Here is a 369,772-nt window from a genome sequence, read left to right as displayed (position 1 = left end):
TTTTTTATTGTGGTTTTTTCCTGACTTTACCTCTTGAGAGGTGGCGGGGTGGATTTGAATATCGATGTCTTCACTGAATCTGTCAATGATGTTAAATCCTTTGGATAATGATGTGCCGCCTTTTAACTCAAATTCAAAGCCTTGTTGTTGCAAACCCCAAAGTGTATGCATGACCCAATAGTCTTTTTCAACAATACTTGGGTGTATGGCCTTTTCATCTGAAACAACAAGAAATAACTCTTTGATATCTGGCAACTCGTGCAAAAACATTTCATTTTCCTAAAAATGTCGCGATTAATTTACGAGTGTGCACTTTCCCATATTGCATTGCCAAGTTTAACAAGAGTGTATGATCAAACTCTGCAAGTTTCGCTTGAATTTTTGATTCAAGGTTACTGACATCCTCAGTTAAATATTTGGCATTATTTAGTAAATCAACCAGTAAAAATTCACGGGTTAATTTTGCAGGAAATCCGTTATTAGGACGTTTAAATGCAAACGTTCTATTGCCAAATACAATTTCCTCATGTCTCTCCGAATTATAAACAACGACTTGATTGTATAGCTGCGTTAGTCCTAATCCTAATTTGTTGTAATCATTCCAGGAATACATGAGAAACGATTTTTTCAAAAAGGCTTTTACTAATGCTTCATCTGAGGGTGGCAACAATCCGAATCGGGAGGCCTTGGGCTTGTAATATAGTCCTGGCGCAGGTCTTTTCAATTTATTTTGAGAGACTAAGGTGTGTAAGTCACGATCCAGGTTATTTGAGAACGGCAGTAAAGCACCCCTCCGGTAAACCACACCAGATTTCATATGAGCAAAGACATTGTCGCGTTTTAGTGTTTTCATGATTAAATTATATACAATTCATTGCTGATGTGCAAATATTTTTATTAAAAATTCATGTAAACTATAGTGCGGTTGTTGAAGACTGTAAATTGTGCTTACGGTGTCGGCACAATTAGGTAAAAATTCGAAAAATTGGTTGTTAATAGTACTAATACAGCCTAGCACTGCCTGACGCAACAGTGACGAAAACATGCCGTAACTGTGTACGATTGTGGTGTATTTGTGGCTGTTTTAGGCCGTTTTTCGGACATTTGATGCATCGTAAGATATTGATTTATAATGTTTTCTATTATTGAGTATCAGGCTTCGAACCAAGGTGTCGGGGGTTCGAGTCCCTCCGAGCGCGCCATTTAAAACGGGGTCTTCCCCAAATCCGCACATCATTACCCATAAGTTATTTCCTTGATAGTTTTCTGGGCCAAGAGGAAATCCTTGAGTCGTTGCAACCCAATCCAGAGTGTCGCCGGTCCTGGGTCGGGGTCATTTTTTCTATTTAAATATCCCCCTATGCTTTCCAGTTGTAGTAGGTCGCATCAGAAATGCCGTATTCACGACAAACTTCCTTCATCAGTCGTCCTGCTTCAACTTCTTTCAGTATTTTAACAATCTGTGTTTCTGTAAAACGCGATTTCTTCATCGATGTTCTCCTCATACATAGTTTACGACGGAGAACTCTAATCAGGAATACACCTATTTTACGGGATGGTTACACACGGCAGGTACAAAAAATAGTAAAAGAAATTGCCAATAGGGCTAAAATTACGAAATTGGTGACGCCCCATATATTAAGACATACTTTTGCAACACTGGCATTACAAAAAGGAATTTCACTAGCTTCAGTTCAAAAAGCCCTAGGACATGATAGATTAGAAACCACGGCGATTTATCTAAATTTTACAGATGCTCATGTAATTGAAGAGTTTAGTAATAAATGGTAACTGTAGTATCGATAGACTAAAAAATAACCAGAATTATTTCTTTGATTGAGCTTTATCAATAAATGCTGGATCCGTTGATTTCATTTTTTAACTAATAGTTAGGTGTTTAATCTTATACTTATATTCCCTGGTTCGATTAAAAGCTTAATTAGAACTAGGGAATATAACCAACAAGCTAAATTAGTTAGTTAAGTCAAAGTCTGATTCTTCCTTAATACCTCTGATTATGGCATTAGAACATTCACTTAAATCAACAGTTAATGGTTTGAAAAAATTAGCACTATTTCCTCTGGTGTCATACAATCTTTTAATAACTAAGCCTAAAGTTGTAAATATCCCTACACCAGCAAAGATTGAAATTAAAGACAGTACTTTTAAGTAATATTCGGTTTGAGATTGACGATTTTTATATAATATGTCTTTAGTGCTACTGTTGTTTAATTGGCTCTCAAAGAGTTTGATTTGTTCTTTTTCGTTTAAACCCTCCTTATCAAGCACACCACGAAGTTCTTTAACCGCAATGAACTTTAAAAAACCATCAAACTCTGGACGAAAATAATGATTAAAATGATTACGGAAGCTCTCAAATCTATATGCCGTATGACTTAATACTTTTACATTGCCTTTATCACGTGGAAAGATTGGGATCATTGTTCCATCACCATCGTTATGGTTATTGGCTATTTTAAAAAGCAAATCAGATAGTGAAGAAATGTGCTGGACTGATAAATACAGTTTTGTAGACATGGGGGTATTTTCACTATATTCGAAATCTTCCTTTTGGAACCCAGACGTCTTGAGTATCTTTTGAAAGCTTACCTTAACTGAGAAATCATTACTCGGCATACTCAGAAACTCTGTCAAATTCTTGATGACAGTTTGTAAGCGTTGAAGTACAAGCTCGGGATCATCATAATTACCTGTATCAATACACCAAGTATATTGACTCCTGCCCTCTCCGAGATTAGATAAATTTTTTCTAAAATGATCAAAATGATAATCAAACCAATTTTTAATCCCAGATTCTTTATTTCCAATATCTCCCACTACAATTGCACTACTTCCAACTAATTTATCTAATTGTTGCTTACTATGATTAATGTAATCATCACAAGTCGTTGTTAGTTTCAATTTCGCATCTTTATAATCGACCATATGCACTCCACACCGTTTTGCCCATATTATATCATATTGGCTCAAATATATTCAAAATTGTGGTTGTAATTTCAATAAGATTAGCTTTTAGTCTGCAAAATAATGTGGCTGATGTCGGCAATTTAATTTGGCCGTTTACACATTATGATAAGGAACAATTATGAATAAATTAGTTTTAACCTCTATATCCTTAATCTTAGCATCATCTGCATTCTCTATGAGTTCAAATAAAGCAGTCATTCTTGAACATAAAACAGAGGTTTGATCCTACCGTCGAAAAACCGGACACCCACTTTATGCAACCATGCCAAATTTGCTAGGGGTCTGAAACCCTAAAGTTGAATGGATGCGTTTGCGATTGTAAAACACCTCAATATAATCGAATAGAGCTAATTGAGCCTCCTTTCTGGTTTTATAAGTCATCCCATAAATGGTCTCCACTTTCAAAGTATGATAAACCGGTACTCAAACCATCAGCATCAGCAATGCAGCCGGTGGCAATTACGAACAATTGGATACCAGCGACACCGCAACGATTACCGTTCAAGATACCATTGACACCACCACCGTCACCCTGGGCGATGTCACCGTCAATGAAGGCGGCACCATCACTTTGACCGCCAATGTCAACAACGCACCGCAAACCGATTTAACCTTAACGCTGTCTAACGGACAGGTGATCACCATTCTTGCTGGACAAACAAGCGGCAGCATCACCTTCCCAGCCCCAACCGATGATGCCTACGTCGATGCCGGCACGCAAACCATCAGCATCAGCAATGCAGCCGGTGGCAATTACGAACAATTGGATACCAGCGACACCGCAACCATCACGGTTCAAGATACCATCAACACCACCACCGTTACCCTGGGCGATGTTACCGTTAACGAAGGTGGTATGGTGACTTTGACCGCCAATGTCAACAATGCACCGCAAACAGATTTGACGTTGACGCTGTCCAATGGAGAAGTCATTACCATTCTCGCTGGACAAACCAGCGGCAGCGTCACCTTCACAGCTCCCGCAGATGATCCTTACATCGATGCCGGCACGCAAACCATCAGCATCAGCAATGCAATTGGTGGCAATTACGAAAGCTTGAACACCAGCGATACGGCAACGATCACGGTGCAAGATACCATCAACACCACCACCGTTACCCTGAGCGATGTTACCGTTAACGAAGGCGGCACCATCACTTTGACCGCCAATGTCAACAATGCACCGCAAACCGACTTAACCTTAACCCTGTCCAATGGAGAAGTCATTACGATTCTCGCTGGACAAACGAGCGGCAGCGTCACCTTCCCGGCCCCAACCGACGATGCCTACGTCGATGCCGGTACGCAAACCATCAGCATCAGCAGCGCAGCCGGTGGCAATTACGAAAGCTTGAACACCAGCGACATCGCGACCATTACGGTGCAAGATACCATCAACACCACCACCGTCACCCTGGGCGATGTCACCGTCAATGAAGGCGGTATGGTGACCTTAACCGCCAATGTCAACAATGCACCGGAAACAGACTTGACGTTAACGCTGTCTAACGGACAGGTGATCACCATTCTCGCTGGACAAATGAGCGGCAGCGTTACCTTCCCAGCCCCCGCAGATGATGCTTACATTGATGCCGATAGCCAAACCATCAGCATCAGCAGCGCAGCCGGTGGCAATTACGAACAATTGGATACCAGCGGCACCGCAACGATTACCGTTCAAGATACCATTGATACCACCACCGTTACCCTGGGCGATGTCACCGTCAATGAAGGCGGCACCATCACTTTAACCGCCAATGTCAACAATGCACCGCAAACCGATTTAACCTTAACGCTGTCCAATGGCCAAGTGATTACCATTCTTGCTGGACAAACGAGCGGCAGCGTTACCTTCCCAGCCCCAACCGATGATGCTTATATTGATGCCGATAGCCAAACCATCAGCATCAGCAGTGCAGCCGGTGGCAATTACGAACAATTGGATACCAGCGACACGGCAACGATCACCGTTCAAGACACCATTGACACCACCCTTGTGGAGCTTAGCGATGTCACCGTCGATGAAGGCGGTAACATCACCTTAACCGCTAATGTCGAGAATGCACCGCAAAACACCCCACTGGTCATTACCTTATCCAATGGCGAAATCATCACCATCGCGGTAGGACAAACCAGTGGCAGCGTTACCTTCCCTGCCCCAACCGATGATGCCTACGTCGATGCCGGTACACAAACCATCAGCATCAGCAACGCAACCGGTGGCAATTACGAACAATTGGATACCAGCGACACCGCAACGATTACTATTAATGACACCGTCGATACCACCACCGTCACCTTAGGCGATGTCACCGTCAATGAAGGTGGCACCATCACTTTGACCGCCAATGTCAATAATGCACCACAAACAGACTTAACCTTAACACTGTCCAATGGGGAAGTCATTACGATTCTTGCTGGACAAACGAGTGGCAGCGTCACCTTCCCAGCGCCAACCGATGATGCTTATATTGATGCCGGTACTCAAACCATCAGCATCAGCAATGCAGCCGGTGGCAATTACGAAAGCTTGAATACCAGCGACATCGCGACCATTACGGTTCAAGATACCATTGATACCACCTCCGTTACCCTGGGCGATGTCACCGTCAATGAAGGCGGCACCATCACCTTAACCGCCAGCGTCAACAATGCACCGCAAACGAATTTAACCTTAACGCTGTCCAATGGGGAAGTCATTACCATTCTTGCTGGACAAACCAGCGGCAGCGTTACCTTCCCAGCCCCCGCAGATGATGCCTACGTCGATGCTGGCAGCCAAACCATCAGCATCAGCAATGCAGTGGGTGGCAATTACGAACAACTGGATACCAGTGACACCGCAACGATTACCGTTCAAGACACCATTGACACCACCCTTGTGGAGCTTAGTGATGTCACCGTCAATGAAGGCGGCACCATCACCTTAACCGCCAATGTCAACAATGCACCGCAAACCGACTTAACCTTAACCCTGTCCAATGGCCAAGTCATTACCATCCTCGCTGGACAAACCAGCGGCAGCGTCACCTTCCCAGCGCCAACCGATGGTGATCACCTGTCCGTTAGACAGCGTTAACGTTAAATCGGTTTGCGGTGCGTTGTTGACATTAGCCGTCAAAGTCACCATACCACCTTCGTTAACGGTAACATCGCCCAGGGTAACGGTGGTGGTGTTGATGGTATCCTGAACCGTGATGGTTGCGGTGTCGCTAATATCCAATTGTTCGTAATTGCCACCGGCTGCGCTGCTGATGCTGATGGTTTGGCTGCCAGCATCGACGTAGGCATCATCGGTTGGGGCTGCGAAGGTGACGCTGCCACTGGTTTGTCCAGCGAGGATGGTGATCACCTGTCCGTTAGACAGCGTTAAGGTTAAGTCGGTTTGCGGTGCATTGTTGACGTTGGCGGTTAAGGTGATGGTGCCGCCTTCATTGACAGTGACATCGCCCAGGGTGACGGTGGTGGTGTCAAGGGTATCTTGCACCGTAATGGTCGCGGTGTCGCTGGTGTTCAAGCTTTCGTAATTGCCACCGGCTGCATTGCTGATGCTGATGGTTTGTGTACCGGCATCGACGTAGGCATCATCGGTTGGCGCTGGGAAGGTAACGCTGCCACTGGTTTGTCCAGCGAGGATGGTGATCACCTGTCCGTTAGATAGCGTTAAGGTTAAGTCGGTTTCCGGTGCATTGTTGACATTGGCAGTTAAGGTGATGGTGCCGCCTTCATTGACGGTGACATCGCTCAGGGTGACGGTGGTGGTGTCAATGGTATCTTGAACGGTAATCGTTGCGGTGTCGCTGGTATCCAATTGTTCGTAATTGCCACCGGTTGCATTGCTGATGCTGATGGTTTGGCTATCGGCATCGATGTAGGCATCATCGGTTGGCGCAGGGAAGGTGACGCTGCCGCTTGTTTGTCCAGCGAGGATGGTAATGACTTCTCCATTGGACAGCGTTAAGGTTAAATCGGTTTGCGGTGCATTATTCACATTGGCGGTTAAGGTCACCATACCGCCTTCATTGACGGTGACATCGCCCAGGGTGACGGTGGTGATATCAATGGTATCTTGAACCGTAATCGTTGCGGTGTCGCTGGTATCCAATTGTTCGTAATTGCCACCGGCTGCGCTGCTGATGCTGATGGTTTGGCTATCGGCATCAATATAAGCATCGTCGGTTGGCGCCGGGAAGGTAACGCTGCCGCTCGTTTGTCCAGCAAGAATGGTGATCACTTCCCCATTGGACAGCGTTAAGGTTAAGTCTGTTTGCGGTGCATTGTTGACATTGGCGGTTAAGGTGATGGTGCCGCCTTCATTGACGGTGACATCGCTAAGCTCCACAAGGGTGGTGTCAATGGTGTCTTGAACCGTGATGGTTGCGGTGTCGCTGGTATCCAATTGTTCGTAATTGCCACCGGCTGCATTGCTGATGCTGATGATTTGGCTATCGGCATCGACGTAGGCATCATCTGCGGGGGCTGGGAAGGTGACGCTGCCGCTTGTTTGTCCAGCGAGGATGGTAATGACTTCTCCATTGGACAGCGTTAAGGTTAAATCGGTTTGCGGTGCATTATTGACGTTGGCGGTCAAGGTAATGGTGCCGCCTTCATTGACGGTGACATCGCCCAGGGTAACGGTGGTGGTGTCAATGGTGTCTTGAACCGTGATGGTCGCGGTGTCGCTGGTGTTCAAGCTTTCGTAATTGCCACCGGCTGCATTGCTGATGCTGATGGTTTGTGTACCGGCATCGACGTAGGCATCATCGGTTGGCGCTGGGAAGGTAACGCTGCCACTGGTTTGTCCAGCGAGGATGGTGATCACCTGTCCGTTAGACAGCGTTAAGGTTAAGTCGGTTTCCGGTGCATTGTTGACATTGGCAGTTAAGGTGATGGTGCCGCCTTCATTGACGGTGACATCGCTCAGGGTGACGGTGGTGGTATTGATGGTATCTTGAACCGTGATCGTTGCCGTATCGCTAGTGTTCAAGCTTTCGTAATTGCCACCGGTTGCATTGCTGATGCTGATGGTTTGCGTGCCGGCATCGATATAGGCATCATCTGCGGGGGCTGGGAAGGTAACGCTGCCACTGGTTTGTCCTACTGCTATGGTGATGATTTCGCCATTGGATAAGGTAATGACCAGCGGGGTGTTTTGCGGTGCATTCTCGACATTGGCGGTTAAGGTCACCATACCGCCTTCATTGACGGTGACATCGCCCAGGGTGACGGTGGTGGTATCAATGGTATCTTGAACGGTAATCGTTGCCGTATCACTGGTATCCAATTGTTCGTAATTGCCACCGGTTGCATTGCTGATGCTGATGGTTTGGCTGCCGGCATCGATGTAGGCATCATCCGTTGAGGCAGGGAAGGTGACACTGCCACTGGTTTGTCCAGCGAGGATGGTAATGACTTGGCCATTGGACAGGGTTAAGGTTAAGTCGGTTTGCGGTGCATTGTTGACATTGGCGGTCAAAGTCACCATACCACCTTCGTTAACGGTGACATCGCCCAGGGTGACGGCGGTGGTGTCGATGGTGTCTTGAATTGTAATCGTTGCCGTATCACTGGTATCCAGTTGTTCGTAATTGCCACCCACTGCACTGCTGATGCTGATGGTTTGGCTGCCGGCATCGATGTAGGCATCATCCGTTGGGGCAGGGAAGGTGACACTGCCACTGGTTTGTCCTACTGCTATGGTGATGATTTCGCCATTGGATAAGGTAATGACCAGTGGGGTGTTTTGCGGTGCATTCTCAACGTTCGCGGTTAAGGTGATGTTACCGCCTTCATCGACGGTGACATCGCTAAGCTCCACAAGGGTGGTATCAATGGTGTCTTGAACGGTAATCGTTGCGGTGTCGCTGGTATCCAGTTGTTCGTAATTGCCACCCACTGCATGGAACAACTAATGATTGACCCTATTGGCTTTGGCAAACCATTGCGTTACAGCCTCAACGGTCATCGGCGATTACGCGTATGTGAATATCGAATTGTGTATCGCGTTGAAGTAGGCGCTCACTTAGTAATCATCATTGCTATTAAGAACCACTGGGAAACCCATAACATAAGGAATGGATAAAAATGGATAAATCAGAAATTGATGTTGTAAAAAAACTTCTTCAGAAAGAAATTACAGGTTATTTAAGGATACAATTATTTAAGAGTTTATGTGGGGATGTTTTAGTCTTAGCCTGCTATTCATTTATCTTATATAAGCTTCGAGCTATCGGGTTTTTTAAAGATGCCATATATATTGGAATGATTACGAGCGTAAATATTATACTGTCCTCCCTTGTCATTATTGTCACAAAATCCTTTAATAAAGCTAGCTGGCCTTTTGTAATTTCATCGATACTTCTGACTTTTGCTGCGTATTTTCTTGGGATTAATTGAATTTTATAAAAAGTTATAAAAAACATTTTAGACTTTGCTTCACTAATAGTTACAAGGGTGAGGCGGTAGAGATGCATGCTCTCTTTCAATCCCTATTATTCACATGAACAGTTTTAAAAAAATTATCATCATTTTCCTTTTCGCTTCATGCTCTTTTGCATATACCAAACCCCATTCCTTTCAATCGGCTAAAAAAATAGCCCGCGTTATCTTTGCTGAGAATTCACAAACCCTATACTGTGCTTGCCAATTTGATGACAGATTACGAGTAAACCTTAAAAGCTGTCATATGGAAAACGCTTCCCCACATCATCGAGCACATCGGATTGAGTGGGAACATATCATGGCGGCCGATCATTTTGGACATCATCTTACTTGCTGGAACGAAGCCGTTTGCACTCATAAAAACGGAAAACCATACAAAGGTCGAAAATGTTGTGAGAAAGTAGATAAAGCATTCCGTGAAGCAGAGGCTGAGCTTTATAATTTATGGCCAGAGGCGGGACTCGTCAATCAAGCACGCTCTAACTTTCGTTTTATGATGCTTTCTGATGAAAGTACTTTCTATGGGTGCCCTATTAAAATTTCATCAAAACAAAAACGGATTGAGCCACCTGATCGTGCCAAGGGAATAGTCGCCCGAGCTCATTTATTTATGAGTTGGTATTATGATATTCAGTTAAGTCTTTCTCAACGAAAATTATTTGAAGCGTGGGATAAAACTTTCCCACCGAGTGGCGAGGAACTCCTTTGGGCAAAGCGCGTGAAAGCCATTGAAGGTTACCCCAACCCTTTCATTGAAAATCATCTTTATTAACGACAGAAACAATAACAAATAGAGAGATAAAAAGGACTAAGGTTCTTATATCATCATAAAAATAAAATTTAAAACTCTATTGAGAAATTAAATTCACAGTGATATTTTTCCGCTCATATTTTATGGATAATAAGGATTTTTCTATGCCTCTACCCCTTCTTTTAGCGCCTGTCGCTGTGATCGGTGCAAAAGCCACCGTGTCTGTTGGCACTCTAATCGCGAGTATCGTGGTAAGCGGGCTTGCCGGTGGCAGTATTGTTGGACTAGGTGGACTGGCTCTCTGGTATTTAAAGCTGGATTCAAAAACACTAACAAGCCTTGAGCACATGAAAGCCCTCGATGAGCAACACCAAATCACCCAAACCCGCATCCGTACAGCGTCTGAAGGTATTCAAAAAATTGATGTCGAGCTTACTTCTCTGAGCGATGAAATTGACGAAGTAATTGACACCATACCATTGGAACAGCTGCAATTATTATCTGAAAAAATCGCTGAAACCACCAATTACCTGCAATCCACAGTAACGCTTACGCAAAAAACCGGCGAAGAGTTAAATAAATCATTATTGGGATTAAAAGAGATCGGAGCCCAAATCAAGGAAGCAGGTATCAAATCTACCCGAAGAATTTCCATGCTGAATCAATTGCTCGATGAGAAAGAAGAAAAACTCACCCAAGCAACCAAAGAAATTGCAGCCTTAAATAAAACCGCCACCGAGCAAACCTCGACTCTTGAAGAACTCCAAAACGTCATAAAAAAGCTTACTGATGAAAATCTTCAAAAAACACAAATAATTGAAACGCAGGGCAGTCAAATTAATCAGCTTCAAACCATATGTGGAACTCTTAAACAACAGTGCATGTTCTTTAAGGCAAAACATATGGTAATAGAAGAGCAGCCCGCGCCTACAGCCAGCAATATGCTTAAATAGATTTTTTAAGGAGCCACATCAATGCAAGTACTCATCTGGATTGGAAACCAACTTAAAAATCTAATCGACTGGTTTTCCCCAATTAACAAAGAATATCCCGCCAATGAAACAGGCGAGCTCATAAAACGTAAACTCGATAGTAAAAGCTGGTTTGATGCCCTAACTGCTTGGTGGATTCAAAAGCACCTTTTGTTAAAAGTAGGTACTTTCACAGGCATAAGCGTTGTGGCAGGTGTGGCAGGATTACTGATTGGCGTGCCTGTTTTGTTATCGCTTGCAGCCCTCTGTTTTTCTATACTCATTCATTCCTTATTTGTTTTCCATGAACGAGCCCGCCATACTGCCGCCGAAATTATTGCCACAGAACAAAAAGCTTTGGATGAAGATTTAAAAATCAATGTGGAATTTTTTGAAACTGCCGCAGCAAAACTCAACGCCGGAATTGAAAAACTACGAGCCCGACACGACGACCTAGAAAAACATAGCAAATTAATGGATGCGGGAGCCCAGTCACTCGGGCAAAATAATGGAAAACTGTCTGCTGTGGCACATGAGATGGAAAGAGAAGCAACCCGGCTTATCGAACCACAAAAAGAAATTAAAAAAGAATTCGATGCATTAACAACAAATGTGAAAGAACATGAAGATGCGATTGTTGCCTCAACTCTTAAAGTACCTGATTCTACGGTTTTTAGAATCGTAATTATTTGGCTTTCGTTATATCTCGATTTCTTCATCAAATTCTCCTCGGTAGTTATTATACCCAGAGAACTCTAATTTTGACTGGAACAATTATAAGGGGGGATTACAAACTAATATTGCAACTAAATATAGTTGCAATATTTATCAAGCCATTTTATAATTATTAAAAATAGTTGGTAATAATAATGACAAAAAAAGATAAGCTAAGAGAGCGCATTTTGAGTAGTCCCTCGGACTTTACGTGGGCCGAACTAACAAGCTTATTAAATTCATTGGGATATAAAGAAAGTAATGCCGGAAAAACCAGTGGTTCTCGTGTGAGATTTATTTCTGATAAATATTCACCGATAACGCTCCACAAACCACACCCAAAACCAATTTTAAAAAAATATATGGTAAAACAAGTAATACAACAACTTCAAAAGGAAGGACTACTATGAAAGATATGCTGAAATACAAGGGCTATTTAGGGTCAATCCACTTTGCTGAGGACGATCTTATTTTTTATGGAAAGGTTGAATTCATAAAGGCCTTGATTAGTTATGAGGGTGAAAGTGCTGCTGATATTAAAAAAGCTTTCGAAGAAGCGATTGATGATTATTTAGCGATGTGCGAACAAGAAAATATAAATCCTGAAAAACCATTTAAAGGAACTTTCAATGTTAGAGTGGGGGAATCATTGCATGAAAGAGCGACCTTTGCAGCAGTTGGAAGAGGGATAAAATTAAATGAATTTGTAAAACTGGCCATTGAACATGAATTAAAGGCATCATAGAACTATGGCATATAAACAGGAAAGTGTCATTTGAAAAAATTAAAATCTTTCTAAAGTATGATTACATTTAGATTCCCAGACTTAAGCATGTTGTTTCCTTACTCAAAGGCATTTAAAACTCAATAAGTTCGGCTATATGGTTGGTCTTGGTTGAATGGATCTTAAAATCGATTAGGAACTCAACTTATCTGTAAAAAATTATATGTTGATTCAATAGCCTGTTTTTTTCTTTTCTATGTTGCTTCCACTCCTTGTCTTTAGAGAAGATCACCAAAAATGATTCTTCAAAAAAATGGCTAATATCATCAATGGCAACCCAAGAGCAATGTTCTTTAATTTCAGAATAGATTTCTTTGTTTATTTAAATTTTAATTTTTTCATTTTCAGGTGTTTGTCTTGCATTGATTAAAGCCATAATAATTCCTTAATATCTAATATAAAAAATACATTATTAATAGCGATTGTTGAATGGATCATAACTGTTGCTATTGTATGTTGAATGATGATAATCGTTATTCCAGTAATTGTCTCTATCAGATGAGCTCGTTCCAATAGAATTTCCCATGCTATCTAAAGCACCAATCATTGGTAAACCTGTTGCAGGATTATATTGCGTTTCGTTTGAGTTAATATCGAAATTTATAATATTATTTGCATTCCTTGCGTTGGTGATAATAATTGCTGCAAAAAATACAATAATCATTACAACAATAAGTATAAAAATCATTTTAAACTCCATTTTAAATTTATTAAGTAGGATGTTAGAGAACAACATCAATCGAGTCAATCACATACGCGCAATTGATTTGCGCTGCATAAAAACCACAAGACAACTATAAGAATAACCCTCATCGAATAATGCACAAAATAAGAATTTCTAAAAACAAGCACACCTTAAAAATGTTTTTTGTTTTTCAATTAGTTCATATTAAATTTGTTGGATGTTATCTATTAGATGATTGGCATATATTCAAATATCCTTGCGACGATGCATAAAAATTCACGCTTTAATAAGCCATTGGCTTTGGTCAGATCAAATTTTTCTGTACTGATAACCAAGCGTGTTTGGAAAGTTTTAAATTTACTTATTTGCCTAATGGAGTCTATTTTTTCTTCATTTACTATCCCAATCCATTCATTGATCTGAATATCTGAAATAAGGAAAGAAAATGAATTTTTGTCAGTTAAATCACCCAGTAATTTATAGCTATTTGTAATCAGTGGCGAACCATAACCATTCAATAATGCTTTTTGTAATTCTTCATGGGACATCACGCCCATCGTTTTTAACTGCACATTTAAAGTGTATTGTGCTTTATTAGGATTTTTAACAATGGTACATCCTTTATTTTTTAAGTTTCTTTTTAACTGTCGCTCAAACCTTATATGGTGATCAGATTCGTCTTTAATCATGACATAAAGACTCTTTGTGCTATCTTTTTTCAGATTCAAGAACAAATTATCAGAAAATTGATAGTGGATTTGAGAAACATTACTTTTTACAAATGGGAGGGGATAACTAGATGAACTTGAAAAATCCCTTATTTTTGTCGTTGTTGCTATCATTATTCCCTCCACAACATGTTACTCACTAGATATGTCTTCTGTAGGAATTACAAAATCAATCTCAGAAATAGAACGAAATCTTTTTAGATGATCATCTAACCGTAATTTAGCTTCTTGAACTTTTTTTCGATTAGAACGTTTTGCTGCTTCTGTTAATAGCTCATTTGATTCAGCTGATAACTGAAACGAGATATATACTTTTTTAAAATGATTATTAAATTCCAATTTTCATCCCCGTTAAGGTTCTTTCTCCATCAACAAAGAAATTAAACTATAAATCCCAACCAATATCAACCATATATGAAATATTCTAATTATTATTTCATATATGGTTGATATTGTGAGCCTTACTGTATTCGGAAAGGGTATAAAGATTTTTAAAATATCGTATAATGAAGAAGATAATGTTATCTCTTAATTTAATTGACCAACATTTAAACTAATTATGCTAATATAGAAAATGGGAACATCTAGGGCGTGTTTTTAAAGTTTTTCAAACTATTAAAAATCTGATAAAAAGCCTCCATAGTGAAAATGGAGCAAATGGATGTCAAGATTTGTTATTGATGACAAAATGTGGAACAAATTAGAACAATTACTGCCATCTCCTAAAGGTCGCCATGGGGAAAATGATCGATTATTTATTGAGGCAGTTTGTTGGATAATCAGAGATGCTAAAAACAAAATTGAAGAATGGCGCCAGGATTACAATGATTTCCGCCCTCATTCTTCATTGAACAATTTGACTCCAAATCAGTTCAAACAGAAGGTGTTAAGCGCCAGTTTTTCTAGGTAAGGCTGGATCAATTTTTGGGAGAGGATCAGGTTTACACTAGGCTGTAAATGAAATCGAGAAAATCAAACTCATAAGCTGCTATCGGATATTGGTTAATATCCGGTTTTTTGTAAACATCTAGGTGCCTTTTTTATAAAAGCAATATGCTCTAGCTGACCGAAGGCCACTTTAACTGGTTTCGTAAATTCCATGGCAATTCTCCATAAAGCCTTTATCTAATACTACTGAATACAACTAGCAATAAACTTGGTGAAGGGAACAATATTCTGATTCACACTTGCTTGCTCTAGTGCTTCCATATATTCGTTTCTTCTCCCCACAGGAATAATAGTCCATGGATAATGACCACTCGCTAACATAACATTCATCAGAAAACGTCCAATTCTGCCATTACCATCTGAATAAGGGTGGATATAAACAAAAAAGAAATGTCCGAGAACAACTCTAATAGCAGACTCCTTTTCTTGAATTATTAACTGAAAAAATTCTTCCATTAGTTCACTAACAATTTGCCAACGTGGAGGAATATGTTTTGATTGACGTATGTATACAGGGCTTCGTCTGTATCCTGCCAGATCAGTTGGTTTTAAAAGACCGATAGCAACGCTAGGTTGAAATAATTCTCTATACCAATCTCCATGTTCTTTTTGTATTATTTTTCCAGGGTTTTCTCCATTTAATATTTCTATAAGGCTCTTTTTCACAGATTGAAATGCTTGCCAGTATCCACGGGCGGCTAATGCGCTACGGTGGTTTCTATCCTGCTCTGTAGCATCGGGATTCCATTGCCCAGAGCGAACTTTTTCAATTAAGTCTGGACTTACTTGATAACCTTCAATAGATAGAGAATGATAAGCGTCTGAGATATAATTTTCGTCTACCTGCTCTAGATATCTCTTAATATTAATTGTTGCAGGACGGGGGGTAGGGAAGTTTTCTCGAACTGTCTCGCGCATATCATGCCACATAACTTCCAAACGACTGCGATAGGCTGGCTTATACGTTGCGGAAAAATCTATCGGTGTATTTGTTAAAAATGGATCTTCTTCCCGTATTTGATAACCGGCACTCTCCATGGTTTTTTTGATCTCTTCTGCCACGTGAGATTTGCCAATATTTTGAAGCGCACCGCAAATTCTTCCGGCTATCCAAGAATGCCCTTCATCCAGTAGATAATGTAGTAGGTCAGATGCACTATTAAACATTGAAAGAACAGAGCGTGCCTCAGTAGGATATTGAGAAAAAAATTTAGGTGAACAATAGATCAATGCTGGCACTATTGCATAAACTCGCATGTCCTGCTTAATCTCTATGTCCTGAGCAGCTGGCATTTTGTATTGTACTGAAAATAAGGCCGTATTATGAGGCAACTCCATATTACGGTTTGTTCCGTTGGGGCTGCGTATCATTAGTTGTTTAGGCACAGTCCAATTTTCTGAATGAAGAAGTAAAGACTGTTCTGGGGAAAGACACCATTCGTCACCAAATCGTTCATTTAAATATGAAGCACAAAAACTCCAGAAAGAAGCATACCAAGCCGTACTTTCGCCTTTTTGTTCATCAGGTTTTATAGGTACATACCAACCTTTTACAACCTCTTCTAAAAATGCATTTTCTACAAGTCGCTCCCTATGAGTACGACTTATATCTTTTGATTGGATAGCGTACTTACCTTGCTTTTGAAGATTGTGTAAAACTTCTAGTGACTGCGCTAGCTTTTCTGAAGGTTTCATAATATTTCAATTTATAGTTGCATGTAGAAATTATAGTATATTATGTTGTGGAAATAATAGTATATTATGTTGTTGAGATTATAGTTTATTGAGTTATAAAATTTTTCAAAATTAACGAACTCAAGATAAATATAAGTATTCCTGCTGATATGAATAGTCATGTTGAAAAATGCGATTTCTCTAACATGAGAAGTAACATAAGTTAAATTATTTGGATTTCTTTAAATGACTTTAAATAAAAGCTTGTTTTAAATGCGCAGAATTCTATTAATCAGCGATACCCACGGAAATCTGGATGTCATCAATGAAAAAGCTGCCGAAACGAATGTCGATATGGTCATTCATGTTGGTGACTTTGGTTTTTATCATGATCAAAGTATTCACCACCTTAACCTCAGAGAACTGCGATTATTGATAGGTCATTCTCCAGTTTGGAGGAAATATAACGTTGATAAACAAACTGAACGTGAGAAGTTGATTGAGATTGTAAAAGAAGAAAAGTTATTAGGTGATTTTTCAGATTATATTGCAGGTGTAAAACAATTTTCAGTTCCTGTTTATGCCGTTTGGGGAAATCATGAAGACGTAGAAGTCTTGAAACGATTAACTACTGGTCTAAAAATTAATAACTTAAATCTACTTGATGAGCACCATTTTTATGAATTTAACCATGGTGATAATTTTGAGTTTTCTCTGTATGGCCTAGGCGGTAATTTTCTTGCTGGTAAAAAATTATTTGATCAGCCAATTGCTGGCAAAGGGTGCAAGGTCTGGACTACACTCCATCAATTTGGTGTTTTTATATAAGCAAATTAAAAATAAAGATAAGCCCTCTATATTTTGTATCTCAACTTAAATACCATTAATGAAAAAGTTGCTCAGACAAAGCAGATGGGGTCCATTCAACTGGTAACTGATGGTGAAATATTAATCAACTGCAGTCATCGGCATAATATCTTTATCAAAAAAGTAATAATGCAAGGTAGGCTTGGAAGCATTAAAAGCATTTTCGACAATGTAGTAAGTGGACCTCATTAAGTATCTATAATAAAGTAGCATACGCATCATAATTGAAATTAATTGTTGAAACAGTCCTACCCTCATGAAAATGCCATATTAACTTTCGTATTCGTTGGATCAGATCTTCCATTTTTGTAAATGATTTGCAGCCATAAACGTTCTAAATACAGCGAACAACTCGGTTATAACTTATTTGTATAAAAACAGGATTGTTTCCTGTCACCTTGGTTATTGAATAACCAGGTAAATTTAGGATAATATCTTTCTTCGGCACTTTAATCCTCTTTTGACTGCAAAATCAAAGAGTTAGATTACTATAATCCGATTAAAGTGCCCCTGTATTTGGGGTAGAGCCAAATTGGTTCAAAGTGAGGCGCGTTATACCACCCCTGACGCAGTGTTGCGCGAAAAAAGCATCCTGCAATTGGAGCATGAAGGATGTAATCACCTGCAACCTATTCTAACCAAAGAGCGGGCACATCATTTATTGCAAGATTCTGATTTAAACAAAGGCCAGCAGGCAGCAGCCAGTCTTATTCTATCAACCAGTAATCGTATTGTCGGCGTGCAAGGTTACGCGGGTACGGGGAAATCCCACATGCTGGATAAAACAAACAATTGATTGAAGCCGCAGGCTTTAACGTTCGTGCACTTGCACCCTATGGCAACCAGGTCAAAGCATTACAAGAGCCCAACGTAAAAGCCAATACGCTGGCTTCTTTTATCAGAGGTAAAGACAAGGATATCAATGAAAAAACTGTTCTCGTCATTGATGAGGCAGGCGTTGTGCCTACCCGATTAATGGAAAAAGTGCTGAGCTTCGCAGAAAAATCAGGAAGCCGCGTTGTGTTATTGGGGGATACCGCACAAACCAAAGCCATTGAAGCTGGCTGGCCATTCGATCAATTGCAAGCTGCCGGAATGCAAATGGTACTCATGGACACCATTCAACGCCAAAAAAATACAGAGCTAAAAAAGGCGGTTGAATTAGCGGCTATGGGTAAATCCGCACACGCCCTAAAGCACGTGCACAACGTTTTTGAAATAAAAGATCATCAAATACGCCAGCACACAATTGCCAAAGAATACGTGGGGTTACCCGAAGATGAACGCACCAGAACAATTATTGTCACCGGAACCAATGAAGCACGCCGAGAAATCAATAAGCAGGTGCGGGGATTAAATCTGCAAGGCAGAGGCATTACTTGTGACACGCTAATTCGCAGAGATACAACGAGAGCCGAGCGGATGTATGCCAAGCATTACCGTATAGGCGATTTTATTCAGCCAGAAAAAAATATCCACGTTGTGGGCTAAAACGTGGTGAACTTTATCGTGTGGAAGATACAGCCATGGGCAATCGCCTGATTGTCCGCTCAATGGAAAACCAGCAAACTCTTGAACTTAACCCCATGACTTATCGAAAATTATCTGTTTATGAACCCGATCGAAAAGAGCTGTCAGCAGGTGATTTTGTAAGGATTACCCGCAATGATAAGGACTTGGATCTTGCTAATGGAGATCGCTTCAAAATATCCTCTGTAGCAGAAGATCAGATCACTCTATCGAATGGACTTCGTTCTGTTGCCTTAGATTCAAAACAGCCGTTGCATTTAGATTATGCCTATGCCACAACAGTCCATAGCAGCCAAGGTTTAACTACCGATCGAGTATTAATTGATGCACATGCACAAAGCCGCACAACGGCAAAGGATGTTTTTTATGTTGCTTTTTCACGTGCGCGGTTTGTGGCTAAAATTTATACGAACGATAGGGATAGTTTACCGATTGCAATTTCAAAAAATAACGGGAAATTGGCCGCATTGGATATACCAACGGCACAGGATCAAGATGGAAGGGTTAATAGAAAAAAATGGCATCAGAGCTATAATGTACGATAGACATTAATTGCACAATCAGGACACGGGTAAAAAATGGAAACCCGGGAACAAGAAGAAAGTCTATTGAATGAGATAGCGAAATCAGAAATATTTCAAGATGATTTTTCAAAAGAATTTCTAAGCAAATATTTAGAGTCAGGTTTTGGTAGTTTATCGAAGCATGATATTGATTTGCTCGTATACCATATACTATCTAAAAAAAACCAACTCCTTAAAAATAAAACTATTTATGAACAATCAAATCTTTTAAAAATTACTGAACGAAAAGTTAAAAATATCCAGCTTGAAGCTTATTTAAAATTTGAGCAAAAAAAATCCAAAGAAAATTTAAATACTATATTAGAAGAAATAAACTCTGGAGGAATTAAGCCAGAAATTGAAAATGGAAGAATTCGATTTTTGCTCGATTCGCCAATTTTAAAAAGAGAAATAGAAAATTCTATTAAATTGTTAGGTCATGTTGTTGATTATTCTTTTAACAAGGATGTAGTGAGTATTAAAATTGTACCATTCATATCTGCTATAAAAAATATCCAGAAAGAGAGAGGGGAAGAGTTAGAGAACAAGGTAATAAAGGAATTACGTTCACAATTTAAAGATGAAAATAAAAAAGTCAAAGAAATAGAGGCAATGACTATTTCTGAGTTGCTTAAAAAGATTGGTAGTAACATTTCATCCGATGTATTAAAAACTGTAACTAATTCTATTCTAACCTGTCTCTGGAATGCAGTTTACCAGACCGCAACCTAAGCAAACTCTATTAATATAAAACAACATGTTAGCCACAAGCATGATTACCCATTCAGAATAATTGTTAATTTGCAGCAATTTTGTTTGGTTCTGGTCTGTTTATGTTCTTTTCCCTTGTTTATATATATATTGAGGTCATGAATTTAACTAGCGGATGACGTGTTATGCCTGGATTTTGCCACAAAAAATTACTATATTTTGTGGCAATGAGGCCGAAAACGCCAGTATTAGAGCGAGTTTGCACAGTTTTTTATATACTCGATCATTGTTTGGAATTTTGGGGTGGTTCCAAAGTATATTTCAGCCTTCTTTTGGTAAAGGGAACTGAATTTACCAAGCTCACCTGGTTCTGATAATTGAAATGCGGGATTTTTTGTTAAATCGGTTTCATTCAGAAGACCAAATTTCTCCTGTTTATAAGTGTAATAATCATCTGTTCCTAAAAATTTTTTAACTCGTTCAGTATGGAGTAGCTGGTAAACATCGTAATTGGAATGCTCCCCACTAAAACCGGACCAGCTAGTTGTTAACTAACGACTAGTAATAGGACTAGTATTATGACTATATCTAAAGAAGCGGAAGTAATAGAAGTAATTCATTCAAGTAGCTCAAGACGTCGCTGGGTTTTATATGAGAAGCAACAGATAGTACAAGAGACTTATCAACCTGCGTGCGTTCCACCTTGCATTCCCCATAAAATTCAAAAAAAAGGACATTTCTGCGAGTGGCGAGAGATGAGGAAGCAGGGCAAGAATAAAACAATATATTTTAAAATGAATGCGCTAAAGCGCATGGCTTTAAAAGAAAGCGATGGCTTCAAGAATCAAAAGCATGTCCCAAACCACACGGATTTACAAGCAAAAAATATATGAAAAATAGATAAAAAACAATAGGTTATCTGTGAAAAATCATTGAAGAAAGAAGGGGTTTTCGATATAATAATCGGCTAGTTAAGCGTGATATCAAGCTGTTGGAGCAGCTCAATATCACTCATCATCAACACTATTGGAGTAGTGAAAATGACTAAGCGTAAGCTATCAAACCCTTTCTTTATTATCAAATCCTTTTTTGTTTCCTCTAAAAAGAAAACCTACCTCACATCCCTTGAGAAAGCATACTGCGAGCAGGCTTTAGAGCTGCAGGCGTTCAAGCGGTCTGTCCATCAACGTTCTTTCATCTAGTCCAACCTCAAGACAAAAAGGATTGATTTCATGAAAACCATTTCAAAATCACTTGTGCGTGAACGCGAGCGACTGCCTTTTTTAATTAAACAGTTTGGTAATTTGTTGCCTCTCGTTGAAAACGCCTGTTATGACACGCTGTCACGTTTTTGCACCACTTATCGCGGTGCTTACTGGCATCTGTATAAGTTAAGTAATGAGGGCTTTTATCTGGCACCCGATATAAAAGAGGCTTTGCATGTATGCATTGAAAGCAATGGGTATGAGGGCAAAGTAAGCAGTGATGCAGCCGGTGTGATTGTGAGCCTTTTTGTATTAAATGGTCTGGCTTTAAAAACATCCGCTGAGAAATACATCCATGCTTATTATGATTTAAGAGCTTTTGCGCTGGAGCATGAAGAAGCTTTCCAGATTTTTGCAGCCATTGATTGATTAGATAGCCCCTGCGCAAGGGGCTATCTTCACGAAGGATAAAACCATGATTTTTGATTTAATTCATCGCATAGCGGATAAGCGTTATCAAGCAATAGCGCATGATAAAGAAACAACCCAGTGGTTTAGCGTGGGAATTGACCGCTATTATTTTGATTTTTTCGTTAAATCTTAACGAGTGGCGGCAATTTGATACCCAAAGCGATGCGCGTTACTACGGGGTGTGCGTGAACCCCTTAGCTCTTCAAATTTTAATCTATGCCGAAGGAGATATTACTCTCATCACCTGCTTTAGCCACGAGCGTTTTAAAAAAGAAATGAACGAATTAACCCATTTCCATGGAGAGGCGCCAGCGGCAGTCATTATAATCAATATAATCAATGGCGAACAAATTGTCGAAGTTTTTAACAAAAGACCGGGTGTTTAAATAGGTTATTAACCCATTGGGATTGATAACCCATCAATCAGAGCATGCCATTTAATGTATGAGTTGAAGGATTAAGATAGACTTGGTAGGATAGTAAAAAAGCGAGGTTGGACTTGCTTTGTGTCAATCCAAGGGTTTGGTCGCGACACACGACCAGCCCTTTCTATGCATTTTTGTTTTCCTTCGCGCGTAACCCCAAAAAAATTTAAATCGTTTAATCACTGATTTTCATCCAATGGGCGGTTAACCGAGGTTCATTCCCGAATCCATGCTATCGCCTAATCGATGCTCATTTACTTTAATTTCCCTGTCTTCATTGGCATTGAAAAATACTATTTTGGAGTGATGTTTTTCCACAGTATTTCGGTGCGCGATGCTGATAATGGTCGTAGTCTTTAATGCTTTTACCATCTTATAAACATGCTCCTCACTTTCTTCATCAAGCGAAGAAGTCGCTTCATCGAGGAAAAGCCAATCGGGTTTTTTTAATAAAACCCGTGCGAAAGCGATTTTTTGTTGCTGTCCTCCTGACAATTCTTTTGACCAATTGCGTTTTTCATCCAATCTTGAAATAAAAGTCTCCATTCTGCCGACTGCCATTAATGCTTCGCTGTATTGTTCTTCAGCGTAAGTAGTTACCGGCTCTGGATAAGCCAAGACAGCTTTTAGGGTGTCGTTCGGAAGGGTTGGTTTTTGCGGTAGAAAATAGAGGGATTTGCCCGAAGGGATTGAAATTTTTCCTTCGCCATATTTCCATGTGCCTGCAATGGCTTTAAAAAGAGAGCTTTTGCCAAGACCGGATGCGCCTTTAATCAAAACGTGTTCACCCGGCATAAATTTTAAGCTCAAATTACGTAGGATGTAGTGGGTGCTTTCTCTCGGTGGAGCAATGTTTAATCCTTTCACTTTGAGTGAATCTTTGTCTTGTACTTTTCTAACGATTTCTTTGGGGCTTGTTTGAAGTCCTTCTTTCTCGAAGCGTTCTTTTAATTCGGTGATGCGCTCAATGCTTGCTTTGATTTTAGATAGGTTTTCATAAGTATTTGCAAACCAGCTAAGTGACATGCTCACTTGAGTAAAAGACAGGCCAATTTGCATTAACTGACCTATCTCAATAAGGCCGCTAAAATAAAGAGGCGCTGCCAGCAGATTTGGAAGAATGCCTGCAGATTGCGAATAGAAACTTTGAAAAGCAATTAACCCGGTGTCGGTATTGAGCTTTTCATTTGCCGAGATTTTAATTTCCTCAATTTGATTATTGATGGTCGTTTTGTAATAGTTTTCGGCGTGCTCCTCCGCTATGTTTTCCGCTTCTTCATTTAATTGCACCAATTCCTGCCTTAAGTCTGCCTCGGCTTTTTCAACGTGTTGGTTTGCAGCAGGGAGCGATTTGCCGATTAAATGGGTCATGAGGGTTGCTGAAACAGCAAGGATTAAGGCTACCCAAACTAAATAGCCGGGAATAACGACATTAAGGCCAAGCAGTGTGAAGGCGAGTGGTCCTCCTACTATCCATAAAGTACCAACAAAGGTTGCCAAGGTAAGTACGGAATTTAATAAATCCGCGCCTAAATTAAGCGCTAAATCCACGAAAGATTTTACGTCTTCCTGGATGCGTTGAGATATATTATCAATCTCTGGGGAAAATCGTTTGAGCTCCAAATAATTGTTTTCACTTTCAAACAGTTCAGCCGTAATTTTTTTGGTAAGCCAGTTTCGCCACAAGATGGAAAGCTTTTGAATCAGAAAATTTTTTAAAACGGAAATGCCCACAAAGGCACCGAGAATTAAACTAAACTGCCCCATGCTAACTAAAAAAGGAGTCAACGCTTTGGCGGTTAGCACCGCCCAAAATCCGGCCGACCACCATGAAAATGCGGCCATCAGGGCGACAAGCCCCACAACACAGATTCCGGTACCAATTAATAAAGCCCATGCGCGCAGTTTTTCATCGGAATGAATGAAATAGTCTTTGAATAAACTAAACACTTTTGACCAAGTAGAGGTTGTCGCCTCTGGCGCTATGGAATGATTTTGCATCGAATGCTATCCCAAGATTTTAGGAGGACTTTGTCCTATGGATTCACAGGCTCATAGTTCGCTCATGAGCTATGCAAGTGGGAAGAGAATATATCGGTTGGTTGTATACAAATCAATCAAAATATAGACAAGGAAAATGGGAAGGTATTCACATGGTTTACTGAGCAAACGATAGGCATAGCATCAGGTTCCATGGGTTGCCGTCTCTATCCGTAAAATATATTTAGTATTTAGGAGAGTATGGATTGCTTTCAAGCCTTAATATGATGAACTCGCAGGTTTATTTAGTCTTCAAAAAAAACTGGCCTAATGCCCATCGAAGATTGGCTTCCATTGAAAGCAATGCAGGATGCTATGGATCATGAGATAAGTCATCTTAACCAGTAAGATAAAGTATTGGTTAAGTATTTTAGAAAATATTACGTATGGCGATAACTAGCTCCATTTGTCATGGGATGATTATCGCCAAACTCGTGGTTGTAAATTTGTACTTCGAAGTAAATAGCCTCACTACATACCGCAAGAAGGAGTACGACTGAACCCTTGGATTAATCGTTCATTTTCTTCTATCTCTTGGTTCATGGAGGCAATAAATTGATCAATTTTACTTTCATTTCCGCTTTTTTGATTATGTGAATTATTTTGCTTGGAAAAAATTTCCTCTGAGACGAAGTGACAAAAACGACTGGTTGCTTCTGAAAATATTTTTTGATTTTGCTCAACATTGACGGTGACATTGCCCAGGGTAACGGTGGTGGTGTTGATGGTATCTTGCACCGTGATCGTTGCCGTATCGCTGGTGTTCAAGCTTTCGTAATTGCCACCAATTGCATTGCTGATGCTGATGGTTTGCGTGCTGGCATCGATGTAAGGATCATCTGCGGGAGCTGCGAAGGTAACGCTGCCGCTCGTTTGTCCAGCGAGAATCGTAATGACTTGGCCATTGGACAAGGTTAAGGTTAAATCGGTTTGGGGTGCATTATTGACATTGGCGATTAAGGTCACCATACCGCCTTCATTGACGGTGACATCGCCCAGGGTAGCGGTGGTGGTATCAATCGTATCTTGAACCGTAATCGTTGCTGTGTCGCTGGTATCCAATTGTTCGTAATTGCCACCGGTTGCATTGCTGATGCTGATGGTTTGCGTACCGGCATCAACGTAGGCATCATCGGTTGGGGCCGGGAAGGTAACGCTGCCGCTCGTTTGTCCAGCGAGAATCGTAATGACTTGGCCATTGGACAGGGTTAACGTTAAATCGGTTTCCGGTGCATTGTTGACATTGGCGGTTAAGGTGATGGTGCCACCTTCATTGACGGTGACATCGCCTAAGGTAACGGTGGTGGTATCAATGGTATCTTGAACCGTAATCGTTGCTGTGTCGCTGGTATCCAATTGTTCGTAATTGCCACCGGCTGCATTGCTGATGCTGATGATTTGGCTGCCAGCATCGACGTAGGCATCATCTGCGGGGGCTGGGAAAGTAACGCTGCCGCTCGTTTGTCCAGCGAGGATGGTAATGACTTCTCCATTGGACAAGGTTAAGGTTAAATCGGTTTGCGGTGCATTATTGACATTGGCGGTTAAGGTGATGCTGCCGCCTTCATTGACGGTGACATCGCCCAGGGTGACGGTGGTGGTATCAATGGTATCCTGAACCGTGATGGTTGCGGTGTCGCTGGTGTTCAAGCTTTCGTAATTGCCACCGGCTGCATTGCTGATGCTGATGGTTTGCGTACCGGCATCGATATAAGCATCATCGGTTGGGGCCGGGAAGGTGACGCTGCCGCTCGTTTGTCCAGCGAGAATCGTAATGACTTCTCCATTAGACAGCGTTAACGTTAAATCGGTTTGCGGTGCATTGTTGACATTGGCGGTCAAAGTGATGGTGCCGCCTTCATTGACGGTGACATCGCTCAGGGTGACGGTGGTGGTGTCAATGGTATCCTGCACCGTGATCGTTGCCGTATCGTTGGTATTCAAGCTTTCGTAATTGCCACCGGTTGCATTGCTGATGCTGATGGTTTGGCTGCCAGCATCGACGTAGGCATCATCTGCGGGGGCTGGGAAGGTAACGCTGCCGCTCGTTTGTCCAGCAAGAATGATGATCATTTCCCCATTGGACAGCGTTAAGGTTAAGTCTGTTTGCGGTGCATTGTTGACATTGGCGGTCAAAGTGATGGTGCCGCCTTCATTGACGGTGACATCGCCCAGGGTGACGGTGGTGGTATCAATGGTATCCTGCACCGTAATGGTCGCGGTGTCGCTGGTGTTCAAGCTTTCGTAATTGCCACCGGTTGCATTGCTGATGCTGATGGTTTGCGTACCGGCATCGATGTAGGCATCATCGGTTGGGGCCGGGAAGGTGACGCTGCCGCTGGTTTGCCCGGCGAGAATGGTAATGATTTCTCCATTGGACAGGGTTAAGGTTAAGTCGGTTTCCGGTGCATTGTTGACATTGGCGGTTAAGGTGATGGTGCCGCCTTCATTGACGGTGACATCGCCCAGGGTAACGGTGGTGGTATCAATGGTATCCTGCACCGTAATGGTCGCGGTGTCGCTGGTGTTCAAGCTTTCGTAATTGCCACCGGCTGCGCTGCTGATGCTGATGGTTTGCGTACCGGCATCGATGTAGGCATCATCGGTTGGGGCCGGGAAGGTGACGCTGCCGCTGGTTTGTCCAGCGAGGATGGTAATGACTTCTCCATTGGACAGCGTTAAGGTTAAGTCGGTTTGCGGTGCATTGTTGACATTGGCGGTTAAAGTGATGGTGCCGCCTTCATTGACGGTGACATCGCCCAAGGTGACGGTGGTGGTATCAATGGTATCCTGCACCGTAATGGTCGCGGTGTCGCTGGTGTTCAAGCTTTCGTAATTGCCACCGGCTGCGCTGCTGATGCTGATGGTTTGGCTGCCGGCATCAATATAAGCATCATCGGTTGGCGCTGGGAAGGTGACGCTGCCGCTCGTTTGCCCGGCGAGAATCGTAATGACTTCTCCATTGGACAGCGTTAAGGTTAAGTCTGTTTGCGGTGCATTGTTGACATTGGCGGTTAAGGTGATGGTGCCGCCTTCATTGACAGTGATATCGCCCAGGGTAACGGTGGTGGTATCAATCGTATCTTGAACCGTGATGGTTGCGGTGTCGCTAATATCCAATTGTTCGTAATTGCCACCGGCTGCATTGCTGATGCTGATGGTTTGGCTATCGGCATCGACGTAGGCATCATCGGTTGGCGCAGGGAAGGTAACGCTGCCGCTCGTTTGTCCAGCAAGAATAGTAATCACTTGGCCATTGGACAGCGTTAACGTTAAATCGGTTTGCGGTGCATTGTTGACATTGGCGGTTAAGGTCACCATACCGCCTTCATTGACGGTGACATCGCCTAAGGTGACGGTGGTGGTATCAATTGTATCTTGAACCGTGATGGTTGCGGTGTCACTAATATCCAATTGTTCGTAATTGCCACCGGCTGCATTGCTGATGCTGATGATTTGGCTATCGGCATCAATATAAGCATCATCGGTGGGGGCTGCGAAGGTGATGCTGCCGCTGGTTTGTCCAGCGAGGATGGTAATGATTTCTCCATTGGACAACGTCAACGTTAAATCGGTTTGCGGTGCATTGTTGACATTGGCGGTTAAGGTGATGGTGCCGCCTTCATTGACGGTGACATCGCCTAAGGTGACGGTGGTGGTATCAATGGTATCTTGAACCGTGATGGTTGCGGTGTCACTGGTGTTCAAGCTTTCGTAATTGCCACCGGTTGCATTGCTGATGCTGATGATTTGGCTATCGGCATCAATATAAGCATCATCGGTTGGCGCTGGGAAGGTGACGCTGCCACTGGTTTGTCCAGCGAGGATGGTAATGATTTCTCCATTGGACAACGTCAACGTTAAATCGGTTTGCGGTGCATTGTTGACATTGGCGGTTAAAGTGATGGTGCCGCCTTCATTGACGGTGACATCGCCCAGGGTGACGGTGGTGGTGTCAATGGTATCTTGAACGGTAATCGTTGCGGTGTCGCTGGTATCCAATTGTTCGTAATTGCCACCGGCTGCATTGCTGATGCTGATGGTTTGAGTACCGGCATCAATGTAAGCATCATCGGTTGGCGCTGGGAAGGTGACGCTGCCGCTCGTTTGTCCAGCAAGAATGGTGATCACTTCCCCATTGGACAGCGTTAAGGTTAAGTCTGTTTGCGGTGCATTGTTGACGTTGGCGGTTAAAGTGATGCTGCCGCCTTCATTGACGGTGACATCGCCTAAGGTGACGGTGGTGGTATCAATGGTATCCTGAACCGTGATGGTTGCGGTGTCGCTAATATCCAATTGTTCGTAATTGCCACCGGCTGCATTGCTGATGCTGATGGTTTGGCTATCGGCATCGACGTAGGCATCATCGGTTGGCGCTGGGAAGGTGACGCTGCCACTCGTTTGTCCAGCGAGAATGGTGATCACCTGTCCGTTAGATAGCGTTAAGGTTAAATCGGTTTGCGGTGCATTATTGACATTGGCGGTTAAGGTGATGGTGCCGCCTTCATTGACGGTGACATCACCCAGGGTAACGGTGGTGGTGTTGATGGTATCTTGAACCGTGATGGTTGCGGTGTCGCTGGTATCCAATTGTTCGTAATTGCCACCGGTTGCATTGCTGATGCTGATGGTTTGCGTACCGGCATCGACGTAGGCATCATCGGTTGGCGCTGGGAAGGTGACGCTGCCGCTGGTTTGTCCAGCGAGGATGGTAATGACTTGGCCATTGGACAGGGTTAAGGTTAAGTCGGTTTGCGGTGCATTGTTGACATTGGCGGTTAAGGTGATGGTGCCGCCTTCATTGACGGTGACATCGCCCAGGGTAACGGTGGTGGTATCAATGGTATCTTGAACGGTAATCGTTGCGGTGCCGCTGGTATCCAATTGTTCGTAATTGCCACCGGCTGCGCTGCTGATGCTGATGGTTTGGCTATCGGCATCAATGTAAGCATCATCTGCGGGGGCTGGGAAGGTAACGCTGCCGCTCATTTGTCCAGCGAGAATGGTGATCACCTGTCCGTTAGACAGCGTTAACGTCAAGTCTGTTTCCGGTGCATTGTTGACATTGGCGGTTAAGGTGATGGTGCCGCCTTCATTGACGGTGACATCGCCCAGGGTAACGGTGGTGGTATCAAGGGTATCTTGAACGGTAATCGTTGCGGTGTCGCTGGTATCCAGTTGTTCGTAATTGCCACCGGCTGCATTGCTGATGCTAATGGTTTGGCTATCGGCATCAATATAAGCATCATCGGTTGGCGCTGGGAAGGTGACGCTGCCACTCGTTTGTCCAGCAAGGATGGTAATGATCTCCCCATTGGACAGTGTTAAGGTTAAATCGGTTTGTGGTGCATTGTTGACATTGGCGGTCAAAGTGATGGTGCCGCCTTCGTTAACGGTAACATCGCCCAGGGTGACGGTGGTGGTATCAATGGTATCCTGCACCGTAATGGTTGCGGTGTCGCTGGTATTCAATTGTTCGTAATTGCCACCGGCTGCATTGCTGATGCTGATGGTTTGGCTATCGGCATCGACGTAGGCATCGTCGGCTGGGGCCGGGAAGGTGACGCTGCCGCTGGTTTGCCCGGCGAGAATCGTAATGACTTCTCCATTGGACAGCGTTAACGTTAAATCGGTTTGTGGTGCATTATTGACATTGGCGGTCAAAGTGATGGTGCCGCCTTCATTGACGGTGACATCGCCCAGGGTGACGGTGGTGGTGTCAATGGTATCTTGAACGGTAATCGTTGCGGTGTCGCTGGTATCCAATTGTTCGTAATTGCCACCGGCTGCATTGCTGATGCTGATGGTTTGACTACCGGCATCAATATAAGCATCATCGGTTGGCGCTGGGAAGGTGACGCTGCCGCTGGTTTGTCCAGCGAGGATGGTAATGACTTCTCCATTGGACAGCGTTAAGGTTAAATCGGTTTGCGGTGCGTTGTTGACATTGGCGGTCAAAGTGATGGTGCCACCTTCATTGACGGTGATGTCAAGGAAGGTGACGGCGGTGGTGTCAATAGTATCTTGAACGGTAATCGTTGCGGTGTCGCTGGTATCCAATTGTTCGTAATTGCCACCAATTGCATTGCTGATGCTGATGGTTTGTGTACCGGCATCGATGTAGGCATCATCGGTTGGGGCTGGGAAGGTGACGCTGCCGCTCGTTTGTCCAGCGAGAATCGTAATGACTTGGCCATTGGACAGGGTTAACGTTAAATCGGTTTGTGGTGCATTATTAACATTGGCCGTCAAAGTGATGGTACCACCTTCATTGACGGTGACATCGCCCAGGGTGACGGTCGTGGTGTTGATGGTATCTTGGACTGTAATCGTTGCGGTGTCGCTGGTATCCAATTGTTCGTAATTGCCACCGGCTGCACTGCTGATGCTGATGGTTTGCGTACCGGCATCGATGTAGGCATCATCTGCGGGGGCTGGGAAAGTAACGCTGCCGCTTGTTTGTCCAGCAAGTATGGTGATCACTTCCCCATTGGACAAGGTTAAGGTTAAATCGGTTTGCGGTGCATTGTTGACATTGGCGGTTAAGGTCACCATACCGCCTTCATTGACGATGACATCGCCTAAGGTGACGGTGGTGGTATCAATGGTATCTTGAACCGTAATCGTTGCTGTATCGCTGGTATTCAAGCTTTCGTAATTGCCACCGGTTGCATTGCTGATGCTGATGGTTTGCGTACCGGCATCGACGTAGGCATCATCGGTTGGGGCAGGGAAGGTGACGCTGCCGCTCGTTTGTCCAGCAAGAATGGTAATCACTTGGCCATTGGACAAGGTTAAGGTTAAATCGGTTTGCGGTGCATTATTCACATTGGCGGTTAAGGTAATGGTGCCGCCTTCATTGACGGTGACATCGCCCAGGGTGACGGTGGTGGTGTTGATGGTATCTTGGACTGTAATCGTTGCGGTGTCGCTGGTATCCAATTGTTCGTAATTGCCACCGGCTGCATTGCTGATGCTGATGGTTTGCGTACCGGCATCGATGTAGGCATCATCGGTTGGCGCTGGGAAGGTGACGCTTCCGAGTAAAAAGAATCGAATTATTTTTATTGAGCATGATTCCCATATTTATAAAGAAAGGAATCATGTCGAACGATTTTTTAACAGAATAAAAGGTTTCAGAAGAATTGCTACGCGGTATGATAAAACTGCCGCCATGTTTTTAGGTGCATTAATTGTAATAGGTATTTTGCTGTGGCTGAAACTTTAAAAACACGCCCTAGTACTGATAATAAACATGAGCTCAAAGATATTCTCTCTTCATTAATGGAGGAATGTGATATTGATGATGCGCAATTGGCTAGAGAAACGGGCGTTCCAGCCTCTACTATTTCACGAATGAGATTAAACTCTAATGCAAATCCCACGGCATCTACCCTTAGACCTATATCAAAATTTTTTTCTATTTCAATAAGCCAATTATTGGGCGATGAACCTTTGCCTAAGGATAGATTGCCAGGCACTCATAATCCAACATATTATACATCAGCTAGAATGCCCGTTATTGAATGGGATTGGATTATGAATTGGGTTGATACACATGGCGAAAACATTAAAGAAAAATTACAAACATGGATTTCTACGGAAAAAGAAGTTGGCCCAAACTCGTTTGCACTTATAATACCAACAGATTCGTTTGGTCTTGCTTTTCGAAAAGGCTCAACCATTATCGTTGATCCTTCTCAATCACCTATAGATGGTGACCTGATCTTAGTAAAAAATGAAAACGATAAAATGATTTTATTAAAGCAATTTTTAATGGATGGACATGAAGCATATATGCGATCAGTGAACCCCGAAATAAAAAGTGTTGTGCCTCTGACAGAAAGTCATCAAATAATTGGTATTGTTATTGAAACACGTTTTTCTTTACAAGCAGTTGGGAAACCAGTATCGCAAAAAGAAGCAAAGTTACAATTTTCCTTTGCAAGATCAGCTCATCTTAAACCGACCTAGAGTGAAGCAATATGCCTATTAATGATTATTCCATTATTTCAAATCAGTACGCCTCATTAGATAATAGCGGAACTGCTTTTTTAGCTTTTAAGCAAATTCCTGACTTATTAAAGCGACATGCTATTGGAAATAAAACACTTGATTACGGGTGTGGTTCGGGCAGCTCTACATTATTCCTTAACGAAATTGGATTGGATGTTGAAGGCGTAGACATCAGTCAAGATATGTTGCAAGAAGCTAACCAATTAAATATCAAAATTCCCTTCAACTTAATTGAAAGCGCCAAACTCCCTCATGCGGATAATACATTTGATATTGTATTCTCGAGTTTTGTTTTATTCGAAATATCAAGTAAGCCTGAGTTGAGTCGCATTATTAATGAAATTTATCGAGTTTTAAAAAAAGGCGGTTTATTTATAGGCGTTACAGGTAGTGAAGAATTATACAACCATAAATGGTTATCATTAAATGTGGACTTTGAACAAAACAAGAACCTAAGTAGTGGTGACATCGCTAAGGTTTTATTAAAAGACGCAGAAATAATTGTATATGATTATTATTGGACAAATGAGGACTATCAAGAAATTATTAATACATCAAAGTTTTCATTACTAGAAACTTTGCTCCCACTTGGTGAAGAAACTGATGGCTATTATTGGGAAGATGAAAAACACTTCCCGCCATATGTAATCTATGTTCTATCAAAATGATCATTATTACCTGTATAATCAACATCCAATGAAAATGGTGTGAAGTTTGTATTAATATCAAAGACATCAACATGCTCGATGGATTTTAGTTTTTTGGCCATAAAGGTAATAAAGGGTATAGATAACCACTCAAAAATCAATCCGAGCAAATAACTCCTACTTGAAAATTGGACCATTTCATAGAAAGGTAAAACATGCCAATATGATACTGACAAAAATAAGAAATTATCAACCGTCATAGCAACAATTGATGCGCATATAATTCTAAGCCACAATTTATTACCATCATGAAATATCTTCAGTTTAGCGATTACATATGAATTCAGAAATTCTCCACTAAAATAGCTAATCATTGATGCCGTAATAATTCTAGGAATAGATCCAAGTATAAAAGCATACTCTTTCTGATGGCTCCAAAAGGGAGATGCGGGAGCTTTTATTGCTAATGTTATAAATAAAACAGCAATTAGATTGCATGCAATTGCCCCCCAAATTAGTTGCCTGGTTCTTTTGTATCCATAAACCTCTGTAATAATATCACCCATAACATACGTCAACAGATAAGGTAATGTACCCCCTGTTAATGTGACACCGAAAAATGTCATTAATTTTGACGAAGCAATATTGCAGGCAATCAACGAACAACCAAAAATCATGGCTAATAAGGAAAAATATCGAAAATGCTCTGTTGTTTGTATAATTACTGTCGGTGGTTTTTCAGTAGTAGCAAGACCAATGATATTAATTTTGTCTTCTAAACTAAATTTTGATAATAGATCTTTTTTTAAGGTCACTAAATCTGTGGCAGCAATTTTAAATACACCTCTGGGGTTGCCCTCCTCTTTGGCAACAACAATGTAATTTCCGTTTCTCTTTCGATAAAAATCATGAAATTTGTATAAAGGATCGGTAACTAAATTGCTTTCATCTCGCATGTGATTTCAACAGCCTCTCGGATAAAAATTATATCTATTCTTCTTCTGTAATTAAGTACATTTTCTTTTGTTCAGGCCATATATTTTCTCTAAAATAGATCGACAATTTAGTGGCATGCGGAATAATATCTCCCGGTCCTTTTTTAGCTGTAATATTGGTAATCTCAGTTTCGTTTAACCCTTTTTGCCATTCGGCTAACGCTAGTTTAAATGTATCTTCTTCTACTTTTTTCTTTCGTTCTAATTGATTCTTTTTAGCTTCTAATAGTTGAACCTGTGCGATTTCCTGTGGTGATCTATAATTTTTTTCAAACCATGGCTTTCCCTTTCTAAGCCGACCAATTAGCAGATTTAAAAGATCATCATACTGCCTATATTTAGCTGACTCATGTTCCAAACCGTACGCAAAATGCAAAATAGATTCTTGAACCATTTGTGGCTCAGCTAACCTAGTTTCAAAAATGTCATTTAAGTGATTATGATTAAATCCAATTTCTTCCAATGGATAAATATTAATTTTTTTCCACTCTTCAGGTAAGAGAGTTTTACCCACTGTTTTATTGTCCCCTTTCTTTTCGATTTCTAAATGAACTTCAATTGATTCTCTGTTGATTCCCAATTGACTCTCAATGCCAACCATTTTTTTATATTCAAGTGCGGCATTTCTCACGATTTCAGATAATTTAAAAGAGTAAAAACCTCCTCGTCCGGTTTTTCCTTTTTCTCTCACAATCAATTGTTTACCTACCAGTCTCTGAATAGATGTTTTTACCATTTTCATTGTTGTACTGGTAATTTGCATGAGTATTTCCCCTTTAATGACGCCAGTAGACAACATTGCCCTCGAGATACAACGGTCTGTAATAAAAAGAAATATTTTTTTTTGATGACCAGTAAGTCTGGAAATAGTATCTAACACTGTCTCTAAATTATTTGGATCGAAATCAATAGAGTAATCTACAGTCTTTTTAGGTTTTGTTATTTTATGGATATCTTTTATTTCCAGAGACTCTAGATTATATGATTCCTTTTTGATTCCTAATTGATTGTCATTTGATGTCGATTTGATCTCTAATTGATTATCAAAAGATACTTTATTGGATTCCGATTGATTTCCATATTCTTTATCAAGTTCATCCATATAGTTCCATGGCCTATAATCGGATTTCTTAAACTTTTTTTTAGATTTATTAGTTAATTCCTCAAGGGTAGGCATTCCAACTGTCCTCTAGCAATGTTTATCAAGCTTCAACAAGATTATTTGATTTCTTTTTATCTGTGGCTGAACGCAATATATCGCCGGATTCTTTGTTGACTGAAGATCCAATATTTAATATTTCTCTAGTTAGTAGATCGATATCTTCTTTAGCTGGAGAGTTATTTAATGAATCATAGATAGACTCACCCTTGGTTAGAACATTTTCAAACTCTTGACTCTTTCTGATTACTGAACGAATAAGACCTTTTTCATAATTAGTCATTAAAAACCTCATTGTTTCGTGAGATAAAGATGTTCTTACATCAAACTCATTTAGAAGAGGACTTAGTAAGATCGTTGTATGGAAATTTTTTTCTATATTTTTTATTTCTTGTTTCGTGATTTCTAATCCTTCTAAGCTGAATTCGGAAGGAGTTACTGGAGCTATGATTCGATCCGCTGCCAATGCAGCAGCAGTAACAGAGCTACCTAAGGCTGGTGGGCAATCAATTAAAATAAGATCGTATTTATTTTTTAACGGAGCAATCATTTCTTTATAGATTCGATCCAGTGGAAGTCTTTTCAACATTAAATTACTGTCTAATAATGCATTTTCAATGCGGCTTGGTAATATATCAAGACCATCATATACAGGAAGAATGCCTTCTTCTATCGGAATATCCTGATTAATTAGTTCTATCATGATTGGATTGTCATGAGTATCAATTCTACATGCTTTAGTTAAATTACCTTGTTGATCAAGGTCAATTAAGAGAGTTCTGGCTCCATATAATGATGCTCTAACGCCTACAGCTAAACACATAGATGTTTTCCCAGTTCCTCCTTTTACTATCTGAAAACATAATACTTGTGATGAGAAATTAAGGGAAAGTAATGATCTGGCTGTTTTATAACCGAAATAAACTCTATTTCGACTTTTACCATGTTCGAGTTCTTTTCTTTTTATTTGATTATGAAGGGCTTGAGCCGTTACTCCTAATGCTTCTGCTGCTTCGCTAACTAACATCTTTGGATCCATTCTTTAATCTCCGTGGTTTAAGTTTAACGGATATTTGTTAAACTAACTTAAACATAGATTTTTTTCGTGGTCAATGGAAATATGAGTAAAATCATAAAATATTTTTATATGTTATTAAGTAATAGTTTTATTAATTATTACTACTAATAAGGGTAACTTAAATGATTTCTGATATGATTCCTGTTTGATTGCCAATATAGAATGGTTTTTGTGAAGGATGCCTAACTGATGTCTACATGACTCCTATTTGATTTCTAAGTAAAAGCCTTTGTTTGTTCTAAACGTTGTTTTCTTGTGTGAAAACGTGCCAATGAGATTGAAAATTATCTGGTATCTATCTGGCATTGATTTTTATTAGCAGGATATAAGCGTAATATATTGATTCCCAGTATGATTGTTAAAAGACATCTATATGAGTTCTATATGATGGGTATATGATTGTTGTATGATTTTCATTAGATGACCTGTTGATTTCTATCTGAATCACATTTGCTTTCTTGTTGATATCTAACTGATTTCCAAATGATGCCCATTTTAAACATTTCCTAATCTTATGCAGATAGGCATGCCGCGGTATTGGAGCCCCAGGCATGATGAACTTCCAATTGATTTCTGTACCTAAATCATAAATAAAAAAATAAATCGAATGTAAATAAGCTCGATTGTGCAAATCGGGTGCATTTCACTTAAGTCTAAGAATCTAAATAAAAAATTGTTTTGAAAAAAATTTATTCATTTTCGATTGCCTAAGGGGCTAAAATTCGTTAATGCAGACCGCTTTATGAACGTTTCCCGTTTACGCACCAAAGCTTCATGACCCGTTCACGAAGCTTTGAACAAGGATGGATTGCTGTTGTGTTTTAGTATTTTTTTAGTGCATGAGGTGGAAACTTACTGTACACGCAGCGAATAGGTTATTTTTTAAGGTTTTTAATACTCTACCCACAGAGTTATTCACAGATTTTGTGGATAAGTGGCATTTAAGTATAAAAAAATAAAAGGGCTATCTGCCTTAGTTTGCAAGGCATTTCAAGCTTTAAAAATAATATGTTTTGAAAAATTGGCGGGATGAACAAAAAATTATCCACAGAAAAAAATTTAATGATTCTTTCTGTGAATTTTGAATGGTATCTAAATAAAAATAAAAAAAACAGTCTTGACGAGGTAATATTTTAAAGATTACGAAACCAGTTCAATGGGATGGTGTGTATTCGGTATTAACGCCACATCAGAAATAAGTTTAGGAAGCTTGCTGGCTTCGTTTTGCAGAGATTTGGCAGGGGTTAATACGTGCTCTTTAGAGAATTCACGAACTGCTTGCTGCATAAATGCCAAAAGACCCTGGTACCCGGATAAGGCGATTTTTTCTCCACAGTTAAGGCATTTAACCGTGCATCCAAATGATGGGTTTCTAAATGAGGGTAGAGTGCTTTCGCAAGTTTTAATGTGCAAAGAATCTTGGGTCGATAGGAATACGGCAAGCGCTAAAGGCATTTTTTAGAAACCCATAAGGAAAGCGCGCGTTGTGGGCAACGAGTACGCATTCCTTAAGAACATCGAATAACTCTTGGGCTAAGTGCGCAAAGGTCGATGCCTTGATTCGTGTATACAAGGATTGTAATTTCAATGATTTTATCGCGTGTGATGCGAAGTCCTGTCGTTTACATGCCGACAATTGCAAAACGAAACGGGTGTTTGATACCACTCATGCGCTCACCGTAAGTGATATCCCTATCGCCAAAACTTAACAGGTAAGCAAGGTATCTTAAGATGGTTTAAAATCAAGAAAAATTTAAAAATGCCTGCTTCCTCATCTCTCGCCACTCGCAGATGAGTGCATTTGAATTTTCTGAAGAATACAAGGTCTACTCATCGCTTTGCTCTTGCGTTCCACCTTGCATTCCCCATAAAATTCAAAAAAAAGGACATTTCTGCGAGTGGCGAGAGATGAGGAAGCAGGGCAAGAATAAAACAATATATTTTAAAATGAATGCGCTAAAGCGCATGGCTTTAAAAGAAAGCGATGGCTTCAAGAATCAAAAGCATGTCCCAAACCACACGGATTTAGATAAGTATCTAAAACACCCAAGCATAGTTTTTCTGGTGTAACGGCTAAAATAGGATGTAGAAGTAAACCTGGGTGCTTTTCGTGATTAATCGGGCCAATATCTTTCCGTTCTTTTTGGCCTGTAAAGTTAAGGGTGGTTGTATCTTGCAATAAAAGAACAACAGAATGGTGTCTCATTCGAGAAAGCGTAGAGGTTATATGGGGCGCTAAAATATTCTCTCTGTTGACTTGTTCATGATCAAAGAACCGATAGGCTGCTTTGGTTTCATGCCAGCCTCCACATGCCGCAGGTATACTTAGATTGGGGGCATTGCCTAACTTATCAAATAAAGAAAGTAACCGAGCGTTACGTCTTTTATCGCCTAAATCAATTGTTTGCATTTCCTCTGCTGCCCAGCTCATGATTATCATCCTGACTTATTGGGCATTGCAGTATACGAATTATTACAAAAAATAACTGCTTTTTATACTTATGGGTAATGATGTGTTCATTTGGGGGAGAGCCAAAAAAATGGTACCGACGTTATTAAAAGCTAGTATCGATGGATTAAATGATCAAAGCAACAAGCCTCATTCGTCACCAATTAAAAAGTTAAACTCAGAGCTGATTAAGCTAATTCTTGATTTTGCGTATCAGTCGTAAGGTGGGCGGCCAGGCGTATCCAAACTGAATTGATTAGATTGCACAACTGCTCACTTTCTTTAGCAAGCATCCATAAAGCGTTCACTTGATCAATTTACTTGTTTGGCTTGCGTTTCTTTTAGCTGCAAGGATGGGTGAGGCGTTAACAATCTCCCTATTTTATTTACTAGTTGGCATTATTGGCATCACGATACAACATATATGTCACATTGACATATATGTTGTATCGACATATACTTACATTAAATACTTTAAGCGAAAATAAATTTGCGTATCATTTCTAAGAAAAAACTTCGCGATTATTACATAAGTAATGTTCAATCTGAAATCCCACTGACAGAGTGGTATTTCAAAATGTTAGAGACAAATGCGTCTAATATTTTTGAGTTGAGGCAAGTGTTTAATAGTGTAGATCCTGTTTATGGCTACACTATATTTAATGTTGGTGGTAATAATTATCGTTTAATAACAGCCGTTCATTACAACACCCAAACTTGCTATGTCAGAACAATTTGGACCCATGCTGAATATGACAAACAAATTAATAAAGAAAAATTAAAGCGAGGTGATTTATGAAAGCTCTTGCTATTGACTACATTGATAATAAAACCAAACATAAATTTCATTTACCACTAACAGTGTTTAAGAAACCAACTAATGATAAAGAATATAAATATCTCGAAGATATTCTAGATAAATTAATTGACGAAGTTCGTGATGATGAAAATCATCCTCTGGCTTTGGCAATGCAAATTATAGGTGAGAATATAGAACAATATGATAATGAGCATTTTTCTTTGATTGGTGAAAATGTAACCGATGTTGAGATGGTAAAATACCTAATGAATATTAATCAACTTCAGCAAAAGGACCTTGCCCCTATATTTGGTGGCCAAGCAAATGTTTCCAAATTTCTAAATGGAGAACGAAGCTTAGGAAAAAATCATATATCTGAGCTAAAAAGAAAATTTAAGATCAGTGCTGACTTTTTTCTAAAATAGAAATGTGCTGCATTATTAGTTGCATTCATCTTATTAGGCTTGGGTGTGTATGTGGCTTCTATTTTCGTACAACATTAGTTCCCTTTCAATTTTGTAGTTGGTAATTGGGGTTTTGGGCTGTGTTTTTTATATCTGTGTAATGTGAAACATTTTAAATGGAATCACAAACGTGTTTATCGGATTTATAGGGAGTTGGAATTGAACTTAAGGATTAAACCCAAAAAACGGTTAATCAGGGAAAAGCCAGATATATTAGCTGTACCAGACAATATTAATCAGTGCTGGTCTATGGATTTTATGCATGACCAGCTTCAAAATGGGCGCAGTTATCGCCCTTTTGAACGTTATTGATGATTTTAACAAGGTCTGGCTATCGAAGTAGATTTCTCTTTGCCTGCTGAACGGGTTATCAGGGCACTTGATCAAGTGATAGAATGGCGCGGGAAACCCTTATTTATTCGCTGTGACAATGGACCTGATATATCAATCACTTGTTAGCAGTTCTCCGCCGTGCAGGCGGTAGAAACCATACACTGCATCAAGACCAGGAAAAAGGTTCTCCGCAGTACAGACAGTTTAAACATATTGGATATGCTCATGTTTAAGCGTCTGCTTAAACATGAGTGCCAGCGTGCTGAATTTTATTGCATTAGATAAATTCTAAACAGGAGCACAATTACTAGGATCGCTTATTGTTTACATCAGGATTTCAAATTGCTGCACGCTCTTTTTACATGAGATAATCGTAAGCTTTATCTTGCTTTTTCTTTATTCATCTCATAAAAGCTTTTCAATTCAAAATCGACGTAATTTTCAAGTAATTTTTTAATTTCGTATTCTGCACCGTTATAAGTTTCATATTCGGTGTGAAATTTTACAGGAGTGTAGGTTTTAGGGCCTCTATTTAACAGATAAGTTACAGAGCCATCGGCTTTGTAAAGATTTTTATCAACTTCAGTTGCCACGATTTTATAAGAAATTTTAAAGCCTTTATAAATATAATCGGTCACTTCGAACTCCCAGGGTTTAACTTCCCGCTTATGTTTAAGTATATACCGCTTAAAACTGAAATCTGCAATTATTTGATTCTGCCAAATGCTTCTCCGAAACGGATCTGTTTTCCGGCATGCAATTGCTCTAACCATTGCATGGATTGCCCTTCGGCAAACATTAAAATAACGGTTGAGCCCAATTTGAAATAACCCATTTCCTGGGCTTGCGATAAAGCATATGCATTTTCACCCTCTTCTGGGTACACATACTGGGCTGGCTTACGCCCGCGCATGATATCGCCATGCCAACTGGTACCAATGCCGCCAACAATGGTTGCCCCTACCAGAACCATCGCCATTGGGCCGATTTTTGTTTCAAAATAAACCACCAAGCGTTCATTGCGCGCAAATAATCTGGGGATAACGCGCGCCGTAGCGGGTTGCACTGAAAATAATTTACCCGGCACATAAATCATTTCTTTTAAAACAGCATCTATCGGCATATGCACGCGATGGTAATCTTTTGGCGATAAATAAAGCGTGGCGAAACGGCCATGCGCAAATTGTTTGCTCTTTTGCTCATCACCCGCCAATAACTCTTGCACAGAATAATACCAACCCTTGGCTTGCAATAACTTGCCGGCATTAATTTCCCCGAGTTCGCTTATAAACCCGTCTACAGGCGATAAAATATCGGCGCTAGCCAATGGTCTGCATTCCGGTTTTAATTGGCGAATAAAGAAATCATTAAAACAAGCGTATTGCTCGGGACGCTCTTCACGCGCTTCCGTCATGTCCACTGCGAAGCGGCGAATAAAATGCCGGATCAGCTGGTTTTTAACCGCGGGATTTTTTACATTGGCGAGACAACCGGCAAAGGCTGTGAGGGCGCGTTTGGGCAAAACGAATTGCGGAAAAGTTTTTAAATAATCAGAAAGCATTATATTCATTCAAAAAATTACAAGTCATACCGCGAAATAGCGGCTTCCAATTCAATGTTAGCGTGATTGTACAGCCTGCGGAAGAAAAGAACGTGGTTCCAATCCTTTATTAAGTCTTAGCACAAAAAAAGCAGTTAGGGCAACGAAACTGACTAAAACTCCTGGAAGCCAGTAAATTTCGGCCTTGCTTACCATATGTTCGGCGAAAGGCAAGCTTGCTGCGCCGATGCTGGCGGCCATAGCCCAAATGGTAGAAACACCCCAGCAGCGATATTCGGCAGGTAATTGTTGATAAAGAAAATAGTACATCGCCGAACAAATCAAGCCATTAACGATCACATATCCCATCAGGGAAACCAAGATAAGCGGCTTTATAATTTGAGCTGTAGCAAAGAATAAAACAGGGGCAACGCAGGCGAGCAAAATCATACTACCTCGCAGCAATTGGCGGGCTCGCGCTGGTTTAATCAAAAAAGCAATGGGTAGCGCAAGCAGCGCAGAACTAAGCTGCGCAAACGAACCTATCCATGCGCAAGTGACTTTATCCCATACTTGCTGCTCCATTGCAAAAGACAGCCAAAATACATTGCATAAATAAACTGTTACGCTTACAAATGCCCCTAGCGCGGCAATATTAAGCAATCCGCGCCAATGCAAACGCCAAACACGTTCAATTTTTGCCGAATACATTTTTTTAAATTCCGGCGATTCGCTTAATTGTTTACGCAAACGGCAAACCCAGAGTGAAAGCACGCCGACCAATGCAAATACAATCCGCCACATCCATGAGACGTCGGTAAATTGTATGAACGCGGCCAATGCTCCGCCAGTAAACATTCCAGCCGCACCACTTGCGGCTACCAGACTGCCTGCAAATAAAGGCTTTTGCGGGGTATGCTCCACTAAAAACATCGCCGATGTGTTCACTTCTCCGCCCAAAGCCAATCCTTGCAGTAAACGCAAAACAAGCAGGCACCAGGTAGCGGCCACCCCCCACTTAGCATACCCCGGCAGTAAACAAATACCGAGCGTAGCCAATCCCATCAATGCTGCAGAAAATACCATGGGCTTGCGCCGGCCGTTTTTATCCGCTTCCCGGCCAAATAGCCAACCACCTAATGGGCGGGCTAAATAAGCTGCGGCGAATAAAGCAAAGGTGAGCATTAAACTATGGGTGGAAACAGGGAAAAACTCTGCTGCAAAGACAGCTTTGGCTAAATAAAGATAAAGACTGAAATCCAGCCACTCTAAAAATACCATAGCCAATACAATGAAAAAGGCTGAACGTTTCATCTAATGCGCCTGTTAACCCTGCTAATGGGATTAGGTATGACAATGCAAACATTTTATACTTTTTTCCAGTGCAGCTGAACGGTTTAGAGCCAAAATCCAAGATTACCAGGCTGATTTACAACCATCCTTTACTCAATTGCGGTATTTTGCATAGCTTGGAAGTGCTTTTTTTACTAGAATCTAGATTGCCAAAAAAATGAGAATGGCACTACATGCTCAATATATTATTTACAATTTTACTGCTGGAAGGATTTGTAACCATTTCGGTTGAAGTGCTGACCATTCGCCAACTGCTCCCTTTCTACGGAGGCAGCGTCTTGATCACCAGCATCATCATCGGCGTTTTCCTGCTGTTTCTAGCATTGGGATATTGGCGCGGCGGCAGCTATCAGCAGGATTTTTTTAAAGAGCTTAAACGTAATTTTGCCTGCAGCATGTTATTTATCGGGATAGGCTTGAGCTATGTATTCATTGCCGGGTTTTATTATTTCAGCATTTATAAGGCAGACTTACCCTTTCTACTTAGCTTGTCACTTTATTTATTGCTTGTTTTAGCTCCTATCGTTTACTGGCTAGGGCAGACTATCCCCATCACCACGAACCTGTTTAACCAACAGCAGCGCATAAGCCACATCAGCGGGCGGGCGTTATTTTTAAGCACGATAGGCTCGTTTTTGGGAGCCTTGCTGACTTCCTTGCTTTTATTCCAATATCTAGGAGTAGCCTTAACGGTTGTCATTAATTGCGGCTTGCTTTTTTTACTGATGGTTAGTTTGCGCTCTTACAATGGCTCGACCATGTTATCGCTTCTTCCCTTCTTGCTGGCATTGATTTTTATTTGGTTTCTTAATGTAAACGTAGAAAGCACGCAATTTAAACGCACCAATAATTATGGGAATTACAAAGTGATTGACACGGGCGAATTGGGCAAGTTATTTCAGATTAATGAATCCAGCAGTTCATTGCTGGCCGCTGACAAAAAAGCCTTCCCATACATCGAATACATTCGCCATTTATTGTTTAATGAGTTAAAGCTGCGCCATAAAAAAATACTGGTGATTGGCGCTGGCGGTTTTACGCTTACTGCAGCCGGGAACCATGATAATAAAGTAACTTATGTGGATATTGACCCTGCCATCAAAGATTTGGCTGAACAATATTTTTTAAATGCATCAGTGCGCGGTAAATTTGTCGGCCAGGATGCCCGCCGTTACTTGCAGCAAAAAACCGAAATTTTTGATGTAATTATTTCCGACGTATACAGCCATCAGGCAACTATTCCACCTTCTTTATTAACGGCAGAATACTTTGCCGCCATAAGGCAGCACCTTGCCCCGCAAGGATTAATGATAGCTAATATCATTGCCAACCCGTTATTTCATGATGAGTATGCACAAACCGTGTTCAATACCATCCATGCTGTTTTTCCGTATTGCGCCATTGTCCCCTTCAACTGGCAATACCCCTTGACCAATATGCTTTATATTTGCCCGAACGTGGCAGCGTCGGATACGATTTACCGCGATGATTTAAACAGAGCCACTACGGATTTTTTTAAAAGCCGTCAACATTGATTGGAATGAAAACCTTGCAGGAAGACAATATGAATGTGAATATTATCGGTGCAGGCCGCCTCGGTTCAAGTCTGGCAAAAGCCTTGCTTAAGCTACATCCCGATACCGTGCTTACCCTTTACAACCGTTCTCTCGCTAAAGGCGAAAAAATAATCCAGCATTTGGGGAGCGGACAGAGCGTCGATGAATTTCATGCTATGCCAGCTGCCAGCATCGTGTTTATAACCACCCCGGATGATGCAATCGCAGTTATTGCAGAGACACTCGCAACACAGAAACTTATTCCCGCCGGTAGCATGGTCGTACATTGCAGCGGGGTATTGGGTTCCGACGTTCTCGCCCCCTTGCAACGCCAAGGTTGCCATACGGCCAGCGTCCATCCTTTAAGGGCTTTTGCGGAAGAAATGCAGGAAGATGCATTTCAAAACTGCCATTGCGTCATGGAAGGAGATGCAGCGGCCACTGCTTATTTAAGCATTTTATTTAAAAACCTGGGCGCCTTAACCCTTACCATCCATGCAGAAAAAAAAGCAATTTATCATGCTGCAGCGGTCATGGCTTCAAACTATGTGGTGACTTTAGCGGATGCAGCCATTAAGTTATTAATTGAATCCGATGTTAGCGAAGAGCACGCCCGGCAAATTACTCATAATTTATTACAAATAAGCTTGACGAATCTAAAGAAAAGCCCACCCAAGGAAGCACTCACCGGCCCTTTGCAGCGCGGCGATCTGTCTACTATTGCCAAACATTTACATGCCCTGCAAGGTTCTGCCACGGAAAAATTATATAGAGCGGCTGCATTAGCCACTTTACCTTTAACACCACATGATGCGGAAACCATCGCCAGGCTAAAAAGCGTGCTGGCTATTAGTTAAACAGGCATATTTTTTATCACTATACTTAGGTTAAAGATACCGTTTGAGCATACCCTTTGAAAAAGAAAGAGCGGGAAACCGTGCAAGGAATTTTTCATTTTTACAAGGTTATTTTCTTATATGCCTGGCAAAAACCGTTTCTTGTCGTGTCATTAATCATCCAACTCAGCTTGCAAAATATTTGTTTTTTGGCAGGTCCTTTTGTCATAAAAGATATTTTTGACAAAGCCATTGCCCATAAGAATTTGCATTTATTTTATTTATTGCTCACCTTTTTAGTCATTTTAATGCTTATTTCCATCATCACCATAATAATCATCACGTATTTATCTTCATCATTGGCCAATCACGTCATCAATCAACTGCGCTCGGATTTACATACAAAAATTTTAACTTTGCCTACAGCAGTAATAAGCAAATACACTACGGGCGATATTGCTTCACGTTTTTCGGAAGATATTTCTGCCATCAGAACTTTATTAAGGAAAATTTATTGGGATGCGATATTTGGTGTTTTATACATCATTGCCGGGATCAGTTTACTCTTTTACCTGAATGCGCTTATCTCCGTCATCGTCATCAGCTTGATGTTGATTTTTTTACCCGCAAGCTTGTTTATTGCAAGACTTAATAAGAAATATTTAGCGGTTAAACGCCAGGTCGATGCTGCTTCCCTGGCTGCTGTCTATGAAAGTTTTGTTTTACATAATCCAATTCGTATCTTACGCTTATCCTGCTTTCGGAAAAAACAATTCGATAAAGAACTCCATGATGCCCTGCCTGCGAACAGTAAATATGATTTTTTAGGTTTAATGGAAGCGAATACCATTAGTATGGGGACAATGCTGGGACGATTTGTGGCGCTTGCTTTAGGCGGTTATTTCGTATTTATTGGGCTTTTAACTATTGGCGGTTTTCTAGGGTATTTTACTTTAGTTCAAGGCGTAATGTCGGGGATCATTGGACTTGCCGGCTTTTACCCTTTCATAACCCAAGCATTAGACAGTTTCAATCGCATCAGCGTCTTGCTAACTGCCAAGCAACAGGCTGAGGATTTTGCCGAATGCTTGCCTGACTTGCAATATAAAATTCAATTAAAAAATATAAGCCTCACTTATCCTGGCGCGAATAAAACCGCATTAACCAATATTAATCTGGATATTCCCAAAAATGCCGCAGTCGCCATCGTCGGTGTGAGTGGCTCGGGTAAAAGTACCCTGTTAAATTTATTAACCCGTGGACTTTATCCTGATGAAGGCGTTATCCTTTGGGATGGTCATGATGTAAAGAACTACTCGGTTTGTTCTTTGCTAACTCATATCCGTGCTGTATTACAAACCCCTTATGCGTTCAACGCCACGATCTTCGACAATATCCGCATGGGAAAGCTCGATGCCAGCCGTGAAGAAGTCATTAAAGCTGCAAAAGACGCTGAAGTCCATGCTGAAATCATGAATTTGCCGCAAGGATATGACACCGTGGTTGGCACTGAAGGGCAAGTACAACTCTCTATTGGCCAGCGGCAACGCATCATTCTCGCGCAGGCGCTGCTGGGTAAGCCCGAGTTATTGATTTTGGATGAACCGACTGCTTCCTTGGATCCAATTAATCGTGATGCTATTCAAAACACATTGTTAAAACAATTGCATAAATACACCATTGTCCTGGTTACCCATCATCTTCGCGAAGCATCTCACATGGATAAAATTTATGTAATGAAAGATGGGACCATTGTGGAATCAGGGAAACATCAACAATTGCTGGAGCTTAATGGCTATTATTCGCAGTTATGGAATAAACAATCCGGTGCGACTCTCACGGCAGGCGGGCTACAAATGAGTGTGGATTTGCACTGGTTGCAACAAATTCCCATTTTTAAAAATTTTAACTTAAACGCTTTGGACAGGCTGGCCAGACATTTTTTCATTGAAACCGTGGATATGAATCAAGTTGTTATCAATGAAGGAGAAGCGGGAGATAAATTTTATATTATTGCCCACGGCAAAGTAGATGTTTCACAAGACTTTGCAGGCAAACAAAAAAGAATTGCTGTTCTGGAAGATGGTGATTTCTTTGGGGAATTATCCTTGCTGCAATCCATCCCCCGCACCGCCCGCATTACCAGCCGTGAAACCACAACGTTTCTTGTGTTATACCAGGCGCAATTTAAATCTTTATTGCGGCAAATGTCAGATGCAGATCGCAAAAAAATAGAAGCCATTGCAGATGATCGTCTTAAAAAAATTAAGCTGACTTCTGCATACGCGAAAAAAACTGATATTCAGTAAACGACAGATACTTAAAATGGATCCCGCCATCTGCAGCGAGGCACACTCCTTGGCACGGACTTCATTTCACGCTAGGATAGTTTTTTTGTTATTTATGCTGCAATAGGAGAGTGAATGGCTCAGGTAGACGTTTCCCCCACCCAGGATATACAGCAGGAAATTCTGCAGTTAAGGAATTATCTTAACTCACGCATTCTCGGGCAAAAAGATTTGATTTCACGTTTGCTCATCGCTTTACTGGCTGACGGTCATCTGCTCGTGGAGGGTGCTCCGGGACTTGCCAAAACGCGTGCGGTAAAGGAATTGTCCATAGGCGTTGAGGGCAGCTTTCATAGAATTCAGTTCACTCCTGATCTTCTGCCAGGCGATTTAACCGGTACGGATGTATACCACCCTGAAGATGGTTCTTTTGTATTTCAACCTGGCCCTATATTTCACAATATGGTTTTAGCGGATGAAATCAACCGCGCTCCGGCCAAAGTACAATCTGCATTGCTGGAAGCCATGGCGGAGCGGCAAGTTACCATTGGCAGCGTAACTTATCCCTTGCCTGAATTATTTTTAGTCATGGCGACCCAAAATCCGATCGAACAGGAAGGGACTTATCCCCTGCCTGAAGCCCAACTGGATCGATTTTTAATGTACGTTAAAATTGGCTACCCTGATGTGCAGGTCGAACATGATATTTTAGGACTGGCCAGGCGTGAGGCACTGGCAGGGATTGTGACTGAAAAGGATGAACAGAGAACTAATATTGCACCGCTGCCACAAAGCACATTGTTCCAGGCCCGCAAGCAAGTATTGCATGTTCATACCAGCGAAGCTTTAGAAAACTATTTGGTGCAACTGGTGGTGGCAACCCGCAACCCGCGCTCGTACAGTGAAGAATTGCACCGTTGGCTGCGCTATGGTGCAAGTCCAAGGGCCACAATAGCATTGGATCGTTGTGCCAAAGCACATGCCTGGCTTGCTGGACGAAGTTACGTAACACCCGAAGACATTCATCTCATCGCTCACGACGTTTTACGCCATCGTATTCTATTAACCTTCGAAGCGGAAGCAGAAGGCATTAGCAGCGATGATTTCCTGGATGAATTGTTGCGTCTGGTCGCCTTGCCCTAGAAAATACCCATTTTGGTATACGCTGCACAGGCATTCTTGCAAGGGGTATTAGCAAATGAGTGACGGAATCGTTGCACAGCTTAACGAATTAATTGCCTTAAAACGCTATGCGCGCTCAGTAAATTACCATCCCGAGCGTCGCGCACTGCGTGCGGGAACCCATTTGTCCAAATTACGCGGGCGCGGAATGGATTTTGCCGAAGTGCGAAATTATCAGGCAGGCGATGAAGTGCGCCATATGGAGTGGCGCGTGACAGCACGCACCGGCAAGCCGCATGTAAAATTATACCAGGAAGAACGCGAACGTCCCGCAATCATCCTTACCGATTTCAATGATTCCATGTATTTCGGTACACGCCATGCTTTTAAGTCGGTAGTAGCTGCACGCCTTGCTGCCTTAGTAGCTTGGACTGCGGTATGCGAAGGCGATCGGGTCGGCGGATTATTATTCTCAGGCGGCAAGCATGACGAATTTCCCCCCCGCGGTCGCGAAGCAGGCGTATTACCATTCCTGGCCGGGTTAAGTGAGTACACTAAAGAAGACAAAACCGAAGCAAAGCAACCACGCTCGCTAAGCGAGGCTCTCTTACGGCTGCGCCGCGTGGCAAAACCTGGCAGCATTTTGGTACTGATTAGCGATTTTTACAATCTGGATGTGGACAGTGAACAACATTTAAGCCGCCTGCGCGCCCATAATGATGTATTGGCTTATCATGTCTGTGACCCATTGGAATTAGCGCCCCCCAAACCGCAACAATATGCCATCACCAACGGGCGAAAAGAATTGCTGCTGGATACCACAGTACAAAGCGTTGCTGCAGCCTATCAGCAATATTGCGAACAGCGCATCGCCACCCTTGAAATTCAATTTAAGCGCCTGCAAATACAATACATACAAGTTACAGCTGACATGGATTTACCTTTGCTGGTACGGCATACTTACCCACGGAGACTATCCCATGGCTAAGCGCTTTTCCCTACGTTGGTTTTATATATTCGCGGGCTTTCTGCCCTGGCCGGCGGGGTTTGCTGCATCGCCCCCGCCACAACAAGAGCTGGCACACCTTCGCGATATTCACATCCCGCCTGCAATTGGCTGGTGGCCTTTGGCACCCGGCTGGTATGTAATATTATGCCTGCTCGCCGTTGCCCTCTTTGCTTTAGCTTTCTTTTTATACCGCCATTACAAAAGAGGAAGGGCCAAACGCCACGCTTTGCGGATTTTAAAAACATACCGGCTTGAATATGCACAGCAAGGTAACGCGCAAATAACTTGTGCCCGCATTTCCGAATTGTTAAAGCGGGTTGCTTTGGTTTACTTCCCCAGAGAACAGGTAGCCAGTTTACAAGGTGAAGACTGGATAAATTTTTTGGATAAAACGGGGAGGGGAATTGATTTCCAACCGCTTAAAATGGAGTTACTTGAGTTGCCTTTTCAACCGGATAATCGCACGCAAGCTCCGCCGCAAAACAAGCTGCCCAAACAGCAAAGCGGGAAACTACCCTTGCTGTTCACGCAGACCGAAAAATGGATTAAGCAACGGAGTAAACCGTGTTTGAATTAGCATTTCCCTGGGTTTTCGCTTTTCTCCCGCTTCCTGTTTTATTGTGGTTTTTATTGCCGCATAGCAACTTGCAATTATCTTCCGCCCTTAAAATTCCTTTCTTTAACGCCGTAGCAACCATTGTAGAAAGAGAAAAACAAAGCATCGTCCAATATAAGAAATTGCCTGTTTTATTTTTGATATGGTGCCTGCTTTTACTGGCTTTGGCTAGCCCGCGTTGGGTGGGGGAACCGAAACCTGTGGCTCGGGAAGGCTATAACATCATGTTGGCTTTGGATATTTCCGGCAGTATGGAGCTTACGGATATGCTCTTATACGGCCGCCCTGCCACACGCTTGGCGGTAGTCAAACACACAGCCATCCAATTCGTGCGCGAACGCAGCATGGATAAAATTGGTTTAATTCTTTTCGGGAGCCGTGCCTATTTGCAAACTCCACTGACTTATGATCATCAAAACGTGATCACGCGTTTGGAAGATGCAACCGTGGGATTGGCGGGAAAAACCACTTCAATTGGCGATGCCCTGGGATTGGCAGTCAAACGATTGCAAAATGTCCCCCCGGAAGGCCGGGTTATCATCTTGCTCACCGATGGGGTTAACAATTCTGGGGTCTTAACTCCGCTAAAAGCGGCTGAACTTGCGCGTGCGGATGCCATTAAAGTGTATACCATTGGCTTAGGATCAGACGTAGCTCCCCAGCAACTCGGGGATTTGTTTTTAAATGTAGCCGCTGATCTGGATGAGCAAACTCTACAAGAGGTAGCCAAGATAACTGGCGGACAATATTTCCGCGCCACTGATATGCAAAGCCTGCAGCAAATTTACCAAACGATCAACCAACTGGAAACCATTAAACAAGAACAAGAAATGATACGGCCACAGCATGATTATTATCCCTGGCCACTGGCTTTATCTTTTCTCCTATTCTTATACTGGCTTGCCGATTTGGGCGGCTTATTAAACCGCTTTGCATTGCCATTTAAAAGGGAGGCTATAGAATGATGGCTGAATTCCATTTTATGCGCCCCGGGTGGCTGCTGGCTTTTTTGCCTCTGCTTTTTTTGTTTTGGGCATTATGGCGGAAAACTCCTGCAATGCAGGCTTGGCAAGAAATTTGCGACAGTCATTTATTAACCCGCCTGATGCAGCAAGGGGGTAAAAACACCCGCACGTTCGCCCTCTTGTCCCTAATCGGCAGCGCTTGTTTTATGGTAGTGAGTTTAGCCGGCCCTTCCTGGTCTCGCTTGCCGGTTCCTACGTTTAAACCTGTAGAGCCCCGGGTTATTCTATTAGACATGTCCGAAACCATGTTACACAATGATTTGCCTCCCAATCGCCTGGAGCGCGCCAAATTTAAGTTACACGATTTATTTCAGGATAAACGCAGCGGTCAATTTGGCTTGATTGTCTACAGCGGCGAACCTTTTATCGTTTCGCCCTTGACGGATGATGCACAAACCATCGATGCATTGCTCGCCTCGCTCACTGCGGACGTCATGCCCGTCGAGGGTCAACAGCTTGATACCGCTTTACGCGAAGCGGATAAGCTCATTACGCAAGCTGGTTTTAATCAAGGCGATATTTTAGTATTAACCGGCACTGCCCCTTCCCCTGAGGCCGTAGGTGTTGCGCGGGATTTGCTGAAAAAGGGTACCCGCACTTCAATCATCCCGATAACAAATACTGCAGTACCTGCGCCGTTTAAAGAACTGGCTGCGGCCGGGCAAGGAATATTGATTCCTTTTGCTGACACCTCGAACGACATTGAGGAATGGCTGGCTTTTACCAAGCGTAAACAAAAATTTACCGCCGATGCAAACAATGATATTCCTGTCTGGAAAGATAATGGGCGCTGGTTTCTAATTCCTGCCTTATTATGCTTGTTACCAGCATTTCGGCGTGGATGGCTACAGAGATTTTATGCATGAAACATTTGAACTGCACAAATAAAGTGATTAAGACCATCGGCTGCCTTGTCCTTTTAGCCTCGGCAATAAAAACATACGCGTTTTCCTGGCAAGATTTCTGGATTACAAAAAATCAACAGGCGCAATCCATGATGCAGAAAGGAGAATTTAAGCAAGCGAAAGATACGTTTGAGCAAACTGATTGGAAGGCAACTGCAGCCTACCGAGCCGGTGATTATCAGCAGGCGGCAGAGCTTTACCAGCAACTCGATACAGAAGACAGCTACTACAATCTTGGCAATACTTTAGCGCATATGGGTAAATATGAAAAAGCCATTGCAGCTTATGATAAAGCTCTGGCGCAAAATCCGGATCATCAAGATGCTTTGCACAACCGTAAAATTCTTGCAGACTTATTAAAGAAACAAAAAAAACAACAACAGGAAAAAGAGCAAGAAAATCAAGCCAAGCAGAATGAGAAACGACCTTCTGCAAGCGGCGATGGACAAGAGCAACAAAATCAGCAAATGCAAAACGCCAAGCAACCCAACCCTACCGAGAGCGGTGAAGAGCAAAACAAGCAAGGGCAAGAAGGCAAACAGCAGAAAAACCACACGCCACAAAATGATAAACAAACTGCAGACACGCAAGCACAAAAACCAAACCAGGCAAAATCTGAGGAAGTAAACGCGCCCCAACATAACAAACAGACTGATGACAAAATGGCAGAAGATCCGGCGGATGCTTCATCCCAACTCGCACGTGAACAGAAACAAACAAAAGAACAGTGGTTAAGACTAATTCCTGACGATCCAGGCGGATTGTTACGTGAAAAATTTTTACGTGATCATTTACGTAGACAACATGGGTGGGATTGATGAAAACAGATTTTTATAGCTACTTACGACGTTTGTTACTGATATGTTTACTTATTTCCTGCCTGCCCTCAACCAGTTTGGCAGCAATAAATGTGCAGGCGGCTCCCACCAGCGTGCAAGAAGGGGATACATTGCGCCTCACCTTGACTATGGATGACGCCAATGCGGAAGGGATCCCGGATTTAACCCCCCTGCAAGAAAATTTTACCATCGTAGGGACTGAACGCAGCGCTAATTACACGATCATTAATGGACAAACGCATTCTTTACGGCAGTGGAATGTAATTTTACTCCCCAAAAAAACAGGCAAGCTTACTATCCCGGCTATTAAAATAGGTCAGTACGAAAGCAAGCCTCTTACCATCGAAGTTACTGATGCCGCCACAATGACAGGGCAAGCCGATAGCACAGCGCCTGCCTCCCAGCCGGTAATGTTAAAAACCGACATCAGCGAGCCCGCTCCCTTTGTAAACCAACAAGTCATTTACACGGTTAAATTTTATAATAGTGAACGCTTGTTGGATGCTGAATATCATCCACCCCAAGTGGAAGACGGGTTGATTATCCCGCTTGAAGATGCAACCCGCTACCAGACGGTAGAAGACGGCCAAAGCTACACGGTTGAAGAACAACGTTATGCAATTTTTCCTCAAAAAAGCGGTGAATTAAAAATCACCGGCCCTGCTTTAAATGCCTTGATTTATGATGCCGTGCCCAGAAGAGTAAATTTGCGTGCCAAGGAAAGCAAATTACAAGTCAAACCCATCCCAAGTACGTATAAGGGCAAACACTGGCTTCCAGCAAAACAAGTGACATTAAAAGAAACCTACGATAAAAGCACAAGCGAGCTGAATGAAGGCACTACATTAGTCAGAACCATAACGCTGCAAGTTGTAGGGGTGCCCGCACAAATGTTGCCGCATCTGGAATTGGGCAAGCAAAAAAACTTCGACATTTATCCTGAAAAACCGGCAGAGCGCAATTACATTAAACAGCAGGAATTCATAGGGGAAACTACGGTAAAAATTACCTATTTACTCAATCACTCTGGCAGTATTACTCTGCCTGAATTGGTTGTGCCATGGTTTAATACGACAACAGGCAAGGAAGAATGGACAAAGCTGCCGGCACGTTCGTTACAGATTAAAGGCAAAGCCCTTCCACAACAGCATGCGGGTAACCAACTAACCGCCAGGCCGCCGGTTGCAGACAATAAAGCCATGGAAACTTCGGCGCCTGCCGCTGTAGACAAGCCACAACGCGAACAAAGCCTTACAGGCTGGTGGGTGGCAATTTTTTTGGCTGCTGCCTGGATTCTCACTTTAATTTTATGGTGGTTTAAACCTTTTCCATTTTTAAATAAAAACCATGGGAAAGGCGTGCTTAAACGTTTAAAAGCGGCTTGTTTTGCAAATCATGCGAAAGAAGCGCGCACTGCTTTACTGCAATGGGCCGCTTTCCAATGGCCCGGTGCCAAATTGCTTACTTTAGAGGATATAACCCATTTGGCCCACGATGCGGCATTGAAACAACAAATGCAATTATTGTCACAAGCACTGTATAGCCCCAATAGAAAAATAAACTGGGAAGGAAAAAATTTATGGCTCGCTGTAGTGAATTTTCGTAATAGAAAAATGAATTATGCTAAGAAGAGGGCTGATTTACCACCAATCAATCCAGTGCAATCCTAGGGCGTGTTTTTAAAGTTTTTCAAACTATTAAAAATCTGATAAAAAGCCTCCATAGTGAAAATGGAGCAAATGGATGTCAAGATTTGTTATTGATGACAAAATGTGGAACAAATTAGAACAATTACTGCCATCTCCTAAAGGTCATACTACCATCCATCATGTGCCATTCGTGATCGCCATCTTTTTTTTAAAATTTCAAGTATTCCATTGAAATTCCCTTTTTTTACCCACCGGTTGTAACGACCATAAACACTTTGCCATTTCCCATAATCTGGCGGTAAATCTCTCCAAGGCGCACCCGTCCTGATTATCCAACAAACTGCCTCAATAAATAATCGATCATTTTCCCCATGGCGACCTTTAGGAGATGGCAGTAATTGTTCTAATTTGTTCCACATTTTGTCATCAATAACAAATCTTGACATCCATTTGCTCCATTTTCACTATGGAGGCTTTTTATCAGATTTTTAATAGTTTGAAAAACTTTAAAAACACGCCCTAGTAGAAATCGCCAATGAAACCGGGGGTGGATGTATTGAATTTCTCATTCAAGCAGGAAACAAAGATGCCTTCGCTTTTTATGATCATACGATAAAGAGCAATATTCAGCGATAAACTGCATTACATGCGCTTGGATTTGCACGGTTGATTGAAGAGTTGACGCCTGTCAGTTCGAAATAAAGCTGTAAGTGTAATTTAGTTAAAACTTGCACTGACAACTGCCGGTTGCAAGACGTGTTGTCAGCTCAAGCAGCACTATTACACTAAAAAGATGGGGCAAGATGGTCGTTTTGCAATAATTCAGAATGTTCTTCCAATTGCGTGTGTTGCTGTATTTTCGTTTGGGAATACACCTTGCAGATTTCGTTTATAAAAGTGCAGATATATTGACTGCCAAATCCTGTAAAAATACCTCCTTTTGCAAAAAATTTTTGAATTTCTTCGCTGTAATTCAAGCCGTAATGGGATTGTAGCTGCGATAAAATTTCTTTAGTCAGGGGTTCTCGCAAGCCATGTTGTATTTGATTATTAGTCATTTTTTCCGCATGCTCACGACTTATCGTGTTAACTATATTTGCAAAATCTTGCGCAGTTATCCCAAAATCTTCGAAGGCGTGATCAAATACTTCTGCATCATAAGAAGTGACGGTAGTAGCTCCCTCTTGTTTTTGATTTTCACTTAATAAGGCTTTCGTTCTTTTCATACCTTTTTTGACTTCAATCACTAATTCATCTACTGAATTCATATCAAAATTATTTGGATCAAACGGTATGGCAGGCATAAAACCATTTTGCACAAGCAACCGATTTAATATTGCAGTACAAAAAGTACGGCAATTGTAATCTGCTAATGGATGAATTTGTTCAAATAGCTGCACATATTCGACAATAGTTTTTAATTTTTCCTCGGGGGTTCCGGCTTGTTTTATCGTTAAATTATAATTATTGATTGCTTTTTCCAGAATTTTTTTCTTGCTTTGCTGTTCAGCTTTAAAACAACAACCCAGGAAAATTTCTTCTCCTGCTTTTATAGCTTCCACAACCGATTTTAAGTCTGCCAAATTAAGCTGATAATTATTTTCATTCCAGGGATTGTAATAATCCCCAGATGAGCGATCGAGCACAGGAGTTAAATTATAATTTGCATAATAACCTTGCTCAATGCGAGCTCGAAGTTGTTCAACACCTGCCGCTGTTAAATTTTCTTCTCCGCCTTTTTTATTTACCAAGCCAAACTTGCCTGGGTTTGTTTGGTCTAGATTGCTTCGAAAAAATTGGGGGGCATACTCTTGGCTCTCAAAAAATATCTTACTAACTCGGTCAATGACATCGATGCTAAGTTCTTCATCAATATCCTGCAGAGCAGCCATGATGGCTTGGGAAGCCAGCGCAATTTCTTTATACCCGCCACCTCTCTTAGCATACCCTACAAAGCCTTTTTCTTTTTTCCAGAACCTTCCATCCACGAATAAGGTCCACAATAAATTTCCACGCGGATTCAATTTACGTGTTCTTTCTTGTGTCTCTTTATCAACATATACTTGTATTCCACACGCTAAAAATAATACCGCATTAATTGCCTGGATTTGCGCTAAGCTTAGCTTTTTCATATCTTGCATTTAAATAAACTAAAAAAGCGATTATAGAACTATTATTATGCTTTATGAAATCTATTCTTCCAAATCGATTTATTTTAACTCTTTCTGCCAATCCATATGCCTTGACTATCAGTGAAACACAAGCCTTAAATAACAATCCATCTCGACACTCAGGCTCGATAGCCCGGCGGTTCTTATAAATCCAATATTAATGGCGAGTTTTGCATGGATATTCACATGTGGAGCTTGAATATTATTTAAACCGTGGCAGCGGATGATGGCAGTATGGAAGTTTATTATGCTTGTGGTAATACTGCTGATGGTATTCTTCGGCAGGCCAAAAAGTTTGTACCGGCAACAAACGTGTACAGACATCATAGCCTTTTTGTTTTAATTGCTGAATTAACGCTTGCGCGTCAGCATGCTGAGCATCATCGTAATAAAACACAGCACTCTGATACTGCTGGCCAATATCTGGGCCCTGGCCATTTTTTTGGGTGGGATCATGGATTTCAAAAAAATGCTTTACGACAGTTAAATAATCTATTTTCGCACTATCATAAACCACTCGGACTGCTTCATAATGCCCGGAGGTACCCGCACACACTTGTTCATAACTTGGGTTTAAAATCATGCCTCCTGTGTAGCCTGCTTCAACTTTGAGTACCCCTGGCAGTCGCGTTAAGTAAAACTCAACCCCCCAAAAACAACCGCCGGCGACTATCGCTTCTGCGGAATCCAAAACTTCATCATCGACTACATAATCGATGGAGGCCGAATTTACACAATAACGACGGTTCCTGAGCGTAAACTGCTCCCCCGTAAAGATATGTCCCAGATGCCCGTCACAGCGGCTACATAAAATTTCCGTGCGTAAACCATCCGCGTCCGGAATGTGTTTAACTGTATTAGCTATCTCCGCATCAAAGCTTGGCCACCCGCAACCGCTACTAAATTGACTGTCGGCGCGAAACAACGCCAAACCACATCTGCGGCACAAATAAGTACCTTGTGACCGCGGCTGTACATAGCTGCCGGTGTGGGGATATTCCGTTGCTTTCTCACCAATGACACGCCTTGCCAGGGGTGTCAGGCTTTGTGTTTTATCCAAATAAGCGCTCATACAGGGCTTGGAAAGTTTAAAGAGAACTTAGTTTAATATAGAACAAATTTAACGCTTGCATGAGCCTAAGCCGGCTTTACCGGCTTTAGGGGCTTTAAGGAATACGCTGACAAATTTTATCAGCCAGATAACCAATAGCACCAGCGTAATAAATGGAGTTATTGTAGCGCAGAATCATTTTGTAATTTGCATACGCTAAGAATACAGGGCCGCCGTAAGGTTGTACGATGCTAGCTTGCAACTCCTGATGTGGTAACGGCTTGCCATCCTCGGTGCGCACGCCCATGGCATTCCACTCGCTAACCGGCTTAACCGTGTTCTTTCCTTCCAAATTCATATCAAAATTAGCAGGTAATTTTACCAATACAGCCCAGGGCTGCCCGGTTTGCCAACCGTTTAATTTCATGTAATTGGCAATGGATGCAAAGACATCAGGCTTGGAATCCCAAATGTCTTTGCGTCCATCCCTGTCATAATCCACCGCGTATTTTACCCAACTTGAAGGTAAGAACTGCGGCTGCCCGGAAGCGCCAGCCCATTCTCCCTTAAAGCGATGTAAGGGTACATGCCCGTCATTTACGATGTGCAGGGCATAAAACAATTGTTGCCGGAAAAAATCACGGCGGTTGGAATCGTAGGCTAAGGTAGCCAAGGATTTAATCACAGGGAAATTGCCCATATAACTGCCGTAACTGGTTTCCATCCCCCAAAACGCCATTATAAAACACGGGTCAACACCGTACTCGGCAGCAATCTTATCAGCTACTTCCTTGTTCTTCTTATATTCTTTACGGCCTACAGCAATGCGGTAATTATCAACGCGCGAATTACGATATTTAAGGTAAGTCAAGCGGTGTTCTGGTTGCGAGCGAGCCAAACTTTTAACTTGCCTGCTTGGCTCATGTATATCTGCAAATGCTTCATCAAATAAAGCTGCAGAAATCCCCTGGTTTATTGCTTCTTCCCTGACTTCCGCTACCCATTGGTTCCAGCTTTGCACATTGGCGAGAGCATTTTGCGCCGTCAAAAGCCCTACCCACATTAATATAAACTGCCATTTTTTCATATTATTTTCCTCAGGCGGATTTTCAATTTTATTTCGGCCATTTAAGGCATAACTTTAATATAAAGATCCTAACTGCTGCTGATCGGAATAGCAAACGTTTGCGCCTACACACCATCCCGCAAAGAAACAATAGGCTCGAGCATGGATGCCCGCCTTGCAGGATAAAAACCAAAGAAAACGCCAGTAGCGACGGATACGGCAAACCCTGCTAAAGGAGGAAGGAAATAAATCATAAAAGGCCAGTCGCTAAAATAAGCCACACCCCATGTGAAAATTAATCCAAGCAGCACACCGAGTATGCCACCTAACAAAGACAGCATGACTGATTCCACCAGAAATAGCGTTTGGATTTCTTTATTTTTAGCACCCACGGCTTTGCGGATGCCGATTTCTTTTTTACGCTCGCTGACGGATACCAGCATGACATTCATGACGCCGATCCCCCCCACAAGCAGGGAAATGCTGCCGATAACAGCCAACAGTAAGGTAAAAATCCGTCCCTGATTTTCCATGCTGGCAATAATCTGTTTGGCACTGCGCGTAAAAACGCCGGCTTTCGGCGCTTGCCGGCCGATGAGCGATGTCACCTGCTCCACAAGTTTGTCGATATTTACATCCGGTTTTATCAACATCACGGCATTGTTAATTTGCGTATCCTTGGTAATTAGCGCAGTACCGGCAATAGGGATGATCACCGCCTGGTTGATGTCTTCGTTAAAAAAGTTATTTTCACGCCAGGGTTTCGCTATGCCAATAACAGTGTAAAGGAATTGCCCAATGCGTATTTGCTTATGCAAGGGGGTTTCCAAATTAATTTGTCTTAATTGTTGCGCCAAACCATCGCCAATCACACAGTAATGTTCAAATGAATCCACAAACGACACGAAATTGCCTTCGGCCAATTCAATTTTAATGATTTTTGCCAATTCTTCATCGGCTCCTAGAACAACGCCGCTCAACTCCTTGCCTTGAAAGCTTAATGCTTGATAAGCACTGCTGTATGGCGCGATTTGCACTATCGATGGCAGCAATTGCGGAAATTTTCGCCACGTCGATAAAGAAAGATTATCACCGTTATGATTTGGCTCGGATAATTTTTGATATAAGGTTACTGCCAGCAAATCAGTGCCCAAAGCTTTAAATTGCGCCAATGCTTTTTCCGTAGCCAATTGACCGCAACTCAATAAAGCCACAATGGCAGCAGTACCGACTAAAATGCCCAAGACAGCAAGAAAAGAGCGCAATTTGGCAGCCATTAAGTTAATGAATGCTTGTTGGCAATAATTTTTGAATTTCATTAATTTTCTGCCACGATTTGCCCGTCTGCCAAGGTAATGCGGCGCGCGCATTGTGCTGCTACCTGCTCATCATGCGTGACCAAGATAATGGTGCGGCCTTCAGCATGCAAGTCCAAAAATAACTTCATGATGTCTTTTCCAGTATTGGAATCAAGAGCCCCCGTCGGCTCATCCGCTAAAATAACCTGCGGCTCCGTCACTAAAGCGCGGGCGATAGCCACTCTTTGTTGTTGCCCACCGGATAATTGCGCCGGACAATGGGCGGCGAAAGCGCGCATGCCAACGCGTGTTAAAGCATGCAGCGCTTTTTGTTTACGCTCATGCATTGCTTCATTACGGTAAGTTAAGGGTAAACTCACATTTTGTTCGGCATTAAAACGGGGCAACAAATTAAATTGCTGGAATACAAAACCTATGTGACGATTGCGTAAACCGGCTAATTCATCATCGCTCAAGCCGTTAACATCACGGCCTTGCAAAAAATACTGTCCGGCATCTGCTTTATCCAGCAAACCGATGAGGTTCATTAAGGTAGATTTCCCCGAACCGGATGCGCCGACAATAGCCAACAGATCACCACGATTTACTGTCAAGGATACACGGTTTAATACCGTGGTTTCCACATGACCAATTTGATATTTTTTTGTAATTTGATTTAATGCAATTAATGGCATACCTTGCTAACCATAAACAATCATTTCACCCGCCTGCAGTCCTGCATCTACGATAACTTTATCCACTTCTGCCGCGCCGGTTTTAATAACTCGAAGCGTGCTGTTGCCTTTTTTGTCGCGGACTTGCACGACATTTTGGCCATTTTGCTGTTTAACCGCAGCAATCGGGATGAGTAATTTATCATGACTGCTTACCGTTAATTCGATTGCAGCGCTCATGCCTACCTTTACCCAAGATTGCTGCTCTGGGGTCAATTTCTTTACCTCGATGACCGCCGTAAAGGTGGGCAATGCCCCGGTGTTACTCGCTGACGCTTGCGCATTAACCGATACCAGCACTCCTTTCAATTCATCTTCCGGAAATGCCACGCTATGAATAGTGGCAGGCATCCCCGGCTTTATTTTATCAATATCCACTTCAGGCACATTGATTTCGACGCGGATGCCGCTCAAATCGCCAATCAAAGCCAGGACTTGTCCTGATTTTACATTTGCCCCTACAGTCAAATGGCCGCCTTTATCGTCATTAGACTTAGGCGGATACAATAAAACACCATCCCGGGCCGCTTTTAAGCGAATGGAATTATGCTTGCTGGTCAATTCCTGTTGTACGCGATCAAACTCGGCAAAACTTAAGGAAGAAAGATCATGGCTATGCTCGTCTCCGGTTTTTTCCAAGATTTCTGACAACTTATGGGTAACCTGTAATAAAGCAATACGGGCAGTGTTTAAGCTTGATTTTTCACTGAGGTAGGTATTTTTAGGCAATAATCCTGAATTCCATAAATCTTCAGTCCCAGCGAATTTAGTGCTGGCAATGATAAAATTATCCTTGGCTTTCAAATATTCAGCCAGCGTATCGTTGTACTGTTTTTGCAGCTCAGGTGAATTCAAAGTAAAAATTATGTCTCCTTTCTTAACCTTTTGCCCATAATTAAAGTGCATGGTTTCCACAATCGCTTCGGCAGGATTTGTTATTGTACTTTCCCCCAGAGGCTGCATAATTCCGGTAAAATATAATGTCTTGTGAATTGCTTCCGTTTTCACTTCATATATTTTTTCGCCCACGCGCTTGTTCGCCTGCTCACTGCAGGCGAACAACATCGCAGCACAAGACAAAAACATAAAATAGCGGCTCATTTTCATCCGCAATACCTCAATTTAATTTGCCAATGTTCTAAAGTGGTACCCAGCATCCGCTGCAAAACGGATATTTGATTCAAATAGGCAATTTTTGCGCTAATCAAGCCCATTTGCGCTTGCAATAATTGATTTTGCGTATTATTAACGTCCAAGACAGTAGTTATTCCAGCTTGTTGCTTTTTCTTTTCCAGCTCGTAAGCTTGCTCAGCCAGTTGCACTTGCCGTTCGGCGAGCTCATAACGTTTTGCCTGGCTTGAAATGGAGTTAATCGTATTTTTAATATTCGTAATTAACGAGCGCTTTGCTGCAATTAAATTTAGCCTATCTTTTTCCAAGCGTATTTTGGCATTGATTAATTGACTACGGCGGCTGACATCATTGATGGGGATGGTTAAGGTTACCCCCGCAGATTCCGTAACGTTGATGCCGTTATAGATGCTGCGCGAGCTGGGATGGTTATTATCTACATCATTGATTGTCCCCGCTTGCACGTTTGCAGTAAAATCCAGTTGCCATAATTGTTGATTCTTGGCTACCGTGTACGCACGTTCGTCCGCACGCAATGCCATTTTTAAGGCTTGATATTGGGTGTTTTGTTTTAAACCCTGCTCAATGGCTTTATTGACATCAGGAATAATTATTTTTTTTAATTCGACATTGTTCGGAACGGCCAATTTCAGATCCGGATCCAGGCCGATTATTTGCAATAAATCCTGAGCCGTATTTCTAAACTCATTTTCGGCTTGCTCCACCATTAAACGCAAGGATTCAATTTGATAGGATTGTTGAATGTTCCCCGTAGGTTCAAGCTCGCCGGCTTCAATTTTTTTCTCGTTCCGCTCATAAGCCCTGCGCGCCTCTTCGAGCTGCCGCTGCTGGTTTTCAAGATTATTGCCGCTCAAAATCAATGCCCGGTAGGTCAGGATGACTTGGGTAATTTGATCCATGACTGCTTGTTGCAGGTTTAACTTATTGAGCCATTCTGCATCTTTTGCATCCAATAATCCTGCTTCATTGGCCGAACGGCCAAAGCCACGCAGCAATGGTTGCGTGAAAGTAAAGTTGAGCAAAGGATTGTAATTTCCCTCGGCAGCCACATTATTATCCATACGCAGGGAAAATTGACTGCCCAAAGGATTGGTGTATTCAAACTCGGGAGTGAGCAAGGCACTCTTATTGGTGGCATTGCCAATGCCGCTGTAATGACTTTTTTCCACCAAAGCTGTACCGGCTAAGGCAAGTTGCAATTCAAATTCATTTTGCGCTAAACGCAGTTGATAACGTTGAATGATGCGATCAAGTTCGGCATTCTTGATGTTCGGGTTATAACGTAAAGCCAATAAAATCGCCTCTCTTAAACTTAAATGCAGGATTTTTTTGCCAGTCGAGGCAGGTGAAGTAGGTAATTCGATCCAGTGCTCCAGCATGTATTCTGGATTATTAATTGCCTTGTTCAGGCGTGCCCTTGCCTCATCCACTTTTTGCCGCTCACCGGCAGGGTTGGGTACCCAACGATAGAGCGAAAGTGCAGCAGGCTGGACAACAGGACAAATCTCTGCAGCTATAGAATTATTGCATTGAGAAATTAATACTATGCTGCATAAAAGACTTGCGATTCGCCGACCCATGTTTAATACCTTCAGCTTTTAAGTCCCGGCACCGAAAAGCGTCGCCTGTCTTGCAAACGCAGTGCGGTCAACCGCCCTCCCCATAGACACCCCGTGTCAATGGCATGAATGTTTGGGTGTGAAGATTTCCCTTGCAATGCCGCCCAATGGCCAAATACAATCTCGGCTGCAATTTCAGGACGCTCAGGCACTTCATACCATGGGAAAAGATGCGAAGGAGCATCTTCTAATGTACCTTTATAATTTAATACCAAAGCCCCTTTCGCGTCGCAAAAACGCATCCGCGTAAAATAATTACAAATGGCCCGCAAGCGCTCCATTCCCGTTAACGACGGCTGCCAACGCTTGGGCTCATTGCCATACATATGCTGTAAAAATTCACAATAACGCCCCCCATGCAACATGTTTTCCAATTCCAATGCATAAGTTTTGGCTTCAGCCAGAGTCCATAAAGGGGCGATGCCAGCATGCACCATCACGATATTTAATGCCTCATCGTGAATAAGAATGGATTGTTTGCGCAGCCAATGCCCCAACTCTTCGCCATCAGCTGCTGTTAAAATATCTTGGATGGTATCATCGGTATTACGCCGCTCATTGTTAAGAAATAAGCGGCTTAAGAGATGCAAATCATGATTGCCAAGAGTAATGCGGGGTGGGAGAGGTAATTGCTTCACGAAACGCAATACTTGCAATGATTGCGGGCCACGATTAACCAGATCGCCCACAAACCATAAGCGGTCAACTCGCTCATTAAACTGAATATGCTCCAGCAAATTCTGTAAAGGACCATAACAACCTTGCACATCGCCAATTGCATAATCAACCACTGTATTTAGTCCCCATATGCGGCGATGCTCCTGACTGTTCAATTTTCTGCCATTGCCCCCCGGCGGATAACTGGCTTAACTGACTGGAAATGACACCGGATTGGCGGGCCGTGATCGCAACATGCCGCGCAGACATGGCCAACTCAGCTGCAGTTAATGTGCTTTCCTGCCCCGTATGCACATTATAAAATTTTACCTTATCAGGCAAGGCCACCATGTATTTGGATACCACCACACCACTTAGCATTTGCTGCGTATTGGCTTGCTCAAAACGGGACATAACGTTTCCATCCGCATCTTTGGCATGCAAGCCCAAAGCTAAGAAGCCATTTTGCACCAATTGCCAAGTCTTGTACTCCGGGTTTGCCTGCACAAACCATTGAAAAATTTCAGGGCACATGAGCATGCCGCCTGGCACCATAAATAGTGGGGCTTTATTGACCATAATCTTGCCATTTTCCAATTGGTTGGTTAACCAGCGTAGAAATTCCATTCCTGCCAATTGTTCTTTTTGACTGATGGCTTCAGGGGAAGAATCCACGAAAGTAGTAACGCGATTTAAGCGCCCGCCGCTGCGCCCGCCCATTAATTTAAGCATTAATTTGTTAAAAAAGCGCTGGATCGAAATGGCTTCGGCACGAATTAAAATGGCCCCCAGCGTCCCTGCTCCCTGCCAATCCTCATTAAGAAGCGCAAGCCATACGGCTAAAACTTGCGGGTTAGAGGCAATCCAGGCAAATCCGCTAGCCGGCATTAAAAGACGCCCAAATAATAAATTCAAGCGGCGGCGCAAAGCTTCTTCCTGTTCTGGCTGGAATTCATAATGATAGTAAGTCGCGACAGCAGCTAAACTTTCCAATAAGGGATTCCATTCCTTCAAAAGCTGGCCATTAACATCAAATAGATCGACACGATAATCGATTTGTAGTTTGCCGATCCCTTGCAACATACCTGCGGAAAATAAAGCATAAAGCCAAAGTTTTTGCGGATCAGATAAATCTGCACCTTCGGGCAAAACAAATTCGCGGAATAATTCCAGGGCAGCTTCGGTGCGGTTTAAAGCATGGTCCAGCAGCCCGCATGGCCCTGTGTAATAATTATGCGCAGTTTCCGGCAAGCTTTGGCTGTGGTTGATTAGGTTATGGATTAAACTTAAGCATAACTGGTCAAAACGGGCGTGATCAAATGAACTGAATTCTTTAATTTTTGTCAGTAATTCCTGTCTTTTTTCATCTGCCAGCAACTGGGCCGGGGCAACGACCGCAGTTAAATCTTTCAACGGTTTGGCATGCGAGGAAATGGTCTTTTTATTAGGTCGGTGAAACAAGATCAGTTCTCCATCTTTTGATCTACGATTTTTTCAATCAGCCGTGTGATTTTACCAGTAAAGAGGTATCAGCAATGCGTCTACTACACAAACATCGGCTGCGGCTTGCTATCCGCGCTATATTTTAGGACATAATGCGGTCTAAGTATACACTATTTGGCAATAAATTTCTCTATTTGCAATATCTCACGGCATATCAAGTGGACATCTATTGTAATATAGAATGATTAACATCACACGGCTGCAGTGCTCCTAAATTCACTCTGCTGCATTTAGGCAATGTGCCAACCTGGCATAATCCGCCACAGGAATTTGTTCTGGTCTTAAGGATGGGTCAATTCCATAATGACTCAATGTTGCAGCGCTGCATATTGGTTTTAAATTATTTGCCAAGGTTTTACGGCGCATGCCAAAAGCTTGTGCCAGCAATCGCTCAAGCACAGTAAAACTAACCTGCGGATAGGGTGAAATTTTATAAGGGAGTAAACGTACGACAGCAGATTCTACTTTGGGTTGTGGATAAAACGCATCCGCAGGCACGTCAAATAAATGCTCAACCTCACAATAATATTGCACGATAACGCTTAAACGACCGTAATCTTTGCAATGCGGCGAAGCAGCCAAGCGCTCCACCACTTCTTTCTGGAGCATGAAATGCATGTCTTCAATGCATGGAATGAATTGCAAGAGACGGATTAACAAGGGGGTAGAAATATTGTACGGTAAGTTACCAATTATACGCAGGTTCCTACCAAATTGGCTGTAATCAACGGTTAAAGCATCTTCCGCTATGAGCTGCAATTTTTCTGCTGCAATGGGCGAGCTAGCCCACATTGCCTGTAAATCCGCATCAATTTCAATTGCAATCAAGTGGTTAAGAATTTTTAATAAAGGTTTTGTCAATGCCCCCAAACCAGGACCAATTTCCAAGACTTTATCTTCTTGTTGAGCATGGAAATTTTGTAAAATAGCAGCAATAACATGCTGGTTTTGTAAGAAATTCTGGCCAAATCGTTTGCGCGGACGATGTCCCATGCGATGCTCGCTCATATCTGCTTCTATTATTAAAAGAATAAATTTTATCCTGTCTATTCATACGATGCATCTCATTTCATATCAGACACAAAGCACGCTTTTTTACTTATGTAACTTCTTGCCTGTGAGACGATCAATACTGGCATAATAGAACACGCTTATGTTAGGGTTTACCTATTGATAAACCAAACTCCGCCTCTATGTTGTTAAACCATTTACTCGAATTACGCCGCCGTGCTTTAATCATTTTAATTGTTTTTTTGGCGCAATTTTTATTCTTTTTTATCTTCGCCTCGGACTTGCTGCATGTCTTGACGTTACCTCTTTTAAAAATATTGCCGGCACAAGATTCCCTTATCGCCACGCAGCTTACTTCGCCTTTTTTCATCCCTATCAAATTAGCTGCTGATGCAGCCATGCTTGGTACAGCCCCTGTACTCTTGATTCATTTGTGGCGGTTTGCAGCCCCGGGGCTTTACCGCCGCGAGCGCAAGGGCTTAAAATTTATAATCAGCATCAGTTTGCTGCTGTTTGGGACAGGAATGCTATTTTGTTTCTACATCGTCCTTCCTTTCATGATGCAGTTTTTAATCCATATCATTCCGCAAGATGTGCGTTTGATGCCTGACATCGGCTCTACCCTGGATTTTATCACCCGCATGCTGCTTATATTTGGCATGTGCTTCCAGGTGCCGCTGCTGTGTTTATTTTTACTGCAACTTGGCGTGCTCGACGTGTCTTTTTTAAAAAAAGTGCGTCCTTATGTGATTGTGGCCGCTTTTATTGTAGGAATGTTGTTAACACCGCCTGATGTATTGTCGCAAATTTTATTGGCAGTGCCGCTTTGCCTTTTATACGAAATAGGAATTTTCTTGGGAAGCTGCCTCGAGAAATCAAAATTGTCTAACTAGAGTTTTACTTTCCGGAAGCCTTGTCTTCCAATTGATATTTTTTATCGGCTTCCTCGGCTTTTTTTAAATTGTCTTGCAATTGCTGTTCATTCATTTGTGCTTGCCAAAATTCCAGAATTTGCTGCCGGTATTGCTGCAGCAAGCGCACACATTTACCAAGGTGTTGCGCCAGCATTGGCATTTTTCCAGGGCCAAAAACCAATAAAGCGACGATTAGAATGAGCAGCAATTCGCCGGTGCTCATGATTTTTTATCCTCATCTTCATGCAAAGCCCGCCGAAAATTTTTAATGGCGGTGCCTAAGTCAGAACCCAGGGTCTTGATTTTTTGCGTCCCGAATAGCGCCACAATGATCAGCAATATCAATAATAACGACAACGGACTTATTCCACTTAATCCCATAATTACTCCTGTTGCACTGGGTTAATCTCGCTTGCCGGCGCATAGACGCAGCAGCACTAAAAATCCGCCAGCCACTGCAGCGCCTGCGGCCAAAAGGGTAAGCTTTTCTACTTCTATTATATTTAAATAAGTTAAACCGCCAAAAAAAACAAGAGCGCCGAACACGCCGGCGGCCATGCCACGATACCATGATTGGCGATATTTGCTGGTTTCCATGCTAGTGGCCATCTGCAAATCCCGCAGTTTTTGTTCCTTGTTAAGCAACAATACATCGTTTAACAATTTAGGCATGTGCGGTAATTGTTCTACAAAAAACGGCAAGTTGGCACGCATATGTTTTAAAAATGCTTTTGGCCCAATTTGGTCCCGTAACCATTTTTCCAGAAATGGTTTGGCAGTGGACCAAAGATCAAGCTCTGGGTATAGTTGCCGGCCTAATCCTTCGATAGCCAATAGTGTTTTCTGTAACAATACCAACTGCGGCTGCACCTGCATGTTAAACCGTCGCGCCACATGAAATAAATGCATGACCACCAATGCAAAAGAAATGTCTTTTAAAGGTTTTTCAAATATGGGCTCGCACACCATGCGGATGGCATTTTCAAATTCTTCCGCCCGCGTCGTTCTGGCTACCCAACCGGATTCAATGTGCAATTGCGCAACCCGATGATAATCGCGGTTAAAAAATGCAAGCAAATTTTCGGCAAGATAACGTTGATCATTATCATTTAACGTACCGATAATGCCAAAATCGACGCAAATATATTGTGGATCTTCCGGATGCGCATAAGAAACGAATATATTTCCAGGGTGCATGTCAGCATGAAAAAAGCAATCTCTAAATACTTGCGTGAAAAAAATCTCAAGGCCGCGTTCCGCCAGTTTCTTGATGTTGACTTTATATTCATGCAAAGTTGCAAGATCCGTAACTGGTATACCGTATATTCGCTCCATAACCAATATATTGGGGCGCACATAATCCCAGTATACGTCTGGAACATACAACAGCGGCGACTTGGAAAAATTGCGTCTTAATTGACTTGCATTGGCAGCTTCTTGCTGCAAATTCAGCTCATCAATTAAATTGCGCTCAAATTCAAGTACGATTTCCTTCGGTTTCAGGCGCTTACTTTCCGCCCAATAACGATCAGCCAGATGCGCAATAGTGTGTAAAATGCCCAAATCCTGTCTAATAATTTTTTTTATGCCAGGCCGCAAAATTTTCACCACCACACTTTGACCGCTTTTTAACGTAGCGGCATGCACTTGCGCGATGGAGGCTGAAGCCAAAGCTTGTGCATCAAACTCGGCAAATACTTCATAAGCACTTTGTCCATATGCAGCTTCGATAAGGGTGAGTGCCATCTTGCTTGGAAATGGAGGCACATTGTCTTGCAATTTGCATAATTCAATAGCAATATCAGGGGGTAAAATATCAGGGCGTGTAGACAGCGCTTGACCAAATTTTACGAAAATAGGGCCAAGCTCTTCCAAAGTTTTCCTAAGCGCCACCCCTCGCGATAATTTTTCCCGGCGAAACCACGTCCAGGGGTTTAAGAATACAATAAAGCGCAACGGTGCGAATGGCTTGATTCCCACGATGACGCGGTCCAAGCCGTTTTTAGCCAACACGTAATTTATGTGCAATAAACGGATTACCTGTTTAATTGATTTCATGACAAGCCGTGAGTTGGTTAATATGGGCAGCTAGGCGTTCGACACTTAAAGACAAATCGTCCACGTCTTTAAAAAAATCCTCCAACTCTTCTCGCGAAGGAACAAGCCGCAACTCTTCTTGTAAGTATTCAGTCAGGTTGGCGCGTAAATTGGCACCCAATCGTTGGTTAAATGCAAAACCACGCCTGAAAAAAGAACCAATTTGATAAGCGACTACATCACCGGTAAATTGCGCTAAATGCCCTTCCCAATCAATATCCATCTCATCAAATAATTTTTTTACTTCTTGCCCTAATTCGATGTTGCCAGAAATTTTGATTTGATCATTGAACAAAGAGCGGACTTTGGAAGCCGGCAAAAGACTTAAGCGAATCAAACCAAGCGGGCTGCTTTCGATAATTGTGTCTGCGCTGCATTCTTGTGCAGTCGCCAGGTGCAATTCATTTTGCCTAAAGCAAATGAAAAAGCTGATGTTTAATGGGGTAATGATTAGTTTTACCGATTTGCCCTCAAGAGCTTGTAGTTTTTCCGCTCGGGAAGGATCCAGCGCCAAGGCTTTATTAATTGCTTTTTGCAAAGCCTTTAATGTGTAGTGTTTAATCATGACTCTCTCAGTATTTATAGGCAATGTGTAACGCAACGATGCCACCGCTTAGATTATAGTAATGGCAGTCTTCAAATCCCGCCTGTTCAATCATTGTTTTAAGGTTTTCTTGATTGGGATGCATGCGGATGGATTCAGCGAGATATTGATAGCTGGACGCATCGTTTGCTACCAGCTGCCCAATTTTGGGCAATATGTTAAAAGAATACCAGTCATAGACGGGCTTTAATCCCGGGAGCACCGGGGTAGAAAACTCGAGCACCATCAATTTTCCACCAGGTTTGCATACCCTGAACATGGAAGACAAGGCTTGTTGTTTATCGGTAACATTGCGCAAGCCAAATGCCATGGTGATGCAATGGAAACTGTTGTCGGCAAATGGCAGCATTTGTGCATTCGCTTGCACAAAGTGAATGTTATTATGCAAGCCTTCATCCAGTAACCGATCTCTTCCTACCCTGAGCATGCCTGCATTGATGTCAGCCAGAACAATTTGGCCTGCATCGCCAACTTTCCTGGATAACAACCGCGTCAAATCCCCACTTCCGCCTGCCAAATCCAAAACAGACTGGCCTTTATGTACTCGGCTTAGTTCAATAGTAAACCGTTTCCATAAACGATGAATGCCAAGCGACATCAGATCATTCATTAAATCATACTTTGGTGCTACGGAATGAAAGACATCTCCTACTTTTTTTTCCTTTTCATCCCACGCTACGGTTTGAAAACCAAAATGGGTGGTTTTTTTGTCATCGCTCATCAGTTTACGTCCTATAGGATAAGGACGTTATTTTAACTGATAATGAGGTAAAAACCAGTAAGCGGCGACTGCCTATACGGATATTGCCGCATACTGTGCTAGTTCTGCGTAGATACTTAAACAGCCATCAAAGAGACGATTGTTGGGCTGGCGGCGTTCCCGTGTCGGTTGAGTTAACATCTGCTTCAGGATCGGGATCATTAGCGGGATCAGCTTCATTGTCCTCTGCATTATCGATGCTCTCCGGCGCAGGGTTTTGATTCGGATTGGTCATTTGTGAATTTCCATCCGCGGCATTAGGTACCGCGTTACCCACCGCATTGGGAGTTTGAGCAGGAGAAGTATTTGTATCCGCATGAACATACGCACACAAGCCTAATAATATCCCTAACAATGCCATGACCTTTTTCATTTATATCTCCATAATTTGCGAAACCGCAAAATACTATAGGAAGATAAATTCCTAAACGTCAAGACAAGAGAGAAGAGCAAGAGTGTAAATATTCAATTTCATCCGGCAAGGTACGGGCGCGCTGTGCAGCCCATAAGCATTCCGCCAAACGCTCCATCAGCAAATGCTCTACCGCCAACGTATCTCCATATTTTTTTACTAAATCCCGATAAATTTTTGTTATTCCCGCAGGTCTGTCCGTACTGATCTGATCGCGCAGTGCCAAATGCAAACCCATGTGTAAAAATGGATTGGTTGCGCCCAGCTCGGGGAAATACTCTTTATTTAAATGATTGGTGGTGAGAAGTTCATGATATTCGGGATGAACTTTAATTACAGCCACAATTTGTTCTTCTAAAGGAAGTAAGGGCTGCTGTGTTTTATATTTTTGCCAACTTAGGAAAAATAATTGCCGGGTTTCTTGAATGCTGCCGTAAAACATAATGAATATAAAATAATGGAAGGGATTAAATTTTAACGCATATCCGCCGCGACAACAAAAATTCCTTACTGCAGTTGTCCGCACAAACGCCACTCCGATGCTTCTTTATAAGCTATATTTGCAAAAAAATTATTGACATATCAATTGAATCCATGCGATATTTTGTTATGCGAGGTTGGACTTGCTATGTGTCATTCCACTGGGTCAATTGGCGACACACCGATTGGCCCTTTCTAATTTCTAACACCCCATTGCACAGATTAATTTTGCACTCAAGTAAATCATCAATACCCCGCTAAAGAATTCGATGCACCCCCAAACACGGCGGCGTGTAAGCAGGTTAGCAAAACAATACGTAGTCGTGGTCAATAAAGAAAACCATAATAAGCTGGATGTCATTACACCCAATAAAAACGCTTGCTCATGCCCGGGAAACCGGCTGCTATTGCCACCGATCAAAAGCAGACTATCGATAATTGCATGCGGATTGAGCAAGCTAAAGCCAAGCGCCATCAAAATAATTTGTTTGCGACTCACCGAGATGACTTCATCCATATCTACCGAGCTTGACGAGAACAGAGCTTGTTTAATAGCACGGCTGCCATAATAAAATAAAAATACGGCTCCTATCCTTGCCATCCATACCCCTAAAGCCGGGTGCAACTCCAAAATTTCATGCAACCCAGCCACACTACCCGTAACCAATACAGCATCACACAGAAAACAAGTCACAGCCGCGAGCAACACATGTTTGCGCTGTGCCCCCTGGCGGATTAGAAAAATATTTTGCGGTCCTAACGCCATGATTAAGGATAAACCCAACATCAGACCATTCATATAAACTGGCATATCAACAACCAAACAGACCAAAAAGAGAGCAATTATCGCACATTTTGCATTATTTTGGAATAGCAGATGGCAAGGTTATAAAAATTTGAGCATGAACAAGGCAAGGACTTATGGGAGAATCAATACTGCATAAGTCACCAGAATGATTTAAATAAATAAGTGTAAGAGAAGTTTTTCGCCTGTTATCCTGCGGAAACACGATAATTGAATCTCTTGGCTAAGATTCGCGCCCGGCTGACTTACTTTGCATCAGTTTGTTTAGGAGGCAATGATTCTACCAGCAAGCTGCAAAACTTATTACAGAAGATGCGTTTATGCTGCTTAAGTGCGCCAACAACATTGCAACTTATAGTAACCGCAGTATAAAATGCCAAACTTATTTATCCTGCCATATATACCTAGAAAAATCGAGTTTAAGGAGGGAGCGTGGGCTCTTTGTTGAAAAACAATGCAATTGCCTTGTGTTTGTTAGCTGGTCTATTTTCTACCTTTAATACAGCTTCGGCAGCAGAAGAAAAAAGCAATTATGAGTGGGTTGACCCTTTGATAGATGGTTTTTATCCTACTTATCCGCAAACGACTCCAGCTAGCGGAGAAAAAGAAACCCTAATTAAACGCGGGGAATATTTAGCCAAACTAGGTGATTGTATCGCTTGTCACACGCATGTTAGAGGCGGTACTCCCGCCTTTGCTGGCGGTCTACCGTTAAACACTCCTTTTGGTACCATTTATAGCCCCAATATTACTCCCGATAAAAAAACCGGGATCGGTAATTGGACGGAAGAAGATTTTATCCGCGCCATGAAACATGGCCGCGCTCCTGACGGGCGTAATTATTTTCCCGTTTTCCCATACATTTATTTTGCCAACATCACGGATGACGATGCCCGTGCTTTATACACGTATTTTATGAATATTCCTGCCGTGGAATTACCAAACAAATCACAACCATTCCCATTTAATATGCCGGGAGCAAGCCTGGGGATGTGGGGTTGGAATTTATTATTCTTTTTCCCCAATGAGCGACTGGAATATGATCCGGAACAATCACCGGCATGGAACCGCGGCAAGTATATTGTTGACGGCCTTGGGCATTGCAGCATGTGTCATACGCCGCTTAACGTCCTAGGTGCGCCTAAGAAGCGCTTTTATTTAACGGGTGGTTTTGTGGATGGCTATTGGGCTCCTAACATCACCCAATTTGGTTTGGGCTCAGCCAGCCATTATGACGTCGCCGATGTGTTCGTGAAAAACGAATTACTGAACAGGGCAGGTCCCGTCGCAGGCCCCATGGCGGAAGTAAATCACAACAGCTTAAGTTATCTTACCGAAGAAGATCAAAAAGCCATTTCCATTTATTTAAAATCAATCAGCAGTGAAGATCCGCTGGCGGTTCCCAGCATGGAAGAGCAACCTACCTTGAAACGCGGGAAGCAAGTCTATGTAAACACCTGCATTATTTGCCATCAGGACGGCAAAATGGGCGCACCATTAATCGGCAATGGCCCAGGCTGGTATGCCCGCTTGAAAGAAAGCGGCTTAACCGGTTTATACCGCCATGCCATCCAAGGGTATAACAGCATGCCCATCAAAGGCGCCTGCGTCACGTGCTCTGATGAAGACGTGATCGCCGCAGTGGATTATATACTCAACAAATCGCTGTCCCGTTCGCAACGCCTTGATCTGGCATCAGGCGGCGCTGCCAAATTTCCGGCCAATGGCAAAGATATTTACAATGAAAACTGCAGTATTTGCCACAATGAAGGTAAATTGGGTGCGCCCAAGATAGGCGATCAGGAACAATGGAACGTTCTTGCTGCGAAAAATATGGACGTTTTAATCGAGCGCACCATGAAAAGCGACGATCATCCGCAAAACGGTGGCTGCAAACACTGCACGACGGGTGAAATCATGGAAGCCATTAAATACATCCTGAGTCAGTCAAAAGTGGAAGGCAATTATTCACTGTGGTAATAAATCTAGCCGCCATGCCATATTGAAAAGCATGGATTGCTGAACCTAACGCTTTTAAACCCCCTTGGGCGGTTTAATAATAAAAAATGCTTAATTAAGAAGAGGGTCGGGAATGCTAAAGAGGTTGAACATCTGCAAATTTGTCGTCTTACTGCTTACATCGGTTATTGCACACCCGGTGTTTGCCGCTGCGGATAACTGGCAGATGAATATGTATAAAGGGGTAACACCCTTGAGTCATGATATGTACAATTTGCATATGATTGCTATCGTGATTTGTGCCATCATCGGCGTCGTTGTATTTGGGGTGATGTTTTACGCTTTGCTCCACCACCGTAAATCGCGCGGCTACATCCCGGCTACTTTCCATGACAATACCCGTCTGGAAATTGTCTGGACCATTATCCCCTTTTTAATTTTAATTGGTTTGGCTATACCTGCTACGAAAGTGTTATTGAAACTTGAAGATAATACGGATTCAGATGTCACCATTAAAATTGTTGGCTATCAGTGGAAATGGCAGTATCAATATCTGGATCAAGGCATCAGTTTTTTTAGCAATCTGTCTACCCCATTTGCGCAAATTCAGAACGAACAGCCCAAGGGACAATGGTATTTGCTGGAAGTTGATAAACCTCTGGTTGTTCCAGTTCACAAAAAGATCCGTTTTCTGGTCACTTCAAATGATGTCATTCATTCTTGGTGGGTCCCTGAGCTGGGAGTAAAACGCGATGCCATTCCGGGTTTTATGCATGAAGCCTGGGCACGTATTGAAAAACCCGGTATCTATCGCGGCCAGTGTGCCGAGCTTTGCGGCATAAATCACGCTTACATGCCCATCGTCGTACAGGCAGTCAGTGATGAAGAATTTACCCAGTGGGTCAATCAGCAAACCAAAGCATCTGATCCTTATGCTGCCGACGGTGGCAAAACTGTCGAGCAAAAAGTGATGACCCGTGCCGAGTTAATGACCATGGGTAAAGAAAAGTATGACGCCGTTTGCGCTGCATGCCATAAAGCCGACGGGAAAGGCTTGCCGCCTATGTTCCCAGCGTTAAAAGGCAGTTCGGTAGCCGTGGGCAGACCCATCGCAAGGCATATCGGCATTGTACTGAATGGCGTTCCGGGTACTGCGATGCAAGCCTATAAAGATCAATTAACCGATGAGGAAATTGCAGCCATTGTCACTTACGAACGCAATGCCTGGGAAAATAATACCAATGACTTGGTGCAACCGGCTGATGTTGCGAAAACAAGACAAGGTGAGAATCAACAACCCACAATGGTGAAAAAAGCTCAAGCTGGAGGTTTACAATGAGCCAAGTAATAGTCCATGAAGCAGATCATGAACACCACGGTCCAGAACAAGGCCGGGGAGTCATCGGCTTTGTAAAACGCTGGTTATTTACAACCAACCATAAAGACATAGGAACCTTATATTTGTGGCTTTCCATGATAAGCTTTTTTGTGGGCGGCGGCATGGCTTTGATCATACGTGCTGAATTATTTCAGCCGGGTCATTTATTCGTTGATCCTAACTTTTTTAACCAAATGACCACCCTGCATGGCTTAATCATGTTATTTGGCGTCGTTATGCCTGCATTCACTGGCTTGGCAAACTGGCAAATTCCGATGATGATTGGCGCCCCCGATATGGCGCTGCCGCGCTTGAACAACTGGAGCTTCTGGATTCTGCCCTTTGCCTTCGCCCTGTTGGCGTCAACGATGTTTCACAGCGGTGGTGGCCCAAACTTCGGCTGGACCATGTATGCGCCACTGTCCACAAAATTTGCGCCACCCAGTACGGATTTTATGATTTTTTCCGTGCACATGATGGGGCTTTCTTCAATTATGGGGTCGATTAACATCATTGCCACCATATTGAATATGCGCGCACCCGGCATGACATTGATGAAAATGCCGATGTTCGCCTGGACCTGGCTTATTACTGCCTTTTTGTTGATTGCCATTATGCCCGTGCTGGCTGGAGCCGTAACCATGATGCTGGCTGATCGTCATTTTGGCACCAGCTTTTTTGAAGCAGCTGGCGGCGGTGACCCCATTTTATTCCAACACATTTTCTGGTTCTTCGGTCACCCGGAAGTGTATGTATTGGTTTTACCGGCTTTTGGCGTCATCTCGGAAATCATTCCAACCTTTAGCCGCAAGCCATTGTTTGGCTATCATTTTATGGTTTATGCAACCGTAAGCATCGCCCTTTTATCCTTTATTGTATGGGCGCATCACATGTTCACCACCGGCATTGCATTAGGTGCGGAATTATTTTTCATGTATGCAACGATGCTGATTGCTGTCCCCACGGGAATTAAGGTATTCAACTGGGTAAGCACCATGTTCAAAGGTGCCATGACCTTTGAAACGCCCATGCTGTTTGCCATCGCCTTTGTATTCTTGTTTACCATTGGCGGTTTCACCGGCTTGATGCTTGCTCTGGTGCCGGCAGATTATCAATACCAGGATACTTATTTCGTGGTGGGGCATTTTCATTATGTGCTGGTGCCTGGGGTTATATTCTCCCTGTTAGCTGCTATCTACTATTGGCTACCCAAGTGGACTGGGCACATGTACAGTGAGCGCCTGGGCAAATGGCACTTCTGGTTATCCGTTATTTCCGTGAATGTGCTGTTTTTCCCAATGCACTTCCTGGGATTGGCAGGCATGCCACGCCGCATTCCTGATTATGCCTTGCAGTTCACCAATTTTAATATGATTGCAACGGTGGGCGCATTTATCTTTGGATTTTCGCAGTTAATATTCTTGTATAACGTGATTCAAACTGTGCGCGGACGTGGCAGAAAAGTGGATGCCAAGGTATGGGAAGGAGCACATGGTCTTGAGTGGACTTTATCTTCTCCACCCCCATACCACAGTTTTACGGTACCACCCGAGATCCATTGAGTTTGACTATGGCAGTAAAAAGTCACAATAAATTGTTGATAACATTAGTTGCGGTTGTGTTGGGCATGTTCGGTTTCGGATTTGCCCTGGTGCCAATTTATAACAGCTTGTGCAAGGCATTAAACATTAACGGCAAAACCAACCCTGAAGCTCTGGCTTATGATGCAAACACCAAAATAAGCCATGACCGCGACGTGCTGGTGCAATTTGTAGCAACCAATAACAGCGGCGTGCCATGGGCATTTTATCCCAAGGTGCAACAGATAAAAGTTCACCCGGGAGAAATTGCGAAGCTCGCATTTTATGCGGAAAATAAAACCCCCCACCGCATGACAGTGCAAGCCATTCCCAGCGTTACCCCCGGTATTGCTGCAAAATATCTAAAAAAAACGGAATGTTTTTGCTTTACGCAACAAACCCTGAATGGGCATGAAGCAATGGATATGCCTTTGCTTTTTCACATAGACAGCGATTTACCGGCCAAGATAAAAACAATTACCTTGGCGTATACTTTATTTGACGTAACTGATCGCGCGAAGCGATAGAAAAACAGGAGAAACAACCATTATGGGAGACCATGGTACATATTATGTCCCTAAACCAAGTTATTGGCCCTTGGTAGGTTCAATCGGTTTAACAACCATGTTAGTGGGTGCCGGTTGCTGGTTGCATGATAATTGGTATGGGCCTTATATCTTTTTTCTAGGCTTGCTCATCGTGGTATTTATGATGTTTGGCTGGTTTGGCCAAGTCATTTATGAGAATGAAAAAGGTCTTTACGATTTACAAGTGGACCGCTCCTTCCGTTGGGCAATGAGCTGGTTTATTTTTTCCGAAGTCTGCTTTTTTGCGGCATTTTTCGGTGCTTTGTTTTTTGCCCGTTTCTGGTCTGTGCCGTTACTGGGCGGGGAAATGCACCCCATTACGCATATCACCCTCTGGTCAGATTTCAAAGCCACATGGCCATTGTTAGTTAATCCCAACAACCAAATGTATGTAGGCGCTCACGAAGGCATGGGAGCTTGGGGCCTGGCAGCGCTTAATACCTTAATCCTTTTAACTTCCGGCGCAACCATTACCTGGGCGCACTGGGCTTTAAAACTCAACAAACGCCGCCAATTGGAAATCGGGCTAATTTGCACCATTGCCTTGGGGCTCATCTTCTTATTCCTGCAAGCATATGAATACCATGAAGCTTATACGGAAATGAACCTGACCCTGGATGCTGGGATTTATGGCACTACCTTTTTTATGCTCACCGGCTTCCATGGTTTACACGTTACCGTGGGAACCATCATGTTGATCGTAATTCTTGCCCGCTCCTTACGCGGTCATTTTACGCCAGAGCGTCATTTTGCCTTCGAAGCAGCCGCTTGGTATTGGCACTTTGTAGACGTTGTCTGGTTGTTCCTGTTCGTATTTGTATACTGGTTGTAAAACCGAACCTGTTCCCTGCCTTTAGCAGGGAACGCTGCTAACGCCCCTTTAGGCATTTTCCTGCGCCTTAAGCCCAGTCACGCCCGCCCTGGCTGCTTATCAAAATTTAGGCATGCCACTGCCTGAGTGGAAGTTTATGATTTAAGCTGCTCTTTTAATGCAAGTAATTCATCACGTATCATGGCCGCTTGCTCAAATTCCATATTCTTGGCATGTGCATACATCTTTTTCTCCAAACTTTGTATGCGGCTCATCAACTCATCCGGCGGCAGCACTGCGTAAGCAGCTTTTTTCTCGGCTACCCGGCTACGGTGCGGATTTAAATGGGGGCGCTCCATGATGTCCGTCACCGATTTACGGATCCCTTGCGGCGTAATCCCATGTTCAAGATTAAATGCAGTTTGCTTATCGCGGCGGCGCTCAGTTTCATCCAAAGCCCGTTGCATGGAGCCTGTCATGCGATCCGCATAAAGGATGGCTTTTCCATTCACATTTCTTGCCGCCCGACCTATGGTTTGAATTAAAGAACGATCGGAACGTAAAAAACCTTCCTTGTCCGCGTCCAAGATGGCTACCAAAGAAACTTCAGGCATATCTAAACCTTCGCGCAGCAAGTTAATACCAACCAGCACGTCAAACTCGCCCAACCTTAAATCACGGATAATCTCCACGCGCTCTACGGTATCGATATCGGCATGCAAATAACGAACGCGGATACCATGCTCATGCAAATATTCCGTCAAATCTTCTGCCATGCGCTTCGTCAACGTGGTTACCAGAACCCGTTCTCCCGATACAACTACTCTGCGGATCTCGGACAATAAATCATCCACTTGATTGGTTACCGGGCGAATTTCCACCTGCGGGTCGACCAAGCCCGTGGGACGCACCACTTGCTCTGCCACATTATCCGCTTGTTCTTGTTCATAGGGACCGGGGGTGGCTGAGATGTAAATGGTTTGCGGGGAGCGTTCAATGAATTCTTCAAAACGCATGGGCCGATTATCCAGTGCCGAAGGCAGCCTGAATCCATATTCGACCAAAGTTTCCTTGCGGGCGCGATCACCACGGTACATTCCCCCAATTTGCGGAATGGTGACGTGCGATTCATCGATGATTAATAATGCATCTCTTGGCAAATAATCAAATAGAGTGGGGGGCGGTTCACCGGTTTGCCGGCCGGATAAATACCGTGAATAATTTTCAATTCCTGAGCAATATCCCAATTCCAGCATCATTTCCACATCAAAATTGGTGCGCTGCTCCAGGCGTTGTGCTTCAAGCAAGCGATTTTGCGCAGTTAATTCCGCAATACGCTCTTTAAGTTCTTCCTTAACTTGATCTATCGTTTGCAGAATGCGCTCCCGCGGCGTGACATAATGAGTTTTTGGGAAAATGGTGACGCGTGGTAAACGTTGCAATACTTCGCCAGTAAGAGGGTCAAATGTGGCAATATTTTCCACTTCATCGTCAAATAACCCGATGCGTACCGCATCTTTTTCTGCATCCGCGGGGAAAATATCGATGACATCGCCATGCACGCGAAATTGTCCGCGGCTTAGCGATTGCTGGCTGCGTACATATTGCATCTCGGCAAGCCGCCTTAATATTTTGCGTTGATTACATTGTTCTTTGCGCGACAGATGTAATACCATACGCAAGTAAGAATCGGGATCACCCAAGCCGTAAATAGCGGATACCGTGGCGACAATGATGGCATCTTTGCGCTCAATCAAAGCTTTGGTCGCAGAGAGGCGCATTTGCTCGATGTGTTCATTTATGGAAGCGTCTTTTTCAATAAATGTGTCAGAAGAAGGCACGTATGCTTCCGGCTGATAATAATCATAGTAAGAGACAAAATACTCCACCGCGTTATCGGGGAAAAACGTTTTAAACTCCCCGTATAATTGCGCCGCCAAAGTTTTATTGGGTGCCATGATTAACGTCGGCCTTTGGATGGCTTGGATCACGTGCGCGATGGTGAACGTTTTTCCTGAACCGGTCACGCCTAGCAATGTTTGGCGGGCCAGGCCGGAATGTATGCCATCGACCAATGAAGCGATGGCCGCTGGTTGATCGCCGGCTGGTTGGAAATTTGAATGAATTTTAAATGCTTTTTTCATAACGCGAACTATAACATGAATTTTTATGGATGATCGCCTCAGCACTTCAGGATTCAAAATTTACTCAATGAAAGAATACAATCGAGAACTGTTGAAAATGGCTACATCTTATCGAGTTTAAAATAAGTATAGACTAGGAGTTTATAATGAATATTGCGCTCGCTGATCGCATCAAGCAAGTCAAACCATCCCCTACCCTGGCGGTAGCCGCCAAAGCCGCGCAAATGCAGGCGCAGGGACTGGATGTTATCGGCCTTGGTACAGGCGAACCCGACTTTGACACGCCGCGCCATATCAAAGATGCTGCAATGGCAGCGATTGAAGCCGGTTTTACCAAATACACTGCCGTGGATGGCATTCCTGAACTCAAACAAGCCATACAAGCCAAATTTAAACGCGACAACGGCCTTGATTATCAACTTAATCAAATCTTAGTCTCAGTGGGCGGCAAACAAAGTATTTATAATTTATGTCAAGCACTCATCAATGAAGGCGATGAAGTCATCATTCCGGCCCCTTACTGGGTTTCTTACCCCGACATCGTTTTACTGGCAGGCGGCAAGCCCGTCATCATTGCCACCACCCCCGCCCAGCATTACAAAATTAATGCCGAACAACTGGAAAAAGCCATTACTGCAAAGACAAAATTGCTGTTTATTAACAGCCCGTCCAACCCCTCAGGAATTGCATATACTTATGCAGAATTAAAAGCATTAGCCGAGGTGCTGAAACGGCATCCGCAAATATTAATTGCTACGGATGACATGTATGAACACATCATTTGGTCACAACCGTTTGTTAATATTTTAAACGCATGCCCTGAATTATATGAACGCACGATCGTATTAAACGGCGTCTCCAAGGCTTATGCCATGACCGGCTGGCGCATCGGTTATGCAGGCGGCCCCGCCCCGCTGATTTCAGCCATGAAAACGGTGCAATCCCAATCAACATCTAACCCCTGCTCCATTGCCCAGCGTGCAGCTACCGCAGCGCTCAATGGCGGAGAGGAAACCGTGCATGAGATGGTCAAAGCCTTTCGCGAGCGTCACGATTATGTAGCGCAGCGCCTGCGCGATATTCCAGGCATTGAAGTAATTCCCGCCGATGGCACTTTTTATATCTTCCCAAGCGTACAACAAATCATCGAGCGCCGCGGTTTTGCCAATGATATTGAATTCGCCGATCGTTTATTAAATGATGTAGGCGTGGCCTTAGTCCCAGGCTCCGCTTTCGGCAACGAAGGCTGCATCCGCATTTCTTTCGCCACCAGCATGCAAATTCTGCGCGACGCCATGGACAGATTGCAGCGCTTCGCAGAACAATAATCTGCTATAAATATTTAGTTAGAACCCTTGACCCGCAAGCGGAATCCATTTAAGATTCCGCTTCAATTCCCCGGTAGCTCAGTCGGTAGAGCGGATGACTGTTAATCATTAGGTCGGCGGTTCGAGCCCGTCCCGGGGAGCCAAGCTCAGTAAGGGTTTTGGCAAAAAAGCTCGACAAACAAAACTCACCAAGGGACACTGGCGGGACACTAAGTAGTAACAAGCACCCACAATTGGCAACATGTAATACAGCCGATGTCGTTATAATCAAAAATTCCTCGCGCCGAGTTTCCTCTTAATTAATTTATCAATTTCAGTCAATTAATTGGCGATTAATTATTTATTTTTTTGAATCTCATTAAGAGCGACTTTTAGCTGTTGCTGAGTAACCTGATTTGCTTGAGAATTTACTTTATTCTGAGTAAATGAATCTTGACTAATGTTTTCTATATCTTCCATGGCTTTTTCAAGATTTGAACGACAAAGATCAAACCATCTAGTGTTATATGAGCCTATTGCATTGGCCACATTTACTTTTATCCAATTTTTCAAAAATCCATCAGATTCAGTTTCAAGAATATTACAGAGTTTAGAAATAACTTGATCTAAATTTCTGCCTTCTGTTTCGGAGAGATGCTGTATTAATTTGAGCCGTATATTCTCTTCCATTCCTTGTCCTCAGAATTCCATCTTAATATTTAAAAGTATAGTCAAATTAATAATTGTTTTCGGTTTGCACTGATTGCATTTTCCTCTCTACATACGAGACAAAGGGCAAGACGTGAACCGAGACACTGGTTGAACACTCACAAAATATCCAATTATTTTTTATCTGATTTTAAATAAGTGTGTCCTTTTGTTCCTTGCGGAATAATTTCGTGTTCCTTCATGCTTAGTAAAATTTTGAGAAGCTTCTGCTTCGGAAATCGTTTTTTGGATAAATGCCAATTATTATGAAATTCCTCAATGATTATCTCATCGGTTATTTCTTTTTTATCAATTAGAAGATCATTCCAGCATGCAAATAATGTGGCTACAACTTCAGCTTGGTCTGTGTTGAGATTTTTGAACTTGTTGATAATTTTTTCTATTTCTTCTAGTTCATTGCCAAAAATTTCTTTCTTAAGGTTTTCGACTTCATCTATATTCTTTCCTGGAATATATTTAACTCGTTTGCCTTCTTGCTGATCTGTTGTAAAGTAGCCTTTATCAGACGCTAATTTTTCTATACTAACGTTTTTGTTGTAAAGGATATTATAATCAACCGGCCCAGCTACCTCTCGATAATACTTTGTCTTTAAGTTTTTTTTACTCATCATATCTGCAATATAAAATACTTTTGCAAATTTGGTTTTACCGAAGCCTTTACTGTTAAACAAGGATTTAACTATCATTGTACCGAGCGTTAATCGTACTTCATTTATGGGAAATATTCGTTTTGATTCATCAATAGTATCTTTTACGTCGTCTTGAAGTGATGCACCAAAATAATTGATTTGATGAGCATTTGTTAATAGCTCATAAAATGATTCTTTTGTAGATTTTAATAAAACCGATATATTTTTTAATAAACTCAATAAAACTATGTCATCTCTCTCATTAGCATAATCTTTGATTTGAACGATTCCAGCATTTTGGGTTAATGCGCCTTCCTCAATAAAATATTGTTTCCTGTATGAAACTTTTATTTCAGGCGAATAACGAAATCTACTTTGCCATTCTTTGTATAAATCAAATACTGAATTAACTAATTTTTGGGGTAAAGAGTCTTTATCATCTGTTCGAGAAAAATCAGAAGACATAATTTTTGACCAAAATGAATTAGGGTCAAGTGGCGACATTGGGTTATTACAATGAATTTCTTCAGAGCCTTCAATTGGGTTATTTGCGGGAAATTTTGTTTCTATACATTCATTTTCTGCTAATCCAATTGAAAAAACATATTTTCTTACATTATTTTCCAATTGCTTTGGTATTTTTGGAGCCCAAAGCTCATATGCATCTGCCCATATAGGATATCCAATTTGAAAGAAAGTTCTTAACAACCCATACCATAAAAAAGTCTTATAAGCTGACTCTTTATCGTAAGCACAATAACTTTTCTGGTCAGAAGGTGCAGAGAAACATCTTGTTCGCTTACAGTCCATTATTAAAGCGTCTAATCTGAACCATGGTATATTAATTTTATGTTCTTTAATTCTACATGGAGTATAGTCGTCCATAAATCCAATATGACTACCAGTGGTTTCGCCATAAACAATTTTATTTTTTAATCTTTCATCTGAAGATGGCAAACCTCCAGAGGTAAAATTGTCACGCTCGCTTTTCCTTCTTGAACGTTGAAAACTTTTCTGAGTTTGGCCAACCCATTTTCTCATGGATAAAGCTTTTAAGCCGAAAGAAATACTTATACTTCTTTTATCATTTATTATGGCTCTACATTGCTTTTCTAATTCGTGTTGGTTTTGCCAAGGTAGCTCTGATAGTTGATTTTTGTTTATCCACGTAAAATCTTGCAGGTTTACGTGGTTTGTTTCAGATTTGTTATTAGGGCTGTAGCTCCACATTGAAAAAGCAATTGGGAATTTTCCCTTTAAATCAAAAAATTCCTTTCCATTAAATAGACCTCCATCTATGAATTTAAATGAAGAAAGCATTAAATCATATAAGGCATTAAATGATGTTCGATTTGTGAGCCAAGCAGATTTTGTAAATAGCAATAATCTTGTATCACCAGGTAAACCACTCTCCACTACTTGGTCACAAATCAATTTCATTTGTGCTAGAAAACAACTATAGCGCTCTGCCTGCCCTTCTTTACCTATACAATCAATAATCGATTGATGTATAGAATAATCTATTGACTCAGCAGTAGTATCGTCATCTCCTCGATAGGGTGGATTACATAAAAAGGCAATTGGCTTATCAAATTTTTTCCCCTTTTCTTTTAAAGCTTTTTCAATAATTTCGATATATTCTTTTGCGCTTTTGTCTAAAAAATTTAAACCTTCACCACTACCAACTTTTGGTACCACAGTGAATCTGCCTGCATGCCATGGATCCTTCTTCAATCTTTGGTCTACAGCATATAACAGATCAGGTTCAAGCTCGCTGACGACTTTATGACGTAATTCAAGTGGCGATTTCCAATTGGTGACTAAATTGCCACTGCCACATGCTGGATCAATAACAATGTAATTTTTTCCTAAATCAGGAATGCTTTGTTTCACTAACCACATTACAAATTTTGAGAGATTCAGATCGGTAAAATATACACCGTGTTGCACTCTAAAGTTTTTATCAACACTATCTATAGCCTTATCATATTGAGCAAAAAACTCATCCAAATCTTCAAATTTCGACTGATCAATATAATAATTTTCAACAAATTTTTTAAATTTAACTCTTTGACCCGGAATTAGATATCTTATTGCTTCGCCAGGAAGAGAAGCTTGTGTTTGGTCTCGGTTACTTAACGAAACAATAGAATTTTCATCCCAACTGTAAATCATTGTGTAAAAAGCTGCGACAGCTTTAATAGGTTGTGTAGGGTCAAAAAACTGAGCAAGTTCCTTTAATACTTTTGTAAAGTTTGTTGGTGTAATTTTTAATCTAACTTTTTCACAGGATCTTAATGCGTTCTCAAAAGAAACAATTTTATCTACGAAGTACTGTTTATCTTCATTGAATAAAAGATACATGTGATCATCAGACCAAATTGCCTTCTCAAAAATCTGTTTTTCAAGGTGCTTATAATCTGAGGCTATTTTTTTACCAATTGCACAAGGAGCACCCGAGGTAGTGAGGCATGCCTCAATTATTTCATCGGGAAGATCATTTGCTTTCCAGACACCTAAGAAGCCTTTTGTAGCTACTACAATAACTGAGAAATCGAGATCCCTCTTATAAGCTAACCCTTGAAATAAGCCACTGTACCAATCTTTAGTTTTGCCTTTTAGTTCTAAGACAAAATGTCCCTTTACATAACCATCGCTTCTACTCGCATCGGATTGACGAGTAAAACCGGGAAATATTTTTCTAAAATAACTCAAAGCTAAATCTTCGTTTGCCTTTTCATGGGGCTGGCCTAAATATTGAAGCAATCCATCAATATGAGCCGGTAAGCTATTTTTGGACATTATATTCCCTTACACAATTAACTGACTGTAATTTAGTCACTAATTAAAATTATAGTTCTCTATTTATCGTTCACTTTCATAATTAATTTAGTTTTAAATTAATCCGTAAAAATGAAATGAGCATGAAAATAATGTATTTATCCAAAAAGATGCCCCATAGATGCCCCATTACACCTTGAGTTTTTAATATATATTGTAATTATCAACGACATACAAAAAATCAATATATGAATAACAATCATAATCCCCCTTGAGTTTCGGATATGCCTTGCAATTCTCAATGAATAACAAAAACTCAATATGGTTAATAGTTGACTTGTAGATTTGGCTGTTGTAGTGTGCTGCTATATGTAATTTGTTATCGGTTATTATGGCTAGTATTGAGAAAAGAACAGCACAAGATGGTAAAATATCGTACCGAGTAAAAGTTAGACTTAAAGGTTCTCCTGTTGCGTCTAGATTATGAAACAAGGTCCCACATGATTGATAAAAAAAATCTCATGCTATTGGTGATGGTCGCCATTATGTATACAACAGTATGCATGGAAACCGACATTTATGTACCTGCTTTCCCAGACATGAAACTCTTTTTCCATAGTACTGCGGATGCTATTCAAAACGTATTAAGCATCAATTTTGTGGGTATTTTTATTGGTAGCCTGCTGTTTGGCCCTCTTTCCGATGTGTTTGGGCGAAAAGGCATACTACAACTTGGGCTTGGATTATTCACCTTAGCCAGCTGGGGTTGTCTTTGCACAACCGATTTTGATATTTTTCTTCTCTGCCGTTTAGGACAAGGAATCGGGGCTGCAGCGCCGATGGTAGTTACTTTTGCCATGCTACTGGAATCATACCCTCCGCAAAAGGTCGCTCAATTGTGTGCGGGCATGAATCTTTTTATTGCTGGTGTCATGGCGGCAGCTCCGATTTTGGGCTCCTTTTTGAACATTTATTTCGGTTGGCAATCCACTTTTTTACTGATTGCCATTCTCACCACTGCCTCTCTGGTTGGGAGTATACTTTTCATTGATGAAACCCTTCCGAGTGGTGAACGCAGCGCCCTATCCATCCCCAGCATTCTCAAAAGCTATGGTATCGTGCTAAGCAGTTTCCCTTATATGGGTGCTGCGTTAGTATGTTATATCCTTTTTAGTACGCTTATTTTATTTACTGCAAATCTTTCTCTTATTTTTATCGACTTTTTGGGAGTTTCTAAGACTAGTTACGGTTTTTATCAAGCCATGGCGCCGGGATCTTTTGCCTTATTTTCATTCTTAAGCATTGGGATCATTGAAAAATACGGGATGAATAAAACAAAATATATGGGGCTAATCACTAGCAGTCTAGGCGCAATATTATTACTGCTTGCCTGCTATACAACGTCCAATCCATTTTTAATTTGTGTAGCAATGGTTATTTTAAGCGCCGGTATTACCTTAGCTGCCTCTATTTACGGGATACAATCTGCGAATGTGTACCCGGAAATGCGTGGCATTGCAACAGGTATGAGTAATGCATTACGTTACGTCGTCATCGCTGTAATGGTTGGGCTTGGTATGCATGCATTCAATGGCTCAATAAGGCCTGTAGCATGGTTGATCAGTGGAGCAATTATCGTCGCTTGCATTCTGGCAGCAGGATTAGTACGAAAAAAACCTGGGCATACAGTAGAGGAAGTAGCGCTTCTAGAATAGCCACTCGTTCAATTTTAGCAAAATCCTCTGGGTAACGAACACGCGTGGTACCTATAGGTTGCTGGTTAAAAGCAAGAGGTAATGAACGCTACTTAAATCGAGCCCATCGACTTCCTCAGGAATGGGGACGTGTTACCTTTCTACAAATACTTGATGCCGACTAGCAAATCACATTTGCATATCTATACCAGCAGAAACCTTTTTTATTAAAGCATTGCCATTTGCATTCATTCATATACCTCTTTTCTAGCATCATTGCTGAAACTCAAACTTAATCTAGCAGGACCATCGGGTGCAAGTGCATCTGGCCACCATTTTATTCCATGCGGCTTCACAAACCACTGGCAGAGCAAATTAAGATTCGCTGTTACCAATGGCTTGAACATGAATTGCCTATTTAAATATTCTGAGCGCTCCAATTTGCCTGTCCCAATAGCCAAGGAATAAATGGTTAATATCTTTGGCAAATATACCGAAACTGCGGCAATCCTCTCTTGCACAATAATAATCTATGCTCAAAGTATTATCTTTTATGAATGTAAGGCCAGGTCTATGCAGGCGATGATACTGGAAGCACCCCGGCAAAAATTAAAGTATGCTGAGGTGGAAAGACCGGAAGCAAAAGAAGATGAAATTCTGATTAAAGTCAGTGCATGCGGCATTTGCCGCACGGATCTGCATGTGGTCGATGGAGAATTAAATCAGCCAGCCTTGCCCCTTATTCCTGGCCATCAGATCGTTGGAACCATTGCGAAGATGGGAAATAAAGTGACTGGTTTTAGCGTCGGGCAACGCGTCGGTGTGCCATGGCTTGGTGGAAGTTGCGGGGTGTGCAGATTTTGCCGCAGCGGGCGGGAAAATCTTTGTGATGCTGCCCGTTTTACGGGTTATCAAATAAACGGAGGTTTTGCACAATATACAGTTGCCAATTATCGTTTTTGTTTTCCCATACCAGAAGGCTATTCTGATTATCAGGCGGCTCCTTTATTCTGTGCCGGTTTAATTGGGTATCGTGCCCTGCTAAAGGCAGGAGATGCGCAACGATTAGGCATTTATGGATTTGGTGCAGCAGCTCATATCTTAATCCAAATAGCCCGCAAACAGGGGCGGGAAATTTACGCATTTACGCGCCTGGGAGATAAAGCCGCGCAAACTTTTGCTTATCAATTGGGTGCTAAATGGGCTGGCGCTGCTGAGACAATACTTGCGAAACCTTTGGATGCTGCCATTATTTTTGCCCCGGCAGGGAAGCTTGTCCCTTTGGCTCTGCGCAATATTGTAAAAGGCGGTACTGTCGTTTGTGCGGGGATTCACATGAGTGATATTCCAAGCTTTCCATACGCCATTTTGTGGGGTGAGCGCACTTTATGCTCTGTAGCCAATTTAACGATAAAAGATGGTAAAGAATTTTTAACCTTGGCGCCATCGATTCCGGTGAAGACAGAAATCCATCTTTACCCTTTGCTGCATGCCAATGAAGCTCTCGATGATCTTCGCCATGGCCGGTTTACCGGAGCTGCAGTCATTGTAGTGGATTGACTTGCGCAGCCTTTGTGCCTGTCATGGCTATTAAAACTAGCAGGCTTAAGTTATTTGCAGGTAAGCTTTTACAAATAATTCATATAAGAACTAACCAATAAAAAACTTCGTTCGCTGCTCACATCATATATTTTGTTACTTCGTCAAGACTGTTTTTTTTGTTTTTATTTAGTTACCATCTACGCTCTGCGAAAAGAGATCCGCATGAATTTATTTGTGGATAATTTTTTTCTCATGCCGCGCTTTCTGCAAAACACCTTGTTTTAAATTTTTAAAACCCTCAGTAAATACAAGGGGCATGGCGTATTTTCTTTTTTCATTGGGGAAAATGGTTATCCACAAAATCTGTGTATAACTCTGTGAGTAGAAGATTAAAATCCTTGAAAAAGAATCCTCTGGTTAGATGTACAATAATTTTTCATCTCTTGCCAAGCTTATATGTTAAGGGAAATAACGGTTTCGTCTTCTTTTTCAGCACACATTTGCAGTAGTCTTGGGCTGGGGGCTTGCATAAAGCTGAAAGGCTGTACCTGGGAAACAGGGTTATCATTTGGCTTTAATGCCTGCAATTGTTTTAATTCTTCATGGTATTTCTTAAAAAATGACTCACTAACAGAATTTAACTGCTCATAAAGTGTCCCACTCTCTTGCAACTGTTTTTTGATTACTGCCAATTCTTGTTTAAGCAAAATATATTCTTCAGATTTTTTAATTGCTTCTTCCGTACCATGGTTTACAAATTGCTGCAATTGCATAACAAACATTTGTTTATGCTCATTATCTTGGATGTAAACATCCGATATCTCACCCGAAATTCGCGTCAATTGATTCGTTACCTCCTTTAAATTTTCAATTTGCTTCGCTGTTTTTGTTTTAAATTCTTCCAATCTTGCCAATGACTGTGAATATGCTATTTTTAATTGCGTAAATTCACCCTGAACTTCAGCCAAGCCCTGCACGTCTTGCGACAGCAACTGCACTTGTTGCGTTAATTCTGCAGTGGAACAGTTTAACTTTTCATTTTCCCGCTTAAATTGCTCAACTTCCTGGCTCAGTTGTATTTTAAGCTGTTGTAAATTTCCAATAATCCCACCTAAAACTCCTACTAATCCAAAAATGCCTTTTTTAAGACTGTCTTTGGATATCCTCGCGCTTTCATAATGCTCATCAAAGATATAACTGATAATCCCATATGCCACTGCAGAAACCACGGTGATCAAAATGAGCGGCAACAAATGCCCCAAAACTCCCAATGCCAGCAAAGTCCCGAAAAAACCAACCCCAGCCAGAATTTTTTGCCAAAGAGGCACCTCACCTCCCCAAAAATTGGCCCACCTGCCTATCATGCTGGAATTATGGTAAGTAGCATCGATCATTGCATCAAGATGCTTTTTTATGTTGTGAATTTGTGAATGCACTTCTTTCATTTGTAAATCCTTCTTGGGAATAGAAGTAGTAACCTCAAAATCAGCAAGCACAGTTTGTACCATATATTTTTCCCTATTCGTCAAAAGCAATTCCTTCATGCCTGCCAAAAGCAAGCAAACGCGGCTAACTTAAATTTTTCAGCTGGCAAAGCTTTGCTTTATCGTTGCACGTATCAAGTTTTATTCTTTTCATTCCGCCATCTATTTACTGAGATACAAGCATTAACCCTTTTTCCGTAAGCAATGCATGCTTAACCGCTTGTTTTAACTAAAAATATCTTCTTACAGTTGCCAGTATTCAAAATGTGGAATTATAAGCACACAATAGCGGATAAGCCCAGTGCTGCAAAAATCTAAATGGGAGTGATTTTACTTTTTGCAGCCAATACATGGCTGGTTTTTGCAAGATGGTGAGCAAGAGGCAAGAAACAAAGTTTGTGCCCATAAGCATACAGGCACAATTCACCTTGGGCAAAAGTGCATTAAACTCGCTTACAGCGACGAGTCATGTTCATCCATCATATAGGCAATGATATCGCCGGGCTGGCAATTTAAATGAGCGCAAATTGCTTCCAGTGTCGAAAAACGCAGCGCTTTTGCCTTGCCATTTTTTAGAATGGATAAATTAGCTTCGGTAATTCCTATGGCTTCTGCCAATTCTTTCAGGCGACATTTCCGCTTGGCCATCATCACGTCTAAATTAACAATTATTGGCATGACACATCCTTAAATTGTTAACTGAGAATCAGTTTTTAATTGATTGGCTTCTTTAATGATCCAGGAGGCTACCAAAATAATACAAGCCGTTAACAAAGTAGCAATATTGGTGGTGCCCAGCGTTACGCTTATAACCCGCTCGCCTGTCTGATTATTAAAACTCAGTGCCGCCGTAAGCATGGGTTGATAAATTAATTGCACCAGCTCCCCCAGTATCATGTAAATTCCTATCGCTCTGATTAATTTTATATTTTCTTCTTCAAACAACTCTCCTCTTTCATACAAGCCAAATAATTTGGCCAACTTATTGCAAATGAGTACGGTGATCGACAAGGGCAATAATTGAATCATTAAAATGATAAAGCGATGGATGAGGGAGTAATGAGAAGTACCTTGTATATGCTTGGATGATATCATCGGCGACCAGGCTCCCCACTCAATGATACGCTCTAGGTGAAAAAGAATAAAATAAGCGGAAGTCAGAGGGATAGCCCAACAAATGAAGGTAAAGAAAAGACGCAAAAGGCGGCTGGTCCGTTGTATTTTTTTCATGGCAATTCCTTTAAATTAAACACCACCGTATTATAAATAAAAATTATCGTTTATCAATAAAAAATTATTCTAAAACGCTATTTCAAAGCGATCTTTGCCAAAGCTTCATGATAATTTTCATAACCTGCCTGCAATTAAAGAAAAGTGCGAAAGCCGGCAATTTCATTTAAAATGCCAGTTCCTTATTGTGGCCACCCCAACATTATTACAATGGCAGTCTGTGTCTCGAACTGAACGATTATTTGCTTTAATTCAACTTTTACGCTGTCACCGGCTTCCAGTGAGTGGGGCAATTCTTGCTGAGCGATTAGGCGTAAGCCTGCGTACGCTTTACCGGGACATTGCTACCTTGCAAGTTTTTGGTGCTCCTATCGAAGGCGAGCCTGGCATGGGCTATGTCTTGAAGCCAGGATTTATGCTACCCCCTTTAATGTTTTCAGAAGATGAAATTGAAGCGATTGTTCTGGGAGCGCGTTGGGTTACCAAGCGCGCTGACTCGCAATTAAAATTTGCGGCGCAAAACGTATTGGCAAAAATCGCAGCCATCTTGCCTGCAGAATTACAAACCCAGCTGGAAACCTCAAGTCTTTTGGTTCCTCCCGGACAACACCAGAAAAGCAAAGACACTGATTTGATTCTTATCCGTCAAGCGATCCGGCGCGAACGCAAATTAAAACTGTACTATCAAGATTTACAAGGCAACTATTCCGAGCGCATTTTATGGCCCATCGCACTTGGTTTTTTTGATGAAATCCAACTGATGGTTGCATGGTGTGAGTTAAGGCAGGATTTTCGCCACTTTCGCACGGATCGGTTCCTGCAATTGGAGCTTGTAGATATACGTTATCCGCAACGCCGGCAAACTTTGTTAAAGAAATGGCGAGCGCTTAACAACATTCCGCAACAATAAATACATCAGGCTACTGACAAAAACTGGCAGCAGCATCCCTTAAGCTTAAGCCATCATCAATCCACAGGAGCTTAAAAATGTCCCTTTCCCCTAAAGCCAATTTACAATTGATTTACGTTTCAGATATCGCACGTTCCACTCTTTTTTACAAAACAATTTTCAATGCTGAGCCCGTATTTTCAAGCCCGCGCTACGTAGCATTCGCTGCCGGAAATGAGGCATTATTTGCTATTTGGACTGGGGGAACACCGCCAAACACAAGTAGCGAGCGCTTTTCGGAAATAGGAATCATGCTGCCTACAAATGCAGACGTAGACAATTTATTTGCAATCTGGTGCAAACTTCCCGATATGCATATCATGCAAGAACCATCTACTGAAGTGTTTGGCCGCACTTTCCTCGCGAAAGATCCTGACGGCCATATTATTCGAGTATGCCCCATAGATTAATAGGGCTTATAGCTGGCAATTTGCTTAAAGCGGTTTTCAATTTCTTCTTTTAATTCTGGATTGGCGCAATGGCCAATGACATTGTGGACAATCCAAACTTTTTCAGGGCTCGCCTGAGCTCTTCTAATTGCCTCGGCAGCTATGGCCATAATATAAGCAGGATTAGTCTGGTTTTTAGTAACCAAAATTTGTAACTGTAAATCAGATGCTTCTTCGAGCTTGCCAGTAAACTGATAAGGCTCGTATGCGGGCAGGGAAAAAAAATTTTGCGAGATCATTATGCCAACCTCTGCTCCTGCAGAATAAACCTGCATGGAAAATACGCGAAAATTTCCCTCATTATCAGCTAATTCAATCGCATAACCCTGACTTCTAAACCAGCTTAACAATCCTGCTGTTTTTTCGGTTAAATGTGCCAAACCCACGGCAAGCAACATATTACTATCTTCAGCAAGCTCTTGCAGGATTCGATAAAACCAATTTTGGTTTCTTTTAGCCACAGGAATACTGCTGGTTTCACACAAAAAATCCTTTTTAAGATAATTTTTCCGGGCAGCACCTACCCTTTGCACCAGTGTTTGCAACACCGTACTTAAGCTATCTGTGCTTTGTGCAAAATTACGTGCATAGAAATGCAAGATTTGTGAGAAAAGATCGCTGCTTTCTTCAAGACCGACGATGGCCTTCCCCGCCTTTTTATATTCTTCCCTTAATTGTACATCCATGGAATTTATGCCATCTGTCTGGGTATAAATTCCATGAATCATCCCGAATATAAGCTCATCCTTTACATTGGCAAGATCTTCACCTATTTGCCTTAATTCAAATTGTAAATGATGTAAAATTTTTTCCTTAATAAAGGTTTGCTCTGCAGAAGATAACTTTAAAAACCTGCTTTCTTCGGCAACCTTCCTTTTATAAATCTTAAGCGGTAATTTTATAAAATCCTTTACCATTTCCGGTACCGAGAAGTTTATTCTTTCCATTAATAATTTCTTGGGTTTACATAATAAACTTTGAATTTGCGGGGAAAATACATCCAGGGTATGAGCATGGCAGGTACCCAAAATTAAAATCTGTTTTTCATCTTTACTGGCTCTGAATAGCCACGGGACTGCCGCTTTGAGAGATTCAGGCTGTTGCATACTATCAATTATCAAAGCAATAAGGATAATTATACAACAGAATACAAATCCTATCTTAATAATATTGTATTATTTATAAACTTGTTAACCGGTAGGCTTGCAATATTTTATCAGGTATCCGCTTTCTCATATGCTTTTCCCTGTTGTTCTCATATAATTGCCAAATTCCCAACCCATTCATTTAAGACATTATGAAACAAAATATAAATGCCGGATATCAAGGGCAGCCACAGTTGCCGCAGACAGAAACTAATCCACTAACTTCTTATTTTTCACAGGATTTTCTTAATCTACCACCTTATTGGCCAGGAAAGCCAAATCCAAGACCAAGCCCTGAGGAAATCCTAGGCCCTTTTCTGCCGCAGCGCTGCCCATTTCCAACTGGTTTCCCAAACCCCATATTGCCCATGCCGGCTTCCACGCCAACTACAGTTAATCCGCCGCCAATGCAAGTTCCCTTTCCCAATCAGACAGGGGTTAGCTACCTGCCTGCGCAAGCAGACTTTAAAACCCTTGCACACCCAGCTTTACAAGCATCATTCGCATCTTATGCATCGCCAGCCGCCGCAGCCAGCACTGCTCATGCACGAGCGGGAGTAGCACCGCGGCATAACCCAGAAACGGAACACAGGGTATACCGAATGCATGAAGAACTGGCAAACAATGCATTGAATCACTCTGCTGAAACGCAGCAACTGTCAAATCAGGCGAGCTTTACTGGTCGTTTTTTTACACCCGTGCCAGTACAAAAGAAAACGATTAACTGTGGAGAGCCTTCCAACCAGTTAACGCGTCGGTAGAGCTTTCGGCCTCAATATAAGAGGCCGAAATTTTTTGAGCATGCAGGCAAATCAACCTTAAAAAGGATTCTACTGCCCAGACTGCTTAAAATAGGCAAACAAGTCATCGCAACCGCCAATATGCTCTTCATCAAAAAAGATTTGCGGTACGGTACGCCGCCCGGAACGGGCTATCATGTTTTCACGCTCCGCGTCATCCAAATCCACGCGAATTTCTGTGTAAGGTATCCCTTTTGCCTGCAAAAGCTGCTTGGCCCGCACGCAGTAGGGGCAAGTAGCTGTGGTATAAATTAAGGCTTTCATAAATATCCCCGAATTAATTTGACATAAGCACCTAGAAGCGTCCAAGTAAATGTTGCATTCTTAATATTAGTCTCTTGCTTTAAAATAAATAGCTAATGCTTAATAAAATATTATGCGTATAAAGATGCGATAAACTTGGTCCGTTATACGTAATCGGTTGAGAAATTACAAACGAAGTTCCCGATACAACAATACTCTGCTGTGTGCCAACAATCCCCTGCCCTAAGCTGCTTCTCCCCCAATCTTCAAACTCATAACCTAGCGATATATTCCAGTTATTATTGAGGCATTTTTGCAAACCAAGGCCCACGCTGTAGGTGAAACTGAACGATTGCGTATTATTCTCAAACCAAGTGGCTGAAAAATTGGGATCGACTGTAGGCGATGTACTGAAACCGTGTGATTTATTAAATGAAGCCCCCAAGGAACCTGTTAAAAACGGTTGCACTGAATTCCAAAAAGGAGCAAAAATTAATTTATCGCGAATGACTGCTTTTCCATGATTCACATTGTATTGATAGCTTGAGCCGGTGGGAACGGCATTTACACTCACCGTGCCTTTTATATTGGCATCACTTGCGCCGCCAAAAGCGACCCCAAGCTGGTTGAGCACACCATTAGGAAATGGCCATTGCAGGGCGAAAAAAACTTCCCCCGTACCCATTACTTCTGTTTTTTTATGCGCATTGTAAGTATTTGAAAACGTATTCGTAACCGGTATCGAACCAATAATAACGGGGGCGCCAGTACTGCTGACGCCAATAATGGGAATATTTTCAACTCGTGATAAATAAAATGTCTGATTTTGCCCAGGGTTAGCCAGTGCTACTCCTCCTGTAAGCGTGATCACCCGGGTAAATGAGCTGCTCCAATCATCATACCAGTCACCCAGTGCAAAAGCAGAAGAACAAAAAAACAACATGAAAGCTGTAGTAATCCTTTGCAATTTCATCTTTCTTATCCATAAAAAATTTTTAACATATTATCTTAAAATCAATAAATTATCTTCATCAGGGAAAAATTTTTCTGCTCTAAAAATAAACATGATAAGCATAGGGTACGCTGCAAATTTTAAGCAATAATTGCTGCTTTTCAGATAAAAAAAACCACTATGAATGCCCATATATATCAAAATCCGGATAAATACAGCCAGAATAATTCGCTTCAATATCATTTTGCCATGAAAACTTTAAGCAAAATTTCTTTCGATACTAAAGCAAGAATATTAGACATCGGCTGTGGTGATGGGGTAATCACTAAAAAAATCGCCGATATGGTGGAGGCAGGGTGTGTCATTCAAAAAACGAGCTGGAGCGCTTTTTTAGTGCTGCTGGGGCGCATATTAAACAAGTTCCTGCCGAGCGGAAAAGCGAATTCCTAAATGATTTTGTAACTGCCTACTGCCAACAAGCCGGTTGTGCTGCAGATGCTATACCAGTCAGTTTTTGGTGCCTGCAAATTCTTGCTGTAAAAACGTGATTAAACAAGGAATGCAAGGTACCCAATATCCAGGTTAGATTCTCGGTGCATCGTAACTCGAAAAAACATAACCAATTTCTGCCATATTTTGCTTGGGCAATACAAATTGTGGGTAAATAGCACACACTTTTTCATGCACTCTTTTTATGTCGCTTCGCGTAAGGCAAAATTGTTTGCTAAACATTTTCTCCGCCATAACGGAGCGCACTTCATTCAAGTAAGGAGCAATCGCCCTGGCTTTTTCTATTTCTATCTCATAGCATGCCGTGTTTAAATAGTGGGCGACCTCGTGCACAATGGTCAGGGCCAGATCAGCTGTACTCATTTCTGAATTTAAATAAATATTAGGGGTTAGCAAAACGCCTTGGGCCATGGATTCTATTTGTTTTACCGTGTCTGCAGCCGGAGGAAATAAGTCAGGAAGCTCGATATTTCTGAGAATCTGCAAACCCTTTTTTATATGAAAAAAATCCCTTTCTGTCATTTCAGCGAATGGCTTAAGCGCCACTTCGCCCGATACGATGGCGCTATATACTTTACCAGCAATCAACGATTTATTGTTTTTAATCACTGTGAGTGCTGAAGTTAATTTTTCGAAGAAATTAGCAGTGGCAGCCGCCTTAAAAAAATTATTAGAATATTGTGGATGCATGTTGAATACCTGGGAATTACAGGTTGAAACCGCTTGTTTCAACTCTTGAAACCATGCCAGAATTAAAGTCTAGGCGTATCAAAACTTGAAAAAACATATCCTATGGCTTTGGTGTTTTCACCCGCGGCTACATATTCTGGATACAATCTTGTAACTTTTTCATGGACTTTTTTTACATCATTGCGCGTCAAACAAAACCCCTTGGCGAATGCTTCTTCAGCCAAAAATGAACGTACTTCGTCACGATAGCATGCTATTTCGCATTGTTTGGTTGTCAATTCTTCTTCCCAAATGTCGGTATTTAGATAATGAGTAACTTCATGAACAATGGTTAAAGCAATCCGCCTTGAGGAGCCGCGGGAGCATAAGTAAATGCAATCATGAACGATAAACCCTCCCAGTTTGTTCTCTATGATGCTCAAGGTTTCCTCTGCGGGCGGGTATTGTTCAGGAAGTTCAATTTCACTGCTTTCTGCAATGGCTTTCCTGACTTCTAAAAAGTGCTCTGCTGATAATTGCTCAAACGAGTGAAGCGAAACTTGTTTAGTCTTGATGGCTTCATAAACTTTTTCGGCAATGAATGATTTTTTTTCCCTGATTGATTTAACTGCAATTTTTAGCTTCTGTTGAAATGTCAGTTTACGCGAAGATTTATTGAAAAATGTGATATGGTTCATAAATAAATAAAAAATTTTAGTATGTTAAATTAACAAAAAAATATAAATACTTACATAGTAGAAAAATATTATACACTATATGTATTAAATTGGCAGGGAAACCTGCAGCTGCTTTCAATATTGAATACCTTCACAACTTTCCTGGCAGAAGCATCATGCTTGCAATCATAATGAGCCCTAAAAGAAAAAATCACTGGTAAATTTTATTCCCCTACATTTTGCATTGTTTTTCACAACATTTAAAAATAAAATGGGTCCGTTTTATCAGGGGACCCAACCATGCGCTTGAATCGCAATATTACTGCCTGCATCATCGGCAATGTGCTTGAATGGTATGAATTTAGTTTATTCGCTTACTTGTCCCCAATCATTGCCCAATTATTTTTCCCCACACAAAATCCCGGCGTAGGCTTATTATCCACTTTACTGGTATTCGCCGCAGGATTTGTCATCCGTCCGCTGGGTTCTATTATTTTAGGATATTTGGGCGATCGTTTTGGCCGTGCAAAAACTTTAAAGCTTACGATCTTCTTAATGTCGATTTCTTCTGTACTTACGGGATTAATACCTACATTTCAGCAAATAGGAATACTTGCCCCCATCCTATTGGTTATCTGCCGCTTGCTGCAAGGCTTCTGCATCGGAGGTGAATTCGCAGGTTCAATGATTTATTTATCCGAAGCAGCGCAAAATAAGCAACGCGCTTACATCAGCAGCATGACGAATAATGGCTGTAATATCGGCGTTTTAATCGCCGTGGTTGCCTGTGCGCTGCTTACTCATTGCCTGTCAGAATCCAATATTCTGGCGTATGGCTGGCGAGCTTTGTTTATTTCAGGTGGGGTATTGGGTTTAACCGGGCTGTGGTTGCGGCGCGACTTGCCTGAATCCGAAACGTTTCAAACTCTGCAAAAAAATATCACAGAACCTTATCATCCGGTAACGTATGTTATCAAACATCAACGCAAGCGCATGCTGCATGTCATTTTACTATTGGTCATCAGCGCGTGCGGAAGCTATACCCTGATGGGGTACCTTTCTACTTATATGTATACCTATTTGAACGTATCCATGCATACGGCTTATCACATGCAAATTTTATTTATTCTTTTATCTTTGATTTTTCTACCATTTTTTGCGCTTCTTGCTGACAGATATGGGCGCAAAACTGTGCTGATATTTGCCACAACAGGTTATTTGCTGTTTGCTGTCCCTTGTTTTTGGTTCTTGCAATCCACGCCATTATGGTGGGTTTTGCTTCCCCTGGTGATTTTTTATAGTGCCGAGCAAGCCGTAATGCCGGTGGTTATTGTTGAAATGTTTCCTGGCAAAGGCCGTTATACGGGCATTTCCCTTGCATACAATCTGTGCATGGCAACCGCCGGCGGCTTTTCCCCGGCATTGAATACCTGGTTAATCAATCATTTTAGCGACAATTTAATGATTGCTTATTATGTGATGGCATGTGCCTTCATATCGTTTGTTATGGCTTTAAAATACTTACCCAAAACGTATGGCGCACACCATGATTTGAGCCTGGCTTAGCCATGGCATTAAGGCCTGCAAATATGCAAACGTGGTGTCCATCGGGTTCAGGAATTTTACATGGATTTTAAGGAGAAAAGATGTATCAGAAGACCTATTCCAAGTTTGGCCCCCGTATCTTTTTTTCAAGCTTGCTTACTCTAGTCTGCATGCAAGCACAAGCCGGCATGATGGGCAGTCTGCCACCAATTGCTCCTTGGGACGGCTTTTACGCCAGTGGACTTCTAGGCGGAGCCTGGGGCGAACAAGATTGGAATTATACCAATCTTAATTATTTTAATACGTTGGGCCCCGTGCTGATAGGAACAGATTTTTCTTTCAATTCTAAAAGCGTTCTTGGGGGTGTTAACCTTGGCTATAATTATCAGCCAAACGATTGGTTTGTTGGGATTGAAGGCGCTTTAATGGCTGCAGATTTAAATCCAACGCGTGTCAGCCCTTTCTTTGCGATCGATCGCTACACTTCCGACCTCAATGCTTTGGGAACCTTAAAAGGACGTTTCGGCTATGCGCATGACGAATGGCTTTTTAACGTCAATGGCGGACTAGCCATTGCAAATGTTAAATTAACGCTTAGAGACACCCTCGTGGGCATTAGTGCATCGAGCTCACGCAGCTGGCGGCCTGGTTGGGTGTTGGGCGCCGGAGTGGATCGCAAACTCACCCCCCATTTCTCTATTGGTATAGGGTATGATTATTCCCAAATAAAATTTAATAAGACGCTTACCTGTCCAAGCTGCGGTACCGGCACTGGCCAAGGCACGCCTGTTGTAGAGGGTAAAATAGGCATACAAACTCTTCTTGCGCGCTGCAGTTATTGGTTTAATGCTTGATAAACATGGGCATTACAGCAAAGAATGGCAAAGTATTTACGGCGTTCTTTTGAAAGCGCATACTCGTTATTTCATGAATAATTGAGTAAACGGCATGGTAGTTATTTATTTGCAAACACAAGCAGGGATTCAAGCTGAAGAATTGTCTTTGCAAGACACAGAAAAGCTTGAAAGCGCAGTCTGGATTGACTTGATTCATCCGACGCAGGAAGAGGAACATGCTCTTGAACAATACTTAAAGCTCGATATCCCTACTAAAAAAGAAGTTGAAGAAATCGAGCCATCCAGCCGCTTATATTTTGAAAACAATGCCTTATTCATGACGGCAACCATGGTGGCTTATTCCGAATCCCCTGGAGTAAAAACAGACGTTGTTACTTTTATTCTCACTGAACAAAAACTCATTACCGTACGCTACATCGAATTAAACGCCTTCAAGTTATTTTCAGCTCACTTGCTTCGCTCGAAAAAAGAACAAAATGGGGAAGCTTTATTAGTTGGCTTGCTGGAGGCAACGATTGATCGCCTGGCCGATATTTTAGAGAAAATTAGCCATAAATTTGATGAAACATCTGCCTATGTGTTCCGGCAGCAGCAAAACCATGCCATCATTCAGGATGTAGACTATAAGCAAGTCTTGCAAAACATCGGCACCAGTGGCGATTTACTGACCAAAGTCCGTGAAAGTTTAATCTCATTTACCCGCCTTATCTCTTTTCTGGAGCAGACCCATTTCACACTCGCTACCAGCATCCGCTCTGCTCTAAACATCATTAGCAAAGACGTCATTGCATTGAGCGATTACGCTTCCTTCCTTTCTACTAAATACAACTTTCTTCTCGATGCAACGTTAGGTCTTATTAATATTGAACAAAATAGCATCATTAAAATTTTCTCAGTAGCCGCTGTCATTTTCCTGCCCCCTACCTTAATTGCCAGTATTTATGGCATGAACTTTCAGCATATCCCGGAATTGAAATCTTACATCGGCTATCCGGTTTCTCTGATTTTAATGTTTTTTTCAGCGTGGCTGCCTTTCCGGTATTTTAAAAAGAAAAAATGGCTATGAACTGCAATAAAAATAAGCCAACTGTAAGTACATTATTCAATATTCTTAAATACATTTGCCATGCTAACCGCAAATTTTTGAGTAAATTATGAAAGTTTTTGCACAACTTTTAGTTTTATTATGGACTTTTGCCAACCAGGCTTGGCCACTTGGTGGCACAAGCATGCATTTCCAAGTTATTCCCTTAGGCACTGGAGGTGGTGAACTTGAAGACAATTTATCCGCCTATCTCGTTGCCCCAGTGAATTCCCATAACTGGGTCGCCTTGGACGCAGGCACTTTTTGCAGTCAGATAAAAAAAATTAAATTTAAAGATTATATTGCTGCGCTGCTCGTTTCGCACGCACATTTAGATCACATCAGCGGCTTTATCATTTGCTCAACAATGGACACCGGGAAAACTATTTTAGGCACGGATGTAACCATCAATCACTTACGTGATCATTTGTTCAATTGGAAAATTTGGCCTAACTTTGCAAATGAAGGCATCCCTCCCCTCCTTAAAAAATATCATTATCAACGCTTGCAGGAAGGCGTAACCGTAGCCATACCAAACACCGCAATGCGTGTACAAGCTTTTCCATTGAATCATGGGAATCATCCATCTACTGCATTTTTGCTGGAGGCAGCAGGTTATTACCTGCTCTATTTGGGTGATACAGGTCCTGATGCGGTGGAACATGGCAATAAATTAAGGGCATTATGGGAAAAAATTACGCCTTTGCTGCAGAAAAAGAAGCTGCTTGCATTATTCATTGAATCGTCCTATGCAAACGAACGTCCTGATACACTGCTATTTGGGCATATGACACCAAAATGGCTGCTGAAAGAATTAGATATTCTTGCTCACCTCGTCAACCCTAAACACCCGCAAGGTGCTGTTTCCGGTTTAAATGTAATTGTAACCCACATCAAGCAAAGCAATGAGGCTAACCAGCTTGCAAATCAAATTTTGCAGCAATTACAAGAAAAAAATAATTTAGGCATTCACTTTATAATTCCAAAACAAGGCCAACGCCTAACTTTCTAATCCTCAATGTGCACAAGGCTTGTGCACATTTTTTTATTTTTAGAATGCCCCTGCACTTGTATAAAAATGTGCCATAATTAAGATGACCTGGCATAAGCTATTTACCTTTTATAATCATGAATTGCTTATCAATCAGGCATCACAGGTTTGATTTATCCGGCAAAGGAAAAAGATGTTTACATACACAGCTGTTTTATCCATTGATTCGCAAGAAATCGCGAGGAAAACTGGGAATGACATGGAAGAACTTTATATTTGGATGCTATCCCAAGCTCATGGAAAGACAGGGCATTTTTACGGTTATATTGTCGATAATGAAACAAAGGAAAGAGTTAAAAGTTTTCGCACCAATTCTGTTGAATAACTGCAAGTTAAAGCTTGTATTCAAATAATTTGAATACAAGCACATTAAGCTTAAGGTTTGGTTACCGTTATTTTGCCAGCTGCAGTATTTGCTTTTATGCTGGGTTCATACATGGCTTCCGCATAAAGCGGCGGCACCGTGTATTTGCCAGCGTTTGTTGCTTTCATGCGGTATACTAATTCTTTCGCTGCAGAATCAAAACTGTCAAAAAATACCACGCGATCTTCACGAATATCAACATAATCAAAATACATCCCCTGGATGGATTCACGGAGTACCTCAAAACCACCTGGTAATAAATCAACAATGGCTCCATTGAGGATAAATTGATCATTCAAACTGCGCACCTGGATATGCACTTCAACCTCATCCCCCAACGCCACACTGGCTATGATATTACCCTGGCTGTCACGGTATTCACGATGGATTTCCAATCCTTGTTGGCGAGCCTCAGTGGGCAAGCTTTTATCAAATCCAGCTTGGCTGAGTTGATAAAAATAAGTGTGCTTTTCCGGATTGGCAAAAATAATCGATTTTACCTCCTCATGCACACTGACCTTCGCATAAGTATCTTTAAGAGTAGCCAACGTTTCCTGCTCTTTGTTTGCCAATACAGCGCGGATCACCAACCCCTCTGCATTATTTTGCTGTGTCTTTGCGTAAGCGCTTAATGCAAGACTTGTATAGGCAGAAAGAATCGTATTGATGTCATCTGTATTTACAGCGGAAACCAAACCTTTGAGAAGATTATTTCCTACTTCAGGTAAACGCTCAGGGAAATGCTGGGCGATTAGATAAAGGTATTGTGCATTGGCGACGTGGTTATCATAAAAAGCAAAACGATCGCGCATTTGCCTGTCAGCTTCATATTGCCGAATCAACTGTTCGGCTTCACTTGTATTTTTTAGCATTTTATAGCTAGTCGCAATGTATGCGCCGGTTAACTCATGTTGCCATTTTTGCGGAGCTGCCTTATCCAGATATAGCTGCAAATTGGTCAAATAATTCGTGGTGACCATTTCATTGCGGGTTAACACATAAATAGCATAAGCCTGCAACCGCGCCATATCCACATCAGACGCATTGCGTGCCGCTAAATCTTTAAGGGAGGAAAGACCGCCATTATATAAATCATCAGGGATGCGATAACCCTGTTCTTTTGCCTCAGTCAGAAAATGCATGGCATACACGGAAGCAAAGGTATTGCTGTCATTTTCCCCCAAGCCAGGCCAATAACTGAAACCGCCGTTCACCATTTGGCGCTGGCCTAACATTTGAATGGTTGTTGTAATTTTTTCCGTTGCCTTTTGTGCATCATCCACCAACCAGGGATGTGCGCCGATAGCTAACAGTGGGAATGCTTTACTGACTAACTGTTCCGTGCAGCCATATGGAAAATTATCCAGATAACGTTGCAAACCAGCGAGCAGAATTAACGGACTGCTTGACATGGCTGCATCGACTTGGCGGTATTGCGGGTATAAATTGCGATCAACAGCAATGGTTTTTTCAACGCCATTGCTGCTGCCGCTTGTAACCGTGGTGGAAAAATGAGTGGCAGGGCGTATGCTTAAGGTAGCATCCATTTCACTGGCTTTGCCGCCCAGACTGGCGGTAAATGTCATGCGTGCAGAGCCTAAGGCAGAGGTAGTAGCCCGCAATTTGAACTGCACCGTTTTCTCGCGCCCTTCTTCAATCATCAATAATTCATTATCCGAACCAATGATTTCAAGTTCAGGGCTTACTTTAAGCTCTACTGCAACTTTACCGCTATTGCCAGCACCCTTGATGTTGTTAGCAACACTGGCAGTTACTGCAAACTCATCGCCAGGGGCTACAAAAGTAGGCGTGTTTGGGTTGATGATAAAATCGCCTTTGATTTCCGAAGTCTTTTCTGCAGATCCCACCGCGTCTAATGCCACAGCCACCGCCATGACATGCAACGTCCCGTTAAAATAATCCGGTATCTCATACACCAGTTGACGCACGCTGGAGTCGGTGTCGACTATGCCAGACCAGAAAGCAACTGGCAGATCCGTTTTGCGTTTAAAAGGATTTAAATATTGTGATAACAAGTCTTCACCACCATCACCTCCTGCTGCCGAAAGTTCCCGCTCGCGGATGTAGCGCGGTAAAATTTGATCTACCGTTTGCTGGGTTAATACCTCCAGAGCGCGTTTTTGGAAGAAAAACCCTAGCGGGTCGGGAGTGGTGAAGCGAGCCACCTGTAAAATGCCTTCATCCACAGCAAATACAATAATTTTTCCCGGTTTATCACTGTAATATTCCATTTTATAAGGTTCGCCCGGTCTTGCTGTTTCAGGCACGTGCAAATTGATGTGCATGGCGTGCTGGTCATGATCGACATTAAACGGCACCACGCTATAGCTTAGCGGACTTATGAAAATATCCGGCGAATTCCAATCGCGCACGAAAGCAACATTTACATAACCATTCCCCTGAAAATCGCTAGGGATACGAATTTTTTGTACAGAACTGCTGGTACCGGTTTTAAACCACTGCACTGCATAAACTTTGTCCCGCTCTATGGTAATTAAACCAGAGCCGGTATAAGGAGCAGTAATTTGCAACTCGATTTCCTCGCCAGCTTTATAATCCGTGCGGTCAAGCTTCACGCTCAATTCAGCATTTTTTGCCAAAGGTTTCTGGCTGGCTCCTACCACACTAAATTTAAGATGGCTAAGCTCAGTATCGTCTTTGTCCAGCACGTTAATCGCAAAGTCACCAATTTGCTCAGTAGGCAAATCAAAAGCACTGCCTTTTGCAGCAATGGCAAATGGCTTGGTCGCAAGCACTTTCGTTTGAATTATGGATTGGTATTGATACGTGCCATTGTCATTTTTTATCAGCGTGGATACAGGCTGCAAGGCCACTAATTGCAATGTCATGCCGCCAAGTGCTTGTTGTTGCAGCTTGGGATTTATCGCAATAAAATTCACGCTGCGCTGGCTGTTTTGCTTGATGTAGTTTAGATCGCCATCCGCCTTGTACCCCACAAAATAAGGCAAAGGGCTGACCAAAGTGGTAGCGCGTGTAGCCACACTGCGCCCACCGTCGGCTTCAAACCCCTCGGCAAAAAACGTCAGCTGATAAGTGGCTTTATCGAAACGCTCAAGCTGCAAAGGAAATTCAGCGACACCTTGCATGTCGGTTTTTGCATCAGCCAAATTATCGGTAAACACTTTAGCCGGCTTTTTAGGATCAAGGAGGGGATCGGCAAAGACATAATCAGGATAATTTTTAAACTCCACCGCTTTGGGTTCAAGTAAAATTTTGCCGCTAATACGGCGCTCAGCAGCAGGCGCTCCATACAAATTCCACAATTGCACCTTAGCTTTTAAATTGGTTGGAGAAACCCAGCCATTAATCGATTGCGGCAGAATATTTGCTTTAATACGCATCCTATCCGGCAGAAACTCAGCCACGCGAATACTTGACGATCCCAGCAGGCTTTCAGGGTGTTGATCTTTAACAATATATAAACTGATAAAATAATCGCCGGTAGGAGAAGCCGCATGCGTTGGAAAATCAAAGCTTAAATAGCCGAGGGCATCAACGGTAAATTTTTTATCAAACACCGTCATGCCACGCGGATCAGAAACGGTAGCCTGTACAATAAAGCCGGGGGGCTGCGGTTGCGCATACGCTTGCTTAACAATAACCCCGACATGCACTTCATCGCCAGGGCGATAAATGCCGCGGTCAGAAAATACATAGGCGCTTAAACTATGTTGTTCCTGCCCCGCGCTATATATACCACCTACGTCATAGCGTGAGTAATTTAATTGGCGGTTCACATTATTATAGGGAATAAAGGATACATCCGCACCCAGACTTGCCAAATAAACCACAGGCTCGCGCTCATTCACAAAATCAGTCAGCACCGGAAAATGCGCTTGTCCCTGTTCATTGCTTGCATAGGAAAGCAAGGGTAAACCATTTTTGCCCAAAACCGTTACATTTACATTGGGCAGCGGCGTGCCCGTAGTGATGGATTGCACAAATACATCATGGCTGCCGTCTTGATTGTCCTTAACGACCAATCCCATGTCGGTCACCAGCACTAAACGATTGGCACGTACATCCAACGGCTCCTGAGTTTCCTGATTCCAGCCTTGCGCCTGCAGCAAGAATAAACCTTGCGGGCCTCCTGTATTGGCTGCATTGGCCAAATATTTAGTAAAATCCAAAGCCGTATATTGTTGTTTGGTTAAATCAGAAGCATCAAATTGCTGAATTTCGGAGAAGATTTCACTGATATTTTTTTGATCAAAGCTTTGGTTAATGAAATATGGATTATTAAAATCTCCTTCAGTCTGCGTAACGAGTTGATTGATGTTGTCAGGCAATACGCGGGCAAACTCGAATTTTACAGCCGGCAATCCCCGGATTAACACCGAAAGCTTCCTCTCACCGCTTAACGCAAGTAACGCCCCTTTATGTAGGAAACTGATTTCTTGCGGGTACGGTGGCACTTTGATGATGGCAGTGTAATCTTGCGTCAGTACGAAATCACCCAAGGCACGCGCGCCTTTGTCCAGTTTAAGATAAATATAACGCGGCGTTTGCGCATTAAACTTAAAGCTGTGCAGGGTTGCATAATTATGCTCGGCAGGGATGGCTTCCATCTTAAGTGGGGTGGCTAATTGCAGAATGTTAGAAGTTACTTCCCCGGGATTTTGCCATTCATAATTCTTTTTTTCTTCTGCGTGGGCAGTTGCCGGATAATTTTGCGGTAGCAAATACACATGCAATGCCTTTTTAAGCTCGGTTTCACTTATCCCGGCTGAGGTCTCCAGGGCCAGGATTTGTTCGGGGCGATCTTGCTCATTGCGTACGATAGCAGCCGTGGCGGCGGCCACCTTGAAATAACTGCCCATATCAGGAAGCAAAAGATTTTTGGAAACAGTATGCCGGATCATGCCCGGCCCTGTGACTGAACGCACTCCCTCACCAATGACCAGCACCAAATATTGCGGAGTATCCGTCAGTGATAATGGCTCGGAGCGCAAGTAAGCAATCCGTTTATGCTGATCATAATCCAAGGTGAATTTATAATGTTTTGCTTCCTTATCCAGTTTGCCTTTATGCAAGGTCTGCAACAATAAGGATAAATTACCTTCAAGACTGTTAACCTCGACGGGATAATTGAAATGGATGGTGGCTACCGCTTGTAATAATTTGGGCTGGGTGGGGTCTTGATGCAATTTAAATTGGCTGATTTCTGCCGTAAACGGCTGCGTAGAGAAGGAATAGGCCGGATTTTGCAAGCGAATAGGTTCAGCTAAAACGCCTTCGCCAAAGCGGACCGTATAATCCTGCCCCGCTGGCCAATCTTTCGCTGGGGTAAAAATCAAGCGGCTGTCGCTTTGCCAATACCACTCCCCCTCTAGCGCGGGCGATAATTCAATACCTTGTGGCACATTTTTGCCGATCAATTGCAGTGGGGCAACCGATTTCGGCAGCAACTCGCCTTCCGCATCCTTACTGCCGAAATCAATGATCAAATCGTCTGGAATTAGGGCTTCTTCACGTAATGGCGTAATTTTAGGTGCCGTTATGTATGCTGTAGGTAATTTCGGCTTAGGAAGATTTTTATACCAGCAATAACCATAAATTGCGGCAACCAATAGACAAAGAGTAGCAACCATAACCGTCCAAAAAGCAGCCGGCCTGGCAGCAGCTTGGCGGCGTAAAAAAATCATCCAGGGCGGACTGCTCCAATGCATACGGCCTACAATCATTGCAAAAAAAGCGCCCATGCGTGAAAACAATTCGGAAACCAATGATTTTTTATTCATATATAATCCAATTTGCTGTAAAACACTGCCCGTTCCGTGATAGTTTTAACCACCGAAACCATGTTTAAAGCCGCGCGCATGATTCAGTCATCATGAAAGCATTTATAAAGCTACTTAGCATAACTCTGGTTTTCCTTTTTGTCAGTGGCGCAACCATATTATTTTTCTTACCCGTGCCATCCTTATTGGCCAGTACTCATTTCTCGACTGCGGTGTATGATGAACAGCAGCACTTATTGCGGTTAACATTAAGCCGTGACGAGAAATATCGGTTGTTCACTCCTTTGCATAAAATTTCCCCAGAGCTCATTGAAGCGACTCTATTGCAAGAAGATCAGTTTTTTTACTGGCATTATGGCATCAATCCTTTTGCTACCTTGAAAGCTGGGTGGGAAACTTACATTGCCAAACGGCATCGCTTGGGTGCATCCACTATTACCATGCAACTGGCGCGCATCCGTTTTGGCATTAATTCCAAGTTTTTGTCAGGGAAAATCTTGCAAATTATACGGGCTATACAACTTGAAATGCATTACAGCAAGAATCAAATCCTGGAAGCTTATTTAAACCTCGCGCCCTACGGCAATAACATTGAAGGAGTAGGTGCTGCAAGCCTGATTTATTTTAATAAAAAAGCAGGGAAAATCAGCTTGCCTGAAGCATTAACCCTGAGTATCATCCCGCAAAATCCCAATAAGCGCACGCCCCATAATCAAGCGCTTCGGGAGATCCGCAATAAACTATTCGCACGCTGGATAAAAGAACACCCAGAAGATGCAAATAAAAAAATTTTTATTAATTTACCTTTGCAAATGCGCAAATTGCAGGACATGCCATTTATTGCACCGCATATGGTCAATGGTATTTTGCAAAATCCTTCCTTAAAGCCGCAAGAAATCACCACGACGCTGGATGCGCGTATGCAAACCATTTTACTGCGCATGACCCGCAATTATATACAACGCAAAAAAAACTTAGGCGTTCATAATGCCGCGGTTTTACTGGTAGATACCCGTGATATGGGCGTTAAAGCGCTCATAGGCTCCGTTGATTTTTTCAACCGGGATATCCAGGGACAAATAAACGGGACCGAAGCCAAACGCTCGCCCGGCTCCACCCTAAAACCTTTGATTTATGCGCTAGCTTTTGAACAAGGGATCATTCATCCCAATACTGTCTTAAAAGATGTCCCGCACAGTTTCGGCAGCTATAACCCTGAGAATTTTGATTATGATTTTATGGGTCCTGTCAAAGCCAAGGATGCCTTGGTATTAAGCCGCAATATTCCCGCTATTTATTTAGCAAACCAACTAAAAAATCCAACTTTATACCAACTTTTGGAAGAAGCGGCTGTCAGCAACTTGAAATCCGAATCTTATTACGGGCTTGCCTTAAGTCTAGGGGGGGCGGAAATTAGCATGCAAGAATTGACCAGTCTTTATGCCATGTTGGTTAACGACGGCATGTGGCGTCCTTTGCGCATGCGGAAAGATGTGGATACAGTTTGGGGAAAGCGTTTATTGAGCAAAGAAGCAAGTTTTTTAGTGCTGGATATTTTAACCAACACTTCCCGCCCGCGGTCAGCTTCGTCTACTTCGCTGCAGTCCCATCTACCGGTGTCGTGGAAAACAGGCACGTCATCGGGTTACCGCGATGCCTGGACTATCGGGGCGTTTGGCCCTTATGTGTTAACGGTGTGGATAGGCAATTTCGATAATAAAAGCAATCCGGCTTTCATAGGCAAAGACATCGCAGCTCCGTTATTTTTTGAATTGGTCAGCGCTATTGAACAAGAGCAGGGAAAAAATCTTGCAGCCTTGGCAAAGCATCCGGAACTTATGAATTTAGAAAAAATCCCAGTCTGCAAAGCATCCGGCTTGCTGCCTACCCGTTATTGCCAAGATACAGAACTCACCTGGTTTATTCCGGGTAAATCACCGATCAAATCAGATACGATTTATCGCGAAGTAGCCATTGATAAAAAAACTGGATTGCGCGCTTGCCATTTTGATGCAGATACCCGTTTTGAAATTTATGAATTCTGGCCTACAGACTTGGCCAAAATTTTCAAGCAAGCGGGCATACAAAGACGCACCCCGCCGCCTTATGCACCAGATTGTGCACTGACTGCCGCCAAGGGCTTGAGTCCACAGATCGTCTCCCCGCAAACTGAATTAAGTTACATCGTCAGAGTCAATGCCATCGAAAAAACTAAAATCCCATTGATTGCAGTCACCGATGCCGATATTGCAGCCATACACTGGTTTATCAATGGCAGCTATTTCGCAAAAACACGTCCAGACAAACCCATTTTCTGGACCGCGAAACCTGGGAAGTTTATCGTGCGCGTGGTGGATGATCACGGTTTATCGGATGCGCGGGAAATCGTGGTTAAAATGGACGGGTAAACCATCATCTTTTGCAAAAAAGCACCCAGCCTAAAAATGAGTCCGTCACTTCATGCTTGTAATGCCGTTACAAAGAATTTTTTACCGCATCCAAAATGGCAAGCCTCACTTGCTCTGCCGCAATCGTGCCCAGCATAAGCTCGCTTACTTCAAGATTTCCCAGGGAAAAGCAAAAAATTATATCGCCATCGTAAGGAGAGAATATCGGCGAGATGGCTTGGGAAAAACCCGCAGCAGCCATTTTTGCCATGCGTTTTAGGGAAGCTTTATCACCTTTGGCATTGGTAAAAACAGCAATTAAGGTGGTATTGGCATTTGCAAATAGATTTTGTTCGGACTCACCGGCAAGCAAACGTTTTTCTGTGTCGGCCCAGCTGCCATCGGCAAAACGCGCTCCTGCCACGATATTGCCTTTATCATGAACATCGCCTACTGCATTAACGGCAGCATAAGCAATAACTTCAAGACCTGAATCTAGCTTGATGGCAGCGCGCCCCATGCCGCTTTTCATTGGCGAAGCCGAAGCAATCAATTTACCCACCGTAGCACCTGTACCTGCGCCGAGTACACCGCGGTCTTCATTATGCTCAGATGCTTTAAAACAAGCCTGATATACCTCATTTACACTTGGGGGCACGGGGTGCTTGTAACTTAAATCATATAAAGCCGCGGCTGGAACTAACGGGACAATGGCATTGGGAGCATGAAAACCAATTTCCTTTTCATGCAAATAGCGCACCATGCCTTGAACAGCAAATAACCCGAAGGTGCTGCCACCTGCCAACATCAAACCATGCACGCAAGGGACGCTGTGTTCAGGCTCGAGCACTGCCACTTCATGTGTAGCACAAGCTGAGCCTACAATGAGGTAAGAACCGATCGCACCTTGCTCAAATAAAAAGATTGAAGCACCGGTACCATTGTCCATATCGGTTACATGATTGATCTTCAAACCTTGCATGCATATCCCTTATTGATTTCCTTAGCATTAGTTTAATGCGCCTGCCTGCATTTGCAAATAAAATCCTCCATGCCAATAAATGCAACCGCGGTTATGTCCTGCAAAGGTTTAACGTGCACCAGGAGTGTATTCTGGAAAACGATTTCAGCAACCTTCAGGGAAAATATAAATGTCTTACATGCAAGAAGGCGTGGTAGCAATCATCCAGTGGAAGCCAAGCCCGCTAAACGGCAAAAACGTCCCCTCCCATCACCCGATGGTTCCGACATGCAAGCCATGCTCGCGCAAAGCAATCTGCAGGAAGCCACCATGCCTGCGTCCAATGGCTGTATTGCCCAACCATTGAGGGTTGTTTGCACTACCTAAAAGAATGAATAATACTTGGGAAAATCATAAAAATTCTCCCCGATATCCAAAATAATAAGGCTAAAATGCTGACCCTGGGTTGGAGCCATTCGGGTAATAAACCACCCTTAATTGCTCCGATCCAAGACACGACTCTGAAAGCGATGAGCAAGTGACTGCGTGGTTGGCTATTATGGATAATATCTCACATATTCTTTACTGAAGTTTTGCACATTCAGCCCGGTTATAGCCCTCGCTTTGCTGCGACTTGTTTAATCTTTGCAATGATTTCCGGGTGGTCCTTCTTAAATTCGGCAAAATCTTTAAAACGCAGTTCATAGAGCACACATGGGGACGCGGCGCGGCAAGTGGCATTGCGGGGTTTATCCTCTATTAGACTAATCTCCCCAATAAAATCTCCTTCGCTTAAGGTGGCCAGCAGCTCGGTTTCTTGATCTTTTTTACGTACGACGTGGATTATTCCACGGGCAATAAAAAAGAGAGAACGTCCCGTATCTCCTTCTTTTATCACTTCATGGCCAATCGGTACCGTGTAAGAACGAAATTTTTGATAAAGCAGGGAAAATTCTTTGTCTTTTAAAGTCTCAAACAAATAAAAATTGCGCAGAAAATCATAAGCATCCAATTGCACGCGTTCCATGGGCTTATGTTTAAGAACATGCATTTGTTGCTCGCATTCTTGGATAATTCCAGCGGCAATGGTGGCAGGCAACTTTCCCGCCCTCACTTCTTCTTTTAACAATTCAATTTCTGCAGTTAAAATCATGTGTTCGTGTAAACGCTCTTGCAAGGATTGGATGACCGTTGGAAAATCATGCAGCATTTGCTCTAATTGTTGCTGGGTGACATATTCCCAATGGGTAATTTGCACCGTAAGATAAGACGTTATTTTTTCGTCAAACTTAATATGCAGCTGCAGTTCTTCAAGTGCATTTTGCAAAATTTTAGTTCCCTCATGCAAAGCCCATATCTCCTCATATTGGCGTGCAATGCGTGTAGCTTGCAAACGTCCCCTTAGCCAATGCATGCCAGGTAAAGGCTCGATAAAACGAATTAAAAAATTATCCAATCGCGAAGGAACTTTAAGAATTTTGCTAACTGCCAACCACCCACCGCCATGGCGTACAGCATCTAATTGCGTGTGGATCGTATCTCTTAAGTTTCGGTAAACGGTTTCTGAAATGAGGCCTTGTGTAAACCAGAGAAACAAGGCTTTTAATTCGCGCCCGAGCATGTGATTTAACAGAAATTGCTCTTGCCTTTTAGGATTAAACGCATGATCTTTAAGGCGTGCCAGAGATTCTTCTGCCTCCTTTAGTTCATAGGCATGCTTATTTTTTAATTCATTAGCCGTATGCAAAGAAACCAGACCGGCTTGCTTTAATTGTTTTAATCGCTGAAGTGCCTGTTTTTTAATAACAATTAACCCATCCAGTTTCATTAACTGGTCGATCACGGGTATTTTATTAAGCCCTAACCAGGCAATAACCCGCTCAATCGTGAGACCCTGTGCAAATAAGGTGAATAGAACCGCCCCTGCCACCAAATCAATGAGCAGAGTTTGTCCATGAAAATGCTGCAATCCAAACACCGTGGCTAAAGAGACTCCCCCACGCAATCCTCCCCAAAAAATTACCGTTTGGTAACGCCAGTTTACTTTGGTGGATAAGGGCAAAAGGCGAGAAACAGGAATTAATCCAAACACAACGACAGCGCGCGAAATTAACATGGCAACAACCACCACTAGCCATTCTGCCAGCACGTGCCAAGTGTGAGAGATATTGATATTCAAACCGACTAATAAGAAAAGAAGAGCATTTACCGCATAAGCTGCAAATCCCCAAAATTTCTCCAGATAATTTGTTACGTCGGGAGATATTTTGGTTTGCCCCCAATTTCCCATGGTTAATCCCGCCGCGACCACAGCTAATGCCCCGCTCACCATTAAAACTTGTTCAGCGATAATAAAAGATGAATAAGCTAAAACAGTCGTTAAGGAAATCTCAATTTGTGGCTGCGATTTCAGCAAGCTTAATATACTTCCCATTAAATGGGCAAAAAGCCAACCAAAGAGCAGCCCGCCTAAAAATTTAAGCAAAAACTGCATCCCACCCTCTGCAATGCCCGGTGCATCAAGCATGCCTATGGCGAGCATAATTCCAAATGTTTTGGCAAGAATAACCGCTGTGGCGTCACTGAACAAACTTTCCCCCTCGACCAATATCCTTAATTTTTTAGGTGCGCCTAAACTTTGGAAAAGAGAAAGCACTGCAATGGGTTCAATAGCGCTTAAAATAGCGCCTAATAGTAAGGCTAACAACCAGTTCAATGAGGTAAATTGATGCACAATAAATCCCATGAGCAGCGTTGAAATCAATACCCCGGGGATGGCAAGCACCAGAATTTGCGCGAGATTGCGTTTAAGCTGGCGAATGTCGATGTGGTAAGCGGATTCAAAAAGTAAGGTCGGCAAACATAGATAAAAAATGAAATCAGGACGCAATTGATAAATATTAAAAAAACGAAGCCAACCAATACCCTGCCGCTCCAAATGGCCAATAAGTAAACCAATCCCCACCAATGCAATGGTAAAACGCCATTTTTGGCGTGAGCACGCCGCCATGGTTATTGCTGCAATAACCAGTAACAGTACAAATGCTATAACCAGCTGCGCTGCCGGCGGTAAAAGATATTGTCCCAGAGCCAAAACTCCTGTTTGCCAACGCTAGAAATCATATCCAGCTAATCATTCTCGCAGTGTCCATTTTTTCTTGCAATAGAACCTATGCTACTCTGCTCTATTGCTTTACGAATTACCCTCCGACTGTATTTAGATCGTCCATTTAATCAATTCATCGCTATCATGGTGCAATGAATACAATTATTCATTTTTAATGTAATCTTATGAAAAATAATGCTTCTTATTATTTTTCCACATCATCTTTCTCAAGCAGTGAATGAGGGTTAATCACGAGAATAATTTTTCCAGCGAGTACAGGCTGCGCCATCCATTCCTTGTAATTTTCTTACGCAACCACATCCTGAAGCTAACTTAACACCTGCATTGGCTGAATTTTCCATAGTAGACGTATTTACTCCAATCAGCGAGGCAAATTATCAAAACCCGAATGATACAAACCTTGCTCCATTGTTCTCATTGCAAGCTAAACCCCCACAGCCCGAAAAACAACTATTGGTCCACGATCAATAAATTTTGCTGAATTTTTTGCATAACTGGACGCCTTTCCTGCAACATTAACACCAGCCTTTAGCATTGTTTCGGCCATCCACATCACTGTGGTGCAGAAACTATCACAGTTCAAGATAGCCTGTATTTCGCTGCTCTTTTGCAGGCATTAGGAAATGCTGTAACCTGCCCACAATTGGATACAACTCCCTTTATTCCACACACTCATAGAAAATATCCTGGCCATACCCTCAACAATAAACCCTTTTTTTACAACAGGAGCCCAATGAAATTAAGTTCGACAAGGCATTCGCTCTAAATCATACCGCAAGCCCCGGCTCCACTGGTTTTTTACTGCAAAACGGGGATTTTTTGCCTCTCCCTTGCCCATGAATGGGCCGATGGATAAGCAACAGGCACAACAATTTTATAATAGCGACAACCTTGCTAGCCCTTGGATTTTAGCCCCGTATAGACTTAAAGTGACAGGCGAGCAGAGATCGCATATTATTTATAAACCCAAATGTTGCTATTCTCTGCATAATAGTCAGAAAAATCCCATATCATCGAGTGATCCCATGCGCCAATTAAACTTATTTGATAAAATATTAAGTGAGTTAGACACCACTTTACGGACATTATTCATACCACAAAACCGTCCCTGTGATCGCGCTACCCCGGGCGAGCATATTGAGGAGCCGCTTTTGACTCGTGCTGAAAAACAACACGTTGCAGGCTTAATGCGGGTCAATCATGCCGGGGAAGTATGCGCGCAAGCACTCTACCAAGGCCAAGCCCTTACTGCAAAATTAGATCATGTAAAAACGCAAATGGCCCAGGCGGCTAAGGAAGAAGAAGACCATTTGGCTTGGTGTGAGCAACGATTAGCTGAATTGAGTGAGCGGCCCAGTTGGTTGAATCCGTTATGGTACGGCGGTTCTTTTCTTATCGGGGCACTGGCAGGACTTGCAGGCGATCACTGGAGTCTTGGTTTTGTCGCTGAAACCGAACGTCAAGTCACAGCACACTTGCAAAATCATTTAAGTAATATTCCTGCTCAGGATGAAAAAACCAGGGCAATTTTAACGCAAATGCGGGAAGATGAAGAATTACATAGGCAAACGGCAATGACTGCCGGTGCTGCCGAACTGCCCGGAGTTGTTAAATATGTGATGGGCAAAGTATCCAAATTAATGACAAAGAGCAGTTATTATATATAAATATATTCTTTTCTCTTCGCAAGTTGCCTCCCTCCCATGGCATTAATGGGAGGCGGTTGCCTGGAATAAACACCTAGGAAACAACATGGAACAAGGCATGTTCTTTATTCTATGCGTTATTTTGATAGCCTATCTTTTTGATTTTATAAACGGCTTTCATGATGCCGCAAACTCGATTGCCACCATCGTGAGCACCGGGGTGTTGACCCCAAGGCAAGCCGTATTATGGGCGGCTTTTTTTAATTTCATTGCTTTTTTGTTTTTTAATCTGATGGTTGCCAAGACCATTGGCCACGATCTGATTGCCACGAGTATCATCGACCCGAAACTGATTCTTGCCGCTCTTTTCGGCGCCATTTCCTGGAATCTTTTAACCTGGTATTTGGGGCTGCCTTCCAGCTCTTCCCATGCTTTAATCGGAGGTTTGGCAGGAGCTGCTGTCGCACGAGGTGGGTTAACCACCTTAAAATGGAGTGGATTTACTAAAGTTGCCATCGGTATTTTTATTTCTCCGGTAATGGGATTAGCAGCAAGCTTGCTGCTTGCCTATGTGTTTATAAAACTGTTGCAACCTAAAGACAGCGAGCGGTTCAAAAAAATGTATAAAGCCTTGCAATTGGCTTCTTCTGCTTTATTAAGCCTGACGCACGGCGGTAATGATGCGCAAAAAACGATGGGTATTATTGCCATTTTGCTTTTTTCCGCATCCTGGCTTGATGGTGAGTTTTATATTCCTTTATGGGTAGTCATTTCCTGTCATGCCGTAATCAGCTTGGGAACCTTGGTTGGTGGCTGGCGTATTGTGCACACAATGGGCAGTAAAATCACGCAACTAAACACCTTAAGCGGTTGTATGGCGGAAACTGGAGCCGCCGCAGTTATTTTTGCCTCAACAGAATATGGCGTCCCAGTTTCAACAACGCAAACCGTAACCGGCGCCATTGCTGGCGTGGGATTGATAAGCGGCTTGAAAGGCACTAACTGGCGGATGCTTAGAATTATTTACCTGTCCTGGTTACTCACGCTGCCTGCCTCAGGTATAATTGCTGCAGGAATTATTCTTTTGGTACATTAATTGGAAGGGTTTTCCTTGCCTTTGTATTCCAATTCACTATTTAAACGGCTAAAGGAAAAATAAACCACAATGCCGACCAGCATCCAAATTATAAAACGCAACATGGTCACTAAAGGTAAATTGATAATAAGATACATGCAGCTTAACACTCCCAATATAGGTACATAAGGCATGAAGGGCGTTTTGAAAGGACGCGGAAGCTCAGGGTGCGTGTAGCGTAAGATCAACACACCACTGCAAACGATCATAAAGGCAAATAACGTTCCTATATTAACCAGTTCTGCCAAATCATCGATGGGTACTAATGCGGAAACCGATGCCATTAATAAACCGCATACAATGATAATACGCACCGGTGTGTGCGTTGTTTTATTAATGACTGCAAAAAAACGAGGTAATAAGCCATCGCGTGCCATGGCATAAAATACGCGGCTTAATCCGTAAAAAAGCACCAGCATCACCGTGGTCAATCCTGCTATAGCCCCAACGCCCACCAAACCTGCAGCTGCCTTATAACCCAGCGTTAACAGCGCATGGCTTATTGGGGAAGCAACGTTTAGCGTACTGTAATGCACCATGCCCGTTAGCAAAGCGGAAACCAGAATGTAAATGAGGGTACAAATCACCAATGATCCCAAAATGCCGATGGGAAGATCGCGTTGCGGGTGGATGGCTTCCTCGGCTGCAGTGGATACTGCATCAAACCCCACATAAGCGAAAAAAATGAGAGAAGCACCTTGCATTACGCCACTCCAGCCAAACGGGAAAAATGGCTGCCAGTTTTCCGGTTTTACTTCATGCACTGCCATTATGATAAAAATAGCAATCACCAATAATTTAACCAGCACCATCGCATTATTAATGCGGGAACTTGATTTAGCTCCCATGATCAATAAAAGACACAAAATAAAGATGATTCCCAGAGCAAGAATGTTGCCTATGCCACCATTGGCAGGGGCATGCAACAAATAAGTAGGAATATGAATGTTCAATGCCAATAAAAGATCATTAAAATAACTACTCCATCCCACAGAAACTGCAGAAACAGCAATGGAATATTCCAACAGCAAATCCCATCCTACTATCCATGCTACCAATTCACCAAAACCTGCATAGGCATAGCCATAAGCGCTGCCACAGCCGCCAATTGCTGCTGCCAATTCAGCATAGGAAAGTGCAGAAAATGCGCAGGCAAGCCCTGCCATCACATAGGAAAAAACTATAGCCGGGCCAGCTTGCGTTGCCGCCACAATGCCGGTGAGCACGAAGATACCAGCACCAATAATGGCGCCTATACCCAAAAAAGTTAAGTCGAAAGCCGATAGACACTGCTGCAGGCGATCGCCATTTTCAATGGATTCATGAATACCTTTTTTACGAAACAAGTCCATGTTAATACGCTCGTCCTTTACATTTAAATGTTAAGCAAAATCTGTGTTATATTCATAAACCATATCACTTAACAGCCAATATTGCATCCCTATTTCATAGGGATGACTAACTCAATCCATGAATTATTTTCGAATTTGTTTATTACTGCTGGTTGTACAAAACTCATGGGCAGAAGTCACTGAAACTTATAGCCACGGGCCGTCCTGGCTACAGACAATTTGCCACCGTCTGCAGCAAATCTGGAACGAAGGCGATAGGGATTTATATTTTACCGGGTATGCCTGGCATAACCGCCATACCTATGCAAAAGAAAAAATAGCGCAATATAATGAAACTGCCTGGGGGGGCGGCATGGGTAAAAGCCTTTATGATGAAAAAGGCAACTTACATGGCCTCTATGCTTTTGCATTTCTTGATTCGCATAAAAACATTGAGCCCATCGCAGGTTATGCATATTTTAAAATGGCCCGTCTCACTGAAAATATCCGCCTTGGGGCTGGAGTAACGGCATTCATTACGGCCCGCTCAGATATATTTCACAATATTCCCTTCCCGGGTGCCTTACCCATGGCTTCTTTAACATACCGGCGGGCTTCGCTGGCTGCCACCTACATCCCAGGTGCAAAAGGAGCGGGGAACGTTTTATTTTTATTAGGAAAATGGCAGCTGGATGTATAAGTGCTCTCAGGAATGAGTCGCATTGTTTATTCCCTGCATACGCAACGATAGATGTTTAACTAGAGAAAGCTGTTGAATAAACACCAGTCACGGCAATTGCATCCTCAGTAACTTTTTTCATGGCTATGCTGCCATTCATAATGGTCACAGCGTTTGCCGTTAATTAGTAGCAGTGGGAGATATTGGATAGGCGAAACAAGCAAAAGCAATCCATTCTCCGCAGAGAATGGATTGAAATCATTTCATTTTCTTTCTAACTTTTTGGATTGCCCGGATTTGGGCCACAGCGCGAGCCAATTCAGCAGCAGCAACGGAGTAATCGATGTCTGCATCTTTATTAGCGATGGCTTCTTCAGCACGTGCCTTAGCCGCCAAGGCAGCTGCTTCATCCAGACTGTCAGCGCGCTCGACTGCATCTGCAAGCACCGTAACATAATACGGTTGTACTTCCAGCATGCCGCCGGAAATGTAATATACTTCCTGCTCCCCGCCTGGCAATGTCACACGAACCTCACCCGGTTTTAACAGGGTAAGCAAAGGGGCGTGGCCTGGAACAATTCCAAGCTCGCCTATTTCGCCAGTAGCTACCACCATCTCAACGATGCCGGAAAATATTTCCCGTTCGGCACTGACGATATCCAAGTGCGTTGTTATAGCCATGTCAGACTGCCTCATAATGTTTTAGCTTTGGCAACTGCTTCGTCAATATTTCCAACCATATAGAAGGCTTGCTCAGGCAAGTCATCATATTCACCTGCAAGAATGCCCTGGAAGCCTTTAATGGTATCTTTCAAGGAAACGTATTTTCCAGGAGAACCCGTAAATACCTCGGCGACGAAGAAAGGTTGCGATAAGAAACGCTGAATCTTACGCGCGCGGGAAACCACACGCTTGTCATCTTCAGACAATTCATCCATACCCAAAATGGCGATGATGTCCTTCAATTCTTTGTAGCGTTGCAGGGTTTGCTGCACACGGCGCGCCGTATCATAATGCTCTTGCCCTACGATCAAAGGATCCAACTGCCGTGAAGTAGAATCAAGCGGATCCACTGCCGGATAAATACCAAGCTCGGCAATTTGTCGCGATAATACAACGGTAGCATCCAAATGCGCGAATGTTGTCGCTGGCGATGGGTCAGTCAAATCGTCTGCAGGCACGTATACAGCCTGGATCGAGGTGATCGAACCTGTTTTTGTAGAGGTAATACGCTCTTGCAGCATACCCATTTCTTCAGCCAATGTAGGCTGATAACCTACTGCAGAAGGCATGCGGCCCAACAGTGCGGATACTTCCACTCCAGCCAAGGTATAACGATAAATATTGTCAATGAACAATAAGACATCACGGCCTTCATCACGGAATTTTTCCGCCATGGTCAAACCGGTCAAAGCAACGCGTAAACGGTTGCCCGGTGGCTCATTCATTTGCCCGTATACCAGCGACACTTTATCCAATACGTTGGAATCTTTCATTTCGTGATAGAAGTCGTTACCTTCACGAGTACGCTCCCCTACCCCGGCAAATACCGAGTATCCACTGTGTTCAATGGCAATATTACGGATCAATTCCATCATATTTACGGTTTTGCCCACACCGGCACCGCCGAACAAGCCTACCTTTCCACCTTTGGCAAATGGACAGAGCAAATCGATTACTTTAATACCGGTTTCTAAAATTTCCTGGCTACTGGCTTGTTCTTCATAGCTGGGCGCCATGCGATGGATCGACCAAACTTCTTCCGCTTCAATAGGGCCTGCATCATCTACGGGCCTGCCCAATACATCCATAATTCGTCCCAGGGTTTTCTTACCTACTGGAACTTGGATGGGCTTGCGGGTATTTTCAGCTTTCTTGCCGCGTGGCAAACCTTCAGTCGAGCCCATAGCAATAGTACGTACTACGCCATCACCCAATTGTTGCTGTACTTCAAAAACCAGATCACCATCTACCAGTTTCAATGCATCATTCACTCGAGGCACATCGTCGCGTGGAAATTCCACGTCTACAACGGCGCCAATTACTTGCACTACGGTTCCTAAGCTCATCTCTTACCCTCTTATAAAGCGTCTGCACCACCGACAATTTCCGCCAATTCTTGCGTAATCGCGGCTTGCCGGGCTTTGTTATAAGCCAACTGAAATTCTTTAATTAACTCACCTGCGTTATCGGTTGCACTTTTCATTGCAATCATCTTCGCAGCTTGCTCGCTGGCAATATTTTCCACCACAGCTTGATACACTTGTAACTCGATGTACCGCTCCAACAAACCATCCAGTAATTCTTTAGCATCCGGCTCGTAAATGTAATCCCAGTGGTGGCTCATGGCCTTGCTGTCATCTTCCGACTTCGGCAATGGCAATAATTGTTTGACGGTTGGCTTCTGCGACATGGTGTTTACAAATTCGTTGTAGACAATGTGCAATGCGTCAATTTCACCGCGGTAAAAAGCATCCAGCATCACTTTCACTATACCGATTAAATCCTTGATGCCAGGCGTGTCGCCCAAATGATCAACGGAAGCAAGAACCCGACCACCTGCGCGTTTAAAAAACGCTTGGCCTTTCCGACCGATTACGCAAAGATCGCTTTCCTTCCCTTCTGCAGTCAACGAGCGCATAAATCCAATCGTTTCACGCAACAAATTTGAATTCAAACCACCGCACAAACCGCGATCAGTTGTCACAACAATGATGCCTACACGCTTCACTTCACGGCTATCCATGAAAGGATGACGATATTCTGAAGTAGCGCGGGCTATGTGTTTAACTACTTCATAAATTTTAGTAGCGTATGGTTTTGAAGCACGCATTCTTTCTTGCGTTTTACGCATCTTACTGGCGGCAACCATTTCCATCGCACGCGTAATTTTTTGCGTCTTTTTAATACTCGTAATTTTCGAACGAATCTCTCTCGCTCCAGCCATATCTTGCTTCGCCTTTGTTGGAGCACCCGCATGCTTGTACGGATGCTATTTACAAATGATCACCTATGTAGAAACAGGCTGCTTACCAGCTGCCTGTGCGCTTAAATTCTTCCACCGCGTCTTTCAATTGCGACTCAATCTCACCGTCATAAGCACCGGTTTCATTGATTTTTTGCATCAATGCAGCATAAGAGCCGGCCATGTGGCCTTGCAATGCTGCTTCAAAAGCACTGACTTCAGCAACCGGGACGTCATCCAGGTAACCTTTTTCGACCACAAATAAAGACAATGCCATTTGCGCAACGGAAAAAGGAGCATATTGCTTCTGCTTCATTAATTCAGTAATACGTTGCCCACGCTCAAGCTGCTTACGGGTGGCTTCATCCAAGTCGGAAGCAAACTGCGAAAATGCTTCCAGCTCTCGGAATTGCGCTAACGCCAAACGCGTACCACCACCTAGTTTTTTCATGATTTTAGTTTGCGCAGCACCGCCCACACGGGATACAGACAAGCCTGAGTTAATCGCAGGACGGATACCCGCGTTGAATAAATCCACATCCAAGAAAATTTGTCCATCGGTAATAGAAATTACGTTGGTTGGCACGAATGCAGAAACGTCTCCTGCTTGCGTTTCGATGATCGGCAATGCAGTCAATGATCCTGTCTTTCCTTTAACTTCACCATTGGTCAAGCGCTCAACTTCTTGAGCATTGATACGTGCAGCCCTTTCCAGCAAACGAGAGTGCAGGTAGAATACATCTCCCGGATACGCTTCACGGCCCGGCGGACGACGCAACAGCAAAGAAATTTGCCGGTATGCCCAAGCTTGCTTGGTTAAATCGTCATATACGATTAAAGCATCTTCACCGCGCTCCATGAAGTATTCACCCATGGTGCAGCCCGCATAGGGAGCTATGAATTGCAGCGCAGCGGAATCTGCAGCACCGGCGACTACCACGATGGTATGTTCCATTGCACCCTGCTCTTCAAGCTTGCGTACAATCGCTGCAACGGAAGACGCTTTTTGCCCAATTGCCACGTAAATACATTTAATGCCAGTGCCTTTTTGATTAATGATTGCATCAATGGCAATGGCTGTTTTTCCAGTTTGTCGGTCACCAATGATTAATTCACGCTGACCGCGGCCTACCGGAGTCATGGCATCGATGGCTTTTAAGCCAGTTTGTACAGGTTGATCTACGGATTTACGTGCAATTACGCCAGGCGCTACTTTTTCGATTGGAGATGTTTTGTCAGCTTGAATCGGGCCTTTCCCATCAAGAGGGTTACCCAAAGCGTCAACTACACGACCTAGCAAGCCACGGCCCACAGGCACTTCCAAAATACGGCCGGTGCACTTGGCTTTTTGACCTTCAGACAAGGTGCTGGCATCACCCAAAACTACCACCCCAACCGAATCACGTTCAAGGTTTAAAGCCAAACCATACACATTGCCAGGAAATTCAATCATTTCCCCTTGCATGACTTCAGCCAAGCCGTGTACGCGCACAATACCGTCTTGTACACTGACGACAGTACCTTCATTACGGGCTTCCGATACCACTTTAAACTGTTCAATTTTATTTCTGATTAATTCGCTAATTTCAGATGGATTTAACGCTCTTTGTTCTGACATGGACTTTTATCCTCTCAATTATGCAGCCAAATTGGTGCCGAGTTTATTCAGCTTGCCTCGCACTGAGCCATCTATCACCAGGTCTCCGGCGCGTACAATAGCCCCCCCAAGCAAAGATTTATCAATCTTTATATCCAGGGCAATTTGCCTATGCAAACGCTGGCTTAATGATTTGACTAAGCGCTCCTGTTGCACAGGGGTCAGCTCTGAAAAACTAAGAACTTGCACCACCAACGTTTTTTCCTGCTCGGCACGCAATGCTTCATACAATGCACTGATATCAGGCAGCACCATTAAGCGTTTATTTTCAGCCAGCAAGGCAATGAAGCTTTGTACAAAGTTCATCTCACCTTGATAATCAGCCTGAGCAAAAATAGATAGCAGCAGCTTAGTTTTCAGCTCTGCCGAAGTCGTTGGATTACTAACAAATTTCTTGGCATCCGGTTCTTGTACCGCTAATGCCAACTCTTTAAGTACTGTCGACCATAATACCAACTGCTTGGCAGCAAGAGCATGTTCAAAGATGGCTTTGGCATAAGGTCGGGCAATTGTTTCGGACATATCAAATCTCTTCGATCAAATTATCCAGCAATGCGCTGTTTGCTTTTTCGTCAATTTCGCGCATCAAGATTTTTTCAGCACCAACCACTGCCAAGGCAGCAACTTGCTTGCGCAAAGTTTCTTTGGCCTGGTTTACTTCTTGCGCAATTTGTTCTTGCGCAATTTTGGCAATCTTCTGAGCTTCAAGACGAGCTTCGTTTTTAGCTTCTTCAACGATTTGAGCAGCACGGCGATTGGCTTTTTCTACAATGTCAACTGCCTGCGCTTTGGCTTGCTTCATTTCATCTTTTATACGATGCTGTGCCAGCTCAAGCTCACGCCGACCGCGCTCAGCTGAGGCCAAACCATCAGCAATTTTGTCTTGCCTTTCTTCCAATGCTCTAACCAGAGGCGGCCAAACAAATTTCATGGTGAACCATACAAACGCTGCGAAAACCAGCATTTGTACGACCAACGTCAAGTTAATATCCAAGGCTTTTCTCCTGTAACATCCGGGCGTTTAACCCTTAGCACCTGTTATCAAGAACCCAAGTTGCTGAGGAAGGGATTTGCGAAAGTAAAGAACAATGCAATACCTACACCAATCATGGTTACCGCATCAAGCAAACCAGCAACGATAAACATTTTTACCTGTAACATAGGAACCATTTCAGGTTGACGGGCTGAACCTTCCAAAAATTTTCCGCCCAACAATCCAAAGCCAATAGCAGTACCGAGCGCACCCAGACCAATCAATAACGCGACCGCAATAACAGTCATGCCTTGAACTTGTGCTATTAAATTTGCAGCTTGCATAGAATTCCCCTTAATGGATAATGATGAAATAAAAAATAGTCACTAAAACCGATTAATGATCTTCATGGGCCAAACTTAGATATACGATGGTCAGCACCATAAAGATAAATGCTTGCAGGGTAATAACCAAAATATGGAAAATCGACCAGGCAAGAGCCAACAAGAACTGGGCAACACCCAAGGTAGCGTTGCTTAGCGCCGAGGATGTAGCTGCGTTCAATGTCAGTAGAGCTATCAGGATGAAAATTAATTCACCCGCATACAAGTTTCCGAATAAACGAAGTGCTAATGAAATTGGTTTTGCAATCAAGCCTACCAATTCAAGCAAAAGATTAAACGGGATAAAAATTGGATTGTTAAAAGGTTGCAAGGTCAATTCTTTGATAAACCCTTTCGGACCTTTGACCTTCAAACTGTAGTAAATGATAAGAATGAATACCGATAACGACAAGGCAAAGGTTAGGTTTAAATCATTTGTGGGTACGACCTTCAAATAATGGAAACCAAACATTCCCGCCAACATGGGCAGTACGTCTACAGGCACGATATCCATAAAATTCATCAAAAACACCCAGATGAATATGGTCAATGCCAAAGGACCGATGACTTTATTGCGGCCATGAAAACAATCTTTTACCTGATTATCGGCAAATGTCAGCATAATTTCTGCGAAATTCTGCAATTTACCTGGAACACCCGTACTGACACGGCGCGCACCTAAGTACATGAGTAATAAGGCGATTGCCCCAAGCACTACCGAAAAGAACAAGGTGTCCAAATTCAGCGTCCAGAATCCCCCATTTGACCCCAGACTCATGGTCTTTACGTTATAAGTCAGGTATGTCAGGTGGTGTTTGATATAGTCGGTGTTTGATACCATTTCAGTCACTTTCTGGCCTATTCAGTTTATTATCTATAATCAAGGGAGCAAACCAAAATACCATTTGCGCCACAATGTATGTGGCAAAAAATATAATGGGAACAACATTTACAAAAATAAAAACCAGCGCAAATAATATAACAGACAAAACAATTTTCAATGCCTCAGCCTTATAAAAGCTGTTGACGATTTGTTTTGCCGCTCTTGCGCCGTGATATTTAAATAATTTCCTGGCAAAATAAATATTTGGCAAAGCACTTACCAAACCGCCTAACAAGGCGGAAAAAGCACTGTTTTTGCCGAAAAACAATAAGCAGAATCCAGCAATTATTAAGGTTATCCCGAGTTGCCATGCAATTAACCGCTTTGCCCCGCGTAAACCCAGCTGATTTTTCACGATTCCCACCTATCTTTGGCGCGGATTATAAAGTAAACAATATGGATAAGCAACGCCAACAAGGGGATTATTTCATCTATAATTTAAATAGAGCATAAACGCTCGGTTTCAGGCTTGCTGGCAAATCCAGGATAAAATTAACGGATTGCAGTACCAAACTGAACGTCCAACCTAGCAAGAGGAAAAACGTTATGTCTGAAAAACAACAGCGCAACGCAGCTCATATGCGGGAAAAAATGAACAATCGCTACGGCGACGGCTTACACCACAAACACGACAAATGCCACCTCTCCTATCGACACCATTACAAAACCCATCCAGCCAACACCCAAAATGGGTTAGACGGGAGTAATGAAGAAAATACTTCCACAGGCCTTATAAGAACATATAACTTGCGAAAAGTTCGCAAACGACTGGATAAAGGTCGCTTCCATTGATAAAGTATAAACATCCACATCAGGTTGGCCACTTTCCTGGTTTGGGAATAGCAGCAAATGGCCTGAGCGAGAACTCAGGCCTCCTTTAACCTTGACTTATTCAGTATTCTTATAAAAATTCTTACGAATTATCAATGTCCTAAATGTAAAATAACGAAAATTCTACAAACAACTGGATAAAGAGCGCTACCATTGATAAAGTATAAGTATCCACATCAGGTTGGCCACTTTCCTGATTTGGGAATAGCAGCAAGAGGCCTGAATTTGTTCAGGCCTTTTTTATTTTGCTTAATTTGTTTTCTTTTTAATCAAGTAAGCGCTTGATCGCTCAAATTATAATATTTTAACAATTTTACAACGCGTTTAACCCCGCTGCATTCCCGGGAAATCTTTATCACCCGGCGAGCTTGTGCCGGAATCACATCCCCCATTAAATAAACAATTTGATCTACTGTAACGATTTTAAATTGATCAGGGTCAATGGCAGGATCTGCCAGAATGCGGCTGCGGATTTTAGCTGTAAGCCACGCATCTGCCAACGTTTCTTTTTGCCGCGGACTAATCCCTAATTGATTGAATAAACGACGATAACCATGTAAGCGTGCCAATCGCTGCTGCGCTTCTTCGCGCAAGCGTGCACTAGGCACATGGCCTGCGAGTAAAATGTCGCGGTTGAAAACTGCCAGATCGATATAACAACTGCTGCACTTGAATTTTTTATCTTTAAAATAAAGTGCGTGGCTAGCTTCTGCTGCCAGCCGCATATCCCATGCTTGCTTGTAGACGTCATGGCGATCATAAAACAAATTGGCACTGGTCCATAATGCATTCAAGCAGCCAGTTAAAGAAAATATTCCGCACGCTAACAGCATCAGGATGCTGTGGCGATGCATTTTAATTAATATAGCGGAAAACTTTGACAACCTTGCGTACACCCTGTACTTGCCTTGCTTCATTCACTGCCAAATTGGCTTGCTGGCGGCTGACTATTCCCATTAGATAGACTACGCCATTTTCTGTTACAACTCGCATTGAACCAGATTGCAAACCTTTTCTTGCCAGCATTAACCCACGCACTTGGCTGGTTATCCAAGTATCTGTGCTTCTTTGCGCAAAGGGGATGGGGCTTTGAATGCTGATTTGGTTATAAACGCCACGCACCCCCCCGCCTCTTTTTGCAATTTTTTCTGCCAAAACACGTAAGGAAGCAGTCGGTGTTTGCCCAACAAGCAATACAGTCTGATTAAAACTGCTGACGGCAATGCGTGAATTGCGAAACAAAGGATCATTGGCTATGGTGCGGTTTATTTGATAAAAAATACGCGTGTCTGCCTCCATTACCGGTACACTGCGTCGATCGTACACAATCAAACCACCTGCTGCTGCACCGCCGGCCACGAGCAAAGCGACGCAACTGGTTAACAACGACGTGAGCAATATAAAAATATAAATCTTAAGTTTCATACTTACCCCAACATTTGACCGAACAAGGATTGATCGATTAAATCGCAAAAACAATGCAAAATAAATAAATGCATCTCGCGTATGCGAGCCGCATTATCCCCTGGTACACGCAATTCGATATCTTCTGGCCCCAAATGGTTGGCAAGTACGCCCCCATCGCGTCCGCAAAGGGCTATGGTATCCATGCCACGATCATTAGCAGCATGAACCGCTTGCAATACGTTGTCAGAATTGCCGGAAGTAGTTAGGGCCAGTAAAACATCCCCTTCCTGTCCTAAGGCTTGAATTTGACGGGCAAAAATTTGATCGTAATGGCCGTCATTACCAATGGCAGTCAATACTGCAGGATCCGTGCATAAAGTAACTACTGGCAGAGGCGGGCGCTCTACTTCAAAATGGTTGGTCATCGCTGTGGCAAAATGCAAACAGTTTGCCGCCGACCCCCCATTGCCGCACAAAAAGATTTTGCCATCATTTAATAAACAATTTACCAAACGCAATCCGGCTTTCGCAATCACAGTTGCCATGCCATCCGCTACCGCGATTTTTGTTTCAATACTGACACCAAAAAGATGCCGGACTCGCTCTTCCATTTGTGCCATATGGTTCGCCTCTAAAAATCTAACCCAAATGCATTCTTTATCCAGGTAAGCTTTGCTGGCATCCCTTCAAGGCTTACCAAGTCAAAACGGACAGCTTGCTTGTCTTGCAATTTGTTTGCCGCTAAATAAAAAGATGCAGTTTTAATTATTTTTTGCTTTTTGCTGTAAGTGACACTTGCTGCCGCGCCTCCAAACGCATTGCCTGAGCGGGCGCGCACTTCAATAAATACCAAGTATTCCTCATCCCGCATGATTAAATCAATTTCGCCAAAACGACAACGGTAATTGCTTGTTATCCATTGCAATCCCTGTTGATGAAGATACCGGCGAGTATGGGCTTCGGCAGCAAAACCAATTTCTTGCGACATGACGACTTGTGTCCTTATCAAGGCTGCTAATTACTCATTAACAAATCCATCATTTTTTCCAACGCATGCACATCTTGATAATGAAGAACCAGGGTGCCTTTACCAGATTTGCCCTGCTTTAAGCTTACTTTCGTTTGCAAATGTTGCGCCAGGGATTGTAATTGTTCCGAATACACAGGCGGCAGCGGCTTTTTTTCTGCAGTATCTTTCCGGTAAGCACCCGTTTTCACCCTTGCAACCAATGCTTCGGTTTCGCGTACGGATAAATTCCTCGCGACAATAAGTTTTGCTACGTCACTTTGCTGGGTTTCATCCAAAACCAGTAAACAGCGCGCATGCCCCATGTCCAAATCGCCATTCTCCAACATGCGCCGAACAGCGGGGTTTAAATTAAGCAAACGCAGATAATTGCTGACAGCCGTGCGCGACTTGCCGATGACTTCAGCAACTTGTTGATGAGTGAGTGCAAATTCGGTGGTCAGCCGCTGCAAAGCGCGTGCATGATCCATCACATTCAAATCTTCACGCTGTAAGTTTTCCACCAAAGCCATGGCCATAGCCGTTTCATCATCAACTTGCCGGATCGTTACCGGTACTTGCGCCATGCCTGCCAATTGACAAGCCCGCCACCGTCTTTCGCCAGCAATGATTTCATACTGTCCCGCAGCCACTTCGCGGACTACGAGCGGCTGCAAAAGCCCCTGTTTCTTAATGGAGTCAGCCAATTCAGCGAGCGATATTTCATCTATCTCGCCGCGAGGTTGATACTTTCCGGGTTGTAAACAATGCACGGAAAGTTCAACCTGGTGAGAATTTTCATTGACCGTTGGTGTAGCGCTTTCCGTATGGCTCAATAAGGCCGATAGACTGCGGCCCAATCCCCCTTTTTTTACCATTACAAATACCTCAATTGATGATCATTGACTCACCCGCGCTTACTGGTGCACGCAATTATCCGTCTTACGCAGCAACGGTTTGTTTACTAATGAGTTCGGATGCCAATACCATATATGCCGCAGCTCCAGGTGATGTTTTATCGTACTGCAAGGCAGGCATGCCGTGGCTTGGCGCTTCCGCTAAACGTACATTGCGCGGCACCACCGTGCGATATACCTTGCGGTTAAAATGCTCCAGCAATTGTTTTGCAACTTCAGAACACAGGCGATTTCTTCCGTCATACATGGTTCTTAATATTCCCTCAATCTGCAAGCGGGGGTTTACGGAAGCCTTAATCTGTTCAATGGTAGTTAGCAAAGCCGCCAAACCCTCCAATGCATAATACTCACATTGAATAGGGATTAAAACCGAATCAGCAGCAACCAAGGCATTGATGGTAAGCGTATTTAATGCGGGCGGACAGTCAATCAGAATGAAATCATAGGTGCTTTGCAAAGATTGCAATGCCTTAAATAAAAAGGTTTCACGATGATCCCGCTCCATCAAACTGACTTCAGCAACTGTCAGATCACCATTGGCTGGAATTAAATCGAACCCAGCGCGGGTAGACAAGGATGCCTGTTCTGCCAAACAATCGCGCAGCAAAACGTCATTGCTGGTGTGCACCAGTGAATTTTTATCCACGCCGCACCCCATGGTGGCATTTCCCTGCGGATCCAGGTCAACGAGCAGCACTTGTTTTTTATTGGCAGCAAGTGAAGCCGATAAATTGATTGCCGTGGTAGTTTTGCCCACCCCGCCTTTTTGATTGGCTATGGCTATGACTTTCGCCATGATCATTCCTTCTTACTTAACGTTGCAAGACTGACATCTGCATTTTAAACAGCCGTCTCCAGAAATCTGATTATTTACTAATGATAACGCAGCAGCGTTCACCATCCATTCCCGCAATCTTGTAGGATTCAACCTGGTACGCATAGGGAATGGCTGTCAATTCAGCTTCGGGCCGACGTCCCTTCATTGCCAACCAGATACCATCCTCGGCAACCAGGTGATGGGTCCATTTAATCATTTGCTGCAAATCACTAAATGCCCGACTAATAACTGTATCAAAACCTTGGGCGGGGTGGTAGCTCTCCACTCGGGTTTGCACGATGTCAACATTGTGCAAGGATAAAACACGCTTTACTTCATGCAAAAAGCGGGTTTTCTTGCCATTGCTGTCCAGCAAAACCACTTCAAGTTCCGGCCGTACCAAGGCTAGAGGAATACCTGGCAGCCCCGCACCGCTGCCCACGTCCAGAACGCGTGTGCCTTTTACCCAGGGGACAACCGCGAGACTGTCCAAGACGTGGCGAGTAACCATCGCAGATAAATCCTGAATAGCCGTCAGATTATAAGCCTTGTTCCATTTCTGCAAGAGTTGCAGGTAATGCAGTAAAGGTTCAGCGGATGCGTTTATGCCAAGCTGCTGCATGCCATCTTTTAATTTTTTTGCAATTGAACTGTGTTCATTCATGCCAGCAACCGCTGTTTTTTAAGATGGATCAATAATAAAGACAAGGCAGCCGGGGTTACGCCAGAAATCCGAGCAGCTTGCGCGATAGAGGCAGGGCGAATACGCGTCAGTTTTTGCATGACTTCCGTCGATAACCCCGAAACTTGGCTGTAATCCAAATCCTCAGGTATGCGTGTATTTTCATGCTTGTGCAAACGAGCGATATCCTGCTGTTGCCGTTCTATATAGCCTGCATATTTGCTTTGAATTTCAACTTGCTCGGCAATTTCTTCCGGTAGCTGCGGCAGATCCAGTTCAGCAACGGCTTGCAGATGTGAATAGGCAATTTCAGGCCGCTTTAACAAATCCAAGCCGCGGCAATCATGTTGCAAGGGAGTTTCCAACACGTGTTGCAAAGCTTCATTATGGTGCACGCGCACCCAGGTATCTTTCAATCGTTGCTGTGTTTTTGCAATTTGCTCTTGTTTTTCGCAAAATGCCCGCCAGCGAGTTTCCCCTACCAAACCAAGCTCCCGCCCTTTGCTGGTTAACCGCAAATCCGCATTATCCTCACGCAATAATAAGCGGTATTCCGCACGCGAGGTAAACATACGATAAGGTTCCTGGGTTCCGCAGGTAATTAAATCATCCAGTAAAACCCCAATATAAGCCTCGTCTCGTCTTGGGCTCCACATCGCTTTATCCTGAACCTGCAAAGCTGCATTCATCCCGGCAATGATTCCCTGGGCAGCCGCTTCTTCGTAGCCGGTAGTCCCATTGATTTGCCCGGCAAAAAATAAATTGGGTAATGGCTTGGTTTGCAGAAAAGGAGTCAGTCCCCGCGGATCAAAATAATCGTATTCGATAGCATATCCCGGGCGCGTGATATGCGCGTTTTCAAAGCCTTTAATCGTGCGCACAAATTGCACTTGCACTTCAAAAGGCAGGCTGGTGGAAATGCCATTGGGATAAATTTCGTCTGTGGTTAAACCTTCTGGTTCAACGAAAATCTGGTGTGACAGCTTATCGGCAAAACGCACCACTTTATCTTCAATGGATGGGCAATACCGTGGCCCGACACCCTCGATGACCCCTGCATACATAGGGGATTGATGCAAATTGTCGCGAATAATTTCATGAGTGGTGGCTGTAGTATGGGTAATGTAGCAGGGCACTTGTTTGGGATGATCCGCAGGCGTGCCTAAATAAGAAAACACAGGGACTGGTGTATCTCCAGGCTGTATAGTCATTTGACTGTAATCTAAAGAACGACCGTCAATACGTGGCGGCGTACCGGTTTTCAAGCGCCCGACAGGCAGCTCTAACTCCCGCAAGCACTGTGCAAGTGCGAGGGCAGGCGGATCACCTGCCCGGCCTCCCGCATATTGATTCATGCCAATATGAATCTTGCCACCAAGAAATGTCCCCACCGTGAGCACGATCGCACGGGCGCGCAATATCAAGCCAATTTGCGTACGCACCCCAACAACGCGCTCCCCCTCTAAGAGTACGTCCTCTACCGCTTGCTGGAACAGGGTTAAATTGTCTTGCTTTTGCAAGGCTTCGCGAATAGCTTGACGGTAAAGAACGCGATCAGCTTGAGCACGGGTAGCGCGCACCGCTGGCCCTTTCGATGCATTCAGCATGCGAAATTGAATGCCGGCTTGGTCAGCCGCACGTGCCATGATGCCATCCAGCGCATCGATTTCCTTGACCAAATGGCCTTTGCCTATTCCGCCTATGGCAGGATTGCAAGACATTTGACCAAGCAAATCCATATTGTGGGTGAGCAGTAACGTATCCGCCCCCATACGCGCTGCAGCCAAAGCAGCTTCAGTGCCTGCATGACCACCGCCAACGACGATGACGTCATAGTATTTATCAAGAATCATAACGGTGTGTTTGGATTAAAAAGTCATCAATTATACACTTTTTTGGCAGCATGCCCAAGGTTATTGACCTTGAAAGAGCTGATTCCTGTCTTTACAATACGGCTTCCCAGGCATCCAGTGCATCGTAAAGGGAGCCGCGGATGCCATTCTGCAATCCTGCAAGAAACAGCTTGAAATTTGGAGACAACCGTGGGGATTGTACTTAAAATTTGTCTTCCCCATACGCGCCGTGATTTTTTTGATTATTATGCAAATGATGTTGTCCCGGCTATCGGCACACGCGTTTGGGTACCTTTCCGTAAACAAACCCGCTTGGGGATTGTTGTCGGTACAGGAGCGCCTGAGAACCTTGCTGCCAATATAAAAACCATTCATAGCGTGATTGATGCAGAACCCTTGCTGAGCAGAGATATTCTTGCCTTGTGCAGTTGGGTCAGCCGTTATTATCAATCGCCGCTTTCAGAAGTGCTTCCTCTGGCATTACCAAAAAAATATCGCGAAGGACACGATGCAGTCGTGCCGGTGTATCATTGTTATTCCCTAAAGCTTACTAAAGAACAAGCACATGCACGCCTGCCTCAAAGAGCCCATCGCCAGCATGCTTTAGTCGATTATTTTGCAGAAAATACTGTACCCAAAAGCAAAAAAGATTTGTTAGCCGCTGGATTCACGGCATCGCAACTTAATTCATTAAGCCGGCATGGGATTTTATCAATCCGGGAGCAAGAACCTGCCACTGCACCAAACGGCATGCCCCCCATGCTGAATACAGAACAAGCACATGCAGTCGCCATAATTTCCAGCAACTTGCATATTTATCGCAGCTTTTTGTTGCAGGGGGTGACTGGAAGCGGAAAAACAGAAGTGTATCTACAAATCATTGCCCAAGTTTTGGCTATGGGTAGGCAAGCGCTGGTCTTGGTACCTGAAATTGGCTTAACCCCGCAACTCGTGGCGCGCTTTCGCGCACGTTTTACCAGCCCCATGGCCGTGCTTCACTCCAATTTATCAGATACAGAGCGGCAAATCGGCTGGCAACTTGCCAAAACAGGTGAAGCGAGAATTGTGATTGGGACCCGCACTGCGATTTTTACGCCCCTCCCAGATTTAGGCTTAATCATCATCGATGAAGAGCACGACCCCTCGTTAAAACAAATGGACGGAGTGCGCTATTCGGCGCGAGACACAGCTCAGTGGCGCGCTTGTCAGGGCAATATCCCAATTATCCTTGGCTCAGCGACCCCAAGTCTGGAAAGTTTGCATAACTGTCAGATTAATAAATATATCTTGTTACAGCTTACGCAAAAGGCATTGACTAACCAACCTCTGCACTACCGAATTTTAGACCTCCGCAATCAAGCCTTGCAACATGGGTTGGCACAGCCTGCCCTGCAACTGATTGCCGAGCATTTACAGCAACAAAATCAAGTCTTAGTATTCATCAACCGTCGCGGCTTCGCCCCAGTCCTTTTGTGCCATCAATGCGGCTGGATGGCGGATTGCCGTGCCTGCGACAGTCACATGACTGTACATCGCAAATCAAACAGGCTCATATGCCATCACTGCGGTTTATTACAAGCCATACCTACCCATTGTGCGCAATGCTCTGCCACGGAATTATTGCCGATTGGAGCAGGTACACAGCGCATTCATGAATTCCTGGCGACACAATTTCCTACTACCCGTATTTTACGCATTGACCGCGATGAGGTCAGTGGCAAAGAAGCTTTGGCGACAGGATTGCAGCAGATCGAACAAGGTGAAGTGCAACTTATTGTCGGTACCCAGATGCTGGCAAAAGGCCATCATTTCCCACGCCTGACTTTAGTAGTGATTGTGGATGCTGACCATGGTTTTTATAATCAAGACTTTCGTGCTTTGGAACGCCTGGGGCAATTGCTCATCCAAGTTGCCGGGCGGGCAGGCAGGGCGCATCTGCCCGGGCAAGTTCTGATCCAAACGCATTTACCGCAACATCCTTTACTGAATTTGTTGATACAGGAAGGATATCAATCCTTTGCGCATGCTTTGCTGCAGCAGCGGCAGGAAGCGCAATTACCTCCCTATCATTTTCTCGCGGTAATCCGGGCCCAAGGAAAAATACAAGAGCAAGTGGTGCAATTTTTATCCACTTTACAACAATTTCTACACCAGGATAACCTGGCAACCCTGGGGCCTGCACCAGCACCGCTGGCGAGGAAAGCCAATCAGCATCGCTTGCAGTTATTAATTAAATCGGCTTCCAGAAAAAAATTACAATCAGCCTTAACGGCTTTGCAAAAAAGACTCACGGCAAATGAATTTGGGGGCGGTATACGCTGGAATATTGACGTTGATCCGATTGATTTATCCTGAGTTGCCGGGCTTAATCGACCGCTCCTCAGCGTTATCGTTGCCTTCCCCGCAGGGTTTGGGCAATTCCGCTTTAAAGCGGTTTATCGTTTCTTGGGCGGAATCAATATTCTGTAGAACGGCATCATTGGTATTCAATAAATTCTTAACAAATTTGTTTTGTTCGTTCGGCCTTAGTAAATTTAGGGGCGATATGCCCGGGGCATGCTTATCGAGTAAATACAAAATTGCAGCTCCAAAAACTCCTGTGCTAACCAAAGTAGCGGCAACGACCAGCAACCCTAAGGCAATTTTGGCTGTGGCGCGACTTTTATCTGCACAGAGTGCATCCATATTGGTGGCCGCATTTTTTAAATTTTTAAATTCTGGCATAGGTCCTTCCAACAACTTACCATAAAATTTTTCCAATTTCTTATCCGGAGAACCGGCTGGATCATTTAAAATTTCCATTAAATTTTTAACCAGGGATTTATTATGTGCCTGCACCTCGGTAGGCTTTTTAATTTCCTCTAATGATTGTTGATAATCTTCGCTAATTGATTTTAATTTCTGTAAAAGCCCTGCCATTTCTTGCAATTGCTCTTCGTTAAATCTTGTTTTTTCTACATGCGGGTTAGAATTTTCTTCTGCCCTCACCTCATTTTCTGCAATGGCTTCCTGACTAGCCACTATCTCCTCAGATACCTCTTCATCTTTTGCATCCTCATCATTTAAAGCAGCGACCGGGATTACAAATTCTTCCTGCTCTTCGTTCACCTCTTGAGTGTTTACTGTTTCCAACACGGGTGATGGCTGAAATTGCTGGGGGGATGATTCTTTGGCAAGGTTGCCTATCTCTACTTGCTCTTTTTCTTTGGCAAATTGGTTCGGCTCTTCGACATAAGGAACATGTTGTGGTTGTGTCTCCTCTTGTATTGCAGAAAAACCATGCTGCAAGTTCTCACTTCCCGCAACTTCGTCTTCTTGCTGCGTTTTTTCATCAACAACGGCTACTATTTCTGCTTCATTAAATGGTGGCGCCGATTTAAGATTCGGGGTAGACGGATTTTCTACTACGGGCTCTTGCAGCGCATCGTATAAAGAAGTTGCCTTGTTTTCTTCCTGCATGGCCACGGGGTTTGTCTCTTCGAGCATGGGCTGAACAACCACTTCCTCAGCTTCAACAGGTAGAGGCTGCGTTTCCTGTTGTTTCTGCATTTCAACTTTCTGTGCTTCAGCATAATCTTTATACCCTTGGATTTCATGCTCAAGGATACCTTTTTCCAAAGCGGTAACCGCTTGAGTAATTTCACGCACAAAGCCTGGAATAGTTTGGTTGAGCTGACGGGTTTCCTCTTTATTTTCTGCCCACCTACCCAACATGGACAAGCTTTGCGTATACATATTTATACCAAGGCTTAGAGCTTCGACGTCTTTGGGTGGCAAACCTGTCTGGGTTAGAATTTGCATTTTTTCGAAATCTTTTTGTAAGCCGCTTAAAATTATATTTATCGTGGCAGCAGCGTTAGGATTTTTTTCAGCAAATTGCCGTAAAAACTTCGTCATTTCCTGCACGGTTTTTTCTTGTAAAGGCGGCTCGCGCAAAATAATTTTTGCGTCTTTATCATGAAGCGAAGTTTTTATTTCTTGCTCAACGCGCACGCGCTCATCTTTCCATTCTCTTAATTCGATTTCTTTAACTGCACGCGTCAGTGCTGGCATAATGATATTACTGGCTTTAGTAAAAACTGCTTGTTTTTTTTCATCATGAGTTTGTTCTGCCAATTTTTGCAAGGCCTTCATTGCAGCGGCTTCCAATTGCAAAGCCCGTGCTAACAAACGTTCGGGTGTTGTTTGCACACCTTCTTTTAATTGCCCATGTAATTGCTCCAAACTGTTTATTGATTCTTGGATATCATTGACGGCTTGTGCATAACGCTTGCGCACGCTCACACCGGAAAGCGTGTGTTTTTCCACAAAGGCTTTATGCAGGTTTGCCACCTGTTCATGCAATTTTCCGCTTTCGCCGCTGCGCAAGAGATTTTCTTCCTTAATTATCGCCGTTTTTTGGTTTAAGGAATCATGAATAATAGCGGCCGCATCTTGGGTATTAGCCTGCAAGATTTGTACATTCTTATCGAGCACACTTTTTTTCTGCTTATCTTCCGTTTTTTTATCCAGCTGCTGTTTAAGCTGTTGGATTTCCTCAAAAGCTTCCCCCAAAGTTACAATGAAGTTTTCTTTAAAGGCAGAAAGATTACCTTTGGCGCCTGCAGTTGCTGCATGGATTTGCGCTTGTATTGTTTTGACTTTCTCATGAATTTGTTCCGGCAAGCCATCATATTTTTTCTTGCTTTTTTTCGCCTGGGTACTGCCAAATGCTTGCAGAATATCCTGCGCTGCGGCATCCAGCTCTTGGCTGATATGTTTTAAATCATCTAAAGCCAATTCATCTGTTATCTCAATTGAAACCACTTCTTCAGGAGGAACAGCATCTATGTCCTGTTCCTCCTCTATCGGTAAAGCAGTAAAAGGTATTTCTTCAGCATATGCGGCTTGCTGTGATTTTTGAATTTGGGCATTTTCTTGTTCAACAGCTTCTAACGGTACGGTTTTTATTTGCTTTAATTTTTTTTCATTATACAAGTTGCTCTTAGCGAGCTTCGCCAGTGCATACCCGGATGCATTGGGCAATCCTTTATTCACTTCCATACCGGAATCCGTTTGCTGTAAACCACGTGCGCCATGTGCATTTTCACCGCAAATATCACGGCTTACGGAAAACTCCACGACAGTTTTTGCCAATTCCTGTTGCAGGGCACGATCTTTTTGTAAAATTCCCTGTTGTTTGAAATCAAACTGCGGAAAATGTTTGTGTAAAGATAAAAATGCATATAATTCTTCAATAAAATTTTGCTCACGACCTGTCCTGTCTTCACCGCTTTTGCAAAACCAATCCACGGCAGTGCCCATCATTTGGTTGAGGATTAAATAGCGGGCCGGAAATTCATGTGGTTCAGTATTGCCCCCGTAATAAAGCGCCTCGCTTTGCTGGAACAATTGCATAAATTGCAACAGTTTCCTTAATTTTTCGCCGTCTTGTCCCTGCAGCTTTTCTTGATTTTCAGGGTCAGATAAATAAGCTACTATTTTTTTTTCTAATGCTGCATAACTTTCCTTGTTTTTTTCATACAACTTGGCGCGCTCATCGACAACTTTTTTATACGCTTGCTGCATTCTCCCTTCTAGGGAACGAATTTTATCCACTTGTTCATAATATTTTTTTTCATTAAAGGGCGTGCTGTCTTTTAGATATGCTTGCTGCCGATTTTCAAGCTCTTGATAAGAAGCCGCGAGATCTCCTTTTTTTAATAATTCCTCCAGATTTTTTTCTGCCTTTCGCAACTGTTTACTCGCATGAGGTATTCCCCTGTAAATCCTAATGATGTCTTCCGCCGCTTTATCTACAGCATCCAAATCTCTTAATTCATTGGCAATATGCTCCCTGCCATCTTTCACAAAATGGTAAATGCCGCGTGTGTTAATCGTTTCATCCAAGCTGGCAGGGATAGGCAAATGAAACTTGGATAAAAATTTCATAACCTTTTGCGACGTTTGCTTGACCAGTAAACCATGCAGATTAGCCGGATCATTCATTAAGTTTACATTCGGTTTCACAACTATCTTCTGGCCATCTATTTCCAACTCTAAAGGCCGCTGGTTATACATCATCAAGGCATATTGCGATTCTTTCAATTGACGCAATTCAGATTCTTCCGCCTTCATGATTCTTTTATCACCCATAATGGGTGATAAAAGCCCCATGGAAGATAAATTAATTTCCAAAGGAGATGCTTCGCTATAAGTTCTCCCTCTTTCCATGGATTTTCTGGCGAGCTCTCGGAACATGTCTTTTACCGCTTCACACGCCATGGCTCTTCGTTTGATCTTGTCTTTTTCTTTTATGGGAGGATAGGAACTGTGGCGAAATCCAGTAAAATCCAGTTCGTTGCCTTGGTTACCTTTACTGCCAATAGCCACTTCGACAAAGTTTGCAAGCTTGCCTTCATCCCGTTTTGTACTCGGTATGATGCTTGGGCCTACTACACGTTGTGCGCTGATGCGGGTAACATCACCGCCTAGGTCATATTGGTTGATAAAGTTAGGCCTGCCTTGTGCAGCCGTCCATTTCGCTTCCTCATTTTGAAATAACTGCAATGCTGCCTTACGCTTCTCTTCCGGATAAACAATAGGCAAGGCATGAGCCAAGAAAAACCGTAAATGTTTGCCTGCTTCATTAATTTGCTGGATAACTTTCTCTTCTGTTTCGCTGTTTCCTATCTCGGCGAGTGCAATAGCTGGGATGCCACAATGTTTCTTCAACCCACGTTCTGCTTTTGCTTTATAAGCGTCAATGGCTGACAAACGCTTTTCTTTATCTTCATTGGGCAATTGCGATTGTTCTATGATGGTCGCTGCCGTTTTGGAAACAGCTTCTAGGCGATCTAAAAAATCTTCAAGCCGCGGACCATTGTAAGAATCTGTAGCAAAAGAACGAATCTTTAATGCAGGCTCGGCATTGTCTTTTTCTAAAACCCATTCGCAATATTGGTATTTTTCCTTTAAGCCTTCATCTGCCACTACGTGATTGCTCTTTGTAAAAAAAGAAAATTGCTCCTGAAGCCAGGAATCCATGTAAGCATGTTGATCGAGATAAGTCTTGGGCATAGCGATGATATTGTGGACAGCCAATACCATGATTATAGACAATAATTGGACAATAAGAGCATTTATTGCAAAGTTAACGATGAGTTAGGCTGTTGCTCTCCACTAAGGTGCAGTATGCTTACGCTTTAAACTAACATCTAGGGATAGGGATGATTATTAAAAACATACACGTATTTGGCTACGGTCAAGCAGGTTTACAAACGGTCAACATTACCTCTGCAGGCAAAATACACATACAGCCTGAACACCTTGAACCAAACAGCGTGGTGATGGATGCAAAAGGAAAGTATGCCTTGATGCCGGGAATGATGGATGCGCATATCCACGGATATAACGGCTCTGATTTTGCAGACGGAGATAATATTAAAACCATCACCCGGGGCCTGGGCGAAGCTGGCGTCTCTTATTGTGTAGCCACCCTAGTCTCTTTGTCTTTTGAGAAATTAAAAATTGCACTAACAGCCATTGATCAGTACATTGCTGAGCAAAATAAAACGCCCACTGCAGGTGCGGCTATTATTGTTGGCGTGCATTTAGAAGGCCCCTTCATCTCCAAAGAATGCAAAGGCGCGCATGACGCCCAGGTTTTACAAGAAGAAATTAACGTGGAAGCTTTTTCAAAAATTGTGCGCCTGGCTCCGCATGTACAAAACTGGAAAATTACCCTTGCACCTGAATTAAAAGGTGCTATCGAATTCATTAAACAGACTAGAAATTTTACAGTGGATAACCGCCAAGTGTTCGTGCATGTCTTTATTGGGCATAGCAATGCTGCCGAAAAATGCATAGAACAAGCGCTTGCAGCAGGAGCCATCGGTTTTACCCATCTGGGAAATGCCAATCAAGAGCAAGCTGCGAGAAACAATAATTTTGAGCCGCAACAATCGACCAGCAATGTTGTACGCTGGGTTATGAAAAATGCACAAAAGTCTGAGTTTTTTGCAGAATTGATTTGCGATGAGCAGCATCTTTCTGCAACATTTGTGAGCACATTAAGCAATTTGCTGCCCAACCGCATCATGGTAATTACCGATGCTTTAGGCCCAACGGGTTTGTGCGATGGAGAATATAAGCTGGGAGAGTTACCTATTTTAAAACAAAAAAGTAAATTCGTTTTGAAATCGGATCCGAATAAATTAGCCGGCAGTGCCGCAACGTTACCGCAAATAGTACAAACATACTGCAAAAACTTCATGCATCTCCCCGCGTTTTCCTTGTGGGAAAAAATTTTTCACGCAGCAGTCATTTGTCCGCGAAAAGCTTCATTAGGCACGGCTGAATCATTGCATGAAGAGCAACATTTTACGATTTTCGATGAAAAAGGTAACCTCGTACTCAGCGCTTGCAACGGAAAATTATATAAATTTTCACCATTCTCCACGCATGAAAATAAACTTGAACTTCTTGGCTTATTTAGCAACGCACAGACTGCCCTAAATGCCACTAGCCAAGCCGATTACGCCGCATTGGATTATCAAATTTAGCATCCTAACGATCATCGCAAACGGTATACTGACCATGGCGATAAGGGTTTGAACGTGAACGAAATTCATATTCGCGACAACGCTTGCCATACGAGTCCGTATACCGTCTTTCAAAACGAAATTCAAAATCGCTAAAGTTCATATCTAGCTGCCGTTCCCGCTGTTGTTCTGCCTTTTCCTCTGCCTCCAGCTTGTTTAAAAATTTACTGAGCTTACTGCCATAGGCTGTTGATAAACAAAATAAGGTCAGAAAAAAAATAATAAATTTTTTCATAAAGATAAAATAAGCAACAATAATAGCAACATTAAAGCATAAAAGCTTTAAATTTAACAATAAGTTCAGTAAAAATAAAAAACGATGGGGCAAACCTTGCTAAAAAACAAGTTTTGCTCAACAATTTTAATATAAGGCAACAACGCCGATTATCAGGTTTAGCATGAAATTAAAATTTCTCGGCTCAGGCTCGGCTTTTGTACCCATAACTGAAAATTTTCAGTCCAATATGATCTTGGAAAGCGATTCAGGCAAACGATTGCTGATCGATTGCGGCACGGACATCCGCCACTCGCTGCACAGTTATGATCTCACTCACCAGGATATCGATGCCGTATACATCAGCCATTTTCATGCCGATCATGTAGGCGGCTTGGAATGGCTTGCCTTCACCTGCAAGTTTTCTGTGCCTGCCAAAAAACCAAAATTGTTTATTCATCCTTCCATGGTAGAAACCTTATGGAATCATGTGCTATCCGGTGGCTTGCGTTCAATTGCAGACGAAAATGTCAGCATCCATACTTATTTTGACTTGCAGAATTTACAAAACGAAACGACGTTCACATGGGAAAAAATCAATTTTAAATTGGTTAAAACCAAGCACGTGTATGATAACGGCAATCTGGTGCCAAGTTTTGGCTTGTTTTTTACCAACGGCAAAAAAAATGTATTCATCACTACGGATACGCAATTCGATCCTGAAGCTTACATGGAATATTTTAATAAAGCTGACGTGATATTTCATGATTGTGATTTGAGCAATCCGGGCAGCGAAGTGCATGCAAATTATGCCAAACTGCTTACTTTGCCCCCGGCAATAAAAGCCAAAATGTGGCTTTACCATTATCCGGCACTCCCCTTACCCGCTGCACAAGCCCAGGGATTTAAGGGGTTTGTAAGAAAAGGGGAGGTATTTGAATTTTAATATTAAGTCTTTGCAGTTCCATCGCACTTGCTGCGCTTACTCAACCTTATTTAGCTTTCTCATGCGGAATACAGCGTGTGCGCGCTATAGTCGTTTTATTAATATAAGTCCAGGTGCTTTCCATGCTGCCATCACGTTTCACGTGGCTCATGGCAATCCCTGTTTCATCCAATTTTTTAGGATTAATAAAACCTGAAGACAAAAAATGCGTATTGGCATCGTAAATACCAGTTCCGGTATAAGCATTACCATTATCACATATCGCCATTGAAGCATAAGTTTCGCCTGTCTTTTTAATGGTTAGCGTACACTTAAATACATTGCCGGTGCCGATTTCGTTTCCTTCACAATCATATTGCCCACCAAGTTTATAATCTGTATACGCAAATACGGCAGAAGTTAACAATAACGTGACTAAAAAAACTGCTTTTTTCATTTTAAATTCCTAATGAGGTGCTGTGGTTCAGCTTCATCGATGGCGCAAATGCGCGGCACCCAAGGCATTGAGCAATTGTTAGAATGATACAGCGCTACCTGATGTAAATTGCACATTAACACCACCATCCTTGCCGGCAATCTTACGGAATTGGCTCCTTGCTAAAAATCAAAAAGCTTTGTGTATAAAAATTGATTCTTGAGCCACAATATTCATGTCTATCCTTTCCGTTAATAATGCAGGCATCCATTTGTGCCTGCATGGGTATGCATTAGACTGCTATAGGTGCTTTAATAGCCGGATGACATTGATAATTAACAAATTCAAAATCTTCAGATACGTAATCAAATAATGAGGCGGGTTTGCGCTTGATATGCAATTGCGGCAAGGGAAATGGCTTGCGCTCAAGCTGGGTGCGCGCTTGTTCCAGATGATTTAAATATAAATGACAATCGCCCCCAGTCCAAATAAATTCGCCGGGTTGTAAATTACACTGTTGCGCAATCATGCAGGTTAACAAGGAATAAGAAGCGATATTAAATGGTACGCCTAAAAACACATCTGCCGAACGCTGATATAACTGGCAAGACAAGCGATTATTTGCCACGTAAAATTGAAACAGGGCATGGCAAGGCGCCAAAGCCATTTTATCCAATTCACCCACATTCCAAGCACTTACCAACAAACGCCTGGAATCGGGGCTAGCTTTAATCTGGTTTAATATTTCCGCTAATTGGTCGATGCTCTGCCCATCTGCGGTAGCCCAACTGCGCCACTGCTTCCCATATACTGGCCCTAAATCGCCATTCTTATCCGCCCACTCATCCCAAATAGTCACGCCATGCTCTTTAAGATAAGCAATATTGGTATCACCGCGCAAAAACCATAACAATTCATGAACAATGCTGCGCGTGTGCAATTTCTTGGTCGTTACCAGCGGAAAGCCCCGGGATAAATCAAAGCGCATCTGGTAGGCAAATACCGACAGCGTGCCGGTACCCGTGCGGTCAGTTTTTTCTATACCATGTTTTAAGATATGCTCAATGAGTTGAAGGTATGTTTTCATTGCGTTTTACCCACCAAAGTACCAGGCCGATGAGAAGCATCGGGATAGACAGCAATTGTCCCATGGTAAGCCAATTAAATGCCACATACCCAAGTTGCATGTCGGGCTCGCGGAAAAATTCTACGATTAAGCGTGACAAGGAATATCCAATTAAAAAAATAGCAGAAACACAACCGGCTGGACGCGGTTTGGCTGCATACCACCATACTAAAATAAATAAGACAATACCCTCAAGCCCTAATTCATAAAGTTGTGAAGGATGGCGGGTTTGCCCATCCACATGCGGAAATATCATCCCCCAGGATGTAGAAGTAGGTTTGCCCCATAATTCACCATTGATAAAATTGCCCAGCCGCCCAAATGCCAAGCCTAAAGGCACCAAGGGTGCAATAAAATCCGTCACGGCCAAAAAAGGTTTTTTCACTTTATAGGAAAAGAGATATAAAGCGAGCGCAACGCCTAATAAGCCACCATGAAAAGACATGCCGCCTTCCCAGATTTTAAATAAAACCCATGGCTGCTGCAGGAATTGTGCTGTGTTATAAAATAGCATATATCCCAAACGCCCGCCCAGGATAACACCTAACGCAGCGAAGAAAATTAAATCCCCGATTTGCTCGGATGTCCAGTTAAGCTGGTAACGCTTCACCCGCCAATGTGCCAGCAACCAAGCGCTGATAAAACCCAGTAAATACATCAAGCCGTACCAATGGACTCGCAGAGGGCCTAACGAGAAGGCCACCGGATCAATATGAGGAAAAACCAGTATGCGCATGGTTATAAAATCCTTATTAAAATTATAATCTTACGTTTTAAAGCATGCATTTTAAAGACAAAAAAACCATTATGATTTACCGGGACGGATTAAACCACCTAATCCTTCATCGGTAAGCGCTTTTTGCAAATACAAACGGATTTCATCGGAATGCTCAAATTCCAAAACATCGGCAAGAATTTTGCGGGCATGGGTTATCGAAAAACTGCGGATAACCCACTTTATGCGCGGCAAGCTGAACGAATTCATGCTCAACGTATCAAAACCCATAGCCAATAGCAAAATGACCGCCAGGGGATCACTTGCCATTTCACCGCAAATACTCACTTCTACACCTGCGGCATGCCCGCCTTCAACCACTTTGAGCAGGGTACGCAGCAAGGCCGGGTGCAAGGGATCGTAAAGTGCTGCAACACGGGCATTGTTGCGATCGACTGCTAAAAGATATTGGGTTAAGTCATTGGTGCCGACGGAGAGGAAATTTACCCGCCTTGCCAATTCGCGCGCTTGGTAAACTGCAGCCGGAACTTCAATCATCACCCCTATTTGCGGTTTTTCAATGGCGCACCCTTCTTCCAGCAATTCACTGTAAGCTTGCTCGATCAGTAAGACGGCCTCATCCACTTCGTTTAAAGCAGTAACCATAGGCAGCATGATGCGTAAATTATTTAAATGTTCGTTGGCACGCATCATCGCCCTTACCTGTAATAAAAAAACATCCGGATGATCCAGGGTGACGCGGATACCGCGCCAACCAAGGTAAGGATTGTCTTCTTCAACCGGGAAATAAGAAAGCACCTTATCGCCACCTATGTCCAAGGTGCGCATGGTAACCGGATGCGGGGCAAATGCTTTGAGAATTTGGCGGTAAATGATGTATTGTTCATCTTCCGAAGGAAAACAATCGCGGCTCATGAAAGGTACTTCTGAACGATAAAGTCCAACGCCTTCTGCGCCAACGCTCATAGATAAACCAGCGTCCATGGCAAGTCCGGTATTGACCTGCAGGGATACGCGGTAATTATCCGTAGTTTCTGCAGGCTTGTCCCGTAAGCTGACTAAACTTTGATTTAATTCATCTTCTTCTTGCGCCAGTTTTTTATATTCGGCAAGCAAGGGTTTTGCCGGGGAGATAAACACATGACCGTAGTAACCATCCACAATGACAGCACGGCGCGATAATTGCTCGACATGAAGGCCACGCACCCCCATTACCGTCGGCACACCCATGGCACGCGCCAAAATGGCGACATGCGAATTGTTCGAACCTTTGGCGGCTACTACCCCGGCCAATTGTCCTTCAGGCACTTCTGCCAAAGCCGCTGCCGTGATTTCTTCACCTACCAAAATAGTGCGGCGCGGATAGACGATTTCCTCCTGTTGCGACGATTGCAGCTCAGCCAGCACACGGCGGCCGAGATCGTGAAAATCACTTGCCCGTTCACGCAAATATTCATCTTTCACGCTTTCAAACTGCAATACGTGTTTTTTTATCACGGCAGCCAGGGCGGCTTGTGCGCTGAGCTTTTCCGCTTTGATGACTTCAACTACCTCAGCGCCTAAGTTATCATCATCGAGCATGCGCAAATACACGTCGAATAAAGCATGCTCATTTTCGGCAACGCTTGTTTTCATGCGCCGGCTTAAGCGATGCATATTGTCGCGCGCGGCCTGCAGTGCCTGATAAAATACAGCGATTTCCTCAGCTGGATCATCCACGATAAGTCGCGGAACCGCATCGATATCGGCAGGAGGATAGACGACCAAAGCGGTACCGATGCCAACGCCTGGCACACTGCCAATACCAGTTAAAGCAATCTGCGTGACTTCAGGGCGCGCCAGCCCTACCGGGTGTGGTTGTGTTAATTGCATGAGTTCACCACTGGCTTCTGCATTGGCAATGACTCCACCCAATTGCGCCGCCAGTGTGATGAGAAATGCTTCTTCCGTGTCATCAAAAAAACGCAGCTCCGCTCTTTGTGCCACCAAAACTCCATACAATTTGCGGTGTTGAATGATGGGAACACCTAGGAATGCCTGGTAATTTTCTTCTCCCAACAGGGGATTTTGATAAAATTCAGGATGCGCCGGCGCATTGTCAATATTGATGGGTTCTTCACGGCGTCCTACCAGGCCAATTAATCCCCGGTCAAGCGTGACGCGCACCCTTTGCTCGGCTTTTTTATTTAAGCCATCAGTAGCAATCAATACATATTCCGCGTATTTATTATCAATGAGGAAAACAGAGACAGCTTCTGCGACGATGGCTTTTTTTACTCGCTGCACCAAAATACCGAGTGCATCCGATAAACGACTGGCTGTGGTTACGTCTTGTACTATGCGTTTTAATATCTTTAACATTTAACGACCATGATTGCCTCGTTTGCGGCGTAGCCCATAAGGATTACGCCGTCTTTTCAAGAAATATTCGAGTTCTTTTAAAGCCTGCATATAGACTTGTTTTTTAAAAAAAATAACTTGTTCCTGAGGCTCGTAGTAATCGATCCAGCGCCAGCTATCAAACTCTGGGGAATCACTTAAATCCAAACGGACTTTTTGTTCGCTGGCTACTAATCGTAACAAATACCATTTCTGCTTCTGGCCAATAACCAAAGGTTCGCTGCCGTGGCGCAAATATTGTTTGGGAAGGCGATATTTAAGCCAGCGCTTGGTAGAACCCAAGACTTCAATATCTTCACGTTCCAAGCCTATTTCTTCGCGCAACTCACGAAACATGGCTTCCAATGCGGTTTCACCGCTGGCCAATCCACCCTGAGGAAATTGCCAGGCATCGTGACCATGTCGTCTTCCCCAAAACACGCGGCCGGATTCATTGACTAGAATAATTCCAACATTTAACCGGTAGCCGGCACGATCAACTATCATGTTTACTGCTTACATTAACCATTAATACGCTGATTTTTTCATAAAATGCAAGACTTTGGCAAATAAACCTATAGCGCCACCTCTTCTAATAAATAGTTTAGTTTGTTTTGCCATTTCTTTGCTAAGATGCAAGCCTACGCAGAGGAACACGCCAGCATTCTGCATGATCATTTTTAGGCAAAGCAAACATGAAAAAAAAGATTTTAATTATCAATACAGGTGGAACCATCAGCAGCATTAAAACCGGCCATGGGTATGCGCCGATGCAAGGTTATGTAAAAAAAGCCTTGGAACGAATCCCCGCTTTCCTGCATAAAGACATGCCGCAATACGTCATTAAAGAATACACGCCGCTGCTTGACTCTTCGAACATGACCGTACGTGAATGGAACCGTATCGCCAAAGACATTGCACAAGAGTATGCCAATTTCGACGGCTTTGTTATTTTCCACGGTACCGACACCATGGCGTATACCGCCTCCGCCTTGTCTTTTATGCTGGAAAACTTGCATAAACCCGTTATTTTGACCGGATCACAAATACCTTTGTCAGAAATCCGCAATGATGCCATCGATAACGTCATTACTTCCTTGTGGTTGTGCGCGCATCAATCGCTTAAAGAAGTTTGCATTTATTTTAATCAAAGCTTGTTACGGGGAAACCGCTCGCAAAAAGTCAGTGCCCAGCGTTTCGCTGCGTTTGACTCCCCAAATTTCCCGCCGCTTGCTTCGATAGGAATTGATATCAAACTTCACGAAGACTTGTTGCTACCAGTACACAATAATCCATTCCGTCTACAAACCATAGAACCGCATTTTATAGCCAATTTCCGCTTATTCCCGGGTTTTGCCACCGAAGTATTAGCTTATATTTTGCAACAACCTTTGCGTGGTTTAATTCTGGAAACCTATGGGGCTGGCAACGCACAAAACAATGATCCGCGCTTTCTGCACTTGTTAAAAGAAGCCTGCGATCGCGGCGTCGTCATTGTAAATTGCACGCAATGCCAACACGGGCATGTTGAAATGAATCAATATGCGACCGGTTTTACTTTAAAGGAAGCCGGATTGATCAGCGGGCATGATATGACGCCGGAAGCTGCCCATTGCAAGCTTTTATATCTTTTGAGCAAAACTTCCGATATTAAGCAAATTAAACGGTTAATGGAGGCTAACCTATGCGGGGAATTAAGCCACTAGCTATGTACGTGCTTGGTGTTGGCTCTTTACTTCCTCTTCATTGTTTTCTTCTATGATGGATGAATTTGTCAAGCCTTGCACCACTTCCCCTTGCTGTTGCAGCGGTGGGATGGTTTCATTTTGTTCAACCGTTTTTTCCACCACCCCGCTCCCTGACTGCTGGGCATTTTTGTCAATGATCTTAGACTGTAGAGGGAGTTTTTCTCTGCGCCTCTCGTTTTCTTGCTTCTTTATCAGTTCAATGTGCTCCAGCGCATTATCCATACACTCGCCAAAGAAACCTATATGTTTGCGCTTCTGGGCACATTTATCTTGATTACCATGTTTTAAATTAGTAATGGCTTGCTGCACAATTTTATTGGTGATTACGTTATAGTTTTCACTTTCCTTGTCCAGAGTCTTCAAATGTTCCTTACAAGAATTAATTTCATTCTTTAAAATTTCTTCTTTTTCTTGCCTTATTTCCAGATTATTTGAAATAGCCGGGTTATTCAGGATTCTTTCCCAAAAACTAGTCTTTTTCAGGCGGACCACGTTTTGGGTATAGTAAGCAGCCCCGCTCAAAAGAAACATGCTCAAAGGGCTCTCTTTATCATAAGCAATATTGAGTAATTCTTCCGTTTCTAATTTTTTATGGATAAGCAGCATTAAATCCAATAAATCGCTTAAGGATTTTTCAGTCTCGCCGGTAGGGTGGGTATGCTTGGAACACAAACTGATGAGTTCTGTCTTGCAATCCGTTACCAGCGTGGATAATTTTTTATAACTTTCCTCATCATCTTTGCCCGCCACAAAATTGGTGATTTGATTGTGGAGCTCTTCTAATTTCTTACGTTTCGCTGCTGACAATTTAAGATCGCGCCCGCCCAAACCAACGGCCGAAAAAAAACCGTTCAGAAAAGACTGATCTTTTGCTTTTGAAGCTGCAATGGCTTCTGCAATTTCATCAATCAATAATTGTTTCATTAAATGAAGAAAAATACTCATAACACTACTCCTTTCCCGGCAATTTTTTTATCATAGCAGCATTTGTTAAGTCTGCAATTCATCAAGGAATTAAACATGAACCTTCATATTGTTGTTTTGGCGGCAGGTCAGGGAAAACGCATGCATTCAAAAACGCCAAAAGTATTGCATGAAATTGGCGGAAAACCGATGTTGCAGCGCGTAGTTGAAACCGCGCTTACCCTTAATCCTGAAAAAATCCATGTGATCATTGGGCATGAGGGTGAACAAATCCAACAAAAATTAAATGCATTACCCATCCATTGGGTGAAACAGGAACAGCAATTAGGAACCGGGCATGCCGTAATGCAGGCATTGCCTTTTATCCCGGCTGCAAGCCAAGTTTTAATTTTATCAGCCGATGTCCCTTTAATCCGTCAATCTACTCTGCAAGCGCTGGTGGCAGGCAATGTCAGGGAGCAAACTTCGTTAAGCTTATTGCTGGCAACCGTACCCGACCCTACCGGCCTTGGGCGCATCGTACGCAATGGCGGATACATACAAACCATCGTTGAAGAAAAAGATGCGACCCCCGTGGAGCGCGATATTCAGGAAATTTACAGTGGCATTTGCTGCACGAATGCTTCCCTGTTACAACGCTGGCTGCCGCGATTAAATAATGATAATGCGCAGGGCGAATATTATTTAACGGAAATTATTCAAATGGCAGTAAGCGATGGCGTGCACATTGCTTCACAGGAAACTGCTGATTTTCGCGAAATCTGCGGCGTGAACAATCGCTTGCAGTTACAGCAATTGGAGCGCGTATATCAGTCATGGCTCGCAGAAGATTTAATGTTACAAGGGGTAACGCTGGCTGATGCAGCCCGCATCGATATCCGTGGCGAATTGCATTGTGGCATGGATGTATTTATTGACGTCAACACCGTATTTGCGGGCCGGGTCACCTTGGGCAATAACTGTAAAATTGCCCCCAATTGCATTTTGAATAATGTAACCTTAGGGGATAATTGCGAGATATTGGCCAACAGTATTCTTGAAGATTGCATCATAGGGGATGGTTGCCATATAGGCCCTTTTGCACGCTTAAGGCCAGGAACGCAGCTTGGCGTCCAGTGCAAAATCGGCAACTTCGTTGAAACCAAAAATGCGGTTTTCGCTGCCAACAGCAAAGCCAGCCATTTAAGTTATCTGGGCGATGTCAGCATAGGCAAAAACGTCAACATCGGCGCGGGAACCATCACTTGTAATTATGATGGCGCAAATAAACATCATACCATCATTGAAGATGGCGTTTTTGTGGGCTCGGATACCCAATTGATAGCCCCTGTCACCATAGGTGAAAATGCGACAATCGGCGCTGGCAGCACCATCCGGAAAAATGTTCCGCCGGGGGAGTTAACCCTGACTGAAGCCAAACAAAAAACCGTGTATGGCTGGGCCAGGCCTAAAAAGCGGGAAACTTGAGCATAAGCCGACGAAGAGCGGCTTATGCTCAAACAGTTATTCAATAGTCTTATACTTATATTCACATAGATCGCGGATAATGCATGCAGGGCAATGCGGCTTTTTGGCAACACAAACGTAGCGCCCGTGCAGCACCAGCCAATGGTGGGCATTTACTAAAAATTCCTTGTCTACGTGTCGCAACAAAGCTTTCTCTACAGCCAGGGGAGTTTTTCCTTTGGCTATGCCAGTACGGTTGGAAACACGGAATACATGCGTATCCACAGGAATTACCGGCTGACCATATAGCGTATTTAAAATGACATTTGCCGTTTTACGCCCTACTCCCGGCAAGGCTTCCAATTCTTCACGCGTTTGCGGAACCTCGCCGTCGTATTTGCTCAATAGCAACCCACATGTTTTTATGATGTTAGCAGCCTTGCTATTATATAAGCCGATGGATTTGACATACTCTTTAAGACCTTCTTCACCCAAAGCCAATATAGCTTTCGGCGTATTGGCGACTGCGTATAATTTGGCAGTCGCTTTATTTACCCCGGAGTCCGTAGCTTGTGCTGATAAAATAACGGCAATTAATAATTCAAATGGGGTTTTATAGCAAAGCTCGGTAGTAGGATGCAGATTTTCGGCGCGAAACCGCTCAAAGATTTCCCGTCTTTTTTCTTTATTCATGCTGATATCATCCCGCTTGTGCCTTTCTTGCCAAGGCTTGCAGAATGAATTCTTTTTTAGCCTGCAAATCTTGTTCCTTATCGGCAGCCTGCCGGGCGAGGCGTTTTTTGTCGCGGTAAGCTTGCTGTTTTTCATGCTCTTCACGCAACAGGCGAACTTGCCGTGCATGATGGCGCTCACGTGCAATTTCCGGGTTATAGGCAGGTTCCGGCAACGGCAATAGGTCAATGCAGTCCACAGGACAGGGTTCCACACACAAGCCACAGCCCGTGCATTCATGGGATAAAACCGCATGCAGCAGCTTGCCGCTGCCTATGATCGCATCCACAGGGCACGCGTTAATGCATTTCGTGCAACCAATGCACTCATCCTCACGTATCCTCGCCACTGAAGGCTGTCTGGTATTTGCATCCATGTCGGCCATATAGGGAGAAGCATCCACACGCAACAATTGCCCCAAAGCCTGCAATGTATTCACGCCACCCGGCGGGCACCGGTTAATCGAAGCATGTCCGCGTGCCAGGGCTTCAGCATAAGGTAAACAACCGGCATAACTGCATTCGCCGCATTGTGTTTGTGGCAATAAAGCATCGATATCTTTTACATCAACCATCAGCTTGCCTTCCCCGCCTCAAGCATTGCTGCAATTTTATCTTTTTCAACCCGCACCATGAGCGGCACAAAACTATTGATTTTATGGTTTGTTAACGGCTCATCAATACTGTCCCAGGTTAATGGTTCACAATTTAAAAATTGTTCAGCAGAGGCTGCCATCTGCGGCAGCACGGGTTTTAAGTAGGTAATGAGGATGCGGAATAAATTAAGCCCCATCGTACAGACTGCTTGCACATCTGCCAGGCGCTCAGGCTCCTTGGCCAAAACCCATGGCTTTTCAGCATCGATGTATTGGTTAACGCGTCCTGCCAAATCCATGATTAAACGGATGGCTTGTGCATAATCACGATCCACGAATGCTTGAATAACCTGGCGCCGCTCTGCCAAGAGTTCAGCATAAAGCGCAGGTTCGCTTATGCTATCGGCTAATTGATTAGCAAATTTTTTATTGATAAATCCGGCACAACGGCTGGCTATGTTGACGACTTTACCCACCAAGTCTGCATTAACCCGATTGGTAAAATCTTCAAAATTCAAATCCAAATCATCCACCCGCCCATTTAATTTGGCAGCAAAATAATAGCGCAAATATTCGGGGTTTAGGTGGGCAAGATAAGTGCGGGCTTCAATGAAAGTGCCGCGGGATTTTGACATTTTTTGCCCATCCACCGTCAAAAAGCCATGGGTAAATACAGCAGTCGGTAAACGATGCCCGCTGCCTGCCAACAAAGCCGGCCAAAACAAGGCATGGAAATAAACAATGTCTTTACCGACGAAATGATAAAGTTCAGTGCCTGCATCCTTGTCCCAAAACTCTGCAAAAGATACACCGTGCGTATCGCAATATTTTTTAAAACTGGCCATATAGCCGATGGGCGCATCCAGCCAAACATAGAAATATTTATCTTTTGCATCGGGAATGGGGAAACCAAAATAAGGCGCATCGCGCGAAATATCCCATTGTTTCAAGCCGGCTGCAAACCATTCATCCAGTTTGTTTGCCACTTCTTCCTGCAAATGCCCCTGGTGCGTCCATTCTTTAAGCAACGCTTCATAGCGGGGTAAATCAAAAAAATAATGCTCTGATTCTTTCTCGATAGGCTTCGCCCCTGAAATCGCAGAAAGCGGATTTAAAAGATCAATAGGTGCATAAGTTGCGCCACAAGCTTCACAATTATCCCCATATTGATCTGAGGCGCCGCATTTCGGACACGTGCCTTTCACATAACGATCCGGCAAAAACATTTCTTTAACCGGATCGTAAGCCTGGCGAATGACTTTTTTTATGATATCGCCGCGCGCTTGCAACTTGTGATAAATCTCGCTTGCCAGCTCCTGGTTTTCTCTGGAATGAGTAGTATGGTAACAATCGTATGCAATGCTGAACTGAGCAAAATCGCGTTCATGGCTTTGTTTCATTTCCAGAGTTAAGGCTTCCGGCGTCATGCCAAGTTGTTCCGCCTTTAGCATAATGGGGGTTCCGTGTGCATCATCACCGCACACGCTCACGCATTGATGGCCAAGCATCTTGTGCGTCCGTACCCAAATGTCGGTTTGTATGTGCTCAACCAAATGCCCCAAATGCAAATGCCCATTGGCATAAGGCAGCGCACTGGTTACCAGCATTTTACGCCGTGTTGTCATAACTCTCATCCACGCAGTGAAAATGCGGAATTATAACGCATCTATGAAGGGATTGCTGCATATACGTTATAATGCTTGCCATGCCCAGTCCGTATCTAGTTGAGACATATCATGAACAAACCACGTTTAATAATCGGTATTAGCGGTTCTTCAGGAATCATTTACGGGATCCGCATGCTTGAAGTGTTGCGTTCCATGCCTGTTGAAACGCATCTGGTGATCACCAAGGCCGGCCAAATGACACGTGCCTATGAAACCTCACTGAGTGCAAACGAGCTTAAAGCCTTGGCTGACGTCTATCATCCATGCAGCGACATTGCTGCCACAATAGCCAGTGGCTCCTATAAAACCATGGGAATGATCATTGCGCCCTGCTCCATGAAAACCTTAGGAGAAATCGCGCATGGCATTACCGGCAATTTATTGACTCGTGCAGCCGACGTGGTGTTAAAAGAACGCCGCCGGCTGGTCATTCTGCCGCGCGAGGCACCCTTGCATCTTATGCACCTACAAAACATGGCCACCATTACCCAAATGGGCGGCATTATCTTTCCACCCGTGCCTGCTTTTTATCATAAGCCGCAAAGCATTGAAGATTTGGTGAATGACACGGTAGGACGGGTTTTGAATTTATTTGATTTGGAAAATGATTTGGCAAAACCATGGGGAGAATAAAAACGCGGCAAAGCCGCGTTTAAACCGTTATTACTGCGAATTGTTCATATTCATGCTGATATCATGCTTTGGTTGCTGCTCTTGTGATTGCTGCTCTTTGGATACTTGAAACATAGCCACACCTGTTCTCAGTATTGATTGCAACTGTATCGCTTCCTCGACTGGCTGTTTTTCAACTTGCTGCACAAGAGTTTGTGTATCTTCTTTTGGTTCTTGCTGTTGCTGCACTACGACTTTAGGGCTTGGTTGTTTCGCATTTACGTTACTAGATTCTTCTAGGGCAATAACTTCTTCCGTTTGTGTTACCACAAGAGGCACTGGTTTCACCGGACTGGATGGTTCTTCTACAACAGGTTGTTTAACCTCTTCTTCCTCTTCCTCGCTTTCTTCATTTGCCTGAATGTCTAAGAGCGGGGTTGCCTGGTTGTGCAAGCCATTAGCCTTCACGCTGCGGTCTTCTAAGATAATAGAATTACTGGGATGGGAATCCTCGCTTGTGCTTGTGGCACTGGCTCTAGCGGCAATCATTTGGATGCCTTTAACAATCAAAGCCACCGCCCCGATGAAGAGCAAACTGGCTGCCAGAGTAACTGTAGCCGCGGCAACCGCTACAAGTGCTGCGGCAACTGGAACAGCAGCAGCGCCCAAAGCCCCGAATCCAAAAGCAAGAGCCTGAATGGCAGTTGCTAGAGGTCCAAAAGGTGCCAGTCCGGCAATCAAGCCTACTGCTAAAGCCAATAAGCCTGCTGCAAACAACGGCCAATATTTTCTAAAAAACATAATTTGCTCCTGGGGTTAAGAAACTCGTGGATTATATCAACGCCTTGTTAATTTGTGAAACAAGTCTACATAAAAACATAAGAATTCTGTTAAGAATACTTGGCAATGGCGAAGGCAAAGCTAGTCCTCCCCATCACCCGCCCATGCTTTTGCGCCACCGGCAAGCCACAATCTACACCCTATTTCAATCAGACTGCAACAGTTTTCGCGCCACTTAGTACCGAAGCTCCCGGGGGCTGCATTTAACCCATGATGTTTTTCACTTTTGTATACAGAATGAGCTATGCCATGAAGCAAGCCAAGAGTTACTTCCAGGTTGCGGGAAAGGCTTAGGTATTGTTAAAATGCTGCGCAATAAAATTGTTTTGGAAATCCATGAGGCAGAAAATTTTTCCCGTAGTATTAGCTGGCGGCTCCGGTACGCGTCTATGGCCTTTATCAAGAAAAAATTTTCCTAAACAGTTTTTGCGCTTGCAAAGCGATGCTACTTTGCTGCAACAAACCGTGCAACGCGTCATGAAACTGCCGCATACAGAGCTGATCATTATCAGCAACGAAGCCCACTATTTTCTTTGTCAGGAACAATTGGCAGATTTTAGCCCCACTTATCTGCTCGAACCCTGCGCCCGCAATACAGCACCGGCTATCGCTGCAGCCGCGCATTATATCACAGGAAAAGCCGGTGCTGATGCACTCATGCTCATCCTGCCTTCCGATCATTGGCTGGCGGATGACGCTGCCTGGGCCGCCGTCATGCAACAAGGTCTTAAGGTTGCAGAAAATGAAGCATTGGTTACCTTCGGAATAAAACCTAACGCTGCAAAGACAGGATATGGTTATATTGAAGCAGGGAAATCCTTCAGCGATGAAGTATACAAAGTACAAAGTTTTCGTGAAAAGCCCGATGTAAAAACGGCTGAGGAATTCATAGCCCATGGCCGTTATTACTGGAACAGCGGGATGTTTGCCTGCCGTGCTGACGCATACCTTAATGAGCTGGAAAAATTCGCCCCCGATATTTATGCCGCCAGTAAAAATGCCGTCAAACAAGGGCTTGAGCATCATAATTACTTGCGCTTAAACCTGGATGCCTTTTCACAATGCCGCAGCGAATCCATTGACTATGCAGTTATGGAAAAGACCAGCAATGCGATGCTCATCCCTACTGACATCCCCTGGAGCGATTTGGGCTGCTGGTCTGCTGTGGCCGAAGCCACTCCTGCCGATGCTAACGGCAATACCCTTTATGGCAAAGTGATTGCACAAGACAGCCGTGACTGCCTCATCAGCAGTGAAGACACGTTAGTGACTACTTTGGGCATCCGCGATCAAATCATTGTAGCAACTTCCGATGCAGTGCTGGTAGCCGACAAACGCTATTCCCAACAAGTTAAGGATTTAGTCCATGCTCTGGCCAAGGAGCATGAACAACTAGCCGATGAACATGTCCGGGTTTTTCGTCCCTGGGGTTATTATGAAATATTGGCGCAGGGGGAAACATTCAAAGTCAAACGCTTGATGATTAAACCGGGAGCGAAATTATCCCTACAAATGCACCAGCATCGCGCTGAACATTGGGTAGTGGTGAGCGGCAAGGCAGAAGTGGTGAATGATGAACGCATTCTCAATCTTTCGGTCAATCAATCGACTTACATCCCGAAAAAAACACGGCATCGGCTGAGCAACCCAGATATTGAACCTCTTTATGTTATTGAAGTGCAAAGCGGCGATTACCTCGGGGAAGATGACATCATACGTTTTGATGATGTGTATCAACGCGAAACCATAAAAACATAGTGAATCCCTTCCCTATAATGCAGCAAAAGTGCGCCTAATAATTAACAAATTATGTTTGCGTGCCATACCTTAGGCAACAAGTCAACCCACCTATCAAGTCAATAATTTTACACTAAAATTAGTTTATCGGTTGAAATTATAATTAATATGCAAATATTTTTCCCATTGCTTTGGGGTAGCAATTCATGTATTTTATATATGACAGAAAAAAATACACTTTGTTCTTTTTTGAGAATAACTAACATTAACCAATTAACGGGCAATATCATGACGACCAGCAGCATACTAGAAAGTACATCCTACGGGGCACTCAATGCAAATGCGCAAGCTGCTGTACGCCGTCTTTTCGAGCAATTGGAAAGAGGGGAAAAACTTGATTTTGCAATGAAAGATGTATTCCACAAACGAAATGAGCTACGCGGCTCAATAGACATTTACGAAAGCCGGGTCAATCGTTTAAACCCTGCTATTTTTCCTTACCTAAGCGATGCAAAACGCAAAGCGTTAGAACAGGATCTTAATTTTGCTTTTTATCTTTTCTCCGCGCAGTTTTTTTTGGATGAAGCCGAACACCGCCGCCAAAATCATGCCAGCCACTACGCACGCATCAAGCTTTGTGCGGATTTGCTCTTTAAGCTGCGGGCCGCGAAAGAGAAAAAAAACCCGGAAACCATTTTGCAAGAAGCGGCTGATGGTGACAAATTATTAAAATATTTAGGCCTCACACACATCGCCCCTGTTATCGTCGCGCAAGTGAATGATTTACTCAATACCAAAAATCCCAAGGCACAATGGGAAGCAACGCTTAAGGAAAATCTCGAAGATTTGAGCAATGCCGGCACCAAAGATACGAAAGACGCCATGCGTGCCGTGAATGAGCGCCGCCTCTATTGGGTGTGGGGCGGGACTTTCCTTTGGACCGTGCTTGATTTATTGCCGGCAAATTTTGCCAACAAGCTGCAGACTGAAGAAGTATTGACAAAAATTTCGCCCATCACAGGCTATATGAGCTGGCTTTTATACTACACCCGCTTTGGCATTGAACTGGGGTTGCTGCTGAAACACACCATCAAAGGCCCCTGGATGAGTGACGCAGAACAAAAAATGAGTGTTAATGAGTTATTTAAAACGCAGTGGGAACAACGCAAATTTGCCCTGCTCAACGATTCAATCTGGGCTACTGTAAATTTAGTGACTTTTTTCTGGCTGACCGGCAAAGGCATGGCGGGTTATGCCGGCAATGTGCTCACTGCAGGTTTATTATTAGTCGATGCAGCCTTGGTTTCCTGGAGCTTTTACGAAGAAAGCACGCGGCATAACGCCAATATATTACGCTACCAACGCGATATAGTGGCAATCGAGAAAAAACTAAAAAATGAAGCATTCACCAATGAACATGCCGCTCTTCAAGAACAACTTAACCAATTAAAAGCTGATAAAAAAGCATGCGAATTTAATTGGAAATATGAAAAAATAAAACTTGCCACGGGTTTGACTTATTCTGTGGCTTTATTGGCTGCGTTTATCGTCTTTGCTGCTTTCCTGTTTCCTCCCACCGCGATCGCTGCTTCCACTGCTTTAATTTTTGCCATAGTTGGGGCTGCCCTTTGTTTCAGCCTTAATGTCATCAGTGCTGCCATCACCAGTTCCTGCGACATTGCCAAGGCATGGGAACTTAGCAAGCCGCCGACTGACAAAGAATTTGCAGACATCATGCAGAAATTTAAGGAGGGTGACGAGGATTGTAAAAAACTCATCTACCTGGAGCTCAAGGAAAGGCGGGCAGAAACGGAATATCAAGCCCGCGTGGTTCGCTATCAAACCTTGCAATTGATACGTGCAATCTTCATTGATGCACTCATCCCGCCCCTGGTATTTGTTTCATTCACCTTTCTGCCATTGGGGGGAGGAATTGCTGTATTGGCCTTGGGGTTAGCGTTGGCAATTGCCTCACAGCTCATCCTCAAGCAATTTCAACCCAAGGAAGCTGAATTTCCTGAGTTTAATCAAGAAGAATATGAAGTCTTTGCACAGCATAAAACCTGGGATTCGCTGCAAACCAGAGAAAAACCCTCTTATTCTGCTAAGTTTTTTGATGGCCGCAAAAAAAATGACGAGGAAGAGCCGCCACTGCCTAGCGAATTAGGCTATCAGCAAAATTAAACCAGGATTTACTCTAAGAATAACTACGGCCGGATGCATTCAGCATCCGGTTCTGGCACTATACCTTGGCCTCAAGGCTGAATTTAACGCTCCCAGCTATGGCTTGCCGACTGCCCGGGCGCTGAGAATACTTTGACCACTATGCGTTCAATACGGTGGCGTTCTAACTCTGCCGTATCTTTAATCAACTCATTAATAAACCAGCGTGATAATTCTTCCACGGTGATATTGGCTAAAGGCATTAGCGTGACGTCTTCTTTAAGAAAAGGAATTTTTTTATGATTGAAGGTAAAATAATAATATTCATCATCTTCAGCATACTGTAAAAAAGGCGAGAATTGCGGCATCAGAAAAGTCTGGTTGAGTTGGCGGCAGAGTTCATGGATGCGTTTTTTATAATAACGGTAATCAAACGTCATGCCATTATCTTCAACCCAAGTGGTTAGTGCCAGATAAACCCCATACATATGCCCATGCAAGGGTTCGCGCTCGGTAGCTGAAAAAATGGTAGTATGGCCTGCAGAAAATTTCATGGATTCTTTCTGCAATTCCACGGTGGTTAAATATTTCCCCATCACAAACTCGCTCGTTTATCGTGCAATTGAAATCCGTGCAAATCCATATCCATGTTTTTTGTTAATGCCATCACTTTAAACAATTCCCCCATTTCACTTTCCTGCAATAATTGTTTGGCTGCTTGCTGGGCTTTAAAGCGCGCACGCTCATCAGGAATAGAAGCAAGCAAGCTTAACAAACCGTTAGCCAGTAAAAAAGATGCCTGATTAGTATAGCCTGCCACGTGAAAGCCTGCTGCATACGCAGCTTCTGCTACATGGGTAAAATCCACATGCGCCGTGATGTCTTCCTCGCCCGGATGTGCCAATGGGTTGGCATGCGCTTGGTGCCGGTAATGGCACATTAAAGTCCCTTGCCTACGCTCGCGGTGGTAATATTCATGCTGTGGAAAACCATAATCCAAAATGAAAAAAGCGCCGGCAGCAAGCATAGCTGAGCAATGGCAAAACCAAGCGTCTAAAAATAAATTCGCCTCCGATTGATAAGGATACAGGCCAGGCGGCAAAACAGCACGGGCACGCGCCAACAAACGCTCATTTTCACAAGGCTTATAAATCTCAGCAAGCCTGCCTTCTGCATCAAGGCGAATATAACTTTCCAATAGCCCGTCTGCAGTTTGCATGAAACGGTGCACAGGCATGGCGTCCAATACTTCATTGGCAATGATCACGCCTGTAAACGGTTTGTGCGGCCATTGCGACAACCACTCCACCCTGGAAGCCAGATGCGGAATTTCGGTATGGATCAATGTTTCCTGCCGTTGGCGCAGCGTACCGCTTACCTCCAAAATATAATAAGCTTCAGGCAAACTGTTTAAGTGCTGCAAATGCTTTAAAATATCCACGCATAAACGCCCGGATCCTGCTCCAAACTCAAATAAGACAGGAGTATCTAAGGTATCCAGCACTTGCTGGCATTGGTTCGCCAGTGTTTGTCCGAATAACGGCGTTAATTCAGGCGCGGTTATAAAATCTCCCGCTACGCCAAATTTTTGCAGTCCGGAACTGTAATAACCTTGCCCTGGTGCATATAATGCGTATTGCATGAATTCAACAAAAGGTATTTCGCCCTGCTGGCGTAGACGTTGGCAAAGAGATTCGAGCAAATTCATAATTGTTATCTAAAATAAAAACAATAATTGGTTTTAATTAACACAATTGAGGGAGAGAACCATACCTTGAATCCGCTAAATACACAAGCGCCCGTCGCTTTAATCACGGGTAGCGCGCGGCGAATTGGAGCCACCATTGCTGAATATTTGCATGGTGCAGGTTATCAAGTAGTGATTCATTACCGGCATGCAAAAGAGGACGCTTGTGCACTAACACAACGGTTAAATCAAGCACGGTTAAATAGTGCGTTTGCATTATGTGGCGATTTAACCCATCCGGGTGTATGCGAGAAACTAGTGCAAGAAACCATTGCATGGGCAAAACGGCTGGATTTATTAGTAAACAATGCATCTTTGTTTCTGCGCACAGATATTACCAAACCTGACGAACAAGACTGGCACAACTTGTTTATGGCCAATGTGCACGCTCCATTTTGGCTTAGTAAAAGTGCATACCCTTATCTTGCAGAGCAAAAAGGCTGCATCATCAACATTACGGATTTGCATGCGACAAAACCTTTAAAAGACTATGCAATCTATTGCCAAAGCAAGGCCGCTTTTGCCATGCAAACTAAAGTTTTGGCACGTGAGTTTGCGCCGAATGTACGCGTTAATGCTGTAGCACCGGGTGCTATTGCTTGGCCGGAAGGCGAGAATCAACTGTCTAAAGCCATACAAGAAAAAATCATCGCGCAAACGCCGCTAAAAAAACATGGAGAACCTCTCTATATTGCCCAAGCATTACTCGCACTGGCGCAAAATCCTTTTGTGACCGGTGAAACCTTGCACGTAGATGGCGGCCGGCATTTGCTGTAATTTTTAAGTAATGGAGTTTTTATGGAAAAACAATTTTTAAGCCCGCTGGAATTATTAAACATTGCTACTCAACATGCTTATTGCGCTGAATATTTGCTAAAAAGCAACGGCGAAATTCCCATTGATGAACAATTAAGCGTGGATGCATTATTGCCTGTGATTTCCCTAATCCATATTGCTTTTGAGTTAACTCTGAAAGCTTATTTAATGCACGATCACCGCAATGGCAAGCAATTTAAAAACCTAGAGGAATTACTTGAGCTTAACCAACATCTGGGTCTTTCCAAACAAGAAAAGCAGCTGCTCACGCTGCTTGCCCGTCAACAAGCATTCCGCAAAGGTTCAGATTACCAATTGTGGGAAAATCGCCAGCAGCTGCATGTATTTTGCGAACAACTCATGAGCTTGTACGTACGCCTGCAGGAATTGATGCCGCTTGAACTGCAAAGCGATTATAACAGTTAATATGCCGCAACTCTTCCACATTCGAATATCCGAATTTCAACCTTAACTACAATGTGAAATGATCCACTCCGCAACTGAAAATTGATCCATTTTTAACGACGATGTTTTATCCAAGAGACAGGAGCAATTATCAAAAAATAGAGGATATAACTACACATGCACTATGATAATGCCTAAGAAGGGCAAGCTATCATGAAGGTATTTTTTATAATTATATTTGCTGGATACTCTAATTGTTTTGCAGCAAATGAAATTTGGTTGCAAGATACTGATTGTAAAATTCTCAGCGGCGATGGCTATTCAGTGAAAGTAGCTAAGGGATCGCTCATCACGTCTATATGCAAAAAAGAAAATATTGTAATAACTTGTTCCAATACTTCAAGCGACGGCACTATGTATAATAAAAAGCCTTCGGCAATTAATAATTATATTGATAATGATTTTGTGTTTTGGAAGCCACTTCTTTTGCAGGGGTGGTTCTGCTTAATTTAAGAAATAAACGATATTTGGCTACAGGTACTTATTTTATTGGAGGAAAGCTTTTAAATAAATATTGTGTTGGTGAAATTAAAATTAGAAAAATATTGCGAAAAAACATTAGCTCTTTTCGAGCGTATTGATATCACTGGGTAACTCTTGTTATTTGCACCCCCAACTCTAAACAACCATCGGAATAAGTTTGTAGCTGACAAATGATAAGAGCCCTGATTGTGCATAAGTTGACTCCATTTTTGCCTAATAACAAAATTCTACGGCGTTTATTTGTTTGATACAGTCCATAAAGGTAAGCAAGCTTCCTTACGTACCGTTTGCCGAATAGATTAGAACGCATTGGTGATGGCAGGCTAAAATCAAAACGCCCGCCTGCACACGTAGGCAAATCATCCGCTTTAACGGCATGGAGGGAGCCAGCCTGTATTGACTACTGCAACCATAAAAAAAGACTGCTTTATTCAAGCAACCACTTTGTCGCCCAGTGGTTTCGCCATTCCTTGTTTAAACTGCCCCCAGGTCAAAACGCGGGCAATTTGCTGATTGGGGCTTAAATATAAAATCCCGCTTTTTTCGTTAACACCTAAAGCAGGGAACAAGAGTAATTGATTTAATTGGGTGGCTAAAGCATAACTATCCATGCCTAGGGCATATAAACGATTGTAGCTGTTAAACTGTTCCGGCCAGTTTTTATTCCCTGAATGGTGTGTAAAAACCCAAGGCATATCACAAAAAATGATCCCGTTTAAATCCCTATCTTTTAATGCATTGATACTGCCGGCATAAACGCTTGAAGTCGAATAAACCGGCACATCTCCTGCATAGTAATATTTTAACAGGGGCATAATTTGCCGGGCCTTGCTAGGATAAGCCAGGAGAAAAATCATATCAAAATCCTGCCTGCGCATGGGCACTCCTTCAAGGTTGCGCCCGAATAAACGCTGCAAATTTTTTTTCCGCGCCTCTCCCTGGGTAATGCGTAGAAATTCACGAACCGAATTGTCTAAATCTTCCTTCGGCTGGTAATGCCAGGCATCCACCACGCGCCCACCGCTAGCTCGCCATTGGTTCATGAAAGCCAAGGATACTTCATCACCCCAAGTTCCTGCAGGGGCGATGATTAAAGCCCGGCTGTGGCCTTGTTTTCGGGCTTTAACTGCCACTTGTTTAGCTTCATTACTGGGAGAAAGTCCGAATTGATACACGTTATTTTTAGCGGATCCATTGTAATCATTCAGCAATAAAGTAGGGACCGGATGCTCAAGCCCCCCTACTATTGCCACATCTGCCTTGGTCAAAGGGCCGACGATGTAATCTGCTCCTTCATCCACCGCTTGTTCATAAAGCATCGTTATGTTTGCAGAATGGGTGTTATAAACTTTTATTTTTGTATTCTGTTCCTTCCCTGCCGCGTGAGCTGCCATGAACCCATCCCGAATTGCGTTTCCAGGACCTGCCAAGGGACCCGTGGTCGGCAGCAACAATGCAACTTGTCTTGGCGATGCAAGCAAACGCTCTTCACTACGATGTAGGGGAAAAATCCTATTGGCAGGGTGCTCTGGGTATTGCACTTGCCAATGCCTTATGTCAGCGGCCATAATCTGCGGATCACGGTAATTTTTGCGTGAAATCAATGCCAGCTGCATCCACCCTTTTAATTCGGAACCATCCGCAGTTTCTATAGCCAATGTGTTAAGCTCAGCTACAGGCAATGTCGTCAACGTCAGCCATAATGCACGCAAATTATTAGCCTGCGATTTTACATCAGGAAGTAATTGGCCGAGCTTGATGCGTTCTGCTACCGATTCCACGGCATTGCCACTGGATTGATAAGCTTGGGCCAATACATCGTGAAATTGTGCCTGATAATAGACAGGTAGTGAATTTACCGTGCTTACTGCCGCCAAACGGCGAATTGCCGAGCGTGGCTCATCTTTCGCCAAATCTATTTTCGCCAGTAATATGTTCCTTTCACGCTGTGATGAGGGCGTTGTGTCGTGCATTCGTGCTAGAATTGCATTCGCCTGCTTTAACTGACCATCATGAATTAAACGGCCTGCGGCCATTAAATAATAGGATTGCTGTTCATCTCCTGCATGATTTTTGCCCAAAGCAAGATATGCGTCAGCAGGCAGTGTGTAGGGGTTGGCTATTGCCTGGGTTTCTTGAAGAGTTTCCTGCGGCGGGTTACTGTTTGATACCTGCGTGCAATTTGCCAACGCAAGCACACAAACCAATATAATCAACTTAAATGAGGGAATATTTGACCGCATGAAACTTCCAAGGCTAGTTGAATATTTACAAGAACCACAGGTGACATGGCTTACCATGCAAAATACGGGCTCATAAATAAAAAATAGAGAGGATAAACCATGACCGCCAGTTCAGCAACCACTCCAGGAACTCTCTATGTGGTGGCCACTCCCATCGGAAACCGCGACGACATCAGTGTACATGCCCTGCATGTTTTGCAAGCAGTTGATGCCATTTTGGCTGAAGACACCCGCCATTCCCAACCATTGCTGGCTACCCTGGGCATTAAAAAACCCTTGATTTCCATGCACGCACACAATGAGACTAAAAAATGCGAAGGCATTGTTGCTGAATTACTTGCCGGCAGAACATTTGCCCTCATTAGCGATGCAGGCACTCCCTTAATTAGCGATCCAGGGTTTCCTTTAGTGCGCTTGGCACGGGAAAAACAAATTGCCGTGGTTCCAATTCCTGGAGCCTGCGCATTAATTGCGGCACTCTCAGCTGCTGGCGTCCCCTGCGACACGTTTACTTTTGCAGGATTCTTGCCCGCAAAACAAACAGCAAGGCTTGCGCGTCTGGCGGCTTTAAGCAAGCTTACGCATACATTGGTTTTTTATGAATCAACGCATCGCATTAAAGACAGTGTTGCCGATCTCATGCAAGTACTTGGAGCATCTTGTGAATTGGTTTTAGCGAAAGAATTAACCAAAACATTTGAAACCTTTGTCACAGGAAGCTGCGAGCAAATCTTACGCTGGTTAACCGAAAATCCTGCCCATTGCAAAGGTGAATTTGTCTTGATTGTTCCGCCTCGTGCAACAATAGAAAATATGGAAGTACAGCACCACGTTTTACGGATACTGCTTGCAGAAGTCCCGCTTAAACAAGCAGTCAAGTTGGCATGTGAAATCACCAATGGCAATAAAAATGAGCTCTATAAAATAGCCCTGCAGTGGTCACGTACTCCCTAACCATTCCTATACTTAAATTAGCAGAAATAAAGCCAAGGATAGGCATATGCTTTTAGTGAAAAACCAACTTAAGCAAGCTATGGCAAGTAAAAATACAGTTTCTTTCATCTATAAGGGCAAGCCACGCACTGTAGAACCGTATCATTACGGACAGTTAGGGGGGAAAGAGCAATTGCATTGCTATCAAATTCGTGGGGAAAGTAATTCCCGCGTGCCGGAATGGAAGAATTTTATGCTTGCTAAAATTCAGCAATTAACCGTAAATTTTCAGGAGCATTTTACCATCCGCAACAGTTATAAGCCCAGCAACTCACACTACACAACCATTACGCAGGCTGTGCACACATCTCATGAAGGCTAGGCTCTGTTGGGTCAAGTGAACCTAGCCCCGACCTTATAAAGAAAGCACGGGTTGCGACTCAGCTTCCCCTGTTTTTATCAAGTTCAAATACCCTTTACTGCATTCGTAAGCAATATAAACCGCGGTAAATATCAAGGCAACTTGCCAGGATATAGCCAATAAAGACATGATAAACAAAGGCATGGCAGTATTTTTAACCATGCTCCATAAAAATTCATCGCGCGCCTCAGCGACCTCGGCTTCCATTTTATTTTTTTGCGCTGCCGTCAAATCGACCTGCTGCGCTTTCAGCACTTTTTCTTGATAAGAACCATATAAATCCGCCGACAGATACATGGAAATCGCCAGAGTGCATACGAGAAAACAAACTGGCGTAGCAGCGGGAATTGCAAGAAGCAAGGAAGCAGAAAAACCACTCATTAGTAAAATTGCAGCAACAATATTAAAGTTAAAGCTCGCCTGCTGCGCCTGCCAACTGATTTCCAATTGGGCGGCTTGTTCCTTTACCATAATGCAATATGCTTCATCGTCACTGTTTTCTTCAATTTCCAGGCGATATTGTTCTTTTTTAGTCAAATAATCCTGTTCGGCCAGATGACGGCGGTAAGCCAGCAAAGCAACATCAAAAAATAAAAACCCTGCTGTAAGCCAATTGGCTACAGGAGCTGAAATATTAAAATAACCGGCAAAATTGGATGTCAAATTAACCATGGCCCATACAGAATCATTAAGAAAAACAGCATGCCGTTTTTTTAACTCATCTTGAAAGCGCGCCAATAGTCCGCGTTTTTCTGCTTCTGCCGGAATAAACACGTGCTTGCACATCATCGCGGCATTAATGACAAAACGTGCCACAAACAAACCTACGCTTAGTACGTTAAACACTGGGTTGGCTTTATTTAAACGAGAGAGCATGCCATCGACATCGGTATGTCCACCGAAAAAAGCATCCCACTTATCAAACCATTCCATGCTGCGGGCAAAGTTAATCGTTTGCGCAACCGTAATTCGCGAAAAAGTAATCTGTAAACGGGTGATGTTGCTGAATGCAACCCAATCTCTTATTTTTGAAATGTGCAAAGGGGTACTTATTAACTCGGATAAATCGCTGCCGATTTTTTTCTTGAATTCTTTAAAAAATTCTTCCTCAACGACATGTGGTGGCGAATTTTCTCCGCTCAAATATTGAATTTGTGCACATAAAGCTTGGTATTTTTTCACTTCGGCTTGCTTACCGTACGCCTGATAATAAGATTCAAGCATGGCGCAACAGTAATAACAATAAAACCAGTAAGTTTGCCGGTTTTTGGAATTTTTTTTAAGGCTTTCTAATAAATTACTCCATTCTTGCTCGAGTAATAACCGGTGGGTTGCCAGAAAATCATAACTGGCCACAGCGGCCATTTCTTTTGCAGCCGGGAGGTCTCGTGGCGGATTCGTAAAAAAAGCTCTTTTATTTTCGAGATATGGCCGGTACGCAAACTCAACCATAATAACCCCTCCCAATTAAACAAAAAATTAACAAAAAGACAAAAATAATACCTTACAGCGAGTTGTAAATGAGATCAATAGATTTTGTGTGTATTTTTTTCATGGTGGTTTTATAAAGGCAAATTGAAAAATACAGGAACGGTATGTTTTATCAGGAAAATGATAATTTATTGAATTATTGTTTATTTACCGATACAAAAGCTTGAGAAAATTTTGCCTAACAAGTCGTCGGAGGTAAACTCGCCGGTGATTTCACACAAGGCCTGGTGTGCTAAACGTAAATCTTCTGCCAGTAATTCCCCGGCCTTATGCAGGGTAAGTTGTTCTTGGCCAGTGCACAAGAAATTAAGCGCTGCATCCAGTGCTTGCAAGTGCCTCCTGCGTGCTAAAAACTGGCCTTCTTCCGCATGGTAGCCGACCATTTCTTTGATTTTTTCTTTAAGAACAATCAATCCTTCCCCGGTTTTAGCCGAAATATATACGGCGTCAGCCTCGCTTTTAATTTTACCGGATTGATCAATCTTATTATAAACGCGAAGAATTGGTACTTGTGCCGGCAAAGCCTTGCGGATTTCAGCATCCAAGCGCGCCACTTCATGCTGTACTTCGTTTGCATCGATAACGAAAAGCACACAATCGGCACGCTCTACTTCATCCCAGGCGCGCCGGATCCCTTCTTTTTCCACAGGATCATCACTCTCGCGCAACCCGGCTGTGTCAATTAAATGGACTGGAATATCATCCAATAAAACATGTTCACGCATGACATCGCGGGTGGTGCCAGCAATATCGGTTACGATGGCAACTTCCTTCCCCGAAAGCGCATTGATTAATGTCGATTTACCAGCATTCGGGCGTCCGGCAATCACCACCGATAAACCTTCGCGCAAAATAACGCCTTGGGCGGCATTTTTCTTGATGGATACCAATTCCTGAATTACTCTTGCCAACTGTGCGGCAATTTTGCCATCGCTTAGGAAATCAATTTCCTCTTCCGGAAAATCAATAGCAGCTTCAACATAAAGACGTAATTGAATCAATTGTTCGTTTAAGTTATGGATTCTGGCAGAAAATTCTCCTTGCAATGAGCGCATTGCCAAACGCGCGGCAGTTTCGGAAGTTGCGTGAATCAAATCAGCAATGGCTTCTGCCTGGGTCAAATCAATTTTATTATTAAGAAAAGCGCGTTCAGAAAATTCTCCGGGTTTTGCCAGGCGTGCACCCAATGCGGCACACACGGCAACCAATTTATCCAATACAATGGGAGCGCCATGCCCTTGTAACTCCACTACATCATCACCGGTAAAGGAATGTGGCGCCTTAAAATAAATGGCAATGCCTTGGTCAATGATTTGGCTGGATTGGTCGTGGAATGTGCAATAAACAGCCAGACGCGGCGGCATGTTTTTTTGTTTCGTAATGGATTGAGCAATCGTACAGGCCAGGGGGCCCGAAAGACGCACTATCCCTACCCCGCCCCGTCCGGGCGGAGTAGCGACAGCAACAATGGTATCTACCATCATTTTGATTTGACAGCCGCCAGTTTTTTAGTCGGCTTATCATCACTGTATTTGCGAGTGATATACCACTGCTGCAGAATGGACAGCGTATTGTTCACAATCCAATACAACACTAAACCTGCAGGGAAGCTCCAAAATAAAGCCGTGAATAAAACCGGTAAAAACATCATAATCCGGGCTTGCATGGGATCCGGCGGTGCAGGGTTCAATTTTTGCTGCACCAACATCGTAGCTCCCATAATGATGGGCAATACGTGGTAGGGATCCGCTGCAGCCAAATCATTAATCCATAAAATGAATGGCGCCTGACGTAATTCCACGCTTTCCAACAATACCCAGTACAATGCGATGAACACGGGGATTTGGATTAAAATCGGTAAACAACCGCCTAATGGATTTACCTTTTCCTGCCGGTACAACTCCATCGTAGCTTGGCTTAATTTTGCTTTATCATCGCCATAACGTTCACGCAATGCAGTTAGCTTAGGTTGTAATTTTCGCATGTTGGCCATCGATTTATAGCTGGTAGCTGATAAACGATAAAAAGCCAGCTTAATCAATACCGTCACTAAAACAATAGACCAGCCCCAATTGCCGACGAACGAATAAATTGCTTTCATCAATGAAAACAGCAGTGAAGATAAAAACCACAACCAGCCATAATCTACCGTGAGTTCAAGACCGGGAGAAATGGTTTTTAAAACTGCGGTATCTTCAGGACCTATATACAGTTTAGAACTTATGGAAGCATTTTCCCCAGATGCCACCTGGATCGGTTGGCTCACCGTACCAATGGTATAATCACCAGAAGCAGCACGGGTGTAAAAGCGGTTTTTACCAGCTGCATCAGGTACCCAGGCACTTAAAAAATAATGTTGCTGCATGGCAATCCAACCGCCTTGAGCTTCCGTATCCAGATTGTTTTTAGTCATGTCCTTAAATGTGACCTTTTGATAACGATGCTGGCCAGGACTTGAATAGGATGCGCCGGTGAATGATCCTATGTGGAACATGCTGGATTTATCTTCCTTAGGCGAACTGCGCAACAATTGGGTATTCATATACCCTTTCCAGCTGTCGGCGGAATGGTTTTGCACTTCATAACGCACTTCAATAAGGTAGCTGTCTTTGGTGAAAATAAATTCTTTTTTCACCTCTAACCCTGCAGACGTTTTCCCCAGCAAAGTAACAGTCAGTTGCTGTTCATCCGGGGACATTTTGTATTCTTGTTTTTCAGCAGTAAAATTTAAATCCACATTCTTTATCGTTTGTCCGCTTACGGTAAACAGACTGCTGTTAGCCACATAACGTTCTTCTGGATTATTTTGCAATAAGGTAAACGGCTTATCTTTTTGCTCAACGCTAACCGGATAATCCAGTAGTTGTGCATGTACAATATCTCCATGTTGCAAATCGATGGCCAAATCAAGGACATCAGTCTTCACCTTAATGATTTTGCCCTGTTCAGTGTCTTGTACTGGAGAGGTTGCAACGGTTTGTGCTTCACTGCCAGGCATGGAGGGAAGCAGCGGATCATTAGCCGTATTGCCCTGCAATCCATCAATCGGAGCCGAATGGACGGCAGGAGGTGGATAATCAGCCTGCCAGCTGGTCCACAATGAATAAAGCACCAATATCAGTGCTGAAAATAATATAATGCGTCGAATATCCATTAAAACTTCTCTTCTTTATCAGGTAATACAGGATCGTAGCCTCCAGCAGACCACGGGTTGCATCTTAACAAACGCCAGCAGGCTAACCGTAATCCCTTGCCAATGCCAAATGTCTCAATAGCCGTTAGGGCATATTGAGAACAACTTGGATAAAAACGGCAACAAGGTCTTAAGAATGGACTTAGAATATAGCGGTAAAGCTTAATCGGAAAGCAAATTATGTTTTGCATAAAGCGGATAATTTGTCCCATGCCTTACCTAATTTGGTGGTTATGATTGAATTGTCCACATTGCCAACACCATGCCTACCTAATACGACTATGTCAATGGCGGGTAACTGCCTGGTACGAAAGGTTTCACGTACAATACGTTTCAAGCGATTTCTGTCATGGGCTTTAGCAACCACTTTTTTTGAAAGTGCCAACCCAAGCCGCGCCTGACCCACTGTGTTTTCACAATATAAAAAAATAAATTCAGACGTTACCAGTTTTTTTGCTTGTTTAAAAACACAATCATAATCGCTTTTTTTCAATAAGCGTCGTGTTTGATTAAAACAATACACCCTTAAGCAGATAAACGTTTACGGCCTTTTGCACGGCGGCGTTTCAGCACCAATCGGCCAGTCCGTGTTGCCATACGGGCACGAAAGCCGTGATCACGTTTGCGCTTAAGATTGCTGGGTTGGAAAGTACGTTTCATGATGAACCTGTCATTAATTTTTTCAAGGCGGCAATGATAGAAAACTTTATATCAACTGTCAAACACTTGCCATGGCTGCTCAGAAGCTGGATGCGTACCGACGTTAAGTTGCATTGGCTAGGTCGCATCCTCTTTTACAAATTTTTATCGAAATGGATGCACGTAATCATAATAAATTAAAAAATGATTTATTTTTTATTTGTTATATAGCAGATTTTTTCTGTGCATAAGTAAAAAAAACTAAATAAATTAAATAAGTTACACAAATGGTTAGCTGTTTGAAAACTCTGTTTTAAGAAGGGAATATATCGGGGAAAGTTCTTTAAATTGGCATCATGGCTCCCTATATACACGTCTTTTACAACACTTTAATGAAGAGTTATCCACAATTTTTATTAAACACTATACGTTTTTACTTATTTGAAATGTTTTCGCCTTAAATTTTTTTTCTGCTGCTTATTTTTAGAAAAATTCCAGATCCTATAATTAAAACAAAATTATTTAATTTTTTATTTATATTGATTATTAGCAAATTTTTTTATGTGGATTTGTTTTTAATTTATTTTTAAATCAAATAGTTAATTAAAAATATTCCCTGTTGATAAATCCTGATTTCAGTGGCTAACAAGATCTGCATAAGAGCCCAACAAGCAGTTTTTGCAAATTTATGCTGATGTTATCCAACTTGTTATTTCAATCTTATCCACGGAATTATCTATACGTAGTTGAGTTTGTTTCGTTATAATCCTCTCTTTGCAATTTTATTGTGATTATTCTTTAGCTGGTTTGCTTAAGTCAGAAAAGCTATTGATTTACTGTTATGGTTTGTACTTGCCCATGAGGTCGATTCAATGGCACTATTTAAGATGGTTACTTGGTTATAGCGGTCAAAATGATTTAAGCCCACCTGTTGCACCATCATGTTGAGCTTTTAAAAACAAACCCAGTTTTGTCTATGCATAAATCATTTTGAAATGGTGTACGGTTTCCTTTTGCCAAAGCCTAGAATTTTGAGGAGTTACCTGTGTCTGCAAATGTTTGGCAGAAATGTTTGGAGTTGTTACAAGAAGAATATCCTGCTCAGCAATTTAATACATGGTTACGTCCATTACAGGCTGAAGCAGAAGAAAATACCTTGTTGCTTCTAGCTCCTAATCGTTTCGTGGTTGATTGGGTGAAAAAACATTTTTATTCCCGTATCAAAGAGTTGGTATCCCAGTTGAGTGCTGATGCCATTAAATTGGTTAGCATTGAAATTGGTAGCAGAGTGGCTACAACTCCTCTTCCCGGCGGTGATATGCCTTCTTCCATTCCAGTAAGCGGAGAAGCTTTAAGGGAAGCTGCAAGCCCTAAGGTAGGCAGTAAAAAATCTGCGGATCATTATAAAAACAGTTACTTGAACAAAAAATTTGTATTTGACAGTTTTGTTGAAGGAAATTCCAACCAGTTGGCTAAGGCTGCTGCCTTGCAAGTAGCTGAACGGCCAGGAGATGCTTACAATCCACTATTTATTTATGGTGGGGTAGGACTTGGTAAAACACATTTGATGCACGCAATCGGCAATACCATCCTTAAAAATAACCCTGAGGCTAAAGTTCTTTATCTGCATTCAGAACGGTTTGTGGCCGATATGGTTAAGGCATTGCAAACAAATACCATCAATGAATTCAAACGTTTCTACCGCTCTTTGAATGCTTTGCTGATTGATGACATTCAATTTTTTGCAGATAAAGATCGTTCGCAAGAAGAATTTTTCCATACATTTAATGCATTATTGGAAGGTCAGCAGCAAATTATTTTAACCAGTGATCGTTATCCAAAAGAAATTGAAGGAGTTGAGGAACGGCTTAAATCGCGATTTGGTTGGGGATTAACCGTAGCGGTGGAACCTCCTGAATTGGAAACACGCGTAGCCATTCTCATCAGCAAGGCCGAACTTGCAAACATTGAATTGCCATATGAGGTTGCCTTCTTCATAGCCAAACGCATCCGCTCCAATGTGCGTGAACTGGAGGGAGCATTAAGGCGGGTTATTGCCAATGCCCATTTCACTGGTAAACCGATTACGATTGAGTTTGTAAGCGATGCATTGCGTGATCTATTGGCACTGCAAGATAAATTGGTCACCATAGAAAACATCCAAAAAACCGTGGCTGAGTATTATAAGGTCAAAGTGGCTGATCTTTTATCTAAACGGCGCAGCCGTTCCATTGCAAGACCAAGACAAATGGCTATGGCGTTAGCTAAGGAACTTACCAACCACAGTTTGCCAGAGATTGGCGATCATTTCGGTGGGCGTGATCACACAACCGTTATCCATGCTTGCCGCAAGGTGAAAGAACTGGTGCAGGAAGCTGGTGATTTTGCTGAAGATTACAAAAATTTGATGCGTACATTATCCTCGTAAATTGAGAAATTTATGTTTGAACTGACTATTAGTAAACAAGAGTTATTATCTCCTTTGCTCACGGTTGCGGGTGCAGTGGATAAAAAGCAATCGTTAGCTGTTTTGGCTAATATTCTTATCAAGTTGGGTGAAAAAGAACTCTTATTGACCGGCACGGATTTAGAAATAGAGATCACGGCACGTATTCCCTGTAAGTCTAAGGAAGCTGCAGGTGCCATCACGGTACCTGCTAAAAAGATGGTGGATATTATTCGTTCTCTTGAAGACAATGCTCAGCCTATCATTGCCTGCGATGCAGGTGTTGTCACCATTAAAGAAGGCCGCAGTCAATTTAAACTTGCAACACTTCCTGCAGATACTTATCCTAACAGTGAAGACGAGGTAGGCGAAGTTGAATTTTCCCTGCCACGTCTTAAATTAATCCATCTCTTGCAATCCACCCATTTCGCCATGTCGCAACAAGACGTGCGCGTATTTTTGAATGGATTGCTGCTGGAGCTGGATGCACAAATGATTACTGCAGTAGCTACCGACGGGCATCGTATGGCTATTTGCCGCCTGCCTTGTGCTGCCGGCAATCAACATCAACGTCTGCTGTTGCCGCGCAAAGGAGTGCAAGAAATGTTGCGTTTGCTCAATAATATTACGGATGAGCAAATTTCCATTTCTGTAGGGAAAAGCCATTTTAAATTAATAACCAGTCAATATACTTTTCTATCCAAACTCATTGAAGCTCGTTTTCCTCCCTATGCCAAAGCCATTCCCAGGGAGCAAGACAAGCAAGTCATTATCGAGCGGGATTTGCTGAAACGTGCTTTATCGCGGATTATTATCCTTGCTCATGAAAAATCACGGGCAGTTCTGCTGCACGTCCAATCATCTCAGCTTACCCTGATTGCCAATAATCAGGAACAGGAAGAAGCTATTGAAACTCTGGAAGCACAGACGCAAGGTGATGAACTAAAAATTGGCATCAATGCCAGTTATTTATTGGATGTGCTGAATCATATCAATGATGGCCAGCTGCGTTTATCGATGACCAATACAGAAAGCAGTATTTTAGTAGAAGACTTGACTGATGAGCATTATCAATACGTCATTATGCCTATGAAGATTTAGCTTGTCTGTTAGCTTACAGGTAGAGTGGAAATAAGTTACTAATTTTTACCTGCAATAGCCAATATTTGTATTGATTATTATCAGTAATTTTTACGGCATGCTTTTTTACTACAGGATTGGTCTAAACTGCGTATAATATTATGAATCTTGTTGTCACGCCTACATTGCAATAACGAATGACTCTAAAACAATTGCATATTCACTCTTTGCGCAATATTGCCCTGCTGCGCCTCGATCTTCATCCTCGCTATAATGTTTTTATAGGAGCAAACGGCAGCGGCAAAACTTCATTGCTTGAAGCCATTTATTTATTAGGGACAGGGCATTCATTTCGCACGCGCGAAATTTCACCATTAATAAACTATGCGCAGTCTAAACTTACCGTGTTTGCGCGTACTGTAAATGAAGAAACGGTCAGTATTTTAAAATCCGTCTCCGGACCAACACTGGTAAAATTGAATCAACAACCTTGTAAAAGTAATAGTGAACTTGCCCGATTTCTCCCCTGCCAAGTTTTTTATCAAGATATTTTCCAAATCATTGATTCAGGGCCTTCCATTCGACGCAGTTTACTGGATTGGGGATTGTTTCACGTGGAACAAAGGTATCATTTGCTTTGGCGTGATTATAAGCGAGTATTAAAACAAAGAAATGCACTGCTACGACAAAAGCCTACCTATCAACAATGTGTGCCCTGGGATGAACAACTGGTAGGCTTAAGTGAACAGCTACATCAATTGCGCAACCAGTATTTTTCTGTATGGTCACAAGATTTTCAAACATTGCTTGCGCAACTCAGCGATATACCCTGTAGCATTGAATATCAGAAAGGTTGGGATAAAAAAAATACCGGCGTCTCCCTGGCAACTATTTTAGTGAATCAATTTGAAAGTGACTGTTTGCGTCAATACACCCAGTCTGGTGCACATCAAGCTGATATCATTTTCAATAATCCTCATTTTGCTAAAGTGAAACAAACTTTTTCACGTGGACAGCAAAAAATAATTTTGATTGCGCTTAAATTGGCACAAGCCCAATTGCTGGGTAAATCCTGTATTTATCTCATGGATGATTTGATGGCTGAGCTTGATGACATCCATGCACAGCGTTTGTTTCGATGTTTGCAAACCATCCCTGGGCAGTTTTTTTTGACTGCCACGAGTAAAGACTTAATTTCTGCTGGTGCTGCATTGCAAGATTTTCTTTGTTTTTCACTCAATGATGGGAAAGTGTTTCACGTGGAACAATAGAGAAAAAATATCCATATGTGTTACAATTTTGGCCACTTATTGCCGATATCGTTTTTAAAGGAGGCCACATGCCTTTTGCAATTAATTTTTTTGCTGAAATGCGTAATGCATGCGCAAAGCAACAATGCCCGGACAAAAATAAAAATTTTTTCCAGAATTATGCTGACCATTTAAAATTTTTGAGCCTAGAATTTCAGGAAAAAATAAACGCACTATTTGAACAGGAAAATTTAGAGCAAGTATTTAAGATGCTTGCCAATGAAACGCTCGCACGCATCTCCGTATTTGACAAAATTCGTGATGGATATGACTATTTTGATGAAGTTCTTGGGGCAACGGTGGTGCCTGTATTTGCATTGGGAGCATTTGCTGCAGGAATAGGCATAGCCATTTGGCAAGGGATACTTGCGCTTGGCTATACATTAGGAACTAATCCTGCCAATGATGAAACACTTGGCCAAAATGCTGCGGTTGCCTTGATTATAGCAGGCGCATCAATATTATTTGGATTAATAACCTGTATAAAATCCATGTTAAGTTTGGTCACTCGTCCTCTCGTTACGCTTTGTTCGCAAAGCTGGGGCGAGCAAGACAAGGCTCGCTTTTATAATGAGGAAGCTTGTGAAGTACAGCTAGTGAATACGGTAGAAGCTATATCCAATGTCGTTGCAGATGCAGTGAGTTCCATCCCGGATCGGGGCTGCACCATGATGTAAAATTAGCGGTTGCAACGAATCACAGCGTCACATATTGGTAATAGCACGAAGGTAAATGGCTTCTTACCTTCGTCTGCCCTGGTGAAGCAATCCTTCGAGAAGAGTTATCATTTTTCTCGCTCATATTGGCTGCGGCTCATACAAACATGTAAACACTGGCTGAAAGATGATATAATGCATTTATTTTTCGCCCTATATTTTTGGCATGAGGTCACCTTATGAGTGTTGAAACCAGCTACGATTCAACCAGCATCAAAGTTTTAAAAGGATTGGATGCAGTTAGAAAACGACCGGGGATGTATATCGGTGATACCGATGATGGTACCGGTTTGCATCATATGGTTTTTGAAGTAGTTGATAACTCCATTGATGAAGCTCTGGCTGGATATTGCCGGGAAATTCATGTGACCATTCATGCCGATGAATCGATTACTGTAAAAGATGATGGGCGGGGCATTCCGGTAGATATCCATAAAGAAGAAGGCCGCTCAGCGGCAGAAGTCATCATGACCGTACTGCATGCGGGAGGTAAGTTTGATGATAATTCCTATAAGGTTTCCGGCGGTTTGCACGGTGTAGGCGTCTCCGTAGTCAATGCTCTTTCCGAAGAATTGCACTTGTTGATTCGACGCTCAGGCAAGGTGCATGAGCAGCATTACCGTAACGGTGTACCCGATGCGCCATTAGCAGTGACAGGGGAGGCGGATTCAACTGGGACACAAGTCTGGTTTAAACCTAGCGCTAATACATTTACCAATATTGAATTTCATTATGATATTTTGGCCAAACGATTGCGCGAATTGTCATTCTTGAATTCCGGTGTATGCATTCATTTGTTTGATGAACGTGCTAATAAACGTGATACGTTTCGCTATGAAGGCGGTATAAAAGCATTTGTGGAGCATTTAAATCGTAATAAAACTCCAATCATTCCCATGGTATTTTCTATGCAGGGCGAGAAAGAAGGCGTCAGTGTGGAGTTGGCTTTGCAATGGAATGATTCTTACCAGGAAAATATTTTTTGTTTTACAAACAATATCCCGCAACGCGATGGTGGTACTCATTTGGCTGGTTTTCGCGGTGCATTGACTCGTACTTTGAATAATTACATCGAAGCAGAGGGTTTTGCTAAAAAAGCTAAAATAACAACCACCGGGGATGATGCGCGCGAAGGGTTAACGGCAGTCTTATCGGTTAAAGTTCCCGATCCTAAGTTTTCTTCGCAAACCAAGGATAAGTTGGTTTCATCCGAAGTAAAACCTGTTGTCGAATCGTTGGTTTCGGAAAAATTACATGATTTCTTACTGGAAAATCCAACAATTGCACGCACCATTGTCGGTAAAATAATCGATGCAGCCCGTGCCCGCGAGGCAGCACGCCGTGCTCGCGATATGACCCGCCGTAAAGGGGCATTGGATGTGGCTGGATTACCAGGTAAATTAGCAGACTGCCAGGAAAAAGATCCAGCATTATCGGAATTGTATATCGTCGAGGGTGATTCTGCGGGAGGTTCTGCAAAACAGGGACGTGATCGCAAATTCCAGGCAATTTTGCCTCTTAAAGGTAAAATTCTCAATGTTGAAAAAGCCCGTTTCGATAAAATGCTTTCCTCACAGGAAGTTGCAACATTAATCACTGCTCTAGGTTGCGGTATAGGTCCTGATGAGTATGATCCTGATAAAATTCGCTATCATCGCATCATCATCATGACTGACGCGGATGTAGATGGTTCACATATTCGTACTTTATTATTAACGTTTTTTTATCGTCAAATGCCTGAATTATTGGAAAGAGGTTATATTTACATTGCGCAACCACCACTTTATAAAGTTAAAAATGGCAGGCAGGAGCGTTATGTTAAAGACGATGATGCTTTATATGACTACTTAACCCAAACGGCCCTGGATGGGGCGGAATTTTATCCAAACGCTCATGCCCCTGCAATTAAAGGTGCAGCTTTGGAGGAGTTGGTTAGACAAAGTAGACGCATGGAAAAAATTATTAAGCGTTTCTCCCGCCGCTATCATCCTGAAATTCTTAAAAATCTTGCTTACCTGCCTTTGCTCACCCAGGAAGATTTCAATCACCGTGAACGGGTTGAATATTGGGTTAAGCAGCTTCAAGCTCGTTTACAGGAAGCGGATGCAAAATTACAGAAATTTACTGTAGATGTTTGTCATCATCAAGAGAGCGATCATTATTTGCCAAGAGTAATGGTTATCCAGCATGGAATGGAGCATGAAATTTTATTGAGCATGGAGCTCTTTTTATCCAAAGATTGCAAGGAGTTGATAAAATTAGGTGGTAATTTGCACAGTATTGTGGAAGAAGGAGCTTATATCCAGCGCGGCGATAAGGTAAAAGCTATCCAAAATTTTGCCGAGGCACTACATTGGCTTATGGAAGAAGCAAAACGTGGTCAATCCATCCAAAGATATAAAGGTCTTGGAGAAATGAACCCTGAGCAATTATGGGAAACCACCATGGATCCTGCCGTAAGAAATATGATGCAAGTAACCATTGAAGATGCAGTGGGCGCAGATGAAATTTTTACAACGTTGATGGGCGATCAAGTTGAACCAAGACGTGAATTCATTGAAGCTAATGCATTGGAAGCGGAAAACATCGACGTATAAAAGAGGTTATGGTAAGGGAGAGATAAAGAGGGCATGGTATTTATAAAAAACCGCATCCTTGCGGTATAACTGCGGCTCTATCCCTAAGTGACTCCTTGTCAGACTCTCCCTGTCAATCCTTGGTGTAAGTATAACTTTTTTGCAGAGTGTGTCATGACAGCGAGTTCTTATTGTTTTGTAAGAAATATCTCAAAAAATAAAAATTAATTAACAGACTCGCTAAAAGATGAGCACCAGCTTTAACCAATTAGACACCTAAACGACTCAAGCTTTTTACCACGGACTTTTGCACTTTTACCTTTAAAGTCGCAATCGTACTTAAAAAAACCAGACTGCCAAATTGCTTAAATAATTTTAATACACTGATTTTTTTAGCCGTAGACCAACCTACAAAAAAAGCAGGAATCAGCAGGGCCAGAAACAAGGCGCGGTTTGACTTAAACCAATAAATTGCGCCTGCTTTGTGCTTATTCGCTTCGTGTCGTTGTTGTTGCAAGGTTTGTTCCAGCTTTTCGATAGCTGAGATCAGCTCCTTTCGTGTCGTCATCATCCCCATCCTGAGTGGCTAAAAACTTACGGGTTTTTGCAAAACTCATATTTTTTAAATTGAATAATAGATATTTCAGCAAAATGGCCAGCACAATAAGATTGAATATAAATACGCAAGAGAGGGCTACCATGATGCTGTCATACAAATAAGTAACTCCGTAACCCAATATGACCATTAAAGTAAGCCACGCTGAAATCACAATGATAAACAGTAGAACCAGGGTTACCAGAAGCGGGAATATGCTCATCCCAGCCAACCTTGTTTCCAGCTTTACCAGTCTAAGCACACCTTTGGCGATGTGGACTTTATTGGAAACAAGGCTTAAAAGCTCATCAAGAACATTCATTTTATTTTCTTAGCAGGGCAGATAATAAAAATCCTACGCCCGCAGCAATCAGCACCGAAGTCATTGGATTTTTACGCACTTTTTCCAGAACTTCATCTGAATATTCTTTAACGTTTTTTTGAGCGTCATGTACCTTATTCAACCCTTCTTCATAAAGCTCGCTGGCCAGCTTTTTACCTTCCTGAATTAATTCGCTGGCAGCATCCGTGACATTCGCTGTTCTGGAATCAAAAGATTGTTTTTTCTTTTCAAAATTATCCATGTTCATATTCCTTTATTTAGTTCATCGACAATGCAACGCCTTCAGAACATGCGGCGCGGTTTTAATTTAAAAGAGCAAAATAAGCTCCTATATAAAAACAATAGGTTGCATTCCATATAAGTCAAGTTAAGCAATCAATTTCCGTTGCAAAAATGTTGCGAGACTGTCGCTAAAGTTTTATTTGCCAAGGACGATACTTCAAGTAGCTTGTTTCTAAAAAAACATTTAATAATGGGAATAAGCAGTGTTTGGAGCTGGCTCAAAATAAAAATTACAAGGAGTAGCCATGTCAGAGAATCGAGAGTTACAAAAAAGCTTTCTTGAGGAATTAGCTGCGGAAAAAATGCCGGTATCTGTTTTTCTGGTCAATGGAATAAAATTACATGGTATCGTTGACAGTTTTGATGAGCAGGTAATCATGCTAAAAAATTCAGTTACCCAGATGGTTTTTAAGCACGCCATTTCTACGGTTGTGCCATCACGTGCTGTTAAAACCCAATATGGCGAACCGGGCAAAAATATGGCAGACTGAATCATTTTATTGGAATAAGGCGCTGCTTTGTTTGAACGTCCAAAAGGTGGGGAGCGAGCTATTATCGTGCAGCTTGCTCTCCCTGATTTAAATGTAGAAACAGCTTTTGCAGAGTTTAAAGAATTAGCGGCTTCTGCCGATGCTGAAATAGTGGCTACAGTGCGCGGTACACGTGCCGTGCCCGAAGCCAAATACTATGTTGGACTTGGCAAGGCTGAAGAAATCAGCGAGCAGGTTCTTACCCATGCTGCAGATTTAGTTTTGGTAAATCACGAACTCTCGCCTTCGCAAGAGCGAAATTTGGAAAGGCTGCTGCAATGCCGTGTAGTAGATAGAACTGGGTTAATCCTCGATATTTTTGCGCAACGCGCCCGCACTTTTGAAGGCAAGCTGCAGGTAGAACTTGCACAGTTACAACATTTATCAACTCGATTAGTGCGCGGTTGGACTCATCTTGAAAGACAGAAGGGTGGCATAGGCTTGCGTGGCCCCGGAGAAAAACAATTAGAAACAGACCGGCGGTTATTGCGCGAAAGAATTAAAGTCATACGCAAGCGTTTGGAAAAAGTGCGCCAAAATAGAGATCAAGTCAGGAAGGCAAGACAAAAGGCAGCTATGCCTACAATTTCCCTGGTCGGATACACGAATGCGGGTAAATCTTCTCTGTTTAATGCTTTGACTGGTGCGGAAATCTATGCAGCGGATAAATTATTTGCGACGCTGGATCCCACGATGCGCAAGCTCGAATTGCCGGGCAGTGCCGCAGCTATGCTTACCGATACAGTGGGATTTATCCGCGACTTGCCGCATCAATTGGTGGATGCTTTTCATGCGACACTTGAGGAGACGAAAGAAGCTGATTTGCTGCTGCATGTAATCGATGTGGCTGATCCCAACTGGCGCGAGCATGTGAATGCAGTGGAATCTGTATTAAAGGAAATTGGTGCCGATAAGATTAAACGCATTTTAGTGTTTAATAAGATTGATTTACAAAAAAATTGGCAACCCCAAATCGATTGCCAAGATGATTATTGCAAGGTATGGGTCTCCGCTGCCACAGGGGCGGGCCTTGAATTGCTACGCGAAGTAATTGCACAACAATTACATGGCTCGGTCACTGAAGAAGAAATTTTTATAGCTTCTGATGAGGCAAAATTGCGTGCGCAGCTATACGCTGCGGGTGCAGTTTTACAAGAAGAAATATTAGAAGGGGGATGGCGCTTATTTATTCGGCTTAGTGCTGAAGAAAAACAGCGTTTGTTTCGCAAGCAGTAAGCAGTCGTCAAGGCTTTTGCCAGACGAATGCGAAAGATCAGTTTTATCTGGAGGCAACTATTTGGCTTAAGCTCCTGGATGTTTGTCCACCATACAATGTGCCGCTTAATTCTCCTTGCGGATTAAATACAAAGGTAACAGGCACTCCACGGATATCTCCTAATTTTAAAAGAGTAGCGGGATCGTTTGTTAGGGCAGGGTAACGGATATCATATTCTTTAACCAGTTGTTTTTGCTCGGCTACAGGTAATGCTTCATAATTGACGCCAAAGATAACTACCTTGTCATTTTTATATCGTTCATAAAATTCGTTAAGCTCGGGAATTTCTTCGATGCATGGTTGGCACCAACTGGCCCAATAATTAATAAAAACCCATTTTCCGTTCAAGGCTGAGAAAGGAATTTTTTGGCCATGTAAATCTTCCAGCACCACTTCTGCCTGAACAGTAGTCGAGATAAAAAAACTTAAAAAACAAGTGAGAATAAAGTGTCGCGTTCGCATAACCTAGCCTAAATCTTTTAAATAATGCATTTTAGCATGATTAAATTTAATTCCGTCAAAAGTGGCAAGAATTAACGGACGGGCGCACAATATGGAGATATGTTTTGCTGCAGCTAAAAGCAAATCTTGCATAAACTTTGCTTGCGGCAGCGTCTGGATAGAATAGAAGCAGTGCCTTTGCAAATTGGCTGCTGCTCTGGGGGGATGATGAAAAAAATTAAAGTTGAGCATGTGCTTGCCGGGAATTTATTGCGGGAGGGTGCGGGTGTTAAGTTGCATCGTTACATAGGTATGGATCGTAAAAATAATTTTGATCCCATCTTACTGTTTGATGTATTTGACAGTGAGGATCCCATGGATTATTTGGCAGGTTTTCCTGCGCATCCCCATCGCGGTTTTGAAACCATCACGTACATGCTTGAGGGGCAAATGGAGCACCGCGATAACCATGGTCATCATGGCATTATAGGTCCAGGTGATGTGCAATGGATGACCGCGGGCCGCGGCATCATTCATTCTGAAATGCCAAAGCAATCGCAGGGGCGATTATCCGGCCTGCAAGTTTGGCTCAACCTGCCCGCGGCACATAAATACGATCCGCCTCGTTATCAGGAATACACTTCGGCTCAATTCCCATTGGAACAAACGGCTGACGTGCATGTTAAAGTCATCGCAGGAAAGACTAATAATGGGACAGAAGCTCCTATTCAGGGAATTGTAACGGCTCCTATTTTCCTAGACATAACATGCTCTGCCGGTAAGCAATTTACTCAAGACATACCACTTTCCCATCAAAGCATTGTGTTCGTGTTATCCGGCGCAGTAACGGTATTTGACGGGGAGCAAAATCAAGTCCTTGAGCAAGGCATGCTTGCTGGGTTGAGTACGGGAGACTGTTTGACATTAACAAGTGAGCAAAGTAGCAGATGTTTGCTATTAGCTGCAGCAAGAATTGGTGAACCGGTAGAGCGCGCTGGTCCTTTTGTGATGAATACACGCGAAGAAATTTTGCAAGCAATCGATGATTTTCAAAATAATCGCTTTTAGAGCTTAATGTTATGGTTACAACCCATGTTGTGGTGAGTTTGAGTCAACGGAATAAGATAAGGAGAGGGTAATGGCAAAAATTTTGGTGTTGTATTATTCAAGTTATGGGCACGTGGAAACCATGGCTAAAGAAGTGGTGAAAGGGGTCAAGGAAATAGATGGTGTTTCGGTGGATTTAAAGCGTGTGCCCGAAACTATGCCTGACGACATCGCTAAAAAAGCCGGGATGAAACTGGATCAGGAGGCAGAAATCGCTAAACCTGAGGAATTGGCAGATTACGATGCCATTATTTTTGGCACACCTACGCGTTTTGGTAATATGGCAGCGCAAATGCGTAATTTTCTCGATCAGACTGGAAAATTATGGGTGAATGGCAGCTTGATTGGAAAAATAGGTAGTGTATTTACCTCAACCGGCACAGGCGGTGGTAATGAAACGACGATTACTTCTTTCTGGAACACGCTTATTCACCATGGTTTTATTATTGTAGGGGTACCTTATTCGGAAAAAGGATTGACTGATCTCAACACTATGCGCGGCGGCTCCCCTTACGGGGCTGCGACTATTGCCGGGGCAGATGGCAGTCGTACACCTTCTGATATTGAACGGCAGATTGCCCGGGCCCAGGGACGCCATGTAGCTGGACTTGCGAAGCGTTTATTTAACTAATACTTAATGATTTCTTAATATTTTTTATTCTAGAATCAGCGACACGTTGTTTGTTGCTGGTTCCTTATGTCTAACAATAATGATACTCAAAAGAATACTTCCTATTATCCATTCCCCACGGCCTGGGAACTTATGAATCTGGGAACAAGTATACTTGCCACCAGCACGGTCATATCGCTTATACATCCTCCCATTAACTATATTATTTTCAAAAAAATGAAATCCGCCGGCATGGGCAATGCAGCTGCTAATGGTGAGCAAGCCAGTATTTTATCCTTTATCAATTGCTGCTATAAAAATTCCAATTTTGCCGGGCAAAGTGCTCGCACGGCCTATGTGACAGGAACAAAAAAAACTTCAATGAGTGAAGAAAATGCCTTACCCCATGAGGCAAGTGAGCTTAAGGAGAATGTAGCAACAACGAAAAAATTAAAGCAAGAAGTGGGATTTATTTTTTCAGCATCTCTTGGAGAAGCAGGGCTCACGCAACTTTTTACGATGAAGGCGTATCTAGGGCAAGCTGGAATTATTGATTCCAAGTTTAATTGGAAAACTTACCATAACATAAAAGTGTTAAGCAGGTTGGGATTTTTTCCTCGCTTTTTGGCTAATGTCGGAAATTTTTCAGCGTTATGCATTCTGGAAGAATTTTTTACCCAAAATGTATTTAAAAATAATTCGGCTTCCTCACATTTTTTTGCAGGTGCCCTAAGTGGAATGACGGCTTCTCTGGTTACTTCTCCGTTGACTTATTGGCGAGATCAACTGGTATGCGGTTCCAAGGTACAGGAAGGTAACCTCTGTAGCCCGCCCACTTTTAGCGTTTTACATGGTTTTCCTGCCCACATGCGCACCCCGGCATTTTTTATAGCTGTCAGTCTTGGCATGACACGCACGGGCTTAACCTTTGCTTTTGTTTCAGGATTAATGGCAGCGCTTGGAAATGAACCTTTATCGAAGTTCAATATTCAGTGGGGCAAAACAAAAGAGCAAACTCCTGCAACAAACCATTCCCCCGGTTTTTTTAAATCCGAAACAGTAAAATCGGTGGTGGTAAAAAAAGAGCAGGATGCGTTGGAAGCAAGCGCTGTAGAGCCGCGCAGATCAAAATAAAATAGCACAATTCTGTATAATATGCTCGAAAATTAAACTTTTTAATTGCCTGAAAATTTAGTATGCTGCTACACTCATGCATTTAAGATTACAAGGATCTTAATGATGCGCTTCTTTAAACCGGTAAGGATAGCTTTGGTTAAAGAGATGACCCGAACGATTGTGCAAGATGCAGCGCAGACAAGCATGAGCAATTTACTAGGTTTGGGCATTTATTATTATGGAAATAAATTTCTGGAAGCGTTTAGCCGAGAAAAAGAAGTAAAAACTGAAATAAAACAATAATTTTTATTTCAGTAAACCTGATGAGACTGTAATGACTATAATTTTTATTATTGCTGCCATACTTGTATTTAGTTTATTTTGCGTTGCCGTGATGCTTTATAAATTAAAACAGCAGCCAGCTGTGGCCGTATCTCCCCTGGAGTATGTCAAGCTCGGGGCGAGCGGCATTGTCGCTTTCGTGGCGGATACACTCGGAGTGGGCAGTTTTGCTGTGAATGTGGCACTGGCCAAACTTTTGCGAACGTTTCCTGACGATGAATTGCCTGCGGTAAACAATGGTGCACAAGTGATTCCGGGCACTATCGAATCGCTCTTCTTCATGCAGTTAATTGATGTGGATTTGACGACACTGCTCACTTTGGTCACAGGAACGTGCATAGGCGGCTTAATTGGAGGAACTGTGGTAAGCCGCTTGAGCAAACAAGCCATCCGTCTTGCTATGGTTTGCTGCTTCATAATGATTATCGCTTTGCTGCTTTGCCACCAGTTTCGCTTATTGCCCGTAGGCGGTGATGTAGCAGAATTGCATTCTTGGAAGCTTGTAATTGGTTTTTTTGCCTTGGTAATTTGTGGCGCTCTGACTTCCGTTGGCATTGGTTTGTTTGTAATGGTGCAAGGCGTGTTGTTTCTGCTAAATGTTTCCCCCGTTGTAGCCTTCCCCATAATGACTACGGCAGGTGCTTTGCAGCAGCCTTTAACCACGTTGGTATTTTTACGCCATGATAAAATTCCTTTAAAAAAGACATTAATCTTAAGTCTTTTTGGTTGCATCGGCGTGTTTATTACCTTGCCATTATTTACTCATTTAACGGTCACTTGGCTGCATTTCCTGCTGCTTGCAATCATGATTTATAATGTATTTGCCATAGGCCGCGCGTATTTGCAGGCAAGACCTAAGCGCCGGCGCAATTGGGCTTATGATGCAACGGCAATATAAATATGGAAAAAATTCATAAGGTTGCTTGCAACTTTATACAATAATTTCTTACACTACGTTTTGAACAAGGATGTTTGGAATGAAATGTCAATGCCTTGTGTTCAAACATTAAGTCAATCTAAATATTGGCTTCTTGACATTGATCGTATGGGTAATCTTTTCGCCATTTCCATGCATTCCGTGCACTACTATTGAAGAAGCAAAAATGAATCATCAAAGACGTGCCCCATGGGAAGTTATGTTTGCAGCGGTATTTGCTATAGTCATCCGTGATATTCAAAAAAAATTTATTACTTCAGTAAACACCCATCGCGTGTTTGGTTTTTTCTGGCTTGTGTTTGAACCCATTTCACATATTGGTATTTGGATTTTCATCCGCACTTTTCTTAGGAGCACTCACCAAACCACTATGTCTGCGCCTTTATTTGTATTACTAGGTGCCATGCCTTTTTTATTTTTTCGCAATGTGGTTAATTTCAGCAAGGCTAGTATAAAAAATAATAAAAATTTTTATATCTTCAGACAAATCAAACCGATTGATCCTATTATCGCCAAATTAATTAGTGAACTTATCGTCAGTATTTTGATTTTTATTCTGATTTTATTGGGTTTTAGTTGGTTTGATGTCGAATGGAAACTGTATAATTTGTCATTTTGGCTAATCAATATTGTTGCTTTTTCTCTTTTTTTATTAGGTTTTGCCTTAATGCTCAGCGTAGCATGTTTTTTCTTTCATTTTGTCCAAGTTCTTTTAGGGATTGCGATGCGGTTGGTTTATTTATTTTGTGGCGTTTTTTTCAGTGCAGAAATGTTACCTCCCTCGCTTCGAGAAATTATGTTGTATAACCCCATTTTTCAATTCATAGAGTTGACGCGAGAATGCTTTCAGCCTGAGTATTTTACTTCTTACGCATCCAGTGACTATTTGATCGAAGTTGCTTTAATTTTCTTAGTGTTGGGACTGGCTTTATATTTGACATTGCGGCAAAAAATAATGATTGAGATCGAACAACGATGATAGAAGCGATTAATATCAGTAAGCACTACATTGTGCAGGGGAAAAAAAAACAAGTATTTAAAAATTTATCTCTAACCATTCAGCGCGGGGAAAGGATCGCGCTGATGGGGAAAAACGGGGCGGGTAAATCCACTCTTTTGCGTTTGTTGTGTGGCATCGAAAAACCGAATAGCGGAGAAGTAAATATTACCAGCAGCCTTTCTTGGCCCGTTGGCGTTACAGGTGGTTTTATTCCAAATTTAACGGCTAAGGAAAATGTTAAATTTGTGTGTCGCCTATTTATGGATGATATTGAAAAAACCCGGGAAAGATTGGCATTTGTAGAGGATTTTGCTGAAATTGGTGATTACTTTAATATGCCAATGCAAACCTATAGTTCAGGAATGAGGGCACGTGTAGCATTTGGACTGTCCATGGCATTTGATTTTGATTTCTACATTGTTGATGAAGCTTTGGCAGTGGGAGATACTTCTTTTCGAAAAAAATGCCAAGACCTTTTCGCCAAGAAGGCTGCAGATAAGGGCATTGTTATGGTATCTCATGGAATTAGCACAATAAAGCAATTTTGTAACCGCGGTATTTTTTTGCATAACAGCTCAATTGTACATTCAGAAGATATTAATGAAGTTATTAAGTTATATAAATCCTTACCCAAAATGAAGGAGGGAACTAATTGTTGAGGTGTATCCTTAAATCACGTAATATTTGAAAATTAAATATCTTAACGGTATTTAATTTTGTTAGCATCTTTGGATGTTATTGGATTAAATAAGAAATGGACTAAGTTTTGAAACAGTTTCGACGCATTATTAAACGAGGTACAGCATTAATACCTGTTGAACTCAAATCGTTGCAACAAAATAAAACTTTTCTAGTTTTACGATCTCATCCTATTGCTGAGCGCTTGATTTTATTCTTGAAAACAAGAAGGTTATTTTCTTCAATCGTCCTCATCCCATGGTTTGCTGCTGCATGTTATATTATTCTGCTGCAGGCGCCACTATATGAAAGTACAGCCAAAATATTAATTGAAAAAGATGAAAAAGATCCCATGAATATTTCCATGGGTTTTTTAGGAGGAGGGCATGCTCCCCCTTCAGAAATATATTTAGCGCGGGAACACGTCTTATCGCGTGAGGTATTGGATAAGGTTGAAAAAGATATTGGTATTAAAACTCATTTTCAATCCAAGCAAGCTGATTTTTTGTCGCGGTTAAGTAAACATGCAACGCAGAATGCTTTCCTTAAATATTATAGGCACAAAGTAAATGCAGTTGTCGATCAAGACACCAATGAAATCATGCTGACCGCTTCGGCATTTTCTCCCCAGATAGCCAAACAATTACTAACAGCCATTATTTTGCAAACCAAAGATTTCGTAAACCGGGTTTCAAACACATTGGCTAAAAAACAATATTCATTTGCAAAAATGAAACTGCATTTAGCCAAAGAAAAATTATTTCAAGCTCGAAAAGATGTTATTGAATGGCAAAATCAAAATGGTTTGTTTGACCCTAAAGAAACAGCGCAAGTTGTCTCATCGGTGATGGCAAAATTAAAAGGCACTTTAGTAGAGAAACAAACAGAATACATTACTTATTCTTCTTTCATGCAACCTAATTCAAATAAGGTATTGACTTTGCAAGAGGAAATTAAAGCGTTAAAAGCTCAAATTGAGCGGCAAACCAATATCTTATTGGGCCAGAAAGAAAAAAATGGCAAATTAAATAAAATTATGTCCGATTTTGAATGGATTCAATTGCAATTACAATTTGCCCAAGCAGAATATCAGGCTTCTCAGCAAGCTTATGATGCAGCGGCCGTTAATTTGGCAAAAAATCAAAATCTCGTTATTGAGATTGAGCCGCCAAGCTTACCAGATGAACCTGTGAGTCCCAGGATACTTTTTGATTTATCCAATATTTTATTTTTATTGTTAATCGTCTTCGTTTTAACGAAGATGGCCATCATTATTGTGAAGGAGCATATTGATTGATGAAAAAGCTACTATTATTTTTATTAATCATGCCGGCTTTGGTTTTTGCTCTAGAGAACAATATGCTACAGCAACAACAAGAGCCTGTTTTTGCTTCCATTGATAAATCGCAATCACAAACCTCGGCACAATCTGCGGGAACATCCACTGCAGCCGCAGCAACACAATTTACTTCGCAGTTTCCCGCAAACCAAGGCATTGATAAGGCAAATGAAAATGATGAAGATATTAACATCCATTTGAAGTCTTCTACCTACATGGGGGCTGTAATAAATAATAAATTGCCTGTTTTTGGGCAAAATCTTTTCGGCAGTCAATGTGCTCAATTACATCAGGCGCGTTTTTTCAACCCTGAATACCGCATAACAGTAGGCGATGAAGTGAACGTGCAGATGTGGGGAGCATATCAATTATCGCAGAAACTGGCTGTTGATACACAAGGCAATATTTTTATTCCTGAAGTCGGACCAATTAAAGTTGAAGGCGTACAAAATCAAAAATTGAATGAAATAATTCAACAACATGTTAAAAAAACTTTTAAGAAAGGTGTGAATGTATATGCGGATTTAGTTACTGCACAACCAGTACAAGTTTATGTAACAGGCTATGTGAATTCCCCCGGGCTTTATGATGGCTTATCGTCTGACTCAATTATTTATTTTTTATGTGCGGCTGGGGGGATTAATTTACAAGAAGGGAGCTTTCGCGACATAGACATTATCCGCTCGGGCAAGGAAATCCACCAGGTAGACCTTTATGACTTTTTATTAAAAGGCAATATCAATACTTTTCAACTTCACCAAGGTGACACCATAGTAGTTAAGCCGCAAAAATACATTATTTCTGTGGCTGGAGATGTAAAAAATTCTTATCAATATGAGTTAACCACACAAAGCGAAACATTAGCGGCATTAATTAAGCTGGCCAATGTTGAACCTACCGCTACTTATGTACGTATTCAACGAAATCAGGGAATGAAACCGAGTTTTCATTACCAGCAAATTAAGGATTCTCACGCGGTTTATGTACAGGCAGGGGATAGGGTTACTTTTGTAGCAGATAAAGAAATGCAACAGACTCTCGTTACCGTGAAAGGTGAGGTAAAAGGTCCCCATCAATACATTGTTAAGCAGGGTACAACGCTGGCCGAATTTGTTAAGACGTTACAATTAACCTCGGATGCCAGCCTGGAAAATCTGCAATTATTCCGTGATAGTGTAGCTAGGCAACAAAAAGAAGCATTGCACAATAGTCTCTCGCGTTTACAGCGGCAAACTATGACGGGTGAGTCATTAACAGGGGACGATGCCAAGCTGCAGGCTACGCGTTCTGATTTAATCATGAGATTTGTACAAGAAGCGAAACAAGTTCAGACCAAGGGGCAAGTGGTGTTGGGAGAGCGCCGTGAATGGAATAAAGTTCGCTTGGAAAATAATGATGTAATTAATGTTCCGCCAAAAACCTCAGTGGTTACTATTAGTGGCGACGTAGTAAATTCCATTTCGTTGACGGCCAATCCCCGATATCGTTTAATTGATTATATTCAGGCAGCAGGTGGTTTCCAAAAAACGGCTAATCAGAAAGAATTTTTATTGATGCGTCAGAATGGGCAGGTTCAAATTGTAAAAAACAGCAATTGGCATAATCGGCATTTTCCGTTGCAAGGTGGTGATCAGCTCGTTGTATTACCAAAAGAAACAGAAAATGGCATAAAGGTCACAGGTATGATGTCTTCAATCTTGTATCAATTAGCTATCGCAGCTCGGGTTGCAATGCGTATTTAGTCACCTGAGAATGTAGCGATAAGCCGAGAGGGTATGATTAACAAAGGATAATGATTGAATATAAGGATGAGTAATGTTGCAGGGAATTAGGAAGGCCTTATTTAAAATTCCCCTGTTGATGCAATATTCCAGGGCCGTGAATGCTTTTTATAGAAAGTGCAGAATATTTCATATAAAAAGGTCTGGCCTGATCAATCAAGAACCCAGCAGCCAGTATGTGTTTGCATGTAAAGGATCTCCAAGTTTTTTGTATCTTCCTTGGATTAAAACTTTAACGAATAAACTAATCGCAGGGCTTGATATTTCCAGAGAATATCAGTTTGTTCCATTAGCGATTTTTACTGAAACTCATCATTTAACCAACAGACAGAAAATTAATTTTTTTTCGCGATTTTGCCCCCAGGAATTAAGAGAGATTTTAAGAAATTGGCTAACTCCCGTAGCTAATGACATAAAAGGGGTTATCCTGACCTTTGATTATGGGTTTCTACCGCGGGAAATCATTAAAGTTTGTAGTGAGTTATCCATTCTAACAATCCTTATTCCACATGAATCCGTATTTTTAAGACGAGATAAATACTATTATCATCCGATAACTAAAATCGATACGCCCTTGTGCGACTATGTGCTGGCTTGGGGAAAACTGCAAAAAGATATTTTTGTAAGCCGTGGTTATCCTGAAGCAAGAATAAAAGTTGTCGGGGCGCCAAAATTTGACCGTTATTCTTCGTTTAAACCGAGGCTCTCCCATAAACAATTTTGTGAAAAAGCAAACTTAAATCCAAATAATAAAATCATTCTTTTTGCGGCACAGACACTGGACGTTCAGGTCAAACAAAAGCAAGCCCTTAAAATTCAGCGTAAAATAATCACGCAATTGATTGAATTTTGCCAGCAGCATAAGTGCGGTTTTATTTTGCGCTATCCTCCCACAGAATTGCAAATTATCGATTTTGTCATCAAGAAAAAGATGAGGCACGCTGGTTTTTTTATTGATAATTCAAAATATGGGTATAGTTTTGATCCCGAAGAAGCTCTCTATCATGTAGATATGCTTATTTCGATAAACAGCACGATGTTATTTGAGGCTCATTTGATGGGAAAAAGAGCTTTATCGGTAAAATACTTTGAATTTGACGAAAATTGGCAAAAGGCCGGGATTCCTTGCGTTTATACCTCAGCTAGACTGAGTCAATTTTTAACGGATTGGTTATACTCTCCCGGTGGTAATTTACCTGCAGTTACGGCTTGGGCAAAAACTTCTTTTTCACCGCAGGAATTTGACGGATTAGCATCAGAACGTATTAAAAATTTTTTGGAAATGGTTGCTAAAAATTCCCTACCCAAATTACCAAAAACAATCGAGCGTATCATATATGATGATAGGCCAGGGATGGACTTGGCTTATTTACCAAAAAAAAATAAACAATTTCCTTATTTGGGCGCACAAATCGGCGCTAAAAAAGTGCTGGTAAATAAGGAAACATCTCTTCTTGCCTGTGCCGATGTAATTTTGTGCTTAGAAAAACAAAAATTTAAAAGCAAGATTCGTCAACTGCGGCAAAAATATCAATTACCGTTCCTCTATGTACAAAGGGGTTTTATCAATTTAAAACATGCTCAATGCTCCATCCTTATTGATGATTTGGGATATTATTACGAAACCACTCGTCCTACGCGTTTACAACAGCTATTAAATGGCAACCAAGAGCTAACAAGAACGCAAGAAAATTATGCCAAAAGTTGTATGAAGCAAATTATAAATAATGACTTGCTTTCATTCTCCAAAAACACCCAAGAAATTTTAGGGAGAGCTGGAGCCGCAAAGATTTTATTGATTGATGAGGCAATGAGGGCTCCTCATCTTGCCGGAGGACTTGCCAATAAAGACACTTTTAAGAACATGCTGCTTGAAGCCCTGCAATGCTATCCCGACCATGATATTTTGATTTACTACCCACAAGAGGGAAGAGGGGAACGCCATTTTTATAATAAGGCATTTCTTCTTCCCTACCTAAAAGAGCATAAAAATATTTTCATGCTTGCTCCTTGCTACCCGTTCCAAGTGATACTAAAACATGTTGAAGAAGTTTTTGTTGTTACTGCTAACAAGGGATTTGAAGCAGTTTACTCAGGCAAGAAAGTTACGTGTTTCGGGGCCCCATTTTACTCAAACTGGGGGCTCACTCATGATAAAGTTAAGCTCGCAAACCATATTCGCCAGCGTGGAATATTGGATGTTTTTTATTTCGCATACATCGTTTTAAGCCGCTATTACCATCCGGTTTTAGAGAAAAAATGTCAATTGCATGAATTGCTAGATTATATAGACTTATTAACTCTTAAAAGTCTTCAGTGTGTGCACAATGACGAACCGCATCATTTAGGCAGGACAGGAGAGAGTATGGTTTATTAAAAAATATTGATTTATCATTAAATTGATAATGTAGGGCTTGCTGAAATTTGGCAGGGATGAAGGAAGGATACAAGGTAGGTTACAAGTATGTTTAATAATAAGAATATTTTAATTACTGGTGGCACTGGGTCTTTTGGTAAAAAATTTATTAAAACCATCCTAGAAAAATACACACCTAACAAAGTTATTGTTTTCTCTCGTGACGAGCTGAAGCAATCGGAAATGAGCGCTTATTACAATGCAAAATGCATGAGATATTTTATCGGCGATGTGCGCGATAAAGAGCGTTTGAGTGAAGCGATGCGCGGCATCGATTATGTAGTGCACGCCGCAGCATTAAAACAAGTACCTGCAGCTGAATACAATCCAATCGAATGCATCAAAACCAATATTTATGGCGCAGAGAATGTCATTGATGCTGCTATTAAGAATAATGTAACGAAAGTCATCGCTTTATCTACAGATAAAGCTGCCAATCCTATTAATTTATACGGGGCAACCAAGCTGGCGTCAGATAAATTATTTATGGCGGCCAATAATATTGCAGGAAAAAATGGGCCTATTTTTTCGGTAGTCCGTTATGGGAACGTAGTCGGCTCAAGAGGTTCCGTTGTGCCATTTTTTTATCGTTTAATAAAAGACAATGCGGCTTTCTTACCAATTACTGACGATCGAATGACACGTTTTTGGATTAGTTTGCAACAGGGTGTGGATTTTGTGTTACAAAGCTTTAAGCGTATGCATGGGGGCGAAATATTCGTACCTAAACTGCCTTCTGTGCGTATTATTGACTTGGCTATGGTCATGGCACCCGATATGGAAAAACGTGTTATCGGTATTCGTCCGGGGGAAAAACTGCATGAAATCATGTGTCCTGCGGATGATTCACATTTAACCTTAGAATTTCATGATCATTATGTTTTGCGACCGACTATTAAATTCCATCATGCAGAACTGGATTACTCTATAAACGCAATCGAGGAAAAAGGTTATCCTGTTGTGGATGCTTTTGAATATAGTTCGGGCACCAATCCTCATTTTCTTAATGCTGATGAAATTAGAGCATTTAATGAGATAGCATTAGGCTTGAAATTCGATTTACCGCTTTCTTCCCTACATAACAACAAGGCTGTTTTTAAGGCGGCGGAGGTTGAATAATGAGATCCATTCCTTACGGTAGGCAAAACATATCACAAGAAGATATTACTGCTGTTATAGAAGTTTTAAAATCTGATTTTTTGACGCAAGGACCTGCAGTTACCCAATTTGAAGAGCAGATTAAAAATTATGTAGGAGCTGAATTCTCTGTAGCAGTAAATAGTGCAACATCAGCTCTGCATATTGCTTGTTTGGCAATGGGACTTGGCGAGGGGGATGAATTATGGACTTCCCCAATCAGCTTTGTTGCTTCGAGTAATTGTGCTTTGTATTGTCGGGCACGGGTAGATTTTGTCGATATTGATGACAAAACATATAACCTGTGCCCAAACCGTTTGGAAGATAAGCTTAAAAAAGGGAATAAAAAACCCAAAATGGTTGTACCGGTGCACTTATCAGGGCTTTCTTGCGACATGGAAGCCCTGCATTTCTTGGCCGAAAAGTATGGTTTTTATTTGCTTGAAGATGCATCTCATGCAATTGGCGCGGAATACAAAAACAAAAAAGTAGGATCTTGTTCCTACTCAGATGCTGCTGTTTTTAGCTTTCACCCTGTAAAAATTATAACCACAGGTGAAGGAGGAGCAGTTACAACCAATGACGCGGCGTTGTATGAAAAACTCTTAATGTTACGTAGCCACGGCATCACGCGTGACCGAAGTCTTATGCAAACGGATCATGGCCCTTGGTATTATGAACAGCTAGCGTTGGGTTTTAACTACCGCATAACGGATATACAATGTGCATTAGGCTACAGTCAAATAAAACGTTTAGATGCATTCATTGCATCCAGGCGCAAATTAGCGACACAATATGATGCCTATCTAAGTAAATTGCCGTTTGTTATCCCCTACCAACCTGATTATCAAAAATCGGCGTACCATCTATATATTGTGCAGGTGGAGAACCGTGCGGAAGTGTTCCAATATTTGCGTGAACAAGGAATTGGAGTAAACGTGCATTATATTCCTATCCATACTCAACCTTATTATCAGAAACTGGGTTTTCGCAAAGGCGATTTTCCCATTGCTGAGCAATATTACGAAAAAGCTATTTCCATACCTATGTTCCCAGATATATCGGCAGAAGAAATTTCTTATGTTTTGCATCATATGGCAAGAGCCGTGTGCCTTGACACGATGACAGCAATTTCATAACGAAACTAAAATGATCCGCTTCTCGTATAACACATTGCAGCAAAGGATAAGGAAATTTTTTATCCCTATCTTTGGCCGCAGACTACGCCTAGATAAAATTTGTGAGCCCATTACCTGGGGTCGTGAGGCAAAGCCCGTGGCTGTTTTGCTTTTTTTCAACCAATGGAAGAGGGAATTTATCGGGGATTTTTTCCCAGAATATAATTTATTTTATTTAAAACGAAAGAATTATATCAAATTTATTTTCAAACAATTAGTGAATAAGAATTATACACTAATTATATGGGGTTATAATGAGGCACCTAAATACAAAAAAATTTTCAATAAGGCTATCAAGCTTATTCGCGTCGAAGATGGTTTTTTAAGATCGACCGAACTGGGTAAAAAAAGAAGCAAGCCGTTGTCTTTAGCTGCGGATTTTACAGGCTTGTATTTCAATTCTAGTGCGCCTTCCGATTTAGAAAATTTGCTGAATTTTCATGATTTTAGTTCACAAGAAATATTGCATGCTAAAGAATGCATGGAGTTAATCAAAAAATACGGAGTTAGTAAGTATAATCACGCCCCTAAAATTAGTCTGAGTTCGCTTATTGGCTCTAAAAAGCGCAAGAGGATTTTAGTCATAGGGCAAGTGGAACAAGATGCTTCTATCCGTTATGGGTGTGCTAAACCAATTACTAATAATGATTTGGTTAAATTAGCACATGCAGAGAATCCCGATTGTGAAATCATTTATAAGATTCATCCTGATGTACTTGCTGCAATAGAAAATAATCCTGCCTCTTTTACAGAAATTTCCTCTATTTGTACAGTAATCGCAAGTGACATTGCGCCTTCCGCCTTATTTGCTGAAGTTGAGAAAGTATATACCATTACCTCATTGATGGGGTTTGAAGCGTTAATATTTGGTTTACCGGTGATTTGTGTAGGTGCACCTTTTTATTCAAACTGGGGGATCACTGATGATCGACAACCAATAGAGCGGCGAATTAGAAAAAGAACGTTGGAAGAAATTTTTTGTGCAGCATATCTTCTTTACCCTAGATATCCATACGGAAATATTCTGTCTATTATTGAGCAATTGGGGTGTGTTAATAAACTAAAAGAAAAGACTGAAGACTTAGTATTTTAGGAATCTTAAGAATACAGGAGTTGTTACATGTTTTTTAACCGCAAAAAGATTGCCTCTTTGCTGCCTTCATTTTCTCCTGCGTTTGATTTTATAGGATATGCCTGGCAAAAAGAAAAGTTAATGCCAATAGCTATCTTGTGGGGAGTTCACGTAAAGCAACGCAAAGCTATAAGTGCTGCATTTACAGATTATAAAACGGCTTTTGTTTTTGGGAAGGCATCATGGCGAAGGGTGTTGCGCTCATTAGCCGAACTTCCTGAATATACAAGTTTGACATTTATTACTTATGGTAACGTGATTCCTAAGAAAGCGTTGCTATATGCAAAGAAAAATAAACTTGCTGTGCTGGCTCTGGAAAATGGCCCCTTACAAGGTTTAAATCATATTTCTCATCATTCATTAATTTTGCCATTAGTAATATATAAGCAAGAAAACTACAAACGCCCTACGCAGTCAAAGCTTAAGCAAATTTTAAACCAGTATAATTTTGCAGTGGATAAGCATGTAATCACCCGTGCCCGTCAGGGTATTGAGCATATGCGGGTAGCTAAAATAACTAATTATTTTAGTTTGCTGGATACGAGCATCCCTTTAAAGAAAGAGAAGCTTTACAGTGTATTAGTACTTGGGCAAAAAGAGCAGACTCACCTATCTTCAAGGTTAAAAAAATATATTAGCAACAGAGATTTAATTCAATTTGCCAAAAATGATCACCCCGAGGCAGATATATTTTTCAAACCTCACCCTGAAGCCTCGAGTGAAATTCCAGGATACATGAAAAAATTTTGTACCATTGTTGATGAAAGCTTGCCAATACATGAGCTGCTTAATCAAGTTGAGCATGTGGTAACTGTGGATGCAGTTATTGGCTTAGATGCTCTTTTCTATGGGAAGAAAGTTACCACTTATGGTAGGCCGTTTTATGCCGGGTGGGGGCTAACTGATGATAGAAATAAACGGATCAAAAGACCACGTACATTAAATTTGGAAGAATTGTTTGCCTGTGTGTATTTGCTAACACCGACATATTTCCATCCGCTCAGTAATCAAGCTATTGATTTTTTTGAGTTTTCTGCGTTTTTTTTAGTTGAACGGCTAAAAAATTCAAATTTATTTGCCGTATCTAACCATGCTTTAAACAAGGAATGGCTTACTTATTGCGAGAAATACCTTCCTGCATCGTTAAAGTTATTTCTTTATTTGCAAGGGACAGGCGCTCATGGGGTAGGGAAAATAGAGGAAATATTGGCTATTGCCAAACAAGATTTTAGTTTAAATGATTTTATGCAGTTTTCTTCTCTGCTTATTAAGTCAGGTAATTATGATGCGCTAGTTGCATATTGCAATTATTGTTTAGAATATTTAGTTGAGCAGGTCCATACATTACAACAATCTTATTATCTGCTTAATAATTTTTTCTACCATTTGGCTACCTGTCTAAAGAATGCAAGTGGAAGAATAATTAAACATGTGCCCAACTTAAATAAGCACTTGTTTGTAGAAGGTAAGATTTTAGAGAGTGATTACGAATTACTATTAAATTATTGTCGTTGTTTGTCTTTAAATATTCAATATGACGAGCTTGCAGAACTTATCGATAGAATATGCACTCATGATGAGTTCCACCATAATATCTTGTGTAAGTTATGCGATATATTATTACAAAGACCAGCCAGAAGTGAACGTAATGCAGCAAAACGCAATATATTACAACAGCAACTTGCCAATTATTATAAAAAGATTTTAAGCAACTCTTTTCCCGATAACTATGATGTATTTTTAAACCAAGCTTTATATTGCCAAAGTCTTGATGATGCGTCAGGCGTGATCGAGGCTTACAAAAATCATTTAGAATTATTTGCTAACAAATTTTCTTTTTCTGATGGACAGCTGAAACACTGTGGTGCTTTAGCTACACGTGCTGCACATTTTTTTACCTTGTTTAGGTTTTTATTAAAAAAAGGTTACTATGAATTAGCGCAAGATATTCTGCAGCGCATGAAAAGCCCCCAAACTGCAAAAAATATAGAAAATCTATCCTTTGAATATGAGTTAGCTCGAGGCAATTACAAAACTTATATCGCCAAATATAGTCAGTTAGATGAAAACTCTAGAAATGAACAAAAAAAGCTCGTCGATTATGCGCGTTCGTTAGTTAATATAGGTGAATTTGCTAGAGCAAAAGGTATTCTACAGCAATACCGGCAAAGATTAATGTCACCAGAAAAAAGGGTAGCAATTGAGGCTGAAATAAGCAAAATTGAATTTAGCATGCGTGCTGCAGAGATTTTAAATTCGCACTCTCAGCCTAAGTTGCCCAAAGGTGTTGTTTTTATTGCTTCACAAAAATGCTTTAATACATTGGCAATGCTGGCTCCTTGTTTGAAAGAAATTAAAAAAATGGGTTTTGCGGTCATTAACTTAACGCAAGGAATGCTGCCTAAGGCTCATACAGGTTTGGAGTATATTGATAAATTTGCTGATTCCATTCCAGCAAATTTAGCTAGTCCCGTGTTAAAACAATCGTGGTATGTAAATTGGAAAAACCGCATCGTTAGTGCTGATGGAGTTAATTATTACCAGGGTTTTTATGAGCGATTATCAGTAACTCATAGGATTTTTTTCGTTGATATTAATCAACCGGCAATTCATAGAGATTTTATCAGCAATTTAAACCGTTCGGATACAACCTTAACTGTCTGCAAACAAATATTCACAGAGGTAGTACAAAGAGGAATTCCCGTCGTTTTTCTAAGTGGCAATGCGCATGTAACCCCATTTTCTGTAATGCGAGATTATTGCCGCCATATGGATCATCCATTAATGTCTTTTGTTAGTGCAAATGTTGCTTATGAAAATTATTTTTCTAATCTAGGCAGTAAATACTCACACACCATGTGCGTTACGGATATGACTTTACATAAAAATACCCGGGCCCCATTTCTTCCGCGCGAAGATATGTTTAATGCCTGGTATAATAAAAATTACGATAATAAAACTTATCTTTCGCAAGCGAATAATTTAATCAATGTAAATCGCAACAGTTCTAGTGATGATGCGCAAGCACAAAAATGGCTCGACTTTTTAATACAACAAAAAAAGCAGGGGAAAAAAATCATTTGTTGTTTTGGCAAAGTCCCTTGTGACTTAGCTGTTCCTTATGATGGAGGGCCGGCGCACAGTGATATGGCAGATTGGATTAATCATACTATAGGCATTTGTGGAGATAATACTGGAATTGTTTTATTACTAAAACCTCATCCGCATGAATTGCGCCCGGAAATCGCTTTAGATTTAGTAGAAACTTTTAGTGATTTAATTCATATCGAGTTTAAGCCCAATGTTAAGTTATTGGCCCATCGCGATCTCAATACGCATGCACTAGCACCTTATCTTGACTTGGCCATTTTATGGAATGGTTCGGCAGGCTTAGAGTTAGCGGCACAGGGAGTGCCGGTGATGATGTGCTCTTATTTTGGCAAATATGACTATCCAGTTAATCTTATTTATCCTGAATCTAGAGAACAATATGAAAAATATCTTTTAAGTATGCAATATGAAAAGCCCAGCGAAGAAATTAGAAAAAAAGCTGCATTCTTAATTTGCTATATGGGAACTGATGAAATATCCATCCTTAACGATTATTCTATCCGTCAGGTAACCAACGATAAAGTGGGCATACCTCGCTGGCAAGAAGATAAAATTTCAATGTTTTTAGAACACGGCGATCCGAAGATGACCTTGGTGGCTTCGCGGATAGTTGAAAAATTTATACCGTTAAGTAGCGATTCTCAATCAGGTTTTATTGATTTTACTAAATTTCAGGCAAAGCTTCCGACAAACATCCAAATAAAAAAATTGGCCGAGCAAGGAATAAAAGAGTCAGTTAGTACATCTGTGTAATTTTATTAAGAATAAATTCTGCAACTGGCATATAGAGCATTTATATAGTTAGTTTCAGGTAATATTATGTTAATTCTCAGAATTAGTGGAGTTGCCCCCGTTAAACCGAACCATCTAGTTACCTATAATAGCTCTTCGATATTCTCTGGGAGCCATCATTTTTAATCCCTTGTGAGGGGCAATATTATTATAGTCCTCAAACCAACTATCCAAATTGTCCATCAAAGCAATAGCATTCATTGGGTCATATACCATGTTTTCTGGCTACATACGAGACTGTCATCCCAGGTTGATAAGTCTCTTGTACTATCTGTTGCTTCTCATATAAACCCAGCGACGTCTTGAGCTACTTGAATGAATTACTTCTATTACTTCCGCTTCTTTAGATATAGTCATAATACTAGTCCTATTACTAGTCGTTAGTTAACAACTAGCTGGACCGGTTTTAGTGGGGAGCATTCCAGTAAAACTAAATTTGTATGTTAAATCCATTAAGATGCAGGAACTTACAAAGCTTTTTTTGGCGGCAACCAATGGATTTGACCTGACAGGTAATTTCGTGAAGATAATACCGGTCAGATCAATTTGAAAAATAAATACTAGATTCTATAGCTCCCTACCTCCTAAAAGCCTTGTTAAGCGGCCTTCAAGAATTAATGGTTAACTCTGAACTGGGTAAAAATTTTGAGGAATTTTCTTCTGTGCTAGTAATAAAATTGTTTATTGCTTTAATTAAGTTAAGAACCAGTGTTTTTTTGTTGCCAATATAATCACCCTCTATGTGATTTACATTATGGTACCAAACGTCTGTTTTTTCATTTTCATCCAATTTTCGCCAATGTAACTCGGATGAGTTAGATAATAAGAAAGTTTTACAACCTAAACTGCCAGCTAGTTCAACAACTGTAGTGGCAGGTGCTATCATTAAATCCATGCATGACATCAGTGCTGCCACTGAACTAAGGTCATTGTATTGATCCAAATCGGTGTAGTTTACTATTTTAGCATTACAATTTTTTTCCACCCATGCAATTTCTGCTTCTGAATCATCGTATTGGAAGTTAAAAAATTGCACATTAGTGTTGGCAAATGCAGCAAATAATGGTTGTAAATCTTCTATGGTCAGGTAGTGTTCATCACGTGCATAAGTGACTAAGCTGCTGCGCCAGCTAATCCCTATATTAATGGTGTTCGTGGGAACTTTTTTTAGCCATTTTTGTTTTAGGGGCAAGGAAGGAGATAAGAATGGTTTTCCACTGATGGAGTGCTTATCTTTAATGATATCCCCTAAGAGATCACATGCCAGCGTGATTGCCTCGTATTCTTGAGCAATCAACCAAGCTTGATTGTCAAATAAATCATGCAACTCTAAGGTAGGTAACTTATTATATTGATTTAAATCGAGTTTATAACTTAATTTTCGTTGCCGAGGAACGGGAAGAAAGTCTAAATCAGGGTAAGAATTTACATATAATTCATATAAACGGGGTTCGCAAGTAAAGGTAACTTTTTTATTGGGAAAAAGATTGCTCATCTGGGGATATAAAGCAGAGAATCTGATTTCATCACCTGGCCCAAAAAAAGCAAGAACCAAAATACTTTTGGCTGTACAGCCGTTTGAAGATTGTATGTATTTATTCCCTAATACCAATTTTAAGGTTGCACAGCGAATATGGTCCCTATAGCTGCGATAAGCTTCGTAAATGTTGTTCGTTGCAAAATTATATTTTCTTAGCAATATCTCATCTACGGGCACGCCAAATCGTTTAATATTACAAGCCTCTGCCTGTGCAAAAAGTTCTTTTGCCCATTGATATTCATCCATGCGAATCGCTAGTTTTACGGCTTCTTGGTAAACTCTTAATGATGGGAAATGGATAATTAATTCTTCCAATATTTTTCGTGCTTCCTGATATTGCCCGGACAATGTGCATGCGCTGGCTAGGGCAAGATAATAAGGTAATGTTTGTGCAGGGTATTTAATTTGCTTTAAAATTTTTACTTGTTCATCGGCCTTTCCCATCACCATATAAGCTTTAGCCACACCTAAATGCATTAACTCAGTTTTTTCCTCATGACTTAATCGTTGTTGGGAAGCATAAAAAAAGGCGCGATCATAGGCAAAACAATCGCCAAACTGTGTTTCCAAAATATCTTTATTCAAAAGGATTTGTGAAAATGCAGAAGGGTCTTTTTTAATGGCAATCGAAAGAGAACGTATAATATTAATTCCATCCCCGATAAAATAGGAAACTGAGGCTTGAGCAATCTGCGCAGCATTATGATTGCCCAATTTTTCAAATCTAAATAAAATCTTGTATAAATTAATAGCGTCGTGAAAATGAAAAGTTGCTTTTGCAATTTCAGCGAGTTGGAAGAAAACTTCACGGGTTACTAAACCGCTTAACAGTAATTTATAAAAGATCTCTTCTGCTTCTGCATAGCGCTTTAGCGCAATTAACGCTTTTGCTGCATTGTATTCTGTTTCATACGTTTCCCGGGCAAGTGAGGTATCGAGACGCTTTTGAGCGATAGGATTTATTTCCTCCTCAGCATTATGGAGTGTGGATTTTTTTTGGTAAAAATCCATAAGATGTTCTAAAAGTTCATAGCTTTTTTCCCATTCTCTTCCTTGGGCTAAAATTTGGGCTATTTCCATAATAGTGGCATCCGATTCGCCGAGTTTTAGACCCTTTTGCAAGACTCCAATAATATCTTCGCTGGGGACTTTTCTCTTCAAAGCGGTTATTAATGGAGTAAAATAGTTCTGATTATTAGCAACGAGGCCAATGATTGCTGAAGCGAGGGCATAGTTGGCTTTTTTTCCGAAAATGTAATCGGAGGAAAAATTTAAATGATTTTTAATCAATTGTAAGTCATGTTTTGTTAATTTTTTTGATTTCAAAAGATCAAAAATTATTGGCCAATATTCACTTTCGCAAAGTAAGGATAATAAATTGCGGTTGGGTACTAATGTTTTTTCTAGAGTTTTTAAGGCACACAGCTCTGAATATCCTAAAATTTCAAACATGGTCGCTAATAAGCCAGAAGCTGAATCTTCGTGGATGATGGAATAACGCGTACATTTTAAAAATAAAAGAGCAAACAATTGATCAACTGATAATGAGCCGCGGGATTTTAAATTAGAAGAGCGATCATCTGTTAATCCCCAGCCAGAATAAAATGGCGTACCTGTAACTGTTAATTGTTTCTCATAAAAAATAGCATCTATGGCATTAAGCGCGTTTTTTGTGTAAATGTGATCGCTAAGATTAATTACTTCAGTTAAAGAAATTGCCTTGGTAATAATGCGGTATTGGTAGACTTTTCCATTGATGTTAATTTTTTTATAGATTAAATCATGACTAGGTTTTTTCTTGTCATCATAATATAAAAATTCCGCATCGGGGTTTTCTTCTATCGCTTGGGTAAGAAGCCCTACAGGCTTTTGCCAAAAATAATAAAAATTATTTTTTCTTGCCGGAATTATAAGAATTCGTTTTTTTAACTTAGGCCCTAAAAATTTTTTTGTATTAATTAAAGTTGGGTTATATGAATAGCCAAGTTTTAAAGCAATATATAATTTTCTTAGTAAGTGGGCTTGTTTTAAAGTTCCTGCATCGATTTCCAGATTTTTAATCTGGTTGTACAGATAATGTTTATGCAGCTTTTTTTCCCCTACAACAATTTTTTCTTCCAGAAAGGCAGCATATGCTTTGGGATATTGGGGATGACCAATAAAACCTCTTCTTAAAAAATAAGCATGGATGTTATTTTTAGCAGCAAATTTCAAGGCGAGGTTGTAGGCGCGTGCGCTACTGAGGTGGGTAATAAATAATGATATTTTAGGCTTTTCTAGGGGCACGAGTTTCTGAAGCTTATAAAAATCTCTTTCTTTTTGGATAAAAAATACTTGATAGTCACTAAAGAAATTAGAAAAAAACGCCTGTTTTTTTCTAATATCCCAAATTAAGGCTATTTCTTTTCCGGGGTCAAAAGCATTTATAGAATTTGCATTAAGGTCTAAAAAACTAGAGTGAAATAGTTTTTTAATTTTATTTGCATTTATTAAAAGTCCCTTTTTTGTATTATTTTTAAATTTTTTCCATATCTTCAACATAGTATATCCTTATAAAACAGTGGCCAGGAATTCCTGGCCAAGATGTTGGCTTTAATTTCAGAAAAAGACTAATCAATTAATTCCCAATGGGTACGAGTACCTGCCGCTATCTCTTGCGTTACTTTTTTCCCAATGATTTCAGTCCAGTATTTAGGGGCCAATCCATATCCGGGGCGAACACAACGAATGCATTCTGCGGTGATGGTTTCGCCCATTTTCATATGTTTTGTAAAATAAATTGAACGTTTAAATTGTTTTGATTTCTCTTCCGTTTGCGAAGCTTGATAATGTACTTTTCCAAGCGACTCCCAAGCTCTTTTTGTTTCTTCCACTAAAAGCTTTAATTCGTGTGGCTCCAAGGAAAAATTGGCATCCACCCCGCCTTCTGCTCTTGAAAGACAAAAATGTTTTTCAATTACCGTCGCCCCTAATGCTATCGCGGCAACAGGTACACCGATACCCATAGTGTGATCAGACAAACCCACCTGACAATTAAACATTTCAGCAAGGTGAGGGATGGTTCTAATATTGGCTTCAAGAGGTGAGGCGGGGTAGGCGCTTGTGCATTTCAATAATACAAAATTACTACATCCTGCTTCACGCAGGGTGTGAGTTATAAGCATTAAATCCTCTAAAGAAGCCATGCCGGTAGAAATAATGACAGGTTTTCCGGTGGCGGCGACTTTTCTAATCAATCGAACGTCTGTATTTTCAAAAGAAGCAATTTTATATGCTGGTGCATTAAGCTCTTCAAGAAAGTCTACCGCTGTTTCGTCAAAGGGGGTACTAAAGCAAATTAAACCACGTTTTTGCGCTTGAGCAAAAATGGGTTTATGCCATTCCCAAGGTGTGTGAGCTTCTTCATATAACTCATATAAGTGACGGCCATACCATAAGCTTTTCTCATCTAGAATTTTAAAATCATCCTGATCGACTTTTAAAGTCATGGTATCCGCTGTATACGTTTGCAACTTTAGAGCATGTGCTCCGGCATCAGCTGCAGCGTCTACAATAGCCAATGCTTTATCCAGGGATTGATTATGATTGCCGGACATTTCCGCTATGATAAAAGGGACGTTATCTTTACTGATTGTATAATGTGCGATTTTAAACATAATAAATCCTTTTTAATTGGTTTGTTTGATAAATCCGCAGCTCTCAAACATTTTTACGGAGGCTAAATTCGTTTCCTTAATTTGTGCTAAGAGTTTATCCGTATTATTTAGGGTTTGCATATAACGAATTGATTCTAGCAAAATTTGTTTTCCATAGCCTTTGCCTTGTGCCTGTGGAGCAAGATAAATATTTACCATGGCTTTTGTATTATCAACATCATAGCGCACTGTACCAATTAGCTGCCCTGCATGGCTTGCCATTAAGAAAACGCAATTGGCATCATTTACTTTTTTTTCACACCAAAGTTGGTGCTCGGGAAATGCAATGATTTTATTGTCAAGAGATTGCTCCCGTACTGAAAGATGATTGCGCCATTGATAGAGTAATTGCGTATCACTTATCATAAAACGCCGTAGAGCAATATTTTTTTGCTGGGGCTCAATTGGAAAATATGTTTCACGTAGGTAATTCAAAATTTTCGAATTCATCAGTTATTTCCTTTAAGAGATTCTGTTCGGGATTGGAAGCAAAAAGGTAGTTTGCGTTTTTAATATGCAAGGATGATTTTATATATTGGTTAATGGTTTTAGGGAGCATAGCCAAGTTTTCCACATAAATACCCAAGTTATCAGCCTGCAAGGCGTGGCATATTTGTTTTTGATTTTCAGCGGTGCAAATAATCAACGAAGGTAAATTTATAAAAAGTCGTTCAAGTACACTCACACCGCCGGCGTTAATCGAGAGATCAGCTCGAGTCAGTAAATCAAAATAATTATGTGGTTGTATATGAAAATCAATATTACTGTATCGAGAATATTTTTCGATGATGCCATCGTTATGCATATTCGCTTTGCCAAGCACTACCTCTACGGTAGTTTGTTGCAAAGCCGAATCCAAAATCCCTGCTAAAACCTTTTCGGTATAGTTTTTTACATCCATCCCGCCTAGAAAAACCAAAACATTCTCGATTATGTGCTTGCTTGGGGCAGAAGCTTGACGTGCTTTTTTTACTTGTCCTAGTTTAGGATTAATTAAGGCATAGCTTGGGCCCAATAGTTTTTTGCAGTATGAAGGAACAAGCCCATCATATCTGCATTCATAATTTTGATAATAATTATGATCCAATAGTAAATCACAGGTATGTAAGCGATTTGCCAGATCATCAATCACCATTAATTTTTTAACAGCAGGTTTAATTACTTTTTCCCAAGAGATATCCAAGCCATAAATATCCGTAATCATTAAGTCTACATTTCTATTTTTTATGAAATTTAGTGTTTCACGAGCATCCTCTTCTTGGCTGACGCCTAACCAAATAGAATAATCGTCACAAGGAAGATGAGTTTCGTAAATCTGTTTTTTACAAGGCGGATAAGGATGCAAAAAATATAAATAACCACGCTCTCGAATGATTGAATAACAATTGCCTGGTAAATCCCGGCATAAAAAAATAACTTCATGACCAGATTTGCTCAATGCGTCAGCCAATACCAAACAACGCATGACGTGACCAGAGCCTATCAATTGCGAAGCATCGGTGCGAATAATAACGAGCATATTATTCTCCTAATAATTGATAGAGCTTTTCCGCCCGCAACCAATCGTCCATCGTGTCAATGTCTTGCACGCGATAATGGGGAAGTAAAAAGGGCACAGATTGTTCAGTAAAAATGCTTTCTTCTTGTAAAAAGTCAGTTGCTTTTCCTAAATAGAACATACCAGCATCATGATATGCTTTTTCGAGATCTTGTGATCGTTTTTGCAGATTTTCTGGCCAAAACAGTTGCATTCGCTTTCCCTCTGTTATTCTGAAAGAGCGGAAGATGGGATAAGAAAATTCAGTTGCCGAAAAAACGAACTTGACATCTTCAGTCAGCAAAAATGTTGCTTGCCGTAGATCTTCAGCTCGCGTAAACGGAGCGGTTGCATAAAGGCAGCATAGTGAATCAATGAGCTGATTTTGCTCTGCAAACCAACGAATAGCATGTTTAATCACATCCATCGTTGTGGCAAAGTCATCAGCAATTTCTGCTGGGCGTATAAATGGTATCTCAGCCCCTAACCCATAGGCAACTTCTGCGATTTCTGGGTCATCCGTAGAAACAATTATCTTGTCGAATAAACCGGTAGTTTGTGCCGCTTCAATCGAATAAGCAATAATTGGCTTACCGCAAAAATTTTTAATATTTTTTCTCGGGATGCGTTTACTACCCCCACGCGCGGGTATAAGTGCTATCTTCATAACTAACTTAATTTTTATGATTTATGAATCATAATTCATAAAAAAATATCTTTGTGCAATATAAATTTTATATCAATAGGACAACACTAAAAAATTTTAAACATAAGTAGTTAACATGGTTTAATTAGTTTAAGATAGGTACGAGTGCACGCGCGTGTATTCATATTTGCGATTAAAAATTTTGTTGCTACACTATTAAGTTGCAACACTAAACTTTCCATGGATAACAAGGATGAAGAAATGAAAAAGATACTTTCAAAAATTATTAATCGTTATACAACTGCTGCTTATGTAGCGTTATTCAGCAATGCTGCTTTAGCGCAAAATGGCTTTATGTCTAGTGGCGGGTGGGTTGCTGCTGGCGCTTTGGCTGTCGTAACAATCGTTGGTGTAGCAGCTGTTGCAGCTAAGTCAGATGATGACGATAGTTCTTCCACAAATTTACTCAGCTAATAGTTTAACTGGGTGGCTATATTTTTTTAGCTGCCCAGTTAATCCTGCCTTAAGCATTCCGGGTAGAAAGGTTTTGCATTTAATTAAAAAGCTTGGTACTCCAAATTTGTAACAATAAAATAAAACTCACCACGGCAACGCCGCACACCAGCCAGCAATAGCTGACCAACTCTCCCCCGGGAAGCTCTTCTCTAAAAACATTCAATAAAACAGAACCCGCTAAAAATGCCACCATAAAGGCGACGACGACTGCATTGACCGGTTCGAAAATCACCGAGCATAACCAGCCGAGTAACAAAAAAAGAATCAGGATAAAACGACCGACATGATTAAATTCAGTGGCATGCAAGCGGGAAAATTTTTTATCGGTTAACACAAAGTTTAACGCCATGGAAAAGGTGAATAATGCTGTGGCGCTTAAACTGACTTGTGCACGTAATGACATGGTATAAGTGATAAGGAAATTATAAAGGCAAAACATGAATAAGTGTAAGGCATATACAAGGCCGCGGGTTTGCAAGTATTTAGAGCGTTCGGCAGCCAATTCCATACCGTAGTAAATCAAAAAGCCCGCCAATGCCACCAGGTAAATCATCAATTCTGAAAAAGGGGTAAGCCAGTGGCTTTGGATTAAAAATTTGCCCATAGGTTCATTGTACTCAACCAGGTTAGGCAGCATATGCAAGAAAACATAGGCAATGGCTGTTCCTCCGGCAAATGAAATAAAAGCCTTGCCATTGCCGGGCAGATGCCTGGCAAACCAGGGGCTCAGATAATGAAAGAGAACCAAGATTAAGGTAGATAGAAAAGCAACCAGCAGGTGAATTTTAGATATCCAAATCACGAAAAATCCTTGCATGTTTCCAACTTGTTTATACATTATCATTTGTGTGCAGGATAAAATAGCGTCATGCCCATGTCAGTGGGCATGATGAATGCAATAATAAATATTATGGCTAGGCGTTAGATTTAAGCCATTGCTTCCATGCTGCAATGTCATATTCACCGTATTGCTTGCCGCTGATGCGTTTTAAAAGCTTATATGCCATATCATGATTGTTGGGTTGTTTTAATTGCAACATTTGCAATAATGGTTCACTGGCTTCACGGCGAATAAATTGTTTTGCTGCAGGCAAGTGTGCGGCATGGTAGAGGACGAGTAAAGATTTGTTGCGATCCGTTGTAATGGGCGAAGATAATAAATTGATAAAGGGAGAGATGTTAATATTATAAATGCGAGCTTTTGCCATAGTGCTGCCAATTACCCGAATGGCATTATTTTTTACCAGACTCTCATTGTCTTCTACATAGGGCATCAATTCGGAAAGAATAAAATAGGGATCGCTCATGTGCCCAACGAGAAAAATCGCTGCGCCTCGCCTTTCTGCATCCGGATCATTTTTGATCGTGGTTAAGATGAAATCCTTTTGCTGCCTGGCTCCCTGGTTAAATTTAGTTAGATAAGCTTTTAGCTGCGGATGCTTGAAGTTTTCAATACAATGAAAAACCGGGCAATTATTGGGCTTAATATCTTCTTTTTGAATCTTTTTATCATTGAATAATGTTGCAAGAATCCGTTGATATTCTATCATTTCTGCAATGACATCTTGGGCTTGTTTGGATCTCGTATACGGTTTTCCTGTTTTTTGCGGCAGGAATTTCATGCGCTCAGGATGAGCTGCAGAAACCACCTCAAGCGTGGTATACAATTCCTTGTTTGGGATATAAAAAATAGTTGTTGCTTCCGCAAAGAGAAGATGTTCGCGCTGTTTAATGTGATTAAGCAATGCGGTGCGTTTTTTCTGCAATTTTTTTAATGCGGGAGGCTCTGGTATTTCTTCCATCACGGAAAAATCTTTACCCTGCGCTCGCACTATGGCTTCAATTTCGGCATTGATTGCTGTTTCAACTTCGCTGATTTGTTTGCCATAGCGCTGTAGTAATAGCTTGCTTCGTTCTACCTCTACTCCATAAACATCGACAATGGCGTGAGCAAAAATATTGAAATTTAGCAGGCAGCCCATAAAAAATAATCCCAATTGCTTCATATTTGTTCCTTCGATAATCCCAAAAGAACCCCGCCAGAAGCGGGGTTTACTGGTTATATATCCCACTTGCCATCCATACTCATGGATGCACTGTTGCTATTTACTATGGCAGTGCCGGATTGGAATAATGTCCAATATAAACCTTGTTCTTGCCTTCCTCCGGCTACTTGCTGCAAATCTTCATATGCCAGCACAGTTGCTGTTTGATATGCCAAAACGCGCTCTTTTTTATTATTGTTGTCCTTAACGTATTAATCAGTGGTAGGCTTCTTGTTGAAGTTTGGTAAAAAGCCGAGCTTCATTTAAAAAAACATGCTTTTGTGCTTGTTCTGTAAGTTGCTGCTCAATCCCATGTTGGTAATCCATTAAATAGTGTTTGCACTGCGAGGGTGACCAGACAAAATTTTGTTTTTTTGCTAAAAGAAATTGCACAAATACATCCAGCATCGGTATGTAAGGGTTGCATTCCTCCGCCCATAAAAACTGTCCTTGCTCGTTGATTTCTAAAAAAATGTATTGATTATCTTCCGTTACAATAAAATCCATGGAGCCGAAGACCAGCCCCAGGCTTTGCATGAATTGGCGGATCTGCTGAATGAGCTTTTGCGGCAAAACATAATGTTCCGTGCGCATTTCTCCGCTTGGAATAGCCCGCCAATCATATTGGCCTTTAGGATGTTCTTGTGAAAACAATTTGACGGCCATAATGTAGTGTCCAAAGCAAGTGACGCGTAATTCATACTGCTTACGGATTGCCCGCTGGTATATGCCTGGGGTGCTTCTTAGCACATCTTCAGCAGGTAAAGCTGCAGCATTGATGCGCGTGGTATACGTGGCTTTAAGGGAAGCTTCATCGAACCAAAAATTGGCACATAAAGGTTTATAAATCACGCCATGACGTGTATGTTCCATTAAAAAAGCATGCACATCTTTAGGGTTATTGGAAAATAAAGTAGGAGGGATGCTCATCCCGCATTGTGCTGCTTTCTTAAGTTGCAGAATTTTAGAATTTGCGGCGGCAGCGGCATCCTTGGGATTTACCCACCAGGCATGGGGAGCAATATGTCGGGTCCAAGCTTCATGAAAAGCAAGGTTTTCTCGACAAATAAACCGGTAATCATCAGGATGGTTCATTTCTTTTGGGACAAAAGGTTTGCGGGCGCGACGCCACCATACTACTTCGTACTCTTCATCCGCTATGGTTTGGTAGGGGTCTGTAACTTTCCAGGAAGATTGCCTGTTATTGATTGAAATGGAGCTGGTTTGCTGGCTGGGTTGATCGGCCGTAAATATTAACCGCACCGCATGCCCCATGCTTTTTAATGCAAGTTGCACGGCGACAGCATGAGCATCATCCGGCTCTGTAAAAATTAAAATATTCATTTCCATAAATTCCCGTGATTTTGGACTTGTAGGCCTAAACGGCTTTCCTTGTTAAGTACTTAATTTTCCTAATGTTAAGTAATTAACTGCGACATTTTTCAATAAATTAATTTTTTCTGCAATAGCCACCCAAAAAATTGTACGGTTTCACAACTAATTGAAATGAAAAGAATTTTACTTCGTGGATAAGTCATGATCCAATTGTTTCAAATAAATCAATGGTGCTTATTTTAAATTCATAGAATCAATTTTAATGACAGACTGTGTTTAAAAAGATAAAATGCCGCCCCTTTTTGTCATTTTTTGTACAAGTATGACCAGTTTTACCAATAAAAGAATAATAAAATTTTTGCGCAATTGGGGTTATGAAGCAGATGAAGAGCGGGATTTGGAATTTATTCAATCTATTCAGGATGAGGCAGGCAAGGAGAAACGCAAAAAGCTGACAAGGTTTTTTGTGGAAAAGATAATTACACTTTTCTTATCGACCGATAAAGAATTAAAAGTAACTCGTGTGCAAATGGCACGGCCGCGAAGAACGGGAGTTAATTATACTCCGTCTTCTCCCGTGAGCCCTGCAAAAACAAAGTCGCCTGTTGATAAGATTAAAAAGAAACCTACAAGCCAGCTGTTGGCTATTCTGGCCCAACCTGATCAGGGCATAAAGTATGCTGCCATTATCGAGCAGCACGGGAAAAACATGGATTCTCCTGCTGTTGAATTTCTGTTAGAGGAAATACCCGAAGAAAAAATCAGGAAAGCTGAAGAATTGACTTTGACTCCGAAAAGACGGCACGCATCCGGGCCACACGGGACACCTTATAAAAGGGTATTAAAGACTACTGTTGGTGATTTGTATCGACAGCAGGAAGAATCCGAGACAATTGTTCTTACCAATACGCCTGCCAAAACCCATTTGGAAAAAAAATTTCCCGGCTTACATGGCAAACCTAATCATTTCGAATTTATTGTAGAACGTCAGACTATCTTAGAGCGGCTGGATAAAAAAAGAGAATGTTCGCAAAAACAAGTTACTGGCTATTCGGCTGCTGATTTTTTTAAAGAATTAGGGGTAACGATAAAAAAGAAATTATTTGGCAGCCATTATCATTTATGTCACGTGCAGGGTTTTAGCCTGGGAGGCAAGCAAGCCAAAAATAACTTGCACGCAGGTTCGGAGGGAAGTAACTACACTCTTTTATTTTATGGGGAGGATCCGATACGTAGGATGCTGTTGGATGAAGAATCAGGGATTAACACCATCAAGGTCCATGGCCAGGTGATTTACCATGAAGAGGTAGAAACCCCTAAAGAAATCATTTATACGATAACCTTGGACAATGGGAAAACGATAGAAAAAATTATCGAGCCCCTGAGTTATCACAAACCTACCCTTTTTGATAACAAAGCGGCATTTGCTTTGTTTAAAGCCAATGCAAGGCAACTCTTTTCCGATGAGGAGGATACAGAAGATTTTCTGGATGTTGAGATGGAAAAATTAACATTTTCTGAATTCGAAGGGGAAATGAGGCAAAACCTTCCTATGCAATAGTCGATATTGGCTTATTTTGTTCGCAGCGTTTCATGCAGGAGCGGAAGTAAGTATATAATCGTTTTATTTATCAGCGTGAGTTTCCAATGGATGAGCCGAAGAGCAAATCGCAAAAAAAGCGCGAAGCAGATGCTTTACAAAAAGTTGGAGTTAAATTAATTGAATTCAATTTGGATAAATTGGATAAGCTACCTTTAACTCCGCAATTAAAGCAAGCCATCATCGCCGCCAAATCCATCCGTAGCCACGGAGCCAGCAGGCGGCAGGCCCAGCTCATTGGCAAATTGATGCGGGCGGCCGATCACGAAGCCATACTTGCAGCTTATGAAAAGCTGCAAGATGAAGAAAATGCACAAACTGCTTCTTTTCACCAAGCGGAAGAATGGCGTGCGCGTTTAATTGCAGGCGGGAATCAGGCATTAGCCGAATTCATCGACATTTATCATCCCGATGATGTGCAACAATTACGCCAGTTGATTAAAAAGGCAGTCAGTGATCAGGAAAATGAAAAAAATACGGGTGCCAGCAGGGCGTTGTTTCGTTATCTAAGGTTGTATTTACAATGAATTTTTCATTATTTGTCAGTTGCCCCAAAGGTTTGGAATATCTTTTGGAAGATGAATTAAAAGTATTGGGCCTTAAGGTGACGCAAGTCAGTCCGCAAGGGGTTTACGGGCAGGCAAATTTAAGCACAGTTTACCACTTGTGTTTATGGACACGCCTGGCCAACCGTATACAGCTTGTTTTATTTAGTGGACAAGCCCACAATGAGCAAGCTTTATATAAACTTTGTCATGATTTCCCCTGGCAAACGGTGTTTGCCGCGGATAAGACACTGGCAATTGAATTCCACGGTTCTTCTGCGCACATCCGCAATTCCATGTATGGTGCTCAGGTGGTTAAAGATGCCATTGTTGATCATTTCCGCCGCCTGCATGGAGGTCGGCCATCGGTGGATCGCGATAAACCACAAATTTTACTGCATGCCCACCTCAAGCATGACACGCTGACCGTAAGTTTTGATTTGACGGGATATAGTTTGCACCAGCGCGGTTATCGCACTCAAGCGGGAGCTGCCCCACTTAAAGAAAACATCGCGGCAGCCATGCTCATTCGTGCCAAGTGGCCGAAATTGGCTGACGAAGGATTTGCTTTGCATGATCCTTTTTGTGGCTCGGGCACGCTCGTTATAGAAGCTGCCATGATGGCCGCCCACATTGCCCCCGGATTGTTAAGAACGGATCAAGCACTGCAGCATTGGGCCATGCACCAGGCTTCCTTGTGGGAAAAAATGCGATTGCAAGCCCTGCAGCAAGTGAAACCTGTTTCCATAAAATTATTAGGTACAGACAGTAAACCGCAACTCATTGCCATGGCTCGTGCCAATGCAGAGCGGGCGGGGGTGTCCGGTTTGGTGGAATTTGCTGTTAAGCCATTGGCAGAATGCAAAGCTCCTGCCGGCACAGGATTAGTCATTTGCAATCCGCCTTATGGGGAGCGTATGGGGGATGCAACCCAATTAGTCCCTTTGTATCAGCAGTTTGGGAAAGTGCTTTTCGAGTCTTACCCAGGTTGGCATGCGGCTTTTCTGACTTCAAATCCATTATTGGCTAAAGCTACCGGTTTGCGTGCAGATAAACAGTACACTTTGTATAACGGTGCACTTGAATGCAAGCTATATTCACTCACATTAACAAACAATCAATTAAAGGGTGCTGCGAGTGGAAAACTGTCGTCGGGTGCGCAAATGTTTGCAAATCGTTTGCAAAAAAATGTCGCCCATCTACAAAAATGGGCTAAACGCAATGAAATCCATTGCTATCGGGTCTATGATGCGGACTTGCCAGAATATGCGTTTGCGATTGATGTGTATGAAGACCATGTGGTCTTGCAAGAATATGCAGCTCCTGCGTCTATTCCCGGGCATAAGGCAGAGCAGCGCGGTTTGGACGTTTTGCAAGTGGTTCCAGCTGTATTAGGTATAAAACCTGAGCATGTGGTGATTAAAAGACGTCAGCAGCAAAAAGGTGCAAATCAATATCAGAAAATGAATCAAACCGGGCGTAGCATGGTCGTGAGGGAAGGTCGGGCTAGGTTAAAAGTGAATTTATACGATTATCTGGATACGGGTTTATTTTTAGATCATCGCCCCTTGCGTTTGCGTTTTGCAGGGCTGCAGCCTGGAACCCGTTTTCTAAATTGCTTTTGTTATACTGCCACAGCCAGTGTGCATGCAGCCTTGGCTGGCGCTTTTACGACCAATGTGGATTTATCCAAAACTTATTTGCAATGGGCAGAAGATAATTTCAAATTAAATAAGCTGCCACTGGCCAGACATCAGTTTGTACAACAGGATTGTCTAAGCTGGATGAAAATAGCACGGGAGCGCTTCGACGTCATTTTTCTAGATCCGCCCAGTTTTTCCAATTCCAAACGCATGAGCACCACGTTGGACATCCAGCGTGATCATGAGGCATTAATTTCTTCTGCCATGCGCCTTCTACAAGAACGTGGAACATTGTATTTCTCCACTAATTTAAGGCAATTTAAGCTATCGCCGGCCATAAGTGAGCAATATAAAGTACAAGATATCAGTGCGGATACGATCGATGTGGATTTCAAACGCAACAAGCGCATTCATCATTGTTTTATCATCCGGCATCAAGGCAAGGCCCATGAAGGGTAAATTATTTATTTGATTGTTTTATGAGCCGACCTATTTGCCAATATGTTGAGTACAAGTAAAACTTAAGTCTTTTTCGCCAGGTTCGCTGCTATGATTTTTATATCATTTCGGGGATGAGATGATGATTAAAATGATAGGGTCTTGTATTTTTTAAAAAAACAGACAGAGTTTTACTCTATTCATTCACAAAGTTATCCACAGTACCATACGGAAGAAATTATCCGCAGTAACAAAAAAAATTGTTAAAAAACAATAAGATAATGATGAAACTGTTTTACATCTTAAAAAATTATTAAATTTATTCACAGATTGACAAATTGTTTTTTTTGCTAACAAATTTATAAAAAATAATTTTTTTGCAAACTTTTTGTTTATACTTATTACTTTTTTTAAAGCCAATCCAAAATATTAAGCCATGATGAGTGATATAATTGAGCGGAAATCGCTGACTGAATTTACCGAAAAAGCATATCTGGATTATTCCATGTATGTGATTTTGGACCGTGCGCTGCCGCATATTGCCGATGGTTTTAAACCCGTGCAGCGGCGGATTGTATATGCTATGTCGGAGCTTGGATTAAAAGCCACGGCAAAATATAAAAAATCAGCTCGAACGGTCGGAGATGTATTGGGTAAGTTTCACCCTCATGGCGATTCAGCTTGTTATGAAGCCATGGTTTTAATGGCCCAGCCTTTTTCATATCGCTACCCGCTTGTGGATGGGCAAGGTAACTGGGGGTCAACCGATGATCCCAAATCCTTTGCAGCGATGCGTTACACTGAGGCAAGGTTATCTGCTTATGCCGAGCTTTTACTGGCAGAATTACAGCAAGGTACGGTCGATTGGGTGGATAATTTTGATGCTACCTTGCAAGAGCCGGCATTGTTGCCTGCAAAACTTCCAAACGTTTTGCTCAATGGTGCGACGGGTATTGCGGTGGGAATGGCATCGGATATTTTGCCACATAATTTAACCGAAGTTGCCAATGCCTGCATTCATTTGCTTGAGTATCCGGATGCAGATTTAGCTGCCATCTTGGAATTTATCAAAGGCCCTGATTTCCCTACGCAAGCAGAAATTATTTCCAGCAAGGAAGTATTAGCAAGCATTTATGCCACCGGTGGCGGCTCCATTAAAATGCGCGCCGTGTATCGAGTAGAAAAACAACAGATAGTGATTACCGCACTGCCTTATCAAGTTTCAGGTGCCAAGGTGATGGAGCAAATTGCGCTACAGATGCAGCAGAAAAAATTACCGATGGTTGAAGATTTACGCGATGAATCAGATCACTTGCACCCCACGCGCATTGTCATCATCCCCCGTTCAAACCGGGTTGATGTGGAAGGGTTAATGCTGCACTTGTTTGCTACCACCGATTTGGAACGCAGTTACCGTGTAAATTTTAACATGGTGGGTTTGGATGGTAAGCCTCGGGTTAAAAATTTATTGGATATATTAAATGAATGGCTAACATTTCGCCTGCATACGGTAACCAGACGTTTGCAGCACCGTTTGCAAAAGGTTTTAGATCGTTTGCATGTGTTGCAGGGTTTGTTAATTGCTTATTTAAATCTTGATGAAGTGATTGCCGTTATTCGTGAAGCGGATGAACCCAAGCAGGCATTAATGACGCGCTTTGGCTTAAGCGAGCGGCAAGCAGATGCCATACTCGAGACAAAGCTGCGGCATCTGGCAAAGCTTGAGGAAATAAAATTGCGTGCAGAAGCGGATGAACTCAAGGCAGAACAGCTTAGCCTGCAGGAAATTTTAGGCAGCAGTGCACGTTTGCGCCATTTGGTAAAAGAAGAAATTATTGCTGCACGTGAACAATATGGCGATGTGCGCCGTTCTCCCATTATTGAGAGGGAAACCTCACAAGCGTTAAAAGAAGAAGATATTTTACCCAACGAACCCATCACGGTAATCCTTTCGGAAAAAGGTTGGGTGCGTGCAGCCAAGGGCCATGACGTAGCAGGCCATGAGTTGGGGTATAAAGCAGGCGATGCATTTAAAGCGCAAACCAATGCACGTACGAATCAACTGGTATTGTTTTTTGATAGCGAAGGAAAAGTCTATTCATTGCCTGGACATGCGCTGCCTTCTGCTCGGGGACAAGGTGAGCCGCTTACCGGCAAATTAAATCCCGCCGATGGTATGGCGTTTACTGCACTCATCAGTGGCGAGCCTGAGGATTGGGTATTGTTGACCAGCGATGCCGGTTATGGGTTTTTAACACAACTGAAAGAATTGTATGTAAAAAACCGTAATGGTAAAGCTTGTTTGAAATTGCCAGCCAACAGCCAGGTATTGCCACCGCGATTATTGGCCAGTAAAGCTGAGGCACACATTGCTTGCGCAACAAATACCGGACGCTTGTTATTGTTTGCGAGCAATGAATTGCCTGAGCTTGCTCGTGGCAAGGGTAATAAATTGATTAATATTCCTGCTGCCAAGTTGGCGCACAGGGAAGAGTTTGTTATCGATGTGCAAGTCCTGACGCTTGAAGAATCTTTGATGGTATGTGCCGGGAAGCGTCATTTCACCCTTAAGAAAGCCGATTTACAGCATTACTTAGGGGAACGTGGGCGGCGTGGGAATCGTTTGCCGCGCGGCTTGCAAAATGTCACCGCGCTTAAGGTAATACAAAATTAAACGTTTTCTTGGCTGACCTGATTTATTTTACTTTCCAGGGAGCTGATGAATTCCGTCAATTGATGGCGCCGCTGTTCCTGTTGCGTTTGACAAGTGATTAATTCATGGCTTACCTGCAACGCGGCTAATAACAGAATTTGATAATCATCAAGCTGCCTGAACTGATTTTTTTTCTCCTGCATGCAAGCATTGAGCTTTATTGCAGCACGTTGCAAACCTTCTGCCTCGTTCTCGGGGCATTTGATTTCATAAGATTTACTTAATAAACGGATTGTACTGGATTTTGTTTTTGTCATAAATTAACCCCATTATCTCTCATCTGCATTTATTTGCATTTTGCCAGATAATTCCCGCTGAAATTGATTAATTGGATCGCACGTATGAGAGTTGCACCTTGGCAAAGTGTAGCAATTTTGGTTTGTTCGGGCAAATCAGTTATGATTATGGGTTTGTTGACAGAGATTTAAACTACCTATGAGCAGCATGCAATTACATTTGCCGGATTATCAACTTTTTCTCGACGCAATTGCCCCTCTGGCGTTACCCATTTCTCCCAGTGAATTGCATGGCATCATTTGCGGTTTTTTATGCGCAGGCGAGTTGCAAAAAGGGGAAACTTATTTGCGTACTTTGTTGCTGCATAAAAGCAATGAATCTACACGCGCCGCACTTTCCATTATTTTTGAAGTATTTACGATAAGCCAACAACAGATAGGCAATTTTGATTTTGAGTTTCAACTCATGCTTCCCGATGATGAAACCCCGCTAAGGGATCGCGCACAAGCATTTGGCGAGTGGTGCAGTGGCTTTATGCAAGGGTTGAGGATGTCAGGCGTTGACGTGAATCAGTTACAGGAAGAAGATGCGCAGGATGCTCTGCAACATTTGGCTGAATTTTCACAACTCGACTATGAGTCTTTACATGTAGACGAAGAAGATGAGCAGGCATTGCTGGAAGTAAGCGAATATGCGCGTCTGGCTGTGTTGCGTATTTATAATGACTTGCTGCAAGACAAACTGGATGGCAATTCTGAAATTGCTCATTAAAATTTTCCAAAAAATTAGCGCAAGGGGATGCGATGGATTCGAGAAAAGAATATCAAATCAGACGCCGTGTTTTGGCGGATAAATTGCCGCCGCACTCCCTGGCTATTATTCCTGCTGCCAGCGAGTCATTACGCAATGGCGATGCGCATTACCGTTTTCGCCAAGACAGCGATTTTTATTATTTAACGGGTCTCAACGAGCCGGATGCGCTGTTGTTAATTACTGCAAATCCCGGGAGTGAAAGTTTTTTATTTAACTTACCCAAGGATTTGAGCAAGGAGCAGTGGACAGGTATGCGCCTTGGGCAAGAAGCCGCGCCGGAAATCCTTGGGGTGGATAAAGCTTACCCGCTGGACAGTTTTCCAATGCGCTTGGTTGAATTCATGGCAGGCAGGGCAAGCATTTATTATCCCATCAGCCGTTACCCTGCGCTGGATAATAATATTAAACAGGCATGGCTGCTGGTCAAAGATCAGGTGCGGCGGGGAGCACTCGCCCCTGAATCTTTCCATGATCTCACCCCGATTTTAAGCGAAATGCGTTTGTTTAAAAGCGGCGCCGAACTCGATCTCATGCGTGAAGCGGCGCGGATTTCTGTAGCCGCGCATCAGCGCGCCATGCGTTTTTGCCGGCAGGCGGAATATGAATATCAACTTGAAGCCGAACTCTTGTATGAATTTATCCGGGAAGGTTGTCGCAGTGTGGCTTATGATCCCATTGTTGCTTCTGGAGATAATGCTTGTATCCTGCATTATACAGCCAATGATAAACCGCTGCGGTCGGGTGATTTATTGTTGATTGATGCTGGCGGTGAATATAAAAATTACGCTGCCGATATCACGCGTACCTATCCGGTAAATGGCCGGTTTAGTGCCGAACAGCGGCAAATTTACGAGTTGGTATTGCGTGCACAGAAGGCGGGTATCGCTTGCATCCGCCCAGGTTGCGCATGGGATAAAATACAAAAAACCATGGTAGAAATATTGACAGCGGGTCTTGTGGATTTGGGAATTTTACAAGGCCATACTGAGGATTTAATAGAAAGCGAAGCATATAAACCTTTTTACATGCATCAATCTGGGCACTGGCTGGGGTTGGACGTGCATGATAGCGGCCGCTACAAGCTCGAGGGAGAATGGCGCACCTTGCAACCTGGCATGGTGTTGACCGTAGAGCCAGGCTTATATTTTCATCCTGATTTAAACTGCATAGATCGCCGTTGGCGGGGCATTGGAGTACGCATCGAAGATGATGTGCATGTCACAGCCGATGGGCATGAGAATCTAACTCATGCATTAGCGGTTGAAGTCGAAGAGCTTGAGGCAATGATCCGTGGTTGAAAAAGAGATCGATATCCTAATAATTGGTGGTGGGTTAACCGGCGCCACCTTGGTGCTGGCATTGGCGGCGATGGATTTGCAAGTCTTATTAGTAGAAGCACGCCCGTTTTCCGACAAAATTAAGGCTGATTTTGATTCCCGCAGTTTGGCCTTGTCGCCTGCCAGCGTGCAAATTCTAACCAAGATAAATGTCTGGCCAAAATTAAAAAACCATGCCATGCCCATTGAAACCATTCACGTGTCGGAAAAATTGCAATTTGGCAGTGCGCGCCTTGAAGGTAACCGCCAGCACCCGCTTGGGCATGTGGTAGAAATGCAGCACATTCAAACAGCGCTGCATGAATTATTGCCTGCGCAGCAGATTTTAGCTCCGGCGTCGTTGTTGGCTTTGGACGCGAAAGCGGGGATTGCCACCATTCATCATGGCGATGCATGCATTAAAGTCAAGGCAAAATTAATCGTTGCCGCGGATGGCTCTGATTCCTGCGTGCGCCAGTTATGCGGTTTATCTGCTGAAATTAAAGATTACAAGCAGCATGCCTTGGTGGCGAATATGGGCTTGTCACGGCCACATCGGCAGTTTGCTTATGAGCGCTTTACCCGCTCAGGACCTATGGCATTGCTTCCCATGACGGATTTGCGTGCTGCTTTGGTTTGGTCTTTAGCTCCTGCTGATGCCGAAAAGATGCATTCGCTCCCCGAGCCGGATTTTTTGGCGATCCTGCACAAGGAGTTTGGCTATCGTTTGGGGCGTTTCACTAAGGTAGGGCAACGTTCTTTATATCCTCTGCGTCAAATCATCATGCCTAAGCAAACGGCTTGGCCGATCATTTTTGTAGGAAATGCGGCTCATACCTTGCATCCGGTGGCGGGGCAGGGATTTAATCTTGGTCTTCGTGATGTCGCTGTATTAGCGCAATGCATTGCCCAAAAAGGGTTAAACCCTGGTATGCTCAACCATTATCAACAGCTTCGCCAGCATGATCAACATTTAATCACCCGTTTAACGGATGGATTGATAAGTTTATTCAGCAGCCGTATTCCAGGCTTTGCCGGAGTGCGCAGCCTAGGGTTAATTGCTTTAAACCATACGTCTTTTTTAAAGAAATTATTAATGCGCTATGCTTCCGGTTACGCCGGCATTGTACCGAATTTGGTATGCGGGATTCCTCTAGAGCAAAGTGCGGAGGCAAGCCATGAGTGAATATTATGACGTGTTGGTGCTCGGCGGCGGCGTTGTAGGTTTAAGCGCTGCAATCGCCATGCGACAGCGGGGGTATTCGGTAGGCATAGTCGATGCAGGCATGCTCGCTGCGGATATTGCCAAACCAGATGCGCGCGTTTATGCAATTAACCAAGCTTCCCAATCTTTATTGCAGGCATTGGCCGTCTGGGAGCAGATTATAAAAAGCCGTATTTCACCTTATACCAATATGTATATTTGGGATGCGGCCAATCAGGCGCATATTGAGTTTGATGCGCGTATGGTGGGTACGGATAGGTTAGGAACTATTATTGAAGAATCGGTGTTAAAGCAAGCCTTGCTGGCCAGAGCTGCCGAGCTTGGCGTATCTTTTTTTGCAAATAATAAAGTGCACGCTGTAGCTCCTGATAGCGAAGAAATCCGTGTGGCTGCAGGCGCCAATGCATGGCGTGCCAAATTGCTGATGATTGCTGATGGGGCGAATTCAGCAACCCGGGATTTATTGGGGGTTGAGCTCACCAGTTGGCCTTATCACCAGCAAGCCATAGTAGTTAATGTGCGTACAGAATATGCGCATCAATACACGGCTTATCAAGTGTTCAATGCTGATGGCCCACTGGCTTTTTTGCCGCTTGCCGATGCTCATGAATGCTCTATCGTTTGGTCAACCACGCAGCAGCGTGCCCAATTTCTAATGGGTTTGAGTGAAGAAAAATTTAACCAGGAACTAACCCGCGCTTTTGCAGCAAAACTGGGACGTGTGCAGATAGCAAGTACACGATACCAATTTCCCTTACACATGCGGCATGTCAAACAATACCAGGGGATGCGTTGGATGCTGATGGGAGATGCGGCGCATACCATCCACCCTTTAGCAGGCTTAGGGCTTAACTTAGGTTTGGAAGATATTAGCGCATGGTTATCCATATTGGATGCACAATTGGCCTGGTCTCCCAAGGAGCTTCGTGCTTATCAGCGACAACGTAAATATGCAGTGTGGCAAATGATTGCTGCCATGCAGGGCTTGAAAACGCTGTTTGCCAATCCGTTAAGGCCGGTAATCCACTTACGTGGCTTGGGATTGAATGCCTGCAATCAGCTGCCTATATTAAAGCGTTTCTTCATTGAGCAAGCTGCTGGCAGTCGCATGGGTGCGCAATTTTAAAACATGTGGTATACTATTCGGCCTTGATTTGTCCGATGGAGAAAACCTCATGAAGTTATCCCGATGGGTCTTTGCGGTCTTATTGCTCAGTGGCGGCGCAATTGCTGCACCCGATGTTGAAATTGTGGGAGAAATTACGCAGCCTGTAACATTGCCTGCAAATCCTGGCAATATTGTAGGTCGATCTGTACCGCAAGCCCCTGTCAGCAAGCAAATTACTTTATTAAAAATGCAACTGTCTGAGCGCGCCATGCAAACCATCGTGCAGCGTGCGGGACGAATCGGCTTAGGCTATCAATCTGTATCCATGTCTGCGAAGCTTCCTGCCGCAGTTCAATTAGGCATGAATAATGTACCCGTGTTGGATCAAGGTGTGCATGGTACTTGCGTAACATTTGCCAATACCGCAGCCATCAATGCGGCTTTGAATAAGGGCGATTATATTAGCCAGTTATGTCAATTGCAGTTAGGCCTTCATTTTGCAAATAATGGTTACAATGCCAGTGGTTGGGAAGGCACCTTTGGACCTTATGTATTAAATCAAATGGATGCATTCGGGATTGTAAGCAAAACGCAACAACGTACTTATGGTTGCGGCGGACTCACCGAATATCCTCTAGCAGATGCAGCTCCGGTAACGGAAATGCCGCTTCCTGACTACCACCCTTTGAGCGAGCCTATTCACAAGAGAGTGGCTTGGTCGCCAATTCTCAACGTATATCAAGCCATGCTGGATGGCAGCGAGCCGGACAGGGTAATCAATGATATAAAGGTAGCGCTTAATCATGGCGACCGCGCTACATTTGGCGTCTTATTGGCTGATGTAGAGCTTGGCGTTGCGGGTGCCGTGGGTAAGCATGCAGCGACTAACGATACTTGGATTTTAACGCCGCAAATTGTTCGTGATATCAAAGAGGGTTCAGCCAGCTTTGGCGGCCATGAAATGATCATTACTGGTTATGATGACAATGCCGTTGCTGTCGATAATGAAGGCAATCAGTACCGTGGGTTGTTTACCGTCAGAAATTCCTGGGGTAGCCGCATCGGTAATAAGGGAGATTTTTATATTTCCTATGATTACTTGAAAGTCTTAGCATTGGAAGCGCAGCGCATTCGCCGTCTTTTTTAAGATAGTATTTCTGGCACCTGCTCACGGCAGGTGCTTTATTCTCCGCGCGCGAATTGTTGTTTGCTAAATTCTACTCTGGCTTGTACCGGTTCTTTTCCTTGGGCTGCGCGCGCCTCAATGGTACGATATCGGCGCAATACGCCTTCACGGTTAGCAATTTGTATGTTTAAACCTGGTCTTGCATTCAGTTCCAGCATCAACGGGCCGTGATCTTTATCGAGAACAATATCTACGCCAAGATAGCCAAGACCGGTTAATTCATAAGAACTTGCAGCAATTTCCAAAATTTTATCCCAATAAGGAATTTTTATGCCAACGATGGCATTTAATGTATCTGGATGATAATCAATGGCATCGTTATGAAAGACACCGCCTAAGGTAACCCCATCTGCCAGATTAACCCCCGTGCCAATAGCACCCTGATGAAGGTTTGCCTTGCCTCCCGACAAGCGGGTGGGTAAACGCAGCATGGCCATGGCGGGATAACCCAAAAGGGAAATGACGCGGACATCCGGGATCCCTTCATAACTAACTGGAGCAAATACCGGATCCACCACTACCCGATGTTCGATAATCGCATAATCGGCATAACCCCCGAGGCTATATGCCCCAGACAATAAACAAGAAAGATGATAGCTTAATTCTTGCGTGGTTAATAATTTTCCATTTATTTGCCGGTAGCGGCCAAATACCCTATCAGTGATCACTAATATTCCATCACCGCCTGCGCCGCGGGCAGGTTTTATGACGAAATCGGAATATGGTTTTAATATTTCATCTATTTTTTTTATCTGCGGCTCAGATTCGATGGTTGTATACAAGGGCGGGACGGCAATGCCTGCCTCAATAGCCAGGCGTTTGGTTTTCAATTTGTCGTCAACCAACGGATAAAATTTGCGTTGGTTATAACGCAACACATAATCGCTGTTGCGTTGGTTGATGCTTAAAACGCCTTGTTTACGCAGGCGTCGGTAAGTACCTAACATTATTTAGCTCCTGCCAACGCGCTAAAGCGTACCAATTCCAGCAGGCGATAGCCGCGGTATTGTCCAAATAGGAGAATAAGAGCCAATAATGCCAGCAATAATTCAGGAAAAGCAAAGATGAGATATTGCATGGGAGCATAACTCATTGCCCAGTAACAAATAATAGCGGCAACCAGACTTCCTGTGCCGGATTTAATGGCTTCATAAGCCCCGCGCTCATCCCAGGTAATACACATACGCTCGATGATCATGGTCAAGATAACCATTGGGAAAAGAGCTACAGAGAGGCCGGCATCAAGACCTAGATGCAAGCTGATGACGCTGATAAAAATCATTAAAAGAATAACCACCGTTAAGATTGCTGCCAATCTCGGGACCAGAAGCAAGCGCAGCTGATCTAAGTAAAACCGTGCCAGCAAGCCGAATGAGATGATGATGGTAAACAGCATAACACCCCATACGACTTGCGTTTCCCGAAACGCAAGTGCAATGAGGACTGGCATAAAAGTGCCAAATGTGCTGAATCCTATAAAATTGCGCAGCAGCAAGATGATGAACGCACCAATGGGTACGGTGAGTAAAATTTTGTAAGTTTCTTGCACATTGACCGGTAATTGCAATAATGAAAAGCGCAGCAATTCAGATTCAGTTTGCAACCCGCGGGCTTTGGCAATACTGAGCGCATTGATAGGCGTTGGGGATACGGTAAGGGTAAACGCAGGTTTTTTCCCTCCGGATACCTGAAACATAGGCTCATTACCGTATTGCCAAATCAGGAAATTTTTGGGTAAACCTGCGGCTCCGGTGCGTGGATTGATATAACTCCACTCTTTTTCATTGTATACAGCCAGAAAAAGATTAAAGCTTGCATCTTTATTTAAAGAATTGAGGTAAATGCCCTGTACCGGCATGGCATATATGCGGGCTTGGTTCAAAATGGTGATCGCGGCTGAAACAACTTTCTCATCGCTAAACTGGTTACCCACCAGTAATTTGGCATTGCCATCTTGTTTGTTTAATTCTTTAACCGTGCTTTGTGCAAAAGTTTGGATGTCAGCAGAAGATTGCCTGGCTTTTTCAATGATGGTATTCACTGCGGTTTTTTGATCATCAGGCAACGTTAAAATCTTAAGCGTATGCGGTTTGGTTAAATGCACCTCGCTATTATCCGTTTCGCGGAAAATGGCCCGATAGTAAAGTGATTGTGGTCCATTGCTGCGGCGTAAAGTCCAAACCACCTTGCGGTTAAGGCCGTTGAGATTCGTCGTGACACCGTAATTTTGCGAAATGAAATACTCATCCAAAATGGTAAAATAAGACGGCATATAAGGGATAGTAAAGCTTGCCTTCACCGGCATGTTGCGTTCTGAATCAAAGCGCAGTTTGGCTTCCACCATCCAACTATTCACATCTTCACTATCATTAAGCGGTACATCGAGCACGAAATGCCGATATAAAAAAATACCCATGCCTAATAAAAACAAGGTGATGATTAAGCCATATACATGACGTCTATTTGAATTCATTGTTTATCCGTTCGCGATTTAACTGTAAACTTCAAACTCGGGTCTACGATGCCGCCAAAGGCAATAATAGCTTCCCGGCCTAGCAAAAGAGGGTAAATAAAACGCTTGCGATTGGTCAGGTTCACACGAATGGTGCGTTCTTTATCAGCAATTTTTAAGCGCATCAATACCACGGGTCTGGTAAATGAAGAGCGACGCAGCAGCGGATTGGCACGGATTTCTCCTGAGCGGACTTTAATGTTAACATCCCCCACATATTCCGATTCAAATAAAATATCGCCTTCCTTGCTGGGTACGATAAAACTTATATAAGGCTTCCCATCGATAGTTTTTTGGGTGATATGCGTTGCATTTAGCGAGGCTGATTTTGCTCCGGTGTCTAATTTGGCTGATAAAGTTAAATTTTTATCCACCAGCGTCACTTTTTCAATAAAGCCATATATTACTTTCTCATTGTCTGCCATGGCCTGCCCAACTAATAATAACCAGGAAAAAAACAACAGCCACAATAACCGCATCAAATCTCCAAAACCAATTAAAATTGTGATCCTATCAGGTTTGGCTCTTTGCGCACAGTATGCCGATCATATGGAGTAAATGGAAGAATGTAATGGCGGACGATAGCATTGTAAGAAAAATTAACCAAGACATAGCTTTTATTTTTTTCACTTTTTTATGATATAATTACTGATGGGCCAAACCTTTTGGCGTAAATTTGAACCATATTGAAAAGTTACTTGCCATTTAGCATAGTAAGCTGTACAATTTGCACCATCTTAGCCACCGCCTTGTGATGACGCATGACGACTGAGGTAAAACCGCCCCAATCTGCAAAAAATAGTGACCCAGCTTCCATGACTTTTTGGGAGCGCGTAGATGCGGAAAATCGTGCATTTGCTAAAAAATTAAACGATGCGCAGGTGGTTTATGCATTATATGGTTGTCTCGATGGTTTCAGTCTCTCCTACAGTTTCTTCGCCTATTGTGTAAAAGCCTTTTTCGATTCTGAAAATTCTTCCGATAAGATGCATGAAATACTGACCAGCCCGGCGGGCATGGCAGTTATGATCACAGAATCGATTGCTATGGTTGGCTTTTCACTGTTTGCCAATGTGTTTAAAGACGATGATAAAAATCCACTCAAGCGTTACATTGCTGTACTCTGGCCTTATTTTCGCGATGCGATTAAAGGATTAAAAAATGCTTACAAGGGTGTGCAAAGTTTTACCCAAATATTGTCAGTGGTCAGCGGCGAGAATATGAATTTCTTGCTTCTGCCAACGGCTTTGGTGGCGGGGGCGTTTTCTATATTTAATCGGATTTGGTACCGTTATTTATTATCGCAACGCAAGGGAATGATGAAGCACAACCGCAAAGCTTTGGAAGCCTTGCAGAAAATGGACTGGCAGCTTTTGGATCAGGAAAAAATTGCATCTTATCGCGAGGAATTGCAAAAGCAGGAAGAATTTTTAAGCCATATTCGTTATCGCGGTTTAATTTCGCAAGCCTACAGCGGAATCATCGATGGTTTGTATTTGTACATGGGAGTAATGAGCGTTTCAGTGTTTGCGGCTCCTGTGTTTATTACGCTGGCTGTTTTCAGTTCCCTTTATGTGGCGCTTTGTATTGCGACGCGCATGTATGAAGAGCATGATTACCAGCGTAAATTACGCATCAGTAAAACCAAAGTGGAGTTGGCTTTGTGTGGCAGGGAATTAGAAGCCATGGTTGAGAATTTTTGCAGGCAAAATGCTCAAGTTGTCGTTGAGGGTTATGAACAGTTTAAGGAAGATTTAAGCCGGCAGTTAATATTGTTTAATAATCACCGCCAGTTTTTATATGACAATTTAAAATTAGGCTATTCTTCTGCCGCATTGGCCGGTTTGAAGAATGGTTTGGCAGCTTATGGTGTAATAGCAAGTTTACTTTTTGCTGCAGCGACGGTCAGTACCATGTGCGGGGTGATGCTTTCGCCTGTCGTGGTCATTGTTGCGGTGGCAAGCGGAATAGCATGTCTGCTGGGATTTTTAATCCATGCCCTAGTTAAAAATTATTTTCATGCTTCGGCCCAGGAATCATATATTGCCGAACATCCGGCTAACTCCAAGCAGTTGTTAAAACAGCTCAAGGAAAATGAAAGCATCGTTAGAAAATTGGCGCAAGAACCGGAAAAAGACAAATTTAAGCAGGAAATTCTGGATGATTTGGTCATTGATTTGGCAGTTCTGCAATTTAATATCCAGGAATGGACTGAAGTTGGGCGTTCGGGAATTTCCGGCTTATCCAAAGCGCAAAAAGCATTTTCGATTTTAATGGTGGCATGGCAGAAACAAGATGAAAAAGGCCATTATCAGGATACTGCCCCCATGTTTTGGGCCACAGCCCTGGGTGCTGTCCTTTATTGTACGGGATTTGCACTCAGGGCGTATGCGCGGGGGTTTGGCAAACCTCCATTAGACGATGTGGGTGTATTCCCGAAACATAGCAATTCTTCTAAATGGACTTCCTCAGAAGACGACACTTATGTAACACCACAAGATTCCGCTTCCCCAATTTCTGAACCAAATGATGTTGTTACCTCTGAATTGACGCCTTCGTGCGATAAAACATCTTTCTCCGTCAGCCGATCCCCTTCTCTCTTTTTTAACGCCAATTCTATTGCCCGTTCTCGCAGCGAAAATTACATGAAACTTAAATCCGGTGAACAGGACGAAACATTGGATGGAGGAAAAAAGAGTTACACATCCTACACTTTTGGCTATGCGACAGAAATTTTGGTATAGCTACTCTGTTATTTTGTATAACTGAGGATTTAAATTTGGGTCATTATACATTTTAAATTGATGATATATTTTAAAAGTGCGGGTCTTTGCAAGAATTTCGTGCAGTAATTCCGTTAAGCAACCCTGCAGCTGCTGTTGCTGCAAATGGATGACGTGTAACTTTTCCAGGCAAGTTTGCCGGTGTGTTTCGTCTACATCCTGGCGCTGCGTTTGGGCGTTCATGTGGTAAGCCTTGAGTGCCAAAATAGATAGGCGATCGATCATCATGCCGGGAGTTTCCGAGTGTACAGGACAAATCCCGGTTTGTGCCGGCTGTAGTAATTTAAATAACCATGTATCCATTTCTTCCATGCGGTTATTACGTTGTTGATTGTATTGATCAATTTCACGCTTGGCTCGATAAACAAATTCATAACCCTGATCATCACGGCGGGCTCTATCTTCTGCATGCCATAACTGATAATTAAAGGCATGATTTTCCTCTACCAATCTTAAAAAGCCTTCTTGCTTAAATTGAATGTTGTCTTTTTTCCAATTTATGATGGAATCTTGCTGCAGTTTTGTAATTTCAGGTACAAAGGCTTCGGGTTTCATAGTATGTCCTACAATAAATTGCGTTATGGTAGCATGTATTAATGGCAGGACCGAATAAAGATGGCTAAATCATATTTCCGAATTTTAGTTCGTGCTAAGCTTCCCAAACGCAGTTAATAATGAGATTTTAGGGTTGGAGAGAAAAATATGAAGCTTTTATTTGCAATTTTTTCACTCTTCTGGGCATTGAATGCTTATGCTGATGAAATATTTCCTGCAGGTTGCAGACCCATTACAGTCAAGGATGAATCTGTAAAACTTGCTGCGGATAAACCGGCGCTTATTATGATTCACAATCTTTCTGATACGGAACTTTGGATCACGCATCCTGTCGATGAGCCTAATGCCAGTGCTGGCTGGAGCAGCCGTTTGCAGGGTGGAAACTGGTCAGCGCTTGTATTGAACAATAAGTCCTTCGAACTTTTTTGTGTAGAAACAAAGCCTGGGCATGAGCAACAAGTTCCTTGCGCCGGTGTGTTGGGTGTTTGTGAGTGGGTCGGAATGAGTATTGCCAAAGAAGATACGGGCACATTTTGGGCAGGAGAAAATATGAAATTATCCGCATTGACAGCCTATATTGGGCGCCGCGGATTTGTAGTGCCTGCGACACCGGCTCCATAATGGTTTAAACTAAAAAATAAAAATTGGTGCACATGTGAGTAAAAAAAGAAAGACTCCTTTTTATAAAAATGATCCTTTTTATAAGAGAGAGAGCGAAAAATACGACGAGCCTATTCCTAGCCGCGAACTAATCCTGCAAGTTTTGGAAGATTATGGCCGCCCTATGTCGCGTAACCAGCTGTTTAACAAACTAGAGCTGGAAGAAGACAAGCAGGAAGTGGTGGGTTTTCGTCTGCGCGCCATGCTGCGCGACGGGCAAATCATGCAAGATAGGCGTGGACGCTATTGTTTGCTGCGTCATATCAATCTGCAGCGCGGTACCATTCAGGGACATCCCGACGGCTATGGATTTTTTATCCCAGATAGCGGCGGTGATGACATGGTGTTGCCTGCCATTGAAATGCGTGCCGTCATGCACGGTGATACCGTGCTTGCCTACCAAACCGGTTTAGACCGCCGCAATCGACCGGAAGGTAAAATTCACGAAGTCATTGAGCATGCAAATACAAACGTGGTTGGCCGTTTTTTTTCTGAGCGGGGAGTATGTTTTGTTGTCCCCGATAATAAAAGGCTCACCCTGGATATCTCTATTCCACCTGAAATGACGCTGGGCGCCAAAGATGGACAAATTGTTTTAGTCGAATTGTTGTCTTATCCAAGCAAGCGCACTCAGGCTGTAGGTAAAATTGTCCATATTTTAGGCGAGCACATGGCGCCTGGGATGGAAACCGAAGTCGCCATTTTAGCTCATGGCATCCCGGCAGAGTGGCCCGATGAGGTTATCGCTGAGGTAGGCAAGGTTCCAATGCAAGTGCGTGTAGAAGAGCTTGCTGGCCGTCTCGATCTCCGCAACCTTCCATTTGTAACGATTGATGGCGAAGATGCAAAAGATTTTGATGATGCTGTTTATTGTTATAAAAAAGCCAAGGGTGGTTACCAATTGTATGTTGCTATCGCCGATGTAAGCCATTACGTGCCTTCACACTCGGCTTTAGACAGAGAAGCTGCCCGCCGGGGAAATTCGGTTTATTTTCCGAGTAAAGTGGTTCCCATGCTTCCGGAAGCTTTATCAAATGGCATTTGCTCGCTAAACCCCAAAGTGGATCGCTTAAGTATGGTGGTTGAAATGTCCATCAGCAGCACCGGGAAAATAGGCCGGGCGAGATTTTACAGAGCTGTTATCCATTCACATGCCCGGCTAACTTATACGCAGGTAAACCAGTGGCTGACTAAAGGCTTTATCGATAAAGAGTACGAAGCATTATGGCCGGCGCTGGAAGCGCTCTACAGCTTGTATCAAGTTTTATACGACATGCGCAGGATTCGCGGGGCTATGGATTTTGAAACCACAGAAACGCGCATCGAATTTGATGAAAACAGAAAGATCCAGCGCGTGGTGCCTGTACTTCGCAACGATGCCCATCGTTTAATTGAAGAATGCATGCTCGCTGCAAATATGGCGACAGCCCGCTTTTTGCAAAAAGCAAAAATTCCCGCCCTATATCGTGTGCACTTGACGCCTGATGAAGACAAGATCATGGCATTGCGTCAATTTTTAAACGAGTTGGGCGTGCAATTGGGAGGAGGTAAAAAGCCGCATCCCAAAGATTTTCAACGTACCCTGACTTCTATTGAAGACCGACCTGAGAAACATTTAATTGAAACAGTCATGCTGCGCTCACAAAAGCAAGCCCAATACATGGAAGTAAACGATGGGCATTTTGGGCTTGCGTATGCAGCATACACTCACTTCACCTCTCCGATTCGCCGCTACCCCGACCTTTTGATTCATCGGGCGGTGGGACATTTGCTGGATAAGCAGCCGGTGGACGAATTTATGTATAACGAAGACGATATGAGTTTACTGGGAAAACATTGTTCCGCCACCGAACGGCGAGCCGATGAAGCCACACGTGAAGTAATAGCATGGCTTAAGTGCGAATACATGCAGGATAAATTGGGGCAAATATTTCGTGGCCGGATTTCTGCAGTAACCGGCTTTGGAATTTTTGTCGAACTGGATGAAATTTACGTCGAGGGTTTGGTGCATGTTACCTCCCTGAAAAACGATTACTACACGTTTGATCCGATTAAACATCGCTTGGTTGGTGAGCGTGGGGGGAAAATCTATCGGTTGGGGGATAAAATGATGGTCTTGGTTGCCCGGGTAGATTTGGATGAGCGCAAAATTGATTTTGAACCTGCAGAAGATGGTAATGAGTAATGACTGAACAATATGTGTATGGAATGCATGCGGTGCAAGCTCTGCTTACCCGTAAGCTTCGTCCGGTGAAAGCTTTATTTGTGAATGAAGAGCGAGCCGATCAGCGCATGCATGCGTTACTTGAGCTTGCCAAGCAAAGGCAAATTCCAGTGGAGCGCTTATCGCTTGCGAAAATGCAGCAACAGTTTGCGGATTATACGCATCAAGGGATAGTGGCTAAAGCGGGCGCATTGCCGGAATATACCGAACAGGATGTTTTACGGCTTGTGCAGGATAATGTCCAACCTTGCCTTATTCTCATCTTGGATGGCGTGACCGATCCGCATAATCTAGGGGCGTGTTTACGCAGCGCTGATGGCGCTGGGGCAAATTTTGTAATCATTCCAAAAGATAAAAATGCAAGTTTGACGCCTGCAGTCAGCAAAGTTGCCTGTGGGGCTGCGGAATCAGTGCCTTTAATTCGTGTTACTAATTTAGTACGCATTATGGAGCTCCTTAAACAAGAAGGCGTGTGGATTTATGGGGCAGCCGGGGAAGCGGAAAACACTATTTATGATTTGGATTATACTGGCTCAATAGCCATGGTGATGGGAGCAGAAGATAAAGGGATGCGGCGATTAACCCGCGAACATTGTGATGCATTGTTTTCTTTACCCATGCTGGGATCGGTTTCCAGTCTGAATGTATCCGTTGCTACAGGAATTTCTTTGTATGAAGTGGTGCGGCAGCGGCAAGGCGCTGCACGCTAAAACAACTTAAGCGGTGGCTGCTGTGCCTGTAAACTGATTGATGCTTTTGAGCAGGCGCTGCACTAACTCATCAATTTCTTGTTCATTGATGATTAAAGCTGGCAGTAAGCGAATGACGCTTTCAGCCGTCACATTCAACACGATGCCGTTTTCAAGTCCTGCAAGTCTTATGTCGCTTGCAGGTCTGTCCAATTCCACGCCAAGCATGTAACCCTTGCCGCGAATAGCGCGCACATGGGGGTGTTCGCTTAAAGTTTGCAAAAGTTTGTTTTTGAGGAGTATGCTGCGGCTTGCCACTTTTTCGCATAATTGTTCGCGTTCGATTACCTCAAGCACCGTCAGTGCGGTAGCACAAGCCAGGGGATTGCCGCCAAATGTAGAGCCATGATTTCCCGGTTTAAACAAATTGCCAGCTTTTGCACCGATTAATGTAGCACCAATGGGTACGCCATTGCCCAAACCTTTTGCAGTCGTCAAGATGTCAGGTTTTATTCCAATATCCATGTAGGCAAATAATTTCCCGGTGCGGCCATTACCCGTTTGGATTTCGTCAAGAATAAGCAGCCAATCCCGTTCATGGCAAAGTTTTTCCAAAGCTTGCAAATAGTTAGGCTCGGCAACGACAATGCCTCCCTCGCCTTGGATCGGTTCGAGCATGATGGCGACTACATCAGCACGATTGGCAGCAATTTTATGGATCGCCTCAATATCATTAAATGGGGCGCGGATGAAACCGGGTACCAATGGTTCGTACCCTGCCTGGACTTTACGACTGCCGGAAGCAGTCAACGTGGCCATGGTGCGGCCATGGAAGGCGCCTTCCATGACGATAATTGAAGGCGTTTCAATATTTTTTTTATGTCCGTAAAGACGCGTCAATTTAATCGCTGCTTCGTTGGCTTCGCCACCTGAATTGCTGAAAAAAGCTTGTTCCATGCCAGTTAAACTGATTAACTTTTCTGCTAAATGCTGTTGCTGGGGAATTTGTACCATGTTCGAGGTATGAATCAGCTGTGCCACTTGTTGCTGGATAGTTTTGGTCACGTCAGGGTGCGCATGACCAAGTCCACAAACCGCAATACCGCTAAAGGCATCGAGATAAGCCTTCCCTTGTTCATCAAATAACCAGACGCCTTCACCATGGCTAAATGCCAATGGTAATGGATTGTAGGTAGTGATTAACGACATCGAAACTCCTGAGTGGTGTGAATCCCTTACAATAGTGGGCAGAATAATGGCTTTTGCCCACTACGCACTGCAAGCAATTATAGTGTTCAACCTAGATTTTTATTGACAAAATCCCAGTTTACAACGTTCCAGAATGCATCTACATAATTGGGGCGAGCATTTCTGTAGTCAATGTAGTAAGCATGTTCCCATACATCGCAAGTTAAGAGTGCAGTTAAACCTTCTGTCATCGGCGTGCCTGCATTGCTGGTGCTGATAATTTTTAGCTGATTGTCTTTATCTTTAACCAGCCAGGCCCAACCTGAACCGAAAGTAGCAATAGCCGCTTGCGAGAATTGCTCCTTGAATTTGGCAAAAGAACCAAAGCATTTGTTAATTGCGTCGGCGAGTTGCCCTTGCGGTTCACCGCCACCATTAGGGCTCATGCAATGCCAGTAAAAAGTATGGTTCCAAACTTGGGCTGCATTGTTGAAAACTCCGCCTGAAGATTGCTTGATAATATCTTCCAGGTTCATGGTTGCAAAATTGGTGTTTTCGGTAAGTTTATTTAAATTATTGACATAAGCCTGGTGGTGTTTTCCATAATGATATTCTAAAGTTTCCTCAGAAATATGAGGGGCCAAAGCGTTTTTTTCATAAGGTAATTTTGGCAGCGTGAACGTCATTTGTTTTTCTCCTGCAATTGCTGAATCAGTAAGTGTAGCAGGATAAATAACAGTTTCAATCGTGCTTATAGAGAAAGCGAACAAGTTGCCCGGCGAAAAAAGCGAGCCCATGCTCACGATAGTTCTGCACAAGCGTTGCTCGTGATCGTATGCTGTCATAATAATAAATGATGTGGCGTGACTTGCAATAGATTATCTGGGAGCGACTGCTTTAAGTGTTGAGGTGTTGCGGCGTGGTCTGGTTTTCGCCATAATAGTCTATTATTAATGAATGACAAAAAATAGGTGTAGTAGTGGATACAATAGAAAAAATTAAAAAACAAATTGCTGAAAATGCAATATTATTATACATGAAAGGCAGTCCCAAGATGCCGCAATGCGGTTTTTCCGCGCGTGCTGTGCAATGCATTGACGCCTGCGGCGTAGACTTTGCCTATGTGGATGTGCTTGCCAATCCTGACATTCGCCAGACGTTGCCGCAATATGCCGATTGGCCGACTTTTCCGCAATTATACGTGAAGGGCGAGCTTATTGGCGGCTCAGATATCATTGCCGAAATGTATGAGCAAGGCGAGTTAGAGGTATTGCTGCGAGAAGCAGCCACTGCTTAATTAAGTCTGGGCAAGCAAGTGAAATTAACCTTATTAATTTATGGGAGAACGGCATGAGTGTTTTAGTAGGGCGTAAGGCTCCTGATTTTACAGTTCCTGCGGTATTAGGCACTGGAGAAATCATTGAAAAATATAATTTGCACGAGGCACTGAAAGATAAATACGGTTTGATATTTTTCTATCCATTAGATTTTACGTTCGTGTGCCCTTCCGAATTGATTGCTCTCGATCATCGCATGAAAGAATTTATTGAGCGTGGCGTAGAGGTTATTGCTGTATCGATTGATTCGCAATTCACACATAATGCTTATCGCAATACTTCCGTTGAAGATGGTGGTATTGGCCCCGTGAAATATACTATGGCCGCCGACGTAACCCATTCAATTTGTCAATCCTACGGAGTTGAACATCCCGTAGCCGGCGTTGCTTTCCGCGGCGCTTTCGTGATTGATAAAAATGGCGTGGTCCGTTCGCAAATTGTGAATGATTTGCCAATTGGCCGTAATATTGATGAATTACTGCGCATTATTGACGCCGTGCAGTTCTTTGAAACCAATGGCGAAGTTTGCCCAGCAGGTTGGCAAAAAGGCAAGCCAGGAATGAAAGCCTCTCCACAAGGAGTCGCTGATTATCTTTCCGCCCATTCTGAATCATTGTGATTGTGTCGCAGTTAGCATAAAAATAATAAAAATTTCCCGGCAGCAGCCGGGAAATTTTTATCTGCAATAACCTAAGGAATAGGTTTAATTGTATGCAAATACTTACTACAGATATTATTTTTGTAGCAGGCGAGCTGGTTCTAATCTTATCTTTCCTATGCCGCGACATGCTGCTGTTGCGCATGATCAATGCTCTCGGACAAGTAATTTATATCACAGGAGCAATTATTGGCGGCCTCAATTCGCCTGGAATGAAAGTCATTCTTTTATTTGGCAGCATTATTATTTTGATTCATGTGAAAGAGAGTATTTACCTGATACGTGAGCGCAGTCCCATTTCTTTGCCAGCCGCAGTTAAACAAACGTATCAATCCCACTTTTATATGATGTCTGCCTATGATTTTTTAAAAATTTATAAATTAGGTAAACTCCAGTTTTTTAAAATGGATGACGTCATCGCCTGGCAAGGCACACCCCTTGTCAAACTTTGCTTTTTAAATACAGGCGAGGTGGAAATTATCAAAGACAACCGCGTGGTAGCGCATTTGCAGTCCGGTTTTTTCATTGGTGAAATGAGTTTCCTAAAAGGCGGTGTTGCCAATGCAACGGTAAGAGTGGCGACTGTAACTGCAGAGTGTTTAGAATGGGATAGGGAAGCGTTGAACAAATTAAAAAAACAAAACCACAATCTTTATGTTAAATTTGAACAAGCCATTGCATTTAACTTAATTCGGAAGTTGGATGAAGGGTCTGCTGTGGTAGGGAAATAATTTTTTCTCCCCAAAGATTCATCATCTTACAAAAAAGCTCGGCTGTCTTTTGTGCATCGTAAATCGCTGAATGCGCTTCGTTTACATCAAATGAAATGTGGGCAGCTTGCAACGCCTTGGCAAGTACCGTTTGGCCATAAATGAAACCAGCCAAAGTGGCTGTATCAAAGCAGGTAAAGGCGTGAAAAGGTGATGAAAGCCCGGTGCGGTTTATGGCTTCTTTTATAAACAGCAAATCAAACCAGGCATTATGTCCTACCAACACGGCACGCTGGCACTTATGTTTTTGCAATGCAACTTGTATAGGGGTGAATAAACGCTGTAACGCTATCTTTTCCTCTACGGCAAAACGCAAGGGCTGGAACGGATCAATACCGTTAAAAGCTAATGATTCAGCATCAAGTTCTGCATCTTCGAATGGTAGAACATGCTCAAAAAAATGAGTGGCAGGGAAAAATTTGCCTGCAGCATCCATTTCAATCAATACAATGCACACTTCTAACAAAGCATTTTTTTGCGGATTAATGCCTGCTGTTTCAACGTCTACCACAACAGGCAAAAAGCCGCGAAACCTTTCTCTGATGAGTTTAACAGGTATGGACTTATGCAAGCTCATGCACGCTCCAGTCAATTTGTTCTCCAGCTGCAACGGGAATCACGTAATCGTCGCCTAAGGGCAAACGTTCAGGAATAATTTGCGGTTTTTTAATTAATTCAAGTCGTCCTGAATTCAATGGCAATTGGTAAAAATTAGCACCGAAGTGACTCATGAATGCCTCAAGCTTATCCAATTTGCCCAAATCTGCAAACACTTGTGCATACAAGCTCACTGCATAAGGGGCAGAGTAAATACCGGCACACCCGCAAGCACTTTCTTTTAGTTTTTGCGGATGGGGTGCAGAGTCAGTGCCTGCAAAAAATTTAGGATTGCCGCTGGTGGCAGCTTTTTGCAGAGCTTTTTGATCTTGCTCATGCTTTAAAATGGGCAGGCAATAATAATGTGGCTTGATGCCTCCGGCGAGTAAATGGTTGCGGTTATATAATAAATGGTGCGGAGTTATGGTAGCAGCCACATTAGCAGGTGCCTGGCTTATAAATTCTACGGCCGCTGCAGTGGAAATGTGTTCCAATATCACGCGTAATTTAGGAAAAGCATGGATAATGGGTTTCAGACATTCATCCAAAAATGCAGCTTCCCGCTGGAAAATATCTCCTGAGGTAACTTCACCATGGATTTGCAAGGCAAAGTTATTAGCTTGCATGATTTCAAAAAAAGGATATAACGCTTCTAGCGAGCGGACACCTTGCTCTGAATTGGTTGTAGCTCCCGCAGGATACAGTTTTGCCCCCAATATATAAGGATATTGTGTTGCTTGCTGCAAATCTTCTATATTAACCGCTTCATTAAGATAAAAAGTCATGAAAGGGGAGAATTCTTGTCCTTTTTTTAGCGAAGCGAGAATGCGTTCCCTATAAGAAAGAAGATTGGCTAAAGAAGTTAAGGCGGGTTTTAAGTTAGGCATGACTAGAGCACGCGAAAAATGCCTGGCAGTTGCTGGCACGGTATTCACCAGCATATCCTCATCACGGAAATGAACATGCCAGTCATCGGGACGCGTAATGGCTACGGTTTGCACCATGATTCCTAACCTATAAATAAAAGCACATAGAATAACATCTTTTTTAAATTTATTAGATGGGTGAATAAATTGCCCAGACCAGTATGCATTTCCTCTGCTTTAACGCTTAAAACCTGAGAAGGCGTGTTACCGTGCAATTTAATTTCATCTGGTTAATTCAATGGAAGGATATTGACAGTGCCTGCACTTATCTAAATAATGGACAAATTATATCCCGCCGACTTATAAATTTCCAATTTGATTTTATTTGCTACATTATGCGGAGACAATGGATGCTCACTTTCAAAAAAACAATAATAACAATTATTTTTCTCGGCCATAGCACGGCAGCGCTTTATGCAGGCGATATGGGAACCTTGTGCACTATGGGGAATGTCACTATGCCTTGTGACCGCTCCGAATGGGATTTTGGCATACAAGCCTTATACTTAAAACCCAGTTATGGGAGCAATTTCCATCTAACTTCATTTGTTGATGCAGCAGGCGGTGTGCATTTAAATGAATTGGATCCCAAGTGGGCGTTTGGGTTTCGCGTTGAGGGTGCATATCGTTTCGGTTCAGGAAATGATTTGGGGGTAAACTGGACGCACTACAGCAGATCAACGACAGGGACTGTATTAAGCGGAACAGCGGCCTTGCCAGTTAATACCATGTTGCAATTAAAGCCAAAATTAGATGCAGTCAATGCCGAGTTTGGGCAGCAGCTTAATTTTGGCAAAGTGAATAACGTTCGTTTTCATGCCGGTGCGCAATATGCGCGCATTGCCACAGATTTTTATGGGAATATTGCGGGCTTTCCCATCCCTGCCGATGGCTTGCATACCAAATTTATAGGGGTCGGGCCACGCTTGGGTGGTGATTTTGTCTTTACTTTGGGCCATGGGTTGGGTGTGTATGCAAATGGCGCGGGTGCTGTTTTAACAGGCCGCCGCAGTTTTAATACCGTAACGAATGGCGTCATTGATACTCCCGGGGTAACAAATGGGTCTAAAATCACCATGGTCCCGGAATTGGAAGCCAAACTTGGCATAACTTATTCCTATGCTATGGCACAAAGTGATCTCACCCTGGATATTGGCTACATGTGGCAAAATTATTTTAACAGCCAGATATTTTTAACCATTAATGACATCGGCGGGGAAAGCGGTTTTGCATTACAAGGTCCATATATCGGCTTAAAATATTTAGGTTATGTATAAATTTATACCCAGAGTATAATTTTTTATTGAATTTCTTGAATTTCAGCTCATGTTGTATAACAATTTTAAACGTTGATTATTTGAATTATTGCTGTATTATCAATGAGACATGATGTTTAGTTTGTTAATCGCAAGCTATTGATTGTAATGTAGTGTCTTTGTCTAAATAGGAAACAATTGACTTGGAAAAAATAAGTTAATTTGTTGGAATATGGTTGACAATGGGAAATTGTCGCTGGATAATCGTCCCATGTACGTTTTCGGATTAGAGCGATGATGGCGTACTGTAGTCAATACAAAGTTGTGGCTTGACGAAAAAAACGGAAATTAATAATAAAAAAGTGGAGAAAAGTATGTTAAATCTGAAAAAAACAGCCGTAGCTGTTCTCGCTTTTGGTAGCAGTGCTGTATTTGCTGGTACCATGGGTCCTGTTTGCACCCCTGGTAATGTTACTGTTCCTTGTGAAAATACCGGCTGGGCAGTTGGCATCCAAGCACTGTACTTGAAACCTTCTTACAGCAATGACTTGGCTTGGTTAGGCGACGTTACTTCAGCTACAGGTACAACTGCAACATTGGTTGAAAACGATCCAGATTGGAGCTGGGGCTTCAAGCTTGAAGCTGCTTACCTGTTCGGCACAGGAAATGATCTGAACCTGAACTGGTACCACTTGGGTGGCAAGAGCACAACCACAACGTTTACCACAGATTCTGCATTGGTATTCGGTTCTGTTGACACCAACAGCGTTACCATTAAGCCAAGATGGGATGCTGTTAACTTAGAATTCGGTCAACACGTTGATTTCGGTGAGTTCAAAAACATCCGCTTCCATGGTGGTGTACAATATGCTCGCATCAATACACCAGTCACCAGCGTTACAACTTCAACAGCAGGTGGCGTTGTTACAGCTGTTGGTAACGAAGGCTACACAGCTCGTTACACCGGTTTCGGTCCTCGTGTAGGCGCTGACATGTCTTATGACTTGGGCAACGGCCTGGCCATGTACGGTAATGCCGCTACAGCAGTTCTGGCTGGAACCAGCAAGTTCAGCTCCGCTTCTGCTAGCACAGTAGTAGGATTGCCTACAACAACCTTCTCTGCTTCTGGCAGCAGAACAGCGATTGTTCCTGAAGTAGAAGCTAAGTTAGGCTTGATGTACACCTACGCTATGGCTCAAGGCGATCTGAGTCTGGACGTTGGTTACATGTGGGTTAACTACTTCAACGCTCTGCAAGCAGACAGCGTATTCGAAGCTGGCGATTCTGACTTCGGAGTTCAAGGACCTTACATCGGTCTGAAGTGGGTCGGCACTGTTGTCTAATCCGCTACAACCTGATTTACAAAACCCATCCCTTCGGTGATGGGTTTTTTTTTATCAAAATGGAGTAATCATGTTGAGAAAACTAACCTTAGCTCTCTTAGGTTTGACTGCCAGCAGTTTGGTCTCTGCAGGTACAGCCGGTTCAGTTGTGGGTTGTACAGCAGATAACGTAACCGTTCCTTGTCCCCTTGCAGGCTGGGATATAGGTATACAGGCGCTTTACTTAAAACCCATTCTCACTGGTGAAAGAGTTTATTTCCCCTTGGGAACTTCTTTTCGTGAAGCTGAGAACGATTGGGGTTGGGGATTTGCCTTAGAAGGTTCTTATCATTTTAATACCGGAAATAATCTCAATATCAGTTGGCTGCATTACGATGTAAGTACGGATGCAGGAGCTTTTACTGGGGGAACTCCTTTTGGAGTAGCCAATTATAACTTAAATATTCTAAACCGCTTTGATCAAGTCAATTTGGTCATGGGGCAACATGTCGATTTTGGACTTGTAAAAAATGCCCAATTTTACGGTGGCTTGCAGTATGCCAGCATCCGCAACGATCATAACCATGCTTACACTCTTCCAGCTGCTGCCATACCAGCAGGCGTTACCGCTATTAGCGAATTCAACCGTAGCGATTTTAACGGGGTGGGGCCGGTTATTGGTATTAATTATGCTTATGATGTAGCCTCCGGCTTTAGCCTTACAGCAAATACCGAAAGCTCAATTTTATATGGCACAACCCGGGTGGACAGGGGGCTTGTGTTTTCCCCTGGTAGTGTGGTGCCGGCGTCACGCTATGGCAGCCGCAAAACCGTGGTGCCGAGTGTTGAAGCAAAATTAGGCTTAAATTATGCCCACACTTTAGCCCAAGGTATGTTTAATTTATCGGGCGGTTATCAGATTGTTAATTACTTCAATGCCTTAACCATGACCTCGCTGGGAGGTGATACCCTGAACAGCGATTTCGGTCTTTATGGTCCATATTTAGGGATAAATTGGCTCGGCAATATTTAATTTTTTAGCTGTAAGTTAATTGATATTTAAAATTAACTTACAGCTTTAAGCTCTTTAATAGTTCTCCTTCCCATAAATATCACTTTGTCAAATTTATTGCTAGTCAGTTTTTTATACGCACGTTATAATCGCCGCGAAGTAAAAAAAATAAACAGGAGTACCCGCACGTGAAACACAAAGCTTTTATTGTGCTCATGGCTATTTGCTCTTTTCAGGCTAGCGGCGCCAACGAGAATGAGCAACTACAGCGTGAAGTGCAACGCTTACAGCAGCAAACGCAAGTTCTACAATCGCAGTTGCATCGATTAGAAAATCAATTGGCTGCCAAGAAAAGTGATTCAGCAAAGAATGCTAAGGCAAAAGCTGCACCAAGCCAAAAGAATCCACCAGCAAGCACATCCACGACATCGGAAGAAACAAAGGCATTCCATGCTGCGCAAGTGACAGTACATGCTCTTGATGAACATCCGGAATCGCTCGGTTTTTATCCGGCGGCTTTAATTGCCAATGAACAAGTTATCACTTACATTGCGGGAACCCCTGTAGTGGCTTCTCCCTATTTAGGTAGCCGCCCTGCATTTGACGGTTCCGATTACATCGTCAACATTTCAAGTATTAACCGTGATATTCGTTTAATGCAGCAAAGGCGACGTTTGTTCAGAGCTTACCGTTCTGTTGGTTATCCTGTGCCGAATGTGCCAATTATCGCATTAAGCGGTAAAGTCGAACCTATAGGCGTCATAGGAAAAACTTATTTTGATGAAACGACTACGGATATTTCTTTAGGATCCGGTGAGTTGGACATTGCCGCAGCACTTAATGAAAAAGTGGAAGCCTACTTAGGGTTGGCTTATGATGATTCTCCGCCTATAAACAGTGGGCAGCGTGTTGAAAATTCTGCATTGTTTTTAAACATGGGGTTTATCAACATCGGTAATCTGGATGAATCTCCATTTTACTTCACCGCAGGCCAATTATTCGTGCCATTCGGACGTTATTCTTCTGCAATGATCAGTTCCCCGTTGCCTTTACAAATGTCGCGCACCATGTCAAGGCCATTTATCCTTGGCTATAAATCCCAACAAGATACAGGGCCTTTTGCAGCTGTATATGCGTTTAAAAGCGATACTACCTTGGGGAATTCTGGTGTAGGGGGAGTCAATTTAGGGTATGTGTTTGGCCATAACGAGACGCATGGAGAAATAGGGGCAAGCTTCATCAGCTCCATCACTAATGCTACAGGCATGCAATATACAGGCTCTGTACCCGGCACCACATCAGGTACTTCAACCGGTGGTACGTTTGGTGGTTTTGCATCTTATACCAATGGTAATGAGGCAGTACGCAGCGTGCCTGCGCTCGGCGTGCACGGGAATATTAATTTTGATCGCTTTAACCTGGCAGCAGAATGGGTAGGCACAACGGAATCATTCCGTGCACAAGATTTAAGCTTTAATGGCAAAGGCGCTCGTCCGCAAGCCGCACAATTTGAGGCGGGAATGACATTTATGGCTTTTGAGAAACCTGCTTCTGTGGCTTTGGGGTATCAACTTTCCCGCGATGCATTAGCCTTAAATTTACCAGCACAACGCATTAGCGGCGTGTTTAATATTTCTTTATGGAAGGATACGGTAGAAAGCCTTGAATTCCGTCATGATATTGACTATAAAAACAGCCAATATGCAAATGGTGCTGCACCCACAGGCCTTAGCAATGTCAATACTGTAGGCACTGGTAAATCCGCCAATACCTTGTTGGCCCAGATTGGTGTGTATTTCTGATTCATTTTCCTGCTGACACATTGTTATAAGCCATGCAAGTTTTCCATGCATGGCTTTTATGCATGGGTAACCGAACTGCATAAATGTGCTATCTTTTAGAAGTGGATAAAATATTAACAGGATGTTATGTACCGCAGCGCTTCAAATAAAACAATCTTCCTGGCAATGGCTTTGCTATGGATCTCACTCACTTCTGCTGCCCAAGCTTCCCGCATTATTGAATTATCCATCCAAGGCGGGATTGGTCCAGCTACCGCAGATTATTTATTAAGAGGCATCGAAAAAGGGCAAAATGCCGAGCTCATCCTCATACAAATTGATACTCCTGGCGGGCTAGATAAGTCCATGCGCCAAATCGTCCAGGCGATTTTAATGTCTGATACGCCGGTGGTAATTTACGTCGCACCTAATGGCGCACGGGCAGCAAGTGCAGGTACTTTTTTATTATATGCAAGCACCATAGCGGTAATGGCACCCGGGACGCACTTAGGCGCTGCAAGCCCTGTCAGTTTGACAGGAGATGCGCCGGAAAATGATGAACGCGGCAAGCCGCAGGGAAATATGGCCAAGAAAACTACGAATGATGCGATTGCATACATTCGTTCCCTCGCACAATTACGCGGGCGTGATGTCAGTTTTGCAGAAAAAGCGGTGATGAATGCTGCCACTTTAACCGCACCAGAGGCGTTAAAATCGGGAGTCATCAATCTAATTGCTAAAAATAAAGAAGATTTATTCCGGCAGCTTGATGGCATGACGGTGGTGCAAAATGATCGGGAAATTAAATTAAATGTAAAAAATTATACCATCGCCACTATCCAGCCTGATTGGCGCATGCGTTTGCTCCTCATTATTACTGATCCAACCCTGGCTTATTTATTATTGCTCTTGGGTATTTACGGTATTTTTTTCGAATTGATGAATCCAGGATTTGTAGCACCAGGCGTAATTGGCGCTTTGGCCATGGTGCTCGCTTTATATGCCTTGCAATTGTTACCAATCAATTATGCAGGGTTGGTACTGATTTTATTGGGAATAATGTTCATTATTGGCGAAGCATTTTCTCCAAGTTTTGGTGCCTTGGGTTTGGGTGGCACGGCGGCATTTGTGCTCGGTTCCATTTTTTTAATCGATACGGAGCAAAACCATTATCAAATAGCGTGGTCGGCCATCATAGCCATGGCGGCGGTCAATATCATTTTTTTCCTGGTGGTTACCGGTATGGCGGTCAGATCGCGGAGAAAGCCTGTGCAACATGGTGTAGTCGCTTTAGTCGGGGCTACAGGGAAAACGATAAGTACTGTCGCACCGGAAGGACAAGCGCTAATTGGCGGGGAGATTTGGCACGTATCTGCAAAACAGCCAATTGCTGCACATAAAACAATTAAGGTAGTGGCCGCGCTTGGTTTAAAGTTGCAAGTAGAAGAAATACAAGGAGAGTCATGATGACAACTTTTATAGGTTTTTTTGTATTTATCTTATTTTTATTGTGGGTATCGATGGTTCGTGTCTTGCGTGAATATGAGCGTGGGGTGGTATTTATGCTTGGGCGATTTTGGCGGGTGAAAGGCCCTGGTTTGGTCATTTTAATTCCAGCTTTACAACAAATGGTGCGGGTTGACCTGCGCACGGTGGTGATGGATGTGCCCAGTCAGGATGTTATTTCACGCGATAACGTATCCGTACGCGTTAATGCCGTGGTGTATTTCCGGGTTGTGGAGCCTGAAAAGGCAATCATTCAAGTGGAAAATTATTTTGAGGCGACCAGTCAATTGGCGCAAACGACGTTGCGTTCGGTATTGGGTCAACACGAATTGGATGAAATGTTGGCAGAGCGTGAGCGTTTAAACAGCGATGTGCAAAAAATATTGGATGCACAAACGGATAGTTGGGGTATAAAAGTATCAAATGTTGAAATCAAACACGTCGATTTGGATGAAAGTATGATCCGGGCAATTGCAAAACAAGCTGAGGCAGAACGCGACCGCAGGGCAAAGGTAATTCATGCTGAGGGAGAATTGCAAGCTTCGGAAAAGCTGTTACAAGCCGCAGAAGTTTTGGCCAGAGCACCGCAAGCGATGCAGCTTCGTTATTTGCAAACGTTAACCGGGATTGCTACGGGCGGCCATGCCTCTACCATTGTATTTCCCGTCCCAATGGAATTAGGGGAATTATTGCATAAATTCACGACGAAGTAGCCACTTTCATTCAGGTATTGAATGTGATAAAAGGTTGTTTCAGTTCGTTCCCTGAGGTAGATATGTCTATTAAATCCGATCATTGGATAGAAATGATGGCGTTGGAACATGGGATGATTTCACCATTTCAACGCGGGCAGGTACGCAACAGCGACAAGGGCCCGATTATTTCTTATGGTGTTTCCAGTTATGGCTATGATGTCCGCTGTGCCAATGAATTCAAGATTTTTACCAATATTAATTCGGCAATCGTTGATCCAAAGTCATTTGATGCCAACAGCTTCGTTAATGTAGAATCTGACGTTTGCATTATTCCACCTAATTCCTTTGCCTTGGCGAGAACCGTGGAATATTTTCGCATTCCGCGCAATATTTTAACCATTTGTCTTGGCAAGTCCACCTATGCACGCTGCGGCATCATCGTCAATGTCACGCCTCTGGAGCCGGAATGGGAAGGCCATGTAACTTTAGAATTTTCCAACACAACACCCCTGCCGGCAAAAATTTATGCAAATGAGGGAGTGGCGCAGATGATTTTTTTAGAAGCCAATGAAGTTTGTGAAGTATCTTATAAAGATCGCAGTGGTAAATATCAGGGACAAAAAGGGGTTACATTGCCACGCACTTAATATAATCACTCTTTGCTGATTGGGCGATGATGCCGGGAAGCATCCACCCGTTCGCGCAAGGCTTTTCCAGGTTTAAAATGCGGGCTGTATTTGGCTTCCGTGACCACTTTTTCGCCGGTTTTAGGATTATGAGCATTGCGAGGCGGGCGATAATGTAAAGAAAAGCTGCCAAAGCCACGAATTTCAATACGCTTGCCTTCAATAAGCGCATCGCTCATTAATTCTAAAATTTGGTTAACACTCTGTGTGACTTGCTTTTCTGGCAGATGTGTCATTTTTGCAGCAAGGTTTGCAATGAGTTCTGATTTAATCATATCCCACCTCAGTTGGCCGCTGATTCCAAACACCTTCGTCTCAACTTGAAGCTTGAGCATTTACATGGCTCAACGCATCAAGAACACATCTGAGTCTTGGTCGTGTTTTTAATATATGCTATTAGTATAGACTGCCAAGGGAATTATTCAATGTTATCAATGCGATGATTGGCAGGATTTAGCTGCAGCAAGTTCTTCCGCTGCTGGATATAGGCAGTCACCAAGCCCCAGCTCATGGTTACCGTCGTGGTTTTAGTCATGACAAAAGCATCCGTCAGCAGTTTTTTGCCAATGGTAATCACGGTAGGGCAAGCTGTTCTTGCCAAACGCTGATTCAACATTACCCATGTTTCGCCAATGAAAGCTACGGCATTGATAAAAATAAGCGTGGCATCCGCAAAATCTTCATGTAAAAAATTATTATTTATGAAAAAAATTTTTTCTGCTTGCCGTGCATATTCGGGAAGGGATTGTAAACGTTTGCATTGTTTTACCGCCGTTTTATGCAAGAGAGTAAATAATTCAATCCCTATACTTTTTTGCACATCAAATACCATCGCACAGGCTAACACAGCTTTACCAGTACCGCTGCCAAGATCATAAAATACAGTGTCTTTTTTAGGATTTGCCAGCGAAAGCAAGGCAATGAATGATACAAAATCAATTTCGCCATAAAGATATTCAATAGCATCTTGGTGCTGTCGTGCCGTCTGCGATAAGGTAAAGCCATTTACCCCGCAATAAATTTGCTTAAAGCATGCTTCGTGTTTTTTTAATTGCAAAATTTTATACCAGCGTTTTACCTTATTCTTTTTACGAAGGGAAAAAACATAGAAGGCGAGAATGCTCGCCAGAGAAATTACCACGAATATTAGCAGCATGAAACAGGATGCCTTAAGTTAACTTTTCTGATAAGCCTGTTCCCCTAAAATTTTTGTTCTTTCCTGGTATGATAATTTAGACCAGGCATTAATCAACATTCTGCCGGCATTGCGTTCATTCATGGCATTTTGGTGAATTTCCCAAGGATATTCATCGTTTATATACAAACTAATAAAAAATGAAGACACGATGGTAGTTAAAAAGGCCAGGAAGATCGTGCGCCACTGAAACCTGTGCAGTAATCTGCCGCTCTTGATAATTGCATTTTGCGCGGCTCTATCCACTTGCTCGCAACTCTCATTGGCGATTCGATAAAAGTGTTGTACATCATAATGAGCCAATTGGGTGTCAATGCGCTCGAGCGCATTGTCCGTATGTGCATTGATTTGTTCAGCCATTTGTTTGCTATGTTGTATAAAAGCCATGTGCGCAGCAGCAATTTTTTGCAAAAAGTCTTCTTCAATTTTTTGCATGGAATGCATGCGTTCTTCACCTAGGGTTAAGGTTTGCTCCATTAAAAGACGCAGGCGGGCGAGGCCCGCTTGCGAAAGTGTTTCTTGAAAAGCATTCAGTTCGGTTTGCAGGGTATGCACTTGTTGTTGGAATTGCTGCTGCTGATTGGCTGCGCGTGTTTCCATATCTTGACGCCACTCCAGCATTTTCGCTTCGGCAAGTTCAAAATAAGCAATAAATTCTCCGGTCCGTCTTAATAATTCCCTGAGCTTGATAAGATCTTGCTCTCCAATATGCTCCATTTTGATCTCCTTATGCTCTGCTGCGAAAGAAGTTACAGATGCACCAAAGACTGAAAATCCAGGTGAATGCGTATGGTGCGCTTGGCAAAAAAACGTGCGCGTCAGCTACTCTTATTATACTGCTTTTCCTGGATACGTGGCGAGGAATCAACGCGGCGTGCAGGAAGGGTGTTTTACTCCTAAAACGCATTCTCTGCTGAATATTGCAGCTTATGCTAATCTTTTTAATAAATTTTGTTGTGAATTTTCCATGCACATCCTGCTCGTCATCAAACAAGTTATCATTACAAGTTGTATGATTTTAGGCTTGAGCTTGCTTTTTTTGTACTTGTGGCAACGCCATTTAATTTATCTGCCGGCACGCACCAAGCCACATCCGCAAGATTTTCGCGCGCAAGACATGCATGTCGTGACTTTAAAAACAGAAGACGGTTTGTTTTTGCAATCTTGGTATAAACCTGCGCCACGAAATAACCCGACGATTTTATATTTTCATGGCAATGCAGGACATATTGGTTATCGCATGCCCCTGGTTCGCCAATTTATTAGCGCAGGTTTTGGGGTGTTATTACTGGAATACCGAGGTTATGGCGGCAATGCCGGAACTCTATCAGAAAACAATTTATATAAAGATGGCCGGGCGGGAGTAAAATTTTTACTGCAAGAAAAAATACCTTTAAGCCGAATTGTATTCTATGGAGAGTCATTGGGCAGCGGTGTAGCTGTGCAAATGGCTGTTGAATATCACGTTTGTGCTTTGCTGTTGCAATCACCATTTACTTCACTGTCCGATGTGGCACGGCATCATTATCCATGGTTTCCTATCAAATTATGGGATCGCTTTGAATCACTGCAAAAGATTAAAAACTTGCATATGCCGTTATTAATTTTACATGGTAAACAGGATCAAATTGTGCCATTCATGCAGGCAAAATCTTTGTTTAAGGCTGCCAACCAACCCAAACATCTGGCCGCTTTCAAGCACCGTGGCCATAATGATTTATGGGGTGCTAACACGTTTGCTGCAACCATTATTGATTTTATACGCACACATTGTTGCTAAGGTATTCACATGCATGGAAATTTCATCACTGCAATGTAAAGAAGATATTAATATTTCCTTAATATTTATTGATTAAAATGAAATTATCCGTTTAAACCTTGAGAAGAATGCCATGGCTACACCGCAACACATCGCAGGACAAGGATTTTTCCAACCGGTCAAATCTTCCGAACAAACTGCTGTTCGTAAAGAGTATGTGAATGTAGGCGGGAATGGTGATTGTGGGTTGCGTGCGGTAATGGCATGTGTCTTGGATAATTTTTTAAGCAACAAACGCTTTAAAATGAATGCGTTTAATGAATTTCTTTCCCAACATTTTATTTATTTCCCGCAACATAAGCCTTCTCTTGCCGGCTTGGTTACCGGTTCTGAACGACTGCAGCAAGTGATAAAACAAGTGGGCATGCCAGAATTGCTCCCTGCTATGGCTTACACGCTGCGTCAAATGATGGTAAAAGAAATCATGGCAAACCCGGAAAAATACCGCGGTGCATTCGTGCGCATCCCTGATGGGGCGTATGTGGATGCAGATACCTCTCCTGTGAAAATGCGCCAGCCTTCCACCTATGTAGATGAGACAGGAATTGCCGCGATTGCTCAAGTTTTGGATATTCCCGTCAAGGTTAATGTCGTTGCCGATGGAAAGGAATTGCCCATGAAGTTACGTTATAACGAAACTTCGGTAAATCCTGAAGCCATTATACAATTGGATAGTCAACACAAACATTACATGCCAATGGTGATGGAAAAACAGCGTTTTGCTTCCGTCTTGCATTCTGCACGTGTCATAAAGCCGGTAGAACAGGAAGCTGAAGATTTACCCATGCCGGAAATTATGGCAAGAATTGAGGCAGAGGATAAACGCTTGCTGGAAGAATACGATTCTATGGTTCACCGTTTGCAAGCTATGGTGGCCGCGAAAGAATTGACCAAGCAGGATTTACTGCAAATTTATGTGAAAAGCATGCCTAGCAGTGATTATTTACGTGGCCGTATCCAGCATGTGGGTACTGAACACGGCCATGCACACTTTTTTGACGCTATTACGCAGGCGCATGCAACTAATGCCGCAAAACCCATTGTTTTGCCTGAAAGTAATGAGCAGCAAATTGTCAACGAACTCATCCATGCCCTTGCCAGGGCTTACACGATAAACCATATTTCCAAGAATGTATTTTCTGCTCAACTTGAAAATACACAGCCAAGCGCTCGTATTTAATTGCAAGGCTTCCTAGAGGAAGCCTTGGCTTTTCATCCATTCATCATGAGCAAATTTAGACATGTAGTTGCGGATGGAATCTGGCAAGATAACCAAGCATTTCTGCCCAGCTTCCAAGGTTTGGGCAGCTTGCAGTGCTGCCCACATGGCAGCGCCGCTGGAGCCGCCTACTAATAATCCTTCTTCCTGAATCAAACGTCGGGCCATATGGAAAGAATCGCTATCGTTTGTTTTAATGTACTGATTCACTAACGTGTTATCCAAAACTTCAGGGAAGAAATCATAGCCAATTCCCTCGACTTCATAAGTTTTAACTTCATCGCCGCCACCCAGGATGGAACCTATCGGATCGGCACCCACAATTTGTATGGAATGTTTATGTTCTTTTAAACGCCGGGCGAGTCCCGTGATTGTGCCGCCTGTACCGACGCCTGCCACGACCATGTGCAAGTCATAGCCGAAATCATCAATGATTTCTTGCGCAGTCCCGTAATAATGTGCATTCGGATTATCCGGATTGGCATATTGATCCAAAATGTGTGAATTCGGGATTTCCTGATGCAATTGTTGGGCAAGGGAAATATGGCTGTCTGCATCGTTCCATGCTGCTTCGGTGCGTGTACGGTAAATGGTGGCACCCAGGCGCTCCAAAATGGATTGTTTTTCCTGGCTCATTTTATTAGGCATGGTAATTATGACTTTATAGCCTAAAACCGCGCCTGCCAAGGCAATACCAATCCCGGTATTTCCCGAGGTAGGCTCAATCAACGTATCGCCAGGTCTAATGCGACCGCTTTCTTGAGCATGCTTGACCATGGCATAGCCGATTCGGTCTTTTACCGAACCACCTGGATTTAAAAACTCGCATTTTGCGTATAACTCGCAATTTAGTTCTTTGCCAACACGGTTGATTTTTACTACAGGAGTACGGCCAATGGCGCCCAAGATATTAGGATAAATCATAGCTGTCCTTAATGTCGTATCTAATCGTTAGAGAAATGATTCCATATCCAATTTAAATCCGAGCTTTTTTCTAAGCAATAGCTTCTCCAAAATAAAAGAAAATTTGGGGCTTGGATAAATTATGGGTAAACTATTTTTTTCCCGATTGAGTGTGTGCAATGAATGAGTTAAAAGCCAAGGCGGCCAAAGCGGCATTAGCTTATGTTGATGACAATATGATAGTGGGCGTTGGAACCGGCTCTACAGTGAATTATTTCATTGAAGAGTTGGGTAAGATAAAACATAGGATTGATGCTTGTGTTGCCAGCTCAAAAGATACGGAAACACGGTTGCGCGCTTTAAATATTCCCGTCATTGATTTAAATGTGGCGGATGAAGTGGCAGTGTATATTGATGGGGCTGATGAAGTTACTGTCAGAAAGGAAATGATAAAAGGCGGTGGTGGCGCTTTAACACGGGAAAAAATCATTGCCACCGTAGCCAAGCAATTTATTTGTATTGTGGATGAAGGCAAGCTGGTGCGGCATTTGGGGTTTTTTCCTTTAGCAGTGGAAGTAATCCCCATGGCCCGCAGTTTCGTGGCACGGGAAATTGTAAAGCTGGGCGGCGACCCGCAATATCGCGAAGGATTTGTAACCGATAACGGGAATATTATTCTTGATGTTTTTAATTTGACCATGGAGCAGCCCCAAGCCTTGGAAACGGCGCTTAAAATTATCCCAGGCGTGGTAGAGACTGGCTTATTTGCCAAGCGGTTGGCAGATAAGGTGCTCATAGGCAAACAAGAGACGGTTGAGACTTTGTAGCTATTAAGACTGCATATAAAAGGATTTTAATATGAGTGAAAGTTGCGATGTGCTCGTTGTGGGAGCAGGGCCTGTCGGTTTATTTTGTGCTCATGAACTCATAAGAAATGGATTAAGCTGCCGCATTATTGATAAAAAGTTGACTCTGAGTGAACGATCCAAGGCATTGGGGATACATATCCGCACTCTGGACATTTTTGCGGATTGTGGTGTGATTGGAGATATTCTTGGCGCGGGGCATAAAGTTCAGCGGGTGATATTTAAATCTCAAGGAAAAGAATTGGGCGAAACTTCATTTGCCGACCTTGATGCGAATTACCCTTATTTAATTGATTTGCCGCAAAGCAAAACTGAGCGCATTCTACATGATCACCTCTTGCATAAAGGCACCAGCGTGGAATGGCAGACGGAATTGCTTGACATTAAGCAACTGGACAATAAAGTCCGGGCCATTCTTAAAAAAAGCGATCATACGATTGAAAACTTGGAATGTTGCTGGATTATAGCTTGTGATGGAGCGCATAGCACCACAAGAAAACTAATGGGGGTTCCATTCCTTGGTTCTGCTTATAAGCAAAACTGGTGGTTGGCTGACGTGCAAATCGATTGGGCGCTTCGCGAAGATTACATGTTGGTATACGTTAGCGAGCATGGACCATTGGCGTGTTTTCCTATGGGTGATAAGCGTTACCGTATTGTGGCGACAGCTCCTAAATATAATTACAGCGAGCCGAATTTGGATGACATCACGGCTATGTTTACCCAACGCTGTTCTGATCCTGCCCGTTTGTCCCACCCTGTTTGGATTAACAAGTTTCTCATTCATCACCGTCAAATTAAGAATTATCGGGCTGAGCGCATATTTTTTGCAGGCGATGCCGCGCATGTGCACAGCCCCATTGGAGGGCAGGGGCTTAATACGGGCATACAGGATATATATAACCTCATTTGGAAGTTGGCATTAGTGCAGAAAGGACATGCCAGAGAAGCGTTATTAGAAAGTTATCATTTGGAACGTTTCCCTGTTGGTAAAGACGTGTTGAAGGAAACTCATCTTATGACCAAGATGATTTTGTTAGAAAATACCGTGGCCATAAAATTAAGAAATACAATGGCATCATGGCTGTTATCTTTAGAGTTTGTGAAAAACAAATTGGCAAGACAACTGGCTGAACTGGAAATTTCCTATAAAAAAAGTCCTATCGTAAAGGCTTTAGGCAAGCGTAAAAAATATTTTAAAGCTGGTGCTATCTCTGCCAATTATCACTTTTATGCCAAAGAGCGCGCGAAAACTCATGCGCTGTATGAAATCCTGCAGGGGACAATGCATCATTTATTTTTATTTTCTGGAATGGGTTATGTTGATATTGGTATGTTGGCGGAAGTGGCAAATACGGTTAAAGAGCAATATCCGCAAATTATTGTTCCGCATTTAGTGTTAGGTGAGAAGCAACCAGAGCCTAGTTGCTGTGCATATATATGGAGAGACGAGCAATCGATCAATCAATTCATTACGGAGCCCACAGCCGTCTTATTTCGGCCGGACAAATACATTGCTTTGACGCAAACTCCCATAGATTTGGAAGCTTTATTACACTATCTATCCAAATGGTTCGTCGCTGCGACGAATAAATAGGTAATTATGGGTAACTTACGTGTATAATGCGTCATTTGGTCGGGATTTATGATGAATCATCTACCTAATTGCCTCATGTGCAACTCAACGTATGTTTATGAAGATAATGGCTTTTTTATTTGCCCAGAATGTGGGCATGAATGGGCTGTCACAGAAGAAATGCCTTCTGCTTCCGAAAAAGCGGTAACCGATGCTTTTGGCAACGTATTACAGGATGGCGATACGGTGATTGTCAGTAAGGATTTAAAAGTAAAAGGGTCTTCTGCAGTGGTTAAAGTAGGTACAAAAGTAAAAAATATAAGATTGGTTGAAGGGGATCATAATATCGATTGTAAAATTGAAGGCATTGGGCCGATGAAATTGAAATCCCAGTATGTAAAAAAAGCATAATCACTAAGAGCGGTTCCTTGGTATTGTATTTTCATTATCCTGGTCTATATTAATTTTGTAGTTAAAAAAACAATAACCATTATAAGGAGATGACAATGGCTAATACACCTAATAACAATAAAGGAACCAAGGAAGCTTCACAACAAAACCGTCCAAACCAAGGCCAACAAAAACAACAACCAGGTAAAACCCAAGATTGGAATTCTACCCATAAAAATGGCAGCAACCCAACCAAGCGCTAATTTTTGTTAGGAAGAATGACTAAGATGGTGCGATGGGAGCGGTTGCAGCTGCTTCTTCCGCATGATCTTGGCAGCAGCTAGAGATACAGCTTATAGAATAAATAGGACTTTTAAGTCCTATTTATCATTGCCCAAGGTTGGCCTGCAACATTCCATAAAAAACTGCCAGCCATATAAGTATTAATTACAAATCTGCGCCTGCATAGTGCTATGTGCAAAATCAAAAGATGCGAGATTGCGTGAAACAGTCCGCGAAACCATCGGTGTAGTCATGTATTTCTGTGTCGTTCAAACATGCCCATCATCACGGTTTTGGCTAAGACAAATAGAGAATCGAACATTTTTGGGTTATAAGTCAAATGTAATCTTCGAGCCGTGCAAGGCTTTTTTCAAATTTTTCTTCATTAAAATTAAGTTTTTCTTAAGCTTCTGTGTTTTATACTCCTCTTCTATCGGATAGGAGGAGCAGTGATGCAAGTATTAGTAGTTGAAGATAGCCCATTTAATGCGTTTTGTTTGTCTCGCTTGTTTCAGTTAGCTTGTTCTAATATCCGTGTTTCTGTAGCACTTGATAGTGAAGATGCATTAAGGCAATTGCGGGAAAATGAGCCTGCCTTAATCATTTTGGATGGAAATCTGAATGCTGCCAACGGGCAATATTGTAACGGTCCTGCTTTGGCGGATGTAATTTGGAGAAATTATCCAAATCTTCCTATTATTGCCTGGACGGATTGTGAAAAAATGCTGAAAGGATTTGCCGAAGTATTCAAACAGCATGACAAACCGTTTAATGAATACAGCAGTTGGGCTAAAGTTATTTCGCCAGCTCATATCCGGCAATCATTGGCTAATTTTGCCTTTGAATTCACTGCTGAGGATGAGCAAAATTCTGCACTTAATGAGCTTCATCCCAGTTCGGCCCCACGCCAATTGACACCACTAATGGAACCGATAACTCAACCGTGGTTTCCATTAAGCGCTGGATAACTGGTTTTACGCTTTCCACTGCTTCTTGTTTTACTTCAAAAATTAATTCGTCATGTACTTGCATGATCATGCGACAGCTTGCGGCTTGCGTTGAATCTTCCCATTTGGCTATAGCCAGCATGGCTTTTTTAATAATATCAGCAGCGGTACCTTGCATGGGCGCATTGATGGCTGTCCGCTCAGCCGCTTTCTGGCGCATCATATTGCGGGCATTTATTTCAGGCAAGTGCAATCGCCTGCCAAATACCGTTTCTACATAACCTTGCTGATGCGCTTGTCGCCGCGTTCTTTCCATGTAATGCAAAACGCCAGGGTAGCGTAGAAAATAACGATCAATATACATTTGCGCGTCTTCCCGCTCTACACCGATTTGTTTAGCAAGACCAAAAGAAGACATGCCATAAATTAACCCGAAGTTGACTGCTTTGGCCCGACGGCGTTGTTCATGAGAAACCTTATCCAAATCGATGCCGAATATTTCGCTGGCTGTGGCGGTATGAATATCCCATCCTTGTGTGAAAGCATTTAACAAGTCTGCATCCTGGGATAAATGGGCCATGATGCGCAATTCAATTTGCGAATAATCGGCGGCGAGCAATACGTGGCCTGGGGGAGCGATGAATGCTTTACGGATCATGCGGCCTTCTTCCGTGCGGATGGGGATGTTTTGTAAATTGGGATCACTAGACGACAAGCGCCCAGTGGCCGCTACGGCTTGATTATAAGAAGTGTGGACACGCTGCGTTTTAGGATTAATGCGCTTGGGTAAAACATCAATGTAAGTACATACCAGCTTATTAAGGCTGCGGTACTCAAGAATAACGGCTGGCAAGCGGTAATCAAATGCAAGTTCCTGCAAAACGGCTTCTGCAGTGGAAGGCTGGCCTTTGGGCGTTTTAGCAATTACGGGCAATTGCAGTTCGGTAAATAAAATATCTTGCAGTTGCTTGGGTGAATTTAAATTAAAAGGTTTGCCGGCCAACTGCAGAGCTTCTTTTTCAAGCTCGGCCAGTTTTGTTTTTAGCCGCGAACATTGCTTCGCCAATGTTTCCGTATCAATAAGTACACCATGGCGCTCCATATCGGCAAGAACGGTCAGCAAGGGCATTTCTATTTCATGAAATACGGATTGCAATTTTTCATCAATCATTGGGTAGAGCGTTTGATGCAACTTTAAAATAATGTGTGTCTTTTCCGCGGCATAGGGTGCAACGGTGACGACAGGCAATTGATCAACCCGCAATTGCTTGCTGCCAACCCCTGCGATATCAATAAAGGCGATGGGTTTATGTCCTAAATATTTTAACGCCAGCGATGCCAAATCATGGGTTGCTGCGGTACTGTTGATAACATAAGATTCAAGTAATGTATCAAAAGCAATGCCTCTTAGTGTGATGCCATAATGCTTCAGAATGGTGTAATCGTTTTTTAAATTGTATCCAATTTTCTTGATATTTGGGTTTTCAAGAACAGGCTTTAATATAGCCAGGGTTGCATCGCGCTCCAATTGGATGCTGCCATCCTGATGGCTTAAGGGCAGGTAGACAGAATGCTCTTCATTTTCCAGGGTAAATGCAATCCCGGCTAAATCAGCACGCATGGTATCCAAATCGGTAATTTCCGTATTTAAGCAAAATTCTGCAGAAGATTGTAATTTATTTATCCATGGAGTTAATTGTTCAATTTGGGTAATGACGTCAACCGTTGGTCGCACAAAATTTTCAGCCAATGCTTCTTCTGTTGCTTCTTCTTCACTCAGTAATTCCTTCAACCACGTTTTGAATTCGAATTCGCGCGTCAAGGCCAGCAATTGTTGCCGGTTTTGCATCCGCGGTTTTAAATCGGAAATAGTAACAGGAAGATCGATATCCGTTTTAATGGTGACCAATTGTTTGGATAAAGGCAATTGCGGTAAGCTGGCCCGTAAGTTTTCCCCAATTTTTTGTGTAATTTTCCCTGCGTTGGCAGTTAAGTTTTCCAGTGTTTGATATTCTTCCAGCCATTTCGCCGCCGTTTTCGGCCCGCATTTGGCAACGCCAGGAATGTTATCGATGGAGTCGCCAATCAAAGTTAAATAATCAATGATTTGGTCGGGCCTTACCCCAAATTTTGTTTTGACTCCAGCTGAATCCAGCATTTGGTTAGTCATGGTATTGATGAGGGTGACGTGTTCATTCACCAATTGCGTCATGTCTTTATCACTGGTTGAAATGAGGACGGGTAAGCCTTGGGCTACTGCTTGCTGTGCCAGGGTGCCTATGACGTCATCTGCTTCAACGCCTTCAATCATGAGCAGTGGCAAGCCCATAGCTTCTATTAAAGTCAATAACGGAGCAAACTGGCAGCTTAGCTCAGAAGGCATGGGCGGGCGATGAGCTTTGTATTCAGGATATAAATCCTCTCTGAATGTTTTACCTTTGGCATCAAATATAACAGCAATGTGTTGAGGTTGATGGTCTTTAATTAACCGCTTAATCATGTTGGCAACGCCATAAATGGCGCCGGTGGGTTGCCCTTTAGAAGTTACTAAGGGAGGCAAGGCATGAAAAGCCCGGAAAAAATAAGAAGAAGCGTCAATTAATACCAAAGGATCAGACATTATTGCTGGGTCTCCTGCTGCTTTAAACGCAGCGCAAGTTCATCAACTTTTTCGCTAAGCGTTTTTAAATTTTTGCGCATGATTGGAATACGGGTAGTAGCCAATTCTTGCTCAATTGCTTTATCTTTTGGCCTTGCAGGATTGCCTAAATAAATATTGCCTTGTTTGAGGTGTTTTTTTGGAGGTACGCCTGCGCGTGCGCCTAAAATCACACCATCATCAATACGTACGTGGTCGCTGACCCCTACATTTGCAGCAAAAATTACATGGTTTCCACTGGTCGTACTGCCAGCAATCCCAGTAAATGCACAAAGAATATTATGTTTTCCCAATTTCACAGAATGCGCAACTTGCACCAAATTGTCTATTTTCGTACCTTCGCCGATTACAGTGGCACCAAGAGTGGCGCGATCAATTACTGTATTAGCACCAATTTCAACATCATCTTCAATGACCACACATCCGACGTGCGGGACTTTTAAATGTTTCCCATCATCCACAGTATAGCCGAATCCATCCGAGCCTATGACGCTTGAGGCATGAATATTGACGCGCTGGCCAATCTGGCAATTATCATAAACGGTTACATGAGGATGAATGGTCGTATTTGCACCAATCGTGACGCCGTGACCTAGGTGAACATGACTTTTAATAACGCAGTTATCCCCCACCTTGCTCCCTGCTTCAACAATAACGTAAGGACCAATGGCAACATTCTTGCCTAATACCACATCAGAAGCGATAACTGCCGTGGGGTGCACTCCGCTTGCAGGTTTTTGTTCGGGATAGAAATGTTGTATTAAAGTGATGAATGCTTTGAAGGGTTCTGAGACTTGTATAATAGGCTTGTTAAGACCATTTACATGTTTGGCCACCAAAATGGCAGCGGCATCCGAGGCTTCTGCCTGTTTAATGTTATCATCGCCTTCGGCAAAGACTAACGAGTTTACGCTGATGTTATCAATTGGAGATAGAGTCGAAATTTTTAACCGTTCGTTACCGCCAACAACCACCCCTTGCACTAAAGCTGCTATCTCAACAAGTGAAGCATTCATGTATTACCTTCTGATTTTACAAAATTCGACAATTATAACTCGATGTGGATAAAGTTGCGAATTTCTATCAGCTGCGCCAGCTGGCAATAAATGGCGGTTATTAGCATGGTTGCAAAACAATTCGGTATAGTTTAGTGAAAGTCATATGGCATTATGTATGCCCGCATCTTTTTCTATGGGTGAAAAAATGAGTTGGGCTTGTGGCAATGGTTGACTTAAAGACAGATGCAAGCCTTTTACCCCCATTATTCGTTGGTTCGCCTTAAGATCAGTGTCGCGTTAGCGCCGCCAAATGCAAAATGATTGGATAATGCAATATCGACATCCTTTCGCCGTGCTTCATTGGGTACGTAATCTAAATCGCACAACGGATCGGGATCGTTTAAGTTAATAGTGGGAAGCAGGATGCCATGTTGTAAGCTTAAAGCAGTGGCAATAATCTCCATGGCCCCGGCAGCACCAATCGCATGGCCGGTCATTGCTTTTTGTGCCGTGACAGGGATCTCATAAGCACGCTCCCCAAACACATTTTTTATGGTTTGCGTTTCCGTGATATCATTTAATTGCGTGCCAGTACCGTGTGCATTGATGTATTGGATGTCGCCTATGGAAAGTCTTGCATCATCAAGGGCCATATTAATGGCACGAACTTGCCCGTCGCTGTGTGGGGCGGTGACGTGATATGCATCGCAACTGGCGCCAAAACCAATGACTTCGGCATAAATCTTGGCACCGCGTGCTTTTGCATGTTGTAAATCTTCCAAGATTAAAATTCCCGCACCATCCGCCATCACCATGCCATCGCGGTTTTTATCAAATGGTTTGCTGGCAGTAGCCGGGTTTTCATTTTGAGTGGACATTACCCGCAGCTTGCACCAGGCAGCCATAATGGTTTCCCAAACCAGTGATTCCGTGCCTCCGCATACTGCCACAGCTAATCTGCCTTGCGAAATTTGCTGATAAGCCTGGCCAATGGCTTCCGCAGAAGACACGCAAGCATTGGAAACGGTCGAATTGGGGCCGCCTATGCCAAAGGCAATGGCAATATGATTTGCAACCGAATTGGGCATGCCACGGATGACGCTTAAAGCGGGTACTTTCTTCCAGTTGTCTTTAAAAAACAATTCATAGGCAGATTCCAATTCTGGAGTGCCGCCTAGGCTGGTACCGATATAAGTTCCAGCATGGCTTAATTCTTGCTTGGTTAATCCGGCTTGTTCAATGGCGTGGTGCGTGCAAAATAAGGCGTATTGGGCGGCACGGGGATAACGTTTCCTTTTGTCAAATTCTGGTAAGTGTGCCAGCGATAGGGAAGTGATTTCTCCGGCGATTTGGGTAGTATAAGGGCTGGGATCGTAAGCCTGGATGCGTTTGATTCCACATGTGCCACGAATTGCGGCTTGCCAAAACGTTTCTAAACCGCAGCCAATGGAAGAAGTAATTTCCATGCCTGTAATCACAACCCTTTTTTTCATGCGCTATCCCCAATTTGGTGCCGGCTATTCCGTAGTTTTGACTTCGCAGTCATTTAATAAGAGGCTGAATCGCAATACTAAAGGGCGGCTTTAAAATCTGTCAAGTAAATTCTAAGGGTCAGGAAATATTATATTTTTTTAAAAGATTGTTTAGCTGAGTGCTCCAATAATCGCAAATATTGGTAATGATAAAACCTAAATTTGTGTAAATATTCAGAGCGTGTTGATTTCGTGTTTCAACATTCAGGGTGATGGGGGTTTTTCGCATCGTGCGGATGTAGCGAATGCATTGCCTAAGAAGCTCGCTGCCATGTCCTTGCCGTTGTTCCTTAGGCAAAATAGCGATATCGGTTAATTGCGCACTGTTTGCGAGCCAGTGGATATGCGCCTTGCCTATCGGAATGCCAGCATGGCGGGCCAGAAAAATAGTATAGGTATCATCGTTTAGCAAATTGAGAAAACGTTCAACCATATTATTTTGCCCCATAGATTGCTCTGGGAAGCAAAGGCTGTCTATAGAGCATAAAAAGGGTATGTCAACTTCTGAAGCCTGAAAAACCTGCAGTTCTGATTCGTCTGTCTCAGGAAGTTCGGCAATATCCCAAACCATCTCAAACTCGCTTTTCAGATGAGCAAATTGGTTTTTGTTAAACCATGGCTTATGCGTGCTGTGGATGCTGGAAAAAATAACGGTATTCAATTGCAAAGTTGCTAAAATCGGGAGCATATGCAGCAGCATCGCCCGGGCAATACCTTGTTTTCTTACTGACGGAGCTACCATTAAAGCCAGTTCGCAAGCATTTTCATAAAAGCCAAAAGCACTTAAAAAACCTATTAATTGTTGATCTTGATAATAAAGAAGACTAGGCAGCGTCCGCTTGCGGGTTAATAAATGCGCATAGACAGGAATCACATGACCATCGTAATGTTTACACTGTTCAAGGAGGGCACCTAATGCCTGTAAATCCTGGGAAGACAGTTGGTGTGCTTGCTTTAACATAGTTTTAAAGTAAGTAAATGCATCATCAATTTCGAACAGCTGACTATGGATGGTCAGCCACATGGGTTGCGAAGCACAAACGATGCCCGTCCAAATCTTTCAAATTGATTACCCGATCTCCCCAGAATTCATTGGTGGGTGGAGCATCGACACCGACATTGTTGTTTTGTAAGAAATCATACAAGGCATCCACATCGTCATGGTAAAAATAAAGGGTAACTGGGGACACGAAATGACCTTGCAATGGTGGTTTGGCTGTATCGCCATCGACGCCGGCATTGCCACACATGATGACGATGTCTTTATATCTTAATTCAGCATGGAAAATCTTGCCGGCATCATCCTTGGCGGTGCTTAGAATTTCAAATCCAAAATTATGCTGATAAAAGTGCGCAGTCGCTCCTGCATCGGAAGCGATAAGATAGGGGATGAGCCAAGACATCTTTTCAGGTTTTGCAGATTTTTGTGTCATTTAGTTGCTCGCTTGCCTTAAAGAAAAAATTCTAACAGCTTAACTTATAAAAAAGAACACCACAAAAAGTAAGCTTAAAACTAATAGCAATGTATTGACACGTTGACGTGTGAGCAATTTAAGCAATACATAAAGGATGAGGCCGGCGCCTATCCCGTCGGCGATGGAAAAAGTAAACGGGATCATCATGATCGTGACCATGCATGGGGCAATTTCGCTAATATCAGCCAATTTTAATTTTCCCAAATGCCGCATCATGCAGCACGCTACATACAAGAGTGCCGGGCCTACTGCAAAATTGGGGATGGCTTTTGCCAGGGGGAAAAAGAACAGCATTAACAAAAAGCCTGCAGCAATCACTAGAGCCGTTTTTCCTGTACGCCCACCCGCTTCTATGCCGGCGGCGGATTCAATGAAAGGGGACGTGCTGGCAGAGCCAAGCAATCCTGCCACGGCAGATGCAGCGGCGTCTGCAGTCAAGCTTTTGCTCATGCGCTCTGTATAATTGGGTTGATCTTTAAAAATGGAAGGGTGCAATAATCCTATCAAGGTTCCTGTCGCATCAAACACTGCTATCAGAAAGAAAGTAAAGATGGCTTTGATGGCATTTGTGCTGCCTAATCCCGAAAAATCCAATTTAAAAAGTGTGGGTTCCAAGGATGGCGGCAAGCTCATTAACCCATACCACGGGGTTATGCCGACCAACAAGCTGAAAACGCTAATAATGAGGATGCCGATTATAATGGCGCCGCGCACCCGATAATAATCCAGCGACAGGATCAATAAAAAGCCTGTTAAAAATAACAAAGTTTGTGGACGGCGTATATTGCCTAAGTGCATGAGGGTGTGCGGGCCGCCGACAACGATTTGGTTGGTTTGCAAAGCAATCAATGCAATCAGGAGGCTGATGCCGATTAAAATGGCAATTTGTAAATTATAGGGGATAGCTTCAATCAATAACTTGCGCAAAGGCGTCAAGCTTACTAGGAAGAACAAGGTGCCCGAGATGAAGACCATGGCTAAAGCGTGTTGCCAATCGATGCCTAAAGTTTGCACAACGCTATAAGAAAAATAAATATTGAGTGCCATACCTGGGGCCACGCCAATGGGCGTATTGGCAAACAAGCCGGTCAACATACAGGCAAAAGCGGTAACTAAACAAGTTGCTGTAAAAACAGCGCCTTGATCCATGCCGGCATCCTGCAAGATAGCAGGATTAACAAAGGCAATGTAAGCCATGGTAAGAAACGAGGTGATGCCGGCTACTATTTCGGTTTTTAAAGGGTGGGAAAGGGAGCGGGATTTTAATTCGGCCATGAATAGTTCCAAAGAAACCGCAAGTTAGGGCATTAAAAATGGAAATTCGCTACATTGAAGATAATTTCAATTGCAATGAGTATAATAATTATCACTTCCAAGCTATGGGCATGCCGATTTTCCAAATACCCATTAAACATATCAAAAATTTCGTTTAATGTATCCAAGCGGTGGTTAATGGCATTTACCCGCCTTTGCATGTGAAGATAACGTTCGAGCATGGTGTAGTATTCTTCCAGCGTGGGGTGTTGCCAGAAAAACTTTGGATGATACAAAAAATTACTGATTAAATTCATCTCACTTTTTGCCCCAAGGATTTCTCCAATCACTTGTCGAATTTGCTTGCGGGAAATACGCATTGCACCCTGCGTGGAAAGACTATGGATTAAAGGCGTATATTTCTCAATCAGTGCTTCCAGAATGGTTTCAAAATATTGTAATTTTACCGATTGCGAAAAACCGTAGGAAAGGCTTAGCTTTAAGTCATCGCTTTCCGTATCAATGCTGATGCAATCGACATCAAAATAATCATGCGGCTCAATGGCAGTCCGGTCACTGATTTGGTAACTGAATTCATCGTGCACCATTAAATTGATGGGTTTATCGGCAAAGAGGCGGATGGTGTCCAGATAAGCATGGATTTGATGGCGTTTGACCCCCCAGGAAACGACAGTACCATTCTTAAAAACAAAAACGGTAGTATTCGAATTATGATGGTTTAATTTTAATGTATCGCGAGAACGGGTAGACGCATAATCACCCAGTTTGGTCTTATAGTGATTATCCAAACGGGTGAGATCAATGCTGTTAGCAATACAATAACTTAGACATTCCATATTACAATACTTGTGGACAAGGGATTTTCAAACTGGCAACGGCCATAATCATGCAAATCATATCAATAAATGCAGCATGCATGCATAGTATACCCTAATCTGGCTAACACTACACGTTTTACGACTCTACCGTTTCGCGCCCCGGATACGTTTTTTTTCTATCAGTGGCGCCGCTTAACCATAACGGACACACTTCAAGGATTTCCGCAATCCGGTCGAGCTGTTCGGAGGAGGGTAAAACATGACCGAAGATCATGGCATTGGCCAAATGGCGGGTAACATTGAATACTTTGGCAACTGCTTTCGTTTTTTCGTTAAGATCTTCCGGAAATCCTAATAAAGATAATTCACGATTAAACCGTTGTGAAAACACCTTGCTGTTCATTTTTCACTCCTTGAAAGAAATAATAACTTATCCTTTTTCACAGCTATTCAGATCCTTCAGTAGAAACACTGCTGAAATTTCACGTATCTTGCGGAAATAATTTGCTTTAAGAGGCCTCTTGCTTGCTTTTTATAACTTATTTTTACTGAACAGAAAAGTAGTTTATAAAAATAAAATTAATTATTTTTTAGTTAGTTATCTTCATTTGGTGCATAAAAATTTAAATCAAGCTCCCGTGCGGCCTTTACATCATCCAAGCGTTTAACCGGCATGGTGAAGGGCGCATTTTGCAAAAGATCCGGCTGGTGCTCAGCCTCATGACGGATAGTTTTCATTGCGCGGACAAATGCATCGAGTTCTTCCTTGCATTCTGTTTCGGTAGGTTCAATGAGTAAACATTCTGGTACAAGCAGCGGGAAGTAAGTGGTTGGCGCATGGAAACCATAATCCAGTAAACGTTTGGCCACATCCATTGCCGTGATGCCAAATTGTTTTTTTTCAGATTTTAATGTCAATAAAAATTCATGGCTGGCACGTCTTGATGGATAGGCGGGTGTAAAACCTGCTTTAGTCAATTCATGCAACAAATAATTTGCATTCAAAGTGGCATATTCTGAAACTCGTAATAACCCTTCTTTCCCCAGGACGCGTATATAGAAATACGCTCTTAACAAAATGGCAGCATTTCCCATAAAACAAGACAACCGGCCTATGCTTTGTGGTAAATCATTTTGATCTGCAAAGCGAAATTGCTCTTTTTCTTGAATGACCATGGGTAAAGGTAGAAAGGGTAGCAAGCGTTTACTCACTGCCACAGGTCCTGAACCTGGGCCACCGCCGCCGTGTGGGGTGGCAAATGTTTTGTGCAGGTTTAAATGCATGACGTCAAAGCCCATATCACCTGGTCTTACCTTGCCCAAAATAGCATTTAAATTTGCCCCGTCGTAATACAGCAAACCGCCGGCTTCATGGACAATGGCGGCTATGTCTTTAATCTGGCGCATGAATAATCCCAACGTGGATGGATTGGTTAACATGATGCCAGCCGTATTGGGGCCCACTTTTTTGCGTAATTCCTGCAAATCCATATCACCATCAGGAGCCGTGGGAATTTCTACTATTTTAAAGCCACACATCGCGGCGGATGCAGGGTTAGTGCCATGTGCTGCATCGGGGATAAGCATTTCTTGCCGGTGCGAGTGACCACGCGATTGATGATAAGCTTTGATCATGGCAACGCCTGCGAATTCGCCTTGCGAACCTGCCATGGGCGTCAAGCATACGCCACTCATACCGGTGATTTCAGCAAGGTAAGTTTGCAGCTCAAAAAGAATTTGCAGGAAACCCTGGCTGTCTTTGTCCGGCGTCAAGGGGTGACGTTGGCTGAAACCGGGCAAGCTTGCCGCTTTATGGATACCCCGCGGATTGTATTTCATCGTGCAGGAACCCAGCGGATAAAAATTAGTATCAATAGAAAAATTATGTTTAGACAAGCGGGTAAAATGACGAATCACTTGCAATTCAGAGCAAGCAGGCCAGCGGGGAAGGGTTTTGCGCAAAAAATTTTCAGGGATGTGGCAATCCTTTGCTTCAAAGTGAGGGAGTTGTGCAGTTGCTTGCCGGCCTGGTTTTGATCCTTCAAAAATCAGCATAATTTCCCTTCCGTCGTTTGAATCAATTCTTTAAGTTCGTTGCAATGTTTTACGGGTGTAAATTCAATAAATTCGTAATCGGCAATTTCCGCTAAAAAATAGGGATCTTGCTGAAAAACCGCTTCCAGTTGCGCTTTGTCTTTCGTCAAGGCGATGATGATGCCACCCGTGCGGGGGTTCATAGGCCCTGAGGCTAGCAGTAAACCTTGTTTGTAATAATAATCCAAAAACTCGCGGTGGGCTTGCAAGTATTTATCCACTTCCGCGATGGGCGCTTTATAAGTTAATTTTATGATAAACATGGGTTATCCACCGACAGAATATGTTTAAGGGCTTGCGCATAATGCGCGATTTCTGCATGGGTGCGCATTTCCGTTGCGCAAACCAACAGCGTGTTGCTTAATTCAGGATAATGTGCGGCAACTGCATAACCGCCGGCAATACCCGCTTGCTGCAATGCGGTTAAAACATAATCCACCGGTTTTTTCATCCTCAGCAAGGCTTCGTGGAAATAAGGAGAGTTAAAAACCAATTCCACTCCATCAATGGCAAGTAAGGATTGCACAAGGCGATGCGTATTGCTGTGGCAATTGCGCGCGACGCTGGCAAGACCTTCTGCCCCCAGTAAGCTCATGTGGATGGTTGCAGCGGTTACCAGCAAACCTTGGTTGGTGCAAATGTTTGAAGTAGCTTTACCTCGACGAATGTGTTGTTCTCTGGCTTGCAGAGTTAGTGTAAAGCCGGTACGGCCATCTTTATCCAGGGTGCGTCCGACTAAACGGCCCGGCATTTGGCGTACATATTCCAAGCGCGTGCTAAAAAAGCCAAAATAAGGACCGCCTGAAGCCATGGGCGCACCGAACGGCTGCCCTTCTCCACAGACAATGTCTACTCCTGCTTCCCCCCAGTGGCCAGGCGGTTTTAGTAAGCCTAATGAGATTGGATTAACACAGGCAATGGCAATACTTTGATTTGCATGCGCCCAATTGCATAACTCGTCTACCTGCTCAAGGCAGCCAAAGAAATTGGGTTGCGCAAGCACCAGGGCGGTAATGTCTTCGCCCCGATATTTTTCCAGCAAATTCAAGTCAATAATCCCTTTTTGCAAATCAAACGGCAAGGTGATGATTTCAACGTGTTGATTGCTGACTATGGTATGTAAAGTTTCCCGATAAAATGGATGAATGGTGCCGGCCACCAGGATGCGTTTTGTTTTACTGTGCTGGTTAATGCGTATGGCCATAAGCACGGCTTCAGCCAGTGCTGTTGCCCCATCGTATAGCGAGGCATTGGCAACCTCCATCGCCGTCAATTCTGCAATCATCGTTTGGAATTCATATAATAATTGCAAAGTACCTTGGCTTGCCTCGGCCTGGTATGGCGTATATGCAGTAAGAAATTCGCCTCTGGATGCTATATCCCATACGGCTGCAGGAATGTGATGATCATAACTGCCGGCACCTAAGAAACACACGCCATTGTTATTTTTAGCGGCGATTTTTTGCGCATGCCGCAGCATATCCATTTCATTAAGCCCGTGGGGTATGCCTTTAAATTCCCCATAACGCAATGAGTCCGGGATTTCATCAAATAATTCTTCGGTATTTTCTGCTTTGATGCTGGAGAGCATTAAAGCGGTATCTTCGCTCGTATGCGGGATATAAGGCATCTTAGTGATCCTCTCCTATCTCAGCCTGATACATTTCGGCGTCCAATAAGTTGCCAACATCGTCAAAATTGCTGGCTTTTACTTTTATAAGCCAGCCTGCACCATAAGGATCTTTGTTTACCAAGCCTGGATTTTCAGTCACTTGCGGGTTAATGGCAATGACAACACCGCTAATGGGCGAATAAAAATCTGCAGCGGCTTTAACGGATTCAATAACGCCTATTTCATCACCGCCATTGATGACATCGCCCACTTTCGGCAATTCTATGAAGACTAAATCTCCCAACAAATTTTGGGCGTGATGGGTGATCCCCATTGTCATTTCTTCTTCATCCTGGCGTAGCCATTCATGCGTGCGGGTGTATTTAAGATTATTGGGAATATTGTTCATGACTTAAATTAATCCTCTTTAAGGGGTTTGCCATATTTTACAAAGCGGGGTTTGCCCACTTTCGCCGGAACAAGCTTGCCGCGTATGTCTATTTGTACCATTTCTGAGGTGTTGACAGGCACTCGGGCTAAAGCAATTGAAGTTTGCAATGTGGGGGAGTATGTGCCGCTGGTGATAATACCTTCTGTCTGGCCAGGAATAATAACGTGCTGGCCGGCTCGCATGATCCCTTTTTCCAATAAAGTTAAGCCTACTAATTTCCGGCGAATGCCTTGTTGTTTTTGGGAAAGCAAAGCTCCCATGCCGATGAAATCACGATCTTGCGGTTCGAGCTTTACTGTCCAGGCTAATCCCGATTCAAGAGGTGTTGTGGTTTCGTCCATATCCTGCCCGTATAGCAATAAACCAGCTTCCAGACGCAAGGTGTCGCGTGCTCCAAGACCGCATGGTTTGATGCCTGCCTGTAAAAGGATATCCCAAAGAGTGGTTATGGTCTCTTGCGGCACGACGATTTCCAGCCCGTCCTCGCCTGTATATCCGGTCCGTGCGAAAAACCAACCGTCTACATCGACGCATTCGAAATGGGTCAGAGTTGAAATAGCATCGCTTTGGGCAGGATTTAGGATAGCCGTCATTTTGGCAATGGCATCAGGGCCTTGGACTGCCAGCATGGCTAAATCGGTGCGTTCTTGCAAGCCTGCGGAAAAGCCATGAATCTTGTCGCGAAGCCAAGCCAAATCACGTGCGCGCGTTGCAGAATTTAAAACCAGGCGATAATTATCGGGAGCTCTTTGGTAGACGATCAAGTCGTCAATAATGCCCCCATGTTCGTTGCAAAGGCAGCTGTATAACGCTCGTCCCGTATGTTCCAGGGTATCTACATCGTTGGCGAGCAGTTTGCGTAAAAATTGTCGCCCGCCTGCTCCCAAAACATCAACAACCGTCATATGGGAGACATCGAACATGCCGGCATGTTGCCGGACGTGATGATGTTCTTCTACTTGCGAGCCATAGTGCAGTGGCATTTCCCAGCCGTAAAAATTAACCATTTTTGCACCTAACGCCACATGTCTGCCATGCAGAGGTGTTTTTGCAATCATTGCGGTCCCTTCCTTAAACAATTGTTCTGATTATACCGTGATGGTTATGGGCAGCAAGTGTTTGTCGGCGGATGAGCAAAACCTTGGCTGCACGGAGTGAAATCTGTTTTAAGTATAACTGATTGTAATGGGTGCGTCGCTTTTAAGAAAATTATCCGGAAATGCATGCTTATGGAAATCCATGCATCACAGCCAGGGGCTTGGTTGTTTGCATAAAGAAATTTTTTTTGGGGTGTATTGTCTTTTTAATTTTGTAATGGTAGCTTAACCGTGGCTTCGCAAAGGAATATTTGGAAACATTTTAGCAAGGACAAATTATGGATATTCTTCAATCCCTTATCTCTGTTGCAATTTACTCAAACTTTCTAACTCCCATTCATTTTTTTACGGCACCTGCCATCACGGTTGTAGCCTGACGTTTTTAATTTATCACACTGCGGCTTTACTGTTTTCAGGAAGAAAAAGTTAATGCTTGACGGGTTAAAGGGATTTTTCCTTGTTAAGAACACACAAACTGGAGTTTTAAAATGGAAAATAAAAATAAGCGAGTCCTCGGTTACACCTTAGCAAAACAAATCTCCAATGAGGAATTGGAGCAAGTGTCTGGCGGGGGAGGACCGCAACTCACCACGCGTCAAACCGTCAAAGTATCCGGAGTCGCTTCAGACGTAATTTATGATGTCGTAGTCGATGGTGATTTATAAGCGAAAGCCCTGGCTAGCTCAGGGCGCTTCATGACAGCAAGTCCAGTTTTTACAGGAAAATAAATGGAATATTTAATTGCGACAGAACCTGATGATACCGATGCAGTGTTGGTGAAGCTGGCATTGGAGGAGTCAGGAGAAACCGTCAGGTTGTTATTTACTGCCGATCATCCCACAAAACAAAAAAATTCCGTGTACGTTACACCCGATAGTTATTGTTGGAAAAGCTCGGATGCCCAAGCTTCTTTTGTACAAAACCAATATGATGTCGTGTGGTGGCGGCGCGTGCGCAAACCTTATCTGCCAACTGGCGCAGTACATGTTGCTGATCATAAATTTGTATTGCGTGAAAATGTCTTGTTCCACGAATCCATGCTTTATAACCTGGCGCCTGATGCATGGTGGGTTAATCCTAAAGAAGCGGCCACCAGGGCCAATGCAAAATTATATCAATTACAAAAAGCCATACAATGTGGCTTATTAATTCCCAAGACTTTATGCTCCAATGATCCGGATGATATTGAGCATTTTATTGCTGGCCATGAAGACAGTGTAATTTATAAGCCATTATGTGCGCATTTTTGGTCAGATGAGAAGAGTATAAAGATTGCTTATACCGCAAAAATACACGGTAGGGATTTCCCAGATAAAGAATTACTGCAATTGTCGCCAGGCATATATCAAAAAGAAGTGCAAAAAGCTTACGAATTAAGAATAGTTTGCTTTGGAGATCATGTCGTTGCCGCAAAATTAAATTCTCAGGAGCATCCCGAGGGGAAGATGGATTGGCGTGCCATTCCGGAAGGTAAGCTTAAGGTAGAACCTTATTTATTGCCCGCTTCGGTTGAGCACAAGATAAAAAAATTTATGCAAAGCATGCAACTGGTATTTGGTTCTTTGGATTTCATAGTCACACCCGAGGGGGAATACGTCTTTTTGGAAGTCAATGAGCAAGGGCAGTTTTTATGGCTTGAAGCGTATTGTCCCGAGTTGCCAATGCTTGATATGTTTATTCATTTTTTAATGCAAAAAACCAGAAATTTTCGCTGGGTGCCCCCACAACATCGGCGGATGATTTCAAGTTACCATGAGGAGGTGGCAAAAATTGTAGATGAAAACATGCAATATCATGTGTATTTAAATGGGCTTTAATATTAATAAAGGATGAGTTAATGAAATATATCGTTGCTTTTTTAACCGGGTTTTTTCTTTGCACGCCTGTATTTGCGCAAAGCATTGTAGATGTGTATGGTGTAGATGAAAAAAAATCAGAGAAAATTTTAAAACAACATGCGGCACAAATAGGTCAGCTTGAAGAAGCCCTGCAAAAAAAAATTTTTAGCGCGCAGGGTAAAGTGGATAAGTCCCTGGAAAAATTATTGTTGCAAAAGTTGCAATTAACGGAATCTATCAAAAAGCAAGGTAATTTTCTTTTTGTTGAATTTCAAACTGTATTTTATCCCACCGAACCTGCTGGAAAACAATTTTATACGACTATAGAAATAATCGAAAAGCAACAGCCTGAGAGAATGCGCTTTGTGACGCCCAAGCCATTTTTTACGGGAAAGCGCAAAGCAAAGAATAATTTAATCGATTCGATGATTGAATACACGCGGCTTGAAACTCAGCTCATAGGAAATAATGAGATAGATGAGAAAAAGATGGTATGCCCTTTTTACCATTGCGCGGCAGGGTTTGCGCATCCTAAATTAAAACCATATTTACAGATTTTTAAAACACACACGCCTCAGGAAAAGCCATTGATTATAAGCACAATGAATGAAGATGAAGATCCGGAACGGCGCGCGGCAGCGGCTTTTTTAATAGGTCAATTCAACGACCCGCAGGAAATTATCACCCTGTTACTTCCGCATGTGCTTGATGCAGATGACGGCGTACGCAATAACGTGATACGTGTCATCGATATGACCATGTTAAGAGCCAATATAAATAAAATTAACGTAGAGCCATTCATCGCTTTACTGGATTCTCCTTATGTATCCGATAGGAACAAGTCCTTGTTTGTATTGCTGCAAGCTTCTAAAAATGGCGAAACCCAAAAAATATTGATTGAAAAAGCAGGAAATAAATTATTGGCTTTATTAAAACTTAAGCAGCTCAACAACCATGAGATTGCCTATGCCATTTTAAAGTCCCTGAGTGGAAAAAATTATGGTGAAAATGATCTTGTATCTTGGCAAAAATGGTTGACCCAGCAAAATAAACCCGCCTGATTATTCACTTCGCATGCAACTGCCTGCGTAAATAGCAGGCGGTTGGCATCGCTTTACTTATTGAAAATAAAATGAATAAAAATTTATTTCGCCAAGCCGTTATCGATAATAAAAAACTGCAAATTTATGGCTCGGTATTTATTAATACGCCAGTGCAATACCGTAACATGGCCTTGGCTGCAATGCTTACTGTGATTTTAATCATTTTATTTTTCACATTTGCCGAATTTTCAGAAAAATTTGTCGTATCAGGTTATATCAATACCAGCAAAGCAGTTTCCAAAGTTTACGCCAAAACCAATGGCTTGATTATTAAGAGTTATGTATCGCAAGGGAAAGAAGTCAAAAAGGGAGACGCGCTTTTTTTAATTGATACTGCTTTGGATGGGTTAAGCGGGCATGATAAAGAAAAGTTATTAAAAGAATTGCAAAAGCAAAAAAGGTGGGTTGAAGAAGAAATTGTTTATAAGACGCAGCATTTACAAGCAGTAAAAAAATTGCTGCAAAAGCACTATGCATCGTTAAGTTCTTTCAATGAAAAACAGGAAGAATTGCTGCAATTAAAACATAAATTGAGCTTGCTTGAGATTGAAATTTTCAAATATCGGCAAAGCCAACTTTATTGCTTGCGAGCGCCTGTTGATGGGGTAATTGCCAGCATAATGTTCACTCCCGGGCAATACCTCGATGTGGCTAAACCTTTGCTGAAAATTATCCCAAAAAACTCGGCCTTGCGTGCAGAGTTATTTATTCCTGTCAAAAAAGCGGGTTTTTTACAGAAAAATACAGCCATTTTAATCCATTATGATGCTTATCCTTACACCCGGTTTGGTACCTACCGTGCCGTTATTGATGACATTAGCGCGAGCATACTCACAGACGCTGAGGAAGAAAAACCGATGCAGGTGGGCGAGCCTTATTATAAGGCTACGGCTAAGTTGCAACAACAAACGGTATTAATTTATGGGAAAGAAAAAGAAATCCAGCATGGCATGACATTAACTGCAGTAGTTATTGGGTCCAAGCGCAAGGTTTGGCAATGGATATTGGATCCTCTTTACAGTTATTACGGAGCACTGTTTGTATGACGAATAATCCAATGTTAGTTTTTAAGCAACGCTTGCGCTTACCTTTAATTCTCCAAGATGAAGCGGCTGAGTGCGGGCACGCTTGCGTTGCCATGGTAAGCAATTATTGGGGGCATGAACTGGATATGCATGCCATCCGCAAGCTTGATAAACCAACGCTGCATGGGGTGACGTTAGCAACGCTAAAAAATTTATTCGAAAAGCTTGGTTTTGCTGCACGGGCCTTAAAAGTGCCATTATCTGAATTGGCGCTGGTAAAATGCCCGGCTATCTTACATTGGAATTTAAATCATTTTGTGGTTCTTAAAAAAGTGAATCGCAATTCGATCACAATTTATGATCCGGCCATGGGGATCCGTCACTGTAATATGCAAGAAGCATCGGCTTCGTTTACGGGTATTTTGCTTGAAGTTGAAAAGAGTGATGGTTTTGAAAAGATCCGCAGCAAAAACAAGCTGGGGCTCCTGGACTTGGTCAAAAGCACGACAGGCATACAGAAATTCATTGTTTTTCTGTTGCTTCTCTCTTTGTCGATAGAGATTTTAGGCTTGTTAAATCCATTATTTATTCAATATGTAACGGACAGCGTATTAATATCTAATGAATTGAACAATTTATTGGTTATCGCATTGGCTTTTAGCATTTTGCTGTTGCTGCAAATCATCATTGAATACACTCGCGGCCACATGGTGATTTATTTAACCAACCACTTAACAGAACAATTTTCCAGTAATGTCTTGCAACATTTACTCCATTTACCGCTCAATTTTTTTGAACAGAGAAATAAAGGGGATATTTTATCCAAATTTCAATCGATTGACCAAATTCAGAAAAAAATCAGTACCGATTTCGTAAATACTGTACTGGATGGCTTCATGATTTTCATCAACGTCTTGGTCATGTTTATTTATAATCAGGTGCTTACGTTTTTTGTCCTAGGCGCTTTATCCGTATACGTCGCTATACGCTATGCCACTTACCAGTTTGTGAGAAAGCAAAGCGAAGCTTCCATACACTTGCATGCGAAAACGGCATCGATATTCCTTGAAACCTTACAAGGTATTTTACCCGTCAAATCCTTTTTAAAAGAACGGTTACGCCTGCATACCTGGCGTAATTCCTATATCCAATCGTTAAATGCAGATATAAAAGTTGCTCGCATGCAAGTGTTTTATCAGACGTTAAGCCAGTTTTTGTTTCACCTTGAGCACTTAGGCATCATTTGCCTGGGCGCTTATTTCGTGTTTGCCAATAAATTTTCCATTGGGATGTTGATGGCTTTTCTTTCCTATCGCTTGATGCTTATAAATAAAGCTTCCTCTTTTATTCAGAATGTATTTGATTACAAGTTGATTTCTATCCAGTTGAACCGTTTAGGCGATATTGTATTCCAGCAACCTGAGTGCATTGGCGAGGCTGGCGCTAAAAGGCAAATACGAGGTTCATTGTTGGCCAAACAGGTATCATTTAAATACAGCGCACATGCGCCTTATGTGCTGCAGGGGATAAATTTTGAGATAAAAGCAGGGGAGAAAGTAGCCATTATTGGGCCATCGGGTTGCGGAAAGTCTACTTTATTAAAAATTTTAATGGGTTTGTTTACCGAAATTGAAGGTGAAATTTTAGTAGATGGCATGGCTCTTGGGGATTTTGGTTTGAAAAATTATCGTGAGCTTACTGCATCCGTGATGCAAGAAGATACTTTGTTAACCGGTTCTATTCTGGAAAATATCTCTTTTTTTGAAGAATGCATAAACATGGATGCACTGCATCATGCAGCAAAAACCGCCTGTATTCATGAAGTAATTTGTCAATTGCCAATGGGATATGAAACGTTAATAGGTGAAATGGGTGCCGGTTTGTCAGGCGGACAAAAGCAGCGCTTATTATTGGCTAGAGCCTTATATAAAAATCCGAAAATTTTATTTTTGGATGAGGCGACAAGTCATCTCGATGTAGAGAATGAAAAAAAGATCAACCAAGCTTTAAAAGGATTGGGCATCACGCAAATCATAGTCGCGCACCGCCAGGAAACAATCGATATGGCGGATAGGGTTATTGATCTTAATACATTTAAGAAGCTTAATTATTGAATGCCGAACCAACCGCCGCTATCGCCCCCTGCCCAACAAGTTAAATTGCGGCAGGCTTGAATTTTTTTCTTGCAAAGTTGCTTAAAGAAAGTTTCATTGCTGATGTCTTTTCTTTCATAACCGTGAGGACGGCATAACCGGCCTACATAGGTACCCTTTACTCTGATTTGCCCAGTAGCATATATGCCTGGGGAGACTGGATATAAGCCTTTATGTCTCGTATAGCAAAGGATGTAGCAGCCGGGATTTCCCTTATAAGTATTATCGGTAGGCAAAAGTACCTGTTGCATCCCCGGATAGAATTGATTAGCTACCCCAGTTTGCGAAAAATATACTGGAAATGGCTCAGGTAAAAGCGTTGTATTAGCATCCATACTGCAAGCTAAAGAAGGCAGTAAAAAGCTAAGAAGAAAAGTAAACGAGATTTTCATATAATGCGGAAATTTATCATTCTATAATATATAGTCTAAATTTATCTGCTTACTTAGTCTATAAGGCGGTCACGTGACGCAGTTTTTATCCTGGCAGATCCTGGTCGATATAGGTTGGCTGCTTTTTTTGCTCCTGCTTTTTGCCTATTTTTGGCGGGCGCGGCGGGAAATAGTACAAACGCGCTCATGGTGGGTAACCAAAGGGCAGGTAACCCGCTGCGAATGGATGGCCCAGGGGCATCGTTTATGGCCCAAAATTGAGTATATTTATAAAGTGAATGACCGTGAATTCATCGGGGAGCATTTATTTTTTGATACCTTGCACAATAATCCGAATACTCGCTATGCAAGAAAAGTAGCTTATGAAGTTGCCCATGCTTATAAATCCAATGAGAGCATTGATGTATTTTATAATCCTGAGAAGCCCGAGCAATCGGCGATTAACATTACCATTCCGTGGAAATTAAATTTTATACTCCTATTGATAGGGGCTTTTACTCTAGCGCACGTAACATATCTTGTGCTCAAAGTAACGTCTTAATTGCTTGCAAATTTAAAGATGACAGGAGCGGTTGTGATGCCCGCTGCTATCTTCTTCTTCCAATACAATTTTTAGCACTTGCTCGATTGTATGTTCAGTCAACAGATGAGTTAACTGTTCTTCCAAAGTGGAAAGCGTTGGCCTTTTTACCGGGTTTTCCTGCTGGCATAGCACCGCAAGCTGTTTAATTTGGGGATGAATATAAAAGCCTAGCATCCGCTCCATCATGGTACCCAGCGAATAAATATCCATGGCGGGAGCAGCAAGCACGGAATGTATTTTCAAATGCCAGCATTCTGGTGGCAATTGCTTGTATTTAACCTTTTTATATTCAAGCTCAGATTGCGTATCGCATTTAAAAACCCCAGTCAAGGGCGCTTGGGAACAGTGGGATAAACCGCCATCAATGAGATAACTTACCTTGCTCTCATCCTCGAAAAATATATTTTTTTCGTGTAAATCCATCACGATTATTTTTGCATCATGTGCTTTTTTAAGCGCTCTTACGGCAGACAAAAAAAATTCGGCTTGTTGCACTTTGGTTATAAAAGATTCTTTATAATGTCTATACAATTTGCCGGGAACTTCAGGTAAAACTAAGCGATAAGTATTTTCAAGTTTAACCAAATGGCATTGTTTTGGATGTAGGGCATTGAAAAAGCAGAATTTATTTTGTGCTTCAGAAAAATCTATTTTTTCTTTTTCCTTTTCGTTGGGGCTTAAGACTGCTTTCGTTTTGCCGGAAAAGGGCGAGATGAAACGCCTGGCATAAGCATACTTGCCTTGCCCGATAATTTTTTTTGCATTTTCCCAGCGATAGGTCGTGCCCCCCTCACTTTCATATTCAGAATCATCGCTGCTTTTTGAAGTAGTGTATTTCATCTTATTTATTATCAAGTGTTGGGGCGTCGCAAGTGTAAGTGAGCCCTACCATGACTGTATTGACGATGGGTTTGTACCTTGCGCTTAAGCTTTCTGCCGATAGAGGCTCCATATTTGCCCACTGCGCCGTATTATAATTAGTGTATTGGTAAGTCAACACCAATTCTGTTTTAGGATGGATATGAATACCAGTCCCTGTCTTAAGCCCCCAACCGGTTAACCATTTGTTAAAATCCCCGGTAACCCCGACATTTCCGGCAGTACTTCCTGAATTCACCGCAAATTTGGCTTGCGAGATGCCTGGCCCTATGAAGAAGCGGATATTGTCTTGATAATGATACTGCGGCAGTAAAAATAATCCCCATCCCGTTTTAAGCTTTTCCTCAGCCCGGGCATCGGTGGTTAAAAACCAGTTATCAATAATAAACTTGGAATTTCCGGTAAACCAGTCAACGTTACCTTCCAAAGCCAAACTGTATTTGTCTTTTATGTGAACGTCATAACCTGCTAACAATTGTCCATGAAAATTATTGTAGGCGCTGCGAAAGCTTGCTGTGGTAGGAGTTGCGCCGCTCAATGGGTAAATGAGGTCTTTTTCAATTTTGACAAAATTGGCGCCTAAATTAACGCCGGCGTACCATCCGGCATGCAAGGCGCTTAAAGGTAGCAAACTCGATGCCGCGAATAAGATGAATTGTATTTTTTTATGCATGTTAAGTCCCTTATAGAATCGCGGGTATGGTTACAGAGTTTGATTGCTGCATAATACCAAAATGACTCGTAATGGATATTGTTACAGCACGTGGAGTATTAACGCCGCTTACGACAAAGCGGTTATGCATTGCATCAAAACTAGCACTTGCTCCAGGCAAGCCATTCACGGTATAGCTGATGCCTGATTGAACAGTTCCAAAATTGCTGAAATAAATGAATGCCACGGTTTTATTCAAAGGGTTACGCACTGCTTGTGTTAATACCGGGGCTGCAAGCAAAGGTTTTTGTCCGCTGCTGACGGAGAGTATTTTTCGGTAATCACTGGCAAACACTTCCACCGTATAATTGGTATTTGCCGCCAAATTACTCAGAGTACAAGTAAAGGTCAATAAATCGATACATCCAGGCACAGGTATGCCATTTAAGTAAACCGAATAAACAATAGGAGTAGAGCGCTTAGGCAGCCAGCGCGCCGGCAGCCAGCTGATGGTGGCAAAATTGCTACTTAGTAAATTTATGGTTAAGTTTGCGTTCCATTGTAGTGCGGGAGCAATACTTTGTGCTTGTTGCAGCGCATTGCCCGCATTCAGTATGCCAGCGCCGCAAGATTTAACGCCCACGCAGCTTTTTTCCGGATTGGAGCTTGGCGGGAAAGGGGATACGGTACTAGTGAGAAGCTTTCTTACTCGTTTAGGAGTCAGGGTCGGGTCTATGGAATATAACAATGCAACCACGCCGGCAACATGAGGAGAGGCAAAACTGGTTCCGGCAATACTGATATATTCATTAAGTCCTGTGGTGTAAATAAGGCCATCATTGGGGCCAGGCACGGTCGGGTCGCCTCCCGGTGCGGCCAATGCCACCAAATTACCAAAATTTGAGTAATAAGTACGCAGCCCATTGACATCCGTTGCCGCTGTTGCAATTACGCCACGGCAGTTGGCTGGGAAACTCGTCTCTGTATTGAGGTCTTCATTTCCTGCTGCGGCAGCTACAGTAATATTTTTAGCTAAAATTTGATCAATTAACTCTTGTAAAAGCGGTTCGCATTCATTGGGTATACCATAGCTGGCATTTAATGCTACTAATTGCACGGGCGGGGTTGGCAGGTCTGTAAAAGGTTCTCCAGCTACCCAGGCTAAAGCATTTATAATATCAGCAGCGACGGTAAGCAGGCATGGTGCAGTGAGGCCTGCCGCATTACATCTTGCCGTATCGTCAATTGGAGTGGTTTGATTGACAGGAAGAATTCTAAGGCTGGGTCCAACCCCGTAAACTCGCTCACCATACGCCAATCTTCCTGAGGCAGCTGCTACGCCTGCCACGGCAGTTCCATGGGAAAAGAGTTCGCCGGAACACTCAGGGCCACAGGTTTGTTCAGCACCGACACTGGTTTCCCCGCCATCAAAAAAATGTACGCCGACAACCAGGTTTGGGTTCAGTGAATTATTGTTTACTACACCGGAATCATTAACGGCAATCATGGCATTCGGGTTACCGGTGGTTATTCCCCAAGCTTCTTCGATATTCACTCCACCAGGCGGATTCATCAAGTTCCATTGCTTGGCTTCGATTTGCAGTATTTGCTGCTGAAAGGGAGACTTACCCGTTAAGCCAGTTGCTGCATGAGGAATGATGAAATTTGGAATAACACTTTCCACTTCGGGGTGTTTTTTTAAGTAATTGACGAATTGCTGCACGCTTTCTCGCGTAAAACAGTTTTTTCGCAAAATTTTTAATTGAACGGGAGGGTTGGCTATATCTTGTTTTTTATCGAGTTCGAAAAAAACAAGGTATAAGCCGCGGCTTAAAGTTTTAGCGTTAACAAATTTTATACCAGGGAGTGAGATTTTTTGCAAAATTGTCTGTGGCAGTGGTTTTTTTGTTTTTAAATTAGAAGTGTAATGTTTGAATTTTATAATCAGGGAAGGCTCGCCTCCCAACAAGACGCACTGGGGTGTTTCGTACAAAGGCAGTGCGAATAGGGGTGCTGCAAAAAATAAAGGAAATAATAAAATCCCGTATAGTAGGGAAGACGCCTTCCTGTGCATTTTCCTCTCCCTGGAAAACAAACATATACAGTAAGTGATTCTAAGCATTGAGTAAATACTTTTATGAACACAAGAATTTTAAGTTGTTTTCCTAGGATGAAGGTGCATTTTCTGCGGTACCTACGGATTCATTGGCACATTTGCAGGGCGGTTCAATGACTTTAGACTGGAGGCTTACGATAGCCAAACCCCGAATGCCTTGCCCTTTCGGAGCGACAGTAAATTCAATGCTTACTGCAAGCATTTGTTTTTGTACGTATTGAGGGTTTTTATAAACCACCAGCAAGGGCATTACCGCTCGCCAATGGTTATCGCGCAAGCTCGTAATCTCGGGCGGCATGGCGGCAACGGCACTCACCTCATAGGCATTTTTTTGCACGGTTTCAGGCAATTTGGATTCGGTAAATGCCTTGCTGTAATTTATCCAACCCTGGGATGTAAAATAACGGGCAATTTCTTTTTGACGCTGCAAAAAATTTTTATAATCATAAGTATAAGTGGAGACGATGGCTTCATTCACCCACACAGAAAGAGCGGGATTTACAATCGTTTCTGCCCAGGCATTTAAATAAAAAAAACATCCCAAAAAACCAAACAGCACTTTTTTTAGATAAGACATGAAGTATCTCCAGACCATAAGCCATTTTAATTACCGCCTCTCCATTTTACTCCCACAAAAGGCCCTTGCGGTGAAAAGCTCGTTTCATCTATTTGGTCTTCATTTACATGGCCAATTTGCAAGGCATTAAAATAAGTGATCCACAAATAGCCGAGTGTCAGTTCCAGCGTCCCGTGGGTGAAGAGATGTGCATATTGCATACCCAGGCTGCCTTCCAATTCCGGGACCAAGCTGGTTTGTCGGCCTGTGGCGCTTCCCGTAACATCTGCAACCGTGAGGGAGCGGGCAAATTTGTTGGTGCCTAGCAATAAGGATGAGCCTCCTTTCGCGTAAACAGCAAAAGCTGGTAATACGTCATAAGCTAAATCCAAACCAATGCGTGGCCCGGCGCCGCTAAATTTTAATGTATCCTTTTGCATAGTGGGCTCCCCAAGGGTGCTCACATTGTTTTGCGTGATTTTAATCTGGGTATATTGTATTCCGCCATGAAAGCGTATGTATTTCTTCACGTGCAATTGCAGCATTTGCCCGAACTCAAGGTTTACTGCATCCCAGCGGGGATGGAAATTTGCCGCGTCAATGCTGGGAGTAGTAGTGTCTCCGGTAAGATATTGCTTGCCGTAGGATTTATCATAATGATACCAACTGAGTTGCAAATCCCGGCCAGCTTCGAAATGGTAAGCTCCTTGTAAATTAAAAGCCCAGGCATGTCGGGGGCGCTCGGGGTTATAAAGTCGGTTGCCGCCGGCATCAACAAATGAACCGAAATAACTATAGGAATCTGAGTACAAAGGTTGTAAATATAAAGCTTGAATACCTAGATCCCATTTGTTTTCAACACAAGGAGTTGCGACGTTACCCGCGACACAGGCGCCCCCAGTAGTGCCTGCTGCAACCGTTGCGCTTATAGAAAAAAGAATAGCCATGCAGCTTATATTAAATTTCATTATGCATCCAAGGTGTAATTACTTATAAAAACAAAAGCTTAATCATATGCAAGGCAAATGGCGCAGGCAAGGAAAAGCATGCATTGTGCGCAATATTCTTGAAATAATTCCTTCCTGTTTTTTGGGGATTAATTGGCTGGACAAAATAAATTAACTTGCAGGCATTTATATTTTCAACTATTGCCGGGCAGAAAATGAACCAGGTAAGCCAGGTTATTTATAGTTGCAGCCCTATTTGATTTGTTCAGGGAAGACGTCTTAACTCTATTATGGGTTTTTTAACATGATTAAGGACCATAAATGAACGCCATTGACTTTTTAATTCAGGAACACCAGCACGCGCGAAAAATGTTTGCCGATATTAGTGACCCCTCCCATCGCTTTGAAACCCAGTTAAAGTTATTTGATGAGCTTGCCCAGACTCTCATTCGTCATGAGAAGATGGAGCAGACAGTCTGGTATCCTCATTTTAAGGATGAATTACCAGACATGGTGAAGCATTTGCTTAAAGAAGAACGGCATGCCGAGCAATCTATAGAAAAGATAAATAAGCTTAAAACGGAAGAAGCCTGGAAAAAGCATTTTCAGCAGTTGAGGGAAGATGTTGATCACCATGCAACGGAAGAGGAAGAAGAACTTTTCCCACAAGTAAAAAAATTGCTCGATGAAGAAGTTCTCCTGGAAATTGGGAAGGAAATGAGGATATTTAAAAAAGAGCACGTAGGATAAAGTAGCTGCGGCTGCAAATATGCTAAAGCTTGTCGCTGCTAACGAGAATGCAGCATCTTAAATTGAATAAGGATATTTTATGGCTGATTTAAAGGATTTGTACAAAAAAATAAATCTTGATGATGAAACCCTGCTGCAAGGAATTGGCGGGGAGACGCATAGGATAATGGATAAAGACACCGCATCTTTGACAACGCAGCAAGGGGTACCTGTTTTTGATGATCAAAATACGTTAAGGGTTGGCGGCAATGGCCCGGCTTTAATGGAAGATTTTATTTTCCGTGAAAAAATTTTTCACTTTGATCATGAGCGTATACCAGAGCGTGTCGTGCATGCGCGTGGATTTGGCGTGCATGGATTTTTTGAAAATTATGATACTTTGTCTGATATCACTTCGGCACATCTTTTTCAAAAAGCCGGGGAGATAACGCCCGCTTTCGTCCGTTTTTCTACGGTAGCGGGAAATAAAGGCTCGGTCGATTTAGCCAGGGACGTTAGGGGTTTTGCAGTTAAACTATATACCCAAGAGGGTAATTGGGATCTTGTAGGAAACAATATCCCGGTATTTTTTATTCAAGATCCCATCAAATTCCCCGATGTCATCCATGCGGCAAAAGATGAGCCAGATCGCGGTTTCCCCCAGGCGCAAACAGCTCATGACAATTTTTGGGATTTTATTTCCCTGACCCCGGAAAGCATGCACATGGTCATGTGGATTATGTCTGACAGGGCAATCCCCCGCTCGTTTAGGTTCATGGAAGGTTTTGGCGTACATACCTTTCGCATGATTAATAAAAAGGGAAAATCCAGTTTTGTAAAATTCCATTGGAAACCTAAATTAGGCTTACAATCCGTTACCTGGGACGAGGCAGTCAAGATTAATGGCGCCGACCCAGACTATCATCGCCGCGATTTGTGGAATGCGATTAACAGTGGGAATTTCCCGGAGTGGGAGTTAGGCTTACAGATATTCGATGAGCAATTTTGTGAAAAATTTCCCTTTGATGTACTGGATTCAACAAAATTAATTCCGGAAGAAGAGATACCTATCCGCGTTGTCGGACGTCTCGTATTAAATAAATGCGTGGACAATTTCTTTGCAGAGACAGAACAAGTCGCGTTTTGCACCCAAAACATAGTGCCGGGTATTGATTTTACAAATGATCCATTGCTGCAAGGAAGAAATTTTTCGTATCTCGATACCCAATTGAAGCGGTTGGGCAGCCCTAACTTCACGCACTTGCCTATCAATGCCCCTAAATGCCCGTTTGCAAATTTTCAACAAGACGGGCATATGGCTTTTTATAACCCTAAAGGCAGGATTAATTATAATCCCAATTCCCTGCATGAAGGACCGGCTGAAAACACCACGTCAGGTTTTAAAACCTACCCCCAATTCATTGAGGATAATAAATTGCGGATTAGGCCTGAAAAGTTTGCCGATCATTATAGCCAGGCGCGGCAATTTTACATTAGCCAAAACGACATAGAAAAAAATCACATCAAAAATGCTCTCGTTTTTGAATTGAGTAAAGTAGAAAATGAGAAAATCCGCATCCGCGTGGTCGCGCATTTGTTAAACATAGATAAAGAATTGGCTCTAGGTGTAAAAAATGGTTTGGGCTTAAAAGAACTCCCTAAACCTTGCCAGGCAGCTAAACCTACCTTGGAACTTCCAGCTTCGCCTAAATTAAGCATATTAGCCAATAATCCGCAAATTTTGGCAGGCCGCCATATAGGCATTTTGCTTGGGGAAAGTGCTGACGCCACATTGTTCAATGCATTAATCCAAAAAATACAAAAAGAAAAAGCGACTTACACCATCGTTTGCCCAACGATTAGCGGCGTTACTTTAAACGATGGGACTGTTGTTGCCGCGCACGAAAAAATAGGCGGGGCGCCGGCTGTTTTATTTGATGCAATTGTCTTATTAGTGGCAAAAGACGATCCCATATTAAACGAGATTAAGGTAAATGAATTTATTTTGGACGCTTATGCCAATTTTAAATTCATTGGCTTTAATGCAGATTTAGAACCTGTTCTTAGCAAAAACCCTCTGGTGAAATTAGACAAAGGGTTGATTCCTTTCAGCTCTGCATCTGCTGTTGCATCATTTATTAAAGAATGCCGCCAGTTGAGGTTTTGGGCAAGAGCTAATCATGTGAAGATTTAAGATGCTAGTGACAGGGCCTGCTTCCGTTTGGAAACGCTTGTTTATGTATGTTATTGGCTCTGAATTCAAGGTCCGCGGCTAAATGCTGCAGACCTTGGGTTTAACAGTTACATCATGCAGTCTGGACCAAAAAATTTTTTCTCGTGCAAACGCCCATGATTAAATTTTGCTTACAGTGAATTTTTTGTTATCTTTCATTCCCTGACAAAACGGAGCATGATTTTTAAACAACTTATGTTAGAATACATCGTTGGATTTACTCTTAAGGTATTGTAAAAATGCTTTGATGAACAAGGGCTTAAAGCCCGAAAGGCTGGCGTGAGGAGAGGCTTGTGATTAATAATCGTTTTTATTTTGCCAATCGTGAGAATGTCAGCCGCTACATCAACCGTTGGGATTTATTGCTGCTTATCCTGATTTTTTCTGTACTCTTCTTCCTGGCCTGGGCTGCCAACCAAATGGCAACCCCTTATGAAATCGGCAAACCACTTCCCATTTCACTGGATCCTGCCAAATTGCCTTTCTATGCATTGCGGACCGTGTTACGCATGTTTATTGCCTTGATTTTCTCACTCTTTTTTACGTTTGTGATCGGTACATTGGCCGCCAAAAGCCGCCGTGCGGAGCAACTTATCATCCCTGCTATTGATATTTTACAGTCGGTGCCGGTATTAAGTTTCCTGGCAATAACGATTACCGGTTTTATCCATCTTTTTCCCGGCAGTTTGCTGGGCCCGGAATGCGCTGCCATTTTTGTAATTTTCACCGCCCAAGTGTGGAATATGACGTTTGGTTTCTACCAATCGCTGAAAATGGTGCCACATGATTTGCGCGAAGCTTCCGACATGTTTCAACTGTCCTCCTGGCAGCGTTTTTGGAAAGTCGAAGTACCTTATTCCATGTCAGGCTTGTTATGGAATATGATGATTTCCATGTCAGCCAGCTGGTTTTTTGTGGTTTTATCGGAAGCCATTGTCGTGGCGCATCAGGATATTCGCTTGCCTGGCATAGGTTCATACATTGCCTTAGCCATTGAGCAGCGCGATTTACATGCAGTAGGTTACGCTATTTTAACCATGGTATTTGTTATCTTTCTTTACGACCAAATATTATTTCGCCCCCTGATTGCCTGGTCGGAAAAATTTAAAATGGAGCAATCCCCGGATGAGGATGAATACCAGTCCTGGTTGGTAGACTGGATGCGCAGCAGCCGTTTAATGAAGCGGTTTGGCCATGGCGGCCGCTTCTTGAAAGACTGGTTTGTAAATCCGCCATGGATTAAAAAAACCGGGCCGAAATTGGCTAAGGAGGTAGATTATACCCGGCAGCGCCACATGGATTGGATATGGAATGGCTTGGTGCTCATCGGGGTGCTTACTGGCGGTTATTTGTTATTGAAATTTATTTTGGCAGAACTTTTGGCCAGCGAAATTTTCCATGTGTTTTTTTTAGGGGCTATTACGGCAATACGGGTTATTGTCCTCATTATTTTAAGTTCGCTGGTTTGGATTCCGGTGGGCGTTTGGATAGGATTGCGACCACGGGTAGCGCAAAAAATACAACCTGTGATTCAATTCGTGGCAGCGTTTCCAGCCAACCTTTTTTATCCATTATTCGTCATTGCCATTGTGCGTTTCCATTTAAATGTAGAAATATGGATAACGCCGCTTATGATTTTAGGCACGCAGTGGTACATTTTATTCAACGTGATTGCGGGCGCGTCCATGATTCCACGGGACTTATGTTTGGCTGCAGATAATTTCGGTGTAACAGGCTGGCAATGGTGGCGGCGCCTGGCATTGCCGGGCATATTTCCTTTTTATATTACCGGGGCAATTACTGCCGCAGGCGGGGCCTGGAATGCCAGTATCGTTGCCGAACTGGTAAGCTGGGGAAATACAACGCTGAAAGCCACCGGGCTTGGCGAATACATCCAAGCCAGCACGCTTGCAGGGGATTTCCCTAAAATTGCCTTAGGTACCGCAATGATGTGTCTTTATGTATTATTCTTTAATCATATTCTTTGGCGCCCGCTTTACCGTTTGGCGCAGGAACGTTTTAATATTTATTGAGAAGCTTCATGCCCGAAACTATTATTGCAATTGAAAATCTGAGCAAGGCGTTTAAAAAAGCTGCCATCCAGGATTTATTGGTGCTTAAAGACATCAATTTTGAATTACATGAAGGTGAAATTGTGGCTTTGCTTGGGAAATCGGGCTCTGGTAAATCCACTTTGTTGCGCATTATCGCCGGCCTTATTTCCCCAACCAGCGGCAGGGTATCCTATCGCGGGTATCCTGTTGTCAAACCTGTGCCCGGTATTGCCATGGTATTTCAATCATTTGCCTTAATGCCTTGGCTGACGGTACTGGAAAATGTGGAATTGGGTTTGGAAGCGCAAGGGATCCCAAGGGAAGAACGGCGCCGCCGTGCCATTGAAGCCATTGATATTATTGGGCTTGATGGATTTGAATCCGCTTTCCCGAAAGAATTATCCGGCGGCATGCGGCAGCGGGTTGGTTTTGCGCGCGCTTTGGTAATTAATCCGGATGTTTTATTGATGGATGAACCGTTTTCCGCCCTGGACGTGTTGACTGCCGAAAATTTGAAATCGGATTTATTGGAATTGTGGCAAGAAAAAAAGACTAACACCAATGGTATTTTATTAGTTACCCATAATATTGAAGAAGCCATCATGCTGGCAGACCGTATTGTCATTTTAGGCAGTGATCCGGGCTATATACGTGCAGAACTCTCGGTTCCCTTGCCACACCCACGCGATGCCGAAACTCATGAATTCCGTACTTTGGTCGATCGCATTTATACCTTGATGACGACCGGGCCAAAAGGCAAAACAAGGCATGCCTTGCGCGAGCGTCACATCGGTTTGGGATATCGATTACCGGATGTGGAGCCTTCGGAATTGTCAGGATTGATTGAAACGATTAAGTCCTTTAAAGACCGCATTGACTTGCCTGAGTTATCCGATGAATTGATGATGAATGTGGATGATTTATTCCCAATCCTGGAAACGCTGGAAGTATTGGGTTTTGCCAGAATTTTGGAAGGGGATATCCAACTTACCGAATTGGGCAAAGAATTTTCGGAAGCCGATTTACAAGAACGCAAGCGCTTGTTCGCGCAAAGCTTGTTGGAAAAAGTGCCGCTGGCCCGTTACATTTGCAAAATTCTGGATGAAAAAAGTGGCCACCGTGTTTCTGAAGAACGGTTTTTAAGCAAACTTGAAGATTATTTAAGTGAGAAAGAAGCGGACAGAGTGTTGCGGACCATGATTGATTGGGGGCGTTACGCCGAACTTTTTGCTTATGATTTCAACACGGGAATTTTAAGTTTGGAAAATCCAGGATTTTATTCAGGTTGATTATTTCTCAACTAGCTTATTAATGTTACAATAACGCTATTTGTAATGGGGCTATTGAGTGATTAGTGACGGTAATCATGACCTTATTGGGCCAAAGGAAGAAAAAAACAATAGTTTCTACACGTGTGCCCAAATTTCAATAAAAAAGCCTGCAGCGCGCGATTTTTTTATTTGCGAGGCCCTGCCGCAAGAACCTTATCCCAACTCATTCGTATTGTTAAAAAAAGAATCATGGCAGCTTGTACATTACAATCATGCAGTCCAGCCCGCTTTTTTGAAGCCGGAACAATTCGCTGATAAAACGTTTCTTACTGTCTTGGAGCGTTTGTCCAAGGCTAACATTGAGGAAATTATATCCGCGCATTTTGATACACTTCGTTCTGCCTTGATTGCTACCATCCGTTATGAAAAATTTAACCGTGGCATTCGTGTAGGGATAGCTCATTCCAATCGGGGGCGCCTGCTTTATTCTAGTGATTTTGGTCCATGTCAGGCTGTTTTTGCCCGCTTGAAAAATGAATTTGCCCTCTACCATGCAGTCGTCATGTCTGAAGGTGATTCATTAATGGGTTTTGTAGAACTGATAAAACAGGATGTTATTGATGTCTTTGTCGTGCAGAAAGCAACCGTGAAGAGTAATGCAACCAAGGCTCCCTATCTTGCAGTTGCCCTGGCGAAGCATTTACCTGGGATATCAGTAAAAAGAATTTGCGTAGAAGATTATCGTTGTATTTATCTCGACGCTGCCAGGGATTTAATTATTTTGAGTTCCAATTTGGTAAAAGATAAACAGCAAGCAACCGAAATTATTACTTCAGAATTAACTGAGCATGATTTGAATAATGGTATCCCGGTTGAGCAAAGCGTCTTGGATATATTTATGAACTATGAATATGAATACAGATTGATCGAAGAAAATGAAGAAATTACCGTGCAATTTCCTGCAATGAGCATCCCTGCCCGGCTGGTAATTCATGCTGCCAAACATTTTTTAAAACACACGGCAACGCAACGCAGCCGCAATAGTTTAACGTTTTATAAACCCGTGGAAGACGATGTTTCCCTTTCCCTATCGGATAGTTTACGCATAATTTGCGGGCAGGAACAAAAGCAGGAAGCTTCATGCTGCAGCTTATTATAGCGCTGCAGCATGTGGCAAATTAAGCGGATGGCTTATTTTGCTTGGCTTTATCAACCAGGAAGTCGAGTATGGCAAAAAAACGCTCTTCGGTTTTTGCCAATTGCAAATCCGTTTTATATTGATTATTTACCAGGACAGCGGGGACGGCATTGATTTGGTAAAGCCCCATCATTTTTTTGCTGTTGCTAATTTCCATATCAATATTGGGCGAATGATAGAACGCACTGCGGATAATTTCCGCATCCATTCCCTGGCTTGTAAAAAAATCTACCATAGCCTGGTTGCTGCTTAATGGCAACTTGTCTTTCAGAATGGCTTTAAATAATACGGGTGTAAGTTGGTTCCCCATGCCCAGTGCTTCGGCAGTATAGTAAGCTTTTGCATAATACTCCCAGTTTTTATTAAAAATAACGGGAACTTTATGGTAAGAAATTTTATTTCCTTGCTGTTCTACCCATTTCATTAAGGGCGCTTCCAGGCGATAACACCAAGGGCAACCATAACTGAAAAATTCAGTAACCGGTACGGCTTTTGTTGGGTTTTGCGTTGTACTGTTACTGGCAATAACCGTGTAATCCGTGCCTTCTGTGAAGGGTTCAGCCAATGCACTGACTGGCATAAGGATTATTAAAATGAATGCAATAAAATATTTAAACATACACACACCTTGGTTTTTTAATGTAATCCCGCGACATAATATGCGACTGCTTCCATATCTTCTTTACTCATACGCACGCTGATATCGCGCATGATTTCATTGAAATCATTACTGCGCTGATTGTCTTTAAAAGCTTGCAATTGTTGCATAGTATACACGGCTTGTTGTCCAGAGAGTACTGGGAAGCCAGCTTGCGCATTACCAGTGCCCCGCGGTCCATGGCAAGCAATGCATGCCGTGATATGACTTTTAAAATCACCGCCGCGGTATAACTGCTCGCCGCGGGCAATAAAGCGCTGTGGAGTCTGTCCTTCCGGCAAAGGCAGCTTGGAATAATAAACAGCCAGATCCTCAATGTCTTGGTCGCTTAATTTGGCTACTATAGGCGCCATGATGGGCGAATTACGCGTGGAAGCCTGTTTATAATCACGTAATTGTTTAGCTAAATAACCAGCATGCTGGCCTGCCAGACTTGGCCATTGCGGATTGGTGCTGATGCCTTTCGCGCCGTGGCAAGCCACGCATGCGGCGGCTTTAGCTTCGCCATCCTGATAATTGCCCGCTGCATAGGAAGAAAAGCACAACAATAAAAGGATAAAAACCATTTTTTTCATGGTTATCTCACCGGTTGAATCTGGTTTAATGGTACACTGCAATAAAGCGTATCTGCAATTCCTGCATCACAATAGGGGAGTATTCAAATGATATGCAGCGGCCGCTTGACCTTGCAAACCGTTAAGCCACCCCTGCCGTGAGATTTGCATCTTGCAAGTTATGTAGCGATAATGCGGGGCTTGGCTTTGTAATTCCACGCTAATTTCATCATGCGAAACCCTTATACTAAAACTATTTTTCTTAAAAGCGCTGCTAAGGTTGAACAATTACCGGAAGACAGCGGTTATGAAGTCGCTTTTGCTGGCCGTTCCAATGCTGGGAAATCAAGTGCCTTAAACCGGTTGACCGGTATCCGCCAACTGGCCCGCACCAGTAAAACGCCCGGACGCACGCAATTGATCAATTTATTTACCATAGGAGATACCGACAGGCGTTTGGTCGATCTGCCGGGTTACGGGTATGCAAAAGTAGGTTTGGCCATGAAGCGGGATTGGCAGCAAAATTTAGCGCATTATCTGGAAGTGCGGCAAAGCTTAAAAGGCTTGGTTTTGCTTATGGATATACGCCATCCGCTGAAAGAATTGGATACGACGATGATAAACTGGGCCATCCATCGGGAATTACCGGTGCGTATATTATTGACCAAGGCGGACAAGTTAAGCCGCGGGCAGGCACAAAGCACGGTATTAAATGTGCGCAAGCATTATCAGACTGTCGCGCACTTGCTTAGCGTGCAGGCATTTTCCTCACTAAGCGGCCTGGGTGTTGATGAGTTAATCCATGCACTTAATGAATGGTTCGCCTGGGATGATATAGAGGCCCAAACCGGTTAATTAGCCTTTCCGGGTGTCATATTGGCAGCATGACGGGGCGCATCATCTTCTGCTTTTATTTGGGCAACTGCCTCACGTTGCTTCTTTTTTAACAAATTTTGCGGAGATGCTTCAAAAAAGTCGGGTGTACCTGGAAATTTTTGGCCCTGTTTCTCAGGGGATTTTTTTGTATCGATGCTTGGTTCGTGCAGTCTTAGTTTATACATATTCATTCCTTGGCAGTTGGGATGGCTAAATTGTTTACTGATTAAAAAGATTCAAGAAGCTTTATAATCGCTGAAAAATCCAGGCTGCTATTTCCCTGCTCGGCAAATTGTTGATAAAGCTCTGTCGCATGTGCACCCATGGGGGTTTTTACGCCAACCGCAGCAGCGCACGTTTGACTTAAATTTAAATCCTTTAGCATCATGGCACTGGCGAAACCGGGCTGATAGTCATGGTTGGCCGGTACATTTTCCAATATTCCCGCTACAGGAACGTATTTGCTCATGGCCCAGCATTGCCCAGAGGAATTGCTGACCACTTCAAATAATTTGCCAGCCTCCAGGCCTAAATGTTTGGCCAGAATAAAAGCTTCGCTTACGGCAATCATGGAAATGCCCAATATCATATTGTTGCAGATTTTGGCTGCCTGCCCGCTGCCTGCTTTCCCCGTGTGGATAATATTTTTTCCTAGGTGCCTGAGGATGGGGTTGGCGCGGTTAAAACTTTCCCTGGTGCCGCCTACCATAAAGGTTAAGCTGGCTGCACTTGCGCCGGCAACTCCCCCAGAGACTGGCGCATCCAAATACGCATGCTGGTAAGTTTGTGCGGTTTGGTGCATCGTTTGTGAACTTTGTACATCGATGGAAGAGCAATCTATGAACAGCGTGTTTTTGCCTGCCGAGGCAAACAAGCCTTGTTCGCCTAGACAAACTTGCTGCACTTGTTCGCCGGTTTGCAGCATAGTGATGACGGCCGTTTTATCTCTGGCCGTTTCCTGTACCGTATTGGCCGTTTGCCCTCCAGCTTCGGCAAAGCTTTGCAAGGCCCTGGGGTTTACGTCATAACCGGTTACCTGATAACCGGCTTTAAGCAAATTAACCGCCATTGGCAATCCCATATGCCCCAACCCAACAAATCCTATGTGCTCCATGTCTCCTCCACCTGCAGTGAATTACCTATTAGTGAGCCGGCATGACAAACGTGGATCCATCCATCTCGCTTACCGGCCATTTACAGGTAACCGTTTTTCTTTTTGTGTAAAACTGGATGCTTTCCAAACCATGCATGTTGGTATCGCCAAAAGATGATTGTTTCCAGCCGCCAAACGGGTGGTTGGCTACCGGCACCGGAATGGGGATATTGATGCCAACCATTCCTGCCTGCACCCGCTGGCTGTATTCACGTGCGGTATAGCCGTCGCGTGTGAAAATCGCGGTGCCATTGCCATACTGGTTACGGTTCACTAAAGCAAGCGCTGCAGAAAAATCTTGCACACGTACCACAATTAAAACAGGCCCAAAGATTTCTTGTTGATAAAGCCCCATGTTTTCGCTGACTTTATCAAATAAAGTGGCACCCAAAAAATAACCTTGCGGGTATTGTGCGTGTTTAAAATCGCGCCCATCGATGATCAGTTCTGCGCCTTCAGAAATGCCGTTATTAATGGCAGTTAACACCCGTTGCCTATGGGTGCTGCTGATTAGCGGCCCCATATCTGCATAAGCTGCATCGCCGGCATCAATCCGCATGGCTTGAATCAAAGGTTTCATTGTCCCGATGAGTGCATCGGCAGTATGCTCGCCCACCGTCACTACGACCGAGATAGCCATGCAGCGCTCACCGGCTGAACCAAAGGCGGCACCGACAATTGCATTGGCGGCCTGTTCCATATCCGCATCTGGCATGACCACGCAGTGGTTCTTGGCGCCGCCGAAAGTATGGGCGCGCTTCCCAAGTTTTGTTGCCGTAGTATAAATATGTGCCGCCACCGGGGTGGATGCTACAGCCGTGAAGGCGGCAATGTCCGGGTGGTGCAGCAGGTAATCCACTGTCGATTTGTCTCCTTGCACACAATTAGCAACCCCCGCGGGCAAACCTGCCTCACTCAATAATTCCAATAAGCGCAGCGGGGCTGACGGGTCTTGTTCGGAAGGTTTTAATATGAAGGTGTTGCCGCAAGCTATGGCAGGTATCATCATCCACACCGGCACCATGACCGGAAAATTGAAAGGCGATACGCCAGCACATACACCTAATGGTTGGCGCATGGTGTAAGAATCGATTTGACTAGCTACATTTGCTGAATACTGGCCCTGCAATTGTGAGATAATCCCGCAGTGAAATTCCACCACTTCAATTGCACGTGCAATGGAGCCTCTTGCATCCTCAAGTGTTTTCCCATGCTCGCGTGTGACGATTTGTGCAAGCTCGGATTGATGTTTTTCTAAAAGTTCGCGAAATTTAAATAAAACCCGCGCTCTTTTCAAAGGCGGTGTATCAGCCCAGGTTGGCCATGCTTTGCTGGCAGCTTCCACAGCATGGGCGCAGACTCGTTTATCGGCGATAAAACACTGTCCGATTTTTTCACCCAATGCGGGGTTATAAATATCCAGCGCATGGGTTTCATCATCACTATAAGCTTTGCCGTCAATAAAATGAGGGACTGTGTACACCATCTTAAACTCCTTGTCATCGAGGTTTTTGTACAGCATGTAAAGCAATGTAAAACAGTGTAGCAAGGTTCTTGCTATTTATCATTGAGCAAATGTTCAAGTCCATAGTAAAGAGAATTCAAACGCTGTACGCGTTGGCAGGCGAGAAGCAAGCCAGGCATAAAACTGATGCGATCAATGCTATTGTGTACAATCGACAAAGTTTCACCGGGATTTCCAAAAATAACTTGCTGGGCAGCAAGGATGCCAGGCAAGCGTATGGAATGAATGTTGACGTTGCGGTGTGTGCCGCCGCGCGCACCGGGCAGAAGCTCTTTTAAAAGCAGCGTATTTTTTTCCTGCCGCCGGGCGGCATCGATCATTTCTGCGGTTTTCATGGCGGTACCCGATGGGGCATCGAGCTTCTGCTGGTGGTGCGCTTCAATGATTTCCACTTCCGGTAGAAAGCGGGCCGCCTGGGCTGCGAATTGCATCATCAGCACCGCAGCAATGGAAAAATTGGGCACAATGATCCCGCCTAAATTTTGCTCGCTGCATAAATTTTGCAAAATGCGGATTTCTTCATCCTGCAGGCCGCTGGTGCCAATGATGGGGTGGGCGCCACTTTGAATAATAGCGAGGCTATTTTGATAAACACAGTCGGCGCGGGTCAAATCAATGACAATTTGTGCAGCGGTTCTGGCAATTTCTTGCTGCAAATTGTCTGCGCGCCCTAAAGCGGCAACCAACTCAAAATCGGCATGATTGCGGATCGTCTCGGCCGCTAAAGCTCCCATTTTCCCATGGGCACCATTCACAATGACGCGCGTTTGCATAAATTCTCCAGCAGTGGGTAAGAAGATGATTTACTCATTTTTCATCGGTTTTGCATCACTATCAGGTGCGGTAGCAGCATTAGGGGCGTGCACGATGCGCCACGCCCACATGCTTGCCGGAATCCAGCCAACCACCGTGGCTTGCAGGATCAATGCAATCAGAGCGCCTCCGGGGTTGTCATTGAGGAATAATACTACCCATGGGAAGAAAATAGCCAGTAATGACATGAATAAACGTTTCATAATGTATCTGCCTTTTTTAAAAGGAATACAATGCCAAGAATGCTTTTAAAAGCATATCATAAGCCATTTAGAATCACTTGCAAATTAAGGTTAAACGCTGTAGATTGTAGCTCTTTTTACCCCCATCCCCCCGATTTAATTGACACGCACAAGGGTTATTGCATGAGAAAACAGGAGCTGCATCCTCGTACAGCAGTCGTTAACAAAAAGCAAAAAAATGAATCCAAAAAAGCGCGTTATGATGCCTTGCGCTGGCTTGCAGTAAATTTTCCCAAAGCATTTGATAACAGTGTGAGCATCCAGCCTTTAAAAGCAGGCATTATGGACGATATTTTAGCTTATGCTGACAAGGCTGAAGCGGATGGTATCTCCCGCAGCAAACTGCGTGAGGCTGTAGTGGTGTACACCCGACGCGTTGATTATCTCGCCACTTTAAAGGCGCGCGAGATGCGCATCGATTTGCAGGGGAATCCTGTCGTTGCAGTCAGTGAAGAAGAAGCTGAGCGCGCGGCCAGCAAGCTTAAAAAACGTGTAGAGAAAAGTGCCAAGAATACCCGCAGAAATTTGCTTCCTGCCAAGACTTTGGGACAAGGCGAAGTAAAAACCATGAATCCGCAGGCTTATTCTTTCGGGCAAGATGGCATGTCTGCGGAACGTTCTTTATCTGCAGCATGGCAGGGTGGTACCCCACCGGCAAAATCAGCTCCAGTCATGATTAGACATAAACAAAGCCGCCAATATGATCCAGACGCGGTAGCGCGTTTAAAGGAAAAATTAGGCTTGCCTGCCAAGAGGGAAATTTCCGACTAATATTGCGCCCTAAAATGCCTAAGTGATTATTATTAACCTATCATGGATATTTTTTGATCTTTTATGGTATGATATGTCCATTTAGGTATTTAGGTAGTACGCAATGATTACGAAAGAAGCAGCACAGCAACAATTACAAGCGCTATTGCAGCGCGTTGAGCATTTGATAGAAAGCAATCCCTTTATGAAGCTCAGGTCGAGTTCAACAGTCGGCTATACCAATGTTGACAATTTCATATTGGGTAACCGGGTGTCGTTTAATGGCGCCCTGATTGCGCAAGTACAGCAAATGCGTCAATTGTTAAGTGTAGAAGCGAGTGAGTTAAGCGCTAATCTGAACGATCAATTTGAATTACTGAATGTAGAGAAAGTCAACCTTGACCAGCATTTTTTCATCCAGAACAAGGAATTAACCCGGTATATCAATGACTTGACTCCTTATAATTACAAATTTTTCCTGCAAAATATTTATCGCGGCGAGGCTGCATTCCGTTTGAATGTGATGGTGTTTTGTCTCAAATTCACAAAAATTTACCAGGATTTGCTACCAATGTTATCATCATTTGATGATAAACAGATGTTGGCTCTGGAAAGCAAGATAAGTGGCTTGAAGGCAGGGGTTGAACTGCTGGAAGACTCCGTAAAGTTATATAATGAATTCAACCCGCTCCTGAAAAATTTTGTTAGCGAATACGATAAGACGATTGCTGAAATTGATAAGGAAAATGCCCTTAAGTCATACGTTCAACAAAAAGCCAAGGAAGAAGCGCTGCAACGCAGGCCGAAGATCATCCAGGCAGAGCAAGCTGCTATAAAATGGGACCGGCGCCGGAAAACATTAACCGAAGAAGAATTACAGCAGTTAACAAAACTGGGAGAGCAAATAGCCTCTTCCTTTGCGCCACAAAAAGAAGAATTTATTAAAAAATTTACGCAGTTACACGATGCTTTTGTAAAACCTAAAACTGATTTTAATTTGTTCATGACCAAGATGGAGCAATACCAAGCCCGTTTGGAAGAGAATGTGTCGCATAGCTCGGATTATGCGGCCATATCTGCAATCGCCGCAGAACAAATCCGCTGCCTAAAGCAATTGCAGAATAATTATTTTGTCAAGCGCAGCATCGATAGAGATTTATTTAAGCAACAATGCGAAGTAGCCGTCTTTAAAGCACTTCCATTCTTAAATATATTGCAAGGCAATTATGAGCGTTTGAGCGCCTTTGCTGCGTCTGATTCTGCTTATGCCAAGGAATATAAAGAAGCAGAAGGCACCGCATTTACCTTAATCCAGTCGCTGCAGGAAATCGAGAAAGAATTTTTCGTGGAAAAATCGATTGATTTGGCAACTTGCCTAAAGCGCTGCAAAGAAGCGATCGAACTGGCAAGACCGGTATTGGCGACCCATCGCAGCTGGTTTAGGCCTTTTGCAGTATTGGCATTCTTAGCCGCCAGTGTTTTCACGCTGGGATTGGTGCCATTAGTCAGCTACCTGCAAACAGGCGATGCATACTATTATTTCCGCACCACCTCTGAACAAAATTTAAATGCCTATGCAAAAAAATTAAGCCAGTTTTCATTGTTCACGGCGGAGCCCAAGCCAAAATCGATCGTTATGGAAGAAGAAATCAAATTTGATGAAGAAGATCCGGCTCCTTTGACAGCGAATGTACACTAATCAATCAGGCGCGAATAATTTCCATATTGTTCGTGCCACCCGGTTCGCCAATTTTGCTGCCGCGGGTTAGTAATAAAAAAGTATTTTTTGCAATCAACCCTTTTCCCAGTAAGATACGGATGGCTTCGCGATTGATTTCTTCCTCAGCCAAGCTGCGGTAATCAAGAAATACAGGGAAAACATTATTTGCCAGGCTTAATCTGCGCACCGTGGTTTCATTGGCGGTGATGGCATAAATAGGTACGGTGCTATGCAGCCGCGACATCCAAATCGCCGTGGCACCTGATTCAGTTAGTGCCAAAATTGCTTTAATCGGGAAGTGATTAGCCACTTGCATGGCGGCCATGGCAATGGCTTGATCAGCGCGCTGGTAGGAACACTGCTCTACGTCATTATGATAAAAAAAAGCGGCATGTTTTTCGGCACTTAAACAGATTTTATCGACCATTTGGATGACTTTTACCGGAAAAAGGCCGCTGGCAGTTTCTGCGGAAAGCATGACGGCATCGGTTCCATCCAATATGGCGTTGGCCACATCCGAAACTTCCGCACGCGTTGGCTGGGGATGAGTTATCATTGATTCCATCATCTGTGTGGCGGTGATGACGACCCGGTTCAAACGTCTGGTTTGCTCAATGATTTGCTTTTGAATCGCAGGAACTTCAGCAGGGCCAATTTCCACGCCAAGATCACCACGCGCTACCATCACTGCATCTGCAGCAAGGATGATGTCAGTCAGGTTAGCCAATGCTTCCGTGCGTTCAATCTTGGCAATGACAGGCAAATCGTTGGCTCCCAAATCCGCCAGCAACTTGCGTGCAGCCATAATGTCGTTTGCATCTTTTACAAAAGACAGGGTAATGTAATCGACCCCGGCGCTTATGGCTGTGGCCATGTCTTTTTTATCTTTTGCGGTGAGCGTCCGCGCAGCCAGCCCGCCACCTTTACGGTTAATTCCTTTGTTGTTGCTTAAAATCCCGGCTTCAATTACTTCACATTCAATGACTGGCGGGTGGATAGCCGTGACTAACAATTCGATTAACCCATCATCGAGGAGCAGCCGATCACCTGCCTGTAGCTCGTGGCAAAGTTGCGGGTAATCCACGCTGACACCGCAGGCATCGCCCAGTTTATCATCAGGCTGGCAGCGTAGGGTAAACATTTGGCCCGTGGTCAAGGTGACTGAATTATTGATAAAGCGGCCGATGCGGATTTTGGGACCCTGCAGATCCGCCATAATGGCAAGAGGGCGCTGCAACTGTGCAGCTAAGGCCCGTGTTTCCTTAATGATATGCACGACTTCTTTTGTGGCATGGGAAAAATTGATGCGCAGCACATCTACGCCGGCCAAGAGCATGGCACGCAAAGTTGCTGGCTCCTGGCTTGCGGGGCCGATGGTTGCGACAATCTTAGTCCGCCGTGGCATGTCCCCGTTCCTTAAGGATGGCAACAGCAGGCAGAGTTTTCCCTTCCAGGAATTCCAGAAATGCGCCGCCGCCCGTGGAAATATAAGATATTTGCTCCGTCAGGTCATATTGATCAATAGCCGCCAACGTATCGCCACCGCCTGCAATGCTAAACGCATCGCTATCTGCAATAGCAATGGCAAGCGCGCGCGTGCCATAGGCAAATTGCGGAAATTCAAAGACGCCAAGAGGGCCATTCCAGATAATTGTTTTTGCGCCGTCCAGCGCATCGGTGTAGCGGACGATAGTATCCGGGCCAATATCCATGATCATGTCGTCGTTGGCAATATTTTGCAGCGATTTGGTGAAAGCAGGGCATGCATCTGAAAAGGATTTGCCGACGACTACATCCGATGGCAGGGGAATTTGGCAACCATTTTCTTCAGCCAGTTTGAGGATGTAACGGGCTTCGTCCAACAGATCAGGCTCATAAAGAGATACGCCTATTTCCTGGCCTTTTGCCTTTAAAAAGGTATTGGCAATGCCACCGCCCGGGATAAGCACGTCCACCATTTCCACCATTTTTTTAAGCAGGGTTAATTTGGAAGAAACTTTCGCACCGCCGACGATTGCAACAATAGGACGTTCAGGCTCATGCAACACGTGTTGCAAAGCTTCGAGCTCACGCAATAACAGTGGGCCTGCCGCCGCAACCGGCGCATATTTGGCTACCCCGTAGGTGGAAGCATGGGCGCGATGCGCTGTACCAAAAGCATCCATGACGAAGATGTCGCAAAGGCTGGCCAGTTTTTTAGCCAGGGTGTCATCGTTACTTTTCTCGCCGCGGTTAAAACGTACATTTTCACAAATCACCAATTCACCGGGATTTGCCTCAACGCCATTTAAATAATCGCTGACAAATTTAACCGGGTAATCGAGGTGTGACGCCAAATATTTTGCCACAGGCTGCAATGAGTAGCGGCTTTCCTCGCGCCCTTCCTCCGGGCGCCCGAGGTGGGATAGCACGATAACGGCCGCCCCTGCCTGCAGTGCGGCGGTTAGAGTAGGAAGCGCGGCTTGCAGGCGCTGATCACTGGTGATCATCCCGTCCTTGATGGGCACATTTAAATCTTCACGAATTAAAACCCGCTTCCCGTGCAGATCAAGCTCGCTCATCTTAATCAAATTCATGGCTTTTCCTTACAGGTTCATCATGTAATAAGCGGTATCCAGCATGCGGTTTGAAAATCCCCATTCATTGTCATACCAGGCAACGACTTTCACCAAATTACCCAAAACTTTGGTTTGCGTGGTGTCAAAAATTGCAGAAGCAGGATGGTGGTTGAAATCACAAGACACCAGCGGCTCATCATTGATGTGCAGGATATCGCTTTTGGCGCCCTGCATGATGTCATGGACTTCATCCACACTGGTAGGCTTTTTGCTGGTAAACGTTAAATCAATCACGGAAACATTGAGAGTCGGCACGCGCATGGCAAAGCCGTCCAGTTTACCGGCGAGTTCCGGCAATACCAGGCCCACCGCACTGGCGGCGCCGGTCTTGGTCGGAATGATCGAATGCGCGGCCGCGCGGGCACGGTGCAAGTCGGAATGACTGCCATCCAGCAACATTTGATCCTTGGTATAGGCATGCACGGTATTTAACAAACCATATTCAATGCCCAGGGCTTCGTGTAAAGGTTTCACCACAGGCGCCAGGCAGTTTGTCGTACAAGAGGCATTGGAAACAATCGTATCGGATGCACGCAAGTTCTCGTGGTTCACACCATACACTATGGTCGCATCAGTATTTTTCCCTGGTGCGGAAATCAATACTTTTTTTGCACCTGCGGCAATGTGTTGCATGGCTGCGTCATGGCTGGTAAAACGGCCGGTGCATTCGAGTACCACATCAACATTTAACGCCCCCCACGGCAGCTCCGCCGGGTTGCGTTCTGCAGTCACTGCAATGGCATGGCCATCCACAATGAGTTTATTGCCTTCCAAGACCACCTTGCTCTGAAACCGGCCATGGGTTGAATCGTAGCGGGTTAAGTGTGCAGTGGTTTCAATACCGGACAAATCGTTAATGGCAACGATTTCAATCTCGTGCTGGCGGTTGTATTCAAACACTGAGCGTAAAATGCAACGGCCAATGCGGCCATAACCGTTAATTGCTACTCGTATGGTCATATACTTCTCCGAATGGTGGGTATTGCAGATATACCCTCGAATTAATACTTGCGGGCTTTATTAAAACTGCAAGCAACATTATTTAAACAAGGCACGCAGCGCAGCCAGGGTTTTCTCAACGGTGATGCCCAATTCGCGATAGGCATCGGCGGCAGGTGCCGAAGTGCCAAAAGAATCAAGGCCAATCACCGCGCCATCCAACCCGGTAAAGCGGTACCAGTAAGCTGTGGCGGCGGCTTCAATTGCCACTCGTTTGCGTACCGCAGGCGGCAGGACATGCTCTTGATACGCTTTGTCCTGCTCCAAAAAGCGTTCCGCACAGGGCATGGAAACAACCCTTACCTGCAAGCCTTCTTGTGCGGCAAGTTCGGCCGTGGCAAGCGCCAATTGCACTTCTGAGCCTGTGGCGATGAGGATTGCATCCGTGGTTTTACCACTTTCTTTAAGGATATACCCGCCTTTGTGTATATTTTCCAGCGCCCCGACATGCTTAAGTACCGGCAAGTTTTGCCGCGATAACAGCAAGCAAGTGGGGCCATGGTGGCGTTCAATAGCCTGTTGCCAGGCGACTGCGGTTTCGACCAAATCGGCAGGGCGCCATACATTAATGTTGGGCGTCATGCGCAGCATGGCTGCATGTTCAACCGGCTGGTGCGTAGGCCCGTCTTCTCCAAGGCCGATGGAATCATGGGTGTATACGTAAATGACCCGTTGCTTCATCAGGGCGCTCAGGCGCACTGCATTGCGTGCGTAATCTGAAAAGACTAAAAAGGTGCCGCCATAGGGAATAAAACCGCCATGCAGGGCGAGGCCATTCATGATGGCCGACATGGCAAACTCACGGACGCCATAATAAATGTAATTGCCGTTAAAATCTTCATGGGTAATGGCTTTACTGCCTGACCAATCCGTATTATTGGAACTGGTCAAATCGGCAGAGCCGCCCACTAATTCCGGCAGCAAGGCAGCAAATTCTTCAATGCATTGCTGCGAAGCCTTGCGCGTGGCCACTGCTTTTTCATTATGGGTACATTGCTCGATGAATGCTTGCGCGGCAAGCGGCCAGTTATCAGGCAGATCGCCATTGATGCGCCGTAAAAATTCATAATAATCCGCAGGGAACTGCTGCTGATACGTCTGGCACAGCTCAAGCCAGGTTTGCTCCGCCTGCTTGCCTTCTGCTACATGGTTCCAGGCTTTATAAATTTCCTCAGGGATATGGAATGGCGTATGCGGCCATTGCAATTGCTGGCGCATGGCATTGATATCGCCAGCCCCTAAAGGCGCGCCATGGCATTTTTCACTGCCAGCGAGCGCTGAACCATGGCCGATAATGGTTTTGCAAATGATTAATGAAGGCTTAGCTGTTTCTTTCCTGGCGGCGTCGATGGCTTGTTCGATCTGTACTGGGTCATGGCCGTCTACCGCTTCTACCACGTGCCAGTTATAAGCGCGGAAGCGCATGGCAGTATCATCGGTAAACCAGCGATCCACGCAGCCATCAATGGAAATTTGATTGTCATCGTAAAAGACAACCAGTTTCCCAAGCCCTAATGTTCCTGCCAGCGAGCATGCTTCATGGGAAATACCTTCCATCATGCAGCCATCGCCTGCAAATGCATAAGTATAATGGTTGACCAGCTGCAAACCCTGTTTATTAAATTGCGCTGCCAATATTTTTTCTGCAACCGCCATGCCTACGGCATTGGCAAGGCCTTGCCCCAATGGCCCGGTCGTGGTTTCAACCCCAGGCGTATGAGTGCATTCAGGATGCCCCGGTGTTTTCGAATGCAGTTGGCGGAAGCGTTTTAATTCTTCCATGCTTAATTTATAGCCGGTCAAATGCAGAAGGGCATAAAGCAGCATCGAACCGTGCCCGTTTGATAAGACAAACCGATCGCGGTCAAACCAGTGCGGGTTTTCCGGATTAAATTTCAGGAATTTTTTCCACAAGACAGTGGCGATGTCAGCCATGCCCAACGGCATGCCAGGATGCCCGGATTGAGCAGCTTCCACAGCATCTATGCTTAAGAAACGAATGGCAAGGGCCAATTGTTTGAGTGAACTCATACGCTTTCTTTTGCTAGCAACGGGGGCACTATTGTCGCTCAGAAGAACGCATTCGGCAAGTTTATCCCGTGCAGGCTATCCGCCAGTGAAGGTGTTGGTATTTATTGGCGGATGCAATGCAATCTATTTGATAAAAAGGGATTTATAAAAATAAGGAATCTGGATTGTTAAAGCCGCACTTGCGGATGTTATCATCCCGGTTTTTAAAGGTTTGAGTAATTGTAAGAGCCGCTGATGATCACAGGGTATTATATTTTTGCAGGAAATGGTGATTACCATAACTTGGCAGGCAATAGGGAGCCTGAGTGGACAGCTAATTGGGACTTTAAGCAATGGAAGCAATTCGTTGATGACTTGGCAGACAAAAATATAAACCTTCTCATGATTTATTTAAATGGCCATTCCCTTCCTTATAAATCTCAAGCATACCCGGAGTTAAGTGATTCAGGACATCCCAATGTAAAAGATGAGTTTTTCCCAAAATTATTTTCATATATCAGGTCAAAAAACATTCAATTGGTTGCAGTCATCACCACGACTGGCCATGCCGGAAAATTTTCTGAATTAAACCCAAATGTAAAAATTGTAACTAACTACGTTGATGAAAACTTGGAAAGCGCGCTCATTTCATTTCCCGAACATTTAAGGAAAGGAAAAATAAAAAAAGTCATGGGGCAAGCGCAGCTGGGCTATGGGGTCGTATGCCATAACAAGCCGAAAGCTCGGCGTTATGCTGTAGGTATCATTTCGGAAATTCTTAAAAAGTATGGTAGATTTTTTTCAGGGGTAGCTATTCATCCACCTGAATCTTTATTCGGTTGCCAATGCAGATTTTGTGGCAATGCGTTGTTAACGCTACATGGAAAATCGATAGAGTTTGCCTCACAAAATGAACTGCGCAGGTTTTTTATTACTTCCTATCTACAATTTCAAAAAGAAATAATTTTTAAGCTTCTCCCGGATAGCAAACTTTATACATTCACCATCCCTTGGCTTTTTGAGGAAAATATCGTGTTGATGTGCAGCTATATCCCTAAACATGTCACGATTATTGATTGGGATTATAATTTAGCACCGAAAAGATTGGCAGAGCTTGCAGCAAGGCTTAACGCGTATCTTTCAACCGATCATGAAGTATTGTTTATGCCAACAGCAGGATTTTCCTTTGATACTTCCTCTAATATTGAAGAACAGATTCAGGCTGTACATAAACAAATCAAAGCAGCCAGGAATACTGATATAAGCGGCATTATTAGTTTTCTAGGGCCGAAATTATCTTGTTATATGGAGGAGACTGCTGGGAATGAAATTTAGTTAAGTCCCATTGCATGGGACTTGTATTTCGCATAGGAAGGCTACTTAATGATATTATTAATGCTTCGCGCTATTGTGATAGGACAATAGTAACAAGTAATGAGCAAATTCAGGATCTTCATGTGAACTATGGCGGTAATTTACCGCCATAATTACATGTCACAAGGTGGGAGCCAATGCTGGTTGGACTGCTATGGTCAATCCCACTTCCTGTTCTTGGGAGCAATTGTATACAAATATTAAGAGCGTTTGTTACAAAATATATGCTAATATTTACATCAACGTAATTAATTACATCAATGTAAAGCTATTACATTGAAGACATTTTTTATTCTCATAATTAAGATAGATTTGTTGAGATGTTAATATTTCATTTAGATACTTCCTTAATTTACCAAAATTTAAGACTAAACAAACTTTTCCTTTCTTTCCGTGTCTCCCGTATCTCCTCCAAATGTATTCAGAGTTCTCTGTAGAGAAACAACAGGCATATGTTCTGCCTCTTGAAGTTTCAAAATAGTCCGCTGCTGAATAGTTAGGCTCTGACACAAACTTACTGGCCCTATTACCTATATAATCATTGGGAAGCTGTTTCCCATCATAAGGGTCAGCAGCAGGAAAATCTTTATATGAATCAACTCTATTAAAGTAAAGATATTTGCCAAGAATGGAAGAAACTAAATTTTCTACAGTAATAACTTTGTACAAAATTTGATTTTCCGGGGGCTGAATTAACAACTCCTTATGCGGTTCTATATCCCCCCTCAGCCAATCCAATTGTTTTGTCATTTAGACTTTATTTTTTAATATTCATGTATTTAGTGTAGCTTACACTTCTGTGTAAATGTATTTTAGGCATAGCACTTTTGCAATTTAGTTAATGTAGAGCCGGAAATATTTTTCTTATTTTTTATAGATTTACTATGTGGAATGCTCCCCACTAAAACCGGACCAGCTAGTTGTTAACTAACGACTAGTAATAGGACTAGTATTATGACTATATCTAAAGAAGCGGAAGTAATAGAAGTAATTCATTCAAGTAGCTCAAGACGTCGCTGGGTTTTATATGAGAAGCAACAGATAGTACAAGAGACTTATCAACCTGGGATGACAGTCTCGTATGTAGCCAGAAAACATGGTATACCACCATCACAATTATTCTATTGGCGAAAACAAATGGAGAATGGAGCATTAAAAGGACTTAAGGCTGAAGAGGATGTTTGATCCTACCTCGAAAAACCGGACACCCACTTTATGCAACCATGCCAAATTTGCTAGGGGTCTGAAACCCTAAAGTTGAATGGATGCGTTTGCGATTGTAAAACACCTCAATATAATCGAAGATTGGCATACATCTGTTTCAAGCGACGATTCTCTTCTTCCAGGTCCTTCATGCGCTTAATATCTGAAGCCTCCATTCCGCCATACTTCGCTTTCCAGTTGTAATATGTGGCATCAGAAACACCGTATTCACGACACACATCTTTAACCAGTCGTCCTGATTCTACGGTTTTTAGAATCGTAATTATTTGGCTTTCGTTATATCTCGATTTCTTCATCAAATTCTCCTCGGTAGTTATTATACCCAGAGAACTCTAATTTTGACTGGAACAATTATAAGGGGGGATTACACTGCAAGTGCTCAGTTCATAAGATAAACATTATTGTAACTCTATGAACCATTATGCAGACTATGCAACTTTAAGTGTCTAAGCAAGTACAAGCTATGGGTTCACGGATTCACTTAACTAAAATGAGGGCTAAGATTCCGCGGCTATTGTATCGGTTGCAGTTTCCACAATTTTTGTTTTTTATTTCATAGTAAATACCTTTAACTAAACAATTTAACCATACAATGAGAACCGCTCTAATTATCCAAATATATTTCCAAACGACGGGAAAACGGAATCTGACAAAATCCAAAAATATTCACAAACAATTTTAGCTAGAAATATCCAGGTTAAATGATGGCTTGATTCAACGATAAAGAAGCCATTTGGCCACAAATGAAAGCTATCCTAGCGATATCTTCTTTTGAGAAAAAAAGATATTCCTTAGAAAATAAAATATCTTGGGCACTTTTTAGTATTGTTTCATTAGTCTCAATATTCAAAATGCTCAAAGAAGTAATATGATCAGATAAAATTCTGTATTTCTCTACGTTATTAGGAAAATGCTCTCGTGTGATTCCCTCAGCTTGCATATAGCAAATCGCATAGGCTATACGCTTAGAGTGCAACACTTCGTTAGTTAGCGATGTGTCTAAAGAAAATTGCAACCACTCGTTATTAAAATTACACGTATGAATTTTATTTCGGGAAATAATTATCTTAGAAATTTTATCCTTGGATAAATAGTACAAATCATTAATGCTGTTTACGTCTATGGGATGAAGATTGCTCAAAATATCTGGCATTTCTTTGATTTGCTGTGGAAACAACGGTGGCAAAAAATCACCTGGTTTATCCGTGTGAGCAAGCACAACTTTCCCAGTAGATTTGTATTCTTCGATAGTTGAAAAAATACGATAACGAAAGCTAGTTAATCTATTCGTTTCCAAACGAAAAGAACTATAGAAATCAACAAAGACTTTGAAGGACTTTTGCAGAAAAACCATGGTATACAAAACTAAATAGAAGAGTAAATATAAGATAAATCAATCTCATACATGGTTTCATCGAATTTAATAATCTCAGGAGGAACTCCAAAAACTATTTCCACCTCATTCGTAAAAATTAAGTCGCTCATTTTATCATCCCTAAAATTTTTTACTAAGATATTGTTCACATTAACTATTGTCAATGGCTATCAAAATAATTTTTTGGTAAAAATCTGGGAGCTAATTCTTGTATTTTTTGCGCCACTGATAAACAAACACCATCCTTCCATTTTTTGGCAGCAATTTGGATTCCTATTGGAAGGTTATCTGCAGACAGCCCGCAAGGTACCACAGTGACTGGCCATCCAGTTAAGTTATACGGTAATAAATAACCGATATCCTCCCGATATTTAAAAGTCTCCCCATGGAGTCTTGCTGCTGAAGCAGTAACCGGCGATAGTAAAATATCGAAATCTTGCATAAACATATTCATTTTAATTCGAAAATCGTCTAATTCAACAAGGCGGGCTCGAAATTCACTCACGCTAAATCTTGAGTTTTTAGCTAACTCTAAAAATTTTTTAGTTAAGATAGTTATTTCTTTTTGTCCCATTCGTTTCAGTGCGTTTTGTATAGATAGGCCTCCATCTCCACCATACATAAAGGTGTCTAAATGAAGTCTTGCAGCTTTTTTCAATTCCTGAGGAAAAATATTGGTTATAGAATGCACACAAGGCTCAAGTTTTTTTATCATGTGGCTAAGGACATTAACTGTATTGTTGCACGGACTTTCCTCCATAGGGTTTTCTAAAAAAAAAGCTACTCTCAATTTTTTTATTTCTGGTGATTTATTATAATAAGGAACGGAGATAGCATTAGGATCTTGTGCATCTGATCCAGCTATTACCGATAAAATTAATCTTAAATCTTGTACTTCCCTCGCCATAGGGCCAATAGATAATATTTGAGCCCCCAAGCCAATATTGTGATTCGGGAAAATACCTGTCAAGGGTACTAACCCATGTGTAGGCTTATGTGCAGAAATGCCACAATAATGTGCAGGCTGTCGAATGCTGCCCCCTGCGTCATTTCCTAATCCTGCCGGAATACATCTTGAAGCAATTAAGGCTGCTTGGCCCCCACTACTTCCGCCAGCAGTTCGTTTTAAATCATAGGGATTATTGGTTCTACCATAAAGCAAGTTATCTGATTCATAAGAAAGCAATAACTCTGAAGTATTGGTCAATCCAAAAATAATTGCACCGGCTTTTCGTAGTCTGGAAATAACACGTGCATCAAAGGAAGATTGTTGACCAAATAAACCGGGACATCCTTTACTTGGAAAAAAGCCTTTGACATGAAACGCATCTTTAATACTTAGCGGTAAACCATGCAAAAGTGGTAAAGGTTTACTTGAGAAAGTTAACTTATCAGCTTGTTTTGCTTGTAAAATAAGCTCCTCTGGCTTAAATTGATTCAGTGCATTGATTATTGGATTGAATAAAGTAATTTGTTTAATATAAGCTTCCGTAATTTCCAGTACTGAAAGATCCTTTAACTTTATTTTTTTAACAAGTTCAAATGCCGATAACCCTATGATCTCATTCATCTATTAACCATTTTCACAATTTTTTTGCATAAAATTTGCGCTATAAAGTTCAAGCTGAATCCCCTCGATTCTCCTCATAAAAATCACTAACATTTTTGCAAGGAAAACATAAGGAATTGTAACGATGATTTTAATGAATACAGTACCCAACCATAATTTAAATAAAAAAGTTGATTGGGAGTCATAAAACACGACTGGCAAAACGATTAAGCTTAAAATTAGATCTGAAATACCTGAACAAATAAAACTCCTAATTAAAAAATGTCGACCTCTTAATCTGAGCTTTAGTTCACTTAGGAACTTGATATTAAGAGCAGATGTGATGAAAAAGCCTATCGGGCCTATTAAAGTTAATAATGTAGATTGTTTTACTATAAAAGCATAATATTTTTCATTATCACATAATAGTAATAGCCCATTATTTATTAATGAAAAAAACACAATAAAAAAATAACAAGACCACGTGACATAATAACTAACCTTTTTACCATAAACTTCAGTAAGACAATCTGCTAGAGGATAAACTAACGGGAAAATTAAAGCTGGCAAAGCAAATTGCAGATTAATGTCTCCCCATTTAAGAGTACAAATAGAAACTGCATCTATAGTTGGCAAAAAAAGACAAAGAGTATAGATAGATACCAAAGGCGATAAGATTTTAATATCTGGTTTTAATGGCACTATAACCCCAATTTTGTTAATAAATTATGTTTGAAGTTAAAAAGATTTTTAACATCTTCCAACATAACTTCATCAGAATTTTTTATAATATTTTGCTCAATTAAAATCCCTTTTGAGTTATATAAATAATTATTTTCATGAAAAAAATATGGTATATCAAATTGCATTAGCTCATTAACTTCTGAATCTATAATCGTTTTAGAAATAAAGTGTGAGCCTGTCAAACTCTCATGAAGATAGGTTTTTCTTTTTTCCTTGTCTAATAAAAATTTAGGATGAGTGCTGTTTTTTAAGAGAGTAAAATAATACCTTGTAGGCTTAAAGATCATACGTTTCCTTTTTTGATAGTTCTTTTTTATGAGTTCAATAAAAAAGAGCGGTGCTTCATTAACTGCCCGATAAGCTCCCTCTATTCCAGATTTGATCTCTTCTTTGTAGGAGACAAAATGAATTGTGTTATTTATAAGTAATGAAGTGGCGGTATAATCGTAAGGTTTTATATTAAAAATAATAGGATAAAAGAGAGATTCGCAATCCACAATAACTGGGATAGATGAAGAACATAAAATATTCTCGGAATGAAAATCTATTCCCCTTATGCAAGTTAAAATGAAAAGCAGTGCACCCCAATGATATGCATACTTCTGATTATTTTCGCAATTGGCATTTTCTACATAGGCAATTTTAGAAAGATTACTATTCAGTATCGTAATATCTAAAGTTTCAAAACAAAAATTTTCATAATTATTTAAAAATATGTAAATTCCATTTAAGATTGACAACATTTCCGTCGAAACTGGTTTTAGTATAAATTTCTCTTTGCCACTTATCACCAAAGTTGTGCTTTTTCCTTGATTATGTACATCCCCTACTCTTGTGAGCGAGTCTATATAGGTTACCGACAATAATTGCTCTACAAAGCCTGAATAATATTCGAAAATTTGTGATAAAAAATTGCCAATATAATTTAGCTCGCTTTTGTTGTTTTGCTTTAAAAAAAAGCAAAACTCCAATATATCAGTATTAATATAATTTAAATAATCAACAAAATAATTAGCCGCCAGCTCTGCATGCTTACTGTGCTGGAAAGTGCAGGCAATGCTGAGAAAATCATATATTTCCATTATATTTTTTGACTGACAGTAACTTTAATCAAAAGCATTAGCATTAGCATTAGCATTAGCATTAGCATTAGCATTAGCATTAGCATTAGCATTAGCATTAGCATTAGCATTAGCATTATGCCATCATCACACGTTAACCAACAGCTTAAAGTACCAAAATTAAACAAGACCGCGGGCTATTGTTAGGATACTTTTAGTCAGAGAGCATACCATAGTTTATGTATACTTTAATAGATTCTTAGTTGCACACTTTTTATCTTGCTCAATAACTTTCTTTCTTTAAATATGCACTACACGCCAATTGCCTTTAGCAATTTAAACCTAGTGCATCTTACCATAAGCCCTATTACACTATAGCCGTGAACATAATTAAAATATGAAAAATTTTTTACTTTTTGTTCATTTTCTGAGATAATCGAGCTTTTTAACAAATCAACGAATGTGGTATGCCAGCAATTCTAGATCGATTGCAGATTCCAGTTCCTTACAATGAAGAAAAGAAATGGAATTTAGCGCAGCAATTACAGGGAAAGAGAGTTGATTTTTATAAAGCCCTCGTCCGCAATCATAATCTAATAAATTTCGATTATAGTATCCTTTGCACGCAAATAGCCCACCACTTGGCAAAGCAGAATAAATCGGCGCAAAAGCTCGCTTTGCAGATGGCAGCAGCCTTGGCAATAGCAGAAGTGCTTGAGGAAGTTTATCGCAATTATCTTTACATGCCGCGAGAAGTTATTCGCCTTCAAGGCGAGCAGCAAGTTTATCGTGAATTCTTAAAAAGAGAAGGGTTTGATTTCACCCCCTCCCCACAGCTTCCAGTGCCGGTAAGCGACGAAACCGGAAAGAAAACTCTTGCGGCAGAAGTGTCTGCCCAGCCTATCGACCGGGATGTGAGCGCTACCATCCGTGATGTAACGATGACGAGTAACTGGGCACGCTTATTTACTTTACGTACACGCCGCTTTCTTCTCCTGCTTGCGCCCGTCATTTCACCCACATCTGCTTACAGCAAATTTATCCGTGAAATCGACAAAATTGCAGCCCCTATCGTTGCTTATTTTTCCTGGCTTTTCTTTGTCCCGCGTTTATCAAACAATTTGTTCATGTTTGCCAAGCATATTATCCCTGGCAGCTGGATGAGTGAACAAGAAGCATCTGTCGATTTTAAAACGAGGTTTGTAACACAACTTGAACGGCGCTGGTTTGAACTTTTTAACGATTCCTTCTGGTTAACTGCAGGCTTAATCAATTGTTTTATCTTAACCGGCGTCCTCGCTCCCGTCGGCATATATCTTTCCGTAGCCATGCAAGCTTTTGACGTGCTTCTTTGTACCATCCGTTACTTCGTGGAAGTCGGCCGCATGCAGGAAATACATACGGCTTATGCAAAAATGTTAACAAGCACGGATGCAAATGAGCATGAAAAAATACAAGAAATTAAAACCCATCTTAACTATCTGGAACAGCGCATCCATTATGAGAAAAAACGCTTGCTTTTAGGCATCATAAACAATGCCATCTTGGTAGTAGCCCTATCTCTTGCCCTGCCAACACTGGCAGTGAATCCCATAATTCCCTTTATCGGGGCTCTCGTTGCGGTTTTAACCACATTCGCATGCTTTACGGCAGTGCAATTTTTAGAACAGCAACGCCCGGTGACCCGGGTTACCCTGGCCATGCTGCCGGTGGATTCTGAAAAGGAAAAAACAAGCATCCTTACCCATTCGATGTTCAGTAAGTCACGAAGTACCACGAACATCGCCGAATATGAAGAAATTGCGAATACAGCAAAAAACTTTCAATAACTAATCATAGAGTGCTGCAGACTTCAATGGTATGCTAGGAAATTTCTGATTACCTAGGGGAATTTCATGTCTGCAGCTGCGTTGCCTCAATTTTCCGATCTTGATATTCAAACTTTTCCCCAACGCTTGGAAACGCTTTTAGAAAATAACTTAAAGCGCATTGACCACTTGCTCGAGAACAAAGAATATACTTGGGAGCGCCTCATGCAGCCGCTCGAAGACATGGACGATGCCCTCGAGCGCTTTTGGGCGCCCCTTTCGCACTTGCATGCAGTCGTTAATTCAACCCAATTGCGCGAGTGTTATCAAGCTTGCCTGCCAAAGCTTACCGCTTATGAGGCCGCACTTGGGCATAATCATGCTTTGTATGAAGCAATTAAACGCATCGATGCGACCGGATTAAATGAAACCCAGCGCAAGATTATAGCGGATACACTGCGCGATTTTGAACTCTCAGGTGTCGCTTTGTCTGCTGAGAAAAAGCAGCGTTTCGAAGCCATGCAGACTCGCTTGGCGGAATTATCCAATCAATTCGAAAACCACGTGTTGGATGCAAGCCAAGCTTATCAGTTGCACATTACCGACGCCAGACGCCTGGAAGGCTTGCCCGAACATGCATTGCACCATGCAAGCGAATTGGCTCAAGAAAAAAATTTAACCGGTTGGGTGCTTAACCTCGAAATTCCCTGTTATCTGGCCGTGGTAACTTATGCAGAAGACAGGGAGTTACGCCGGGAAATGTATGACGCTTATGTCACTCGCGCCTCCGATAAAGGGCCGACTGCGGGGAAATTTGACAATACGGATGTCATGGATGAAATATTGGCCCTGCGTCATGAAAAAGCGCAGTTATTAGGTTTTGCCCATTATGCCGAATTATCACTGGCAACCAAAATGGCCAGGAACTGCCAGGAAGTTGTGCATTTTCTAACGGGCTTAAGCACGCGTGCGCATGCACAGGCTTTGCAGGAATTTAATGATTTGCAAGCTTTTGCACGGGATGAATATCAAATCGCAGAAATCGCCCCCTGGGATATTGCTTTCCTTTCAGAAAAGAAAAAACAGCGCCTGCATGCCATTTCACAGGAAGAATTGCGTGCGTATTTCCCTTTGCCCAAAGTTATGGATGGTTTATTTGCCATCATTAACAAATTGTATGGGATGAAGCTTCGCGAAATTCATGATGCCGATAGTTGGCATCCGGATGTCACCTGCTTTGCACTGGTCGATAAAGACGAACAATTGCGTGGCTACATTTATGCTGATTTGTTTGCAAGACAAAATAAACGCGGCGGTGCATGGATGGATTCCCTGCAAACCCGCCGCAAACAAGCTGATGGCGAAGTGCAATTGCCAATAGCCACCCTCACCTGCAATTTTGCAAAACCGGTGGCCAACAAACCTGCCACTTTATCCCATGACGAAGTTTTAACGCTATTCCATGAAATGGGGCATTGTCTGCACCATGTATTAACCCGCGTCGATTATTTGAGTGCAGCCGGGATCAACGGCGTTGAGTGGGATGCGGTCGAACTGCCAAGCCAGTTTTTTGAAAACTGGTGCTGGGAAGAAGAAGCACTTGCATTATTAACCGCCCATGTGGATTCCGGAGTTCCCTTACCCGCCGAACTTTTTGCAAAACTGCTGGCTGTCAAAAATTTCCAGTCTGCCATGGGCATGCTGCGCCAGTTGGAGTTTTCCCTGTTTGATTTCCGCATCCACCAGGAATATGACGCCGATAAAAAAGATTTTATTGGCGTTATCCTTGCTGACGTGCGCAAGGCAAACACAGTCGTGCCTGTTGTACCTTATAACCGTTTCCAACATAGCTTTACCCACATTTTCGCAGGTGGCTATGCCGCAGGATACTACAGTTATAAATGGGCAGAAGTCCTCTCCAGCGACGCATTCGCGCGTTTTGAAGAAGAAGGCATTTTTAATGCAAAAACCGGCGAGGATTTTTTAAAATATATATTAGAGGCAGGCGGTTCCCGCAAGGCTGAGGAAGCATACCTCGCCTTCCGCGGCCGCCCCGCAACCATCGATGCCTTGTTAAGGCATAACGGCATTAACTAGGGCTGCATTGCTCTCTTTCTGACTTATAAAGGAACAACATGGCCGAAGGATTATATGAAATCCCTGTCACCACCGTGACTGGCGAAACTTCTACGCTTGATGACTACCGCGGCAAAGTTTTGTTAATCGTCAATGTAGCCAGCCGCTGCGGTTTTACCCCGCAATATGCAGAGCTCGAAACGTTATACCAAAAATACAAAGATCGCGGCTTCGTCATACTCGGCTTTCCCAGCAACCAGTTTTTACAGCAAGAACCGGGCAGCAATGAAGAAATAAAAGCGTTTGCCGAAAGCTGTTATCGCGTAACCTTCCCGCTGTTTGCAAAAATAGATGTTAAAGGCGCACAGCAAGCGCCATTGTATGCCTATTTAAAACAACACATCGAGAAAAAGCCATGGAAATTCATCCCTTGGAATTTCACCAAAATTTTGGTTGATACCAAAGGACATGTATTGAAACGGTATCTACCCACTACTTCGTTCAAAAAAATTGAACAAGATTTGGCTAAACTTCTTTAAAAAACAGGTCAGGTAAAGCCGTGTGTTTGTAAAGCCAGTCCAGCAAATACTTACGCTGCCCATCCTGCGCGCCATCAAGGCTTTGCAAACAAAAGAATTTAACCTCCTCATGTTCATCAGCAAATTTTAGCTTTTGCTGCACCTTGCCCCAGGCATGGTGCGCCGGGTTAATGGTCACTTCCTGGTAAGCGTTATCGATAACCGCTTGCCCCGCGCTAATAGCGAGATGGTGCGCCAGCGTAATGATTTCAAACTGGCTGCGGTTTCGCAACGGATGCGAAATATTTTTGAGCAATTGTTCGGGATGCTCCTCGAAATAATGCGCGAGCATGTCTTTTTTCAACGGAAAAGGCACATGTGGTACATAGAAGAGGCGCTTGTTGTAATCAAGCAGGCGCGCGGCATTTTCCTGCACTTCACGATGTTCGCTAAGCTCTTTTTTGCCCAGTGCAAATGGGAGGTATTTTTCAAACCGCCGCAGCCATTGCCGGTGCCAATATTGCTCATGGTGGGTTTTCCAATCGCCCCGCAAAACAATTTTTCCATCACGGAAAAAGTCTTCATAGCAAACCGGTCGGATGATGGAAAAATCGTCGCAAAAACAAATGAATTCCTCAGCCAAACCTTCAATGCGCCATAACATCGTCGCAATGGTTAAACTGTTAAACGTCGGCAAATACGCTTCATAACCGCGGAAAATGTGCCGATGATCGACGATGTTAATTTTGTCTGCATAGCGGCTAGCCTGCAAAGCGTCAAAAACGGCAGGCTTTTGCCCATCGGTTACAATATAAATCGTGCGGATAAAAGGCGCATGTTTTAGGATGGAAGAAACGCAAAAAGTAATTTCCCCCTGTTGATTGTAGCGCGTAGGAGCTGCCGCTTCCGAGCGGGTAATCCCAAGTTTTTGCAAGTAAGCCGCAAGCTTTTCCCGGTGGGCCGCGTCATACCCGTCCACCCAGGTGATCACCGCATCGACTGGCTTTTTACTATCCATCTTGTTTTTATGCCACCCAGAACTGTTTGCAACATGATAGCAAAAATACAGGTATATGTATTGGGATACAAAGCATGCAATGTGTTACAGATATGCTATAATGAAGAAGTATCTTATGGGGGCGACCTGGCTTCGACGCGGGTTGCGAAACCTGAAGTGCATGCCGAGAATGAGATCTCTCGCAAAACAGACTCACTTAAATATAAATGCAAACGATGAAAACTTTGCTGGTGGAGAAGCTATCGCTGCGTAAGCTCGATAGAGTCACCATCGACCGTGCGCTGCCATAAAACCAGCGCCCCGTTGACCGAGCTTGCTTGTCGGTATCGAATCAACGGTCATAGAAGATAAGCTAGTGGCTTGATTTGTCCCGAATCAAGTTGCGAAATCCAGGGACTCGCCGTGAATCATCCTGCCAGTCGGAGGAGACACGGTTAAAACCAAAAGACCGGGCTAAGCATGTAGACCTAAGGGCAGAGGATTTGCGGACGCGGGTTCGATTCCCGCCGCCTCCACCAATTAACTCCTTGATTTATATATAATAAATCTATTTATCTTCAAGTAGCGGCACCATAGCGGCACCAAAATCTAAAAATAACCTCATAAACATATATTATAATTAACTAGGGCTTGTAGTTCTTTTTGCTCAATTCTCTGATGACTACTGGCAGTAGCAATTGGGCTATTGTTGAGCAATGCGCTTGAACGCATCTCTATTGTAAGGAGAGACTAATGTCTAAATCTTATAAAAGAGGTCGTGATGCAAAAACAGGTCAATTTATACCTGTAAAAGTAGCAGAACGACGAAAGTCTACAGCGATTGTGGAAACAGTAAAGAAAAAAAAGTAATTAAATTATAATTGCTTCTACAAGCCCACTTTTAAAACAAAGGCTTAAAATACATTCATCCTAAATGACGACTCCAATCGTGAACTGGGCGGTATCCCGATTGCGAGGAACTATCGGGTATCCATCGACCATAAGTCTTAATGACCATTTCAACATCAACATGACCTAGTTGCTTAGATACCCACATAATGTTTTCCCCTTGAGACAACATCATAGATGCGTATGTATGGCGGGTTTGGTAGGTGTTACGATAGCGAATGCCAGCTCTTTTTAAAACATGCATCCATTGGGTACGGCGAATTTGCTGCGACGTTTCCCAAGGTTTATTCGTTTGTGGATTATGAAATACTCTTCCTTTTAAAGAAAAAGTATATTGCTTTTGTTGTTCTAATGCTTCTAATGCTGGGGGTAATAATAGCACATCTCGAACCCCTGCTTCCGTTTTTGGCCCTTTTGCTTCTTTTGCAACAATTGTTTCTTCAACATGAATTATTTGATTTTGCCAATCCACGTCTTCCCATCTCAGGCCGATTAGCTCTGATACCCGTAGGCCTGTGAAAAAAGCAAATTGAAACAATAACCGTACCTGACCCTCTGAATTATTTAATATGGCGTTTATTTCATCCACACTAAATGGATCTGGTTTATAGTCGCTCTTTTTTGTTTCTTTATTAAGTAATTTATCAACAATAATGCTATTAAGAGGATTCTCTTTGATGTATTGATCCACTAGTGCTTGTTCAATGACAGCACGCAGTGGGATTAGAATGTTCGCCACAGTTTTAGTAGTACAATTAAGATTCCTAATCCATTTCCTGAGTATGGCAGGCTGTAAATCCTGAATTTCAACTGTATCAAACATTGGGAATAGGTGGCCATCACAAACACGCTTATAACCGCGGAAAGTGCTCGCTTCTTTAGTTGATTTTGCTTCTTCTAAAAACTCTCGAAGCAACTCACCAATGGTTATTTTAGATTTAACATGCCCAAAGATATAGGCACGCTTTGAGTTAGGAAAATAATCAGTATAAGAAAAAGTTCCGCGTTCAATAGCATTTAAAATTTCACCACGAAGACGTTCTGCATATTTTATATTTGCAGCTGTAGCCTCAATTTTAATAGGTTCAAAGCAACGAACTCCACGATAATAAAAACTGATTCTTAGGGTTGTTTTCCCTGATGGCCATTTTCTGACAACTACCCCATTTGCAGTTTTTGGAGCGTCGCTTGATCCCCGTTTTCCACCCATTTTTCAACCTCTACCAAGTTAATCCATAAATTACCATCTGGTCCCAATTTGCAATGTAAGCCATCTAGCCACATTCCTCGCTTACGTTTGCAATGCACTGCGTTTGTAGTATCTCCAGTATCTTGGCAATATTTTTTTAGCTTTACCCATTTCACGATATATCACTCCATTGATGCACTAATTTGCCGAAAACCTTTAGGAAGAGGTAAGTATTTTTTAAATTGTTTTTCTTGAGTGTGTATTTCAAGAATCATTTGATATAGCCGTACTAATTGCAGCTCGGAAGAAAAATTAAGTGGTACGAAGTTATCGCAATAGATTGCACGAATATTTTTAATTGGGGAATTAGAAAGGTCTGCAATATTTTTTAAGGTGTAGTTAGTTGACTCCAAAAGATATTGAATAATTCCTTTATAAATTTGTACCTTGGAATTGTTATCCATGAATAATACTCCTTTGACTATCTTATCCAGTAGCTAACTTATTCATTAAATGTCAAATTATCTCGCAATTTTATTTGGTGAACTAATCAGCAACATGATATATTGGCGATAATTATTCTATTTAAGATTATTTTAGCAGATTAATTGAATTAATTTATTCAATTAATGGTAATTTACATATCATAGTATGTCTTTGTCAATCTATTTTTGAATAGATTTATTCATTTTATTGGATTATTATTAATGGCTGATATGACGCTAAGCGAGAATTTGCAACAACTCATGAGAATACATGGGAATATTTCTGTTAGTGAGTTAGCTCGGTTAACTGGCATACCTCAACCAACTATTCATCACATTCTAACTGGTTCTACTAAAAATCCACGGAAAAAGGCATTAGAAGAGCTATCTCGTTATTTTTCTGTTTCCATCGATGAATTAACTGGTCAAGAACCTTTGCCTGCTGTGATTCCGGATGCTGTTAAAGAGAACCTGCAGATCAGTACTATACCTGTTATCCAATGGGAGTCATTGAAAGAATGGCCTTCAGGAACAACCAAAACTCAAGACACACAAGAAATATTAATTGATAAGAAAATTGACAAAAACTCTTTCGCGTTAATTATGCCTGACACATCAATGGAGCCTCTTTTTCAACAAAATAGTCTTTTAATCTTTGATTCTGGCAAAACTCCTAAGGATAGGGACTTCGTAATCGCGCATTTATCAAAAGAGGGAATAATCGCTTTTAATAGATTATTTATCGAAAATAATACCTTTTATCTGCGACAAGGCTTAGAAGATGGAAGCCTCAAACTAACAAAATTAGACAAACCTCATGATCGAATTCTAGGGACACTTATTGAGGCACGGATTCAATATTAAGTTTGTAGTCATTAGGAATTTCCTCATGTAATCCAAATATAAATGGATTAAAGTTTGTATGAATATCGTAATGGTCTACTTGTTCCACCTTCTTTAGATATTTAACGACTAACCAAGCAGGAAAAACCATTAGGACTGCACAACTCATTTTCCATAAATAACCACAAACCATCATCCACCCAAGATGATGTTCTGTTAGCTTGCCAAAATAATTAAGCATATCAACAACTACTGTAAGTAAGGCTTGTCCTAAAGCTGTTGATAGCAGGCTTCTCATTATAAAAAACTTACCCTTTAGAAAAATCTTCCATTTTGATAAAAGATAAACATTAGTCAGCTCACCAATAAGCAGGCCAACAAGCCCCGAACCTATGTAAACCCTCCTTTTTTAGTGCCAAGCTAAACTAGAGGTTTCCGGGTTTCTGTTTAATCGGTATTGAACAGGCGTCATGCTGTTTAAAGCTTGATGCGGTCGTTCCTCGTTATATTCTTTGATCCATGCTTCTGTGATCTCTCTCACCTCCGTTAAGTTTCTAAATGCATACATATTTTCTGCCACTCCTAGCTCTCTCGCTACTTGTCTTAATGGCTTATTACTTTGCTCTAGAAATTCAATTGCTTTAACTTTGAACTCTTTTGTGTAGATACTTCTGACCATTGCTACTCCTTGTTGATGAGATTATATCTCTTAAACAAGGTGTACGGCTAATCGAGGAGGGATCAATACCCAGAGAACTCTAATTTTGACTGGAACAATTATAAGGGGGGATTACACCTACATACCTTAGCGTAGGATCAAAAACAATTTCATATGCTGACGCTTGTGTGAAAAACTCGGGTGCGGGTAGATGAGATACAGTAATCACAACTAAAGAAAATAAAAATTCAGCTAAAACGCCAATCCAAATAAATAATCTGGGGTATGCATATCCATATACCTCACCAACAATATCACAAATACTGAAAGTAAGAGGAAATACAAAAATACCTCCAGGCTCGAGCATTGTTCCAATCTGCGTTATTCTGCTTGCTAAACACACCGTGGATAGCAAAAAAGTTAAATAAAGACCAAGCAACAAGTAAGGGTATTTATATTGCTTCTTGCGAGTTAATGCGTCAAAAATTTCCTTCTTCAAAACATCTCCTTGCTACTGCTATTTATCTTTATTAACTAATTGATATTCTTTCACGGTTTCTCTAACACCAGCCATATAACCAATTTTATTAGCATCTTCAGGTTTAAACTTTGCTATTAATTCTTTGTCTTTTGAAAGTTCGGAAGGAGATTTTTTTATAGTAGTTGCTTTAGATTTTGATCTTATTTCAAGCAAATACTCATCTACTTCAGGAGTCATATGTTGCACCACGATAGAGTAATCAGGTTTTAATCGCTCTACAGTAGCTATATAAGTTAAAGTACGGACGGTTTTCGTATCCAGATTCTCAATTAACTCGTTGTCCATGATAATATCGCTGATATTTTTTTCTTTTGTATGTCTCTCAGACAATTTAATTACTGCTTTTGTGAAGCCTGTTTTTTTACACTCAAAAATATCAACAATCTCATATTGAGGCTTTTTTGCTGTTTCAGCTAAAAATTCCTTTAGCATCCCAGCAAACCACTCATACCAACCGATTTTTTGTTTCATAATCCATTACTCAAATCATTCCAATCGCACCAATACTCTCTTTACCATACTCTGGCAATAATAAATCATCAGGAAATTGTCCTTTTCTATTTATATACTCGGAGTGTTCTACTGAGAAACCAGCTTTTGTCAAACTCCGATCTAATACTTCCTTTGTGATCCAATGCACAAATTTAGGTAACGAGCTACCCCGTCCACTACTTTCATACTTCGCTGGTTCAGTTATTTCACCAGGCCATTCTTCATTATTCTCGACTCGTCTATTGAATTCAGGAATAAATCGCTGCCAGTTTTTCAAAAACGGTGTTTCGCAAACGATGTATATTTTTCCATTTGGAGTCAGCAGCTTTGATAATAAAGCCAATGATTCCTCTATTTTCGCACCTGAGAAAAAATGTAAAACACGACAAATCAAAATGGCATCAAACTGTTTTTCAGGAAGGCCAATGAGCTCATTAGGCAACTCACCGGGGACAAGAATTAGCTTACTACTATCTCCGGTCAAGGATTCACTGGTATCATCTGTTATTTCCAAGAATCGTTGACGAACAACAGCTAAATTTTCAGGCTCAACGTCATTACAAAAGACTGTTGCTCCTTTTGCAATTGCTTCCAATGTTGCTGCACCAAAGGCAGCACCTATTTCCAGTACCTTACCCCCTTGCTTAACTGACAAAGCTGCATGTTCAATGAACTTCTGAGAAACAGGATCGCAAGGGGTTGTTGTAAAACCTCCAAAAGGATTATGTGTTTTTGTAAATATTCCTGTGCTTTCTCTGGATGAGGGCGCTTCTACATTCGTAATACTTTTTGGATTAGTAACGATATTATTATCGTGATCTATACTAAGCCCCTCAGTTTTGGAAATATTCCATGGAAGCTCAAGAGGAGGCTCTACTTCTTCGGTTAATTCACCAAATAGTTTTACTGTTTGATCAATCTGTGTTTTGAATGATAGAAGGAAAGTAATTGTGGGTGTGCCAAAGTGATGAGTCCATCGATTAGCTCTAATAATCTGAAACTCATGTTTAAGAGATTCTGTGCTCAGATGACGGTAAAAGCCTTCAAATAAAATGGTTGCTTGGGTCATGCATAGAGATTGATTAACATCGTGGCTTTCAATGAGTTTATCTAACTCTGCTAATAAAATAAGACTATTTTTTAAAACGCCATTAAGTTTGTTATAATTTTCAACAGTTTCTCTAATCGCTTTGCAAAAATCTAAAAATTCCATTTAAATCAATCCTACATCCTAAAGACCTATGCAATATATAATTAAGACTAATTAATTTCAATAATTTTATTCAAATGCAAATAAAACAGAAAAGATCTAACTTACTTAGAGGCTTTTTTCAAAATTCTATCAATTTTTATTGATTTGTTTATTCTTTTAATTTTTCTTCTACTCTCTGCTATTTGATTTAGTTGATCTATTATCTCTAATGCTTCACTTTTTGACTTACAATCATGGAGATAATTTAAATAAAATGCAAAAACCTTATAAAATAAGGTTCGTAGAGTTAAACAGTAATATTTAGATTGATTATTCTGAATTGCTTCATGAACATATTGGTTTCTTGTAACGCGTAAAGCATTAATTACATCGAGCTCATGAGACTTTTTACCAAAAATGCATTTAATGCGTTTTGAAATATTTTCATAGTTTCCTTTTTTTTCATTAAGAAGAACATCTAATCCATTCCATAACAACATAATAGATATGTTATGATCAAACTCATCTAATGCTTTAACATACATAATTAAACTTTTTTTAAGGTCGTCAGAGTACTTGCATTTATGAATTTTCGAGATAATTTTGACAAGTTTTTTCTTATTTAAATCGTCAATGTCGGATACTCTATTTTGATAATATTGTGGTTCATACCAAATATTTTCCCCTAAAGCCTCGCCTTCTGCATTATGAAGTGTATGAGCATAACCGAGCATAACTTTATTTAGGGGATTTTTTTGATTATCGAATTTAATATGAAATTCATGAGTATAAAGTAGACAAAGTAATGCTCTAAATACTTCGAAATTATTTAGATGGATATCAATATCGCTTGAATTGGTTTTTGTTGTTATAACACATTTTACATATTCATGATTTTCAACAATAGCATGCGTTTTTAGAAGAGCTTTTCTATGATGAGCAAACTTTGGTGGAAAGTTTTTATATAGCTTAACTTCACTTTCAAAAACCTTTAACTTATAAAATTTTGAAGGCTTTTTTATGGAAATTGTCGTTAATGCATGCCTAATTTCTTCATTCTGTTCTATCTTTTCAACAAGCTCATTCAAAATGGATAAAAAATTTTCCGGAGATACATCTTTTTGAAGTGTAACCATCCCATTTTTAGTGGCAGCCTAAATTAGAGTCTTTCGCCTGTTTTTTAGCCAAATATTCCCATGGCGTTAAATCACCCAGTGAATCGTGTTGACAGCAAGTATTGCGTCAAGCTGGAAAATATCATGGTAAAGCTCGGATAAAGCGCTTATGCAGCGAGAAGGGCTTAAACCTAAAGCTGCACGGCGATTTAAAGTAACTACAGATAGCTGTCATTCAAAACCTGTAGCTGAAAATCTGCTGAAAAGGCAATTTAATCCTAAGGCCCCAAACGTCGCTTGGGCTTCTGATATTACCTACATTCAGACGAATGAGGGCTGGCTCTATTTAGCCACGGTTATTGATTTATTTAATCGAAAAATCGTGGGAGGGAGTGTGGAAATGATAAAAATCGGGATTTTTTGTCGGTTGTTTTTTGAAGGACAAAAGAAAATGAAACCGGATCTTTTAGACCTCTACAGCGATTATCTAATCAGTCAAAATCACTATGCGACAGCCACAGGTTTAGCGGCGATGTTTGATGGTGAGATTAGCCACGATCAAGTGAGTAGATATCTAAGGTCAGGTGATCATGGGTCAAAAGAGCTATGGTGTTATATTAAGCCAGACGTCCGACGCCATGAGCAGTTGTCAGGTGGCGTTTTATTGCTAGATGACACGATATCAGAAAAAACTTATACCGATGAAAATACTATCAATTGTTGGCATTTTTCACATGGTAAGGGGCGACACGTGAAAGGGATTAACCTGCTTTCGTGCGTTGTACGTTATGACGACATTGCACTACCAATAGGTTATGAAATTGTTGAAAAAGATATTCTTTTTTCTGATATCAAAACACGCCAAAGGAAGCGAAAAGCCACAATCAGCAAGAATGAAATGTTTCGGACACTGATTCAGCAAGCCGTTAACAATCATGTGCTTTTTGATTACATCTTATCGGACAATTGGTTTGGCTCCAAAGCAAACATGACCTTTATTCATCAGACTTTAGAAAAACTCTTTATTATCGGCATTAAATCAAACCGTTGTGTCGCATTAACACAACATGATGCTGATAGCGGCCAATATCAACAAGTGAATACACTCGAGTGGAATGATGGTGCGGTGAACACCGTTTATCTCAAGGATATTAGCTTTCCCGTCCAATGACTCAAAAAAGTCTTCACAAACGAAGACGGCTCGACCGGAACCCTTTATCTCGTCACGAATGATTTATCCATTGACGCTGACCGCATGTATGAAGTCTACCAAAAACGGTGGAAAATTGAAGATTATCATAAGTCTATTAAACAAAATGCAAGCTTATCCAAATCACCGACCAAAACTATTAGAACCCAATCCAATCATTTGTTTGCTTCAATTATCGCATACTGCAAACTTGAATTGTTGAAAGTAAAAACATCTATGAATCATTTTGCTATTAAGCAAAAACGTCTTGGGCTTCTGATATTACCTACATTCAGACGAATGAGGGCTGGCTCTATTTAGCCACGGTTATTGATTTATTTAATCGAAAAATCGTGGGATGGAGTATGGGAAGACGATTGGTTACGAGTCTAATTCAAGAGGCTTTAATGATGGCTATCCATCGCAATAAACCACCTAAGGGCGTTGTTCATCATTCTGATAGAGGATCTCAGTATTGTAGCAACGCATATCAATTGCTCCTTAGAAAGTATGGGTTTATTTGCTCCATGAGTGGCTCTGGAAACTGTTACGACAATGCTGTCATGGAAAGCTTTTATCATACTTTGAAAGTGGAGACCATTTATGGGATGACTTATAAAACCAGAAAGGAGGCTCAATTAGCTCTATTCGATTATATTGAGGTGTTTTACAATCGCAAACGCATCCATTCAACTTTAGGGTTTCAGACCCCTAGCAAATTTGGCATGGTTGCATAAAGTGGGTGTCCGGTTTTTCGAGGTAGGATCAACTCCTGTTATATCCATAATCCATACATCGGGGCGAAATATAACAGATATTTCCTATTTTACTAGGGTCTGTTGACAATTGGTTGTTAAGGCATTGAAAAGTAAGGGCAAACTCGCAATATTCAGGTTCTCACACAAGAACAAGATGAGTTTGCAATGGCTAGACCCAGGCTCAGTGATGAGCATTGGTCAAAGCTACGGACAATAATGCGCGAACAAGGGATTTAATGACAAGCCCCATTTACGAAAAACAGTAGAAGGAATACTGTATCGTATGCGTGTTGGATGTCCATGGCGAGATGTACCAAGACGCTTTGCACGCTGGAATAGCGTCTTTCAAAAATTTAAACGATGGTCATTAAAAGGCAAACTAATGCTGGTTTTCAAGGCATTGGTACAGGAGCCTGATCTAGAATGGGAATTCATTGATGGCAGCATCGTTAAGGCTCATCAACACATGCTGGCGCAGCTTCTGAAGAAAATCAGGCCATAGGGAAATCCAGAGGAGGTAATACAACAAAGACTCATATGGCAGGTGATGCGCATGGATTACCTCTTGATTTTGAGATTACCGGTGGCGAGGTTCATGACTGCAACGTTGCTCCTGAGTTTATCGAAAAATTACCCGTTGCAGATAAAGGCTATGATAGCGAAGAAGTACGCGATGCTATTCGCAAAAAATCATCTATTCCTGTCATTCCAAGAAAATCTAATTCTAAAATTGGCAATGATGGTATAAATTGGTGCCTGTATAAATACAGGCATTTAGTTGAGAACTTGTTCGCAAGAATAAAGCATTTTAGGGGGCTTGCTACAAGATTTGATAAGTTAAAACGAAATTATGTGTCTTGTTGTAGCTATGGTTTGCGCATTGTTGTGGTTACCTATGTGAAATGTCAACAGACCCTAGTTTTTATTATAAATTTTATCTACTTCTTCTGCAGCACGACGAAAAAGCTCAAATACTTTATTTTCATCTACGTTCGTTGCATGATTTACAGCTAATTTAGTCAGTTCTAATGCAGTCATTTGTGCGGCTTTTACAGTTTCAGTTGCATGGAACATAAAATCGTCGAGAACATTATCCACCATTTCACTATGTTCAAATTCATACTCCTCAAATAATTCCAGGTCCCGGGCTCTAACTGGTTGCTTAGTGGATTTTTTAGACATTATTTTTCCTTAATACAAAATTAACAGTATTCTAATGGTTATTTCACGATTTGTATTGAGTATATGAAGCTATAGCTGACAATCCATGAAGAATTGTGTCACATCTAGGTTCTGTCGACATTTATCTTAACCAAAGGGCGGTTGCAGCAATATAAATGAACGATAAAAAAGATTGAGCAAGTTTATCATATCGTGTTGCCACTCTTCTAAAATGTTTGAGTTTATTAAACATGCGTTCGATAAGGTTGCGTTCTTTATAAATATCTTTGTCATACTCCCTGAGCACCTTTCGATGAGATTTTGGCGGTATGTCTTAATGGCTTATTACTTTGCTCTAGAAATTCAATTGCTTTAACTTTGAACTCTTTTGTGTAGATACTTCTGACCATTGCTACTCCTTGTTGATGAGATTATATCTCTTAAACAAGGTGTACGGCTAATCGAGGAGGGATCAACCAATACATATGTACGTGATTGTGAGGCTATTGTTCATGATATAAACAATATACTTAAAGGATCACTCTCTCCTGTATTTGACATAAAACATTCACCTCTACCAGATAATAAAGCTCATGCGGATGTTTTATTTTCGAATAAACACAGCTTAAATAGAGCTGAAAAAAAACTATATAAACATCAGCTAATGCAAGCTTTTGGCGTGTAGCACTTATATGAAAAAAACTAATTTACTACCGATTTAGAAAATATATTAATGATTTCGGCAAGTTTATCCTCCTCAGCATAAAAATAGCAGTAGGAACAGAGAGCACTGACCTTGTTTAATTAATTGGCGTATCTATATCATAAAAAGTTTGGGCATTTTTTGCTCTATAATTATCTATAGGGAGATTATCAAGGACGGTATAATGAAAAATTACAGGGTACTCCAATACAAGAACTTCGCGAACTGCGACTATGTTCAAAACGCTCCCTGCTATCGGACAATAATTTCATTGGCATTTCTTAACTATTCTTTTTATGCTGGCTCGGACTCTCAAATTGAAGATGAAATTACTCTCTTTAAAGACGCTGTAACAGGTAATACACCACAACCTTATACGCTAGGTTATCCAGTTGGTGATGAAGAGCAATTATGCATGGAAGTTTATCCCGTTGATATGGGAGAAGAAGAGCTAGGTTATTTGTATGTAGATCACACTAATTCTTGCTATCCTCTAGTTCTCTATCCACGTGAGCATAAAGTAAAAAACTCTCCACGCTCATACGCATTTGTACATGCTGTTAATGAACTTGAATCAAAAAAAGAATTATTGATTAAGCTGTTCAAAAAATATCAATACATTCCTCATGATAAAGATATAGGCGATGAAAAAGTATTTATGGAGTTTCACAAAGAACTACATAAATTCGTTCACGAAGATCAATAGCAAATTTTAAGTTTATTAAATAGGAATAAAAGAATGTCATATAAGGCATTTGAAAAAATTATAAAAGAAATTAAAACCGTACAAGAATCAGAAGCATTAATTGCAACGGTAATTCTAACTTTTGTTAGCATAGATACTATGGCTTATCTTTCTATGCCTTCTAATAAAACAAAAAATAGCAGCCAGGATTTTATTAACTGGGTAAAGAAATACATGCAAACAGATGAGGATCAATCATATCAATATGATCCACATGAAATGTGGGCAGCACGTTGTGGCAAGCTACACTCCTACTCCTCCTACTCAAGTATTGCAGCAAAAAATGGCTATAAACTATATGGTTATCACGATGGCTCGGAGCATATATATAATCCTCAACAATCAACAGGATTAGTTTTAATAAGTATTCCAAGGTTAGTAAATGATTTCATCAAGGCTGTTTAAGCTTTTCTTCAAGATGCATTAAATAATAAGAACCTTAAACAATTACTAGATAGCAGAATTACAAAAATAAATCAGCAATATGACGTTTCACAAAACGACGAAAAGAACGTTTAGGGGAACGTTTATGTGGAAACAAATCTCTTATTTTCTCAAAATAATCATAACTCATTGATTTTATTGGTGCCGTTGAGAGGAGTCGAACCTCCGACCTATTGATTACGAATCAATTGCTCTACCAACTGAGCTACAACGGCACGGCGGGTATTATACTTGAGTTTGCTGATGATGCAACACTACTCCCAAAGTCCAATCGACATTTTGCGAATTGGCTAGGTAACGTACCGGCTCGCTGGGGGATAACCCATAGCCGTGTACCATTAAAGCATAATAATAGGATGGGAATAAACAATAGCCATAAATATATTCATTATTCGGGTATTGAGTTTGTAGTGCATCCCATTGTTGATGGCAAATTATGTTGTCTGCCTGCTGCAACAAACTTTGATTCGTGAGTTGATTTCCTTGGAATTGAAACGGTTTATCTTGCGCCAATGCAGCCAAGCCGCCTATTACATACCAGGTATTTCCCGGGTTTGCAGCAACTGCAGGTTTTACGATGCGGCTGACACTATGAACTGTGTTAATTAATCTTGAAACATCTCGCTTACAAGTCGGCGCATCGCCCTGCGCTGGGGTTCCATTTGGTAATAGATAATCATTGGCAAAACAATTGCTGGCATCTAAAAACTGATGAGAAAGAACTGTTTGCCCAAGCCCTAGGAAGCTATGCACGAAAAGTTTCATATGACGGCCGTAGACATCAATTTCGATTATATCGCTTGGATCAATAACTGAGTCATTTTGCACCGGGAAAACTACCTGCACCGATGCTCCACCCATGTCCATCACGCTGGCCGCTTCTTGACTAGGATTGGAAAGTGCGCCTAACTGATAGTTAACCGCCAGCCAACCATATAAACCTTCTGCTTTGCCTGTAATGGTTTTTGACTCAACCAGCTGCCATTGCGGTTGCGCAGCAAACCATTGCTGTAACGTTTGATAATATTGCTGTTGCTTTGGCTGTGGTAATAACCGCATGCCTGCAGTAGCGTAAAAATAAACAGGTAAATTTTGTTCAGGGGCAGGAGCAAATAAAGAGGAAAGGTAGGTATTAATCGTTTCAGGATCTGGATTTAAGGTGGCAAAACCAGGTTTGATTTTGTTCGACCAAATGTCTTTTATATTAACCGGATCATTCTTTTCATTGACGTCAAATGCGTAAATATGCAATCGCGTGCCCGTGCTGCCTGCATCCACAACTGCAATACAACGGTGCTGCTGGCATTGTTGGCCTGCTAAATCATCAGCGGTAACCTTGCTTATGAACGTAAAAAAAACGATCATCAAAAGAATCATACGGGGCATAATGCTACTTCTTGCGTCGTTAAATTGGCACATATGATACATTGTGTTTATATTTGTGTCAATTGGGCGCACTTTTTGGGAACCTATTATGACAGCACTTTTTTGGTTTAGACAAGATTTACGCTGCGATGACAATGCGGCATTGGCTGCAGCTTGTAATCGTCATAATTTGCTCATTCCTCTTTATATTGATTCAGATAATCCGCAACGTTTATGCGGGGCAGCGCAAAAATGGTGGCTACATCATTCATTGCTTGCCTTGAATAATTATCTTTGCACCCAAAATACCCGTTTATGTTTAAAACAAGGCAATCCACTGGATGTCTTGATGCAACTCATCAAGCAACATCAAGTTACCCACATCTATTGGAATGAATGCATAGAGCCTGAACTGAGAAAAGAAGAACAACAAATCAAATCAATATTGCAGCAAAATGGCATCCAAATCGAAACTTACCCACCTAATTTATTTTTCACTCCAGCAAAAATTCATACTCAACAGCAAACTATTTTTAAGCGGTTTACCCCTTTTTGGCGCTATTGCTTACAGCATCTAGCGCCCCCTCCACCAGCAGTTATTAAAAAATGGCCGGCTTGCCCTGCATTTTCTTCAGAACAATTGGATGATTGGCACCTTCTTCCCGCAAAGCCAGATTGGGCAAGTAATTTTAAGGATTATTGGCAACCTGGCGAACAAGGCGCACAGGAAAAATTGCAACAATTTATCGAAGATGAGCTGGCCGCTTATGATAAAAATCGGGATTTACCAGCCCGTCAAGCCACGTCCCGCCTTTCGCCACATCTGCATTTTGGCGAAATTAGTCCCTGGAGAATATGGCAAGAATTGGAAAAAATAAAATTTGATTCCGCCTACAGCCACAGTGCCATTGAGAAGTTTCTGGCAGAATTGGGTTGGCGGGAATTCTCATATTATACGCTTTATCATTATCCTGCCTTGCCCCATAGCAATATCCAGAAAACATTTGATGAATTTAAGTGGAAAACAAACAAGGTTTACCTGCAAGCGTGGCACAAAGGCCAAACAGGCTTTCCAATCGTTGATGCTGGGATGCGGGAATTATGGCAGACAGGCTATATGCACAATCGAGTTCGTATGATTACGGCATCGTTTTTAACAAAAAATTTGTTGATTGACTGGCGCACAGGTGCCGCCTGGTTCGAAGATACCTTGCTCGATGCAGATTTAGCTGCCAATTCATTCAACTGGCAATGGGTGGCAGGATCAGGAATGGATGCCGCTCCCTACTTCAGAATTTTTAACCCCGTTTTACAAGGAGAAAAATTTGATTCCAGCGGGGAATATGTAAAAAAATGGGTACCTGAATTAACTTCATTGCCTGTAAAATGGCTACATAAACCTTGGCAAATGCATGCTCAGCCAGGCTTTATCTTAGGCAAAAACTACCCTTTTCCTATCATAGATTTAACTCAAACAAGAATACGCGCATTGGCAGCTTACCGAGAATTAAAGAAATAATTAATAGTTTGGCAGTTAAGTGCTATATTTCTTTCTTTGAACTCTTTGGAACTTATTCCATGCGGCGATACACCTTAATTTCAATTGGACTCCCAAGGAATGTTAAAAGCCCAGTAAAAAATGAGTATGTTGCCGACAGTATTAAAAAAGAAGAATTCTTCCAGCATGAAGCCATTGATTTTTCGACAAGGAATGCGGTCCTAGAGGCACAAAGCAATTGGTATGCCGGACCAAGAAATTTAATGGTTGTTTTAGAGTATGAAACTTCAGCAGATAATGAAGCAACGATTTTTAGTTTTTCTCCCAACATTTATGCCAGCGATCTTGGCATTTCAACCTATTATTTTAACGAACCTCTTATTTTGCAGGTGCAGGAAGGCCGACACAGAGGTCTTACGCAAGTACATCACACAGAAACCTTAAATCCTAACCAGAGCACGCATACAACAAGTGTGCATGAGAGTGTACGTGCCTCGCTAGAAAACTTAAAAGCACACTATACGGAAATAGACATTGCTAAAAATATTTGTGCCATTAAGAAATTTGCAAAAGAAATCACTTCGCATAATTTCCCGGAAATTCCCGCCTTAAAATTACAGGCAGCCCAGCATTTTATTCAAAATATGGAAGCTATTTTCCATGAGAAAGAAATGATTACTCAATTAACAATTGACTGCATTCTTGCCTTAGTTTGGGAAGGTATGCATGTAAATCCAAGCAGAATTACGGTGGCTAAGGAAGCATTTATCAAAAATCTCTATGAAAGCCAGCGCGGCTATAATCTGGATAAAAAAAATAGAGACGATGGCGGCAAAGATAAGCCCATTTGCATCAGCGGTATTATCAATAAATTAGTCGATACTTTAAACGGCTTGCATCCATTGGTAAATATCATCTATGTTACCCAGGAAACGGCTTCTTTAAAGCTTATGTCCTTAGTGCGGGAACATACATTAAATTTCATCAAACTTGCCCCTAATCCAGCCAAGTTATTTGAAGAAATAAAAAAATTGCAAGTTTCTACCGGTATGACCGTACAATGGGGCATTCCTCCCTCTATTTTAAAAGCCATTGCAGGCGCTGTAATGGAAGAATTTTATAAAGAATTCGAACAGATACTTCCCAAACAACTGTGCGAAGAAATTTTTGCACAGTTTGATTATATTTCTCTGGATAAAAAGACATTTAATCGACTTGCTGAAGCGCCTAATACCCAACACGAAGTAGTTCATGGCAAGCGCACATCGATTGAAGAAGCTTGTACTCAAATGCTAATGCTGGTAGAACAAAAACTGCATGCATTATTTAAAGCATCGGCTGTAAGCCAATCCATATTGGGTGATATTGAATCCACGCGAATTCTCAATACTCTTTACAAAGAATTATTAAACGCAGCCAAGCTATATTTCTTTCAGGATATTACTTTTGCAGCCTTTAAACAATTAAGCGGGAACGCTATCCAGGATGCTCGAGTTTTACTGCAAACAAACTCTGCATGGGAGGATTTTTTCACTACGCTTCCATCCATCATGGAAGAAGTAAAAAATTGCTCCATAAAGCCCGTTGCTCCTAAAAATCCTGGAAGCATTTTCAATTTTTTTAACGAAAAATCTTTTCACCAAGCCACTGAAATTGAGCGCGAAAAGGATTCCCATTCACCCAGGGAAATGCCTTCTTTCGGATAAAAGGCAAACCTGCAATAAATTTATAAATAAGCTGCAGTTTTAGAATAACAAACAGGGTCTTGCACGGAATTTCTTCCTAAATGGATACTGACCATTCCACAATCAACTGTATTGAATAACTTTATTCCCAATTTCTGATAATTTTCTAATGCTTGCGCGTGCGGGAAGTGGTAACGATTATCGAAACCATAGGATGCCACCGCAAATTCAGGATTTATTTGTTTTAAAAAGGCCATGGATGAAGATGTTTTACTCGCATGATGAGGCACTAATAAAACGCTTGAACGCAACTGATTGCCATAGGTTTGCGTTAAATAATGCTCAGCTTGCCGCTCAATATCTCCTGGTAAAAGGATTTGCCCGCCAGATGTACTGACTTGCAAAACACAGCAATGATTGTTTTTACCTCTTATTTCCTTTTTGATTGGAAAAAACCGGAATGACACATCATCGTATGTCCAGCCAGGATAATTTTCACAAGGTAAACCGCGTTTGTAAAAAAGAGGATTATCAACGATTAACTCCCCTACTGTATATTGCTCCTCAAGAGAAATCAAACCACCGCGATGATCTAAATCAGGATGACTAACAATAATTTTATCAATGCGGTTTATCCCCAAGGTTCTTAAATAAGGAATGATGGCAAGCTTACCCATGTCGCTGCCTTGGTAAAATTTAACTCCAGTATCGTAAAGCACCATATGCTTGGCGGTTTGTATCACGACTGCTAAGCCTTGTCCTACATCTAAAATATCGATACGTGCTTCTGCTGGCATTATTTTCTCCTTTTGCGGGAAAAAACTTGCAAAAGCTAACATTAAAATTGCCGGCAGAAAACGACGTAAAGGGGTAATGACGCTAAAACCCATAATTCCCATCAAGATCATGGGACTTAATACATTTGGGAAGGTAAAATTTAAATTTAAAGCAGCAAATGAATCTACAATGTTTAAATAATGCAATAAAATGGTGATCGTTGCATGCAAACCCCAAACTAGCCAGGCAGGGACGAAAGCTTGGGCTGTTAAAACAAACAAAGATAACGGCACAATCACAAACCCTACCCAGGGAATAGCCAATAAGTTTGCGACAAGCCCATTCACTGCGCCATAAGAAAACCAGTACAACGTCATAGGCATAAGCCCAAGAAGGCAAGCGACTTGCAGAATCAATGTTTTTTTTATGCCGGTACAAGAAAAACGCTGATTTGCAAATAACAGGATGGCTACGGCTATAAATGACAAGTAAAAACCCGACATCAATAGAGAATGCGGTTCAAAAAGCAGCACGCCGCATAAAGAATATCGCCAAGCTTGCCATGCGCTAAATCGTTGATTACAAAAATTGCGCAGCAACATAAAAAAACAAACAATTACCGCCCTTTGTGCAGGTACAGCAAAACCAGCCAGCAAGGAATAAATAAAAGCGGCGGTGAAAGCGATAATACTGGCTGTTTTTTGCGCCGGGTAAAGCAAACATAACCGGCTGTAGCAACCCCAAAGCCGCCTGGTCAAGAGATAAACCAAACCAGCAACCAACCCAATATGAGCGCCTGAAATCACCATGAGGTGGACCGTCCCTGTACGCCGGAATAAATCCCATTCTTCTTTATCGATATGGTTGGTTATCCCTAATGTTAATGCCTGCAATATGCCAAGAGGTTTCTCATCTGGAATAAGTTTTGCCAAACGCTCGGCTAACTGCTCTCGCCATACCAATAAAAAATAAGGATTAGGACGCTCCAACAAGGTAAATGAATTGCGTTTGGTATAGCCACTCCAATGGATGTGGCGGGCGTTCAGCCAAGAAACATAATCAAAACCGCCAGGATTTTGTATGTTGCGTGGTTTTTTGAGCTTGGCTGTAAGCTGCCAAAATTGTCCTGCCTTCAGCAGTGGACAATGATCATAGCAAGACAATAAAACAAGGCTTTTTATGGGCTTGCCATTTAAATTACGGACATCAAATTGGAACTGGGTTTTCTGATGGGTTCTGGCAGGAATGGAGGCGACATAACCTTGCAGTACCGCTTTATTAATAACTGATTCGTCAGGCACCCCGCCTGCATGCACCCACCACTGATGGAAGATGCCCCAGCACACGCCAATAGTAAAGCATCCAAAGAAAAGAAGGCATGGACGAAAAAAAATCACTATGGCTAAAAAAATAATAGGATAGCTGTAAGACAAGTAAACCATTGCTATCCCTGCGTAGAAACAAAGAATTTCCATATATTTTTTGGACTTGCGATCGACCAATCCACTCTATCGCAACTTTTATAATTCAGCAAATTTATCGCTTAATTATTGACTTAGCATACTGTTTTCTCCAGGGGGAAAGAAAGCTGCTGGCATTCTAAAAGTTTCATGGTCCTTGAAATAAGCTGCCAAAAAGCATTGGGATTATCTCGGGGTGTACTTTAAGACATTGGACAAAAAACTTATTAAATAAAAACTATCTTGGGACTTTAAAATACATTTATTGCATCATTATGAGAGGTTTTCAAGATAAAGATTGAGAAGCTATCAGTCTCTGTTCAAAACGAAAAATAGGACGATGGCACACCCATATTCACTATACAATTGACACGAAAACAGTCCGAAAAAGCGGCGGAGCAAACTTTATAATATGACGGAGCTCTTTTTAGGATTAATTTTTTACATTTTTAGCAAACAAGCCGATTACATTAATTTAAAATCAAATGCCTATTCATTTTTCTCACACCCTTTTTATCGTAGAAAGCCATTTTTCCCAAGCAGAAAAGTCATATTCATCATATTTTTTTCCACTTATTTTCTTTAAAAGTAAATAAGCCCACCCACGGTTATTGGGTTGTTTTAAACGCAAAAGTGCTAATAAACTTTTTTGTCCCTTACGAATGATGAGCCATTTGGATTTTTTGTCTAAAGGCGCTGTGGTTAGTAAAAATAAAGCTTTATTCCTATCGGTTCCGTAGGGAGAATTTAATAAACTTACAAATGGCTCCACGTTAATTTGAGCGATCGGTGCTTTCTCAATCGTTTCGCCCATTACCCTTATCACATTATTTCTGACAAGCTGACTTTTATCGTGAACATGCTTGGACAATACGAAGATAATTTCTTTTGGATTTTGAAAGTGCCCTACTAATAAAGCCGCCGATGCCCGACGCTCAGGATCAGGATCATTACTTAATGCATTTAATATTTTTGTTTTTTCTTTAATAACACCTGCATTAAATATATTTAAATAGGGCTTTAACTTAGGGTGATTGAAGCCGAAAATACAATGATAGACAGGGCAGATATTATCTTTTTCCGTTAATTGTCCAGTGTCGCTTAACCTCCAGCCCAAGGCTTCATATTTCTGCATTTTTCCAATTAAGTCAGGTTGTATTAAGTGGCTTGCGCCTTGCTCATCTTTGTTAACAAAGGCAAGCCTTTCAGGCTTCGTCCTTTCGATTACTTCGATAGTAGTGTATAAATTCTTCTCACCAGGGTATACAGTCGTGTGCACATCAGCATAGAGAAACATACCCTTTTTTTTGATTCTCTCCATCAATCTAGCTTTTTTTGCCCGAGTTTCTTCTACTTTCTGGATATCCTCATGGCCAGTCAAATTAAAATATTCACGCTGCTTGGCTAATTCAGATTCTATCTCTATGACTTGTGCTGTGTATTCGCGCAAGATTTGCTCTGCGTGCAATTTATTAGCACCATAAATATCCACTACTATCTGAGCTGAACAAGTAAAACTACTAAAACAAGAAGTAAGCAACCATAGAGCTATTTTGTTCACACCACTTCCTCTTGTTTTGTAATTCCATATCGAAGATTTTGTAGGCACTTCACGTCTTAGGCTTCTATGCCCCCATGTTTGTTTCCCGGCAGAAAGTTAATATTTGAGAATATTTACACTTAAAAAGGAGAGAAAAATTTTGAGGATTGTTTTTCTTGCGTCTCTTTTTCTACAATCTTGGGAGCCAGTTCAATCACTGAATCAAAGATTTTTTGTGCTTCATGAAATGTCTGCAGCGTTTCACCAAGTCCATCTTTTAATGGTTTTTGCTGTAAAATACATGCCATGGATTTACTGTAAGCTTTATTAACACTCTGTTGAATAGCTTCGTCTTTTTTTAATAACTCATCAAACATTGCACAAACAGTTGTAGCAGCAGGTAACATTTCTTTAAGCCCTAGATTAAGCACATTTAGAATAACTTTCATGTGCTCAGGCTGATGGCAGCTATCTAATAACATGCCTCCGACACCTCCATCTAACGTCAGGCGCTTCTTCACCCAGTCCGGTGTTGATTGCGTATAATATGCATACGTTTTTGCCAATTCTTCCAATAGAGTGACTTGGGTTTTATGTAACATTTATTGCTCCGCGTTGATAAAGATAATTACGCTCAAAATGTTAACTTGTCAGCATAAAAACTGTCAAACTATCTATACAATATCCAGAATCAGACCATTACCTTACCGCAGAAATTGCTGAAAAATTTCTGGGTAATTTGGCAAGACAAGTACAGTTTGCTGGTATTTTAATTTTTGTGTATGGCAAATTTTACATTCTCATACCCTTATGGGAAAAAATTTGTCGCTCACTACAGCATTATCCTTTAATAAGCTTGAATATTTTCAGAGAAAAGAGCCGCTCAATCCAATTTTCTGGAAAAAATACACTGCTTCTCTTACGATAAATAAGATATCGAATGGTAAAGGGATCTTACCTATGATGATTGCAACTTTTAATCCGGGCGGTCATGAAACCCGTGTGGCCATCACGCCTGCTGCTGTGCGCCAATACATCAATCTTGGCTTTGAAGTTAACTTCGAAACCAATGCCGGTAAACTGGCAGGCTTTCATGATCAAGAATATCTTGATGCCGGTGCCGTCATCATCAAGGAACGAAAATTCCTGCTGGAAAATGCAGACCTTCTTCTTTGTGTCGAAGAGCCACTGGCCGATGAAATTAAATATTTGCCACCGGAATCCTTTCTCATCGCCCCTGTAGATAATCACCCGCGCAGTGCCCTGCTGGCATGGTGTTTAAAGCATAGGATCAGCGTTTTTTCCTTAAATAATATGCCGCGGCTAAGCCGTGCCCAAAGCATGGATAGCCTTTCCTCACAAGCTAATTTGGCCGGCTATTGCAGCATTTTGGAAGGTGCTACGTATTTTAACCGTGCCCTTCCCATGATGGTGACTGCCGCGGGTATGATTAATCCAGCTAAAATACTGGTTTTAGGTGCTGGTGTGGCGGGTTTACAAGCAATTGCCACTGCCAAGCGGCTTGGTGCCGTGGTGTATGCGTTTGATGTACGCGCAGCAGCCAAAGAGCAAGTTGAAAGCCTGGGGGCGGAATTCATTACCGCAGGCGATTGTGCGAATGCTGAAATGCAAACGGATTATGCAAATGAGGTGAGCGATGAATATCGCGCTCTGCAAAGTCAGGTAATTGACGAGCATGCAAGACAAGCCAATATCATCATTTGTTCAGCTCTTATTCCTGATAAAAAAGCGCCGCTGTTGCTAAAAAAGCAAACCATTGAAGCCATGAAACCAGGCTCTGTAATTGTTGATCTGGCAGCTTCGCGCGGAGGAAATTGTGAATTAACAGAGTGTGATCAAGTGATAAAACACGGTCAAATCACCATTATTGGTTATAGTAATCTGGCGCGAAAAATCCCCGCCACGGCCAGCGAATTATATGCCAACAACTTCATACATTTGATCCGTTTTCTTGCAGATCCTAACAAGAAACTCAACTTGAATGAAACAGATGAAATCATTCAAAAAGGCATGCTTTGTCACGACGGCCAACATCTACCCTTCCAATTTGCCAAGGAGCATTAAATGCCGCACATCGATACATTAAGCAACCCCTACCTTGCTATCCTTATTATTTTTGTACTAGCCAGTTTCGTAGGTTATTACGTAGTTTGGAAAGTCACTCCTGCTTTGCATACTCCTCTTATGTCGGTTACCAATGCTATTTCCGGCATTATTATTTTAGGTGCCTTGATTGCGGCAGGAAGCCAAGCCAGTTTTGGTGTCACCGTGCTCGGCGGACTGGCGGTTTTTATCGCAGCGATTAATATTTTTGGTGGATTTGTTGTTACGCAACGCATGCTTCGCATGTATAAAAAATAGGATGGATACTTCATGTTAAATTTGATTTCCATTTTTTATTTAATTGCCGCTGTTTGTTTTATTCTAGCCCTCAAAAACCTGGCGAGCCCTGCCACAGCAAAAAAAGGCAATTGGCTAGGAATAGTGGGCATGGTAATCGCGGTAGCTGCGACTCTCATGCTGCCTTCTCTTACGCAACATGGAATCTTGCTTAGCCTCATCGCTGCCGGAGGTATCATTGGAATCTTCATCGCCTTAAAAATAAATATGACAGCTATCCCGCAACTGGTTGCAGGCTTTCATTCGCTGGTAGGGCTAGCTGCGGTTTTAGTGGGCTTTTGCGCTTTTCTATCTCCCGATGCTTTCGGAATAGCAATTTATGGAAACCTTGCTAAAACCAGTTTATTGGAAATGGGGCTTGGCTTGCTGATTGGCGCCATAACTTTTTCAGGCTCAATCATTGCCTTTTTAAAACTGCAGGGGTTAGTGGCAGGAACACCGCGGCGCTTTCAGGGGCAAATATTTGTTAATGTATTATTAATGGTTGCAGTTGTTAGCTCCTTGGCTGGATTTATTGTCCATCCCTCCCTGTTCTTATTTCTGCAATTGGCCCTGCTTTCCCTGCTCATGGGTGTCTTAATCATCATTCCTATTGGCGGTGCTGATATGCCAGTCGTTATCTCCATGTTGAATTCTTACTCGGGCTGGGCTGCGGCAGGTATAGGATTTACGCTCAGCAATTATTTATTAGTCATCACCGGCGCTTTGGTGGGTGCAAGCGGAGCTATTTTAAGTTACATCATGTGTAAAGGCATGAACCGTTCTTTATTAAATGTCATTTTCGGCGCGATAAACTCCGAGGTGGCAAAGGAAGCAACAACTGCGAACCGGTTGCAACCGCCTATCCGTCAAGCTAATGGAGAAGATGCTGCATTTTTATTAAGCAATGCAAAAGACGTCATCATCGTGCCAGGATATGGGATGGCGGTAGCCCGCGCGCAGCATGCTGTAAAAGAATTAGTGGAAACCCTGCTGGCGCATTCAATCAAAGTGCGTTTTGCTATCCATCCTGTTGCTGGACGTATGCCAGGGCACATGAATGTTCTTCTTGCAGAAGCTAACATCCCCTACCACCATGTTTTTGAGCAAAGCGAAATTAATCATGATTTTATTAGCTGCGATGTAGCTTTGGTGGTCGGAGCGAATGACATCACCAACCCAGCCGCTAAAACAGATCCTGAGTCGCCAATTTATGGCATGCCTGTTTTAGACGTAGGGCATGCAAAAAATATTTTATTCCTCAAACGCAGCCTTTCTGCAGGTTATGCCGGAGTGGAAAACGACTTGTTTTATCGTGACAACACTTATATGGTTTTCGGGGACGCAAAAAATACACTGGAAGCGATTGTAAAGGCGATGCATGCGGCAAAGCTACGGGTTTTGCATTAATCTTGCAGCTTAACTCGCAAAAAAGAGCAGTTATTCAGTAGATAAGTAGAAAGCCGCACATTTAAAAATTCACTATAATGGCGTGTTGATGCATAAAATGCTTTTAAAATTGCCACATAAATAAATTCAGAGTATCTTAGGACGTATTTTTTCTCTTGTGGAGATTTTTATGTTACGAAAACTTGGCCTTGGCTTGCTTGGATTTACCCTTTTATTTACTACGAATGCCTTCGCAATGAGGACTATTCCCTTTTCTCAAACCGCTGCAATCGAATTTGAGTTAAAACCCAATGATCCCTTGGTTCTCGTTAACTTTTTTTTCTGGAGTATTAAAGCGACTTGCACAGTAAGTAGCGAAACCGAGGATAACCCGGTATTGGTTAAGGCATTACGTAAGTCCGGCACCATCAATGAAATGGAGTTGGTTGAAGGAGATACGCGCTCATTTAACTTTAAAAATAGAGAAAGTTTTACCGTATCTGCTGTTTCCGGGGCGAAAGTAGAATTTGTCAATCAAGGCGAGAAGCCTATCAAAGCGATTTGTACACCGGGTTAATGACTGCAGTATAACTTGGATGCAAGATGAATATTCCGGATAGCGCTGCTATCCGGGATGATTAGTGTTCACGCGTAGCCGAAAATTGAATTTTTGGATAGCGTTCCTGTGCCATGGATAAATTAACCCGGGTGGGCGCCAAATAAGTCAGCGTATCACTGCCATCGAGTGCCAAATTGTCATATGCCTTCGTACGCAACTCCGCCATTGCCTTGTCGTCATCAGAATACACCCAGCGAGCGCAGGAAATATTCACTGATTCATAGACGCAATCTACTTTATATTCGTATTTTAAACGATGCGCCACTACATCAAATTGCAAAACACCCACTGCGCCAAGAATCAATTGGTTGCTGTTTAGGGGCCTAAATACCTGTGTGGCACCCTCTTCTGATAATTCAATCAAACCTTTCAGCAATGCTTTGCTTTTTAATGGATCAATCAGGCGCACCAGGCGAAATAATTCCGGCGCAAAATTAGGGATCCCCGTAAATTTTAAAGATTCACCCTGCGTAAATGTATCACCAATGCGAATTGTACCGTGGTTATGTAATCCAATAATATCACCTGCTAAGGCCACCTCGGCATGAGCGCGGTCACCAGCCATAAAAGTTAATGCATTAGCAATTTGTACTTCTTTGCCGAGGCGAAGGTGATTTAATTTCATACCTTTTTTATATGCTCCAGAGCAAATGCGTAAAAATGCAATGCGATCGCGATGTTTCGGATCCATATTCGCCTGGATTTTAAATACAAAGCCTGAGAAAGCTGGCTCTTCAGGGCGAACCTCTCGCTCTTGGGAAGCACGCGGCATCGGACCCGGGGCAAATTGTGCAAAATCGTCCAGCAATTCCTTGATACCAAAATTATTGATGGCTGAGCCGAAGTAAACTGGCGTCAGTTTTCCCGCCAAATAATCGCCCAGGTTGAATTCATGGGAAGCGCCTTTTACCAATTCAATCTCATCGCGCAACTCTTGGGCCCCAGCCCCTAAAAGTTCATCGAGTTGCGGGTTATCCAAGCCTTTAATTTGCAAGGCATCTTGTTTCTGCGTATTTTTCCCTGGTTGATATAAATACACGGCATCCCGGTACAAATGATAGATACCCTTGAAACGCTTACCCATTCCCACAGGCCAGGTCACAGGCGCACATTGAATACCAAGAACCGTTTCAACTTCATCGAGCAACTCAATTGGTTCGCGCCCTTCACGGTCGAGTTTGTTGATGAACGTCATAATTGGCGTGTCGCGTAAACGGCAAACTTCCATTAATTTCACTGTTCTATCTTCAACGCCTTTGGCTACGTCGATAACCATGAGCGCCGAGTCAACCGCTGTCAACGTGCGGTAAGTATCTTCGGAAAAGTCTTCATGTCCCGGAGTATCCAACAAATTCATTACATGACCATTATGAATAAATTGCATCACCGAAGTTGTGATTGAAATACCACGTTCCTTTTCCATTTCCATCCAGTCGGATGTAGCATGGCGCGAAGCTTTCCGCCCTTTTACCGTCCCTGCCAATTGAATAGCTCCGCCAAAAAGCAGCAACTTTTCGGTCACAGTTGTTTTCCCTGCATCAGGGTGCGAAATAATGGCAAATGTACGTCGTTTATTAAAATCCTGGAATGACTCAGACATGAAAAACCTAATTATGAAATTTTAAGCCGTGAAAATTAAATAAAAGCATTACGAATAATGTGGATTCTAAACTAATTAAATAATTTTCTAATTATATCATATTGACCTATATTAAACATAATACAAGGATTTAGTTGGAGAAATAATATGATGAAGCGCGAGGGAGAAATGGGATGGAACCGGCTCCTGACTGTGGATACAGAAGCGGCAGCCGATTTTTACATGCAATTGTTTAATTGGGAACGACGCGTCGTTAAAGTAAACAACATCGATTATACAATTTTCGAACTTGATGGCAAAAAGGTTGCAGGCATGCTAAAAATTCTGCCACGCCAAATGAGTACTATCCCTCCAAATTGGCTGAGCTTTATTGTTACCGAGAGTCTCAATGTAACGCTTGAGAAAGCTAAAGCACTTGGGGCTGCCGTCGTAATTGAACCCGTGTATATTGACGAACTTGGCTTAGTAGCGGTCATTATCGATCCGAGCGGTGCCTATGTGGGTCTTATCGAACCCTAAAATCAGGGTTCAATAAAGAATAAATTATCCGTGCCTTCGAAATATTGCTGCACTTTTAACTCGGAAACATCTGAAAGTGTCGCAGGATTCCAGCGGGGCGACTTATCCTTGTCAACTAACAAGGCACGCACTCCCTCATAAAAATCATGATCTCTCATAAAATGATGCACTAATGCATAATCAACCTGCAAACACGCGGCCAAATCCAACCGTTTGGCTTGCCGGATTTGCGTTAAAGTAACCTTCAAACTAAGTGGTGCTTTTTGTTGCAATACATTCAATGTATCTACGTACCACTCATCTTCCTGCTTAGCAAGTGCCGTGAAAATGTGTTCTACCGTTTCATATTGGAATACGCTGTTTACGAAAGATTCCAATGGCTTAATGGATACGTCAGGCTTGGAAACTGCATATTTCTGCAAACATGAATTTACCTTGCAGGATGCATCATAAGATAAATCAGCAGCTATCAGTTCATCTAGGATATTGCCAATTTGTGCAGAAGAAACACTATATCTAATCAAGCCCAAAGCATAGGCATCAAGAGCCTGCAAGCGGTTACCAGTAAGACCCAAATAAATACCCAGCTGCCCAGGGCAGCGTGCCAGCAAATAGCTGGCACCTACGTCTGGGAAAAAACCAATGGTGGTTTCAGGCATGGCAAAAATAAAGCGTTCAGTAGCAACGGGATGAGAACCGTGCAAAGAAATCCCCACGCCGCCACCCATGGTAACGCCATCCAGCAGCGCAATATAAGGTTTTTTAAAATGGTGAATAAAATGATTGAGACGATATTCATGCCAGAAAAACTGCATTTGTTGCGGATCTCGCCTCTTCCCTGTCTCATATAGCCAGCGAACATCACCACCGGCGCAGAATGCTTTGCCTTCACTGGCGCGAATTGCTACAGCAGCAATATTTTTATCTTCCTCCCACGCTTGCAATTGCTCTTGCATTGCCAAAATCATGGGTAGAGTTAGGGCATTTAACGCAGCCGGCCTGTTTAAGGTAATGAGCCCTAAATGCTTTTCACGCGTAAAAATAATTTCGTCACTCATGTTAAATCCCTTTAAATTGTGCGGGGCGCTTCTCTAAAAAAGCCGCGACTCCTTCTACCTTATCTTTACTGGCACAAACTTTGGCAAAATGCACTGCCTCAAGATGCAATGCGTCCGGAAGTGCCATGTCATAACCCTTATCAATCACTTCAAGCACACTGCTAATGGCCAAGGGCGCCATGGTTAAAATAGTTTTCAGCATACGCCTGCTTTCTTCGAGTAATGTTTCTGCAGGAACCACTGCATTGACTAATCCCCACTGCAAAGCCGTCTCAGCATCAATAAATCTTCCAGTCAGGCAAAGATCAAGAGCCCGCCCTTTACCAACCAAACGCCCCAGCCGCTGTGTACCGCCATACCCGGGAATAACGCCCAACTTCACTTCCGGTTGTCCAAATTGGGCGGTGGCAGCTGCAGTTCTAAGCGTGGCAGCCATGGCCAGCTCGCATCCGCCCCCGAAAGCATAGCCATTGACAGCAGCCAACGAAGGCTTGCCTAGCGTTTCCAGTTGGCGAAATACATCCTGGCCAAAACAGGCGAATTCGTAACCACTTTGCGCATCGCATTCCGCAAGACGCGCGATATCCGCGCCAGCACAAAACGCTTTTCCTTTGCCAGTAAGCAATAATGCCTTTACCATGGGATTAGCTTTAGCAGAAGAAAATGCCTCACCAAGCTTCATTAAAACTTCAGTGCTTAATGCATTTAACTTATCCGGCCGATTTAACGTAAGAGTTAAAATGCCATCGTTATCTAATTCTTGTTCAATCAAGTTTACCAGCGTCATTGCCAACTCCTTAATCCATGTTAATCAATAAAAAATTCTTCATCCAAAGTAGCCTTGGCTACAATCTCGCGCATAATTTCATTCGTGCCCTCCAAAATTTGATGGACTCTCAGATCACGAAAAATGCGTTCAATTTGATAATCGCGCAAATACCCGTAACCTCCATGCATTTGCATCGCTTTGTCGCTGATTTGAAAGGCAGCATCAGTCGCTAGGCGCTTGGCCATTGCGCAATACATGGGAGCATTGGGATCATTAATATCCAAAGATTGCGCCGCCCTGTAAACCATCAGGCGAGCCGCTTCGAAATCAGTCAGCATATCGGCAAAATAAAAACGCAGGGCTTGAATTTTACCTAGTACTTTGCCGAATTGTTTGCGTTCATTTAGATAAGCTTGCGTAAGACGCAGACAGGCGGTTGCACCGCCAATGGAGCAAGCGGCTATATTGACGCGTCCACCATTTAAAGCATTTAAGGCAATTTTAAATCCCATCCCTTCATCACCTACCCGATTGGAAACAGGAACACGGCAATTTTCAAAATAAACCATGGATGTAGGCTGATTGCGCCAGCCCATTTTCTTTTCAAGCTTCCCAAAGCTTAAACCGGGCCTGTCTTTTTCTACCAGCAAACAAGTAATCCCCCGAGGTGACTCATCGCCAGTACGAACCATGCATAAATACACATCACTCACGCTTCCCCCGGAAATGAAAGCCTTGGCACCGTTAATGATGTAATCATCTCCATCAATTGCAGCATAAGTTCTTAGGGAAGCAGCATCTGAACCGGATTCAGGCTCAGTCAGGCAATAACTTGCAAATGCCTCCATGGAAGTCAGGCGCGGCCCCCATTCGGCACGCAAACTCTTGTCCGCATAACGGTCAATTAATGAAGTGACCATATTATGAATACTCAGGTAAGCACTGGTGCTTACGCATCCTGTTGCCAGCTGCTCAAAAATTAACGCAGCATCTAAACGGGTCAATTGAGAGCCGCCTATATCTTCTTGAGCAACGATCCCTGCCATACCAAGTTGAGCCGCCTCACGAAAAATTTCAATAGGAAAATAACTTTGCTCATCCCAATCATCTGCATTGGGCAATAATTTATTACGGGCAAATTCCGCTGCTATATCACGGAAAGCATAGTGTTCTTCCTTTAATTGAAATTGCATCGTCCCTCCAAAATTTTTCATCTGCTTAAAGATGCTAAATAATTTTATGAATTCTGGATAATCTTTAATTAGATGGTATTATTGCCAATTTTTAGCGCCCGTGAAAGAAAAAAAAGAAAGGCACATGGAAATTTTTGAGCAAAAACCAACCACGGCGATTGAAATTTTAAAACATCACTACGGCTTTACTGCGTTTCGCCCCCCACAGGAAAACATTATAGATGATGTTGTAACTGGTAAAGATGTTTTAGTGCTCATGCCTACTGGCGGGGGTAAATCGTTATGTTATCAAATACCTTCCATACTCCGTGCTGGCGTGGGCATTGTTGTATCGCCCCTCATTGCCCTTATGGAAGATCAAGTGGCTGCATTGCGATCACAAGGAATCAAAGCCGCCTATTATAATTCTTCTTTATCAAGCAGCGAAGCACGCTCGGTTTTGGCACAATTACACAATGAGGATCTTGACCTTCTTTATATTGCGCCTGAACGTTTATTGAGCAGCTCATTTCTTCTGCGGTTGCAAGACTGTAAACTTGCTTTATTTGCTGTCGACGAAGCGCATTGTATATCGCAATGGGGACACGATTTCCGGCCAGAATACGCAGCGCTTGGCATGTTGAAAGAGCAATTTCCACACGTACCCATCATTGCATTAACGGCCACTGCCGATAAACAAACTCAGCTGGATATTATTTATAAATTACGCTATCAGCCTAAATCATATATTGCCTCTTTTAATCGCCCCAATATTTATTATCGGGTGCTCATTAAAGCAAATCCTGTCAAACAACTGATGCAATTCCTAGAAACCCAAGAGCAGCAATCAGGAATTATCTATTGCGGCACACGCGCTGCTGTCGAGCGGGTGGCGAGTAAGCTACAGGAATATGGTTGTAAGGCTCGTGGATACCACGCAGGCCTTTCCTACGAAGAGCGACGGGAAGTACAAACCCTCTTTCGTTACGATCGCATCGACATCGTCGTCGCAACCATCGCGTTTGGTATGGGAATTGATAAATCAAACGTGCGTTTCGTTGTGCATTATGATTTACCAAAAAACATTGAAAGTTATTATCAGGAAACAGGACGCGCCGGGCGAGATGGTTTACCAGCACAAGCTTTATTGCTTTACGATCCGGCCGATAGTGCACGATTACGCGGCTTAATCGCAACGCAGCCTCAAGAGACACAGCGTCGTATTGAGAATAACAAATTAAATCACATGCTGGCCTTTGCCGAGGCTCAACATTGCCGCCGGCAAATTTTACTTCACTATTTTGATGAAGAGTGTGAAGACACCTGTAGCTATTGTGATGTCTGCGATCACCCGCCGCAAACGGCTGACGTGACGGTGGAGGTACAAAAAATATTATCCTGCATTTACCGTTTGAAACAAAATTACGGCATCACTTATGTCATCGATGTGTTGCGTGGCAGCAATTCTGAAAAAATAAAAGATGCTGGCCATGAGCAATTATCGACTTTTGCTATTGGCAAAGATAAACCGGTCGCATACTGGAGATATCTCGTCTGGCAATTGATCCACCGCAATTATTGTAAACAAGATGTTGAACATTACAATGTATTGCGGTTAACTGCCAAAGCCATTCCCGTTTTACGGAATGAAGAAACCATAAGACTCCCCATACAAGCATTTGAATTACAGGAAAAATTATCCAGAAAAAAAGAACGTTTGTCTGCTGCCGAAAAAAGTCCTTTATTCGAAATTTTACGCGCCTTGCGGCGAAAATTGGCTGAAGCAGAAGATAAACCACCATTCATGATTTTCAGCGATTCCACTTTACAGGAAATGGTAAAAATCAAACCCAAGAATTTGAAAGAATTTCTAACTGTTCCTGGCGTTGGCCAGTATAAGTTAAATTTATACGGACAACCATTTTTGGAAGCGCTCAGAGAGGCGGAAGAATTGATTGAATAAACAAGATCTTGGCATTGTAAAACATATTTTCCATTATGACTCTGCTCTCATTAAGCAATGAATTAGATGGTAGCTTTAATTTGCGCAACTGCTGAATGCCGCGATGAGCCGCGGCACGTAGGCGGGAAATGAATGGTCAACAGACCTTAATATTCTGACCTTATCTTTACTAATGCGCGTGACAACCAATTTTTAAGTGGACTTGATAATATTTACTTCTGCTCCCGTCGATAAAACCACGGGTTTCGAGCACTTCATACCAATCCAGCTTCCCATGTGATTTTGCCGCTTCTGCTACTGCATTATTGATGGCATCTTCAATGCTTTCCTGCGAAGTCCCAACCAATTCGACTACTTGATACACTTTATCAACCATGATGTTTACTCTCCCTGTTTGCAACTTGGCTTATGAAAAACTAGGTTGCCTGCGCAGCTTGCTCCGCCTTGGCAATAGCTTGTTTTATGGCTTTTGCATCGTCCGAGTCAGGCGGCACAACGGTTAGCAATTGCCTCCAATAACGAATTGCTAAAGGGTAATCATGGCTCATGAATGCATTCATGGCAAGCATGGCCAATGCATCGGGTTGATTGGGATTGATTTGCAAAAGACGGTTGACAAGCCCACGAATAGGTTCATTGAAGTGGCGTTGATTTTCCTGCCACAAACTTTGCGCGTAATTAACCGTAATTTGCTCATCATTAGGCTCAAGGGCGAATGCTTGGGCAAAGCTTTCGCGGGCATCCTTCCACTGCCCCTGACTTGCATACAATCGACCCAACAAATACCAACCGCGAGCACCGCTAGGATTTTCATCCAGTTTTGCCTTGAGTTTGGCAATTAATTCTTGCGGGCTACGTATCTTGCTCAGCAAAGCTTGCGCTTGCTGTTGCTTTATTATTTGCTGCTTATAATCCTGCAATTCAAACCAAGATCCCCAGTGATAATAAGCAAAAACTGCCGCAACGCTCAGTACGGGGACAAGCATTGTCTTGAGTTTTTTATAGGGACGCAGTGGATATAATGCTATCCCTAATGCCGTGATTAATAAAATACTTAAACTAAAAATGGATGCCCATTCACTCATTACGCCGCCGCTTTAAACAAGTAAGCCAAAAAACCCATAAACCCAATACCATAAATAAAACAGGGCCAAACCAAAGCATCCAGGTGAGCGTCTTTATTGGTGGGTTAAACAAAATAAAATCACCGTAGCGAGCCGTTAAATAATTGGTAATTTCAATATCGCTCTTTCCGGTCGTAACCAAATGATATACTTCATTGCGCAAATCCTTTGCCAGCTCTGCGTTTGAATCCGCTAAATCTTGGTTTTGGCATACCAAACATCTTAATTCGCGTAATAAATGCTGGAACTGAGCTTCCTGCTTTCGATTCTCAAAAGGATACAATGTTTCTGCAAAACTGGCCGTTAACAGGAAAAACAAACAGATTGCAATACCCATTCTGTACATCATGAAGACGCTCGCTCTAACTCGGCAATACGTGGGAGAAATTCGCGCTGCCAGATTTCAGCATCCAATATGCCAGCGTAACGATAGCGAATGATCCCTTTTTTATCAATTAAAAACGTTTCCGGTGTGCCGTATACTCCCAGATCCATGCCGACCTTGCCGGTTGTGTCATTGCCTATTTGCTTATAGGGATTACCCCATTCGGTTAGCCATTGCGCTGCATGTTCCTTATTATCTTTATAATTTAACCCATAGATGGGTATGCCCTCATGTGCTAACTGCAGTAAAAAGACTTGCTCATCGGCACAGGCAGCACACCAACTTGCCCACACGTTCAGTAAAGCAACTTTGCCCTGCAGATTTTTGGAATTAAAGTGCTCTCCTTCCTTATCAAGCCTTGACAGCTGAAAAGGAGGTAATGTTTTGCCAATTTGCACAGAAGGCAGCGCTTGCGGGTTCAAGAATAAACCCCGCCAAAAAAAATACGTCATCAATAGAAATAACAACAAGGGGATCAGTCGCCAGTAGATGGTTTTCATACTCTTGCCTCCTTTGCTGTTGCGAGGATTGTTTTTTGCCGGGCAGAATAATAGCGACGATCAGCCAATGCCAGCATGCCTCCAAATAACACAAAAAATCCACCACCCCAAATCCAGCGCACAAAAGGCTTGTAATATAACCGCACAGACCAGGAGTTATCACTAAGCGGCTCACCTAAAGCGATGTAAATATCACGAAATGGCGTGACATCGATCGCCGATTCCGTCATTGCCATTTTTCCTACATCATACAAACGTTTTTCAGGATAAATGGTAGAAGTCTGCTGTCCCTTGCTTATTTTAAAATGAGCTTGCGTACCATGGTAATTAGGCCCTTGCAAAGCAGTTTCGCGTACAAATTCCACTTGATAACCTGCTAAAGATGTATGGGTTCCCGGTGCCATTTTTACATCTTTTTGTATACCAAAGCCTGAAGAAATCGCTATGCCAAGAATCGTAAAAGCCACACCGCAATGCGCAAGTACCATCCCTACAAAAGATTGACCTATGTTTCGCAAGCCGCGTTGTTTGCAACGCGTATAAACCAGCTTAAACGTACTTAATATGACCCAAAAAGCGAGTACTAAACCCAAAAATACAGCGCCATTTGCATCAGTATGAAAAAACCAGATGCAAAACAAAGCTAAACCGATGCAAGTTGCACCTACCCAGCGCAAAGCCCAAACAATCCTTTTGGCATTGTCTTGCTGCCATTTAAGGTGCATTCCAAATCCCATCAAGAGAACCAGGGGAATCATTAATGGCACGAATACGGCGTTAAAATAAGGAGCGCCTACTGACAATTTGCCTAACCCCAGACCATCGATTAATAAAGGGTAGACCGTCCCCATTAAAACGGTCAGCATGGTCACCACCAGGATGACATTCCCTAATAACAAAGCATTTTCTCGTGATACGACTTCTGGTCTTACATCACCTTGCAATGTTTGAGCCCTGCAAGCAAACAATAACAGCGAACCGCCAATGACCATGAGCAAGAATAATAAAATGTAAATCCCTCGCTCTGGATCCACCGCAAAAGCATGCACCGAAGTCAGGACACCGGAACGTACCAGGAAAGTACCGACAAGACTCAATGAAAACGCTGCAATAGCCAGCAGTAGTGTCCAGGCTTTATACTGCTGGCGCTGCTCACTTACGGCCAGAGAGTGCAATAAAGCAGTGCCTACCAGCCATGGCATAAACGAGGCATTTTCAACTGGATCCCAAAACCACCAGCCACCCCAGCCCAATTCGCGATAAGCCCACCAGCTCCCTAAAGTAATGCCTGCCGTGAGGCAACACCAGGCAGCCAGAGTCCAGGGGCGCGTCCACTTTGTCCACGGCATCTCGATACGCCCGGCCCACAATGCAGCGATGGCGAAGGCAAATGCTACAGAAAAACCAACATACCCCATATACAACATAGGGGGATGAAATAAAAAACCCGGGTCTTGCAACAAGGGGTTTAAATCACGGCCTTGACTGTTTAAAACTTGAAATTGGCGGGCAAACGGATTGGAAGTCATTAATAAAAACAGAATAAAACCAATGCTCAAAAACCCCAGGATGACCAATACCCGGGCGCGCATGGCATGGTCTAGAGATGAACTGAGGAATGCAACGGCAAGCATCCAAAAACTTAAAATGCCCACCCATAACAACATCGAGCCTTCATGCCCTCCCCAGACTGCACAAAATTTATAAAACCAGGGCAGCGACAGACTGGAATTAGCTAATACATAAGCCACGGTAAAATCATCTTTCAGAAAACATACGGTAAGGCAAATGTAAGCTAAAGCGATGAATAAGAATTGCGCCAAAGCATAGCGGGATGCTACCGTTTGCAGTGGCACCGAGTTACGCCATACGCCTATTGCCGGTATGACCGCAAGCAAAACCGCAAATAATAAGGCAAGAATAAGGGAAAATAAGCCAACTTCGGCAATCATGGGACACTACCCTCCTTGGAAGTTTGTGCCAATGCTTCCTTCACTTCGGGAGGCATATAATTTTCATCGTGTTTTGCCAAGACTTCCCTGGCTTGGAATTGATTATCAGCAGCAAGTGAACCATGGGCTACTATACCCTGCCCTTCACGGAATAAATCCGGGAGAATACCGCGATAAACCACAGTCAAAGTATGTTTATAATCGGTAATTTGAAATTGCACGCTTAAGTCATCTTTGTTGCTGCGCACGATACTGCCCTGTACTACCATACCGCCGACGCGTATGGGCTTGTCATGCGGCGCTTCTCCGGCAGCCACTTGTGCAGGCGTATAAAACAAACTGATGTTTTGGCTTAACGAAAAAGCAACCAATAAGGTGGCCAATGTTAAAACCGAGACGATTAGCACAATCAATAGCATTTTACGCTTACGAACAGGTTTCATAGTCACTGCTTCTTATACCATTGCTGTAAAACTTTCCGTGTACGCTTGCGCTGCCATTTAATATTTACCCAGTTCATGAGTAAAATGCCTCCTAAAAGCCCATAAGCCGGCCACACATACAAACCATATCCGCCCATGCCAAACCACTGCAAAAATTGATTCATAATTTACCCTCATTGAGCAGATTTTTCACCCAGCTTTGCCGTTTTTCACGTAATAAAAGCTCGCTACGGGCCTTGGATAAAATCATCAACGCACAATAAAGAGAAAGCCCAAGTAGGGTTAACAACAAAGGATACAGCATGCTGACATGAATTTTGGGTTTGGATAATAAACTTAGTGTTGCCCCCTGATGCAAGGTATTCCACCAATACACAGAATAATGAATGATCGGCAAATCAACCACCCCCACCAAAGTGAGAATAGCCATTATTTTATCGCCCTGCTCTTTATTTTGATAAGCATGTCCCGTGGCGATAATGGCACCGTAGAGGAATAATAAAATTAATTCTGAGGTGAGGCGCGCATCCCAAACCCACCAAGTGCCCCACATAGGTTTGCCCCAAATGCTACCGGTGACTAAAGCAAGAAAGGTCATGCAGGCACCTAGTTGGGCAGCCACCCCTAACATTAAACCTGCCATCTTAATTTGCCAGACGAGTAACAACAGAGCCAAAAATCCCATCCAGGCATAAATAGCCATCGATAAAAATGCACTGGGGACGTGTATGTAAATGATGCGAAAAGCATCCCCTTGCTGATAATCCGCAGGGGCAAAGAACAATCCCCAGAGCAAGCCTGCAATTAAAATAAAAAATGCACCAATCCCAAGCCACCGCAACCAGACTCCGGACAATTGATAAAACGTTTTAGGCGAAGCCAGTTGATACAATAGTTTCCACATAGGAAATAATTAAATCAGAAAAAGATTCAGATTTTACCATGTCTTCCAAGGGCTTGTTAACCCAATAGCATGAATAAAACCGAAAAGACCATCAATCCACCAAAGTAATGCGCATAACTGCTGCAATAGCAAAAGGTAAAAATCCGGCAGCAATAAGCGACAGGGCTAATAAAAGAGCAAAAAATCCTGCTACTGGCAATCCCTGCATGGCTGCGTTCAGAGTGCCACTGCCAAAAATCATGACCGGTATGGTTAAAGGGAGTAGAACAAGAGCCATCAGCACGCCTTTTTGTTTTAAACCCGTACTGAATATGGCTGCCAGTGCACAAAGAAACATGATGGCGGGCGATCCGCAAATTAAGCTTATAACCAGAACTGCTGTTTCATACGCATTGAGGGAAAATAAAATGGCAAGGACAGGACTAAAAACTATTAATGGCAGCATAACCAGCAGCCAATGCAGGAGAATTTTTGCGCTAACAAACAAACTGACGGGATAACCGGATATCAACCATTGTTCAATGACTCCATCTTCAAAATCTTGTTGAAACAAACGCTCTGCCGACAGCAACGCTGCCAATAGTAAACCAATCCAGACTATACCGGGTGCAATAATACGAAGGTAAGCTGGATCGGGGGGAATGGTCAGGGGGAAAAAAACCATAACCATGCAGAAAAAAAGAAACGAATTAATGATCAGGCGCAATTGACGCAAGTGTAAATACGCTTCACGCAGCAGGAGTGTTTTAAAAAGAGTAGCCAGACTCATCACAAGCAATACTCCTCATATATGTTTTCAGGCAAAGGGAGATTTTGATGAGAAGTCAATACAATCTGGCCATCGCGCTTAAGATGCTCTTTTATACAATCCATTAGGATGGTTATTCCATCAGCGTCCAAAGCGACTAAAGGTTCATCCAATAACCACAAGGAAGCCTTTGTTGTAAACAAACGCATTAACGCCACCCGCCGGCGCTGGCCCGCAGACAACAAACCGCAGGGAGTATCTTCACACCCTTCCAAGGATAAGCGAGCAATTAATTTTTGAAATGAAACATTCTTTAACGAGTCATGCAAACCAAAGTGGTAATTTTCGCGCGCGGTAAGTAGCAGACTAATACCGGGCTTATGTCCTACATAACAAATATTTTGCTGATAAGAAGGTAAATCATCATGGATAGAAACTCCTTGATAGCGGATTTCGCCATGCGCTTGGGATAATAGTCCTGCGAGTAAGCGGAGTAAAGTTGTTTTGCCGGCTCCATTGGCACCGCGTAGATGCAAAAGACGCCCTGGTGATAGAGCAAACTGAATATTACGCAGTAATGGCTTGTCTTGATAATCAAAATCAAGCGCGCTAACTTCAAGCATGTTAATTCTTTCACTTAAAAAAAGGGAGCCTATATCCAAATAACACTTCCTGCAAGATCTGGCTTGCGATTGCAAACGATGCCGGTAATAATTGGTTTTTTTATTTTTGATAGGTAAACAATGGATTTTCTTGCCCAATATGGTCTATTTGCTCTCAAAACATTTACCTTGGTTATTGCTTTTCTGTTGTTAGTCGCAGGCATAGTTGCCTTAGGCCGAAAACCAAAACCCAAGCTGGAAATTATCTCCCTAAATAAACAGTGGGAATCCATGCAGCAAAGAATGCATAAAGAAATTCTGGGTAAAAAACTCCCTAAAGAGAAAAAGAGCAAAGAGCCAAAGTCTTCTTTATACGTACTGGATTTTACGGGTGATATAAAAGCCTCTCAGGTTGAACAACTGCGTGAAGAAATTACGGCAATACTTGAAGTTGCACAACCAGAAGATGAGGTCGTCATCCGCTTAGAAAGCCCGGGGGGTGCAGTTAACGGCTATGGGCTTGCTGCCTCACAGTTACAACGTATAAGGGATAAAAAAATTCCTTTAACGGTATGCATTGATAAAATGGCTGCCAGCGGTGGTTACTTAATGGCTTGCGTCGCCAACCACATTGTGGCCGCCCCATTTGCCATTATTGGCTCCATTGGCGTGGTCGCTCAACTTCCCAACTTTCATCGCTGGCTTAAGAAAAACGATATTGATGTTGAATTATTAACTGCAGGAGAATATAAGCGCACCCTCACTCTTTTTGGGGAAAATACAGAGAAAGGCCGGAAAAAATTTCAGGAAGATTTGGAAAAAATTCATCAATCCTTCCGGCAATATGTTTTGGAGAACCGACAAGAATTAGATATTGATAAAGTGGCCACAGGTGAGCATTGGCTGGCAAGCGATGCGTATGATTTGCGCTTAGTCGACTCATTGCAAACCAGCGATGAATATTTGAGCGAGAAAAAAGCCGCATACAATTGCTTTAAAATTACTGTGCATGGGAAGCAAAACTTAATGAGCAAACTTTTAAAACCAGCCATGAAATTGCTGCATCCATGGGCATGATGGTTGGTCACGCAATACGGGCTGGCATAATTAAGCAGTGCTGCTTTAAATTCACTCTATTCAGAATGCTAGCCTAGCCCCGTTATGCGTTGCAATTTCGCTTTGAAAAGAATCATCAGGCAAACAATAAAAAAAAATCGCATTCGTGCAAGTTTTATTAAACCTGAGTGGCTCTGTTTTGAAGCAACATTTTCCCTGGATGAAGAAAATAAGGAGCATGTTCTATAAGACCGTAAAAACAACTGAGAAATATTACCATTATTCGCATCACGCACCGAAATACTGTCGAAACATCATGCCAATATAATAGTTTTTAATGCAAAGAATAGAGAAATTAAATAATGAACATCGATTAGGTGAGACCACCTATGCCGGTATGAAATCTTCTAGGCGACGAAGCTGAAATTATCTGACTCATTAAAAAACATATTGCATTAAAATGGCCAACTAATTAGTTCTCTTCCGGGTAAACAAAAAACTAACCGTTGTAAATTTGTATTTTATGACCTATAATCGAACACCATTATCTGTGAGCAATCACCATGTATCAGCAGAGCAAACGGCAAAGAATTCATTCTCCCCAAGAGCAAAACTCAAATCCGCTAAAGGCTTATTTCTCTGAAGGATTTCTGGCGTCAACTTTATTTCTAATCCCACCCACCCCATCTTTAAGTGTTGAGGATATTTTAGGGCCATTTAATACGCCACACTTTTCCTATCCATTAACCCAACAATATTTTTCCCTACCGCAATCGCAGTCTAATTATGCAGCCTCAACTCCGCTTGCCCCCACAATCACTGCCGAAATCTCCACAACCTCATCAAATAACCAACCATTGCAGCCTCGTGTCGCAGAAAAACGTAATCGCACTGAATTAAATGAAGCTTCTGGATATGAAGAGCAATTAAAAGCTGCTGTTAAGAAAGATGAGCAACTTTGGAGCAAAGAGAGTATAAAAAACGCAGCAGCATATGCCGCAAAAGAACGCATCCAGCAAAAACTTCCCTGCCCTGAGGACAACAGCCCGGAATTTGTAAATGCACATCCTCTTTATAAAGAGACTTATATTAATGCTTACAAAAGATATGCTGATAAAAGAGAAAAATTAATTGAAAAAAAAGGGGCTAGCTTAGGGGAGTTGCATGCCAATGAAAACAAACCCAAACTACCTATGGTGAAACTTTTAACATTTAGAAGAGGACCTTCCTTTGCAAAAGGCTACCTGCACGCTTACGAGAAAGCCATGAAAGAGAAACAGAAGGTAGCAAGCTTTAGCGAAGGACAAACTCCGACATCCACAATGGCAAGCAGTAGTCAATCAGAAGAGCAAGAGCACTTCTTAAGAACCCCGGAAGTCGGTCAGATTTTTGCAGAAGTTTTAGCAGAAAATCATTTAACACAAAGCCGAAACGCATCGCCCACGCTGAGCTTTTTAAACTCTCCCATGCAATTTTTCTTCCCGACAACACCAATGAATTCAAACGTCAAACCTTCTGAAGGGAGAGAATTCGCAAGAGAAAGCAAAACACCTTAAATGGGCAATATTTGAAAAATAAAAAGTCTTAGAAAGTGCTGGTTTTACAATCATTAATTGTCCAGAAAATTATCGGCAATATTACTTCCTGCAATGCAAATAAGCGAATCGTTATCCTTGCTGGTTTTTAGATGGATATCTTTTAGCTTATCTGTTTTAACGATTTCAATATTGCCGCCCTCCTCATCAACACTAATTTTATTTTTTTCCCTGTTTTATTAATTACTATTTGACGTTTGAACATAAGAGAAAGAGCATTACGATTCACTCTTTAGTAAATCCAATAATAATTTTCCGGCAAAATTCCAATATAAGTATATACTTATAGATAGGAATAAAAATTTGTGGAGCATGAACATGGGAGACTTCAAATCCAAGTTGCCCAGCCTCAAAGAATTGGGCACGATGGCGACAAAGCTGGTAAAAGACTTAAAAAATAGCGTTGATGAAATCATCAGCGATTACAAACAAAAGCGTGAAGATGAAGAAGCTATAAAACCAACTGCTCAACACACACCGGGCGAAACGATTAGCTCGACTCCTGCAGCAGAACCCAAAACTCCGAAACCCGCTGTGGACCCGGTACCTCCAAAACCTGCCGTGGAACCCGTACAATCAGTACCTGGCGTTCATGTGGAACCTGAACTTAAACCAAAAGCAGAAGTTCCGCCCAAGAAAAAACCAACTGTAAACGAACCTCTGCCGAATGAGGTGAACAAAGACGAAAACCATTAAGTGGTTGAGCGTTCTGGGCGCGAAAGCCCATATTTACGCATTTTTTCCACCAGCGTGGTTCTACGGATATGCAAATAACTCGCCGCGCGGGCAACTATCCAATCGGATTCTTCCAATGCGCGGCGAATAAGAGTTAACTCTTCTTCCAAGAGATAATTTTTTAAATCAATGCCTGCTTGCATCTCATCATCCTGTTTACCAATCACATCGAGCAAATGTTCTCGTTCATTTTTTATCCGGGAAACTTCTTCTGGCAATATTCGGAATCGTTTGGGCAAATCATGTTCATTAACTGTTTGATTGGGGAAAAGGATGGACAATCTTTCTGCCAAATTGGCAAGCTCACGTACATTACCTGGCCAATCATAGCCTTGTAACGCTTCGAACGCATCCGGTAACAAGTGCACGCCAGGTTTGCCATTTGCAATCATGCGAGCAGTCAATTCTTCAAAAAGCAACGGGATGTCTTCCTTTCTTTCGCGCAATGCTGGCATTTCGATTGGGAAAACGTTTAACCGGTAATATAGATCTTCACGAAAACTCCCCGCAGCGATCGCTTGCTCCAAATTCCTATGGGTGGCAGCAAGCACCCGTACATCCACCGCAATGGTTTTGTTACTCCCTACACGCTCAAAACTACGCTCTTGCAATACCCGCAAGAGCTTAACTTGCATCGCAAGCGGCATATCGCCGATTTCATCAAGAAAAATAGTTCCACCGTTTGCCAATTCAAATCGCCCTTGCCGGGCAGTAATCGCACCAGTGAATGCTCCTTTCTCATGACCAAACAATTCACTTTCCAGCAACTCGGCAGGAATGGCGCCGCAATTGATGGGAACAAAGGGTTTATGAGCTCTTAACGATAATTCATGAATATTGCGGGCAACGACTTCTTTTCCTGTTCCGGACTCTCCCGATATTAGGACAGTGGCATCCGTATTAGCTACAAGCTCTATCAACTTTCGTATTTCCTGAATTGCAGCGCTTTTCCCCACCAAGCTTCGCGATAACGGAGTAGTTTTATTTGCATCACCTGCCAATGCTGAATCTTTAGGCATAGAACGTAACACTTCCAGCAATTCAGGATAACAAAATGGAAAAGTCAAACTTTTAACCACATTGAATTTTTGACATTCCCGCTCCGATAAATTCACATCGATCAAAACAACAGGAATATGGTAAAGAGCAGCATCCAATTGCTCCAAAAACTTACGTGTTTTTTCAGGAGTAGTACCACCAACTATCAGTGCCAAAGCCTCTTTTGCCAACGGTTTTTGCCATTCATCATAGGCAAACACTCGGCAAGGCTGCTTGACAAAATTAAGTAAAAGGCTAAGCTTTTCACTGCGTGCCTTATCATCATCAATTATTGCCCATATATCCCGGCCGCCCATAGACTGATCCTTTCCCAGGTTATCTTTATGAGTATTGATTAACAATAGACTAACTGTCAAATATAAGAACAATGATATAAGAGCTTTAAACAATGTCTTAATCGACAAAGACCATTAATTCCCCCGGAATCACCCAGCACACGTGATAAAATTTACAATTGCTAAAAATAAAAGAACAGGGTGAGAGGTAACGTTCCTAAGTTTTTTGAAATCACTTAAGTTTGTTCCGATTTTTGACGATTGGTTTGGGCAAAGAAAGCACTGCCTGTGATTAAAAGTTTGCCTAAAATAACTAAAAGGCCGAGCCTTTAGCTGCTATAAGAATATTGGCAATAATAGGCTTCCACAATGCTCGGTGGGTACTTAGGTCTTTGTAAGTTTGCGCCAGTTGTTGTTTAAAATTATCTTGAATTCTTTATGGCTTTGCTATCCGGATTGAGAGAACTTTTTGCAGATAAATAAAAGCAAGCCAGTGCCTCAAGTGCATCAGCCGACCCTTATTAGAGGAAACTTGCTCCACTGATTCGTTGGATTGAGGATTTCTATGAAAAATTGCACTCCGTTATCTTAAATCCCGAATAAAATTTATTATGCTCTATTGCTGAAAACCAATGTCCTTTTTTTCTTCTTCTATTTCTTTGTTTTCTTCTTTTTTAGATTCCTCATCAACAATTCTATTGAATGTATAGTTTAGGACTTTGGTGTGAGAGGTGAAAAAATTAGCACTACGACCTTTAGTTTGAACAAGTGTATTGATCATTAGACCCAGTGTCGTTATCAAACCGACACCGAAGATACTTGCCACTACAGATAAAATTTTAAAGAATTTTTCTGCCTCCGATTGTCGATTGTTCTTTAAAACATCAGCCATCCCCGGCTCGCGAAGTTTTGTTTTAAAATTTTTGAGCATCTTTTTTGCTTCTTCCTCGGGGGTATCGGTTGAGTTGATTTGAGCCTGAGAGTCCTGGGGTGTTTTTTGAAGACTTTGATACAATTCTTCTATAGCAAAGTATTTTAAAGCACCTTCATATTGAGAGCGTTGTTGTCTGAATAATTTTAATTTACTCATTACGTGAATATCTTCTTTGTCTTCCTCGGTAGGCTTGTATTCAAGTAATTTTCTGAAAAAAAGAAGAGCAGTAGCAGGCATGCAAAGATCTTTATAATCTTCATATTCAACTCCATAATTACCTTTTAATAGCCAGTTAGCACTCAAAACGACGTTATAAAAATGATTTTTTGGACCTAACGGGTCACTCTCTCCGCCAAGTTTACGTAAAAAGTTATTAACCGGCTTCTGTGTATGCTGAAGATAGTCTAGGCAAGCTTGTTCTAATTCTTTTTTACAAGCTATATATGATTTGACCATTATGACAACCATGTGTTTAAATTTTAATTATACCATGCTTTTAATTTTTAGATTGATTGGAGATCATGCTGCCAGTACACTTTCAGTCATTGAGTAATTTACGATACTCATTGCTGGTATATTGAGAGCCTCTATCTGAATGCACAATTAAGCCAAGCTTTGGCTTACGTTGCCCACAGAGTCATTTTCAAGGCATCACAAACTAAATCAGCTTTCATCCTTGAATTCATATTCCAGCCAACAGCTTTTCTTGGAAAATAAATCAATAACTACTGCCAGATAGAACCAACCCTCTTGTGTTGACAGGTAAGTAATTTATAGATACATAAGCACGGTCTGGCGCTCTGGGCAAAAAAAATCACGGCTCGGAACATCTGCAAGACCGTTTTTTATATTTGCTACCGGTCGTTATCTTATATTTTTTCCTATATCCAACTATAACCTGCTTCTCTCATCAAGCTCTGAGTTTTACGCCGACCAATCGGATACCCTAAAGTATTTAGCGCCTTTCTCGTGCACCTGCTGCCAAATGTATAAGTACTTTTTTTGGCAATTCTTTTAGGCAACGTTCCTAAAGTTTTTTAGCCAAGATTTCATCTTAAATTGAGCACAAATTTTTCTATTTCACTTCGATCTACCCCCTCTCCCACGATAGGAGTTTTGATAGTATGATGATGCCCTTCGCGGGAGAGGGTTGGGGAGAGGGAATGTCACGGATGGTCATTGATGACGAGATCGAAAGGTGCTCAGGGAGTATGACAAAGATATTTATAAAGAACGCAACCTTATCGAACGCATGTTTAATAAACTCAAACATTTTAGAAGAGTGGCAACACGATATGATAAACTTGCTCAATCTTTTTTATCGTTCATTTATATTGCTGCAACCGCCCTTTGGTTAAGATAAATGTCGACAGAACCTAGGAAATTCAAGGATTTCTCCATGAGCTCATTGTACCCTGTTTCTGATAGATAAGGTACGTCATCTATCTCAAATCACTATATTCTTTGAATATTGAGCGCCACCCCTTGATATTATCGATATAATAGCCAAACAAAATATTTTTAGAGGAAACAAAGATGTCAGACATAATTAATCTAAATAAAAAGCGAAAAGCTAGAAATCGTTTAGAGAAAAAAAAGAAAGCCGTTGAAAATCGTATTAAATTCGGAAGAACAGAAAAAGAAAAGCATATTGAAAATCAAGTAAATGAACGCATTGAGCGTCACCTAGACGGTCACAAATTGGAAAAAAAATAGGCAGAATAAAAATTCATTGCAACACTACCAGTATGGAAATTACCTGCCATCCGAGCAGGTTTTGGTCCTGCCAATTGATTCTTGTGCTAGGGCGTGTTTTTAAAGTTTTTCAAACTATTAAAAATCTGATAAAAAGCCTCCATAGTGAAAATGGAGCAAATGGATGTCAAGATTTGTTATTGATGACAAAATGTGGAACAAATTAGAAAAGTTACTGCCATCTCCTAAAGGTCGCCACGGGGAAAATGATCGATAGGTCGCATCAGAAATGCCGTATTCACGACAAACTTCCTTCATCAGTCGTCCTGCTTCAACTTCTTTCAGTATTTTAACAATCTGTGTTTCTGTAAAACGCGATTTCTTCATCGATGTTCTCCTCATACATAGTTTACGACGGAGAACTCTAATCAGGAATACACCTATTTTACGGGATGGTTACACTATATTCCTAACACTTTGACACAGTTGAGAAATAGCTTTTTTAAAAGCAGACATTTATTTTCCTTTCGATGTCTTACTAACTCTAAATATGGGGTATTAATAGTCTTCTTGCTAGTTATCTCCCTTTAAAATTCGAAGGTTAAGAAACCGGTTATTAATAAGCCATCCTTGTGTCATCTACCTCTTATCTGCCCATTCAAGCCGCTTTTACTTCAACAAGCATATGAATTCCATCATGTTCCAGAGAATCTTGGATGGCTAATGCTATGAATTGCTCAACCGGATAACCTAAAATATCTGCAAACTCCTTAGCTTTTTTTGCACTAACCACCTTTCTATCATGCTCTAAATCACATAAGTATTGCTTTGATACGCCCAATTTTTTTGCAAAATCAATCTGACTTTCTTCCTCACCTTGTCGTATTGAGCGAATTGCCTTTCCTAAAGTTAATCGACCGACTAATTTCTCTAAATATTCACGTGCATTAGTATTCATGTTTGTTTACCTCAATAATCGAAATAACAATTATTTCTTTTTGCTCAT

General features: G+C 42.4%; 342 protein-coding genes, 2 tRNA genes, 1 other RNA gene and 11 pseudogenes (2 of these 356 cut by a window edge). 164 read left to right on the top strand and 192 right to left on the bottom strand.

Going from position 1 to position 369,772, the window contains the following annotated elements; translation table 11 throughout:
* The 3 genes and pseudogenes from NKV53_RS11720 to NKV53_RS11710 form a co-directional block, all read right to left on the bottom strand.
* Nucleotides 1-270, bottom strand: the 5' portion of a protein-coding gene (locus NKV53_RS11720; protein WP_253351196.1) for a nucleotidyl transferase AbiEii/AbiGii toxin family protein. It extends 432 nt beyond the left edge of the window; the window shows 270 of its 702 coding nt (coding positions 1-270); the start codon lies at nucleotides 268-270; the stop codon falls past the left edge of the window.
* 1 nt (nucleotide 271) lies between these two features.
* Nucleotides 272-853 (bottom strand): DUF6088 family protein, encoded by a 582-nt coding sequence (locus tag NKV53_RS11715; protein WP_253351194.1) that lies wholly within the window; start codon nucleotides 851-853, stop codon nucleotides 272-274.
* A 508-nt stretch (nucleotides 854-1,361) separates the two neighbouring features.
* A pseudogene (locus tag NKV53_RS11710) lies at nucleotides 1,362-1,490 on the bottom strand (transposase); the annotation flags it as partial.
* On the opposite strand from NKV53_RS11710, the gene NKV53_RS12100 reads away from it, so the two are divergent.
* Nucleotides 1,450-1,791 (top strand): tyrosine-type recombinase/integrase, encoded by a 342-nt coding sequence (locus tag NKV53_RS12100; RefSeq protein WP_371923221.1) that lies wholly within the window; start codon nucleotides 1,450-1,452, stop codon nucleotides 1,789-1,791. The pseudogene NKV53_RS11710 and the gene NKV53_RS12100 sit on opposite strands and share 41 nt — an antisense overlap.
* A gap of 180 nt (nucleotides 1,792-1,971) precedes the next feature.
* Here the strand turns inward: NKV53_RS12100 and NKV53_RS11700 are convergent, their stop codons facing one another.
* Both NKV53_RS11700 and NKV53_RS11945 read right to left on the bottom strand, forming a co-directional pair.
* Nucleotides 1,972-2,946: a hypothetical protein gene (locus NKV53_RS11700; RefSeq protein ID WP_253351190.1), complete on the bottom strand. Its 975-nt coding sequence runs from the start codon at nucleotides 2,944-2,946 to the stop codon at nucleotides 1,972-1,974.
* Nucleotides 2,947-3,240: 294 nt separating this feature from the next.
* Complete coding sequence (locus tag NKV53_RS11945; protein WP_305884785.1) at nucleotides 3,241-3,393, bottom strand: IS3 family transposase; 153 nt, start codon at nucleotides 3,391-3,393, stop codon at nucleotides 3,241-3,243.
* 64 nt (nucleotides 3,394-3,457) lie between these two features.
* Here NKV53_RS11945 and NKV53_RS11695 point away from each other — a divergent pair, with 64 nt between their 5' ends.
* Nucleotides 3,458-6,067: an immunoglobulin-like domain-containing protein gene (locus NKV53_RS11695; RefSeq protein WP_253351188.1), complete on the top strand. Its 2,610-nt coding sequence runs from the start codon at nucleotides 3,458-3,460 to the stop codon at nucleotides 6,065-6,067.
* Here NKV53_RS11695 and NKV53_RS11690 read toward each other — a convergent pair.
* A complete protein-coding gene (locus tag NKV53_RS11690; RefSeq protein ID WP_253351186.1) occupies nucleotides 5,957-8,896 on the bottom strand; it encodes an immunoglobulin-like domain-containing protein in 2,940 nt (979 codons plus the stop codon). The genes NKV53_RS11695 and NKV53_RS11690 overlap by 111 nt on opposite strands.
* On the opposite strand from NKV53_RS11690, the gene NKV53_RS11685 reads away from it, so the two are divergent.
* The 7 genes from NKV53_RS11685 to NKV53_RS11655 all read left to right on the top strand — a co-directional run bounded on the left by NKV53_RS11685 (nucleotide 8,888) and on the right by NKV53_RS11655 (nucleotide 12,610).
* A complete protein-coding gene (locus NKV53_RS11685; protein ID WP_253351185.1) occupies nucleotides 8,888-9,070 on the top strand; it encodes a type II toxin-antitoxin system RelE/ParE family toxin in 183 nt (60 codons plus the stop codon). The genes NKV53_RS11690 and NKV53_RS11685 overlap by 9 nt on opposite strands.
* Nucleotides 9,071-9,072: 2 nt before the next feature.
* The gene (locus tag NKV53_RS11680) at nucleotides 9,073-9,384 is read left to right on the top strand and encodes a hypothetical protein (protein WP_126954199.1); all 312 of its coding nucleotides are present in this window, start codon (nucleotides 9,073-9,075) and stop codon (nucleotides 9,382-9,384) included.
* A gap of 103 nt (nucleotides 9,385-9,487) precedes the next feature.
* A complete protein-coding gene (locus tag NKV53_RS11675; RefSeq protein ID WP_126954198.1) occupies nucleotides 9,488-10,201 on the top strand; it encodes an endonuclease in 714 nt (237 codons plus the stop codon).
* Between the two features lie 143 nt (nucleotides 10,202-10,344).
* Nucleotides 10,345-11,133, top strand: coding sequence for a hypothetical protein (locus NKV53_RS11670; RefSeq protein ID WP_126954197.1), 789 nt, complete (start codon nucleotides 10,345-10,347; stop codon nucleotides 11,131-11,133).
* A gap of 21 nt (nucleotides 11,134-11,154) precedes the next feature.
* Nucleotides 11,155-11,910 carry a hypothetical protein gene (locus NKV53_RS11665; protein ID WP_253351184.1) on the top strand — a complete coding sequence of 252 codons (756 nt, stop codon included), beginning with the start codon at nucleotides 11,155-11,157 and terminating at the stop codon, nucleotides 11,908-11,910.
* A gap of 110 nt (nucleotides 11,911-12,020) precedes the next feature.
* Entirely contained in the window at nucleotides 12,021-12,275 is a 255-nt protein-coding gene (locus NKV53_RS11660) for a type II toxin-antitoxin system HicA family toxin (protein WP_126954166.1), read from the top strand.
* The gene (locus NKV53_RS11655) at nucleotides 12,272-12,610 is read left to right on the top strand and encodes a type II toxin-antitoxin system HicB family antitoxin (protein ID WP_126954167.1); all 339 of its coding nucleotides are present in this window, start codon (nucleotides 12,272-12,274) and stop codon (nucleotides 12,608-12,610) included. The genes NKV53_RS11660 and NKV53_RS11655 overlap by 4 nt, the downstream gene beginning before the upstream one ends.
* Nucleotides 12,611-13,061: 451 nt before the next feature.
* Here NKV53_RS11655 and NKV53_RS11650 read toward each other — a convergent pair whose 3' ends face one another.
* The 3 genes from NKV53_RS11650 to NKV53_RS11640 all read right to left on the bottom strand — a co-directional run bounded on the left by NKV53_RS11650 (nucleotide 13,062) and on the right by NKV53_RS11640 (nucleotide 14,401).
* Nucleotides 13,062-13,337 carry a hypothetical protein gene (locus NKV53_RS11650; protein ID WP_199739164.1) on the bottom strand — a complete coding sequence of 92 codons (276 nt, stop codon included), beginning with the start codon at nucleotides 13,335-13,337 and terminating at the stop codon, nucleotides 13,062-13,064.
* Between the two features lie 224 nt (nucleotides 13,338-13,561).
* On the bottom strand, nucleotides 13,562-14,176 hold the full coding sequence (traT, locus tag NKV53_RS11645) for a complement resistance protein TraT (RefSeq protein WP_126954186.1): 615 nt from the start codon (nucleotides 14,174-14,176) through the stop codon (nucleotides 13,562-13,564).
* An 18-nt stretch (nucleotides 14,177-14,194) separates the two neighbouring features.
* Complete coding sequence (locus NKV53_RS11640; RefSeq protein ID WP_063230508.1) at nucleotides 14,195-14,401, bottom strand: TraY domain-containing protein; 207 nt, start codon at nucleotides 14,399-14,401, stop codon at nucleotides 14,195-14,197.
* A gap of 322 nt (nucleotides 14,402-14,723) precedes the next feature.
* Between NKV53_RS11640 and NKV53_RS11920 the strand changes: the two genes are divergently transcribed.
* Nucleotides 14,724-14,972 (top strand): integrase core domain-containing protein, encoded by a 249-nt coding sequence (locus NKV53_RS11920; protein ID WP_371923200.1) that lies wholly within the window; start codon nucleotides 14,724-14,726, stop codon nucleotides 14,970-14,972.
* A 221-nt stretch (nucleotides 14,973-15,193) separates the two neighbouring features.
* On the opposite strand, the gene NKV53_RS11630 is transcribed toward NKV53_RS11920, so the two are convergent.
* On the bottom strand, nucleotides 15,194-16,705 hold the full coding sequence (locus NKV53_RS11630) for a Fic family protein (protein ID WP_126955067.1): 1,512 nt from the start codon (nucleotides 16,703-16,705) through the stop codon (nucleotides 15,194-15,196).
* A 252-nt stretch (nucleotides 16,706-16,957) separates the two neighbouring features.
* Here NKV53_RS11630 and NKV53_RS11625 point away from each other — a divergent pair, with 252 nt between their 5' ends.
* The 8 genes from NKV53_RS11625 (at nucleotide 16,958) to NKV53_RS11590 (ending at nucleotide 22,417) form a co-directional block, all read left to right on the top strand.
* Nucleotides 16,958-17,512 (top strand): metallophosphoesterase, encoded by a 555-nt coding sequence (locus NKV53_RS11625; RefSeq protein ID WP_233581914.1) that lies wholly within the window; start codon nucleotides 16,958-16,960, stop codon nucleotides 17,510-17,512.
* Nucleotides 17,513-18,083: 571 nt separating this feature from the next.
* On the top strand, nucleotides 18,084-18,347 hold the full coding sequence (locus tag NKV53_RS11620; RefSeq protein WP_253351183.1) for an AAA family ATPase: 264 nt from the start codon (nucleotides 18,084-18,086) through the stop codon (nucleotides 18,345-18,347).
* Nucleotides 18,344-19,042, top strand: coding sequence for an AAA family ATPase (locus NKV53_RS11615; RefSeq protein WP_253351182.1), 699 nt, complete (start codon nucleotides 18,344-18,346; stop codon nucleotides 19,040-19,042). The genes NKV53_RS11620 and NKV53_RS11615 overlap by 4 nt, the downstream gene beginning before the upstream one ends.
* 20 nt (nucleotides 19,043-19,062) lie before the next feature.
* Complete coding sequence (locus NKV53_RS11610; RefSeq protein ID WP_253351181.1) at nucleotides 19,063-19,626, top strand: hypothetical protein; 564 nt, start codon at nucleotides 19,063-19,065, stop codon at nucleotides 19,624-19,626.
* Nucleotides 19,627-19,659: 33 nt separating this feature from the next.
* On the top strand, nucleotides 19,660-20,376 hold the full coding sequence (locus tag NKV53_RS11605; RefSeq protein WP_253351179.1) for a hypothetical protein: 717 nt from the start codon (nucleotides 19,660-19,662) through the stop codon (nucleotides 20,374-20,376).
* A gap of 557 nt (nucleotides 20,377-20,933) precedes the next feature.
* Nucleotides 20,934-21,248, top strand: a complete 315-nt coding sequence (locus NKV53_RS11600; protein WP_253351178.1) for a hypothetical protein — start codon at nucleotides 20,934-20,936, stop codon at nucleotides 21,246-21,248.
* A gap of 339 nt (nucleotides 21,249-21,587) precedes the next feature.
* Nucleotides 21,588-21,989: an antirestriction protein gene (locus tag NKV53_RS11595; protein ID WP_126954193.1), complete on the top strand. Its 402-nt coding sequence runs from the start codon at nucleotides 21,588-21,590 to the stop codon at nucleotides 21,987-21,989.
* Between the two features lie 101 nt (nucleotides 21,990-22,090).
* The gene (locus NKV53_RS11590) at nucleotides 22,091-22,417 is read left to right on the top strand and encodes a hypothetical protein (RefSeq protein ID WP_126954194.1); all 327 of its coding nucleotides are present in this window, start codon (nucleotides 22,091-22,093) and stop codon (nucleotides 22,415-22,417) included.
* 243 nt (nucleotides 22,418-22,660) lie between these two features.
* On the opposite strand, the gene NKV53_RS11585 is transcribed toward NKV53_RS11590, so the two are convergent.
* Both NKV53_RS11585 and NKV53_RS11580 read right to left on the bottom strand, forming a co-directional pair.
* Entirely contained in the window at nucleotides 22,661-24,457 is a 1,797-nt protein-coding gene (locus NKV53_RS11585; RefSeq protein WP_126954195.1) for an ABC transporter ATP-binding protein/permease, read from the bottom strand.
* Between the two features lie 510 nt (nucleotides 24,458-24,967).
* Nucleotides 24,968-31,477: an immunoglobulin-like domain-containing protein gene (locus tag NKV53_RS11580; protein WP_371923220.1), complete on the bottom strand. Its 6,510-nt coding sequence runs from the start codon at nucleotides 31,475-31,477 to the stop codon at nucleotides 24,968-24,970.
* 231 nt (nucleotides 31,478-31,708) lie between these two features.
* Between NKV53_RS11580 and NKV53_RS11570 the strand changes: the two genes are divergently transcribed.
* Both NKV53_RS11570 and NKV53_RS11565 read left to right on the top strand, forming a co-directional pair.
* Nucleotides 31,709-32,470 (top strand): S24 family peptidase, encoded by a 762-nt coding sequence (locus NKV53_RS11570; RefSeq protein ID WP_253351176.1) that lies wholly within the window; start codon nucleotides 31,709-31,711, stop codon nucleotides 32,468-32,470.
* An 11-nt stretch (nucleotides 32,471-32,481) separates the two neighbouring features.
* Nucleotides 32,482-33,180 carry a class I SAM-dependent methyltransferase gene (locus NKV53_RS11565; protein ID WP_126954188.1) on the top strand — a complete coding sequence of 233 codons (699 nt, stop codon included), beginning with the start codon at nucleotides 32,482-32,484 and terminating at the stop codon, nucleotides 33,178-33,180.
* Here the strand turns inward: NKV53_RS11565 and NKV53_RS11560 are convergent.
* The 5 genes from NKV53_RS11560 to NKV53_RS11540 form a co-directional block, all read right to left on the bottom strand.
* A complete protein-coding gene (locus NKV53_RS11560) occupies nucleotides 33,162-34,115 on the bottom strand; it encodes a queuosine precursor transporter (RefSeq protein ID WP_126954189.1) in 954 nt (317 codons plus the stop codon). The genes NKV53_RS11565 and NKV53_RS11560 overlap by 19 nt on opposite strands.
* Before the next feature lie 34 nt (nucleotides 34,116-34,149).
* Nucleotides 34,150-35,256, bottom strand: a complete 1,107-nt coding sequence (locus NKV53_RS11555; protein WP_126954190.1) for a hypothetical protein — start codon at nucleotides 35,254-35,256, stop codon at nucleotides 34,150-34,152.
* Nucleotides 35,257-35,356: 100 nt separating this feature from the next.
* Entirely contained in the window at nucleotides 35,357-36,340 is a 984-nt protein-coding gene (locus NKV53_RS11550; protein WP_158614985.1) for an AAA family ATPase, read from the bottom strand.
* A 1,191-nt stretch (nucleotides 36,341-37,531) separates the two neighbouring features.
* On the bottom strand, nucleotides 37,532-37,846 hold the full coding sequence (locus tag NKV53_RS11545; RefSeq protein WP_126954192.1) for a hypothetical protein: 315 nt from the start codon (nucleotides 37,844-37,846) through the stop codon (nucleotides 37,532-37,534).
* A 535-nt stretch (nucleotides 37,847-38,381) separates the two neighbouring features.
* Nucleotides 38,382-38,822 (bottom strand): transposase DNA-binding-containing protein, encoded by a 441-nt coding sequence (locus NKV53_RS11540; RefSeq protein ID WP_253351175.1) that lies wholly within the window; start codon nucleotides 38,820-38,822, stop codon nucleotides 38,382-38,384.
* A 508-nt stretch (nucleotides 38,823-39,330) separates the two neighbouring features.
* On the opposite strand from NKV53_RS11540, the gene NKV53_RS11535 reads away from it, so the two are divergent.
* From NKV53_RS11535 to NKV53_RS11525, 3 genes and pseudogenes are all read left to right on the top strand, one after another.
* A complete protein-coding gene (locus NKV53_RS11535) occupies nucleotides 39,331-39,639 on the top strand; it encodes a type II toxin-antitoxin system HigB family toxin (RefSeq protein WP_256478867.1) in 309 nt (102 codons plus the stop codon).
* Nucleotides 39,636-40,064: a type II toxin-antitoxin system HigA family antitoxin gene (locus NKV53_RS11530; RefSeq protein WP_127057164.1), complete on the top strand. Its 429-nt coding sequence runs from the start codon at nucleotides 39,636-39,638 to the stop codon at nucleotides 40,062-40,064. Before NKV53_RS11535 ends, NKV53_RS11530 begins: the two co-directional genes overlap by 4 nt.
* A 102-nt stretch (nucleotides 40,065-40,166) precedes the next feature.
* Nucleotides 40,167-40,544 (top strand): annotated as a pseudogene (locus NKV53_RS11525) (DDE-type integrase/transposase/recombinase); the annotation flags it as partial.
* 272 nt (nucleotides 40,545-40,816) lie between these two features.
* Here the strand turns inward: NKV53_RS11525 and NKV53_RS11520 are convergent.
* From NKV53_RS11520 to NKV53_RS11510, 3 genes are all read right to left on the bottom strand, one after another.
* A complete protein-coding gene (locus NKV53_RS11520; protein ID WP_126954493.1) occupies nucleotides 40,817-41,074 on the bottom strand; it encodes a hypothetical protein in 258 nt (85 codons plus the stop codon).
* A gap of 68 nt (nucleotides 41,075-41,142) precedes the next feature.
* Nucleotides 41,143-41,997, bottom strand: coding sequence for an archaetidylserine decarboxylase (gene asd, locus NKV53_RS11515; protein ID WP_126954494.1), 855 nt, complete (start codon nucleotides 41,995-41,997; stop codon nucleotides 41,143-41,145).
* 57 nt (nucleotides 41,998-42,054) lie between these two features.
* Nucleotides 42,055-43,290, bottom strand: coding sequence for an MFS transporter (locus NKV53_RS11510; protein WP_127057165.1), 1,236 nt, complete (start codon nucleotides 43,288-43,290; stop codon nucleotides 42,055-42,057).
* A 212-nt stretch (nucleotides 43,291-43,502) separates the two neighbouring features.
* Here NKV53_RS11510 and NKV53_RS11505 point away from each other — a divergent pair, with 212 nt between their 5' ends.
* From NKV53_RS11505 to NKV53_RS11460, 10 genes are all read left to right on the top strand, one after another.
* Nucleotides 43,503-44,864 carry a fused MFS/spermidine synthase gene (locus NKV53_RS11505; protein WP_127057166.1) on the top strand — a complete coding sequence of 454 codons (1,362 nt, stop codon included), beginning with the start codon at nucleotides 43,503-43,505 and terminating at the stop codon, nucleotides 44,862-44,864.
* A gap of 5 nt (nucleotides 44,865-44,869) precedes the next feature.
* Nucleotides 44,870-45,742: a Rossmann-like and DUF2520 domain-containing protein gene (locus NKV53_RS11500; RefSeq protein WP_127057167.1), complete on the top strand. Its 873-nt coding sequence runs from the start codon at nucleotides 44,870-44,872 to the stop codon at nucleotides 45,740-45,742.
* Between the two features lie 56 nt (nucleotides 45,743-45,798).
* Nucleotides 45,799-48,030 carry an ATP-binding cassette domain-containing protein gene (locus tag NKV53_RS11495; RefSeq protein WP_253351172.1) on the top strand — a complete coding sequence of 744 codons (2,232 nt, stop codon included), beginning with the start codon at nucleotides 45,799-45,801 and terminating at the stop codon, nucleotides 48,028-48,030.
* A 114-nt stretch (nucleotides 48,031-48,144) separates the two neighbouring features.
* Nucleotides 48,145-49,152 (top strand): MoxR family ATPase, encoded by a 1,008-nt coding sequence (locus tag NKV53_RS11490; RefSeq protein WP_126954499.1) that lies wholly within the window; start codon nucleotides 48,145-48,147, stop codon nucleotides 49,150-49,152.
* A gap of 55 nt (nucleotides 49,153-49,207) precedes the next feature.
* Entirely contained in the window at nucleotides 49,208-50,119 is a 912-nt protein-coding gene (locus NKV53_RS11485) for a DUF58 domain-containing protein (protein ID WP_127033710.1), read from the top strand.
* A complete protein-coding gene (locus NKV53_RS11480) occupies nucleotides 50,112-50,717 on the top strand; it encodes a DUF4381 domain-containing protein (RefSeq protein ID WP_253351170.1) in 606 nt (201 codons plus the stop codon). Before NKV53_RS11485 ends, NKV53_RS11480 begins: the two co-directional genes overlap by 8 nt.
* Nucleotides 50,705-51,721: a VWA domain-containing protein gene (locus NKV53_RS11475; RefSeq protein ID WP_253351168.1), complete on the top strand. Its 1,017-nt coding sequence runs from the start codon at nucleotides 50,705-50,707 to the stop codon at nucleotides 51,719-51,721. The genes NKV53_RS11480 and NKV53_RS11475 overlap by 13 nt, the downstream gene beginning before the upstream one ends.
* Nucleotides 51,718-52,647: a VWA domain-containing protein gene (locus NKV53_RS11470; protein WP_126954503.1), complete on the top strand. Its 930-nt coding sequence runs from the start codon at nucleotides 51,718-51,720 to the stop codon at nucleotides 52,645-52,647. The genes NKV53_RS11475 and NKV53_RS11470 overlap by 4 nt, the downstream gene beginning before the upstream one ends.
* A gap of 23 nt (nucleotides 52,648-52,670) precedes the next feature.
* Complete coding sequence (locus tag NKV53_RS11465) at nucleotides 52,671-53,504, top strand: tetratricopeptide repeat protein (protein WP_253351166.1); 834 nt, start codon at nucleotides 52,671-52,673, stop codon at nucleotides 53,502-53,504.
* Entirely contained in the window at nucleotides 53,504-55,195 is a 1,692-nt protein-coding gene (locus NKV53_RS11460) for a BatD family protein (protein ID WP_127033701.1), read from the top strand. The genes NKV53_RS11465 and NKV53_RS11460 overlap by 1 nt, the downstream gene beginning before the upstream one ends.
* 146 nt (nucleotides 55,196-55,341) lie before the next feature.
* Here the strand turns inward: NKV53_RS11460 and NKV53_RS11455 are convergent, their stop codons facing one another.
* The 11 genes from NKV53_RS11455 to rsmA form a co-directional block, all read right to left on the bottom strand.
* Nucleotides 55,342-55,620, bottom strand: a complete 279-nt coding sequence (locus tag NKV53_RS11455) for a transposase (protein WP_371923199.1) — start codon at nucleotides 55,618-55,620, stop codon at nucleotides 55,342-55,344.
* Nucleotides 55,621-55,959: 339 nt separating this feature from the next.
* Nucleotides 55,960-57,306, bottom strand: a complete 1,347-nt coding sequence (locus NKV53_RS11450; protein ID WP_126954510.1) for a hypothetical protein — start codon at nucleotides 57,304-57,306, stop codon at nucleotides 55,960-55,962.
* Between the two features lie 241 nt (nucleotides 57,307-57,547).
* Nucleotides 57,548-58,417, bottom strand: a complete 870-nt coding sequence (locus tag NKV53_RS11445; protein ID WP_126954511.1) for a bifunctional methionine sulfoxide reductase B/A protein — start codon at nucleotides 58,415-58,417, stop codon at nucleotides 57,548-57,550.
* A 94-nt stretch (nucleotides 58,418-58,511) separates the two neighbouring features.
* Entirely contained in the window at nucleotides 58,512-59,483 is a 972-nt protein-coding gene (locus NKV53_RS11440) for a lytic transglycosylase domain-containing protein (RefSeq protein ID WP_126954512.1), read from the bottom strand.
* A gap of 104 nt (nucleotides 59,484-59,587) precedes the next feature.
* Complete coding sequence (locus NKV53_RS11435; protein ID WP_126954513.1) at nucleotides 59,588-60,781, bottom strand: ABC transporter permease; 1,194 nt, start codon at nucleotides 60,779-60,781, stop codon at nucleotides 59,588-59,590.
* Complete coding sequence (locus tag NKV53_RS11430) at nucleotides 60,781-61,455, bottom strand: ABC transporter ATP-binding protein (protein ID WP_126954514.1); 675 nt, start codon at nucleotides 61,453-61,455, stop codon at nucleotides 60,781-60,783. The genes NKV53_RS11435 and NKV53_RS11430 overlap by 1 nt, the downstream gene beginning before the upstream one ends.
* A gap of 6 nt (nucleotides 61,456-61,461) precedes the next feature.
* Nucleotides 61,462-62,595 (bottom strand): efflux RND transporter periplasmic adaptor subunit, encoded by a 1,134-nt coding sequence (locus tag NKV53_RS11425; RefSeq protein WP_371923219.1) that lies wholly within the window; start codon nucleotides 62,593-62,595, stop codon nucleotides 61,462-61,464.
* A gap of 2 nt (nucleotides 62,596-62,597) precedes the next feature.
* Nucleotides 62,598-64,241, bottom strand: coding sequence for a TolC family protein (locus tag NKV53_RS11420; RefSeq protein ID WP_371923218.1), 1,644 nt, complete (start codon nucleotides 64,239-64,241; stop codon nucleotides 62,598-62,600).
* Nucleotides 64,238-65,056 (bottom strand): symmetrical bis(5'-nucleosyl)-tetraphosphatase, encoded by an 819-nt coding sequence (locus NKV53_RS11415; protein WP_126954531.1) that lies wholly within the window; start codon nucleotides 65,054-65,056, stop codon nucleotides 64,238-64,240. The genes NKV53_RS11420 and NKV53_RS11415 overlap by 4 nt, the downstream gene beginning before the upstream one ends.
* Nucleotides 65,049-66,383, bottom strand: coding sequence for a conjugal transfer nickase/helicase domain-containing protein (locus NKV53_RS11410; protein WP_253351163.1), 1,335 nt, complete (start codon nucleotides 66,381-66,383; stop codon nucleotides 65,049-65,051). Before NKV53_RS11410 ends, NKV53_RS11415 begins: the two co-directional genes overlap by 8 nt.
* Before the next feature lie 258 nt (nucleotides 66,384-66,641).
* Nucleotides 66,642-67,418, bottom strand: a complete 777-nt coding sequence (gene rsmA, locus NKV53_RS11405; protein WP_126954532.1) for a 16S rRNA (adenine(1518)-N(6)/adenine(1519)-N(6))-dimethyltransferase RsmA — start codon at nucleotides 67,416-67,418, stop codon at nucleotides 66,642-66,644.
* 203 nt (nucleotides 67,419-67,621) lie between these two features.
* Here rsmA and tatC point away from each other — a divergent pair, with 203 nt between their 5' ends.
* Nucleotides 67,622-68,329, top strand: coding sequence for a twin-arginine translocase subunit TatC (tatC, locus tag NKV53_RS11400; RefSeq protein ID WP_253351223.1), 708 nt, complete (start codon nucleotides 67,622-67,624; stop codon nucleotides 68,327-68,329).
* 4 nt (nucleotides 68,330-68,333) lie between these two features.
* Here the strand turns inward: tatC and NKV53_RS11395 are convergent, their stop codons facing one another.
* The 8 genes from NKV53_RS11395 to NKV53_RS11360 form a co-directional block, all read right to left on the bottom strand.
* The gene (locus NKV53_RS11395) at nucleotides 68,334-68,573 is read right to left on the bottom strand and encodes a twin-arginine translocase TatA/TatE family subunit (protein WP_126954518.1); all 240 of its coding nucleotides are present in this window, start codon (nucleotides 68,571-68,573) and stop codon (nucleotides 68,334-68,336) included.
* Nucleotides 68,570-68,731 (bottom strand): twin-arginine translocase TatA/TatE family subunit, encoded by a 162-nt coding sequence (tatA, locus tag NKV53_RS11390; RefSeq protein ID WP_126954519.1) that lies wholly within the window; start codon nucleotides 68,729-68,731, stop codon nucleotides 68,570-68,572. The genes NKV53_RS11395 and tatA overlap by 4 nt, the downstream gene beginning before the upstream one ends.
* Nucleotides 68,732-68,752: 21 nt before the next feature.
* Nucleotides 68,753-70,408: a ubiquinone biosynthesis regulatory protein kinase UbiB gene (gene ubiB / locus NKV53_RS11385; protein ID WP_253351162.1), complete on the bottom strand. Its 1,656-nt coding sequence runs from the start codon at nucleotides 70,406-70,408 to the stop codon at nucleotides 68,753-68,755.
* Nucleotides 70,395-71,012 carry an SCP2 domain-containing protein gene (locus tag NKV53_RS11380; RefSeq protein ID WP_127033172.1) on the bottom strand — a complete coding sequence of 206 codons (618 nt, stop codon included), beginning with the start codon at nucleotides 71,010-71,012 and terminating at the stop codon, nucleotides 70,395-70,397. Before NKV53_RS11380 ends, ubiB begins: the two co-directional genes overlap by 14 nt.
* A 7-nt stretch (nucleotides 71,013-71,019) precedes the next feature.
* Entirely contained in the window at nucleotides 71,020-71,772 is a 753-nt protein-coding gene (ubiE, locus tag NKV53_RS11375; protein WP_126954522.1) for a bifunctional demethylmenaquinone methyltransferase/2-methoxy-6-polyprenyl-1,4-benzoquinol methylase UbiE, read from the bottom strand.
* A gap of 127 nt (nucleotides 71,773-71,899) precedes the next feature.
* Entirely contained in the window at nucleotides 71,900-72,184 is a 285-nt protein-coding gene (locus NKV53_RS11370; RefSeq protein ID WP_126954523.1) for a hypothetical protein, read from the bottom strand.
* Between the two features lie 58 nt (nucleotides 72,185-72,242).
* Nucleotides 72,243-72,665 (bottom strand): DUF1841 family protein, encoded by a 423-nt coding sequence (locus NKV53_RS11365; protein WP_253351161.1) that lies wholly within the window; start codon nucleotides 72,663-72,665, stop codon nucleotides 72,243-72,245.
* A 240-nt stretch (nucleotides 72,666-72,905) separates the two neighbouring features.
* Nucleotides 72,906-73,514 carry a LysE/ArgO family amino acid transporter gene (locus tag NKV53_RS11360; RefSeq protein ID WP_127033178.1) on the bottom strand — a complete coding sequence of 203 codons (609 nt, stop codon included), beginning with the start codon at nucleotides 73,512-73,514 and terminating at the stop codon, nucleotides 72,906-72,908.
* Nucleotides 73,515-74,057: 543 nt separating this feature from the next.
* On the opposite strand from NKV53_RS11360, the gene NKV53_RS11355 reads away from it, so the two are divergent.
* The 5 genes from NKV53_RS11355 (at nucleotide 74,058) to NKV53_RS11335 (ending at nucleotide 79,844) form a co-directional block, all read left to right on the top strand.
* Complete coding sequence (locus NKV53_RS11355; RefSeq protein WP_371923217.1) at nucleotides 74,058-75,488, top strand: c-type cytochrome; 1,431 nt, start codon at nucleotides 74,058-74,060, stop codon at nucleotides 75,486-75,488.
* 112 nt (nucleotides 75,489-75,600) lie between these two features.
* Nucleotides 75,601-76,806 (top strand): cytochrome c oxidase subunit II, encoded by a 1,206-nt coding sequence (coxB, locus tag NKV53_RS11350; protein WP_126954525.1) that lies wholly within the window; start codon nucleotides 75,601-75,603, stop codon nucleotides 76,804-76,806.
* Nucleotides 76,803-78,407: a cytochrome c oxidase subunit I gene (ctaD, locus tag NKV53_RS11345; protein ID WP_126954526.1), complete on the top strand. Its 1,605-nt coding sequence runs from the start codon at nucleotides 76,803-76,805 to the stop codon at nucleotides 78,405-78,407. Before coxB ends, ctaD begins: the two co-directional genes overlap by 4 nt.
* Nucleotides 78,408-78,415: 8 nt before the next feature.
* Complete coding sequence (locus tag NKV53_RS11340) at nucleotides 78,416-78,952, top strand: cytochrome c oxidase assembly protein (RefSeq protein ID WP_126954527.1); 537 nt, start codon at nucleotides 78,416-78,418, stop codon at nucleotides 78,950-78,952.
* Between the two features lie 22 nt (nucleotides 78,953-78,974).
* Nucleotides 78,975-79,844 (top strand): cytochrome c oxidase subunit 3, encoded by an 870-nt coding sequence (locus tag NKV53_RS11335; RefSeq protein ID WP_126954528.1) that lies wholly within the window; start codon nucleotides 78,975-78,977, stop codon nucleotides 79,842-79,844.
* Between the two features lie 134 nt (nucleotides 79,845-79,978).
* On the opposite strand, the gene uvrB is transcribed toward NKV53_RS11335, so the two are convergent.
* Nucleotides 79,979-81,967 carry an excinuclease ABC subunit UvrB gene (uvrB, locus tag NKV53_RS11330; protein WP_127033182.1) on the bottom strand — a complete coding sequence of 663 codons (1,989 nt, stop codon included), beginning with the start codon at nucleotides 81,965-81,967 and terminating at the stop codon, nucleotides 79,979-79,981.
* Between the two features lie 146 nt (nucleotides 81,968-82,113).
* Between uvrB and NKV53_RS11325 the strand changes: the two genes are divergently transcribed.
* Together NKV53_RS11325 and NKV53_RS11320 are read left to right on the top strand one after the other, a co-directional pair.
* Nucleotides 82,114-83,295: a pyridoxal phosphate-dependent aminotransferase gene (locus tag NKV53_RS11325; protein ID WP_126954530.1), complete on the top strand. Its 1,182-nt coding sequence runs from the start codon at nucleotides 82,114-82,116 to the stop codon at nucleotides 83,293-83,295.
* 67 nt (nucleotides 83,296-83,362) lie between these two features.
* A tRNA-Asn gene (locus NKV53_RS11320) sits at nucleotides 83,363-83,438 on the top strand.
* Nucleotides 83,439-83,631: 193 nt separating this feature from the next.
* Here NKV53_RS11320 and NKV53_RS11315 read toward each other — a convergent pair.
* Both NKV53_RS11315 and NKV53_RS11310 read right to left on the bottom strand, forming a co-directional pair.
* A complete protein-coding gene (locus tag NKV53_RS11315) occupies nucleotides 83,632-83,964 on the bottom strand; it encodes a hypothetical protein (protein WP_253351159.1) in 333 nt (110 codons plus the stop codon).
* A 152-nt stretch (nucleotides 83,965-84,116) separates the two neighbouring features.
* Nucleotides 84,117-87,434: a hypothetical protein gene (locus NKV53_RS11310; protein ID WP_253351157.1), complete on the bottom strand. Its 3,318-nt coding sequence runs from the start codon at nucleotides 87,432-87,434 to the stop codon at nucleotides 84,117-84,119.
* 479 nt (nucleotides 87,435-87,913) lie between these two features.
* Between NKV53_RS11310 and NKV53_RS11305 the strand changes: the two genes are divergently transcribed.
* Complete coding sequence (locus NKV53_RS11305; protein WP_126953326.1) at nucleotides 87,914-89,128, top strand: MFS transporter; 1,215 nt, start codon at nucleotides 87,914-87,916, stop codon at nucleotides 89,126-89,128.
* Between the two features lie 552 nt (nucleotides 89,129-89,680).
* Nucleotides 89,681-90,667 carry a zinc-dependent alcohol dehydrogenase family protein gene (locus tag NKV53_RS11300; protein ID WP_127032333.1) on the top strand — a complete coding sequence of 329 codons (987 nt, stop codon included), beginning with the start codon at nucleotides 89,681-89,683 and terminating at the stop codon, nucleotides 90,665-90,667.
* A 434-nt stretch (nucleotides 90,668-91,101) separates the two neighbouring features.
* On the opposite strand, the gene NKV53_RS11295 is transcribed toward NKV53_RS11300, so the two are convergent.
* The 3 genes from NKV53_RS11295 to NKV53_RS11285 form a co-directional block, all read right to left on the bottom strand.
* Nucleotides 91,102-92,157 (bottom strand): hypothetical protein, encoded by a 1,056-nt coding sequence (locus NKV53_RS11295; RefSeq protein ID WP_127057113.1) that lies wholly within the window; start codon nucleotides 92,155-92,157, stop codon nucleotides 91,102-91,104.
* 429 nt (nucleotides 92,158-92,586) lie between these two features.
* Nucleotides 92,587-92,811 carry a helix-turn-helix transcriptional regulator gene (locus tag NKV53_RS11290; RefSeq protein ID WP_126953323.1) on the bottom strand — a complete coding sequence of 75 codons (225 nt, stop codon included), beginning with the start codon at nucleotides 92,809-92,811 and terminating at the stop codon, nucleotides 92,587-92,589.
* A gap of 9 nt (nucleotides 92,812-92,820) precedes the next feature.
* Entirely contained in the window at nucleotides 92,821-93,363 is a 543-nt protein-coding gene (locus tag NKV53_RS11285; protein ID WP_126953322.1) for a DUF2975 domain-containing protein, read from the bottom strand.
* Nucleotides 93,364-93,583: 220 nt separating this feature from the next.
* On the opposite strand from NKV53_RS11285, the gene NKV53_RS11280 reads away from it, so the two are divergent.
* Together NKV53_RS11280 and NKV53_RS11275 are read left to right on the top strand one after the other, a co-directional pair.
* Nucleotides 93,584-94,273 carry a YafY family protein gene (locus NKV53_RS11280; protein WP_126953321.1) on the top strand — a complete coding sequence of 230 codons (690 nt, stop codon included), beginning with the start codon at nucleotides 93,584-93,586 and terminating at the stop codon, nucleotides 94,271-94,273.
* A gap of 77 nt (nucleotides 94,274-94,350) precedes the next feature.
* A complete protein-coding gene (locus NKV53_RS11275) occupies nucleotides 94,351-94,722 on the top strand; it encodes a VOC family protein (protein ID WP_126953320.1) in 372 nt (123 codons plus the stop codon).
* Here the strand turns inward: NKV53_RS11275 and NKV53_RS11270 are convergent.
* The gene (locus tag NKV53_RS11270; RefSeq protein ID WP_126953319.1) at nucleotides 94,719-95,867 is read right to left on the bottom strand and encodes a TraB/GumN family protein; all 1,149 of its coding nucleotides are present in this window, start codon (nucleotides 95,865-95,867) and stop codon (nucleotides 94,719-94,721) included. The genes NKV53_RS11275 and NKV53_RS11270 overlap by 4 nt on opposite strands.
* 191 nt (nucleotides 95,868-96,058) lie before the next feature.
* Between NKV53_RS11270 and NKV53_RS11265 the strand changes: the two genes are divergently transcribed.
* Nucleotides 96,059-96,667, top strand: a complete 609-nt coding sequence (locus NKV53_RS11265; protein WP_253351154.1) for a hypothetical protein — start codon at nucleotides 96,059-96,061, stop codon at nucleotides 96,665-96,667.
* Nucleotides 96,668-96,736: 69 nt separating this feature from the next.
* Here NKV53_RS11265 and grxC read toward each other — a convergent pair whose 3' ends face one another.
* Together grxC and NKV53_RS11255 are read right to left on the bottom strand one after the other, a co-directional pair.
* Entirely contained in the window at nucleotides 96,737-96,970 is a 234-nt protein-coding gene (grxC, locus tag NKV53_RS11260; RefSeq protein ID WP_126953317.1) for a glutaredoxin 3, read from the bottom strand.
* Between the two features lie 79 nt (nucleotides 96,971-97,049).
* Complete coding sequence (locus NKV53_RS11255; RefSeq protein WP_126953316.1) at nucleotides 97,050-97,922, bottom strand: hypothetical protein; 873 nt, start codon at nucleotides 97,920-97,922, stop codon at nucleotides 97,050-97,052.
* A gap of 228 nt (nucleotides 97,923-98,150) precedes the next feature.
* On the opposite strand from NKV53_RS11255, the gene NKV53_RS11250 reads away from it, so the two are divergent.
* Nucleotides 98,151-98,351, top strand: a complete 201-nt coding sequence (locus tag NKV53_RS11250) for a class I SAM-dependent methyltransferase (RefSeq protein ID WP_253351153.1) — start codon at nucleotides 98,151-98,153, stop codon at nucleotides 98,349-98,351.
* A 132-nt stretch (nucleotides 98,352-98,483) separates the two neighbouring features.
* Here the strand turns inward: NKV53_RS11250 and NKV53_RS11245 are convergent, their stop codons facing one another.
* On the bottom strand, nucleotides 98,484-99,101 hold the full coding sequence (locus NKV53_RS11245) for a hypothetical protein (protein WP_253351152.1): 618 nt from the start codon (nucleotides 99,099-99,101) through the stop codon (nucleotides 98,484-98,486).
* A gap of 62 nt (nucleotides 99,102-99,163) precedes the next feature.
* Entirely contained in the window at nucleotides 99,164-99,778 is a 615-nt protein-coding gene (locus NKV53_RS11240) for a hypothetical protein (RefSeq protein ID WP_126953313.1), read from the bottom strand.
* Nucleotides 99,779-100,057: 279 nt separating this feature from the next.
* Here NKV53_RS11240 and NKV53_RS11235 point away from each other — a divergent pair, with 279 nt between their 5' ends.
* The 5 genes from NKV53_RS11235 (at nucleotide 100,058) to NKV53_RS11215 (ending at nucleotide 104,619) form a co-directional block, all read left to right on the top strand.
* Nucleotides 100,058-101,323 (top strand): MFS transporter, encoded by a 1,266-nt coding sequence (locus tag NKV53_RS11235; RefSeq protein ID WP_126953312.1) that lies wholly within the window; start codon nucleotides 100,058-100,060, stop codon nucleotides 101,321-101,323.
* Between the two features lie 80 nt (nucleotides 101,324-101,403).
* A complete protein-coding gene (locus NKV53_RS11230; protein ID WP_126953311.1) occupies nucleotides 101,404-102,156 on the top strand; it encodes an outer membrane protein in 753 nt (250 codons plus the stop codon).
* 94 nt (nucleotides 102,157-102,250) lie between these two features.
* Nucleotides 102,251-103,225, top strand: coding sequence for a magnesium/cobalt transporter CorA (gene corA, locus NKV53_RS11225; RefSeq protein WP_126953310.1), 975 nt, complete (start codon nucleotides 102,251-102,253; stop codon nucleotides 103,223-103,225).
* An 88-nt stretch (nucleotides 103,226-103,313) separates the two neighbouring features.
* Complete coding sequence (locus tag NKV53_RS11220; protein ID WP_253351151.1) at nucleotides 103,314-104,255, top strand: MBL fold metallo-hydrolase; 942 nt, start codon at nucleotides 103,314-103,316, stop codon at nucleotides 104,253-104,255.
* Nucleotides 104,256-104,427: 172 nt separating this feature from the next.
* A complete protein-coding gene (locus tag NKV53_RS11215) occupies nucleotides 104,428-104,619 on the top strand; it encodes a hypothetical protein (RefSeq protein WP_126953308.1) in 192 nt (63 codons plus the stop codon).
* Between the two features lie 50 nt (nucleotides 104,620-104,669).
* Here the strand turns inward: NKV53_RS11215 and NKV53_RS11210 are convergent, their stop codons facing one another.
* Nucleotides 104,670-110,441, bottom strand: coding sequence for an alpha-2-macroglobulin (locus NKV53_RS11210; protein WP_253351150.1), 5,772 nt, complete (start codon nucleotides 110,439-110,441; stop codon nucleotides 104,670-104,672).
* Nucleotides 110,442-110,533: 92 nt separating this feature from the next.
* Between NKV53_RS11210 and pbpC the strand changes: the two genes are divergently transcribed.
* Nucleotides 110,534-112,849 carry a penicillin-binding protein 1C gene (pbpC, locus tag NKV53_RS11205; protein WP_126953306.1) on the top strand — a complete coding sequence of 772 codons (2,316 nt, stop codon included), beginning with the start codon at nucleotides 110,534-110,536 and terminating at the stop codon, nucleotides 112,847-112,849.
* A gap of 67 nt (nucleotides 112,850-112,916) precedes the next feature.
* On the opposite strand, the gene NKV53_RS11200 is transcribed toward pbpC, so the two are convergent.
* Entirely contained in the window at nucleotides 112,917-113,810 is an 894-nt protein-coding gene (locus NKV53_RS11200) for a P1 family peptidase (protein ID WP_127057107.1), read from the bottom strand.
* Nucleotides 113,811-113,903: 93 nt separating this feature from the next.
* Between NKV53_RS11200 and NKV53_RS11195 the strand changes: the two genes are divergently transcribed.
* Nucleotides 113,904-114,176, top strand: a complete 273-nt coding sequence (locus NKV53_RS11195) for a hypothetical protein (RefSeq protein WP_253351149.1) — start codon at nucleotides 113,904-113,906, stop codon at nucleotides 114,174-114,176.
* A 223-nt stretch (nucleotides 114,177-114,399) separates the two neighbouring features.
* On the opposite strand, the gene NKV53_RS11190 is transcribed toward NKV53_RS11195, so the two are convergent.
* The gene (locus tag NKV53_RS11190) at nucleotides 114,400-116,883 is read right to left on the bottom strand and encodes a cation:proton antiporter (RefSeq protein WP_253351148.1); all 2,484 of its coding nucleotides are present in this window, start codon (nucleotides 116,881-116,883) and stop codon (nucleotides 114,400-114,402) included.
* 1,058 nt (nucleotides 116,884-117,941) lie between these two features.
* Between NKV53_RS11190 and coq7 the strand changes: the two genes are divergently transcribed.
* Both coq7 and NKV53_RS11180 read left to right on the top strand, forming a co-directional pair.
* Nucleotides 117,942-118,583, top strand: a complete 642-nt coding sequence (gene coq7, locus NKV53_RS11185; RefSeq protein WP_126953342.1) for a 2-polyprenyl-3-methyl-6-methoxy-1,4-benzoquinone monooxygenase — start codon at nucleotides 117,942-117,944, stop codon at nucleotides 118,581-118,583.
* An 85-nt stretch (nucleotides 118,584-118,668) separates the two neighbouring features.
* Nucleotides 118,669-119,658 carry an inorganic phosphate transporter gene (locus tag NKV53_RS11180; protein WP_126953302.1) on the top strand — a complete coding sequence of 330 codons (990 nt, stop codon included), beginning with the start codon at nucleotides 118,669-118,671 and terminating at the stop codon, nucleotides 119,656-119,658.
* Here the strand turns inward: NKV53_RS11180 and NKV53_RS11175 are convergent.
* The gene (locus tag NKV53_RS11175) at nucleotides 119,655-121,049 is read right to left on the bottom strand and encodes an amino acid permease (RefSeq protein ID WP_126953301.1); all 1,395 of its coding nucleotides are present in this window, start codon (nucleotides 121,047-121,049) and stop codon (nucleotides 119,655-119,657) included. The genes NKV53_RS11180 and NKV53_RS11175 overlap by 4 nt on opposite strands.
* A 118-nt stretch (nucleotides 121,050-121,167) precedes the next feature.
* Between NKV53_RS11175 and pagP the strand changes: the two genes are divergently transcribed.
* Nucleotides 121,168-121,728, top strand: coding sequence for a lipid IV(A) palmitoyltransferase PagP (gene pagP / locus NKV53_RS11170; RefSeq protein WP_126953300.1), 561 nt, complete (start codon nucleotides 121,168-121,170; stop codon nucleotides 121,726-121,728).
* Between the two features lie 237 nt (nucleotides 121,729-121,965).
* On the opposite strand, the gene NKV53_RS11165 is transcribed toward pagP, so the two are convergent.
* The 9 genes from NKV53_RS11165 to NKV53_RS11125 form a co-directional block, all read right to left on the bottom strand.
* On the bottom strand, nucleotides 121,966-122,388 hold the full coding sequence (locus tag NKV53_RS11165; protein ID WP_126953299.1) for a F0F1 ATP synthase subunit epsilon: 423 nt from the start codon (nucleotides 122,386-122,388) through the stop codon (nucleotides 121,966-121,968).
* 11 nt (nucleotides 122,389-122,399) lie between these two features.
* On the bottom strand, nucleotides 122,400-123,776 hold the full coding sequence (atpD, locus tag NKV53_RS11160; RefSeq protein WP_126953298.1) for a F0F1 ATP synthase subunit beta: 1,377 nt from the start codon (nucleotides 123,774-123,776) through the stop codon (nucleotides 122,400-122,402).
* An 11-nt stretch (nucleotides 123,777-123,787) separates the two neighbouring features.
* The gene (gene atpG / locus NKV53_RS11155; protein WP_126953297.1) at nucleotides 123,788-124,654 is read right to left on the bottom strand and encodes a F0F1 ATP synthase subunit gamma; all 867 of its coding nucleotides are present in this window, start codon (nucleotides 124,652-124,654) and stop codon (nucleotides 123,788-123,790) included.
* Between the two features lie 82 nt (nucleotides 124,655-124,736).
* The gene (gene atpA / locus NKV53_RS11150; RefSeq protein WP_126953296.1) at nucleotides 124,737-126,290 is read right to left on the bottom strand and encodes a F0F1 ATP synthase subunit alpha; all 1,554 of its coding nucleotides are present in this window, start codon (nucleotides 126,288-126,290) and stop codon (nucleotides 124,737-124,739) included.
* Nucleotides 126,291-126,308: 18 nt separating this feature from the next.
* Complete coding sequence (locus NKV53_RS11145; RefSeq protein ID WP_126953295.1) at nucleotides 126,309-126,851, bottom strand: F0F1 ATP synthase subunit delta; 543 nt, start codon at nucleotides 126,849-126,851, stop codon at nucleotides 126,309-126,311.
* A 1-nt stretch (nucleotide 126,852) separates the two neighbouring features.
* Nucleotides 126,853-127,323 carry a F0F1 ATP synthase subunit B gene (locus NKV53_RS11140; protein ID WP_126953294.1) on the bottom strand — a complete coding sequence of 157 codons (471 nt, stop codon included), beginning with the start codon at nucleotides 127,321-127,323 and terminating at the stop codon, nucleotides 126,853-126,855.
* A 47-nt stretch (nucleotides 127,324-127,370) separates the two neighbouring features.
* Nucleotides 127,371-127,646, bottom strand: coding sequence for a F0F1 ATP synthase subunit C (gene atpE / locus NKV53_RS11135; RefSeq protein ID WP_028385819.1), 276 nt, complete (start codon nucleotides 127,644-127,646; stop codon nucleotides 127,371-127,373).
* A 52-nt stretch (nucleotides 127,647-127,698) separates the two neighbouring features.
* Complete coding sequence (atpB, locus tag NKV53_RS11130) at nucleotides 127,699-128,526, bottom strand: F0F1 ATP synthase subunit A (RefSeq protein ID WP_126953293.1); 828 nt, start codon at nucleotides 128,524-128,526, stop codon at nucleotides 127,699-127,701.
* Nucleotide 128,527: 1 nt separating this feature from the next.
* Nucleotides 128,528-128,923, bottom strand: coding sequence for a F0F1 ATP synthase subunit I (locus tag NKV53_RS11125; RefSeq protein WP_126953292.1), 396 nt, complete (start codon nucleotides 128,921-128,923; stop codon nucleotides 128,528-128,530).
* A 191-nt stretch (nucleotides 128,924-129,114) separates the two neighbouring features.
* On the opposite strand from NKV53_RS11125, the gene NKV53_RS11120 reads away from it, so the two are divergent.
* The gene (locus NKV53_RS11120; protein ID WP_126953291.1) at nucleotides 129,115-129,360 is read left to right on the top strand and encodes a hypothetical protein; all 246 of its coding nucleotides are present in this window, start codon (nucleotides 129,115-129,117) and stop codon (nucleotides 129,358-129,360) included.
* Nucleotides 129,361-129,668: 308 nt separating this feature from the next.
* On the opposite strand, the gene NKV53_RS11115 is transcribed toward NKV53_RS11120, so the two are convergent.
* The 8 genes from NKV53_RS11115 to mnmG all read right to left on the bottom strand — a co-directional run bounded on the left by NKV53_RS11115 (nucleotide 129,669) and on the right by mnmG (nucleotide 136,081).
* Nucleotides 129,669-130,232, bottom strand: coding sequence for a BON domain-containing protein (locus NKV53_RS11115; RefSeq protein ID WP_233579534.1), 564 nt, complete (start codon nucleotides 130,230-130,232; stop codon nucleotides 129,669-129,671).
* Nucleotides 130,233-130,254: 22 nt separating this feature from the next.
* Nucleotides 130,255-130,824 (bottom strand): BON domain-containing protein, encoded by a 570-nt coding sequence (locus NKV53_RS11110; protein WP_126953290.1) that lies wholly within the window; start codon nucleotides 130,822-130,824, stop codon nucleotides 130,255-130,257.
* Nucleotides 130,825-130,826: 2 nt separating this feature from the next.
* Complete coding sequence (locus NKV53_RS11105) at nucleotides 130,827-131,426, bottom strand: SIS domain-containing protein (RefSeq protein WP_126953289.1); 600 nt, start codon at nucleotides 131,424-131,426, stop codon at nucleotides 130,827-130,829.
* 11 nt (nucleotides 131,427-131,437) lie between these two features.
* Nucleotides 131,438-131,794: a YraN family protein gene (locus NKV53_RS11100; RefSeq protein WP_126953288.1), complete on the bottom strand. Its 357-nt coding sequence runs from the start codon at nucleotides 131,792-131,794 to the stop codon at nucleotides 131,438-131,440.
* Between the two features lie 26 nt (nucleotides 131,795-131,820).
* Nucleotides 131,821-132,690, bottom strand: a complete 870-nt coding sequence (locus NKV53_RS11095; protein ID WP_126953287.1) for a ParB/RepB/Spo0J family partition protein — start codon at nucleotides 132,688-132,690, stop codon at nucleotides 131,821-131,823.
* A gap of 64 nt (nucleotides 132,691-132,754) precedes the next feature.
* Nucleotides 132,755-133,525 (bottom strand): ParA family protein, encoded by a 771-nt coding sequence (locus NKV53_RS11090; protein WP_126953286.1) that lies wholly within the window; start codon nucleotides 133,523-133,525, stop codon nucleotides 132,755-132,757.
* A 70-nt stretch (nucleotides 133,526-133,595) separates the two neighbouring features.
* A complete protein-coding gene (gene rsmG / locus NKV53_RS11085) occupies nucleotides 133,596-134,210 on the bottom strand; it encodes a 16S rRNA (guanine(527)-N(7))-methyltransferase RsmG (RefSeq protein ID WP_126953285.1) in 615 nt (204 codons plus the stop codon).
* Nucleotides 134,207-136,081, bottom strand: coding sequence for a tRNA uridine-5-carboxymethylaminomethyl(34) synthesis enzyme MnmG (mnmG, locus tag NKV53_RS11080; protein ID WP_126953284.1), 1,875 nt, complete (start codon nucleotides 136,079-136,081; stop codon nucleotides 134,207-134,209). Before mnmG ends, rsmG begins: the two co-directional genes overlap by 4 nt.
* A gap of 189 nt (nucleotides 136,082-136,270) precedes the next feature.
* Between mnmG and NKV53_RS11075 the strand changes: the two genes are divergently transcribed.
* Nucleotides 136,271-138,436, top strand: a complete 2,166-nt coding sequence (locus NKV53_RS11075) for a primosomal protein N' (protein WP_126953283.1) — start codon at nucleotides 136,271-136,273, stop codon at nucleotides 138,434-138,436.
* On the opposite strand, the gene NKV53_RS11070 is transcribed toward NKV53_RS11075, so the two are convergent.
* Nucleotides 138,428-143,182 (bottom strand): hypothetical protein, encoded by a 4,755-nt coding sequence (locus tag NKV53_RS11070; RefSeq protein ID WP_253351146.1) that lies wholly within the window; start codon nucleotides 143,180-143,182, stop codon nucleotides 138,428-138,430. The genes NKV53_RS11075 and NKV53_RS11070 overlap by 9 nt on opposite strands.
* Before the next feature lie 107 nt (nucleotides 143,183-143,289).
* Between NKV53_RS11070 and NKV53_RS11065 the strand changes: the two genes are divergently transcribed.
* The gene (locus tag NKV53_RS11065; protein WP_253351144.1) at nucleotides 143,290-144,624 is read left to right on the top strand and encodes a hypothetical protein; all 1,335 of its coding nucleotides are present in this window, start codon (nucleotides 143,290-143,292) and stop codon (nucleotides 144,622-144,624) included.
* Nucleotides 144,625-144,628: 4 nt separating this feature from the next.
* Here NKV53_RS11065 and NKV53_RS11060 read toward each other — a convergent pair whose 3' ends face one another.
* The gene (locus tag NKV53_RS11060; RefSeq protein WP_127057101.1) at nucleotides 144,629-144,898 is read right to left on the bottom strand and encodes a hypothetical protein; all 270 of its coding nucleotides are present in this window, start codon (nucleotides 144,896-144,898) and stop codon (nucleotides 144,629-144,631) included.
* A 163-nt stretch (nucleotides 144,899-145,061) separates the two neighbouring features.
* Between NKV53_RS11060 and NKV53_RS11055 the strand changes: the two genes are divergently transcribed.
* Nucleotides 145,062-145,823: an MBL fold metallo-hydrolase gene (locus NKV53_RS11055; RefSeq protein WP_127032319.1), complete on the top strand. Its 762-nt coding sequence runs from the start codon at nucleotides 145,062-145,064 to the stop codon at nucleotides 145,821-145,823.
* Between the two features lie 46 nt (nucleotides 145,824-145,869).
* Here NKV53_RS11055 and NKV53_RS11050 read toward each other — a convergent pair whose 3' ends face one another.
* The 5 genes from NKV53_RS11050 to NKV53_RS11030 all read right to left on the bottom strand — a co-directional run bounded on the left by NKV53_RS11050 (nucleotide 145,870) and on the right by NKV53_RS11030 (nucleotide 150,983).
* Nucleotides 145,870-146,259 (bottom strand): hypothetical protein, encoded by a 390-nt coding sequence (locus NKV53_RS11050; RefSeq protein WP_127032318.1) that lies wholly within the window; start codon nucleotides 146,257-146,259, stop codon nucleotides 145,870-145,872.
* 271 nt (nucleotides 146,260-146,530) lie between these two features.
* Nucleotides 146,531-147,325: a thymidylate synthase gene (gene thyA, locus NKV53_RS11045; protein ID WP_127057100.1), complete on the bottom strand. Its 795-nt coding sequence runs from the start codon at nucleotides 147,323-147,325 to the stop codon at nucleotides 146,531-146,533.
* Complete coding sequence (gene lgt / locus NKV53_RS11040; RefSeq protein WP_126953340.1) at nucleotides 147,300-148,094, bottom strand: prolipoprotein diacylglyceryl transferase; 795 nt, start codon at nucleotides 148,092-148,094, stop codon at nucleotides 147,300-147,302. Before lgt ends, thyA begins: the two co-directional genes overlap by 26 nt.
* Nucleotides 148,095-148,169: 75 nt before the next feature.
* Nucleotides 148,170-150,461, bottom strand: a complete 2,292-nt coding sequence (gene ptsP / locus NKV53_RS11035; RefSeq protein ID WP_126953276.1) for a phosphoenolpyruvate--protein phosphotransferase — start codon at nucleotides 150,459-150,461, stop codon at nucleotides 148,170-148,172.
* On the bottom strand, nucleotides 150,462-150,983 hold the full coding sequence (locus NKV53_RS11030; RefSeq protein ID WP_199737604.1) for an RNA pyrophosphohydrolase: 522 nt from the start codon (nucleotides 150,981-150,983) through the stop codon (nucleotides 150,462-150,464).
* 191 nt (nucleotides 150,984-151,174) lie between these two features.
* Between NKV53_RS11030 and ansA the strand changes: the two genes are divergently transcribed.
* Nucleotides 151,175-152,185: an asparaginase gene (ansA, locus tag NKV53_RS11025; protein ID WP_126953274.1), complete on the top strand. Its 1,011-nt coding sequence runs from the start codon at nucleotides 151,175-151,177 to the stop codon at nucleotides 152,183-152,185.
* Here the strand turns inward: ansA and NKV53_RS11020 are convergent, their stop codons facing one another.
* On the bottom strand, nucleotides 152,186-153,172 hold the full coding sequence (locus NKV53_RS11020) for a hypothetical protein (RefSeq protein WP_127032316.1): 987 nt from the start codon (nucleotides 153,170-153,172) through the stop codon (nucleotides 152,186-152,188).
* A 75-nt stretch (nucleotides 153,173-153,247) separates the two neighbouring features.
* On the opposite strand from NKV53_RS11020, the gene glmU reads away from it, so the two are divergent.
* On the top strand, nucleotides 153,248-154,618 hold the full coding sequence (glmU, locus tag NKV53_RS11015) for a bifunctional UDP-N-acetylglucosamine diphosphorylase/glucosamine-1-phosphate N-acetyltransferase GlmU (RefSeq protein ID WP_126953272.1): 1,371 nt from the start codon (nucleotides 153,248-153,250) through the stop codon (nucleotides 154,616-154,618).
* A gap of 36 nt (nucleotides 154,619-154,654) precedes the next feature.
* Here glmU and nth read toward each other — a convergent pair whose 3' ends face one another.
* Genes nth through metG form a run of 3 tightly spaced genes read right to left on the bottom strand, consistent with a single transcriptional unit; the run spans nucleotide 154,655 to nucleotide 157,549 of the window.
* A complete protein-coding gene (gene nth, locus NKV53_RS11010; RefSeq protein ID WP_127111182.1) occupies nucleotides 154,655-155,290 on the bottom strand; it encodes an endonuclease III in 636 nt (211 codons plus the stop codon).
* A 7-nt stretch (nucleotides 155,291-155,297) separates the two neighbouring features.
* Nucleotides 155,298-155,903 (bottom strand): RnfABCDGE type electron transport complex subunit B, encoded by a 606-nt coding sequence (locus tag NKV53_RS11005; RefSeq protein ID WP_126953270.1) that lies wholly within the window; start codon nucleotides 155,901-155,903, stop codon nucleotides 155,298-155,300.
* The gene (gene metG, locus NKV53_RS11000; RefSeq protein ID WP_127032314.1) at nucleotides 155,903-157,549 is read right to left on the bottom strand and encodes a methionine--tRNA ligase; all 1,647 of its coding nucleotides are present in this window, start codon (nucleotides 157,547-157,549) and stop codon (nucleotides 155,903-155,905) included. Before metG ends, NKV53_RS11005 begins: the two co-directional genes overlap by 1 nt.
* A 108-nt stretch (nucleotides 157,550-157,657) precedes the next feature.
* Here metG and NKV53_RS10995 point away from each other — a divergent pair, with 108 nt between their 5' ends.
* A complete protein-coding gene (locus NKV53_RS10995) occupies nucleotides 157,658-158,224 on the top strand; it encodes a UbiX family flavin prenyltransferase (protein WP_126953339.1) in 567 nt (188 codons plus the stop codon).
* A 30-nt stretch (nucleotides 158,225-158,254) separates the two neighbouring features.
* Here the strand turns inward: NKV53_RS10995 and NKV53_RS10990 are convergent, their stop codons facing one another.
* Nucleotides 158,255-159,004 carry a hypothetical protein gene (locus tag NKV53_RS10990; RefSeq protein WP_127032313.1) on the bottom strand — a complete coding sequence of 250 codons (750 nt, stop codon included), beginning with the start codon at nucleotides 159,002-159,004 and terminating at the stop codon, nucleotides 158,255-158,257.
* A gap of 375 nt (nucleotides 159,005-159,379) precedes the next feature.
* Here NKV53_RS10990 and NKV53_RS10985 point away from each other — a divergent pair, with 375 nt between their 5' ends.
* Both NKV53_RS10985 and NKV53_RS10980 read left to right on the top strand, forming a co-directional pair.
* A complete protein-coding gene (locus NKV53_RS10985) occupies nucleotides 159,380-160,801 on the top strand; it encodes a mannose-1-phosphate guanylyltransferase/mannose-6-phosphate isomerase (RefSeq protein WP_127032312.1) in 1,422 nt (473 codons plus the stop codon).
* Nucleotides 160,802-161,068: 267 nt separating this feature from the next.
* On the top strand, nucleotides 161,069-162,964 hold the full coding sequence (locus NKV53_RS10980; RefSeq protein ID WP_127057095.1) for a hypothetical protein: 1,896 nt from the start codon (nucleotides 161,069-161,071) through the stop codon (nucleotides 162,962-162,964).
* A gap of 83 nt (nucleotides 162,965-163,047) precedes the next feature.
* Here the strand turns inward: NKV53_RS10980 and NKV53_RS10975 are convergent, their stop codons facing one another.
* Nucleotides 163,048-163,539 carry a 6-carboxytetrahydropterin synthase gene (locus NKV53_RS10975; protein WP_126953265.1) on the bottom strand — a complete coding sequence of 164 codons (492 nt, stop codon included), beginning with the start codon at nucleotides 163,537-163,539 and terminating at the stop codon, nucleotides 163,048-163,050.
* Nucleotides 163,539-164,651 carry a class I SAM-dependent methyltransferase gene (locus NKV53_RS10970; RefSeq protein WP_127057094.1) on the bottom strand — a complete coding sequence of 371 codons (1,113 nt, stop codon included), beginning with the start codon at nucleotides 164,649-164,651 and terminating at the stop codon, nucleotides 163,539-163,541. The genes NKV53_RS10975 and NKV53_RS10970 overlap by 1 nt, the downstream gene beginning before the upstream one ends.
* Before the next feature lie 66 nt (nucleotides 164,652-164,717).
* On the opposite strand from NKV53_RS10970, the gene NKV53_RS10965 reads away from it, so the two are divergent.
* From NKV53_RS10965 to NKV53_RS10955, 3 genes are all read left to right on the top strand, one after another.
* Entirely contained in the window at nucleotides 164,718-165,467 is a 750-nt protein-coding gene (locus tag NKV53_RS10965) for a pteridine reductase (RefSeq protein WP_127057093.1), read from the top strand.
* A 21-nt stretch (nucleotides 165,468-165,488) separates the two neighbouring features.
* Nucleotides 165,489-165,932: a hypothetical protein gene (locus NKV53_RS10960; protein WP_126953262.1), complete on the top strand. Its 444-nt coding sequence runs from the start codon at nucleotides 165,489-165,491 to the stop codon at nucleotides 165,930-165,932.
* 192 nt (nucleotides 165,933-166,124) lie between these two features.
* Nucleotides 166,125-166,424, top strand: coding sequence for a hypothetical protein (locus NKV53_RS10955; protein WP_126953261.1), 300 nt, complete (start codon nucleotides 166,125-166,127; stop codon nucleotides 166,422-166,424).
* A 461-nt stretch (nucleotides 166,425-166,885) separates the two neighbouring features.
* Here NKV53_RS10955 and NKV53_RS10950 read toward each other — a convergent pair whose 3' ends face one another.
* Nucleotides 166,886-168,697: a penicillin-binding protein activator gene (locus tag NKV53_RS10950; protein WP_126953260.1), complete on the bottom strand. Its 1,812-nt coding sequence runs from the start codon at nucleotides 168,695-168,697 to the stop codon at nucleotides 166,886-166,888.
* Nucleotides 168,698-168,796: 99 nt separating this feature from the next.
* On the opposite strand from NKV53_RS10950, the gene rsmI reads away from it, so the two are divergent.
* On the top strand, nucleotides 168,797-169,651 hold the full coding sequence (gene rsmI / locus NKV53_RS10945; RefSeq protein ID WP_126953259.1) for a 16S rRNA (cytidine(1402)-2'-O)-methyltransferase: 855 nt from the start codon (nucleotides 168,797-168,799) through the stop codon (nucleotides 169,649-169,651).
* A 46-nt stretch (nucleotides 169,652-169,697) separates the two neighbouring features.
* Nucleotides 169,698-170,012, top strand: coding sequence for a hypothetical protein (locus tag NKV53_RS10940; RefSeq protein ID WP_126953258.1), 315 nt, complete (start codon nucleotides 169,698-169,700; stop codon nucleotides 170,010-170,012).
* A gap of 33 nt (nucleotides 170,013-170,045) precedes the next feature.
* Here the strand turns inward: NKV53_RS10940 and NKV53_RS10935 are convergent, their stop codons facing one another.
* The 6 genes from NKV53_RS10935 to rpmH form a co-directional block, all read right to left on the bottom strand.
* Entirely contained in the window at nucleotides 170,046-171,503 is a 1,458-nt protein-coding gene (locus tag NKV53_RS10935; protein WP_126953257.1) for a hypothetical protein, read from the bottom strand.
* 182 nt (nucleotides 171,504-171,685) lie between these two features.
* Nucleotides 171,686-173,026, bottom strand: a complete 1,341-nt coding sequence (gene mnmE / locus NKV53_RS10930) for a tRNA uridine-5-carboxymethylaminomethyl(34) synthesis GTPase MnmE (RefSeq protein WP_126953256.1) — start codon at nucleotides 173,024-173,026, stop codon at nucleotides 171,686-171,688.
* Nucleotides 173,023-174,696 (bottom strand): membrane protein insertase YidC, encoded by a 1,674-nt coding sequence (yidC, locus tag NKV53_RS10925; RefSeq protein ID WP_126953255.1) that lies wholly within the window; start codon nucleotides 174,694-174,696, stop codon nucleotides 173,023-173,025. Before yidC ends, mnmE begins: the two co-directional genes overlap by 4 nt.
* On the bottom strand, nucleotides 174,696-174,947 hold the full coding sequence (yidD, locus tag NKV53_RS10920; protein WP_126953254.1) for a membrane protein insertion efficiency factor YidD: 252 nt from the start codon (nucleotides 174,945-174,947) through the stop codon (nucleotides 174,696-174,698). The genes yidC and yidD overlap by 1 nt, the downstream gene beginning before the upstream one ends.
* Nucleotides 174,914-175,228, bottom strand: coding sequence for a ribonuclease P protein component (rnpA, locus tag NKV53_RS10915; RefSeq protein WP_233579533.1), 315 nt, complete (start codon nucleotides 175,226-175,228; stop codon nucleotides 174,914-174,916). The genes yidD and rnpA overlap by 34 nt, the downstream gene beginning before the upstream one ends.
* 32 nt (nucleotides 175,229-175,260) lie before the next feature.
* Entirely contained in the window at nucleotides 175,261-175,395 is a 135-nt protein-coding gene (gene rpmH / locus NKV53_RS10910) for a 50S ribosomal protein L34 (protein WP_126953252.1), read from the bottom strand.
* A gap of 1,024 nt (nucleotides 175,396-176,419) precedes the next feature.
* Here rpmH and dnaA point away from each other — a divergent pair.
* The 5 genes from dnaA to gyrB all read left to right on the top strand — a co-directional run bounded on the left by dnaA (nucleotide 176,420) and on the right by gyrB (nucleotide 183,523).
* Nucleotides 176,420-177,802, top strand: a complete 1,383-nt coding sequence (dnaA, locus tag NKV53_RS10905) for a chromosomal replication initiator protein DnaA (protein WP_126953251.1) — start codon at nucleotides 176,420-176,422, stop codon at nucleotides 177,800-177,802.
* 12 nt (nucleotides 177,803-177,814) lie between these two features.
* Complete coding sequence (gene dnaN, locus NKV53_RS10900) at nucleotides 177,815-178,921, top strand: DNA polymerase III subunit beta (RefSeq protein WP_126953250.1); 1,107 nt, start codon at nucleotides 177,815-177,817, stop codon at nucleotides 178,919-178,921.
* A 176-nt stretch (nucleotides 178,922-179,097) separates the two neighbouring features.
* Nucleotides 179,098-180,171 (top strand): DNA replication/repair protein RecF, encoded by a 1,074-nt coding sequence (gene recF, locus NKV53_RS10895; protein WP_253351142.1) that lies wholly within the window; start codon nucleotides 179,098-179,100, stop codon nucleotides 180,169-180,171.
* A 68-nt stretch (nucleotides 180,172-180,239) separates the two neighbouring features.
* The gene (locus NKV53_RS10890; protein ID WP_253351141.1) at nucleotides 180,240-180,887 is read left to right on the top strand and encodes a hypothetical protein; all 648 of its coding nucleotides are present in this window, start codon (nucleotides 180,240-180,242) and stop codon (nucleotides 180,885-180,887) included.
* 218 nt (nucleotides 180,888-181,105) lie between these two features.
* Nucleotides 181,106-183,523, top strand: coding sequence for a DNA topoisomerase (ATP-hydrolyzing) subunit B (gyrB, locus tag NKV53_RS10885; RefSeq protein WP_253351140.1), 2,418 nt, complete (start codon nucleotides 181,106-181,108; stop codon nucleotides 183,521-183,523).
* Nucleotides 183,524-183,770: 247 nt separating this feature from the next.
* Here the strand turns inward: gyrB and NKV53_RS10880 are convergent, their stop codons facing one another.
* From NKV53_RS10880 to NKV53_RS10870, 3 genes are read right to left on the bottom strand one after another with little or no spacing between them, the layout of a single operon-like run.
* Nucleotides 183,771-184,019, bottom strand: coding sequence for a hypothetical protein (locus tag NKV53_RS10880; protein WP_126953246.1), 249 nt, complete (start codon nucleotides 184,017-184,019; stop codon nucleotides 183,771-183,773).
* Complete coding sequence (locus tag NKV53_RS10875) at nucleotides 183,991-184,419, bottom strand: hypothetical protein (RefSeq protein ID WP_253351139.1); 429 nt, start codon at nucleotides 184,417-184,419, stop codon at nucleotides 183,991-183,993. Before NKV53_RS10875 ends, NKV53_RS10880 begins: the two co-directional genes overlap by 29 nt.
* 1 nt (nucleotide 184,420) lies before the next feature.
* Entirely contained in the window at nucleotides 184,421-184,681 is a 261-nt protein-coding gene (locus tag NKV53_RS10870; protein ID WP_126953244.1) for a YqjD family protein, read from the bottom strand.
* A gap of 286 nt (nucleotides 184,682-184,967) precedes the next feature.
* Between NKV53_RS10870 and hfq the strand changes: the two genes are divergently transcribed.
* Nucleotides 184,968-185,213, top strand: a complete 246-nt coding sequence (hfq, locus tag NKV53_RS10865; RefSeq protein WP_127032303.1) for an RNA chaperone Hfq — start codon at nucleotides 184,968-184,970, stop codon at nucleotides 185,211-185,213.
* A gap of 27 nt (nucleotides 185,214-185,240) precedes the next feature.
* Nucleotides 185,241-186,488: a ribosome rescue GTPase HflX gene (gene hflX, locus NKV53_RS10860; protein ID WP_126953242.1), complete on the top strand. Its 1,248-nt coding sequence runs from the start codon at nucleotides 185,241-185,243 to the stop codon at nucleotides 186,486-186,488.
* A 43-nt stretch (nucleotides 186,489-186,531) separates the two neighbouring features.
* On the opposite strand, the gene NKV53_RS10855 is transcribed toward hflX, so the two are convergent.
* Complete coding sequence (locus NKV53_RS10855; RefSeq protein WP_127057089.1) at nucleotides 186,532-186,990, bottom strand: TlpA disulfide reductase family protein; 459 nt, start codon at nucleotides 186,988-186,990, stop codon at nucleotides 186,532-186,534.
* Between the two features lie 207 nt (nucleotides 186,991-187,197).
* On the opposite strand from NKV53_RS10855, the gene NKV53_RS10850 reads away from it, so the two are divergent.
* The 14 genes from NKV53_RS10850 to NKV53_RS10785 all read left to right on the top strand — a co-directional run bounded on the left by NKV53_RS10850 (nucleotide 187,198) and on the right by NKV53_RS10785 (nucleotide 205,606).
* The gene (locus tag NKV53_RS10850) at nucleotides 187,198-188,037 is read left to right on the top strand and encodes a pirin family protein (RefSeq protein WP_126953338.1); all 840 of its coding nucleotides are present in this window, start codon (nucleotides 187,198-187,200) and stop codon (nucleotides 188,035-188,037) included.
* Between the two features lie 70 nt (nucleotides 188,038-188,107).
* Nucleotides 188,108-188,707, top strand: a complete 600-nt coding sequence (gene wrbA, locus NKV53_RS10845) for an NAD(P)H:quinone oxidoreductase (RefSeq protein ID WP_253351138.1) — start codon at nucleotides 188,108-188,110, stop codon at nucleotides 188,705-188,707.
* A gap of 66 nt (nucleotides 188,708-188,773) precedes the next feature.
* On the top strand, nucleotides 188,774-189,820 hold the full coding sequence (locus NKV53_RS10840; RefSeq protein ID WP_253351137.1) for a hypothetical protein: 1,047 nt from the start codon (nucleotides 188,774-188,776) through the stop codon (nucleotides 189,818-189,820).
* 102 nt (nucleotides 189,821-189,922) lie between these two features.
* Nucleotides 189,923-190,105, top strand: a complete 183-nt coding sequence (locus tag NKV53_RS10835; RefSeq protein ID WP_126953238.1) for a hypothetical protein — start codon at nucleotides 189,923-189,925, stop codon at nucleotides 190,103-190,105.
* 31 nt (nucleotides 190,106-190,136) lie between these two features.
* On the top strand, nucleotides 190,137-191,042 hold the full coding sequence (locus NKV53_RS10830; protein ID WP_253351136.1) for a sulfite exporter TauE/SafE family protein: 906 nt from the start codon (nucleotides 190,137-190,139) through the stop codon (nucleotides 191,040-191,042).
* A 205-nt stretch (nucleotides 191,043-191,247) separates the two neighbouring features.
* Nucleotides 191,248-192,060: an ABC transporter permease gene (locus tag NKV53_RS10825; RefSeq protein WP_253351134.1), complete on the top strand. Its 813-nt coding sequence runs from the start codon at nucleotides 191,248-191,250 to the stop codon at nucleotides 192,058-192,060.
* Nucleotides 192,057-192,740, top strand: a complete 684-nt coding sequence (locus NKV53_RS10820; protein WP_253351132.1) for an ABC transporter ATP-binding protein — start codon at nucleotides 192,057-192,059, stop codon at nucleotides 192,738-192,740. Before NKV53_RS10825 ends, NKV53_RS10820 begins: the two co-directional genes overlap by 4 nt.
* Nucleotides 192,741-192,847: 107 nt before the next feature.
* A complete protein-coding gene (locus NKV53_RS10815) occupies nucleotides 192,848-194,056 on the top strand; it encodes a hypothetical protein (protein WP_253351130.1) in 1,209 nt (402 codons plus the stop codon).
* Nucleotides 194,056-195,840: a polysaccharide biosynthesis/export family protein gene (locus tag NKV53_RS10810; protein WP_253351128.1), complete on the top strand. Its 1,785-nt coding sequence runs from the start codon at nucleotides 194,056-194,058 to the stop codon at nucleotides 195,838-195,840. The genes NKV53_RS10815 and NKV53_RS10810 overlap by 1 nt, the downstream gene beginning before the upstream one ends.
* Before the next feature lie 247 nt (nucleotides 195,841-196,087).
* Complete coding sequence (locus tag NKV53_RS10805) at nucleotides 196,088-198,256, top strand: hypothetical protein (protein WP_253351126.1); 2,169 nt, start codon at nucleotides 196,088-196,090, stop codon at nucleotides 198,254-198,256.
* Between the two features lie 87 nt (nucleotides 198,257-198,343).
* Complete coding sequence (gene pseB, locus NKV53_RS10800) at nucleotides 198,344-199,414, top strand: UDP-N-acetylglucosamine 4,6-dehydratase (inverting) (RefSeq protein ID WP_253351124.1); 1,071 nt, start codon at nucleotides 198,344-198,346, stop codon at nucleotides 199,412-199,414.
* The gene (gene pseC / locus NKV53_RS10795; protein WP_253351122.1) at nucleotides 199,414-200,571 is read left to right on the top strand and encodes a UDP-4-amino-4,6-dideoxy-N-acetyl-beta-L-altrosamine transaminase; all 1,158 of its coding nucleotides are present in this window, start codon (nucleotides 199,414-199,416) and stop codon (nucleotides 200,569-200,571) included. Before pseB ends, pseC begins: the two co-directional genes overlap by 1 nt.
* A 136-nt stretch (nucleotides 200,572-200,707) precedes the next feature.
* Complete coding sequence (locus tag NKV53_RS10790) at nucleotides 200,708-201,703, top strand: hypothetical protein (RefSeq protein ID WP_253351120.1); 996 nt, start codon at nucleotides 200,708-200,710, stop codon at nucleotides 201,701-201,703.
* Between the two features lie 27 nt (nucleotides 201,704-201,730).
* Nucleotides 201,731-205,606 carry a hypothetical protein gene (locus NKV53_RS10785; RefSeq protein WP_253351118.1) on the top strand — a complete coding sequence of 1,292 codons (3,876 nt, stop codon included), beginning with the start codon at nucleotides 201,731-201,733 and terminating at the stop codon, nucleotides 205,604-205,606.
* 244 nt (nucleotides 205,607-205,850) lie between these two features.
* Here the strand turns inward: NKV53_RS10785 and NKV53_RS12095 are convergent, their stop codons facing one another.
* From NKV53_RS12095 to pseF, 6 genes are all read right to left on the bottom strand, one after another.
* Complete coding sequence (locus NKV53_RS12095; RefSeq protein WP_371923216.1) at nucleotides 205,851-205,916, bottom strand: hypothetical protein; 66 nt, start codon at nucleotides 205,914-205,916, stop codon at nucleotides 205,851-205,853.
* A 336-nt stretch (nucleotides 205,917-206,252) separates the two neighbouring features.
* Complete coding sequence (locus NKV53_RS10780) at nucleotides 206,253-209,471, bottom strand: hypothetical protein (protein WP_253351115.1); 3,219 nt, start codon at nucleotides 209,469-209,471, stop codon at nucleotides 206,253-206,255.
* Between the two features lie 323 nt (nucleotides 209,472-209,794).
* Complete coding sequence (pseI, locus tag NKV53_RS10775; protein ID WP_253351113.1) at nucleotides 209,795-210,841, bottom strand: pseudaminic acid synthase; 1,047 nt, start codon at nucleotides 210,839-210,841, stop codon at nucleotides 209,795-209,797.
* Between the two features lie 12 nt (nucleotides 210,842-210,853).
* A complete protein-coding gene (locus NKV53_RS10770; RefSeq protein ID WP_253351111.1) occupies nucleotides 210,854-211,330 on the bottom strand; it encodes a GNAT family N-acetyltransferase in 477 nt (158 codons plus the stop codon).
* Nucleotides 211,299-212,399, bottom strand: a complete 1,101-nt coding sequence (gene pseG / locus NKV53_RS10765) for a UDP-2,4-diacetamido-2,4,6-trideoxy-beta-L-altropyranose hydrolase (protein WP_253351109.1) — start codon at nucleotides 212,397-212,399, stop codon at nucleotides 211,299-211,301. The genes NKV53_RS10770 and pseG overlap by 32 nt, the downstream gene beginning before the upstream one ends.
* A gap of 1 nt (nucleotide 212,400) precedes the next feature.
* Nucleotides 212,401-213,084 (bottom strand): pseudaminic acid cytidylyltransferase, encoded by a 684-nt coding sequence (pseF, locus tag NKV53_RS10760; protein ID WP_253351108.1) that lies wholly within the window; start codon nucleotides 213,082-213,084, stop codon nucleotides 212,401-212,403.
* A 240-nt stretch (nucleotides 213,085-213,324) separates the two neighbouring features.
* Here pseF and NKV53_RS10755 point away from each other — a divergent pair, with 240 nt between their 5' ends.
* On the top strand, nucleotides 213,325-213,537 hold the full coding sequence (locus tag NKV53_RS10755; protein WP_253351107.1) for a hypothetical protein: 213 nt from the start codon (nucleotides 213,325-213,327) through the stop codon (nucleotides 213,535-213,537).
* 79 nt (nucleotides 213,538-213,616) lie between these two features.
* Here the strand turns inward: NKV53_RS10755 and NKV53_RS10750 are convergent, their stop codons facing one another.
* From NKV53_RS10750 to NKV53_RS10735, 4 genes are all read right to left on the bottom strand, one after another.
* Nucleotides 213,617-214,417: a ZIP family metal transporter gene (locus NKV53_RS10750; protein WP_253351106.1), complete on the bottom strand. Its 801-nt coding sequence runs from the start codon at nucleotides 214,415-214,417 to the stop codon at nucleotides 213,617-213,619.
* A gap of 76 nt (nucleotides 214,418-214,493) precedes the next feature.
* Nucleotides 214,494-215,585, bottom strand: coding sequence for a hypothetical protein (locus NKV53_RS10745; protein WP_253351105.1), 1,092 nt, complete (start codon nucleotides 215,583-215,585; stop codon nucleotides 214,494-214,496).
* Nucleotides 215,586-215,638: 53 nt separating this feature from the next.
* Nucleotides 215,639-215,800 (bottom strand): hypothetical protein, encoded by a 162-nt coding sequence (locus NKV53_RS10740; protein WP_253351104.1) that lies wholly within the window; start codon nucleotides 215,798-215,800, stop codon nucleotides 215,639-215,641.
* Nucleotides 215,801-215,840: 40 nt separating this feature from the next.
* Nucleotides 215,841-216,968 carry a RimK family alpha-L-glutamate ligase gene (locus NKV53_RS10735; RefSeq protein ID WP_127111024.1) on the bottom strand — a complete coding sequence of 376 codons (1,128 nt, stop codon included), beginning with the start codon at nucleotides 216,966-216,968 and terminating at the stop codon, nucleotides 215,841-215,843.
* 313 nt (nucleotides 216,969-217,281) lie between these two features.
* On the opposite strand from NKV53_RS10735, the gene NKV53_RS10730 reads away from it, so the two are divergent.
* The 4 genes from NKV53_RS10730 (at nucleotide 217,282) to parC (ending at nucleotide 223,859) form a co-directional block, all read left to right on the top strand.
* On the top strand, nucleotides 217,282-218,520 hold the full coding sequence (locus NKV53_RS10730; protein ID WP_127111025.1) for a hypothetical protein: 1,239 nt from the start codon (nucleotides 217,282-217,284) through the stop codon (nucleotides 218,518-218,520).
* An 86-nt stretch (nucleotides 218,521-218,606) separates the two neighbouring features.
* The gene (gene yjgA / locus NKV53_RS10725) at nucleotides 218,607-219,086 is read left to right on the top strand and encodes a ribosome biogenesis factor YjgA (protein ID WP_126953214.1); all 480 of its coding nucleotides are present in this window, start codon (nucleotides 218,607-218,609) and stop codon (nucleotides 219,084-219,086) included.
* On the top strand, nucleotides 219,083-221,206 hold the full coding sequence (gene rlmKL / locus NKV53_RS10720) for a bifunctional 23S rRNA (guanine(2069)-N(7))-methyltransferase RlmK/23S rRNA (guanine(2445)-N(2))-methyltransferase RlmL (protein ID WP_253351103.1): 2,124 nt from the start codon (nucleotides 219,083-219,085) through the stop codon (nucleotides 221,204-221,206). The genes yjgA and rlmKL overlap by 4 nt, the downstream gene beginning before the upstream one ends.
* Nucleotides 221,207-221,624: 418 nt before the next feature.
* The gene (gene parC / locus NKV53_RS10715) at nucleotides 221,625-223,859 is read left to right on the top strand and encodes a DNA topoisomerase IV subunit A (RefSeq protein WP_126953336.1); all 2,235 of its coding nucleotides are present in this window, start codon (nucleotides 221,625-221,627) and stop codon (nucleotides 223,857-223,859) included.
* Here parC and NKV53_RS10710 read toward each other — a convergent pair.
* Entirely contained in the window at nucleotides 223,856-224,155 is a 300-nt protein-coding gene (locus tag NKV53_RS10710; RefSeq protein WP_126953212.1) for a cell division protein ZapA, read from the bottom strand. The genes parC and NKV53_RS10710 overlap by 4 nt on opposite strands.
* Nucleotides 224,156-224,333: 178 nt before the next feature.
* Here NKV53_RS10710 and NKV53_RS10705 point away from each other — a divergent pair, with 178 nt between their 5' ends.
* Genes NKV53_RS10705 through NKV53_RS10685 form a run of 5 tightly spaced genes read left to right on the top strand, consistent with a single transcriptional unit; the run spans nucleotide 224,334 to nucleotide 229,744 of the window.
* A complete protein-coding gene (locus NKV53_RS10705; protein ID WP_126953211.1) occupies nucleotides 224,334-224,906 on the top strand; it encodes a UPF0149 family protein in 573 nt (190 codons plus the stop codon).
* A gap of 32 nt (nucleotides 224,907-224,938) precedes the next feature.
* Nucleotides 224,939-226,246, top strand: a complete 1,308-nt coding sequence (gene pepP, locus NKV53_RS10700) for a Xaa-Pro aminopeptidase (protein WP_126953210.1) — start codon at nucleotides 224,939-224,941, stop codon at nucleotides 226,244-226,246.
* Nucleotides 226,239-227,450 (top strand): FAD-dependent monooxygenase, encoded by a 1,212-nt coding sequence (locus NKV53_RS10695; protein WP_126953209.1) that lies wholly within the window; start codon nucleotides 226,239-226,241, stop codon nucleotides 227,448-227,450. The genes pepP and NKV53_RS10695 overlap by 8 nt, the downstream gene beginning before the upstream one ends.
* A complete protein-coding gene (locus NKV53_RS10690; protein ID WP_126953208.1) occupies nucleotides 227,443-228,615 on the top strand; it encodes an FAD-dependent monooxygenase in 1,173 nt (390 codons plus the stop codon). The genes NKV53_RS10695 and NKV53_RS10690 overlap by 8 nt, the downstream gene beginning before the upstream one ends.
* A 49-nt stretch (nucleotides 228,616-228,664) precedes the next feature.
* Nucleotides 228,665-229,744 carry a C1 family peptidase gene (locus NKV53_RS10685; protein WP_126953207.1) on the top strand — a complete coding sequence of 360 codons (1,080 nt, stop codon included), beginning with the start codon at nucleotides 228,665-228,667 and terminating at the stop codon, nucleotides 229,742-229,744.
* Nucleotides 229,745-229,779: 35 nt separating this feature from the next.
* Here the strand turns inward: NKV53_RS10685 and NKV53_RS10680 are convergent, their stop codons facing one another.
* Genes NKV53_RS10680 through NKV53_RS10670 form a run of 3 tightly spaced genes read right to left on the bottom strand, consistent with a single transcriptional unit; the run spans nucleotide 229,780 to nucleotide 232,774 of the window.
* Nucleotides 229,780-230,730: an alpha-L-glutamate ligase-like protein gene (locus NKV53_RS10680; RefSeq protein ID WP_126953206.1), complete on the bottom strand. Its 951-nt coding sequence runs from the start codon at nucleotides 230,728-230,730 to the stop codon at nucleotides 229,780-229,782.
* Nucleotides 230,730-232,256 carry an inactive transglutaminase family protein gene (locus NKV53_RS10675; RefSeq protein ID WP_126953205.1) on the bottom strand — a complete coding sequence of 509 codons (1,527 nt, stop codon included), beginning with the start codon at nucleotides 232,254-232,256 and terminating at the stop codon, nucleotides 230,730-230,732. Before NKV53_RS10675 ends, NKV53_RS10680 begins: the two co-directional genes overlap by 1 nt.
* A complete protein-coding gene (locus NKV53_RS10670) occupies nucleotides 232,253-232,774 on the bottom strand; it encodes a RimK/LysX family protein (protein WP_126953204.1) in 522 nt (173 codons plus the stop codon). The genes NKV53_RS10675 and NKV53_RS10670 overlap by 4 nt, the downstream gene beginning before the upstream one ends.
* A gap of 282 nt (nucleotides 232,775-233,056) precedes the next feature.
* Here NKV53_RS10670 and NKV53_RS10665 point away from each other — a divergent pair, with 282 nt between their 5' ends.
* Nucleotides 233,057-235,039, top strand: coding sequence for a hypothetical protein (locus NKV53_RS10665; RefSeq protein WP_126953203.1), 1,983 nt, complete (start codon nucleotides 233,057-233,059; stop codon nucleotides 235,037-235,039).
* On the opposite strand, the gene NKV53_RS10660 is transcribed toward NKV53_RS10665, so the two are convergent.
* Nucleotides 235,040-235,633 (bottom strand): DUF4254 domain-containing protein, encoded by a 594-nt coding sequence (locus tag NKV53_RS10660; RefSeq protein ID WP_126953202.1) that lies wholly within the window; start codon nucleotides 235,631-235,633, stop codon nucleotides 235,040-235,042.
* A 147-nt stretch (nucleotides 235,634-235,780) separates the two neighbouring features.
* Here NKV53_RS10660 and NKV53_RS10655 point away from each other — a divergent pair, with 147 nt between their 5' ends.
* From NKV53_RS10655 to rlmB, 3 genes are read left to right on the top strand one after another with little or no spacing between them, the layout of a single operon-like run.
* The gene (locus tag NKV53_RS10655; RefSeq protein WP_126953201.1) at nucleotides 235,781-236,254 is read left to right on the top strand and encodes a hypothetical protein; all 474 of its coding nucleotides are present in this window, start codon (nucleotides 235,781-235,783) and stop codon (nucleotides 236,252-236,254) included.
* A 34-nt stretch (nucleotides 236,255-236,288) separates the two neighbouring features.
* Nucleotides 236,289-238,478 (top strand): ribonuclease R, encoded by a 2,190-nt coding sequence (rnr, locus tag NKV53_RS10650; RefSeq protein ID WP_126953200.1) that lies wholly within the window; start codon nucleotides 236,289-236,291, stop codon nucleotides 238,476-238,478.
* A complete protein-coding gene (gene rlmB / locus NKV53_RS10645; protein WP_126953199.1) occupies nucleotides 238,478-239,227 on the top strand; it encodes a 23S rRNA (guanosine(2251)-2'-O)-methyltransferase RlmB in 750 nt (249 codons plus the stop codon). The genes rnr and rlmB overlap by 1 nt, the downstream gene beginning before the upstream one ends.
* A gap of 6 nt (nucleotides 239,228-239,233) precedes the next feature.
* Here the strand turns inward: rlmB and NKV53_RS10640 are convergent, their stop codons facing one another.
* Both NKV53_RS10640 and NKV53_RS10635 read right to left on the bottom strand, forming a co-directional pair.
* Complete coding sequence (locus tag NKV53_RS10640; RefSeq protein ID WP_253351101.1) at nucleotides 239,234-240,415, bottom strand: aspartate aminotransferase family protein; 1,182 nt, start codon at nucleotides 240,413-240,415, stop codon at nucleotides 239,234-239,236.
* A gap of 86 nt (nucleotides 240,416-240,501) precedes the next feature.
* Nucleotides 240,502-241,080 (bottom strand): superoxide dismutase, encoded by a 579-nt coding sequence (locus NKV53_RS10635; RefSeq protein WP_127032337.1) that lies wholly within the window; start codon nucleotides 241,078-241,080, stop codon nucleotides 240,502-240,504.
* Nucleotides 241,081-241,373: 293 nt separating this feature from the next.
* Here NKV53_RS10635 and grxD point away from each other — a divergent pair, with 293 nt between their 5' ends.
* The 3 genes from grxD to NKV53_RS10620 all read left to right on the top strand — a co-directional run bounded on the left by grxD (nucleotide 241,374) and on the right by NKV53_RS10620 (nucleotide 243,120).
* On the top strand, nucleotides 241,374-241,691 hold the full coding sequence (grxD, locus tag NKV53_RS10630; RefSeq protein ID WP_126953197.1) for a Grx4 family monothiol glutaredoxin: 318 nt from the start codon (nucleotides 241,374-241,376) through the stop codon (nucleotides 241,689-241,691).
* A gap of 53 nt (nucleotides 241,692-241,744) precedes the next feature.
* Nucleotides 241,745-242,350, top strand: a complete 606-nt coding sequence (locus tag NKV53_RS10625) for a peroxiredoxin (protein ID WP_126953196.1) — start codon at nucleotides 241,745-241,747, stop codon at nucleotides 242,348-242,350.
* 92 nt (nucleotides 242,351-242,442) lie between these two features.
* Nucleotides 242,443-243,120, top strand: coding sequence for a cyclic nucleotide-binding domain-containing protein (locus NKV53_RS10620; RefSeq protein WP_253351100.1), 678 nt, complete (start codon nucleotides 242,443-242,445; stop codon nucleotides 243,118-243,120).
* On the opposite strand, the gene rnt is transcribed toward NKV53_RS10620, so the two are convergent.
* Nucleotides 243,071-243,736, bottom strand: coding sequence for a ribonuclease T (rnt, locus tag NKV53_RS10615; protein WP_127057070.1), 666 nt, complete (start codon nucleotides 243,734-243,736; stop codon nucleotides 243,071-243,073). The genes NKV53_RS10620 and rnt overlap by 50 nt on opposite strands.
* Nucleotides 243,723-244,757, bottom strand: coding sequence for a dihydroorotase (pyrC, locus tag NKV53_RS10610; RefSeq protein ID WP_199740767.1), 1,035 nt, complete (start codon nucleotides 244,755-244,757; stop codon nucleotides 243,723-243,725). The genes rnt and pyrC overlap by 14 nt, the downstream gene beginning before the upstream one ends.
* A 275-nt stretch (nucleotides 244,758-245,032) precedes the next feature.
* Here pyrC and NKV53_RS10605 point away from each other — a divergent pair, with 275 nt between their 5' ends.
* The 7 genes from NKV53_RS10605 to dcd all read left to right on the top strand — a co-directional run bounded on the left by NKV53_RS10605 (nucleotide 245,033) and on the right by dcd (nucleotide 252,901).
* The gene (locus NKV53_RS10605) at nucleotides 245,033-245,959 is read left to right on the top strand and encodes an Lpg1974 family pore-forming outer membrane protein (RefSeq protein WP_158616416.1); all 927 of its coding nucleotides are present in this window, start codon (nucleotides 245,033-245,035) and stop codon (nucleotides 245,957-245,959) included.
* A gap of 353 nt (nucleotides 245,960-246,312) precedes the next feature.
* The gene (locus NKV53_RS10600) at nucleotides 246,313-247,281 is read left to right on the top strand and encodes an Lpg1974 family pore-forming outer membrane protein (RefSeq protein ID WP_126953334.1); all 969 of its coding nucleotides are present in this window, start codon (nucleotides 246,313-246,315) and stop codon (nucleotides 247,279-247,281) included.
* A gap of 70 nt (nucleotides 247,282-247,351) precedes the next feature.
* Nucleotides 247,352-248,293, top strand: coding sequence for an Lpg1974 family pore-forming outer membrane protein (locus tag NKV53_RS10595; protein WP_126953191.1), 942 nt, complete (start codon nucleotides 247,352-247,354; stop codon nucleotides 248,291-248,293).
* A 167-nt stretch (nucleotides 248,294-248,460) separates the two neighbouring features.
* Nucleotides 248,461-250,074: an LbtU family siderophore porin gene (locus NKV53_RS10590; RefSeq protein ID WP_371923196.1), complete on the top strand. Its 1,614-nt coding sequence runs from the start codon at nucleotides 248,461-248,463 to the stop codon at nucleotides 250,072-250,074.
* 126 nt (nucleotides 250,075-250,200) lie between these two features.
* Nucleotides 250,201-251,520, top strand: a complete 1,320-nt coding sequence (locus NKV53_RS10585; protein ID WP_233579532.1) for a nodulation protein NfeD — start codon at nucleotides 250,201-250,203, stop codon at nucleotides 251,518-251,520.
* Nucleotides 251,517-252,272 (top strand): slipin family protein, encoded by a 756-nt coding sequence (locus NKV53_RS10580; protein ID WP_371923195.1) that lies wholly within the window; start codon nucleotides 251,517-251,519, stop codon nucleotides 252,270-252,272. Before NKV53_RS10585 ends, NKV53_RS10580 begins: the two co-directional genes overlap by 4 nt.
* A 62-nt stretch (nucleotides 252,273-252,334) precedes the next feature.
* Nucleotides 252,335-252,901, top strand: a complete 567-nt coding sequence (gene dcd / locus NKV53_RS10575; protein ID WP_126953190.1) for a dCTP deaminase — start codon at nucleotides 252,335-252,337, stop codon at nucleotides 252,899-252,901.
* Nucleotides 252,902-252,906: 5 nt separating this feature from the next.
* Here dcd and NKV53_RS10570 read toward each other — a convergent pair whose 3' ends face one another.
* The 3 genes from NKV53_RS10570 to NKV53_RS10560 all read right to left on the bottom strand — a co-directional run bounded on the left by NKV53_RS10570 (nucleotide 252,907) and on the right by NKV53_RS10560 (nucleotide 254,852).
* Nucleotides 252,907-253,215: an integration host factor subunit beta gene (locus NKV53_RS10570; RefSeq protein WP_126953189.1), complete on the bottom strand. Its 309-nt coding sequence runs from the start codon at nucleotides 253,213-253,215 to the stop codon at nucleotides 252,907-252,909.
* 143 nt (nucleotides 253,216-253,358) lie between these two features.
* The gene (locus NKV53_RS10565; protein ID WP_126953188.1) at nucleotides 253,359-254,096 is read right to left on the bottom strand and encodes a hypothetical protein; all 738 of its coding nucleotides are present in this window, start codon (nucleotides 254,094-254,096) and stop codon (nucleotides 253,359-253,361) included.
* Nucleotides 254,097-254,114: 18 nt separating this feature from the next.
* Complete coding sequence (locus NKV53_RS10560) at nucleotides 254,115-254,852, bottom strand: hypothetical protein (protein ID WP_126953187.1); 738 nt, start codon at nucleotides 254,850-254,852, stop codon at nucleotides 254,115-254,117.
* Between the two features lie 94 nt (nucleotides 254,853-254,946).
* On the opposite strand from NKV53_RS10560, the gene NKV53_RS10555 reads away from it, so the two are divergent.
* Entirely contained in the window at nucleotides 254,947-255,915 is a 969-nt protein-coding gene (locus tag NKV53_RS10555) for an alpha/beta hydrolase (RefSeq protein WP_371923194.1), read from the top strand.
* A 112-nt stretch (nucleotides 255,916-256,027) separates the two neighbouring features.
* The gene (locus NKV53_RS10550; protein ID WP_253351098.1) at nucleotides 256,028-257,134 is read left to right on the top strand and encodes an OTU domain-containing protein; all 1,107 of its coding nucleotides are present in this window, start codon (nucleotides 256,028-256,030) and stop codon (nucleotides 257,132-257,134) included.
* Between the two features lie 12 nt (nucleotides 257,135-257,146).
* Here the strand turns inward: NKV53_RS10550 and NKV53_RS10545 are convergent, their stop codons facing one another.
* Nucleotides 257,147-258,097, bottom strand: a complete 951-nt coding sequence (locus NKV53_RS10545; protein WP_253351097.1) for a pyridoxal-phosphate dependent enzyme — start codon at nucleotides 258,095-258,097, stop codon at nucleotides 257,147-257,149.
* Between the two features lie 158 nt (nucleotides 258,098-258,255).
* Between NKV53_RS10545 and rpiA the strand changes: the two genes are divergently transcribed.
* The 5 genes from rpiA to NKV53_RS10520 all read left to right on the top strand — a co-directional run bounded on the left by rpiA (nucleotide 258,256) and on the right by NKV53_RS10520 (nucleotide 262,158).
* On the top strand, nucleotides 258,256-258,903 hold the full coding sequence (rpiA, locus tag NKV53_RS10540) for a ribose-5-phosphate isomerase RpiA (RefSeq protein WP_127032292.1): 648 nt from the start codon (nucleotides 258,256-258,258) through the stop codon (nucleotides 258,901-258,903).
* A gap of 31 nt (nucleotides 258,904-258,934) precedes the next feature.
* Nucleotides 258,935-260,539 (top strand): NAD(P)/FAD-dependent oxidoreductase, encoded by a 1,605-nt coding sequence (locus NKV53_RS10535; RefSeq protein ID WP_253351096.1) that lies wholly within the window; start codon nucleotides 258,935-258,937, stop codon nucleotides 260,537-260,539.
* A gap of 51 nt (nucleotides 260,540-260,590) precedes the next feature.
* Complete coding sequence (locus NKV53_RS10530) at nucleotides 260,591-260,929, top strand: zinc ribbon domain-containing protein YjdM (protein WP_126953329.1); 339 nt, start codon at nucleotides 260,591-260,593, stop codon at nucleotides 260,927-260,929.
* 95 nt (nucleotides 260,930-261,024) lie between these two features.
* Entirely contained in the window at nucleotides 261,025-261,171 is a 147-nt protein-coding gene (locus NKV53_RS10525; protein WP_158614953.1) for a hypothetical protein, read from the top strand.
* 471 nt (nucleotides 261,172-261,642) lie between these two features.
* Nucleotides 261,643-262,158 carry a response regulator gene (locus NKV53_RS10520; RefSeq protein WP_126953182.1) on the top strand — a complete coding sequence of 172 codons (516 nt, stop codon included), beginning with the start codon at nucleotides 261,643-261,645 and terminating at the stop codon, nucleotides 262,156-262,158.
* On the opposite strand, the gene polA is transcribed toward NKV53_RS10520, so the two are convergent.
* From polA to gcvT, 13 genes are all read right to left on the bottom strand, one after another.
* Nucleotides 262,067-264,757, bottom strand: a complete 2,691-nt coding sequence (gene polA, locus NKV53_RS10515; RefSeq protein WP_253351095.1) for a DNA polymerase I — start codon at nucleotides 264,755-264,757, stop codon at nucleotides 262,067-262,069. The two genes, NKV53_RS10520 and polA, sit on opposite strands and share 92 nt — an antisense overlap.
* The gene (gene lpxD / locus NKV53_RS10510) at nucleotides 264,757-265,812 is read right to left on the bottom strand and encodes a UDP-3-O-(3-hydroxymyristoyl)glucosamine N-acyltransferase (RefSeq protein WP_126953180.1); all 1,056 of its coding nucleotides are present in this window, start codon (nucleotides 265,810-265,812) and stop codon (nucleotides 264,757-264,759) included. Before lpxD ends, polA begins: the two co-directional genes overlap by 1 nt.
* Before the next feature lie 245 nt (nucleotides 265,813-266,057).
* Nucleotides 266,058-267,287 carry a beta-ketoacyl synthase gene (locus NKV53_RS10505; RefSeq protein WP_126953179.1) on the bottom strand — a complete coding sequence of 410 codons (1,230 nt, stop codon included), beginning with the start codon at nucleotides 267,285-267,287 and terminating at the stop codon, nucleotides 266,058-266,060.
* A gap of 118 nt (nucleotides 267,288-267,405) precedes the next feature.
* Nucleotides 267,406-268,350 carry a GNAT family N-acetyltransferase gene (locus NKV53_RS10500; RefSeq protein ID WP_126953178.1) on the bottom strand — a complete coding sequence of 315 codons (945 nt, stop codon included), beginning with the start codon at nucleotides 268,348-268,350 and terminating at the stop codon, nucleotides 267,406-267,408.
* Nucleotides 268,331-268,759 (bottom strand): glyoxalase/bleomycin resistance/extradiol dioxygenase family protein, encoded by a 429-nt coding sequence (locus NKV53_RS10495; RefSeq protein ID WP_253351094.1) that lies wholly within the window; start codon nucleotides 268,757-268,759, stop codon nucleotides 268,331-268,333. Before NKV53_RS10495 ends, NKV53_RS10500 begins: the two co-directional genes overlap by 20 nt.
* Nucleotides 268,760-268,798: 39 nt before the next feature.
* Complete coding sequence (locus NKV53_RS10490) at nucleotides 268,799-270,076, bottom strand: NCS2 family permease (RefSeq protein WP_126953176.1); 1,278 nt, start codon at nucleotides 270,074-270,076, stop codon at nucleotides 268,799-268,801.
* A gap of 32 nt (nucleotides 270,077-270,108) precedes the next feature.
* Nucleotides 270,109-270,912, bottom strand: a complete 804-nt coding sequence (locus NKV53_RS10485) for an RMD1 family protein (RefSeq protein WP_126953175.1) — start codon at nucleotides 270,910-270,912, stop codon at nucleotides 270,109-270,111.
* A gap of 118 nt (nucleotides 270,913-271,030) precedes the next feature.
* Nucleotides 271,031-271,297 (bottom strand): hypothetical protein, encoded by a 267-nt coding sequence (locus NKV53_RS10480; RefSeq protein ID WP_126953174.1) that lies wholly within the window; start codon nucleotides 271,295-271,297, stop codon nucleotides 271,031-271,033.
* Nucleotides 271,298-271,488: 191 nt separating this feature from the next.
* The gene (gene gcvPB, locus NKV53_RS10475; RefSeq protein WP_126953173.1) at nucleotides 271,489-272,949 is read right to left on the bottom strand and encodes an aminomethyl-transferring glycine dehydrogenase subunit GcvPB; all 1,461 of its coding nucleotides are present in this window, start codon (nucleotides 272,947-272,949) and stop codon (nucleotides 271,489-271,491) included.
* Complete coding sequence (locus NKV53_RS10470) at nucleotides 272,943-273,251, bottom strand: YciI family protein (protein ID WP_253351091.1); 309 nt, start codon at nucleotides 273,249-273,251, stop codon at nucleotides 272,943-272,945. The genes gcvPB and NKV53_RS10470 overlap by 7 nt, the downstream gene beginning before the upstream one ends.
* Complete coding sequence (gene gcvPA, locus NKV53_RS10465) at nucleotides 273,239-274,618, bottom strand: aminomethyl-transferring glycine dehydrogenase subunit GcvPA (protein ID WP_253351090.1); 1,380 nt, start codon at nucleotides 274,616-274,618, stop codon at nucleotides 273,239-273,241. The genes NKV53_RS10470 and gcvPA overlap by 13 nt, the downstream gene beginning before the upstream one ends.
* 1 nt (nucleotide 274,619) lies before the next feature.
* The gene (gcvH, locus tag NKV53_RS10460; RefSeq protein WP_126953170.1) at nucleotides 274,620-275,009 is read right to left on the bottom strand and encodes a glycine cleavage system protein GcvH; all 390 of its coding nucleotides are present in this window, start codon (nucleotides 275,007-275,009) and stop codon (nucleotides 274,620-274,622) included.
* Between the two features lie 8 nt (nucleotides 275,010-275,017).
* On the bottom strand, nucleotides 275,018-276,109 hold the full coding sequence (gcvT, locus tag NKV53_RS10455) for a glycine cleavage system aminomethyltransferase GcvT (protein WP_127032288.1): 1,092 nt from the start codon (nucleotides 276,107-276,109) through the stop codon (nucleotides 275,018-275,020).
* 527 nt (nucleotides 276,110-276,636) lie between these two features.
* Between gcvT and NKV53_RS10450 the strand changes: the two genes are divergently transcribed.
* The 5 genes from NKV53_RS10450 to NKV53_RS10430 all read left to right on the top strand — a co-directional run bounded on the left by NKV53_RS10450 (nucleotide 276,637) and on the right by NKV53_RS10430 (nucleotide 282,228).
* Nucleotides 276,637-276,813 carry a bacteriocin gene (locus NKV53_RS10450; RefSeq protein ID WP_126953168.1) on the top strand — a complete coding sequence of 59 codons (177 nt, stop codon included), beginning with the start codon at nucleotides 276,637-276,639 and terminating at the stop codon, nucleotides 276,811-276,813.
* A gap of 63 nt (nucleotides 276,814-276,876) precedes the next feature.
* Nucleotides 276,877-277,965, top strand: coding sequence for a hypothetical protein (locus NKV53_RS10445; RefSeq protein WP_127032287.1), 1,089 nt, complete (start codon nucleotides 276,877-276,879; stop codon nucleotides 277,963-277,965).
* A 20-nt stretch (nucleotides 277,966-277,985) separates the two neighbouring features.
* Entirely contained in the window at nucleotides 277,986-279,047 is a 1,062-nt protein-coding gene (locus NKV53_RS10440) for a HEAT repeat domain-containing protein (protein WP_126953166.1), read from the top strand.
* Between the two features lie 71 nt (nucleotides 279,048-279,118).
* Nucleotides 279,119-280,135 carry an HlyD family secretion protein gene (locus tag NKV53_RS10435; RefSeq protein WP_126953165.1) on the top strand — a complete coding sequence of 339 codons (1,017 nt, stop codon included), beginning with the start codon at nucleotides 279,119-279,121 and terminating at the stop codon, nucleotides 280,133-280,135.
* Nucleotides 280,132-282,228: a peptidase domain-containing ABC transporter gene (locus tag NKV53_RS10430; protein ID WP_158616449.1), complete on the top strand. Its 2,097-nt coding sequence runs from the start codon at nucleotides 280,132-280,134 to the stop codon at nucleotides 282,226-282,228. Before NKV53_RS10435 ends, NKV53_RS10430 begins: the two co-directional genes overlap by 4 nt.
* On the opposite strand, the gene NKV53_RS10425 is transcribed toward NKV53_RS10430, so the two are convergent.
* Entirely contained in the window at nucleotides 282,222-282,659 is a 438-nt protein-coding gene (locus NKV53_RS10425) for a hypothetical protein (RefSeq protein ID WP_127057316.1), read from the bottom strand. The genes NKV53_RS10430 and NKV53_RS10425 overlap by 7 nt on opposite strands.
* A gap of 73 nt (nucleotides 282,660-282,732) precedes the next feature.
* Between NKV53_RS10425 and NKV53_RS10420 the strand changes: the two genes are divergently transcribed.
* Complete coding sequence (locus NKV53_RS10420) at nucleotides 282,733-283,200, top strand: DUF3592 domain-containing protein (RefSeq protein WP_126953162.1); 468 nt, start codon at nucleotides 282,733-282,735, stop codon at nucleotides 283,198-283,200.
* A gap of 12 nt (nucleotides 283,201-283,212) precedes the next feature.
* On the opposite strand, the gene NKV53_RS10415 is transcribed toward NKV53_RS10420, so the two are convergent.
* The 5 genes from NKV53_RS10415 to NKV53_RS10395 all read right to left on the bottom strand — a co-directional run bounded on the left by NKV53_RS10415 (nucleotide 283,213) and on the right by NKV53_RS10395 (nucleotide 288,413).
* The gene (locus NKV53_RS10415) at nucleotides 283,213-284,082 is read right to left on the bottom strand and encodes a hypothetical protein (RefSeq protein ID WP_253351088.1); all 870 of its coding nucleotides are present in this window, start codon (nucleotides 284,080-284,082) and stop codon (nucleotides 283,213-283,215) included.
* Nucleotide 284,083: 1 nt separating this feature from the next.
* Nucleotides 284,084-284,794, bottom strand: a complete 711-nt coding sequence (locus NKV53_RS10410; protein ID WP_126953160.1) for an outer membrane protein — start codon at nucleotides 284,792-284,794, stop codon at nucleotides 284,084-284,086.
* A 10-nt stretch (nucleotides 284,795-284,804) separates the two neighbouring features.
* Complete coding sequence (locus tag NKV53_RS10405; RefSeq protein WP_253351086.1) at nucleotides 284,805-286,847, bottom strand: S8 family serine peptidase; 2,043 nt, start codon at nucleotides 286,845-286,847, stop codon at nucleotides 284,805-284,807.
* Between the two features lie 91 nt (nucleotides 286,848-286,938).
* Nucleotides 286,939-287,466, bottom strand: a complete 528-nt coding sequence (locus NKV53_RS10400) for a DotI/IcmL family type IV secretion protein (RefSeq protein WP_253351084.1) — start codon at nucleotides 287,464-287,466, stop codon at nucleotides 286,939-286,941.
* Nucleotides 287,467-287,492: 26 nt separating this feature from the next.
* Nucleotides 287,493-288,413, bottom strand: coding sequence for an Lpg1974 family pore-forming outer membrane protein (locus NKV53_RS10395; RefSeq protein ID WP_253351081.1), 921 nt, complete (start codon nucleotides 288,411-288,413; stop codon nucleotides 287,493-287,495).
* A gap of 300 nt (nucleotides 288,414-288,713) precedes the next feature.
* Here NKV53_RS10395 and NKV53_RS10390 point away from each other — a divergent pair, with 300 nt between their 5' ends.
* The 5 genes from NKV53_RS10390 (at nucleotide 288,714) to NKV53_RS10370 (ending at nucleotide 295,838) form a co-directional block, all read left to right on the top strand.
* Nucleotides 288,714-289,142 (top strand): hemerythrin domain-containing protein, encoded by a 429-nt coding sequence (locus NKV53_RS10390; RefSeq protein ID WP_127057319.1) that lies wholly within the window; start codon nucleotides 288,714-288,716, stop codon nucleotides 289,140-289,142.
* Between the two features lie 79 nt (nucleotides 289,143-289,221).
* A complete protein-coding gene (locus tag NKV53_RS10385) occupies nucleotides 289,222-291,315 on the top strand; it encodes a catalase (RefSeq protein ID WP_127111462.1) in 2,094 nt (697 codons plus the stop codon).
* Between the two features lie 332 nt (nucleotides 291,316-291,647).
* Complete coding sequence (locus tag NKV53_RS10380) at nucleotides 291,648-293,387, top strand: ABC transporter permease subunit (RefSeq protein WP_126953154.1); 1,740 nt, start codon at nucleotides 291,648-291,650, stop codon at nucleotides 293,385-293,387.
* Nucleotides 293,388-293,395: 8 nt separating this feature from the next.
* Nucleotides 293,396-294,697, top strand: a complete 1,302-nt coding sequence (locus NKV53_RS10375) for an AAA-associated domain-containing protein (protein ID WP_126953153.1) — start codon at nucleotides 293,396-293,398, stop codon at nucleotides 294,695-294,697.
* A gap of 58 nt (nucleotides 294,698-294,755) precedes the next feature.
* Entirely contained in the window at nucleotides 294,756-295,838 is a 1,083-nt protein-coding gene (locus tag NKV53_RS10370) for a hypothetical protein (RefSeq protein ID WP_127111461.1), read from the top strand.
* 19 nt (nucleotides 295,839-295,857) lie between these two features.
* Here the strand turns inward: NKV53_RS10370 and NKV53_RS10365 are convergent, their stop codons facing one another.
* Together NKV53_RS10365 and NKV53_RS10360 are read right to left on the bottom strand one after the other, a co-directional pair.
* The gene (locus NKV53_RS10365) at nucleotides 295,858-296,496 is read right to left on the bottom strand and encodes a thiol:disulfide interchange protein DsbA/DsbL (RefSeq protein WP_127111460.1); all 639 of its coding nucleotides are present in this window, start codon (nucleotides 296,494-296,496) and stop codon (nucleotides 295,858-295,860) included.
* A 17-nt stretch (nucleotides 296,497-296,513) separates the two neighbouring features.
* Entirely contained in the window at nucleotides 296,514-297,110 is a 597-nt protein-coding gene (locus NKV53_RS10360) for a cytochrome c (protein ID WP_126953150.1), read from the bottom strand.
* A 210-nt stretch (nucleotides 297,111-297,320) separates the two neighbouring features.
* On the opposite strand from NKV53_RS10360, the gene yihA reads away from it, so the two are divergent.
* On the top strand, nucleotides 297,321-297,944 hold the full coding sequence (yihA, locus tag NKV53_RS10355) for a ribosome biogenesis GTP-binding protein YihA/YsxC (RefSeq protein WP_253351079.1): 624 nt from the start codon (nucleotides 297,321-297,323) through the stop codon (nucleotides 297,942-297,944).
* Here yihA and NKV53_RS10350 read toward each other — a convergent pair.
* From NKV53_RS10350 to NKV53_RS10330, 5 genes are all read right to left on the bottom strand, one after another.
* The gene (locus NKV53_RS10350) at nucleotides 297,941-298,150 is read right to left on the bottom strand and encodes a hypothetical protein (RefSeq protein WP_253351077.1); all 210 of its coding nucleotides are present in this window, start codon (nucleotides 298,148-298,150) and stop codon (nucleotides 297,941-297,943) included. The two genes, yihA and NKV53_RS10350, sit on opposite strands and share 4 nt — an antisense overlap.
* Nucleotides 298,151-298,191: 41 nt before the next feature.
* On the bottom strand, nucleotides 298,192-299,079 hold the full coding sequence (gene mmsB, locus NKV53_RS10345) for a 3-hydroxyisobutyrate dehydrogenase (protein ID WP_253351075.1): 888 nt from the start codon (nucleotides 299,077-299,079) through the stop codon (nucleotides 298,192-298,194).
* A 28-nt stretch (nucleotides 299,080-299,107) separates the two neighbouring features.
* Nucleotides 299,108-300,604, bottom strand: a complete 1,497-nt coding sequence (locus NKV53_RS10340; protein WP_253351074.1) for a CoA-acylating methylmalonate-semialdehyde dehydrogenase — start codon at nucleotides 300,602-300,604, stop codon at nucleotides 299,108-299,110.
* A gap of 71 nt (nucleotides 300,605-300,675) precedes the next feature.
* Nucleotides 300,676-301,416 carry a 4-hydroxy-tetrahydrodipicolinate reductase gene (gene dapB / locus NKV53_RS10335; RefSeq protein WP_253351073.1) on the bottom strand — a complete coding sequence of 247 codons (741 nt, stop codon included), beginning with the start codon at nucleotides 301,414-301,416 and terminating at the stop codon, nucleotides 300,676-300,678.
* Between the two features lie 30 nt (nucleotides 301,417-301,446).
* Complete coding sequence (locus NKV53_RS10330; protein WP_126953143.1) at nucleotides 301,447-301,659, bottom strand: YqaE/Pmp3 family membrane protein; 213 nt, start codon at nucleotides 301,657-301,659, stop codon at nucleotides 301,447-301,449.
* 162 nt (nucleotides 301,660-301,821) lie between these two features.
* Between NKV53_RS10330 and NKV53_RS10325 the strand changes: the two genes are divergently transcribed.
* Together NKV53_RS10325 and NKV53_RS10320 are read left to right on the top strand one after the other, a co-directional pair.
* On the top strand, nucleotides 301,822-302,469 hold the full coding sequence (locus NKV53_RS10325; protein WP_126953142.1) for a ProQ/FinO family protein: 648 nt from the start codon (nucleotides 301,822-301,824) through the stop codon (nucleotides 302,467-302,469).
* A 103-nt stretch (nucleotides 302,470-302,572) separates the two neighbouring features.
* Nucleotides 302,573-304,147, top strand: a complete 1,575-nt coding sequence (locus NKV53_RS10320; RefSeq protein WP_127111459.1) for a hypothetical protein — start codon at nucleotides 302,573-302,575, stop codon at nucleotides 304,145-304,147.
* 4 nt (nucleotides 304,148-304,151) lie between these two features.
* Here NKV53_RS10320 and pyk read toward each other — a convergent pair whose 3' ends face one another.
* The 4 genes from pyk to tkt all read right to left on the bottom strand — a co-directional run bounded on the left by pyk (nucleotide 304,152) and on the right by tkt (nucleotide 309,816).
* On the bottom strand, nucleotides 304,152-305,573 hold the full coding sequence (gene pyk, locus NKV53_RS10315) for a pyruvate kinase (protein WP_127111458.1): 1,422 nt from the start codon (nucleotides 305,571-305,573) through the stop codon (nucleotides 304,152-304,154).
* Entirely contained in the window at nucleotides 305,557-306,744 is a 1,188-nt protein-coding gene (locus NKV53_RS10310) for a phosphoglycerate kinase (protein WP_127032281.1), read from the bottom strand. Before NKV53_RS10310 ends, pyk begins: the two co-directional genes overlap by 17 nt.
* A gap of 9 nt (nucleotides 306,745-306,753) precedes the next feature.
* Nucleotides 306,754-307,746, bottom strand: a complete 993-nt coding sequence (gap, locus tag NKV53_RS10305) for a type I glyceraldehyde-3-phosphate dehydrogenase (protein ID WP_127057321.1) — start codon at nucleotides 307,744-307,746, stop codon at nucleotides 306,754-306,756.
* Between the two features lie 78 nt (nucleotides 307,747-307,824).
* Nucleotides 307,825-309,816, bottom strand: a complete 1,992-nt coding sequence (tkt, locus tag NKV53_RS10300; RefSeq protein WP_127057322.1) for a transketolase — start codon at nucleotides 309,814-309,816, stop codon at nucleotides 307,825-307,827.
* A 234-nt stretch (nucleotides 309,817-310,050) separates the two neighbouring features.
* On the opposite strand from tkt, the gene NKV53_RS10295 reads away from it, so the two are divergent.
* Nucleotides 310,051-311,130, top strand: coding sequence for a hypothetical protein (locus NKV53_RS10295; RefSeq protein WP_253351072.1), 1,080 nt, complete (start codon nucleotides 310,051-310,053; stop codon nucleotides 311,128-311,130).
* 291 nt (nucleotides 311,131-311,421) lie between these two features.
* Here NKV53_RS10295 and NKV53_RS10290 read toward each other — a convergent pair whose 3' ends face one another.
* Nucleotides 311,422-311,919, bottom strand: coding sequence for a hypothetical protein (locus NKV53_RS10290; RefSeq protein WP_253351071.1), 498 nt, complete (start codon nucleotides 311,917-311,919; stop codon nucleotides 311,422-311,424).
* Between the two features lie 204 nt (nucleotides 311,920-312,123).
* Between NKV53_RS10290 and NKV53_RS10285 the strand changes: the two genes are divergently transcribed.
* Nucleotides 312,124-312,354 carry a transposase gene (locus tag NKV53_RS10285; RefSeq protein ID WP_371923193.1) on the top strand — a complete coding sequence of 77 codons (231 nt, stop codon included), beginning with the start codon at nucleotides 312,124-312,126 and terminating at the stop codon, nucleotides 312,352-312,354.
* Nucleotides 312,355-312,382: 28 nt separating this feature from the next.
* On the opposite strand, the gene NKV53_RS12090 is transcribed toward NKV53_RS10285, so the two are convergent.
* The 6 genes and pseudogenes from NKV53_RS12090 to NKV53_RS10260 form a co-directional block, all read right to left on the bottom strand.
* Nucleotides 312,383-312,481, bottom strand: coding sequence for an IS3 family transposase (locus NKV53_RS12090; protein ID WP_371923192.1), 99 nt, complete (start codon nucleotides 312,479-312,481; stop codon nucleotides 312,383-312,385).
* Nucleotides 312,465-312,689 (bottom strand): annotated as a pseudogene (locus NKV53_RS10280) (transposase); the annotation flags it as partial. The pseudogene NKV53_RS10280 and the gene NKV53_RS12090, both read right to left, overlap by 17 nt.
* 401 nt (nucleotides 312,690-313,090) lie before the next feature.
* Entirely contained in the window at nucleotides 313,091-313,747 is a 657-nt protein-coding gene (locus tag NKV53_RS10275; RefSeq protein ID WP_127057581.1) for a hypothetical protein, read from the bottom strand.
* Nucleotides 313,748-313,928: 181 nt separating this feature from the next.
* Complete coding sequence (locus NKV53_RS10270; protein WP_127033694.1) at nucleotides 313,929-315,338, bottom strand: amidase; 1,410 nt, start codon at nucleotides 315,336-315,338, stop codon at nucleotides 313,929-313,931.
* Between the two features lie 3 nt (nucleotides 315,339-315,341).
* Nucleotides 315,342-316,019: a VUT family protein gene (locus tag NKV53_RS10265; RefSeq protein WP_158615202.1), complete on the bottom strand. Its 678-nt coding sequence runs from the start codon at nucleotides 316,017-316,019 to the stop codon at nucleotides 315,342-315,344.
* The gene (locus tag NKV53_RS10260; protein WP_127033690.1) at nucleotides 316,019-317,143 is read right to left on the bottom strand and encodes a DUF4135 domain-containing protein; all 1,125 of its coding nucleotides are present in this window, start codon (nucleotides 317,141-317,143) and stop codon (nucleotides 316,019-316,021) included. The genes NKV53_RS10265 and NKV53_RS10260 overlap by 1 nt, the downstream gene beginning before the upstream one ends.
* Nucleotides 317,144-317,589: 446 nt before the next feature.
* On the opposite strand from NKV53_RS10260, the gene NKV53_RS10255 reads away from it, so the two are divergent.
* From NKV53_RS10255 to NKV53_RS10245, 3 genes are all read left to right on the top strand, one after another.
* Nucleotides 317,590-318,951 (top strand): hypothetical protein, encoded by a 1,362-nt coding sequence (locus NKV53_RS10255; RefSeq protein ID WP_126954441.1) that lies wholly within the window; start codon nucleotides 317,590-317,592, stop codon nucleotides 318,949-318,951.
* Nucleotides 318,952-319,017: 66 nt separating this feature from the next.
* Nucleotides 319,018-321,027 (top strand): M3 family metallopeptidase, encoded by a 2,010-nt coding sequence (locus NKV53_RS10250; protein ID WP_127057579.1) that lies wholly within the window; start codon nucleotides 319,018-319,020, stop codon nucleotides 321,025-321,027.
* Between the two features lie 38 nt (nucleotides 321,028-321,065).
* Nucleotides 321,066-321,545 (top strand): glutathione peroxidase, encoded by a 480-nt coding sequence (locus tag NKV53_RS10245; protein WP_126954443.1) that lies wholly within the window; start codon nucleotides 321,066-321,068, stop codon nucleotides 321,543-321,545.
* On the opposite strand, the gene NKV53_RS10240 is transcribed toward NKV53_RS10245, so the two are convergent.
* On the bottom strand, nucleotides 321,532-322,542 hold the full coding sequence (locus tag NKV53_RS10240) for a Stealth CR1 domain-containing protein (RefSeq protein ID WP_126954444.1): 1,011 nt from the start codon (nucleotides 322,540-322,542) through the stop codon (nucleotides 321,532-321,534). The genes NKV53_RS10245 and NKV53_RS10240 overlap by 14 nt on opposite strands.
* A 117-nt stretch (nucleotides 322,543-322,659) precedes the next feature.
* On the opposite strand from NKV53_RS10240, the gene ssrA reads away from it, so the two are divergent.
* Nucleotides 322,660-323,060, top strand: a transfer-messenger RNA (tmRNA) gene (gene ssrA, locus NKV53_RS10235).
* Between the two features lie 386 nt (nucleotides 323,061-323,446).
* On the opposite strand, the gene NKV53_RS10230 is transcribed toward ssrA, so the two are convergent.
* Both NKV53_RS10230 and NKV53_RS10225 read right to left on the bottom strand, forming a co-directional pair.
* Nucleotides 323,447-324,640 (bottom strand): site-specific integrase, encoded by a 1,194-nt coding sequence (locus tag NKV53_RS10230; protein WP_253351070.1) that lies wholly within the window; start codon nucleotides 324,638-324,640, stop codon nucleotides 323,447-323,449.
* A gap of 161 nt (nucleotides 324,641-324,801) precedes the next feature.
* A complete protein-coding gene (locus tag NKV53_RS10225; RefSeq protein ID WP_253351069.1) occupies nucleotides 324,802-325,083 on the bottom strand; it encodes a hypothetical protein in 282 nt (93 codons plus the stop codon).
* Nucleotides 325,084-325,326: 243 nt separating this feature from the next.
* Here NKV53_RS10225 and NKV53_RS10220 point away from each other — a divergent pair, with 243 nt between their 5' ends.
* Complete coding sequence (locus NKV53_RS10220; RefSeq protein ID WP_253351068.1) at nucleotides 325,327-325,968, top strand: LexA family transcriptional regulator; 642 nt, start codon at nucleotides 325,327-325,329, stop codon at nucleotides 325,966-325,968.
* On the opposite strand, the gene NKV53_RS10215 is transcribed toward NKV53_RS10220, so the two are convergent.
* The 6 genes from NKV53_RS10215 to NKV53_RS10190 form a co-directional block, all read right to left on the bottom strand.
* Nucleotides 325,943-326,341, bottom strand: coding sequence for a VUT family protein (locus NKV53_RS10215; RefSeq protein ID WP_371923215.1), 399 nt, complete (start codon nucleotides 326,339-326,341; stop codon nucleotides 325,943-325,945). The genes NKV53_RS10220 and NKV53_RS10215 overlap by 26 nt on opposite strands.
* A gap of 15 nt (nucleotides 326,342-326,356) precedes the next feature.
* Nucleotides 326,357-326,626: an integrase core domain-containing protein gene (locus tag NKV53_RS12085; RefSeq protein WP_371923191.1), complete on the bottom strand. Its 270-nt coding sequence runs from the start codon at nucleotides 326,624-326,626 to the stop codon at nucleotides 326,357-326,359.
* A gap of 79 nt (nucleotides 326,627-326,705) precedes the next feature.
* The gene (locus tag NKV53_RS10205; protein ID WP_253351067.1) at nucleotides 326,706-327,104 is read right to left on the bottom strand and encodes a VUT family protein; all 399 of its coding nucleotides are present in this window, start codon (nucleotides 327,102-327,104) and stop codon (nucleotides 326,706-326,708) included.
* Nucleotides 327,105-327,122: 18 nt separating this feature from the next.
* The gene (locus NKV53_RS10200; RefSeq protein ID WP_253351065.1) at nucleotides 327,123-327,617 is read right to left on the bottom strand and encodes a hypothetical protein; all 495 of its coding nucleotides are present in this window, start codon (nucleotides 327,615-327,617) and stop codon (nucleotides 327,123-327,125) included.
* 10 nt (nucleotides 327,618-327,627) lie between these two features.
* Entirely contained in the window at nucleotides 327,628-328,851 is a 1,224-nt protein-coding gene (locus NKV53_RS10195) for a class I SAM-dependent methyltransferase (protein WP_253351063.1), read from the bottom strand.
* A 101-nt stretch (nucleotides 328,852-328,952) separates the two neighbouring features.
* On the bottom strand, nucleotides 328,953-329,966 hold the full coding sequence (locus NKV53_RS10190) for a hypothetical protein (RefSeq protein ID WP_253351062.1): 1,014 nt from the start codon (nucleotides 329,964-329,966) through the stop codon (nucleotides 328,953-328,955).
* A gap of 145 nt (nucleotides 329,967-330,111) precedes the next feature.
* Here NKV53_RS10190 and NKV53_RS10185 point away from each other — a divergent pair.
* From NKV53_RS10185 to NKV53_RS10170, 5 genes and pseudogenes are all read left to right on the top strand, one after another.
* Nucleotides 330,112-330,345 (top strand): annotated as a pseudogene (locus NKV53_RS10185) (DDE-type integrase/transposase/recombinase); the annotation flags it as partial.
* On the top strand, nucleotides 330,346-331,116 hold the full coding sequence (locus NKV53_RS10180) for a transposase (RefSeq protein ID WP_371923214.1): 771 nt from the start codon (nucleotides 330,346-330,348) through the stop codon (nucleotides 331,114-331,116).
* Between the two features lie 60 nt (nucleotides 331,117-331,176).
* Nucleotides 331,177-331,455, top strand: a pseudogene (locus NKV53_RS12080) (transposase); the annotation flags it as partial.
* Nucleotides 331,404-331,871, top strand: a pseudogene (locus NKV53_RS10175) (IS3 family transposase); the annotation flags it as partial. The pseudogenes NKV53_RS12080 and NKV53_RS10175, both read left to right, overlap by 52 nt.
* Before the next feature lie 186 nt (nucleotides 331,872-332,057).
* A pseudogene (locus NKV53_RS10170) lies at nucleotides 332,058-332,793 on the top strand (IS5 family transposase).
* A 14-nt stretch (nucleotides 332,794-332,807) separates the two neighbouring features.
* Here the strand turns inward: NKV53_RS10170 and NKV53_RS10165 are convergent.
* Nucleotides 332,808-333,074 (bottom strand): hypothetical protein, encoded by a 267-nt coding sequence (locus tag NKV53_RS10165; RefSeq protein ID WP_126954855.1) that lies wholly within the window; start codon nucleotides 333,072-333,074, stop codon nucleotides 332,808-332,810.
* Between the two features lie 121 nt (nucleotides 333,075-333,195).
* Nucleotides 333,196-333,384: pseudogene (locus NKV53_RS10160) on the bottom strand (transposase); the annotation flags it as partial.
* Nucleotides 333,385-333,940: 556 nt separating this feature from the next.
* Here NKV53_RS10160 and NKV53_RS10155 point away from each other — a divergent pair.
* Both NKV53_RS10155 and NKV53_RS10150 read left to right on the top strand, forming a co-directional pair.
* Entirely contained in the window at nucleotides 333,941-334,462 is a 522-nt protein-coding gene (locus NKV53_RS10155) for a hypothetical protein (protein ID WP_253351061.1), read from the top strand.
* Between the two features lie 33 nt (nucleotides 334,463-334,495).
* Complete coding sequence (locus NKV53_RS10150) at nucleotides 334,496-334,906, top strand: hypothetical protein (RefSeq protein WP_253351060.1); 411 nt, start codon at nucleotides 334,496-334,498, stop codon at nucleotides 334,904-334,906.
* 178 nt (nucleotides 334,907-335,084) lie between these two features.
* On the opposite strand, the gene NKV53_RS10145 is transcribed toward NKV53_RS10150, so the two are convergent.
* Together NKV53_RS10145 and NKV53_RS10140 are read right to left on the bottom strand one after the other, a co-directional pair.
* Nucleotides 335,085-335,160 (bottom strand) — tRNA-Thr (locus tag NKV53_RS10145).
* Between the two features lie 10 nt (nucleotides 335,161-335,170).
* Complete coding sequence (locus tag NKV53_RS10140; RefSeq protein WP_233579774.1) at nucleotides 335,171-336,331, bottom strand: multidrug DMT transporter permease; 1,161 nt, start codon at nucleotides 336,329-336,331, stop codon at nucleotides 335,171-335,173.
* 85 nt (nucleotides 336,332-336,416) lie between these two features.
* Between NKV53_RS10140 and NKV53_RS10135 the strand changes: the two genes are divergently transcribed.
* Both NKV53_RS10135 and NKV53_RS10130 read left to right on the top strand, forming a co-directional pair.
* Nucleotides 336,417-337,829 carry a deoxyribodipyrimidine photo-lyase gene (locus NKV53_RS10135; RefSeq protein WP_126954775.1) on the top strand — a complete coding sequence of 471 codons (1,413 nt, stop codon included), beginning with the start codon at nucleotides 336,417-336,419 and terminating at the stop codon, nucleotides 337,827-337,829.
* A 59-nt stretch (nucleotides 337,830-337,888) separates the two neighbouring features.
* A complete protein-coding gene (locus tag NKV53_RS10130; protein WP_253351059.1) occupies nucleotides 337,889-339,514 on the top strand; it encodes a hypothetical protein in 1,626 nt (541 codons plus the stop codon).
* A gap of 20 nt (nucleotides 339,515-339,534) precedes the next feature.
* On the opposite strand, the gene NKV53_RS10125 is transcribed toward NKV53_RS10130, so the two are convergent.
* From NKV53_RS10125 to NKV53_RS10115, 3 genes are all read right to left on the bottom strand, one after another.
* The gene (locus NKV53_RS10125; protein WP_158614997.1) at nucleotides 339,535-341,712 is read right to left on the bottom strand and encodes a DNA internalization-related competence protein ComEC/Rec2; all 2,178 of its coding nucleotides are present in this window, start codon (nucleotides 341,710-341,712) and stop codon (nucleotides 339,535-339,537) included.
* A gap of 520 nt (nucleotides 341,713-342,232) precedes the next feature.
* Entirely contained in the window at nucleotides 342,233-343,291 is a 1,059-nt protein-coding gene (locus NKV53_RS10120; RefSeq protein ID WP_126954748.1) for a HEAT repeat domain-containing protein, read from the bottom strand.
* Between the two features lie 119 nt (nucleotides 343,292-343,410).
* Nucleotides 343,411-343,872 (bottom strand): hypothetical protein, encoded by a 462-nt coding sequence (locus NKV53_RS10115; protein WP_126954749.1) that lies wholly within the window; start codon nucleotides 343,870-343,872, stop codon nucleotides 343,411-343,413.
* A gap of 358 nt (nucleotides 343,873-344,230) precedes the next feature.
* Here NKV53_RS10115 and NKV53_RS10110 point away from each other — a divergent pair, with 358 nt between their 5' ends.
* From NKV53_RS10110 to NKV53_RS10095, 4 genes are all read left to right on the top strand, one after another.
* Nucleotides 344,231-345,355, top strand: a complete 1,125-nt coding sequence (locus NKV53_RS10110) for an NAD(P) transhydrogenase subunit alpha (RefSeq protein WP_126954750.1) — start codon at nucleotides 344,231-344,233, stop codon at nucleotides 345,353-345,355.
* Entirely contained in the window at nucleotides 345,356-345,652 is a 297-nt protein-coding gene (locus tag NKV53_RS10105; RefSeq protein ID WP_126954751.1) for a proton-translocating transhydrogenase family protein, read from the top strand.
* 12 nt (nucleotides 345,653-345,664) lie between these two features.
* Entirely contained in the window at nucleotides 345,665-347,080 is a 1,416-nt protein-coding gene (locus NKV53_RS10100) for an NAD(P)(+) transhydrogenase (Re/Si-specific) subunit beta (protein WP_126954752.1), read from the top strand.
* 169 nt (nucleotides 347,081-347,249) lie between these two features.
* Nucleotides 347,250-347,636, top strand: coding sequence for a hypothetical protein (locus NKV53_RS10095; protein ID WP_126954753.1), 387 nt, complete (start codon nucleotides 347,250-347,252; stop codon nucleotides 347,634-347,636).
* Between the two features lie 61 nt (nucleotides 347,637-347,697).
* On the opposite strand, the gene NKV53_RS10090 is transcribed toward NKV53_RS10095, so the two are convergent.
* Complete coding sequence (locus tag NKV53_RS10090; protein ID WP_126954754.1) at nucleotides 347,698-349,278, bottom strand: peptide chain release factor 3; 1,581 nt, start codon at nucleotides 349,276-349,278, stop codon at nucleotides 347,698-347,700.
* Between the two features lie 147 nt (nucleotides 349,279-349,425).
* Between NKV53_RS10090 and NKV53_RS10085 the strand changes: the two genes are divergently transcribed.
* A complete protein-coding gene (locus tag NKV53_RS10085; RefSeq protein ID WP_126954755.1) occupies nucleotides 349,426-349,797 on the top strand; it encodes a VOC family protein in 372 nt (123 codons plus the stop codon).
* Between the two features lie 2 nt (nucleotides 349,798-349,799).
* Here NKV53_RS10085 and NKV53_RS10080 read toward each other — a convergent pair whose 3' ends face one another.
* From NKV53_RS10080 to NKV53_RS10070, 3 genes are read right to left on the bottom strand one after another with little or no spacing between them, the layout of a single operon-like run.
* Nucleotides 349,800-350,855, bottom strand: coding sequence for an enoyl-CoA hydratase/isomerase family protein (locus tag NKV53_RS10080; protein ID WP_126954756.1), 1,056 nt, complete (start codon nucleotides 350,853-350,855; stop codon nucleotides 349,800-349,802).
* A 1-nt stretch (nucleotide 350,856) separates the two neighbouring features.
* A complete protein-coding gene (locus NKV53_RS10075; RefSeq protein ID WP_126954757.1) occupies nucleotides 350,857-351,642 on the bottom strand; it encodes an enoyl-CoA hydratase/isomerase family protein in 786 nt (261 codons plus the stop codon).
* 20 nt (nucleotides 351,643-351,662) lie between these two features.
* Nucleotides 351,663-352,817, bottom strand: a complete 1,155-nt coding sequence (locus NKV53_RS10070) for an acyl-CoA dehydrogenase family protein (protein ID WP_127033127.1) — start codon at nucleotides 352,815-352,817, stop codon at nucleotides 351,663-351,665.
* 124 nt (nucleotides 352,818-352,941) lie between these two features.
* On the opposite strand from NKV53_RS10070, the gene recQ reads away from it, so the two are divergent.
* Entirely contained in the window at nucleotides 352,942-354,759 is a 1,818-nt protein-coding gene (recQ, locus tag NKV53_RS10065; protein WP_126954759.1) for a DNA helicase RecQ, read from the top strand.
* A 169-nt stretch (nucleotides 354,760-354,928) separates the two neighbouring features.
* Here recQ and NKV53_RS10060 read toward each other — a convergent pair whose 3' ends face one another.
* The 10 genes from NKV53_RS10060 to ccmA form a co-directional block, all read right to left on the bottom strand.
* Nucleotides 354,929-355,135 carry a dodecin gene (locus NKV53_RS10060; protein WP_126954760.1) on the bottom strand — a complete coding sequence of 69 codons (207 nt, stop codon included), beginning with the start codon at nucleotides 355,133-355,135 and terminating at the stop codon, nucleotides 354,929-354,931.
* A 40-nt stretch (nucleotides 355,136-355,175) separates the two neighbouring features.
* The gene (locus NKV53_RS10055) at nucleotides 355,176-355,844 is read right to left on the bottom strand and encodes a tetratricopeptide repeat protein (RefSeq protein WP_126954761.1); all 669 of its coding nucleotides are present in this window, start codon (nucleotides 355,842-355,844) and stop codon (nucleotides 355,176-355,178) included.
* The gene (locus NKV53_RS10050; protein WP_126954776.1) at nucleotides 355,837-356,229 is read right to left on the bottom strand and encodes a cytochrome c-type biogenesis protein; all 393 of its coding nucleotides are present in this window, start codon (nucleotides 356,227-356,229) and stop codon (nucleotides 355,837-355,839) included. The genes NKV53_RS10055 and NKV53_RS10050 overlap by 8 nt, the downstream gene beginning before the upstream one ends.
* The gene (locus NKV53_RS10045) at nucleotides 356,229-356,768 is read right to left on the bottom strand and encodes a DsbE family thiol:disulfide interchange protein (RefSeq protein ID WP_126954762.1); all 540 of its coding nucleotides are present in this window, start codon (nucleotides 356,766-356,768) and stop codon (nucleotides 356,229-356,231) included. Before NKV53_RS10045 ends, NKV53_RS10050 begins: the two co-directional genes overlap by 1 nt.
* Nucleotides 356,765-358,720 carry a heme lyase CcmF/NrfE family subunit gene (locus NKV53_RS10040; protein ID WP_126954763.1) on the bottom strand — a complete coding sequence of 652 codons (1,956 nt, stop codon included), beginning with the start codon at nucleotides 358,718-358,720 and terminating at the stop codon, nucleotides 356,765-356,767. Before NKV53_RS10040 ends, NKV53_RS10045 begins: the two co-directional genes overlap by 4 nt.
* Nucleotides 358,717-359,163 carry a cytochrome c maturation protein CcmE gene (ccmE, locus tag NKV53_RS10035; protein ID WP_126954764.1) on the bottom strand — a complete coding sequence of 149 codons (447 nt, stop codon included), beginning with the start codon at nucleotides 359,161-359,163 and terminating at the stop codon, nucleotides 358,717-358,719. The genes NKV53_RS10040 and ccmE overlap by 4 nt, the downstream gene beginning before the upstream one ends.
* A 2-nt stretch (nucleotides 359,164-359,165) precedes the next feature.
* Entirely contained in the window at nucleotides 359,166-359,327 is a 162-nt protein-coding gene (gene ccmD, locus NKV53_RS10030) for a heme exporter protein CcmD (RefSeq protein ID WP_253351056.1), read from the bottom strand.
* Complete coding sequence (gene ccmC / locus NKV53_RS10025) at nucleotides 359,324-360,067, bottom strand: heme ABC transporter permease CcmC (protein ID WP_126954766.1); 744 nt, start codon at nucleotides 360,065-360,067, stop codon at nucleotides 359,324-359,326. The genes ccmD and ccmC overlap by 4 nt, the downstream gene beginning before the upstream one ends.
* A gap of 91 nt (nucleotides 360,068-360,158) precedes the next feature.
* Nucleotides 360,159-360,836, bottom strand: a complete 678-nt coding sequence (ccmB, locus tag NKV53_RS10020; protein ID WP_126954777.1) for a heme exporter protein CcmB — start codon at nucleotides 360,834-360,836, stop codon at nucleotides 360,159-360,161.
* Nucleotides 360,836-361,438 carry a cytochrome c biogenesis heme-transporting ATPase CcmA gene (ccmA, locus tag NKV53_RS10015; RefSeq protein ID WP_253351054.1) on the bottom strand — a complete coding sequence of 201 codons (603 nt, stop codon included), beginning with the start codon at nucleotides 361,436-361,438 and terminating at the stop codon, nucleotides 360,836-360,838. The genes ccmB and ccmA overlap by 1 nt, the downstream gene beginning before the upstream one ends.
* Nucleotides 361,439-361,558: 120 nt before the next feature.
* On the opposite strand from ccmA, the gene sohB reads away from it, so the two are divergent.
* The 3 genes from sohB (at nucleotide 361,559) to NKV53_RS10000 (ending at nucleotide 364,764) form a co-directional block, all read left to right on the top strand.
* On the top strand, nucleotides 361,559-362,494 hold the full coding sequence (gene sohB, locus NKV53_RS10010) for a protease SohB (protein WP_127033123.1): 936 nt from the start codon (nucleotides 361,559-361,561) through the stop codon (nucleotides 362,492-362,494).
* Between the two features lie 542 nt (nucleotides 362,495-363,036).
* Nucleotides 363,037-364,029: a hypothetical protein gene (locus tag NKV53_RS10005; RefSeq protein WP_126954769.1), complete on the top strand. Its 993-nt coding sequence runs from the start codon at nucleotides 363,037-363,039 to the stop codon at nucleotides 364,027-364,029.
* A gap of 357 nt (nucleotides 364,030-364,386) precedes the next feature.
* Nucleotides 364,387-364,764: a hypothetical protein gene (locus tag NKV53_RS10000; RefSeq protein WP_127033121.1), complete on the top strand. Its 378-nt coding sequence runs from the start codon at nucleotides 364,387-364,389 to the stop codon at nucleotides 364,762-364,764.
* Here NKV53_RS10000 and NKV53_RS09995 read toward each other — a convergent pair.
* The 3 genes and pseudogenes from NKV53_RS09995 to NKV53_RS11940 form a co-directional block, all read right to left on the bottom strand.
* Nucleotides 364,761-366,158: a sigma-54 dependent transcriptional regulator gene (locus NKV53_RS09995; RefSeq protein ID WP_253351052.1), complete on the bottom strand. Its 1,398-nt coding sequence runs from the start codon at nucleotides 366,156-366,158 to the stop codon at nucleotides 364,761-364,763. The genes NKV53_RS10000 and NKV53_RS09995 overlap by 4 nt on opposite strands.
* A 595-nt stretch (nucleotides 366,159-366,753) precedes the next feature.
* Nucleotides 366,754-367,539 carry a hypothetical protein gene (locus NKV53_RS09990; RefSeq protein ID WP_148110523.1) on the bottom strand — a complete coding sequence of 262 codons (786 nt, stop codon included), beginning with the start codon at nucleotides 367,537-367,539 and terminating at the stop codon, nucleotides 366,754-366,756.
* Between the two features lie 79 nt (nucleotides 367,540-367,618).
* A pseudogene (locus NKV53_RS11940) lies at nucleotides 367,619-368,087 on the bottom strand (DDE-type integrase/transposase/recombinase); the annotation flags it as partial.
* A gap of 170 nt (nucleotides 368,088-368,257) precedes the next feature.
* On the opposite strand from NKV53_RS11940, the pseudogene NKV53_RS09980 reads away from it, so the two are divergent.
* Nucleotides 368,258-368,434 (top strand): annotated as a pseudogene (locus NKV53_RS09980) (transposase); the annotation flags it as partial.
* Nucleotides 368,435-368,607: 173 nt separating this feature from the next.
* Nucleotides 368,608-368,787 carry a DUF4169 family protein gene (locus NKV53_RS09975; RefSeq protein WP_126954448.1) on the top strand — a complete coding sequence of 60 codons (180 nt, stop codon included), beginning with the start codon at nucleotides 368,608-368,610 and terminating at the stop codon, nucleotides 368,785-368,787.
* 251 nt (nucleotides 368,788-369,038) lie between these two features.
* Here the strand turns inward: NKV53_RS09975 and NKV53_RS09970 are convergent.
* The 3 genes and pseudogenes from NKV53_RS09970 to NKV53_RS09960 form a co-directional block, all read right to left on the bottom strand.
* Nucleotides 369,039-369,153: pseudogene (locus tag NKV53_RS09970) on the bottom strand (transposase); the annotation flags it as partial.
* A gap of 271 nt (nucleotides 369,154-369,424) precedes the next feature.
* A complete protein-coding gene (locus NKV53_RS09965) occupies nucleotides 369,425-369,724 on the bottom strand; it encodes a helix-turn-helix domain-containing protein (RefSeq protein ID WP_126954202.1) in 300 nt (99 codons plus the stop codon).
* Nucleotides 369,714-369,772 carry the final stretch of a type II toxin-antitoxin system mRNA interferase toxin, RelE/StbE family gene (locus NKV53_RS09960; protein WP_233581877.1) on the bottom strand. Its footprint extends 235 nt past the window's final position, so 59 of the gene's 294 nt are visible here — the last part of the coding sequence; its start codon lies beyond the right edge, outside the window; its stop codon occupies nucleotides 369,714-369,716. Before NKV53_RS09960 ends, NKV53_RS09965 begins: the two co-directional genes overlap by 11 nt.

Source organism: Legionella sp. 27cVA30 (assembly GCF_024160945.1).
Taxonomy (GTDB): domain Bacteria; phylum Pseudomonadota; class Gammaproteobacteria; order Legionellales; family Legionellaceae; genus Legionella_A; species Legionella_A septentrionalis.
Note: the sequence above shows the minus strand (reverse complement) of the source record. Positions and strands in the feature narration are given on the sequence as shown.

Excerpts from the sequence above, each read along its gene's own strand:
- NKV53_RS10130 (WP_253351059.1), top strand. The coding sequence starts at position 337,889 with ATGCGGCGATACACCTTAATTTCAATTGGACTCCCAAGGAATGTTAAA.
- NKV53_RS10090 (WP_126954754.1), bottom strand. The coding sequence starts at position 349,278 with ATGTCTGAGTCATTCCAGGATTTTAATAAACGACGTACATTTGCCATT.
- NKV53_RS11255 (WP_126953316.1), bottom strand. The coding sequence starts at position 97,922 with ATGAAATTGCAAAGGATTACTACAGCTTTCATGTTGTTTTTTTGTTCT.
- NKV53_RS10570 (WP_126953189.1), bottom strand. The coding sequence starts at position 253,215 with ATGATTAAATCAGAACTCATTGCAAACCTTGCTGCAAAAATGACACAT.
- NKV53_RS11510 (WP_127057165.1), bottom strand. The coding sequence starts at position 43,290 with ATGAAACGTTCAGCCTTTTTCATTGTATTGGCTATGGTATTTTTAGAG.
- ctaD (WP_126954526.1), top strand. The coding sequence starts at position 76,803 with ATGAGCCAAGTAATAGTCCATGAAGCAGATCATGAACACCACGGTCCA.
- NKV53_RS10890 (WP_253351141.1), top strand. The coding sequence starts at position 180,240 with ATGCCTTTTGCAATTAATTTTTTTGCTGAAATGCGTAATGCATGCGCA.
- sohB (WP_127033123.1), top strand. The coding sequence starts at position 361,559 with ATGGATTTTCTTGCCCAATATGGTCTATTTGCTCTCAAAACATTTACC.
- gap (WP_127057321.1), bottom strand. The coding sequence starts at position 307,746 with ATGACCATACGAGTAGCAATTAACGGTTATGGCCGCATTGGCCGTTGC.
- NKV53_RS11545 (WP_126954192.1), bottom strand. The coding sequence starts at position 37,846 with ATGCCTTTAGCGCTTGCCGTATTCCTATCGACCCAAGATTCTTTGCAC.
- NKV53_RS10705 (WP_126953211.1), top strand. The coding sequence starts at position 224,334 with ATGAGCAGCATGCAATTACATTTGCCGGATTATCAACTTTTTCTCGAC.
- NKV53_RS10110 (WP_126954750.1), top strand. The coding sequence starts at position 344,231 with ATGATGATTGCAACTTTTAATCCGGGCGGTCATGAAACCCGTGTGGCC.
- recQ (WP_126954759.1), top strand. The coding sequence starts at position 352,942 with ATGGAAATTTTTGAGCAAAAACCAACCACGGCGATTGAAATTTTAAAA.
- mnmG (WP_126953284.1), bottom strand. The coding sequence starts at position 136,081 with ATGATTCTTGATAAATACTATGACGTCATCGTCGTTGGCGGTGGTCAT.
- NKV53_RS11625 (WP_233581914.1), top strand. The coding sequence starts at position 16,958 with ATGCGCAGAATTCTATTAATCAGCGATACCCACGGAAATCTGGATGTC.
- pseG (WP_253351109.1), bottom strand. The coding sequence starts at position 212,399 with ATGCTCGTTATTATTCGCACCGATGCTTCGCAATTGATAGGCTCTGGT.
- NKV53_RS11095 (WP_126953287.1), bottom strand. The coding sequence starts at position 132,690 with ATGGTAAAAAAAGGGGGATTGGGCCGCAGTCTATCGGCCTTATTGAGC.
- pepP (WP_126953210.1), top strand. The coding sequence starts at position 224,939 with ATGGATTCGAGAAAAGAATATCAAATCAGACGCCGTGTTTTGGCGGAT.
- NKV53_RS10830 (WP_253351136.1), top strand. The coding sequence starts at position 190,137 with ATGACTATAATTTTTATTATTGCTGCCATACTTGTATTTAGTTTATTT.
- polA (WP_253351095.1), bottom strand. The coding sequence starts at position 264,757 with ATGTCTGATCCTTTGGTATTAATTGACGCTTCTTCTTATTTTTTCCGG.
- NKV53_RS10055 (WP_126954761.1), bottom strand. The coding sequence starts at position 355,844 with ATGAGTGAATGGGCATCCATTTTTAGTTTAAGTATTTTATTAATCACG.
- NKV53_RS10445 (WP_127032287.1), top strand. The coding sequence starts at position 276,877 with ATGGAATATTTAATTGCGACAGAACCTGATGATACCGATGCAGTGTTG.
- NKV53_RS10990 (WP_127032313.1), bottom strand. The coding sequence starts at position 159,004 with ATGTTTTTTAGAAAATATTGGCCGTTGTTTGCAGCAGGCTTATTGGCT.
- NKV53_RS11265 (WP_253351154.1), top strand. The coding sequence starts at position 96,059 with ATGAAACAAAATATAAATGCCGGATATCAAGGGCAGCCACAGTTGCCG.
- NKV53_RS11680 (WP_126954199.1), top strand. The coding sequence starts at position 9,073 with ATGGATAAATCAGAAATTGATGTTGTAAAAAAACTTCTTCAGAAAGAA.
- corA (WP_126953310.1), top strand. The coding sequence starts at position 102,251 with ATGGTAGTTATTTATTTGCAAACACAAGCAGGGATTCAAGCTGAAGAA.
- NKV53_RS10960 (WP_126953262.1), top strand. The coding sequence starts at position 165,489 with ATGGAAAAACAATTTTTAAGCCCGCTGGAATTATTAAACATTGCTACT.
- NKV53_RS11005 (WP_126953270.1), bottom strand. The coding sequence starts at position 155,903 with ATGGTTGATGTAAAAGATATCGATGCTTTATTGCCACAAACACAATGC.
- NKV53_RS10955 (WP_126953261.1), top strand. The coding sequence starts at position 166,125 with ATGAAGGTATTTTTTATAATTATATTTGCTGGATACTCTAATTGTTTT.
- NKV53_RS09965 (WP_126954202.1), bottom strand. The coding sequence starts at position 369,724 with ATGAATACTAATGCACGTGAATATTTAGAGAAATTAGTCGGTCGATTA.
- NKV53_RS10070 (WP_127033127.1), bottom strand. The coding sequence starts at position 352,817 with ATGCAATTTCAATTAAAGGAAGAACACTATGCTTTCCGTGATATAGCA.
- NKV53_RS11285 (WP_126953322.1), bottom strand. The coding sequence starts at position 93,363 with ATGAAAAAAATACAACGGACCAGCCGCCTTTTGCGTCTTTTCTTTACC.
- NKV53_RS10360 (WP_126953150.1), bottom strand. The coding sequence starts at position 297,110 with ATGAAAAAAATGGTTTTTATCCTTTTATTGTTGTGCTTTTCTTCCTAT.
- pseF (WP_253351108.1), bottom strand. The coding sequence starts at position 213,084 with ATGAAGATAGCACTTATACCCGCGCGTGGGGGTAGTAAACGCATCCCG.
- NKV53_RS11065 (WP_253351144.1), top strand. The coding sequence starts at position 143,290 with ATGATTATTAAAAACATACACGTATTTGGCTACGGTCAAGCAGGTTTA.
- mnmE (WP_126953256.1), bottom strand. The coding sequence starts at position 173,026 with ATGATGGTAGATACCATTGTTGCTGTCGCTACTCCGCCCGGACGGGGC.
- gcvPA (WP_253351090.1), bottom strand. The coding sequence starts at position 274,618 with ATGCCTTATATCCCGCATACGAGCGAAGATACCGCTTTAATGCTCTCC.
- NKV53_RS11655 (WP_126954167.1), top strand. The coding sequence starts at position 12,272 with ATGAAAGATATGCTGAAATACAAGGGCTATTTAGGGTCAATCCACTTT.
- NKV53_RS12085 (WP_371923191.1), bottom strand. The coding sequence starts at position 326,626 with ATGGTCAGAAGTATCTACACAAAAGAGTTCAAAGTTAAAGCAATTGAA.
- dapB (WP_253351073.1), bottom strand. The coding sequence starts at position 301,416 with ATGCAAACGCGCGTCATTGTGAATGGTGCCCATGGGAAAATGGGAGCT.
- NKV53_RS11055 (WP_127032319.1), top strand. The coding sequence starts at position 145,062 with ATGAAATTAAAATTTCTCGGCTCAGGCTCGGCTTTTGTACCCATAACT.
- NKV53_RS11380 (WP_127033172.1), bottom strand. The coding sequence starts at position 71,012 with ATGATTAAACACTACACATTAAAGGCTTTGCAAAAAGCAATTAATAAA.
- NKV53_RS10480 (WP_126953174.1), bottom strand. The coding sequence starts at position 271,297 with ATGAACAGCAAGGTGTTTTCACAACGGTTTAATCGTGAATTATCTTTA.
- NKV53_RS10685 (WP_126953207.1), top strand. The coding sequence starts at position 228,665 with ATGAAGTTATCCCGATGGGTCTTTGCGGTCTTATTGCTCAGTGGCGGC.
- NKV53_RS11195 (WP_253351149.1), top strand. The coding sequence starts at position 113,904 with ATGTCCTGCAAAGGTTTAACGTGCACCAGGAGTGTATTCTGGAAAACG.
- coxB (WP_126954525.1), top strand. The coding sequence starts at position 75,601 with ATGCTAAAGAGGTTGAACATCTGCAAATTTGTCGTCTTACTGCTTACA.
- NKV53_RS11670 (WP_126954197.1), top strand. The coding sequence starts at position 10,345 with ATGCCTCTACCCCTTCTTTTAGCGCCTGTCGCTGTGATCGGTGCAAAA.
- ccmB (WP_126954777.1), bottom strand. The coding sequence starts at position 360,836 with ATGAGTCTGGCTACTCTTTTTAAAACACTCCTGCTGCGTGAAGCGTAT.
- NKV53_RS10295 (WP_253351072.1), top strand. The coding sequence starts at position 310,051 with ATGATCACAGGGTATTATATTTTTGCAGGAAATGGTGATTACCATAAC.
- NKV53_RS10085 (WP_126954755.1), top strand. The coding sequence starts at position 349,426 with ATGATGAAGCGCGAGGGAGAAATGGGATGGAACCGGCTCCTGACTGTG.
- NKV53_RS11665 (WP_253351184.1), top strand. The coding sequence starts at position 11,155 with ATGCAAGTACTCATCTGGATTGGAAACCAACTTAAAAATCTAATCGAC.
- NKV53_RS10165 (WP_126954855.1), bottom strand. The coding sequence starts at position 333,074 with ATGTCTAAAAAATCCACTAAGCAACCAGTTAGAGCCCGGGACCTGGAA.
- thyA (WP_127057100.1), bottom strand. The coding sequence starts at position 147,325 with ATGAAAACATACCTTCAACTCATTGAGCATATCTTAAAACATGGTATA.
- NKV53_RS11485 (WP_127033710.1), top strand. The coding sequence starts at position 49,208 with ATGAGTGACGGAATCGTTGCACAGCTTAACGAATTAATTGCCTTAAAA.
- NKV53_RS10840 (WP_253351137.1), top strand. The coding sequence starts at position 188,774 with ATGTCTAACAATAATGATACTCAAAAGAATACTTCCTATTATCCATTC.
- NKV53_RS10490 (WP_126953176.1), bottom strand. The coding sequence starts at position 270,076 with ATGGCCGAATTAAAATCCCGCTCCCTTTCCCACCCTTTAAAAACCGAA.
- atpG (WP_126953297.1), bottom strand. The coding sequence starts at position 124,654 with ATGGCTGGAGCGAGAGAGATTCGTTCGAAAATTACGAGTATTAAAAAG.
- NKV53_RS11165 (WP_126953299.1), bottom strand. The coding sequence starts at position 122,388 with ATGGCTATAACAACGCACTTGGATATCGTCAGTGCCGAACGGGAAATA.
- yidC (WP_126953255.1), bottom strand. The coding sequence starts at position 174,696 with ATGGATATTCGACGCATTATATTATTTTCAGCACTGATATTGGTGCTT.
- pseC (WP_253351122.1), top strand. The coding sequence starts at position 199,414 with ATGAGATCCATTCCTTACGGTAGGCAAAACATATCACAAGAAGATATT.
- NKV53_RS11360 (WP_127033178.1), bottom strand. The coding sequence starts at position 73,514 with ATGCCAGTTTATATGAATGGTCTGATGTTGGGTTTATCCTTAATCATG.
- ubiE (WP_126954522.1), bottom strand. The coding sequence starts at position 71,772 with ATGAGCGATGACAAAAAAACCACCCATTTTGGTTTTCAAACCGTAGCG.
- NKV53_RS11050 (WP_127032318.1), bottom strand. The coding sequence starts at position 146,259 with ATGAAAAAAGCAGTTTTTTTAGTCACGTTATTGTTAACTTCTGCCGTA.
- NKV53_RS10975 (WP_126953265.1), bottom strand. The coding sequence starts at position 163,539 with ATGGGGAAATATTTAACCACCGTGGAATTGCAGAAAGAATCCATGAAA.
- NKV53_RS10435 (WP_126953165.1), top strand. The coding sequence starts at position 279,119 with ATGAATAAAAATTTATTTCGCCAAGCCGTTATCGATAATAAAAAACTG.
- rlmKL (WP_253351103.1), top strand. The coding sequence starts at position 219,083 with ATGAATTTTTCATTATTTGTCAGTTGCCCCAAAGGTTTGGAATATCTT.
- rlmB (WP_126953199.1), top strand. The coding sequence starts at position 238,478 with ATGACTGAACAATATGTGTATGGAATGCATGCGGTGCAAGCTCTGCTT.
- NKV53_RS10745 (WP_253351105.1), bottom strand. The coding sequence starts at position 215,585 with ATGAAGCAATTGGGATTATTTTTTATGGGCTGCCTGCTAAATTTCAAT.
- NKV53_RS10410 (WP_126953160.1), bottom strand. The coding sequence starts at position 284,794 with ATGCATAAAAAAATACAATTCATCTTATTCGCGGCATCGAGTTTGCTA.
- NKV53_RS10260 (WP_127033690.1), bottom strand. The coding sequence starts at position 317,143 with ATGGAAATATATGATTTTCTCAGCATTGCCTGCACTTTCCAGCACAGT.
- rnt (WP_127057070.1), bottom strand. The coding sequence starts at position 243,736 with ATGAGCTTGCATAAGTCCATACCTGTTAAACTCATCAGAGAAAGGTTT.
- NKV53_RS11240 (WP_126953313.1), bottom strand. The coding sequence starts at position 99,778 with ATGAACCATATCACATTTTTCAATAAATCTTCGCGTAAACTGACATTT.
- NKV53_RS10585 (WP_233579532.1), top strand. The coding sequence starts at position 250,201 with ATGTACCGCAGCGCTTCAAATAAAACAATCTTCCTGGCAATGGCTTTG.
- NKV53_RS11470 (WP_126954503.1), top strand. The coding sequence starts at position 51,718 with ATGATGGCTGAATTCCATTTTATGCGCCCCGGGTGGCTGCTGGCTTTT.
- NKV53_RS11145 (WP_126953295.1), bottom strand. The coding sequence starts at position 126,851 with ATGTCCGAAACAATTGCCCGACCTTATGCCAAAGCCATCTTTGAACAT.
- NKV53_RS10675 (WP_126953205.1), bottom strand. The coding sequence starts at position 232,256 with ATGAATTCAAATAGACGTCATGTATATGGCTTAATCATCACCTTGTTT.
- NKV53_RS11325 (WP_126954530.1), top strand. The coding sequence starts at position 82,114 with ATGAATATTGCGCTCGCTGATCGCATCAAGCAAGTCAAACCATCCCCT.
- NKV53_RS10560 (WP_126953187.1), bottom strand. The coding sequence starts at position 254,852 with ATGGAGCATATTGGAGAGCAAGATCTTATCAAGCTCAGGGAATTATTA.
- NKV53_RS10225 (WP_253351069.1), bottom strand. The coding sequence starts at position 325,083 with ATGGATAACAATTCCAAGGTACAAATTTATAAAGGAATTATTCAATAT.
- NKV53_RS10850 (WP_126953338.1), top strand. The coding sequence starts at position 187,198 with ATGAAAAAAATTAAAGTTGAGCATGTGCTTGCCGGGAATTTATTGCGG.
- tkt (WP_127057322.1), bottom strand. The coding sequence starts at position 309,816 with ATGAGTTCACTCAAACAATTGGCCCTTGCCATTCGTTTCTTAAGCATA.
- NKV53_RS11335 (WP_126954528.1), top strand. The coding sequence starts at position 78,975 with ATGGGAGACCATGGTACATATTATGTCCCTAAACCAAGTTATTGGCCC.
- dnaN (WP_126953250.1), top strand. The coding sequence starts at position 177,815 with ATGTTTGAACTGACTATTAGTAAACAAGAGTTATTATCTCCTTTGCTC.
- NKV53_RS10730 (WP_127111025.1), top strand. The coding sequence starts at position 217,282 with ATGACCAGTTTTACCAATAAAAGAATAATAAAATTTTTGCGCAATTGG.
- NKV53_RS10220 (WP_253351068.1), top strand. The coding sequence starts at position 325,327 with ATGGCTGATATGACGCTAAGCGAGAATTTGCAACAACTCATGAGAATA.
- NKV53_RS11445 (WP_126954511.1), bottom strand. The coding sequence starts at position 58,417 with ATGAGCGCTTATTTGGATAAAACACAAAGCCTGACACCCCTGGCAAGG.
- NKV53_RS10550 (WP_253351098.1), top strand. The coding sequence starts at position 256,028 with ATGGCTACACCGCAACACATCGCAGGACAAGGATTTTTCCAACCGGTC.
- NKV53_RS10485 (WP_126953175.1), bottom strand. The coding sequence starts at position 270,912 with ATGGAATGTCTAAGTTATTGTATTGCTAACAGCATTGATCTCACCCGT.
- NKV53_RS10195 (WP_253351063.1), bottom strand. The coding sequence starts at position 328,851 with ATGGAATTTTTAGATTTTTGCAAAGCGATTAGAGAAACTGTTGAAAAT.
- NKV53_RS11235 (WP_126953312.1), top strand. The coding sequence starts at position 100,058 with ATGCGCTTGAATCGCAATATTACTGCCTGCATCATCGGCAATGTGCTT.
- NKV53_RS11220 (WP_253351151.1), top strand. The coding sequence starts at position 103,314 with ATGAAAGTTTTTGCACAACTTTTAGTTTTATTATGGACTTTTGCCAAC.
- atpD (WP_126953298.1), bottom strand. The coding sequence starts at position 123,776 with ATGAGCTTAGGAACCGTAGTGCAAGTAATTGGCGCCGTTGTAGACGTG.
- NKV53_RS10735 (WP_127111024.1), bottom strand. The coding sequence starts at position 216,968 with ATGAATATTTTAATTTTTACAGAGCCGGATGATGCTCATGCTGTCGCC.
- NKV53_RS10415 (WP_253351088.1), bottom strand. The coding sequence starts at position 284,082 with ATGAAATACACTACTTCAAAAAGCAGCGATGATTCTGAATATGAAAGT.
- rpmH (WP_126953252.1), bottom strand. The coding sequence starts at position 175,395 with ATGAAACGTACTTTCCAACCCAGCAATCTTAAGCGCAAACGTGATCAC.
- NKV53_RS10665 (WP_126953203.1), top strand. The coding sequence starts at position 233,057 with ATGACGACTGAGGTAAAACCGCCCCAATCTGCAAAAAATAGTGACCCA.
- NKV53_RS11440 (WP_126954512.1), bottom strand. The coding sequence starts at position 59,483 with ATGAAAAAATGGCAGTTTATATTAATGTGGGTAGGGCTTTTGACGGCG.
- NKV53_RS10155 (WP_253351061.1), top strand. The coding sequence starts at position 333,941 with ATGAAAAATTACAGGGTACTCCAATACAAGAACTTCGCGAACTGCGAC.
- ansA (WP_126953274.1), top strand. The coding sequence starts at position 151,175 with ATGAAAAAAAAGATTTTAATTATCAATACAGGTGGAACCATCAGCAGC.
- NKV53_RS10855 (WP_127057089.1), bottom strand. The coding sequence starts at position 186,990 with ATGCGAACGCGACACTTTATTCTCACTTGTTTTTTAAGTTTTTTTATC.
- NKV53_RS10365 (WP_127111460.1), bottom strand. The coding sequence starts at position 296,496 with ATGTTTAAATATTTTATTGCATTCATTTTAATAATCCTTATGCCAGTC.
- NKV53_RS10325 (WP_126953142.1), top strand. The coding sequence starts at position 301,822 with ATGAGAAAACAGGAGCTGCATCCTCGTACAGCAGTCGTTAACAAAAAG.
- NKV53_RS10285 (WP_371923193.1), top strand. The coding sequence starts at position 312,124 with ATGACTATATCTAAAGAAGCGGAAGTAATAGAAGTAATTCATTCAAGT.
- NKV53_RS10150 (WP_253351060.1), top strand. The coding sequence starts at position 334,496 with ATGTCATATAAGGCATTTGAAAAAATTATAAAAGAAATTAAAACCGTA.
- NKV53_RS11300 (WP_127032333.1), top strand. The coding sequence starts at position 89,681 with ATGCAGGCGATGATACTGGAAGCACCCCGGCAAAAATTAAAGTATGCT.
- NKV53_RS10970 (WP_127057094.1), bottom strand. The coding sequence starts at position 164,651 with ATGAATTTGCTCGAATCTCTTTGCCAACGTCTACGCCAGCAGGGCGAA.
- NKV53_RS11290 (WP_126953323.1), bottom strand. The coding sequence starts at position 92,811 with ATGCCAATAATTGTTAATTTAGACGTGATGATGGCCAAGCGGAAATGT.
- NKV53_RS10710 (WP_126953212.1), bottom strand. The coding sequence starts at position 224,155 with ATGACAAAAACAAAATCCAGTACAATCCGTTTATTAAGTAAATCTTAT.
- NKV53_RS10755 (WP_253351107.1), top strand. The coding sequence starts at position 213,325 with ATGAAAAAGATACTTTCAAAAATTATTAATCGTTATACAACTGCTGCT.
- NKV53_RS10810 (WP_253351128.1), top strand. The coding sequence starts at position 194,056 with ATGAAAAAGCTACTATTATTTTTATTAATCATGCCGGCTTTGGTTTTT.
- NKV53_RS10105 (WP_126954751.1), top strand. The coding sequence starts at position 345,356 with ATGCCGCACATCGATACATTAAGCAACCCCTACCTTGCTATCCTTATT.
- NKV53_RS10310 (WP_127032281.1), bottom strand. The coding sequence starts at position 306,744 with ATGAATTTGATTAAGATGAGCGAGCTTGATCTGCACGGGAAGCGGGTT.
- NKV53_RS11585 (WP_126954195.1), bottom strand. The coding sequence starts at position 24,457 with ATGCAAAATCATTCCATAGCGCCAGAGGCGACAACCTCTACTTGGTCA.
- NKV53_RS10440 (WP_126953166.1), top strand. The coding sequence starts at position 277,986 with ATGAAATATATCGTTGCTTTTTTAACCGGGTTTTTTCTTTGCACGCCT.
- NKV53_RS11715 (WP_253351194.1), bottom strand. The coding sequence starts at position 853 with ATGAAAACACTAAAACGCGACAATGTCTTTGCTCATATGAAATCTGGT.
- NKV53_RS10385 (WP_127111462.1), top strand. The coding sequence starts at position 289,222 with ATGGCTGATTTAAAGGATTTGTACAAAAAAATAAATCTTGATGATGAA.
- gcvPB (WP_126953173.1), bottom strand. The coding sequence starts at position 272,949 with ATGCTGATTTTTGAAGGATCAAAACCAGGCCGGCAAGCAACTGCACAA.
- NKV53_RS10000 (WP_127033121.1), top strand. The coding sequence starts at position 364,387 with ATGGGAGACTTCAAATCCAAGTTGCCCAGCCTCAAAGAATTGGGCACG.
- tatA (WP_126954519.1), bottom strand. The coding sequence starts at position 68,731 with ATGGGATTAAGTGGAATAAGTCCGTTGTCGTTATTATTGATATTGCTG.
- ccmA (WP_253351054.1), bottom strand. The coding sequence starts at position 361,438 with ATGCTTGAAGTTAGCGCGCTTGATTTTGATTATCAAGACAAGCCATTA.
- NKV53_RS11590 (WP_126954194.1), top strand. The coding sequence starts at position 22,091 with ATGATAAAGAAACAACCCAGTGGTTTAGCGTGGGAATTGACCGCTATT.
- NKV53_RS10040 (WP_126954763.1), bottom strand. The coding sequence starts at position 358,720 with ATGATTGCCGAAGTTGGCTTATTTTCCCTTATTCTTGCCTTATTATTT.
- NKV53_RS10950 (WP_126953260.1), bottom strand. The coding sequence starts at position 168,697 with ATGCGGTCAAATATTCCCTCATTTAAGTTGATTATATTGGTTTGTGTG.
- atpB (WP_126953293.1), bottom strand. The coding sequence starts at position 128,526 with ATGGTATCAAACACCGACTATATCAAACACCACCTGACATACCTGACT.
- NKV53_RS10670 (WP_126953204.1), bottom strand. The coding sequence starts at position 232,774 with ATGCGGTTATTGTGGCTGTTGTTTTTTTCCTGGTTATTATTAGTTGGG.
- NKV53_RS10180 (WP_371923214.1), top strand. The coding sequence starts at position 330,346 with ATGATAAAAATCGGGATTTTTTGTCGGTTGTTTTTTGAAGGACAAAAG.
- NKV53_RS09990 (WP_148110523.1), bottom strand. The coding sequence starts at position 367,539 with ATGGTTGTCATAATGGTCAAATCATATATAGCTTGTAAAAAAGAATTA.
- NKV53_RS10330 (WP_126953143.1), bottom strand. The coding sequence starts at position 301,659 with ATGAAACGTTTATTCATGTCATTACTGGCTATTTTCTTCCCATGGGTA.
- NKV53_RS10580 (WP_371923195.1), top strand. The coding sequence starts at position 251,517 with ATGATGACAACTTTTATAGGTTTTTTTGTATTTATCTTATTTTTATTG.
- NKV53_RS10870 (WP_126953244.1), bottom strand. The coding sequence starts at position 184,681 with ATGGATAATTTTGAAAAGAAAAAACAATCTTTTGATTCCAGAACAGCG.
- NKV53_RS10350 (WP_253351077.1), bottom strand. The coding sequence starts at position 298,150 with ATGTATAAACTAAGACTGCACGAACCAAGCATCGATACAAAAAAATCC.
- mmsB (WP_253351075.1), bottom strand. The coding sequence starts at position 299,079 with ATGGAGCACATAGGATTTGTTGGGTTGGGGCATATGGGATTGCCAATG.
- NKV53_RS11560 (WP_126954189.1), bottom strand. The coding sequence starts at position 34,115 with ATGCGAGATGAAAGCAATTTAGTTACCGATCCTTTATACAAATTTCAT.
- NKV53_RS11365 (WP_253351161.1), bottom strand. The coding sequence starts at position 72,665 with ATGTTTTACGGCAGCATTCAAGAAACCCGGCAATTATTTTTCCTAAGT.
- NKV53_RS11215 (WP_126953308.1), top strand. The coding sequence starts at position 104,428 with ATGTTTACATACACAGCTGTTTTATCCATTGATTCGCAAGAAATCGCG.
- NKV53_RS11250 (WP_253351153.1), top strand. The coding sequence starts at position 98,151 with ATGAAAACTTTAAGCAAAATTTCTTTCGATACTAAAGCAAGAATATTA.
- NKV53_RS11555 (WP_126954190.1), bottom strand. The coding sequence starts at position 35,256 with ATGGATGAACTTGATAAAGAATATGGAAATCAATCGGAATCCAATAAA.
- grxC (WP_126953317.1), bottom strand. The coding sequence starts at position 96,970 with ATGAAAGCCTTAATTTATACCACAGCTACTTGCCCCTACTGCGTGCGG.
- NKV53_RS11435 (WP_126954513.1), bottom strand. The coding sequence starts at position 60,781 with ATGAAATTCAAAAATTATTGCCAACAAGCATTCATTAACTTAATGGCT.
- dcd (WP_126953190.1), top strand. The coding sequence starts at position 252,335 with ATGTCTATTAAATCCGATCATTGGATAGAAATGATGGCGTTGGAACAT.
- NKV53_RS10060 (WP_126954760.1), bottom strand. The coding sequence starts at position 355,135 with ATGGTTGATAAAGTGTATCAAGTAGTCGAATTGGTTGGGACTTCGCAG.
- NKV53_RS10770 (WP_253351111.1), bottom strand. The coding sequence starts at position 211,330 with ATGAATTCGAAAATTTTGAATTACCTACGTGAAACATATTTTCCAATT.
- NKV53_RS11490 (WP_126954499.1), top strand. The coding sequence starts at position 48,145 with ATGGCTCAGGTAGACGTTTCCCCCACCCAGGATATACAGCAGGAAATT.
- NKV53_RS11530 (WP_127057164.1), top strand. The coding sequence starts at position 39,636 with ATGAAAGCTCTTGCTATTGACTACATTGATAATAAAACCAAACATAAA.
- NKV53_RS11430 (WP_126954514.1), bottom strand. The coding sequence starts at position 61,455 with ATGCCATTAATTGCATTAAATCAAATTACAAAAAAATATCAAATTGGT.
- NKV53_RS10230 (WP_253351070.1), bottom strand. The coding sequence starts at position 324,640 with ATGGGTGGAAAACGGGGATCAAGCGACGCTCCAAAAACTGCAAATGGG.
- rpiA (WP_127032292.1), top strand. The coding sequence starts at position 258,256 with ATGAATGAGTTAAAAGCCAAGGCGGCCAAAGCGGCATTAGCTTATGTT.
- NKV53_RS10240 (WP_126954444.1), bottom strand. The coding sequence starts at position 322,542 with ATGGATAGTAAAAAGCCAGTCGATGCGGTGATCACCTGGGTGGACGGG.
- NKV53_RS10275 (WP_127057581.1), bottom strand. The coding sequence starts at position 313,747 with ATGGTTTTTCTGCAAAAGTCCTTCAAAGTCTTTGTTGATTTCTATAGT.
- NKV53_RS10375 (WP_126953153.1), top strand. The coding sequence starts at position 293,396 with ATGCCCGAAACTATTATTGCAATTGAAAATCTGAGCAAGGCGTTTAAA.
- NKV53_RS11505 (WP_127057166.1), top strand. The coding sequence starts at position 43,503 with ATGCTCAATATATTATTTACAATTTTACTGCTGGAAGGATTTGTAACC.
- NKV53_RS10600 (WP_126953334.1), top strand. The coding sequence starts at position 246,313 with ATGTTAAATCTGAAAAAAACAGCCGTAGCTGTTCTCGCTTTTGGTAGC.
- rsmA (WP_126954532.1), bottom strand. The coding sequence starts at position 67,418 with ATGGGACATCGTCCGCGCAAACGATTTGGCCAGAATTTCTTACAAAAC.
- NKV53_RS10100 (WP_126954752.1), top strand. The coding sequence starts at position 345,665 with ATGTTAAATTTGATTTCCATTTTTTATTTAATTGCCGCTGTTTGTTTT.
- pbpC (WP_126953306.1), top strand. The coding sequence starts at position 110,534 with ATGAAAGCATTTATAAAGCTACTTAGCATAACTCTGGTTTTCCTTTTT.
- NKV53_RS10470 (WP_253351091.1), bottom strand. The coding sequence starts at position 273,251 with ATGTTTATCATAAAATTAACTTATAAAGCGCCCATCGCGGAAGTGGAT.
- rsmI (WP_126953259.1), top strand. The coding sequence starts at position 168,797 with ATGACCGCCAGTTCAGCAACCACTCCAGGAACTCTCTATGTGGTGGCC.
- pyk (WP_127111458.1), bottom strand. The coding sequence starts at position 305,573 with ATGCCACGGCGGACTAAGATTGTCGCAACCATCGGCCCCGCAAGCCAG.
- NKV53_RS11595 (WP_126954193.1), top strand. The coding sequence starts at position 21,588 with ATGAAAACCATTTCAAAATCACTTGTGCGTGAACGCGAGCGACTGCCT.
- NKV53_RS11460 (WP_127033701.1), top strand. The coding sequence starts at position 53,504 with ATGAAAACAGATTTTTATAGCTACTTACGACGTTTGTTACTGATATGT.
- NKV53_RS10620 (WP_253351100.1), top strand. The coding sequence starts at position 242,443 with ATGCAAATACTTACTACAGATATTATTTTTGTAGCAGGCGAGCTGGTT.
- traT (WP_126954186.1), bottom strand. The coding sequence starts at position 14,176 with ATGATAGCAACAACGACAAAAATAAGGGATTTTTCAAGTTCATCTAGT.
- NKV53_RS10980 (WP_127057095.1), top strand. The coding sequence starts at position 161,069 with ATGACGACCAGCAGCATACTAGAAAGTACATCCTACGGGGCACTCAAT.
- NKV53_RS10450 (WP_126953168.1), top strand. The coding sequence starts at position 276,637 with ATGGAAAATAAAAATAAGCGAGTCCTCGGTTACACCTTAGCAAAACAA.
- NKV53_RS11600 (WP_253351178.1), top strand. The coding sequence starts at position 20,934 with ATGACTATATCTAAAGAAGCGGAAGTAATAGAAGTAATTCATTCAAGT.
- NKV53_RS10640 (WP_253351101.1), bottom strand. The coding sequence starts at position 240,415 with ATGTCGTTAATCACTACCTACAATCCATTACCATTGGCATTTAGCCAT.
- NKV53_RS11480 (WP_253351170.1), top strand. The coding sequence starts at position 50,112 with ATGGCTAAGCGCTTTTCCCTACGTTGGTTTTATATATTCGCGGGCTTT.
- atpE (WP_028385819.1), bottom strand. The coding sequence starts at position 127,646 with ATGCAAGCTGCAAATTTAATAGCACAAGTTCAAGGCATGACTGTTATT.
- NKV53_RS10495 (WP_253351094.1), bottom strand. The coding sequence starts at position 268,759 with ATGACACAAAAATCTGCAAAACCTGAAAAGATGTCTTGGCTCATCCCC.
- NKV53_RS11100 (WP_126953288.1), bottom strand. The coding sequence starts at position 131,794 with ATGTCGCAAGAAATTGGTTTTGCTGCCGAAGCCCATACTCGCCGGTAT.
- NKV53_RS10595 (WP_126953191.1), top strand. The coding sequence starts at position 247,352 with ATGTTGAGAAAACTAACCTTAGCTCTCTTAGGTTTGACTGCCAGCAGT.
- NKV53_RS10425 (WP_127057316.1), bottom strand. The coding sequence starts at position 282,659 with ATGAAAATCTCGTTTACTTTTCTTCTTAGCTTTTTACTGCCTTCTTTA.
- NKV53_RS10390 (WP_127057319.1), top strand. The coding sequence starts at position 288,714 with ATGAACGCCATTGACTTTTTAATTCAGGAACACCAGCACGCGCGAAAA.
- NKV53_RS10625 (WP_126953196.1), top strand. The coding sequence starts at position 241,745 with ATGAGTGTTTTAGTAGGGCGTAAGGCTCCTGATTTTACAGTTCCTGCG.
- NKV53_RS11630 (WP_126955067.1), bottom strand. The coding sequence starts at position 16,705 with ATGAAACCTTCAGAAAAGCTAGCGCAGTCACTAGAAGTTTTACACAAT.
- NKV53_RS11305 (WP_126953326.1), top strand. The coding sequence starts at position 87,914 with ATGATTGATAAAAAAAATCTCATGCTATTGGTGATGGTCGCCATTATG.
- NKV53_RS10045 (WP_126954762.1), bottom strand. The coding sequence starts at position 356,768 with ATGAAAACCATCTACTGGCGACTGATCCCCTTGTTGTTATTTCTATTG.
- NKV53_RS10820 (WP_253351132.1), top strand. The coding sequence starts at position 192,057 with ATGATAGAAGCGATTAATATCAGTAAGCACTACATTGTGCAGGGGAAA.
- asd (WP_126954494.1), bottom strand. The coding sequence starts at position 41,997 with ATGCTTTCTGATTATTTAAAAACTTTTCCGCAATTCGTTTTGCCCAAA.
- NKV53_RS11270 (WP_126953319.1), bottom strand. The coding sequence starts at position 95,867 with ATGCAACAGCCTGAATCTCTCAAAGCGGCAGTCCCGTGGCTATTCAGA.
- NKV53_RS10520 (WP_126953182.1), top strand. The coding sequence starts at position 261,643 with ATGCAAGTATTAGTAGTTGAAGATAGCCCATTTAATGCGTTTTGTTTG.
- pseI (WP_253351113.1), bottom strand. The coding sequence starts at position 210,841 with ATGTTTAAAATCGCACATTATACAATCAGTAAAGATAACGTCCCTTTT.
- ccmE (WP_126954764.1), bottom strand. The coding sequence starts at position 359,163 with ATGAAACCTGTTCGTAAGCGTAAAATGCTATTGATTGTGCTAATCGTC.
- NKV53_RS12090 (WP_371923192.1), bottom strand. The coding sequence starts at position 312,481 with ATGCCAATCTTCGATTATATTGAGGTGTTTTACAATCGCAAACGCATC.
- NKV53_RS11450 (WP_126954510.1), bottom strand. The coding sequence starts at position 57,306 with ATGAAAAAGCTAAGCTTAGCGCAAATCCAGGCAATTAATGCGGTATTA.
- NKV53_RS11295 (WP_127057113.1), bottom strand. The coding sequence starts at position 92,157 with ATGGTACAAACTGTGCTTGCTGATTTTGAGGTTACTACTTCTATTCCC.
- NKV53_RS11245 (WP_253351152.1), bottom strand. The coding sequence starts at position 99,101 with ATGCATCCACAATATTCTAATAATTTTTTTAAGGCGGCTGCCACTGCT.
- NKV53_RS10500 (WP_126953178.1), bottom strand. The coding sequence starts at position 268,350 with ATGTGGCTGACCATCCATAGTCAGCTGTTCGAAATTGATGATGCATTT.
- hfq (WP_127032303.1), top strand. The coding sequence starts at position 184,968 with ATGTCAGAGAATCGAGAGTTACAAAAAAGCTTTCTTGAGGAATTAGCT.
- NKV53_RS11090 (WP_126953286.1), bottom strand. The coding sequence starts at position 133,525 with ATGGCGAAAGTCATAGCCATAGCCAATCAAAAAGGCGGGGTGGGCAAA.
- NKV53_RS10320 (WP_127111459.1), top strand. The coding sequence starts at position 302,573 with ATGATTACGAAAGAAGCAGCACAGCAACAATTACAAGCGCTATTGCAG.
- gcvT (WP_127032288.1), bottom strand. The coding sequence starts at position 276,109 with ATGATTGCAAAAACACCTCTGCATGGCAGACATGTGGCGTTAGGTGCA.
- NKV53_RS11180 (WP_126953302.1), top strand. The coding sequence starts at position 118,669 with ATGGAACAAGGCATGTTCTTTATTCTATGCGTTATTTTGATAGCCTAT.
- NKV53_RS11395 (WP_126954518.1), bottom strand. The coding sequence starts at position 68,573 with ATGAGCACCGGCGAATTGCTGCTCATTCTAATCGTCGCTTTATTGGTT.
- recF (WP_253351142.1), top strand. The coding sequence starts at position 179,098 with ATGACTCTAAAACAATTGCATATTCACTCTTTGCGCAATATTGCCCTG.
- NKV53_RS10565 (WP_126953188.1), bottom strand. The coding sequence starts at position 254,096 with ATGCTGCTAATATTCGTGGTAATTTCTCTGGCGAGCATTCTCGCCTTC.
- NKV53_RS11060 (WP_127057101.1), bottom strand. The coding sequence starts at position 144,898 with ATGAAAAAATTTATTATTTTTTTTCTGACCTTATTTTGTTTATCAACA.
- NKV53_RS10505 (WP_126953179.1), bottom strand. The coding sequence starts at position 267,287 with ATGAAAAAAAGGGTTGTGATTACAGGCATGGAAATTACTTCTTCCATT.
- NKV53_RS10250 (WP_127057579.1), top strand. The coding sequence starts at position 319,018 with ATGTCTGCAGCTGCGTTGCCTCAATTTTCCGATCTTGATATTCAAACT.
- yjgA (WP_126953214.1), top strand. The coding sequence starts at position 218,607 with ATGGATGAGCCGAAGAGCAAATCGCAAAAAAAGCGCGAAGCAGATGCT.
- NKV53_RS11565 (WP_126954188.1), top strand. The coding sequence starts at position 32,482 with ATGCCTATTAATGATTATTCCATTATTTCAAATCAGTACGCCTCATTA.
- NKV53_RS10935 (WP_126953257.1), bottom strand. The coding sequence starts at position 171,503 with ATGGTTGAGTTTGCGTACCGGCCATATCTCGAAAATAAAAGAGCTTTT.
- NKV53_RS10660 (WP_126953202.1), bottom strand. The coding sequence starts at position 235,633 with ATGAAACCCGAAGCCTTTGTACCTGAAATTACAAAACTGCAGCAAGAT.
- NKV53_RS10190 (WP_253351062.1), bottom strand. The coding sequence starts at position 329,966 with ATGGTTACACTTCAAAAAGATGTATCTCCGGAAAATTTTTTATCCATT.
- NKV53_RS11315 (WP_253351159.1), bottom strand. The coding sequence starts at position 83,964 with ATGGAAGAGAATATACGGCTCAAATTAATACAGCATCTCTCCGAAACA.
- NKV53_RS11675 (WP_126954198.1), top strand. The coding sequence starts at position 9,488 with ATGAACAGTTTTAAAAAAATTATCATCATTTTCCTTTTCGCTTCATGC.
- NKV53_RS10635 (WP_127032337.1), bottom strand. The coding sequence starts at position 241,080 with ATGACGTTCACGCTGCCAAAATTACCTTATGAAAAAAACGCTTTGGCC.
- NKV53_RS11110 (WP_126953290.1), bottom strand. The coding sequence starts at position 130,824 with ATGAAACTTAAGATTTATATTTTTATATTGCTCACGTCGTTGTTAACC.
- NKV53_RS10825 (WP_253351134.1), top strand. The coding sequence starts at position 191,248 with ATGAATCATCAAAGACGTGCCCCATGGGAAGTTATGTTTGCAGCGGTA.
- yihA (WP_253351079.1), top strand. The coding sequence starts at position 297,321 with ATGCGAAACCCTTATACTAAAACTATTTTTCTTAAAAGCGCTGCTAAG.
- NKV53_RS11650 (WP_199739164.1), bottom strand. The coding sequence starts at position 13,337 with ATGATTTTTATACTTATTGTTGTAATGATTATTGTATTTTTTGCAGCA.
- NKV53_RS11425 (WP_371923219.1), bottom strand. The coding sequence starts at position 62,595 with ATGAGCCGCTATTTTATGTTTTTGTCTTGTGCTGCGATGTTGTTCGCC.
- NKV53_RS10605 (WP_158616416.1), top strand. The coding sequence starts at position 245,033 with ATGCTCACTTTCAAAAAAACAATAATAACAATTATTTTTCTCGGCCAT.
- lpxD (WP_126953180.1), bottom strand. The coding sequence starts at position 265,812 with ATGAATGCTTCACTTGTTGAGATAGCAGCTTTAGTGCAAGGGGTGGTT.
- NKV53_RS11370 (WP_126954523.1), bottom strand. The coding sequence starts at position 72,184 with ATGAAAAAGGTCATGGCATTGTTAGGGATATTATTAGGCTTGTGTGCG.
- NKV53_RS11700 (WP_253351190.1), bottom strand. The coding sequence starts at position 2,946 with ATGGTCGATTATAAAGATGCGAAATTGAAACTAACAACGACTTGTGAT.
- NKV53_RS10340 (WP_253351074.1), bottom strand. The coding sequence starts at position 300,604 with ATGGTGTACACAGTCCCTCATTTTATTGACGGCAAAGCTTATAGTGAT.
- gyrB (WP_253351140.1), top strand. The coding sequence starts at position 181,106 with ATGAGTGTTGAAACCAGCTACGATTCAACCAGCATCAAAGTTTTAAAA.
- NKV53_RS11115 (WP_233579534.1), bottom strand. The coding sequence starts at position 130,232 with ATGCTGTTAGCGTGCGGAATATTTTCTTTAACTGGCTGCTTGAATGCA.
- NKV53_RS09975 (WP_126954448.1), top strand. The coding sequence starts at position 368,608 with ATGTCAGACATAATTAATCTAAATAAAAAGCGAAAAGCTAGAAATCGT.
- pagP (WP_126953300.1), top strand. The coding sequence starts at position 121,168 with ATGAATTATTTTCGAATTTGTTTATTACTGCTGGTTGTACAAAACTCA.
- NKV53_RS10690 (WP_126953208.1), top strand. The coding sequence starts at position 227,443 with ATGAGTGAATATTATGACGTGTTGGTGCTCGGCGGCGGCGTTGTAGGT.
- NKV53_RS10200 (WP_253351065.1), bottom strand. The coding sequence starts at position 327,617 with ATGAAACAAAAAATCGGTTGGTATGAGTGGTTTGCTGGGATGCTAAAG.
- NKV53_RS11275 (WP_126953320.1), top strand. The coding sequence starts at position 94,351 with ATGTCCCTTTCCCCTAAAGCCAATTTACAATTGATTTACGTTTCAGAT.
- NKV53_RS11605 (WP_253351179.1), top strand. The coding sequence starts at position 19,660 with ATGGAAACCCGGGAACAAGAAGAAAGTCTATTGAATGAGATAGCGAAA.
- NKV53_RS11210 (WP_253351150.1), bottom strand. The coding sequence starts at position 110,441 with ATGAATAAAAAATCATTGGTTTCCGAATTGTTTTCACGCATGGGCGCT.
- ccmC (WP_126954766.1), bottom strand. The coding sequence starts at position 360,067 with ATGTGGAAACTATTGTATCAACTGGCTTCGCCTAAAACGTTTTATCAA.
- NKV53_RS10405 (WP_253351086.1), bottom strand. The coding sequence starts at position 286,847 with ATGCACAGGAAGGCGTCTTCCCTACTATACGGGATTTTATTATTTCCT.
- metG (WP_127032314.1), bottom strand. The coding sequence starts at position 157,549 with ATGACAACACGGCGTAAAATGCTGGTAACCAGTGCGCTGCCTTATGCC.
- NKV53_RS11175 (WP_126953301.1), bottom strand. The coding sequence starts at position 121,049 with ATGGACTTGTTTCGTAAAAAAGGTATTCATGAATCCATTGAAAATGGC.
- NKV53_RS10680 (WP_126953206.1), bottom strand. The coding sequence starts at position 230,730 with ATGTTAGGTACTTACCGACGCCTGCGTAAACAAGGCGTTTTAAGCATC.
- ubiB (WP_253351162.1), bottom strand. The coding sequence starts at position 70,408 with ATGAAATCAATTAAACAGGTAATCCGTTTATTGCACATAAATTACGTG.
- NKV53_RS10125 (WP_158614997.1), bottom strand. The coding sequence starts at position 341,712 with ATGGTTTACTTGTCTTACAGCTATCCTATTATTTTTTTAGCCATAGTG.
- NKV53_RS11500 (WP_127057167.1), top strand. The coding sequence starts at position 44,870 with ATGAAAACCTTGCAGGAAGACAATATGAATGTGAATATTATCGGTGCA.
- NKV53_RS11230 (WP_126953311.1), top strand. The coding sequence starts at position 101,404 with ATGTATCAGAAGACCTATTCCAAGTTTGGCCCCCGTATCTTTTTTTCA.
- uvrB (WP_127033182.1), bottom strand. The coding sequence starts at position 81,967 with ATGAAAAAAGCATTTAAAATTCATTCAAATTTCCAACCAGCCGGCGAT.
- NKV53_RS10050 (WP_126954776.1), bottom strand. The coding sequence starts at position 356,229 with ATGTACAGAATGGGTATTGCAATCTGTTTGTTTTTCCTGTTAACGGCC.
- NKV53_RS10395 (WP_253351081.1), bottom strand. The coding sequence starts at position 288,413 with ATGAAATTTAATATAAGCTGCATGGCTATTCTTTTTTCTATAAGCGCA.
- NKV53_RS11340 (WP_126954527.1), top strand. The coding sequence starts at position 78,416 with ATGGCAGTAAAAAGTCACAATAAATTGTTGATAACATTAGTTGCGGTT.
- NKV53_RS10535 (WP_253351096.1), top strand. The coding sequence starts at position 258,935 with ATGAGTGAAAGTTGCGATGTGCTCGTTGTGGGAGCAGGGCCTGTCGGT.
- NKV53_RS10290 (WP_253351071.1), bottom strand. The coding sequence starts at position 311,919 with ATGACAAAACAATTGGATTGGCTGAGGGGGGATATAGAACCGCATAAG.
- NKV53_RS10115 (WP_126954749.1), bottom strand. The coding sequence starts at position 343,872 with ATGTTACATAAAACCCAAGTCACTCTATTGGAAGAATTGGCAAAAACG.
- NKV53_RS10530 (WP_126953329.1), top strand. The coding sequence starts at position 260,591 with ATGAATCATCTACCTAATTGCCTCATGTGCAACTCAACGTATGTTTAT.
- coq7 (WP_126953342.1), top strand. The coding sequence starts at position 117,942 with ATGCGCCAATTAAACTTATTTGATAAAATATTAAGTGAGTTAGACACC.
- NKV53_RS10430 (WP_158616449.1), top strand. The coding sequence starts at position 280,132 with ATGACGAATAATCCAATGTTAGTTTTTAAGCAACGCTTGCGCTTACCT.
- NKV53_RS11020 (WP_127032316.1), bottom strand. The coding sequence starts at position 153,172 with ATGAGTATTTTTCTTCATTTAATGAAACAATTATTGATTGATGAAATT.
- NKV53_RS10255 (WP_126954441.1), top strand. The coding sequence starts at position 317,590 with ATGCCAGCAATTCTAGATCGATTGCAGATTCCAGTTCCTTACAATGAA.
- NKV53_RS10005 (WP_126954769.1), top strand. The coding sequence starts at position 363,037 with ATGTATCAGCAGAGCAAACGGCAAAGAATTCATTCTCCCCAAGAGCAA.
- NKV53_RS10835 (WP_126953238.1), top strand. The coding sequence starts at position 189,923 with ATGATGCGCTTCTTTAAACCGGTAAGGATAGCTTTGGTTAAAGAGATG.
- yidD (WP_126953254.1), bottom strand. The coding sequence starts at position 174,947 with ATGGGACAAATTATCCGCTTTATGCAAAACATAATTTGCTTTCCGATT.
- NKV53_RS11120 (WP_126953291.1), top strand. The coding sequence starts at position 129,115 with ATGTCTGAAAAACAACAGCGCAACGCAGCTCATATGCGGGAAAAAATG.
- NKV53_RS10400 (WP_253351084.1), bottom strand. The coding sequence starts at position 287,466 with ATGTCTTATCTAAAAAAAGTGCTGTTTGGTTTTTTGGGATGTTTTTTT.
- NKV53_RS11200 (WP_127057107.1), bottom strand. The coding sequence starts at position 113,810 with ATGCAAGGTTTGAAGATCAATCATGTAACCGATATGGACAATGGTACC.
- NKV53_RS10750 (WP_253351106.1), bottom strand. The coding sequence starts at position 214,417 with ATGTATAAACAAGTTGGAAACATGCAAGGATTTTTCGTGATTTGGATA.
- nth (WP_127111182.1), bottom strand. The coding sequence starts at position 155,290 with ATGAATAAAGAAAAAAGACGGGAAATCTTTGAGCGGTTTCGCGCCGAA.
- NKV53_RS11540 (WP_253351175.1), bottom strand. The coding sequence starts at position 38,822 with ATGAGCTGGGCAGCAGAGGAAATGCAAACAATTGATTTAGGCGATAAA.
- NKV53_RS10655 (WP_126953201.1), top strand. The coding sequence starts at position 235,781 with ATGAAGCTTTTATTTGCAATTTTTTCACTCTTCTGGGCATTGAATGCT.
- ccmD (WP_253351056.1), bottom strand. The coding sequence starts at position 359,327 with ATGAATCAATTTTTGCAGTGGTTTGGCATGGGCGGATATGGTTTGTAT.
- NKV53_RS11685 (WP_253351185.1), top strand. The coding sequence starts at position 8,888 with ATGGAACAACTAATGATTGACCCTATTGGCTTTGGCAAACCATTGCGT.
- pseB (WP_253351124.1), top strand. The coding sequence starts at position 198,344 with ATGTTTAATAATAAGAATATTTTAATTACTGGTGGCACTGGGTCTTTT.
- NKV53_RS09995 (WP_253351052.1), bottom strand. The coding sequence starts at position 366,158 with ATGGGCGGCCGGGATATATGGGCAATAATTGATGATGATAAGGCACGC.
- NKV53_RS10095 (WP_126954753.1), top strand. The coding sequence starts at position 347,250 with ATGTTACGAAAACTTGGCCTTGGCTTGCTTGGATTTACCCTTTTATTT.
- NKV53_RS11310 (WP_253351157.1), bottom strand. The coding sequence starts at position 87,434 with ATGTCCAAAAATAGCTTACCGGCTCATATTGATGGATTGCTTCAATAT.
- NKV53_RS11660 (WP_126954166.1), top strand. The coding sequence starts at position 12,021 with ATGACAAAAAAAGATAAGCTAAGAGAGCGCATTTTGAGTAGTCCCTCG.
- parC (WP_126953336.1), top strand. The coding sequence starts at position 221,625 with ATGAGTGATATAATTGAGCGGAAATCGCTGACTGAATTTACCGAAAAA.
- NKV53_RS10525 (WP_158614953.1), top strand. The coding sequence starts at position 261,025 with ATGGCTAATACACCTAATAACAATAAAGGAACCAAGGAAGCTTCACAA.
- NKV53_RS10545 (WP_253351097.1), bottom strand. The coding sequence starts at position 258,097 with ATGATTTATCCTAATATCTTGGGCGCCATTGGCCGTACTCCTGTAGTA.
- NKV53_RS11920 (WP_371923200.1), top strand. The coding sequence starts at position 14,724 with ATGTCAAGATTTGTTATTGATGACAAAATGTGGAACAAATTAGAACAA.
- NKV53_RS10940 (WP_126953258.1), top strand. The coding sequence starts at position 169,698 with ATGCTTTTAGTGAAAAACCAACTTAAGCAAGCTATGGCAAGTAAAAAT.
- NKV53_RS11105 (WP_126953289.1), bottom strand. The coding sequence starts at position 131,426 with ATGGCACAAATGGAAGAGCGAGTCCGGCATCTTTTTGGTGTCAGTATT.
- NKV53_RS10270 (WP_127033694.1), bottom strand. The coding sequence starts at position 315,338 with ATGAATGAGATCATAGGGTTATCGGCATTTGAACTTGTTAAAAAAATA.
- wrbA (WP_253351138.1), top strand. The coding sequence starts at position 188,108 with ATGGCAAAAATTTTGGTGTTGTATTATTCAAGTTATGGGCACGTGGAA.
- NKV53_RS10985 (WP_127032312.1), top strand. The coding sequence starts at position 159,380 with ATGAGGCAGAAAATTTTTCCCGTAGTATTAGCTGGCGGCTCCGGTACG.
- rsmG (WP_126953285.1), bottom strand. The coding sequence starts at position 134,210 with ATGAATGAACACAGTTCAATTGCAAAAAAATTAAAAGATGGCATGCAG.
- NKV53_RS10075 (WP_126954757.1), bottom strand. The coding sequence starts at position 351,642 with ATGACGCTGGTAAACTTGATTGAACAAGAATTAGATAACGATGGCATT.
- NKV53_RS11455 (WP_371923199.1), bottom strand. The coding sequence starts at position 55,620 with ATGTCAAGATTTGTTATTGATGACAAAATGTGGAACAAATTAGAACAA.
- NKV53_RS10080 (WP_126954756.1), bottom strand. The coding sequence starts at position 350,855 with ATGAGTGACGAAATTATTTTTACGCGTGAAAAGCATTTAGGGCTCATT.
- ptsP (WP_126953276.1), bottom strand. The coding sequence starts at position 150,461 with ATGTTAAAGATATTAAAACGCATAGTACAAGACGTAACCACAGCCAGT.
- glmU (WP_126953272.1), top strand. The coding sequence starts at position 153,248 with ATGAACCTTCATATTGTTGTTTTGGCGGCAGGTCAGGGAAAACGCATG.
- atpA (WP_126953296.1), bottom strand. The coding sequence starts at position 126,290 with ATGTCAGAACAAAGAGCGTTAAATCCATCTGAAATTAGCGAATTAATC.
- NKV53_RS10245 (WP_126954443.1), top strand. The coding sequence starts at position 321,066 with ATGGCCGAAGGATTATATGAAATCCCTGTCACCACCGTGACTGGCGAA.
- NKV53_RS10140 (WP_233579774.1), bottom strand. The coding sequence starts at position 336,331 with ATGCCCCGTATGATTCTTTTGATGATCGTTTTTTTTACGTTCATAAGC.
- NKV53_RS10875 (WP_253351139.1), bottom strand. The coding sequence starts at position 184,419 with ATGAATGTTCTTGATGAGCTTTTAAGCCTTGTTTCCAATAAAGTCCAC.
- gcvH (WP_126953170.1), bottom strand. The coding sequence starts at position 275,009 with ATGAACAATATTCCCAATAATCTTAAATACACCCGCACGCATGAATGG.
- NKV53_RS11550 (WP_158614985.1), bottom strand. The coding sequence starts at position 36,340 with ATGTTAGTTAGCGAAGCAGCAGAAGCATTAGGAGTAACGGCTCAAGCC.
- NKV53_RS10785 (WP_253351118.1), top strand. The coding sequence starts at position 201,731 with ATGTTTTTTAACCGCAAAAAGATTGCCTCTTTGCTGCCTTCATTTTCT.